Here is a 445,581-nt window from a genome sequence, read left to right as displayed (position 1 = left end):
GTCCGCGCTCACCGACGGGGCGCACCCCCGACGGCCGGACGCGAAGCGGCGGTAACGGCAACGGAACCAAGGCGATGCGGACGGTCGGGCGGGACCCGGGCCGGAAGGCACGGGCGCAGCGTCGGGATCGAGACGGAACGCGGGCGTAGCTCAGGGGTAGAGCACAACCTTGCCAAGGTTGGGGTCGAGGGTTCGAATCCCTTCGCCCGCTCCAGTCTCAGACAAGCAAAAAGGGCCCGCGCCAACGCCGGGCCCTTTTGCTTTTGCGGATGAGCCCGGGGACGCAGCAAGCCGCCTGCGCCGGGGTGCCCCCGGGCACGCCACGGCCCGCTGGGATGCGAGCGCCGGGCCGAGGGGGGGCCGGAAAACTGCCGGTCCTCGCCAGTTCCCCGCCGCACCAGTCTCCGCGCCATCGACATCCGATGGGGCCGGTCAGGTGCACTCGGCGGGTCCGACTCGGGACCGTAGGGCGGCAGCGGCAGCAGCGTGATGGTTTCCGGCACGGCCAGCGCCTGCGCTCCGTGCCACCCGCCTGGGCGAGCACGAGCAGCGCGCGGCGGGATGCATGGACCAGCCGGATACGATGCGGGTGAAGCTATCGCGGGCGTCAGGGTTTCATCGGGCGGGAATCATGGGGGGCTCAGCGCCCGCCGGTCAGCGGACAGGCGCTGCCATCGTGCAGGATCGCCCAGGCCTGGACGGTTTCGGGCCCGCCATCCGCGTCCTTGGGCAGATACCCGATGAAGCCTGGATATCCGGCATCGCTCACCCGACGGGCCAGCCGGCCGAGCCGGATTTCCGCCGAGATCTCATCCCTGCGGATGCCGACCGTCCCCAGACCCGTGATGCGCCCGTCTGCGTCGGTGAAGACCATCAGCCGCGGGGTCTCGTAACCGGTGTCCCGGCGCTCCAACGCCCAGCCCATGACGCGGCGGAACGGCTGGGGAGCGCCGGGCAGGTCGGTGACGGACTCCACCGATCCGACGCATCGGGCAGGGTCCGCAGCTTCCGGCAGCGGGCCGCCGATGCGGTCGACAGCCGGCACCTGCCAAGGCCGTATCCCCTGCTCCGCCATCCGCTTCCGGATGTCCGCCAGCATCTGGTGGACGGGGAAGATCTGGTCGGACACCGGATCGGTATCGACGCCCAGGGCAAAGGCCATCGCCCCGTTCTCGACCTTGAAGACCAGGGCCTTGGCCTGGGGAAAGGCCGCGTAGCTGCCCGCGGCACCGATGGCCGCCAGGGCAAGGGCCGCCACCGTCGCTGCCGTGGGGCGCGCACGCACCGTCAGTCCGACGGCGGCGATCAGGAACAACGCGCCGCAGATCTGATACCGCGACGTCTCTCCCGGCGTCACATGCAGGCGCCCGAGGCCCGTCACCAGACCGATCAGGAGCATGTGCGCCATGACCAGCAGCAGGAAGGAGTCGGTCGCCGGCAACGCAGTCCCGCGCCCGGCCGTCTCCGGCCGCCTGCGGCCCAGACGGCCGCGGATCGGCGGCAGCCCCGCCACCCCGGCCGCCGTCAGCAGGACCACGGCCGTCACGGCGATCAGGTTCGCCCGCTCCATCGGAAGGAAGGCGGACAGGGCCATGGTCAGCGGACCGGACACGAGGTCGAGCGCATACGCCAGCAGCCCCAGCGGATCGAGCAGCGTCCGGAAGGGGGAATCATGCCCCTCGATCCAGGTCCAGGTGGCGGCATAGAGCGCGACGGTGAGCAGGAAGGCCGGCACCGTCACCGCCAGATCGGTCCGGTGCCGGCGGCTGAGAAGCTGGAAGGCCAGAACCGGCGCCCAGGCCACCACTCCATAGAGGAAGCTGAAGCTGCCCACGAACAGCAGGCCGGCAGTGCCACCGGCACGGGCGCTGACGATGCCGCGGCGGGCGCCGGGATCGTCCCGCGTGGCCAGCCGCATGGCCGCCGCCGATGCCAGCAGCGACAGGTAGACGTGGGTCTGCTTGCTCCAGAACAGGTTCTCGAAGTGGACCAGCCCGAACAGGAGCGCCAGCATGCCGAGCAGCAGCAGGCCCGACGCCCGGGCGCGGTCGCCGAGCCGCTCCGCCGCCGCACGCCAGAAGATCAGCGCCGTGACGAAGGCGCACAGCCAGGAGGCGGCCACCAGCGGCCGCCCCGTCGCCCCCAGCAGATAGGTGTCGACATAGAACAGCGCCATCGGGAAGACGGGCCGATGCTCGTTGTCGACGAAGGTGAAGAAGAGGGCGGGATTGAAGACGCCGTCGATGCGGTCCAGGAACCGCAGGACGTTGACCATGTCCCAGAACGGGACGGGGAACCACCAGTCCCAGGTCAGCCATCCCCACAGGGCGACGAGAACCGCCCCGACCGCCACAGGCAGGAGATCCCGGACGCGCGCCCCGGTCATCGTGCGTCCCGCGACGAAAGCAGGCCCGCCAGTTCGACGGGGGTGACGTTGTTGGTGCGTCGTGCGCTGATGACCGTCATCAGCGCCATGAAGACCAGGATGCCGGCCTGTGCGCAGCCGACCAGAACGAAGCCAACCACCAGGGTCAGCCACCCCGGCGTGGCGAGCCCGGAAAGCTTGGAGCCGAGGGCGACGACCAGGGCCAGGGCGCCCAGGCCCAGGATGCCGGCAAACAGGATCGTGAGCCGCACCAGCACATCCTCGGAAAAGACGATGACGGACTTCAGCCCGTGCAGGATCAGCGCGACATAGTTCATCTTGGATGCGCCGGCATATCGGACGCCCCGGTCGCTTTTCACCCGGACAAGCCGGAGCCGGGAGGCCAGGACGGCGCCCGCCACATGCGTCGTGGTCTCTTCCATCAGCGACAGACGCTCGGCCGCGGCCCGGGTCATCACGATGAAGTTGCCGAAATCGATGCGTTTTCCCGTCAGCGCCGCGAACACCGGCTTGTAGACGGTGTAGAAGGTCAGGAACAGCCAGGTCTCATGGCGTTTCTGCCGCTGGGCCACGGCGATATCCGCCCCGCTCCCGGTCAGGGCGTCGAGCAGCCGCGGGAGATCGGCGGGGCGGTCTTCCCCGTCGCCGTCCATGAAGGCGACGAGCGCCACGCCCTCGTCGCGCAACGCCTCGGCCAGGCCGATGGCGAGCGCCTTCTGATGTCCGACGTTGCGCCTCAGGCGCACCACGCGGCCCGCCAGCCCGACGCGGGCCAGATCCTCCGGCCGGGGGGCATCCTCCACCGATCCGTCATCGACGAGCAGGACCGTCAGCCGTGATGCCGGCGCCTCCGTGGCAAGTTCCTCCAGAAGCCGCCGCGCGGCTGTCCCGTCGTTGTAGACGGGCACCACAAGGGCGATTCGGCCCTGTGCATCACAGCAGTCCGGGTGCAAGGAACACGCCTTCCAGAGCGGAGGTCATGGGATCGGAAGCCGGATTAGGGGCAAACGGTCGAAGCGTCAAGCGCACCGTCGAACCGCCGGGCACCGCCGATGCGCGGGCAGGTGCGCAGTATTGCAACGGCGGGGGCGGCCCCCCTATGGTTCCCGCCGCGCCGGCCATCCGGCTCGAACCTCAGGTGGGGGCACATGAAGGGGCATCGCAAGCGGGTCCTGGTAACCGGGGGAGCCGGGTTCCTGGGGTCGCATCTGTGCGAACGGCTGCTGGAGCGCGGCGACGACGTGCTGTGCGTCGATAACTTCTTCACCGGCGACAAGGAGAACATCGCTCCCCTGTTCGGGCATCCGCGCTTCGAGCTGCTCCGCCACGACGTCACCTTCCCGCTCTATGTCGAGGTCGACCAGATCTACAACCTCGCCTGCCCGGCCTCGCCCATCCACTACCAGCGCGACCCGGTGCAGACCACCAAGACCAGCGTGCTCGGCGCCATCAACATGCTGGGCCTGGCCAAGCGCCTGAAGGCCCGCATCCTCCAGGCATCGACCTCCGAGGTCTATGGCGATCCCACCCTGCATCCCCAGCCCGAAGACTACCGCGGCAACGTCAATCCGATCGGACCGCGCGGCTGCTACGACGAAGGCAAGCGCTGCGCCGAGACGCTGTTCTTCGACTACCACCGCCAGCACGGGCTCGATATCCGGGTGGCACGGATCTTCAACACCTACGGTCCGCGCATGCACCCCGACGACGGCCGCGTGGTCTCAAACTTCATCGTCCAGGCGCTGCGTGGCCTGCCGTTGACCATCTACGGCGACGGCGGCCAGACCCGGTCGTTCGGCTATGTCGACGATCTGGTCGAGGGACTGATTCGGCTGATGGACGCGCCCCCGGGGGTGACCGGGCCGATCAATCTCGGCAACCCCCGTGAATTCCGCATCCGGGATCTGGCCGAGCTGATCCGCTCCATGTCCGGCTCGACCTCCGAGATGGTGTTCCTGCCCCTGCCGGAAGACGACCCGATGCAGCGCAAGCCCGATATCACCAAGGCGGTGGCGCTTCTTGGCTGGGAGCCGACGACGCGGCTGGAGGACGGGCTGGAGAAGACCATCGACTATTTCGCCCGGAAACTCGGTTTCCGCCCCCCTTGCCATTCGCCCGGCCCAGCCATCGGCGCGGGGCTCCGCGAGCCTTCGTGGACATAGGGCCTGGGATGGCCGCCGGCCTGTCGCCGGCAGCGCCCCCGGACCATCGGTGAGCGCGAAGATTCACCATCTGGCGCCCGGCCAGACAAGGCCGGTCCGTCCCTTCGTCCGACCGGCATGGTCCATGCCGTCGTCCGGACCTGCCCTCCGGGAATCGCGGGGCGCCGGAGGGATCAGGTAAGGCTCAGGCTCCCGCGCCGCGGGCGGGCGGACCTTCGTCTGGCTGATCGCGCTGGCGCCCCCTCGTCTGCGGCCATGAGCCCCGCATCGATCTCTCCGAAGATGATCGACGTTGCCATGGGCTCCATCATGCTCCGTAGCCGCCCAATCTGACCGGGCGGAAAGCTCTTCTCAAAGGGGCTCTACCCATGGCTCCGGCCGACCATTGCCGTGATGATCTCGTAAAGTTCAGCCCGGGCCTGGTCGGCTGTGATCGCATCCGACGCGGCGGCATGGGATAAGGCATCCGCCGCGCCAAGCATCGCCCAGAAGCTGGATTGCGCGATGCCTTTGGGGCCCGTGCATGGCGCCAACGCCTTCCGGCATTTCTCGATGAAGGCCAGTTGATAGTCGCGCTTGACGGTCTCCAACTCCGGGGAACCGGCAAGTCCGGCCAAAACACCGGGAATCTCGCGTCCCTGGGCCAGAACGCATTCGACATAGGACGCGGCAATGACCTTCGCGGTTCCGTCCAGGGTCGGTTCGCGGGCCGTCAGCGCGGCGTCGATCACCTTTGTCTGGCGAGCGTCGAAATCCTGATAGAGCGCTGTGAGCAATCCGTTGCGCGTGCCGAAATGGTCATAGATCACCGGCTTGGTGATTCCGGCCTCTTCCGCCAGACGCGGAAGCGTCAGCGCATCGGTGCCTTCCTCGCGCGCGAGCCGCCACGCCACATCGAGAAGCTGGCGGTGCCGCTGTTCACGGCTCAGCCGGACGCGCTTTGCAGGGATCTGACGGTCTTCGGATCGGCTTGACATCCAATACCTACCAAAAGTAACTTACTCAAAGTATACAGAAACCCCGCCTCCAGATGCAATCATCCGCCGGCCCCCGCCTGCGGTCACAGAGGATTTGTGCGCGATGGCCGACATGACGCTTCCACCCCCCGACACTCGAAAAGCATGGCTCGGTCTGATGGCCGTGCTGCCGCTTGTTCTGCTCGTCGCCATGGACGGCTCGATTCTCTATCTCGCCATGCCGCACATCACGTCAGCACTGTCTCCGACGGCCGACGAGGCGCTCTGGATTCTCGACATCTACGGCTTTGTGGTCGGATCGCTGCTGATCGCGTCCGGCAACATCGGTGACCGTCATGGGCGGCTCAAGCTCATCATGGCCGGCGCAATGGTGTTCGCCGTGGGATCGCTCTGCGCGGCCGGGTCGCAGTCATCGGCGATGTTGATCGCCGCGCGGGCCCTCATGGGCCTGGGTGGCGCGACCTTGCTGCCCTCCGGGCTGGCGATTGTCAGCGTTCTGTTTCCTGATCCGCGTATGCGCGCGCGGGCCATCGGCATCTTCGCCGCGACATTCGCGGCTGGCTTCGCCATCGGCCCCCTTATCGGCGGCCTGCTGCTCCGGCATTTCGAGTGGGGGGCCGTGTTTCTCATCAATGTTCCGGTCGCGCTCGCCTTCCTGGTCGCTGCGCCGGCCCTGCTGCGTGAAGTTCGCTCGACGACGTGCGGACGGATTGACCTGCCGAGCCTCATCCTCTCGGTCGTCGGCATCTTGCTGGCCACGTGGTCGCTGAAGACCGCTGCCGCCTATGGTGTCACGCTGGCGCAATCCGCAGCCGGGATTGCCGGTCTTCTTGCCCTTGCGGTGTTCCTGCGCCGGCAGACCCGTATCGACCATCCGCTGCTCGACGTCAGCCTGTTCCGGGATAGGGTCTTCTCCATTGCGATTCTGACCGGACTTCTGTCCCTGGTTGTCTGGTCCGCAGCCAGCTACCTGTCCGGCGTCTATCTACAGACAGTTCTCGGCTTCAACGTGGTCACGACGGCCCTGATCACGCTACCGGGGGCCATCGTGCTGACCGCGACCTGCGTCGGGACGGCCCGCATCGTGGAGCGGATCGGGCGCAGGGCCGCCCTTGTGGCGACGCATTTCTTCATCAGCGCAGGCGTCCTCATCCTGCTGCTCACCGACACACAGGCCGGCGTCGCAGCCTTCATCGCTTCGACGGTGATCGCCGGCATCGGCTACGGGCTGTCGTTCAGTCTTGTCGCCGAAGTCGCGGTGTCGGCTGTCCCGGCCGAGCGGGCGGGCGCGGCGGGATCAATCGCGGAAACCAGCAACGAGTTGGGGAATGCGCTGGGCATTACCCTCCTTGGGTCGCTCGCCGCTCTCAGTTTCCGCCTGTTCGGTCCCGGTGTGGCGGGCACGCTGGGCGAGACGCTCGATCATGTGGGCATCGCCCCGGAAGTCGCCGCGCAGGCTGAGGAAGCCTTCCTGACCGGCCTGCATGTCGCGGTCGGAACGGGCGGGTTCCTCACGCTCCTTGCCGGCACCGCCGCCTGGCTATGGCTGCCGGGAAAGCTGCCGGACCAACCGCTGATGGCGACGCAGCCATAGGGACGACCGGCCGGCACCGCCCTCCTGCCCGGTGGGCGGTGCTGGGGAATCGATCAGGCACGAAAAACGTCAGACGCAAAAACAATCAGGACCCTGGCCGTTTCCGGCCAAGGCCCTGATTTTGTTGGTGGAGCCAAGGAGGATCGAACTCCTGACCTCTACAATGCCATTGTAGCGCTCTCCCAGCTGAGCTATGGCCCCGAACCGTCTGTCTCGTCGCGCCGGCCTGGGTCGCCGTCGCTGTGGGCGCTGTTTATCTTCGAACCGGGCCGCCCTGGCAAGAGGAAAATTCACCGGCCGCGCAATTTTTTCGAGGATGCCGGAAACCCTTGGATTTCCTCGGTTCCTCCGGGCGGGCCGGGGGATCGCCGCGTCAGCGGTCCTCGTCGCCCTCCACGTCCACGACCTCGCCGAGGTCGTCTTCGTCGCCCAGCTCGTCGGCATCCTCGGGCAGGACGTCCTCGTCCTCCTCGCCGCCGACTTCCTCGTCCAGGCCGTCCTCCTCGATGGTCACGTCCACGTCGTCCGTGCTCTCCGTGTCCTCGTCGTTCCGGGCCGGGCCCTCGTCGGAATCGATGCCCAGCGTATCATCCTCGTCCGCCTCGACCGGGGGCTTCTTCACATCCTCCACGGGGATCGGCCGCGCCCGGCGGGAGCGCAGCAGCGCCTCGGGATCGAACACGGTGCCGCAGCTCGGGCAGGCCGGCGGTTCCTTCCGCATGTCGTAATAGCGCGTGCCGCAGTTCGGGCAGATGCGCTTCGTGCCCCATTCCGCTTTCGCCACGAGACTTCTCCTTCTTGCCGCGCGGACCCGGTAATTCCCGCGCGCTGGCTCCGGCGGGGCATCTGCCATGAAGCCCGCCCCCTGTCAAACCAAAGAATCCGCGGGTCGGAGGCCCCTGCAACCGGGGCGGGCCGCCCCCCTGCCGTCCCGGCCTGCGTCCCGGCCTGCGTCCCGGTCTCCGCGCCGCGTCTCCCGCCTGTCGCCGCGCCGTTTCCCGGCCCCGCCGCGATGTGCTAGGAGCAGGGGGCGCCGGCCGTCCGCCGGCGGTCCGTCCCGGCCCTGTCCGGGCCGATCCGTTCCCTGCTGCCGCCGGAGCCCCCATGGCCGCCTCGCCCGCCGGACCCCGCCCGCTTCTCTCCCGCCGCTCGGGCGCGCTCTCCGGGACCGTCACGGTGCCGGGCGACAAGTCGATCTCCCACCGGGCGCTGATGTTCGGGGCGCTGAGCCTGGGCGAGACGCGGATCGAGGGCCTGCTGGAGGGGGACGACGTGCTGCGCACCGCCGCCGCCCTGCGCGCCCTGGGGGCGGAGGCGGAACGGCTCCCCGACGGCACCTGGGTCACCCGCGGCCGCGGCGTCGGCGGGCTGGCCGAGCCGGCGCAGGTGCTGGACATGGGCAACAGCGGCACGGCGGCGCGGCTGCTGATGGGGCTGCTGGCGACGCATCCCTTCACCAGCGTGATGACGGGCGACGCCTCGCTGACGAAGCGACCGATGGCGCGGGTGACGAAACCGCTGGAAACGATGGGCGCGCGGTTCGTCCTGCGCTCGGGCGGGCGGCTGCCGGGGGCGGTGATCGGCACCGACCGGCCGGTGCCCATCGCCTACCGCCTGCCGGTGGCCTCGGCCCAGGTGAAGTCCGCCATCCTGCTGGCGGGGCTGAACGCGCCCGGCCGCACCACGGTGATCGAGCCGGAGCCGACGCGCGACCACACCGAGCGCATGCTGCGCCATTTCGGCATCGAGGTGACGGTGGAGGAGGCCGGTGACGGCGCCCTGGCCGCCACCGTCACCGGCCAGGGCGAGCTGACGGCGCGCGACCTGCGGGTGCCGGCCGATCCCAGCTCGGCCGCCTTTCCGGTCGTGGCCGCCCTGATCCGGCCGGGCTCGGCGCTGTCCCTGCCGGGCGTCGGCACCAACCCGCGCCGCACCGGCCTCTTCGAGACGCTGCGGGAGATGGGCGCCGACATCGCCTACGCCAACCCGCGGGAGGAGGGCGGCGAGCCCGTCGCCGACCTGCTGGTGCGCGCCTCCGGCCTGCGCGGGGTCGAGGTGCCGCCGGAGCGTGCCCCCAGCATGATCGACGAATACCCCGTCCTCTGCATCGCCGCCGCCTGCGCCGAGGGGCCCACGGTGATGCGCGGCATCGGCGAGCTGCGGGTGAAGGAGAGCGACCGGCTGGCCATGATGGCCGACGGGCTCGCCGCCTGCGGCGTGACGGTGGAGGCGGGCGAGGACTGGATGGTGGTGCATGGCCGCGGCCGCCCGCCGGCCGGCGGCGCCACCGTCGCCACCGCCATGGACCACCGCATCGCCATGAGCTTCCTGGTCCTGGGCATGGCCACGGAGCAGCCGGTGCGGGTGGATGACGGCGCCTTCATCGACACCAGCTTCCCCGGCTTCGTCGCCCTGATGAACGGGCTGGGCGCGGACATCGCGGCGGCATAGGCGGGGTCGCCCGGCCGCGACCGGCGCCACCTGTCGGAACGGTGCCGGCCGTGCTATATCCGGAGGTGGTCCAGGACCGCCCCGGGAGGCACCCATGACCGCCGTGCGCAAGCTCGACCGCCGCATGACCGTGGAGGAGTTCCTGGCCTGGGACTCCGGCGACGATCTGGTCTGGGAACTGATCGACGGCTACCCGGTGCTGCGCGACTACGATCCGGCGACCGGCCAGGCCTCGCCCAGCCCGGACCACGGCGCCGTCACGGCTGCGCTGGGCCGGTTGATCGGCAATGCGCTGGCCGCCCGGAAGCACCCGTGCCGGCTGGAGATCGGCTCCGGCGTGGACCATGGCCGCCGGGACCGCGACTTCCGCATCCCCGACCTGCTGGTCCGCTGCGGCCGGACCCCGGCCGGGCCGGGCGAGCCGGTGCTGGTGGTGGAGGTGCTGTCGCCGGCCAACACGGCTTCGGAGATGCACCGCAAGCACGCCTTCTTCAAGGCGACCCCGTCGATCCGGGAGATCGTGGAGCTGGAGCAGGACGAGGCCGCCTGCACCGTCCTGCGCCGCCTGCCCGGCCGGGCGGGTCCCGGCGACGCCGGAGGCGATGGGGCCGACGGGGGAGCCGACATCTGGGTGCAGGAACGGCTGGCAGGGCCGGACGCCGTGCTGCGCCTGGACAGCATCGACGCCGCGATCCCGCTGGCGGAGGTCTACCGCGGCATCCTGGAGGACCCGGGCGGCGATGCCGGGGTGTGATGGCCGGGCGGTAATGGCCGCGATCCGGCCGCCCCGGCTTGACGCCCGCGGCCGCGGCGTCAACATGACGGAAAGACGAACGCTTACCGGGGCGATCATGGCGATCAGCAGCAGGGTGTCCATCAAGGCGCAGACAGTGCTGCCGCTCGCCGTCCGGGAACATCTCCGCATCCGGCCGGGGGACGAGATCGAGTACGACCTCCACGAGGGCTATGCGATCCTGCGTCCCAAGCGGAGGGCGGCGCTGGCGGATGAGCCCTTTGCCCTGTTCACCGAGTGGGCCGGTCCTGCGGATGAGGAGGACTATGCCGACCTTTGAGCCGTTCGAGGTCGTCACGGTTCCTTTCCCGTTCGTCGAACGGCCGGTGCTCAAGCGTCGGCCGGCCGTCGTGATCTCCCGGCCCGTGCTACAGGACCGTCTCGGGCTGATCTGGGTCGTGATGATCACGAGCGCCCGGAACGAGGCCTGGCCGGGCGACATTCCCGTCGCGGACATCACGTTGGCCGGATTGTCCCGTCCATCCGTGATCCGGCCCTGCAAGATGTCCGTGATCGAACCCACCGAGATCCGCGCCATCGGCCGGCTTGATGGAGACGTGATCGACGCGTTGACGCGCGCCCTGGCGGAAATCCTTCCCCCGCTCCAGTCCCGGACAACCGGTCCCCCTTGATCCGGCCCCCTTGAGCCGGCCCCCTTGAGCCGGCCCCCGTGATCCCGCCCCCTGCGCTCCAGGCTTGACGCGCTGCCGCAGGGGGGGAATGGTGCCGCCCGACCGCGCCCTCACAACCACCGCTTTCGGGTTCCCGCCTTGACCCCGCCCTCCAGCGCCCCCCGCGTCATCGCCATCGACGGTCCCGCCGCCAGCGGCAAGGGCACGCTCGCCCGCCGTCTCGCCGCCGCGCTGGGCTTCGCGCATCTCGACACCGGCGGCCTCTACCGCGCCGTCGGGCTGACCCTGCGCCGGGCCGGGCAGGACCCGGCCGATGCCGGGCTGGCGGCGCAGGCCGCGGCGGCGCTGACACCGGGCGACATCGCCGGGCTGATGGCCGATCCGGAGCTGCGCTCGGAGGCGACGGCGCAGGCGGCCTCGCTGGTCTCGGTGGTGCCGGCGGTGCGTCAGGCGCTGCTGGATTTCCAGCGCGATTTCGCCGCGCGGCCGCCCGTCCTGGCCGATGGCACGCCGGCCCGCGGCGCCGTTCTGGACGGCCGCGACATCGGCACCGTGGTCTGCCCCGGAGCCCCGGCGAAGCTCTATGTCACCGCGACGGTGGAAGTAAGGGCCGAGCGCCGACTCAAGGAGTTGCAGGGGCGGGGCGCTGTCGCTATATACGCCGACGTCCTGAAGGACATGAAGGATCGTGACGCGCGTGACAGCCAGCGGGCGGTGGCCCCGCTGAAGCCGGCTGCCGACGCGTATTTGCTTGACACGTCCTCGTTGGATGCCGACCAGGCCTTCGACGCAGCCATGACCTTCGTCCGCGCGAAGCCGGCGTTCAACGGACGCTGATCCTCTCGCTGATCCGGTCCCTCGGGACAGGCCGCCGTCCCTCGCTCCTTCCGGGGTGCGGGCGCGGCTCGCCGCCCGGTCCTGCGCGACCGGGCACCACCCTCCGGCCGCAAGGCCGGGGACAACCCGTCCGGTGCCCCAGGGAGCATGCCCAGGGGCCGGGCACAACCCAAGCCGCCGGGCGTGGTGCCCGGCGCGGCGGTGCCAGATCTTCCCTCCGGCTCGGGCGTGCCGGTGCGGGCGGTCCGGGTGCCGCTCCAGGTTCCACCCAAGGAGTTCCAATGGCCCAGGTTTCCGCCAAGTCCAGCCCGGCCGCCAGCCCCCTCGCTGGCAAGGAGAGCTTCGCCGCCCTCCTCGAAGAGTCCTTCGGCACCGCCGACAGCCTGGAAGGCACCGTCGTCAAGGGGCGCATCCTCTCGATCGACAATGACATGGTTCTGATCGACGTCGGCCTGAAGTCCGAAGGCCGCGTCGCGCTCAAGGAGTTCGCCGTTCCCGGCCAGCCGGTCGAGCTGAAGGCAGGCGACACCGTCGAGGTGTACCTGGAGCGCATGGAGGACAAGAACGGCGAGGCCGTGCTGTCCCGCGAGAAGGCGAAGCGCGAAGAAGCCTGGACCCTGCTGGAGAAGTCGTTCAACGACCAGGCCCGCGTGACGGGCGTGATCTTCGGCCGCGTGAAGGGTGGCTTCACCGTCGATCTCAACGGCGCCGTGGCGTTCCTGCCGGGCAGCCAGGTCGACATCCGGCCGGTGCGCGACATCAGCCCGCTGCTGGGCACGCCGCAGCCGTTCCAGATCCTCAAGATGGACCGCAGCCGCGGCAACATCGTCGTCTCCCGCCGCGCCGTGCTGGAAGAGAGCCGGGCCGAGGCGCGCAGCGAGCTGGTCGCCAACCTCAAGGAAGGCCAGGTCCTCCAGGGCGTCGTCAAGAACATCACCGACTACGGTGCGTTCGTCGATCTGGGCGGCGTTGACGGCCTGCTGCACGTCACCGACATCGCTTGGCGCCGCATCAACCACCCCTCCGAGGCGTTGCAGATCGGCCAGACCGTCACGGTCCAGGTCATCCGCTTCAACCCGGAGACCCAGCGCATCAGCCTCGGCATGAAGCAGCTCGAGGCCGATCCGTGGGAGGGCGTGGAAGCCAAGTACCCGGTCCAGGCCAAGTTCAAGGGCCGCGTCACCAACATCACCGACTACGGCGCCTTCGTGGAGCTGGAGCCGGGCATCGAGGGTCTGGTCCACGTCTCCGAGATGAGCTGGACCAAGAAGAACGTCCACCCGGGCAAGATCGTCTCCACCTCCCAGGAGGTCGAGGTGATGGTCCTGGACGTCGATCCGGTGAAGCGCCGCATCAGCCTCGGCCTGAAGCAGACGATGCAGAACCCGTGGGAGTCGTTCGTCGACAAGTTCCCCGGCGGCACCGAGCTGGAAGGCGAGGTCAAGAACATCACCGAGTTCGGCCTGTTCGTGGGCCTGCCCGGCGACATCGACGGCATGGTCCACCTGTCCGACCTGGACTGGAACACCCCGGGCGAGCAGGCCATCCAGACCTACAAGAAGGGCGACCAGGTCAAGGTCAAGGTCCTCGACGTGGACGTGGAGAAGGAGCGTATCTCCCTGGGCATCAAGCAGCTCGCGGGGGATCCGTTCGAGACCGCCGTCGCCGGCGTCAAGAAGGGCGACGTGGTGACCTGCACGGTCACCCAGGTCACCGACGGCGGCATCGAGGTCGAGGTGGGCGAAGGCTTCACCGGCTTCATCCGCAAGTCCGACCTGTCCCGCGACCGCTCCGAGCAGCGGCCCGACCGCTTCGCCATCGGTGAGAAGGTCGATGCCAAGGTCACCCAGATCGACCGTGGCAGCCGCAAGATCACCCTCTCCATCAAGGCCAAGGAGGTCGAGGAGGAGAAGCAGGCGATGCAGGAGTTCGGCTCGTCCGACAGCGGCGCCTCGCTGGGCGATATCCTGGGTGCCGCGCTCAAGCGCAAGCAGCAGGGCGAGGAGTAATCCCGCCGGTTCCGGCGGCCGCCCCTGGGCGACCGCCGGCAGGAGAAACGAAGGCCGTCCCGGGAAACCGGGGCGGCCTTCGCGTTTCCGGCCCGCTGCCTCTCCGACCGCCGCCGCTTCCGCCGCCGGTCGCCGCCGGTCGTCGGGTGTCCGGAAAAATCCCAGCGCCTTGAACGGCTTACCCTTGCGCATCGGGAAGCCCTCCGGCAATGTGTCCGGAAATTGCGCGGTGGCCCGGGTGCCTGCATGCCGACCGGCATCGGGTCGCGCCGGAGAAATCCGCCCGCACCCTGGGGGGGTAGCCAGATGACCAAGTCCGAACTGATCCTGCGCCTTGCCGAGCGCAACCCGCACCTGTACCAGCGCGACGTGGAGAAGATCGTCACCACGATCTTCGACGAGATCACCGACGCCCTGGCGCGTGGTGACCGGGTCGAGCTGCGCGGATTCGGCGCCTTTTCCGTGAAGAAGCGCGACGCCCGCCTGGGCCGCAACCCGCGGACCGGGGAGACGGTGGACGTGAACCAGAAGTTCATCCCGTTCTTCAAGACGGGCAAGCAGCTCCGCGAGCGGCTGAACACCGACTGATACCGCCGCTGGCGACCCCGGTCCGGCCCCGGTCCGGCGGGCCATTCTGCCGCGCCGGGCGGGCCGGGTGCCACTTTCGGGGCTTCTCCCTTATCGCGGGCATTGACAGCGCGGCGGCCTGTGGCGACCCTGGCGCCGGAGGGGGCATGCCTGCCCCTGTCCGACCTGCCGCCCGTCTAGCCGCAAGAAGGTGCCCCGGTGCGCCACCTGACCTGGATCATCACCCTGCCCGTGGCCCTTCTGGCCCTGTCCTTTTCGGTCAGCAACATGCAGACCGTGACCATCCTGCTGTGGCCGCTGCCCTGGAGCGTGGAGCTGCCGCTCTATGCCCTGGTCCTGGTCGCCATGGTGGTCAGCTTCTTCGCCGGCGGCCTGACCGCCTGGCTGGGCGGCCACGGTCAGCGCAAGGCGGCCCGCCAGCAGAAGCGGCGCGCGGACAGGCTGGAGCGCGACCTTGTCGCCGCCCAGGTCCGCGCCGGCGAGGCGGAGGCGCGGCTGGCCGCGCGGGAAGCCGTGCCCGTTGCCGTGACCACCCGGCTGCCCGCCCTGGTCCCCTGACCCGCCCTGGTGCCCTGACGGGCGCCCCTTTCCGGACAGGCCGGCGAGTTTTCTTTAAGACCGGCCGGGGTGCAGGACCGGCGCCCGTCAGGGCGCCGGAGTCGCGGGTGGCGGCACCGGCCGGACCGGGCGGCGGCGCTTCTGCCAGCGGTCCAGCAGCACGTCGAAGGGCTTCAGCATCCGGCCCTGAAGGCCCGGATCGCCCTCCAGCCGGCCCAGCGCGAAGGCCCCCGCCTCCAGGGTGGAGACGCTTTCGCGCCGCGGTTCCTTGCGCACATTGCCGTAGGCGGAGCGGAAGTCGGGATGGATCACCACCCGGCGCAGCTTCAGCAGCCAGGCGTTCCGCCACCACAGCGTCTTCGCCTGCGACCAGGTGCCGTCCAGCAGCACCAGCCCCTCCAGGTCCGCCAGCACGGCATCGCTGTCGGGCAGGGGGGCGCCCTTGCGGTCCACCACGGCGATGCCGCCGCGCGGCACCCGCGCCACGTCCTCCTTGCTGCCCATGTGCAGCACGCCCCAGCGGCGCGGATCGGCCGGGCGGCCCAGCGCCTTGGCCATGTTCGGCCAGGACAGGCCGACGCGCAGCACCGCCCCCTCCACCTGCGCGGTCAGCAGCCGCGCCGTGCCCAGTTCCACATCCTGTTCCTGCGGATGTTGCAGGACCAGAAGCCCCAGCCGCGTGCGGGCCGGGGTCAGGTCGGGGCAGAGGCAGAGATCGACGGCGCGCTTGCCACAGGCGCAGCGCTCGTCATCGGGGGTCGTCGGGGTCACGGTCGTCATGGGGCGGGACCATAGCCCAGGACGCGCCGCTTGGGCAGACCTGTCCGCGGGGGCGGGGACCGCGGGCGCCGCAGGGCGGCCCGGCGGAAAGGCATGGCCGCCCCGACTGTCCGGCGGTCCGGCAGTCCAGCGGTGCGGCAGTCCAGCAGCGGTCCGGCGGTCAGTGCGCCTCCGCCCAGTTGCCGGCCCAGCCGGCCTCCGCCACCAGGGGCACGCCCAGGCCGGCCGCTCCCTCCATGACGCTGCGGACGACGGCGGCCGTCTCCTCCACCTGCGCCTCGGGCACCTCGAACAGCAGTTCGTCGTGGACCTGGAGCAGCATGGCGGCGTCCAGCTTCGCCGCCGCCAGCGCCGGCTCGATGCGGGCCATGGCGCGCTTGATGATGTCGGCGGCCGTGCCCTGGATGGGCGCGTTGATCGCCTGCCGCTCGGCATAGGCGCGGCGGGCGGGGGCCTTCTCCCGGATGCCCTGGATCCAGCACCGGCGGCCCAGCAGGGTGGTGACGTAGCCGTGTTCGCGGGCGAAGGCCTTGGTCGTCTCCATGTAGGTCTGCAACTCGGGGAAGCGCTCGAAATACTGCTTGATGAAGGCGCCCGCCTCGCCCGGCGTGATGCCGAGCTGGCGGCCCAGCCCGAAGCCGGAGATGCCGTAGATGATGCCGAAATTGATCGCCTTGGCCTTGCGCCGGATCTCCGAGGTCATCTGGTCCAGCGGCACGCCGAAGACCTGGCTGGCGGTCATGGCGTGGATGTCGATGCCGTCGTGGAAGGCCCGGCGCAGGGCCGGCACACCCGCCATCTCCGCCACCAGCCGCAGCTCGATCTGGCTGTAGTCCACCGACAGCAGCAGGTGCCCCGGCCGCGCCACGAAGGCGCGGCGGATCTTGCGCCCCTCCTCGGTGCGGATGGGGATGTTCTGGAGGTTCGGGTCGGTGGAGGAGAGCCGCCCCGTCGCCGTGGCGGCCAGCGCGAAGCTGGTATGGACGCGGCCGGTGCGGGCGTCGATCTGCTCGGCCAGGGCGTCGGTGTAGGTGGATTTCAGCTTGGAGAGCTGGCGCCAGTCCAGCACCTTCTGGGCGATCTCCACGCCCTGCTCGGCCAGCCCCTCCAGCACGCCGGAATCCGTGCCCCAGGCGCCGGACTTGCCCTTGGACCCGCCGGGCAGCTTCATCTCGTCGAACAGGATCTCGCCAAGCTGCTTGGGGCTGCCGACGTTGAAGGCGCGCGGGGCCAGCTTCTGGATCTCCGCCTCCATCTCCAGCATGCGCTGGGCGAAGTCGGACGACATCTGCCGCAGCACGGCGCGGTCCACCAGCACGCCGCGGCTTTCCATGCGGGCGACGACGGGGACCAGCGGCCGCTCGATCGTCTCATAGAGCGTGACCATGTGCTGGCGCACCAGATCGTGCTTCAGGACGCGGTGCAGCCGCAGGGTGATGTCCGCATCCTCCGCGGCGTAGTCGCGGGCCTTGTCCAACGGCACCCGGTCGAAGGTGATGCGGGACTTCCCGGTGCCGGTGACCTCGTCATACTTGATCGTGGTATGGCCCAGATGGCGCAGCGCCAGCTCGTCCATGCCGTGTCCGTGCAGGCCCGTGCCCAGCACGTAGGAGATCAGCATGGTGTCGTCGATCGGCGCCATGGCGATGCCGTGCCGGGCGAAGATCTGCCAGTCGAACTTGACGTTCTGCCCCACCTTCAGAACCGCGGGGTCCTCCAGCAGCGGCTTCAGCCGGGCCAGGGCGTCCGCCAGCGCGATCTGCGGCGGCGGCGGCGGGGCGCCGCCCAGGTCCAGCCCGCCGGCCGCGCCCCGGGGCGTGGCCGGGTCGATGTGCTGCAAGGGGATGTAGCAGGCGCGGCCGGGCTCCACGGAGAGGGAGACGCCGACCAGCCCGGCGCTGACCGGGGTCAGCCCGTCCGTCTCCGTGTCCACGGCGACGGTCCCGGCCTCGCGCGCCCGCTCGATCCAGCGGTCCAGCGCGTCCAGGTCCTGCACCAGCTCGTACTCGACCCGGTCCGGCTGCGGCACGACGCCGTCGCCGCGGGCCTCCGGCGCCGGGGCGGGGGCGTAGCTGCGGCTGTCCAGGGCGGTGCGCGCGTCCGTGCGCGGCGCCCGGGCGGCGGGCGCTGCCGGGGCGGGGGCCGCACCGTCCACCAGCGTGCCGTCGGCCGCCAGCTCCGCCTCCACCTTGTGGATGACGGAGCGGAAGCCCTGCACCTTCAGCCAGTCGATCAGCTTGTGGTGGTCGGGTTCGCGCACGCGCAGCCGGTCCAGCGGCACCGGCACCGGCACCTTGTCGTCCAGCCGGACCAGCCGCTTGGAGATGCGGGCCAGCTCGGCGTTCTCCAGCAGCTTCTGCCGCCGCCCGGCCTGCTTGATCTCGCCGGCCCGTTCCAGCAGCGTCTCCAGGTCGCCGTAGTCGGTGATGAGCTGGGCCGCCGTCTTCACGCCGATGCCGGGGACGCCGGGCACGTTGTCCACGCTGTCGCCGGCCAGCGCCTGCACGTCCACCACCTTCTCCGGCGGCACGCCGAACTTCTCCGCCACCTCCTCCGGCCCGATCAGCCTGCCCTTCATCGGGTCCATCAGGCGCACGCCGTCGCGGACGAGCTGCATCAGGTCCTTGTCGGAGCTGACGATGGTGACCGGCCGGCCCTGCTCGCTGGCCATCCGGGCGTAGGTGGCGATCAGGTCGTCGGCCTCGTAGCCCTCCAGCTCCAGGCAGGGCAGGCAGAAGGCGTCCACCGCCTCGCGGATGATGGCGAACTGCGGCCGCAGATCCTCCGGCGGTTCCGGCCGGTTGGCCTTGTAGTCGGGATAGAACTCGTTGCGGAAGTTCAGCCGCTTGGCGTCGAAGATCACGGCCACGGCCTCGGCCTTCAGCTCCGCCAGCAGCTTCATCAGCATGTTGGTGAAGCCCAGCACGGCGTTCACCGGGGTGCCGTCCGGCCGGTTCAGGGGCGGCAGCGCGTGGTAGGCGCGGAAGATGAAGCCCGACCCGTCCACCAGGTAGAGCGCCTCCGGCGAGGTGTTCCCCGCCTCAAGGGAGCGGCTGTCGGAAGGCGTGGCGGCGGTTTCCGGTGCGGCAGTGTCCGGGGCGGTCATCGGGGGCGGTCCGGTTTCGGGTGTCAGGGCTGCACCATGGCGCAAGGCCGGGGCTGAGTCGAGAGTGGGCGCCGCCCCCTGGCGTGACGGTCCGGGGCAGGTGTAGGCTCCCCCGAAATCGGGGGTAAAGCAGCGATATGACCACAATCCTTGGGGCGGACGACCATGCGGACGGTCCGGACGCCGCCACGACGCTGACGATCGGGGACAGCGCGATCGGCTTCCTGGAGAGCAGCGTCGACCAGGACTGGTTCGCTGTCCGGCTGGAGGCCGGCCGCACCTATGCCTTCGACCTCCGCGGCGTCGATGGCGACGGCGGCACGCTGGAGGACCCCTACCTTGTCCTGGTGCGCGCCGATGGCAGTGTCATCGCGTCAGACGACGACAGCGGCACCGGCATCGACAGTCGCCTCGTCTTCTCGGCGCTCGACAGCGGCATCTACTACCTGTCCGCCCGTTCGTTCTCCAATCCGGGGCGCGACCTGAGCGGCAGCTACACGCTGGCGACCGCTGTCCTGCCCCTGCCGGAGCCCGATCCGCCCGGCCCCATCGGCGCCAGCGCCCCGACCGATCCGGAGTTCGAGGCGCAATGGCATCTGCGGCCCTCGGCCGGGGGAGTCGATGCCCTTGCCGTCTGGGCGGACTTCACCGGCAGGGGCGTCCGCGTCGGGGTGTTCGACCAGGGCATCGACGGCAGCCACCGCGACCTCGACGGCAACCTGGACCTCGCCGGCTTCGACACGGCCACCGGCGGCGCCGCCACCTTCCCGCGGCGGACCGAGGACAACCATGGCACCGCCATCGCCGGTGTCATCGCCGCCGAACGCAACGGCTACGGCACCGTCGGCGTGGCTTACAACGCCACCCTCGTCGCTCTCTACAACAACCTCGACAACACCCACACCGCCTTCGGCGAAGCGATTGCCCGCGGCCTGCTGCGGGCGGCGCAGGACCTGGACGTGGTGAACAACTCATGGGGCCTGGGCCGGGAAAACCCCAAGAGCGCCTTCAGGGATGATTTCAGCGGCGGCCCCTATGCCGCGGCCGGCGAGGCGCTGCGCACCGCCGTGCAGCAGGGGCGCGACGGGCTGGGCACGGTCATCGTGATGTCCGCCGGCAACAACGGGCAGGCCGGCGACGACGCCAACCTGCACAACTTCCAGAACAGCCGCTTCGTCATCACGGTGGCGGCCAGCGATTCCAGCGGCGTCGTCGCCGACTTCAGCACGCCGGGCAGCCCGGTCCTGGTGGCGGCTCCCGGATGCGACGTCACGACGACCGACCGGCCGGGAGCCGACGGCTATTCGCCGACGGACTGGGCGACCCTGAACGGCACCTCCATCTCCGCCCCGGTCGTCAGCGGAATCGTGGCCCTGATGCTGGAGGCGAATCCGGACCTGGGCTACCGCGACGTGCAGCAGATCCTGGCCGCCACCGCGCGCAACTCCGACCCCGGCGATTCCGGCTGGCAGTGGACGGGGGCGTCCGGCTGGAACGGCGGCGGCATGCACTTCAGCGAGCGGTCCGGCTTCGGGCTGGTCGATGCCCGCGGGGCCGTCCGGCTGGCGGAGAGCTGGACAGGGCAGTCCACGGCGGCGAACGAGCAGATGCTCTCGGCCGGCAGCCGGACGTGCATCGCCATTCCCGACAACGACGCGAGCGGCATCACCGATCCGGTCGCCATCGCCGGGACGCTGCGGGTGGAGCGGGTCGAGGTGGATCTCGACATCGTCCATCCCCTGATCGGCGACCTGGCGGTCGAACTGATCTCCCCGGCCGGCACGGTGGCCTCCCTCCTGAACAACCCGATGCTGGGGAAAGCGGTGGGCAACATCGACGCCGGCACGCTGCGCTTCACCGTCGGTGCGGCCACCTTCCTCGGCGAGGCTGCGGCCGGGACCTGGCGCCTGCACGTCGCGGATACCGGGGCGATGGACACCGGCACCCTGGTGTCCTGGACCCTGCGCGTCTACGGCGCGGCAGAGGAGGCCGACGACCTCTACCTCTTCACGGACGAGTACGCGCTCCTGGCCGCGGCGCAGCCCGCCCGCGCCACGCTGTCCGACACCGACGGCGGGCGCGACACGCTGAACGGGGCGGCCCTGAGCGCCGGTGCGGTGATCGACCTCTCGGGCGGCCTTTCCCGCATCGCCGGGGCAGAGCTGCGGGTGGCGGCGAACACGGTGGAAACCGCCATCGCCGGCGACGGCGACGACCTGCTGATGGCCGGCTCCTCGGGCTCGGAACTGCGGGGCATGCGCGGGGCCGATACCCTGCGCGGCGGCGCCGGAGCCGACACGCTGGTGGGCGGGGCCGGGGCGGACAGGCTGACAGGCGGGGCCGGCGACGACCGGCTGGAGGGCGACGGCGGCATCGACACGGCCGTGTTCTCGGGCCCCCGCTCCGCCTACAGCATCAGCACCGCCGACGGCGTGACGACGGTCGCGCATCTCGCCGGGACCGAGGGCACGGACCGGCTCACCGGGATCGAGCGGCTGGTCTTCTCGGACCTGACGCTGCGCCTGTCCGACTCGCCGGCGGAGCTGGTGCTGGTCCGGCCGGAGGGCGATCTGGTGCTGTGGGACGGCACCCGCGGCAGCGCCGGCTTCACCTACCTGCTGCGGCCGGCGCCGGGCACGACGGTCACCGGCTTCATCGACCTGGGCGGCGACGGCAAGGACGATCTGCTGCTGAGCCTGCCCGACGGCGGCGTCGTGGTCTGGGACGTGGCGCGCGGCGGCGACGGCTTCACGGCGCTGCCGGTGCCGTCGGGCTACCGGCCGGTAGGCGTGGGCGCCTTCACCGCCCCGGGATCGAGCGACCTGCTGCTGGCGGGGCCGGACGGCGCGTTGGCCTTCATGGATGCGGGGCGTGGGAGCGTGACCCCGTTCCTGACGCTGCGGCCCGGCTTCTCGGTGGCCGGCACCGGTGAGATCGACGCGCGGGCCGGCGACGACATCATCTTTCACAATGAGGCGACCGGGGCGCTCCAGCTCTGGAACGGCAGCGGCTTCGCCGATCTGCCGACCCTGGCGTCGGGCTACGGCTGGCGGGTCGAGGCGGTGGCGGACCTGGTCGGCGGCGCGGCCGACGACCTGCTGCTGTTCAACACCCACAGCCGCATCCTGATCGCCTGGGACGTCGGACGCGGCTTCGGCGGCATTCACAACCTGTTCACCCTGGAGCCGGGCTGGTCGGTCTCCGGCACGGGCGACATCGACGGGGACGGCCGCGAGGACATTCTGGTGACCGGCCCCGGCAATGCCCAGGCCCTCTACTGGAAGGGGACGGGCTTCGGCGATCTCGGCAGCACGCTCGCACTGCTGGGCGTGGCCGGGATCGCCGATATCGCCTGATCGTCAGAAGCGGTAGCGGGCCGCCACCGTGACGATGTCCACGTCGCTCTCGAAATGGCCGGTCAGGCGGTTGCCCGTCCCGGTCGTCTGGTTGACCGTGGCATCCGCCACGAACAGGTGGGCGTAGCCGGCGTCCACGGTCAGCGACTCCAGCGGCTGCCAGGACAGGCCGGCGGTCAGCCAGGTGCGCTCCTCGTCCGGGATGCGCGGGGTGCGGTACTCCCCTTGCGCGGCGCGGCCGTCATGGGCGGCACCGACGCGCAGGGTCAGGTCGTCGCTGTAGGCGTAGGTCGCGCCGACGGCGAAGAACCAGGTATCGTTGTAGAACTGCTCGTCCACCGAGACCGGCTGCGCCGGGTTGGCGAAGACGACCCGGATCTCCTTGAACTCGCTCCAGTCCGTCCAGGAGGCGGTGGCGTGCAGGCCGATCCGGCCCAGGTCCTGGCTGACGGAGAAGTCGATCGACTGCGGCGTGGTCACGTCCGCGGTGGCACCCGACTCCGGCTGGAACGCCTGCACGCCCACGGCCGTGAACACGGTCCGGACGGAGGACGGCATGGTGAACTTGCCGGTGCCGTCCAGGGTGTGGTCGATCTTGGAATGGTAGGACAGGCCGAAGCGGGTGCCGGCCACCGGCTCGAACAGCAGGCCCAGGTTCCAGCCCCAGCCCCAGTCGTCGCCCTTCACCTTGGCCATGCCGTCGGCCGACTGCGGCAGGAAGCCGGGCACGCGCAGGTTCGCCAGGATGGCGCCGAAATCCACGGCGTTGGTCAGTTCGGCCTCGGCGCGCTGCACCGAGATGCCGCCACCGACGGAGAGCTGCGGCATCAGCCGGTAGGCGCCGGCCAGATTGACGTTGGCCGTCTCCAGCGTGGACTTCACGGCATGGTAGCGGCCGGTCCAGTCCTCGTCATAGTCCGTCTCCAGCCCGTAAGGGGCGGTGGCCGACAGGGCCAGGCGCCAGTCCTGCCCCTCCGGCGCATAGACCAGATAGGCGGCGGGCAGCGGCAGCGGGTCCTTGGAGCCCTCGGCCTCGCCGCTGATCGGGCGGCCGAGCGCATCGGCGGTCGTGCCCTTGAACTTGGTGCTGGGCACGATCAGGCTCAGCGCCGCCTCGGCGCCGGAGCGCTGGATGTAGGTCAGGCCGGCCGGGTTGTTCACGGCGGTGGACAGGTCGCGCGGGTCGGACGCCAGTCCTGCGAAGGCCGTGCCCAGCAGGGCGCTGCTGTTCTCACGGATCTGGAAGCCGGCGGCGTGGGCGCCGGACGGCAGGGAAATGACGGTCGCAAGCGCGGTCGCGGCAAGCAAGCCGCCGGCAAGGGCGGCGCTCCGGCCGGAGCGGGAGGGAGAAACGATGGTCATCTTCTTGGGCTTACCCATGTCAGTAGGGCTCTTGCACTGAGGTCGGCCGTTCGGTGGCGGCTCTCATGGTTCGGCGCCGCGTCGTCCGGCGCCACCCCGGAGGAGGGGGCCTCCCCGGCCGGCTTGCGTCGAAAGACTGTCGCGGCGACCTCGCGGTTCAAGCACGACGGTACGGCGCATGACAAGCAGAACCTGGGGCGGCTGGGAATGCGGCGCTTAATCCTAGCGTCGGATGTTTATTCCGACACAACGGATTCCAGGGGTCCGTCGTTCCCGCCGGAATGGGCTTTCCCGCCCGATCCGGCTCATCGTCCGGGGGAGGGGTGCGACGAAACGGCTCCACCCGGAACGGCCCCTCCCGAAGCAGGCAGTCCGAAGGACACCCGGGTCCAGCGGCCCAGCTCGCTCTCGATGCGCAGCATGCCGCCCATCCGCTCCACCAGGCCGCGGCTGATGGCGAGCCCCAGGCCCAGCCCGGGGGTGGAGGCGCGGCGCTTGTCGCCGACCTGCACGAAGGGCTGGCCGAGCAGCGGCAGCTTGTCCGCGGGGACGCCGCAGCCGGTGTCCTCGACCGTGAAGCGGACCTGACCGGGAACCGCCCGGTCCAGCCCGACCGTGACGGTGACGCGGCCGCCCTTGGGGGTGAACTTTCCGGCATTGCCCAGCAGGTTGGTCAGGATCTGCTGCACGGCGCGGCGGTCAGCCGCCACCCGGGGCAGGTCGGGGGCGACCGCCACCTCCAGCTCGATCCCCTTGTCCCGGAGGGAGGGGCCCAGCATCCGCACGGCATCGGAGGCCAGCCCGTCCGGCGGGCAGGGCTCGATCTCCAGCTCGATCCGGTTGGCCTCGATCCGGGCCAGATCCAGCAGGTCGCTGATGAGCGCCAGCAGGTGGGTGCCGGCCTGGGCCACGTCGGCGGCGTACTCCCGCCGCTTCTCGGGGTCGATGTGCTCGTCGGTGTCGGTGGCGACCAGCTCGGAGAAGCCGATGATGGCGTTGAGCGGCGTCCGCAGCTCGTGGCTGAGCGCGGCCAGGAAGCGGTTCTTGGCGTGGTTCGCCGCCTGCGCCGCCTTGAGCTGCTCGCCCACCTCCTCCGCGAGCGCGCGCAGGTCGGCCTTCTGCTGCTCGATCACCGTCATGTCCTTCAGCGCCGCGACGACCATGGGCTTGCCGTCGATCAGGGTGGCGGACAGGGTGACCAGCACCGGGAACAGGCTGCCGTCCTGCTTGCGGCCCTGCACCGCGCGCCAGCCGGCCATCTGGCGGCGGGCGTCGGGTTCCTCCGTCTCGAAGAAGGCGCGGGCCAGCCGGCCGTGCGTCTCCGCCTGCCCCTCGGGCAGCAGCACGTCCACCGTCTGGCCGACGATGGTGTCCGCCGGCCAGCCGAACAGCGCCTCCGCCGCGCGGTTGACCCGCGTGATGCGCAGGTCCCGGTCCACGGTCATGATGCCGTCGGGCACGGCCGCCAGGATCGCCTCGATCTGGCCGCGATAGTCCAGCGCCTGCTCCAGGGTGCGCCGCTCCTCCGTCACGTCCAGGTGGGTGCCGACCATGCGCAGCGCCCGGCCGGTGCTGTCGCGGCCCATGATGCGGCCGCTGTCGCGCACCCAGACCCAGTGCCCGGCCTTGTGCCGCATGCGGATGTCGCAGGCGTAGAGCGGGCTGCGACCGGCGAAGACGTCCTCCAGCAGGGCTTCGGCCTTCTCCAGGTCCTGCGGGTGGACCAGCCGGCGCCAGGTGGCGATGCTGACCGGCCCCAGCTCGGCCAGGGTGTAGCCCACGATGCCGGCCCAGCGTTCGTTGATGACCAGCGCCCCGGTCTGCGGGTTCCAGTCCCAGATGCCCACGCCGGTGCCGGCGATGACCTGGTCCATGCGCTCCTTCTGGTCGCGCAGTTCGGCCCGCACCAGCCGCATGTGCCGCTCCACCAGCGCCCATTTCTCCTCGGCACGGCGGGCGCGCAGCAGCGCTGTCGCCGTCGTCACCAGGGGCTGCAACGCTTCGATCTGGCCGGGATCGTAGCCGCCGGGTCGGTTGCCCAGGGCGACCAGCCCCGTGAAGACCGGTGGGGCCGCGATCGGGATGCCCAGGAAGGCGGTCAGCGGGACCGGGCCGTCGCCGGCCGGCCCGGTCAGGGCCGGTGTATTCTCCAGAAGGGCGCGGCCCTTCCGCATCACCCGGCCGACCGGCCCGTCGAAGGGCACCAGGGCCGCAGCCTGCCGCTCGCTGGCCTCCGGGCCGCCCCCCTCCGTCCCGAGCCCCGCCAGCGCCATGGGGCAGAGGAAGGGGGAGCGGCCGGCATTGCCGAACACCTCCCCGATCAGGCCGCAGGGGCTGCCGGTCGCCTCGCGGAAGGCATCCAGGATGCGCGCGAACAGGGTAGCCGTCCCCACCCCGGCCAGGGCATCGGCCTGAAGGCGGGTGATCACCTCCAGCAGCGTCGTACCGTCGCCGCCGACGGGCACCGGCCAGGGGCTGCCGTCAGCCATGGCCGGAGCTCCCGGCAGGCGGGAACGGGGCGGGGTGGGCGCGGACACGCATGGGAGCCTCGAACTCGATGCTCCAGGGTGGTGGAAGCCCGGTTAATGGACCCTTAAGATGGTGCGCGCGCATCGGCGGTCGCGCATTAGCTGCGTCCGGTGGCCGGGCCCGGCAGCCGGATCCGATCGGCCGGGTTCAGCCGACGGCCAGCAGGCGTTCCTCCAGCCCGGCCAGCAGGCTGTGCCGCTCCGCCCCCTCGATGATCCGGATCAGCGCCATCAGCCAGCGCACCTCGCCCGCGGCATCGACCAGCGGCAGCACCACCCGGTCGTAGACGATGGGACCCAGTCCCGTCTCGAAGGAGATGCGGGTCAGGACCGGCTGCCGCGACACCACCACCTGGCGGCAGACATCGTGGGCATGCTCCAGCGACTCCCCCGTCTCGATCTCGCTCAGCATCCGGCCGGTGGCGTCGCCGCCATAGGCGTCCACCAGGGCCGTGCCGAACAGGCGGAAGCGGTAGCGGCCGCCGGGCAGCACGTCCAGCAGGCAGATATAGGGCAGCAGGTCGCCCGGAAGTTCATAGGGGCGGATCTGGTCCTTGCGGGCCGGCCCCCCGGGTGACAGCGTGCGGATGTGGGCGAGCAGGCGGCGGCAGGCTTCCGTCGCCTCGCTTTCCGTCAGGGCGACGGTGATGGTGGGCCGCGACGGACCGGCGTCGCGGCGGGGGCGGAAACGGTTCACCTGAACCTTCCAGAAAAATTGCATCAACTTGTATGTTATAGGAACGTCAGATCGGGAGCACGCGCCGAAACGTCATCCTGTCCTTGCGCAGTAGGCCCGGCTCCCGGCCGGCAGTCGGATGCCGGCGTGCGGGGCAGGGGCGCGGAGCAGGGGCGCGCCGCGGCCATCGCGGCAGCCCGGGGGTTCACCCGCCGGCCGGGAGCGTGTATCTCCGGACGGACAACCCCGCAGGGAGGCCCCGCCATGGCCGAGGACCAGACCCACGCCGCCCCGATCCCCGCCCCGCCGCCCGGCGAGCCGCCGCTCCGGGTGGCGGTCATCCCCGTCACGCCGTTCGCGCAGAACTGCTCGCTGCTCTGGTGTACCGCCACCCGCCGGGCCGCCGTGGTGGACCCGGGCGGCGGCGTGCCGACGATCCTGGAGGCGGTGCGCCGGCACGGTCTGACGGTGGAGCGCATCCTGGTCACGCACGGCCATGTCGATCACGCCGCCGCCGTGGCCGATCTGGCGGAGCGGCTGAAAGTCCCCGTCGAGGGACCGGCCCGCCAGGACGACTACTGGATCGCCGAGCTGGCCAGCCATGGCGCCGCCTACGGCATGCCCTATGCCCGGCCCTTCACGCCCGACCGCTGGCTCGGCGACGGCGACACGGTGACGGTGGGCGCGCTGACGCTCCAGGTCCTGCACTGCCCGGGCCACACGCCGGGGCATGTGGTCTTCTTCCATGCGCCGTCGCGCTTCGCCGTGGTGGGCGACGTGCTGTTCAAGGGATCGGTCGGGCGGACCGACTTCCCCGGCGGCAGTTTCGAGGCGCTGGTCGCCTCGATCCGCGGCAAGCTGTTTCCGCTCGGCGACGACGTGACCTTCCTGCCCGGCCACGGCGAAACCTCGACCTTCGGCCAGGAACGCCACGGCAACCCCTTCGTCTCCGACCAGGCCGTCCGCGGCCGGGGATGAGACCGCAGCATCGCAGGCGAAGGGTTGCAAGCTCTGCCCGTCGGGGTTACTTCTCTTGGTTGTTGTAACAGACTCCGTGCACAGTCCGGATGGGCGCAACCCCCACCTTCGATCTTTATGTCGATGACAGTGGCAGCCGTATGCCCGACAGGGTTGCCCCCTTGCCGCGGGCGGATGGCGTCGATGCCTTCGCCCTGGGTGGTTTCATGATACCTGCCGAACAGGCGGGAATGGTTCATGCGGAGGTCGCGAACCTGGTTGGCCGCTACGATCTCGCAGGACCGCTGCATTCCCACGAGATCCGGTGCCGGAAGGGCGTCTTTGCCTGGCTGGGGCAGGATCGGGACCGCGCAGCCCGCTTCCAGGCCGATCTCTCCGATCTGATCGCCCGCCTGCCGATCCATGTGACGGCCTGCGTGGTCCATCGGCCGGGCTACAATGCCCGTTATCGAGCCCTCTATGGCGACGGGCGCTGGAGGCTCTGCCGGTCCGCCTACCAGATACTCGTCGAGCGATGTGCCAAGATCGCAGCGGCGCAGGACCGCATGCTCAAGGTGTTCGTGGAGGCCTGCGGCAAGCGGGAAGACAGGGATATCCGGGACTATCACGCCCGCCTGATCCAGACCGGCGCGGACTTCGACAAGGGGACGTCCGGCAAATACGATCCGCTTCTTGCAAGCGGTTTCGCCCGGACACTGGTCAGGAATCCCACGTTCATCCGGAAATCCAACCCGATGGGGCAGATCGCGGACATCCTGCTCTGGCCCGTCGTGAAGGGGTGTTACGATCCGGACTATCGGCCGTTCCGGCATCTGGTTGCGCACAGCAAACTCATCGACCGGACCCTGGCGCATGGACTGGTGAACTGCGGGATAAAGTATTATTGCTTCGATCCCGAAGCTCCGGCAGTTACATCCGTTGGAACGGTAGGAAGCACCCTTTGAAAGACAAAGGGCCCGGAAATCTCCGAGCCCCTTCCCCCGCCGTCTACGACGACGCCCGGTCGCAATTGACCATGGTGTGATCCTAAGCGCATCCGCCCGGCATCGTCAAGGCCAGGGTCGGAGGGCTGGAATCCCGCCGCCTTCGCTTGACCTTCCCCGTCCTTTGGCCCCCCGCCGGACATGGAAGGCACCGGCGGCGGATCGGACCCGTGCAGGTGGCCGCTCCCCTCGGGGCCGGCCACCGCGCGGGCGGTTCTTACTGTGCCGGACCCGATTGCAGGGTGCCGGTGACGCTGCCGCCGTCGGCGATGCTGATGCGGCCGTAGCGGACGGTGCCGTCCACCAGACCCGTCTCCCCGATGGAGAGGGTGCCCGACACCTCGATGGTGCCGCTGGCCCGGCCCTGCACCCGCATGCTCTCGACCTTCGCGGTGCCCTCGAACTGGCCGCCCTCGGCCACCTCCAGCACCTTCACGTCCACCAGGGTGACGTCCACCAGCCGACCGGCCACATGGAGCGTGTCGCAGTGCGAGATGGTGGCGCCTTCGATCCGCGCTTCGGCGGAGATCGTGGTGACGCCGCCCGGCTTGGCCGGCTGCGGTGCCGGTTCGGCGGCGCCGTTGGCACCGGGTCGCGGGAAACTGCGCGGATCGAGGATGTCGGTCGGCATCGGCAAGGCTATCTCCCCAAAGGGCGGTCGCATGGTCCAACGGCCCCGCCCGGTCGGAGTTATTCATAAGCTGAGCGGGTTAATTCCGCAAGAATAGAGCACTTCCGGGGGACAGCCCTGAGCTTGTCGCGCCCCTCCCACGATTGACACGGCCCCCGCAGCGCACAATAGTCGCCGTTTTCCCGCCGCCGCAGGCATCCGGAGCGTCCGGACGCCGTCCGGGGCGGGGCTTCCGGCGCCGCACCCCGGCGCCGCATCCCGAGGAGAGGAGCCGTGGTCCCTGTCGTCATGCCGACCTATGCGCGCATCGATGTGATCTTCGAGCGCGGCGAGGGCAGCTATCTCTGGGACACGGAAGGCCGACGATACCTTGACTTCACCAGCGGCATCGCCGTCAACGCGCTCGGCCATGCGCACCCCTATCTGGTGCAGAAGCTGACCGAACAGGCGCACCGGCTCTGGCACACCTCCAATCTGTTCCGCGTCGCCGGGCAGGAGAGCCTGGCCCGGCGGCTGACGGCGCTGACCTTCGCGGACACGGTGTTCTTCACCAATTCCGGCGTCGAGGCGTGGGAATGCGCGATCAAGACCGTGCGCAAGTACCATTACGAGACCGGCAACCCGCAGCGGACCCGCTTCATCGTGGCCGGCGGCGCCTTCCACGGCCGCACCACCACGGCCATCGCCGCCGCGAAGTCGGAGAAGATGGTCAAGGGCTTCGGCCCGCTGCTGGACGCCTTCGACCAGGTCGCGTTCAACAACCTGAACGAACTGCGCGCCGCCATCACGCCGGAGACCGGCGCCATCATGGTGGAGCCGATCCTGGGCGAGGGCGGCATCATCCCGGCCGATCTCGACTATCTGCGCGCCCTGCGCCGCACCGCCGACGAGTTCGGCCTGCTTCTCGTGTTCGACGAGATCCAGACGGGCGTCGGCCGCACCGGCAGGCTGTTCGCGCATGAATGGGCCGACGTGACGCCCGACGTCATGTGCATCGCCAAGGGCATCGGCGGCGGCTTCCCGATGGGCGCCTGCCTCGCCACGGAGAAGGCGGCCGTCGGCATGACGGCCGGCACCCACGGCAGCACCTTCGGCGGCAACCCGCTGGCCATGGCCGTGGGCAACGCCGTGCTGGACGTGGTGACCGCGCCGGGCTTCCTGGAGCGGGTGCAGGAGACCGGCAGCCTGCTCCAGACCCGGCTGGAGGCGCTGGTGGAGCGCCATCCGACGGTGCTGGCGGCGGCGCGCGGCCGCGGGCTGATGCTGGGCCTGCGCTGCGTCGTGCCGAACGGCGATCTGGTCACCCGGCTGCGCCTGAACGGCCTGCTGGTGGTCTCTGCCGCCGACAACGCCATCCGCATCCTGCCGCCCCTGATCGTGGGCGAGACGGAGATCGACGAAGCCATCGCCATCCTCGACCGCACCTGCCGGGAGCTTGCCTCCCAGAATGGAACCGCAGCATGAGCCCCGCCGCCAACCGCAAGGTCCGCCATTTCATCGACATCCATCTGCTGGATGCCGGCAGCCTGCGAGGCATGCTGGACTACGCCGCGGCGCTGAAGCGGGCGAAGCAGCCGGAGAAGCCGCTGCTGGGCCGGACGCTGGCGCTGATCTTCGAGAAGCCCTCGACCCGCACCCGCGTCTCGTTCGAGGTCGGCATGCGCCAGCTCGGCGGCGAGGTCATCACCCTGACCGGCAAGGAGATCCAGCTCGGCCACGGTGAGACGATCGGGGACACGGCGCGGGTGCTCTCCCGCTTCGTGGACGCGATCATGCTGCGCACCGACGCCGAGGAGAAGCTGCACGAGATGGCGGAGGCCGCCACCGTCCCCGTCATCAACGGTCTGACCGACAAATCGCATCCCGTGCAGATCATGGCCGACATCCTGACCTTCGAGGAACGCAAGGGGCCGATCGCCGGCAAGGTCGTCTGCTGGTCGGGCGACGCCAACAATGTCTGCGAGAGCTGGATCCACGCCGCCGTGCGCTTCGACTTCGAGCTGCGCGTGGCCTGCCCGGCCGAGCTGGCGCCCAGTGCTGAGACGCTGGAATGGGTGCGCCGCAACGAGGGCCGCGTCATCGTCACCCGGGATGCGGAGGCCGCGGTGGCCGGGGCCGACGCCGTCGTCACCGACACCTGGGTCAGCATGCACCACCAGGACGCCGAGCGCCGGCACGCCCTGCTGAAGCCCTATCAGGTGAATGAACGGCTGATGGGATTGGCGCAGAAGGACGCCATATTCATGCACTGCCTCCCGGCCCATCGGGACGAGGAGGTCTCCACCGCCGTCATCGACGGGCCGCAGTCGGTCGTCTGGGACGAGGCGGAGAACCGCATGCACGCCCAGAAGGGCATCCTGGCCTGGTGTCTGAACACATGACCGATCCCACCCGCGCGGGCGGCGCCGATCCCGGTGCCGGCCGCGACCCCGCCCGCGATCCGGACCGCGTGACCGCGGACCTGGACGTGGTGCAGCCGTTCCAGCTCGACCGCTCCAGCCTGCGCGGACGCCTCGTCCGCCTGGGCCCGGCGCTGGACGAGATCCTGACCCGTCACGCCTATCCCGATCCCGTGGCGCTGCTGCTGGGCGAGACCATCACGCTCGGGGCGGCGCTGGCCTCCGCGCTCAAGTACGAGGGCATCTTCACCCTCCAGACCAAGGGCGACGGGCCGGTCTCCTTCACCGTGGCCGACGTCACCAGCGTCGGCGACCTGCGCGGCTATGCCAGCTTCGACGCCGACCGGCTGGCCGCGGCGGTGGCCGCCGGCGCCCCCGGCACGCTCCGCGACCTGCTGGGTACGGGCTATCTCGCCTTCACCGTGGACCAGGGCGAGCACACGGAGCGCTACCAGGGCATCGTCGAGCTGGCCGGCGACAGCCTGGACGACGCCGTGCGCCATTATTTCCGCCAGTCCGAGCAGCTCGCCACCGGCATCAAGGTGGCGGTCGGCCGCGATCCCGCCGGCCGCTGGGTCGGCGGCGCCATCCTGGTGCAGGCCCTGCCGGAGGAAGGCGGGGCGCGGAGCGAGGCGGCCCGCCGCTCCGACGTGGAGGAGGACGACTGGCGCCGTGCCATGGTGCTGCTGGGCTCCTGCACGGAGGCCGAGCTGCTGGACCCGCGGCTGCCGGTCAACGACCTGCTGTTCCGGCTCTTCCATGAGGAGGGCGCGCGGGTCTACACCCGCCACGCCCTGCGCGCCGCCTGCCGCTGCTCCCGCGGGCGGGTGGCGACGGCGCTGCGCTCGATCCCGCGCGGCGAGCTGGAGGACCTGAAGGTGGACGGCCGGGTCGCCGTCACCTGCGAGTTCTGCAAGACCGAATACGGCTTCGACGACGCCGCCCTGGACGCCGTCTACGCCGACTGACCGTTCCGGCCGCCGGGTGCTCCCCAAGGGGGCGCTCCCGGTCCGGAGGGGCGGCCCTCTCAGGGAACCAGGAAGAACCAGGCCGTCAGGCCCGCGCCGACGCTGACGACGAAGCGGCGCACCCATTCCACGGGCACCCGCTTGGCGACGACCACGCCCAGATAGCCGCCGGCGATGCAGGTCGCCATCACGATCAGCGCCGCCGGCCAGCGCACCAGCCCGTCCGCGATGAACAGGACGATGGCGATGCCGTTGATCAGGACGGACAGCAGCACCTTGGCCGCGTTGATGCGGTGGAAGTCGTCGCCCTCCGTCACCGCCAGCGCGGCCAGCATCAGGATGCCCATGCCGGCGCCGAAGAACCCGCCATAGATCGCCACCAGGAACTGGATGACGGCGCCCGCGATGTGGGAGACGGCGCCGCCCGGCGGTCGCTCCGCCGCGTCCTCCTGCCGCTCCCGCCGGCCACGGGCGCGCAGGTACGCCGTCAGGCGCGGGCTGAAGGCGAACAGCAGGGTCGCCACCAGCAGCAGCCAGGGCACCAGCACGCGGAACTGGGCATCCTCCAGCCGCAGCAGCAGCCACGCCCCGATGGCCGCGCCGGCCAGACTGACCACGCCCAGCAGGGCGAAGCGGCGCCCGTGCGCCACCACTTCCTGCCGGTAGGCGGCCATGCTGGCGATGCTGCCGGGCCAGACGGCCACCGAACTGGTCGCGTTGGCGGCGATCGGCGGGATGCCGACGCCGACCAGGGCGGAGAAGGTGAAGAAGGTGCCGCCGCCGGCCACGGCGTTCACCACGCCGGCCATCAGCCCGGCCCCGCCCAGCAGCAGCATGTCCGTCAGGGTCACGTCGCCTCCAGCCCCCCTGTATCCGCTGCCGGGAGGCTAACGCGATTCCGGGGGCTCTGGAAACGGCCCCGGCCGCTCGGCTTGACGGTTCCCGGGGGCGGTTCCCGGGGGCGGTTCCGGGGGGGGGCGGTCAGGGGGATGGCGGCTCCAGCGGCGGGGGCAAGGGATGCTCGGCCGACTCCGCCTCGGCCGCGGTGGCGGGATCGGCGGCGTCCGGATCGGGTGCGTCCGGACCGGAGCGGGCCGCCCTGCCGTCCTCCTCCTCCGTGCTCTCCGGGGCTGCCGGATCGTACCGCGGGACAGGATCGGCCCGGTCCCGGTCGGTGGGCTGTGGTGTTGGGGGCTGCGGGGCGGGGAACTCCGGCGGCGGGGGCATGTCCTGCGCCCGTGCCGGGCCGGTGACGGCCGGCAGCAGCAGGACCGCGGCGAGGATGCGCGCGGGCCAGCGGCGCAGGGGACGGGCCAGGGGACGGGCCAGGGGGCGGGACAGCATGGGCGACGGCATGGGCAGACTCCGGTGCGGCTCGGCCCGCAACAGGACGGGACGGACGCGGTTCCCCGGCCGGCGGCGTCACCGCCGCATTTCCCGGCGCGAGCCTTGCCGTGGGCGGGAGCGCGGGGCAGGATGCGGCCACGTTTCGGGGGAACGGCCCCCTTCCGGTCGGCTCCTGCCCGCCGTTCCGTCCATGAGGTTTCCGATGATGCGCCAATCCCTCCGTTTCCCCTTTCTCCCCACCCTCCTGCTTGCCGTCCTTCTGGCCGCCCTGCCGTCCGGCCCTGCCGCCGCGCAGCAGCCGGGTCCCGGCCTCTCCTTCGCGGAGAAGGGGACGATCACCCTGGACGTGGCGGAGATCGAGGTGGTCAACGAGTATGTGCCGCCCCTGAAGGAGCCGAACGTGGAGCACCTGCTGCCCGTCACCCCGTCGGATACGGTGCGGCTCTGGGTGCAGGACCGGCTGAAGGCCGGCGGCAACAGCGGCCGCGCCCGGGTGGTGATCCGCGACGCCTCCGTCGTGGAGGCGGAGCTGGAGCGGACGACCGGCATCCGCGGCTGGTTCACCAAGGACCAGTCGGAGCGCTACGAGGGCAAGCTGGCCGTCGATGTGCTGGTGGACCGGCCGGCCCAGGGCTTCAGCGGGGCGGCCAGCGTGGCCGTCGCCCGCTCCACCACCGTGGCGGAGGATGTCAGCCTCGCGGAACGCGAGAAGGCGATGCTCGACCTCGTGCGCGCCATGGCGACCGACCTCGACGCCCAGCTCGATGCGGCGATCCGCGCCAACCTGTTCCCCGCCATCATCCTCTGACGGTCTCCGGCTCCGACACCTGTCGGTGCGCATCCCCGCCGGCGTGATGTCCCGGCCGTGATGTCCCGGCCGCGCCGCTGTTGCCGGACGGCATGCCGTCCGGCGATCCGCCGGGGGGCCGCGACGCAGGAGGACACCATGAGCGAGAAGGGCCTGAGCGAAGGGACGGAGACCGCCCGGGACTCCGAGGAGGCGAAGCGCCGCGAGGTCGAGGCGGCCCAGGCGAACCGCCGTGAGGCGGAGCGGCGGCCCGGCCGGACCGGGCCGGGAGAGGGCGGAACCCCGCCGGGCGGCGCCGTGACCGGACCCGTCCCCGGCGAGTCCGTCCACGGCACCGCCGGCCCCGACTGATCCCCGCCCCGCCCTTTTGCCTCTTCCCTGCCTTTCCCTTCCTGACGGTCCGGCTGCTGCGCCCGCCGGGAACCGGCCCCGGTGCCGCCTGTTGAGCCGGGCACCGTTCGAAGCGCCGCCGCAGCAATCCCTTCCGCGGGCGGCCTCTGGGAGGATGCGATGAGCTACGATTACGGCACGGGTGGGCGCCGTCCGGGCGCCTATGGCAGCGACCGGCCCGACGACCAGGACCATGGCAGCTACGGTTCCGGCCGCGGCAGCAACTATGGCGGCGGCTACGGGGGTGGCGGCTCCGCCCAGGGCGGCGGCCCGGGGAGCTACGGCCGCGTCGGCCAGGGGGGCTGGCAGGGCCGGCAGGGTCAGGGCGGCGGCATGGGCGGTCTGAGCGGCGGCGACGCCTACCAGATGGCGCCGCTGCTGGTCGGCGGCCTGATGACGGCGCTGGGCGTCCGCCGTGGCGGCTGGCTGGGCTACGGCATCGCGCTGGCCGGGCTGGGCGTCATCCAGCAGGCCTTCAGCGGCCGGTCGGCGATCCGCGACTGGGTCGGCGAGGAATGGCTGGGCGAGAGGAGCGGCGACCACGAGCAGCGGGCCGTCACCGTCTCCCACAGCGTGACGGTCAACCGCCCGGCCGAGGAGCTTTTCCGCTTCTGGCGCGACTTCTCCAACCTGCCGCGCTTCATGCACCATCTGGAGCGGGTGGACGTGATCGACGACCGCCATTCCCACTGGGTCGCCGAGGGGCCGGCCGGGCTGCGCGTGAGCTGGGACGCCGAGCTGACCGACGAGCAGGAGAACCGCCGGCTGGCCTGGCGCGCGGTGGAAGGGGCGGACGTGCCCAACTGGGGGCATGTCGAATTCCGCCCCGCCCCCGGCGGACGCGGCACCGAGGTGCAGGCCGTCATCCGCTACGAGCCGCCGGGCGGGGCCCTGGGCCGCGCCGTCGCCCGCCTGCTGGGCCGCGAACCGCAGCAGCAGATGCGCGACGACCTGAACCGCTTCAAGCGGATGATGGAGTCGGGCAGCGACACCACCACGGCCGGCCAGTCCGCCGGCGAGCGCACGACCGTGGGTGCCGCGATGGAGCGGTCCTCGGCCTCAGGCTCGTCGTCGGGGTCGCCGTCGGGGGCGTCGGGCGGCGCCTCGCCGGGCACCGCGGGCGGGTCGGCGGGGTCCTCCGGCACCATCACCGGCGACGTCTGACGATCGTCCGGCGGTCCGTCCGGGTCCGCCCCCGGCCGGCACGGCCGTCCGGGGGTGCGGCCCGGCGATGCGTTTTCCACGACGCTGCCGGCCGGGCGCATCCGCTAGGATGGGGCGTCTTTCCCACCGCCCGTTTTTCCGTCCTCCGAGGTGCCGCATGTGCGCGTCGTCTCCGGTCCGCCCGATCCGGGCGGCCCGCCCGCTGTCCGTTCCCGTCCTGGTCCTGGCCGCCCTGCTGGCGGGTGCCGGGCCGGCGGCGGCCCAGGCAACCGGCCCGGCGCCTGCTGCCCCGGCACCGGCTCCTGTGGCACCGGCGACGGAGACGGCGGCGGAGGGGCCGCTGGCGGACGCCGTGCGCGGCAGCCTCTACGTGGCCGAGAGCGCCCGGCTGGCGCAGGAGCGGTCCGATACCGAGGAGGTCCAGGAGATCGCCAGCGACATCCTGGACAGCCACACGGTCCTGCTGGATGAGCTGGGGGCCGAGGCCGTGCGCCGCGGGGTCGTGCCGCCGGCCGATCCGGGCGTCGCCCCGGCCGCCATGCTGATGCAGCTCCGTCAGGCGGCGGACGAGGATTTCGACACGCTCTGGCTGACCCAGCAGATCGACGCGCACCAGCGGCTGGTCGCCCTCTACCGCGAGGCGGCGGCGCCGGCGGCCGGCGGCGGCCCGGCTGCGGCGCTGCCCGGCGAGGCGCTGGCGACGCTGGAGGACCTGCTGGCCCGGCTGCGCGATGCCGCCGGGGTCGGCGTGGCCGGCAGCGGCGCCAACTGACACCGCCCTCTTGGGGGCGCCGTCATAAACCCCTGAAACTACTCTGGATCAGTGGACACGCCTGCGACGAGGGTGATGTTGAACCTGACGGCGGGGCTCCCAATATTAGGGCGCAACCGCAACGTGGCTTCTGGGGACATCCATGGCTATCGGACCTTACAATCGATACGCGACCGCAGGCCGCGCACTCGATCAGGCCCAGTTCGACGAAGGCCTGCGGCAGCACATGCTGCGCGTCTACAACTACATGACCGTCGGCCTGGTGATCACGGGCCTGGTGGCCTTCCTCGGCGCCAGCACGCCGGCGGTCGTCGGCGCGGTCTACGGCACGCCGCTCCAGTGGGTGGTGATGCTGGCCCCGCTGGCCTTCATCTTCATCCTGAGCTGGAACTTCCACAAGATGTCGGCGGCGACGCTCCAGACGCTGTTCTACGTGTTCAGCGGTCTGATGGGCCTGTCGCTGATGTACATCTTCCTCGTCTACACCGGGGCGAGCGTCGCGCGGGTGTTCTTCATCACCGCCGGCATGTTCGCCGCGACCAGCCTCTACGGCTACACGACGAAGAAGGACCTGTCCTCCATGGGCGGGTTCATGGTCATGGGCCTGATCGGCATCGTGATCGCCGGCCTCGTGAACATCTTCCTGGCCAGCTCGGCGTTGCAGTTCGCCATCTCGGTGATCGGCGTCATCGTCTTCACCGGCCTGACCGCCTGGGACACCCAGCGGATCAAGGAGCAGTACGCCGAAGGCTGGGGGGCGGAGGCCAACGGCAAGCTCGCCGTGATGGGCGCGCTGTCGCTCTATCTGAACTTCATCAACCTCTTCACCATGCTGCTCCAGCTCCTCGGCCAGCGCGACGAGTAGTCGGCAGCGACCGGACCGGAGGTCCCCCGGGGGCCTCCACCGCGGACCGCCCGGGGGGTTCCCCGGGCGGTTTCTTTTTGTTCATCCCGGATCAGCAGGGGACGGCAGCGGCCGTTCCCCGTTTACAGCGTGATCCGTTTCCGGCGCAGCCCGGTTCCGGGCAACCGACACCGCAGGGGATGGCGACAGAGCGTGAGCGCGAAGCAGGACCGCCGGCTGGACCGGCGCTTCAACCGGCTGGAACAGGCGCTGCCCGATCCGGTCGGCACCCGCCTGAACCGGCTGCGCCGGCCGCGTGCCTTCTGGCTGCGCGTGCCGGCGGGCATCCTGCTGATCCTGGGCGGCTTCTTCGCCTTCCTGCCCGTGCTGGGCTTCTGGATGCTGCCGCTGGGACTGCTGCTGCTGGCCGTGGACATCCCTTTCCTGAAGGGGCCGATGAACCGCCTGATGATCTGGGGCGAGCGGAAATGGGCGGTCTGGCGCCGCCGCTGGCGCCGGGGCGGCTGAGCGTCCCCGGCATCGCTGGCCGGTGTCCCCTTGCGGTGACGGCGCGGCGGCGCCACCCTGGATGCCCCGGCTCCTGCCGCCCCGCGATGCCCGAGCCCCTCCGATGGATGTGACCGCGCTGCCCCGCCGCCCCGTCGCCGACTGCACCGCCGCGGAGGTCGCGGCCGCCCTGAATGCCGGTTTCGAAGGCTATCTGGTGCCCGTCCGCATGGACGCGCAGGGCTATGAGCGGCGCTTCCGCGGCGAGGATCTGGATCCCTTCTCCAGCTACCTGTTCGGCCCGCCCGGCCGGCCCGCCGGCGTGATGCTGGTCGCGCGGCGCGGCTGGACCTCCCGCATCGCGTCGCTGGGCGTGGCGGCGGACTGGCGCGGCCGCGGCCTGGGCCGGCACGCCCTGGAGCTGGCGGCGGCCGAGGCCCGCATGCGCGGCGACCACGCCCTGCTGCTGGAGGTTTTCGAGCAGAACAGCCGCGCGCTGGCGCTCTATGAACGGCTGGGGTTCCGGCGGCTGCGCCGGCTCTATGGCCACCGCCGCGAGCCCGCCCGGCCGGAGGCGGTCGCCGCCGCTGCGGCGCTGCGCCCGGCGGACCCGCTGGCCCTGTCCCGCGCCGTGCTGCGGGCGGGGGAGGGGGCGGACCTGCCCTGGATGCTGCAACCGGAGACGCTGGCGAAGGCGGCGCATCCGTTCCGCGCCGTCGCCCTGGCCGGAGAGCCCGTGGGGCAGGCGCCGCTGGCGCTGCTGCGCGATCCGGGGACGGAGGCGATGCTGCTGACGGCGCTCTTCGTGCCACCGGACCGGCGCCGGCAGGGGCTGGGCCGGCGGCTGCTGGACGCGCTGGCCGCGGCCTATCCGGGGCGGCCCTGGCTGATCCCGCAGATCGTGCCGGAGGGGCCGCTGGACGCCTTCCTGCTGGCCGCCGGCTGGACCCGGCAGGCGCTGAACCAGTTCGACATGCGCCTGGACCTGTAGGCCCGCCCGCGCCCTTGCCCCCGCCCGGCTACTGCCGGGGTTCGGTCAGGGGCGACAGCACCAGATCGCAGCCGCCCCAGGACCGGCGCGCCTCCGCCACCGCCTCGGCCAGATCGCCCGCGTCCGCCGGATCGCCCGGCACGAACACGGCGACGCCGCGGTTGCCCGCGTTCAGCGCCAGCGTCAGCCGGTGCCCGGCCCGCTGGTCGCGGTCCATCAGCACCAGATTGGCCCCCGCGGCCGCCATCAGGCGCGCCGCCTCGGCCGCCGCGGCGGTCGCGGTGCCGGCCACGACGACAACCTTCCCCTTCACCTTGTCCCCCTCACGCTTCCGCTCCGGTCCCCCTCACGCTTCCGCTCCGGCGCTCCGGGCGGCGGCCGCGCGGCGGCGCCCGGCCCGGGTGAGCGCCCCGTAACGCGGGGCGAACAGGATGGCAAGAGTCAGAAACAGCCCGGCCAGGGTGGCGATCATGCCCGCGGCGTTCACGCTGGCCTGGAATCCCAGCCAGATCGGCCCGAATGCGCCCAGCGCATAGCCCCCCGTCCCGGCCGCCGCCCCGACCAGCAGCGACAGCCCGATCTGCACGGGCAGCCGGTCGGTCAGCAGACGCGCCGTCGCCGCCGGGCAGATCAGCATGGCGATGACCAGGATGGAGCCCACCGCCTCGAAGGCGGCGATGGCGGCGACGGCGGTCATCGCCACGATGCCGTGCTGCACCAGGGCGGACGGCAGGCCCAGCGTGTCAGCCAGTCCGGGGTCGAAGCTGGCCAGCGTCAGCTCCTTGAAGAACAGCAGCACGATGCCGCCCAGCAGCAGGAAGACGACGGCGAGCTGCACCACCTCCCGCGGCAGCGCCGCCCACACCAGGGGGTCCAGCAGCGAGGCCCAGCCCGTGGGGGCGAGCCAGATCACCGCTTCAAGCTGGCCGTAGAGCACGCAGTCGGCGTCCAGGTCCACGCTGTGCGCCGCCGCCTGCTCGATCAGCACCACCCCCAGCGCGAACAGCCCGGTGAAGACCACCCCCATGGCCGCCCCGGCCTCCACCCGGCCCAGCCGGCGCACCAGTTCGATCAGCACCCCCGCCACCACGGCGGCCGCCAGGGCGCCGGTCATCATGGGAAAGGTCTCGCGCGTGCCGGCGACCAGGAATCCCACGACGATGCCGGGCAGCACGGCATGGCTGATGGCGTCGCCCAGCAGGCTCTGCCGCCGCAGCACCAGGAAATTGCCCACCAGGGCGCAGGACAGGCAGGCCAGGGTGGCCGCCAGCATGGCCGGCAGGTCGATGCTCAGGAACGGGTTCATCCCAGCCCCTCCCGCCGGCGCAGCAGGCGCCGGCGCAGGACCCGTGCCAGCAGGCCCCGCGCCGGGGCGACCAGGAAGCTCAGCACGAACAGGGCCGTCGCCACCAGCACGATGACGGCCCCCGCCGGCAGGTCGGCATAGGCGCTGGAGAGCCAGGCGCCGATCCCGCCCGACAGCGCCCCCAGCACGCCCGCGGCCACCGTCATGGTCGTCAGATCGTCGGTCCAGAAGCGGGCGGCCACGGCCGGGGTGATCAGCAGGGCCACGATCAGGATCAGCCCCACCGTCTGCAACCCCACCACCGTCACCAGCGTCACCAGCCCCAGCAGCAGCAGGTCGATGCGCCCGGCGGGCCAGCCCTGCACGCGGGCGAAGCCCTCGTCGAAGGCGACCAGCCGCAGCTCCTTGAAGAACAGCGCCACCAGCCCCGCCGCCAGCAGCGCCAGCAGGCCCAGGGCGGCCGCCTCGCGCGCGCTCATGGCGGCGGTCTGGCCGAAGATGAAGGTCTTCAGCCCCGCCGCCCCGCCGGTGGGCAGCGCCTGCACCACCGACAGCAGCACCACCCCGATGCCGAAGAAGACGGACAGCACCGCCCCGATGGCGGCGTCCTCCGGCAGCCGGGTGAAGCGCGTCACCGCCTGCACCGCCAGCACCCCCAGCCCGCCGCTGACCGTGGCGCCCAGCAGCAGCAGGGGCAGCGACCGCCCCTCCACCCCCGCCAGGGCGCCGATCAGGAAGGCCAGCGCCAGCCCCGGCAGGGTGGCGTGGGCCAGGGCGTCGCTGACCAGCGAGCGGCGCCGCAGCAGCAGGAAGCTGCCGACCGTGCCGGCCGCAGCCCCCAGCGCCGTGGCCCCCGCCAGCACGACGGCGGTGTTCCAGCCCGGTCCCGCCGGAGAGAGGACGCTGTCCATCGGCAGCCCCCTCACATCACCAGCGGGTCCAGCAGGCGCTGGCCATAGGTCGCACGCAGGTTCGCCTCCGTCAGGGTGGTGCGGGTGCTGCCCTCCGCCACGACGCGGGTGTTCAGCAGCAGCACATGGTCGAACACCTGCGCCACGGTCTGAAGGTCGTGGTGGACGCAGAGCACGGTGCGGCCCTGCCGGTCCAGCTCGCGCATCACCTCCAGCACGGCCTGTTCCGTCGCGGCGTCCACCCCGGCCAGCGGCTCGTCCATGAAGTAGAGCTGCGCCTCCTGCGCCAGCGCGCGGGCCAGGAAGACGCGCTGCTGCTGGCCGCCGGAAAGCTGGCCGATCTGGCGGTCGGCGAAGGCGCCCATGCCGACGCGCTCCAGCGCGGCGCGGGCCGCCTCCTTGTGCTCCCGCGAGACCCGGCGGCCCCAGCCGATCATGGCGTAGCGGCCCATCGCCACGACATCAAGCGCGGAGACGGGGAAGTCCCAGTCCACGCTCTCCCGCTGCGGCACGTAGCCGACCAGCCGGCGCTGCCGCGCCAGCGGCCGGCCGTAGATCTCCACCGTGCCGGAGAGCGGCGGCACCAGCCCCAGGCAGGCCTTGATGAAGGTGCTCTTGCCCGCCCCGTTCGGCCCGCAGATGGCGATCAGCCCGGCGGACGGGGCGGTCCAGGTGACGTCGCGCAGCACCGGACGGTCATGGTAGGCGACCGTCAGTCCCTTCACCGCCAGCGGGGCGACGCCCGACTCCCGCGGGGGAACGACATCGTGCGCGCCGAGCCGTTGCAGCATGGGTCCTCTCACGCCCGGCCGGACAGCCGGCCCTGGAAGCCGCCCGCGGGCGCCTCTCCGCCCAGGGCGCGGGCGATGGTGGTGACGTTGTGGTCGATCATGCCGACATAGGTCCCCTCGTAGCTGCCGGGAGCGCCCATGGCGTCGGAATAGAGACTGCCGCCGATGGCGACCGTGTGGCCGCGCGCCGCCGCCCCGTCCACCAGGGCGCGCACGTTGCGCTCGGACACGCTGGTCTCCACGAACACGGCCGGGACCTTCCGGTCCGCCAGCAGCGCCACCAACTCCTCGATCCGGCGCAGCCCGGCCTCGGACTCGGTGCTGATGCCCTGGATGCCCACCACCTCCACGCCGTAGGCGCGGCCCAGGTAGGAGAAGGCGTCGTGCGCCGTGACCAGCACCCGCTGCGGTTCCGGCACGCTGCCCAGTACGGTGCGGGCATAGCCGTCCAGCCGCCCGAGCACGGCGTCGAAGGCGGCGGCGTTGTCGTGGAAGCGGGCGGCGTCCTGGGGATAGAGCTGCGACAGCCGGTCGCGCACCACCGCCAGCGCCGCGCGCCACAGGCTCACATCCATCCAGATGTGCGGGTCGAAGCTGCCCTCGAACCCCGCCGGTTGCAGCAGCCGCTCGCGCGGCAACGCCTCGCCCACGGCGGTCACGGGCCGGCCGCCGGCGGCCAGACGCTGGAGCGCGTCCGCCATTTTTCCTTCCAGCAGCAGGCCGTTGTAGAAGATGGCGTCGGCCGCCAGCAGGCGGACGGTGTCGCTGCGGGTCAGCTTGTAGGTATGGGGGTCGATGCCCTCCCCCAGCAGGGACTCCACGGTCGCGGCCTCGCCCGCGGCACTCTCGCCGCCCCCGTCACCCACGACGGCGCGCAGCAGATCCCCGACCTGGGCCGTGGTGGCGACCAGCTTGCGGCCCGCCACCTGCGCCCGCGCGGTTCCGCCGGCGGGCAGCGCCGCCAGCAGCAGTCCGGCCGCGGCCCCGGCCAGGACGGCGCGGCGCCCCGGCCCTGCGCCGGACCCCGGCTCCGCGCAGCGGCGGGCGGCGGGGGCGGGCGGCGGATCTCGGTCGGGCGGCGTCATGCTCGGGGGGCTCCCGCTGGGGGTCTAGGACTTCCGGAACGCCCCGCCGCCCGCCACACGGATGCTTGGCAAGGAAGATCGGGGCAGCCAGCATATAAACAGCCCGCGGCCGCGAGCAAGGCACGCCGTCCGGGTCCGACCGGCCCCTCCCCTTCCGATGGTATCTCCCGTCCGATGATCCTGCTCTTCACCGATTTCGGCACCGCCGGCCCCTATGTGGGGCAGATGCACGCCGTGCTGCGGGCCGCCGCCCCCGGCCGGCCGGTGGTGGACCTGATGCACGACGCCCCCGCCTTCGAGCCGCTGCGGGCCGGGCACCTGCTGGCCGCCCTGGTGGAGAGCACGGCCGCGGCGCTGGCCGGGGCCGGGGCCGCCCCGACGGACCCGCCCGTCCATCTGGCCGTCGTCGATCCCGGCGTCGGCACGGAGCGCCGCCCGGTCGTGCTGCGGACGCCGGCCGGCTGGTTCGTCGGCCCCGACAACGGCCTGTTCGCCCCGCTGCTGCACCGGGCCGGGGGGCCGCAGGCGGAGAGCGTGCGGGCCTGGAGCATCGACTGGCGCCCGGCCTCCCTGTCCGCCAGCTTCCACGGCCGCGACCTGTTCGCGCCGGTGGCGGCCCGGCTGGCCCGCGGCGAGCCGCCGCCGGGCACGCCCCTGTCGCCCGGCACCCTGGTGGGAGCCAGGGCGCCGGGGGAACTGGCGGAGGTGATCTGGCTGGATGCCTACGGCAACGCCTGGACCGGGCTGCGCGCCGGCGCCCTGCCGGACGGCGCCGTGCTGGAGGCGGGCGGGCGGCGGCTGCGCCGGGCGCGCACCTTCGGGGCGGTGCCGGCGGGCGAGGCGTTCTGGTACGCCAACTCCTCCGGTCTCGTGGAGATCGCGGTCAACTGCGGCAGTGCCGCCGCCCTGCTGGGCCTCGACCCCGGCAGCCCGGTCCGGGTCGCGGACGGCCTGCCCGGCAGGGTCTAGGCGGCAGGCGTCAGCCGCTGGCGGCGGTCTCCGCCGCCGGCTGGCCGCCGCGCTTCACCGTCTTCACCACCGTCGGGTGGCGCATCAGCGCCAGGAAGGGCAGGTCGGACGGCCGGTTGCCGTAGCCCCAGCTCTCCGCGAAGGGACCGTGCGCCGCCAGGTAGGCGGTGACGCGGCGGGCCTTCTCCTCGCGCACGCAGTTGCCGTGCGTGTCCATGCCGCCGGTCAGCACCCCGTCCAGCGTCTCCAGCCCCGTCGCCAGCAGGTCGTCCACCGGCAGGCCGCGGAGCAGCCGCGGCATGTAGGCGGTCAGCGCCCCGGTCGCCACCACGACGCGGTGGCCCTTGCCGGCATGGGTCTTCAGCGCGTCCAGCATGGGCGGGTGCCAGCGCACCCAGCCGGCCAGCCGCTCCGCCGCCTCGTCCAGCCGGGCGGCCGGGACGCCGGCCACGGTGCGTTGCAGCAGCCCCGCCTTCACGGCGGTCCGCACGTCGCCGCGCCGGCGCGGTTCGGCGGCGAAGCGGGTCACGGCCGTCCGCACGGCATGCAGCAGCGCCAGCCGCGCCCGGCTGCGGCCGACCAGGAATTCCAGGAAGGGCAGCAGGCTGTCGCCCTGGATCAGGGTGCCGTCGAAGTCGAAGATGGCGATGGAGCGCGGGCTCATGGTCGGGCGGGCCGGAGGAAGGACGCGACGGGGGCGAAGATCACAGGCGCAGGCGGCGGCGCCACGCCACCCCGGCCCAGGCCCCCAGCACGATGGACAGGGGCGTGACGACATCGGTCCCGGGGCCCGATTCGGGCCCCTCGAAGACATGGCCCAGGGCGCCGCCGAAGGACAGCACCGTCAGCACCCCCAGGAAGACCAGGCTGGCCGAGGATTCGCTGGTGGAGAGCCGCAGCTTGAGCCGCTTCAGGGTCAGGCGCAGCCCGGCATGGGCCAGGAAGGCCGCCAGCATGCTGGTGGCGAACGGCATCAGCAGCGAATCCAGCCGCGCCCACAGGCTGTCACCCTGCTCATAGACGGGCAGCAGCAGCGCCGTCTTCACCACCAGCGCCCAGCAGAGCGCGTAGAAGATGGCGTAGAGCAACACCCCGTTGGCGATGTGGCTGAAGGCCCGCTGCACCGTTTCCCACCCTGGCCCCGGTTCCCACCCTGGTCCCGGGTTCCCGCCCCGGTCCCGGCCGCGCCGCCGGATCGGCCGCCGCGGTGGGGCATGAAACCGCTTCCGGGCTTTTCTCTCAAGGGCTTTCCGGTTAATCGGAGGGGATGCCGGAGGAAAGAGACACCATGGCAGCCGAGAAGATCATCATCGATACCGATCCCGGGCAGGACGACGCCGTCGCCATGCTGCTGGCGCTCGCCAGTCCCGAGGAGCTGGAGGTCCTGGGCATCACCGCGGTGGCGGGCAACGCGCCCCTGCCGCTGACGGAACTGAACGCCCGCAAGGTCTGCGAACTGGCCGGGCGGCGCGACGTGCCCGTCTTCGCCGGCTGCGACCGCCCGATGTTCCGCGACCTGCACACCGCACCGGAGGTCCACGGCTCCACCGGGCTGGACGGTCCCGTCCTGCCGGAGCCGACCCTGCCCTTGCAGGAGAAGCACGCCGTCGACTTCATCGTGGAGACGGTGATGGCGCAAGAACCCGGCACCGTCACCCTGGTGCCGGTCGGGCCGCTGACCAACGTCGCCCGCGCCCTGATGCGGGAGCCGGCGCTGGCGGCCCGGCTGAAGCGGATCGTGCTGATGGGCGGCGCCCAGTCGGAGGGTGGCAACAGCACGCCCTGCGCCGAGTTCAACATCTATGTCGATCCGCATGCGGCCGACGTGGTGTTCCGCTCGGGCGCGCCGATCGTCGCCTTCCCGCTGGACGTGACGCACAAGGTGCTGACCACCCACGCCCGCAAGGAGGCGATCCGCGCCCTGGGCAGCCGGGTGGCCCAGGCCACCTTCGAGATGCTGGATTTCTACAACCGCTACGACGAGCACAAGTACGGCACCGACGGCGGGCCGCTGCACGATCCCTGCACCATCGCCTGGCTGCTGAAGCCGGAGCTGTTCCGCGGCAAGCTCTGCAACGTCGAGATCGAGACGCAGAGCCCGCTGACCATCGGCCAGACCGTGGTGGACCGCTGGGGCCAGACCGGACGGCCGAAGAACACCCTCTGGATCACCGAGGCGGACGCCGACGGCTTCTTCGCGCTGCTGACGGAGCGGCTGGCGCGGCTCTGACGGCCGCGGCGGCGACGGGCGCGGCTCTGGCGGCCGCGTCCGCACCGCGCCCGGCTGCGCCTATTCCTCGTGCGGGGAGCGGGCGTAGCGGGCCGGCCAGGACAGGGCGTAGCCCAGCGCGACGGCGCAGATGTGCAGATGCGACAGGGCGTCGTCCCGGTTGGAGCGGAAGCGGACGGGCAGCAGCTCGCCGATTCCCACCATCAGGTAGCCCATCACCAGAAACCAGAAGACCGCGGCCATGGAACCCTCCGTTACCACGGGGGGAGTATCCATTCCGCACCGTTAACGATCGGTTAGGGCCCCTTTCCTCACCGCCGACCGCAGCCTCACGGTCTCCGGCTATCGTTCCGGTCATGCAACGATAGCCGCGGGGCCATCGGGAGGGGGCGGGGCAGGGTGGCGCAAGCCTCTGGTTCCGCTCGAAAAACGCCCGGCTCTGTCCTATTCTGGCGGCTTCCGTTCAGCAGGACAGAGACCGGCCATGCAGCATCCTTCCCGCCGCCCCCTTCTCGCGGCCGCGGCCGCCGCGGCCCTCCTGTCGGGGCCGGCCCTCGCCCAGGTTTCCCTCGCTCAGGTTCCCGCCGCCCAGGTTCCCGCTCCCACGGCCCAGGCCGCCGATCCCGCCCAGGCCGCGCTGGCGGAAAGCCGGGCGGCGGCGCAGGCCCTGACCCGTGACCTGCTGGCCGCGGTGAAGTCCTCGCTCGCCGCCGACGGTCCGGTGGGGGCGATCCGCACCTGCAACGAAGTGGCCCCGGGCATCGCCGAGGCCCTGTCCCAGGGCGGCATGACGGTCGGGCGCACCAGCCTGAAGGTGCGCAACCCCGGCAATGCGCCCGACGACTGGGAGCGCGCGGTGCTGCGGGACTTCGCCGACCGCAAGGCCGCCGGCGCCGACCCGGCGACGCTGGAGCACTGGGAGGTGCTGCCGGGCGCCGATGGCGGCCGGACCTTCCGCTACATGAAGGCCATCGCCATTCCGGCCGAAAGCCCGTGCCTCGCCTGCCACGGCACCGACCTCGCCCCGCCGGTGATGGCGGCGCTCGACCAGCTCTATCCGGCGGACCAGGCGCGCGGCTACCGGGCGGGCGACCTGCGCGGTGCCGTCACGGTGACGCGCCCGCTGCCCTGATCCGGCCGGCCACTTCCGGCGCCCTGTCCAGCCACTCGCGCGCCAGCAGCCCGAAGACCACCTCGTCGCGCCATTCGTCGCGGGCGGGGAAGGAGCGGCGCAGGCGCGCCTCGCGGACGAAGCCCAGCCGCTCCACCGTGCGCAGCGAGGCGATGTTGTCCGGGTCCACCTTCGCCTCCACCCGGTGCAGGCCCAGCTCCAGGAAGGCGTGGGTCAGGACCGCGGCCAGCGCCTCCGACGCCAGCCCGCGCCCGCGCGCGGCCGGGACCAGGATGTAGCCGGTCTGGCACATGCCCTGCTGCATCCGGTGCAGCGACAGGCTGCCCACGGGGGCGCCGCCGCCGGCCGGCAGGATCGCCCACTGGCGCGCCCCGGCGGCATAGGGTCCCACGGTGTAGTCATGGAACAGCGCCTCCGTGTCGGCCTGGGTCCGGTGCAGCTCCCCGAACCAGCGCATGCTGTCGGGGTCGGAGAAGACCGGGAACAGGGCGGGGGCATCCGCCACCGTCAGCGGGCGGAGAAGCAGACGGCGGGTGCGGAGCGGTCGGTGCTGCGGCGTTTCGGTCACGGGCGGTCGGGGGCGACGGAAGCCGGCAGAGTGGACCATCCGGTGGGGCGGGATCAACCGCGCGGGTCGGCGCAGGGCGCAGGCCGACCCGGCTTCCGCGGCGAGCGCGGCCATCTTCTGGCGCCGCCGGATTTCGGGTAGACCATCGATCCGGGATGCATCCGCCCGTCTGGAGGGATCATGGCGACCGAGAAGCTGGTCGAGCGCGCGTTGGGTATGGCCGCCCTGGTCGTGCTGGGCACCGCCATCATCCTGGTGGTGAAGCCGTTCCTGTCGGCGCTGCTGCTGGCCGTCATCCTCGTCTACGCCACCTGGCCCGCCTATCTCTGGGTGGAGCGGACCTGCGGCGGCCGCAAGACCCTGGCCGCCTTCCTGATGACGGCCCTGTCCTCGCTGGTCATCGTGGCGCCCTTCGCCATCGTCGGGGCGACGCTGGCGGACAGCGTCGGCGGCATCAGTTCGGGCATCCGCCAGATCATCGAGAACGGACCGCCGCCGCCGCCCGTCTGGCTGGGCGACGTGCCCCTGATCGGGACCTGGGCGGTCGGCTACTGGGCCGACCTGACGGCCGGCGGGCAGGACCTGCTGACGCTGCTGCGCTCCGGCATCCGGCCGGCGACGGACGTGGCCCTGGCGGCCGGCAGCGTCATCGGCGCCGGCGTGCTGGAACTGATGGCCGCCGTCTTCATCGCCTTCTTCCTCTACCGAGGCGGCCGCGACCTCGCCCGACAGATGGCCTATGCCATCGAACGCTTCACCGGCCCGCGCGTCCACCACCTGCTGGAGGTGGCCGGCGGCACGGTGACGGGCGTCATCTACGGCATCCTGGGCACGGCCCTGGCGCAGGGCATCCTGGCCGGGCTGGGCTTCGTCGTCGCCGGCATCCCCTGGGGGCCGTTCCTGGGCTTCATGACCTTCGTCGTCTCCGTCATCCCGATGGGGCCGCCCCTGGTCTGGGTGCCCGTCGCCATCTGGCTGGCGACGGAAGGGGAGATCGGTTGGGCCATCGCCATGGCGGCCTGGGGTTTCTTCGTCGTCAGCAGCGTGGACAACGTGCTGCGCCCCTATCTGATCTCCCGCGGCTCGGCCCTGCCACTGGTGCTGGTGTTCATGGGCGTGATCGGCGGCGTGCTGGCCTTCGGGGTGATCGGCATCTTCATCGGGCCGGTGCTGCTGGCCCTCGGCTACGCCCTGATGCGGGAATGGACCGCCCAGGCGATGAACCGGCCGGACCCGGCGCCGCCGTCCACCGGCCCCACCGTCTGACATCTGGCCCCCGACATCTGGCCCCCGACATCTGGCCCGCCACCCTTCCGTTGCTGCCCTCCCGTTGCCGCCCCGCTGCCGCCGCATGGCCGGCAGGACGGATCGGCACTGCGCCGCCGTCCACCGGGCGCGCAGAACGGCACGGTGCCGGCAGGGTCATGGCCCGGGCGGTCCGTCTGTCCCGCCGGGGGGCTGGTGATTCCGCGGCGTGACGCCACATTACTGGTGCGACTTGTTCGCATTGTCGTATAAGATCGCGCAGCCCCGGACACACCCTGGTCTTCCGGGCACCCTTCAGGAGGTCCGAACCATGCACGCCCGCCTTCCAGCCGACAGCCGCCTCCGCCTGGGGGATCTGAATCGGGGACAGCGCGCGGAGGTCGTCGCCCTCGACGGCCAGGCGATCGCCACGTCGCTGCACCCCGACGAGCTGGAGCGCCGGCTGCTCGAAATGGGCCTGTCGGAAGGTGCCCGCATCGAGATCATGCACGAGGGCACCTTCGGCCGCGATCCCATCGCCGTGCGCGTGAACGAGCATACGGTGGCGCTGCGCCGCCGTGAGGCGCGGGCCGTCATGGTCTCCCCGGTCGCCTGACGGCGCGACCGTCCGCCGCCCGGCAGCGTGGCGGGTCTCCCCCGGGCCTTGCCGGGCGGCCCCGGTGCCCTTGCCGCTCCGCACCGGCCTGCCTGCCCCTGCCGCTTTCCGAGTTGAACGAAAGACCGCCCATGTCCGCCACCGCCGCCATCGCCGAGCCGCGGCGCCTTGCGCTCGTCGGCAACCCCAACTGCGGCAAGACCGCCCTGTTCAACGCCCTGACCGGCAGCCGCCAGAAGGTCGCCAACTATCCGGGCGTCACGGTGGAACGCAAGATGGGGCAGTTCATCACCCCCGGCGGTGCCCGTGTCGAGGTGGTGGACCTTCCCGGCACCTACAGCCTGCGCGCCCGCAGCCCGGACGAGGAGGTGACGCGCGACGTCGTGCTGGGCCGCTTCGCGCATGAGGAGGCGCCCGACGCCATCCTCTTCGTCGCCGACGCCACGAACCTGCGCCTGAACCTGCGGCTGGTGCTGGAGCTGAAGAAGCTCGGCCGGCCCATCGTGATGGCGCTGAACATGATCGACGCCGCCAACCGGCTGGGTGTCGAGATCGACACGGACGCCCTGTCCGCCGCGCTGGGTCTGCCGGTGGTGCCGACCGTCGCGGTGCGCCGCGGCGGCATCCAGGCGCTGCTGGACCAGATCGACCACACCGTGCTGGAGATGGCCGGCACCAGCCATGGCCGCGCCCCCGGTGCCTGCGCCTGGGTGGAGCCGACCTCGCACGACCTGCGCTCCTACCATGCGGAGGTAGAGGCGATCCTGGCCGCCGCCATCCGCAAGCCGGGCCAGCCGCCGCTGGTCACCCGCCGGGTGGACGCGCTGCTGCTGCATCCCGTGTTCGGGCTGGGCTTCCTGTTCCTGGTCCTGTTCCTGCTGTTCCAGGCGGTGTTCGCCTGGGCCGCGGCGCCGATGGACATGATCGACGGCGCCGTCACCGGCTTGCAGGAACTGGTGACGGCGCACATGGCCGACGGTCCGCTGCGCAGCCTGCTGGTGGACGGCGTGCTGGCCGGCGTCGGCAGCGTCATCATCTTCCTGCCGCAGATCCTGATCCTGTTCTTCTTCATCCAGTTGCTGGAGGATTCCGGCTACATGGCGCGGGCCGCCTTCCTGCTGGACAAGCTGATGGGCGGCGTCGGCCTGCACGGCCGCGCCTTCATCCCGCTGCTGTCCAGCTTCGCCTGCGCCGTTCCCGGCATCATGGCCACCCGCACCATCGAGAACCGGGCCGACCGGCTGGCCACCATCATGGTGGCCCCGCTGATGACCTGTTCTGCGCGGCTGCCGGTCTACACCCTGCTGATCGCGGCCTTCGTGCCGAAGCAGACGGTGCTGGGCGGCATGGTCGGGCTGGAGGGGCTGGTCATGTTCATCCTCTATGCCGCGGGCATCGTCTCGGCCCTGCTGGTGGCCTTCATCCTGAAGCGCACCGTCTTCAAGGGCGCGCGCGAGCCGCTGCTCATGGAGCTGCCGCCCTACCGGCTGCCGGCCCCGCGCGACGTGGCCCTGGGCCTGTACGAGCGGGCGCGCATCTTCCTGACCCGCGCCGGCACGATCATCTTCTCGATCATGGTGGTGCTCTGGTTCCTCGCCTCCTATCCGGCGCCGCCGGAAGGCGCGACCGGCCCCGCCATCGACTACAGCATCGTCGGCATGATGGGCCACGCCATCGCCCCGATCCTCGCCCCCATCGGCTTCCCCTGGCAGATCGCCGTGGCGCTGATCCCCGGCATGGCGGCGCGCGAGGTGGCGGTGGCCGCGCTCGGCACCGTCTACGCCCTGAGCGACACGGGCGAGGGGGTGGAACAGTCGCTGGCCGCCGTGCTGGCATCGGACTGGAGCCTGCCGACGGCGCTGGCGCTGCTGGCCTGGTTCATCTTCGCGCCTCAGTGCATCTCCACCCTGGGGATCGTCCGGCGCGAGACGAACTCCTGGTTCTGGCCGGCGGTGATGTTCACCTATCTGACGGCGCTGGCCTATTTCGCGGCCTTCGTCACCTTCCGCGTGTCTTCGGCCCTGCTCGGAGGATGAAGCCCATGAGTGCGGAGACCTGGCAGACCATCGCCATCATCCCCATCGTGCTCGGTGCCCTGGCCTGGGTGCTCTGGCGCGTCGTGCTGCCGCGTCCGGCGATCGACCGGCTGCGCCGTCTGGCCGGCCGGCCGGAGGCGCCGAAGGCCGCCGCGGGCGGCTGCGGCGGCTGCTCCGGCTGCGGCGGGGGCTGTGCCCCAACCAGCCCGCGCCGGCACTGATCGCGCCCGGGACCTGATCCCGGTGCCGGGGCCGCGGCCCTGCCCCGGCACCCTCTGCCCGCCTCAGCCGCTGTTGCGCAGGCTGGTGGCGATGCCGTTGATGGTCAGGTGGATGCCGTCGCGGATCTCGGGGGCGGTCTCGCCCGCGCGGTGGCGGCGGATCAGCTCCACCTGCAACAGGTTCAGCGGCTCCACATAGGGCAGCCGCAGCCGGATCGACCGGGCCACGGCCGGGGCGTGCTGCAACAGCTCCGACTGCCCGGTCAGCGAAAGGAGCTGGTCGTGGGTGCGCTGCCATTCGCTGCGGATGGCGGAGAAGACCCGCGTGCGCAGCGCCTCGTCCGGCACTAGCCCGGCATAGGTGGCGGCCACGTCCATGTCGGTCTTGGCCAGCACCATCTCCAGGTTCGACAGCGCCGCCTGGAGGAAGGGCCAGCCCTCGTACATGGCCTCCAGCAGCCCGCGGTCGGGGAAGCTCTCCAGCGCCGTGCCGACGCCGTACCAGCCCGGCAGCATGATGCGCGCCTGCGTCCAGGAGAACACCCAGGGGATGGCGCGCAGATCCTCGATCCGGTCCAGCGTCGTGCGCGAGGCCGGGCGGGAGCCGATCTTCAGGTCGGCGATCTCCGCGATCGGCGTCGCGGCGCGGAAGAAATCCTTGAAGCCCGGCGTCTCGTAGACCAGGGCGCGGTAGGCGCGGAAGGCCGAGCGGCTCATCCCCTGCATGGCCAGCCGGAACCGGCCCATGTCCTCGCGCAGGCCGCCGGGCTCCAGCGAGGCCAGCACGGTCGCCGCCACCATCGTCTCCAGGCTGGCGGTGCCGACGGCGGGGTTGCCGTACTTGGCGGCGATCACCTCGCCCTGCTCGGTGATGCGGATGCGGCCGCCGACGGTGCCGGCCGGCTGCGCCCGGATGGCGGCGAAGGCCGAACCGCCGCCGCGGCCCACGGCACCGCCGCGGCCATGGAAGAGCTGCAACCGCACCCCGGCCTCGTCGAAGACATGGCGCAGGGCGCAGGCGGCCTCGTGCAGCGACCAGTTGGAAGTGAGATAGCCGCCGTCCTTGTTGCTGTCGGAATAGCCCAGCATCACCTCCTGGAACCCCCAGCAGGAGAGCGCCAGGGCCCGGATCTCTGGAAAGCCCAGATACTCGCGCATCACCAGCGGCGCCGCCGCCAGATCCTCGATCGTCTCGAACAGCGGCACCGCCATCACTGCGCCGAAGGGCGGATCGCCCGGCCGGAACATGCCGACCTCCTTCAGCAGCAGGTGGACCTCCAGCAGGTTGGAGACGCCGCTGGTCTTCGACACGATGTACTGGCGCACGCAGCCGGCGCCGTAGCGCTCGTGCGAGGCGGCCAGCATGCGCAGGATCTCCAGTTCCCGCCGGGTTTCGTCGGAATAGTCGGCGAACGGGTTGCAGAGCAGGCGCAGATGCGCCAGCTCCCGCCGCAGCAGCGCCACCCGCGCCGGCTCCGGCAGGCCCGCATAGTTGTCCTCGACCCCGGCGACGCGCAGCAGCTCGGCCACGACGCGGCCGTGGACGTCGGCATTCTGGCGCAGGTCCAGCGTCGCCAGATGGAAGCCGAACAGGTCCACCGCGTTGATCAGCTCGTTCAGGCGGCGGTCCACGATGGGCGCCGACCCGCGGGCCAGGGAATCGCGCACCACCCGCAGGTCGGCCAGCAGGGCCGCCGCGGTCGGGTAGGGGGCGCCCGGCACGGCCGGGCTGCGCGGCGGCGCCTCGCTGACGAGCTGCTGGAAGGTGGCGGCGGTACGGGCGTAGAGGCCGGTCAGGGCCCGCCGGTAGGGTTCGTCGGCGCGGTGGGGCGAGTTGTCGCCGCTGATCTCCGCCAGATGCTCCAGTTCGGCCGAGGGGGGCGAGATGTCGGCGCAGATGGAGAGCTGCCCGCCCAGGGCGTGCAGTTCCTCCAGATAATGGCCCAGGGCCCGGCGCGCCTGCTGCTTCAGGGCCTGGGACAGGGTGGCGGCGGAGACGTTGGGGTTGCCGTCGCGGTCGCCGCCGATCCAGCTTCCCAGCCGCAGGAACCCCGGCAACGGCCCGTTGCCCAGGATCTCCTCCCAGCGGGCGTGCAGCCGCGGCAGCACCTCCAGGAAGGTGGCGCGGAAGTAGGACAGGGCGGTGTCGATCTCGTCCGCCACGGTGATGCGCGCCTCGCGCAGGGCGCGGGTGTTCCAGAGGATGGCGATCTCGCGGTAGAGGTCGGCCAGGATTCCGTCCCGCGTCTCGCGGTCGGCCGCGGTGTCCAGGGCCTGCATGAGCTGCCCGATGGCGGCCTCGCGGTCGATCACCGACTTGCGCCGCACCTCCGTCGGGTGGGCGGTCAGGACCGGGCAGATCAGGGCATGGTCCAGCAGCTCCGCCACCGCCGCGCGCGACACGCCCTTGGCCTCCAGCACCTCCACGGCGCGGGCCAGCGTGTCGGGACGGCCGGGGACGTGGCGCTCGGTGGCGTCGCGCCGGGCCTGCCGGTCCTCGGCCAGGTTCGCCAGCAGCGAGAACCAGAGGAAGCCGCGCACGAAGCGCAGCATGTCGTCCAGTTCCAGGGCGTGGAGCTGGGCCGCGAGATGGGCGTCGTTGACGACGCCCGGTTCCCGGTGCGCCGCGATCGACGCCTTGCGGATCGCCTCGATCCGGTCGAACAGTTCCTGCCCGTCATGCTGACGGATCACGTCGCCCAGCAGGCGACCGAGCAGTCGGACGTCATTGCGCGCCGGCCAGTCGCCGACCCCATCGGATTCGTTCAGCATGCCACCGGCTCCAGCCTTGCGCTGCCCGCCGGGACCGTTGCCCGGTCGTCACGGTCAGCTTCGGGAAGGTCCTGACCGGTTTACCACCGATCAGCCACACCCGGAATGACATAAGGACGGTGGCCCGTGACGTCACCGGGGCGGGCGATCCGCCGCGGCCCGGTCCCCCACGGTGTCGCCCTGGCGGTGGCGACGGAACTCCCCGCACTCGCCCCCGGCCAGCAGACCCTGGGGACCCAGCAGATCCTCCAGCACGGCCACGCGCGAGCGGCGGCGGCCGGTCGCCTGCCCGGGCCCGAGGGCCGGTACGGCGGTATCGGTCGGGGCGGCCGCCCCGCGGCAGCGCAGACGTCTGTGCAACCCGAACATGCGTCGTCGCCTTCTCCTGTCGTGTCTGCCACCCGCGTCCGCCGGATCGGGCCGCCCCCACGGGGACGGCGGCCCGGTTCCCGGTCGGGCGGGGGCGGCGTCAGCCGATGCGGATGCGGGTATCGTCCAGGAACGCGTAGTCCGGCAGCGCCAGGTTCAGCGGCGCCGGGCCCTTGCGGATGCGGCCCGCCGTGTCGTAGTGCGAACCGTGGCAGGGGCAGAACCAGCCGCCGTAGTCGCCGCGCGGATCGGTCGACTTCTGCCCCATGGGCACGCAGCCCAGATGGGTGCAGATGCCGATGGCGATCAGCCACTGCTCATGGCCTTCCTTCACGCGGTCGGTGTCCGGCTGCGGGTCGATCAGGGAGTTCAGATCCGTCTTGCGGGCCAGTTCGATCTCGGCCGCCGTGCGGTGGCGGACGAAGACCGGCTTGCCGCGCCAGGTCACGGTGATGGCCTGACCTTCCGCGATCGGGCTCAGATCCACCTCGATGGAGGCCAGCGACAGGGTGTCGGAGGCCGGGTTCAGGCTGTCGATGAACGGCCATGCGGCGATGGCCGCGCCGACCGCGCCCGTGGCGATGGTGCCCAGAACCAGGATGTCGCGGCGGGACGGATCGCCGTCCTCCTGCCCGGTTCCCAGGGGGCCCGGATGGGTCAAGTCCGTCATGATCACATCTCCTCGGCGACGGGGCGCCGCACCGCGGCTCCCCGTAGGTCCAGTTGCTGACGTTGCGAACGGCCCCGCTCCCGACCGGGGCTCGCCATCGCGCCTCCCCGGGCGGCAGGCGCCAGGGGACACCGGCCTGTCCGCCGTCGGGGCGGGCGGGCCGGCCCCCGTACACGGGGGCGATGGTTCTTACGGGGGACATCAGGCGCCAAACGGCCGGGCAGGACTTTGACAACTGTCAAGACCGACCCGGCCGCTCGACTTTTTTGTCGCCGACCGGAATCGCTATCGTCACCGGACCCGTTGCCCCGCGGCCGGGACCGACCCGGCGGCGATCCCCCGGTGTCCTGGCCGGGTCACCGCCTCAGGCCGCTTCAGGCCGCGACGGGGCCGTCGGTGCCGGGGCCATCCATGCCGGGGGCATCGGGTTCCGGCACCACCAGCACGTCGCAGGGCGCGTGCGCCAGCAGGGCCTCCGCCGTGCTGCCGACGATCAGCCGTTGCAGGCCGCCGTCGCTGCGCGTACCGGCCACCAGCAGCTCGATCCCCTGGTCGGCCGCCCAGCGGGGGAGCTGGTCGCGGGCCGCGCCCTCCACCACCACCGGGCGGAGGTCCAGCCCGTCCAGCCCGCCCAGCGCCAGAAAGGCGGTCAGCTCGCGCTTCGCCGCCCCGGCTTCCTTCTCCAGGGTGGCGTGGACATGCGCCTTCTCCACCACCGCCAGCGCCAGCGGCATGCGGCTGACCGAGGGATAGGCGTGGACCGCCAGCGCCCCGGCCGGCAGCAGGCCCAGCCGGTCCGCCGTCAGCGCGGCGAGGCGGGAGGAGGACCCGAGGTCGATGCCGACCGCCACCCGTCCATAGGCGCCCTCAGGCGGGCGGATCGCCATCAGCACCGGCACCCGCGCCCGCCGGATCACCCGCTCGGCCGTGGTGCCGGTGAAGATGTCGCGCAGCAGCTTGCGGCGGTGCGTGCCCAGGACCACCAGATCGCTGCCCGTCTCCACCGCCATCCGGGTGATGACGGCGAAGGGGTCGCCGGCCTCGCACAGCACGCGCGCACCCGGCAGGGGCCGGGTGCGCTCCAGATAGGCGCGGGCGGCCGCGATCTCCTGCCGGACCAGGTCCGCCGGCTGGTCGTCATCCACCACATGCAGCACGTTCAGCGACGCGCCCGTGTCCCCGCACAGGAGGGCGGCGCGCCGGACGGCGGCGTCGGATCGCGCCGAGAGATCGGTGGCGACGAGAACGGTCTTCATGTCCGGAATCCTCCTTGCTCTGTCGTCACGGCCCGGTCGGGCGGGACGGTCGTCGGGCCGGTACGCCTTGCGGCGTCGGCCTGGTTCATACGGCGGCGGTCCTCCGCCACCGTTCTGATGCGCAGCGCCAGTTCGGGGTTGCCCTTCAGCAGCGCGCGGAAATCGGCGGCGCCCAGTTCCAGCAGGTGGCAGTGGACCAGCGCCGTCACGTCGGCGGCGCGGCGGCGGCGGCCCAGCAGCCCCATCTCGCCGAAGAAGTCGCCGCGGCCCAGCCGTACCCGCTGGTCGCCGGTGGCGATCTCCACCGCGCCCGAAGCGATGAAGAACATGCCGTCGGCCCGCTCCCCGCGGGCCATCAGCCGTTCGCCCGGCCGGGCGAAGCGCGGCGACAGCAGGGCGGCGACCTGGGCCACCTGCGCCTCGGAGAGGTTGGAGAACAGCGGGAACTGCTCGATCAGGGTGCGGCCGTCCAGGCGGATGTCCAGGCGCGGCCGCGCGGCGGCGGCGGGGGTCTCCACCGCCACGTCGTTCAGCAGATTGTGGTACAGCTCCTGCCCGATCAGCCCGTCGTTCAGCAGGGTCGTGTGCTCCGCCTCCTCCAGGCGCAGGGCGTACTGGCGCAGGAAGCGGCGCTGCATGGCGCGGGCATAGTGCGGGTACTGAAGCCAGAGCGCCTCCAGCGCCCGGTTGGTGGCGTCGATGCGCTGGGCCAGGATGCCGCCGACCAGCCCGGCCAGCCGCTCGCCCAGCACCGTCGCCAGCCGTCCCGCCGCGAAGTGGCGCAGATCCTCCAGCACGATGCGGCTGACCAGCAGCGTCTCGAAACGGTCGGCCAGCCGGTTCGCCAGCAGCCGCTCCACCCGCAGGTGCCGGTGCAGCGCCGTCGCCAGCACGAAGGCGGGGCCGAAGCCCAGCCAGTGCCGGGCCTCCCGGTTGTACTCGCTGCGGCCGCCGCGCCGCGCCGCCTCGACCAGCCGGTCGCTCTGTTGCAGCATCGCCTCCAGCACATGCGGCGAGGCGGTCTTGCGGTGGAAATGCTCCAGCAGCGCCTCGCGCTCCCGCCCGGCCAGCGCCACCAGGGCGATGTTCAGCCGGTCGCGGTCGGCGATGGCCTCCTCCCGGTCGTCGCCTGCCGCGGCGATGCGGTCGGCATAGGGGCGGGCGACCTCGGACGCCACTTCCGGGGGGATGTGGTAGGCGGTCGCCGCCCGCTCCACCGCGTCGCGCACCGCCACCAGCGACAGCGCCACGACCCGCCGGCGCAGCGCCTGGTCCAGCGGGCTGAGCCGGTCCAGGCCCAGCAGCCGGATCAGCGGGCGCAGGGTGGTGCCGTTCACCAGCAGCGTGAACAGGACATAGCCGGTCGCCAGGATGGCGACGAAGCGCTGCACCTCGGGCGGGAAGACCGGGTTCTCCGTCACCGCCAGTCCCAGCGCCAGGGTGACCGCTCCGCGCAGTCCGCCCCAGAGGATCACCACCTTGTAGGGCGTGGAGACGGCCTGCCCCAGCCGCAGCCAGCTCAGCAGCGGCAGCAGCAGGAACAGCACCAGCGCCCGCGCCACGAGGCAGGCCAGCACCAGGATGGCGACCAGCCCGACCTCGCGCCAGCCCAGGCCCGTCAGCAGGCGCGGCACCAGGATGGCGGCCAGGATGAACACCAGCGACCCGGCCCAGAAGGCGATCTGCTCCCAGACCTCCTCCAGGAAACGCCAGTTGCGCGGCGACACCCGCGTGCGCCCGATGGCGCCCAGCAGCAGCCCGGCGGTGACGCAGGCCGTGACCCCGGAGACGCCGAGATAACGCTCGGAGACGATGTAGGCGAGATAGGGCAGGGCCACGGTCAGCGTGACCTCCGCCGTGCGGATGTCGCGCACCAGCGGCAGCAGGGCCGCGATGCCGCGGGCGAACAGCAGCCCGACCAGCAGCCCGCCGCCGAAAGAGCGTGCGAACCCCGCCAGGGTCGCGCCCACCTCGGGCTCGTCGGCGGCGGTGATGAAGGCCAGCAGCGCCGTGAAGATGGCGATGGCGGTGGCGTCGTTCAGCAGGCTCTCGCCCTCGACCAGCCGCGACAGCCGGGCCGGCGCGCCCAGGTCCCGGAAGATCGCCACCACCGCCGCCGGATCGGTGGTGGCGACGATGGCGCCCAGCATCAGGCAGACGGCCAGCGGCACGCCGGCGAAGGGTTCCAGCGCGAAGCCCACCACCGCCGTGGTCACCACCACCGCCACCACGGCCATCAGCAGGATGGGGGCGGCGTCCTCGGCGATGCGGCGGACATCGAGCGTCAGCGAGGCCTGGAACAGCAGCACCGGCAGGAAGACGAAGAGGAAGACCTGCGAGGTGACCGGAAAGCCCAGGATCAGCCCGGCCGGCACGTTGAACAGGTCGGTCAGGGAGGTCGTCAGCAGGAAGGTCGAAACCGCCCCGATCAGCACCCCGACCAGGGCCAGCAGCACCGTGTAGGACAGCCGCAGCCGCTGCGCCAGCGGCTGCACCAGGGCCGTCACGCAGAACAGCACGGCGATGATGATGAGGACGGAAGGCAGGTCGGCCATGGTGGGGCGGTCGGGTCGGCTTCGGGGCGGAGGGTCCGGCAGGTCGGTGACGATGCTCCGGGAGATCCCGGCGGCCCCGGCGTCACCCCGCCCGGTCCGCGGCCCCCGGTCGGGTGCCGGCCGGGACCAGTCCCGACGACGGCAGAATGGAGGAACGGCGGGATTCCGCAATGCTCATCCGCCGGGTTCCTGTCATTCCGCACATTTCCGCCAGCATCGTCTTCTGCCTTTTCCGACCGTGTCTCAGGCCCTGCTGTCGATGACTGTGCCGCCCGCGCCACCAGGACAGGCGGGCGCGCGGCTGTTCAGGACAGGGAAGACCGATACCGCCATGGAGATGACAAACGCGCGATCCCGGTACTTCATTCCAGCGGCGTCGGGCCGCAGCCTTCCGGCGGGATCGCCGCGGACGGAAGCGGCGCGCCCATGGTACAGGATGCCGCAGGCGGATCGCCGCAGCGTCCGCCGGCAGTCTTGCGGGGCCACGGCACCGGGGCCATGTCGGAGACTGACTTTCGCACCCTTTCGCACCGCCGCGGACGCGCGCTTCCTGCGCGAGGAGGACTGGAAACGATGGTGGATACGCTGACGCAGCAGGGCCGGACGGAGGTTCCGCCCGCCTCCGGCGCGGACGCGGGGACGCAGCGCGCCTGGCACGCCGTGCCGGCGGAGACGGCGCTGGCCGACCTGGGGACGACGCCCGACGGGCTGGCACCGGAGGAGGCCGCCCGTCGCCTGAAGACCTACGGCTCCAACCGGCTGCCGATCGTCAGACAGGCCAGTTCGCTGCGCCGCTTCCTGCGCCAGTTCGACAACATCCTGATCCATGTCCTGCTGCTGGCCGCCCTCGTCACGGCGCTGCTCGGCCATTACGTGGACACGGCCGTGATCCTGCTGGTCGTGGTGATCAACGCCATCATCGGCTATGCGCAGGAAGGCAAGGCGGAAGCCGCGCTGGAGGCGATCCGCAGCATGCTGCAACCGACCGCCACCGCCATCCGCGGCGGCCACCGGCGGACGGTGGAGGCGGTGGATCTCGTCCCCGGCGACATCGTGCAGGTCGAGGCGGGCGACCGCGTTCCCGCCGACCTGCGTCTGGTCCGGACCAAGGGCCTGCGGGTGCAGGAGGCGGCGCTGACCGGCGAGTCGGTGCCGGTCGAGAAGGCGCCCGCCGCGGTGGAGCCGGATCTGCCCCTGGGCGACCGCAGCGGCATGGCCTATTCCGGCACCCTGGTCACCACCGGGCACGGGCTGGGCGTCGTCGTCGCCACCGGCACCGCGACGGAGCTGGGCCGCATCAGCACCCTGTTGCAGGCGGTGGGGACGCTGCGCACCCCGCTCCTGCGCCGGATGGACAGGTTCGGCCGCCAGCTCACCGCCGTCATCCTGATCCTGTCCGCCCTGGTGCTGATGATCGGGGTGATGGTCCACAAGGCGCCGCTGGCGGACAGTTTCCTCGCCATCGTCGGCATGGCCGTGGCCGCCATCCCGGAAGGTCTGCCGGCGGTGCTGACCATCACGCTGGCCATCGGCGTGCAGCGCATGGCCGGGCGCAACGCCATCATCCGCCGCCTGCCGGCGGTGGAGACGCTGGGCGCCGTCTCGGTCATCTGTTCCGACAAGACGGGCACCCTGACCCGCAACGAGATGACGGTGGGCAGCGTCGTGCTGCCCGGCGCCGCCTATGCCGTCTCCGGTGCCGGCTACGATCCGGCCGGCGGTTTCCAGCCGCTTCCGGCGGACGCCCCGGTCGGGGAACAGCAGCCCGCGGGGGCCGCGGACATCGACCCGGCGGCGGACCCGGGCCTGCTGGACATCGCCCGCGCCGCCGCCCTGTGCAACGATTCCGAGGTGATGCGGGGCGAGGGCGGCTGGACGGTGAACGGCGATCCCATGGAAGGGGCGCTGACCGTGCTGGCCGGCAAGGCCGGGCTGGACGGTCAGGAGCTGCGCCGCCAGTATCCCCGCCGCGACGAGATCCCGTTCGATGCGGCGCACCGCTTCATGGCGACGCTGCACCATGCCCATGACGGCACCGCCTTCGTCTGCGTCAAGGGCGCGCCGGAGCGCGTGCTCGCCATGTGCTCCAGCGCGGGCCGGCTGGAAGAGGGGACGGCGGTTCCCTGCGACCGCGCCCGCTGGGAGCGCGAGGTCGAGCGTCTGGCCGCTGCCGGCCAGCGCGTGCTGGCCCTGGCGGCGAAGCGGATGCCGGGGGAGACGTCGGGCCTGACCTTCGCCGACGTGGAGGACGGGCTGGTGCTGCTGGGGCTGGTCGGGCTGATCGACCCGCCGCGGCCCGAGGCCATCGCCGCCGTGGCGGAGTGCCGTTCGGCCGGCATCCGGGTGAAGATGATCACCGGCGACCATGCCGCCACGGCGCAGGCCATCGCCCGCAGCCTGGGGCTGGAACGTACCGACCGCGTCGTCACCGGCCAGGAGCTGGAGACGGTGGGGGCCGAAGAGCTGAAGCGGCTGGCGATGGAGGTGGACGTCTTCGCCCGCACCTCGCCCGAGCACAAGCTGCGGCTGGTGGATGCGCTCCAGGCCGACGGGGCGGTGATCGCCATGACCGGCGACGGCGTCAACGACGCCCCCGCCCTGAAACGGGCCGATGTCGGCATCGCCATGGGCAACAAGGGTACCGAGGCGGCCAAGGAAGCCTCGGAGATGGTGCTGGCGGACGACAACTTCGCCTCCATCGTCGCCGCCGTGCGCGAGGGGCGCACCGTCTACGACAATCTGACCAAGGTGATCGCCTGGACGCTGCCGACCAACGGCGGTCAGGCGCTCTGCATCATCGCCGCGATCCTGGTGGGGGCTACCCTGCCGATGACGGCGGTGCAGATCCTCTGGGTCAACATGGTGTCCGCCGTGGCGCTGGGCCTGACGCTGGCCTTCGAGCCGTCGGAATGGAACATCATGCAGCGGCCACCCCGGCCGACGGATGCGCCGATCCTGTCGCGCTTCCTGGTCTGGCGCGTGGTGCTGGTCTCCATCCTGTTCCTGATCGCCGCCTTCGGCATCTTCGAATGGGCGATGTCCAACGGCCGCGGCCTGGAGGAGGCGCGTACCCTGGTGGTCAACACCATCGTGGTGCTGGAGATCGCCTATCTGTTCAGCGTGCGCTACCTGCACCTCACCTCGTTCAGCTGGGTGGGCATGCTGGGAACGCCGGCGGTGCTGATCGGCATCACCGTGGTGACGGTGCTCCAGTTCGCCTTCACCTACCTGCCCCCGTTCCAGGCCCTGTTCGGCACCGCCGCCGTCCGTTTCAGCGACGGCGTCATCGTGGTGGTGCTGGGGGCCGTGCTGCTGGTCTTCCTGGAGCTGGAGAAGCTGATCCGGCAGAAGATCCTGCACATCGAGGACGATTGAGAGGGAACGGCCGGCCGGGGCTGACCATCGCCCCGGCCGGCTGTTCCGGTCCGGTCAGGGCGCGCCGCCCAGGGCCTGGAACAGGGTGACCCGGTTCTGGAAGACGTCCAGCCGGGTCTGCGCCAGGGCGTTCTCCGCACTGCGGCGGCGTTCCTGTGCATCCAGCCAGGAGCGCAGCGACACCGCCCCGGCGCGGTAGCGCGTCTCGTAGAGCCGTTCCGCCGTCTCCGCCGCCGCCAGCGCCCCCGCCTCCCGCTCCGCCTGGATGGCGAGCTGGCGGCTGGCGGACAGCGCGTCGTTCACCTCCCGCAGCGCGGTCAGCAGGCTCTCGCGGAACTGGATGACGGAACGCCGGTAGTCCAGCTCCGAGGTTTCCAGGGTGAGCGACAGCCGGTTCCAGTTCACGAAGGGCAGGGAGATGTCCATGCCCAGGGTGGCGACCGGGTTCGCCAGCACGTCGCCCAGGCTGGTGCTGCTGCCCCCGCCCGAGCCGGTCAGCCCGATCGCCGGATAGAAGGCGGCGCGGTCGGCATCCACCAGGGCCAGGCTGCGGCGCAGGCGCAGCTCCGCCGCCCGCAGGTCCGGCCGGCGGCCCAGCAGCTCGGCCGGCAGGCCTGGCCGCACCACGCCGGGATCGGCGGGCGGCAGGGTTCCCGGCTCCTCCGCTTCCGGCCAGGGAGCGCCGCCCAGCAGCACGGCCAGGGCGTTGCGCGCCTCCACCCGCTGCTGCACCAGGGCGGCCTGCGCCGCCTCCTGCGACAGCACGCTCTGCTCCGCCTCGTTCAGCTCCAGCAGGCCGACGCCACCCGTGCGGTACTGCACCCGCACCAGCTCCGCCGTGCGCCGGGCATAGGCGATGCTCTGCTCCCCCAGGGCGATGCGGTGGTTCAGATAGCCCAGCCGCCAGTAGCTGCCGGCCGTCGTGGCGATCAGGGCCAGCCGCGTGGCAGCCAGATCCTGCTCCGTCGCCACCGCCTCCCAGGTCGCGGCGTCCGCCGTGGCGTCCAGCCGCCGCCAGAGGTCCACCTCGTAGGAGAGGCCGGCGCTGACCGAGTAGCTGTCGCTCGTCTCCCCGTCCTGCCGGCGCAGCGTTCCGCCGCCGCCCGCGTTGGCCTGCGGCCGCAGCGCGTCGCGGGCGAGCCCGGCCTGCACCCGGGCCCGGCGCAGGGTCAGCCCGGCCGCTGCCAGATCGTTGTTGCGCTCCAGCACGGCCGTGACCAGCCGGTCCAGGGCGGGATCGGCGAAGCTCTCCCACCAGCGGTCGGTCGGGGCCGTGAGCGCCGGGGCGGCGGCATCCACCGCCGCGGCCTGGGCGAAGTCGCCGCCGAGCGGCAGCTCCGGCCGGGCATAGGGCGTGCGGCCCGCACAGCCCGACAGCGCCAGCAGCGCCGTGGCAAGGGCGACACCCGCCGTCAGGGGGCGCCGGGCCTCCTGGTGTGGCAAGGCCGGGCGTGGGATGGCCGGGTGCGGGATGGCCGGGGAGGGGAGGACCGGGCCGGGAGGGGGGGAGGGGAACCGCTTCATTCGCGCACCAGGGCTTCGACCGGGTCCAGCCGGGCGGCGCTGCGCGCCGGCAGGAAGCCGAAGACCACTCCGATCAGGGTTGAACAGGCGAAGGCCAGGACGATGGACCAGGGCGAGAAGACCAGCGCCGCCCCCGCCCCGAAGGCGGAGAAGCCGGCCCCGATGCCCAGTGCCAGCAGGATGCCGGCGACGCCGCCGATCAGGCAGACCAGCACGGCCTCGATGAGGAACTGTTGCAGGATGTCGCTCTGCCGCGCGCCCACGGCCATGCGGACACCGATCTCCCGCGTCCGCTCGGTGACCGACACCAGCATGATGTTCATCACGCCGATGCCGCCCACCACCAGCGAGATCACGGCGATGGACGCGATCAGCATGGTCAGCACGGCGGTGGTGTTGGTGATCGTCGCCCGGATCTCGTCGGTGTTGACGATGAAGAAGTCGGTGCTGCCGTGCCGCTGTGTCAGGAGGCGGGTCACCTCCTTCTCGGCCACGTCCATCGGCGTGTCGTCGCCGACGCGCACGGTGATGCTGCGCAGCGTGTTGCTGCCCAGGATGCGGTGCATCACCGTGCTGTAGGGCAGATGCACGGTCAGGGTGTCGCCGCCGCCGCCGAAGCCGCTGGCCTGCTTCTGCGCCACGCCGATCACCCGGGCCGGCAGGCTGCCGACCAGGATCACCTGCCCGATCGGGTCGATGGCGGGGTCGGTGAACAGGGTGTTGCGCGTGTTCTCGTCGATCACGACGTCCTGGGTCAGGCCGCGCACGGCCTCCTCGCCGAAGAAGCTGCCGGCCGCCGCCTGGGTGCCGCGCACCCGGAAATACTGGGCGCCCACGCCGCGCACCTGCCCGTTGCTGGCGACGTTGCCGTAGCGCAGCACGACGCTGGTGGAGACCATGGGCGTCACGCTGTCCACATAGGGCTGCGCGGCCAGGGCGTCGGCGTCCGCGATCACCAGGGTGTTGATGCGGCCGGCATTGCGGTCGCCGAAGCCGCGGCCGGGCATGATGTCCAGCGTGTTGGTGCCGATCGCGCTGATCTCCTTGAGGATGCGCTGGCGCGAGCCCTCGCCCAGCGCCACCACCGACACCACCGAGGCGATGCCGATGATGATGCCCAGCATGGTCAGGAAGGTGCGCAGCTTGTGCGCCCCCATGGCCAGCACGGCCATGCGGAACGCCTCGGCGAAGCGGTCCATGGCGGCGCCCAGGGCGCTGGCCTGCGGTCCGCCTGCGTGCTCCAGCACCTTGCCCGCGGCCAGCCCGGCGCCGCGGCCCGGCCGGTCGGCGACGATCTCGCCGTCGCTGATCTCGATGATGCGCTGGGCGTGCTCGGCCACGCCCATGTCGTGGGTGACGATGATGACCGTGTGGCCGTCGGCGTGCAGTTCCTCCAGGATGCGCAGCACCTCCGCCCCGCTCTGGCGGTCCAGCGCACCGGTGGGCTCGTCGGCCAGCACCACCTCGCCGCCGTTGACCAGGGCGCGGGCGATCGAGACGCGCTGCTGCTGGCCGCCGGAGAGCTGGCCCGGCCGGTGGTCGGTGCGGTCCGACATGCCCAGCCGGTCCAGCAGCGCCAGCACGCGCTCGCGCCGGGCCGCCCGCGGCGTGCCGGCATAGACGGCCGGAACCTCCACGTTGCCCACGGCCGTGAGGTCGGGCAGCAGGTGGTAGCGCTGGAAGATGAAGCCGAAATGCTCGCGCCGGAGCCGGGCCAGCTCGTCCGGTTCCAGCGCCGACGTCTCCTTGCCCATGATCCGGTAGGAGCCGGCGGTGGGACGGTCCAGGCAGCCCAGGATGTTCAGCAGGGTGGACTTGCCCGAGCCCGAGGCGCCGACGATGGCCACCATCTCCCCGGCGTTGATGGTCAGGTCGATGTCCTTCAGCACCGTCAGGGTCTGGCTGCCCGACGGGAACTCCCGCCGCAGCCCGCGCAGCTCGATCAGGGGGCGGCCCATGGCTCAGAGCCCCATCGGCGACGGGCCCATGCGGCGCGGGGTGATGGCGGCCGAGGCGCCGCCGGCCGAGCCCTGGCCGATCACCACGCGCTCGCCCTCTGCCAGCCCCTCGCGGACCTCGGCGACGGCGTTGTTGTTCAGCCCGACGCGGATCTGGCGCGGCTGCGCCGGCCCGCCGTCCGGATCGGCCACGAGGACGGTGTAGCTGCCGTCGCGGCGGCGGTTGCCCAGGGCGGCGGAGGGGATCAGGGGCACGTTCTGCGCCCGGTCCAGCACGATGGAGACCTGCGCCGTCATGGAGATGCGTAGCCGGCCCTCCGGGTTCGGCACGTCCAGCAGGCCGTTGTAGTAGATCGCCGTGGAGGTCGAGGAGGAGGCGGCGTTGCTGGCGCTGCTGCTCTCGGACTGGAGTGATTCCGGTGCCGGCTCCACCGACCGCAGGGTCGTGGTGTAGCGCCGGTCGGGCTCGCCCAGGATGGTGAAGTAGGCCTCCTGGCCCGGCCGCACCCGGGTGACGTCCGCCTCGGAGATCTCCGCCTTCACCGTCATCTCGTTCAGGTTGGCGATCTTCACGATGGTGGGCGCCGTCTGGTTGGCGTTCACCGTCTGGCCCTGCTTGGTGACGATGGCGACCACGGTGCCGTCGATGGGCGAGGTGATGCGCGTGTAGCCCAGGTTCGCGCGCGCCGTCTCCACCGAGATCTGCGCCTGCACGATCTGCGCCTCCAGCGCCTCGATCTGCGCCTCGGTGGCGGCCAGCGACGCCTGCGCCACTTCGAACTCGGCGCGCGAGGTGGCGTCGGCGGACAGCATCTGGCGCTGCCGTGCGAAGGCGGCGCGGTCGCGCACCAGATTGGCCTGCTGCTGGCGCTTCTGCGCCTGGAACGCCTTCAGGCTCGCCTCCGCGGTGCGCAGGGCGTTGCGCTGGGTCACCGAGTCGATCTCGGCGATCAGGTCGCCCTGCGTCACGGTCTGGCCCAGCTCCACCGCCAGCCGGATGACCTGGCCGGACACCTGCGCGCCGACGCTGACCATCTCCTTGGCCTCCAGCGTGCCGGTGGCGAGCACCGTCTGCTCGATGTCGCCCAGCCGGACGGGAACGCTGGGCGGCGGCTGCGGCGGGGTACGCCCGAAATAATAGGCCGCGGCAGCGGCGGCGGGGATCAGCAGGAGCAGCCCGATGAGGGGCCAGCGACGCAGAAGGGAACGGGATTTCGGCATGATCTCGGGAGCACCGGCGCGGACGGACGAAGACAGACGAGTACCTGATACGGACGCCGCCGCCAAACCCGACGCGCGGATCGCGCGGGTCCGGGTCCGGCAGGGGCGTCAGGACGGGGCGTCAGGGCGGGGCCGCGTCTCCCTGGCGGAGGCGGAGGCCGATGCCGCCGCCCTGTTCGACCGGCTGGACAGTGACGGCAGCGGCGCCCTCGTCTCCACCGAGGCCGACGCCGCCCGTCCGCCCCTGCGGTCCGGCGGGCCGGGCGGGGACGGCGATCTGCGCCGGCCGCCGGACGCCACCCAGGGCGGGCGCGGTCCCGGCGGGAAGGGACCGGGCGGCAGCGGACCCGGGGCGCGTGGTGGCGCGGCGGTGCGTGAAAGCCCGGTCATGGCCGCGGACAGCAACGCCGACTTCCGCGTCACCCGCGACGAGCTGGTGGCCCAGGTGCTGCGCACCCTGCACTGGATCGACAGCGACCATGACGGGGCGCTGACCCCGCAGGAGGTCACGGCCGGCCTCGTCGCTGTGCAGCAGCTTCCGCAGCCCGGCTCCGGCGGCGACCGCCGCCCGCCCGGCGGCCGCGGCGGCCCCGGCGGGGGTGGTCCCGGTGGGAGAGCCATGCCGGTGTCTGGAGATGCCGTCGAAGGCCATGTATGATTGAAACAGTCCGTGGGCGCTGAACTCTCCAGGTTGCCATGTCATGTGCACCCCATGCGGTGCGGTTGCCTTGACGGGCAGCACCGTATGAGGTACATGCTCGATGCAGTCTCTCCGTAAAAGACTGACGGCGCGGTTCTACCGGACCGATGCGGGAAACGAGCCTGTCAGGGACTGGCTGCTGTCACTGTCCAAGGGCGATCCCGACCGGACAGCTCAGAAGATCGTCGGGAAGGACATCGCAAGGGTGGAATTCGGTTGGCCGATCGGCATGCCGATCTGCCGAGCTGTCGGACCCTTGTATGAAGTTCGATCAACGATCCGCAGCGGCAGGGTCGAGGCCCGCGTCTATTTCGGAATTGATGGCGCGGACATGATTCTGCTTCACGGTAGCGACGACAAGGCCGATCAGGCTCACGCCATCCAGGTCGCCCTGGACCGCTGGAAGAACTACCGGACCCGCAAGGCCGACATGGCAAGAAACACGGTCCGCTCGCCGGGAACCGACCGGTGACCTGCGGACCAGGAGTCGGGACATGACGATGAACACCCCCAGCGATCCCGCCGGCGGCAGTTTCGAGGACTTCCTCGACGATCTCGGCATCCGGGAAGAGGTTTATGGCGCCGCCCTGAAGGAGGTCGTCGCCTGGCAGCTCGACCAGGCGCGCAGCGGCCTCGGCACGTCGAAGGCAGCCCTGGCCCGGCGGATGCACACCAGCCGGACCCAGGTGGACCGGGTGCTCGACCCCGCCAACGTGGCCGTTTCGCTGGAAACACTGGACCGCGCGGCCCGGGCGCTGGGCAAGCGCCTGGAAATCCGCCTCGTGGATGCGGACGACGGCTGACGGCCCGGGGGGCCGGCGACACTCACGGGGAAGCGGTCAGGGGGAGGGGGGTACCCGGTCACGGGTGCATCCCGGCGGACGCGCCAGGGTGGGCATTCCAGGGCAGGCGTATCCGGGGCGCATGGGCCCGGACGGGATCAGGGAAGAAGGAGGTGGTGCCCCGAGTCGGATTTGAACCAACGGCCTACCGCTTACGAAAACGATAATGTATTCACGCCCACTTACGCCAGTCGTCTCCTGTGCTGGAACAGTACATGCCATATCAGAAACTTGCGTAAGGACTTCTACGCCAGACCTCTCCTTTTCGCGCTGGGACTTTCGCGCCCGTGGGTGTTAGGTGGGCACTGGAACAGACGCAGAGCGTGGGTGCTGGCATGGAAGCGAGGATAACAAAGCGGACCGTTGACACAATTCAGCCCGGGTCCAAGGACATCTTCGTATTCGACGTCGACCTGTCCGGCTTCGGACTGAAGATCACGCCCGGGGGCAGCAAGGTCTATATCGTCCAGTACAGGACCGGAGGCGGAGGCCTACATCCTGTTCCCGGTTCTGTTCCCCCTGATCCATCGCCTCCCATGGCGGTGGAGCTTTCTGTTACCGCTCGCGGCACTTGGCCTGCTGGCTGTCTTGGCGGAAGCTCTGGAAGGCGGCCGGCTCAACCTTCATTACGATTACGGGGTCGCCCGCTGCCTGCCGTCCTTCGCTCTGGGTATCTGGCTGCGCCGTTTGGCGGAGGAGCGGCCGGGTTGGCTGGTGCCGATCGGCACCGATACGGGCTGCGTGCTCATCACCACCCTTCTGGCGCTCCTGATGCACAATCACGCCCATGATGGGGTGATCGTTGGCGCCATGGCATTGCTGGTGGCCGCCTTGTCGGCCAATCGGCGGCTGGGCGCGCGTGTTTGCGGCAGCCGAGCCGGGGTTTGGCTGGGTGAGGTTTCCTACGCGGTCTATTTGCTGCATTGGCCCCTGCTGCTGGCCTTCACCGCAATGCTGACCCGTTTTTCCGATGGGCAGCCGGGTCCCGATGGCCGGGTACAGCAGGTTCTGCTGTATGCGGTCTTCTTCACTGTGCTGCTGGCGGTATCGACCTTGACATACCACGTGGTGGAGGTGACGTCGCGCCGCTGGCTGCGGGGCCTGGTCTTCCCCCGGCCCGACCATGGGCCCGACCATTTGAAGGTTAACGCCACCCGCAAGGCGCGGTCGGGCGGCCGGGTCAGCGGGCCCGGCGGGTAGTCGTTGGAGGGCCGGTGCGATGGATGGCGGCGATGGGATTTTCGGCGGTGTCGATGGTTGGCCCCCTGACCACCGCGACGGGCGGCGGCATCATGAGAGGGATCAGCCATGGACCGGGTCGACACCCACGGCACAGCGGTATTGACCGACCGCGGAACAGGAGCCGCCGTCGGAACGGGGGCTCTCGGCGGGACAGGGGTGGAGGTCGTGCCGCCCACCCGGCGAATCTCCTGGGGGGCCGTGTTCGCAGGTGTGGTGCTGGGTCTTGCCGTCAATCTGCTGCTGAACCTGCTCGGCATCGGCATCGGCCTGACCACCATCGACCCGGCCCAAGCCGACGGCTCCCCTGCTGCAGGGTCGCTGGGCATCGGCGCTGCGATCTGGTGGGTGCTGGCCATGCTGGCATCGACGTTTCTGGGCGGCTACACGGCTGCCCACCTTGCCGGGACCCGCCAACGGGGTGACGGTATCCTCCATGGACTGGTGGCCTGGGCGTTCCTGCTGCTCCTGACCTTCTATTTGGTGACCTCCGCCGTCGGCGGTCTGGTCGGGGGGGCATTCAGCACCCTGGCCGGCAGCGTCCAAGGTGCTTCGGGCGCTGTCCAGCAGGCGGCGGAAGGAAGCGACATCGGCGCCGGTCAGATCACCCGGCAGGCGGACAGCCTGGTGGCCAGGGTGGCCCCGGACGCCACGCCGGACCAGGTGGCGCAGGCAAGGCGGGAAATCATCGCCCTGGCGCCGGATTTCCTGCGCGGCGGGCAGCAGGCGGACGAGGCTCGCCGGCAGGCCACGGAGATCCTGGCCGGCATCGCCGGCGTTCCGGCCGAGCAGATCCGGGACGAGGTGGATGAGGCCCTGCAGACGGCGGAGACGGAAGCCCGCCAGGCGGCCGAGGCAACGACGGATGCCGCCAGTTCCGCCGCCATCTGGGGCTTCATCGCCCTGGCGCTGGGCGCGGCGGCCGCCGCCGCGGGTGGAGCCGCGGGCACGCGCAGGTCCATCACCGGCCGCCCCACACCGTGACACGGCGCCGCCCCACCTCCGATGCCACCGGTCGCAATTGCGGGCCGCGCATCCGGGGCGTGGCGACTATTCCGGCCTGGGGCTGTCGCCGGCAGGGTGTCTCCTGCCGTACCCTTGCCCACCTGCCCCCTGGATGCCCCCCCCCCTTGGATCGGCGCTTGGATCGGCCCCAGGGTGTCGCCCGTGACTGGGGCAAGGATGCCGTACTGCTGCCGGAGGAGGATTTGACATGGCCGGAGACGTAAGATTCCAGGATGCGGCCGGCCGCCCGGCGGGCGGAACCCCGATGACGGGGACGCGGGATGATGGCGCCGGGGAAGATGGGGCCGCGGGGAGCTTGGCCACCGGGAACGGGGCGATGATGCCCGGTCCACCCGTGTCGGAAGCACTGGCCATCCAGGCCGGGGCGCTTCCCGCGGCCGAGCGGCGGATCCTGGATTGCCTGGGGGCTGCGGTCGTAATCGCCTGGAGCCAATTGCCGACCGATGTGCAGCGCACCCTGTTCCGGCTGGCATCCGCCCCGGACGGGGAAGGAGCGCCTGGTGAACTGCCGGCCCGGATCGCCCGCTTCCTGCACGACCACAAGGATGATGCCGACCACCTGTGATGGCCCGCGGAACAGAAGGGCGGAGAGGGAAAAGGGTGCAAAAGGGAAACGAGGATGCAGAGCGAGCAGACGACTTGAGCCCGTATGGTAACGAAAGGTCCCGCAATGGAATGGGCCAGGATGGCCGGGGCTCGAACGGCGCGGCGGCGCCAGGGGGGGGATATCCCCCGGCCGGACTGGTCGTGCAGCTTACGCGGCATTGCCTCCACTACAAGGACGCGCAGCCGGCCGTGGCCCTGACCCAGCTTGCCAACACGCTGCTGCCGTTCCTGGCCCTGGCGGGGCTGATGTTGTGGGGGGTGTCCCTGGGTTGGTGGCCCTTGCTGGTGCTGACCATACCGGCCGGCGGGCTGCTGGTCCGGCTGTTCATCTTCCAGCACGATTGCGGCCACGGGTCCTTCCTGCGCACCCGGACCGCCAATGACCGGCTGGGCCTGGCCCTCAGTCTCCTGACGGTGACGCCCTATGGCTGCTGGCGCCGGGCCCATGCCCTGCACCATGCGACGACGGGGAACCTGGGAAAGCGCGGCACCGGCGACATCCTGACCCTGACCGTGCGGGAATACCGCGCCAGGCCGCGCTGGGGCCGGCTGCTTTACAGGGCATACCGGAATCCGCTTCTGCTTGTCCTGGTCGGCTCACCGCTGAACTTCCTGATCCTTCAGCGCCTGCCCGGTGGAATGGGCCTGCCCTGGCGGGCCGCCTGGCGGGAGGTATGCCTGCTGAATCTGGCAATCGCCGCCCTTGGCGCCGCCCTGGCCTGGGCGGTGGGGGGTATCGGCACCGTGCTGCTGGTGGCCGTGCCCACCATCTCTGTCGCGGCCTGGATCGGGGGCTGGCTGTTCTTCGTCCAGCACCAGCATGAGGGGGCCGTGTGGGAAGCCCCAGGTAATTGGGAGTTCCACCGTGCCGCCCTGGCCGGCAGTTCTTATTACTGCCTGCCGCGACCGCTGCAATGGCTCACCGGGAATGTCGGTCTCCACCATGTCCACCACTTGAACAGCCGCATTCCCAATTACCGCCTGCAGGAATGCCTGGACGGGCATGAGGCGCTGGGCCGGTTGGGCCGGTTGACCCTCGCCGCCAGCTTCCGCTGCTGCGGGCTTGCGCTGTGGGATGAGGATGCGCGCAGGCTTGTCGGCTTCGCCGCATCAAGGCGGGTCGCGGTCCGGTAGCATCCGGCCCCGGGTCCGGGCATCTCCCCTTTCGGCCAATGGCCGGGCGCACAATAGCCATGGGAGAGACATGGGAAAGCCGGCCGGTCTGCACCACCTGCCCACCCTTGGGGACCGGAACGCCCGGCCCGGCACAAGGAGCAGGATCGTGCGGATCGCCCAGGTCGCCCCCCTGATGGAACGTGTCCCACCCCGCCTCTACGGCGGGACCGAGCGGATCGTGTCCTACCTCACCGAGGCGCTTGTGGACCAGGGCCATGCCGTGACCCTTTTCGCCAGCGGAGACTCCCGGACCGCCGCATCGCTTGTCGCCTGCTCCGGCGAGGCGTTGCGTCTGGATCCGGCGGTGATCGACATCGTCCCCCACATGGCGCTGATGCTCGAACGGGTCCGGCAGCGGGCGGATGAGTTCGATGTACTGCACTTCCACATCGACTGCGTACAGATGCCGCTGCTGCGGGAACTCGGCTCCCGCGCCGTGACCACCTTGCACGGGCGGTTGGACCTGCCGGATCTCCAGCCCTTCTACAGGGAGTTCTCGGACGTGCCCCTGGTCTCCATCTCCATGGCCCAGCGCGCGCCGATGCCGCCGGTGAACTGGATCGCCACCGTGTACCACGGCTTGCCGGATCCGGGGCCGCCCGGGGCGGGGGACGGCGGCTATCTGGCTTTCCTGGGGCGGATTTCGCCGGAGAAGCGACCGGACCGGGCCATCGAGATCGCCCGCCGCTCCGGGATGCCGCTTGTGATGGCAGCGAAGGTGGACAAGGTCGACAAAGACTATTTCGAGACGGTGGTCGAACCCCTGCTGGATGGCGACCGCATAAGGTTCATCGGCGAGGTGGACGAGGACCAGCGACTGGATTTCCTGGGCCGCGCCCGGGCGCTCTTGTTCCCCATCGATTGGCCTGAACCTTTCGGTCTTGTCATGATCGAGGCGATGTCCCAGGGGACGCCCACGATCGCGTTCCGGAAGGGATCCGTACCCGAGGTGATCGATGACGGGGTAAGCGGCTTCATCGTCGACGATGTGGACGGGGCCGTGGATGCTGTGGGTCGCCTCCCGGGAATGGACAGGGCTGCCGTGCGCCGCCGTTTCGACCAGCGGTTCACGGCGGCGAGGATGGCCGGAGACTACCTGGACATCTACGGGCGTTTACGCCTGGGGCAGGTCTCCCCGCGGAGGGTGGCTTGATACCGGCCGCGGGCGGGCAGCCCGGCGCGACCGGGGTTCCGCAGTTCTATGTGGCGGCAACCTCCTCCCTCCAGGAGCGGCGGCCGCGGATGCTGAAGCACGGCGACACCTTTGCCGTCTTCGACCACAATGGCGACGTGGTACCCAGACCGTCCGGGCCGGAGGGGGTCTTCCATAGGGACACCCGCCACCTATCCCGGCTGGAACTGTCCATCGACGGGCAGCGGCCGATGCTGCTGGGCTCGACCGTCCGGTCCGACAATGCCCTGCTGGCCTGCGACCTGACCAACCCTGATCTGTTCGTCGGTGACCGCCTGGTTCTGGAAAAGGACACGCTCCATATCCGCCGGGCCAAGTTCCTGTGGCGGGGGGCCTGCCGGGAGCGGGTGATCATCCGCAACCACGGGCTGGAGCGGCGCAGCCTCACCCTTGGTATCGGTTTCGGCTGCGACTTCGCGGATCTGTTCGAGGTGCGCGGAACAACGCGGCAGCGGCGCGGGCAGCATGCCCCACCGGTGGTGGCACCTGCTGCCGTCACCCACCGCTACGTCGGGCTGGACGGGGTGGAGCGCGCGACCCGCTTCGGCTTCGCGCCCGCACCGTCGCGGCTGAGCGGGGACATGGCGGCCTGGGACATGGCCCTGGGTCCGGGGGAGCAGGCCGTCCTCTACCTCGACGTGGCGTTCGACGCCGGGGAGGCACGTCCGGCGCCGGGGGCGGGATTCCTGCGCGACCTTCGCCTTGCCCGGCGGGCACTGCGCTTCGCCCGGTCGGGCGGAGCCCAGGTTACGACGTCCAATGCCATGGTCGGGGAGATGCTGGCACGCTCCGCCGCCGACCTGCGCATGCTGGTGACCGACAAGCCGGGCGGTCCCTACCCCTATGCAGGCATCCCGTGGTTCAACGCCGCCTTCGGCCGCGACGGACTGATCACGGCTCTTCTGGTGCTCTGGGCCGATCCGGAGATGGCCCGGGGCGTGCTGCATTTCCTTGGCGAGACACAGGCGACGGCGACGGACCCCGCGGCCGATGCGGAGCCCGGCAAGATCCTGCACGAAACCCGGGGCGGGGAGATGGCCGCCCTGGGCGAAGTACCCTTCGGTCGCTATTACGGCAGCGCCGACGCCACCCCCTTGTTTGTGATGCTGGCCGGGGCCTACTTCGCTCGGACCGGCAATGCGGTGTCGCTCCGCCCCCTTTGGCCGCACCTCAAAGCGGCCCTCGCTTGGCTGGATGGCCCGGGCGACCGGGACGGGGACGGTTTCGTCGAGTATGGCCGCCGGACCGATGGCGGGTTGGCGAACCAGGGCTGGAAGGACAGCCACGATTCCATCTTCCACGCCTGCGGCACCCTGGCCCGGGGGCCGATCGCCCTGTGCGAGGTCCAGGCCTATGCCTTTGCCGCCAAACAGGCGGGTGCGATCCTTGCCCGCGCCTTCGGGGAACCGGAACTTGCCGTACGCCTGGACGATTCCGCCGAGGCGCTGCGGGTCCGGTTTGAAGCGGCCTTCTGGTGCGAGGATCTGGGCACCTATGCCCTGGCCCTGGACGGTGACAAGCGGCCCTGCCGCGTGCGCAGTTCCAATGCGGGTCATGCCCTGCTGGCGGGTATCGCCTCACCGGAACGGGCGGCCAGGGTGGCCGATACACTGATGTCGCGGGGTTCCTTTTCCGGCTGGGGCATCCGCACCCTGGCGGCGGGGGAGGTCCGCTACAATCCGATGAGCTACCATAACGGTTCGGTCTGGCCGCACGACAATGCCCTGGTTGCTCTGGGTTTCGCCCGCTACGGCTTCCATGACAGGGCGTCCAGGGTTCTGGAAGCCATTGCCGGTGCCGCCGGGTTCATTGATCTGCGGCGGCTGCCGGAGCTTTTCTGCGGCTTTCCGCGGCGACCAGGGCTGGGTCCCACCCCCTATCCGGTCGCGTGTTCGCCCCAGGCATGGGCGGCGGCGGCCCCGTTGGGTCTCCTTCAGGCCTGTCTGGGCTTGCGTTTCGATCCCGCGGGGCGGGCCGTCCGCGTCGGCCGCCCGGTCTTGCCCCCATCCGTGGGTGAAGTGGCGATCCGGGGCCTGGCCGTCGGCGGCGGCAGCGTGGATCTGCGCTTCACCCGTCTCGGGGACGACGTGGACGTATCTGTCGGCCGCCGTAACGGCGGTGCCCGTCTCGACATCGGCCCGTGAGGGGCCCGCCCCGGAACCCCGGCGGAACCCTGAAGCTGCTTCAGGCCGGTCCTTGCAACATGGATGGGCTGTGCCGTCAGGCTGCCGCTGCCGCGGCGGCCCTGCCGGATCGAAAGACGAGGACAGGATGGATGATCCCTTCTCCCGCCTTCCCCGGGGGCCGACCGACCCGCTTATGGCACCGTTGGCACGGTTCCTGCGGATCGAGGCGCTGGCAGGGGCGGTCCTGCTGCTGTGCGCGGCCATCGCCCTGGGTCTTGCGAACTCTCCCCTGGCCGGGACTTACCATGCGCTCTGGACCCAGCCTGTCGGATTTCGGGTGGGCGATTTCGAATGGACCCGGCCGCTCCGAACGGTGATCAATGACGGGCTGATGACCCTGTTCTTCTTCGTCATCACGCTTGAGCTGAAGCGGGGCCTTCTGTTGGGGGAGTTGCGGGACCGGCGTGTCGCGGTCCTGCCCATGGTTGCCGCGGTCGGCGGCATGCTGGTCCCCGCCGCCCTGTTCCTGCTGCTGGAAAGCGGCGGGGCAGGGGCATCGGGCTGGGGGGTGGTGATGGCGACGGATACGGCCTTCGTTCTGGCCTGCCTGGGCCTTCTGGGCAGCCGCGCCCCGCCCGCCTTGCGTCTGTTCCTGCTGGCCCTGGCGATTGTCGACGATATCGGGGCCATGCTGGTCCTCATCGTGGGCTATGGAACCTTGCCGGCGGCGGGGCCGCTGGCCCTGGCGGCACTCGGCCTGCTCATCGTGGTGGGGTTTCGCGTGTCGGGCATCCGATCGGTGGGCTGCTATGTCTGGCTGGGTATGGGGATCTGGCTGGCGTTGGACACCGCCGGAATGCGGCCGACGGCGGCAGGGCTCATCATGGGTCTGATGACGCCGTCGCGGAGCTGGGTCAGCGACCGTCGTCTGCGCGCGATCCTGGGGCGCATCGTGACCACGCCGCCCGGCGACCGCTGGAGCGGGGACACGGCCGAGCGGCGGGACCTGCAACAGGCCGGAACGGCCGCGCGGGAGGCGCTGTCCCCCCTGGAACGGTTGGAGATGGGGCTTCATCCCTGGGTCGCCTTCATCATCCTGCCGCTGTTCACCCTGGCCAATGCCGGGGTGACGGTCACGGGGGAAGCTTGGATGGATGGGCCCGGGACAAGCGTGTTCATCGCGTTGTTCCTGGGTAAGCCGGCGGGTATCCTCCTTTTCGGTGTTTCGGCCGTGGCGTGCGGGCCGGCGACGTTGCCGCCCGGTCTGTCGTGGCGCCTTCTGGCGGCAGCAAGCCCGCTGACGGGGATAGGTTTCACCATGGGCTTCCTGATCGCCCCGCTGGGCTTCGATCCCGCCCTGGTCGACACGGCGAAGCTGGGGATCCTGACCGCCGGCGCGGCATCGGCCGCACTGGCCCTGATCGCGCTGACCTGGGTGACCGCCGGGATTTCCCCATTAGACGCTGCGACCCAATCCCCATCAGGGTCCTCCGGCGTGCCGGGATCTGAATCCCAGCCGGACCATTCCGCCGCCCAATCCGGGAGACGACCATGGGCATCCATACGACCCGCACCACCGTGACCTTCCGCCATCCCTTCCGGCTTGACGGGTTCGACACCCCCTGGCCTCCCGGCCTGTATGAGGTGGAAACGGATGAGGAGGATCTTCAGGACCTGTCCTTCCCCAGCCGACGGCGGATCCGCACCATGATCTACCGTCAGGACAAGGAGCACGGCATCAGTGAGGCGGTGCCTATCACCCCGGATGCGCTGGCGGCTGCCCTGGCGGTGGATGTGGTGCAAGGAAATCCGGCCCCTCCGCCGGATGGGGCTGGACCAGCCGCCGACCCGCATCACGCCCTTCCGCGCGGCCGCGGCGGCATCCAGATAACGCCGGTCTGGGTCGTCCCTCTTGTGATCGGGGTCTGCATTCTTCTGGCTGCCTGGTTCGGGCCTTTCAGCCCGCCCGGGACGCCTCCCGCGGGCAAGGGGGCGGTCGGTCCATCCGGGCCGGGCCCCGTCTCTTCCCCGCCCGACCGGCCCCCCTCTGGCAGGCCGTGATCACGCACCCGGTGCGAACTGGCACCGGATGGCGATGTAGTGGCAGGCCGCCGCCGCCAGGACCATGGCGTGCCAGATCGCGTTGTGGAACCGCAGCCGGTCCATCAGGTGGATCACCGCCCCGACGCTGTAGAGAAGGGCGCCCGCCCCGACCATCCACAATGTCTCCGCCTTCAGCATGGTGGCCAGGACCGGGAAGGCCGGGACCCCTATCCAGCCCAGGCTGAGATAGAGGGCGGTCGACAGGCGGGGGCTTCCCATCCGGCCGCGGAGTTTCAGCGTGGCTCCCAGAACGGCAAGCCCCCACATCGCCGTGACCAGGACCGTCCCCACGGTTCCCGGCATCCCCAGCAGCAGGAAGGGCGTATAGGTGCCGGCGATGGCCCCGAAGATCAGCGCATGGTCCAGGCGCCGCAGCCATGCCTTGACCGCGCCCGGCGGGGCAAGGTTGTAGGCGGCGGAGGCCGCCAGCATGCCGCTTATGCCGAGCACGTACAGGACAAGGGCGGCCATGACCAGCGGGGTCGGACCCGCATCCCCCGCCCCCCCTGTCGGATACAGCAGCAACAGGGCCGCAGGCGGCGCCAGAAGAATCCCCGCCGCATGCACCAGCGCGTCGGCAACCATCTCCTCCCGCCGGTAGCGCGGAAACGGCGCAGGGCCGCGATCCGGCCCCGTCCCGGTCCGGGGGGACATTTCCTTGTTCATGCGTCCCGGGCGGCGGCAGGGCCGACCTGGTCGGCCATTGCTTCCACCGCTCCCCCCGTTTCAGCGGTCGCACTGTCCCGGGTGGCGGGGGGGCTGTCCGGGGCCATGATGGTCCGGATCGCGCCCAGCAGATCCGGCAGCTTCACGGGCTTGTGCATGACAACCAGCCCGCTGGTCCGTGCTTCCTTCAGACGGTCGGGGGAGGTGTCGCCCGTCAGCAGGATGGCCGGGATGTTCCGGCCCAGGCGTTGGCGCAGCAGGTCGACCGTCTCGATCCCGCTGAGCGCGCCGGGCAGCATGTAGTCGCTGAGGATGCAGCCGACGGACCCGGCGTCGTCCTTCCCCAGGCGGGCGACGACCGTCTCCAGATCCAGCCCGCTGCGCACGTCCAGCCCGGCATCACGCAGCGCCTGGGTCATTGCGTCCAGCACGATGGGATCATCCTCGATCACCAGGATGCAGGGCCGGTCGGGCCCGGTCATCGGCGGCACCACGGGCAGGGCGGCGGGACGGGCGGGTGACCGGGCCGCCGGGACGGCCGCCCGGCGCAGGATCACCTCGAAGACGCTGCCCCGTCCCAGCACGGACCGCACCCGCACCTTGTGCCCCAGCAGGTCGGAAAGACGGCGGACGATCGCGAGGCCCAGGCCCAGGCCCCGCTGCCGCTCCCGGGCCGCGTTCTGGACCTGGTGGAATTCATCGAAGATCGCCTCCAGCTGGTCGGTCGGGATCCCGCTTCCCGAATCCCAGACCTGGAGATGCACCGCGTTCCCTCGGCGCCGACAGCCCACGACGATCCCGCCCTTGCCGGTGTAGCGCAGGGCATTGGTGATCAGGTTGCGCAGGATCCGGCTCAGCAGCTTGGGGTCCGTCAGCCCGGCAAGGCCCGACGGCACGCAGCGCAGGCGCAAGCCGGCGGCCACCGCCTGCGGGGCGTATTCCGCGGCAAGATCGGCCAGGATGGGGTCCAGGGGTGTCGGCTCGACCGCCGACTCGATGATGCCCGCATCCAGGCGTGAAATGTCCAGCAGGGTTTCCATCATCTCCTGCAGGACGGTCAGCGTGCTGCCCAGCAGGTCCAGGTACTTCTCCACCTCCCCGTTGTCGTTGCGCCCCACCGCCAGGGAATGGAACAGCACCGCCCCTTGCAGGGGCTGGCGCAGATCATGGCTGGCCGCCGCCAGGAAGCGCGATTTCGCGGCAGAGGCCTGTTCGGCCGCGCGCTTGGCCCGCGACAACTCCTCCGACGCGAGGCGGGTCAGCGTGATGTCGTCGATCGTGATCACGATCATGGACGGGGTCCGGCCCAGCCGCTGGACATCCACCTGGAAGCAGGTGCTCCGGCCGTCGGGCTGGTCATGGGCGATTTCCAGCCCCAGCACGGCCGGGCCGCCGTTCTGGACCGACCGGATGGCATCGGCCAGGCGCGGGCCCTGCCACAGCTCGGGGCATGTATCCGCCGGCCGGCGCTGGATCACCGTATCCGCCACGGTGCCGAACCGCAGATGGTAGGCCGCGTTCGCCGACACGATCTCCCCCGCCTCGTTCAGCAGCAGGGAGGGCAGGCGTTGGGTGTCGATCACGTCCTGGGCCAGATCGCGGGCGGACCGGGTCTCCTGCTCCGCCCGTTCCCGCTCCATCGCCAGTCCCAGCATGTTCGCGATGGACAGGAGGAAGTTCTGGTCATCGTCCCCGAACCGGTCGGGGCGGTGGTCATGGACGGCCAGCAGGGTCGGCGGCGGGCCGGAGAAGGGGATCACGACCGAGCTGCGGCTGCCGATCCGGTCATGGTCGGTGGTTGGGCGCAGGCTGGGTTCGTTCAGGAAGTCACCCACCCGCACGGCCAGCCGGGTGGCAACGGCCTGGCCGATGTCGCTCAGAGGATCGGCGGTCACATCGCCGCCCGGCAGATCGGCCGCGCGCGTACCCGCCTGGGCCAGGCGCCGGATACGCCCGTCCTGCCCGGCCTTCAGGATCGCGGCGCTGTCCACCTCCAGCACCGCGGCGACAGCTGCCGCCGTTTCCGCAAACAGGTCGGGGGCAGGCATGCCGGCCAAGGCCCGCTGGCTCAGGTCGGCGACGATGGTCTGCTGGCGGGCGCGGGCGGCGACCTGCTGGTTCGCCCGGATCGATGCGGTCACATCGGTGAAGGTGATCACCACCCCCTCGATCCGGTTCTGCTGGGTCCGGTAGGGAAGGATGCGGCGCAACAGCATCGCGCCGTCGGTCGCCTCCACCTGGGCTTCCGCGGGATGCAGCTTGTCCAGCACCGCATCGACATCGGCCAGCAGCGTCGGATCGTCGAACCGGCGGCTCACATCGGTGAAGGGACGGCCGATATCGCCGGGGATCAGGGTGAACAGCTTGACCGCGGCCGGGGTGAACCGGCGGATCCGCTGCTCGCTGTCCAGGAACACCGTCGGAATGGCGGTGCTGTTCAGCAGGTTGGTCAGGTCGTTGCTCGTCGCCTCCAGTTCCTCGATCTTCTCCTGGAGCTGGGCATTGACGGTGCTCAGTTCCTCATTGAGGGATTGCAACTCCTCCTTCGACGTCTCCAACTCCTCGTTGGTGGACTGCATCTCCTCATTGATCGTCGTGATCTCTTCATTGGCGGTCAGCAGCGCCTCGTTGGAGCTTTCCAGTTCCTGGATCGTGCTCTCCAGATCGGCCCGCGTCACTTTCAGTTCGTGCTCCAGCCGCGCGACCAGGGGTTCCTGGTCCGCCGGAACCGGCGGCGGATCCGCCGCCCGACCTTCCGGCTGGAAGATGACGACGAAATGCGGCTCCGGAAGGCGGCGGCCCGCCTGGATCGGGATCACGGACAGGCGGAGACTTCCCGCCGTGCTGTCCCGGCCGGGCCGCACGTCGCCGACGACGATCTTCCGCTTCTCCGTCGATGCCTTGCGCAGGGCATCCCGCAACTGGACACGCAGATCGCCGCTTGTCATCGCCAGCAGGTCGATCCGCGGTTCCCCCGGGGGAATGACCAGGATGTCCTGGAGATTGCCGTGGATGAACCGGATCTGCCCCTTACTGTCGACCAGGACGGATGGCGGCACGAATTCGCCCATCAGGGCTTGGCGCATCATCTCCGGGCCGTGCCGTGCCGGTTCCGCCATCATGCGCTCCATCCGTGCGGGCCCCGCAATCTCACCGGCGGGATTGCCGGGCGGAAGGGTGCGGCCCCGCTGCCCGCCCAGGCGCCGGAAGATCCGGTGTTTCGCCGAAACCGGGTCGAACAGGTCGCCGCGCCCGGCCGTCGTCTCCGCGCTGCCCAGGAACAGGAAGCCGTCCCGGTTCAAGGTGAAATGGAACAGCGGGATCAGACGCTTCTGCGCCTCCGGCTCCGCATAGATCAGCAGATTGCGGCAGCTGATCAGGTCCAGTTGCGAAAAGGGCGGATCGGCAAGAAGGTCCTGGCGGGCGAAGACGATATGGGAGCGCAGCCGGTCGTTCACCCGGATGCCGCCGCTCTCCTGCTCGAAATACCGGTCGAGAAAGCCCGGCGGCAGGTCGGCCGCACCGGTCTCGGGATACCGGCCGGTCCGCGCCAAGTCCAATGCCCGTTCGTCGATGTCCGATGCGAAGATCTTGAAGTCGGGCCCCTCCGCCGAACCCGCCCCGGCCTCGGTCAGCAGCATGGCGATGGAGTATGCCTCTTCCCCCGTGGCGCAGCCGGGGACCCACACCCGGATGGGCGCATCCCGGTCGTGAACTGCGACCATTGGCACGATCACGTCCTGGCGCAGCGCTTCGAACGAGGCCTGGTCCCGGAAGAACCGGGTCACGCTGATCAGCAGGTCCTGGACCAGTGCCGCCGGCTCCCCCGGGGATGTGCGCAGGTGGTGGAGATATGCGGCCATCGTCGCGATGCGGCAGATCCCCATCCGGCGCTCGATCCGCCGCGCCAGGGTTCGGCGCTTGTAGTCGCGGAATGATATGCGGGTCTTGGTCAGCAGCAATCCCACGATCTGGTCCAGGATGCGCTGGGTTTCCACACCGCCGGACCCCGCCTCCGCCCCGCCCGCGACATAGGGGTGCGCGACATAGTCGAGCAGGGCCGCCCCGATCCGGTCGGGCGGGAGGATCAGATCGACGCAGCCGGTATCGATGGCGGCCCGCGGCATCAGATCCATGCCGGCCGTTCCTGGCTCCTGGGCGATGATCAGGCCGCCCGCCTCCTTCACGGCGCGGACCCCCAGGGCCCCGTCATGGCCGGCACCGGACAGGATGACGGCGATCCCTGCTTCCCCGCAGCTTTCCGCCAGTGACCGCAGGATCCGGTCGATGGGAAGCGCGATCCGATCCGGTTCAGGTGCCGCGCCGACGCGCAGGTGCCCGTTCTCGATCCAGGTCGGCAACCCGGCGGGGGCCAGGACCACATGCCCGGGCGACAGGACCATCCCGTCCGCCCCCTCGATGACGGGCAGACCCGTGCGCCGGGCGATCAGGTCGACAAGAAGGCTTTCGTGCCCCGGCAACCGATGCTGGACAACCAGGAAGGCGATATCGATTTCCACCGGCATGCCGCCGAACAGGGCCTGCAGGGCCTCAAGACCGCCCGCGGATGCGCCGACGACGGCGATGACCGTCGGGTGTCCGGACGGGCTTCTGCTCCGCTGTGCCAAGGCCCCACCATCCCTTCCCATACAGGTCCGGTGCCGCCGGATCCATGGCATCCAGGTGTTCCGATATCAGGGATGTCAGGTTCCAGCCCCCTCCGGTTTCGCGCTGCACCATATCAGTAACTCGGAATGTGAGCCATGGAGCATTCGGGGGAGCGTTCGAAGGAGGGAGGCGGCGGGCAGGCCCCTCCACCCCGTCACCGCGGCGCCTCGACAGCGTTGCAGAAGGCGATGTACAGGCTCAGGAAAGCACTGCCGGCCAGCACAAGCGCGCCCGTGCCGGCGGCATGCCGGACCCAGAACCCTTCCAGGCCCAGGGAGTTGCCCACGGCGGCAGTGGCAGGTTCATACAGGATGACGGCCGCGCAGACGGTCACGAAGACCCCGAAGGCCCGGTTGGCGATGCGGACCCGACGGTGCAGGCGGACATCACCGGGATCGGTAAGCCGGGGATCGCCGGGACGGCTGTTTGCGCGACGGGCCTCACCGGAATGGACATTCCCTGGATGACCGTTTCCAGGAAGGGTAGCGGGGGAGGCGACCGGGCCGGACGGGGCGGGAGGGAGAGGTGCTGGGGACATGGATTTTCTCCTCGCGGAGACCGTCTGCCCTCTCATCGAACGGGCCGGCGGCCCCGACCCGCCATTTGGGCGACCCGGCTGGCCATTCCAATCCCCGGGGCCCCATTGCCCGTCCCGTGGTACTGCTTTCCCATCCGAAGAGCCGGGGGTTGCCGGTCGATCACCGGTCCGCGCCTCCATCGGTCCGGAGCGCTGATGTCGGAAGAGGCGCCGGTGCCGGCCGTCCCATTCCAGTGCCCCCGACCGTCTCCAGCACGGGCGCCAGCTTTTGCTGACCCTTACCGATACACGTCAATCCGTATGGAGGACGCGAAATTGTATTTGACCTCGCATTTATAAATACCCATATCTTTTCATGAGATATTGCGCTCACCTGAAGACCATAAAAGATGCGGAAGGAAGACAGGCTGAAACTGTAATTTATCAAAGATGGATTTATTTTGTCCAACCCGACGGGAATCCGCCTTTAGGAAGCATCCGATGTGTAAGTCCTGCAAGATATCCATCACGATCGTATCTGCTTCCCGGCAAGCGTACCGTATTGCCTAGTTCCCGGGGGACGGCGATCCCACCTTGCTCCGGCGGGCTCGATCAACACAATAGGGATCCAAGTCCATGCTATCCAAAGTCTGTTGTGCCCTGTCTCTTGCTCTCGGGGTCGCCGCCCTCGGCCACGGCGCCGTCACACTGGCTGCACCAGCCGTAGCGCGCACCGCACCGGCCTACGCCCCGGTTTCCGACTTCCTGGCCGGGCGCCGGGTGGGGCCGGATCTGCAGACCCGGTTGGATGCGTCCATGGCAAGGCTGGAGGCGCTGAGCGTTGAACTGCGTGCCGCCGTCGGCGATGCGACGGCCTATGCCCGGCTGCGCGCGAAGCATGATCTTGAGGTCAAGACCCACAAGGCCTTGACCGGGGAGGCCAACCGCGCCTCCCTGCCCATGGGCACCGCGTCATGACCCCGGCTGCGGCCAAGGACCTGCTGCTCAGCCTGAACGGGGAGCGGGACATCCTGGAACGGCGAGGGGACGGCGGTGTCTTCATCTCCCTGGGGGCGGCGATCGAGGCTGTCTGCGAAGCCTACCTCCTTGGCATGCGGGAGGGACCGGGTGGCGGCGGCGCGGCGGTAAGGGCGCTGACCCGGGACTGAAGGCCCCGGTATCCTCCTACCCCCCACTACACCCCCACCCCGCTGCGCTGCCTGTGTTCGCGGCTTACACTGACCGCCTCTCCGCAGGGAGGCGGGCATGTTGGATGTCTCGGCTTGGGATGATGGGTTCGATGCGCTCTCGCGGCATTTGCCGTGGGATTGCCTGGTGGCGGATGGGGTGGTGCTGCTGGAGGAGGATGGGGCGCTGCTGGCCGTGATTGAGTATCGCGGCTGGGATCAGGCGGTGTTGGACCCGGCGGAGGTCCGGCGCATGGCGGCGGGGGTGGCGACGGTGCTGCATCCGTTCACCGGGGGCTGGTGCCTGCATGCGGAATTCCAGCGGCGCTGGGGCGGGTGCTATCCGGCGGGGCTTGCCGACCATCCGGCCGCCGCCCTGATCGACGGGGAGCGGCGGGATCGGATCGGGGGGGCAGCGGCAGGGACAGGGACAGGGGTGGCGGTGGCGGCGGGTCTGGTCAGCCGCAGCTTCCTGGCGATCACCTGGACCCCGGCTACTGCACCGGCGCCCGCCCGGCGTGTCGCCGCCTGGTTCACCAAGGGTGCGTCGGAGCGGCAGGTGGGGGACGTCTACCGCGACCAGGTGGAGCCCTTCGTCCGGCTGGTGGATCAGGTGGCCGGCCTGCTGGCCCGGGTGCTGGGCCAGGCCCGGGTGCTGACCGGGGCGGATCTGCTGGGCATGCTGCATTCCTGCGTGTCGCCCCGGCCGATGGACCAAGTGGCGGTGCCGCCGGTGCCGGGCTTCCCGCTCAAGGCCGCCATCGTCGATATCGGCTTCCTGCCCGGGTCCTTTCCCTGCTGGACCAACGGCACATCGCGCACCCACATGCGGGTGATCGGCATCCTGGGCTACCCTTCCCATGCCCACCCCGGCCTGCTGAACGGGCTGCTGGGTCTGCCCTTTCCCTTCCGCTGGTCGATGCGGTTCGAGTGCATGGACCAGATGCAGGCGCGCGGTGTCTTCGCGGCCCTGTGGCGGCGGCATGACGACACCTCCTATGACTGGCGCTCCGTCCTGCTGCGCAGTGTCGGCGGGGTGCAGACCCTGCGGCATGATGCGGTGGGCATGCTGGAGGCGATGGAGGCGGAGGCCGCCCGGCTGGACGCCGCCCAGGCCGGCACGTCGGCCGGCTGGCTCACCCCCACCGCCGTGGTCTGGGGCGGGAATGCCGCGGAGGCGGATGACCGGCAGGATGCGCTGGTCAAGCTGCTGCGCGGCCTGGGCTTCGCCTGCATCACCGAGGGGCTGGGGGCGGAGCGCGCGTGGTACGGCACAATGCCAGGGCATGTGCGCCCCAACCCGCGCAAGGTGCCGATGACCCAGGTGGTGCTGTCGGACCTGATGGTCCTGTCCAGCTCCTGGCCGGGGGCGGGCTGGAACCGGCGCTGGAACTGCCCGCCGCTGCTGCGGCTGGAGGCGCCGGGCGGGGAAGGGTTCAACCTGGACCTGGTCAGCGGCGACGATGCCGCGGCCCTGGTGGTCGGCCCGCCCCGCACCGGCAAATCCACTCTTCTGGCCCTGCTGGGGCATCAGTTCCTGGCCCGGGTGCCGGGCGCGCGGGTGATCTGGCTGGATGTGGATTCGACCCTGTCCACCAGCCTGGTCGCCACCCTGGCCGCGGGTGGGGAGCATCTGTCCATGGGCGGGGGCGATCTGGCCCTCCAGCCCCTGGTGGAGATCGACAGCGCGGCCGGTCTGGCCTGGGCGGGGGCCTGGCTGGGCGACCTGCTGCAGGTGGAGACGGTGCCGGGCGGGGCGGCTGCACTGGACCGGGCGCTGGCCCTGCTGGCCCGCGCCGATCCGGCCGAGCGGACCCTGACCCATCTGCGCCCCCTGATCCAGTCGGAGCCCCTGCGCGACGCCCTCGACCCCTGGTGCCGGGGCGGAGCGTCCGGGGACCTGCTGGACGCCGCCACCGACCGCCTGGCTGAGAGCCCCTGGATCACCGTGGATCTCGGCAACCTGCTGGACCGCGGAAACGCGGCCGTGCCGACCCTGCGGGCGTTGTTCCGCCGGCTCTACCGCCTGTTCGAGGATGGGCGGCCCACCCTGTTCCTGGTGGATGAGGCCTTCAAGGCCCTGCGCAGCCACGGGCACGAGCTGGACGAGCTGCGCCGCCGCGGCCCCAAGCGCAACGTCGCCCTGGTCCTGGCCACCCATCTGCTGGACGACATCGCCGGCAGTCCGGCCGCCGCCATGCTGGCCACCATCCCCACCCTGATCCTGTTGCCCGACCCGATGGCCGCCACCCGCCCCCTCTACCGTCATTGGTGGGTGAGCCGGGCCGCCCTGGACCTGGTCGCAGGCGCCATGCCCCGGCGGGACCTGCTGGTCCACAGCCGCGACGGCGCCCGGCTGGGCCGCCTGGACCTGGACCCCGCCGCCCTGGCCTTCTGCGCCCGCGGCGGCACGGAGGACCGGGCCCGCGCACTCTCCCTGCGCGACCGGGTGGGCCCGGCGGGCTTCGCCGCCGCCTGGCTGCGCGCCTCCGGCCTTGAGGAGGAGGCGGAGCGGCTGGAGACCCTGGCGCGGGAGGCGGGCCCATGAGATCCGGGAATGCCGTTCTTGCCCTCCTGCTGACGGTCCTGGCCGGGGTCACCGCCATCCCGGCCCAAGCGCAGCTGTTCGGTGGTGGGCGCTGCGGCGGCGGCGGTTGGCTCGGCGGGTTGCTGGGCGGGGGCTGCCCGATCATCGAGAGCCGCCCCGGCATCGTCGAGGGCATGGTGGCGGTGCAGCAGGCGGAGATCGTGCTGCAGACCGCCCATATGCTGAGCCAGATCGAGCATATGATCGCCATGCGCCGGTTGAGCCCGCTGGACACGGCGGGCGCCATCGCCGCCCGGCTGCGCACCGCCCGCGGCATGCTGGACCGGGTGGACCTGGTACCCTGGTCGGTGGCGGGGGTGGAGGCGCAGTATGCCGGTCTCTACCCCGATGTCCTGCCGGAGACCTGGACCGCTGCCGACCTGACCGCCCACCGGCGGGAGCAGGCGCGCCTGACCAAGGCGGCATCCCGGGCCAGCAAGCTTGCCAGTGCCGATGCGGTCACCGCCGCCGCCGAGTATCCCGCCCGCATCGGTGCGGTCATGGCCGCCCTGAAGGCCTGCACCGGCCAGGCCTGTGCCGCCGATATGGCGACCCAGGCGGGCCTTCTGTCCGTTGAAGTCACCAGCCAGATGCTGCTGGTCCAGGCCGCCCATCAGCGGGCCGTGGAGGCCCGGTTGGACGAGGAGCGCGCCGCCCTGGAGCGGGCCCGCCTGCACGACCTCATCAACTGGCGTGACATCGACCGGTATGGAGGCCGTTGACCCATGTCCTGGAAAGCCATCGCCATCACCCTCATGGCCCTCCTCGTCCTCGCCGTCATCGGCGCGGCCGGGCTCGTTGTGCAGGCACAGCGATCAGCAGAAACGCCGTCCGAACTGGAACGGGCAATGGAGCGGAGATCAGTGATCAGGGACTCGATCTGGCGGGATTTTGACAAACCCTACCGCAGCCCGTCCGGCGAGGTGCAGCCCAACCCCTTCATCAAAAGGGATGCCGACCCCGACTCTCCCCGTCCCGACCAACAGCCGACACCGGAGTAGGGCATGGATTCCAGCGCGCTCACCTTCGCCCTCGACGAACTGACCCGGGCTGTCGTGACCGGGTTCGGGCTGCTTGGGGACGATGCGCGGGCGGTGCTGACCATGGCCGCGACCCTGTCCTACAGCCTTGCCTTGGCCCTCTGGCTGTTCGAGGGCAGGGCGCGCGTCCATGGTCCCCTGATCCGGATGATCATCAAGTTCGCCGCGATCGGCTGGCTGCTGGAATGGTTCCCCGAGGGCTCCGCCGCCCTGATGCAGGCGGCGGTGGAGCAGGGGCAGGACTTGGTGCCGATGGAAGGGTTCTCCTTGGAGGATCCAGGCGCTATCGCGCGCCTTGGTCTGTCGGCAGCAAGTCCGTTGATGTGGCGCGTCGAGGAGATGCTGGGGCCGGTGGACTTCTTCCTGAACTTCCTGGAGATCGTCCTTTTCCTGCTGGCGGCCCTGATCGTGCTGGTCAGCTTCGCGGTCCTGGCGATCCAGGTCTTCCTGGCTTTCCTGGAATTCCGCATCCTGTCGCTCGCAGCCTATCTCGCCATCCCCTTCGCCGTCCTCGGCCCCACCAGCTTCGTGGCGGAGCGGGCCATCGGCTATGTCGCGGCATCCGCCCTCAAGCTCCTGGTCCTGGGGCTGATGATCACCCTGGCGGGCGGCATGCTGCTGACGATCGAGTTCGTCGGCGATGCCAGCCTGGACCAGGCCCTGGGCGTGGCCCTGCTTTCCGTCGCCATCTTCCTCCTGGCCGTCAAGGCGCCGCGGGCCGCGGCCGGGTTGATCAACGGCGGGCCCATCATGGACGGGGCCTCCGCCATGGTCGCCCTCTGGGTCGCGGCCCGCGCCGGGGCCATGGCCACCGGCAGCCTTGCCGGCGGTGCCGCCGCCGGCCTCTCCTCCCTGCGCATGGGCAGCGGGGCCGGGAGCAGCGGGGCGACAGGACCGGCCGCAATCATGTCCGCCCTGGGACCCGGTGGGGCGGCCGGCGGCTCCGCCGGCATGTCGGGGGCGGCCACCGCCCCCGGGGCCGCCGCCCGGGCCGCCCAGGGCTGGGACAGGCCCATGACCGATGCCCAGCGGAGGGAGTTGGATCGCCTGGCCCAGGGGCGGAGCTACGATCCCGGCCTTTCCCGCGGCCAAGCCAGCCTGCTGATCCAGGCCTGGGGGGGTGAACGCTCCTGGGTCAACGGGGGCGGAAGCCAGGATGCCGCCGCTCCGGCCGCAGCCAAGGCCCCGCCCCCCTCCCCGGACAGGGAGACCGGCCCATGACCACCCGGCCCGTCCACCGCTACGATCCGCCCGCGGCAGCCATCCCGGACAGCTCCAAGTACCTGGCTGCCATGACCTACCGCGCCAGCCGGGAGGCCAAGGCGCTGCGGGTGCAGCGCTGGTGGGCGGCCCTGGTGGTGATCAGCCTGGCCTGGGGCGGGGTGATGACCTGGGACAACCGCCGCCTCACCGCCCAGCTGGTGGAGGTGGCGCGGCACAAGCCGGTCTACCGGCTGGACGAACTGGCCTCCGGCCATCAGCGCCTGGTTCTGCTGGACGATACCCTGACCGTCACCAAGGGTACGCGGCTGAACGCCGTCGCTTGGTTCGTGCGCTGGACCCGGGCCATCGGCACCGACCCGGTGGCCCTTGCCCGGGACCGGGCCGCCGCCCGCGCCCGGCTGACAGACGGGGCGGAGCGGAAATGGGACGGGCTGCTGGCCGCCGACCTGGACCCTGGCGAGGGCTGGACCCGCGATGTGGCCGATCTGGCGCTGGAGGAGCGGGAGCATGATCCCGCCACCGGGCTCAGCTCCTTCCACGTGGTGTGGGCAGAAACAGTCTACCGCGACTTCAAGCCGGTGGAACGCAGCCTGATGGCGGCGGCGGTGGTCACCCGGGATGGAATGTCGCGCGACGGGGCCCTGGACGGTGTCTCCATCACCGGCTTCTCCGAACCTGCGGCCACGGCCCTGCCCCTGCCCGTCACCCGGCGGGCCCCATCCCTTGGGGCCGGTCCGCCGGTGGCGACCCCGACCGATCCGGGAGGCCTGCCATGAGATCCGCACTGGTCCTCACCCTCGGGCTGATGCTCCTTCCGGTCGGCTGCGCACCGACACCGGGCGGCGCGCCCAAGGTCACGGCCTCCCCACCCCCTGCCACCCCGGTTCCGCGGGTCTGGACCCTGGCCGACCTGCGCCTGCCGGAAACGCCGCTGCCCGCCGCCGGGCCGGGGGAACGGCCGCCGCCGCCGCCCACCGGGGCCATGGCCCGGGCAGCCGTGCAGGCCGCGAACCGGGAGGGGCTGGACCTGCCCACGCCCACCTGCTTCACCGGCAAGACCTGTACCTACTGGTATCATCCGGACAAGCAGTTCCGGGTCTACATGGCCCAGGACAACCAGACCCTCGCCTGCCTCAGGCCCGGGGAGCGGGTGCTGAACGTGGTCGCCCCGGGGGAACAGGTCTGGCTGCCCCATGCGGTCTATGCCTACGGGCCGGAGGGCGCGCGCACCGAATGCGTGGCCTTCATGCCGCGGCGGGCCGGGCTGAAGCACCAGGTCAGCATCTTCACCGACCGGCGCAAATACGATCTGGACGTCCAGACCTGGACCCAAACCCACCATGTGGAGGTGCGCTGGCGCTATCCGGAGGATGTGCTGGCGGCACTCAACGGCGGTGTGGCGCCGTCAGTCGCGGTGGCGGTGGGGGTGGGGGCAGGGGGACCCGGGGCGCCGCTCGCGGGCTCGCCCGGGGCGCCGGTCCAGGGGTTGACGGCGAGCGGCCCCGGGCTGATGCGGCAGAGCCGATCCGTTCTCCGCCACTGCGCCTATGCCCTGTCCGGCGATGCGCCGCCCTGGCATCCGGTGCCCACGGCCGACGGCCAGCCCCCGGTCTGCGACGACGGCGCGGTGACGGTGATCCACCTGCCGGGTGGGGCCCTGGGCGGTCAGGGCATGCCCGCCGCCTGGCGCCTGGATGACAGGGGTGAAGCCCTGCCGGTCCAGGCCCAACGGATCGGCGACACGCTCCAGGTGGCAGGGGTCTATCCCCGCCTGCTGCTGGGGCTGGAGGGCGCATCCGTCCACATCACCCGGCGGCCGTGAGGGGCAGGGCCGTGGCGGGGCACCGGCCGGGCGCGGCGGTCCCGGGGGCGATGGGGGCGGTGGGGATTGGTTCCAGCCCCCGTGATTCCTGGACGGGCGTCTCAGGAAGGCGTGATCCAGGGAAGGCGGTTCCGGAACGGGTGATCGGAAAGGGAGGGGTCCGATGAGCGGCGATCCGGGCGGGCACGACGCCGGCAGTCACGACGGCGTACGGAAGGGCGAGGGCCTGCACGGCTCCGGCGTGTGGACCCCGGGTTCGCCGGGGCATATCGGGGGCGGCTTTGGATCCGGTCCCAGCCCCAGCAATGGCCCAGGCCCCAGACAAGCTCACAGCCAAACTCCCGGCCAAGCCCCCGGCCCAGGCACCACCCGTCCGCCGCATCTGCCGCCGGAACCGCCGCCGGATGATCCGCTGGCAAGGCGCAGCCTGCCGGTGGCGGGAGTGCATACCGGCCGGGTCATCGCCGCCGGGGCCGGTCTCCTCGCCCTGGGCGGAATCGCCTGGCTGCTGATGGCGGGGGAGCCCGCACCCGAACCGCCCCGTCGGGCCCTGGACGTCACCCGCCAGAGCCCCGCCCCGGCCTTGCCCCGGTACGAGGATCTGTCCGTCCCGGCCGTGGCCGCCCCGCCCGTGCCCCCAAACCCGGTGGAGCCGCCGCGCCCCCGCTTCGATCCCACCACGCCCATCGGGCCAAGCCCCACCCAAGCCGCCCCCGACCGCCTGGCCGAACAGGCCCGCGCCGCCGGTGTCGGCGGCTGGTCCCGCCCGAGGGAGGAGGAAGGGGGCCGGACCCCAGGGGACCCGGCCGGGTCCGACGGGCTCTATCCCGGAGCGATGGCGGGGCCCGACTCGGCCGCAGGCATGACCGCCGACACCACCCGGGGTGCCGGTCAGTGGGGTCATAGCCAGACGCCCGCAGCGGTGACGGGGGCAGCGACCTGCCACGTTCCCGCCGGCACACCCATCCCGCTCCAGACCCTGAACCGGGTGGTGACGGAGCAAGGGGGTATACTGGTGACCATGGTGACCCGGGATGTGCTGGGCAATGGGCTGACCTGTCGGGCGATCCCGGCCGGGTCGACTGTCACCCTTTCCGTCGCCCCCGGCAGTGCCCGGGGCCGGCGCCGCATCGCCGTGGCCGACCCGGTGATCACCCGCCCCTGGCCCTGGGCCGACAGCATCCGCCCGGCCGCCGTCGCGGCCGACACAACCGGTGCCGCCGGCCTGCCCGGCCGGGTGCAGGTGCCCTGGCTGTCCACCGGCCTGCTTATCGCCGCCGGCACCGCCACAGACCTCGCCACCGCCGCCCTGTCGGACGGTGGCTCCCTGATCGGCCCCATCCTCGGCCGGACCGCCGACCGCCCCCTCGACCAAGCCACCCGCGCCCTGCTGGACCGCCTGCCCGTCATCACCCTGGAGCCGGGGGCAGGCATGACGCTGCTGCTGGCGGGGCCGCTGGTGATCCGAGCCTGGTGAACCTCCTAAGGAAGTGCCGCCCCCATAGCCAGTGAGCGTACGCGAGTATGCGGGCGGAGGCTGATCCTTCGAGACCTCTCCCATTGTAATCCGAATGCGTGGTTATACTATCCGAAGGAGATCAACTGACCCGGCGACAACCGTGCATGCCCCCCCCTTGACGAGATACTCTCCCTGCCGGGAAACCGTGCCGTCTTCGACGACTTGGCTAAAGTGGTCGGAAGCGGGGAGGCCGTCGCTTTCGTCGGGGCCGGCGCCTCGGCGGGGCTCTATCCCCTGTGGGGCCAGTTCATCGATCAGCTTGCCGACCATGCGGTAGAGGTTGGAAAGGCGGAGCCGAAGGATGCAGAACGGTGGAAGCGGAACAACGGGAGCACGCCGCAGCAGCGTGTGAACGCCATCCTCCGCAAGCTGGGGGACGATCGCTACCGGCAGTTCCTGAAATCGACCTTCGGGCCGAAGCGAGGCGCCGACGGCAAGCGATTCACCCCGGTCCATGCCGCGCTGATGACCCGGCCGTTCAAGGGTTTCGTCACCACCAATTACGACCCGGCCCTGGACTTCGCGCGGCAGGAGTTCCGCAAGGAATGCCTGACCACCGGCACCCCCACCTGGGAGGATGAGGGGGAAATCCACCGCTGGTATACGGGGGAGGTATTCCAGGACGAGTGCCCCATCCTGTGGCTGCATGGCTATTGGCAAAAGCCGGGCGGAACGGTGCTGAACGCCAGGGACTATGCGGCGGCCTACCGGCCGGGGCTGTACAAAAGGGTGTTTGAAAAGCTGTGGGGGCAGGACCGGCTGGTCTTCGCCGGCTTCGGCTTCAACGACCCGCAATTCACCTTCATGGTCGGCGAATTGCTGCGGGATTTCCGGGACGCCCATGCCTTGCCACGGCACATCGCCTTGCTCGGCTGGCCGCTGAAGGAGGGGGAGACGATCGATCCCGACGACGTGCGGGATCGGCGCGAGGCGTTCGAGCAGGATTACCACGTCCGACCGCTGTTCTACCCGGCCCCGAACGGGGGCCGCGACCATTCCGCCCTGCTGACCCTTCTCGACGCCCTCGCCGCGCGGGAGCCGCCCAAGCCGCCGACCCAAGCCACCGCCGCGGTGCCGACGCTGTATCAGCACTGGGTCCATGCGGCCAGCGACGATGACCGCTTCACCGGCCGGGGGGAGGAGATGGTGCGGCTGGACCGCTGGGTGAAGGACCCGAGGGTGAGGGCCGTTGCCCTCTGCGCCGTGGGTGGGACCGGCAAGACCGCCCTGATCGGCCATTGGCTGAAACACACAGCCGGCTGGCAGTCCCGCCCCTTCGCGGGTCTGTTCGCCTGGAGCTTTTACCAGGACCGCGACACGGGCAACCTGCTGACTGCGTTCCTGGACTGGACCCACAAGACCTTCGGATCGCCCGCTCCGACGGGCGACAGGGACTTGGCCCGGGAGGCCTGCCGCCGGCTGGCGGAACGGCCGCTGGTGCTGGTGCTGGACGGGCTGGAGGTGGTGCAGGAGGGGGAGGAGGAGGCGCATGGCCGCTTCCTGGACGGCCTTCTGCGGGACTTCCTGACCCGCGCCTGCCGGGATGACCATTCCAGCCTGATCGTGCTGACCAGCCGCTTCACCTTAGCCGATCTGACCCGTTTTCTCGGCCTCAGCTTCCAGCAACTGGAACTGCCCGGCCTGACACCCGACCAGGGGGCGGATCTGCTGGGCTCCATGAAGGTGGACGGCACCGCGGAGGAGCGGCGCGAGGTCAGCGCGGCGTTGCAGGGCCACCCGCTGGGCCTGCGTGTCTTCGCCGACGCGATCCCGTCCGATCTGCGGGATACGCCCCGGCGGTTCCTGGATCAGGTCTTCACCCCCGGCACCACCGCCCCCGGCGCGCCGCTGGCCGAGAAGCTGCGCCGGCTGCTGGGTTTCTATGAACGGCGCCTGTCCCCGACCCAGGTGCGGCTGCTGGGCGTCGTCGCCCTGTTCCGCACGCCGGTGGCGGAGGCGACCGTGCTGCGCATCGCCCGCGGGCTGTTCGGGGAGGATGCGGAGGCACCCTTGCCCGCGGATTCGGCCCTGCGCACCACCCTGTCCCGCTTGCAACTCGACGGCGTGCTGACGCGGGAGCCGATGGCGGACGGGGCCGGCTATGCCGCGCACCCCGTGTTGCGCGACCATTTCCGCGGCGTCCTGATCGGCAGCGGCGCCGCCGGCCGGGCGGCGGACCTGCTCAGCGGCGCGCCCAGCGACGACCGGCCCCGCACCCTGGCGGCGGTGGAGCCGGTGCTGCTGGCCATCGACCTGTTGCAGGCGGCCGGGGATTTCAGGGCGGCCGACGCGCTGTACCGGGGGCGGTTGGAGAACGGCCAACTCTTGAAGTGGATCGCCGCGCCGCAGGCGAAGCGGGCCGTGGCGCGTGGCTTCGTCGGAGACGCTGAGCGGCAGGGCCGGTGCGCTGAGCAGTTGGGGGAGATACGCTTAGCTTTTTATTGGAATGCACTCGGATTCGCAGCGGGCTACCTAGGTGATCTTCATGAGGGGGCGGCGGCCATCAACAAGGCGAATGATATTGATCGGCAGCGCAAGGATTGGAAGCGCCTTTCAAACGGACTCCAGAATGCTTGCAGCATCCAGGTCGACCTCGGAAACCTGCAGGGTGCATTCAAAAAGAGTGGCGAAGCTCTCAGGCATGCCGAAAAAGTTTCGGATGACCGCGAAGTTCGCAACTCTGCCGCATATGTTGGTTTCACAGCGGCACTATTGGCAAAAGATGGTAGATTGAGACAGGGTTTGATAGAATTTTCCCGTGCAAATGTATTGGAGATTGCTATCGGCTACTCCATGCACGGGCTTTATAGCCTTCGCGGCACACGGTGGGTTGACGTCATGCTTCGCGGCGGACAGCCTGACGTGGTCGAGACGGCGGTCGCCCGCCTGAGGGACAACCGGGCGATCAGTGATCGGAATAGCTGGGACAATGACGCCGCCCGCTACGACCGCCTGCTGGCGGAGGCGTCGCGGCTCCAGGACCGGCCGGGGGAGGCAGCATCCCCGCTGGCCGTGGCGGAGGGCGTGTTCCGGCGCGGCATGCTGGTGGAATTGGCCCGGCTGCATGTCACCGCCGGCCGGGTCGACCTCGCCCTCAGCCGTCTGGACGACGCGCTTGCCAGGGCGGAGGAGGCCCTGTCCATCGCCGCCCCGCGGGAGATGCGCCTGATCCAGGCCGATGCCCTGATCCTGCGCGGGCAGGTCCGGCTCGCCCTTGGGGATCAGGACCGGGCGGTGGATGATGGGGAGGCGGCGCTGCGTATCGCCCTCGACTGTTCCTATGGCTGGGGGGAGCGGGATGCTTGGCGCCTGCTGGCCCAGTCTCTGCCGCCCGGCCCGCGGCAGCGGGCGGCGAAGGCGGAGGCCGATGCCCTGGATGCCGAACTGACCATCACCATGGCGGACCTGGACGCCGCCGACGCCGAGGCGCAAATCTGGCTGAAGGAGTGGCAAGCGCGGAATCGGGAAGACGAACCAGAGGCAGATGAAGCCGGATGACCACCCCGTTGCGTCACGCCGCAGCGCCGTCAACGAGCGCACCCTTGGTGCCGTGCGTGACCGGAATCATCCGGCGCACCTCGGCTAGTCATGATCAGCGGTCCATCGACAGACGGGCGGCATCCCGATCTACGTTAAACGCCAGATCCGGTTCCTACTCTCGGTGGGTACTGGGTGGATATTGGAGGGGTGTCTCGGGATCCGAAACGGTGCTCAGGTCTGTGGAAAACGCCCCTAACCCCTTGATGTGAGTGGTGCCCCGAGTCGGATTTGAACCAACGGCCTACCGCTTACGAAGCGGTTGCTCTACCGCTGAGCTATCGGGGCGTGCCTCACCGCAGGCAGGGCGGCTATGTAGCAAAGTCGATCGGGCTTGGCAACCCGGCATCTGGGAAAAAATCCGGAATCTGTCGTGACACCCGCCGGGGCGCGGCTTTCCTGCGCGCCGCTCCCCTGCTTGCCGCCGTCCGGCCGGGGGCCTCCGCCCGCTCCCGCCGGACGGCGGGGGCAGGCGTCAGGCGTGGCGGCGGATGACCTCCAGGAACTCCTCGCCGTAGCGGTCCAGCTTGCGGCTGCCCACCCCGGGCAGCAGGCCCAGCCCCACCGCGTCCAGCGGGCGGGTCCGCACCATCTCCATCAGCGTGGCGTCGTGGAAGATGACGTAGGGCGGCACGCCCTGGTCCCGCGCCAGTTCCAGCCGCAGCGCCTTCAGCTCGTGCCAGAGCGCGTCGTCGGCCGGCGACAGCCGCTCGGACGGTCCGCTGCGGCCCGGGCGCAGGGCGCGGCGCGCCTCCGCCGCCGGGTCTTTGCGCAGCCGCACCGTCTCCTGCCCCTTCAGCACGGGCGTCGCCGCCTCGGTCAGCATCAGCCCGCCGTGCCCCTCCGGATCGGCGCAGAGGAAGCCGTGCGCCACGAGCTGGCGGTAGACGCTCTGCCACTCCGCCTTGGACAGGTCGCGGCCGACGCCGAAGGTCTTCAGCTTCTCGTGGCCGCGCTCGACCACCTTCTCGGTCGCCAGCCCGCGCAGCACGTCGATCAGGTGGCCCACGCCGAAGCGCTGGCCGGTGCGGTAGACGGCGGACAGGGCCTTCTGCGCCTCCACCGTGCCATCGTAGGTCGCCACCGGGGTGAAGCAGGTGTCGCAGTTGCCGCAGGGCTGCGGCGCCTCCTCCCCGAAATAGGTCAGGATGGTCTGGCGCCGGCAGCGCGCCGTCTCGCAGAAGCCCAGCAGCGCCTCCAGCTTCTGCCGCTCGGTGCGCTTGTGCCGGGCCGGGGCATCGGACGCCTCCACCCACTGGCGGAGCTGCACCACGTCCTGGAAGCCGTACAGCATCAGCGCCTCGGCCGGCAGCCCGTCGCGGCCGGCGCGGCCGGTCTCCTGGTAGTACGCCTCCAGGCTGCGCGGCGGGTCCAGGTGGACGACGAAGCGGACGTTGGGCTTGTCGATGCCCATGCCGAAGGCCACCGTCGCCACCATCACCACGCCCTCGGCCTTGATGAAGCGGTCCTGGTTGGCCTGGCGGGTCTGCGCCTCCAGCCCGGCATGGTAGGGCAGGGCGTCGATGCCCTGCTCGCGCAGCCACTGGGCCACGGACTCCACCTTGCCGCGCGACATGCAGTAGACGATGCCGGCATCCTCGGCATGGCGGTGCCGGATGAAGTCCAGCAACTGCCGCCGCTCGTTGTCCTTGGTCTGGATGCGGTAGGTGATGTTCGGCCGGTCGAAGCTGGCGGCGAACACCTCCGCCCCGCCCAGGCCCAGCCGCTCCACGATGTCGGCCCGCGTCTGGGCGTCGGCCGTGGCGGTCAGGGCGATCCGCGGCACCGCGGGGAAACGCTCGTGCAGGATCGAGCATTGCAGGTATTCGGGCCGGAAGTCGTGGCCCCACTGGCTGACGCAGTGCGCCTCGTCCAGCGCGAACAGCGCGATGCGGGAGCGCTCCAAGAGGTCCAGGAAGCGCGGCGTCACCAGCCGCTCCGGCGCCACGTAGAGCAGGTCCAGCGCGCCGCGCTCGCAGGCGCGCTCCACCTCCAGCGCCTCGCGCCAGTCCAGGGTCGAGTTGAGATAGGCGGCGCGCACCCCGAGCTGGCGCAGCGCGTCCACCTGGTCGCGCATCAGGGCGATCAGCGGGCTGACGACAATGCCCACGCCCGGCCGCACCAGCGCCGGGATCTGGTAGCACAGCGACTTGCCGCCGCCGGTCGGCATCAGCACCAGCGCGTCGCCGCCGGCGATCACCTGCTCCACGATCGCGGCCTGCATGCCCCGGAAGTCCGGATAGCCCCAGACGCTGCGCAGGACGGTCCGCGCGTCGGGGGTCGGCGTCAGGGGAAGGGCGTCGGGCATATGAATGGAATACGCGACGTATTGTGAGGGGCGCGGGCGGTCTGCCCCACATCTGGGGCGCCCGGTCCTTTCTAGGGAAACCGGCGGCTGCGGTCCACGACAAACGGCCGATTTACCGGCAGGTCCGGTCCGCGCCCTGGACGGTTCCGCCCGGCACCGCCGGCCAGGTCTGCCCGGCCAGGTCTGCCCGGCCAGGTCCGCCCGGATGGGGGAGCGGCGCAACATCCCTCCGCGCCGGCCGTTTCCCCCCTGAAAGTACCGACGATGGAGGGATCGAGATGGCGGAAACGCCCCGCGGCACGCAGACCCCGGCCGAGGGCCGCCCGGCCGCAGGCTCTGCCGGAACAACGCCGGCTGCCCCGGCGGCCACCGTCCGGACCGGCAGCGTGCGGACCGGCAGCGTGCGGGAAGCGGTCGGCGTCTTCGACAGCATCGACGCTTTGCAGGCGGCCGTGGACGATCTGGCGATGGCCGGCTTCGCCCAGCACGAGCTGAGCCTGATGGCGGCGGACGAGGCGATCCGCGACCGGCTGGGCGGCGTCTACTCCCGCGTGGAGACGGCGAAGCAGGACCCCGACGCGCCGCGGCAGGCCTATGTCGCCCCGGAGGAGGTCGGCAACGCCCAGGGCATCGCCATCGGTGGGCCCGCCTATGTCGGCGCCATCCTGGCCGCCGGCGCGATCGTCGCCACCGGCGGCACGGCCCTGGCCGCGGCGGCCGCGGCCGCACTGGGGGGCGGGGCCGGCGGCGGGCTGGGGGCGGTGCTGGCCGGCTGGATCGGCGAGCAACGGGAGCAGACCCTGCGCCAGCATCTGGACAAGGGCGGCCTGCTGCTCTGGGTCAATCTGCGCGATGCCGAGCGCGAACGGCTGGTGCGGGAGATTCTGCCCCGCCATGCCAGCCAGCCGGTGGAGATCCACGAAATCCCCCAGACCGGGAGCGGCTGAGTGGCCCCCCGCACGGCTCCCATGTCTGTCCGCACAGTGGTCATGGCCGCGCGACGATGTCCCCAGACCGTGTCGGGACACTCGACACCCGGCCCTGACGTGTTAACTACTGTGTAAAGATGTCGCATGCTATCAAAGGGGGTGACCCCGTCCGTAATCCGCGGCCCGCCGCGCGGATGCGGTCGCAACGGACGACGCCCCGGGTCGGGCCCGGCGTGAGACGGAGAGGATCGACGTGCTCTACCAGCTCTACGATTTCCAGCATGCGGCCCTGACGCCGCTCCGGCTCGCGGCCGAGGCGACCCAGGCCACCTTCCAGCATCCCCTCAATCCGGGCGCCTACACCCGCTTCGGCCGCGCCGTCGCCGCCGGGGCCGAACTGATCGAGCGCACCACCCGCCGCTGGGGGAAGCCGGAGTTCGGCCTGCCGACCACGGTGGTGGACGGGCGCGAGGTCGCGGTGACGGAGACGGTGGCGCTTCAGAAGCCGTTCTGCTCCCTGGTGAACTTCACCCGCGACGCCGTCCGCGACGATCCCAAGGTGCTGCTGGTGGCGCCGCTCTCAGGGCATTACGCGACCCTGTTGCGCGGCACCGTGGCGGCGTTGATCCAGAACCACGACGTCTATGTCACCGACTGGCACGACGCCAAGATGGTGCCGCTCGCCCGCGGCTCCTTCGATCTGGACGACTACATCCAGTACGTCATCGACTTCATCCGCTTCCTGGGGCCGGACGTGCATGTCATGGCCGTCTGCCAGCCGGCCGTGCCGGTGCTGGCGGCGGTCGCGCTGATGGCGCAGATGGACGATCCCTGCCAGCCGCGCAGCATGGTGCTGATGGGCGGCCCGATCGACACCACCGCGGCGCCGACGCAGGTGACCCAGCTTGCGGAGACGCGCGACATCGGCTGGTTCGAGCGCAGCGTCATCGCCACCGTGCCGGTCTATTATCCGGGCGGGCTGCGCCGGGTCTATCCGGGCTTCATCCAGCTCACCGGCTTCATGTCGATGAACCTGGACCGCCATGTCGGCGAGCATTTCAAGCTGTTCCGCCACCTCGTCCGCGGGGACGGGGAGAGTGCGGAGGCGCACCGCAAGTTCTACGACGAGTACCTGTCGGTCCTGGACCTGACGGCGGAGTTCTATCTCCAGACCGTCAACACCGTGTTCCAGCGCCATGCCCTGCCGAAGGGGGAGATGACCTGGCGCGGCATGACCGTCACCCCGTCCGCCATCACCCGCACCGCCCTGATGACGGTGGAGGGGGAGCTGGACGACATCTCCGCCCCCGGCCAGACCATCGCCGCGCACCGGCTCTGCTCCGGCATCCCCGACGAGATGCAGGTGGACCACATGCAGAAGGGCGTCGGGCACTACGGCATCTTCAACGGCCGCCGCTGGCGCGAGGAGATCGAGCCGCGCGTGCGGGCCTTCATCCGCCGGCATGACGTGCGCAGCACGCGCCGGCTGGCCGCCGCCGAATAGGGGCATCGCAAAGGGGGGCGATGCCCCCTTCCGATGCGACGACGGGGTAGGAAATCAGGGCACCGCGACGCGACGAAGGGCGGTTGCGATGGCAACCGCCCTTTGCGATGCGCCCCGATCCCGTGACCTGCTATCCCGTGACCTGCGATCCTGTGATCTACGTTCCGCGACCGCCGGCGGATGATCCGGCTCCGGCTGTCCGCGGATACGGCCGACCGTGGGCCGGCCGCGTGCGGCCCCCGCCCGGGGCGGGGGCGCGCCGGCTCAGGATTCGTAGATCTGCCTGCGGGCCTCTTCCAGCAGGGTCTCCATCTCCTTCTCGATGCGGTGCTCGGAGATGTCCACGCCCTTGGCCTGGAAGTCCGCGTGGATGTGGCGGAGGATGTCCCTGTGGCCGGGCTCGGCGAAGTCGACATCCACGATCTGCCGCGCGTAGCCGGCCGCATCCTCACCGTCGAGGCCGAGGTGCTCCGCCGCCCACAGGCCGATCAGCTTGGCCCGGCGGGCGAAGATGCGGAACTGGAGTTCCTCGTCGTGCTTGAACTTGTTCTCGAAGGCCTGTTCGCGCTCGTCGAACGTGGTCATCGCATACCTCGTGAAATCTCAGGCGTCGGTGTGGGGGGAGCATCGAGCCCGGCTGTCCGGACATCGAGCGGGCCTTATATACTGGGATATCGGCCAGCGCTACTTTTCAACAACGTCGTCGTAATGTCGCAGACACGCTAACACAGAGACGTTAACAGAGAGCCATGTGCAGTGTCGTCATTCTCCGGCGCCCCGGCCATCCCTGGCCGGTCGTACTCGGCGCCAACCGGGACGAGAGGCTGGACCGTCCGTGGAAGCCCCCCGCCCGGCACTGGCCGGACCGGGAGGACGTGGTTGCCGGGCTGGACGAGGCGGCCGGCGGCTCCTGGATGGGGCTGAACGATGCCGGGCTCGTCGCCTGCATCCTGAACCGTGAGGGCACGCTGGGCCGGGAGGACGGCAAGCGCTCCCGCGGGGAACTGGTGCTGGAGGCGCTGGACCATGCAGACGCGGACGCGGCGGCGCGGGCGCTCTCCCACCTTGATGTCGGCGCCTACCGTCCCTTCAATCTGGTGCTGGCGGACAACCGCGACGCCTTCTTCCTGTCCCACCGCGGCGAGTCCCACCGGGGCGAGCGGCCCCGCGGGCGCGTCCGGGTGGAGCCGATCCTCGAGGGGCTGTCCATGGTGACGGCGGCCGACCTGAACGACGCCGCGGACAGCCCGCGCATCCGCTTCTTCCGGCCGCTGTTCCAGGCGGCCCCCCCGCCCGATCCCGATTCCGGTGCGGGAGACTGGTCCGGCTGGGAGGCGCTGCTGGGCAGCCGCATCTGGGACGGCGACGCCGGCCCGCGCGGGGCGATGTGCGTCGTCACCCCGGTGGGCTTCGGCACCACCAATTCCAGCCTGCTGGCGCTGCCCGCGATGGACCGGCCGGGCACCCGCCCCGTCTGGCGCTTCGCCCCCGGCAGCCCCGACCGCACGCCCTTCGCGCCGGTTGCCCTGTAGCGGGCGGACTCTGACCGGGCGGGATGCGGGCATGCGGATGGCATGCCCGTCCGCCGGGTGCGGAAGGCCGGGGCAGGGGCCGTGCCCCGGGCATCTCTCAAGACCTGTCAGGTGTGTTCCGCCGGACCGACGTGGCCGGTGTCAGGCCAGCGGTAGCCGGTGTCAGCGCAGCGTCAGCCCCAGTGGCGGACGCGGCCGGTGTCGACGTGGACGAAGCCGGACTTCGGGTAGTAGCCCACGCCGCCCATCTGGAGGTCCAGGGCGACCTGCCGGATCTGCTTGAGCTGCCGGCCGGGCACGTCGATGTCGATGGCCTTGCCCAGCATGTGCAGGCTCTTGGTCGCCACCCCGTCGGACCGGGAGGCCAGCATGGCGTTGGTCTGCGGGCAGCGGTAACCGCAGATGACTTGGAACGGCTCGGTGGTGCGCAGGCGCTGCTGCATCCTGAACAGGATGTCCAGCAGGCCGGGGTCGGTGTCGCCCACCTCCCCCGTGCGCCAGTCGCGCAGCACATGGTTCACGTCCACCAGGGCGTCGGGCAGGTAGCGGCCCTCCGACCAGTAGGTGACGCGCAGGCGCTCGTTGGTGTGCAGGTGCCGGAATTCCAGGCTGCGGCGCTTGGCGGCGGCGGACGACGGGGCGGCGATGGCCGGGGCGGCGATCAGCCCCGGGACGGCCAGCGTGGCCGCGGCGCCCAGCGCCAGTCGGGAGAGGCCTTTCAGCAGGCCGCGGCGGTCGATCGTGCTTCCGGTATCCGTTGCCCTAGCTTCCGCTCCGTGTGAGCCGTTCCCCGGCCGCTGGAGCCCCAGGATGGTCCCGTTCCGACGATCGGTCATGCCGTCACCCCCGCCCGGTGTGCTGTCCGGCCCCCGCGCCGGCCGGAATGGCGGCCCGGTCAGGGCCGTTCCGGTCCGGGTGAATGGGCCCGGGTCGATTCGTCTCTGGGTCGATGCGACGGCGGTAGGGGTGAGGTGGTCCGGCGCGCGGCCGGCTGCCCTTCCCCTGCCGCCGGGCCGGAGCCGTGACCGCCGTCCCCACGGCGCATCCACCTTCCGGCCATGGCGTCACAGCCATGCATTCCCAACGGTCCGAGCCCGCCCGTCTTGCGTGCGGCGCAGACCGTGCATGCAGTGTTGGCAGACAGGGGCGCCGCTGGCAAGAGTCAATTCACCGGCGGGTTAACCCTGCCGGTCGGGGTATTTCATCATTCCGCAACCGGACCGGCCCCCTCGGCGCCCCCCTTGCCGGCCGCGGCGGGGGGCCTCGGAGCCGCCTGCTGCCGCCCCTGGGGAGCGGCCAGCGCCGCGGCCAGCGTGGCGTCGCGGCCGTAGATGTCGGGCCGGAAGGCGACCGTGCCGTCCTCCTCCACGAAGGCCGTGACATAAGTGACATGGACCGGCAGCGGCCGACGCAGCCGCACCACCTGCCGCTGGTTGCCGGCGATGGCGGCATCCAGCCGGGCGCGGTCCCAGCCGGCCGTTCCGGTCAGGCGCAGCACCGTCTCGGCCAGATCCAGCGGGTTCTCCACCCGCATGCAGCCGTGGCTGAAGGTGCGGTTGGCCCGCTCGAACAGCCGCTTCGACGGCGTGTCGTGCAGGTAGACGTTGAAGCGGTTGGGGAACATGAACTTGATGCGGCCCAGCGAGTTGGTGTCGCCGGGCTTCTGCCGCACCTTGTAGCGGTTCAGGCTGCCGTGGCGCCAGTCCACGGTGGCGGGATCGACCGGCACCGCCGTCTCCGACCAGTCGGACAGCAGCTCGTAGCCGTGGCGGGCCAGATATCCCGGGTCCTTGCGGGCCTTGGGGAAGATTTCGTCCCGCGCGATGGTGGGCGGCACGTTCCAGTAGGGGTTCAGCTCCAGATAGGTCATCGACTCGCTGAACACCGGCGTCCGGGTGAAGGGGGCGCCGACGACGATGCGGGCGGTGTGGACCGGGCGGTCGCCCTCGAACACCGCCAGATCGAAGGCGGCCAGATTGACGATCAGGTAGCTCGGCCCCAGGTCCGCCGGCAGCCAGCGCCAGCGTTCCATGTTGATCTCGATCTGCGTCACCCGCTGCCGCGCCGTCACGTTCAGCGCCACCACCGTCTGCCGCCCCACGGCCCCGTCCGGTTCCAGGCCGTTGCGGCGCTGGAACAACCGCACCGCCGCCTCCAGGGCGGGGTCGTAGAGCTGCGGATCGGCCGGGGCCGGGGCGGTCTGCGGCAGCTCCCCCGTCGCCGCCAGCCGGGCGCGCAGGGCGGGCACCCGCGGATCGCCCTGGCCCGGCTTCAGCGTCTCCCCGCCGGTGGGCACGGCGGGCCAGCCCCCGGCCGCGGCCAGGGTGCGGTAGGCGGCCAGCGCCTCGCGCAGGCGCCGGTACTCCGGCCGTGCCGGCGCCATGGCCCGGACGGTCCCGCCCGGGTCCGCGGCCTCCGCCACCCGCCGGAGCAGCTCCTGCGGGTCCGGCTCCTGCCGCTCCACGATCAGTTCGGGGTCGATGCGCGACGGGTCCAGCCGGCCGGCGGCGAGATCGCGGCCGAACAGCAGGGCACCGCGGCTCAGCAGGACTTCCAGCTCGGCGAGCGCGTCGGGGGAGTCGCCGTGCTCCAGCAGCGCGCCCAGGCGCTGCACGCCGTAGCGCCGCGGGTCCAGCCCGTCCTCCGCCGCCGCGGCCAGGGCGGCGTACAGCAGGTGGGCGCGGGGGGAGGGGCGGCCGTTCTCGATCCAGACGGGGGCGGAGGCGCGGCCGTCATAGAAGCGGCCGAGCTGCATCAGATCCTCGCCCTCGCGGTCGCCGCCCCGGACGCCGACACCGGTCAGCAGGCGCTGTTGCAGCGCCTGCTCCAGTCGGGCCTGCTCGGGCCGGGCCGGTTCGGGCCGGGCCTGTTCGGGCCGGGCCTGCTCCGGCGTTCCCGCCGCAACCGCCCCGCCGCCGCCCGGGGCCCCGACCACCGCCGCGACCACCACCGCCAGGGCCGCCAGGGGCCGCATCACCGTCCGCATCAGACCGCTTCCGTTCCGAACCACATGCGGCCCAGGGTGCCCGTGCCGGGGCGCGGGCGCTACTCCCAAGTTGGGGCGCCCAAGTTGGGGCTCCAAGTTCGGGGGAACGCCCGCGTCTCCGGCGGATCCGGCCCGGCCGTCAGGCGGCGAGGCCGCGCTCCACGAACAGGGCCAGCCGGCGGGAGAAGGCGACCGGGTCGGGCAGCGGCTCGCCCTCCACGATCCGGGCCTGGTCCAGCAGCAGCCAGGCCACGTCCGCCAGCCCCTCCTGCGCGCCGCCCGCGGCCACCCGCTCCGCCAGCCGGCGGACCAGGGGGTGCCCCGGATTGACCTCCAGGATGCGGGTGGCGGCGGTGTCGAGCTGGCGGTGCTGCTTCAGCAGCCGCTCCAGATGGATGTCCAGGTCCCCCTCGTCCGCCACCAGACAGACGGCGCTGTCGGTCAGCCGTTCGGAGGCGCGGACATCCTTCACCGCGTCGCCCAGCGTCATCTTCAGCAGCGCGATCAGGGAGGAGAGATCCCCCTCCGCCGGCCGCTCGGCCGGGGGCGTGTCCGGGCCGCCCTGGATCTTCGCCAGATCGGCGCCGCCGCGGGTGACGGACTTGAAGGGCTTGCCCTGGGCCTCGCGCACGGTGCCGACCCAGAACTCGTCCACCGGGTCGGTCAGCAGCAGCACCTCCACGCCCTTGGCGCGGTAGCCTTCGAGCTGCGGGCTCTTCTCCAGGGCGGCGGCGTCCTCCCCGGCGATGTAGTAGATCGCCTCCTGCCCCTCCTTCATGCGGCCGAGATAGGTATCCAGCCCGATCAGCTCGCCGTCCGACGCGGTGGTGCGGACCCGCAGCAGCTTCAGCAGCTCGTCGCGGTGGGCATGGTCCTCGTACAGCCCCTCCTTCAGCACGGCGCCGAAGGCGTCCCAGAAGCGGGCATAGTCGGCCGCGGCCTCGGGGTCGGCGGCCTTCTTCGTCAGCTCGCCCAGCACGCGCTTGGTGATGCCGCTGCGCAGCTTCGCCAGCGTCGGGTTGTGCTGCAACATCTCGCGGCTGATGTTCAGCGGCAGGTCCTCGCTGTCCACCACGCCGCGCAGGAAGCGCAGCCAGCCGGGCACCAGGCTCTCCGCCTCGTCGGTGATGAAGACGCGGCGGACATAGAGCTTCACGCGGTGGCGTCGCTGCGGGTCGAACAGGTCGAACGGCCGCTGGCTGGGCACGAACAGCAGGCCCGTGTACTCGATCACGCCCTCGGCCCGCCAGTGCAGGGTCAGCCACGGTTCGTCGAAGGCGTGGCCGGCGTGGTGGTAGAACTCCTTGTACTGCTCGGGCGTGATCTCCGACTTCGGCCGGGTCCACAGGGCCGAGGCGGCGTTCGCCGGCGCGGCCTCCTCACCGGCTCCCAGCAGGATCGGCACGGCGATGTGGTCGGAGTACTTCTTGATGATGGTGCGGAGGCGCAGCTCCTCCAGATAGTCGTCCTCGCCCTCGCGCAGGTGCAGCACGATGCGGGTGCCGCGCGCCGGCCCCCCGTCCGTCGGGGCCTCGCCCTCCGGCACGGCGCCCACGGTGAAGCTGCCCTTGCCGTCGCTGGCCCAGCGCCAGAGGGTGGCGTCGCCGGCCTTGCGGGTGAACACCTCCACCCTGTCCGCCACCATGAAGGCGGAATAGAAGCCGACGCCGAACTGGCCGATCAGGCTGAAATCCTTCCGGTTGTCGCCGGACAGCGACGTCAGGAAGGCGGCCGTGCCGGAGCGGGCGATGGTGCCCAGATTCTCGACCAGATCCTCGCGGTTCATGCCGATGCCGTTGTCGGCGACGGTCAGGGTGCGCGCGGCCTTGTCGGGGACGATGCGGATGCGGAAGCCGGGATCGCCGGCGGTCAGCTCGGGCTGGGTCAGGGCGGCGTAGCGCAGCCGGTCGCACGCGTCGGACGCGTTCGAGACCAGCTCGCGCAGGAACACCTCCTTCTCCGAGTAGAGGCTGTGGGCCACGATATCCAGGAGCCGGCTGACCTCGGCCTGGAAACTGAGCTTCTCCTCAGTCATGGCATGTCACCCTTCGCAGTCTTGTTGTCGGTCGTGGGGCTGTTCTGTGGTTCGCTGAACCGCGGGCGACGATATGGGCGAAGCCGCGTCCGGCCGCAAGCGTCGGATCGGGGCGGGGCAACCTTGTCCGGACATACAGAATCTTGTATAAGCGGGGCATGCCCGTTTCCGAGCCCCCTGCGGTGAAGCCCATCGTCTTCCGGGGCAGCGCGCTGGAAGATCTGCGGTCTTTTCCCGATACCGTCCGGCGCGAGGCCGGATTCCAGCTCGACAGGGTTCAACGGGGTCTTGAGGCCCATGACTGGAAGCCGATGCCGATGATCGGGGGCCGACGATCGGGGCCGGCGTGCAGGAAATCCGGCTGCGCGATGCGGCCGGGGCGTTCAGGGTCATCCATGTCGCCCGCTTCGCGGAGGCGGTCTATGTCCTGCACTGTTTCCAGAAGAAGACGCAGAAGACGGCGCGGTCCGACCTGGACCTCGCCGGACGGCGGTACCGGGACCTCTTGAAGGAGCTTGGCGGATGAACGGACAGCGTTTCACCAGCGTCTGGGACGCCATCGAGGATACGGCCGCTGCGGCGGAGAACATGAAGCTCCGGGCGGCCCTCATGCTGGATCTGGAAGCGCACATCCGGCAGCAGGGCTGGACCCAGGACGAGGCGGCCCGCCGGCTGGGCGTGACGCAGCCCCGCATCTCCGACCTGATGCGCGGCAAGATCGCCCTGTTCGGCCTCGACACCCTGGTGAACATGGCGGTCGCAGCGGGTCTCCAGGTGGAAATCCGCATCGTCCGGGCGGCCTGACGTCCGACCTCGGCGCAGGCCATCAGGCCGGTGATCAGGCTGGTCACCTCCGTTCCGTTCAGCAGGATGCGGCCGTCGGGCGCCACCTCCAGCCGGTAGGCGCAGGCGGCGCGGCCCTCGCGGCCCTCGCGGCCGTCGCGGTCGGTGTCGGGTGAGCTGTCCGGCCCTCCCCTTGCCCGCCGGCAGGGGGGGTATTACGTTTCTCCTGGGTTCGTATTACGGAGCGGACGATGGCCCTGCCGGTGCAGTCCGTGCGCGCGGCCCCGGAGCATCGGGAGCTGCTGCGACGGGTGGCCGACCTGCTGCGGGCGGGCCGGGCGGAGCCGTTGCGCGCCGCGCTCGACCGGCTGGAGGCGGCGCCGGGCGGGTCCGTCCCGGCCGGTCCCGTCGGCCCCTTCGTGGACGAGGCGGCGGCGCTGGGCTTCCTCTGCGACCGGCTGGTGGCGGAGCTGCGGCCCCGGCAGATCTGGCTGTTCGGCAGCCGGGCACGGGGCGATGCCCGGCCGGACAGCGACATCGACCTGCTGGTCGTGCTGCCGGACGGGCTGGAGCCGCGGTGCTACGCGCCGCGCCGGGTGCTGCGGCCGGTGGCGGCCAGCGGCCTTGCCGTGGACATCGTGCCCGCCGCCTGGGGCGAGTTCGTCGCTGCCCGCGGCGATCCCGGTGCGCTCGCCCACCGGGTGGTGCGGGAGGGACGGCTGCTCTATGCCGCACCGGACCTGCCGCCGGACCCGGGGGTGGCGGCGTGAGGCGGGAGCGGGTCGGCAGTCTTCTCGCCCTCGCGGCCGACGATCTCGCCGCGGCGGAGACGCTGCTGGAGGGCCACCCGCGGCAGGCGGCGTTCCTGATCGAACAGGCGGCGGAGAAGCTGCTGAAGGCGGTGCTCGCGGCCGAGGGCATCGCCCATCGCCCCTCGCACCAGATCGGGGCGCTGGCGGCGTTGCTGCCGCTCGGGCACCGCTGGCGCGCCGACCTTGCCGCCTTCGACGAGTTCAGCAGCTACGCCACCGCCACCCGCTATCCCACGGCCGGCGGCGGCATGCCACCGGCGCCGGACGGGGCCGAGCTGCGCGAGGATCTGGCGCGGGTGCGGGCGCTCGCCGGACCGCTCGCGGCCTGGTGCCGGCAACGGGTGGACGGCGCCAGCTCCGATGCAGGCCCCGACACCGGCGGCCCTCTCAGCGCAGGGCCATCAGGCCGGTGATCAGGCTGGTCACTTCCGTTCCGTTCAGCAGGATGCGGCCGTCGGGCGCCACCTCCAGCCGGTAGGCGCGGGTGGCGCGGCCGTCGCGGTCGGTATCGGGCGAGCCCAGCCCCTGGAGCGCGAACAGGCCCAGCGCGGCCCCGGTGTTGCGCATCCGGTAGCCGTCGGTCGCCTGGGCGATCAGGGCGTCGAAGCCGCGCAGCGTCATGGACAGGCCGCCCAGCAGGCCGTGCGCCGTGGCATCGTCGAAACTGATGATGCCGTTGGCGGTGGCGCCCGCCTCCTGCGCCTCGAAGCCCAGCCGGTCCAGCCGCACCTCCGCCCCGGCATCGCCCAGCGCCGTGAGGATGCGGCGGTCGAAATTCTCCCGCGCCGCGGCCCCGCCGATGGCCGGCTCCTCCGCCAGCCGGCGGGTCCAGGCGTCCAGCAGCGCCCGGCGCGGCAGGTCCTCCGCCGTCAGCCGGATCTCGCCCGTGCCGGGGACCACCGGGCGCTTCACCGACGGTCCGTCGGCCACCAGCCCCTTGTGGGCGTAGTCCAGCGACAGCCGGACCCGCTCGCCCTGCAACCCGTCGGCCGCCAGGGTCCAGGTGGCGCTGTCCAGCGCGCTGCGGGTGCCGTCGGCGGAGCGGCGGCGCAGGCCGCGCACCTCCACCTCCGCCTGGGCGCGGGCCAGCAGCCCGTCCAGGTTCGGCAGCGCCTGTTGCAGCGCCTCCCGTTCCGCCGCGGTCAGCCCCTCCTGTCCGTCGTCCACGGCGGCGCGGCGGGCCAAGGCGGCGTTCCAGGCGGCGTAGCGGGCGACGTCCAGATCCTCCACCCGCAGCTTCGCCGTCAGCTTCGTCAGCGCCAGCGCCGCCTGTCCGTCGGCGCCGTTCATGGACAGTTCGGAGACGGTCGCCGTGGCCGGTCCGGTCCAGCGCCCGTCGGCATAGCTCTCCGGCGCCATCTTCACGGTCACGGCGGCGACCTGAAGGGTGCCGGTGCCGTCGCGCGGGGTGAACAGCAGCTCGCGGACGGAGGCGTCCAGCGCCTCCAGCGTCCGCAGGTCGGGACTCCAGCGCCCCTTGAAGGACTGCCGGCCCAGGGTCAGATCGCCGGCGCGGAAACCTTCGACGCTGTAGACCGCCAGCGGCACAGGCAGGGTCCCCGTCACCTCCCAGCCGCCGGCGTCGGTCGGGGTCACGCGGGCGCGCAGGTCCAGCGCCTCCACCAGCCAGCCGTTGGTCAGCACCACCCGCAGCGACGGCAGCCGCACCTCGTAGCGCCCGTCGCCGGGGGTCACCTCCACCTCCGGCGCGCGGTCCAGCCGCGGCCGGCCGAAGCGCGGGGCCGTCAGCTCGGCCAGCCGCGCCTCCAGCAGTTCGCGCAGCAGCTCCGCCCCGGTGGGCGATACGGCATTGGACGTGGCGGCGGCGACCGCCTCCTGGGCCAGACCGCGCACCGCCGGTCCCGCCGAGGCGGCCAGGGCGGCGAGGAGGACGATGAGGGCGGCCGCGGTCTTCGAGCGCATCGGTTTCCTGCCTGAAGGTTCCCGCCGGCACTCTCCTGCCGGCACGGTCCGGCCCGGGCCTGCCGGTCCGGCGGCCTGTCCTGATGCCATGGCCACATGGCTATTCTGTGACCCCCGCCCGGGAAAGGAAACGCCCCGTGTGCGGCCCCCTTGCAGCAGGGGCCCCTTGCATTGGGCGGCCGCAGCGCCAAGGATTGAGCGCATGAGCGACGCTTACACGACCGGCCGCCCGGTTTCCGACCAGCACGGCCGGGTCATGGCGGTGCTGGGACCGACCAACACCGGCAAGACCTACCTCGCCATGGAGCGGATGCTGGCGCACCGCTCCGGCATGATCGGCTTTCCCCTGCGCCTGCTGGCGCGGGAGAACTACGACAAGGTGGTGCGCCTGAAGGGGCCGAAGGCGGTCGCCCTGGTGACGGGGGAGGAGAAGATCATCCCCCCGGCGCCGCAGTACTGGGTCTGCACGGTCGAATCGATGCCGCTGGACCGGCAGGTGCAGTTCCTGGCGGTGGACGAGATCCAGCTCTGCGCCGATCCCGAGCGCGGACACATCTTCACCGACCGGCTGCTGCACGCCCGCGGCAGCGAGGAGACGATGTTCCTGGGCGCCGACACGATCCGCGGCCTGATCCAGAAGCTGGTGCCGCGGGCCGAGTACATCTCCCGCCCGCGCTTCTCCAACCTTTCCCATGCCGGGCACAAGAAGCTGACCCGGCTGCCGCCGCGCTCGGCCATCGTCGCCTTCAGCGTGACCGACGTCTACGCCATGGCCGAGATGGTGCGCCGCTCCCGCGGCGGCACGGCGGTGGTGATGGGGGCGCTCAGCCCGCGCACCCGCAACGCCCAGGTCGCCATGTACCAGGCCGGCGACGTGGACTATCTGGTCGCCACCGACGCCGTCGGCATGGGCCTGAACATGGACGTCGATTCGGTCTGGTTCGCGCGCCTGAGCAAGTTCGACGGGCACCAGCCGCGCCGGCTGAAGGCGACGGAGGTGGCGCAGATCGCCGGCCGCGCCGGCCGCCACCTGTCCGACGGGCTGTTCGGCACCACCTGGGACTGCGAGCCGATGGACGAGGAGCTGGTGGAGGCGGTGGAGAACCACAGCTTCCCGCCGCTCCAGACCCTGATGTGGCGCAACGCCGACCTCGACTTCCGCTCGCTGGCGGCCCTGCAACGCTCCCTCGACGCGCGGCCCTTCACGCCCGAGCTGATCCGGGCGCGGGAGGCGGACGACCAGCTCGCGCTTCAGATCCTGGCGAAGGAAGCGGAGGTGGCGGCGCTCTGCACCGGCCCCGCGGCCATCCGCCTGCTCTGGGAGGTCTGCCAGGTCCCCGACTTCCGCAAGGTGCTGTCGGACGCCCATACCCGCCTGCTGGGCCAGATGTTCCGCCACCTGTCGGCGCCGGGCGGCCGGCTGCCGGAGGACTGGGTGGCGGGACAGGTGGCCCGGCTGGACCGGACGGAGGGCGACATCGACGCGCTGGTGGCGCGCATCGCCCATGTCCGGACCTGGACCTATGTGTCGCACCGGGCGGACTGGATGGCCGACCCGGCGCACTGGCAGGAACGCACGCGCGCCATTGAGGACAGGCTGTCCGACGCGCTGCATGAACGGCTGACGCAGCGTTTCGTGGACAAACGCTCGGCCGGGCTGGTGAAGTCGCTGCGCGACGGCCGCGATCTGGCGGGCTCGGTCGCGGCATCGGGGGAGGTTATGGTGGAAGGGCATCCGGTCGGACAGTTGCAGGGGCTGCGCTTCATCCTCGATGCCGAGGTGGCGCCGGAGGATCAGCGCGCCCTGATGACGGCCGCGCGCCGCGCGCTGAAGGACGAGATCGCCGCCCGCGTGCGCAGTCTGGAGTCGGCGGCGGACGACGCCTTCGCCCTGGCCGACGATGGCGGCGTGGCCTGGGAGGGGGCGCCCGTCGGAAAGCTGGCGCCCGGCCCGTCGGTGCTGCGGCCGGAGGTGCGGACCCTGCATGACGAGCTGCTGGACGGCGCCCAGCGCGACCGCGTGCGCCAGCGCCTGACCCGCTGGGTGCAGGAGCATGTCGCCGCCGGGCTGGCGCCCTTGCTGCGGCTGGAGACGGCGGAGCTGACGGGCGGGGCCCGCGGCATCGCCTTCCAGGTGGCGGAGGCGCTGGGGGCCCTGCCGCGACCGCCGCTGGAGCCGCTGATCGCCGGGCTGGACAAGGCGCAGCGCCGCCAGCTTGCCGCCCTGGGCCTGCGCCTGGGCTTCAGCCACGTCTTCCTGCCGCAGCTCGTGAAGCCGCGGGCGGTGGCGCTGCGGGCGATGCTCTGGGCGGTGCGCCACAACCAGCCGCTGCCCGCACCGGTGCCGCCGGCGGGCCGCGTCTCCGTCCCCGCGGCCGACCTGCCCGGACGGCTGGCCGACGCCGTGGGCTATCCCCGCATCGGGCCGCGCGCCATCCGCATCGACATGCTGGACCGGCTGGAGAAGGAGCTGGCGACCCGCGGCCGGTCCGGCCCGCTGACGGCGGTGGGCGACCTCGCCTCCCTGCTCGGCTGCTCGGGGGAGGAGCTGGGCGGCGTGCTGACCGCGCTGGGCTGGCGCCCGCGGACGCTCCCGGCGCCGCAGTCCCAGGCCGCGCAGCCGGCCGCGCAGTCCCAGATCGCGCAGCCCCAGGCCGCGCCCGCTCCGGAGCCGACGGTTCCGGAGGCGGCGGTTCCGGAAGCCGCGGGGGACCAGGATGCCCCCGGTCCCGCCGACACCGCTTCGGACGCCATCCCGGAGGTGGCCCCGGATGCGGCTCCGGACGCGACTGCTGATGCGGCTCCGGAGACCCCGGTGGAGGCGGCACCGGAGGCGACCGTCACCGTCTGGGTGCGCGGCCGTGCCCGGCGTCCCGACCACCGGCCCCGTCCGGCACCGCGTCGGGCCGCCCCGCCGGCGCCCGCCGAGGCTGACGCGGCCGATCCGGCCGTGGTCACGGCCACGGCGGAGGACTCCGCCCGTCGGCCGCGCCGGCGGCGGCGCAAGGCCCGGCCGCCGGAGGCTCCGGCCACGGCCGTTGCCGCCGCTCCCGGTTCCGACACGCCGCCCCTGGAGGCCCCGTCCGCACCGGACAGCCCGCCCGAGGCCGCCGCGGAGACGGCGGAGGGGCGGGTGCGGCGCAAGCGCGGCCGCCGCGGCGGTGCCCGGCGGACCGGCCGGCCCGCGACCCCGGCGGATACCGTCCAGGCGGGGCCGGACCAGCCGGCAGGGGAACGTCCTGCGGGCGAGCGTCAGAAGGCGGGGCGTCCCCCGCGGGAGAAGGCTGCCGCCCCGAGACCGGGCCACGCGAAACCGGGCCACGCGAAACCTGCCCATGCGACATCCGGCCAGGGCAGACCCGCCCGGGCCGGGTCCCCGGACCGCGACCGCGGGCACCGGGGGGGCACTCCCGGTGAGGCGCCGGGCGGCAAGGGCGGCCGGCCGGCCGGCAAGCCGCAGCCGCCGCGCCAGCCGGCGCCGCGCCCGATCGACCCCGACCATCCCTTCGCCGCGCTGGCGAAACTGGCCCGCCAGTTCGAGCGCGCGGGCCAGGAATGATCGCTGAGGCGGACCTCTCCCCGCCCGATCCGGCCGATGCGGCAGACCTCGCGCTGGGGCGGCTGCGGCTGGACAAGTGGCTCTGGTACGCCCGCTTCGTGAAGACCCGCGGGCTGGCGGCGAAGCTCTGCGCCTCCGGCGCCATCCGGATCGGCGGGGGGCACGTCACCAAGGCCCACCACAAGGTGAAGCCCGGCGACGTGCTGACCTTCCCGCTCGGCCCGCACATCCGGGTCATCCGGGTGCGGGCGCTGGCCGCGCGCCGCGGCCCGGCCCCGGAGGCCCGCACGCTCTACGAGGACCTGTCGCCGCCGACGCCGGAGACCCGCCTGCCGCGGGACTGACCCGGCGTCGGGTGCCGCCTCGGCCCGGGGTCAGCCCAGGGCGAAGCGCAGCCACTCGCAGGCGCTGTCCGTGGCGCGGCGGGCGGCGGGGATGAAGGCGATCAACTGGTTGAAGTTGTGGACCAGCCCCGGTTCCATCCGGGCCTCCACCGGCACGCCGGCCGCCTTCAGCTTCTCCGCCAGCGCCGGCACCTGGTCGGACAGCGGGTCGAAGCGCCCGGCCGTGACGAAGGTCCGCGGCAGCCGCCCCAGCTCGTCCGAGCGCATCGGGCTCGCCATCGGTTCGACCATGCGGGCCTTGTCGGGGAAGTACTGGTCCATGAACCAGTCCATCAGGGACTGGGTCAGCAGGAAGCCGCCGCCGTAGAGCGTGGCCGAGGGATAGCCCTCCACCTTGTCCGCGGCCGGGTTGATCAGCCAGAGCGCGGCCGGCGGCCTGGGGCCCGTCGCCCCGGCCAGTGCCGCCACCAGCGCCAGCGTGCCGCCGGCGCTGTCGCCGCCGATGGCGAGGCGGGCGGGGTCGGCGCCCAGCATCTCCGCCCGCGCCGCGGCGTCGGCATAGGCGGCCACCGCATCCTCCGCCGCGGCGGGGTAGGGGTGCTCCGGTGCCAGCCGGTATTCCACCGACAGGACCCGCGTCACCGACTTGGCGGCGACGTAGCGCAGATAGGGGTCGTGGCTCTCCAGATCACCGACGACATAGCCGCCGCCGTGGAAATAGACCAGCAGCGGGCCGGGCAGCGGCGCCCGGTCGGGGGTGTAGAGCCGGGCCCGCAGCGGCCCGGCGGCCCCCGTCAGCGTCAGGTCGCTGGTGACGACGGTGCGCGGCGGTTCCACCTCGGAGGCAGGGCGCACCGCGTCGCGGAAGGCGCGGCGGGCGGCCTCCACACCGGACTGGCGGCCGATCTCGTCCAGGGCGGGCCGGCCCGACTTCTCCAGCAGCACCAGCAGCGCCGCCATGTCCTCGTCCAAGCGGTTGCCGGCGATCTCCACCGGCTGCACCTTCAGCAGCGTGTCGCGCATGGCCGAGGGCAGCATCAGCATGCCCTTGGTGACCAGCTTCTCCATCTGCGCCTTCATGCCAACCCCCGTCGGATGTGCTCTCGAATAGGCTTTCGGGTGTGCTCTCGACCCTGCGCCGGAAGGGGCCGGCCGCCGCGGCGGCCCAGCCGGTTTTCCTGGCTTTCCTTGACCCTAGCGCGATGGCCGACCTAGAGTAAACGCTCCAGGCCGGGGCGCCCCGGGGGCCGTGCCGGGGCAGGACCCGGTTCGTCCCCGCCGCTGTTTTGACGCCCGTAGTTTTGACGCCCGTAGTTTTGACGAAGGCCCGATGAAGGACAGTGCCGCGAAGTGCCGCGCCGCCGGCCCGCCAGGACCGGAGCCGGCCGAGCCGCCCTGCGCGCCCGCCCGGCGCGGCACCGCCCGTTCCGGCCGCACCCGCGATGCCATCGTCGATCTGGCCATCGGGCTGTTCAACGCGCGCGGTACCTCGGCGGTGACGACCAATCACATCGCGGCGGAACTGGGCATCAGCCCCGGCAACCTCTACTACCATTTCCGCAACAAGGAGGAGATCGTGCGCGCCGCCTACGGGCGGTTCGGCGAGGAATGCCGCGCCCTGCTGGAGACGCCGGTGACCGGCGGGGCGGCCGAGATCCTGCGCCACTACACGGCCGGCACCTTCGACCTGATGCTGCGCTGGCGCTTCTTCTACGAGGACACGGCAGAGCTGTGCCGGCGCGATCCGGACCTGGCCGGCGACATGGCGGACCTGCAACGCCGCTTCGTGGCGCATCTGGCGGCGACGCTGGGCCGGCTGCGGCGCACCGGCATCGTCTCCGAAGAGGTGGCGGACCTCGACCTGCGGCTGCTCGCGGACAATATCTGGCTGGTGTCCCGCGGGTTCTGGGAATTCGCCCGCAACGGCGCGCCGGAAGGGTTCCGGCCGGAGGAGGCCATCCGTGACGGGGTGCGCCACATCTTCGCGCTGACCCGGCCCTATCTGACGCCGCCGGCGCGGCAGGCGCTGGACCGCTCGCTCGCCCGCGACGGCGGCTGAGCGTCCCTCCCCGCGGGACCGGACAGACGGGCGGTGCGGACCGGGCCCGGCAGGACGGGGAGGGGAGCATGGCGACGGTGACCGAACGGACGGCAGGGCGGTTGGCCTACGCGATGGGGCACGCGGCGCGGGTGGGCTGGTTCCTCGGCCAGTACGCGCTGGCGGCCCGCCTGGGCGGCACGCGGCCCGATCCCCAGGCGCGGCCGCCGGGGCCGTTCCCCTCCACCGCGGAGGTGCTGGCCGATCTGCGCGGCCTGCTGGAGCGCGACTGGCGCAACATCGAAGCCGGGCTCTACCGCATGCCGCACGATCTGGTGGGCAACCCGCGCCGGCTGCTGGCGGACGCCGCCCGCTTCCTGCGCGACGTGCCGGAGGTGCAGCGACGCCGGCGCAGCGGCGGCAACGCCGAGGTGTTCCGCGCGCCCCTGCCGGGATCGGAGAAGCTGCCCCGCTACTACCGCCAGAACTTCCACTTCCAGACCGACGGCTACCTGTCCGACCGCTCCGCCCGGCTGTACGACCATCAGGTGGAGGTGCTGTTCGGCGGCGGGGCGGACGCCATGCGCCGGCAGGTGCTGGTGCCGCTGGCGGAGCATCTGCGCGGCCGGCCGGTGCGCGACCTGCGCCTGCTGGACGTCGCCGCCGGCACCGGGCGCTTCCTCACCTTCGTCAAGGACAACTGGCCGCGCCTGGACGTCACGGCGCTGGACCTCAGCGCGCCCTACCTCGCCCAGGCCCGGCGCACCCTTTCCCCCTGGTCGCGGCACCATGCGGTGCAGGCCCCGGCGGAGGCGATGCCCTTCCCCGACGCCAGCTTCGACGTGGTGACCTGCATCTTCCTGCTGCACGAGCTGCCGCAGGCGGTGCGCGCCCGCGCCGCGGCGGAGATGGCGCGGGTGCTGAAGCCGGGCGGGCTGCTGGTGGTGATGGACAGTCTCCAGACCGGGGACAAGCCGCGCTTCGACGCGCTTCTGCGGCTGTTCCCGGTGGCCTTCCACGAGCCCTACTACGGCGACTACGTGGCCCGCGACGTCGCGCCCTTGTTCACGGCCCAGGGTCTGGAGGAGGAACGGCGCGATCTCGCCTTCATGTCCAAGCTGGTGGCCTTCCGCAGATCCGCGGCGCCTGTCGCCGGGCCGTAACGTCACCGCCACATTGCGGAAGCCCCGGCGGGCGTATACCTTCGCTGCCGGTCGTCCAGGCCCGCGCACCCCGGCACGTTCCGGGGCGGCGGGGCGGGATGCGACGGCGGGCGCACCGTTCTTCGGCAAGGGAGCAGGGCCGGCGCATGTCCGGACAGGAGATCGAGCTGAAACTGCGCATGCGGCCGGAGGATCTGCCCCGGCTGCGGGCCGCCCCGGTGCTTTCCGCGGGCAAGGGACGCGCCGTCACCCGCGAGCTGGAGACGGTCTATTTCGATACCGCCGATCTGCGGCTGCACGGCCAGGCCCTGTCGCTGCGGGTGCGGCGGCAGGGGCGGCGCTACGTGCAGACCCTGAAATCCGCGGCGGAGACGGCGGGCATGGCGCTTGCCCGCGGCGAGTGGGAGGCGCCGGTCGCCGGCGCCGCGCCGGACCTGTCCGCCCTGCCGGAGGGCAACCCCCTGCTGTCGCTGGGGCCACTGGAAGGCGACGAGCTGCGGCCGGTGTTCGAGGCCCGCATCCGCCGCACCGTCCGCACCCTGGTCCCGGCCGAGGGGCAGGAGGTGGAGGTCGCCATCGACCAGGGCGAGATCCGCACCGCCGACGGACAGGTGCTGGCGGTCCACGAGATCGAGCTTGAACTGAAGAACGGCGACGATCCCCGCAGCCTCTACGAGATCGCGCTGGCGCTGAACGCGGTGGCGCCGCTGCGGGTGGAGACCCGCTCCAAGGCGGAGCGCGGCTACGCGCTGGCGGCCGGGACCGTGGACGGCCCGGTGAAGGCCACGAAGCTGGTGCTGGGACCGCAGGAAACGGTCGAATCGGCCATGGCGCGCATCGTGCGCCACTGCATCGACCATCTGGTCGCCAACGAGGCCTGCGCCCTGGCCGGAGAGAATCCGGAGGGCATCCATCAGGTGCGGGTGGCGCTGCGCCGGCTGCGCTCGGCGCTCCAGCTCTTCCGCGACTACCTGCCGCCGGCGCAGTACGAGGCGCTGGCGGGGGAGGTGAAGTGGCTGGCCGATGCCTGCGGGCAGGCGCGCGACTGGGACGTCTTCCTGGGGGCGCTGCTGGCGCCGGTGGACGCGGCCTTTCCCGGCGAGCCGGCCTTGCGCGCGCTGGATGCGGCGGCGCGGCGCTGCCGCGCGCTGGGCTACGACCGCGCTGCGGAGGCGATCCGGTCGCCGCGCTACACCGCCCTGCTGCTGCGGCTGGGCGCCTGGGTGGACGGGCGCGGCTGGCGCGACCAGCCGGTCAGCGAGACTTCCGCCGCGCTGCTCTCCCCCGTCCAGGCCGCCGCCGACCGGTTGCTGGACGGGCGTCACCGGCAGGCGCGCAAGCGCGGCCGCCGCTTCGCCACCCTGGCGCCGGAGGCGCGGCACCGGCTGCGCATCGCGCTGAAGAAGCTGCGCTATGCCGCCGACTTCTTCCGCGGGCTCTACGATCCCAAGGCGGTGAAGAAGTACGCCGACGATCTGGCCGAACTCCAGGACGCGCTGGGCCATCTCCAGGATGTCGCCACCGTCCACAAGCTGATCGGGCAGGTGGAGGCGGAACTGGGCGCCGACGCGCCCGAGGGCTGGCGCCAGGGCGCCGGCATGGTGCTGGGCTGGCACGGCCGCGGGTTGCAGAGCCTGGAGCCGCGGCTGGTCCGCGACTGGGAGGCGTTCGCAGAGACCCGGCCCTTCTGGTCAGAGCCCCCGAAGCTGGGGTAGGCTCGCGGCCCATGCGCTCCATCCTCGTCGCCAACGTGAAGGGCGGTGTCGGCAAGACGACGATCGCCTCCCACCTCGCCGCGGCCTTCGCCACGGCGGGCTCCCGCACCGTACTGGCGGAGGTGGACCGGCAACGCTCCTCCCTGGGCTGGCTGGAGCGCCGGCCGCGCACGGCCGCCGCCATCCTGGGCATCGACTGGACGAAGGAGATCGGGGAGCCGCCCAAGGGCGTGGACCGGCTGGTGATCGACGCCCCGGCCGCGATGCGGGCGAAGGACGTGGAGCAACTGGTGCGCGAGGCGGACCTGGTGGTGCTGCCCGTGCTGCCCGGCGCCTTCGACGAGGCGGCGACCGCCCGCTTCCTGGGCAAGCTGGACGAGCTGAAGGCCATCCGCAAGAACCGCATCCCCGTCGCCGTCGTCGGCAATCGGCTGCGCCCGCGCACCAGGGCGGCGGAGCGGCTGGACGGCTTCCTCTCCGGCGTCGGCCACACGGTGGTGGCGCGGCTGCGCGACAGCCAGCTCTACCCCGACCTCGCCGACAGCGGCCTGACCCTGTTCGACCTCACCAGCAAGCGCGCCGCCGAGGTGCGCGCCGACTGGACCCCGCTGCTGGACTATATCCGCGGCCTGGACTGAGAGGGGCGGGTCAGGGGGCGCTGACGCTCTCCCCGGCCCCGGTGCCGATCTGCGGCGGCGGGGTGTCGCTCGACAGTTCCTCGCCCTGCGCCTGCGACCTCCAGGCGATGCCGACAAGCTCCCGGATCCTCTCGACGATCGGCTTCGCGTCCTCGCCGATCTTGCGCATCAGGACGGAGGCGTCCGCGATCATGCCGTAGACGCGGTCGAAGTCCGACATGCGCTTGTGCAGTTCGGACTGGAGGGATTCCAGCTTCCGGAGCAGGCGCTGCCGGAACCGCTCCTCCAGGGAGTCCGAGGCGGCGATCAGGCCGCGCAGCTCGTTGATGATCTTCTGCGCCCGCTCGATGTCGCCTTCGGTCAGGGTGTAGCCCGGCGCCGTCCGCAGCAGGGCGCTGGTCCTGCGCCGTATCTCCATGACCCTGATGTCGGTCATCTTCCGCTGCACGGCGGCGGAGATGAAATCCATGTATTTGTCGATCTTCTCCATGTTCGCCTGCGGCGACGCGGCGAACTCTATCTCACCTGTAATGATTTCGCCGATGTTGCGGGTGATCGTTGTGCAGACAGCGTATATCTGTATGAAGTCGTCGTAACGATCCGTATTCCATTCCCGCACCGGCTGGGCCCCGGCATGCAGGATCGCCGACTTCCGGAGTACGGGCCATGATTCGATACATTGGCTGAGGGCGAGCCAGGGATCTTCCGGAAGGCTCTCGATCCAGGCGTCTTCGATCATTTCTACTGGCCGTATCCCCTGTGGCGGGAATCAAGATATAGAAGAACGTCCCGCCGCCTTCAACGAAGTCAGGCCTCCGGATCGCGTTCCGTTTGTTTTCCGCGGTGGTTCTTCGCGTCTGCCGGCCGGCGCCGGGCGGGCTTGTGCCGGCGGGACGGCGATACCATTATCAGGTGATGTCCCTGAACCTGTAGGCGGGCATGGCGATGGTCGATCACGCACCGGAGCACACGGCACCAGGGCACAAGGCAGCGGAGCGCGGGAGAGTGCGCAAGGCGGCAGTCGGTGGCCACGATCCCGACATCCGGGAGGACGGGCGCCGGCTCGCGGCGCTGGCGGCCGAGCTTGACCACAGCAACCGCGCGGCGGACCGGGCCTTGGGCGACGCCCTCAAGGCCGTCGCCGCGACCCTGGCCGCGATCCGGCGTGACCGGGATGCCGCTCAGGGGGCCAGCCGGGCGTAGACGTCGCCGCCGCCATCCTCCGGCCGGCGGGAGCGCAGCCATTCGTTCAGCTCCGCCGGGCCGACCCAGTAGGGCAGCTCCCAGTCCAGGCTCTCGCCGGCGCTGGCGTTGAAGACGTAGCGGCCCAGTGCCGCCAGCCGCCACAGGCAGGCCGAGGCCAGATCCGGCAGCTCGGGCAGATACTCGAAGGATAATGCGGGCAGGGGCTGCGACAGCCCGGCCAGCACCTCGGCCTCCGCCCCCTCCACGTCGATCTTGGTGAAGACGGGCAGGCCGTGCTCGGCGATCAGCCCGTCCAGCGTGCGCACCCGCACCTGGGCCGTGGCGTCCCAGTGCTCCTGCGGGAAGCGGGGCGAGGCGCCGATCCGTGCCGCCCACGCTCCCGACAGGGTGGAGAGCGTGGGATTGCGCCGGTTGATGCGCAGCTCCGCCTGTCCGTCGGCGGCCCCCAGGGCGCAGTCCAGCAGCACGACATTGCGGTCGCGCCCGTGCAGCCCGCGCAGCAGCAGGGCCAGATCCGGCTGCGGCTCCACCGCCACGACGCGGGCGCCCAGGCTGCGGAAGGCGCGGATACGGTCGCCGGCATGGGCGCCGATGTCGAAGCAGAGATCGCCCCGGCCCACGAACTCGGCATAGAAGGCGCGCAGGCGCCGCGCCTGATGCGGGCGCGCCCGGTAGATCAGCAGCGATCGGACAAGGCCGAACAGGCGGGCGGGGTCCAGGCGCATTCCCGGGCGACGGGCTCCGTCGGGGGGCCCCCGGACGACTCCCGGCGGGCAGGTTCCCTGAGCTTGGCCGAGCCGGGGCGCGCGGGCAACAGCGCGGGCGGACAGGGGGCGCCGGTGATGGCGGCACCGCCCGCGGCGCGGTCAGCCCCGCCGGGCACGCCCCCGCCGGCTGGCCGGGCGCGCCCGGCCCCGCTAGGGTGCGCCGCATGCCGCCCGGACCCCCGCTTCCCCACCCGCCTCTGCCGCCGCCCGTGCCGCCGCAACCGCCGGCCGGTGGCGGGAAGCCGCTGTCCGTCAACCTGCGCGGCGTGCTCTGGATGCTGCTGTCGGCGCTGGGCTTCGCCTGCATGGGGGCGGTGGTCAAGCTGCTGGGCGGGCGGCTGGACGCCATGCAGATCGTCTTCTTCCGCGCCCTGGTGGGGGTGCTGGCCGTGCTGCCCTTCATCGCCCGCGCCGGCTGGGCCACGGCCTGGCCGCGCTATCCCGACCGGCATCTGGTGCGCGGCCTGACCGGGCTGGCCGCCATCGTGTGCAGCTTCTACGCCCTGACGATGCTGCCGCTGGCGACCGTCACCTCCATCACCTTCGCGCAGCCCCTGTTCATGATCGTCATCGCCGTCCTGTTCCTGGGCGAGACGGTGCGCTGGCGGCGCTGGACGGCCACCATCGTCGGCTTCCTGGGTGTGCTGGTGATGCTGCGGCCGGGGGCGGGGATGGTCGAGTGGGCGGCGCTGGCCGCCCTGGGCAATGCCCTGTTCGTCGCCGCCTCGGCGGCCCAGGTGAAGGCGATGCCCGATGACGACCGCGAACTGACGCTCCTGCTCAGCTTCCAGGTCGTTTCCGCCGTCGCCCTGGTGGGGCCGGCCTGGCTGGTCTGGACCCCGCCGACACCGGCGGAGTGGTTGCTGCTGGGGCTGATGGGGCTGCTCGGCGTCGGCAGTCAGGCCGCCGTCATCCGCGCCTACCGGGTGGGGGCGGAGGCCAGCTTCGTCGCCCCGTTCGACTATGTCCGCCTGCCCGTGGCAGCGGCCCTGGGCTTCTGGATCTTCGGCGAGGGGGTGGACATCTGGACGGCGGTGGGGGCGGGGATCATCGTCGCCAGCACGCTCTACATCGCCCGGCGCGGCGGCCGGCTGGCCGCACCCGCGCCGCGGGGCTGAAACCCGCGGGAGCGGCAGGTCCCGCCCTCACGTCCCCAGCGTGACGGCCGTGCGGGCCAGCGCGATCGCCAGGGCACCCGCCACCAGCACCGTCAGCGGCCGGCGCAGCTTCAGGTACCAGAGCGGGGCCGCCCCGGCCAGGGCGGCGCGGAAATCGCCGTAGAGCATGCCGACGAAGCCGGCCAGCAGGAAGGTGATCTGCGCCGCGAAGCCGCTCAGGAACAGGGCCAGCCAGCCGATCAGGACAGGCACGGTGCTCCAGCCCAGCCGCGTCCAGTCCATGCTGGCGGGCGGGTCCTCCTCCGGGTCGGCCACGGCCGGGGCGCCGAAGCCGGCCAGCGCCAGCCCCCAGTGGACCCCGCCCAGGAAGCTCAGGATCGCCACCCCGTAATACAGCATGTACTGGAGGGCATGGGCGGCATAGGGGGCGGGCAGCAGCCAGCCGCCCAGCGCCCCGGCATAGAACGGGATCAGCCCGGCCAGCCCCAGCCAGACGGCGGCGGCGGGCACCTCGCGGAACGGCCCCGTGCGGACGGTCCGGACGGGTGCGATCCGGGTGCGGACGGTCCGGATGGGGGCGGCGGGAGCGGTCGTCTGCGTGGTCATGCCTGGGTCGGGGTCCTGTTCATGCCGGGCCCGGTCGGTCCTGCGGGCCGCCGGGGGAGAAGCCGCCGGGACCGGCCGGCCCGGGTTCGTGGTCGATCACCGGGCCTTCCGCCACCTCGTCGGCGCTGGTGCGCTCCACCCCCTGGTCCGCCAGCCAGGCGCGGGCGCGCTCGTAATGCTCGGGCCGCATCGCGTCGCGCACCGTCTTCAGCGCCAGCATCAGCACGGTGGCGTCGTCGGTGTAGCCCAGCAGCGCCACGAAGTCGGGCATGAAGTCCACGGGCGCGATGAAATAGGCCAGCGCCCCCAGCAGGATCGCCTTCGCCGCGGGCGGCGTGCGCGGGTCCGTGGCGGCATTGAAGGCGGCCGCGGCATCCTCCACGAAAGGCACGCGGGCCAGGGTGCCGCGCAGCTTGCGCCAGAACTGGCGCAGCACCAGACGGCGGTCGCGCTCCAGCTTGATCGGGTCGATCCGCAGCGCCTCCTCCGCGAAGGTGGCGCCGGGACCGCTGTCGGGTCCGGTGGGGCTCATGTCTCCAATATGGGGCGGCGGCGGCGTCCTGGAAAGCGGCCTGCCCCCAGGGCGGATGCGGCGGCGTCCGGCGGTTGCGGCGGCCCCGGCCGGGGTCTATCAGGGGCCGCAGGCGGCCGCGCCGACGCGGCGGCAGACGATCAGGGAGGAAACCCCATGGATGTGAAGGGTACGGCGGCGCTGGTCACGGGCGGCGGTTCGGGCCTGGGGGCGGCGACGGCGCGCCGGCTGGCCGCGGCCGGGGCGCGGGTGACGGTGCTGGACGTCAATCTCGGCAATGCCGAGGCGGTGGCGCGGGAGATCGGCGGTTTCGCCGTGATGTGCGACGTGTCCAGCGCGGAAGGGGCGGCCACGGCCATCGCCGCGGCGCGCGACCGGCACGGGCCGGCCCGCATCGCCGTGAACTGCGCCGGCATCGGCACCCCGGCCAAGGTGCTGGGCAAGGAGGGGCCGCACAGCCTGGACCTGTTCCGCCGGGTGATCGAGGTGAACCTGATCGGCACCTTCAACGTGCTGCGGCTGGCGGCCGACGACATGCAGCGGCTCGACCCGCTGGCGGACGGCGAGCGCGGGGTGATCGTCAACACCGCCTCCATCGCCGCCTTCGACGGGCAGATCGGGCAGGCGGCCTACGGCGCCTCGAAGGGCGGCGTCCATGCGCTGACCCTGCCGGCGGCGCGCGAGCTGGCGCGCTTCGGCATCCGGGTGGTGACCATCGCCCCCGGCCTGTTCCTGACGCCGATGATGCTGGGCCTGCCGCAGGAGGCGCAGGACAGCCTCGCCGCCTCCGTCCCGTTCCCGCCCCGGCTCGGCCGGCCGGAGGAATATGCCGACCTCGTCCACTTCATCTGCACCAACACCATGGTGAACGGCGAGACCATCCGCCTGGACGGCGCCCTGCGCATGGCCCCGAAGTGACCCGCCCCGCCTGACGCCCCGGGATGCCGGCCCACGGTCGGCATCTCCGGAACACGGATGAACACGGATTTCCGCGGATGAACGCGGATAGGGGGCATCCCCTTATCCGTGATTATCCGTGCGCCGGCGCAGCCGGCATCCGTGCCATCCGCGTTTCCAGGCCCCAGGGGACCGTGGCGCATCGCTGTCCAGGATGAATCGCCCACGGTCGGCATCTCCGGAACACGGATGAACACGGATTTCCGCGGATGAACGCGGATAAAGGATACCTGCTTATCCGTGCATATCCATGCGCCGGCGCAGCCGGCATCCGTGCCATCCGCGTTTCCAGGCCCCAGGGGACCGTGGCGCATCGCTGTCCAGGATGAATCGCCCACGGTCGGCATCTCCGGAACACGGATGAACACGGATTTCCGCGGATGAACGCGGACAGGGGTCATCTCCTTATCCGTGATTATCCGTGCGCCGGCGCAGCCGGCATCCGTGTCATCCGCGTTTCCAGGCCCCAGGGGACCGTGGCGCATCGCTGTCCAGGATGGATCGCCCACGGTCGGCATCTCCGGAACACGGATGAACACGGATTTCCGCGGATGAACGCGGATAGAGGATATCTGCTTATCCGTGCATATCCGTGCGCCGGCGCAGCCGGCATCCGTGCCATCCGCGTTTCCAGGCCCAGCAAGTGCCCGGAGCGGTGGCCCGGTCAGAGGGCGATGCGGGTGTCGATGGCGATCCCGTCATAACCCGCGGTCGGCGCACCGGCCGGGTCGCGGTCGATCAGCCCGGCCCGTTCCAGGGCCCGCACATCCTCATGCACACGCTTGTAGTCGCGCCCCAGGGCCAGAGACGCGAAGGCCCCGCCGGGAGGGGTGCTCCCGCGGGGCCACGCCGGGCGGACGGCTGGTGCCGGCGCCTACTCCTGTCCCATCCGCAGCGCCGCGATGAAGGCGCTCTGGGGGATTTCCACCTCGCCGAACTGGCGCATGCGCTTCTTGCCTTCCTTCTGCTTGTCCAGCAGCTTGCGCTTGCGGCTGATGTCGCCGCCGTAGCACTTGGCCAGCACGTCCTTGCGCAGGGCGGCGATGGTTTCGCGCGCGATCACGCGGCCGCCGATGGCCGCCTGGATCGGGATCTTGAACAGGTGGCGCGGGATCAGGTCCTTCAGCCGCTCGCAGAGCTGGCGGCCGCGGTATTCGGCCTGGGTGCGGTGGACGATCATGGCCAGCGCGTCCACCGGCTCGTTGTTGACCAGGATCGACATCTTCACCAGGTCGCCCTCGCGGTAGCCCTCCAGCACGTAGTCGAAGCTGGCATAGCCGCGGGAGATGGACTTCAGCCGGTCGTAGAAGTCGAACACCACCTCGTTCAGCGGCAGCTCGTAGACCAGCATGGCGCGGCCGCCGACATAGGTCAGGTCCTTCTGGATGCCGCGCCGCTCGGTGCAGAGTTGCAGCACGCCGCCCAGATACTCGTCCGGCAGCATGATGTTGGCCTTGATCCACGGCTCCTCGATCCGGTCGATCTTCACCGGGTCGGGCATGTCGGCCGGGTTGTGCATCTCCTTCATCGTGCCGTCGTTCATGTGCATGCGGTACACGACGGACGGTGCGGTGGTGATCAGGTCGAGGTTGAACTCCCGCTCCAGCCGCTCCTGGATGATCTCCAGGTGCAGCAGGCCCAGGAAGCCGCAGCGGAAGCCGAAGCCCAGCGCGGCCGAGCTTTCCATCTCGAACTGGAAGCTGGCGTCGTTCAGGGCCAGCTTGCCCAGGCTCTCGCGCAGATCCTCGAAATCGGCGGCGTCGGTCGGGAACAGGCCGCAGAACACCACCGGGATGGAAGGCTTGAAGCCCGGCAGCGGCGTCGCCGCCAGCCGCCGCTCCTCGGTGATGGTGTCGCCCACCTTGGTGTCGCGGATGTCCTTGATGGCGGCGGTGACGAAGCCCATCTCGCCGGGCCCCAGCCTGTCCACCAGCATCTTCTTCGGCCCGAAGATGCCGACGCGGTCCAACTCGCGGGTGGCGCCCGTCGCCATGAAGCGCACCTTCTGGCCGGTGCGCAGCTCGCCGTTGACGACGCGCACCAGCACGACGACGCCCAGATAGGCGTCGTACCAGCTATCGACGATCAGGGCCTGCAACGGCGCCGCGGCGTCGCCCTTGGGCGGCGGCAGGCGGGTGACGATCGCCTCCAGCACGCCGTCGATGTTGATGCCCGACTTGGCCGAGACCTCCACCGCGTCCGAGGCGTCCAGCCCGATCACGTCCTCGATCTGCTGCTTCACCCGCGGCACGTCGGCCGCCGGCAGGTCGATCTTGTTCAGGACGGGGACGATCTCATGGTTGGCGTCGATCGCCTGATAGACGTTGGCGAGCGTCTGCGCCTCCACGCCCTGGCTGGCGTCCACCACCAGGATGGAGCCCTCGCAGGCGGCGAGCGAGCGCGAAACCTCGTAGGCGAAGTCCACGTGGCCCGGCGTGTCCATCAGGTTGAGCTGATAGATCTCGCCGTCCTTGGCCTTGTAGTTCAGGCGCACGGTCTGCGCCTTGATCGTGATGCCGCGCTCCCGCTCGATGTCCATGTTGTCGAGGAGCTGAGCCTTCATCTCCCGCGCCTCGATGGCGCCGCAGAATTCGATCAGCCTGTCCGCCAGCGTGGACTTGCCGTGATCGATATGCGCGATGATGGAGAAATTGCGGATGCGGGAAAGATCGGTCATGGAACGGGACTGCCTCCGAAAGCCGCTGCAACATAGGGGCTGCGGCCCTGCTAGGCAATGGCGGCCCGCGCGGGTCGCCCACGCCCTCGCTCCGGCCGCCCTGCTGGCGGGCGTCGCCCTTCTCGCGCCGCCGCCGGCCGTGGCGGACCCGGCGGACGGAGCGGCGGTGCCGCGGGGCGTCTGGATGATGCAGAACGGCAAGGCGGCGGTGGAGTTCTTCGCCTGCGGAGCGTCCCTGTGCGGCCGGCTGGTCTGGGGGCGGCCCGACCAGTATCCCGACGGCGTGGCGAAGGACCGGCGCAATCCCGACCCGGCGCTGCGCGACCGCGACCTCTGCGGCCTGACGGTGATCTGGGGCCTGGAGCGGGACGGGGCGGACGACTGGACCGGCGGCCGCGTCTACGATCCCAGCAGCGGCGAGACCTACGGCGCCCGCGTGCATGTCCAGGGGCCGCAGCGCCTGCGCGTGCGCGGCTATGTCGGCATCCCCTGGTTCGGCCGCAGCCAGACCTGGCAGCCTGCCCCGCCCGACCTGCCGCGCTGCACCCCGACCGCGGGCGATGCGGGCTGAACTCGCCCGGGCGGAGGGGCTGACCCGCCTGGAGGGAGAGGCGCGGGACGAACGGGCGCGCGGCACTGTCACCGGACTGTCATGGGGGGCTGTTAGAACGGGAGGACCGATCCAGAAGCGGGCCCCCCATGCCGGATACCGTTCCCCTCCCGCCGGAAGCGGGTTGCCATCCGCCGGACTTCTCGCACGCCGCCGCGGCATCGCCCGCCGCCCTGCTGGGGCTGGTCTCGGGCCTGCGGGACTGCGTGGCGGCGGAAGCGGCGGCGGTCCTGGCCGGCTGGGGCGACCGGGTGGAGCGCCGGCCCTTCCGGCTGTCCGCCGTCAACTTCGCCGACTATCTGGCGCTGCGCCGGCACGACCTGCGGCCGTTGCAGACGGCGCTGATGCCCTGGGGCCTGTCCAGCCTGGGCCGCTGCGAGGCCCGGGTGCGCGCCAACCTGGACGCCGTGGCGGCGGCGCTGGCTGCCATCGCGGGGGCGCCGCGGCCGGGCGCCTTTCCCGGAGCGCGCCGTTATTTCCGCGGCGAGCGCCTGCTGGCGCGCAACGCGGTCGAGCTGTTCGGGCCGCGGCCCGACGGTCCCCGGCAGGTCCGCATCCTGGTCACCCTGCCGCCCGAGGCGGCGACCGACCCCGCCCTGATGCGCCGGCTGGTGGAGGCGGGGACGGACGCGGTGCGGATCAACTGCGCCCATGACAGTCCCGACGCCTGGGGTCGCATGATCGCCAACCTGCGCGCGGCGGAAGCCGCCGCGGGCCGGCGCGTGCGGGTGCTGATGGATCTGGCCGGGCCGAAGGTGCGCACCGGCAGCATCCTGGGCCCGGCCGGCGACCGGCGCATCGGCATCGGCGACCCGCTGCTGCTGACCGCCGCGGCCGCGTTCCCGCGGCGCGACGCGCCGCTGCACCAGGCCACCTGCACCATCCCGGACGTGCTGGCCTGCGCCCGGCCCGGCCACCGGGTCTTCATCGACGACGGGCGGGTCGGCGCCGTGGTCGCCGCCGCCGGGCCGGACGGGTTGCTGCTGCGGGTCGAGCACGCGCCCCCCGACGGGCACCGGCTGAAGCCGGAGAAGGGGCTGAACTTCCCGGACACGGAACTGGGGCTGGCCGCCCTGACCGACGACGACCGCGCCGACCTGGACTTCGTGGCCGCGCATGCGGACCTGATCGGCTACAGCTTCGTGCAGTCGGCCGAGGACGTCCACGCCTTGCAGGAGGAACTGCGCCGCCGCCGTCCGGACGACTGGCGGCGCCTGGGGCTGGTGGCCAAGATCGAGACGCCGCGGGCGGTGCGCAACCTGCCCGGCATCATCGTCGCCGCCGCCGGCCGGCAGCCCTTCGGCATCATGATCGCCCGCGGCGATCTGGCCGTGGAACTGGGCTTCGAGCGCACCGCCGAGATGCAGGAGGAGATCCTCTGGCTGGCGGAGGCGGCGCATGTCCCCGTCATCTGGGCGACCCAGGTGCTGGAGACGCTGGTGAAGAAGGGCCTGCCGACACGCGGGGAGATGACCGACGCCGCCATGGCCTCACGCGCCGAATGCGTCATGCTGAACAAGGGCGAGCATGTGGCCGAGGCGGTCGCCGCGCTGGACCGGCTGCTGGGCCGCATGGCCGGGCACCAGATGAAGAAGACCCCCCGGCTGCGCGCCCTGCTGAGCTGGTAGGACCGGCGCCACCTCTGTCCGCCCGATGGTCCGATACCTCCATTGCGGCGGCCGCAGCCGCGGCAATTCTGTCGCACCTGCCTACATGGGCATGTTATGGGCAGGATCCCGCGACCGGCCTCCGGCCGGTGGGACAGCGACAGGACATCATGGCTCGGCGCAAGAGGTCCGGCTCGGCGGCAGACCAGACGTCACCGGAGGCGCCGGCGCCCGTGCTGCTTCTCGCCGCCGGCGAGGCCGAAACCCGCACCATCGCCGCCCTGCTGGAGCGGACGGGGCAGGGGCCGGTGACGGTCTGCGCCGACCTTGACGAGGTGCTGGACCGGATCGAGGGCGCGGCGGCGGCGGTGCTGGCGCAGGAGGCGCTGGCCGGGCCGGCGCTGGCGCGGCTGGCCGCCTGGACCGCCGCCCAGCCGGTCTGGTCGGAGTTCCCCGTCGTGCTGCTGGCCGGTCCCGGTGGACCACCCGCCCCGCCCGCCGTCCTTGCCGCCGCGCTGCGGCTGGAACGGCCGGTGCGCGACGCGGATCTGTGCGCCATCGTCGCCTTCGCCCGGCGCTCCCGACGCCGGCAGTGGCGGGCGCGCGACAGCCTGACCGAGCGCGAGGCCATCGCCGCCGATCTGCGCCGGGCGAGGGACCGGCTGGAGGTCGTGCTGCGCGGCGCCGGCCTGGGCTCCTGGCACTGGGACGTGGTGACGGGCGCGGTCGCGTTCGACGACCGCTGGGCCGGCATGCTGGGCTACCGGCGCACGGAGATCGAACCGCATGTCAGCGCCTGGGAGAGGCTGACCCATCCGGAGGACCGCCCCCGCATCTTCGCCGCGCTGAACGACCATCTGGAGGGACGCACCCCCCTCTATGTCTGCGAGCACCGGCTGCGCCACCGGGACGGGCACTGGATCTGGGTGCTGGACACCGGCAGCGTCGTCGAGCGTGACGCCGCGGGCGGTCCTCTGGTCGCCACCGGCACCCATCTGGACATCACCGCGCGCAAGCAGGCCGAGCAGGACCTGCGCGACAGCGAGACGCGGCTGCGCGCCATCATCGAACAGATGCCGGTCGGTGTCGCCGTCGCCGCGGCCCCGTCGGGCGCGCTGCTGTTCCACAATGCCCGCGCCGTGGCCCTGCTGGGCCATCCGCTGCTGCCCTCCGCCGACATCAGCGGCTACGTCCACTATGGCGCGCTGGAGGCCGACGGATCGCCCCGGCCGCCGGAGCGCTATCCCATCGCCCGCGCCGCCCGCGACGGCGAGAGGATCGAGCGGGAGCCGATGCGCTACCGCCGCGGCGACGGCCGCCTGACCCATTTCGAGGTGAGCGCCGCCCCCATCCGCGACGCCCAGGGCGGCATCGTCCTGGCCGTCAGCACCTTCGAGGACGTGGCCGAGCGGCTGCGGGCGGCGGAGAGTCAGCGCCTGCTGGCCTCGGAGCTGAGCCACCGGGTCAAGAACACCCTCGCCGTGGTGCAGGTGCTGGCCGCCCAGACCCTGCGCCGCGCCGCGACCCTGGCGGAGTTCGGCGACGCCTTCCAGGGCCGGCTGGAGGCGCTCGCCCGTGCCCACGGGCTGGTGCTGCGGGCGCACTGGAACGGCGTGGACCTGCGCGCCCTGGCCGAGGAGGAGCTGGCGCCCCATGAGGGGCGCGTCAGCATCGAGGGACCGGCCGTCACCCTGCCGCCGAAACAGGCCGTGGCCATGGGGCTGGTGCTGTACGAGCTGGCCAGCAACGCGCTGCGCCATGGCGCGCTGTCGGCCCCGGCGGGACGGCTGCACCTGGCCTGGCGGCGGGACCCGACGGACGGCGGCATCCGGCTGACCTGGCGGGAACGGGGCGGGCGGCCCCCGCACGATCCGGTCGAGGGCTTCGGCACCCGCCTGATCCGACGGGCCGCCGATCTGGAGCTGGGCGGCCGCGCCGACCTTTACCCGGAGGAGGACGGGCTGTGCTGGGAACTCCGGTTCCCCGCCCCGGTTGGGCCGGGAGAGAATCATGGACCGAGCGTGACGCCTTGACCGCCGCCGACCCCTCCTGCCTGCGCAACAAGCGCATCCTCGTCGTCGAGGACGAGATGCTGATCGCTCTCGCCTATGAGGACATGCTGACGGGGCTCGGCTGCGTGCCGATCGGCCCGGCGCCGTCGGTGGAGCGGGCGCTGCTGCTGCTGGACGACCAGGTGCCGGACGCGGCCATCCTGGACGGCAATCTGAACGGCCAGCTTTCCACGCCGGTGGCGCAGCGCCTCTGCGACGGCAACATCCCGTTCCTGCTGGTGACGGGGTACGAGACGATGGCGACCGCCGATCCCGTGCTGCGCCAGGCCCGCCGGGTCTCCAAGCCGGTCAATCCGCGGCGGCTGCTGATCGAGATGGTGGAGGCGTTCTGTGCCTGCTGACCGCCGCCGGACCCGCGTCGGCCCGGTCAGTCCTCGCCGACCAGCCCCATGAAGACGGGCCGGGTCAGGCCCGGCCGCAGCCTGACCCAGACCGCCAGCCAGCGCGCCGTGCCCTCGGTATCCACCAGCGGATGCGCCAGCCGCTCATAGGCCACGGTCATCCCGCCATGCTGGAAGCTGACCAGATGCGCCGTCAGGTCCGGCGTGCGCAGCGCCTGCATCAGGGCGTCGCGGTTGTGCTCCGGGGGCAGGCCGCTGGGCAGCTCCAGCACGTCCAGCCCGGTGATGTCGCGCCCGTAGCTGGTGCAGAGGGCCGTGCCCGCCAGCCGCACCCGGAGGTTCTCCGGTGGTGCCCAGTCCAGGATGGCCACGTTGGGCAGCAGGTCCACCGGCAGGTTCTCCGCCCGGAAGGCGGACTTGCGCAGCAGGCCCTCGTTCCTCAGGGAGAGGCAGGCCTGCGCGAATCGCGTCGCCTCAGGCGACATGGCGGAACTGTCAAGGTGATCGGTGGGCACGGATGAATGCCTGTGGCAACGGGAACGCGGCGCACTTTAGCCAATGCGGCCTGCCCAGGACCAGGACAAGTATTCGCCCGCGCGCCTCTCTTCCGCATAGATTATTATGTCCTATACCAATGGACCGGACCGCGGCCGGCACAGGGGCGCCGCCGCGATCCCTTCCGGGCATTTAAGAAAAATCTAATCAATCAGCGCTTCCGCCCTGTCCGCCCGTCCCGCGTCGTCAGCGTGGCCGCCGACGTCCGTCGTGTCCGCGGCAACCGTCGTGTCCGCGGCAACGGCCGGAACGGGGTGCGGCGCGTCCAGCAGATAGTCGCCCGGCACGGCCCGGCGGGTGCGGCGCCAGTAGTCCACCGTGAAACCCGGCCACAATGTCGTGTTGCGTCCCTGGGCATCCAGATACCAGCTCCGGCAGCCGGACATCCAGACGGTGCGGCGCATCCGCTCCTGCACGGCATCATTGAAACGGCGCTGTACCTCGGCCCGCGGCTCCACCGTGCGGGCGCCGCTGTCGCGCACCCGGTGCAGCAGGTCCAAGACCAGGTTGAGCTGCGCCTCGATCATGAAGACGATGGAATTGTGCCCCAGCCCCGTGTTGGGGCCGGTCATCAGGAACAGGTTGGGATAACCGGCCACGGTGGTGCCCAGATGCGCCTCCGCCCCGTCGCGCCACCGTTCGTTCAGGTCCACCCCGTCCGGCCCGATCACCCGCAGCGGCGCCAGATAGTCGGTGGCGCGGAATCCGGTGCCGTAGACGATGCAGTCCACCGCGCGCTCCACCCCGTCGGCGGTGACGATGCCGGTCGGGGTGATCTCCCGGACCGTATCGGTGACCAGTTCCACGGTGGGGCGGGTCAGGGCCGGGTAGTAGTCGTCGGAGATCAGCACCCGCTTGCAGCCGATATGGAAGTCGGGCGTCACCTTGCGGCGCAGCTCCGGATCGGGGATCTGGGCCGCGATGTGGTCCTTCGCCTTCTGTTCCGACCGGCGCAGCAGGCCGGGATAGAGGGTGAAGCCGACGGCCAGCGATTCCTGCCACCAGTAGATCGACGCCCGGCGCAGCCACGCCGCCCCCGGCACATGGCGATAGACCGCCCGCTCGAAAGGGCCGATGGGCCGGTCCGGCCGCGGCATGATCCAGGGCGGGGTGCGCTGGAACAGGTGCAGCCGCGCGACCTGCGGGGCGATCCGCGGCACGAACTGGATGGCGCTGGCGCCGGTGCCGATCACCGCCACCCGCTTGCCGGTCAGGTCGTAGCCGTGGTCCCACTGCTGCGAATGGAAGGCCCGGCCCTGGAAACTCCCGCGGCCGGGGATGTCCGGCAGGGCCGGCCGCGACAGCCCGCCCAGGCCCAGGATCAGGAACCGCGCCGCGACACGGCGCCCGTCGGCGCAGCGCACCCGCCACAGACGCGCCGCCGGGTCATAGGTGCAGTCCGTCACCGCGGCGTGGAAGCGGATCTGCGGCAGCAGCCCGAAGCGCTGCGCCACGTCCCGCATGTAGTCCTGGATCTCCGCCTGCGGCGGGTACATCCGGGTCCAGTCCGCCTTGGGCGCGAAGCTGAAGGAATAGAGGTGGCTGGGGATGTCGCAGGCGCAGCCGGGATAGGTGTTGTCCCGCCAGGTGCCGCCCACGTCGCCCGCCGCCTCCAGCAGGACGACGGGGCCGATGCCGGCCTGCTTCAGCCGGATGGCGGCCCCCATGCCGGCGAAGCCGGTGCCGACGATGCAGACCTCCGCCGCCTCCTCACCGCCGGCGGTTCCCGCCCCGGCCGCGTCCCCGCGGCGGGTCTCCGGCACCTCGATCCGTGCGTCCATGCCCGTCCTCCTCCCTGTGCGGCCGCGCCGGTGCTTCCACGGGCGACCGTGCCGGCATTGTGCCGCCGGCCTTTAGAGCAGTTACTCTATGGCAGGGTGCGGGGGCGGGGAAGTCCCGGCGGCCCCCTCTCCGGCACCCTGTCCGGCCTTCGGACGGGCGCAACCGGGTCCGACCGACCGGGGCCCCGCCCGGAATCGTGCCGGCCAGCGCCTTGCCTGCGCTCCGGGAGTGTTTCATTCTGCAAGCAGGCACGCCGGACGCGCGACCGGGCAACGGGGGAGGCGACCATGGGCAGGCAGGAACCAGGCAGCGATTGGCCGGGCAAGGGGTGGCCGGGCAAGGGGTGGCCGGGGCAGGAGGAGCCGGGCAGGTCCGGGACGGGGCGCGACCGGATCCCCTGGGCGAAGTCGCCCTGGCCCGTGCAGATGGCGGCCAGCGCTCTGGCGCCGATCGTGGTGGCCCCGGCCGCATTGCTGGTGGTGTGGGCGGAGGGTGGCCTCGACGGGATCGGCCGCGGGGGCCTGCCCGTCCTGGCGGCGCTGTCGCTGGCAGCCGCGGCGGGCACGGGGGTGCTGCTGGCGGGGCTGGTCCGCGGGCGTCCCTGGGCCTGGCTGGGGGTGATCGTGATGCTGGCCGTCGGCGCCGGGGCCGTCGGGGCTGTCGCCGTGACCTGGCTGCTCCAGCACGGGCCGGGGGCCGCGGCGATGCTGCTCCTGCCGGTGCTGCTGCTGGCGGTGGCGCTGCGCCTGGGGGGAGCCGATCTGCGCGCCCATGTCGGTCTGGCCGGCCCGTCGGTGCCGCGCCCGCAGGGGCGGACACTGCGCATCGTCAAGGGCGACGCGACGGGCGACCGGGCCGCCTGAACCACGCGGCACCCTTGGCCGGCCGGACCCGACGGTCCCGGCCCGGAGCAGCGTCAGTCCGGAGCAGCGTCAGTCCGGGGCGGCGTCAGTCCAGATAGGCGTCCACCTCGGCGGCGGCGCGGTCCAGCGGCCAGTCCAGCCGCTCCATGATCCGTTCCACCGCGTCCTCCGGCGCCAGCCGTCCCTGGCCCAGCCGTTCCAGAATCTCGTTCAGCACCGACTCCTCGCGCGGGGTCGGCGCGGGGTAACCCTTCAGGATCTCAAGCGCCTTGCTCACCTGATTACACCTTTACCCTGTCAAGGACCGTCTATCCTGCTTAAGCGCTTGTGCGGGACCGCGCACGCCATGGTAACCAGCGATCGCCCGTCCGTCAGCACCCGCGTTCTTGCGGGGTGGAATTGTCCGCAGCCCCCGCCTCCGCCGCAAGCGGTTTCCCGCCCGCTGCGGTCCGCCCCCGGAGGTTCCGAGGTTCCCCGATGCCCGCCACCGGCACCGTCGAAACGGTTCTGACCCTGCACGCCGCGCTGGCCCGCAAGGACATGGACACGATCCGCGCCCTCGTCCACCCCGGGATCCAGGTCTACCAGTCCAGCCTGCTGCCCTGGGGCGGGCATTACCGGGGACTGGCGGAATTCCTGGAGTACACCCTGAAACTGGGCCGCTCGGTGGAGGCCGTGATGGAGACGGAGCGCCTGATCGACGCCGGCGAGCGGGTCGTTGCCGTGGGCACGGTGCGCGGCCGGGTGGCGGGCGGCGGTCCACCCTTCGCCCTGGCGGCCGTGCAGGTCTGGAGCTTCCGCGACGGCCGCGTGGCGGCGCTGGAAACCCACCTGGACACGCCGGCGATGCTGCGGGCGCTGGGGGCGAGCTGAAAGGGATCGGGCGAAGGGCCGGGGCGCTGCGGTGCCCGGGGCCGGTCGGCACCGCGGGCACGGGAAGGGGCCCCCGCCGGCGCGGGAGCCGGCGGGAGCGGCGGCCTTCAGCCGTTGACCGCGTCCTTCAGGGCCTTGCCGGCCGTGAACTTGGGCTGCTTGGAGGCGGCGATCTGGATGGTCGCGCCGGTCTGCGGGTTGCGGCCCTCGCGGGCGGCGCGCTCGGAAACGGAGAAGGTGCCGAAACCGGTCAGCCGGACATCCTCGCCCTTGGCGAGCGCCTGCTGGATGGCGTCGAAGATGGCATCCACGGTCTTCGCCGCTGCCGCCTTGCTGGCCCCGGTCGCCTGGGCCACGGCCTCGGCGAGATCAGCCTTCTGCATGGTGTGTGCTCCCTTGTTGGTTCGGCCGCGTCGCGGCTGTCGCTGCTTATGGGGAGGCGGCAACGCCGCTGTCCACGGACCTTTCCGGGCGGACGCCACGGAATCCGCGCTTTTCCGGGGCTCTGTTGCCGGCCCGCCGCAGTCCGGGCCGGTTTTCGCCTTCCGGACGGGCAGCGGGCCGGACGTCGCACCCCCGGCGGGTGGGGGGCGGGACAGCCGCGCGGACCCTGCGCATCCGGGGCAGGCACGCGCCGCGGGCCGGATTCGGCAGGCGCGGAGCCCGCCGTCCTGGCATGGTGGCGGTCCGGGGGAGCGGCCCCGTGTTTCCGGTGCGCGGTCCGAGCGGAGGGGTGAGTGTCGCGGACGGGTGTCTTCTTCCTGCGCGCGCTGCCGCCGGGATCGTGGCGCGGGCACGGGCTCGCGGGTCTCGCCTTCCTTGCCGCCCTGGCCCTGCGCTGGGGCCTGGACGGCTCGCTGCCGCCGGGCTTCCCCTATCTGACCTTCTTCCCGGCGGTGATCCTGACCTCCTTCATCGCCGGCACGGGGCCGGGCGTGCTCTGCGCCGGGCTCTGCGGGCTGGCGGCCTGGTACTGGTTCATCCCGCCCTACGACAGTTTCGGGCTGACGGGGAACACGGCGCTGGCGCTGGGCTTCTACGTCTTCATCGTCGGCGTGGACATCGCCATCATCCACGCCATGCGCCGCGCCGGGGCCCGGCTGGCGGCGGAGCGCGAGCTGTCCGCCGCGCTGGCCGAGCGCCAGCGCACCCTGTTCGCCGAACTGCAACACCGCGCCGCCAACAACCTGGCCTTCATCGGCGCCCTGCTGGCCCTGAACCGGGAGCAGGTGGCGGCCGATCCCGCGGCGGCCCCGGCCGTGTTCGACGAGGCCGTGCGCCGGCTGGAGGTGATCGGCCGGCTGCACCGGCTGCTGCACGACCCGGCGGCGCTGGACCGGCCGCTGGAGGAGTATCTGCGCACGCTCTGCGCCGACCTGCTGGACGCCGCCGGGGCCGGCGGCATCGCCTGCCGGGTGGAGGCGGCGGACATCCGCTTCGACCTCGGCCGGCTGACGACGCTGTCGCTGCTGCTGACGGAGCTGATCACCAATTCGCTCAAGCACGCCTTCCGCGGCCGGTCAGGCGGGCTCGTCGCGGTGACGCTGGGGCGGCTGCCGTCGGGCCGGCTGGAGCTGACCGTGTCGGACGACGGCCCCGGCATGCCGGCGCGCGGGACCGGCCCCGGCGGCGGCAGCCTGGGGCTGGTCATCGCCGACGCCCTCGCCCGCCAGCTCCAGGGCGAGCTGATCCTCCCCGCGCCCGGCGACAGCACCACCCGCCTGCTGTTCGATCCGTGAGCGGGCGGGCGACCCGCATTGCCCTCGAAATCATCAGTGTGATGGCAATCGCCTAATCATCTGACAGATATGGATTTTCATGCTATATGCCATCATGTGGCGGTTCAGATGGCAAGATCATGCACGCACGGCCCCCTCTTCCTGAGATCAGCCTGCCGATCCAGACCCTGTACGCCGACCTCGTGCAGCGGGGGCTGGACGCGCAGTTCGACCAGGATTTCCCGGAGCATGGCCAGTTCCTCCTGAAGTCCCGCGGTGACCGGCGGTACTGGTACTTCCAGTCTGCCGACGGCGACCGGCGCAGGCAGAAATATGTCGGGCCGGAGACCGATCCGGATCTGGCGCGCCGTGTGGAGGGATTCAGGCACATCAAGGCGGATGCCGCCGAGCGCCGGCAGATGGTTTCGGCGCTCATCGCCGGGGGGCTGCCATCGACCGATCCGCTGTCCGGCGACATCATCGAGGCGCTGTGGAGGGCGGGCATTTTCCGGCTCCGGGGCGTGCTGGTCGGCACGGCCGCGTTCCAGACCTGCTCCGGTCTCCTCGGGGTCCGGCTGCCCGGTGAACAGATGCGGACAGGCGATCTCGATTTCGCGCAGTTCCACGGCATTTCGCTGCTGGTCGAGGACAGCCTGCCGCCGATCCTGGAGGTGCTGAGGGGAGTCGATCCGACCTTCCGGCCTGTTCCCCATCTGGAGGACCCGACGCGATCGACGAAGTTCCAGAATGCCAGACGGTTCGAGGTCGAGTTCCTGACGCCGAACCGGACCAGCGACGCCGTCGCCGGGCGGCCCGCGCCCATGCCCGCGTTGGGAGGGGCGGGGGCAACCCCGTTACGGTATCTCGACTTCCTGCTGCGGCAGCCGGTCCGGGCGGCCGTGCTGCACCGCGCCGGGATCCCGGTTCTGGTGCCCGCGCCCCATCGGTTCGCTGTCCACAAGATCATCGTCTGCGCCAAGCGCCGCACCGACCCGGAGGGCCTGATCAAGAGCGCGAAGGACGCCGCCCAGGCCGGGGCGCTGATCCGGGCCCACCGGCAGACACGCCGTGCCTTTGAAATCGGCGAGGCCTGGGCGGAGGCGTGGGAGCGCGGCGAGAAATGGCGTGCCGCTCTCCTGGATGGCCGCACCCGGCTCTATGACGACGAGCGCGCAGTCCTTACCGAGTGCATCGAGGTCTGGGCGCGGGAGGTCGGCCAGAACCCCGACCGGTTCGGCATCGCCGTCGTCGGACAAGCTCCCGATACGGATGTCTCCGACGACCCGTGAGATCCCTCCCAACCGGCGATGTCGTTCGAGCATTCACTCCTGCCAGTCCGCCCGGCGCCCCAGGCAATTGCCGTCCTCCGACGATCCGCTGCGGCGCGGAGGACGGCCTTGATTTCCAACTCCGCCGGGGCGGCAGCGGTAGAATGATGGAGGGCGGTTTGCACATGTGACGCCGGACATGTTCGAAAACCAGCCCCCTTGCGAACATGTGTCTGGGGCAACGCCGCCGAAGGCCGCCGGCGGTCACTTGGCGCATCACTGGCGAAGAACGACCCATGAACTGCTGACGACCGCCTGGATTCGGCGTCGCCTTGGCCCCCGGCTTGTTCCCGTTCAGCTGCGGAGTCCAGGCGCTTCATGCCCGGTCCGCGCCACGTACTCCGTATAGCCGCCGCCATACTGGTGGATACCATCGGGCGTCAGTTCCAACACACGGTTGGAAAGCGCGGCCAGGAAATGCCGGTCGTGCGAGACGAACAGCATGGTGCCCTCATAGGCGGCCAACGCCGTCAACAGCATTTCCTTGGTATCGAGATCGAGATGGTTGGTCGGTTCGTCGAGGACCAGGAAATTCGGCGGATCAAACAGCATGATCGCCATCACCAGCCGCGCCTTCTCCCCGCCGGACAGGACGCGGCATTTCTTTTCCACGTCATCTCCGGAAAAGCCGAAGCAGCCGGCAAGGGCGCGGAGCGACCCCTGGTTCGCCAGGGGGAATGCAGCTTCCAGGGCCTCGAAAACGGTGTGACCGCCGTCGAGCTGCTCCATCGCATGCTGGGAGAAATAGCCCATCTTGACGCTGGCACCGATGGCGACGGTGCCGTGATCCGGTGCTGTGGTACCGGCCACCAGCTTCAACAATGTGGATTTGCCGGCACCGTTGACGCCCATCACGCACCAACGCTCCCTGCGCCGGATCGTCAGGTCGAACCCGTGATAGATGGTGCGGCTGCCATAAGCCTTGTGCACGTTCTTCAGGACGGCCACATCGTCGCCCGAGCGGGGCGCCGGCCGGAAGTCGAACGCCACGATCTGGCGGCGTCTCGGTGGCTCGACACGCTCGATCTTGTCCAGCTTCTTCACCCGGCTTTGCACCTGGGCCGCGTGCGAGGCCCGGGCCTTGAAGCGTTCGATGAACTTGATCTCCTTGGCCAGCATGGCCTGCTGCCGTTCGAACTGTGCCTGCTGCTGCTTTTCGTTCAGGGCACGCTGCCGCTCGTAGAATGCGTAATCCCCGGAATAGCTGGTCAGCGACCCGCCATCGATCTCGATGATCTTGCCGACGATACGGTTCAGGAACTCGCGGTCATGCGAGGTCATCAACAGGGCGCCATCGTAGGCCTTCAGGAACTGCTCCAGCCAGATCAGGCTTTCGATATCCAGGTGGTTGCTCGGCTCGTCCAGGAGCATGGCGTCGGGCCGCATCAGCAGGATGCGGCCAAGGGCCACCCGCATCTTCCAGCCGCCGGACAGGTTGCCCACGTCCGCGTCCATCATCTCCTGGCTGAAGCTGAGCCCGGCGAGAACCTCCCGTGCCCGTCCCTCCAGCTCGTAACCGCCCAGTTCCTCGAACCGCGCCTGCACCTCGCCGTAGCGCGCGATGATCGCGTCCATATCGGCGGCGCGATCGGGATCGCACATGGCTGCTTCAAGCTCGGCCAGTTCCGCCGCCACGGTGCTGACCGGCCCGGCTCCGTCCATCACTTCCGCCACCGCGGTCCGGCCGGACATTTCGCCGACATCCTGATTGAAATAGCCGATCGAGACCTGCTTCTCGATCGACACCTGGCCCTCGTCCGGTGACTCCTCGCCGGTGATCATCCGGAACAGCGTGGTCTTGCCGGCACCGTTGGGACCGACCAGGCCGACCTTCTCCCCCCTGTTCAATGCGGCGGACGCTTCCAGGAAGAGGAGTCGGTGACCGCTCTGCTTGGTGATGTTCTCAAATCGGATCATATGCTACGCGATTCCCTTCACGGGGCTGCTGGCCGTCTCTGATCAGGTCAAGACTGTCGGAGGTTCGGGGGGGCGTTCGAGGCCCGGACTGAATTCCCGTATCAGACCAGCCCCGCTCCCCCTGCCCGGTCCAGCAGAATTGTCTCAATGCTGCCGTCCCGGCGGGCCTGGCCGCCAAGCGCTCCATAAAGAGCAACCCGTCATGCCCATGGAATGAGCGCTCACCCGTCGATCGGGCCGTAGCTACCCTGACTGGAGGGGGCTTGCCAACGCGCAAAATCGCCACGGGAAACCGAAGTTTTCCGTACTTTCCATACGCGCAATTTCGGGGAGGACGGGCGCTAAGCCCTTGAAAAGACTGGAGCGGGTGAAGGGAATCGAACCCTCGTCGTAAGCTTGGGAAGCTTCTGCTCTACCATTGAGCTACACCCGCGCCGCTCCGTCCTTATAGGGCCTTCCGGCGGCCGGTTCAAGCACCCGCGTGGGGTGTCCGGTGCCTCTCCTGCCGACCGCTCAGCGGCGGGCGGAGCGGCGGGGCCGGTGGGGGGAGGCGGAGGGGCCGAGGTCGGGCGGCGGCAGCACCGTGGCGGGCAACACCGCGGCGGACAAGATGGGCGCGGGCGGCAGGGGAAGCGGGCCGGCAAGCTCGCCGGCACGGTTGCCGTCGGCCGCCTCGGCCGGCAGGCCGTCCTGCTCATCCGCCGGGGCGCTGCTGCCGTCGGCGCGGCCGACCAGGCCGGAGACGCCGGCCAGCGCGCCGGGGACCAGCTCCAGCCCGAGGAAGCGGTCGAGATCCACCGGACCCGGCAGCGACAGGTCCAGCGTGTTCTCCCGCGTGAAGCCGAAGCGGGCATAGTAGGGCGCGTCGCCCACCAGCAGCACGATGCGGTGGCCCTGCTCCGCCGCCCGGTCCAGGCTGTAGCGGATCAGCGTGCCGCCCAGTCCCTTGCTGCGCCAGTCCGCATGGATGGCGATCGGGCCCAGCAGGATGGCGGGGGTGGCGCCGCCGACCAGCACCGGCCAGTAGCGGATGGTGCCGACCAGCCGGCCGTCCTCATCCGTGGCGACGAAGCTGAGCCCGGCCACCGGCTCGATCCCGGCGCGCAGGCGGTACACGGTCTTGGCATGGCGCTTGGCGCCGAAGGCGTCGTCCAGGAGGGATTCGATGCCGGCGGCGTGCTGCGGCTGCTCGGGAGCGATCATCATCGGAGGGGGAGATCCCGGTATCGGTAAGCGGTGCAAGGCACCTGGTCCCGGGCTCCTGTCGCGCGTTGTGCGCCGTCAGCACCCGGGCGTGCGGTCCGTCCGCCCGCGGAGCGGGCGACCGTCCGGTCGTCGTCGGAGTGAGGCGGGGCGCAGCATGGCGCGGCTCTTCAGCAGTTATGCCGTGCGGCCTATATGACCTGCTGCCGACCCCCGCGCAAGACCCAATTTACCGCAGGGCCGTTGCGCGCCGGGCGGGGGTCCGCGTCGGTGCGACGAGGGGCGCGGAGCAGGCCGGTGAGGGCCGGGCAGGGCCGGGGAGGGATGATGTACAGCGAGGTCACACGCTCGGTCCGGGTCACGGTCCGGCCGGAATATCTGGCGCAGCAGTCGCAGCCCGGGGAACGGCGCTTCGTCTGGGCGTACCATGTGCGGATCGAGAACGAGGGGGTGGAGACGGTGCAGCTCCGCACCCGGCACTGGCGGGTGACCGACGCACAGGGCCGCTTGCAGGAGGTGCGCGGGCCGGGCGTCGTCGGCGAGCAGCCGGTGCTGCGCCCCGGCGACGCCTTCGAGTACACCAGCGCCACGCCGCTGCCCACGCCGTCGGGCTTCATGGTCGGCAGCTACGGCATGGTCACCGCGGCGGGCGAGGCGTTCGAGGTGCGCATTCCCGCCTTCTCCCTGGACAGCCCGCACGGCCGCAGCCGCCCGAACTGAGCCGGCGGCGCCGCCCGTCCGGCGCTGTCCATCGGGGGCAGACGCCGGCTACCGCTTCCGATCCGTCGTGCGCTTGAAAGCCCCGGTGGGTGGTCCACCTTTGTGCAGGGCAGGCCGTCGCCCCGGGAGGGGGCCGGCCCGCCCGCGGGATACGGGGCCTGTGAAATGGCAAGGGCGCCCGTTTCCGCGCAGCGTATGAAGAAGAGACACGAGACGAGACCAAGGAAGAGGAGGCCGCAGGTGAGCCCCAGCAAGACGACCGCCGGCATGATCGTTCCCGGCCCCGCGCACGGCCGCCGCGCCGCCGCCGCTCTGGAGCGCCCGACCCGGGCCGAGGCGGAGGCCGCCGTCCGCACCCTGATCCGCTGGGCCGGCGACGATCCCGGGCGCGAGGGGCTGCTGGGCACGCCGGACCGCGTGGTCCGCTCCTACGAGGAGTTCTTCGCCGGCTACCACGAGGACCCGGTGGAGCTGCTCTCCCGCACCTTCGAGGAGACCGACGGCTACGACGAGATGGTGGTGCTGCGCGACATCCGCTTCGAGAGCCACTGCGAGCACCACATGGTGCCGATCATCGGCAAGGCCCATGTCGCCTATCTGCCGCGCAAGCGGGTGGTCGGCATCTCCAAGCTGGCGCGGGTCATCGAGGTCTATGCCAAGCGCCTCCAGATTCAGGAGAAGATGACCTCGCAGATCGCCAACAGCATCGACGAGGTGTTGCAGCCGTTGGGCGTCGCCGTCGTCGTCGAGGCGTCGCACCAGTGCATGACCACCCGCGGCGTCCACAAGCCGGGCGTCAGCATGGTGACCAGCCGCATGCTGGGCGCCTTCCGCGACGACCCGACGACGCGGCGGGAGTTCCTGGCTATGATCGGCAATCCGACCAACCGCGTGGAGGCCTGACGGCGGCAGCCGCCGGGGCGCCACCCCCGCCGGGACACGCCGCATGAGCCAGACGCCCCCTGACAGCACGCCCCCTGACAGCACGCCCGCGCGCATCGGCTTCGACGACTTCCTCAAGGTGGACATCCGCGTCGGCACCATCGTGCAGGCGGAACCCTTTCCGGAGGCGCGCAAGCCGGCGATCCGGCTGTGGGTCGATTTCGGCGCGCCGCTGGGGATCAGGAAGTCCTCCGCCCAGATCACCCGGCACTACACGCCCGAGGGGCTGGTGGGGCGGCAGGTGGTGGCGGTGGTCAACTTCCCGCCGCGCCAGATCGGCCCGGTGATGAGCGAGGTGCTGGTGCTGGGCGTGCCCGACCCGGACGGTCAGGTGGTGCTGCTGCGCCCGGACCTGCCGGTGCCGGACGGCGGCCGGATGTTCTGACGCCTGGATGTTCTGAACCGCGGGTCCCGTCCGGGCAGGGATGGCGGGCAGGGATGGGCGGGCAGGAGTGGGAAAGACGGTGAAGGGGCGGGCACGTCGGCCCGCCCCTTCGTCCGTCGACACGCCCCGGCGGATTGCCGGATCAGAGATCGGCGTGGGTGGCGAGTCCGGCCAGCCCGATGAAGTCCACCTTCGTCACGTCGAAGTGGACCTGGCCGTTGCCGGTCAGGAAGCCGGCCTTGCCCGGATCGAAGGTCTGGTTCCCGACGACGATCCTGTCGATCTCCAGGTTCCGGTCCATCCCCTTGCCGCCGTACAGGTCGTTGAAAAACTCGACGCTGATGCGGTTCGGGTCGGTCCCGGCGGGCAGGTTGAACTTGAACTGCTGCCAGCCGTCGCCGCGGTCCATGGTCACCGTCTGGGCACTGCCGAAGGCCTTGCCGTCCAGCAGCAGGCGGAACTGCGGGTCGCCCTTGTAGTCGTCGCCCGCGGCGTAGACGGTCACCGGCACCGGCTTGGGAGCCGGCGTCGGTGCGGGAACCGGCTTGGGCGTCGGCGCCGGGACGGGCGCGGGAGCCGGCGCCGGGCTGTCCGGCAGATCGAAATGGAGCTGGCCGTTGCCGGTCAGGAGGCCGGCCTTGCCCGGATCGAAGGTCTGGTTCCCGACGACGATCCTGTCGATCTCCAGGTTCCGGTCCATCCCCTTGCCGCCGTACAGGTCGTTGAAATACTCGACGCTGATGCGGTCGGGATCGGTCCCGGCGGGCAGGTTGAAGTTGAACTGCTGCCAGCCGTCGCCGCGGTCCATCGTCACCGTCTGGGCGCTGCCGAAGGCCTTGCCGTCCACCAGCAGGCGGAACTGCGGATCGCCCTTGTAGGCGTCGCCGGCGGCGTAGACCGTCACCTTGAGCGGTGCCGGAGCAGGTGTCGGCGTCGGAGCAGGGGCCGGCGTCGGAGCGGGCGCGTCGGCCGGCAGGACGACCTTGATCTGGCCGTCGCCGGTCAGGAAGCCGGCCTTGCCCGGATCGAAGGTCTGGTTCCCGACGACGATCCTGTCGATCTCCAGGTTCCGGTCCATCCCCTTGCCGCCGTACAGGTCGTTGAAATACTCGACGCTGATGCGGTTCGGGTCGGTCCCGGCGGGCAGGTTGAACTTGAACTGCTGCCAGCCGTCGCCGCGGTCCATGGTCACCGTCTGGGCGCTGCCGAAGGCCTTGCCGTCCACCAGCAGGCGGAACTGCGGGTCGCCCTTGTAGTCGTCGCCCGCGGCGTAGACCGTGACCGCCAGCGTCTTCGCTTCCGGCGTCGGGGTCGGCGCGGGCGGCGGGGTGACGACCGGATCGGGGGTGGGCACCGGCTCCACCGGGCTGGAACCCGACGGCTTCCAGGCGGCGCGGTCGGTGACGTTGCCGGTCTGCACCACGTCCGTCGCCTTGCCGGAGATGGCGATGGGGGCGGCGCCGGAGTCCTCGATCAGGTTCTTCTCAAGGCGGATGTCGTCGATCCTGTCGCCGCGGACGAAGATGCCGTTCTTCTCGGCATCCAGGATCTGGTTGTTACGGACGATGATGTCCTCGACCATCCGGCTGGTGCCGGAATAGATCATCACGGCGCCGTGGCCGGTGCTGTAGCCGCCGACATTCTTGATGGTGTTGTTCTCGACGACGACGTTCTTGACGCCCCAGGTGTCGTAGGCCGGTTCGGAGGCGATGTAGACGCCGGCGGCCCCGTTCTTGTTGCCGTCCACCAGATTGTTGCGGATCACCACGTCCTGGCCGCCGACGACGCTGATGCCACGGCCCCAGTGGTTGTTCACGATCGTGTTGTTCTCGATCGTGATGTCCTGGGTCCAGGCGGCGTTCTTGGCATAGCTGACGACGGCGATCCCGTCATCGCCCGAATTCTCCACCCGGTTCCCCTTCACCAGGATGTCGTGGGAGCCCTGGTAGAAGTGGATGGAGTCGGCGTTGGTGTTCTTCACCGCGTTGTTCGTCACCTTCCCGAAGGCGGATTCCTTACCGACCAGGATGCCGGCACCGAAGGAATTGTTGATGGTGACGTGGTCGATCTCGAAATTCTTGGCGCCGACAACCCAGATCTTGGCGCTGTTGCCGGTGCCGCCCCGGGTCGTCGCGTCGCTGTCCAGCGTCAGGTTCTTGATGGAGGCGCCGTCGCCGCTGACGATCAGGGCCTGGGCGTCGGAGCTGGCCGCTCCCACCGCCTTCAGCACGGACTTGCCCCCGGCGCCGTAGATGTCCACGCCGTCGATCTTCAGCACGCCCTTGTGCAGAAAGTTCCCCTCGGGAACGTACACCGCCTGGCCCGTGGCCTTGGCGTGGTCCAGCGCCTTCTGGATGGCGGCCCTGTTGTCCGTGCGGCCATCGCCGCGGGCGCCGAAATCCGTGATGGAAACGTAAGTAGACATGGGTCGGTCCCAATCCGTGGTCTGCGGGCGGCCCGTCCTTTCCGGAAGCGGAAGGGCAGGCCGTGGCTGCCGACATCGGATCTCCGAACGGATGTTCAGGTCCTGCCGAGCCCCCACAGGATCGGGGTAGTTCACTAATTGAGGATTAATCCGTAAGGGTGAGATAAGGCCGAAATCGCACACCCAAGAAGTTTTGTCGCAGGGTGTGTGAGATAACGGGGTGCAAAAAGGTGGTAAAAAGCGTGACTATAATTCGTTGATGATTTCGAATTAGCTTTGTCTTGAATCCAGATATGGTTTTCTGGCGTTTCAGACATCCGGTATACCTGTTCGACTCGAACTGGATTGCGGGTGCCGATCCGGCCGGAACCGGGCGCCGGACAGGAAAAGGGCGGAGCCGCCGCTACGGCCCCGCCCCTCCGTCCTTGTCCCTTGCTGTGCCGATCCGTCAGCCCTGCCCGCCGGCGACGCCCGCCTCCTGGAAGGTGGACATGCCGGTGTGGCAGGCCAGCGCCGCCCGCAGCACCGGGATCGCCAGCGCGGCCCCTGACGCCTCGCCCAGGCGCATGCCGAAGTCGAACAGCGCCTCCTTGCCGATCGCCTTCAGCAGGCGCTGGTGGCCGGGCTCGGCGCTGCAATGGGCGACGACGCAGTGGTCCAGCGCCTTCGGGTCGGCCTTGTAGAGAATGGCGGCCGCGGCGGTGCAGGTGTAGCCGTCCAGCAGCACCGGCACGCGCGCCATGCGGGCAGCGATGACGGCGCCGGCGATGGCCGCCAGCTCCAGCCCGCCCAGGCAGCGCATCGTCTCGAACGGGTCCGTCAGGGCCGAGGGGTTCGCCTTCAGCCCGGCGGCCACGGCGGCCCGCTTGCGCGCCAGCCCCTCGTCGTCGATGCCGGTGCCGCGGCCCACCCAGTCGACCGGATCGCCGCCGAACAGGCCGGCGCACAGGGCGGCGCCGCTGGTCGTGTTGGCGATGCCCATCTCGCCCAGGCAGAGCAGGTCGATGCCCGGCTCCACCGCCATCATGCCGTAGGCCATGGCCTGGGCGCAGGCGCCCTCGTCCATGGCCGGGCCCTGGGTGAAGTCGGCGGTCGGGTGCTCGATGTCCAGCTCGTAGACCCGCAGGTCGGCATCCGCCGCGCGGGCGAGCTGGTTCACGGCGGCACCGCCGTTGACGAAGGTCTGCACCATCAGCGCCGTGACCGAGGGCGGAAAGGCCGAGACACCCTGGGCGGCGACGCCGTGGCTGCCGGCGAAGACGGCGATGCGGGGGTGGTTCAGCGTCGGCGGGGTGCGGCCCTGCCAGGTGGCGAGCCAGTGCGTCAGCTCCTCCAGCCGGCCCAGTGAGCCGCGGGGCTTCACGAGCTGCACCTCCCGCTGCATGGCGGCCGTGCCGGCTTCCAGGTCGGGGCCCGGCATCTCGGGCAGGATGCGGCGGATTTCGTCCAGGGTGGCGGGAACCGGGGCGCTGTCGGAGGGCATGTCACGTCCTGATGGGTTGTCGTCATCCGTCGGGGCAGGCGGCTCCCCCCTGAAGGGCTGGAACGGCGCTGGCGGCGGCGGCGCTCCTCCCGTATACCGGACGGATGACCGATGCAACACGGCCGCGGCCGCCCTCTGCCCTCGCGGAACTGACCGCGGCGATCATCTTCCTGACCCGGGTGCCGCTGCCCTTCCGGGGTGAATGGACGGCCGACCTGCACCAGCGGGCCATGACCTGGTTCCCCATCGTCGGCGCCCTGATCGGCGCCGCGGGCGGGCTGGTCTACTGGGGCGCCGACGCGGCGGGCCTGCCGCCCACGCTCTCGGCCCTGCTGGCGCTGGCGGCGCTGGTCTGGCTGACCGGGGCGCTGCATGAGGACGGGCTGGCCGACGTCGCCGACGGGTTCGGCGGCGGGCGCGACAGATCGTCCAAGCTTGAGATCATGAAGGACAGCCGGATCGGCACCTATGGCGGCGTGGCGCTGCTGCTGGCGGTGCTGCTCCGGGGCGGGGCGCTGGCCACGCTGGCGGACCCGCGGACGGTGGCGCTGGCCCTGATCGGTGCGCACGCCTTCACCCGCGGGGTGATGCCGCTGCTGAAGCTCGCCCTGCCGGAGGCCCGCCAGGGCGGCGTCTCCGCCTCCATGGGCAAGCCCAACAGCGCCCGCGCCCTGACCGCCGCCTTCATCGGGTTCAGCCTGGGCGCCACGGCGCTGGGGCAGATGCATCTGGACTCGGGCCTGTACGGGCTGGCCGTGCTGGCCGCCGCCACGCTGGCCACGGTCCTGGTCGGACGGCTGGCGCTGCGCCAGATCGGCGGCGTCACCGGCGACGTGCTGGGGGCCGCGCAGCAGGTGGGGGAGATCGCCTTCCTGCTGGCCCTCATCTCCGTGACGGCGGCGTGAGGCGGCGGTGACGGGAGCCCCCTTCGTCGCCACCCGCTGGTGGTGGGTGCGGCATGCCCCGGTGGCCGCCGCGCCCGGTGTCATCGCCGGGCAGCTCGACCTGCCGGCGGACCTCTCCGACCGGGACGGGCTGGCGGCGCTGGCCCCGCGCCTGCCGACGGACGCGGTCTGGCTGGTCACGCCGCTGCGCCGCACGCGGGAGACGGCGCAGGCCCTGCTGGCGCTGCGCGGGGACGGAGAGACGCCCGCCCCGGCGCTGGTGGCCGAGCCCGAGCTGATGGAGCAGCATTTCGGCGCGTGGCAGGGCCGCACCCATGCCGACCTGTCCGGCGAGCCGGGCGTGGACCGCTTCTGGGAGGCGCCGGCCCGCGCCGCCCCGCCGGGCGGGGAGTCCTTCGCCGCCGTGGCGGACCGGGTCGGCCGCGCCGTGGACCGGCTGTCGGCGCTGCATGCGGGGCGCGACATCGTCGCCGTGGCGCATGCGGGCGCCATCCGGGCGGCGGTCGGGCACGCCCTTTCGCTGACCCCCGAAAGCATGCTGGCCCTGTGCGCCGATTGCCTGCATCTCTCCCGTCTGGACCGGGTGGCGGGAACCTGGCGCGTGGTCGCGGTCAATCTTCCGCCGCGATGAGGCCCCGCATCCGCCGCCTTCGCCGGCCAGCCTCGTCCCTCCCGACCGACGCCCGCTCCGGGGTGGGCCGCCGGTCGCGGATGTGGTAGTCGGGGCGGCAATGCCGTCTGTCTTTGGGAGTGGAGGGAGACCGCCGATGAGAGGGCTGGCGATGAGAAGGCTGGGTGCGGCCCTGCTGGGGCTTCTGCTGCTGGTGCTGCTGGCACCGGCGCGTCCGGCGCACGCGCTGACGGAACCGGAACTGCTGGTCGAGCGTGCCCGTGTGACGGCGCTGACGCTGCTGACCGATCCGGAATACGCCACCCTGAAGTCGCTGGTGCAGCGGTCGCGGGCAGTGATGATCCTGCCGAACGTGATCCAGGCGGGCTTCTTCCTGGGCGGCGGCGGCGGCACCGGGGTACTGGTCGCCCGCGGCGACGACGGTGCCTGGTCCGGTCCCGCCTTCTACACCATGGCCGAGGCCAGCTTCGGCCTCCAGTTCGGTGGCCAGTCCTCGCAGATGATGCTCGTCATCATGACCCAGAAGGGCCTGGAGGCGGTGATCGACCGCAAGGTCAAGCTGGGGGCGGACGCGAACGTGGCGGTGGGCGAGCTGGGCACGGCGGTCGGTGCCGGCTACGGCGTCGGCATCGGTGCCGACATCTATGTCTACGCCAAGAGTTCGGGCCTGTTCGGCGGGGCGGCGATCGAAGGCTCCGTGATCGCGCCGCGCACGGAATGGAACAACAGCTTCTACCGGCAGGAGACCAGCCCCCGCGGCATCCTGCTGGACCGGGCCTTCTACCGGCCCGAGGCGCAGGCCCTCGCCAGCGTCCTGAACCAGTAGCCGCCGCTGCCCGGGCCCGTCACCAGACGGGCCCGAAGCGCAGCAGGGCCAGACCCGCGGCCCCGGCCAGCAGGCCCGTCAGCATCACCGTGACATGGTAGAGCACCAGCGCCGGCCGCAGGTCGGCCGGCTGGGCGCGGGCGCGGCCATCGCCCAGCCAGGGCTCCTTCACCACCATGTCGCCCTCCCGCCGCGGTCCGGCCAGCGACAGGTCCAGCGCCCCGGCCAGGGCGGCCACGGGCCAGGCGTCGTCGCGTGCGGGGTGCCCGGGGGCCGTGGACAGCATGGCGCGCACGGCGCCCAGCCCCTGTGCCCCCGGCACGAACAGCGCGGACAGCGCCAGCAGGACCCCCGTCAGCCGGGCGGGCAGCCAGCCCATGATCCGGCCCGTCCGCGCCGCGGCGGCGCCGAAATCGGCATAGCGCGGGGTGTCGTGGCCGATCGCAGCAGACAGTGCATCGGCCACGGTCCAGGCCAGCATCCCCGGCAGGCCCAGCAGCGCGTACCAGAAGGCGGGCGCCACCACCCGCCGGGCCAGATCGCGCGCGCCGGCCTCGGCAGCGGCGCGGACGACGCCGTGCAGGTCCAGACGCCAGCTCTGGCGGTCGCTGATCTCGGCCAGGGCGGAGCGGCCGGCCTCCAGGCTGGCGTCGGGGCCGGACAGGGCGTCCAGCACGCCGCGCATGCCGACCCAGGGCTGCCGCACCGCCACGCAGCGCAGCACCAGCAGTAGCTCCAGCATCCAGCCATAGGGCAGCAGCCGGGCCACCACCGTGACGGCGGTGCCCACGACCAGGGCGGCCAGCATCAGGAAAAGGACGGTGATGAGGCCGCGCAGGCGGCGGGTGGCATCGGACCGCTCGATGCGGTTCAGCCGCCGGTCCAGCCAGTCCCCCGCCCGGGCCGCAAGCGCGCGCGGGCGGGGGATGTACCGGTTCAGAAGCCGCCAGTCGCCCAGGAAGGCGTCCAGCAGCAGGGCCAGCAGAAGGATCAGCAGGGTCTCGGCCCCGGCGGGCAGCGGCAGAAGCATGGACCCTGCTTAACGGCTCACCCCTCCTGTGCCAAGCCCCCGGCCGGGGTGTCCGGCGTGGCAGCGGCGTTGGTGCCGGAAGCGGTGCTGGCGGGTGCGGTGCTGGCGGGGCGGGAGGCGGCGGGCAGGATTGCCGCCGGGGCGGCGTCGGCCAGACGCAGGGCCGGCTTCGCGGCCCGCCACTCCATCGTGTCGAAGCCGCGGCAGGACGGGCACACCGCGCTCCAGCCGGCGGACGGCGTGCCGCAGGCGGAACAGACCCAGACCGGGTCGGGATCGGGGTGCAGGCCGGCGCTGCGCTCCAGCCACTCCCGCATCGCCTCGCCGTCGGCATCCTCGTGCCGGGCCAGCTCCGTCAGCAGGCGGAAGACATGCTGCGTCGGGGCCAGGGTCCAGGCCTTCTCCAGATGGGTGCGCGCCTGCGCCCGCTGGTCGGCCCGCAGGCAGGCTTCGCCCAGGGCGACATAGGCGGCCGCGGCGCGCGGGTCCAGCGCCACCAGGGCCTCGTAGCGCTTGACCAGCGAGGCCGGGTCGATGCCCGGACGGAAGATCGCTTCGATCCGGCCCCAGGCCTCGGCCAGCTCGGGGTGCGGGGCGATCTTCCACGCCTCCTCGATGGCGCGGGTGGCGGCCTTGCGGTTGCCCGCCTGGGCCCGCAGCGTCGCCACCAGCACGGCCGCCGGAACATGCGACGGCATCTGCTCGTTGGCGCGCTGCGCCAGGGCCAGCGCATCCTTGCTGCGGCCCTCGGCCACGGCGGTGCGGGCGCGCTCCACCAGCAGGGCGACGCGGTGGCGGCGCAGGGTCTCCTGCGGCAGGGCCTTGGTCGCGGTGGCGCGGTCCAGCGCCTCCTCGGCCTGCTTCCAGTGGCCCTCCTTCGCCTCCAGCTCCATCAGGGCCAGCACCGGCCACTGCGCCTTGGGCTGGATCTCCGCGGCGCGGCGGGCCAGCTTCAGCGCCTCCGTCCGGTCGCCGCCCTTCAGCGCCTGGGTCAGCAGCCCGCGCAGGCCCAGGAACTCCGTCTCCGGGCGTTGCAGCATGGACTGGAAGTACTTGCGCGCCGCCATGTCGTCGCCGGCGAGCTGGGCCGCCTGCGCCGACAGCAGCAGCGTCAGCGGCGGCTCGTTCAGCAGCGTGTCGGCCTTGCGGGCGAAGCGGCTGGCGGCCTCACGGTCGCCGGCGGCCACCGCCACCATGCCCTGGGTCAGGGCGTGGTAGCCGCGCTCCCGCTTCGCCGCCTGCCGGCTGCGGGCGAAGGCGGCGGGGCCGCCCACGACGAAGCTGAACACCCGGTACAGCACGACCGCGGCGACGATGATCACCGCCAGCGCCAGCAGCATGGCCCAGAAGGGCATGTCCACCATCCAGTCCTGGAACTGGATGGAGACGCTGCCGGGATTGCGCGCCAGCCAGATCGCCAGCGCGATCAGCAGGCCGATCTTGATGAAGAAGAAGACCGCGCGTCTCATTGGCCGCCCTCACCGATCCGGGTGACGGCCGCGTCGGTCAGGGCCTGGGCGGCCTTCTCCGCGGCCACGCGGCTGCGCGCGTCGGCCAGCCAGGGTTGCAGCGCCGCGGCCGCGGGCCCGGTCAGCGCGTCCAGCTCCTTGACCGCGAGGGTCAGGTTGCCCTGGTTCAGCGCCTCCTCGGCCCGCGCCACGATCGAGGCCCCGTCGGCGCCGGCGATGTCGCCGGAGGCGCGGCGGACGGTGATGATCGAATTCAGCCGGCCGAGCGTCAGGTCCAGCCAGTCCGCATCCGTGCGGGTGCGGTCGGCGCGGATGACCTCCGGCGCCAGCCGGCGGAACGATTCGTGCAGCGCGGCGAAGGCCGGCAGGCCCTGGGCCGCGCGGGCCTCCAGCGTGTCGAACAGCTCGTCCAGCCCCGCCCCCTCGGGCGAGATCGCCCGCGCCGTCGCCAGCTCACGGGCGTAGGGGCGGCCCGAGGCCAGCGCGGACTGCAACTGCGCGGCGACCAGCACCAGGGCGTCGCCGCCCTTCACCGCCTCGCCGGAGGCCAGGGTCTGGATGGAGGCCAGCGTCGTCGCCAGCTCGTCCACCCGGCCCGGCAGGTCCACCAGTTCCTGCGGCAGCGGTTCCGGTTCCGGCAGGGTCGGCTCCGGCTTCGCGGCCAGTTCCTGCACCGCGCCCGACAGCTCGGTCACCTGCTGGCCCAGCGCCTCCAGCTCCTCGCGCAGGGCGGAGGTATCGCCGGCGGCGGACAGATCGGCGATCTGCCGGGCCAGGGCGTCCACCTGCTCCCGCAGGGCCGCGGTCTCGCCGCCGGCCGCCTGCGCCTCACCCAGCGCCCCCTGCACCTCGGCCAGGGCGGTTTCCGTCTTCTCCAGGCGACCGGCCAGATCCTCCACGGCGGCCGGATCGGCGCCGGGGGTGGGGGCCGGGGCCGACTCCAGCGCCTCGATGCGGCCGGCCAGGGTCTCCACATCCGTGCGCAGCGGCTGCAAGGCCGCCTGGGACAGCCCGCCGCCCTCGGCCGGGGCCGCGGCCGCCTGCTCCAGGGCGGTGACCAGCATCTGCACCCGCTCGCGCAGCTCGGCGAACTGCGCCTCCACCTTGGCCGGGTCGATCGACGGGGCCGGCGGCGCCGGGGGTGCCGGCGGCGGCCGGTCGGCCACGGCGCGCAGGTCGGCCGTCAGCGACTCGATGCGGCGGCGCAGCGCCTTGTTCTCCTCCTGGAGCGCGGTGACGCTCGCCCGCGTCTCGGCCAGCGGGTCCGCCGTCGGCGCCGCGGAAGGCAGGCCCGGCAGGTACTTCAGCAGGTCCGGCTGGTAGAGCTGGGCGCCGACGACGCCCGCCGACCCCAGCGCCAGCAGCAGCGCCAGCGTGCTGACGAACCCGCCGCCGCCCCGCTGCACCTCCGGCTGGGGCGACTCGGGATAGGGGGTGGCGGTCACGGGCGAGGCTTCCGGTTCCGTCGCCGACTCGGTGCGGCCGTACCCGTCGCTGTCGCGCGTCCCGTCGGTGGCGTAGCTGGACGCACCGTAGTCCGATCCGCTCCGGCCCGACTCGCCATAGCCCGACTCGCCGTATCCCGGCTCCCCGTCCAGGGGATCGAGGTCCGCCGGCTCCTCCAGCGCCGGGCCGACAGCCCGGTCCAGATCCTCCGTCGTCAGCGGGATGCCGTAGGCCGCGGCGGCGGACATCAGGTCCTCGCGCCGCGACTCGGGGATCTGGCCGCGCTTGCGCCAGCCCTGCACGATCGTGGCGGGGATGCCCAGCTTGGCAGCCGCGGAGCGGACGCCGCCGAACCATTCGATGATGGAATCCGTGGCCCGGGACCGGGCCGCGTCGTAACCCTCTTCCGGGCTGGGGTAGTGATCGGATGCCGGGCTGGCCATCGGTCCTTCCTTCGGGCTCTGGTCCGGCTTGCGCGACAGGCCGGGCCCGCAGGGGCGGTCTCAGCCAGCCGTACCGGCCGGGGGCAGCAGATCAAGCAGCGCCCCGGCGGCGGGCCGCTCCGCGACGCGTACGGCCTGCCAGGGCAAACCCGCCGCCGCGGACGCGACGGCAGGACTGAGACAAAAGGCAGACATGCCGGCACACCGGTCGGCTAAGCCTGCCGCGGTAGCCAGCCTAACAAACGTGCGTGCAGTGCGGGGAGAGAAAAACAACGCGATGCTAATGTCGGCCTGTCGCAGCGCGGAAACCACCTCCGGGGAGAGGTGCTCCGCCGCCACGGCCTCATAGCCGACGATGCGGTCCACGGTGTAGCCGTCCGGTCCCAGCAGCTCGGCCAGATCGGCGGCCAGGTCGACTCCGCTGACATGCAGCAGCCGCCCGGCGGCGGGATCGACCTCCCGCCGGATCAGGGCGGCAAGGTGGACGGCATCGCCCTCCGCCTCGCGCACCTCGGCGAATCCGGCGGCCCGGGCCTCGTCCCCCGTGCGGCGGCCGACAGCCAGAACGGGCAGATCGCGCCGGTCGGTGCGCGCCAGCGTTGCGCGCACCCCGTTGATGCTGGTCAGCAGCAGCGCCTGCACGCCCGCAAGGTCCAGCGCGGGGCCGGGCAGCAGGCGCACCTCCAGCAACGGCTCGATCAGGGTGGTGAAACCGCGCGCGGCCAGCTCGGCCGCCGTCTGGTCGGCCTCGGGCTGCGGGCGGGTGACCAGAATTCCGGTCACGCCGCGTCTCCCTGTCAGATCGCCGAACCGGGGCCGGCCGGCCCCTCGATGGCGCCCGACACCGCGAAGAAGTCCGGCGGCAGCTTCGCCTTCAGCTCCTGCCCGGCGTCGATGCCCATGGCCTCCGCGTCGTCCGGATCGCCGCGCCGCTCGGTCCGGTAGAACTCCTGGCCGTCCGGCCGGATGACCAGGGCGGACAGGGTCAGGCTGCCGTCGCCCGGCAGTTCCGCCAGCGCCGCGATGGGCGTGCGGCAGGAGCCGTCCAGCGTGGCCAGCACGCCGCGCTCGGCCGTCACCCGGGTCATCGTCTCGGCATGGTTCAGCGCCGCGACCAGGGCGTTGGTCACGTCATCGGCCGCCCGCGTCTCGATGCCGATGGCGCCCTGCGCCACGGCGGGCAGCATCACGTCGGTCTCGATCGCCGCGGTCATGTGCTCGACCAGCCCCAGCCGGCGCAGGCCGGCCAGCGCCAGCAGGGTGGCGTCCACCTGCCCCTCGGCCAGCTTGGTCATGCGGGTCTGCACGTTGCCGCGGAAGGGCACGACCTTCAGGTCCGGCCGGCGGGCCAGGATCTGGGCCTGACGGCGCAGGCTGGCGGTGCCGACGACCGCCCCGGCCGGCAGCTCGTCCAGGCCGCAGCCATGGCGGCAGAACCAGGCGTCGCGCGGGTCCTCCCGCGGGAGCATGGCCGTGAGCTGGAGCCCGGTCTGGCGCCAGGTCGGCACGTCCTTCATGGAATGGACCGCCAGGTCGATCGTCTCGGCCTGGAGGGCCTCCTCGATCTCCTTGGTGAACAGGCCCTTGCCCCCCGCTTCCATCAGCGTGCGGTCCAGGATGCGGTCGCCCGTGGTCTTGATGACCACGATCTCGATCGCATCCGGCTCGGCCAGATGCGGGTGGGCTTCGGCCAAACGGCGGCGGGTCTCGTGGGCCTGCGCCAGCGCCAAGGGGCTGCCGCGCGTCCCGATGCGGAGGGGCTGTTTCATGGCGCTCTCAATATCGCCGTTCGCGTCCGCTGGGAAGCCTCCCTTGCCGTCGAAGTGTCGCGGCACTAGGTTCCGCGGCCATGATCACCGTTCCGCAAAGCCCCGTCGTGCTCGGTATAGAGACGAGCTGCGATGAAACCGCCGCCGCCGTCGTGGCCGGCGACGGCACCATCCTGTCCAGCGTCGTTCTGTCGCAGCTCGACGACCACGCCCCTTACGGCGGCGTCGTGCCGGAGATCGCGGCGCGGGCGCACCTGCACCATCTCGACGGGCTGGTCCGCCGCGCCCTGGACCAGTCGGGCGTCGGGCTGGACGGGCTGGACGGCGTCGCCGCCACGGCCGGCCCCGGCCTGATCGGCGGGGTGATGGTGGGGGTGATGACGGCCAAGGCCATCTGCGCGGTGCGCGGCCTGCCCTTCATCGCCGTCAACCATCTGGAGGGCCACGCGCTGACGGCCCGGCTGACCGAAGGGGTGGCCTTCCCCTATCTGCTGCTGCTGGTCAGCGGCGGGCACTGCCAGTTGCTGGCGGTGGAGGGGGTGGGGCGCTACCGCCGGCTGGGCACCACCATCGACGACGCGGTGGGCGAGGCGTTCGACAAGTCGGCCAAGCTGCTGGGCCTGGGCTATCCCGGCGGGCCGCTGATGGAGCAGGCGGCGCAGGCCGCGCGCGATCCCGGCCGGTTCGATCTGCCGGTGCCGATGAAGGGGCGGCCGGACTGCGACTTCAGCTTCTCCGGCCTGAAGACGGCGGTGCGCCGGCATGCGGAGACGCTGGGCGGCAGCCCCGCGCCCGAGGACGTGGCCGATCTCGCCGCCGCCTTCCACCGTGCCGTCGGCGACAGTCTGGTGGACCGCTGCGGCCGAGCCATCGGCCGTTTCCGCGCCCTGCACCCGGACGGCCGGGCCCTGGTGGTGGCCGGCGGCGTGGCGGCGAACCGCTATCTGCGGGCCCGCCTGTCCGCGCTGGCGGCCGACGCCGGGCTGGACTTCGTGGCGCCGCCGCTGGGGCTCTGCACGGACAATGCGGCCATGATCGCCTGGGCCGGGGTGGAGCGGCTGCGCCTGGGCCTGACCGACCCGCTGGACTTCGCGCCGCGGCCGCGCTGGCCGCTGGACCCGACCGCGGCGAAGGCGCCGTTCGCCGGGGCGAAGGCGTAGCGCACCCGGCGCGCGGGCGGCGCGGGAGGGGGGCTCGGGCGGCGCGCCTTGCCGCACTTCGTTGCGCGTTCCCGGCCCCCGCGCTAAGCGTGGGGCCGGAAGCAAGGGGATGCGAGGCATGCAGCGGATCGGAGTGATCGGGGCAGGGGCGTGGGGCACGGCGCTGGCCATGGCGGCCGGCCGGGCCGGGCGCGAGGTCGTGCTCTGGGCGCGGGAGCCCGAGGTGGTGGAAGGCGTCAACGCCGACCACGAGAACAGGCCCTTCCTGCCCGGCGTGGCGCTGGACCCGGCGATCCGCGCCACCGGCGACCTGGAGGAGGCCGCGGCGGTGGACGCGCTGCTGCTGGTCACGCCGGCGCAGCATCTGCGCGCCGCCTGCCGCGCCCTGGCGCCGGTGCTGGACGGCGCCGTGCCGGCCGTGATCTGCGCCAAGGGCATCGAGCTGGACACCGGCTGCCTGATGACGGACGCGGCGCAGGCCGAACTGCCGGACAACCCGCTGGCCGTGCTCTCCGGCCCGACCTTCGCGGCGGAGGTGGCGGCCGGGCTGCCCACCGCGGTGACGCTGGCCTGTGCCGACGCCGCGGTCGGCCGCACCCTGGTGGAGGCGCTGGGCGGCCGCAGCCTGCGGCCCTACCTGTCGGACGATCTGGTCGGCGCGCAGGTCGGCGGTGCGGTGAAGAACGTGCTGGCCATCGCCTGCGGCGTCGTCGAGGGCCGCCGGCTGGGCGACAACGCCCGCGCCGCCCTGATCACCCGCGGGCTGGCGGAGATCGCGCGGCTGGGGCTGGCGCTGGGCGCCCGGGCGGAGACGCTGATGGGCCTGTCCGGCCTGGGCGACCTGACGCTCACCTGCTCGTCCTTGCAGTCGCGCAACATGAGCCTGGGCGCCGCCCTGGGCCAGGGCCGCCGGCTGGCCGAGGTGCTGGGCGAGCGCCGCAGCGTGGCGGAGGGCGTCTACACCGCTCGCGCCGTGGTGGAACTGGCCGGGCAGCGCGGCGTGGACATGCCCATCTGCCAGGCGGTGGACGCCATCCTGAACCACGGTGCCGACCTCGACTCGGTGATCGAGGCGCTGCTGACCCGCCCGTTCAGGACCGAGGGGTTCTGAGTCAGACCACCCACCAGCGGCCGCCGCGGGGCACGGTGAAGCCGCCGGTCCGGCTGGCGATGCCGAGCGCGACCGCCTCCTCCGCCCCGACGATGGTGGAGGCGGCGCGCATCCGCCGGACATCCTCCAGCGGCAGGCCGGTGCAGGCGGCGGTGATGCCGGACAGCACCCGCTCGTGGCTGGCGATACAGGCGTGCGCGTCCGCGACCTGCGAGGGCGCCACCTCGCCGTTCGCGGCGAAGGCCCAGCTCACCCCGTGGAACAGGAAGGTGGACCAGGGATCGGCCACCCGCTCCCGGCCCAGCAGGAAGGGCAGGATCGCCACGCTGTCCACGCTGCCCAGATTGTAGGTGGTGAAGTGCAGCGGCAGCCCGCGGAGCTGGTTGAACGCCGCCAGCCCGGCGACGATGCCGCCGCCGCCGCTGCCGATGCCCAGGTGGATGTGCTCCACCCCCTCGCCCATCAGCGTCTGGCAGGCCGCCAGCAGGGCGCAGACACTGTCATTCGTCACCGGTCGCAGGAAGGTGACATGGGCGGCGGTGTGGGTCTCCGGCGGCAGGCGCTGGTCCGTGGGGCGGGCGGGGCGGGGCGCATGCACGGCCGGAAGGTCCACTGCGGGAGGGGAGGCCCCCCATCCCACCCCCGCAGCGGTTAAGGGGCCGTGAAGACCGGCCCCGGCCTTCCCCTGCCGCGAACAGGCAGCCGGGCGTCAGCGCGTCGTCGAGGTGCTGCCCAGCCCGCCCGAGCCGCCGGCGCCGAGGCCGCTGCCCGTCGTACCCGTGCCGCTGCTGCCCGCCGTTCCGGTACCCGCCGTTCCGGTACCCGCCGGTCCGGTACCCGCCGTTCCGGTACCCGTCGTGCTGCTGCCCGTTCTGCTGCCGGTGGCGGTCGCCGCGTCCGTCGAACTGATCCGCCCGCCGGAGGTGGTCATGCCCTCCGCCCAGGAACCGCGGTCGCGGATGCGCAGGTTGTTCTGGACATGGCGCACGCCGGAAACCGACTCGGCCAGATCCTCCGCCCGGCGCTTGTCCTGGCGGCTTTTGACCTGGCCGGACAGGGTGACCTCCCCGTTCGTCGCACTGACGTCGATGTCCGAGGCGTCCAGCCGGAAATCGTCGGTCAGCCGGTCGTTGACGTCTTCCACGATGCGGCTGTCCGAGCGGGTGTAGTTGCGCGGGCCGCGGCCGCGGTGGTGCTGCGCGCCCTCGTCCCCGGCATGGGCGTCGCGCTCGCGGCGCCGCTCGGCCTCGTCGCTGCCGAACCAGGAGGCGATCTCGTCCCCGGCGCGGGAGAAGAAGCCGCGATCCTCCGCGCTGCCGCCGCGCCAGCCGCGCCCGCCCTCGCCGTAGGTGTCGCTGCGGCCGCCCGCGTAGTTGTAGCCGCCGGCCTCGCGGCCGTAGCGCTCGCCATAGCCGCCGCGGCGGTCCTCGGACCCGGAATAGGTGCCGCGGGCGCCGTAGTAGTCCCGCGCGCGGTCCTCGCGGGAACCGTAGCCGCGCCCGGCCTGATCGTCGCGGCCCTCGTTCCGGCCGTAGTCGCGGCCCTCCCAGGCGCCGTAGCCGCTGCCGGAGCCCCGGTCGTCGCGGAAGTCCCGCATGTCGTCGCGCATGCCGCGGCTGTAGTCGCCCAGGTCGCGGCGGCCGCGGTCATGGTCCCGCGGGTCGCGCCCGCCCATGCTGCTGCTGCTGGAATAGCTGCCGTAATCGCGGCCGCCGTAGTCGCCGCCGCGGCGGGACCGCTCCTCGTCGCGGCGGTAATAGTCGCCCCGGTAGCGATCGTCATAGTCGGCCATGGTGACTTCTCTCCCGTGTTGGCGCCGGGTGGCGTCCAGGCCCCCGGCATGCAGTCCCGCCAACAGGGGGCCGGCGTCCCGGTTCCGCCCGGCGCCGCAGCCCCTTTATCCGTCCGCGCCGCCGCGATAGTGTCGCCGCCGGACATGAGGAGACCCGACCGATGCCCTTCATCCTGGAATGCCTCGACAGGCCCGGCAGCCTGGATATCCGTGCCGCGAACCGCCCGGCGCACCTGGCCCACATCGACACGGTGGCCGACCGCGTGATCGCCGCCGGCCCGATCCTGGCCGACGACGGGGCCACGCCGGTGGGCAGCCTGCTGATCCTGGACTTCGCCGACCGCGCCGAGGTGGAAGCCTTCGCCGCCGCCGATCCCTATGCCCGGGCCGGGCTGTTCGCCAGCAGCAGCATCCGGCCCTGGCGCAAGGTCTTCCCCAAGGCCTGAGCCCGGCAGAGCGGAGGAGGGGGCGCATGGCCCACTGGCTGGTGAAGTCGGAGCCGTTCAAATATTCGTGGGACAGGTTCGTGGCCGATGGCCGGACCCACTGGGACGGCGTGCGCAACCATCAGGCGGCGAACAACCTGAAGGCCATGCGGGTCGGCGACCGGGCCTTCTTCTACCACTCCAACGAGGGGCTGGAGATCGTCGGCGTGGCCGAGGTGGTGCGCGAATACTACCCCGACCCCTCCGACGGAAGCGGCCGTTTCGGCATGGTGGACCTGGCGCCGGTGCTACCGGTCCGGGTGCCCGTGACGCTGAAGCAGATGAAGGAGGACCCGCTTCTGTCGCAGATGCAGCTCGTCCGCCAGTCGCGCCTGTCCGTCTCGGCCGTCACGACCGAGCAGTGGGCGCGGGTCTGCGCGTTGGCGGGCATCGAAGCCTGAGGGAAGGAGAATGGCCGGTGGAGAGCCGACCGGCGGGGCGTCCCTGCGGCTGTGCCGGCTGGCGGACATCCCCGACGGGCAGGCCCGCGGCTTCGTGACCGGCAGCGCCGCCGACGGCGGGACCGCGCCGCGCCGCCTCCTGGTGGCCCGCCGCGGCGACCGGGTCTTCGCCTATGTCAATTCCTGCCCGCATGCGGGGGTGCCGCTGGACTGGCAGCCGGACCGCTTCATGAGCCCGGACGGGGCCTTCCTGCACTGCGCGACCCACGGCGCCCGCTTCCGGGTGGAGGACGGGGTCTGCGTCCACGGCCCCTGTGCCGGGCGCGGGCTGACGCCCGTGCCGGTCGGGCTGGAGGACGGGCAGGTGGTGGTGACGGATGCAGGCGGGGTGCCAGCGGACGGGTGAGCCCCGTCCGGCGGAATGGTGCCGGGGCTACCTACGTCAGTGCAGCACCGGGCCGCCGCCGGTCCCGCTGTCGTCGCTTCCGTTTCCGTCGCTCCCGCTGTCGGTCCCGTCCGTCGCCGCCCGGCCCAGACGGTCCGCCACCTCCTGCGCGAAGACGAGCGGGCTGACGCGGCCCAGCAGCGGGTCGATGCCCAGTTCGGCGCACTGGAGATAATAGCGCAGCCGGTCCGCTCCCTCCGGATCGAGGGTGTCGATCTCGGCGGCGGCATGGTTCAGCGCCTTCAGCAGTTCCTTGTCCGTCTCAAATGCCATTCTGGAGCCCGCGACATCTCGGGGCCCGCATTCTGCCGGGGTGGGGAGCGTTGTAAAGCGCAAACTGGTTACCATGGTATGCGCTCGCCTTGCGTACAGGGCGTCCACTTGGCCCGGTCTGGCCGTTTCCAGGGAAGGCCGGCTGGTTTTCCGGCCTGGTCTTGGCGGGCGCATCAGGGCTTCATTTGCCGGCTTTGCGGACCTTCAGAGTCCCGCCGCCCGGGCGGTGGCCGATGACGGCCAGGGCGAATTCCAGCGGGCTGCGCATGCCGAGTTCGGCGTCGATCCCCAGCTCTTCGCACTGCCGGAGATAGCGCAGCCGCTCGATTTCCCGGAAACTGCGGACAGGGTTCTCCCGCACCGGCTCGTCCAGGCACGCCACCAGCGTGTCGAAAGCGGAAGACTTGCTCATCGCGGACTACTCCAATGCCCTACCGGGACATACCGGAACGCGAAAAGGATGGGAAGCACGCAGATCGCATGCAACCCCCTTATACCCGCTTATACTTAAGGGCACCGGAATCCCGACGCGCAACCCCCTGTGCGTGCCGTGCGCAAGGCGCAGGGCTCAACGCCAGGGCGTCAGCTCGAAGCGGAGCAGGAACCGGTTGCAGACATCGAGCGTGAGCATCTCGCCGGTCCAGGCGACGGCATCGCCGGTCAGGTCGCTGGCGATCATCAGCCCGGCCGTGAGCTGCCGGCCGGCCTCTCCCGCCACGGCGGTGACGCCGTCCTGCCGCACTTCGGCGGACAGTTCCACGATCAGCCCGTAGCGGGAGATCAGTCCCAGGCCCAGCAGCAGCGCCAGCCCGGTCAGGGCGCGGCGGTTGTTGCGGCGGCGGGCGACAGGGTCCCCGGTCACGGGGAAGGCGGGGCGGGGCGACGGACAGGGCGTGTCGGCCGGCATGGATCGGCTCCGGAACTGACGACTGTTCCTGTATACCATGCCGATACGGGTTTTTCTGTGTCCGTTGTCACAGGTTCCCGGGCACAAGGGGCGGCCGCGTCCGTCGCGGCCGCCCGGTCCCGCCGGGCTGAGTGTCCCGCAGGGTTGAGTGTCCCGCCGGGCTCAGTGCCGGAAGTGGCGCATGCCGGTGAAGACCATCGCCAGCCCGCGCTCGTCGGCGGCGGCGATCACCTCGGCATCACGGACGCTGCCGCCCGGCTGGATCACCGCCGTCACCCCGGCCTCGGCCGCGGCGATCAGCCCGTCGGCGAAGGGGAAGAAGGCGTCCGAGGCGACGACGCTGCCGCGCGTGCCGGCTTCGGGCAGGCCAGCCGCGGTGGCCGCGTCCGCCGACTTCCAGGCGGCGATGCGGGAGCTGTCCACCCGGCTCATCTGCCCGGCGCCGATGCCGACGGTGGCGGCACCCTTGGCGTAGACGATGGCGTTCGACTTCACATGCTTGGCGACGCGGAAGGCGAAGACCAGATCGGCCAGCTCGGCCGCGGTCGGGACGCGCTTCGTCACCACCTTCAGGTCGGCGGCGGCGATGCGGCCGTTGTCGCGGGTCTGCACCAGATAGCCGCCGGACAGGGACTTCACGGACAGCCCCGCCGCCGCCGGGTCCGGCAGGGCGCCGGTCAGCAGCACGCGCAGGTTCTTCTTGGACGCCAGGACCCGGCGCGCCTCCTCGTCCGCGTCAGGGGCGATCACCACCTCGGCGAACAGTTTCGCGATCTCCTCCGCCGTGGCGGCGTCCAGCGTGCGGTTGCAGGCGATGATGCCGCCGAAGGCCGAGACGGGATCGCAGGCCAGGGCCTTGGCATAGGCGTCGTGCAGGTCGGCGCCCTCGGCCACGCCGCAGGGGTTGGCGTGCTTGATGATGGCGATGGCCGGCCGCTCGAACTCGGCCACCAGCTCGAAGGCGGCGTCGGTGTCGTTCAGGTTGTTGTAGCTCAGCTCCTTGCCCTGGAGCTGGGTCGCCGTGGCGATGCCCGGCCGGGTCTCGCCGCTGGTATAGAAGGCGGCCGTCTGGTGCGGGTTCTCGCCGTAGCGCAGGGTCTGCTTCAGCTCGCCGGCGAAGGCGATGCGGCGGGGATACGCCTCGCCGAGCTGGCCGGCGAACCAGGCGGCGATGGCGCTGTCATAGGCGCCGGTGCGGGCATAGGCCTTGGCCGCCAGCCGGCGGCGGAAGTCCAGCGTCGTCCGGCCGTCGCCGGCATCGAGCTGGGCCAGCAGCTCGGCATAGTCAGACGGGTCGGTGACGATGGCGACGAAATCGTGGTTCTTCGCGGCACCGCGGATCAGCGAGGGGCCGCCGATGTCGATGTTCTCGATGCAGGTGGCGAAGTCCGCCCCCTTCGCCACCGTCGCCTCGAACGGGTAGAGGTTCACCACCACCAGATCGATGCCGGGGATGTCGTGTTCGTCCATCGCCCGGGTGTGGCTCTCCAGGTCGCGCCGGGCCAGGATGCCGCCATGGATGCGGGGGTGCAGGGTCTTCACCCGGCCGTCCATCATCTCCGGGAAGCCGGTATGGGCGCCGACCTCGACCACCGGCACGCCGGCGTCCAGCAGCGCCTTGGCCGACCCGCCGGTGGACAGGATCTCCACCCCGCGGGCGGCCAGCGCCTTGCCGAGATCGACCAGCCCCGTCTTGTCGGAGACGGAGATCAGGGCACGCGCCACGGGGACGAGATCGGGGGAACTGGTGTGCTGCGGGGTCGGGGACATGGATTTCAGCCTTCGGTGGGATCGGTGCCGTCCGCCCGCTTCTCCCGGCGGATGGCCCATTTGACGGTGGTGGTGCCCGGTACGGTGGTGCCGCGCAGGATGAGCTGGACGGTCCGGCGCGGTTCCGCCCCGGTGCCCAGATAGATGCTGTCGGCGATCTCCAGCGCGCCGCCGGCCGTGCGCAGCCGCCAGCCCTGGCCCGACGGCAGGCGCAGCAGCGCGCTGCTGCCGCCCTGGAGCAGGCTGGCCTGGACCTGGGGGTGCAGGTGGAAGCGCACGGCGAAGGTCTTGCCGCCCGCCCCCTCCAGCACGTCCTCGCCGCGCAGGTCGTCGCCGCCGTCGGTCAGGTACAGGCGGCGCCGGTGCAACAGCCCGTGCGGCTCGCGGTAGCCGTCGTGGCTCGCCTCGACCAGGACGCTGCCCAGCGTCTCCGTCCGGTGCGCCTCGACCCGGCCGGGCCGGCGGCCCAGCCCGCCCTCGGGCAGCACGGCGGCGGAATTGGTGTCCTCCACCGTCAAGGTGGAATGCGCCGCCGTCGCCGCCAGGGCGGCCCGCCACAGCCCGTCGCCCGACGGATGGGCACCGCAGTTCACCACCAGACGCTCGCGCCCGACGCTCATCTCGAAGGACAGGGTGCCGGCGTGGGCCCCGGCGTCCAGCCCGTGCGGCGGCGGAGCCCCGGCATCCATCAGCACCCAGGTGCGGCCGGCGGTCAGCCGCTCGAAGCCGATGTGCGGGGCCGAGCGCAGCGGTCGGCCGCGCGCGTCGGCCTGCCCCAGCACCGTGTCGATGGTGCCGGGATCGCCCTCCTGGCTGTCGTTGAACAGGGCCAGCCCGCCATCGCCGTGGCGGAAGAAGCGCAAGGACGGCGTCATCCGGTCGATGGCGTGCTGCAACGCCGGCGGCACCTCCGCCCGGGCGGCGCGGCAGCCGCCGCGGATGTCGATCAGGTGGCGCAGCACCTGGAGCTGCACGGCGGGGGAGCGTTCGACATGGCAGCCGTCCGGCATCACCTGCCGCGGCAGCTCCCGCTCCAGCAGCCAGCGCATCCGGGACGCGGCCTTGCGCTGGTCGGGCAGGCACAGCCCGCCGAAGGCCAGCCCCTTGATCCCGGCGATCAGCGCCAGCCCGCGGGTGCTGCCCGGCAGCACGCGGGCCAGATGGCGGACCTGCCGCGCCAGACTGTCGAAGACCTGGGCGCGCAGGGCGTCGTCGGCGCTGGCCAGGAAGAAGTCGTGCATGCCGATCCAGGCGGCGATGCGCTGGCCCGTGACATCCGGCGCCCAGGCCACGGGATGCCAGCGTGCCTGCGTCTCCAGCCAGTGGCTGACCAGGGCGCGGGCCTGCCTCCGGCCGGCATCGCCGCCGATGGCGCGCAGATGGCGCAGCCAGTCGAAACCGTGCATCTCCGCCAGCCAGGCGGCGGAGGCGTCGGGCGCCAGCCAGGGCGGCACGGCACCGTGCAGCGTCTGCCCGGCGAAGGGGAAGCGGTTGTCCAGCAGGGCGGCGCCCAGGGCGGTATCGCCCGGCCAGGGGTCGATCGGCACCGCCTCAAGCCCGCCCGGGCTGCGCCCCGACAGGGCCAGCATGCGCCAGAGCGGGCTGCCGTACAGCCAGCCGCGGCCGCCGGCCCTGAAGCGGCGATGCCGTGTTCCCGCCTGGGCCTTCGCTCCGGGCATGGCGGCTCCCGTCAGTCGCTGCCGCCGCGCAGCCGGCGGATATTGGCGCCGTAGGCCGCGGGGCCGCCCTGGAAGGTTGCCGTGCCGGCGACCAGAACGTCGGCGCCGGCCTCCACCGCCTGCCGGGCGGTCGTCACGTTGATGCCGCCGTCCACCTCCAGATCGACCGTGCGGCCGGAGGCGTCGATGCGCCGGCGCAGCTCCGCGATCTTGCGGAGCTGGGAGGCGATGAAGCTCTGCCCGCCGAAGCCGGGGTTCACGGACATGACCAGGACGAGGTCCACATCATCCAGCAGGTAGTCCACCATGGCGACGGGCGTGTGCGGGTTCAGCACGATGCCCGGCCGCTTGCCCAGCGAGCGGATGAGCTGCACCGTGCGGTGCGGGTGCGGCCCGGCCTCCGGGTGGAAGCTGATGATGTCCGCCCCGGCCTCCGCGAAGGCGACCACGTAGGGATCGACCGGCGCGATCATCAGGTGGACGTCGAAGACCTTCGCCGAATGCGGGCGCAGCGCCTTCACGACGCCCGGGCCGAGGGTGATGTTCGGCACGAAATGGCCATCCATCACGTCCACATGGATGTAGTCGGCCCCGGCCGCGTCCACGGCACGCACCTCCTCGCCCAGCCGGGCGAAGTCGGCGGACAGGATCGACGGGGCGATTCGGACGGGTTGCTGGGGCATGGGCGGTTCGTAGCAAGACCGGCGGCGGCCCGCAAGGTGCGGCAAGGGTGACCCCGGCCGGACGCAGGGCTGACGGGGCGGTTCCGGCCTCCCTCTCGCCCGGATCTCTTGCGCCCGGGTCTCTTGCGCCCGGGCTGCGGCCGGACGATCCTGCGGCCCGGACCCGGAGCCCCCCAGCGGAGAGAGCCATGGCCATAGCGACCGCCGACCTGTTCGACAGCCACGAGGACATCCTGGAGAGCTGCGAGACGCAGTTCCGCAACTATGGCGGCCGCGCCGCCTTCCACGGTCCCATCCGCACGGTGCGCTGCCAGCAGGACAACGCGCTGCTGAAGTCCATCCTCTCCACGCCGGGCGACGGCGCGGTGCTGGTGGTGGACGGCGGCGGCAGCCTGCGCACGGCCCTGGTCGGCGACATCATCGCCGGGCTGGGCGTGAAGAACGGCTGGGCCGGCATCGTCGTCCACGGCGCCATCCGCGACAGCGAGGCCATGGCCGGCCTGGACATCGGGCTGAAGGCGCTGGGCAGCAACCCGCGCAAGAGCACGAAGACCGGGGCGGGGGAGGCGGACCGGCCCGTCGCCTTCGGCGGCTGCACCTTCACGCCCGGCCACTGGCTCTACAGCGATGCCGACGGCGTGGTGGTGGCGCCGCGCCGGCTGCACGACTGACGCGCGGGTGAGGGGCGGGTGCCTCAGCCGGTCCGGCGCAGCCGCGCGGCGAAGAACCCGTCCATCCCGCCGGGGATCAGCCCCGGCGTGGTGCGGACATCGCCCGCGGCGGTGACCGCCCCGGTCAGCCCGCCAAGCTCGGCCGGGTCCACCGGCACCCGGGTCAGGTCGGGCCGCCTCGCCAGCAGCGTCTCGATCTGCCGCTCGCCCTCCTCGGGCTGCAAGGAGCAGGTGGCGTAGACCAGCAGCCCGCCCGGCTTCAGCATGTCGGCGGCGCGGATCAGCAGCCGGGCCTGGACGCGGGCCAGCTTGGCGACGTCCTCCTCCGTCTTCAGCCGCTGCACGTCCGGGTGCCGCCGGATCGTCCCGGTGGCGGAGCAGGGCGCATCCAGCAGCACGGCGTCCACCGGGGCATCGGGGCTCCAGGCCGCGGCGTCGGCCGCCACCGTGTCCACCTCCAGCCCCAGCCGGGCAAGGTTCTCGCGCAGCCGCTCCAGCCGCTTCTCCGACCGGTCCACGGCGGTGACGCGGGCGCCGGCGGCGGCAAGCTGGGCGGTCTTGCCGCCGGGGGCGGCGCACAGGTCCAGCACCTCCAGCCCTGCCACGTCGCCGAACAGCCGGGCCGGGATGGCGGCGGCCGCGTCCTGCACCCACCATGCCCCCTCGGCGAAGCCGGGCAGCTCCGTGACGGGACCGCCGGCCGGCAGGCGCAGGCTGCCGCCGGGCAGCCGCTCCACTTTCACCCGCTCCGCCCCCGCCCGCTCTGCCCCCAGCCGCTCTGCCCAGAGGTCCGCGTCGGCGCGCACGGTGATGTCCAGCGGCGGCTCCGCCAGATGCGCCTCCACGATGGCGCGGGTGGCGCCGGTGCCGTAGGCCTGCCGCCAGGCCAGCCAGAGCCAGTCGGGCGTGTTCAGCCGGCCGGCGTCCTGCGCGGCCAGCAGGCCCGCGCCCTCGCGCGACAGCCGGCGCAGTACGGCGTTGACCAGACCCTTGTAGGGCGTCTGCCCGCGCGCCACCGCCAGCTCGACGCTGGTGTCCACGGCGGCGTGCGCCGGCGTGCCCAGGAACAGGAGCTGGGCGGCGCCCAGGCGCAGGATGTCCTGCACCGGCCCCTTCACCGGTTGCCCGGGCTTGGCGAGCGCCCCAAGGATCAGCGCGTCGAGCTGGCCCAGCCGGCGGAACACGGTGGCGCAGAGCAGGCGGACGAAGCCGCGGTCGCGCGGCTCCAGCGCGCGCACGCCGCGGTGCGCCTCCAGCGCGTCGTCGAACGGCACGTTCCGGCGCAGGGTGGCCTGGATCAGGTCGAGGGCGGCGGCGCGGGCGGCCAGCGGTTCACCGTCCGGCGGTGGTCCACCAGCGGGCGTTCCGGCGTCAGGATTGTGCGATTGATCGGTCATCGGGGGCGGTTTAGCGCCCCCGGACGCTCTTGTCGATGGAGCACACGTCGCCGGGGGCGGCCCGGGTTCAGGCCCAGGGACCCCGCGGCGCGGCGCCGGAGCCGGAATTCGGGCCGGTGCTGGGGACGCTGCCGCGGCGGCCGCTACGGCCCGGGGCGGGCGGCGGGGCAGAGGGCGCGGCAGGGGGCGTGGCCGTGGCGCCGCCGGTCCAGACGCCGCGGGCACCGGCATCGGCGGCCCAGCCGCTTCCCTGCGGGCGCGTAACGCCGCCGCCGGTCGCCATGGCGCGCAGCAGGCGGATGCGTTCCTCCGTCCGCGGGTGGGTGGAGAACAGGCTGTCCACGCTGCGCGCGTGCAGTGGGTTGATGATGAACATGTGCGCCGTGGCGGGGTTGTTCTCCGCCTGCACGTTCACCGTCCGCCCGGCCGCGCGCTGGATGCCCTCCAGCGCGTTCGCCAGCCAGTTCGGGTTGCCGCAGATCTCGGCACCGATGCGGTCCGCCTCGTACTCGCGGCTGCGGCTGATCGCCATCTGCACCAGCATGGCCGCCATCGGCGCCAGGATCACCATGAGGATGGTGCCGACCGCGCCCAGCGGGTTGTTGCGGTTGTCGCTGCCGCCGAAGAACAGGCCGAAGTTCGCCAGCATGGACAGCGCGCCGGCCAGCGTCGCCGTGATCGTCATGATCAGGGTGTCGCGGTTCTTCACATGCGCCAGCTCGTGCGCCATGACGCCGGCCACCTCTTCCGGGGTGAGCTGGTTCAGCAGGCCGGTGGTGGCCGCGACGGCCGCGTTCTCCGGATTGCGGCCGGTCGCGAAGGCGTTCGGCTGCGGATTCTCGATGATGTAGACCTTCGGCATGGGCAGCCCGGCGCGGGCCGCCAGATCCCGGATCATGCCGTAGAACTGCGGCGCGCTGCGCTCGTCCACCTGCCGCGCATTGTACATGCGCAGCACCACCTTGTCCGAGTTCCAGTAGGCGAACAGGTTGGTGCCGAGCCCGATCAGCAGGGCGATCATCATGCCGCCCTGCCCGCCGATCATGTAGCCGACCGCCAGGAACAGGCCGGTGAGGCCGGCCAGAAGGATCGCGGTGCGGAAATAGCCGTTCATGGCTTGAAACTTCCTTGGCGAAGGGGCCCCGTCGGCCCCGTCACGCCTAGAGATGGGAACGCGCTGGGAACAGCGTCAAGACTTGGCGGTGCCGGAGGGGCATGCCATATCGGGGGCATGAGCCAGGTTCCCCCCCAGCCGAAGATGCCCGCGCCGGCGGCCGTGCCCGCCCCCGCGGACTCCCGCCCCTCTCCCGACAGCCCTCCCGACGGGACCCCTGCCGCGGCCGGGGACCGCCGCCCGGTGCAGCCGCCCGGCGAGATCGGCGGCCCCACCGGCCCCGAACCCACCCGCTACGGCGACTGGGAAAGCAAGGGCCGCTGCTCCGACTTCTGAGGGTGGAGCCTCCCGTCCCCGCACCGTACACTAGTATTTGCTGCCTAGACGCTGCGGTTTCAGAGCTATTTTGCCTGATATTAACGCCGCTTTAGGAATTGGGTCCCTGAAAGGGCTTTGCCGCCGCCCTTGCCCACGCTAGACTGCGGTCCCCGCAACTCCGCCCCTGCGCTGTCCGTGTCCCGTCCGCTCCGCCATCGCCTTCTCCGCCTGCCGATGCTGGCCCTGCTGTCCGTCCTCCTGCCGGGGGCCGGGGACCTGCGCGCGGAGGGGCTGCCCGGACCCGTCGCCGCGGAGGTGCTGGAGGTTCTGGACGGCGATACCCTGTCCGTGCGGGTCAAGGTCTGGCTGGACCAGGAACTGCTGACCCGCGTCCGGCTGGTCGGGATCGACACGCCGGAGATCCGCGGCAAGTGCGAGCGCGAGAAGGAGATGGCCCGCGCCGCGCACGAAGCGCTGCGCCGGCTGGTGCAGCGCGACCGGTCCCGCGTGCTGCTGCGCGACGTGGACTATGACAAGTACGGCGGCCGGGTGCGGGCGCGGGTGCTGCTGCCCGACGGCACGGACGTGGCGGAGACCCTGATCGGCGCCGGCCATGCCCGGCCCTATTCCGGCGGCACCCGCGCCGGCTGGTGCGAGGTGGCGCAGCGCCCCTGACCCCGTGCCGGGGGCTGCCGGGCCGAGGTCTGCCACCGCGACCGCTCGCCGCGGCGGGGGAACATGGTCCGGGGCCGGGCGTTCTTCCGGCATGATGTCCCGACGTCCCTTCCGGCTGCTCACGGCGGTCCTGCTGGCGATGCTCGCCTGCCCGGCCGCAGCGCAGCCCGATCCTGCAGCGCAACCCGATCCCGCGACGCAGTCCGCCCCGGCTGCCCCCGCCCTGGAACTGCCGGCCCCGGACATGGGCTTCGTGCTGGAGGTGCGCGGCCGGCTGCCCGACGGCGTCGCGGCCGAGGAGTTCGGCCGCCGCATCGCGGCGGCGCTGCCGGAGCCGCTTGCCGACCCGCAGCGCAACTTCACCGCCTCGTCCGCCTACCGGCCGGGGGCCGACTACCGGCTGGTGATGGTCTTCCACGGCCCCGAGCCGGTGGAGGCCGCGCGGCTGTGCGACGGCGTGGCGGCGACGCCGGACGATCAGGCGCCGCAGGCCCCCCGCTTCGACGATCTGGGCACCACGAACCACGTCACGGCCGCCCTGTGCGAGGGCGGCACGATGCTGAGCACGGCGACGGACCGCATCGCGGGCGAACTGCGCCCGGATCAGGCCAGTTTCCGCTTCCTGGTCGCCGACGTCATCAAGCAGCTCTTCCCCAGCGGCTTCGACACGCTGCCCGGCAGCATCCCCGGCGCAGCCCCGGCAGGGGCACCGCCCGGCTGACCGCGGCCGGCGCCGCCCCCGGAGCGTCTGGTCCGGAGCGTCGGGTCCGGAGCGTCAGGCCCGGCCCGGCATCCAGTCCGCGGCGGTCAGCGCGATTCCCGTCCGCTCCTCCAGCAGCCGGGCGACGCTGCCCTGCCAGCGGCTGGATTCCGAGCCGACATGGCTGAGGCCGTTGCCGTCGGAGCTGCCGCGCGACCAGTGGCGCTTGTTCGGCGGAAAGCGCAGGCCCGGCCCGGTCAGGTCGGGGCGGGTATAGGTTGCCCGGTGCAGCCGCGGGGCGTCGGCCGCGTCGGCCGGCCAGGCCCGCAGCTTCCCGGCATGGCTCCACTCGCAGAAGACGGTGTCGCGCACACGCAGCAGAAGCACCGTCTGGTCGCCGTGGAAGCCGGGGCCGACCAGCTCGCCATAGGCACCCTTCAGGTGCCGCAGGGCGGGGGCCGAGCGGCGGACGGTCCGGCCCAGCGCCAGCCAGGCGTCGTCGATCCCGCCCGCCGCCATGCAGGCCGACCAGAAGGCTTCGCGGTAGCGGCCTTCCGGATCGTGGTTCTGTTCGCCGACCAGATCGAAGAAGGCGCCCAGCGCTGCGCGGGACAGCCACGTTTCCATCAGCGCGACGGCATCCTCGCCCGCGCGGACCCACTGGCCCGGACGGGTGCGCGGATCGCCGAGCTGGGCCAGGAGGAACTTCTGCACCGCCGCGCGGGTCGGCTCCTCCAGCCCGGAGCGCCCGGTCAGCCAGGGCGCCATCAGGCTGCGGACGATCTGTCCGCGGCTCTCCGGCTCGTCGAAGCGCAGGCCGCCGCCGGGGGCGAGGAAATCGGCCACGCGCGCAACCCGCTGCGCGCCCGCCGGGCCGGCCAGATGGTCGGGAACCAGGGACAGCACCTCGGCCTGGATCGTCCGCGCATAGCCGGACGTGGCGCGCACCGGATCGTCCAGGCAGGCGCGGCCCAGCAGGGCGTCCACCGGTTCGTCGGTCAGGACGATCCAGCGCGCCAGGGTGCGCGGGCCGTCGGCCGCGTCGAACAGACGGCACCAGGCGTCCGCGTCCCGCCAGGACTGGAGGCGGGGCCGGCGGGCCGCCGTGATCAGGCGCCGGATGCCGTTCCCGGCCTCCGCGATCCGGGGCATGTCGTAGGAGAAGTTGCGGATCCACGCCTCGATCAGGGTGCGGCGGGCCCGGTTGCGGCGGTTGCAGACATCCAGCACGGCTTCCAGCAGGCCGTTCAGCCCGGCCAGCGGGTCCATGCCGCCCCACATCAGCCAGGGCGCGTCGCAGAGGTCCCGCGGCGCCGCTGCCGCCACCCCGCCGGGGCCGCGCGCCGCCTCCAGCAGACGCCGGCGCACCGCGGCCAGCATGTCGTCCGCGGGCGGGGCCGGGGCGGCATTGGCGCCGGCCAGGGCCGTGACCAGCCTGCCCGTCTCCGGCATCTCCGGCAGCAGGGCGTAGTGAGGCAACCGGACAGCCGTCGCCTGCAAGGAGATCAGGGCCTCACGCATGAGGCTCATGGCGTCTCCCCCGGCCTGTCATGGTTCGGCCCTTTCGGGTCCTGCCCGCCCTGGCTTGGCCCGCCCTGGCTTGGCCCACCCTGGTCCAGAACGTCGTTGATGCGGCCGCGCAGCCGCTCCAGCTCGTCGGAGGTGCGGGAGGAGAGGACGAAACGCAGGTCGATCCGCCGGTTCCGGCGGTAATCTTCCTCCGTCGTTCCCTGCGCCTCGGGCAGGGGGCGGCGCTCGCCATAGCCCGAGACTCCGAGCAGCGGCTGGCCGCCGGGGTTGCGCAGCGTCTCCAGCACCGGGCTGGCCTCGCGCAGGCTCTGGAAGACGGCCAGGGCGCGTTCCGTGGACAGCCGGTCGTTCAATGCCTGCGACTGGGCCGCCGGCACGTTGCGGAACGGCTGGCGGTCCGTATGGCCCTCGACCAGAACGGCTTCCAGTATCGGCATCCTCTCACCCGGGCACGCCACGGACGCACCTTCCGCGAAACAGGGAAGCACACTTCCCAGGATGTCGGCCATGACCTTGACCGTCCGGTCCGCCTCTTCCCGGTAGACGGCCTTGCCGGTTTCGAACAGCAGGTCGCCCGACAGACGCAGGATACCCGATTCCGGATCGAGGGTCACCCGTACACCCTGTCGGTCCAGGCTCGCCTCCAGGGAGCGCAACATCTGATTGCGCATGCTGCGCCGGCTCTCGATGTCGCGCTCAAGCTGGGCGACCGCCTGGGTCAGCAGCCGGCGCAGCTCCTCGTTCTCCTGCTTCTGCCTGGCCGCCTCTTCGGTCAGGCGGCGGGCCTCGTCCACGACCTCCTCGTAACGGGACAGGTCGACGACCTTCTCCTCCGCATTGCGGAAATTCAGGGCGAACACGGTCAGCATCAGCAGGAATATGAACAGGATGCCGATCATGAGGTCGCTGATGGAGGCGAAGTACCCCTCTTCGGTTTCCTCATCCGGGCCGGTGATCATCGCCATGCATCACCTTCCGATCAGCGGTTCTGGTCCGCGCTGAAATCTTCCAGCGTCTCTTCCAGCCCCTTGACCAGGGCGGCGATCTGGGTCGCCGCCTTGGCCAGATTCTGGTCGGTCTGGCTGACGAAGCCGTTGATCTCGCGGGCGAAGCCCTGGAGCCCGTCCTGCAACGCCGTGAGCGTCCGGGCCAGATCGCCGTCGATCCCCTCGAACCGCTTGGCCGCGGTCGCCAGACCGTCGGCCAGCCGGCCGGCCGCCGCCGTCGCCGCGTCCAGCCGGCCCGACGCCTCGGACACCTGCTCGATCGCCCGGCCGACGGCCTGCACGACGGTCCCCAGCGACTCCGTCGTGCCGCGGACCGTCTGGCCCGCCGCGGTCAGGTTCGTGGAGGCCTGGAGCAGCGGCCCGGCGGCCGCCCCGGCGGCGCGCTCGAACTCCGTGCTGCGGGTGGCCAGGGCGTTGGCGGCGGCGGCCAGGGCCGTGATCTCGTGCGTCAGGGCGCCGACCTTGTCGCCCAGCAGCCCGCCGGCGCTGCGCATGGCCGTGCCGGCCGTCTCCCCGCCGCGCCCCAGCGCGTCCGCGGCCTCGGTCCCGGCGCGGCCCAGCCGGTCGGCCGCGTCCCTGACCGCCGCGGCGATGGAGCCGCCGGCATCGCCCAGCCCGTCGCGGAAGGCGGCGGCCCCCTCGGCGCCGCTGGTGCGCAGCGCCTCGCCCGCCGTGCCGACGGAGGCGCGCAGCTCGGCCAGCATCGCCTGGATCTCCGCGCGCATGCCCTCGGTGGCGTCGCTGATCCGGGTCACGGCCTTCTCCGCCCCGCGGCCGAGCGCGTCGCCGCCCTCGCTGGCGGAGCGCTCCAGCAGGGTGCCGATCCGGCCCACGCTGCGTTCCAGGGCGCTGCTGGCCTCCGTGACCCGGCTGGCAAGCTGGTCGAAGGCGTCGATCCCGGCAGTGCGGCTGCTGGCGGCCAGGGCGCTCAGCTCCGCCGTCATCGCCTCCACCCGCTCGGCAAGGCGGGCGGCGGTCTCCTCCGTCTGCCGGCCCATGCTGCCTTCGACGGCCGCGGCCGTCCGCTCCAGCAGGGTGGCGACGTTGCGGGCCGACTCCTCGAAGCCGGCGGCGGCGGCCTCGATCCGGGCCGCCATCCGTTCCCCGGCCTCGGCGCCGGTGGTGCGGCTCTGCTCGGCGATCCGGCCCAGCGTCTCGGCCAGCCCGCCCATCTGATCGGTGATCCGGGCCAGGGCCGCCTCGGTGCCGGCGCCCAGGCGGTTGGCGACCGTGTCGGCGGACTGGGTCATCCGCACCGCGGCCTCGCCCAGCCCCTGCTGCACCCCTTCCAGCCGGGTGCCCAGCCCGGAGAGGCTGTCCACGACCTGCTGCATGTGCTCGCCCGTGCCGCCCCGCAGCCCCTGGAGGAAGGAGTCGAGCATGGAGGCCATCGCCTGCTCGTTGTGCGAGCCCAGGCCGAGCGTGAGCTGCTGCATGGCCTGGGTCAGCGGTCCGAGATGGTCGCCCAGCCGCGCATCCAGGGCGCGGTCGAAGGCGCTGCCCAGGCCGGCGGCCAGCTCGGCCGAGACGGCCTCTATCCGGTCGGTCTGCCGTTCCAGGAGATCGTTCGTCTCCCGTTGCAGGTCGGCCGGGGTGATCAGCGGGATGCGCGCCTCCAGGGCGGACAGGAACCCGGCCAGATCGTCCTCGACGCGCTTCAGCAGGACCTTGCTGGTGATGGCATAGGTGATCGACAGACCCATGCCGACCAGCGAGGTGACGAACTTGGCCGAGGCCGTGCCCAGCAGCAGCCGCAGCGCCTCGTTGCGGATCTCCGCCGTGCCGGCCACGATCCCGCCGGCTGACCCCAGCGCCGCGGCCAGACCCAGGAAGGTGAACAGAAGGCCCGCCCCGACCAGCAGGTTCGGCATCGCGGTGTGGTAGCGCAGATTGATGCCGCCGGGCATCGAGTGCAGCAGGCCGACATCGAACCAGGTCTTCGGCCGCACGGTGGTGCGGACCGGCTGCCCGGCCTGGCGCGGCAGCAGCAGGGAGTTCCGGAACTCGCACCAGCGCTCGCCCAGGACCGGGTCCTCGGCCAGCGCCGTGTCGATCTCCCCGTACCGCTCCGCGAAGGAGACCGCGTCGGAGGACTGCCGGACCGTCGCCCGCGCCCCGGCGAGGGCCTTGCGGAAGCGGAGCGTGGCGCGGATGAACCGCGTCCCCGACCAGATCGCCCAGGCGCACAGTCCGACCAGAACCGAGCCGATCACCCAGTCGTTCGAAACGACCGGAGCAAGGGCTGCGAAGATCGCCTTGAACATCTCCTAGAATTCCATCGAGTGCAGGGGCGGATCGGCTCTGGGCGGGAACGGTCGCCGCGATCCGGAAGGGGAAGCCGGAGGCGACAGTCGGATACGGTCACTCCGGTCATTCGTATAGCGGTTCAGGATGGTGGGCAATGTCCGGAAATGCGCGGATGTGGCACGCATCCGTGGCGCGGACCGTTCGCGCGGGGGAGGCGGGCCGGGCCGGCATGGACCATCCGTGTGGCCGGAGTATGGCGGGCCGGTGCGCCCCGGCGCCGCGCTCCGGCAGGGCACAACGGAAAAGGGCGGCCCCCGTCGGAGCCGCCCGTCCGTGCCGCCGCGGGCGCCGTGCCGCCCGTCCATGCCGGAGTGTGCGCGGGCGCCGTGCCGGTGTGCCGCGTCAGTGCGGGGCCGCGGCCACCTGCACCCGGATGTCGTAGATCGACCCCGGCTCGTTCGCCGGGGTGACGTCGATCATGAAGTCGCACTGGCCCGACCTGTTCACCTGCTGCGGCGGCGCGATCAGGGCCGGCGTCTCGCTGCCGGGCGCGAACATGCCGGTCCAGGCCTGCCGGCACTGCTTCTTCGCTTCCGGCTCGACATAGACGATCTCCCAGAAGTGGGTCGTCTCCGTCTCCACCGCCAGGGTCATGCCCGTGCGCAGCGTCGGCGGTTCCGCCCCCTCGGCGGCCTTCTCCGGCCGGCCGGGCAGCTTGCCCGCGAACACCTGAGTCCCGTCCGCCCGGATCACCAGATCCAGCGGCTTGGTGGTCATGTTCTGAAGGGTGTGGATCAGCGCGAAGCTGGTCGGGGTGGAGGGCTGCGGCAGGGTCGGGGGCGGCGGCGCCACCTCCTTCACCGGCTCCGCGGCCGCCTTCTTCTGCGGCTGCTTCTTCTGGGGCTGTTTCTTCTGCTGGGCCTGCGTCTGGGCCTGCTGGGCCTCGGCCGGCAGGGAGACGGCAAGACCGAGCAGGAGGCTGGTCGCGGCGACAAGGAGGAGGCGCGGAGTCTGCATGTTCACGTTCCCTGGTTTGCTTCTTGCCGGGGTCCGATGCCGGACCCCGTTACCGGGTCGGTTCCACCGGGGCCTGCACCCCGGCGGTCCGGCCCGCCCGTTGTTCCGACGCCACCCTACCGGCTCGATGCACGGGGGTCGAGAGGTCCCGCACCGGTCCGGCGCCGGGGGAGGCACTTCCGCGCCCGTGCGGACGTGGAAAGGGCGGCCGGGTCGCCCCGGCCGCCCTTCTGGGAAGACCTGTCCGTGCCGCGCCGGTGTCAGGCGCGGTTCTGCCGGTTCTCCACCAGTTCCGTCACCACGGTCGGATCGGCCAGGGTGGAGGTGTCGCCCAGGGCCTCATGCTCGTTGGCGGCGATCTTGCGCAGGATGCGGCGCATGATCTTGCCTGAACGGGTCTTGGGCAGGCCGGGCGCGAACTGGATCAGGTCCGGGCTGGCGATCGGGCCGATCTCCTTGCGCACCCACTGCACCAGTTCCTTGCGCAGGGGCTCGGTCGGCTCCTCCCCGTCCACCAGGGTGACATAGGCATAGATGCCCTGGCCCTTCAGATCGTGCGGGTAGCCGACGACCGCGGCCTCCGCCACCTTGGGGTGGGCGACCAGGGCGCTCTCGATCTCCGCCGTGCCCATGCGGTGGCCGGAGACGTTGATGACGTCGTCCACGCGGCCGGTGATCCAGTAGTAACCGTCGTCGTCGCGGCGACAGCCGTCGCCGGTGAAGTACTTGCCCGGGAAGGTGCTGAAATAGGTCTGCACGAAGCGTTCGTGGTCGCCGAACACGGTGCGCATCTGGCCCGGCCAGCTGTCGGCGATGCAGAGATTGCCCTCCGTCGCGCCTTCCAGATGGTGACCCTCATTGTCCACCACGACCGGCCTGACGCCGAAGAAGGGCAGGGTGGCGGACCCCGGCTTGGTCGGGATGGCGCCCGGCAGCGGCGAGATCAGGATGCCGCCCGTCTCCGTCTGCCACCAGGTGTCCACGATCGGGCAGCGGCCCTCGCCGACCACGTTGTGGTACCAGAGCCAGGCCTCCGGGTTGATCGGCTCGCCCACCGAGCCCAGCAGGCGCAGGCTCGTCCGGCTGGTCCGCTTCACCGGACCCTCGCCCTCACGCATCAGGGCGCGGATGGCGGTGGGGGCGGTGTAGAAGATGTTGACCTGGTGCTTGTCCACCACCTGCCAGAAGCGGCTGGAGTCCGGATAGTTCGGGATGCCCTCGAACATCAGGGTGGTGGCGCCGTTCGCCAGCGGCCCGTAGACGATGTAGCTGTGGCCGGTGACCCAGCCCACGTCCGCCGTGCACCAGTAGACGTCGCCGTCGTGATAGTCGAAGACGTACTGGTGCGTCATCGAGGCGTAGACCAGATAGCCGCCGCTGGTGTGCAGCACGCCCTTGGGCTTGCCGGTGCTGCCCGAGGTGTAGAGGATGAACAGCGGGTCCTCGGCCCCGATCTCCTCCGGCGGGCAGTCGGGCGACACCGCCGACATCTCCTCATGATACCAGAAGTCGCGCCCGTCCTCCCAGGCGACCTGCCCGCCGGTGCGGCGGACGACGACCACGGTGCCGACATTGGGGCAGGACTTCAGGGCCTGGTCCACATTGGCCTTCAGCGGCACCTTGCGGCCGCCGCGCAGGCCCTCGTCCGCGGTCAGCACGATGCGGCTGTCGCAGTCCTGGATCCGGTCCTTCAGGCTGTCCGGGGAGAAGCCGCCGAACACCACCGAATGGATGGCGCCGATGCGGGCGCAGGCCAGCATGGCGAAGGCCGTCTCCGGGATCATCGGCATGTAGATGGTGACCCGGTCGCCCTTCTGGACGCCGTGCTTCTTCAGCACGTTGGCGAGCCGGCAGACGCTGGCGTGCAGCTCGGCGTAGCTGATGTGCCGCTGCTCGGCGGGGCTGTCGCCCTCCCAGATGATGGCCGTCTGGTCGGCCCGGGTGGCGAGGTGCCGGTCGATGCAGTTGGCCGAGACGTTCAGCGTCCCGTCATGGAACCAGCGGATGTGGACGTCGCCGCTGAAGGAGCAGTCCTTCACCTGGGTATAGGGCCTGATCCAGTCGATGCGCTTGCCCTGTTCGCCCCAGAACGCCTCCGGATCGGAGATCGACTGGTCGTACAGGCGTTGGTAGCTGGCGGCGTCCACCCAGGCGTCGGAAGCGAACGCCTCGGGCACGGGAAAGATCGAGGTGTCGGTCATGGGCTTGAAATCCCCCCGCTGTCGGTTGTTGCTGTGCGTGCGCCGCCGGTCGGCAGCCCCGGGGACGGCGCGCGTCCCCCGGTACGGACAGGGTTTCCGGGAACGGCCGCCACCGGCACCCGCCATCCCCCATGATTCGCCCGATTATTCATCGGGTTGACGGAATCCTCAAGGCGCCTGCGGTCCGCTCCGGCCGGATCGGACCGTCCGGACCTGTTTCCCTGTCCGGATGCCGTCCCGCTGTTGTGGGCAAGCCGGAGCATCCCGGCCTTGATCCATCTCAACGGTGGCGCGCCGCCCGGGTCACGCGACTTCCGGGCGATTGTCGCACGGGCCGGGGCGGCCCGTGGCGATAGGTGCCGGCCTTCCCTGATGCGCCCGGGCCGCGTCCGTGGTAATGCTACCGTAAAGGGAAGAGTCCGGCCGGGGCCGGAGGGCACGGGGTGCCGGAATCGGGCTTTCGGTCGGGAGAAGAACGGACGGGGGATCGGAATGCAGGGCGCGGGCAGCGGCAGGGCAGGCGGTGGGCAGTCGGGCGGTGGCCCGAGCGGTGGCCCGACCGGCGGCGAGCGCCCCGGCGGCCTCCCCACGCTGGGAAACCCGGCACATGGCGATCCGCTGATGGGCTCCGCCCTTCTGGAAGGAGCCCCGTCGGCGGGAGTCCCGGCAGACGGCATGCCCCGGAGCCCCGGGGCGGGCGGTATTGCGGATCCGATTCCGCTGGACCGGACTCCGCTGGCCGAGCGGATGGTCCGCATGAGCCAGATCGGCAACCGCACCAATCTGATGGCGATCGACGCCGTGCTGCGGGCGGTGCCGCGCACCCCGCGCGGCTATGCCGATGCGGCGCTGGAGACGGCCGTGATCTCCCGCCGGGTGGCCCGCGCCGCAGGCGATCTTTCGGCCTTCCTCCAGGAAGCCGGGGCCGACGTGGCGCAGCTCTGACGCGGACGGCACGGGTCTGACAGGGACGGGGCGGCGCCCGTCGCCGGAACGCCGCCCCTGATCCTGCCTGCGTCGTGCCTGCCCGTTCCGTGAATCAGGCTCAGGCGAACTCGCGCACGTCGGTCAGCCGGCCGGTGAAGGCCGCCGCCGCGGCCATGGCCGGGCTCATCAGGTGGGTGCGCCCGCCGGGACCCTGGCGTCCCTCGAAATTGCGGTTCGAGGTGCTGGCGCAGCGCTCGCCCGGCTTCAGCTTGTCGTCGTTCATGGCGAGGCACATGGAGCAGCCGGGCTCGCGCCAGTCGAAGCCGGCCTCGGTGAAGATGCGGTGCAGCCCCTCGGCCTCCGCCTGCTCCTTCACCAGCCCCGAGCCCGGGACGATCATGGCATAGACGCTGTCGGAGACGCGCCGGCCCGCTTTCACCGCCCGCTCGGCGATGCTGGCCACGGCGCGCAGGTCCTCGATCCGGCTGTTCGTGCAGGAACCGATGAAGACCTTGTCCACCGCGACCTCGGTCAGCGGCACGCCCGGCGTCAGCCCCATGTAGGAGAGAGCGCGCTCGATGGCGCGGCGCTTGTTGGGGTCGTCCACCTCCGCCGGGTCGGGCACGCGGCCGGTGATGGGGGCGACGTCCTGCGGGCTGGTGCCCCAGGTGACCTGCGGCGGGATGTCGGGTGCGTAGAGCACGACCTCGCGGTCGTAGCGGGCACCCTCGTCGCTGGGCAGGGTGCGCCACCACGCCACCGCCTTGTCCCAGGCCTCCCCCTCCGGGCTGCGCGGGCGGCCCTTCAGGTAGGCGAAGGTCGTCTCGTCCGGCGCGATCAGGCCGGCGCGGGCGCCGCCCTCGATCGACATGTTGCAGACGGTCATGCGCCCTTCCATGGAGAGCGAGCGCATCGCCTCGCCGGCGAACTCGATGACATGGCCGGTGCCGCCGGCGGTGCCGATCCGCCCGATGATGGCCAGCACCATGTCCTTGGCGGTGACGCCCACGGGCAGGCTGCCGTCAACCCGCACCAGCATGTTCTTCGACGGCTTCATCAGCAGCGTCTGGGTCGCCAGCACATGCTCCACGTCGGAGGTGCCGATACCGAAGGCCAGCGCGCCGAAGGCGCCGTGGGTGGAGGTGTGGCTGTCGCCGCAGACGATGGTCATGCCCGGACGGGTGACGCCCTGCTCCGGCCCGACGACATGGACGATGCCCTGGCGGATGTCCGCCATGTCGAAATACTCGACCCCGAACTCGGCGGCGTTGATGCCGAGCTGCTCCACCTGGAGGCGGCTCTCCTCGTTGCGGATGCCCTGCAAGCGGTCGGCGCTGGTCGGCACGTTGTGGTCCGCCACGGCCAGGGTGCGGCGCGGCTGGCGCACCGGACGGCCGGCCATGCGCAGCCCCTCGAACGCCTGCGGCGAGGTCACCTCATGCACGAGATGGAGGTCGATGTAGAGCACACAGGTCCCGTCCTCCTGGCGGTGGACGACATGGCTGTCCCAGATCTTGTCGTAGAGGGTGCGGGGACCGGACATGGATGATGCGCCTTCGCTGCTGTTCCAGGCGGGATTCTGCGCCAGGGGCAAATCCCGTTCCAAGTGAAAAGTAATGGCGGCCGTTTACGCCATTTTCTTTCAAGGGGCCGGAGCATAGCGGCAGCCGCGCACACCGACAAGCCTGTTGCCGGCCCGTTGCCGCGGGGCGTCCTGGCCCCGCGCGCATGGCTCCCCGGCGTGGGGCGTCGGTGTCAGGAGGGCGGGCGGCAGGAGGGCGGGCGTCAGAGCCGGCGGACGGCCGTGATGCCCTTGTCGCCCGCGCGGGCCAGCACGGCGGCCAGCGGCTCCCGCACCGCCTCCATGTGGAAGGCGTTGGCGTGGATCAGGTCGTCCGCGTCCGCCATGATGCCGACATGGCCGGGGAAGAAGACCAGATCGCCCCGGTGGAAGGCATGGCCGCGCCCGTCGGGGGAGACCAGGGTGCCGACGGAGGCCGCCTGCATGTCGCTGTCGCGCGGGCAGGGCAGGCCGGCCGCGGCGAGGGCGAGCTGCACCAGGGCTGAGCAGTCCAGCCCCAGGCTGGTGCGCCCGCCCCAGAGATAGGGCGTGCCCAGCAGGCGCAGGGCGGTGTCCACCGGGTCCGCCGGCGGGGCGGGCAGGGCGGCGGCATGGCCGGCGAAGATCCAGCCGCCGGTCGCCAGTTCCAGCCAGCCGGCCTGCTGCCCCCGGCCCCCGCCGGACTGGCCCGTCACGCTCAGGCGCGACTCCAGGCTCAGCAGGTCCAGCGGTGGGGTCTTCAGGTCCGGCTCGGGGTAGACATAGCTGCGCAGGGCGGTGACCGTGTGGGTCGGCGTCCGCACCTCCGCGTCCAGGGCCTCCAGCCGCAGATAGCCGACATAGCCGTCCGTGCCGTTCTGGCCCCAGACCCAGCCGTCGCGCTCCTCATAGACGGTGAAGACCTCCCCGAACAGGAGCTGGCTGGACTGCCGCCCGTCGAAATCCGGTGTCTCCGTCAGAGCGGCGAAGCCGGTGCGGATCTGGCAGGGCACGCCCTCCACGAAGCGCTCGGCCGTGACGCTCCCCTTCAGGTGGGCGGCGGCCAGATCGGCGCGCCAGGGATGGATGCGGGGGTCCAGGGAAACGGCCTCGGGCGTGTCGGTCATGCGGTCAGGGTCGCGGGTTCCGGAGCGGGAGCCGCCGACGGTGCGGCGGCTGAAGGGGCGGGATCGGTGATCTGCACCGCAGCGGCCTGTCCGGCCGCCATGGGTTCAGACGCGGCCTGTCCGGCCGCCGGGATTTCAGACGCGGCCTGTCCGGCCGCGGCCACGAGCTGGCCGAACTCCGTCAGGAAGACGCTGCCCTTGACGGTGCGCTGCACCAGCACGTTCCGCCGGTCGTCCTGGTCGCGCTTGCGCTTCACATAGCCCAGCCGCCCCAGCCGGTCCAGCGCCCGCGTCACCGACGGTTTGGAGACGTTCAGGGTGGCGGCCAGCCCGCGCACCGTATGCGGCGGCGGGGTCAGATAGACCGTCAGCAGCAGCGCGAGCTGGCGGGCCGACAGATCGGGTCCCGCCTTGCGCACGCTCGCCACCAGCGCGCCGCGCCAGAGCTGTAGCGCCTCCAGGTTCCGCGACATGGAGCCCCCCCGATCCGCCACCGCCCCGTCGGGCCGGAACGCATCGGAGTGTGCCCAAAGTCGCCGTCAGCGGCAAGCGCCGACGGTCCCCCAGTCCGGTCGGCCAGCCCGTCCGCTCAGGCCGTGCCGAAGCGCCGTTCGATCAGGGCATAGACGGCGCGCAGGGTCATCGCCTCGCCGCCTTCCGGCCGGCCGGGGCGGGCCGACGGATTCCAGGCGTAGAGGTCGATGTGCGCCCAGGGCGTCTCGGCCGCGACGAACCGCTCCAGGAACAGCGCCGCCGTGATGGCGCCGGCGAAGCCGCCGGACGGCGCGTTGTTCAGGTCGGCGATCCGGCTGTCCAGCATCTTGCGGTAGCCGGGCCAGAGCGGCAGCCGCCAGAGCGGGTCGTCAGTTTCGCGCCCGGCCGCCAGCAGGTCCTCCGCCAGCGCGTCGTCGTTGCTGAACAGGGCCGGCAGCTCCGGTCCCAGCGCCACGCGCGCGGCCCCGGTCAGGGTGGCGAAGTCGATCAGCAGGGCCGGCCTGTCGCTGTCCGCTTCGGCCAGCGCGTCGCACAGGATCAGGCGGCCCTCGGCGTCGGTGTTGCCGATCTCCACCGTCAGGCCCTTGCGCGTGGGCAGGATGTCCATCGGCCGGAAGGAATTGCCGGAGACGGCGTTCTCCACCGCCGGCACCAGCACCCGCAGCCGCACCGGCAGCCCCGCCATCATGATCATGCGGGCCACGCCCAGGGCATGGGCGGCGCCGCCCATGTCCTTCTTCATCAGCAGCATGTTGGCGGAACCCTTGATGTCCAGCCCGCCGCTGTCGAAGCAGACGCCCTTGCCGACGAGGCAGACCAGCGGGTGCTCCTTGTTGCCCCAGCGCAGGTCGATCAGCCGCGGCGCCTTGGCCGCGGCGCGGCCGACGGCATGGACCATCGGATAGTTCTTCTCCAGCAGGTCGTCGCCGGCGATCACCTTCAGCTTGGCGCCGAACTCGTCGGCCAGCTTCTCCGCCGCCTGCGCCAGCTCCGGCGGGCCCAGATCCTCGGCCGGGGTGTTCACCAGATCGCGCACCAGGGCGGTGGCGGTGACCACCCGCTCCACCGCCTGCCGGTCGGCGCCGGCGGGCATGACCAGATGGGCGAACTCCTTCGTGGATTTCCGGTAGCGGGTGAACTGGTAGCAGCCCAGGGCCCAGCCGATGGCCGCGGCCGTCGCCTCGCGCCCGTCCAGCCGGTCGGGCAGGACGTAGCTGCCCTTGGGCAGGCTGCCCGGCAGACCGGCAAGGCTCCAGAGGTCCAGCCGGTCGGGCACCCCGACCAGCGCCCGCGCCAGCCGCCCGCCCTCGCCCGGGAGCAGGGCGACCGCACCCGGCTCGGCGGTGAAGCCGGTGCCGCGGACCCAGGCGGCGGCGGCCGGTTCGGCGCCGTCCAGCCAGGCGGACAGCTCCGCCTTGCGGATCAGCTCCAGGGGAACGGTGTCGTCGGTGGGTTTGGCGCGCAGGTGTTGCAGCACGGCGGGACCTCTTGCGGACAGACGGAACGGCCGGGCGGCGGCCGCCCGGCTGGCCGGCAGGATGCGCCGTCCGCCGACCGGCTGTAAAGCCGTCGCCGCCGGCCGGGGCGCGCAAGGACAGGCCGGGCACCGGCGGCGGCGACCGGCGGGTTTGACGGGCGGGGGCGGGCGGGCCTAGATGGGAGGGTCCGGAAGCGGCGGAGGCATCCCTATGGACAAGTTCACCCTGGTGATCGGTAACAAGGCCTATTCCTCGTGGTCGCTGCGGCCCTGGCTGGCGCTGCGCCATGTCGGTGCGTCCTTCGCTGAGGAGGTGATCCCCCTCCGCACCGAAGGCACCAAGGCGGCCATCCTGGCCCGCAACCCGGCCGGCAAGGTGCCCGTGCTGAAGCATGGCGACCTGACGGTCTGGGACAGTCTGGCGATCTGCGAATATCTGGCGGAGCTGTTCCCCGCGGCCGGCCTCTGGCCGCAGGACCCGGCGGCGCGGGCGGTGGCGCGCTCGGTCTCGGCGGAGATGCACTCCGGTTTCCTGGACCTGCGCCGCAACCTGTTCATGGACCTCAAGCAGCGCCGCCACGACCCGGTCCGGCGCAGTGCGGCGGCGGACGACATCGCCCGCGTGACGGCGATCTGGCAGGACTGCCGCGACCGCTTCGGGGCCGGGGGGCCGTTCCTGTTCGGCCGCTTCAGCATCGCCGACTGCATGTACGCCCCGGTCTGCACCCGGTTCGTGACCTGGAACGTGGCGATGGACGCCGGCGCGCGCGCCTATGTGGAGGCGATCTACGCCCTGCCGGCCATGCGCGACTGGGTGGCCGCGGCCGAGGCGGAGACCTGGGTGGTCGATTTCGACGCGAAGTAAGGCCGCGCCGGCAGCAGGACGTGCCGTCAGCGGGGCGTCCCGCTGCGGTCAGGCGGGGCGGCCGGTTTCGTGCGCGGCACCGGGCTGGCGCCCGCCGGCCCGGCGCCGGCGTCCCGGCCCGCCGTGCCCGGAACGACGGCCGCGGAGTCCCCGGCCATCCCGACCTCGCGGTAGAACCGCTCGGCGCCCGGATGCAGCGGCACCGCCAGCCCCTTCAGCGCCGTCTCCAGCCGGATGGTGCTGCCGCGCGGATGACCGGTGACCAGCAGCTCCCGCGTCCGCTCGTTCCAGAGGGCGCGGGTGATGCCGTAGACCAGATCCTCGGAGATGCGGTTGTGGACCAGCCACTGCGCCCCCACCCCCAGGGTGGGGGTCGGCGGCACGCCGGCATAGGCCCCGTCCTCGATCACCGCGCCCGTGTAGAAGGGCAGCCGGCGGGCGATCCGCGACAGGTGCGTCTCGTCGAAGGACAACAGCCGGATCGCCACCCGTCCGGCCAGATCGGCCACCGCGGGCAGGGGGAAGCCGCCGACGATGAAGAAGCCGTCCGCCTCGCCCGAGGCGATGCGGTCGCTGGCCGCGCCGGGGCTGAGATAGAGCGGCTTCACCGACTTCTCCGACAGCCCGTAGGCGGCCAGCAGGATGCGCGCCGTGACCAGCGTGCCGGAGCCCTTCTCCCCCAGCACCAGCCGCTTGCCCTTCAGGTCCGCGACGGAGCGGATGCCGCTGTCGGCGCGCACGACCAGATGGATCGTCTCGGTGTAGAGGTTGGCGATGGAGCGCAGCTCCGTCAGGGGCTTGCGCCCCTCGAACGCACCCTCCCCGCGGAAGGCGGCATAGGCGATGTCCGCCTGGACGAGGCCCGACTCCAGCCGGCCCTCGCGGATGCCCTCCACGTTCTCCACGGCGCCGGAGGTGGACTGCGCCACGACGATCAGGCCGGGCACCCCGCAACTGCCGCCGCGCTCGCACGGCAACGAACCGGGCGGGTTGCTGATGGCGTTGGCCAGGAGGCCGCCGATCAGGAAATAGGTGCCGCCGGTCGTGCCGGTGCCGATCTGGAAGAAGCGCAACCCCGGCGTGCCCGTCGTCTGGGCGGCCAGCGGGAACGGCAGGCAGGCGGCCGCCAGTCCGACGCCGGACAGGCCGATGCCGGAGCGCAACAGGGCACGACGCCCGATCAGGGAAGGGGACTGGGTCACGGCGGGCACGCTCGATCGCTCCTGGTGCCTGCTTCCTATGTGAGCCGGGGAAAGCGGGGGCGCAACGGCCGCTCTCCGGAATGTCGCCGGCCCACCGTCGGAAGCGGAACACATGCACCTGTTTGAACAGCGCTGTTGCGGAAATGTCGCGCTTCCGGGTCCCGCCGGATGTGCGCGGGATCACATCATGTCCAGCAGCATCAGCAGCCCCGCCAGCGCGATCAGCCCGCCGGCCGCCCGCACCCAGACCCGGGACAGGTTCTGCGCCAGCAGCCCGTGCAGCCCGACGCCGGCGCTGCCCACCAGCACGAAGCCGCAGCCCGTCCCCAGCCAGAAGGGCAGCGGCGAACTGGGCGCCCCGACCCAGGCTGACAGGCCCGTCCCGTGCACCGCCCCGGCGACCGCCGCCAGCAGCAGCGTGAGCGCCAGCGGCAGCGCCACGGCGAAGGCCGTCAGCAGGCCGAAGACCAGCAGCGACGCCTCCAGCACCAGCCCGGTATGGGGCAGCCGCACCCCGGACTGGTGCAGCAGGCCGAAGACCAGGGCCGCCACCAGCGCCACCGCCGGCCCCTGGCCGGACGCCTGCCCGCCCTGGTCGGCGGCCCAGAGGCCCAGCGCCAGCAGGCCCAGCAGATGCACCGTCAGCACCACCGGCGCCGTCAGCCCCGTTCCGAAGGCGCCGCCCGACAGGCTGCCGGCGGCCTGGGCCGGCAGGGCCACGGCAAGGACGAAGAGGGCGGTCAGAACGGCAAGGGCGGGACGGCGGGGCATGGCTCTTCCGGGCAGATCGGGATGCGGACGGGTGATCCCACCCTATCCGCCCGCGGTTATGCCGCGGTCAATGCCCGCGGCGTGCTCCGGCAGCGGCCGTCCGGCCCTCCACGGTTGGCAGCGGCCGGCGCCGTCGTTATCGTCCCGCCCGTGCGGCCGCAGCGGCGGCGCCTGCCAGGGAGACGGACGACGATGGGCGAGACGGTGACGGCCCCCGCCAGCGGCAATCTCTACCACCTGTTCGAGAGCCGGTTCCCGGCCGACCGGGAGAGACGGTTCCTGGCGCTTGAGGACGGGCCGCGCCGGGGCGTCTACTACACCTATGCCGACATCGACGCGGTCTCGGCCCGCTTCGCCAACGTGCTGGTGGCGCTGGGCGTGAAGCCCGGTGACCGCGTCGCCGTGCAGGTGGAGAAGAGCGCCGAGAACGTCATGCTGTTCCTGGCCGTGCTGCGGGCGGGGGCGGTCTATCTGCCGCTGAACACCGCCTACCGGCGCGGCGAGATCGCCTATTTCCTGGAAGATGCCGGCCCCGCCCTGGTCGTCTGCCGCCCGGAGGACGAGGCGGAGATGCGGGAGCTGGCCGCCGCGGCGGGCGTGCCGCAGGTGGCCACCCTGGGCGTGGCGGCGGACGGCAGTCTGGCCGCGGCCGGGCTGGAGCAGCCGACGACCTTCGCCACCGTGCCGCGGGAGAGGGACGACCTCGCCGCCATCCTCTACACCTCCGGCACGACGGGGCGGTCCAAGGGCGCGATGATGACGCACTGGAACCTCGGCTCCAACCTGCTGACCCTGCACGACTGCTGGGGCTTCCGGCCGGACGACGTGCTGCTGCACGCGCTGCCGGTCTTCCACACGCACGGTCTGTTCGTGGGCCTGGGCACGGTGCTGCTGGCCGGCGGCAGCCTGCTGTTCCTGTCCCGCTTCGATGCGGACGCCGTGCTGCGGCTGCTGCCCGGCGCCACGCTGATGATGGGGGTGCCGACCTTCTACACCCGCCTGCTGGCGCATCCGGCGTTCGGCCGCGCCCAGGCGGCGCACCTGCGCCTGTTCATCTCCGGCTCCGCCCCGCTGCTGGCCGACACGCACCGCGCGTTCCAGGAGCGCACCGGCCACGCGATCCTGGAACGCTACGGCATGACCGAGGCGTGCATGATCACCTCCAACCCGCTGGAGGGGGACCGCATCCCCGGCACCGTCGGCTTTCCGCTGCCCGGCGTTGAGCTGCGCGTCGCCGGCGAGGACGGCTCGGTCCTGGGGCCGGAGGAGATCGGCGTGATCGAGATCCGCGGCCCCAACCTGTTCAAGGGCTACTGGAACAAGCCGGAGAAGACGGCGGAGGAGATGCGTCCGGACGGCTTCTTCATCACCGGCGACGTCGGCAAGGTGGATGCCCGCGGCTATGTCCACATCGTCGGCCGCGCCAAGGACCTGATCATCTCCGGCGGGTTCAACGTCTACCCCAAGGAGGTGGAGACGGTGCTGGACGCCCTGCCCGGCGTCGTGGAGAGCGCCGTCTTCGGCCTGCCGCACCCCGATCTGGGGGAGGCGGTGGCCGCCGTGGTGCAGAAGCACCCCGGCCGGGACGATCTGACGGAAGCCGCGGTGATCGCCGCCGTGAAGGCGGAACTGGCCGGCTTCAAGGTGCCCAAGCGGGTCTGGTTCGTGCCGGAGCTGCCGCGCAACACCATGGGCAAGGTGCAGAAGGCCCTGCTGCGCGACACCCACCGCGGCACCTTCGCGCCGCCTACTCCTGGCTCGCCCGCCGGAGCATGACGCGGAACAGGTCGCAGCGCAGCAGCTCCGGCGCGTCGCCCAGCAGCTTCAGCGGCTGCGCCCGGCCCGCGTCGGTCGGGCGGTAGTCCATCACCACGACGAAGCCGGCGATGGCGCCGTCCGCCCCCTGGAAGGGCAGGCAGAGCCGGTCGCTGTCCAGCAGGCGGACGCCATCGACGCCGAAGGAGACCGAGGCCAGCACCGGCCGCCGCAGGATCTCCACCGTGCGCAGGGTCTGTTCGACCCGGGCATAGGTGGCGGGCGGGTACAGCTCGTCCAGCCGGTGGCCGGCCAGCTCGGCACCGGCATGCATGGCCGCCACGGTGCCCAGGAACAGGCCGCGGACCCGGCCCTCGGCATCGAAGCCGCCCAGCAGGGCGGCATGGGGCAGGACGGAGGGCGGAAGCTGGCGCGGATCGAAGCCGTCGAAGCCGGGCAGACCGCCCGTCTCCGGCTTCAGCCGGCGCCAGAACGCCAGCGCCGCCGACAGCAGCCCGCCGGGAAGGGTGTCCGAGCCGAGGACCGGCAGGCTCCAGGCCCGCTCCAGGCTGCCGGCGCCGTTGTCGCCGCCCGCGGGGGCGTTGCCGTGGTGTTCAGGGTGCATCCGCGCCGAATCCGTCCATCTGGAAAGCCCGCTGCATCTGGTCTAAACCATTCCCCGTCGCAAGGGTCGGGGGGCCGCGCCATCCGTATGGCAGGCATGACCCGTCATTGCCGGCGGCGTCCGCCCCCTGCGACCCGGGAACAGTCTATCCTGCCCGGTCGGGAGCGGCTAAGAAGGGCCGCCGCAGCAACCGGTGCCATGAGGCCAGCCCAATGATCCTGTACGGAGCCGCCCTCTCCCCCTATGTCGCCCGCGTGCTCTGCGCCGTCCGCCGCAAGGGGCTGGACGTGCGGCAGGCCGAACCGCCCGGCGGCAACATGAAGTCGCCGGAGTATCTGGCGCTGAACCCCTACGGCAAGATCCCGACCCTGGTGGGCGAGGACGGGCCGGTCTTCGAATCCGAGGTGATCTGCGAGTATCTGGAGGAGAAATACCCCCAGCCGCCGCTGCTGCCGGCCGACCCGGCCGGCCGGGCCCGCAGCCGCACCGTCAGCCGGGCGGTGGACCTCTACGTGCTGCCGGGCCTGCTGGGCCTGCTGGGCCAGCTCAACCCCACGACCCGCGACCGCGCGGTGGTCGAGGAGAAGCTGGCGGAGCTGCGCCGCGGCCTGGACGGGCTGGAGAAGCTGCTGAAGGGCCCCTACGCCCTGGGTCCGGAGATGACCCTGGCCGACTGCGCCCTGGTTCCGGCCCTGTTCTACCTGGACCGCTTCATGCCCGCCTTCGGCACGTTCGACGCCCTGGCCGACCACCCGACCCTGCGCACGGTGTGGACGACCCTGCGGGCCGAGCCGATGGTGGCCTCCCTGCTGGCCGACATGGCCGCCTCGCTGGACGATTTCCTGCGGCGCCGCGCCGCCAACGCCAATTGACCTCCGGGGCGTCCGCGACCCCGCGGCGCCCCCGACCGGCCGGTGCCGCGGCGCCGGCCCGACTGTGAAGAAGCAAGCTCAACCCGGACGGACGAACCACAGATGACGAAGCGATTGACTGCGGGGGCGATCATTGCCCTGGCCGTTGGAGCCTTCAGCAGCGCCGCCATGGCCGACGAGGGCATGTGGACCCTGGACAACGTGCCGGTCGAGGCGATCGGCAAGTCCACCGGCTTCAAGCCGGACGCCAAGTGGCTGGAGAAGGTGCGCCTCTCCTCCGTCCGGCTGGCCGGCGGCTGCTCGGGCAGCTTCGTCTCCCCCGAAGGTCTGGTGATGACCAACCATCACTGCGTCTCCGACTGCGTGGCCGAGCTGTCCACGCCGGAGAACGACCTGATGGCGAAGGGCTTCCTGGCCGGTGGCCGGGCCGAGGAGCGGCGCTGCGCCGGCATCGAGGTCAACCAGCTGACCGAGATCACCGACGTGACCGACAAGGTCGCCAAGGCGACCGAGGGCAAGACCGGCAAGGAGTTCGCCGATGCCCGCCGCGCCGTCTTCGCCGAGATCGAGCGCGGCTGCTCCGGCGGCGACGCCAATGTCCGCTGCGACGTGGTCACCCTCTACCAGGGCGGCCGCTATCACCTCTACAAGTACAACCGTTACCAGGACGTCCGTCTGGCCTTCGCGCCGGAGTTCGGGATCGCGGCCTTCGGCGGCGACCCGGACAACTTCAACTTCCCGCGCTACTGCCTGGACATGTCCTTGCTGCGCGTCTACGGCGCGGACGGCAAGCCGATCTCCAGCCCCAACTACTTCCCCTGGTCCAAGGCCGGCGCCAAGCCGGATGAGGCGACCTTCGTGACCGGCCATCCGGGCTCGACCAGCCGCCTCAACACGACCGACCAGCTCGCCTATCTGCGCGACGTGTTCGCCCCGGCGACGCTGATGTACCTCTCCGAGCTGCGCGGCCGCCTGATCGAGTTCGGCCGCCGCGGCGAGGAGGAGCACCGCCTCGCGCTGGAGGAGCTGACCGGCATCGAGAACAGCCTGAAGGTCTGGCGCGGCCGGCAGCAGGCCCTGGTGGACGCGCAGTTCTTCGGCGACAAGGCCGCCGCCGAGACGGAGCTGCGGGCCCGCATCAAGGCCGATCCGAAGCTGGCCGCCCAGGTCGGCGACGCCTATGAGCAGATCGCCACGGCGATGCAGCGCCAGCGCGCGCTGGCGCCGCGCTACCTGATGCTGGAGCGTGGCCGCGCCTTCGACAGCAGCCTGTTCTCCTTCGCCCGCCTGCTGGTCCGCTCCGCCGAGGAGGCCGGCAAGCCGAACGACCAGCGCCTGCGCGAATTCAGCGAGGCCCGGCTGCCGGCGCTGAAGCAGCGCCTGTCCAACCCGGCCCCGGTCCACGAGTCGCTGGAGATCACCACGCTCGCCTTCTCGCTCAGCAAGCTGCGCGAGGAGTTCGGTCCCGACAACGCCCTGGTGCAGAAGGTGCTGGGCAAGAAGTCGCCCGAGCAGGTGGCCGAGGATCTGGTGAAGAACAGCAAGCTGGGCGACCCGAAGGTCCGCCTGACGCTGTTCGAGGGCGGCAAGGAGGCGGTGGCCGCGTCGGACGATCCGATGATCGCCCTGGCGAAGCTGGTGGACGCCGACGCCCGCGCCGTCCGCAAGGCCGTGGAGGAGGAGATCGAGGCCCCGGTCGAGGCGGCCCAGGCCCGCATCGCCAAGGCCCGCTTCGCGCTTCTCGGCGACAGCGTCTACCCCGACGCCACCTTCACGCTGCGCCTGTCCTACGGCCATGTGAAGGGCTGGGCGGAGGAGGACGGCACCCAGGTGGAGCCGTTCACCACCTTCGCCGGCCTCTACAACCGTGACACCGGCGCGGTGCCGTTCGACCTGCCGGCGAGCTGGGAGAAGGCGAAGGGCGTCATCGGCATGTCGGTGCCGTTCAACGGCGTCAGCACCAACGACATCATCGGCGGCAATTCGGGGTCCCCGATCCTGAACTCGCGCGCCGAGGCGATCGGGCTGGTGTTCGACGGCAACATCCACTCCCTGGCCGGCGACTACGGCTACGACATGCGGCGCAACCGCACCGTCTTCGTGGACATCCGCGGCATGGCCGAGGCCCTGCGCAAGGTCTACAAGGCGGACCATCTGGTGAAGGAGCTGGGCCTCTGACGGCCCGGCCCTGATCCCAAGTCCGACGCGAGGGCGGCCCCCACCGGGGCCGCCCTTTGCTTTTGCCCGGGTCCCGCCGGCGCAGACAGGTCCGTCCGGTGGGGGTAAGGTCGATCCCGACCCCGCAACGGGGCAGACCCGGAAGCGGGGCAGACCAGGGAAAGGACAGGGCATGCGGCGGCTGGCGTTGGCGATGGTGCTGGCAGGGGGAATGGCGGCGGCGATGGCGGGACCCGCCGCGCTGGCCGAGGAGACGGCGCCGGGCGGCGCGCCCGCGGCGGCGACGGAGAAGCCGGTGCCCCCGCCCAAGGTCTTCACCGCGCGCTTCCAGGGCCGCTTCGGCGGGCAGGGCGTCCCCTACACCGTTACCGCCGGGGAGATGCTGCTGACCGACGACGCGGGCGAGCCGGTCGCCGCGATCTGGTCCACCGCCTATGTCCGCGACGGGGTGGAGGCGGCGAAGCGGCCCGTCACCTTCGTCTTCAACGGCGGGCCGGGCTCCGCCTCCATCTGGCTGCACATGGGGCTGCTGGGACCGAAGCGGGTCGCCGTCCCGTCCGACGCCGACGCCGACGACGGCGCCGCCCCCTTCGCCCTGGTGGACAATCCCCAGGCGCCGCTGGACCTGACCGATCTGGTCTTCATCGACCCGGTGGGGACCGGCTACAGCCGGGTCGTCGGCAAGGGACAGACGAAGGATTTCTGGGGCCTGAACCAGGACCGCGACAGCATCGTCCGCTTCATCCGCCAGTGGGTCACGGCGAACCGGCGCTGGAACGCGCCCAAGTTCATCGTCGGCGAGAGCTTCGGCACCACCCGCGCCGCCGCCGTGGCCGACGCCCTGAACGAAGGCGGGCAGAACATGGCGCTGAACGGGCTGGTGCTGGTCAGCCAGGCGCTGGACTATGCCGGCTCCACCAGCACGCCGGACAACATCACCAGCTTCGTCACCTACCTGCCGTCGATGGCGGCGGCCGCCCGCTACCATGGCAGGGCGGGGCAGGGGACGGACCTGAAGACCTGGGTGGCCCAGGCGCGGGCCTTCGCCGTGGACCGCTATCTGCCGGCCCTGTTCAAGGGCAGCCGCCTGCCCGCCGCCGAGCGCGAGGCGGTGGCGGCGGAGCTGGCCCGCTTCACCGGCCTGTCGAAGGAGTACGTGCTGCGCTCCGACCTGCGGGTGATGGTGCCGCGCTTCCGCAAGGAGCTGCTGCGCGACAAGGGTCTCGCCCTCGGCCAGTTCGACGGCCGCTACACGCTGGCCGAACCCGACCTTGTGGCCGACCGGCCGGTGCTGGGCGACGCCGCCTCGGAGGCGACGGAGAGCGCCTACACGGCCGCGCTGAACAGCTATTTCGGGGAGACGCTGAAGGTGGAGATGGACCGTCCCTACCTGACCGGCAGCGAAGCCGCGGGACGGTCCTGGGACTGGCGCACCGCGCCGGATGGGGAGGGCTGGGAGCCGTCCTACGTCAACACCGCCCGCGCCCTGTCCGACGCGCTGCGCCGCAACGGCCGGCTGCGGGTGCTGGTGGCGAACGGCTACTATGATCTGGTGACGCCGTTCTTCGACGCCGAATACACCCTCGGCCGGCACGACATCCTGGCCGACCGGGTGGAGATGGCCTACTTCGAGGCCGGGCACATGATGTACCTGCACGAGCCCGACCTGGACGCCCTGCTGGCCGCCATCCGGGCCTTTCTCGTGAAGGGTTGAGCCGCGACCGGGAGACGGGCCGGTCCCGTCTCCCGTGGCGCTACCGGAGAGGCGCCCGCAGGTGGACGCCCGCAGTGGACGCCCGCAGGGGGCGCCCTCAGATAAGCGCCATCAGGGGGCCGGCTGGGCCACGCCCTCCACCCCGTGGTGGGTCATGCCGACGGCGTCCAGCACCTCGAAGCTGCCGAGCCAGATCATGGACACGGCGACGTAGAGGATCACGGCAAGGCCGATATAGGCGATCCAGTGATGGCGCTCCAGCAGGCGGGCGATCAGGGTCGCCGCCACGCCCATCAGCACCACCGACATGGCCAGCCCGACCACCAGCACCCATTCATGGTCGTGCGCCGCACCGGCCACCGCCAGCACGTTGTCCAGCGACATGGAGACGTCGGCCAGGACGATCTGCCGGATGGCGACGCCGCGGGACTTGGTGGCGTGCTCCGGCAGCGCCTCGGCCAGGGGATTGCTGGTGCTCTCGTCCTCCGCCTCGGCCACGACCGCGGCCCCGGTCCGCTCCTCCCGCTGGCTGACGATCTCGCGCCACAGCTTCCAGCAGACCCAGAGCAGCAGGATGCCGCCGGCCAGCGTCAGCCCGATGATGGCGAGCAGATGGGTGGTCAGCAGCGCGAACAGGATGCGCAGCACGGCGGCGGCGGCGATGCCCCAGAAGATGACCGTGCGCCGCTCCGACTTGGCGACCCCGGCCGCCGCCATGCCGACGACGATGGCGTTGTCGCCGGCCAGCACGATGTCGATGAACAGGACCTGCGCGAGGGCAGTCAATTCCGCAAGCATGAAGGAGGGGTCCGGGCTGACGAAGGGGCTTTCTCTTACCATGCCGGTGCAGGCCCGGCGACAGTGCAGCGGCCCGCTTCCGGCGCGGTTCAGCTTCCCACCAGAAGCCGGCTGTGCCGGCCCGCCACCAGCCGGACGGCGCGGGCGATCAGGATGCCGAGGCCCGTGACCAGGAAGACGTAGACCAGAAAGCCCGGCACGCTGCCGGGGATCACGATGCCGTTCCACAGCACCAGCCGGTCGGCCGTCAGCGTCAGATAGCCGTGGATGAAGAAGACGGCGAAGCTGTTGACCGCCAGGGCATCGAACCAGCCGTGCGGCACCCGGCTCCCGTAGCGGCGGAAGCCGACGATCAGCAGCGCCATCAGCAGCAGCTTCTGGAAATAGGTCCACTCCACCGCCAGGCTGTCCGGCCCCAGGACTTCCCGCACATAGATGATGCCGGTGTGCTCCACGATCAGGACATGCGCCGCCACCAGGGCGAGCCAGAGGGCGAGCAGCCACCCCAGCCGCGGCGCCAGCAGCTCCTGGACCGGGTCGCGGAAGCGGCTGAAGGCCATCCCCGCCAGATAGACCGGCAGCAGGTGCAGGAAGGCGTGCAGCGGCTGCATGTTGAATTCCGGCCGGTGGACGAAGCTGCCTGCCAGCAGCAGAAGCGGCAACAGCCCGTAGAGCGCCGGCCGACGGTCGATCCAGAGCAGGGCCGGGGCGGCCAGATAGAACAGCGCGATCACCGGAATGAACCAGAGCGGCCCGAGATGCGCCCCGGTGCCCAGGAACCAGAGCACCTGGAGCACGGGATTCCAGTCGTAGATCCCCTCCGGCAGCCCGTTCATGCCGCTCCGGGTCCCGATCCGGAAGGCCAGGGCCGGCAGCGAAACCACCAGATAGGGCAGGATCACATAGCGCAGCTTGGCGCCCAGATAGCGGCGGACGCTGAAGCGGTCCGACAGATGCTGGAACAGGAAGCCGGAGATGAAGACGAACATCACCGTGCCGTTCGTCGTCACCACGTCCAGGATGCGGAAGCTCCAGGGCGCCCCGCTCCAGTCGAACACGGCGAAGCAGTGGCTGGCGACGATGAACAGGATGGCGATGCCGCGCAGCGTATGGATATAGGGCAGGAAGGAGGAGCCCCGGCCTGGAACGGCACCGGGGCCGGACGCGACGGCGTGACCGGGGCGGGTCCCGGCGGCCCGGCCGGGGGGCGCCGGTGTCTTGGACATCCACATGCGGGGAACAACACGGGACGGGCGGGGTCGGTGCCCCTGCCCGTCGCGCCACCCCCTCCGGCGTACCCTTCGCCCGAGCGGCCCCGGTTCAGCCGGCCCGCACCCGGGAGGCGAAGCCGGACACGTCGCGGCGCATCCGCTCGGCGTCGGCCACCAGCGTCTGCGCGGCCCCCAGAACGTCGCCGGCCAGGGTGCCGGTGCGGGCCGCGGCGCGGGTCACGTCGCCGATCGTGCTGCTGACATCGCTGGTGCCGGCCGCGGCCTGGGCGACGCTGCTGGCGATCTCCTGCGTCGCCGCGCCCTGCTGCTCGACCGCCGAGGCGATGGTGGTGACGATCTCGCTGATCCGGCCGATGGTGCCGCCGACGCCGCGGATGGCGTCCGCGGCGCTGCCGGCGGCGGCCTGCATGTCGGCGATCTGGCTGCCGATCTCCTCCGTCGCCTTGGCCGTCTGGGTGGCGAGGTTCTTCACCTCCCCGGCGACCACAGCGAAGCCTTTACCGGCCTCCCCGGCGCGGGCGGCCTCGATCGTCGCGTTCAGGGCCAACAGGTTGGTCTGGCTGGCGATGTCGTTGATCAGCTTCACCACCTCGCCGATCCGGCGGGAGGCGTCCACCAGCCCGGCGACGGTGGCGTTGGAGCGTTCCGCCTCCGACACGGCCGAATCCGCGATGGCGGCGCTTTCCGCCACGCGCCGGGAGATCTCCCGGATCGAGCTGGACAGTTCCTCCGCGGCGGCCGCCACGGTGTTGACGTTGCCGGCGGCCAGTTCCGCGGCGCCGGCCACGGCCGCGGTCTGGTCGTTGGTCTCCGCCGCCACGGCGGACAGCCCTTCCGCCGTCTCGCGCAGGTGCCGGGCGGACCCGGCGATGCCCTCCACCACCGCCTGCATGGCGCCCTCGAACTCGTCGGCCAGCCGGCCGCGGGCGCTGCGCTTCTCGGCCTCGGTCCGGGCCTCCAGCGCGGTCTGCTCCTCGCGCAGGCGGGCCGCGTCCAGCATGGACTTCTGGAACACCCGCACGGCCTTGGCGGTGGCGCCGATCTCGTCGCGGCGGTCGTCGCCGTCGACCCGCACGGACAGGTCGCCGCCGGCCAGCCGGGTCATGGTGGCGACGATCCGCTGCAACGGGCGGGAGACGTTCGCCACCGCCATCCAGACGGCCAGCGCCATGAACAGGACGGTGCCGGCCAGCCCGGCCGCCAGGGTCACGAGAAGGGCCCGGTCGTAGCGCCGGGCCGCCGCGGCCGTTCCCGCCTCCAGCCGCGCGTCCAGCTCCTTGGTGACGCCTTCCAGCCGGTCCAGCCCGTCGGTCAGGCGGGGATCGACGAAGTCCACCAGCAGGCGCCCGCCCTCCTCGGCCTTGCCGGCCAGGGCCGCCTGCCGGGCCTTCTCGATGGTCTCCTCCATGGCGTCGAAGTCGCGTCCGACCAGCGTCAGATCGTCGGCGAAATCCGGCGCCAGCCCGGCGGCCCGGGCCAGCAGCTCGCGCAGGGTGGAGGCCTTCAGGTCGATCTCGTCCTTCAGCCCCTCCAGGATGAAGCTGTCCGACTCCGCCACCAGGGTGAAGGAGACGCGGCCGATCTGCTCGGCCATCTGGTTGGCGCGCAGGATCGTCTGGATCGCCGCCGCCTCGTGGTCGACCAGTTCCTGGTACTCGGTGCCGACGGTCCGCATCTGCGCCAGGGCGTAGGCCGAGACGGCAAGCGTCAGCAGCCCCATCAGCACCAGGGGAACGAGCAGCTTCTGGACGGTAGGCAGATCGCGGAACCGCATGGCGTTCATCCATTCCCTGTCTGATGGTCGGACCGGTCCGGGTTTCCCCGGACGGACCTCTTGTCCATCAAGTATTTCGAATGGACGAATCGCCTCAAGCCGACGGACCGGTTACCACCGCCGGGCGGACAGCGCAGAGGGGGTAGTCCGCAGCCGGCGGTCGCCCGCCGGCTGCGGCAGCCCCCCGGACGGAGCGGGGGGCGTGGCGGCCCTCAGCCCCTGAGGGCGGCCCCGGTCGCCTTGGTCACGGCGGCGACGACCTTGCCCGCCACCGCCTCGATCTCGGCGTCGGTCAGGGTCTTCTCCACCGGCTGCAGCGTGACGGACAGGGCGACGGACTTGCGCCCGGGCTCCACGCCCTGGCCCTGGTAGACGTCGAACACCTGCACCCGCGTGATCAGCGCCTTGTCCGCCCCCTTGGCGGCGCGCACCAGCCGGTCCGCCTCCACCGCCTGATCGACGACGAAGGCGAAGTCGCGCTCCAGCGGCTGGAACGGCGGCAGTTCCAGCAGCGGCTTCGCCGTGCCGGCCTTCTTCTTCGGCTGCGGCACGGCCTCCAGGAACACCTCGAAGCCGACCACCGGACCCGTCACCTCCATCGCCTCCAGCACGGCGGGATGGATCTCGCCGAAGCGGGCCAGCACGGCCGCGCCCAGGCGCAGGCAGCCCGACCGGCCGGGATGGTACCAGTCCGGCGCGTCGCGCGTGACCTGGAGGTTGGCGACCGGCGCCCCCACCGCCTCCAGCGCCGCCAGCGCGTCGGCCTTGGCGTCGAAGGCATCCACCGGGCGCTCGCCCTTGGCCCAGTTGCGCGGCACCGCGGCCCCGGCGCGGACGCCGGCGGCCACCAGATCCTGGCCCTTCTCGCTGCCGTCGCGGAAGGCGGCACCCAGCTCGAACAGGCCGACGTCGGGGAAGCCCTTGGCGGCGTTGCGGCCGGCCGCCTGCAACAGCCCGATCAGGGCCGAGGGGCGCATCACGGCGAGATCGGCGCTGATCGGGTTCAGCAGCTTCAGTTCGTCCGGCACCTGCCCGAACAGGCCGGCATGGGCGGGGGAGACGAAGCTCCAGGTCACCGCCTCCAGCAGGCCGCGTCCGGCCAGCGCCCGGCGGGCGTTGGCGGTGCGGCGCTGGCCGGCGGTCAGCGCCGGCTTCGGCGTGCCCGCTTCGCGCGGCAGGGGAGTCGCCGGGATGTGCTCGAAGCCGTGGACCCGGAGCACCTCCTCCACCAGATCGGCCTCGCCGTGGACGTCCAGGCGCCAGGACGGCGGCTGGCAGACCAGCCGGCCGGCGGGGCCGAAATCCTCCTCGCGGGTGACCTGGAAGCCCAGCGCCTCCAGGATGCGGATCTGCTCCTCCTCCGGCACGTCCACGCCGCCCAGATGGCCCACGCGCGACGGGCGCAGGGTCAGGGTGCGGCGCCAGTCGGGCTCGGCGCCGGCCAGGAAGGTCTCGCCCGGCTCGCCGCCGCACAGCTCCAGGATCATGGCCGTGGCCTGCTCCACCGCCGGCAGCACCGAGGCCGGGTCCACGCCGCGCTCGAAGCGGTAGCGGGCGTCGCTGTCGATGCTCAGGCGGCGGCCGGCCTCGGCGACCAGGGCCGGCTCGAACAGCGCGACCTCCAGCAGCACGTCGGTCGTCGCCTCCGTGACGCCCGTCGTCTCGCCGCCCATGACGCCGGCCAGCGAGACCAGGGCGCCCTCGCCCTGGATGCCGTCGTCATAGATGCCGACCAGCCCGGCGGGCGTGACGTACTCCTTGCCGTTCAGGGCCAGGAAGCGGTCGCCCTCCGCCGTCGGGCGCACCACCAGCCCGCCCGACAGCTTCGCGGCGTCGAAGACGTGCAGCGGGCGCACCTGGTCCAGGGAGAAGAAGTTGGTGATGTCCACCAGCGCGGAGATCGGGCGCAGGCCCACGGCCAGCAGCCGGTCCTGCAACCAGCGCGGGGAGGGGCCGTTGCGGACGCCGCGGATCAGGCGCGCGGCGAACTGGCGGCAGCCCGGCGTCTCCAGCCGGACGGCGACGGGGGCGGGGAAGCGGCCGGGCACCGCGGCGGTGGCCAGCGGCTTCAGCCGGCCCAGCCCGGCGGCGGCCAGATCGCGGGCGATGCCGCGGACACCGGCGCAGTCCACCCGGTCCGGCGTCAGGGCGATCTCGATCACCGGATCGTTCAGCCCGCGCCAGTCGGCATAGCCGACGCCCACCGGCGCGTCCGCCGGCAGGTCGATGATGCCCTCATGCGCGTCGGACAGCAGCAGCTCGCGCTCGGAGCAGAGCATGCCCCGGCTCTCCACCCCGCGGATGGTGCCGACCTCCAGCGCCTTGCCGGTGACCGGGATCACCGTGCCCGGCAGGGCGAAGACGCTCTTCATCCCGGTGCGCGCGTTGGGCGCGCCGCAGACCACCTGGATCAGTGTGCCGGTGCCGGCATCCACCTGGCAGAGCTTCAGCTTGTCGGCGTTGGGGTGCTTCTCGGCCGAGACGACATGCGCGATGCGGAAGGCCGCCAGCTCCCGGCCAGGGTCCTCCACCCCCTCCACCTCCAGGCCGAGGGCGGTGAGCTTCTGGAGGATGGTGTCCAGGGGCGCGTCCGTGTCCAGGTGCGCCTTCAGCCAGGAGAGGGAGAATTTCATCGGAAGGTGGTCCGTATGATCTGGGTCGGTGAAGGGGGCCGGGGTGCCGGTCGGTCAGTCAAGACCGATCGCCAGGGCGATGCGATGGCGGATCTGCGAAAGCTGGGATGCGCTGACGTGGGAGCCGGTGGCCGTGATGCGGTGCTTCGAGGTGGTGGTGACATGGTGCGCCAGGGCGAAGCAGGGCTTGCTGCACCCGTTCTCCGCACTGGGCTGAATGTCCACACAGAGATCGGGGATGGCAAGCCCGGGATCGTCCGTCAGCGGCACCAGGATGACGTTCGGATAGGCGGGATCGAACAGGTCGGCATCCTCCACCACGATGGCAGGGCGGCGCTTGTTCGGCTCCTTCGGCAGGGCGTCGCGCCAGTCCACCAGGACGATCTGTCCGGGCGACAGACTCACGACCGGCGCTCCGGCGGGGTCGGGCTGGTCCAGTCGCGGACGAACGCCGCAGCCTCGTCGGAGCGGGCGATATGCTCGGCCACCGCCCGGCTCTGGGCGCGGATGCGCGCACGCCGGACCCGCTTCGCCTCCGTCTCCGCCAGCTCGCGCAGATAGGTGGAGAGGCCGACGCCGCGGTCCCGCGCGGCGTCCTCCAGGATGGCCTGGACCGCGTCGTCCAGGCGGACGGATACCGGATGGGCCATCGCAGCCTCCCGACCGCTTCGTTTGCCGACTGTACCGGACCAGGGTAGTCCGTGGGCGCACTACCTTCAAGTAGTGCGCCCACGACCTCAGCGCGTCAGGCCCTGGGCCAGGTTGGGCATGTCCAGCGGCACGAAGCCGTAGTGCTTCAGCCAGCGCAGGTCGGCCTCGAAGAAGGTGCGCAGGTCGGGGATGCCGTATTTCAGCATGGCGATGCGCTCGATCCCCATGCCGAAGGCGAAGCCCTGCCAGCGCGCCGGGTCCAGGCCGCAGTTCTCCAGCACCTTGGGGTGGACCATGCCGGAGCCCATGATCTCCAGCCAGTCGCCGTGGTTGCCGATCTTCAGTTCCCCGCCCTTGCGCGAGCAGCCGATGTCCACCTCGGCGCTCGGCTCGGTGAAGGGGAAGAAGCTGGGACGGAAGCGCACCGGCAGGTCGTCCACCTGGAAGAAGGCGCGGGCGAACTCCAGGATGCAGCCCTTGAGGTGGCCCATGTTGATGTCCTCCCCGATCACCAGCGCCTCCACCTGATGGAACATCGGGGTGTGGGTCTGGTCGTAGTCGGAGCGGTAGGTGCGGCCCGGCGCGATGATGCGGATGGGCGGCTTCTCCTGGAGCATGGTGCGGATCTGCACCGGGCTCGTGTGGGTGCGCAGCACCCGCGCCGCGCCATCGCCGGCCGGCGGCAGGTAGAAGGTGTCGTGCATCTGCCGGGCGGGATGCTCCGGCGGGATGTTCAGGGCCGTGAAGTTGTGGAAATCGCTCTCGATGTCCGGGCCTTCCGCCACCGTGAAGCCCATCGAGGCGAAGATGGCGACGATCTCGTCGATGGTCTGGCTGATCGGGTGGATGCGGCCCTCGGCCTCCGGCCGGGCGGGCAGGGTGACGTCGATCCGCTCCGCCTCCAGCCGCTGTGCCAGCGCCTCTTTCTTCAGCACGCTGCGGCGGGCCTCGATCGCCTCGGCCACCTGGTCCTTCAGGGCGTTGAGCTGCTGGCCGCGCTCCTTGCGCTCCTCCGGGGTGAGGCTGCGCATGTCGCCCATCATGGCGGTGATGCGGCCCTTCTTGCCCAGCGCCGCCACCCGCGCTTCTTCCAGGGCGGGCAGGTCGGGGGCTGCCTCCACGGCGGCGAGCAGGTCGGCGGTCAGTTCGGCGAGGGCGGTCATGGTCGGCGTCTTGTCGGTTGGGCGCGTTGACAGGCGGTTTTAGCGCAGGCGGGCGGGCAGATGCCAGCCCGTCCCTTGCAACCCAGGACGCCACGCCGCATCCTTGCCCGGCAGGGACGGGATGCGCGGAGGGACCGATGCCGGGACACGCCGCCGAACGCGGCTGTACGCTGACGGAGTTCCTCGCCCACGAGGGCGAGCCCGACCTGCGCTACGAACTGGTCGGCGGCAAGCTCCGGGCCATGGCGCTGCCCTCGGGCGAGCACGGCCGCATCATGCTCCGCCTCGGCCGCCGCCTGCTGGAGCGTCTGCCGCCGCCCTGTCAGCCGACCGGACAGGCCGGCATCCTGCTGCCCGGACGGGATGACACCTTCTACGAGGCGGACATCGCCGTCTCCTGCGCGCCGCAGCCCGCGGGATCGCCCTGGGTGGTGGACCCGGTGCTGGTGGTGGAGATTCTCTCCCCCTCGACCAAGGCGCATGACCGCGGACAGAAGGTGCCGGACTACATGACGATCCCCGGCCTGCGCGAAATCCTGCTGATCGACGCCGAGCGCCGTCACGTCCAGCTCGTCTCCCGCGTGCCGGAGGGCTGGCTGACCCGCGACATCATCGGCGACGGGCCGGTGCCGCTCGCCACGGTCCCCGGCGGGATCATCCTGGAGGAGATTTACGGGCCTGCGTGATCAACGGGCCGGCGCGAGCAAGCGCCCCGCCATGACCGCAGCGGGCCCGAACGGAAACCGGGCCCAAATGAAAAGGGCGCGCCCCGCAGGACGCGCCCTTCCCGAATTCACCAAGGACCGTGCCGGTCAGGCGGCCAGGGCCTTCTGGGCCTGCTCGACCAGGGCCTTGAAGCTCTCCGGCTCGCGCGCGGCGATGTCGGAGAGGACCTTGCGGTCCACCTCGATGCCGGCCCGCTTCAGGCCGTGCATGAACTTGCTGTAGGTCAGGCCGTGCAGGCGCGCACCGGCGTTGATGCGCTGGATCCAGAGACCGCGGAAGTCACGCTTCTTGTTGCGGCGGTCGCGGTAGGCGTAGCGCAACGCCTTCTCGACCCGCTCCAGCGCGATCCGGTAGCACTTCGAGCTGCGGCCCCGGTAGCCCTTGGCGAGCTTCAGGACCTTCTTGTGACGGGCGTGAGTGGTCACGCCCCGCTTGACGCGAGCCATTTATCGACCCTCCTCACTTAACCCGCAGGAAATTCTCGGCGATCTTCTCGCCATCGGCCTTGAACATCACGAAGGTGCCGCGGGCGTTCCGCTTCATCTTCTGGGGCCGCTTGCTCATGCCGTGGCGCTTGCCGGCGGCCTGCGCCTTGACGAGGCCCGAGGCGGTGAACTTGAACCGCTTCTTCGAGCCCGAATGGTTCTTCAGCTTGGGCATTTCATGTCCTTCTACTGAAACGGGGCGGTTGGGCATGCCCCGGGCGCTTCGCCCGGCCTCGCCGCCCGAATGAAGCGCGCCTTATACGGGCTGGCGCCGCGGAAGGCAAGCCAGGACTACGCATGCCCGCCGGCCCGCCCCCGCGCGCTGCCCCGTTGCCGCGGACACCTGCCGGTCCGTTCGTCGCAGCGGCGATGGTTCCGCCGGGGTGACGAAACCGGCCGCGGGGCCTATGCTGTTTTCGCACCGCATATGACGGTGTGGAGAAGGTTCCGGAATGGACCCAAGACAAACAAGGACGGAATGATGCGTCTGACGAGAGTGAGAGGCTTGCTTCTGGGAACCGCGCTCACGCTGGTTCCGGCGGGCTGGGCGCTGGCCCAGCATGCGGCCATTACCGCCGAGGACCTGACGGAGCATGTGAAGGTTCTGTCGGCCGACGCGTTCGAGGGGCGCAAGCCCGGAACCCCGGGCGAGCAGAAGACCCTGGACTACATCACCGGGCAGTTCCGCGCCCTGGGGCTGGAGCCGGCGGTGGGCGACAGCTACCTGCAACGGGTGCCGATGGTGGAGTTCGCCGGCGTCAGCCGGTCGCCGCTGACGGTGAAGGGACCGGGTGGCGCGAAGAGCTACGATTTCGTCACCCAGATGGTCACCGTCAGCCGCCGGCCGGAGCCGGAGCAGGCGCTGACCGACAGCGAGGTGGTCTTCGTCGGCTACGGCATCGTCGCCCCGGAATACGGCTGGAACGACTATGCCGGGCTGGACGTGCGCGGCAAGACGGTGGTCGTGCTGGTCAACGACCCCGGCTTCGCCACGCAGGACCCGGCGCTGTTCAACGGCAACGCCATGACCTGGTACGGCCGCTGGCCCTACAAGTACGAGGAGGCCGAGCGCCAGGGCGCGGCGGGCGTGCTGATCGTGCATGAGACGAAGGCCGCGGGCTATCCCTGGACGGTCGTCGTCAATTCCTGGAGCGTGCCGAAGCTGGACCTGGTGCCACCCGACGGCGGCAAGTCGCGCCCGGTGATCCAGGGCTGGGTGCAGCAGGACGTGGCGCGGGAGATGTTCTCGCTCGCCGGGCAGGATTTCGACGCCCTGGCGAAATCCGCGGCACAACGCGGCTTCAAGCCGGTGCCGCTCAAGCTCACCGCCTCGGCCGCGGTCACCAACAAGGTCCGCACCTTCGACAGCTACAACGTCGTCGGCAAGGTGACCGGCAGCAAGCGGCCCGACGAGGTGGTGCTGGTCGGCGGCCACTGGGACCATCTGGGCCGCGGCCCGGCGATGGACGGGGACGACATCTACAACGGCGCCATGGACAACGCCTCCGGCATCGCCGGCCTGATCGAGATGGCCGAAGCCTATGTCAAGGGCAAGCGGCCGGAGCGGACCATCGCCTTCATCGCCTACACGGCGGAGGAGCAGGGGCTGCTGGGCTCCGAATACTATGCCATGAACCCCGTCTTCCCGCCGTCGCGCACCGTGGCCGGGTTCAATCTGGACGGGCTGAACCCGTTCGGTCCGATGCGCGACGTGGTCGTCACCGGCGCCGGCAAGTCGGAGCTGGAGGATCTGCTGGCCCGCTGGGCCGCGGACAACGGCAAGGTGGTGAAGCCGGAACCCTTCCCCGAGCGGGGCGGCTACTACCGGTCCGACCACTTCCCGCTGGCCAAGATCGGCATTCCGACCCTGTCGGCCGGGTCCGGTGTGGACAGCGTGGCGCACGGCGAGGCGTGGGGCCGGGCCCAGGCGGAGGAGTTCACCCGGCTGCGCTACCATACCCCGAAAGACGAATGGACGCCGGACATGGACCTGACCGGCGCGGTGGACGATGTGCGGATGGTCTACGACATGAGCCGCAGCCTGACCGACGGCACCGCCTGGCCCGTCTGGTACAAGGGGGCGGAGTTCCGCGCCATCCGCGAGAAGTCCCTGAAGGAGGGGCGCTGATCCGGGGCTCCGGGTGAGCTGACCCCGCCCCGCCGATCGCCGGGGTGACGACTCGACAAGGACGGTCCATGCCGGGGCCGCACCGCCTGGAGGGGCGGGCGGCTCCGGCGTGGACCCCGAACGAACAAGGACGGAATGATGCGTCTGACGAGAGTGAGAGGCCTGCTTCTGGGAACCGCTCTCACGGTGGTTCCCGCCGCTGCGGCGCTGGCCCAGCAAGCAGCGATCACCGCCGAGGAGCTGACGGAGCACGTCAAGGTCCTGGCGTCCGACGAATTCGAAGGGCGCAAGCCCGGAACCCCGGGCGAGCAGAAGTCGCTGGACTACATCACCGGGCAGTTCCGCGCCCTGGGGCTGGAGCCGGCGGTGGGCGACAGCTACCTGCAACGGGTGCCGCTGGTGGAGGTCACGGGCCTCAGCCAGTCGCCGCTGACGGTGAAGGGGCCGGGCGGCGAGAAGAGCTACGACTTCTTCACCCAGATGATCACCGTCAGCCGCCGGCCGGAGCCGGAGCAGGCGCTGACCGACAGCGAGGTGGTCTTCGTCGGCTACGGCATCGTCGCGCCTGAATATGGCTGGAACGACTATGCCGGACTGGACGTGCGCGGCAAGACGGTGGTCGTGCTGGTCAACGATCCCGGCTTCGCCACGCAGGACCCGAGTCTTTTCAACGGCAACGCCATGACCTGGTACGGCCGCTGGCCGTACAAGTACGAGGAGGCCGAGCGCCAGGGCGCGGCGGGCGTGCTGATCGTCCACGAGACCCGGGCCGCGGGCTATCCCTGGGCCGTGGTGACCAATTCCTGGCGCGTGCCGAAGCTGGATCTGGTGCCGCCCGACGGCGGCAGGTCTCGCCCGACGATCCAGGGCTGGGTGCAGCAGGATGTGGCGCGGGAGATGTTCTCCCTTGCCGGGCAGGATTTCGACGCCCTGGCGAAGGCCGCGGCGCAGCGCGGCTTCAAGCCGGTGCCGCTCAAGCTCACCGCCTCGGCCGCGGTCACCAACAAGGTGCGCACCTTCGACAGCTACAACATCATCGGCAAGCTGACCGGCAGCAAGCGGCCCGACGAGGTGGTGCTGATCTCCGCCCACTGGGACCATCTGGGCCGCGGCCCGGCGATGGACGGGGACGACATCTACAACGGCGCCATGGACAACGCGACGGGTGTCGCCGGCCTGATCGAACTGGCCGAGGCGTTCGCCAAGGGCGAGCGGCCGGAGCGGACCATCGCCTTCCTCTCCTACACGGCGGAGGAGCAGGGGCTGCTGGGCTCCGAATACTACGCGAAGAACCCGGTCTTCCCGCCCGCCCGCACGGTCGGCGGCTTCAACATGGACATGCTGAACCCCTTCGGTCCGATGCGCGACATCGTCGTGACCGGCGCCGGCAAGTCGGAGCTTGAGGACCGTCTGGCCCGCTGGGCCGAGGGCAACAACAAGATCGTGAAGCCGGAACCCTTCCCCGAGCGCGGCCTCTACTACCGGTCCGACCACTTCCCGCTGGCCAAGATCGGTGTCCCCATGATGTTCGCCGGTTCCGGCGTGGACAGCATCGAGCACGGCGAGGAGTGGGGCCGGGCGCAGTACAACGAGTTCACGCGCCTGCGCTACCACACCCCGCACGACGAATGGGTGCCGGGCATGGACCTGACCGGGGCGGTGGACGATCTGCGGATGGTCTACGATCTGAGCCGCGATCTCGCCAACGGCACCGACTGGCCTTCCTGGTACAAGGGGTCGGAGTTCCGCGCCGTCCGCGAGAAGTCCCTGAAGGAGGGGCGCTGATCCGGCGCCCCGGATGACCTGACAGGAGGCGGGCCGTTCCCATGCAGCTCTACACCATCGGCTATGAGGGGGCGGCCCTGCCCGATCTGATCGGGGTCCTGAAGGCGGCAGGGGTGCGCACGGTGCTGGACGTGCGCGACCTGCCGCTGTCCCGCAGCGCCGGCTTCTCCAAGCGGCCGCTGGCCGCCACGCTGGCGGAGGCGGGCATCGGCTACCTGCACCTGAAGGGGCTGGGCACGCCGAAGGAGGGCCGCCTTGCCAACCGGGCCGGGCGGATGGAGGAGTTCTGGCGGATCGTGGACGACAGCCTCGCCACCCCGGAGGCCGCGCACGACCTTGCCCGCGCGGCGGCTGTCGTGGCCGAGGCGCCGGCCTGCCTGCTCTGTTTCGAGGCGCAGCCGCACGACTGCCACCGGCTGCGGGTGGCGGAGCTGCTGGCCGCCGGGCACGGCTTCGCGGTGCGGCATCTCGACCCCGCGGCCGGCCCGGACCCGGCCTTCTGAGCGGCCCCGGCGGTCCGGGCGCGGCCGGCCTGGGGCGGCCGTGTCCCCCCTGGCTCTTTCCCCGGGCCTCTTTACCCCTTGCCTCCGGGGGGGCTGCCGATCCATATAGGGGCCGGGAGGTTGGCGGCGGACGGGTCTCTCGCCAATCCGGTCAGGTCCGGAAGGAAGCAGCCGTAACGAGTTTCGGCCCGGGTCGTTTGTCCAGCCTCCCACCTCTCCCCTGACGGACGGTTCCCGCCAGCCCCGGTCTGCCGGGCATGGTTCCCCCGCAGGCGGGTCGGTTCCGGCCGGCCCCGCGGGAGGCGGTCGCCTGCGGCCGTCCACGATGTCCCGCACTTCGACGGCGACAAGTCGGGGGCCGCTGACTAGACTGGCACGTCCCGTCCGCAGCGACACCGCCCGCGACCCGAGTTGACGCGCCCCGTGACCGACACGACGCTCGTGCCCGACACCGAAGCCGCCGCCCCGGCCCCCTCCGCCGGAGCCGCCTACCGCGTGCTGGCGCGCAAGTACCGACCGCAGTCCTTCGACGAGCTGGTGGGCCAGGATGCGCTGGTCCGCACGCTGCGCAACGCCATCCAGTCGGGCCGCATCCATCAGGCCTACATGCTGACCGGGGTGCGCGGGGTGGGCAAGACCACCACCGCCCGCATCATCGCCCGCGCCCTGAACTGCGTCGGCCCGGACGGCAAGGGCGGCCCCACCATTACGCCCTGCGGCGTCTGCGAGCAGTGCCGCTCCATCGCGGCCGACCGCAATGTCGATGTGCTGGAGATGGACGCCGCCAGCAACACCGGCGTGGACAACATCCGCGAGATCATCGACGGCGTGCGCTACGCCCCGGCGGCGGCGCGCTACAAGCTCTACATCATCGACGAGGTCCACATGCTGTCCAAGGGCGCGTTCAACGCGCTCCTGAAGACGCTGGAGGAACCGCCGCCGCATGTGAAGTTCGTCTTCGCCACCACCGAGATCCGCAAGGTACCGATCACGGTGCTGTCGCGCTGCCAGCGGTTCGACCTGCGCCGGGTGGACCAGGGCACGCTGGTCGGCCACTTCACCCGCATCGCCGGCAAGGAGGGGGTGGAGGCCGAGGCGGAGGCGATCTCCCTGATCGCCCGCGCCGCCGACGGCTCGGTCCGCGACGGGCTGTCGCTGCTGGACCAGGCGATCGCGCTGGGTTCCGGCCGGGTGACGGCGGAGCAGGTGCGCGACATGCTCGGCCTTGCCGACCGCGGCCTGATCGTGGACCTGTTCGAAGCCGCCATGGCGGCGCGGCCGGCGGATGCGCTGGGCGTGCTGGACGGGCTGCACCGGCGCGGCGCCGATCCGGTGGTGATCGTCCAGGACCTGCTGGACTTCACCCATTTCCTGACCCGCACCCGGGTCGTTCCCGGCACGGCCGAGGACCCCGCCATCCCCGAGACGGAGCGCACCCGCGGCGTCGCCCTGGCCGGGGCGCTGGGCATGCCCGCCCTGACCCGCGCCTGGCAGATCCTGCTGAAGGGGCTGGGGGAGGTGCAGCAGGCGCCGGTGCCCATGCAGGCGCTGGAGATGGTGGTGATCCGTCTCGCCTATGCCTCCGACCTGCCGACGCCGGGCGACCTGCTGAAGAAGATCCAGGAGGCCGGCGGGGCCGAGGCGGCGGCGCGGGCGCTGTCGGCGGGACCTGCCGGCGGTGGCGGCGGGCCGCGGGCGCTGGCCGCTGCGGCGCCTCTCGCGGCGCTCTCCGCCCCGGCGCCGCGGGGCCTTGCCGTCGGCGCGCCGGCCGTGCCGCAGCCGGCGGAGGCCCTGGCGCCCGACGCCGCCCCTGCCGCGCTGGCGGACCCGCGCGACTTCGCGGACGTCGTCGCGCTCTTCAACGAGCGGCGCGAGGCCCGCATCGCCGCGGACCTGGAGACGCTGGTGCATCTCGTCCGGTTCGAGCCCGGACAGATCGAGTTCCGTCCGGAGCCGCAGGCGCCGCACAATCTGGCCGGCCGCGTCGGCCAGCTTCTGACGGAATGGACCGGGCGGCGCTGGGTGGTGTCCGTCTCCAGCGCGCCGGGGCAGCCGACCCTGCGGGAGAAGGCCCGCGCCGCCGAGGCCGAGATCCGCCGGCAGGTGGAGGCGCATCCCCTGGTCCAGGCGGTGCTGGCCGCCTTTCCCGGGGCGCGGATCGAGACGATCCGCGATCTGGCGCAGGAAGCGGCGCAGCAGGCGGCCCAGGCCGCGCTTGCGGCCCCGCCCGCCCCGCCGGAGGACGATGCCGGCGGCGACGATGGTGACATGCCGCCCGACAACCCTTATTTCGACGCTCCGCCGTCCATGGACGATGGCGATTGGGAAGGAGATTTCTGAGTCATGAAGAACCTCGGCAACATGATGAAGCAGGCCCAGCAGATGCAGGCCCGCATGCAGGAGATGCAGAGCAAGCTGGCGGAGGTCGAGGTCAACGGCGTGTCCGCCGGCGGCATGGTCAGCATCCTGCTGAACGGCAAGGGCGAGCTGAAGCAGATCAAGCTCGACAAGTCCGTCGTCGATCCCGAGGACGTCGAGGTGCTGGAGGACCTGATCGTCGCCGCCTTCAACGACGCCAAGAACAAGGTCGAGGCCCACATGGCCGAGGAGACCGCGAAGCTGATGGGCGGGCTGAAGCTGCCGCCGGGCTTCAAGCTGCCGTTCTGAGCCGGGACGCGCCGGCCGCGCTCCTCCGCGGGCGCGGCCCGACGGCCCGTCATCCGGGCGGCACCGGGGCCGCCGACATTCCACTGGAACAAGGCGCGAACACCGCCATATTCTGGGCCCCATGACCGGACCCGAGATCGACCGCCTGATCCAGCTCCTGGCCAAGCTGCCGGGGCTCGGCCCCCGCTCCGCGCGGCGGGTGGCGCTGCACCTCATCAAGAAGCGCGACACGCTGATGGAGCCGCTGGCCGAGGCGATGGCCGCCGCCGCCGCGGGCATCCGCACCTGCTCGGTCTGCGGCAACCTGGATACCGGCGACCCCTGCCATGTCTGCCGCGACGGCGAGCGCCCCGGCGGCCGCGACCGCACCACCCTCTGCGTGGTGGAGGAGGTGGGCGACCTCTGGGCGCTGGAGCGCACGGGCGCCTACCGCGGCCTCTACCATGTGCTGGGCGGCACACTCTCGGCGCTGGAGGGCGTCGGGCCGGACGACCTGAACGTGCCGAAGCTGCTGGAACGGGCCAGCCGGCCGGAGGTCACGGAGGTGATCCTGGCGCTGAACGCCACGGTCGGCGGCCAGACCACGGCGCACTATCTCGCCGACCGGCTGGAGGGCTGCGACGTCCGCATCTCCCGCCTCGCGCACGGGGTGCCGGTGGGCGGCGAGCTGGACTACCTCGACGACGGCACCCTGACCGCGGCCCTGCGGGCGCGGCGGAGCCTGTAGGCAGGCACCGCATCTGGTCGCCAGGATCACCAAAAGATGGTCAATGGCATTGACCGTAGAAGAAACGAGTCGACCAGTCCACTACAGCATGTACGGCCGAGTGGGTTGCTGAATTCTCCGCGGTCGCACCTCTACTGCGTGGTTGCTGTCTTGACGCAAGGTGCAGGAAGCCCAGCGCTTGCCCAGTGAAGATTGCGGTAGATCGCCCATATTGTTTGAAAGACTGATCGGCCAGAGCCCATTTGTGAAGGCTTGAAGCCGGGGTGGTGACGTGATTCAGGCTCGGGATGTGGACCCGAGCGAACCGTGGCCGGATGGCCGAGATCGAGAAGAAGACGAAGCGTTACCCGACGGACCTGACCGATGAGGAATGGTCACGGATCGCGCCGCTTCTGCCGCCGCCTGACAAGGCCGATCGGAAGCGGGATGCGGACCTGCGCGAGATCCCGAACGCGATCCGCTACAGGACCCGGTCAGGCGGGGGATGCTGCCGAAGGATTTCCCGCCCTGGCAGACGGTCTACTGGTGGTTCCGCGTGTTCGTGCGCCGCCTGCTGTTCCGCACCATCCACGATGTGGCCCTGATGATCGACCGGGAGCGCGCTGGTCGGGAGGCGAGCCCCAGCGTCGGTGTCATCGACAGCCAGTCGGTCAAGGCCCAGACGGCGGCACAGCGCGGCTTCGATGCGGGCAAGAAGGTCAAGGGTCGCAAGAGCCACATCGCCGTGGAGGCGGACGGGCGGTTGCTGATGGTGAACCCGATTACCGCCGACATCTCCGACAGCGCAGGCGCGCAGCTCATCCTGGATGCCATCCGCAAGCGCCTGCCCCGGGGGGCGCAGCTCTTCGACGATGGTGCCTACGACCGGGGCAGGCTGATGGACAAGGTCCGCTTCCTAGACTTCGTCGTCGAGGTCGTCCGCCAAACCGCTCACGACCCCGGCTTCAAGGCCCTGCCTCGCCGCTGGGTCGTCGAGCGCACCTTCGGCTGGCTGACCGTTGGCATCTCCTCGTCCGAGACTACGAAAAGCGGATCGATGTCTCCGAAGCCATGATCCACCTCGCCATGGGTTCCCTCCTCCTACGCCGCATCAGCCAGAGGTAGGATTCTCGAACGGACTATCAGCAAGCTGCGCCTTCACGACGCCGTGGCCACTAACCTTTCTAATGTATATCTTCGGCGACGGCCTATTCAGACGAGAGGTAGCGATGGCTCACCGCATCTTTCTCAGCCATAACCACAACGATAAGCCACTCGTCGAAGCCGTTGCGCTGAGGCTAGCAGCGATATTCGGTCAAGATCAAGTGTTCTACGACTCATGGTCGATTCGACCCGGTGACGGGATTATTGATCGAATGAACAAGGGGCTAGAGTCACCGGAGTTCGTGTTCTTCTTTGTTTCTGCGAACAGTCTTGCTAGCGGAATGGTGAAATTGGAGTGGCAGAACGCACTATATGGAGCGTCGAAGGGAAAAATTCAGATAGTTCCTGTTCGGGTTGATGGGAGTGAAATGCCGCCAGTGCTCAAGCAAACGCTGTATATCGATATGCACACTATCGGGCTTGAGGCTGCTATTTCACAAATTGTTAGCCTGACCCAGGGGCATGCCTCCTTCACCCCGCAGCATCAAGGATTTTCGAACCTCACGTTTGTGCAGACCACATATAGCGACGGTTCAATCGAGGTCACTGTCCAAGCGTCACACTTGATAGAGCCGAATCCGAACTTCGCTTTCGTTACGCAAAACGCTGAGGCGGAGATTGGATGGGAGATGAAAAACAAGCAGCCCTTTATCGGTGGTTTCAACAAGGATGCTTTCAAATTTATAAATGGAGGCACTGCACATGTAGTGTCGATGCGTCCAGTGGGTGGGGCGTTGACCCCTAGTTATCCTCTGAGAGTCACGTTCACCAAGAAGGGTTCGAAGCCCATCGACATCCTCGCAGTATTCCACCAGAAGGGCGAAACCGAGTGGGTTCCCGTTCCGATGGCTCAACCTCAGTGGATTTGAATTGAGATGGCCCAGAGCCCATTTGGAAAGGCCCGAAGCCGGGCTGGCTGCATGATTAAAGCTCGGGATGTGGGCCCGAGCGAACCGTGGCCGGATGGCCGAGATCGAGAGGAAGACGAAGCGTTACCCGACGGACCTGACCGATGAGGAATGGTCACGGATCGCGCCGCTTGTGCCGCCACCGGGCAAGACCGGTCGGAAGCGGGATGCGGACCTGCGCGAAATCCTGAACGCGATCCGCTACAGGACCCGCTCCGCCGCCCGCTACGCCGCCAGCGCGCGGGCGGGGGCGATGGGGGCGAGGTTGGCGAGGAACTCCTCCGTGCAGCGGCGCCAGGAGAAGCCCTCCGCGAAGGCGCGGCAGGCCGTGCGGTCGATCTCCAGGCAGCGCAGGGCGGCGGCGCGCAGGTCCTCGTCCAGCGCCCCCACCGGGCGGTCGCCGATCACGTCCAGCGGCCCCGGCACCGGATAGGCCGCGACGGGCGTGCCGCAGGCCAGGCTCTCCAGCGCCACCAGCCCGAAGGTCTCGAAACGGGACGGGAAGACGAAGACGTCCGCCGCGGCGAAGTGCCGCGCCAGATCGTCGCCCGTGCGGTAGCCCAGGAAATGCACCCCCGGATAGCGCGCCCGGTAGTCCGCCAGTTGCGGTCCGTCGCCCACCACCACCTTGCTGCCGGGCAGCTCCAGCCGCAGGAAATCCTCCAGGTTCTTCTCGGCGGAGACACGGCCGACATTCAGGAAGACCGGCCGCGGCAGGCCCAGGAAGTCGCGGTCGAAGCCGGGATCGCCGTCGAAGGGCCGGAACAGGCCCGTGTCCACCGCCCGGCCCCAGCGCCGGATGTTGCGGAAGCCCCGGCCGCGCAGTTCGCGCTCCAGCGTGTCGGTCTGGACCATGAAGCCGCTGCCGGCGTTATGGAACCAGCGTTGCAGGGCGAAGGGGATGTCGGCGGAGATGCGGAACTTGCGGGCGAAATAGTCGCCGAAGCGGGTGTGGAAGCTGGTCGTGAAGGGCCAGCCGCGCTTCAGGCACAGCCGCCGCGCGGCCAGCCCGATCGGCCCCTCCACCGGGATGTGGACGGCCTCGGGGGCGAAGTCCTCCACCATGCGGGCGAGGGCGCGGCCCGGCGCCACGGCCAGCCGGACCTCCGGATAGCTGGGGGCGGGCACGGTGCGGAAGCGGTCGGGGCCGATCACCTCGACCCGGTGGCCCAGGGCCTCCAGCTCCCGGACCGTGGTGGAGAGCGCACGGACGACCCCGTTGATCTGCGGGACCCAGGCGTCGGTGGCGAGCAGGATGCGCATGCGGACGGCGGCCTTTCGGTTAAGCCGGAGTGGGGCGGTGAAGGTTCCGTGACAGGCGGATGGTGGTATTGCGAGGGGTGGGCAATTCCTGTCTAGTTCGCCCGTCCCGGGGAACAGAGATCGGCGGAACGGTGCAAGACCACCGACAGCACTCCGGCGGTCCGGATCGTCTTTTCCGGATCATGATCCCTCCAGACAAGGACAAAGGGAAGGAAACGCGGCATGAAGGTCCTGATCCTCGGCGGGGATGGTTTCTGCGGCTGGCCCACGTCGCTTCACCTTTCCGCCCGCGGCCACCAGGTCACCATCATCGACAGTTTCGCCCGCCGCGACACCGATGCGGAGCTGGGCGCCGAGAGCCTGACCCCGATCCGGCCGCTGGACGAGCGGCTGGCGGCCTGGACGGAACGCAGCGGCCACCGCATCGGGTTCCGCGCGCTGGACGTGGCGCGCGACTACGACGCGCTGGAGGCCGCCTTCGCCCAGGAGCGGCCCGACGCCATCGTCCATTTCGCCGAGCAGCGCGCCGCGCCCTATTCCATGAAGTCGCCCCGGCACAAGCGCTACACGGTGGACAACAACATCAACGCCACCAACAACGTGCTCTGCGCCATGGTCGAGGCCTGCCCGGACGCGCATCTGCTGCATCTGGGCACCATGGGCGTCTACGGCTACGGCAAGGCGCGCGGCCTGCGCATCCCGGAGGGCTACATCGAGGCGACGCTGAAGTCCGGCGGGGCCGCGGCGGATGTGGAGATCCTGTATCCCGCCGATCCGGGCAGCATCTATCACATGACCAAGACGCTGGACCAGCTCCTGTTCTACTATTACGCGAAGAATGACGGGCTGCGCATCACCGACCTGCACCAGGGCATCGTCTGGGGCACCTCGACCCCGGAAACGGATCTGGACGAACGTCTGATCAACCGCTTCGACTATGACGGCGACTACGGCACCGTGCTGAACCGCTTCCTGATGCAGGCGGCCGTCGGCCATCCGCTGACCGTCCACGGCACCGGCGGCCAGACCCGCGCCTTCATCCATATCCGCGACACCGTGCGCTGCATCGAACTGGCGGCGCTCAGCCCGCCGGCGCGGGGGGAGCGGGTGCGCATCCTGAACCAGATGACCGAGTGCCACCGGGTCCGCGATCTGGCGGAGATGGTCGCCGGCATGACCGGCGTGCCGGTCGCGCAGCAGGAGAACCCGCGCAAGGAGGCGCCGGAGAACAACCTGGACGTGGCGAATGCGGGGCTGGTAGGCCTGGGCCTGACGCCGACCCGGCTCAGCGACGGGCTGATGCACGAGGTGATCGCCGTGGCCCGGCGCTACGCCGACCGCTGCGACACGTCGAAGATCGTCTGCACCAGCCGCTGGGTGAAGGACCGGACCCCGGGCCGCGGCGGCGACCCTTCCCGCGCGGCGGCGGAATAGCCGCGCCCCCTCCCGGCCCGCGGCCCCGCCGTGCTAGGATGCGGCCATGCCGGATGCCCTCGCGCCGAATGACCTCACGTTGCTGGAGATCGTGGACCGCCTCGTCGCGGCCTTCCGCCCGGAGGCGATTTACCTTTTCGGCAGCCGCGCCCGGGGCAGTGCCCGCACCGACAGCGACTACGACCTGCTCATGGTCCTGCCCGATGATTTCGGCCGCAGGCTCCACCCCCGGGAGGCCTATGAGGCAACCAGGGGGGTGGCTGCGCGCGTCGAGCTGTTCCCCTGCACCCGGCGCGGCTTCGAACGGGCGAAACGGCAGGTCGGCAATCTGAGCCACGAAGCCTTCGCCCATGGCCGCCTCGTCTATGGCCACTGAAACGGTCGCCGGCTGGCTCAGGCATGCGCGCGACGATCTGGCGATGGTCCGCAACGCCATCGACGGGCCGGTGCCGCTGCCGACCGGGGCCGCCTACCATTGCCAGCAGGCCGTGGAGAAGCTGGTGAAGGCGGTGCTGGCTGCGGCGGCGGTCCGCGTTCCCAAGAGCCACGACATCGCGGACCTGATCGCCCGCTTGCCGGATGCGCATCCGCTCCGGGACGTCCTGGCCCCCTGGGCCTGGATGACGCCCTTCGGCTACAGCTTCCGATATCCGTCCGCGAACCCGATGGAAGAAGCCTATGAGGAGCCCACCCTGGACGAGCTGCGCGGCTGGCTGGGGGAGCTGAGCGCGGCCGAGGCGGTGGTGCGGGCGGCCCTGCTGGGCGCGCCGGAGGGTGGCGCCGGCGCCTGACGTTCACTTCCCGTTCCCATGCCGGCCGCACTCGTCTAGTCTCCCCCGGTCGGTTTCCTGGGGGACCCATGCCGTTCACGATCGAGCCGCAGTCGCTGGGCATCGGCGCTGCCGTCGCCGCGATCCTGGTCTATGTGCTGGTGCGCCTGTCGGTGGCGCGGTCGGTCCTGGCCGCGGAATCTCGCGCCGCCGGGCTGCTGGCCGAGCGCGACTTCGCGCTGCGCCAGCTTGAGGCGATGAAGGACGAGGCGATCGAGCGCGACCGCCTGATCATCGACCTGCACGACCAGCAGGCCGAACTGGCCGCCGCCCGCGCCAGCGCGGAAACGGCCGCCGCCCGCGTGCCGGATCTGGAGCGGCGCCTGGAGGATCTGGCCGCCGATCTGGGCCTGGAGCGGCAGCGGGTCGAGCGCCTGTCCATGGCGGAGGAGGCGCTGCGCCAGCGGCTGGAGGAGAACCGGGCCCTGCTGTCCGGGGCCGAGGCGCGCTTCCGCGAGACCTTTCAGGCGCTGTCGCACGAGGCCCTGTCGGCCAACAACCGCCGCTTCCTGGAACTGGCGCAGGCGCAGCTTGAAAAGGTCCAGGAAAGCGCCCGGGGCGATCTGGAACGGCGCCAGCAGGCGATCGGGGAACTGGTCGGCCCCGTGCGGGAGAAGCTGGAGAAGTTCGACAGCGCCATCCACCAGCTCGAACAGGCCCGCGCCGGCGCCTATGCCGAGCTGAAGACCCAGGTCTCCAGCCTGATCGAGACGCAGGGCCAGCTCCGCAGCGAGACGGCCAACCTGGTCCGCGCCCTGCGCAGCCCGGCGACCCGCGGCCGCTGGGGCGAGATCCAGCTCCGCCGCGTGGTGGAGATGGCCGGGATGCTGGACCATTGCGACTTCCACGAACAGGTCAGCCACGACGCCGAGCAGGGGCGCCTGCGCCCGGACCTGCTGGTCCGGCTGCCCGGCGGCAAGACCATCGTGGTGGACGCCAAGGCCCCGCTGGAGGCGTTCCTGGATGCCGTCGGCACGACGGACGACGCGATGCGGGCGGCGCACATGGCACGCCACGCCCGCCACATCCGCGACCACATGAAGGCGCTGGGCGAGAAGCGGTACTGGAGCCAGTTCGAGCCGGCGCCGGAATTCGTCGTGCTGTTCCTGCCGGGCGAGAACTTCTTCTCCGCCGCGCTGGAGCAGGACCCGGCCCTGATCGAAGCGGGGATCGACCAGTCCGTCATCCCGGCCACGCCGACCACCCTGATCGCGCTGCTGCGCGCCGTCTCCTACGGCTGGCGGCAGGAGAAGCTGGCCCACAACGCGCGGGAGATCAGCGTGCTGGGCCGCGAGATGTACGACCGGCTGGGCGTCATGGCCGAGCACATGCAGCGGCTGGGCAAGGGGCTGGGCGGGGCGGTCGAGTGCTACAACAAGGCCGTCAGCTCGCTGGAGAGCCGGGTGCTGGTCACCGCCCGCCGCTTCAAGGAGCTGAAGGCCACGCCGGACAATGCGGAGATGGTGGAGCTGCTGCCGCTCGACCAGAGCCCGCGCCCGCCGCTGGCGCCGGACCCCGGCCCGCCGCAGGCGCGGGATCCCGGCCCACCGCAGGCGCGGGATACCAGCCCGCCGCAGGCGTCGGTTCCCTGGGTTCTGCCCGAGGCGCAGGGCTGATCCCGGCGGCGCCGGACGGACGCTTGCTTGACGCGCCCTTCACAGGGACCTATCTGGCTGGCCATAGTGGGTATTGCACAAATCCAGATCACCTCTCCCCGGATACGCCGTCCATGTCGCTGCTGAACATCCTGATCGTCCCCGATGCGCGGCTGCGCCAGACGGCCACCCCCGTCACCAACGTGGACGGCCGCGTCGCCCGCCTGATGGACGACATGCTGGAGACGATGTACAAGGCGCCCGGGATCGGTCTGGCGGCGCCGCAGGTCGGCGTGCTGGAGCGGGTGATCGTCATGGACATCGCCGAGCGCAAGACCGAGGCGCCGAACCCCATCCTGATGGCGAATCCGGAGATCATCGCCCGCTCCGACGAGCTGGCGACGGCGCAGGAGGGCTGCCTGTCCATCCCGGACATCTATGCCGACGTGACCCGCCCGCGGCAGGTGCGCGTCCGCTACGTGGACCGTGCGGGCGAGGTGCGGGAACTGGACGCGGACGGGCTGACGGCGACCTGCGTGCAGCACGAGATCGACCATCTGAACGGCGTGCTGTTCGTGGACTACCTCTCCGCCCTCAAGCGCAGCATGCTGCTGCGCCGCTTGCAGAAGATGCAGCGCAACAAGGCCGCGGGCTGACCCGCCGGCCGTCACGGGACCCCCTCCTTGCCCTACCTGATCCGTGATTCCCGCGACGAGACGCACCCCGAATTCGAGGGCTGGCTGGCGTCACCGATCTGGGTCGGCTACACCTGGAGCCGCAAGGCGGGTCTGGCCAAGCGCTTCGACACCCTGGCCGAGGCCACCCGGATCGCGCGCACGCTGAACGCGGCCCGCCGGTCGGTGGTGGTGGTCGAAGTCCAGGGCTGATCCCGCCCCGACCGTTCGCTTCCAGGATACCGCCATGGCCGGCCTGACGCTCGCCTTCATGGGCACGCCCGACTTCTCCGTCCCCATCCTCGACGCCCTGGTCGGCGCCGGGCACCGGGTGGTCTGCGTCTATACCCAGCCGCCCCGCCCGGCCGGCCGCGGCCACCAGCTCCAGCCCTCGCCCGTGCATCGCCGGGCCGAGGCGCTGGGCATCCCCGTGCGGCATCCGAAGTCGTTGCGCGTGGCCGAGGCGCAGGCGGAGTTCGCGGCGCTGGGGCTGGACGGCGCCGTCGTCGCCGCCTACGGCCTGATCCTGCCGCAGCCGGTGCTGGACGCGCCGCGGCTGGGCTGCATCAACGTCCATGCCTCGCTGCTGCCGCGCTGGCGCGGTGCCGCCCCGATCCAGCGCGCCATCCAGGCCGGCGACACGGTGAGCGGCGTCACCATCATGCGCATGGAGGCGGGGCTGGACACCGGCCCCATGCTGCTGAAGGGAGAGGTGCCGATCGGCCCCCGCACGGGGGCTCAGGCCCTGCACGACGCGCTCTCCGAAGAGGGGGCGCGGCTGATCGTGGCGGCGCTGGACGGCATCGCCGCCGGCCGGCTGGTGGCGGAGCCGCAGCCGGAGGAGGGCGTCACCTACGCCGCCAAGCTGGCGAAGGAGGAGGGGCGGCTGGACTTCGCGCTCGACGCCGCCACGCTCGACCGCCAGGTGCGGGCCTTCACGCCCTGGCCCGGCTGCTGGTTCGAGGCGGCGACGGGGGAGCGACTCAAGGTCCTGGCGGCGGAGCCGGTACCCGGCCGGGGCGAGCCCGGAACGCTGCTGCCCGGCGGGCTGACGGTGGCCTGCGGCGAGGGCGCCCTGCGCCTGCTGACGGTGCAGCGGCCCGGCAAGGCGCCGGTGGACGGTGCCGCCTTCCTGCGCGGCTTCCCGCTCGCGCCGGGCGCCCGGATCGTGGCCTGAGCCGGCCCGGAGGCGGGCGGATGCAGCGCTGGAAGCTGACCCTGGAATATGACGGCCGGCCCTTCGTCGGCTGGCAGCGGCAGGACAACGGTCCCTCCGTCCAGCAGGCGCTGGAAGAGGCGATCTATCGTTTCACCCAGGAAACGGTCACCGTCTCCTGTGCTGGCCGCACGGACGCCGGGGTGCATGCCCTGGCCATGGTGGCCAGCGTCGATCTGGCCCGCGAGGCGACGGCGGACAAGGTGCAGGCGGCCCTGAACTTCCACCTGAGGCCGCATCCGGTCGCCGTGCTGCGGGTCGAGCCGGTGGCACCGGACTTCCATGCCCGCTTCTCCTGCCTGGGCCGGGCCTATCTCTACCGCATCCTCAACCGCCGTGCCCCGGCGGCGCTGGAGGCCGGCCGGGTCTGGCACGTCCAGGGCGGGCTGGACGCGGCGGCGATGCACGAGGCGGCGCAGCGCCTTGTCGGCCAGCACGATTTCAGCAGCTTCCGCGCCTCGCTCTGTCAGGCGAAGTCGCCGGTGAAGACGCTCTCGGACCTGTCGGTCGCGCGGGTGGGGGAGGAGGTGCGGATCGTCGCCCGCGCCCGCTCCTTCCTGCACCATCAGGTGCGCAACATGGTCGGCACCCTGAAGCTGGTGGGGGAGGGGCGCTGGACCGCCGACAATGTGAGCCGGGCGCTGGCGGCGCGCAACCGTTCCGCAGCCGGTCCGACCGCGCCGGCGGCCGGGCTCTACTTCACCGAGGCCTGGTACTGAGGCCCGCGGGGTCAGGCAACCGGGAGGCCGACCATGGCGTCGGTCACGTTCTTGACCATGATGCTGATGAAGATGTCCACCGCCACCAGCCCCAGAGCACCCAGGCCGCCGACCCCGGCGGTCGCGCGGGCGATGAACCACTGGTAGGTCAGCACCCAGACGGTGGCGACGAACAGCAGCAGCTCCGCCGCCTGCTCGCCCAGCAGCCCACTGCGGTCCAGCGCATGGACGCCCAGCAGCAGGGCGACCTGGACCACGTAGGACCAGTTGTAGGCCGCGGCGTAGCGGCCGAACTCCTGCTGCTTGCCCGCGAGCTCCAGCACATGGAAGGCGACCAGCAGATAGGCCAGGATGCCGACGACCAGCCCCATCGATTCCAGCACCAGCCGGCCCGCCAGCATCACCGGCGGGAAACCGCCGCCGAGCTGGAACAGCAGCAGCAGCATGAAGCCCGGCAGCACCAGCCAGAGGGCGCGGAAGCTGGCCAGCGCCGCTTCCGGCGTGGCGTCGTACCAGGCCGCGGCCGTGGCGTCGAAACGGGCCAGGCGCCAGGCGCCGTAAAGACCGTAGAGCGCGTCGCGCGCGAAGCTCATGCCCGGCGTTCCGTGCCGGCGAACCAGCGTTCCAGCACCGTGCGGTAGATCGCCGTCAGGTCCAGCAGGTCGGCCACGGCCACGCGCTCGTCCACCTTGTGCATGCTGGCGCCGACCAGACCGAACTCCACCACCGGGCAGTGGTCCTTGATGAAGCGGGCGTCGGAGGTGCCGCCCGAGGTGCTCAGCTCCGGCGTCCGGCCGGTGTGCGCCTCCACCGCCGCGGCCACGATGTCCGACAGGGCGCCCGGCGGCGTCAGGAAGGCGACACCGCTGGTCTGCACCGTCAGGTCCCAGGCGCCGCCCACTTCTTCCAGCACGTCGCGGATATGCGCCTCCAGGCTCTCCGGGGTGTGCAGGTCGTTGAAGCGGATGTTGAAGCGGGCCGTGCCGCGGGCCGGGATCACGTTGCTCGCCGGGTTGCCCACGTCGATGCTGGTCAGGGCCAGGGTCGAGGGCTGGAAGTGCGGCGTGCCCATGTCCAGCGGGCTGGAGGCCAGCAGGTGCAGCGCCTCCGCCAGCCGCGGCAGCGGGTTGTCCGCCAGATGCGGATAGGCCGTGTGGCCCTGCGCCCCCAGCGCCGTCAGGGTCGCCGTCAGGCTGCCGCGGCGGCCGACCTTGATCATGTCGCCCAGGGCACGGGGATTGGTCGGCTCCCCGACCAGACAGGCGTCGATGCGCTCCCCGCGCGCCGCCATCCAGTCCAGTACCTTGCGGGTGCCGTTGACGGCCGGGCCTTCCTCGTCCCCCGTGATCAGCAGGCTGATGCTGCCCGGCGGCGGACCGTTACGATCCAGGAATGATCCCACGGCGGCGATGAAGGCGGCGACGCCACCCTTCATGTCCGCAGCACCGCGGCCATAGAGCTGGCCGTCGATTATTTCGCCCCCGAAAGGATCGACGGTCCAGGCCGCGGCATCCCCGGCCGGCACGACGTCCGTGTGGCCGGCGAAGCAGAAGTTCGGGCCCTGGTCGCCCAGCCGGGCATAGAGATTGTCCACCCGCTCCGTGCCCGGTTCCTGGAACGGCAGCCGGTGGCAGGTGAAGCCGAGCCCCTCCAGCACCGACTGCACCAGATCCAGCGCCCCGGCATCGGCCGGGGTGACGCTGGGGCAGCGGATCAGGTCGCGGGCGAGGGCGATGGGATCGGGGGCCACGTCGGTCAGTCCCGCAGCAGGTCGTTGATGCTGGTCTTGGCGCGGGTCTTCTCGTCCACCCGCTTGACGATGACGGCGCAGGAGAGGCCGGGGCCGGGGCTGCCGTCGGGCAGCGGCCGGCCGGGCAGGGTGCCCGGCACGACGACGGACCAGGCCGGCACGCGGCCGATGAAGACCTCGCCCGTGGCGCGGTCGATGATCCGGGTCGAGGCGCTGATGAAGACGCCCATGGAGAGCACGCTGCCGCGCTCCACGATGACGCCCTCCACCACCTCCGACCGGGCGCCGATGAAGCAGTCGTCCTCGATGATGACGGGGTTGGCCTGCAACGGCTCCAGCACGCCGCCGATGCCGACGCCGCCGGAGAGATGCACGTTGCGGCCGATCTGGGCGCAGGAACCGACCGTCACCCAGGTATCCACCATGGTGCCGCGGTCCACATGGGCGCCCAGATTGACGAAGCTGGGCATCAGCACGACGCCCGGCGCCACATGCGCGCTGTGGCGGACGATGGCGCCGGGCACGGCGCGGAAGCCGGCGGCCTTCCAGCGCGCCTCGTCCCAGCCGGCGAACTTGGACGGCACCTTGTCGAACCAGGTGGCGCCGTCCCCGCCGGGCAGGCCGGGACCGCCGGGGATGACGGCGTTGTCGGTCAGCCGGAAGGACAGCAGCACCGCCTTCTTCAGCCACTGGTTCACCCGCCAGCCACCGCCCTGGCTGCCGCCGTCCACCGGCTCGGCCACGCGCAGGGTGCCGGCGTCCAGCAGGCCCAGCGCCTCCTCCACCGCCGCACGGACGGGGCCGGTGGTGCCGGGATTGAGGCCGTCGCGCGCCTCCCAGGCCTGGTCGATCGTGCGGGCGAGGATGTCGGGGGCGGTGCTCATGGCAGGGGTCCGGATGGTCGCGTCGAAGGGGACGACGGGCGCGCCGGGACGATGGGACAGCCGGCCGGCCCTGTCAATCGGAGGCGCTCCGCCCTCACCCCGGCGCCCGTCGGAGGGGCGCCGGCAGGCTCACAGGACCGGCGGGGCGCCGGCTTCCAGCCAGTCGATCAGGTCGTCCACGACATGGTGGATGTGGTCGCCATGGCCGACGCCGCCGCCGTCCGGGCGGGACCAGTCGGCGTCCGTGCGCAGCCACACCGTCGTCATGCCCAGCGCCGCGGCCGGGGCCAGGTTGCGGGCGATGTCCTCCACCATCACGGCGCGGGCCGGCTCCACCCCGTGGCGCTCGACCAGGGTGCGGTAGGGCCGCGGGTCGGGCTTCGGCACGTAGCCCGCGGCCACGATGTCGAACACCGCCTCGAAACGGCCCTCGACGCCCAGCCGGGCCAGGATGTTCTCGGCATGGCGGACGGAGCCGTTGGTGTAGACCAGCTTGCGGCCGGGCAGGGCGTCCAGCGCGCGGGCCAGCCGTTCCGACGGTTCCACCGGCGTCACGTCGATGTCGTGGACATATTCCAGGAACGGCACCGGGTCGATGTCGTGCTCGACCATCAGCCCGCGCAGGCTGGTGCCGTGCTCGCGGAAATACTTCTTCTGCTTCGCCCGCGCCTCTTCGTAGGGCAGGCCGAAATACTCCGCGATGAACTCGCCGATGCGGCGGTCCACCTGGGCGAACAGGTTGCAGCTCGACGGATAGAGGGTGTTGTCCAGGTCGAACACCCAGGTATCGATGCCGGACAGGCTCCGGGCCCCGGCGGGCCGAGCGGGGGAGGCGTGTCCGGCGGGCCGGACGGGGGAGTCTTGTATCGTCATGGCGGGGAGAATGGGCGCGGCCGCCCCGCGGGGCAAGCCCGGCCATCACCCGTCCGCTCCCGCCGGGCCGCGGGTCGGCCCTGCCTCCCGGTCAGGTGGACGCGGGGGGCCGGCTGGGCTAGTCCTGATGCCCGAGTGGGAGTGCGATCCGGAGCGGAGCCGCCGGCGTGGAAACAGAATCCGTACCGACCGCCCCGCCGCCCCTGGACGGGGCTGAGGCGGCGGCCATCCTGGCCGGCTGGCCGGGACCCGCGCTGCGCCTGACGGCTGACGGCGCGCTGTGCGCCGCCAACGCCCGCTGCGTTCCCCTGGACACGGGCGGCGGCACCTGGCGCGAGGACCTGTCCTGGTGGGTCGCCAGCGGCGGTCCGCGGCTGGACAGCACCCGCTCCGTGCCGGTGGCGACCGGCTCCGGCCCCGGCGTCGTGGAGTTCGCCGCTGTCCCCCTGCCGGACGGCGAGGTGCTGCTGCTGGGGCGCGACGTGACGCTGGAGCGCCGGCTGCGCCACGCCCTGACGGAGTCCCGCCAGCGCTACAAGGATCTGGTGGACATCTCCTCCGACTTCGCCTGGGAGACGGGGCCGGACGGGCGCTTCGCCTTCGTCTCCCCCGCCGGGGCCATCGGCTACCGGGCGGAGGAGCTGCTGGGCCGGCACCCCGCGGATCTCGTGCTGCCGGACTTCGCCGACCAGCCGCTGCCCTTCGACACGCGGGTGCCGATCGAGCGGACGGAGGTCTGGCTGCGCGACCGCTCGGGCGAGCCGGCCTGCCTGATCTCCTCCGCCGTGCCGCTGACCGGGCCGGGCGGGGAATGGCTGGGCGCGCGCGGCGCCTGCCGCGACATCACCGACGCCCGCCTGCGTGGCATGGAGCTGTCCCGCGTCCGGCTGCGCGAGAAGTATCTGGGCTTCATCGTCTCCTCCACCCGCGACGACGTCGATCCCACCCGCACGCTGGAGATCGCGGCCGGTGTCGCGGTGAACGCCACCGGTGCCGCCGGCGCCCTGGTCTTCGCCAAGGCGGGGGAGGGCTACGGACCCGCGGCGCGGCAGGGCACGCTGCCGCCGGTGGCGGCGGATGCGCTGCCGGCTCTGCTGGCTGCCGCGGCGGAGAGCGCCGAGGGCTGCGAGACGGTGGCCGGGCCGGTGCGCCTGCTGGCCGGGCGCACCCTGTTCCGCAACGAGGTGAACGGCGCGGTCCTGGCCTGGCGCCCGGCAGAGGAGACGTGGAGCGCGGACGACATCTCCATGGTCGCGGCGATCGCCGACCATGTCGGTGTCGCCGTCGCCCAGGCCCGCTACCAGGAACGGCTGAAGACCCTGTCCGAGCGCGACGGGCTGACCGGGCTCTACAACCGGCGCACCTTCATGGAGCTGCTGGAGCAGCGGCTGGAGCGGCACCGCGGCGGCTCCTCCGCGCTGCTTTATTTCGACCTGGACAATTTCAAGGCGGTCAACGACCTGCTCGGCCACACGGCGGGCGACGGGGTGCTGAAGGCGGTGGGCACGCTGCTGGTGCGGCTGGCCCGGCCGGGCGATCTGACGGCGCGGCTGGGCGGCGACGAGTTCGTGCTCTGGATCGAGCGGGTGGACGAGGCCCAGGCCCTGCGGGTGGCCGACCGGCTGCTGCGCGAGGCGGCGGAGTTCCTGCGTCCCCTCTCGGCCGCGCCGGACCGGCCGCTGGGCGTCTCCATCGGCGTGGCGCTCTATGCCGGCGGCGGCGGCGAGCCGGCGCAGGGGCTGGTGGACCGCGGCGACCACGCCATGTATGCCGCCAAGCGCCAGGGCAAGGGCAACCGCGCCCTGGCGCCCGCGGCGGCGATCGGAAGCGGAACGGCCGGCGAGGACGCCTCGGCCGGCGGCACGGGTGGAGAGTGATCCGGTGAGCATGAAAGGTCCCGAGGATCGCCCCCTCGGCGGTGTCGACTACGACACGGCGAAGCGGCTGGCGACCAGTCCGGACGCGGTGGAACGGCGCTTCGTCGCCGGCCGGGCGGAGACGCGGCCCGAGATCCTGTACTTCCTGGCCGCCGACCAGAGTGCGGAGGTGCGGCGGGAGATCGCCCGCAACACCAGCACGCCGCGGCAGGCCGACCTGCTGCTGGCCGCCGACCCGGACGAGGGGGTGCGCTCCAGCCTCGCCGCCAAGATCGCTTCCCTGGTCCCGCATCTGCCGGCCGAAAAGGTCGGGCAGCTTGAGAAGCTGACCCTGGAGGTGCTGGAGACGCTGGCCCGCGACCAGGCGGTGACCGTGCGCCGGGTGCTGGCGGAAACGCTGAAGGACCAGCCCGGCGCCCCGGCGCAGGTGGTGCAGCAGCTCGCCCGCGACCTGGAGCTGTCCGTCAGCGGGCCGGTGCTGCGGCACTCCCCCATCCTGACCGACGAGGATCTGCTCCAGATCATCCGGGCGCAGCCGCTGGACGGCGCGCTCGTCGCCATCGCCGAGCGCGCCGGCCTGTCCGGCGACGTGGCCGACGCCGTGGCCCGGACGGACAGCGAAGGGGCCGTGGCGGCGCTGCTGGCCAACCACTCCGCCCAGATCCGGGAGGAGACGCTGGACCGGATCATCGAGATGGCGCCACGGCACGAGCCCTGGCACGGCCCCCTGGTGCGGCGCCCGACCCTGCCGCCACGGGCGGCGGCGCGCATCGCCGGCTTCGTCAACGACCAGCTTCTGAAGGTCCTCCAGGCCCGCCCGGACCTGCCGGAGGAAACGCGCGCCGCGGTCAGCGAGGCGGTGCGCCGCCGCCTGCCGGGCCTGTCCGCGCCAGCGGCGGCACCGCGGGCCGGGACGGCGGAGGCGCTCCACGACGAGGAGGAGGAGCCGAAGGAGCGGCCGGGCGACCGCGCCCGCCGGCTGCACGCCGCCGGGGTGCTGGACGAGGAGGTGATCTCCGACGCCCTGTCCATGGGCGACCGCGGCTTCGTGCTGACGGCGCTGTCGCTGCGCGCGGGCATCCCGCTGGACACGGTGGACAAGATCGTCGGCGGGCAGAGCCCGCGCGGGGTCACGGCCGTGTGCTGGCGGGCGAAGCTGGGCATGCGCTTCGCCCGCCAGGTGCAGCTCCGCCTCGCCATGATCCCGCCCTCGGCCGTGATGAACGCCAAGGACGGCACGGACTACCCGATGACCGAGGCCGAGATGAAATGGCAGCTCGAATTCTTCGGGGTGAAGGTGTGAGCGGACCGGTGTGAAGGCCCGCCGCCGGCGCTCCGTTGCGCCGGCGGCCAGAGGTCAGGGAGGGGGTGCGGCCTATTTCCGGCCGATCAGGGTGCCGGCCCCGCCCTCGGTGAACAGCTCCAGCACGATGGCATGGGGCACGCGGCCGTCCAGGATCACCGCCGCCTCCACCCCGCCGGCGACGGCGCGCAGGCAGGTCTCGATCTTCGGGATCATGCCGCCGGTGGCGGTGCCGTCGTCGATGGCGCGCTGCGCCGCGTCCACCGACATCTCGGGGATCAGGCGCTTCTGCTTGTCCAGCACGCCGGCCACGTCGGTCAGCAGCAGCAGCCGGGTGGCGTTCACCGCCGCGGCGATGGCGCCCGCCGCCGTGTCCGCGTTGATGTTGTAGGTCTGGCCGTCCTCCCCGATGCCGATGGGGGCGATGACGGGGATGATGTCCGCCTGTTGCAGCTTGTGCAGCAGGCCCGGATTGACGCGGAACGGATCGCCGACGAAGCCCAGGTCGATGACCTTCTCGATGTTGCTGTCGGGATCGCGCTTGCTGCGGGTGACCTTGCGCGCCTCGATCAGATCGTCGTCCTTGCCCGACAGGCCGACGGCATCGCCGCCGGCATCGTTGATCAGGGCCACGATCTGCTTGTTGATGGAGCCGGAGAGGACCATCTCCGCGATCTCCACCGTCTCCTTGTCGGTGACGCGCAGGCCGTCCACGAATTCCGACTTGATCTTCAGCCGCTCCAGCATCTGGCCGATCTGGGGACCGCCGCCATGCACGACGACGGGGCTGATGCCCATCTGCTTCATCAGCACGATGTCGTTGGCGAAGCGGCGCCCCAGGCTCTCGTCGCCCATGGCGTGGCCGCCATACTTCACGACGACCGTCTTGCCCGCATAGCGGCGCATGAAGGGCAGCGCCTCGGACAGGGTGCGGGCCTTGGCGAGCCATTCCTCGCGGCTGGGCGTGGCGGCGGGGGCGGGGGTGCTCATGGGCGACGGTGTCCCGGGCTGATGGCGGTCAAACGGGCCGTGGATACACCGGACCGCCGGCCGGGGCAATCCGGCATCCGACCCGCTGCGGCTGCCGTTCCGGACGGGTCCCCGCCGCCTGCGCCGCGCCCGCCGGTGCCTGCGGCGCGATTTCCGTTGCGCCCGCTGTGCGGTGCGCTAACCCTTGCCCCGGCTGTTCCGGACGGGGATCAGGGATGCGTGTGTCGGGTTCCGTGTGGCGCGCCGCGGCGATGGTCGTGGCGGCGATGCTCTGTGGCGTGGGTCTTCAAGGGAGCGCGCGGGCGGCAGCGCCGCCCGGACCGGCCGGGGTTCCCGCCGCCACCTATGCCGAAACCGCCTGTCCCGACGACCTGGAGGTCGATGACGCCCTGCGGGCGCGCCTGAGCTGCGGCACGGTGCAGGTGCCGGAGCTGCGCGACGGCCGGCCGACGCGGATGCTGTCGCTGCCGGTGGTGCGGATGGCGCCGCGCGAGCCGTCGGACGCGCTGCCGGTGCTGGTGCTGCACGGCGGTCCCGGCGGCTCGGCCGTGCCGCATCTGCGCCAGTTCGCGGACCATCCGCTGACCGGGCGGCACCCGCTGATCCTGTTCGACCAGCGCGGCGGCGACCGCACGTCGCCCCGGATCTGCCCGGACCGGATGGCGGTGCGGGCCTTCGACCTGCGCGACGACGGCCCGGCGGCGCAGATGCGCGACTGCCTCGCGGAACTGCGCGCCAAGGGCGGCGCCCCCGAGGGCTATACGGTGGCGGCGGTGGCCGCGGACGCCGCCGACCTGCGCCGGGCCCTGGGTTTTGCCGCCTGGGACGTCTTCGCCGAATCCCACGGGACGCTGGTGGCGCTGGTGCTGATGGCGCAGGACCCGGACGGGCTGCATGCCGTGGCGCTGGACAGCACGGTGCCGCCCTGGTCCGCCGTCACCGACGGGGTGCGGCAGGGGGCGGACGTGCTGGTCCGGCTGGCCCGCGCCTGCGCCGCCGAGGCGCCCTGCGCCGCCGCCTTCCCCGACCTGGAGGCCCGCTTTCTGGCCGAGGCGGAACGCCGCCACGCCGCCGGTCAGGCGCGGCTGGCCACCTGGCTGGGCGTGCTGCAACGGACCTTCTACGACCCCAACATGCTGCGCGTCGGGCCGCTGCTGATCGACCGCTTCGCGGCGGGGGAGACGGGCTGGTTCCGGCTGATGGGCCGGCGCATGTCGGTCGGCCGGCCGACGGCGATGGACGGCTTCCTCGCCATCAGTTGCAGCCGCTTCGACCCCGCCCGCGAAGAGGCGGAGGCCGCCGCGGCCCGGGCCGCCTTCCCGCAGATCGCCGCGGCCATGGAATCGGACAGCATGGCGCGGGCCTGCGCCGAATGGCCGGTGCGGGAGGCCCTGCCCTTCCCCGAGGGCAGCCCCGTCCGCACCCTGCTGATCCATGGCGCCTTCGACCCGATCACGCCGGTCGAGCATGGCCGCGCCGTGGCCGCCCGGCTGGCCGACGCCCGCGTGCTGGAGGTGCCGGCGGCCAGCCATGGCAGCAGCCTCGCCCGGCCCTGCGGGCGGGAGGCGCTGCGCCTGTTCTTCGACGGGCAGGACCCGTCCGCCGCCTGCGCCGGGGCGGAGCCACTGCGCTTCGCCCTGAGCGTGCCCTACATGACCGGCGGCTGGCTGAACGCCACCCTGAACCCGGTCACGGCCGCGCTGGGGCAGGCCCTCACCCTGGCGCTGGGGCCGGCGGCGCTGCTGGCGGTCTTCGCCCTGATCCGGGGGCTGGTCCGGGGGCTGGTCCGGGGCGGCGGGCTGCGCTGCGCCCGGCGCCGGCCCTGGTTCTGGCTCCAGCTTGCCGTGCTGGTGGCCGCCGCTGCCCGCGCCGCCCAGGCCGTGGCGGAGGCGGAACTGGCGACGGAGGCCGGGGCGCTGCTGATCCTGGGCGTGCCGCAATGGTTCGTGCCGGTGCTGGCGGCGCCCTGGATCGTGCTGGCGCTGGGCGTGGCGGCGGCGCTGCGCTGGCGGGCGGAACCGGGGCAGGGACCGGCGACTCCCGGCGGCCGGGCGATGCTCGGGCTCGGCATCGTGCTGGCCGGGGTCTGGTTCGTCGTTTCGACGCGGCTGGGGCTGGCCCTGGGGCTTTGACCTCCCGATCGGGCCAGTGATCTTCACCGGATCGCGTTTTCTGCCATCCGGTGGTGGAAACGACCATCGTCGCTGCGGCCAGGGCCTGGAATTCCGCGGATTCCGGACCTGGCACGCCGCTTGCTGATAAGGGGACAGGACCGGACGAGCCGGTCACCCCGAAGAAGCCAACCCGATAAGACGATGGAGACGACGATGACCATGCTGACCGAGACGACCACCACCGCGATCACCGGCACCGAGACCACCGGCACCCTGGCCGCCCTGACCGAGTTCCTGCCGTCCATGGAGGATCTGGTCGAAGGCCTGCCGGCTCTGGCCTCTGCGGTGGTGATGGTGGCGACCCTGGCCGGGATGTTCTGAGCCCGGCCCCGGTTCCCCCGCCGGCGCTGCGCGGCCGGTTTCCCCGGTCCGCCGGGAGGGGGGATCAGAGAGCCGGAGCGGCGAGGCGGGTCAGCGTCGCCCGCAGCTCCGCGATGCCCAGACCGCTTTCCGAGGAGGTGGCCATCACCTCCGGATGCGCGGCGGGATGTTTCACCAGGGCGGCCGCCACGGCCGCCCGGGCATGGACCAGGGCCTTGTCGGTGAGCTTGTCGGCCTTGGTCAGCACGATCTGATAGGCCACGGCCGCCTGGTCCATCATCTTCATCATGTCGATGTCCTGCGGCTTCAGGCCGTGCCGGGAATCGACCAGGACCAGGGCCCGGCGCAGGGTCACGCGCCCCTTCAGGTAGGATTTGGCGAAGTCGGTCCAGGCGCTGGAGGTCTCCTTGGAGACCTTGGCGTAGCCGTAACCCGGCATGTCCACCAGCACCAGCCGGTCGCCCAGATTGAAGAAGTTGAGCTGCTGCGTGCGGCCGGGCGTCTGGCTCGTGCGGGCCAGCGTCACCCGCCCCGTCAGCGCGTTGACCAGACTGGACTTGCCCACGTTCGAGCGGCCGGCGAAGCAGACTTCCGGCAGGTCCGCCTCGGGCAGTTCCGAGGCCGCCGGGGCGCCCCAGAAGAAATTGCACTCCCGCGCGAAGAGCAGCCGCCCGGCCTCGATGTCCTCGGCCGTCAGGTCGTCCGCCAGCGACGGGGTGATCTCCGGTGTCTGCGCCATGTCCCGTCCCTCTGCTGCCGCGACGCGGGTCGCGGTGGAACCCTGATCTTATCCTGATCTTACATAAAAGTCGGCCCGCCGGGGCTGCCGGCGGGCCGTGTCGTCCGTCGGACGGTCCGCCGCCGGGCCCGGGTGGGGCCGCGGCGGCCGGAGCGTCCGGTCTGGCGGATCACGCCTTCTTCGGCGCCGTCTTCGTGGCCATGCCCATGCGGCGCATGATGTACCACTGCTGGGCGATGGCCAGCAGGTTCGACCAGGTCCAGTAGATGACCAGACCGGCCGGGAACGCCGCCATCATGTAGGTGAACAGGAACGGCAGCACCATGAAGATGCGCTGCTGGATCGGGTCCGGGTTCGCCGGGCTGATCTTCTGTTGCAGCCACATGGTGAAGCCCATCATCAGCGGCAGCGCGCCGACCATCAGGAAGCCCGGCGGGCTCCACGGGATCAGGCCGAACAGGTTGAACACCGTGGTCGGATCGGGCGCCGACAGGTCGGTGATCCAGCCGTAGAACGGCGCGTGCCGCATCTCGATGGTGACGAACAGCACCTTGTAGAGGGCGAAGAACACCGGGATCTGCAACAGGATCGGCAGACAGCCCGAAAGCGGGTTCACCTTCTCCTGCTTGTACAGCTCCATGGTCGCCATGGAGAGCTTCTGCCGGTCGTCGCCATGGCGCTTGCGCAGCTCCTCCATCTTGGGCTGGAGCAGCTTCATCTTGGCGAAGGCCTTGTACTGCTTGTTCGCCAGCGGGAAGAAGGCGAGCCGCAGCAGCACGGTGAAGACCAGGATGGCGATGCCGAAGTTGCCCAGCGCCTGACCCAGCAGATCCAGGCCGTAGAAGAACGGCTTGGTCAGGAAGTAGAACCAGCCCCAGTCCACGGCGTAGCTGAAGCGGGTGATGCCCAGCTCGCTCTCATAGGCGTCCAGGGTGCGGACGATCTTGGCGCCGGCGAACAGCCGGTGCGTGCTCGCCGCGGTGGCGCCGGGCGCGACCGTCAGGCCCTGGCCGCGGAAATCCACCTGATAGAGCGGCTGGCCGCCCTGGTCCTGGTGCAGCACGCGCACATCCACCGGGGAGGCCTGGTCGGGCACCAGCGTGACCAGCCAGTACTTGTCGGTGAAGCCGAACCAGCCGCCCGTCGTCGTCTGGGTGGCGGGCTGGCTGCTGTCCTTGAGGTCGCTGTAGTCGAACTCCCGCAGCGTGCCGTCGAACACGCCCAGCGCACCTTCGTGCAGGATGAAGAAGCCGCTGGTGGTCGGGGTGCCGCGGCGCTGCACGAAGCCGTAGGGGTGCAGCGTCACCGGCTGGCCGGACTGGTTGGTCACCCGCTGGGTGACCGTGAACATGTAGTCGCGGTCGATGGCGATCTCACGCTCGAACACCAGCCCCTGGCCGTTGTCCCAGCGCAGCACCACCGGGTTGTCCGGGGTCAGGGAGCCCTGGGAGACCGGCTGCCAGTCCGTGGTCGGGCCGGGCAGGGGCTGGCCCGCCGCGTCGGCCGTGGGCACCCAGCCGAACTCCGCGAAGTAGGGCTGGCTGGTGCCGACCGGCGACAGCAGCACCACCTCGGGGCTGCTCTTGTCCGGGGTGACGTGGTAGTTCGCCAGCGTCAGGTCGTCGATGCGGCCGCCGCGCAGGTTCACCGAGCCGTGCAGGCGCGGCGTGTCCACCTGGACGCGCTGGCTGTCGCCCAGCACGGCGCCGCGGTCGCGCGGGGCGGCGGGCACGGCGTCCGTCGGCGCCGGAGCGCCGGGGGCCGGGACGGGGATGTCCCCCGCCGGACCGGGAACGGTCGAGCCGGGGACGGTCGAGCCGGGGACAGTGGCGCCGGGCACGGCGGCCGGAGCGGTCTCCGCCTGGAGGGCCGCCTGCTGCTGGCGATACTCCTCCAGCGCCTGCTGCCGCGGTCGCTCGTAGAAGTAATTGAACCCGAACAGGATCGCGACCGAGATCACGATCGCCAGGATGAGGTTCTTCTGGTCCGTCATGGGATCTGAGGCTTCTGTTCGAGGTCCGTCCGCGCCGCCCGTGCGGGCCGGCGGCATTCCCGGGGCAGGTCAAATCCCGCCGCGACTGGCCCCGTCTTGCGGGTGGCGGCCAGAATCGCAGCAGGCGTGGCTATGGGGAGTCGTCCGCGGCTCCCGGCCCTCCGTCCCCGGTACGGGGTCCCAGCCGGAACCGCCCCAGGGATGGCAGCGCAGGATGCGCCGCACCGCGAGCCAGGAGCCGCGGACGGCCCCGTGCTTAGATAGGGCATCCAGCGCGTATTCGGAACAGGAAGGGACGTACCGGCAGCTCGGACCCAGCAGCGGCGAAACGACCCACCGGTAGAGATGGATCGGCGCGCGCAGCAGCCAGACCAGCGGGCTGACGGTGGAGGTCACGGCCGGTCTCCGCCGGCGGCGGGGCCCGCCATGGTGTCCGCCATGGGGGCGGGGGACGTGTCCGGACTCCCGTCCGCCGGGGGCGGTGCGGTCGCTGCGGACACGGCAACGCCATCGCGCCAGGCCTTCAGCCTTTTCAGCGCGGTGGCGAGGTCCTGCTTGAGATCGGGCCAGGGCCGGCGCACCGTCTCCCCCCGCGCCACCAGCACGAAATCGTACCCGGCGGCGGCATGGGGGGCCAGCACCTCGGCCACCGCCGCGCGCAGACGGCGACGGGCGCGGTTACGCTCAACCGCGCCACCCACCTTCTTGCTGGCAGTGAAGCCCACCCGCACGGCCGGTTCGTCCGGCCGCGGGTGCTGGCGCTCGTCATGGGCGCGGGCCTGCAAGATCAGGCCGGGCGCGGCCCACTTGCGGCGGGCACCGGCGACGGCAAGGAACTGCGGCCGCCGGGTCAGGCGCCCCACCCCTGGACCGTTCCCGAAGGCCGATTCAGGGACCGACGCAGCCTCGGAGGCATCGCGCCGGGGGGCCATCGGACTCAGGCCGACAGACGCTTGCGGCCCTGGGCGCGGCGACGGGCCAGCACCTTGCGGCCGCCGACGGTGGCCATGCGGGCGCGGAAGCCATGGCGGCGCTTGCGCACGAGCTTGCTGGGCTGGAACGTACGCTTCACGGCAGGTACTCCAAAGTGAGACGTTGAAAACGAAGCGCGTTGTATAGTGACGCCGGGTGCATGAGTCAACCGCACCCCAGGCCCCGGATGCGCAATCCTGGACCGAGCTGTCAGAACCGGCGAACAGGCCCGATCGGTAAGCCGGCACTGGCCGGACCGCGGGCCGCATCTAGCTCCTTTTGCCGGAGGGGCGCCCGCAAGGCAAGCCCCCGCCGCACCGCATCCTCGGAATCGCCGACCGGAGCCGCCCGCCCGATGGCCCCCCCGACCACGCCCGATCCTCTGCCGGCCTCCCCGCCAGCTTTCCCGTCCGCGGCTCCGTCCTGGCGGCGTTTCCTGCCGCTGGGGGTCGTGCTGACGGCCCTGGTCGCCTTCTTCGCGCTCGGGCTCGACCAGCAGATCAGCTATCAGGGGCTGGCCGCCAACCGGCAGGCGCTGAACGACCTGGTGGCGGCGCACCGCGGGCTGGCGCTGCTGGTCTTCGTCGCCGTCTATGCGGGGCTGGTCGCCGTCTCCGTCCCCGGTGCCACGGTGCTGACGCTGGCCGGCGGTTTCCTGTTCGGCACCCTGCTGGGCGGGGCGGCGGTGGTGGTGGCCGCCACGCTGGGGGCGGTCGGTATCTTCCTGGTCGCCCGCACGGCCCTGGGCGACGGGCTGCGCCGTCGCGCGGGTCCCTGGCTCGGCCGGCTGGAGGACGGGTTCCGGGAGAACGCCGTCAGCTACATGCTGGTGCTGCGGCTGGTGCCGCTGTTCCCCTTCTTCCTGGTCAATCTGGTGCCGGCCTTCCTGGGCGTGCGGCTGCGCGACTATGCGGTCGGCACTGTCGTCGGCATCCTGCCGGGCAGCTTCGTCTACGCCTCCGTCGGGGCCGGGCTGGGGGCGGTGTTCGACGCCGGCCGGCTGCCGGGGCCGGAGGATCTGGGCCGGATCGAGTACATCGCCCCGCTGGCCGGGCTGGCCCTGCTCTCGCTGCTGCCCGTTCTCTACAGGCGGCTGCGCCGGCGGCCCGCCCCCACCTCCTGACCGGGATACCCGCATGGCCGAGACGATCGACACAGACATCCTGGTCATCGGCGCCGGTTCCGGCGGGCTGAGCGTCGCCGCCGGGACGGCGCAGCTCGGCCGGCCCACGGTGCTGATCGAAAAGGACAGGATGGGCGGCGACTGCCTGAACACCGGCTGCGTCCCGTCCAAGGCGCTGCTGGCCGCGGCCCGGGTGGCGCACGCCGTCCGCACCGCCGGCCGCTTCGGCGTCGCGGCGGGGCCGCCGGTGGTGGACCCGGCCGCCGTGCAGGCCCACCTGCGCGGCGTCATCGCCGCCATCGCGCCGAACGATTCGGTCGAGCGATTCACCGGCCTGGGCGTGCGGGTGCTGAAGGCGGCGGCCCGCTTCACCGGGCCGGACACGGTGGAGACGGAGGCCGGCCAGCGCCTCCGCGCCCGCCGCATCGTCGTCGCCACCGGCAGCCGGCCGGCACTGCCGCCGATCCCCGGCATCGAGTCGGTGCCGGTGCTGACCAACGAGACGATCTTCGACCGGCTGCCCCTGGGCGGGCACCTGCTGATCGTCGGCGGCGGCCCGATCGGGGTGGAGATGGCGCAGGCGTTCTGCCGGCTGGGCACCCGCGTCACCGTGCTGGAGCGCGCCACCCTGCTGCCCAAGGATGACCCGGAACTGGTGGCGGTCGTGCGCGCCACCCTGCGCGAGGAGGGGGTGGAGATCGTCGAGGGGGCGGAGATCCTGCGGCTGGAACCCGTCCCCGGCGGCGGCGTGGTCGCCGTGCTGCGGGAGGCCATCTCGGGCGGCGAGCGCCGGATCGAGGGCACCGACCTGCTGGTCGCCGCCGGGCGCCTGCCGACCGTGCAGGGGCTGGGGCTGGACGCGGCCGGCATCGCCTGGACGGCGAAGGGCATCAGCGTGGACGCGCATCTGCGCACGACCAACCGCCGGGTCTATGCCGTCGGCGACGTGGCGGGCGGGCCGCAGTTCACCCACGTCGCCGGCTACCAGGCCGGGCTGGTCGTGCGCAACATGCTGTTCCGGCTGGCCCCGGCCCGGGCGGACTACACCGCGCTGCCCCGGGTCACCTACACCGCGCCGGAGCTGGCCCAGGTCGGGCTGACCGAGGCGGAGGCGCGGGAGCGCTACGGCGACGGCGTGCGCGTCTCCCGCTGGCCGCTGCATGAGAACGACCGCGCCCAGGCGGAGCGGGAGACGGCCGGCCTCGCCAAGCTGGTGCTGGACCGGCGCGGCCGCATCCTGGGCGCGGGTATCGTGGGTGCCCAGGCGGGGGAGCTGATCCAGCCTTGGGTGCTGGCCCTGTCGCGCCGGCTGTCGGCCCGCGCTTTCACCGGTATCATGGCGCCCTACCCGACGCTGGGCGAGGTCGGCAAGCGGGCGGCCGGCGCCTTCTACAGCCCCGCCCTGTTCAGCGACCGCACCCGCCGGCTGGTCCGGGTGCTGAGCTGGTTCGGCTAGGGGTGGTCAGGGTCAGGCCGGGGGCCGGCGGAAGGGGGAGGGGACGGCATGGCGTGGGACCCGCGGCAGTACGACCTGTTCCAGGCGGCCCGGACGCGGCCGGGGCACGACCTGATGGCGGCGCTGCCGCCGCTGCGGCCGGGGCGCATCGTCGATCTGGGCTGCGGCAGCGGCCGGCTGACGGTCGAGCTGGCGGAGCGCCATCCCGGCGCTTCGGTGGTGGGGCTGGACAGTTCGCCCGAGATGCTGGCGCAGGCCGCGCGTGCCGACGGCCGCGTGGTCTGGGAACTGGGCGACATCGGGACCTGGAGCCCGTCCGACCCGGTCGATCTGATCTTCTCCAACGCCGCGCTGCACTGGCTGGACGACCACGCCACCCTGTTCCCGCGGCTGTTCGCCCGGCTCGCCCCCGGCGGCGTGCTGGCGGTGCAGATGCCGGTGGCGGACCGGGAGGCGCCGTTCCGCGCGCTGCTGCACCGGCTGGCGGGGCAGGAGCCCTGGGCCGCGCGGCTGGCCGGACGGCTGCGGCCGGAGGCGGTGCGCCCGCCGGCGGCCTACCACCGCTGGCTGGCGCCCCTGGCCGCGCGGGTGGACATCTGGACGACGGAGTATCTGCACGTCCTGGACGGACCCGACCCGGTGCTGGACTGGACCCGCGCCACCGCCCTGCTGCCGGTCACCGGGACGCTGGACGGCGCCGAGCGGGAGGCGTTCCTCGCCGCCTATGCCGAGGGGCTGCGCGCCCTCTACCCGCCCGAGGCGGACGGCCGCACCCTCTTTCCGTTCCGCCGCCTGTTCATCGTCGCCAAGGCGCGGGGCTGAGCACGTCGGGCCGGAGAAGCCCCCGTGTCGCAGGGGGCAAGGACCGATCGCGGCTTGCGATTCCGTACCCACGCCCCACATGGCAGGGGTCCCATCGACCGACCCGATCCGGAGGCACGCATGAAGCGAAAGCTCCACCGGGGGCCGTTGGCCCTGTCCGGCGTCTTCGTCGCCTCGGCGCTGGCCATGCCGTTCCTCGGCACCCTGCCCCTGCACCTCGCCATCGCCGGCAAGATCATGGCCCTGATCTATGCCGCCGGGCTGCTGGCCCTCTCCTTCGCCCCCGTGCACGACCGCCCTGCCGGGCCGGAGCGCAGGGCCGGCAGCCGGTCCCGCGCCGGCTGAGGCCAAGCTTCCGCGCCTTCCCCGCGCGCGCCCTGCGACATCCGTCTCCGCCCCCTCCGGCGGGGCGGACAGGTGCGTCCGGTTGGGCTACCCTGATCGCCGGGGCAGACATCACCGGCCCTGCGCGCGCGCAGGACGGGAGGGTGAGTGACGGGAGAGGCACGGATGAACGCGCTTGAGATCGCGGTCTTCGCACTGGCCCTGGCCGGGGGCAACGACCCCTTCATCTGCCAGTTGCAGATGGACCGGGTCTCCTGCACGAACGGCTATGTCGCCAGCCGCAACGGGCAGGGCAACATCGAGTTCGACAACGGGGTCGAGGTGCTGCGGCTGATGGACGGGACGCTGGCCTTCTCCAACGGCATCACCACCCACTGGGGCAGCGCGGGCTGGGTGCAGTTCAGCACCGGCCTGTCGGTGCGGCGCGACCGGGATGGCAGCTTCCGCTTCTCCAACGGTATGGTCTGCCGGGCAGAGGGGAACATGGCCGCGATCTGCGCCCGCAAGAGCTGATCCGGGCCGTCTCCGACGCCCTTTCCCCGTCAGATTGCGCCGGACCGCCTTCTTCGCAGATGCGGCAGGCGGCCGTGCGGCCCTGCCGGCCGTGCCCGCGCCGCACCCCCTCCGTTCGGGTGAGGCGCGGCCGCAACATGCGTGCGTGATTCGCACAAGAAGGTCCGGGGGCCGCCAGATATCGTTAGCCAATGGCGTTCTATTGTCGCGATGTAGTTCCGATCCCCGGATAAGGCGGCCACACCCATGGTCCCGCACGTCTCGCGCCTGGTCTGGCGTTCCGTCCCGTTCCTCGCCTTCGCAGTCGCGGCGGTCGCGCTCTGGCGCGTGCCGGACGTGCCGGCGGCGGAGGTGCGCTACGTGCGGATCGCCGCGGGTCCGGCGACCAGCCTGGGCTTCCAGGGGGCGACGACGCTGGCGAACGCGCTGACCCGTCCACCGGGCCTGCCGCCCTGCGACGCGGGCCGGCCCTGCGGCGTGCCCGGGGTCATCGCCCTGGCGCAGAGCCTGCCGGGGCCCGAAGCCATCGTCGCCGCCGTCGCCAGCGGGCAGATCGACACCGGGCTGGCCCCGGCGAACATCGTCTTCGGCGCCCGCTGCCCGGAGGGGCGCACCCCGGCGCAGGACGTCACCGTCCTGGGCGACGCCTATGCGGAGGCGCTGCACGTCCTGGCCCTGCCCGGATCGGGCATCGCGGCCGTGCCCGACCTGCGTGGCAAGCGGGTGGCGGTCGGCGTGGCCGGCAGCGAGGACCGGCGGCTGGCCGACCGCATCCTGATGGCGCACGAGCTGCGCCGGCGCGACATCCGCATGGTCGAGCTGGCGGGGGACGAGGCGCTCGCCGCGCTCGCGGAGGGGAAGGTGGACGCGGTCTTCCGCATCGCCGCCGTGCCCGACCCCGCCGTCGCCGGTCTGGCCGCCGCCGGGGCGGTGGTGCTGGTCCCGGTCGAGGACGCGGCGCGGCAACGGCTGCTGGAACTGGCCCCGTTCTCCGGCGAGGCGCGCATTCCCGGCGGCACCTATGGCGAGGCCGGGGAGGTGCAGACCCTGGCGCAGCCCGTGCTCTGGATCGCCGGTCCCGGCCTGCCGGCGGGGCTGGCGGCGGACCTGTCCGGGGCGGTGGAGAACCCGGCCAACCGGGCCCTGCTGACGACGGAGCCGGTGGCGCTGTTCCCGGTGGCCCTGTTCCCGGTGGACGCGGACGCCTTCCGGCCGGGACGGCTGGCGGCCCCCCTGCATCCCGGTACCGCCGCCCGCTACGCGGGCGCCAGCCCGATGCCCTGCCCGGAGGCGCGCTGACGGGTCTGCGCCCGCATCGGCCCTGCTCCGGGCGCCTTGCCCTGGGGGCTTTGCGTTGTGTAGGGATCAGCGATCCTTCCGGTCGCTCCCTTCGGTCCCCTTCGATCTGACGCGCGAGGTTCCATGTCCGGCGGACAGCCTTTCCTGCCCCAGGAGATCATCCGCAAGAAGCGCGACGGCGGCACGCTGGCCGATGCCGAGATCGCGGCCTTCGTCGCCGGCCTGACGGATGGCAGCATCGGCGACGGACAGGCCGCCGCCTTCGCCATGGCCGTGCTGTTCCGCGGCCTGGACGGGGCGGAGCTGGTGGCGCTGACCCGCGCCATGACCCGCTCCGGGACGGTGCTGGACTGGACCGGCGAGCGGCTGCCCGGGCCTGTGCTGGACAAGCATTCGACCGGCGGCGTCGGCGACAAGGTCAGCCTCGTGCTGGCGCCGGTCATCGCCGCCTGCGGCGGCTTCGTGCCCATGGTCTCGGGGCGTGGGCTGGGCCACACCGGTGGCACGCTGGACAAGATGGATGCCATCCCCGGCTATGTCAGCCAGCCGGACCTCACCCGCCTGCGCGCCGTGGTGCGGCAGGCAGGCTGCGCCATCGTCGGCGCCACCGGCGACATCGCCCCGGCGGACCGGCGGCTCTACGCCATCCGCGACGTGACGGCGACGGTGGAGAGCCTGGACCTGATCGTCGCCTCCATCCTCTCCAAGAAGCTGGCGGCCGGGCTCCAGGGGCTGGTGATGGACGTGAAGACCGGCTCCGGCGCCTTCATGCCCGAGCGTGAGCGGGCCGACGCCCTGGCCCGCGCCATCGTCTCGGTGGCGGAAGGGGCGGGGCTGCCCACGGTGGCGCTGCTGACGGACATGGACCAGGTGCTGGGCACCACGGCCGGTAACGCGGTCGAACTGCGCGAGGCCATCGACATGCTGCGTGGCGAGCGCGGCGAGTCCCGCCTGCGCGCGGTGACATGGGAACTGTGTGCGGAGATGCTGCTGCTGGGCGGTCTGGCCGCGACCCTGCCGGAGGCGCGGTCGCGGGTGGAGGACGCGCTGGCCGGCGGGGCGGCGGCCGAGCGCTTCGCCCGCATGGTGGCGCTGCTGGGCGGCCCCGCCGACCTGCTGGAGCGGCCGGAGCGCCATCTGCCCGCCGCCCCCGTGACGGTCGAGGTCCACGCCGCGGAGGACGGCTACGTCTCCGGCCAGGACGTGCGCGGGCTGGGGCTCTCGGTGGTGGCGCTGGGCGGCGGCCGGACCCGGCCGGGCGACGGCGTGGACCACCGTGTCGGCCTGACCGACGTGGCTGCCATCGGCACGCAGGTCGGGCCGGGCGGAACCCCGCTGTGCCGGCTGCACGCCGCGGATGCGGAGACGGCGGCGGCGCAGGCCGACCGGGTGCGCACCTGTTTCCACCTGGACGGCGCCCCGCCGGCACCGACGCCGGTGCTGCTGGGCCGCGTCTCCGAGTGGGCATAGCTGTCCGGCAAGGCGGGCCGGACATGGGTGATCCCCACCCTTGTCCGGGCGTCTGCGACATTCGGGACTTGGGCCGCGGGCGCGGATGACTTACATCAGGCGCCGTCCGCAACGTCCGGCCCCGCGGCCCCGCCGCCGCCGCTTACGGAAGGCTTCTCCCGCCATGATCAAGGTCGTCCGCGCAAAGCTGCACGGCATCACGGTGACCGGGGCGGACCTGAACTATCACGGGTCCATCACGCTCGATCCGGAGATCTGCGCCCAGGCCGGGATCTACCCGATGGAGTTCGTGGAGATCTGGAACCGTAATTCGGGCGCGCGGATCTCCACCTACGTGATCTTCGGCGAGCCCGGATCGGGCTGCTGCATCCTGAACGGGGCCGCCGCCCGGACCTGCCAGCGGGGCGATGTCATCATCATCGCCGCCAGCGAGTACACCACGCCCGACCGGCTCTACACGCTGAAGCCGCGCATCCTGACCTTCACCGCCGGGAACCGGGTGGACCGGGTGCTGCGCTACGACGTGTTCAAGGGGCCGGACCGGGCGTTCGACTTCCGCACCCTGGACATCACCGCGGGCGAGGACGCGGCGGTGCTGGAGCCGGTGCCCATCCTGGACTGACCGTTCCCCCCCGGCCGGTCCCCGCCGGCCCGTCCGCCGGCGCCGGTCTGGCGGCCCCCGGCGTTTCCATCGCCTGCCCGAGACGCAACCCCGGACGCCCCGCGCATGGCCGACCCCACCCCCGCCGCTTCCGGCTTCCCCGCAGCCGTCCCGCCCGAGACGGTCGCCCGCGGCATCGTGATGGCGGTGACGGCGTTCGCGCTGTTCAGCGGGCTGGACGTCATCGTCAAGCTGCTGACGGCGCGCTACGCCCTGCCGCAGATCATCTTCCTGAACGCCGTCTTCTCCCTGGGGCCGGTCCTGGCCTATGCCGCGGTCCGCGGCGGGGTGCTCGCCAGCCTGCGGACGCGGCGGCTGCGGCTGCACGGGCTGCGCGCCCTCTGCGGCGTCTGCTCCGGCTTCTGCACCTTCTTCGCCTACAGCCGGATGCCCATCGCGGATGTCTACGCCCTGGCCTTCGCGGCGCCGATGATCATGACCGCGCTGTCCGTGCCGGTGCTGAAGGAACAGGTGGGCTGGCGGCGCTGGACGGCGGTGGCGGTCGGTTTCGGCGGGGTGCTGCTGATGCTGCGGCCGGGACGCGGGATGGTCGATGTCGGTGCCCTGGCCGCGCTGGCTGGCGCCTTCTTCTATTCCTCGGGTATGATCATCTCCCGCCTGATGCGGGGGACGGAGACGAGCGTCAGCTTCGCCTTCTATTCCGCCGCCGCGGCGATGGCCGCGACGGCCGGCATGCTGCCCTTCTTCTGGCAGACCCCGACCCTGGCCGACCTGGGCCTGTCGGCCCTGGGCGGGACGCTGGGCGGTACCGCCCTGGTGATCCTGCTGACGGCCTTCCGGCAGGCGCCCACCGCCGTGGTGGCGCCGTTCCAGTATACCCAGCTCCTCTGGGGGGTGTTCTATGGCTGGGTCTTCTTCGGGCACCTGCCCGATGCCTGGCTCTTCCTGGGCGGGGGCATCGTGATCGGCAGCGGCCTCTACATCCTGCACCGCGAGACCCGGCGCACCGTGCCGCAGCCCCCGCGGCTCCCGCAGCCCTGAGACCCCGGACCGCCGGGGTCCCCGGTTCCTCCCGTTCCCGACAAAGGTTCCGACGTGACCGTATCTGTTCCGATGGCCAGGAATTCGACCCTGGCGGGCATCCTCCTGTTCATCGCCACCGTCTTCTGCTTCAGCGTGATGGACGCGATGGTCAAGGATCTGTCCGCCCGCTACGGCACCTGGCAGATCATGTTCTTCCGCGGCCTGTTCTCGCTGCTGCCGATCGCCGTCCTGGTGGCGCAGAGCGGCGGCATCGCGGCGCTGCGCACCTCGCGGCCGGTGTCCCACCTGCTGCGCGGGCTGGTCGGCATCGCCACGGCCTTCTGCTTCTTCTACAGCTACGGCCACATGCCCCTGGCCGATGTCTACGCCATCGCCTTCGCCACCCCGCTGCTGATCACGGCCCTGTCGGTGCCGCTGCTGGGTGAGCATGTCGGCTGGCGGCGCTGGACGGCGGTGCTGGTCGGATTCGTCGGCGTCCTGATCATGCTGCGGCCGGGCGAAGGGATGGGAACCCCGGTCGCCCTCGTCGCGCTGGCGGGCGCCTTCTTCTATGCGCTGCTGATGATCTATGTCCGCCGTCTGGCCCGGACGGAGACGACGGCCGCCATCGTCTTCTACTTCGTGTTGCTCCTGTGCGTGCTGTCCGCTGTCCTGATGCTGCCGGAGTGGCGCACCCCGGACACGCTGATGGACTGGACGCTGCTGGTGGCCACCGGCATCCTCGGCGGGTTCGGGCAGATTCTGATGACGCTGGCCTTCCGCCGGGCGCCGCCCTCGGCCGTCGCCCCCTTCGAATATACCGGCATGATCTGGGCGGTGTTCTTCGGTTTCGCCTTCTTCGGAGAGGTGCCCGACCCCGCCATCTGGATCGGCGGCGCCATCGTCATCGGCAGCGGGCTCTACATCCTCCACCGCGAGGCATTGTTGGCGCGCCGGGGCCGCTGACCGCCACGGGGCTTGGCGGAACCGCTTTCCCTTGGCATGGTGGGGTGCCTCCCGAAAGTATAGCCTGAGGACGCATGCTAACAAACGGTGCCGCCCGCACCACGGTCTGGCCGGGGCGCCCCTATCCTCTGGGGGCGACCTGGGACGGTTCAGGCGTCAACTTCGCCCTGTTCTCCGCCAACGCGGAGAGGGTGGAACTCTGCCTCTTTGACGAAAGCGGCGCGCGGGAGATGGACCGCGTCATCCTGCCCGAATACACCGACGAGATCTGGCACGGCTACCTGCCCGAGGCGCGGCCGGGGCTGCTCTACGGCTATCGCGTCTACGGCCCCTACGATCCCGGCCGCGGCCACCGCTTCAACCCGAACAAGCTGGTGCTGGACCCCTACGCCAAGTCGCTGGTGGGGGGCATCCGCTGGTCGGACGCGCATTTCGGCTACCGGGTCGGCTCCAGCCGGCAGGACCTGTCCTTCGACCGGCGCGACAATGCCCGCGGCATGCCGAAGTGCCGGGTGATCGACCCGGCCTTCACCTGGGGGGCGGAGCGGGCGCCGTCGGTGCCCTGGACCGACACCGTGATCTACGAGGGGCATGTCCGCGGCCTGACCATGCGCCACCCGCAGGTGCCGCCGGGACAGCGCGGCACCTTCGCCGGCCTGGGCAATCCCGGCCTGATCGAGCATCTGCGCGCCCTGGGCGTCACCGCGGTGGAGCTGCTGCCGGTGCAGGCCTTCAGCGACGACCGGCACCTGCTGGAGAAGTCGCTGCGCAACTACTGGGGCTATGCCACGTTCGGCTTCTTCGCGCCCGAGCCGAGCTACATGTGCGGCACCTCCACCAAGGAATTCAAGACCATGGTGGCCCGGCTGCACGATGCCGGGATCGAGGTGATCCTGGACGTGGTCTACAACCACACGGGCGAGGGCAACCATCTCGGCCCCACGCTCAGCTTCCGCGGCATCGACAATGCCAGCTACTATCTGTTGAACGGCGGCGATCCGCGCTACTATACGGACCATACCGGCACCGGGAACACGCTGAACCTGACCCATCCGCGCGTGTTGCAGATGGTGATGGACAGCCTGCGCTACTGGGTCACGGACATGCATGTGGACGGGTTCCGATTCGACCTGGCCACCGCGCTGGCGCGCGAGGCGAACGGCTTCGACCCCGGCAGCGGCTTCCTGGACGCCGTGCGCCAGGACCCGGTGCTGTCGCGCGTCAAGCTGATCGCGGAACCCTGGGATGTCGGCCCCGGCGGCTACCGGCTCGGCCAGTTCCCGACCGGCTGGGCGGAATGGAACGACCGGTTCCGCGACACCGTGCGCCGCTACTGGCGCGGCGACGAGGGCATGCTGCCGGAACTCGCCGCCCGGCTGACCGCCTCGGCCGACCTGTTCGAGCGCGGCGCCCGCCGCTCCTGGTCCAGCATCAACTTCGTCACCAGCCATGACGGCTTCACCCTGAACGACGTCGTCTCCTACACGCGCAAGCACAACGAGGCGAACGGCGAGGGCAACCGCGACGGCCACGACGCCAACTACTCCTCGGCCTACGGCCTCGAAGGGCCGACCGAGATCGCCGGGGTGCGCGCCCTGCGCCTGCGTCAGGCGCGCAACATGCTGGCGACCCTGTTCCTGTCGCAGGGGACGCCGATGCTGCTGGGCGGGGACGAGATTCTGCGGACCCAGGGCGGCAACAACAACGCCTACTGCCAGGACAACGGTGTGAGCTGGGTGGACTGGACCGGCACGGGGGCCGGGCCGGACGCCCGGGACATGACCGCCTTCATCCGCCGCCTGACCGCGCTGCGCCGGACGCACCCGGTGCTCCGCCGCGGCCGTTTCCTGCACGGGGAGGAACGCTCGCACGACGGGGTCAGGGACATCACCTGGGTGACCCCGCTGGGGATCGAGAAGACGCCCGAGGAATGGCGCGACACCCACGCCCGCTGTCTGGGCCTGCTGCTGAACGGCCGCGCCGGCCGGTATCTGAACCCCGACGGCAGCCATGCCGTGGACAGCGTGCTGCTGTTGATCGTCAACGCCCATATCGAGCCCGTTTCCTTCCGCCTGCCGCAGGTGCCGGGCGGCACCGCCTGGCGGGCGCTGCTGGACACCGGCGATCCTGTCGGCCTGCCGCAGCCCGGCTTCCAGGAGAGCGGCCGCGGGATGGAGGTGCCGGCGCGGACGACCCTGCTGCTGGAACTGGTGGAGCCGCCGGCGGCCGTTCTGACGCCGCCCCCGGACACGCTGGAAACCGCGGCGGAAACTCCGGTGGAGGCCGGTCCCGCCCCGCCGGCGGACGCGGGTCCGCTGGACCCGGGGGGCACGGCGGACGAGGCGGACGCCGGGGAGACCGCGGAGACGCCCCCCCCGGCCGTTTCCGCCGACATACCCTCTGCCGGTATGGCCCAGGCGGACACGCCCCCCGTCGGCGACGGGACCGCAGCGGTGGACCGCCATGGCTGAGATCGATCTCCACCCGGTCAACTGCTTCCTGATCGACCGCGAAATGAACACGCGGCGCATCCTGCGCAGCATCCTGACCCGGGCGGGCATCGACAAGATCCAGGAGTTCTCCACCGTCGCCGAGCTGGTGGCGGCCATGGCCTCGATCACGCCGGACCTGATCTTCATCGAGGCCGACCATCCCGAGGGGGAGACGCTGCGCTTCGTCAGCCATCTGCGCCACGGCCAGTTCGCCACCAACCCGTTCGTCTGCGTCGTCGCCACCACCTGGCAGGCGACGCAGCAGGTGCTGCTGCGTTTCACCGCCTCGGGGGCCGACGATCTGATGATCAAGCCCTTCTCGACCAAGCAGGTGCTGGACCGGGTGTACGGGCTGATCCATGCCCGCAAGAGCTTCGTCGTCACCAGCGACTATATCGGTCCCGACCGCCGCAAGACCCCCCGCGACGGTCCGGCCAACCCCCTGATCGAGGTGCCGAACACCCTGCGGCTGAAGGCGATCGGCGGCCATGAGCGGACCGACCTCGCCGCCCAGATGGCCGCGGCGCTGGAGGCGATCGACGCGCAGAAGGTGCTGCGCCACGGCTTCCACATCGCCTTCCTGGTGGACTTCGCCTTGCCCGGGCTGGCGCAGGAGCCGCCCGACCGGATGGCGGTGGAGCACCTGACCCGGGTCGGGCCGGTGGCGGACGACCTGCTGCGCCGGGTCCACGACCCGGACATGCGCCCGCATGTGGAAACCTTCGTGCGCGCCCTGCACGCGCATCTGGACCGGCTCAAGGCGAACCCCGGTCGGGCCTACGACAACCCCACGGCGCTGCGCCGCGCCGCCATGGGCGTGGCGGCCCTGACCGCCCGGCGCAGCGACATGGCCGCCCTGGAACAGGAGGTCCAGGCGGCGGTCACCGGCTACCGCAGCCGGCTCGAACAGATGGCGCAGGCCAAGGCCGAGTCGCAGGGCTCACCGCCCGGCGATCCTGTCGCGTCCTGAGACCTGTCCGGGGCGGTTCCGCACCGCTCCCGAATCCCCGTCCGCGGCGGGCGACCTTTCCGGCGGCTCCGGCGTTTCCTGATCCGACCCGACGCCTCCGGAGGCAACATGACCACGGCCGACGCGCAGACCCTGCCGCCGCCCATTCCCGCCGTGCCGCGCGCCACGGTGCGGCTGCAACTGCGCGCCGGCTTCGGCTTCGATGCCGTGCGCGCCCTGGTCCCCTATTTCGCGGACCTGGGGATCAGCCATGTCTACGCCTCCCCCTTCCTGCGCGCCCGCTCCGGCTCGGCGCACGGCTACGACATCATCGACCACGCCGCCCTGAACCCGGAGATCGGGGACGAGGCCGCCTTCGATGCCCTGGTGGCGGCGCTGCACGCGCACGGCATGGGGCTGATCCTGGACTTCGTGCCGAACCACATGGGGGTGGGCGGCGACGACAATCCCTGGTGGCTGGACGTGCTGGAATGGGGCCGGGCCAGCCCCTACGCGCCCTTCTTCGACATCAACTGGGAGGCCGGGGCCGACGGCCGGCTGCTGCTGCCCGTGCTGGGCGACCAGTACGGTGCCGTGCTGGAGCGCGGCGAGCTGGTGCTGACGCTGGCCGACGGCGCCTTCAGCGTGCGCTACTTCGCCCACCGTTTCCCGCTCTGCCTGAAGGAGTATCCGCGCCTGCTGCGCCTTGCGGCGGAAACGGTGGAGGCCGGCGACGACCGCCAGCGCCTGGGCGAACTGGCGACCGCCTTCGCCGCGCTCGACACGGGCGGGCCGTCCGTGCAGCGCCAGGCGCTGCTGCGGCGGGAGGCGGACGAGCTGAAGCGCCGCCTCGCCCGGCTGGTGGAGGAGAGCGCCCCCGTCCGCACCGCCCTCGACGGCGCCGTCGCGCAGATCAACGGCAGCCTGGACGATCCGGCCAGCTTCCGGGAGCTGCACGGACTGCTGGAGCGGCAGTCCTACCGCGTCGCCTTCTGGCGGGTGGCGGCGGACGAGATCAACTACCGCCGCTTCTTCGACGTCAACGAGCTGGCCGGGCTGCGCATGGAACGGCCCGACCTGTTCGAGCTGAGCCACCAGCTCGTCTTCCGGCTGATCGGTGACGGCAAGCTCCAGGGCCTGCGCATCGACCATATCGACGGGCTCTACGATCCCCGCGCCTACTGCGAGCAGCTCCAGACCCGCGCCGCCTACCTGACCGACCGGCCCGGTGCCGCGGCTCCGGCCGGTTCCGGGGCGGCACGTCTGTCCGAACCGCTCTACGTGGTGGTGGAGAAGATCCTGGCCCGCCACGAACACCTGCGGGAGGAGTGGCCGGTGGCGGGCACCACCGGCTACGAGTACATGGTGATGGCCGCCGGCCTCTTCGTCGATCCCGCGGCGGAAGCGGCCCTGACGGAGACCTACGAGCAGTTCCTGGGGCGCGAGGCGCCCTATGACGAGATGCTGCTGGAGGCCAAGCGGCTGATCCTGGCGCGCAACCTGTCGGCCGAGCTGAACGTGCTGGCGCGGGAGCTGCACGGCATCGCCCAGCAGAGCTGGGCCAGCCGCGACCACACCCTGACCGGCATCCGCCGGGCCCTGACCGACGTCGTGTCCCAGTTCCAGGTCTACCGCACCTACGTCACCGGGGAGCAGGTGGCGGACGAGGACCGGCGCTACATCGACTGGGCGGTCGGCCGCGCCCGCAAGGCGGCCGCCGCGGCCGTGGACCTGTCCGTCTACGATTTCGTGGCCGCGGCGCTGACCACCGATCTCGTCCGCGACGGCCGTCCCGGCTACCGGGCCGAGGACGTGGTCCGCTTCGCCATGAAGGCGCAGCAGCTCACCGGCCCGGTGATGGCGAAGTCGGTGGAGGATACCTTCTTCTACCGCCATGTCCGGCTGGTCTCGCTGAACGAAGTGGGCGGCGATCCCGACCGCTTCGGTGTCAGCCCGGCCGCCTTCCACCGCGCCAACCAGGAGCGGTTGCGGCGCTGGCCGCACCAGCTCGTGACGCTGGCGACCCACGACCACAAGCGCGGCGCGGACACGCGGGTGCGGATCGACGTGCTGTCGGAGCTGCCGGAGGAATGGGGTCGGCGGGTGGTCCGCTGGTCCCGCATGAACCGCATGAAGAAGCGGGAGATCGAAGGCCGTCCGGCGCCCGGCCGCAACGACGAGTACCTGCTGTACCAGACCCTGGCCGGGGCCTGGCCGCTGGACCTCGGCCCCGACGACGCCCCGGGCCTGGGCGCGCTGGCCGACCGTGTCCACGGCTACATGCTGAAAGCGGTGCGCGAGTCCAAGTACCGCTCCAACTGGGCGATGCCCGACACCGAGTACGAGGAGGCGCTGGAACGCTTCGTGCGTGCCATCCTGGACCCGGAACGCGCGGCGGCCTTTCTGGCGGACATGGCCGGTTTCGTCGCCCTGATCGCCCCGGCCGGCGCCGTCAACGGCCTGTCGCAGGTGCTGCTGACCCTGACCGGCCCGGGCGTGCCGGATCTCTACCAGGGCACGGAATACTGGGACTTCTCCCTGGTCGATCCGGACAACCGGCGCGATCCCGACTGGACGGCGCTGGCCGCCTCCCTGCGCGCCGCCACTCCCGCGGCGGAGCTTCTGGCGCACTGGCGCGACGGCCGCATCAAGCAGCATGTCTGGGCTGCGGGGCTGCGGCTGCGCCGCGACGACCCGGCCCTGTTCGCCCTGGGGGACTACCAGCCGGTGGAGACCGCCGGCCCGCAGGCCGACCGGGTCATGGCCTTCCTGCGCCGGCGGGAGGGGCGCGTCGCCCTCACGGTGGCGCCGCGGCTGGTGCTGCCGCTGCTGGGGCAGGGGGCGGAGCGGCCGGCCATCCCGGCGGAGGCGTGGGCGGACACGGTGCTGGTCCTGCCCGATCCGGGCGGCGTCACGGAGCTGCGCGACCTGCTGACCGGGGGCACGGTTACGGTGCCGGGCGACGGCCGCCTGCCCGTGGGCCGGCTGCTGTCGCCCCTGCCGGTGGCGCTGCTGGTCGGCGGCTGAGGCGGATCAGTATCCGGACCCGGACCGCGGCCCGGCCGGACCCTTGCCGAGGGCGGCCAGCAGCGCGTCCAGCAGGCCGGAGGCGCCGAAGCGGAAGGTCGCGGGGCCGGCCCAGTCCGGACCGCAGATGGCGTCCGCAAGCGCCAGGTACTCCCGCGCCCCGGCGATGTCGCGCACCCCGCCGGACGCCTTGAAGCCGACCGGCCGGCCGGCGTCGCGGCAGGCTTCCAGCAGGATGCGGGCGGCGCCGGGGGTGGCGCCGACCGGCACCTTGCCGGTGGAGGTCTTCAGGAAGTCGGCCCCCGCCTCCACGGCGATGGCCGCGGCCTTGGCGATCAGGGTCGGCTTGGCGAGCGATCCCGTCTCCAGGATCACCTTCATCGTCGTGTCGCCGCAGGCCTCGCGGTAGGCGGCCAGATCCGCCGCGGCGCGGGCGCCGTTGCCCTGGATCACGTCGGCGTAGTTCATCACCACGTCGATCTCGTCCGCCCCGTCGGCCAGGGCCTCGCCGATCTCGTACAGCACCCGCTCGCGGGCGAAGCTGCCGCCGGGGAAGTTCACCACGGTGGCGACCCGGATGCCGGTGCCGCGCAGGTTGGATTTCGCGATGGCGACCCAGAGCGGCCAGATGCAGACGGCGGCCACCGGGCCGGCCGCGCTCTGCGCCCGGTCGCAGAGGTGGACCACGGTATCGGCATCGTCGCCGTCGTTCAGGCTGGTCAGGTCCAGCAGCGGCAGGGCGCGGGCGGCGACCGCCGCGTCGTCGTCACGGGAGGGGCCGGCGGCCGGGGTGGTGCTGTCGGTCATGGCGGGGTCCCGTCAGAAGCCCAGATTGTCCGGCCCGAAGGAGTGCGGCAGCAGCTCCCCCAGGGTGAAGCTGCGGCCCGTTCCGCCCGCGTCGAAGACATGGATCGGCGTGTCGGGGCCGGCGAACTCCCGGATGCGCTGGCGGCAGCCGCCGCAGGGCGTGCAGAGCAGGCCCGATCCGGCGTCGCCGCCGACCACGGCGATCTCCACGATCCGCTTCGCCCCGGCCATCACCATGGCGCCGATGGCCGTCGCCTCGGCGCACTGGCCCTGCGGGTAGGCCGCGTTCTCGACGTTGCAGCCGGCATGGACGGTGCCGTCCTCGGCCCGGATGGCGGCGCCCACCTTGAAGCGGGAATAGGGGCTGTAGGAGCGGGCGCGGGCCGCGGCGGCGGCGGCGAACAGATCGGCGGGGGTCGGCATGGCGGGTCGGACATCACCGGGAACGGGAAACGGACGGCGAGCATAGGTCGCGCCGCCGCCGCCCGCCAGCCCGTTCCGTTCTGCCGGTCCGCTCAGGGCGCGCGGCGCACCGGCGGCAGGGTGTTGCAGACATCGGCCGCGCCCGCCGGCTCCACGAACCAGGGGTCGCGCCGGTTGCGCCGGGCATCGACATAGGCGTCCCAGGTCGGCGTGCCGGTCTTCAGGACCTGGAGCGCCGGCCGTTCGGCCGCCGGCATGTCCGCGACAAGGCGGACGCGCAGGATCGGCGCACGCTCGGCCGCGGTCTCGTAGAAGCCCAGCGGGCCGGTGCCGCGCGGCAGCGAACTCAGGCGCTCGATCCCCTCCAGCACCCGGCCGACGACGGTGATGTTGCGGTCCAGATGGCGCGGCGCATGGCCGATCACGGCATAGAGCCCGGCCCCGCTGCCGCTGTCCGGGTCCCCGCGCGAGACGCCGACGGTGCCGTAGCAGTGTGCGCCCCAGACCTCGCCCGTCTTCGGGTTCCGCGCCGCCGGGAAGCCGCCGACGAAGCCCGTCTCCGGCGCATAGGCGTCCGGTCCCGGGATCGCGTCGAAGGGCAGGGCGGTGCCGTCCCGGACGACGAACTCCGGCGGCAGCGCGGCCTTGGCGGTGCGGATCGGGCGGGAGCCGCGGCCGTCCTCCTCCTCCGGGTCGCCCCACTGGGCGACGTAGTTGTCCTGCACGCGCACCACCGTCAGCCCGTCGAAATAGCCCTCCCGCACCAGGGCGCGGATGTTCGCCCCATGCAGCGGCGCCAGCGCCGGCGCCAGCTCCAGGATCACGGGGCCGGAGGCCAGCTCCATCACCAGGGTGCTCTCCGGGTCGATGCCGCGCCAGTCGCCGGGAGCCGCGGCGGCGATCACCTCCGACACCGTGGGCCCCCGGGCCGGCGCTTCGGCGGCGGCGGCGCCGGACAGCAGCAGGGCCGTGGAGAGAAGGGCAGCGGACAGACGCGCGGCGGGCCGGATCGTCGGGGCGGGCGGAAGCGGGGGGCGCGGCATGATGGACGGGTCCTCGGAAAGGCTGGCGGACGGACGGTCCGCCCCGGCAAGATGACAGCCGAGGAGCGGCCCGCTGTCCAGCGCGGCACCGCGGGCGGCGCAGAGCCGCGTCAGACCGGGCGGAGCCAGGGCAGAGTCGTGTTGGGAAAGTTGGAGGACGGGCCGGGCGTGCCCATCTGTGGGAGGTGCCGGCCGGCTTCGGGAGGCGGATGCTTGTCTACCTGACCATAAGCGTTGGCGTTCAGGCCCTTGCCGGGGCCTGCGACGTATTGAAGCCCCCCGAGGCTTGACGTAAAACCGAAACACCCTTCCGGCCGCCGCTCCGGTCGCGGCCCTCACACGCGGTCAGCCAATGGCTCCTCTCGATTTCGCTCCGTCCGAGCGCGACTCCTTCCTCTTCGGCGCCAACGCCACTTTCATCGCTGAACTCTATGCCCAGTTCCAGAAGGACCCGTCCTCGGTGGACCCGAGCTGGCAGTCCTTCTTCGCCGAACTGGGCGACGATGCGGGGGAACTGCTGGCGGAGCTTCGGGGGGCGAGCTGGTCCAGCAACGACGCCGGCGTGATCGGCACCTCCGACACCGAACCGGCGGCCCGGCCGCCCCGCCCCGCTCCGGCGGCGGCGCCCGCGGGCTCGGCCGCCTCGGGCCTGTCGGTCGATCAGGTGCGCCGGGCGACGCAGGACAGCATCCGCGCCCTGATGATGATCCGCACCTACCGGGTGCGCGGCCATCTCCAGGCCAAGCTGGATCCGCTGCACCTGGAGAAGCGGGAGGACCATCCGGAGCTGGACTACCGCTCCTACGGGTTCACCGACGCCGACCTCGACCGGCCGATCTATATCGGCCACGTCCTGGGCATGGAGACGGCGACGCTCCGGCAGATCGTCGAGGTGGTGCAGGCGACCTACTGCGGCCATGTCGGCGTCGAGTTCATGCACATCCAGGACCCCGAGCAGAAGGCCTGGATCCAGGAGCGCATCGAGGGCATCCGCAACCAGACCGACTTCACCGTCAACGGCAAGAAGGCGATGCTGCAACGGCTGACCGCGGCCGAGGGCTTCGAGCGCTTCTTGCAGATGAAGTACACCGGCACCAAGCGCTTCGGACTTGAGGGCGGCGAGGTGCTGGTGCCCGCCCTCGAACAGGTGATGAAGCGCGGCGGCCAGCTCGGCCTGAAGGAGATCGTGCTGGGCATGGCCCACCGCGGCCGGCTGAACGTGCTGACCAACGTCATGGGCAAGCCGTTCAAGGCCGTGTTCAGCGAGTTCCAGGGCAACGCCGCCCATCCGGAGGACGTGCAGGGCTCGGGCGACGTCAAGTATCACCTGGGCACCTCCAGCGACCGCGACTTCGACGGCAACACCATCCACCTGTCGCTGTCGCCCAACCCCTCGCATCTGGAGGCGGTGAACCCCGTCGTCTGCGGCCGCGTGCGCGCCAAGCAGTGCCAGCGCGCCGGCCAGATCCCGCCGACCGAGGAGAGCCGGCGCGAAGTGATGGGCGTGCTGCTGCACGGCGACGCCGCCTTCGCCGGCCAGGGGCTGGTGCCGGAGACGCTGCTGCTGTCGGAGCTGAAGGGCTACCGCACCGGCGGCGTGATCCACTTCATCATCAACAACCAGATTGGCTTTACCACGGCGCCGCAGTACGGCCGCGGCGGTCCCTATCCGACCGAGGTGGCGAAGTCGATCCAGGCGCCGATCTTCCACGTCAACGGCGACGATCCGGAGGCGGTGGTTCACATCGCCCGCATCGCCACCGAGTTCCGCCAGAAGTTCCTGAAGGACGTGGTGGTGGACATCGTCTGCTACCGCCGCCAGGGCCATAACGAGGGCGACGAGCCGGCGTTCACGCAGCCCCTGATGTACAAGGAGATCCGCAACCACCCGACGACGCGGGAGCTGTACGGCCGCCAGCTCGTGGCCGAGGGCGTCATCTCCCAGCCCGAGGTGGACGGGATGGTGCAGGAGTTCCAGCAGCGGCTGGAGCAGGAGTTCGAGGCGGCCACCACCTTCCGCCCGAACAAGGCCGACTGGCTGGAGGGCAAGTGGGCCGGCCTGTCCCCCGCCACGGGCGAGGACCGGCGCGGCGAGACGGCGGTGCCGCTGGACGTGCTGAAGGAGGTCGGGCTCGCCATCTCCCGGGTGCCGCAGGGCGTCAACGTCAATTCCAAGATCGTCCGCCAGCTCAAGGCCAAGCAGGAGATGATCGAGAGCGGCCACGGCATCGACTGGGCCACGGCCGAGGCGCTGGCCTTCGGCACGCTGCTGGTCGAGGGCATGCCGGTCCGCCTGTCCGGCCAGGATGTGGGCCGCGGCACCTTCTCCCAGCGCCACTCCGTCCTGGTCGATCAGGAGACGGAGGCGAAGTACATCCCGCTGAACCATATCCGCCCGGACCAGGCCCATTACGACGTGCATGACAGTCCGCTGTCGGAAGCCGGCGTGCTGGGCTTCGAGTACGGCTACAGCCTGGCCGAACCGCACGCCCTGATCCTGTGGGAGGCGCAGTTCGGCGACTTCGCCAACGGCGCCCAGGTCATCATCGACCAGTTCATCAGCTCGGGCGAGTCCAAGTGGCTGCGCATGTCGGGGCTGGTCATGCTGCTGCCGCACGGCTACGAGGGGCAGGGGCCGGAGCATTCCTCCGCCCGGCTGGAGCGCTTCCTCCAGCTCTCCGGCGAGGACAACTGGCAGGTCTGCAACCTGACCACCCCGGCCAACTACTTCCACGCCCTGCGCCGGCAGGTCCGCCGCGACTTCCGCAAGCCGCTGGTGATCGTCACGCCGAAGTCGCTGCTGCGGCACAAGCTCTGCGTTTCGCCCCTCGCTCAGCTCTCGGGGAGCGAGACGTTCCACCGCGTCCTGGGCGACGAGACGCCGGATCTGGCGGAGGCGGGCAAGGTGCGCCGGGTGGTGCTCTGCACCGGCAAGGTCTATTACGACCTGCTGGCGGAGCGGGAAGCCCGCGGGGTCAAGGATGTCGCCCTCGTCCGCATCGAGCAGCTCTACCCGTTCCCGGCCAAGTCGCTGGGGGCGCACCTGGCGAAGTATCCCGGCGCGGACGTCGTCTGGTGCCAGGAGGAGCCCGCGAACATGGGGGCCTGGTTCTTCCTGGACCGCCGGATCGAAGGGGTGCTGACGGAGATCGGCCACAAGGCCGGCCGGCCGAAATATGCGGGCCGGCCCGAGGCGGCCTCGCCCGCCACCGGCCTGCTGAAGCGCCACAATCAGGAACAGGCGAAGCTGCTGGACGAGGCGCTCAGCGTCTGACACAGCCTCAGGACGACAACCAACCTAGAAACGGATCGAAGGCCAGTTCCATGGCGACGGAAATCAAGGTTCCCACCCTCGGCGAATCGGTCACGGAAGCGACCGTGGCCCGCTGGATGAAGAAGATCGGCGACACGGTAGAGGCCGACGAGCCGCTGGTGGAGCTTGAGACCGACAAGGTGACGCTGGAGGTGAACGCCCCCGCCGGCGGCACCCTGACCGACATCCAGGCGGAGGACGGCGCCACGGTCGGCGTCGGCGCCCTTCTCGGCGTCATCGCGGACGGTGCGGCGAAGCCCGCCGCGGCTCCGGCCGCCGCCCCGGCGCAGGCGGCCCCGCAGCCCGCGGCTGCTCCCGCCGCCGCTGCGGCAGGCGTCATGCCGGCCGCGCGCAAGATGGCGGACGACCACGGCGTCGATGCCGGGAAGATCGCCGGCTCCGGCAAGGACGGGCGCGTCACCAAGGGCGACGTGATCCAGCATCTGGAGCAGCCCCGCCCGGCGGCCGCCCCGGCTTCCGCCCCTGCCGCGCCGGCTCCCGCGCCCGCGGCCCCGGCGGCGAAGCCGGCCGCGCCCGCCGGTCCGCGCCCGCGCGCCGACCTGGAGGAGCGGGTGCGCATGACGCGCCTGCGCCAGCGCATCGCCGAGCGTCTGAAGGAGGCGCAGGACACCGCGGCCATGCTGACCACCTTCAACGAGGTGGACATGACCAACGTGATCGCCATGCGCGCCCAGTTGAAGGACGCCTTCGAGAAGAAGCACGGCGTGAAGCTGGGCTTCATGTCCTTCTTCGTGAAGGCCTGCATCGTGGCGCTGAAGGAGATCCCGGCCGTCAATGCCGAGATCGACGGCAGCGATCTGGTCTACAAGAACTACTACGACATCGGCGTCGCCGTCGGCACCCCGCAGGGACTGGTCGTGCCGGTCGTGCGCGACGCCGACAAGCTGGGCTTCGCCGGGGTCGAGGGAAAGATCGCCGAGCTGGGGAAGAAGGCGCGCGACGGCAAGCTGTCCATCGAGGACCTGTCGGGCGGCACCTTCACCATCTCCAACGGCGGCGTGTACGGCTCGCTGATGTCCACGCCGATCCTCAATCCGCCGCAGTCCGGCATCCTGGGCATGCACAAGACCATGGACCGCGCCGTCGTGGTCAACGGCAAGGTCGAGGTGCGGCCGATGATGTATCTCGCCCTCTCCTATGACCACCGCATCATCGACGGCCGCGAGGCCGTCACCTTCCTGGTGCGGGTCAAGGAGTGCATCGAGAATCCCGAGCGCATCCTGCTGGACGTCTGACGGAAGACGGCTTCCGGCGGTTGACCGCCTGATCCACGCCCCGCCGGTCTCCGGCGGGGCGTTCGCGTCGGGGGGGCGCGTCGGGGTATTCGCGTCGGGGTATTCGCGTCGGGGCCCCGCCGGCCCGGCTCCGCAGGGCTGCCGGGACCGGGACGGGGGCTGGCGCGGTGTGTCCGCTCGGCCTAAGCTGACCTGCTGCCGGATGCGTCGGGGATTCGCATGGGCCTGGTTGATATCGTCATTGCGATCAACAGCTCGACGCTGCTCGGGGCCGGCGTCCTGCTCGCCCTGATCTGGTGGTACTGCCGCCCGGAGCGCTATGCCCTGTTCTGGTCGGCGACGCTGATCCTGTCGGCCGTCGGCTGGGCTCTGGGGGTCGTCGCCCGGCCGCAGGAGGGCATCCTCTTCATCCTGACCGGGATGATCGCCGATCTGTGCTTTCTGATCGGCTACTGGTTGTTCGCGCTGGGCACGGCCCGCTATTTCGGCGGGCCTGCGCTGTCGCGCTACTGGCTCCTGGGGGCGTCCGCCGCCGTCGGCATCGGCTGGGTGGTGATGGTCCGGGGCAGCCCGGCCTTGCAGGAGGTGATGTCCGCGGTCTCCGTCGCGGTGCTGCTGCTTCCCGCGACCGCCCGGCTCTGGGTGCAGGGTCGGCGCAATGCCGGCGAGGTGATGCAGGCGGTGTCGGTGACGATGATCGCCCTGCTGAATGCCGCCTACGCCCTGTCGATGCTGGTCGAACAGCCCGCCTATGTGCGCGAGTTCGACCTCACGGGCCAGGAATGGCTGGCCATCGCCGTGCCCGTCACCTTCACCCTGTTCGCCATGAGCGGGGTGCTGGTGACCTGCCTGCGCCTGCTGGAGCGCATGGGCGAGCAGGCGCGGGCCCTGGAACGCTCCATCGAGGAGACGCAGCTCGCCACCCGGGCCAAGAGCGAGTTCTTCGCCACGGTCAGCCACGAGATCCGCACCCCGGTGAACGCCATCCTGGGCAGTCTGGACATTCTGGGCACGACCGCGCTGGACGAGCACCAGACCCGCTGCATCTCGGTGATGGACAGCGCCGGGCAGTCGCTGCTGGCGCTGCTGGATGACATCCTGGACATGACCCGGATCGAGGCCGGGCGGTTGACGCTGGAAACCGGCGATGTCGATCTGCACCGCCGGCTGCGCGACGTCGTGGAACTGATGACGCCGCCGGCGGTGGAGAAGGGGCTCAGCATCGGGCTGGAGATCGCCCCCGGCGTGCCGCGGCATGTGCGCGGCGATCCGGTCCGGCTGCGCCAGATCCTGCTGAACCTGATCGGCAACGCCATCAAGTTCACCGAGCGCGGCAGCATCACCGTGACCGCCGCCCCGACCGGCACGGATGCCGACGGCCGGACCCTGGTGCGGCTCACGGTGGCCGATACCGGCATCGGCATTCCGGCCGAGCGGCTGGCCACGATCTTCGAGGCGTTCTCCCAGGCGGACGGCTCGATCTCCCGCCGGTTCGGCGGTGCCGGCCTGGGCCTGACCATCTGCCGCCGGCTGGCCGCCCTGATGGACGGTCGCATCGAGGCGGAGTCGGAGCCCGGCCGCGGCAGCCGCTTCCATGTGGAGATCCCCTTCGCCCCCGGCGTGCCGGTCGCCGGCACCGGCCCGGTGGAGGAGGCGCTGCCGGTCTGGACGGCGCCGCCCACCGTGCTGCTGGTCGAGGACGAGGCGGTGAACCGTTTCGTCGCCAGCCAGATCCTGGAGCGCCACGGTTTCCGCGTGGTGCAGGTGGAGAGCGGCCCCAAGGCCCTGGAGCTTCTGGCGCGGGAGCGGGTGGACATCATCCTGATGGATCTCGGCATGCCCGGCATGGACGGGCTGGAGGTGGCGACCCGCATCCGCGCCATGGACGGGCCGGCGGCCACGACCCCGATCGTGGCCCTGACCGCCAGCGTGCTGACGGAAACCGTGTCGCGCTGCCGCGAGGCGGGGATGCAGGGCTTCGTCTCCAAGCCCATCCGCATCGACGTGCTGCTGCACAAGCTGGCCGAGGTGATTCCGCCGGCCGCCGGGGACGGCCTCCCGGCCGCGGACGGGGGGCACGAGATCCCGCGGCCGCAGACCGCCCTTCCGGCCGGCCGGCTGGAGGCCCTGCGCCGGGAGCTGGGGGACGCGGCGGTGGACACCATGCTGACCCGGGCCCATGAATCGCTGACCGAGGGCCGCGCGGCCCTGGCCGCGGCCTGGGAGCGCCGGGCCCGCCGCCGGGTGGTGGAGATCGCCCACCGTCTGGCCGGCACGCTGGACGTGATGGGGCTGGGGGATGCGGCGGGGTCTGCCCGCCGCCTGGAGGAAGCGGCGGAGGTCGGCGCCTCGCTGCACCTGGACCCGTTCGTCGAGGAGCTGCTCGCCACCCTCGACGGCGTGCTGGCGACGCTGCCCCGGCCGGCCGCCACCCTGGCCGGCTGAGGCCCCTGCGCGTGCGCCCCGCCGGGCGCGCGTCAGACCTTGTAGGCGATGCGCACGCCGCCCCAGTGGCGGCCGTTGACCAGGATGGGGGCGGAGACGTCCTTCATCAGGGCGAACGCACCGCCGCCCATGTCGCGCCGGTAGGCTTGCACCAGGAAGGGCCGCGTGTTGCGGCCCGCCGCCAGCCCGACGCGGTCGTTGAAGATGCGGCGGTTGCGGCTGTTCGCCATGTTCCAGTCGCGCTCGCCCGGCCGCTGCGGCTGGCTGAAGCGGCGGTTGTGGGTGGGCAGGTAGCCGTTGCTGTCCACCGCGGCGCAGAACACCACCCGGTCGGAGAGCGACAGCACCGGCTCCTGGATGTCCGGCAGCAGCCGGTCGGTCAGGGCGGTGAAGCGGGTCATCACCTGCTGCGGGTCGCTGCCGGCGACAGGGCGGTAATCGCGGTCGAACAGGTCGGCCTCGCTCACGCTGCCGCGCGCCAGTTCCGCCTCGAAGGCGCGGGCGATGCGGGCCGCTGTCTCCTGGGCTGCCCGGATATAGGGGGTGTCCACCGTCTCCACACCCAGCTCGGCGGTGGCGCCGATCAGGCGCTCCCCGGCCGACAGCAGGCCGTTCAGCCGGTCGCGCGCCCCGGTCAGGTTCGCCGCCGTCTGGCTGACGCCGCCGGCCAGCCCGTCGATCCGGCCCTCCACCGCGGCGATGCTGTCGCCGATGGCGCGGGCGGCGCTGTCGATCCGGTCCTGCTCGCTGTCCACCTCGGCCATGGCGTCGGCCACGGTCCGCATCACCTCCCCGATCCGGTTGGTGTCGTTGCGGACCGACGCCGCGCGCTGCACGCTGTCGCCGCTGCGGGTGATCAGCGCCCGCGCCTCCGCCGTGAGCTGGCGCAGGGTGGCGTCGATCTCCTGCGTCGCCTCGGTCGTCTTGGCGGCCAGGGCCTTGACCTCAGAGGCGACGACGGCGAAGCCCTTGCCCGCGGCCCCGGCGCGCGCCGCCTCGATGGTGGCGTTGAGCGCCAGCAGGTTGGTCTGCTTGGCGATGGCGTTGATGCCCTGGGCGACGCGCCCGACCCGCTCCAGCGCGCCTTCCAGCCCGGCGAGCTGGCTTTCGATCCCGGCCACCGCTTCGGTCAGGGCGCGGATGTCGGCCAGGGCGCGGTCCACCTGGTCGCGGCTGCTCTCCACCTCGCCGCGGGCGCGGGCGGCGACGGCGCGGGCCGTCTGCGTCGATTCCGTCACCCGCCGGTTGCGCTCGGACATGCCGTGCGCTTCCCGCAGCAGTTCGCGGAAGACGCGGTCCTGCTCCTCCACCCGGGCGGTGACGTCATCGACATGGCCCGCGATGTCGGCGATGGAGACGCCCAGGGAGCCCACGTCGCGCGCGATCTCCGCGACCGCCCCGCTCACGCGGCTGCCCGGTCCGCCGGCCACGCCGTCCGCCCCCTGCCGCGCTGTCGGCGGTGTCTGCCCGTCATACGCCATCCGGCCCTCCGCCCGTCCGGCCCGGTGCGCCCGCCGGTCCGGATTGTTTCCTTCTGCGAACGGTAGCCGCGCAGCGGTTTACCATCCGTTAGCCCCTTGCACCCGACCGCACCTGTCCACCGCCGCCGCCCGCCGCCACCCGCCGCCACCCGCCGCCACCCGCCGGCGGACGGACCGGCTCCCGCCATGCTGCTTCAGATTGTGCTGATATGTACAGGGGGAACGGAAGGGGCAACCTCATCCTTAAGTATCACTACCCTTCCGTGGGGGTCTGTCCGGCCCCGCGCGTGCCCGGACCCTGTCCTTTCGGACCGGCAACGGCCGGGCCGGGCTGTGGACAGCCGTACCCGGCCTTGCCATAAAGGTCGCCGTTTCTTTCCGCGTTCTTCGCGCGCCTGCCCGTCCGCGGCGGCGGCCGGCATCATCCCCCGATCCCCCGTTTCCCCGATCCTAAGGACGATCCCCATGGCTGACATGCAGTTCGACCTCGTCGTCATCGGCAGCGGTCCCGGTGGCTACGTCGCTGCCATCCGCGCGGCCCAGCTCGGCCTGAAGACCGCCTGCGTGGAGATGCGGGACACCCTGGGCGGCACCTGCCTGAACATCGGCTGCATCCCCTCCAAGGCGCTGCTGACCGCCAGCGAGAAGTACGAGGAGGCGAAGCACGGCCTCGGCGGCTTCGGGGTCAAGGTCGCCGGGGTGGAGCTGGACCTCCCCGCCATGATGGCGCACAAGACCAAGGTCGTGCAGTCGAACGTCGAAGGCGTGCAGTTCCTGTTCAAGAAGAACAAGGTCGCGCGCTTCCACGGCCGCGGCGTCATCGACGCGCCGGGCGTGGTGAAGGTGGTGAAGCCGGACGGTTCCGCCGAGACGCTGACGACGAAGAACATCCTGATCGCCACCGGCTCCGACGTGATGCCGCTGCCCGGCGTCACGATCGACGAGAAGCGGATCGTCAGCTCCACCGGGGCGCTGGACCTGGAGAAGGTGCCCGGCCGGCTGGTCGTGATCGGCGGCGGCGTGATCGGGCTGGAGCTGGGCTCCGTCTGGCAGCGGCTGGGCGCCCAGGTCACGGTGGTGGAGTTCCTGGACCGCATCCTGCCCGGCATGGACGCCGAGGTTTCCAAGCACGCGCAGCGCATCCTCGGCAAGCAGGGCCTGTCCTTCAAGCTGGGCACCAAGGTGACCGGCGCGCGGATGAACGCGGAGAGCGTGACCCTGACGCTGGAACCGGCCAAGGGCGGTGGCGAGACGACGCTGGAGGCGGACATCGTGCTGGTCGCCATCGGCCGCCGCCCCTACACGGAGGGGCTGGGGCTTGAGCAGGCGGGCGTGGCGCTGGACAACCGCGGCCGCATCGTCACCGACCACCATTTCCGCACCAACGTCCCCGGCATCTGGGCCATCGGCGATGTCATCGCCGGCCCGATGCTGGCCCACAAGGCGGAGGAGGAGGGCGTGGTCGCCGCCGAGGTGATGGCGGGCCAGTCCGGCCACATCAACTACGACGCCATCCCGGGCGTGGTCTACACATGGCCGGAGATCGCCGCCGTCGGCCGGACGGAGGAGCAGCTCAAGGAGGCCGGCATCGCCTACAAGGTCGGCAAGTTCCCCTTCACCGCCAACGGCCGCGCCCGCGCCATGCAGGTGACCGAGGGCTTCGTGAAGGTGCTGGCCGATGCCACGACCGACAAGCTGCTGGGCGCCCACATCATCGGCGCCAACGCCGGCGACATGATCGAGGAACTGGCCCTGGCCCTCGAATTCGGCGCCAGCAGCGAGGACGTGGCCCGCACCAGCCACGCCCACCCGACCCTGACCGAGGCGATCAAGGAAGCCTGCCTCGCCGTGGACGGACGGCCGATCCACATCTGAGCGCGGTGAGCCTCAGGCGGCGGTCGCCTTGGCATAGGCCGCGGCGACCGCCGGGGGATCGTTGGCGATGGCGCGCAGGTAGGAGGCGGCGGCCGTGTCCGGGGCGCTGCGCCCCTGCTCCCAGTCGCGCAGGGTGCCCAACGGGATGCCATAGGTCTCCGCGAACGCCTGCTGGCCCAGCCCGGCCCTGAGCCGCGCCCTTCTGGCGAGCGGCGGATGCCGGAGGTCGGCCAGGGTGGCCGGGCTGAGGGGCAGGTCTTCGGGCTCTGTCGTCATCGGTGGCAGCCTTGTGCGGCGAAGTAGCTGTCCGTCTCGCGGCGGTCCGCCCGCCGGACGGAAATGAAATGCGGACCCGCCGCGCGGTCGGCATAGGTCAGGACGTAGACGGTCCCCTCGACCATTCCCAGGGCATTCCACCGGGTTTCGCCATAGTCCATTCTGTCGTCGACGGCCTCGACCAGACCGGGGTCCGACAGCACCCTGGCCCCGAACGTCAGAGGAAGGCCGTGACGGACGATGTTCCTGTCGTTCTTTCCGGGATCGAAGGGAACCATCCGTCGGAGGTCGGACCCGCAGTGATCAGGGCCAAGGATACGGGCAGCCCGTAGTTCCGGCAAGTCCGGCCGTGGGCGCCGCGATGGCGTCCGGCCGTGGCGACGCCTCCCGGCCCGACGCTGTGCAGGCCCGCTACGGCCGCCCCTGGCAGAGGGGGCGGCTTTACCGGGGCTGGGTCAGGGCGGTCCTGATGTCGCCCAGTCGCTCATGAATGCTGAACAGGACGATCACGCCCTCGCAGACCAGCCGCCAGACCAGGATGCCGCTCCACATCTGAGGACAGAAAGCCTCAGGCGGCGGTCGCGCGTCAGGCGTCGGCCGCCGTCTCCTCGGCTGCTTCCGCGACGATCTCGGGATGCCGCTCCAGGACGCGCAGCAGCAGACGTCCGGGCGCGTCCGGCGGATTGCGGTTCTGCTCCCAGTTCCGCAGGGTGCCAAGCTCGATCCCGAAGGTCGCCGCGAATTCGCGCTGGGTCAGGCCCAGCCTTTCGCGGACCCGCCGGACATCGGGGGCGGGAGGGGCTGTCCGCCGGACCGCGGCGACGCCCAGTCCCCGCAGGGAGTCCACGAGGGCCGCGGCATCCTCGACGCGGGGCAGTTCGACTGCCACCGTCCGACCGGCCGTGACGCTGTTCAGCACCTCATGCGCCTTGGTCAGGCGCAGACCGTTCCGGACAAGCAGCCGGGCCAGCGTGACGGGCTCGGAAACCGGCCCGACGCATCGCAGAACCAGGGCCATGGGGGAACCGGAAGGGTTCTGGGCGATGCCCTGGATTGGCTCCCGTCGTGCGTACGCCTCCTTCAACGACAAGCGAGTCACAGCCGAAATCCTCCAGGATTGCCCAGCAGATGGCGTTTATGCCGTCACGGCCCAGCCCACCCCTGGAAAGCCCATGCACATGGGTATCCAGCAGCCGGACCTCACTGCCCCGGACCAGCGGGGTCGTTATGACGTCCAGCCGTCCCCAGAGCTGTCCTTCCTTCCAGAGGTCCACGTAGAAGACGAAGGTTCCCGGGTGCTGCCCCTGGTCGAAGAAGTCATCGGCCTCAATGACGATCCGGACCGACCAGACCCCATGAAAGTACGCATTATGCGTATCTGCTTCAAGCTCCGGCGACTCCGGCCCGTTGGAATCCGTCATCGGCGAGGCTCGGGCCAAGGTGCGGGAAGCGTGCGGAAAAGATGCATGCCTCCACCTTAGCGCCCAGATCCCTGGCTGCGAAGCCGGGGGAAGAGCATCGCATACAGACCGCCCGGCTGGTGGCCCTACCGCCGAGCGCGCGGGTGGGCGGTTTCGTAGACGGACAGCAGGTGCTCCGCATCCACGTCGGTGTAGCGCTGGGTCGTGCTCAGGCTGGCATGGCCCAGCAGGTCCTGGATGGCGCGCAGGTCCGCCCCGCCGCCCAGCAGGTGGGTGGCGAAGCTGTGGCGGAGCGCGTGCGGCGTGGCGCTGTCGGGCAGGCCCAGCAACGCCCGCAGGTGCCGCATCTGCCGGCGCGCCACGTCGGGGCTCAGCCGGTCGCCCTTGGCGCCGACGAACAGGGGTGCATCGCGCCCGCCGCCCCAGGGGACGGCCGCCAGATAGGCGGCGACGGCCTCGCCCACCGCCGGCAGCACGGGCACGTCCCGCTGCTTGCCGCCCTTGCCCAGGACGCGGACGCTGGCGGCCCCGGCCGGCAGGTCGCCGCGGTTCAGCCCGATCGCCTCGGAGATGCGCAGGCCGCAGCCGTAGAGCAGGGTGAACAGCGCCCGGTCGCGCAGCCCGATCCAGGGCGCCTCCGGCACGGTGGCGGCCTCCTCCAGCAGCAGGGCGGCGTCGTCCGCCGCCAGCGGGCGGGGCAGGGGGCGCCTGGCCTTGGGCGCCGTCAGCAGGGCGATGGCGGGGTTGTGCAGGAGGCCGCTGCGGTCGGCCCAGCGGAAGAAGCTGCGCACGCCGGACACGCCGCGCGACCGGGTCGCCGCCCCGGCCCCGTCGTCGGCACGGGCGGCCAGCCAGGCCCGGAAATCGCCGAGGCCCAGCGCGCCCAGGTCGTTCAGGCCGGGCGGTCTTCCCCGGTGCTCTGTGACGAAGGCCAGGAACCCGGCCAGATCGGCGCGGTAGCTGCGCAGCGTGTGGGCCGAGGCGCCGCGCTCATGCTCCAGCCAGCGGCCCCAGCGCTCCAGCGCCTCGGCCGCGTCCGGCTGGCAGGCGAAACCCAGGCTGTGGACGCCGCCGGCCATCCCGCTACCGCGGCAGGTCCAGCCAGGAGCGGATGCAGCGCTCCATCACCCGGGCCAGGAAGGTGAGAAGCTCCGTCCCCTGGCCGGGGTGGAACATGTCCGGCTCGCGGCTGCCGAAGGCGAGCAGGCCCTGCGGACCGTCGCCGGAGAGGCGCAGCCGGACCAGCGCCTCCGACCGAACCAGGGCGGCGGCGGGGCCGTAGATCTCCGGCGCGCCCACGACATTGTCGCGCAGCAGCACGTCGCGCCGCCCCAGGATGATGCTAATGTCGCCGGCCTCCAGCAGCTTCAGGCCGGTGCGGGAGACGAGGCCGATCTCCGCCACCTGCGACTCCACGGCAAGCGCCGCGACGTCCAGGTCCAGCAGCACGGCCAGATCGGTCGTGATGGTCTGGATCAGGTGCTCGAAGCTGGAGGCGTCCAGCAGGAACAGCGCCGCCGCATGCACGCGGTTCTGGTTGTTCAGGTTGGCGCGGGAGGTGGCGATCAGTTCCCGCTGCTGGTCGCTCAGCCGGCCGACCTCCCCGCGCAGCCGTTGCAGCATGAAGAACTGCATGTCGGCCACGCCTTCGCCCCGCTGGGCCGTGGGCGGGGTCAGATGCCCGATCAGGTCGGGATGCTGCACCAGGAAGTCCGGGTGCTCACGCAGATAGGCGGCCACATCCTCCGCCGTCAGATCCTCGCCCAGCGGGCGGGTGATGTGCTCTCGGCCCATGCGTGCGTCCTCGCCCTGCCCCGTTCCGTCTCTGTCCAGGCCCGTCTCTGTCCAGGTCTGTCTCTGCCCGTCAGCCTCTGCCCGTCAGCCTCTGCCGCTTCGGGCTGCCGCGGTCACGCCGCGTTCCCGCTGCGGTCGGGGATCGCCTGCTCCAGGATGTTCTGCCCGGTCTTCTGCCAGTCGGCGACGAACTGGGCGAGGCCCTTGTCCGTCAGCGGATGGCCGAAGAGCTGGCGGATCACCGCCGGCGGCATGGTCGCCACATGGGCGCCCAGGCGGGCCGATTCGGTGACGTGCGTCGGGTTGCGGATGCTGGCGACCAGCACCTCGGTGGTGAAGGCGGGATAGCGGTCGTAGATCTCGACGATCTCGGCGATCAGGTTCAGGCCGGTCTGGCCGATGTCGTCCAGCCGCCCGACGAAGGGGGAGACGAAGGCCGCCCCGGCCTTGGCCGCCAGGATCGCCTGCGCCGCCGAGAAGCAGAGGGTGACGTTCACCATCGTGCCCTCGTTCGCCAGCGTGCGACAGACCTTCAGCCCGGCCGGGGTGAGCGGCACCTTCACCGCCACGTTCGGCGCGATGCGCGCCAGATGGCGGCCTTCCTTCAGCATGGTCTCGAAGTCGGTGGCGGCGACCTCGGCGCTGACCGGGCCGCTGACCACGTCGCAGATCTCCGCCACCAGATCCAGGAAGGGGCGGCCGGTCTTCGCGACCAGACTGGGGTTGGTGGTCACCCCGTCCAGCAGGCCGGTGGCGGCCAGATCGCGGATTTCGGCGAGGTCGGCGGTATCGACGAAGAACTTCATGGTGGCGCTGTCCTGCGGTTTGCGCGGTTCTGATCCTGACGCGGTTCTGATCCCGGCTTGGTCCTGATCCTGGCGCGGTCCTGGTTCCTGTCCGGCCGGCCACGGGCCGCCGGCGTCCTGCCTCCCCCTCCGGTCGGCGGGGCGGCACGATGCCCCGGCGTCCGGACCGCGACGGCGGCCCCGCTGCCGGGACCGCCGCCGGGCCGCACCATAGCCGAGCCGCCCCGTGCCCGCCACCGCCGCGGCACCGTCGCCGCATCCCTGTGGCCCGCCGGCGACAGCCACGGCCGGAGGGGATGTAGGTTATAACGCTATGGCGCCTTGTGCGGGGGCGGGGCTTCGGTTTTCTGTATGCCGCCCGCATCTTCGCCGGCCATACGATCGAGAAGGCGGACCGGCGCTTCGAGTATGGCGAGGAGCGTCTGGTGGCGCTGGGTCGCGTCGGTGCCGATACCCTGGCTGTCGTCTACACATGGCGGTCCGATGCCGATGCCGGACCGTTCCGGTGGATCATCTCCGCTCGGATGGCCAGCCGGAAGGAAAGGAGGCTCTATGCCGCGTTTTTCCCTTGAGGATGCGCTCCGGGCAGAGCCCGACGACCGCGCCCGGATGGACGCGACCGACGACGCGGACATCCGCCGGCAGATCGCCGACGACCCGGAGACCGCTCCCGACCTCGGCGATGCGGACCCGGCCGGCTTCGCCGTGCGGCGGGCCTATCCCGACCTGAAGGCCCTGCGCGCCCGGCTCGGCCTGAGCCAGACGGCCTTCGCCCGCGCCTACGGCCTCAGCGTCTGGACCCTGCGGCAGTGGGAACAGGGGACGGCGGAACCCGACGGCCCCGCCCGCGCCTACCTCAAGGTGATCGGGCAGGACCCGGACGGCACCCGCCGCGCCTTCGCCCGCGCTGCCGCCCCGGACGCTGCCGCCCCGGACGCTGCCGCCCCGGACGCTGCCGCCCCGGACGCTGCCGCCCCGGACGCTGCCGCCCCGGACGCTGCCGCCCCGGACGCTGCCGAGTGACACGGCGGCCCCCGTTTCCCCTGTCCCCCGAGGGCCGCCGCTTCCGCTTTCCAGCGCCGGGGTGCTAACACCGGGGCATCGCGGGTGCGGAGGTCGGGGTGCCGGAGGCGGCGGAGTTCAGGCTGGAGTCGGAGGACGCGCGTCCCGTTCAGGCGGCGCGGCGCGTGCGCGTGCTGCTGCCGCTGCCGTTCCCGGAACCCTTCGACTACGGCGCCCCCGCCGGCCTGGACCTGCCGCCCGGCAGCTATGTCGAGGTGCCGCTGGGGCCACGCCGGGTCTTCGGCGTCGTCTGGGGGGAGGGCGATCCCGCCGCCCCCGGTGCGGTGCCGGACGCGAAGCTGAAGCCCGTGCTGCGCCGGTTCGACCTGCCGCCGATGCCGGAGGTGTCACGCCGGTTCGTGGACTGGGTCGCGGCCTACACCATGACGGCGCCGGGGACCGTGCTGCGCATGGCGGTCAGTGTCTCCGCCGCGCTGGAGGGGCCGCGGGTGCTGACCGGCTACCGGCGGGCGGAGGGCGACCCGCCGGACGGCTTCAAGCTGTCGCCGCAGCGCCGCCGCATCCTGGACCTGCTGGCCGACGGGCCGCCGCGGCCGGCGGCGGAACTGGCGGCCGAGGCCGGCTGCACGCCCGCGGTGGTGCGCGCCATGGCCGATGCCGGCGTGCTGCTGCCGGTGCCGCTGCGCAGCGGGCCGCGCTTCGCCGTGCCGGACGGGGCGCTGCCCGGCCCCGTCCTGTCGCCGCCGCAGGCCGCCGCGGCGGAGGCGCTGCGGGAGACGGTGGCGGCCGGGGCCTATTCCGCCACGCTGCTGGACGGGGTCACCGGCTCGGGCAAGACGGAGGTCTATTTCGAGGCGGTCGCCGCGGCGCTCAGGGCCGGGCGGCAGGTCCTGGTGCTGCTGCCGGAGATCGCGCTGTCGCCGCAGGCGCTGGACCGCTTCGCCCGCCGCTTCGGCGCGCGGCCGGCGGAATGGCATTCCGACCTGCCGCCGCCCTTGCGCCGGAACACCTGGCGGGCGGTCGCCTCGGGCGAGGTGCGGGTGGTGGTCGGTGCCCGCTCCGCCCTGTTCCTGCCCTATCCGGACCTGGGCCTGATCGTCGTGGACGAGGAGCACGAGCCCGCCTTCAAGCAGGAGGAGGGGGTCATCTACCATGCCCGCGACATGGCGGTGGCGCGGGCGCATCTGGGCCGCATCCCCATCGTGCTGGTCTCCGCCACCCCGTCGCTGGAGACGCTGGCGAATGCCGAGGCCGGGCGCTACGGCCGCATCGACCTGCCCGACCGGCACGGCGGCGCCGAACTGCCGGAGGTCACCCTGATCGACCTGCGCCGGCCCGATGCGGCGCCGCCGCCGCGGCACTGGCTGTCGCCCGTCCTGCGCGACGCCCTCACGGAGACGCTGGCGGCGGGCGAGCAGGCGATGCTGTTCCTGAACCGCCGCGGCTATGCGCCCCTGACCCTCTGCCGCGCCTGCGGCCACCGGCTGCAATGCCCGAACTGCACCGCCTGGCTGGTGGAGCACCGGCTGAGCCGGCGCTTGCAGTGCCATCATTGCGGCTACACCGCCCGGCTGCCCGACGAATGCCCGCAGTGCGGGGCCGAAGGGTCCTTCGTCGCCTGCGGGCCGGGGGTGGAGCGGGTGGCGGAGGAGGTGGCTGAGCTGTTCCCCGACGCCCGTGTGGCCGTCCTCACCTCCGACACGCTGCTGGGGCCGCGGGCGATGCAGGAGATGGTGGATCGGGTCAAGGCGCACGAGATCGACCTGCTGATCGGCACCCAGGTGATGGCCAAGGGCCACCATTTCCCGCTGCTCACCCTGGTCGGGGTGGTGGATGCCGATCTCGGCCTCTCCGGCGGCGACCTGCGGGCGGGGGAGCGGACGTTCCAGCTCCTGCATCAGGTCGCCGGCCGCGCCGGGCGCGAGAGCCGGCCGGGCCGGGTCTTCCTCCAGACCCACATGCCGGATACCCCGGTCATGCGGGCGCTGGCGGCGCACGACCGCGACGCCTTCCTGGCGAACGAGGCCGACGCCCGGCGGCAGACGGAGATGCCGCCCTATGGCCGGCTGGCGGCCCTGATCGTCTCGGGCGAGGACGAGCGGACGGTGGAGCAGGCGGCCCTGCGCCTGGGCCGCGCCGCGCCGCACGACCGGCCGGAGCTGACGGTGCTGGGGCCTGCGCCGGCGCCGCTGGCGATCCTGCGCGGCCGGCACCGGCGCCGGCTGCTGCTGCGCGGCCCCAAGGGGCTGGCCTTGCAGCCGATCGTCGCCGACTGGCTGGCGGCGGTGGAGGTTCCCCCCGGCGTCCGTGTCCAGGTGGACATCGACCCCTACAGCTTCCTCTGATCCCGGCCGCTTCGCGGTTCCGCCGCAGGTCTCCGGCCCGCTCGGGATTTTCCCGCCGCCGCTTGCGATTGGCGTTCACCGTGCCCTGGATCGGTGGTCCACTGCCCCCCTGCGACGCCAGCACGGGAGGGAGCCGTATGGGCCTGATCGTCAATCCGCGGGGTACCGCCGGGTCGGGCAAGACCGAGATCGTCCGCCGTGTCCTCGCCGCCTATGACTGGCAGGGGCCGGGACGGGCCGAGCCGCTGTTCCGCCCCGGCCGGGCTCGGCCCTTCGCCTACCGACTGGCGCATCCGGCCGGCGGCCGGCCCCTGGTGGTGCTGGGCCAGTACGGGGGAACCTGCGGCGGCTGCGACACCATCCCGGCCCGCGACGGCGGCCTGCCGGAGGCCCTGCGGCTGGCCGGGGAGCGGGCCGCGGACGGGGACGACGTGCTGCTGGAGGGGCTGGCGCTGAGCGCGGACTGGCGGCTCAGCAGCGCGCTGGCGGCGCGGCATCCGCTGCATGTGCTGCGGCTCGACACCCCGCCCGACCGCTGCGTGCGGCACCTCCTGTCCCGGCGCCGGGCCGGGCGCGGGACCGGCGGGACGCTGGCGGCCGCTCTGGCGGCCAAGGTGGCGGCGGAGCGGGCGGCCCTGCTGCGCGCCTGCGAGGTGCTGCGGCCGCTGGCGGCGGTGGAGGCGTTGCCCTTCGACGCGGCGCTGGACCGCATGCTCGCCTTGCTGGGCGTGGCGCCCTGGCGGGTCCCCGCCGCCCGCGCGGCATGACAGTATGGCGGCCGGGCGGGCGATCAGTCGAGCGGGGGCAGCAGGAACAGGTCGGTGTCGCCGGGGTCCTGCCCCGCCTGGGTCAGCAGGACATGGACCTGACCGCGGTGGTGGGTCTGGTGGTTGAACATGTGGGCCAGCAGGAAGCCCCGCGGCGCCGCCATCTCCCGCCCGGCGGCCCCGCTGTACCAGCGCTGCTCCCCGGTCAGCCAGTCGGGCTCCAGCCGGCCGGCCCAGCCGCACAGGGCCTCGTCGGCGGCCGCGCGGGCCTGGGTGAGCGCGGCGAAATCGTCATACAGCCCGCCGCTCTGCTTCAGGGGCAGGGTCGGCTTCTCCCAGCCGTCGAAGCGCGACATCCACATCCGGTCGCCCCAGAGCAGATGGCTCAGCGTGCCGTGGATGGAGCCCCAGAAGGCGCCGCGGTCGCGCCGCCGCTCCGCCTCGTCCAGCCGGCCGGCGGCGGCATAGATGCGGCGGTTCATCTCCGCATTGTAGGCGGCCATGGTGCGGACATAGGCCGGCGTGATCATGGCGGCAGACATGGCGGGCCTCTCCCGGAGAATGGGGGCCTTCCAGCCTGCGCCGGTCCCCCCGGCCGGGTCAACCGGCCCGGAAGAAGGACGCGCCGGGTCAACCGGCCCGGAAGAAGGACACGCCGGGTCAACCGGCCCGGGCGTCTGCGCTCAGGCCGCGCGCACTTCCTCGGTCAGCGGGCGCAGGTTGTTGACGAACTGCTGCGCCGAGGCCTGCCAGGAATAGCGCATGGCGAAGTCGCGGCAGCGGTCCGGGTCGATCTCCAGCGCGGCCAGCGCCGCCCGGCCCAGATCCTCGTCCAGCACGCCGACCCGGTCCGGCCCCTCGGCCTCCGGGCCCAGCACGTCCACCGGGCCTGCCACCGGATAGGCCGCCACCGGCAGGCCGCTGGCCAGCGCCTCCAGCAGCACCAGCCCGAAGGTGTCGGTGCGGGAGGGGAAGACGAAGACGTCGGCCGCCGCGTAGTGCCGGGCCAGATCCTCGCCATGCTGCGCCCCGGCGAAGTGGACCTTCGGGTAGCGCGCCTGTAATTCGGCCCGCTGCGGCCCGTCGCCGACCACGACCTTGCTGCCGGGCAGGTCCAGCTTCAGGAAGGACTCGATGTTCTTCTCCACCGCCACCCGGCCGACATAGAGGAAGATCGGCCGCGGCAGGTCCAGCAGGGCCGTTCCCTTCACCTCCGGCCGCGGCCGGAACAGCTCCGTGTCCACGCCGCGGGTCCAGCGCCGGATGTTGCGGAAGCCGCGCGCCCGGAGGTCGTGCTCGATGGAGGGGGTGGCGACCATCACGGAATGCGCCGGGGCATGGAACCGGCGCACGATGGCATAGGTCAGCGCCAGCGGGATCGGTGCCCGGTCGCGGACATATTCGGGGAAGCGGGTGTGGTAGGCGGTGGTGAAGGGGATGCGGTAGCGCAGGCAGAAGCGCCGCGCGGCGAAGCCCAGCGGCCCTTCCGTGGCGATGTGGATGGCGTCGGGCCGCGCCTCCTCGATCATCCGGGCCAGCCGTCGGCCCGGCCGGATGGCCACCCGGATCTCGGGATAGGTGGGCAGCGGCAGGGTACGGAAGCGGTCGGGGGCGATCACCTCCACGGTGTGCCCCATCTTCTCCAGCTCGGCCCGGGTCGTCGCCAGGGTCCGCACCACGCCGTTGACCTGCGGGAACCAGGCGTCCGTGACGATCAGGATCTTCACGCCGCGACCTTCATCGCCGCCCGCGCCCGGATAACCTCGGCCCAGTTGATGATTTCGAGCTTTCCGTTCTCGTGCTCCACCAAGGCGGTGCATGACTCGACCCAGTCCCCGTCGTTGCAGTAGAGCACCCCGTCCATGTCCCGCATCTCGGCATGGTGGATGTGGCCGCAGATCACCCCGTCCACCTGCCGGCGACGGGCCTCGTCGGCCAGCGCCTTCTCGAAGTCCCCGATGAACTCGACCGCCTTCTTGGTCCGGTGCTTCAGGTAGGCACTGATGGACCAGTACGGGAACCCGAGCTTCCGCCGGACCCAGTTGAAGCCCGTGTTGATGCCCAGGAGCAGGACGTAGGCAGTGTCCCCCACATGCGCAAGCCACTTGGCGTAGCGAACCACCGCGTCGAACTGGTCGCCGTGGATCACCAGCAGGCGGCGGCCGTCGGCGGTGACGTGGACCGTGTCCTCCTGGATCGCCACGCCGCCGAACTGGAGCCCGATGAACTCCCGGAACGCCTCGTCATGGTTGCCCGGGATCAGGAAGACCTTCGCCCCCTTGCGGGCCCGGCGCAGGATCTTCTGCACCACGTCATTGTGGCTCTGCGGCCAGTACCAGGATTTGCGCAGGCGCCAGCCGTCCACGATGTCGCCGACCAGATACAGGTACTCGGACTCGTTGTGGCGCAGGAAATCCAGAAGGAAGTCGGCCTGACAGCCGCGGGTGCCCAGATGGATGTCCGACAGCCAGATGCTCCGGTACTGTCTGGCGGTCTCCTCGGCCTGCATGGCGCGGCTCCCTTTGCAGATGGTCCGTGACCAGGGATGGAATGGCTGGTGCTTGTAAAATTGACGGCGGTATACATCTAGCTATATCCGAAGACAAAGGCTTGATTCGCGTTGTCACATTCCACAGGCAGATTTCTTCAAGCCTTCATGATGATGACTTTTGTGTTTCATGTATTTTTCACATTGCTGTAACATGGAGCCGTGGTGACCCTCGTTGCTTCCCCTCTGCCGGGCCTGCCCCACACCCTGCCGGGGGCCGGCCGCCGCCTGCTGCTGATCCACAACCCGACCGCCGGCTTCCGCCGCCCCGGTTTCCTGCGCCGGACCGTCCACGCCCTGCGCGACTCCGGCTGCCGGCTGGAGCTGCGGGAGACCGCCGCCCGCGGCGATGCCGAACGCTTCGCCCGGGAGGCGGCGGGCGTGGACGCCGTGGTCGCCGCGGGCGGGGACGGGACCGTCAACGAGGTGGTCAACGGGCTGGGGGCGCGGCCGGTGCCGCTGCCGTTGGGGGTGATCCCCCTGGGCACGGCCAACGTGCTGGCCGGAGAGCTGGGTCTGCCGGACCGGCCGGCGGCGCTGGCGGCGCTCCTGGCCGCGGGGCCGGTGCGGCTGATCCATCCGGGCAGGGCCGGTGGCCGCCTGTTCACCATGATGGCCGGTGCCGGTCTGGACGCGGCGGTGGTGGAGGGGGTGAACCCCCGGCTCAAGCGCCTGACCGGCAAGGGCGCCTATGTGGTGGAGACGATGGGGCGGCTCCTGGCCGGCCCGCGGCCGGACTACACCGTGACGGTGGAGGATGCCGCGGGCGGGGTGGAGCGGGTCCGCGCCGCCTCCTGCATCGTCGCCAAGGGACACTTCTACGGTGGCCGTTTCGTGCTGGCCCCGCAGGCCGATCTGGGCCGGCCGCAGCTCCACGCCTGCCTGTTCGAGTGTGGCGGCCGGGCGGCGGCGCTCGCCTATTCGGCCGGGATGGTGCTGGGGCTGCTGGAGCGGCTGCCCGGCTTCCGGGTCCTGCCGGCCGTGCGCGTCGGCATCGACGGCCCGGCGGGCGAGCCGGTGCAGGGCGACGGCGACGTGATCGCCCGCCTGCCGGTGGAGATCGCGCTGGCCCCCTCCGGCCTGCCCGTGATCGCGCCGCCGCCCGTCCGCCGGGAGCGGGAAGCCGCGGCGGCGTAGGGGATCAGGCCGGCTCGCCGTCCAGCCCGGCGGGGGAGCGGGTGAAGACCTCCACCCCCGTCTCGGTGACGCCCACCATGTGCTCGAACTGGGCGGAGAGGGAACGGTCGCGGGTCACGGTCGTCCACTTGTCGGCCATCACCTTCACGGCCGCTCCGCCGGCGTTCACCATCGGCTCAATGGTGAAGACCATGCCCGGCTCCAGCAGCACGCCGGTGCCCGGCCGGCCGAAGTTCAGCACCTCCGGCGCGTCGTGGAAGACGCGGCCGATGCCGTGGCCGCAGAAGTCGCGCACGACGGTGAAGCCTTCGGCGCGGGCCGCCGCTTCGATGGCGTGGCCGACATCGCCCATGCGGGCGCCGGGGCGCACCGCCTCGATCCCCGCCCACATCGCCCGCCAGGCCGTGCGGGTCAGCCGCCGCGCCAGCGGCGAGGGCTCGCCGACGAAGTAGGTCCGGCTGCTGTCGCCGAACCAGCCGTCCAGGATCGGGGAGAGATCGACATTGACGATGTCGCCCTCCACCAGCCGCTTGTCCTCCGACGGCACGCCGTGGGTGACGACATGGTTGATGGAGATGCAGCTCGCATGGCGGTAGCCGTGATAGCCCAGGGTGGCGGGCACCGCCCCGCGTTCCCGCATCCAGGCTTCGCACTGGCGGTCCAGCTCGGCGGTGCTGAGCCCCGGGCGGATCAGGCCGGCGACATGGTCCAGCGCCTCGGCGGCCAGACGGCCGGCTCGGCGCAGCGCGGGCCAGTCCTCGGCACCGTAAAGGGTGATCGGCCGGCCATGCTGGTCGGTCTGGCGCGACTGACGCATCTGTCTCTCTCCCGCGCCTGATCCGGCAGGGGCAGGGGCCGCAGCGGCGCAGGCGACAGAATGATGAACTGAACATGCCGCCATCGCCCGGCCGATGCAATCCGGGAGTCGCCGGCCGGGAGTCGCCGGCCGGGAGTCGCCGGGGGCGTCTTCCGCCGTCCGCACTCCTGTTCGTTCCCGCGCCTGTTCTTCGGGGCTAGCCGGACCGCGCCGTGCCGGCCGGGGACCGCCGGGCGTTATACGCCGTCCGTTCCCGCAGCCGTGCGATCCGCCATGACCGAGCCCCGTCCGTCCGTCCGCGGCCTCCCGATCCCCGGGGGCGTCCGATGAGCGGCAGCCGCCTCGCCGCCGCGCGCGGCATCGTCTGGGTCGTGCTGGAGAGCGGCGGCGTCTCGCTGCTGTCGCTGGCGACGCTCCTGGTGCTGGCCCGGCTGATCGGCCCGGCGGAGTTCGGACTCGCCGGCCTCGCCCTCTCCATCGTCCAGGTGCTCTATCTGGTGGCGGAGATGCTGTTCCACGACGCCCTGGTGCAGCGCCGGGACCTGGACGACCGCCATGCCGACAGCGCGCTCTGGGCCAGCCTCCTGCTCGGGGCCGCCATGGCGGCCGGGTGCTGGCTGCTGGCGCCGGCGGTGGAGCGGCTGTTCGAGGCGCCGGGACTGGCGCCGGTGCTGGCCTGGATGGGGCTGAGCCTCGTCTTCGGCGGTGCCAACGGGGTGATGACGGCGCTGCTGCGCCGCGATCTGCGCTTCAAGCGCGTGGCGGCGCGCTCCCTCTTCGGCCGGCTGGCCGGGGCGGCGGCCGGGCTGGTGCTGGCGCTCTGGGGATTCGGCGTCTGGGCGCTGGTGGCGCAGCAGATCGCCATGGCGGCCGCGGCCACGCTGGCGCTCTGGATCGACCCGCCGCGGCGGCCGCGGCTGGTCCTCTCCCTGCGCCATCTGCACGAGCTGCTGGGCTTCGCGCTGCCGGCCTTCGTGGCGTCGTTCCTCTGGCAGGCGAATCTGCGCCTGTTCGTGCTGATCGTCGGCTATCTGCTGGGGCCGGCGGCGGTGGGCTATCTGACCATCGCCATGCGGCTGGTGGACACGGCCCGGATGATCCTGGGCAGCGCCCTGCACCAGTTGGCCCTGCCCCTGTTCTCCCGCCGCCAGGACGACCGCGAGGCGCTGTCCCGCGGCTTCCGGCAGGCGACGGAGCTGACGGCGCTCGTCACCCAGCCGCTGTTCGCCGGCCTGTTCGCGCTGGCGCCGGAGGTGGTGGCGCTGGTCCTGGGGCCGGGCTGGGACCTGGCGGTGCCGCTGGTCCGCATCCTCTGCATCGTCGCCATGGCACAGCTCGTGCGCCAGTTCGGCAACGCGGCGCTGACGGCGGTGGGCCGGCCGCGCTGGCTGGCCGTGCAGAACGCGCTCGGCCTCGCGGTCAGCGTCGCGCTGCTGGTGGCCTTCGGAGAGGCGGGGGTGGTCGTGGCGGCGGCGGTCTGGGCGGCCCGCTTCGTCGCCGTGCTGCCGCTGAACGCCTGGATGGTGCGGATCGGTGCGGGGGTCCGCTGGCGCGACCAGTTCGGCCCGGCCGTCCTGCCGGTGGCGGGGGCCTGCCTGATGGCGGCGGCACTGCTGGCGGCCCGCCTCTGGCTGCTGCCGCACTGGCCGCCGCTGCCGGCGCTGGCGCTGCTGGTGCCGGCCGGGGGGCTGTTCTATCTGGGCCTGGTGCTGCTGGTCGACCGCGGCCCGCTGCTGCGGCTGGCCGCCTTCGCCGCCGCGGCGCTCGCCCGCCCGGCGAAGGCGTGAGGCCGGGCGGCACCGTCAGGCGGCAGGGGCGTCAGCCGGCAGGGCGTCAGGCGATGGTGCTGGCGTCCTCGGGCTGGCGCTGCGGGCTGCGCGGCAGCCGGCCCTTCCAGACGGACAGGCAGTCCCCGGCGCTGTCGCCGCTGCCGATCTCGTACCAGCCGCGGCGGTCATTGAAGAGCAGCCGGTAGCCGCCGCGGCGGTCCCGCTCGAAGCGGAAGACCGGCCGGTCCAGGTTCGGGAAGTGGACGACCAGCCGGTCGAAATCGGGGCCGGAGGTCCGCGTCACGGATTCCCAGAGGCCCCGGTCCAGCTTGGGCAGGGCGACGGAGTTCCATTCCGCCAGATCGGCGGGGGTGAAGCGGGCGACGGAGAAGGGCACGACGGTCATGGATGCTGCGGTGCGCTCATGGGTCAGCGGAGGTCTCCCCGGCACCCCCCTCCGGACAGTCGGGGCGGCGTGCGACCGGAACCCGGCCCACGCAAGGGGCAGAGTGCGCGCCGAGGGGTTAAGACCCACTTAAGCCGCCTGCGCCCGTGTCGCGGCGGCAGCGTGTCCTGTTGCAGTTGCACCGCATTCTTCGCTGTGTTATGTGCTCGCTCGCCCGACGTCAGGGGGGTACCCTCCTGGCTCGCCCGCTTATTGCTAAAGCCCTGAAATTCTTCAGGTCTGACGGACTAGCCGAGGTTACCAGGTGGCAACCGAAGGGACAGGCGTATCCGGACTTGCGGCACGCTACGCGACCGCTTTGTTCGAACTGGCCGACGAGAACAAGGCTCTGGACCGGACGGCCCAGGACCTCGCTCTGCTGAAGCAGCTGATGGCCGAAAGTGCGGATCTTCGCCGTCTCGTGCGCAGTCCGCTGCTTTCCAGGTCCGACCAGGCCCGCGCGATGGATGCGGTGCTGGCACAGGTGGACGTGTCCGGGCTGGTGCGCCAGTTCGTGGGCCTCGTGGCCCAGAACCGGCGCCTCTTCGCCCTTTCCGGCATGATCGACGGCTTTCTGGCCGAGCTGGCCCGGCGCCGCGGCGAGCAGACGGCCCGTGTGGTCGCCGCCCGCCCGCTGTCGCAGGAGCAGCTTGACGCCCTCACCGACGCGCTGCGTCGGGCGCTGGGCTCCAAGGTCTCCGTCGACCTCCGGGTGGACCCGTCGCTGATCGGCGGAATGGTCGTCAAGGTCGGCTCGCGCATGATCGACAGTTCCGTGCGCACGAAGCTGACCAAGCTGAAACTCGCCATGAAAGGGGTTGGATAATGGAAATCCGCGCGGCTGAGATTTCCGCGATCCTGAAGCAGCAGATCGCGAACTTCGGCACCGAGGCCGACGTTGCCGAGGTCGGCACGGTGCTGTCGGTCGGCGACGGTGTCGCGCGCGTCTACGGCCTCGACAACGTCAAGGCCGGCGAGATGGTCGAGTTCCCCGGCGGGGTGAAGGGCATGGCCCTGAACCTTGAGTCCGACAATGTCGGTGTGGTGATCTTCGGCGACGACCGCGACATCAAGGAAGGCGACACCGTCAAGCGGACCGGCGCCATCGTCGAGGTCCCCGTCGGCCGCGGCCTGCTCGGCCGCGTCGTGGACGGCCTGGGCAACCCGATCGACGGCAAGGGTCCCATCCAGGGCACCGAGATGCGCCGCGTCGAGGTGAAGGCCCCGGGCATCATTCCGCGCAAGTCCGTGCATGAGCCGATGCAGACCGGCATCAAGGCGATCGACGCCCTGGTTCCGATCGGGCGCGGCCAGCGCGAGCTGATCATCGGCGACCGCCAGACCGGCAAGACCGCCGTGGCGATCGACACCTTCATCAATCAGAAGACGATCAACGCCGGCGACGACGAGTCGAAGAAGCTCTACTGCATCTACGTGGCCGTCGGCCAGAAGCGCTCCACGGTCGCCCAGATCGTGAAGACGCTGGAGGAGACGGGCGCGATGGAATACTCCATCGTCGTCGCCGCCACCGCGTCCGAACCGGCGCCCTTGCAGTTCCTGGCGCCCTACACGGGCTGCGCCATGGGTGAGTTCTTCCGCGACAACGGCATGCATGCCGTGATCGTGTACGACGATCTCTCCAAGCAGGCCGTCGCCTACCGCCAGATGTCGCTGCTGCTGCGCCGTCCGCCGGGCCGCGAGGCCTATCCGGGCGACGTCTTCTACCTGCACTCGCGCCTGCTGGAGCGGGCCGCGAAGATGAACGACGACAAGGGGGCGGGGTCGCTGACCGCGCTGCCGGTGATCGAGACGCAGGCCGGCGACGTGTCGGCCTACATCCCGACCAACGTCATCTCCATCACCGACGGCCAGATCTTCCTGGAGACCGGCCTGTTCTACCGGGGCATCCGCCCCGCCATCAATGTCGGCCTGTCGGTCAGCCGCGTCGGCTCCGCCGCCCAGATCAAGGCGATGAAGCAGGTCGCGGGCAGCATCAAGCTGGAGCTGGCCCAGTTCCGTGAGATGGCGGCCTTCGCCCAGTTCGCCTCCGACCTCGATGCCACGACCCAGCGCCTGCTGAACCGCGGCGCCCGGCTGACCGAGCTGCTGAAGCAGCCGCAGTTCAGCCCGATGGCGGTCGAGGAGCAGGTGGTCAGCATCTACGCCGGCGTGAAGGGCTACCTCGACAAGGTCAAGGTCGAGGACGTCAACCGCTACGAGGCGCACCTGCTGGATGCCATGCGCGACAACGGCGCCGACATCCTCGCCGCGATCCGGACGGACAAGCAGATCACCAAGGACACCGAGGAGAAGCTGAAGGCCTTCCTCGAGAACTTCGGCAGGACCTTCGTCTGATCCGCCCCCGCCAGGGTTGAGTTCGGGGCCAAGAACCACAAAGGGCCGGCATGCCTAGCCTCAAGGACATCCGAAACCGGATCGGAAGCGTGAAATCCACGCAGAAGATCACCTCCGCGATGAAGATGGTCGCGGCCAGCAAGCTGCGCCGCGCCCAGGAGCAGGCCGAGGCCGGTCGGCCCTTCGCCGACCGCATGGCCCGGATGCTGGCCTCCCTGGCCGCCAACGTCTCCGGTGCCACCGGCGGTCCCCGCCTGATGGCGGGGACCGGGTCGGATCAGGTCCACCTGCTGGTGGTCGTGACCTCCGACCGCGGTCTCTGCGGTGGCTTCAACAGCACCATCGTCCGCGAGGCGCGGCGCACCATCAAGCGCCTCACGGGTGAGGGCAGGACGGTCAAGCTCCTCTGCGTCGGCCGCAAGGGCCGCGACCTGCTGCGGCGCGAGCACGCCGGCATGATCGTCCACTCCTTCGAGGAGATCGGCCGCCGCCGGCTCTCCTTCGCCGATGCGGACAGGATCACGGCCAAGGTGCTGGAGCTGTTCGAGGCCGGCGAGTTCGACGTCGCCACGGTCATCTACAACAAGTTCCGCTCGGCCATCACCCAGGTGGTGACGGCCCAGCAGATCATCCCGTTCGCCCCTGTCGTCGCCGCCGAACCGGTGGAGACGACCGAGGCGAAGCCGCTCTACGAGTTCGAGCCGAACGAGGAGAAGATCCTCGCCGAGCTGCTGCCGCGGAACCTGGCCGTCCAGGTCTACTCGGCGCTGCTGGAGAGCGCGGCGAGCGAGCAGGGCGCGCGGATGACCGCCATGGACAACGCCACGCGCAACGCGGGCGACATGATCAAGAAGCTCACGCTGGTCTACAACCGGACGCGCCAGGCCTCGATCACCAAGGAACTGATCGAGATCATCTCCGGCGCCGAGGCCGTCTGATCCCGGCGCAGGCACGCACGCAACACCGACACGACGTCACGGTTACTCGACGCAAGGTTCCGAGGGAGTTCACCCCATGGTCGCTATCGCCACCCAGCCGAGCAACACTGCCGGTCGCATCACCCAGGTGCTGGGCGCCGTCGTGGACGTCCAGTTCGACGGCGACCTGCCGCCGATCCTGAACGCCCTCCGCACCACCAACGAGGGCAAGACCCTGGTGCTGGAGGTGGCACAGCATCTCGGCGAGAACACGGTGCGCTGCATCGCCATGGACACGACCGACGGGCTGACCCGCGGCCAGGACGTGGTGGATACCGGCGCCCCGATCTCCATGCCGGTCGGTCCGGCCACGCTGGGCCGCATCCTGAACGTGACCGGCGAGCCGATCGACGAGCGCGGCCCGGTCAAGGCCGACAAGACCTACCCGATCCACCGCTCCGCGCCGGAGTTCATCGAGCAGTCCACCGAGGCGCAGATCCTCGTCACCGGCATCAAGGTCATCGACCTGCTGGCCCCGTACCTGAAGGGCGGCAAGATCGGCCTGTTCGGTGGTGCGGGCGTCGGCAAGACCGTGACCATCCAGGAGCTGATCAACAACATCGCCAAGGCGCACGGCGGCGTGTCGGTCTTCGCGGGCGTGGGCGAGCGGACCCGTGAGGGTAACGACCTCTACCACGAGATGATCGACTCCGGCGTCATCAAGCTGAACGAGAACGGCGACACCGCCGGCTCCAAGGTGGCCCTGGTCTACGGCCAGATGAACGAGCCGCCCGGGGCGCGCGCCCGCGTCGGCCTGTCCGGCCTGACCATCGCGGAGTACTTCCGCGACGAGGAAGGCCAGGACGTGCTGTTCTTCGTGGACAACATCTTCCGCTTCACCCAGGCGGGCGCCGAGGTGTCGGCGCTGCTCGGCCGCATCCCGTCCGCGGTGGGCTACCAGCCGACCCTGTCCACGGACATGGGCGCCTTGCAGGAGCGCATCACTTCCACGAAGAAGGGCTCGATCACCTCGGTGCAGGCCGTGTACGTGCCCGCCGACGACCTGACCGACCCGGCCCCGGCGACCTCCTTCGCGCATCTGGACGCGACGACGGTGCTGAACCGCGCCATCGCCGAACAGGCGATCTTCCCGGCGGTGGACCCGCTCGACTCGACCAGCCGTGCGCTCGACCCGCGCATCGTCGGCGAGGAGCACTACAAGGTCGCCCGCGACGTCCAGAAGGTCTTGCAGCAGTACAAGTCGCTCCAGGACATCATCGCCATCCTGGGCATGGACGAGCTGTCGGAAGAGGACAAGCTGATCGTGGCCCGCGCCCGCAAGATCCAGCGCTTCCTCTCGCAGCCCTTCCACGTCGCCGAGGTGTTCACCGGCTCCCCGGGCGTGTTCGTGCCGATCGAGGACACCATCCGCAGCTTCAAGGGCATCGTGGCCGGCGAGTACGACCACCTGCCGGAGGCGGCCTTCTACATGGTCGGCACCATCGAGGACGCCGTCGCCAAGGCCCGCAAGATGGCCGCCGAGGCGGCGTGATCAGAGGACGGACGGCCGGTGCCGGCGGGCACACGCCCCCGGCCCCGGGCATCTGAAATCTGACATCGGGAGGTCATGATGGCCGACAAGCTCGAGTTCGAACTGGTATCCCCGGAGAAGCTGCTGATTTCGCAGCCGGTGGCGATGGTGGTGGTGCCGGGGGCCGACGGTCTGTTCGGCGTGCTGCCGGGGCACGCGCCGATGATCGTCACGGTGCGCCCGGGCATCATCGACGTCTACGGCGACAACCAGACCACCGTCAGCCGCCGCATCTTCGTGGCCGGCGGTTTCGCCGAGGTGACGGACACCCGCTGCACCGTGCTCGCGGAGGAAGCCTCCGAGCTGGATGCGCTGCTGGCGTCCGACACCGCGGCGCTGGAAAAGCAGCTCAGCGACCTGCGCGAGGATATCGAGGACGCGACCTCGGACGTCGAGCGCCGCGCCCTGGAGGCCCGGCTCGTCACCACCCAGGCGAAGCTGGACCTGATCGCGTCCCTGACCGCCGAGGCGGCCTGACGCCCGACGGCGGCACCCCTCTTCCGGGAGAGGTGCCGCGGTCCTGTCCCCTGCCCGGTGGGGCTGCGGCATCGTGGGATGCCCGCGGAGGCGGCCGGGTCGGCTGTTGCATAGCCCGGCGGACGTGCCAATCTTCAGCGGTGCCGCGGCGGTTGCGGGTCGCTTCCAAGCCGCCGCGCGATGATCATGTGATCCTGGCGCCCGGCGCCGGGCCCAACGAGGAGACGGCGCGTTCCGATGGCGTACAGGCACTGGACGATCGACGAACTGCCCTGGGACCGGCTGGACCCCTCCAAGGTCGATCCGGCCATGCTGAAGGTGGCCAAGGCGGCGGCCCTCGTCGAATATAACGGGCACATCTACGCAGACTATCTCTGCAACATCTTCGCCGACGATCCCGAGTTCCAGGAGGTCGCGCGCACCTGGGCGGTGGAAGAGGTGCAGCACGGCGAGGCGCTGGGCCGCTGGGCCGAGGCCGTGGACCCCGCCTGGAGCTTCCAGGACGCGGTGCAGCGCTTCCGCGACGGCTACCGCATCGACACCGATGCCACCACCTCGGCCCGCGGCTCCCGCTCCGGCGAGCTGGTGGCGCGCTGCATCGTCGAAACCGGCACCTCCAGCTACTACACGGCGCTGGGCGACAGCACCGACGAGCCGGTGTTCAAGCAGATCTGCAAGCACATCGCTTCGGACGAACTGCGCCACTACAAGCTCTTCTACGATTACCTGAAGCGCTATCTGGAGCGGGAGCGGCTGAACCGCTTCCAGCGCCTCTGGATCGCCCTGTCCCGGATCAACGAGACCGAGGACGACGAGCTGGCCTACGCCTATTACGCGGCGAACCACTGGCAGCAGCCCTATGACCGGGCCTCCAACACCCGGGAATACATGCTGCACGCCTACAGCTACTACCGGCCGCAGCACCTGGACCGCATGGTCGCCATGGTGTTCAAGGCCAGCGGGCTGAAGCCGCAGGGGCTGCTGCACGACCTCGCCGCGCGGGTCGCCTTCAAGCGGATGCGCCGCCGCGCCGGCCTGCCCGCCGCCGCCTGACGGGGCGGGGCTGCCGTTCCGCGGGCCTGGGCGTCAGGCCGCGACGGCTGTCTGCCGGGCCCGCTCGCTGCGGGCCTCCGCCAGCTTGCGCTCCAGTTTGGCGATCCGGCGGTCCAGCTTCTTCAGCCGCTTGCGGTCCTTGTCACGCCTGCCGGCGCTGCCGTTGCCCGTCGGGTGCAGGGCGACCAGCGGCCGGATGCGCTCCAGGATGGCGCCGCGCTCCGCCTCCCCCAGACGTTTCCAGCCCTTCACCTCCGCCTTGTCGCGGAAGCAGCCCAGGCACATGCCCCGGGCATCGAACTTGCAGAGCTTCACGCAGGGGTTTTCGACCTTCACGGCGCAGCCTCCCGATGCGGCGGACAGACGATTCCGCTAGCGCAACTGATACTGACTTGCAAGGGTGCGGGAGGAGAGCTTGCGGCCGGCGCCTTCTGCGGTCAGGCCGGGCCGTCCAGCCAGTCGTCGATCAGGCGGCGGGCGATGGCATCGCGGGGCGGCAGGCGGAAGGCGTCGCTGCCGCGGTTGGCCTTGATCCAGTCGCGCTCGAACCAGGCCACGTCCTCCATCTCCTCCGGGTCGGTGGTGATGGCGACACTGGTCGCCCGCGCCGTGAAGCCCAGCATGAGCTGCCCGGGAAAGGGCCAGGGCTGCGAGGAATGGTAGCGCACATCCGTGATGGTGACGCCGGCCTCCTCCCAGCTTTCCCGCGCCACCGCTTCCTCTACGCCCTCCCCGGGCTCGACGAACCCGGCGAGGCAGGAATAGAAGCCGGGCGGGAATTTCGGCTGCCGGCCCAGGATGCAGCGGTCCCCGTCGGTGATCAGCATGATCACCACGGGATCGGTGCGGGGGAAATGGTGGGTGGCGCAGGCCGGGTCCGTGCAGTGCCGCGCATGGCCGCCGTCGGCCACGGTGGTGGCGCTGCCGCAGACCCCGCAGAAGCGGTGCCGCCCGTGCCAGAGCAGCAGCCCGCGGGCATAGGCGAACAGGCTGCCGGCCCGCTCCCCGATCAGCGGCGACAGGGTGCGCAGATCCACGAAGGCGCCGAGCCCGCCCAGCCGGGGATGCCCGGCCGGGTCCTCCAGCGGCGACAGGTCCACGGCGAAGCAGGCCGTCTCCCCCTCCAGCCCCAGGAACACCGGGTCCTCTGCGGCGATCTCCCGCCACCAGGTCTCCGCCGGGTCCAGCCAGACGGGTTGCGGCGCCTCGCGCGGGCCGTCCACCAGATGCTTGCCGCGCCAGACGGGGAGCAGCCGCGTTCCCGCGGCGGCGAAGCGGCCGGCCAGCCATGCCGCATCCCGCCGCTTCACCGCGGCACGGTCGAGGCTGCTGCCGGCATAGAAGTTCACGATGCTCATGGTCCGTCAGTCGTGGCACGGACCGGCGCCGAAGGAAAGCGCCGCTTCCCGGGAGGCGCCGACGCGCCGTGCTCCGCTCCCGGATTTCGGCCCGTCCGGGCGGTTTCGACCATCCGGGCGGGTTGTTCCGTGGCGATCGCATCACATATGTGTTCACCGGGACGCGGTTTCATCCCGCCCCGTCAGCCAGATCCCCAGACTGCCGCCGGACCCTGTCCGGCCGAACCGATTCGGAGTTGCCGTGGAGGCCGTCAACGACCTGATCCTGCTGGCCGGCGCGCTGCTTCTCCTCGCCATCGTGGCGGGGCTCGTCTCCTCGCGGGTCGGTGCGCCGCTGCTGCTGGTCTTCCTGGGACTGGGCATGCTGGCGGGGGAGGACGGTCCGGGCGGCATTCCCTTCGGTGACTACCAGGTCGCCTATCTGGTCGGCAGCGTGGCGTTGGCCGTGATCCTGTTCGACGGGGGGCTGCGCACCCGGCGGGAGACGTTCCGGCAGGCACGCTGGCCGGCCCTGGTCCTGGCGACCGTCGGCGTGCTGCTGACGGCGGCCGCGACCGGGGCGGCGGCCGTCTTCTTCCTGGGGACGGGCTGGGAGGAGGGGCTGCTGATCGGGGCCATCGTCGGCTCCACCGATGCGGCGGCCGTCTTCTTCCTGCTGAACACCCACGGGCTGGGTCTGCGGCCCCGGCTCAGCGCCACGCTGGAGGTCGAGTCCGGCCTCAACGACCCGATGGCGATCTTCCTGACTCTGCTGGGCATCCAGCTCGTCACCGCCACCGCCCCCCTGTCGCCCTGGGTCTTCGCCCATGACTTCGCCCTGCAACTCCTGGGCGGGGTGGCGCTGGGGATCGCGGCCGGGCACGCGCTGGCCTGGGCGGTCAACCGGATCCGGGCGGCGGACGGCCTCTATCCGATCCTGGCCCTGTCGGGCGCCCTGTTCATCTTCGGCGTGGCGCAGTGGCTGGGCTCGTCCGGCTTCATGGCGGTCTATGTCACGGGCTTCGTGCTGGGCAACCGCCGGCACCGGGCGGACCTGCTGATCCGGCGCTTCCACGACGGTCTGGCCTGGCTGGCGCAGATCGCCCTGTTCGTCATGCTGGGCCTGCTGGTGACGCCGTCGGCCCTGGAGCCGCTGGCCCTGCCGGGGCTGATGATCGCGCTGGTGCTGGTGCTGGCGGCGCGGCCGCTGGCGGTCGCCCTCTGCCTGCTGCCCTTCCGCTTCGCCTGGAACGAGATCGCCTTCGTCGGCTGGGTCGGCCTGCGCGGTGCGGTGCCCATCGTGCTGGGCACCCTCCCCGTGCTGGCGGGGGTGGAGGGGGCGCAGGCCTATTTCGGCATCGCCTTCGTCGTCGTGCTGGTCTCCCTGGTCGTGCAGGGCTGGACCATCGGCCCGGCAGCCCGGCTGCTGCGGGTGGAGGTGCCGCCCGATCCCGCGCCGCCGCCGCGCATCGACATCGACCTGCCGATGGGGGAGGAGCAGCTCGCCATGTTCACCGCGGCCCCGGACAGCGAGGCCGTGTCGCGCGGGCTGGGCCGGCTGGTCATCCCTGAGTCGGTGCGGGTGCTCGCCATGCTGCGCGAGGGGCGGCCCGTCCCGCCGGAGGAGGTGCGCGCCCTGCAACCCGGCGATTCCATCCTGGTGCTGGGGGAGACGCGGGCGCTGGCCGTGCTCGACCGCCTGTTCGGTCAGCGCCGTGCCGCCGCCCGCAGGGCGGGAGCCGCCATCGGCGACTTCCAGGTGCAGGGAATGACCCCGGCGGCGACCGTCGGCCGGCTCTATGCCATCGAGGAGGCGGCGCGGGCCGAGGGCAGCATCGCCGCCTTCCTGGAAACGACGCTGGGCCGCCGCCCGTCGCCGGGCGACCGGGTGCGGGCGGGGTCGGTGGACCTGATCGTCTGCGCCATGGAGGGAGAGAGCGTCACCACGGTCGGCATCGACCTGACGCCGGTGGAGCGCCCCTGGCGCCGGCTCCGGTCGCGGCTGCTGCGGCGCCCGCAGCAGCCGGTGCGCGACCTCACACCAGCGTCCTGAACCGCTCCGTCGCGTTGACCAGCGCCGCCCGGATGCCCGGCTCCATGGCGCTGTGGCCGGCATCGGGCACGACCACGTAGTCGGCTTCCGGCCAGGCCCGGTGCAGCGCGTCGGCGGTGCGGATGGGACAGACGATGTCGTAGCGCCCCTGCACGATCACCGCCGGCAGGTGGCGCAGCCGCCCCACCCCGTCCAGCAGCCGCGTCTCCGGCGTCAGCCGGTTGTTGCGGAAATAGTGGGCCTCGATCCGGGCGAGGCCGAGGGCATGGTTGTCCTCGCCCGAGGCGGAGATCAGCTCCGGGCTGGGCAGCAGGGTGGAGCAGGCCCCCTCATACATGCTCCAGGCGCGCGCCGCGGGCATGTGGATCTGCGGGTTCGGGTCGGTCAGCCGGCGCCAGTAGGCTTCCAGCAGGTCGCCGCGCTCCGCCTCCGGGATGTGGCCGACGAAGGCGGACCACGCCTCGGGGAAGACGGTTCCCATCTGGTAGAGGAACCAGTCGATCTCCTGCCGCTGCATCAGGAAGATGCCGCGCAGGATCAGGCCCAGCAGCCGGGCCGGATGGGTCTGGCCATAGGCCAGCGCCAGGGTGGAGCCCCAGGAACCGCCGAACACCAGCCAGCGCTGGATGCCGAGATGCTCCCGCAGGGTCTCGATGTCTCCGACCAGGGACTCCAGGTCGTTCTCCCGCACCTCCCCCAGGGGAGAGGACCGGCCGGCGCCGCGCTGGTCGAAGATGACGATGCGGTAGAAGGCCGGGTCGAAGAACCGCCGGTGCGTGGGCGAGGCGCCCGCTCCGGGACCCCCGTGCAGGAACACCACCGGCACCCCGGTCGGGTTGCCGCACTGCTCCCAGTAGAGGGTGTGGAGGTCGCTGACCCTGAGGCGTCCGGTCTGGTAGGGCTCGATGGGAGGGAATAGCTCGCCGCGCGGCATGGTCTCGTCCGCTGAGTGCCGTTAGGTGATGAGCATAGGAGCCGGGAGGGGGGCGCGTAAACCCGATTCGCCTGTCGCGTGTCGGGCCGCCCGGGGCAGGGGGGCCCGTCAGGCCGCGGGCCAGGCGCGCAGGGCCAGATCCGCGATGGCGTGCAGGTCCGCCGGCGCCGCCCCGGCGCGCGCCTGCACCGCCATGCCCTGCTGCACGGCCGCCACATAGCGGGCCAGCGCCGCCGTGTCCGTGCCGGGGGGCAGTTCGCCCTCCGCCGCGCCGCGGTCCAGCCGTTCGCGGATCGCCAGCTCGGTGGCGGCACGGTGGCGGGCGGCGTCGGCCTCGGCCGGGGCGGCCCCGTCGGAACAGCCCAGCGCGCCGTGGACCAGCAGACAGCCGGCCGGCTGCCCGGGGGCGGCCAGCTTGTCCGCCGACCCGTGCAGCAGGGCGGCGACCGCCTCCCGCGCCGTGGGGGCCGCGGCCAGCGCCGCCGTGACGCAGGCGCCCGGCCCTTCCCGGTAGCGTTCCAGCACGCGGCGGAACAGCGCCTGCTTGTCGCCGAAGGCGGCATAGAGGCTGGGGCGGTTGATCCCCATGGCGGCCGTCAGCTCGGCCAGCGAGGCGCCGTCATAGCCCTTGGCCCAGAACACCTCCAGCGCCCGGTCCAGGGCGGCCTCCGGGTCGAAGGCGCGCGGCCGTCCCCGGGCCCGTTCCCCTGTCATGCACGCTCTCCTCACGCTTCTGCCCGGGTAGATAAAGGGCCGGACCGCGGCGTTCAACGGCACCCGGCACGGCGCTGCCCGGTGCGCCGGTGCCGGGGGCGTCCGCCCTTCCCGTGCAGGGGCGCCATGCGACGGCAGGGCTTCCCTTCGGTTGCATACGGGAATAGGACTCCTGCAAGCGACGGAGCAAGGCATGGGTGGACTGATCCTGGCGACGTCCCTGATGGCGGCCACGCATCTGGCCCCGGCCCTGCCGGGCCTGCGCGACGGATTGCGGCGCCGGCTGGGGCCCGGCCTCTACGGCGCCCTGCACGGGACCCTGTCCCTGCTCGCTCTGGCCGTGCTGGTGCTGGCATGGCGGCAGACGGACCCGGCGCCCTCACCGCTGGACGGCGGGCCGGCGGCCAGGACCCTGGCGGTCTGGCTGATGCCGCTGGCCCTGTTCCTGGTGGTGGCGCGGCTGACCACCCGGCGGACGGACCGGCCGCAGGGCATCTACACCGTGACGGCGACCCCGGGCAGCCTGGGTGTGCTGCTCTGGTCGCTGCTGCATCTGGGGGCCGCCTCGGACGGCCGGGCCGCCGTGGTGTTCGCCGGCTTCGCCCTGATCGCGGCGGTGTCGCTCTGGCGCAACCTGCGCGACGCGCCGCCCGCCGTCCGCGCCGTCGGCTGGATGCCGTTCGCGGGCACCGGCCCGGTGGACTGGCGCGGCCTCGGCCTCTGGCGGGGGGCCGTGGCGTTGCTGACCTGGGGGGTGCTGCTGTGGGCGCACCCTGTCATTCTGGGGCCGGACCCGGCCACCTATCTGGGACTTTGAACCTTGGACGGATCTGTGGAAACCAGCGGGACCCCGGGCGCGGTCGAGGCGGGGAGCATACCCGTCGGGCCGCCGCCCCGCTTCGCCGGGATCGACGAGCAGAGCATCGGCATCCTGGTGGACGTCTTCTATCTGCGCGCCCGCCACGACCCCGTGCTGGGGCCGGTGTTCATCCGCGCCCTCGGCGACGACGACGCGGTCTGGACCGCCCATCTGGCCCGGGTGCGCGCCTTCTGGTCCAGCGTCCTGCTGGCCAGCGGCCGCTATCTCGGCCGGCCGATGCAGGTGCATGCCGAACTGCCCGGCGTCGGTGCCGCGCATTTCCGGCAGTGGCTCGACCTCTTCGTGGCGACGGCGGAGGAACTGTTCGAGCCCGGCCCCGCCGCCCAGTTCGCCGCCCGGGCCGCCCGCATGGCGGCGGCGTTGCAGCAGGGCATCGTCGTCGCCAAGGGAACTCTGCCGCCGTGACCGGTGCCCCCCGCGGTTCCCGCGGCGATGGTCCCCGTTCCGGCATTTGACGGCGGCCCTGCACCCGTGCTCTTGATGGTGTGCGGCATCACGCCGCTCCGATGATTTTCCCCGACGATACCGCTCCGCTGACCGCGTGACGACCCGCCCCTCCGCTCCCGTCCTGCCGCCTGCCGGGCCTTTGCCGCCTGCCGGGCCGCAGCCCCGGACCCGTCCCGACCGGCCCCTGCCGGATCGCTGGGTCGCGGGTCTGGTCGCGCTGCTGTTCGCCCTGTTCGGCGGCTGGGCGGACGCGCCGGGGGCCGCGGAAGCGACGGCGCGGTCGGGGCAGAAGCTGCTGTCGGACGGGTTGCGCCCGGCCCCTGGCCGCGCCGCCACCCTGACGACGTCGGAGGCGGAGACCCCGCCGGCGCTGCCGGCATCGGGGACCGGCGGCGGCGTTCCCGTCGCCATGGTCGCGGCCGCTGCCGTCCTGCCGCTGCCGCCGCGGGCGGGGGCGGTCGCCGTCCTTCCGGCCACGGTGCCGGCCCGGTCCCTGCGCACCGGGCCGCGGCAGCCGACCGGGCCGCCCCCGATCTGAGCGGGCCCGTCTGAACGGGCCCGTCAGGGCCGATCCCCACCGAATCACCCGACCCGAGGCGCCGGTCCACCGACCGGCAGCTCCTGGGCCCGCGTGCCGCGCCGCCGCGCAAGGCGGGGCGACGGCACCCGTTCGACGGAGTTTCCGACCATGAAGCGCATGTTCCTCGTCTACGTCGCCCTGATGCTGGCCGGCCTCGTCCTCTCGCTTGTCGAGGGGCGCTGGGGCGGGCTCGTGCTCCTGCTCGCGCTGCTGAGCTGGTTCCTGCACGGCGTCTTCGCCAACACCGGCGAGGAGGGGCGGCTGTAGCCCGCTCCGGGGCCGGCCGGCCCCGGACGCACGAAAACCGGGACCGGCAAGGCGCCGGTCCCGGTCATGTCGGATTGGCTGGAAGGGAAGGGAGACCTTCGCGGCCGATCGGCTGCCCGTCAGCGGGCGGCGATGGTGATGGTCAGGGTGTCGGCATAGTCGCCGGCGATGTACTGGGCGGACGCCGGGATCGTCACGTTGACGGACGACACCTTGTTGAACTGGGCCTGGTTGCGGATGACCTCCAGCATGCCGGAGTTGCCCGACTGGCCGTCATACTGCGCGGCGTAGCCGATCGGCGTGGTGCCCGCGGCGCCGGAGACCAGCTTGCCCGCATTGGCGGAGGCGACGGTGATCTTGTAGCCGTTGCCGCGGTTGCAGGTTTCGGTGACCGTGCCGACCTGCTTGTTCGACTCGCCGCCGGTCAGGTTCAGCGGCTGGTTCAGGTCCGTCACGGCGATCGTGCAGTTCACGGCCACGGTGCCGCGGAGCTGGATCGTACCGGAAGCCTGCTGGGCGGAAGCGCCGGTCGTGAAGGCCGCGGCGGTGGCGACCAGGGCGGTGGCGGCGAGGGCGATGCGGGCGATGGTCTTCATGATCGTCTCCAGTCGGTTCCGGGCGGGCCTCTTGGCCTCGTTTCCGTCTGGCCATCACCTCGCAAGGCCGGTGCCAGGACGGGGGTGTCCCGGGGGCGGCATTCTCTTTTCAAGGATTCCAAGATGTTGCAGCCGGAGCCCTGAAGCGGCCGGGCGATCGGGCGGGCGGTGGCTGCTGAAGGCATTGCGACATGCAATACTCCATTCGGGCTTATCGCATCGGTGTGCTGCCCAAAGCATTGCATGGTGCAAGTATCTGAAATTCCCCGAGCGGAAGTCTTGTGCGGTGGACCCGATCCGCGGAGAGTCTCCCCGGGGGATCAGGCCGCCGCCCGCGGAACCGGCCCGGGACCCCGGCGTTAGCCCAGCATCCCGCCGCAGCCCGGTATCCCGCCGCACCAGGGGCGCCATGACATCCACCGCCGCCACGCCTGCCGCCACGCCTGCCGCCACGCCTGCCGCCGCCGGGACTGTCGCCGGAACCGCTGTGAAGCGAGGGGCAGGGTGGCCCCGGATCGCCGGTCTTCTGGCAGCACTGCTGCTGCTGGCCGGCTGCGCCGTCAACCCGGCCACCGGGCAGCGCCAGTTCACCGGCCTGCTCTCCCCCGACCAGGAGCGCCAGCTCGGCGCCGAGCAGCATCCGCAGATCCTGTCCGAGATGGGCGGCGCCTACGAGGACCCGTCGGTCCAGGCCTATGTCGATGGCATTGGCCAGCGGCTGGCCGCTACTACCGGGCTGCCGGGCACGCGCTACACCTTCACCGTGCTGGACAGCGAGGTGGTGAACGCCTTCGCCCTGCCGGGCGGCTATGTCTATGTCACCCGGGGGCTGATGGCGCTGGCGAACAACGAGGCGCAGCTTGCCGGCGTGCTGGGGCACGAGATCGGCCATGTCACCGCCCGCCATACGGCGGAGCGCTACAGCCAGGGGACGCTGGCCCAGGTGGGCGCCGTCCTGGCCGGGGCGCTGGGCGGGCAGCAGCTCGGGCAGGCGGCCGCGGCCGGGGCGCAGCTCGTCATGGCCGGCTGGAGCCGCGACCAGGAGCTGGAGGCAGACGGGCTGGGCATCCGCTACATGGCGGCGGCCGGCTTCGACCCGCTGGAGATGGCGGCCTTCCTGGACGCCATGGGCGCCCACGCCCGGCTGGAGGCGACGCTGGCCGGCCGGCCGGGGGCCGCGGACAGCTTCAGCTACTTGCAGACCCACCCGCCCACGGGCCAGCGGGTGGAGCGGGCGACCGAAGCCGCCGGGTCCCGTCCGTCCGGCGGATGGACGACGGACCGCGACGCCTATCTGCGCCGGATCGACGGTATCGTCTACGGCGACAGCCCGAAGAACGGTGTCGTGCGCGGCCGGGTCTTCCTGCACCCCGCCCTGGGCTTCCGCTTCGAGGTGCCGGAGGGGTTCCGGCTGCTGAACGGCCAGACCCAGGTCACCGCGGTCGGCCCGGATCAGCGCTCCCTCATCACCTTCGACGGTGCGCCCGTGCAGGGGGTGCCGGACCCGTCCGCCTATCTCACCACCGTCTGGGCGCCGCGGGTGCCGCTCTCGGGGCTGGAGAGCCTCAGCATCGACGGTCGCCCGGCGGCCACGGCCATGGCCCGGGCGGACACCGATGCCGGGCCGGTGGATGTCCGCTTCGTCGCCCTCCGGTTCGATTCCCGGACCTACTACCGCTTCCTCTTCGTCTCCGCCCCGGACGCCACCGCGCGCCTGTCGGAAGACTACCGGCGCACGGCCTACAGCTTCCGTGCCCTGGGGGCCGACGAACGGGCGCAGATCAGGCCGCGCCGACTCCGGGTGGTGACGGTGAAGCCGGGCCAGACGGTGGCGGACTTCGTCCGCATGATGCCCGACGGCGACCATGCAGAGGAACGGTTCCGGGTGCTCAACAATCTGCCCGCCGGGGCACCGTTGCAGCCGGGTCAACCGGTCAAGATCGTCACGGAGGGATGACAGCTTCGCCGTTGCCGCCGACGGGCGGGGCGATTACCGTCCGGGCATGATCCGATGGCGCCGACAGGACGCGGCCGATCCGGCCTGCCCGACAGGGTGGAAGCGAAAGCGATTCCACCTGTCGATCGCGGCTGTTCTGACCCTGGGGTTCGGGACCCTGATGCTGCTGGCGGTCGCCAGCGTGCTGGCCATCGGCATCACCACCTCCAGCCGGAATACCTTCGCGCTTCTGCTGGACAAGTCCGAACTGGCCATGGGCGGGTTGCAGGCCTGGGTCCGCGCCCAGATGGAACCGGCCCGCTGGCAGGCGGAATATCTGGCGGCCATGATCGGCCGCGGCGATGTCGATCCGAAGGACCACGGCCGCATGCGCGACGTGCTGCGGTCGGCCCTCGCCGCCGCGCCGCAGATCACCGGGGTGGGATTCCTCGATCCCCGTGGCCTGTGGCTGACGGCGAAGCGGGAGGCGGACGGCTCGACCTCCTTCGGTGTCTATCCCGATCCCAGCTACGGCCAAGAGGTTTCGGAGATCAGCCCGGAACAGGGCACGGCCTGGATGGACCCGGAATGGGTGCCCGACCTGAAGGTCAGCTTCCTCAGCGTGCGGGTGCCCGTGCGCCGCGACGGCAAGGTCATCGGGCTGGTCGCAACGGGTGTCAGTTTCCAGGACCTGTCCCGGTTCCTGGCCGACATGGGCATAGCGACCGGCCAGCGGGCCTTCATCCTCTATGACGATGCCTATGTCCTCGCGCATCCGTCGCTGACCGGGCGCAGCGCCGATTTCACGCTGGCCACCGCCAAGGGCCTGCCGCCGCTGCCGCGGCTGGAGGATCTGGCGGACCCCGTGGCCCGTGCCATCTGGTACGATGTCGATCCCGCCGGCATCGCCACCGGCCGCGGCGAGCTGAAGGCCGGCGCCCATGTGGAAACCCGGATCGACCGGGGAACCCAGGGCCGGGATCTGGAAATCCGCGAGAGCCGCGTGGACGATGTGCGCTACGTCTATCTTCTGCGCCGGATCACCGCGTTCGGCGTGAAGCCCTGGACCCTGGCCATCGCCTTCCGCGCCGACGACGTGGATCAGGAGTTGCAGCGGCTGGCGCGGATGAGCCTGGGCGGATTCGCCATCCTGATCGTCTCGGTCGTGCTGGCGCTCCTGCTGGGCCGGGCCATCAGCCGGCAGATCAAGCGCCTGGCCGGCGCCGCCGTGGCCCTGCGGGACCTGGAGTTCCGCGCCGTGCCGACCCTGCCCGACAGCCGGTTCCGCGAAATCTCCGACGCTGCCCAGGCCTTCAACACCATGGTCGCCGGCCTGCGCTGGTTCGAGACCTACGTGCCCAAGGCGCTGGTGCTGCGCCTGATCCGCCGCGGCGACGGCCATGAGGGCGTCATCTCCGAGGAGCGCGAGGTGACGGTGATGTTCACCGACATCAAGGGCTTCTCCACCATCGCCGAAACCATGTCGCCGCAGCAGACGGCGGCGCTGCTGAACGCCCACTTCACCCGCATCGCCGCCTGCATCGAGGCGGAGGGCGGCACCGTGGACAAGTTCATCGGCGATGCCGTCATGGCCTTCTGGGGCGCGCCGGAGGCACAGCCGGACCATGCCGTCCGCGCCCTGCGCGCCGCCCGGGCCATCGCCGCGGTCATGGCGGAGGAGGCGGCCGAGGCCCGCGCCATCGGGCGGCCGCCGGTCTGCCTGCGCATCGGCATCCATTCCGGGCGGGTGGTGGTGGGCAACATCGGTGCCGAGAGCCGGATCAACTACACCATCGTCGGCGACACGGTGAACACCGCGGCCCGGCTGGAGGCGCTGGGCGACGGACTGATCGCGGGCTGCGACTGCGTCGTCCTGACCAGCGACGAGACGGTCCGGGCCGCCGGCGACTCGGGCGTGCCGCTGCGCGAACTGGGACGCTTCTCCCTGCGCGGCCGGGCCGGCTCCGTCAAGGTCTGGGCCCTGGCCGAGGACGCCGCCGCTCCGGCGCACGACGCGCCCGGGCATGTCGCGCCCGGGGGCAACGCGCCGGCATCCTTGGGTGGTCTTAAGACCAACGGCTGATTGCATACAACGATATATCGGGTGAGGATGTACTCACGCTGCCGTGTGAGGAAAATCCGAATGCACTCCCAGCCGTCGCGGTCTGGCTCCGTAAAGGCGGACGCCGGCCTTCAGCCCGTTTCAAGGCGGCCTCCCGGTGCCTGGGTGGGCGCGGCCATCATCGGCAGCGGCACCGGGGTCTGGGAATGGCGGCCCGGGTCCGACCGTCTGGTCTGGTGCGGCCGCTGCGCGGAACTGTTCGGACTGCGGCCCGTCTCCCTCATCGCCTTCGACCATGCCCCGCTGGACCGCGTCGCCGGCTGCCTGCCGCCCCGGGACATGGACCGTGCCCGCGGGCTGGTCCGCAGCCTGGAACGCCGCCGGATCGACGCCCGCCGTTTCTGCCTGGACCGCCCGATCCTGGACGGGGAGGGGAAGCGCCGGACGATCCGGCTGCGCGGAGAGGTGCGGACCGGCAGCGGTGGCCGCCCCACCGTGGTCAGCGGCACCCTGCACGACGTCACGCGCAAGGCCACCGACCTGGACCGGCTGCGGTCCGCCACGGACGAGCTGGAACTGCTGCTGCGGGAGGTCAACCACCGGGTCAAGAACTCGCTTCAGCTCGTCGGCAACCTGCTGGCCATGCAGGCCTTGTCGTGCCCCGACCCGGGGGCGCGCACCGTGCTGGAGGACGCTTACGGCCGCATCGTCACCGTTTCCGGCATCCATGACCGCCTGCACCGGATGCCGCCGGGCGGTCCGGTGGACGTGGCGGAGCATCTGGGCGCCCTGGTGGCGGACCTGCGGGACTCCCTGCTGGGGCCGGAGCATCCGGTGCGGCTGGAGTTCGAGGGGGAGGGGGGCTTCCACCTGTCGGCCGCCGGGGCACTGCCGCTGGCGTTGGCGCTGAACGAGCTGGTGACCAACAGCCTGAAGCACGCCTTTCCGCTCGGTGGGCCGGGCCGCGTGCGGATCCGGCTGCGGCGCGGCATCGGCGCCTGGGAGCTGGAGGTGGCGGACAACGGCAAGGGCCTGACCGCCGGGGCCGACCCGGTGGGGCGGACGGGGCTCGGCATGCGTCTGGTCCGGTCACTGGCCGAGCAGATCGGCGCCCGGCTGGAGTATGAGGGGCGGAACGGCCTGCGGGTCCGCCTGACCGTGCCGGCCTGACCCGGACCAGCCTGACCCGTGCCCCGGCCTGACACGCCCCCGGCCTGACCGGGCCGGCCCGGCCCAGGGCGGGGCCGGGTCGGCGGCCGGCGCGGGTCAGCGGTCGGCGTGGGTCAGCGGTCGGGGGATCAGGCTTCCAGCAGCAGGTCCTGGCAGTCCTCGACCCGCCGGATCATGGAAGCGCGCAGCTTCATCAGGGCCCGGTGCTCAAGCTGGCGCACCCGTTCCTTGCTGACGCCCAGCACGCGGCCCAGCTCCTCCAGCGTGGCGCCGTCGTCGCGCAGCCGGCGCTGGGCGATGATGGTGCGTTCCCGCGGGCTCAGTTCGCCCAGCGCTTCCGCCAGCCACTTCGAGCGCATGCGGCCGTCGCGCATGCCGATCACCACGTCCTCCGGCGAGGGGCGCTGGTCGGACAGGAAATCCTGCCATTCATCGTCGCCGCCCTCGGCCACCGGGCTGTTCAGCGACTGGTCGGCGGCGGCGAGGCGCATCTCCATCGACTCGACGTCGCTCTCGTCCACGTTCAGCTCCTCCGCGATGCGGCGGCGGCCGTCGGGGGAGAGGGCGCCAGCGGAGGGGGAGTCCTCGATCTTGGCGCGCAGGCGGCGCAGGTTGAAGAACAGCGCCTTCTGGGCCGCCGTCGTGCCGGTGCGGACGATCGACCAGTTGCGCAGGATGTAGTCCTGCATGGCCGAGCGGATCCACCACGCGGCGTAGGTGGAGAAGCGCACCTCCCGGTCCGGCTCGAAGCGGGCAGCGGCCTGCATCAGGCCGACATTGCCCTCCTGCACCAGATCGCCCATGGGCAGGCCGTAATTGCGGAAGCGGGCGGCGGTGGCGACGACCAGGCGGGTGTAGCTGCGCACCAGCTCATGCAGGGCCGCCTCGTCGCCGCGCTCACGCCAGCGCTTGGCAAGGTCGAACTCATGATCGCGGGAGAGCAGCGGCTCCTTCATCGAGGCCTTGATGAAGGTGAGGTTGGCCCGCTGGGTTTCCGGGTCGTCGATGTGCGCCATGGCTCCGCTCTCTCCTGCCGGGGGCGGTCAGACCCTGGGGTCCGGCCGCCCGACTGTTCTGTCACCCCTGAGTACGGGGCCCGGCCGGGGTCGGATCACACCCGGCTGCAAAAAATCTCCATGGACTTGAAAAAACCGCGGCCGCGTCAGACTTCCACCAGTTCGAGCAGCGCACCGTCCGGGGCGAAGCAGCCGCAGAGCAGCCGGCCGCCGAAGCCGCAGCCGCCGTCCAGCGTGACGGCATGGGCGCCGACCTGCGGGCCGCCATGGCCGGGATCGTAGCCGCGCACGACCCGGCCGAAGCCGCCGTAGGGCGCCTCGATCCGGTTGAAGGCGGCCCCGCCCCACCAGAAGCTGTCCCCCTGCGCCCCCAGCGGGCGGGAGACGTCCAGCCCTGCGCTGACGAACAGCAGCCCGGCCGTCGTCACCCCGTCGCCGTCCAGATAGGCGGCGCGGCGGAGCGCGCTGAACAGATTGTCGTGCCCGGGGGACGTGCGCTGCGCCGCGCGGAGCTGGCCGGTCCAGCGCGACAGCGACACCGCCCCGTCGCGCGCCGCCGACAGGCCCAGGGCGGCATCGCCGCCATAGGCCAGGAGCGTCGTATCCACGCCCTGCTGCAACATCCAGTGCAGCACCTCGGCCGGGTTGGGCGCGAACTGGAGCTGCAACAGCTTCTGCCACATCTCCTCCTGCCCGCCGCGCAGATAGACGACATCGCTGGCGATGACGCCGCGCAGCGCCAGGACAGCGCGGCGGAAGGCCAGCAGTTCGTCGATCACGGCGCGCACGGCGGGGCCGCGGCCGATCATGTTGCCGAGATAGATCAGCCGGTCGCCGGGCCGGAAGCGGCCGCCGATGTCGTCGTGCAGGGCGGCCAGCCGGTCCGCCTCGCCGTGGACGGCGCCCACGGCCCAGAGGCGCCGCGGACGGCCGAGCTGGGTGAATTTCTCTGAATCGGGCATCCGGGCGCGACCGGGTCCTGAGAGGGTTCAACCACGAGCGGTTCGGCCGGGGGGCGGCCAGGAGGGTTCGGCGGAGGCATCCGCACCGGCAGCCCCCGCGAAGGGGCGGGCAGCGGTCCGGACGTCCGCGCCCAAGTCTAGTGGGGCCGCGGCCACGAAAAAAGGGGCGTCCACGTCGGGACGCCCCCTTAATCCGTCTGCGCCGCCGCGATCGCGGGATGCGGCGGTCCGCCGGGCCGTCAGGCGGCCTTGCTCAGCACCGCTTCCAGCCGTTCCGTCGCCTTGCGCTCGTCGATCTTCTCGACCACCGCCAGCTCGCGGGCCAGCCGCTCCAGGGCGGCGTGGTAGATCTGCCGCTCGCTGTAGGACTGGTCGGACTGGTCCTCACCGCGGTAGAGATCGCGCACGACCTCCGCGATGGAGACCGGGTCGCCGGAATTGATCTTGGCCTCGTACTCCTGCGCCCGGCGGCTCCACATGATGCGCTTGATGCGCGAGGGACCCTGCAAGGTCTCCAGCGCCGCCTTGATCCGGTCCTTGGAGGAGAGCCGGCGCAGCCCCGCGGCGCGCGCCTTCGCCACCGGCACCTTCAGGGTCATGCGTTCCTTTTCGAACTGGATCGCATAGAGGGTGACGGTCTGTTCGGCGATGCTGTGCGTCTCGATCCCGATGATCTTGCCCACGCCGTGGGCCGGATACACGACGTGATCGCCCGCGGCGAATTCGAGGTTTTCGGACATCTTCGGTCGGCTCTCGCTTTCCGTGAGGGCCCGCGCACCCTGGAAGACGATGGCAGGAAAAAAGCGCCCGACAGCCGCGCGGGCGGCCGGAACCGGGAACTGAGCTGCGTCGGTGTCAAGGGCAGGGCGCACGACCGCGTTTTCCAGGTCCGCGCGCCAATCCTCTACATCCGAATATATGGGAAATGACAGGCCCGTTACAGGGGCTCCGTCGCTTCGTTCGCACAGCGTTCATGAAAAACGGGGGATGACCGCCATGCGATTGCTGCATGGCAAAAAGGGCCGGCGCCCTCGTTCACAGGCACCGGCCCTTGTCAAGGCCCCGACGGCTTGCGCCGGATCAGGACTCGCCCGGCTTCGGGCTGAAGAACTTGGCATACTTGTCGGGCATGCCCTTGTACTCGTCCGCGTCGGCCGGAGCCGGCTTCTTCCGGTTCAGGTTCGGCCAGTTGGCGGAGTATTCGCGGTTCAGCTCCAGCCAGGGCTCGGCCTTCGGATCGGTGTCGGGCACGATGGCCTCGGCGGGGCATTCCGGCTCGCACACGCCGCAGTCGATGCACTCGTCCGGATGGATGACGAGCATGTTCTCACCCTCGTAGAAGCAGTCCACGGGGCAGACTTCGACACAGTCCATGTACTTGCACTTGATGCACAGCTCGGTGACGACGTACGGCATGCCATTGATCTCCAAAAATCCCCGTCGGCCCCGGGTCGGCCCCCGGTCACCTCACGGGTCGGGTACGCCGGGCCCCACGGGCAGCCCGAGCCGTGCCATAACCCGCCGCCGGGCCTCTCCGCGGTCTCGGTCGGAGACGTAGAGCAATCCCCCCACCCGGCGCAACAGGCTTGATTCGAGGTGGTGCAGTTCCCCGTCCGCGTAGACGACCTCCCACAGCATCTCGATCAGCCCGACCCGCTCCTCGTAGTCGAAGCTGTCCTTCAGCCGGGAGGTGAAGGCATACCATTGCGCCGGTCCTTCGGTCACCTGCTCGGCAGCGGTGACCAGTTCCTCGGCTTCTTCGTCGCTCAGATCGAACCGGCTGCGCACCAGCGCCAGGATGCGGGCGCGCTCCTCCGGCGCGATGGTGTCGTCCAGGCGGGCGGCCTCCACCAGCAGGCAGGCGGCGGCAAGGTGCAGGCGGTCCGGGCCGGGCAGGCTCTCCAGGGCGCGGTCGGGCTGCTCGAACAGGCGTCGGATTCGGTTCAGCATGGCTCCAGCATGGTCGGGTTCGGGGGCGAGGGCAACCCGGCGCGGCGTAGGGGCATCGGTGCCGCGTCTCCGGCGGCAGCGCGGGCGCACGGTCCCGGGCGCACGGCTACGGACGGGCGGCTGCGGGCGACCCGGCCGGCGGCCCGGGAGGGCAACGCCGGGACTGGCCTGGGCGTTCCCTGGCGGCTTCCCGCGTGCCTTCGGGACCCTGCGGCACTATGCTCCGGCCATGATGACCGATCCCCGCCGCCACGCCCCCGCCACCCTGCGCAACCGCGCCCCGATCCTGGAGGTGCTGCGCACGGTCCTGCCGGAGCGCGGCACCGTGCTGGAGGTGGCGAGCGGCACCGGCGAGCATGCCGCGTTCCTCTCCGCCGCCCTGCCGCATCTGGTCTGGCAGCCCAGCGATCCCGACCCCGCCAACCGCGCCAGCATCGTGGCCTGGACCGCCTGTGCCGCGTCGGTGCGGCCGCCGCTGGACCTCGACGCCATGGCCGATCCCTGGCCGGTGGAGGCGGCGGACGCGATGGTCTGCATCAACATGATCCACATCGCCCCCTGGTCCGCCTGCCTGGGGCTGATGCGCGGTGCGGCGCGTCTGCTGCCGCCCGGCGGGCCGCTCTGCCTCTACGGTCCCTACCGCCGCGGCGGCGTCCACACGGCCCCCGGCAACGAGGCGTTCGACGCCGGGCTGCGGGCGCAGGACCCCGCCTGGGGCGTGCGCGACCTGGAGGCGGTGACCGAGGCCGCGGCAGCCGCGGGCCTGCGCCCCGACCGGGTGGTGGAGATGCCGGCCAACAACCTGACCGTCGTCTTCCGCAGGCTCTGAGCCCGCCGGGGCCGGTTCCGCAAGCTGCGGTTCCACAAGGTTTTTCCGCACCGGCAGAGGGCCGTGGCGGGTGACGTCCGGGTGGCTTCGATGTATTCTCATGGATACATCGTTTCGAGCTGAGGTCCCGATGGTTCCGTTTCGTCGCCGGCTGCTCGCCCTCGTGGCGGCGGCCCTGCTCCTGGCCGGCGCCCTGCCGGCCGCCCCGGCCGCGGCCGGGGAGCTGCGCATCTTCGCCGCCGCCAGCCTGAAGAACGCCCTGGACGAGATCGCGGGCATGCAGGCGGCGGAGGGCGGGCCGACCCTGGTGATCTCCTACGCCGCCAGTTCGGCGCTGGCGAAGCAGATCGAATCGGGGGCGCCGGCCGACATCTTCATCTCCGCCGACCTCGACTGGATGGACTACATGGAGCAGCGCGGCCTGCTGGACCCCGGCACGCGCCGCACCCTGCTGGGCAACAGTCTGGTGCTGATCGCGCCGGCCGGCACGGCGGCGCCCGCCACCATCGGGCCGGGCTTCGATCTGGCCGGACTGCTCGGCGGCGGCCGGCTGGCCGTGGGCAACATCGACTCGGTGCCGGCGGGCAAGTATGCCAAGGCGTCGTTGCAGGCCCTGGGTCTCTGGGACGGGGTGAAGGACCGGCTGGCCCAGGCGGAGAGCGTGCGCGCCGCCCTGGCCCTGGTGGCGCGCGGCGAGGCGCCGGCCGGGATCGTCTATGCCACCGACGCCCGCGCCGAACCGAAGGTGGCGGTGATCGGCACCTTCCCCGCGGACACGCATCCGGCCATCCTGTACCCGGCCGCGGTCGTCGCCGGGGCCCGGTCGGACGACGCCCGCGGCTTCGTGGCGTATCTTGCCTCCGACCGCGCGCAGCAGGTCTTCCGCCGCCACGGCTTCGGCCCGCCGCAGGGCTGAGGGCCGGTCGCGGAACGGGACGCGGGAAACAGGGAACGGGAGCGGTATGGACGGCTGGCTGACGCCCGAGGAACTGACGGCCATCCGCATCAGCCTGCGCGTGGCCGTCTGGGCCACGCTCGCGGCCCTGCCCCTGGGGCTGCTGGTGGCGTGGCTGCTGGCCCGCCGCCGCTTTCCCGGCCGCCTGCTGCTGGACGGGCTGGTGCATCTGCCGCTGGTGCTGCCGCCGGTGGTGACGGGCTACGTGCTGCTGCTGCTGTTCGGGCGGAAGGGGCCGGTCGGCGCCTTCCTGGCCGATTTCGGGATCGTCTTCGCGTTCGACTGGACCGGGGCGGCGCTGGCCTGCGGGGTCATGGGCTTCCCGCTGATGGTGCGGGCCATGCGCCTGTCGCTGGAGGCGGTGGACCGGCGGCTGGAGGACGCCGCCGCCACCCTGGGCGCGCCGCCGCCGCTGGTGTTCCTGACCGTGACCCTGCCGCTGATGCTGCCCGGGGTTCTGGCGGGGGCCATCCTCTGCTTCGCCAAGGCGCTGGGCGAGTTCGGCGCCACCATCACCTTCGTCTCCAACATCCCCGGCGTGACCCAGACCCTGCCCTCGGCCATCTATACCTACACCCAGGTTCCCGGCGGCGACGCCAACGCCCTGCGGCTCAGCCTGATCGCGGCGGCCATCGCCATCCTGGCGCTGGTCGCCTCGGAATGGCTGTCGCGCCGGGCGCAGCGCCGGCTGGAGGGCGTCTGATGGCGGAGGGCCGCTAGGGTGCTGGAGGTCGATGTCAGCCTGACGCAGGGCGCCTTCACGCTGGAGGCGCGCTTCACGGCGGGGCAGGGGGTGACGGCCCTGTTCGGTCGTTCCGGTGCCGGAAAGACCACGCTGGTGAACCTGATCGCCGGGCTGGCATGGCCGCGCCGGGGCCGGATCGTGCTGGACGGCGTGCCGCTGGTGGACACGGCGGCGGGCATCCGGGTGCCGCCGCACCGCCGCCGCATCGGCTACGTCTTCCAGGAGGCGCGGCTGTTCCCGCATCTCACGGTGCGCCAGAACCTGCTCTATGGCCGCCTGTTCGCCCCCCGCGATGCCACCCGCGAACCGCTGGAGCGGATCGTGGACCTGCTCGGCATCGGCGCCCTGCTGGACCGCCGGCCGCGGCATCTCTCCGGCGGGGAACGGCAGCGCGTGGCGATCGGCCGGGCGCTGCTGTCCGCGCCGCGGCTGCTGCTGCTGGACGAGCCGCTCGCCTCCCTGGACGCGGCGCGCAAGGCGGAGATCCTGCCCTATCTGGAACGGCTGCGCGACGAACTGCGGCTGCCCATGGTCCAGGTCAGCCACCAGATCGAGGAGGTGGCGCGGCTGGCCACCACCCTGGTGCTGCTGGACGCCGGCCGGGTCGCCGCCGCCGGGCCGGTGACGGCCCTGATGGCACAGCCGGACCTGTTCCCGCTGCTTGGTCGTTTCGAAGCCGGAACGATGCTGCGCGCGGTCGTCGAGGGGCATGACGGGGACTGGGGCCTGACCCGGCTGGCGACCGCCGCGGGACCGCTGCTGGTGCCGCGGCTGGACGCGGCGCCGGGGACCCGGCTGCGGGTGCGGGTGCGGGCGCGCGACGTGATCCTGGCGACCGCCCCGCCGCAGGGCCTGTCCGCCCGCAACACCCTGGCGGGGGAGGTGGTGGCGGTCGGCGGCGAGTCCGGGGAGCCGGGGGAGGATGCCGGCGGCGTGGCTGCCGCCGCGGCCGGCGCCATCGTGGATGTCGCCCTGCGCGCCGGCGGCGAACCGCTGCTGGCCCGCGTCACCCGGCAGGCCGCGGCGGAGCTGGGCCTCGCCCCCGGCCTGCCGGTCTGGATCGTCGTCAAGACGGTGGCGGTGGAGCGGCGCAGCATCGTCCCCGCCCTGCCGGCGGAGCTGGAGTGCTAGGCTCCCGGTTCCGGCGGGGCGGCGGGCGCCGCGCTCTCCGGGTCCGGCGGCGCGACCTGTGGCGCGACCGGCGGTGCGAGCTGCCCTTCCAGGGCGCGGACCGTGTCGGCCGCTGCCGCCGTCGCGGCCCGTTCGGCGTCGCGGTAGAGGCCGACCAGGGTCCGGCCCCAGTCGGTCAGGGCGGCCCCGCCGCCGCCCGGCCCGCCGAGCTGGGTGGCGACCGCCGGGTCGCGGAAGCTGCGGTTCACCTCGTCCACCAGCAGCCAGGCGCGGCGGTAGGACATGCCCAGCGCACGGCCCGCGGCGGAGATGGAGCCGTGCCGCCCGATCTCCTCCAGCAGCCGCACCTTGCCGGGGCCGAGGCGGCTGCCGGGGGCGAAATCCAGGCGCAGGGTCAGGCGGGTCATGGCGCGGCTGCGGTTGTCTCCGGCGGCGGACAGCTCCGGCACTCTACCCGCTCCGGGACGACCGGCGCCAGCCGCGGCATCGTCGCGCCGGGCGCTTCCGTGCGGACCGGCTTGCCGGGGACGGGTGCCGCGGCCTACCGTTGCCGCGATCCGGCCGTCCGTCCCGCCGACGGGGCGGCCCAGAGCTTTCGGAGGACGACCGCGCATGACCCCGTTCTTCCGCCGCCTCGCCCTGGCGGTGACCCTGACCGCCGGCTTCGCCGCGGCGGCGCTCCCGGCCCTGGCCGAGACGGCGATCCGCCGCGGCATCGGCTCCGCCCCGCGGACGATCGATCCGCACCGCGCCGACCTCGTGCAGGAGGGCTGGATCGACATCGACATGTTCGAGGGGCTGCTGAGCCTGGACGCGAAGGGCCAGACCCGGCTGGCCCTGGCCGCCGCCATGGACCTGTCTGCCGACGGCACGGTCTACACCTTCACCCTGCGCGAGGACGCGAAGTTCTCCGACGGCAGCCCGGTGACGGCCGATGACGTGGTCTTCTCCTTCCAGCGTCTGGCCGATCCGAAGACCCTGTCGCCCTACGCCTATTTCGCCTGGCCGATCGTGAACGGCCGCGAGATCACCGCCGGTGAGAAGCCGCCCTCGGCCCTGGGGATCGAGGCGGTAGACCCGCGCACCGTGCGGATCACCCTGATCGAGCCGACCGGCTATTTCGCAGGCCAGCTCAGCCACTCCTCCATGTCGGTGGTGAAGAAGGCGAATGTCGAGCAGTACGGCGACGCCTTCATCCAGCCCGGCAAGATGGTCGCCAGCGGCCCCTATGTGCTGGTCGAGGCGGTGCCGCAGGGCCACTTCAAGCTGGCGAAGAACCCGCACTACTACGATGCCGACCAGGTCCGCATCGACACCGTCTACCATGTGGTGACGGAGAGCGCCGACACCGAGTTCAAGCAGTTCCGCGCCGGCGAGCTTGACGCGACCTACACCCTGCCGGTGACCCAGCACGACTTCGCCAAGAAGAACCTGCCCGAGGCGTTCCGCCCGACGGAGGCGTTCTCGACCTACCAGTTCTGGATCAACATGACGAAGGAGCCGTGGAAGTCCGAGCCGAAGCTGCGGCTTGCGCTGCTGCTGGCGGCGGACACCACGGTCCTGGCCGAGAAGGTGGTCGGCGCCGGCACCCGTCCGGCCTTCACCTTCGTGCCGCCGGACAGCGTGCCGGGCTACACCTCCCCGGTGCCGGACTGGGCGTCGCTGAGCAGCGCCGAGCGCGACGCGATGGCGAAGACGCTGATCGCGGAGGCCGGCTACGGTCCCGGCGGCAAGCCGCTGCCGAAGCCCGAACTGCTGTTCTCGACGAACGAGAACAACCGCCGCATCGCCATCGCCATCGCCGCCATGTGGAAGCAGAAGCTGGGCGTGGAGGCGGTTCTGAACAACCAGGAAGGCCGCGTCGTCGCCTCCATCGCGGACGACAAGGCTTACAAGGACATGCTGTTCTTCGGCTGGAACGGCGACTATCTGGACCCGGTCACCTTCCTCAAGCTGCTGCGCAGCGATGTCGCCAAGCAGAACTATGCGGGCTACAGGAACCCCGAGTTCGACCGGCTGGTGGACCTCTCCAACGTGGAGACGGACCCGGCGAAGCGCCTCGCCCTGCTGGCCCAGGCCGAGGCCCTGGCGCTCCGGGACGTGCCGATGATCCTGACGCACCACCTGACCCGGCGCCGGCTGGTCTCGCCCCGGGTGTTGAACTGGAACCCGAATCCGCGGGACTATTACCCCACCCGCTATCTGGACATTGCGAAGGAGCGCGGGTGAGGCGAGGCAAGGGGGCCGGGCGGGACCCGGCGGCAGGCTGAAGGGGGACCCGACCATGGGATGGCGTGCGAAGACCCTGCTGCTGCCGCTGCTGGCCGCCCTCCTCTGCTGGGGGCCGCCGGCCGGGGCGGCGGGGGTGCTGCACCGGGGCAACGGGGCCGATCCGGAGACGCTCGACCCCCACGCCGCCACCGGGTTCCCCGAGGCGCACCTGTTCTACGATCTGTATGAGGGGCTGGTCGCCCGCGGGCCGGACGGCCGCTACGGTCCCGGCCTCGCGGAACGGTGGGAGGAGTCCGAGGACGGGCGGACGGTCACCTTCCACCTGCGTCCCGACGGACGCTGGTCCGACGGCAGCCCGATCACGGCCGACGACGTGGTCTGGTCCTTCCGCCGGCTGGTCGATCCCGCGTCGGGCACCCACAACGCCCAGTATCTGTGGGTGATCGAGAACGCCAAGGACTTCTACGAAGGCCGGCTGACCGACCCGGACCGGGTCGGCATCCGGGCGCTCGATCCCCTGACGGTGGAGTTCCGGCTGGCGCGGCGGACGCCCTACTTCGTCTCCATGCTCAGCTTCCCGTTCCTGGTGCCGCTGCCGAAGGAGAAGGTGGAGGCGCTGGGGCGGGAGTTCTTCCGCGCCGGCACCCTCGTCTCCTCCGGCGGCTACCGGCTGGTGGAGCAGGTGCCGCAGGGCCATGTCCGGCTGGAGCGCAACCCCTACCACCGCGACGCCGCGGCGACCGCCATCGACACGGTCTATTTCTACCCGACGGAGAACCAGGAGACGGAGCTGAAGCGCTACCGGGCGGGGGAACTGGACGTCACCTTCACCCTGCCGCCGGGGCAGGTGCCCTGGGCGCGGGTGAACCTGCCGCAGGACCTGCGGACGACGCCGCTGTTCGGCACCTACTACTACTCCGTCAACCTGACCCACGAGCCCTGGAAGTCCAGCCCCGGCCTGCGCCGCGCCCTGGCCATGACGGTGGACCGCGACGTCATCGTGGAGAAGATCACCCGGGCGGGGGAGGTGCCGTCCGTCTCCTACGTGCCGCCGGGGGCGGCCGGCTACGACCCGCAGGTGCCCGACTGGGCCGGCTGGCCGATGCAGCGCCGGGTGGCGGAGGCGCAGCGCCTGCTGGCCGAGGCCGGCTATCCCGGCGGCAAGGGGCCGGACGGCCGCCCGCTCTCGGTCGAGCTGATGTTCAACACGGCGGAGAACCACCGCCGCATCGCCGTGGCCCTGGCCGGCATGTGGCAGCAGCGCCTGGGCATCCAGGCCACCCTGACGAACCAGGAATGGAAGGTCTTCCTGGCTTCGCGCCGGACCAAGGCGTACCGGGATCTGGCCCGCAATTCCTATGTCGGGGCCTATGCCGATCCCAACGTCTTCCTGGAGTTCCTGCGCGCCGATGTCGGCCCGGAGAACGCCTCGGCCTACGCCAACCCCGCCTTCGACGCCCTGCTGGACGCGGCCGGGGAGGCGCGCGACCCCGAGCGGCGCCGCGCCCTGCTGGCCGAGGCGGAGCGGCTGGTCCTGACCGACCAGCCCGTGATCCCGGTCTTCACCTATGCCGACGCTCGGCTGGTGAGCCCGCGGGTGACGGGCTGGATCGACAACCCCCTGAACGCGCATCCGACCCGTTTTCTCGCCCTCAGGCCGTGACGGCCGGCGCCTGAAAACGGGATGGTTACATGCGCAGTCTGGACTCTGCCGCCCCGAGTCCGCACATAGGAGCCAACGCCCGCAAAAGCGGGCAGGGGCATAGACGAACGCGGGAGACGACATGCGTGACTTCCTTCGCCGCGCCGGGCTGGCGCTGACCCTGGTCCTGGCCGGGGCCCTGGGGCAGCCGGCCGCCGCCGAGGTGGTGCTGAACCGGGGCAACGGTCCGGAGCCCAGCTCCATGGACCCCCAGCTCGGCACCACGGTGACCGAGGGTCGGATCATGTACGACCTGTTCGAGGGGCTGTTCACCATCGGCATCAACGGCGAGCCGGTGCCGGCGGTGGCGGACTCCTGGGAGATCAGCCCCGACGGGCTGGTCTATACCTTCCGCCTGCGGCGGGACGCGAAATGGTCGGACGGCACGCCGGTGACGGCGGAGGACTTCGCCTTCTCCTGGCGGCGCCTGCTCGATCCGGCGCTGGCCTCGCAGTACGCCTACTTTCTCTGGCCGGTGAAGAACGCCGAGGCCATCAACAAGGGCGAGATGCCGGGCGAGGCCCTGGGGGTGGAGGCGGTGGACCCGTACACCTTCCGCGTCACGCTGGAGCGGCCGACGGGCTACTTCCTCGCCTCCCTGATGCACCGCATCACGCATCCGGTGCAGAAGGCGAACGTGGAGCGTGACGGCAAGTCCTTCATGCAGCCCGGCAAGCTGGTGTCGAACGGCGCCTACCAGCTCGTGGACTACAAGCCGCAGAGCTATGTGAAGGTGGTGAAGAACCCGCACTACCACGATGCCGACCAGGTGAAGATCGACACCGTCTATTTCCACCACTCCGACAGCCAGGACACCGAGCTGCGGCGCTTCCGCGCCGGCGAACTGGATGCCGTGATGCAGATCCCCTACACCCAGGTGGACTGGGTACGCCAGAACATGCCGGAGGTGGAGACGTTCTATCCCGTCTTCTCCATCTGGTATCTGGGCTTCAACATGACGAAGGAGCCCTGGGCCTCGAACGCGAAGCTGCGCGAGGCGCTCTACCTCGCCATCGACCGCGAGGCGCTGGTCGAGCGCATCACCCGGGCGGGCGAGCAGGCCAGCTACAGCTTCGTGCCGGCCGGCACCTCCGGCTACCGGCCGCCGCTGCCGGAGGCGGCCGCCCTGACCCAGGCGCAGCGCGACGAGCGCGCCCGCCGGCTGCTGAAGGAGGCCGGCTACGGCCCCGGCGGCAAGCCGCTGCCGGAACTGGAGATCCTGCACGCCACCAGCGAAAGCTCCCGCCGGGTGATGGTCGCCGTCGCCGGCATGTGGAAGCAGAAGCTGAACGTGGACACGCGGCTGAATAACCAGGAATTCAAGGTCCAGCTCCAGACCGCGGCCGACAAGAACTATGTCGGGCTGACGCATCTCGGCTGGATCGGCGACTATCCGGACGCCTATACCTTCCTCAAGCTGATGCGCAGCGACATCGGTCGGATGAACCGCACGGGCTATGCCAGCGCCGATTTCGACCGGCTGCTGGACGAGGCGAACCTGATCCTCGACCCGGAGCGCCGCGCCGCCCGGATGGCCGAGGCGGAGGCCGTGCTGCTGGCCGACCTGCCGGTCATCCCGCTGTTCACCGGCAGCTACCGCACCGTCGTCAGCCCGAAGGTCCAGGGCTGGACCCCGAACCCGATGGGCTTCCAGCTCACCCGCTATCTTTCCATCAAGCCGTAGGACCCGTCCGGGCGGCCGCAGCGCCGCCCGCCGGCTCCGCCGTCCGCACGCGACAAGAACAGGGAGACCAGTCGAGATGGATCAGCGCCTCAGCCGCCGTTCGGTACTTGCAGGCATCGCCGGGGGCACCGCCGCTTCCGGTGTTGCCCTGATGGCGGGGGTCGTGCCCCGCTTCGCCATCGCCCAGACCGCCGGCGGCAAGGTGATGTACCGCGGCAACGGCTCCGAGCCGGAGACGCTGGACCCGCACAAATCCTCCGGCGTGCCGGAGAGCTTCATCCAGTTCGACCTGTTCGACGGGCTGCTGATCCCCGACGGCAAGGGCGGGCTCGTTCCCGGCGCGGCCGAACGCTGGGAGATGAGCGAGGACGGCACCGTCTACACCTTCCACCTGCGCCGGAACGCCAGGTGGTCGGACGGCACGCCGGTGACGGCGGAGGACTGGGTGTTCTCCTGGAAGCGCCTGCTCGACCCGCGCACCGCGGCCAAGTACGCCTATTATCTCTGGCCGGTGCTGAACGCCGAGGACGCCTCGCTCGGGCGCAAGCCGATGGACAGCGTGGGGCTGGCGGCCCCCGACGCCTACACCTTCCAGGTCACGCTGCGCGGGCCGACGCCCTACTTCCTCAAGATGCTGCACCACCACGCCGCCTATGCGCTGAGCAAGGCGAACCTGGAGCGGCACGGCGACACCTTCATCCGGCCCGGCAACCTCGTCTCCAACGGCGCCTACATGCTGGTCGAGGCGGTGCCGCAGAGCCACGTCAAGCTGGTGAAGAATCCGCACTACTGGGACGCGGAGAATGTCCGGATCGACACGGTCATGTTCCTGCCGACCGAGAACCTGGACGCCGAGCTGCGCCGCTTCCGCTCGGGCGAGCTGGATTTCACCTATGAGGTGCCGCTGACCCAGACGGACTGGGTGAAGGCGAACCTGCCCGACGAATACCGGGAGACGCCCTATTTCGGCACCTACTTCTTCGCGCCCAACATGACGAAGGAGCCGTGGAAGTCGAACCGCGACCTGCGCATGGCGCTCAATCTCGCCATCGACCGGGCCAGCATCTGCGAGAAGATCACCCGGCAGGGCGAGCAGCCGGCCTATGCCTTCACCCCGCCGGGGGTGGAGGGCTATCCGCTGCCGCTGCCCGACCATGCGGCCTGGACCCAGGAACAGCGCGACGCCAAGGCGCGCGAGCTGATGCAGAAGGCGGGTTACGGCAAGGGCGGCAAGCCGCTGGACCTGGAGGTGCTCTACAACACCTCCGAGAACCACCGGAAGGTCGCCATCGCCGTGGCCTCCATGTGGCAGCAGAAGCTGGGGATCAAGGTCACGCTCAACAACCAGGAATGGAAGGTCTTCCTGGACAGCCGCGACGAGAAGAAGTTCAAGGACGTCACCCGCCACGGCTGGATCGGCGACTTCGTCGATCCCAACACCTTCCTGGAGCTGCTGCGCTCCGACATCGGCAAGCAGAACCCGTCGGGCTACGCCAACCCGGAGTACGACCGCCTGATGATGGAGGCCAACCGGACGCAGGACCCGGAGAAGCGCGCCGCCCTGATGCGCCAGGCCGAGGCCATCGTGCTGGAGGATGCCGCGGTCTTCCCGCTCTACACCTATGCGGCCCAGCACATGGTGGCCAAGCGGGTGCTGAACTGGGGCGACGACCTGCTGGACAACCACCCGACCCGCTGGCTCGACCTCAAGGCCTGATCCGGCCGGCCCCGCGTCCCGAGACCCGGAGCGCGGGGCCTCCGCCAATTCACATGCAGTCAGTCCCGTCGGACGATGCCGGCACGCCGCTCCTGGATCGCGCGGACCACGATATCGCGCATCCGGTTGACCATCCGGGTGGGTAGATAGCCATAATGGAAGCGATTCCTGTCGCCGGCTATCGGCCGCATGTCGGGGGACGGCCAGACATCGATATTGACTTCGGTCAGGATGACCCAGGATCGCGTCGCTGGCAGGCCGAGATGGTTCAGGACTGCCTGGGGGATTTCGACCGACGGAACGCCCTCGCCCGGCTGCCGGGAGGTGATCGGCACGATGGCGACCCGTTGATCGCCCTCGGCGCCGATCACTGAAAGGACGATGCAGGCCGGGCGCTGCTTGCGCCCCGTATCCGCCCCTTGTTCGGCCTGCCGTTTCCAGATGTACTCGTATGAGAAGACGAGACCGGGGCGGGCAGCCGGAAGGCTCATCGCGTCAGCCGTCCAGAAGCCCGTCGAGAGCGTCCTGATCCGGATGGGCGAAGGGCTTCCGCAGCTCCGTCAGGAAGTCTTCCGGCATGTCCTCGACAGCGAGGACCAGACGCTCGCGGCGCTTCAGGCGGGCATATTCCTGGGCGGAGAGCAGGACGAGCGAACCCGTGTGGCCCGTGATCGTGACCGGGTGTTTCAACGCCTCCTCAAGGATGCGTCCAGGATCGGCGGCAAGGTCCCGGGTCGTAACGTCCATCGGCGTTTCCTCCCTCTGCCCTGGTGCAATTCTATGGCATCGGGCCTGCGCCCCGGCAAGGCGTGACCGTCCCCCTTATGGACAAAGGCTGCCCCGCCCCCTAGCGTCGGGGGCGGGACCGGCTCGGGACAGGGGGAGGGGACGGCATGCGGCCTGCGGGACGCCTGATGTGGCTGATGCGGCTGGCGGTGGCGGCGCTGCTGGGGTTCGGGAGCATCGCTCCGGCCGCGGCGGAGATGGTGCTGCACCGGGGCAACGGCACCGAGCCGGAGACGCTGGACCCGCAGCGCCTGCGCGGGGAGGCGGCCGGCTGGATCGCCATGGACCTGTTCGAGGGGCTGCTGACGGTCGATGCCAAGGGGCACCCGATCCCCGGTCTGGCCGAGAGCTGGACGGTCAGCGACGACGGGCTGGTCTACACCTTCATCCTGCGCCAGGACGCCAGATGGTCCGACGGCAGCCCGGTGACGGCGGAGGACTTCGCCTTTTCCTGGCGGCGGCTGCTGGACCCGGACACCCTGTCCGACTACGCCTATTTCCTCTGGCCGGTGAAGAACGGCCGCGCCATCAATCTGGGCCAGATGCCGCCGTCCGCGCTGGGGGTGGAGGCGGTGGACGACCGCACCTTCCGCGTCACGCTGGAGGAACCGGCCACCTGGTTCGTCTCCTCGCTGCAACACACCTCGACCAGCGCCATCTCCAAGGCCAGCTACGAGCGCCATGGCGAGGATTTCATCAAGCCCGGCATCCTGGTGTCCAGCGGCGCCTACCGGCTGGCCGAGGCGGTGCCGCAGGGGCATGTCAAGCTGGTGCGCAACCCGCATTTCCACGCCGCCGACACGGTGGCCGTCGATACCGTCTACTTCTACCCGACGGAGAACCGGGAGACGGAGCTGCGCCGCTTCCGCGCCGGCGAGCTGGACCTGACCTACGACGTGCCGGACTCGCAGCTCGACTGGCTGAAGGCCAACATGGCGGACGAGCTGCACATCGCGCCCTATCTCGGCAACTACTTCTACGCCTTCAACCTGACCCGCCAGCCCTGGGCCTCCAACCGCGACCTGCGCAAGGCCCTGGTGCTGGCGGTGGACCGCACGGCGCTGGCGACCCTGCTGACCAAGGGCGGGGAGGAACCGGCCTTCACCTTCGTGCCGCCGCGGACCGCGGGCTACACCGCACCGCAGCCCGACTATGCCGGCTGGACCCAGGCCGAGCGCGATGCCGAGGCGCAGCGGCTGGTCGCCGCCGCCGGCTACGGCAAGGGCGGCAAGCCGCTGGAGGTGGAGATCCTCTTCAACACCTCCGAGAACCACCGCAAGATCGCCATCGCCATCGCCGCCATGTGGCAGCGGAAGCTGGGGGCGACGGTCGTGCTGACGAACCAGGAATGGAAGGTCTTCATCGACAGCCGCAACAACCGCACCTTCCGCGACGTGGCCCGGCACGGCTGGGTCGCGGACTTCGACGACGCGGTGACCTTCCTGAAGCTGTTCCGCTCCGACATCGGCCGGCAGAACCCGTCCGGCTATGCCAACCCGGCCTTCGACCGGCTGATGGACGCGGCGGGGCGGGAACGCGATCCGGAGACGCGGCAGGACCTGATGCGGCAGGCCGAAGCCCTGCTGCTGGATGACCTGCCGATCGTCCCGATCTTCTACCACGCCACCCAGAACATGGTGAGCCGGCGGGTCAGGGGCTGGGAGGACAACCTCCGCAACCTGCATCTGACCCGCTATCTGCGGGTGGAGTAGGGGGCGGCAGCCGCAGTTCCCGCGTCGTCCCGATGGCGCGCAGGAACTCCGCGTCGTGGCTGACGACCAGCAGGGCGCCGTCATAGCCGCGCAGGGCCTGTTCCAGGGCGTCCAGGCTGTCCAGGTCCAGATGGTTCGTGGGCTCGTCCAGCAGCAGGAAGCGCGGCGGATGACGGGCGGTGAGTACCGCGGCCAGCGCCGCCCGCAGCCGCTGTCCGCCGGAGAGTTCCTCCACCATCGCCAGGGCGGCATCGTTCCGGAACTGGAACGTGGCCAGGGCGGCCCGTGCCTCGTGCTCCGTCAGGTCCGGGTTCAGGCGGCGGAACGCCTGCAACACGGTCTCCCCGCTGCGCAGGTCCCCCAGCCGCTGGTCCAGCAGGGCGATGTCCGGCACGCCCCGCTGCACCGTTCCCCCCAGCGGGGCCAGCCGGCCGGCGGCCACGGCCAGCAGCGTGCTCTTGCCGGCGCCGTTGGGGCCGGTCAGCGCCACCCGCTCCGGCCCCGTCAGGGTCAGCGACACGTCCCGCAGCACCGGCCGGCCGGCCCAGCCGGCGCACACCCTCTCCAGCCGCAGCACCAGCTTGCCCGCCGGCAGGCCGGTGGGGGGAAGACTGAGCGCCAGCGTCCGGCGGCGCTCCAGATCCGCCCGGGCGGCGTCCAGCGCCTCCGCCGTGTCGGCCGCCTGACGGTCGGCCAGACGCTGGCGGCGGCTGCGGCTGGCGTCGGCGTCCCGGCGCATCTTCGCCAGTTCCATCGGCGCCTGGGAACCGTCCGCCCGGGCCTTCCCGGTCCGGGCGCGACGGGCGGCGCGCTCCCGCGCCTCCTGGGCCGCGCGGGCGGTCCGCCCCGCCTCCTTCTCCGCATCGGACAGGCGCCGCTCGGCCGCCGCGACCTCCGCCGCCTTGGCCGCCCGGTAGGCGGCGTGATTGCCGCCATAGCTGCGCAGACCCAGGGACGACAGCTCCAGGATGCGGTCCATCAGTGCCAGCAGCGCCCGGTCATGGCTGACCACCAGAAGCCCGCCCGTCCAGCCGCGCACCAGATCGTAGAGCGCCGAGCGGCCGTCGGCGTCCAGGTCGTTGCTGGGTTCGTCCAGGAGCAGCAGGTCCGGCGCTTCCAGCCCGACCCGGGCCAGCCGGACCCGTGTCGCCTGCCCGCCGCTCAGGCTGCCGAGGCGACGTCCCGTCTCCAGGCCGGGCACCCCGGCGCGGGCCAGCGCCTCCCGCATCCGGGCGGGCAGGTCCCAGCCGTCCGTGCCGAGCGTCTCGAAGTCGGCCGGGTCCGTTCCGCCGGCCTCGATCCGGGACAGGGCGGCCAGCCGCCCGGCGACGCCCAGCGCCTCGGCCACGGTGGCGTCGGGATCGGACCGCTGGGCCAGGTACAGCAACCGGCCATGCCGGCCGATGCCGCCGGCCGTGGGCCGCAGCTCGCCCCGCAGCAGGCGCAGCAGCGTGCTCTTGCCCGTTCCGTTGGCGCCGACGAGCCCGACGCGCTCCGCACCGATGCTGAGGGAGAGGTCGCTGAAAAGGGGGGGGCCGGGGGAGAAGGCGAAATCGACATGTTCCGCCACGAGGCGGGCGGCCGCAGGGCCGAGGGCAGGCATGGACAGGCTCCATCCGGGATCGCGGGAAGGCGGTCAGCGGAAGAGAGCGTGATCCATGGCGTGCGGGCTCCAGCGGAAAGGCGGGCGGATTGAATTACATCCGAGTTCGGATGTAAAGCGGAAAGCAGGCCCGGGATGCGGAAACGCCCGCCGGGGTGTGTCCCGGCGGGCGTTCAGAACGTCCGGTCGCGGAAGGAGCGGGGAGGGATCAGCCCTCGCTGCCGGTGTCCTTCTTGGCGATGCCGTGGCCGGTGGTGCGCTCGGCGATACGGGCGGACTTGCCGGTGCGGCCGCGCAGGTAATAGAGCTTGGCGCGACGGACATCGCCCTTGCGGATCAGCTCGATGGAGTCGATGCGCGGGCTGTACAGCGGGAACACGCGCTCCACGCCTTCGCCGTAGGAGATCTTGCGGACGGTGAAGGAGCTGTTCAGGCCGGCGTTCTTGCGGGCGATCACGACGCCCTCATAGGCCTGCACGCGCTCACGGGTGCCTTCGACGACCTTCACGTTCACGCGGACGGTGTCGCCCGGGGAGAAGGTCGGAATGGTCTTGCCGGCGGTGAGCTTGGCGACCTGCTCCTGCTCAAGCTGCTGGAGGATGTTCATCGCACTTATCCTTCGATGCTGTCGGCGCCACGCTCCTGGTGGTCGGCGACATTGGTTGGCTGTGCCGCTTCCCGTTTCCGGTGTCGGCGTTGTTTCACCTTTGGGGCCGGTCGGCTGTCCAGGTAGCTGGACCACAGGTCGGGGCGTCGCTCCGCCGTGATCCTCTCCGCCTGGTCCAGCCGCCAGGCCCGGACCTTCTCATGGTGACCGGAGAGCAGAACCTCCGGCACCGCACGGCCCTTCCAGAGAGCGGGCCGCGTATAGTGCGGGTACTCCAGGAGTCCCCGCTCGAAGCTCTCTTCCCCCGCCGTCTCGACGTTGCCCATGACCCCCGGCAGCAGCCGGACCACGGCATCGATCAGGCAGAGCGCCGCCGGCTCGCCGCCGGACAGCACGAAATCCCCCAGGGAGACCTCCTCCAGGGAATGTTCCTCCAGGACGCGCTCGTCCACCCCCTCGTAGCGGCCGCACAGCAAGGTGACCCAGGGAGCGCGGGCAAGATCCCGCACCAGGTCCTGGGTCAGCACACGGCCGCGTGGGCTGAGGTAGATCGACCGGCCCCGTTCCTCCGGGCCCCGTTCCAACGGATCCCGTTCCTCCGGACCCGGCTCGCCCTGCTCCCCGGCCGTCCCCTCGGCGGGGGGGCCGGACAGCGAGCGGAGGCGCCGCTCCCGGATGTCGGTCAGGGCCGCGTCCAGAACGTCGGGCCGCATGACCATGCCGGGCCCGCCGCCGAACGGGGTGTCGTCCACGGAGCGATGCTTATCGCGCGCGAAGGCGCGGATGTCCACCGTTTCCAGCGACCAGATGCCGTTTTCCAGCGCCTTTCCTGCGAGGCTGTGGCCCAGCGGCCCGGGGAACATCTCCGGGAACAGGGTCAGCACGGTCACCCGCCAGGGCGCCGTCGGGGCGGCCGGGGACGGCGGGTCGGTGGTCACGGCTGCGGCGCCGTCCTGTCGGCCGTCTCTGTGTCCTCCGGCGTCTCCAGGGCCACCTCCTCCAGGGCGCCCTCGGGCATCTCCTCGCCTTCGGCGGGCTGCGGCCCGGCGGGCGCGAAGAAGTTGGCCGGCGGTTCGACCACGACGCGGCCGGCCGCCACCTCCACCACGGGCACGCAGGCCTTGGTGAAGGGCAGGAAGACCGTCTTCTCGGAGACGTGCCGGATCTCCAGCATGTCGCCGGCGCCGAAGTCGTAGATCGCCTTGATGGTGCCGAAGGGCTGGCCGTCGGCGGTCACGGTGTCCAGGCCGATCAGGTCGGCATGGTAGAACTCGTCCTCGTCCTCCGGCGCGGGCAGCCGGTCGCGCTCAATGTAGAGGCGGGTGCCGCGCAGGGCGTCGGCGGCCTCCTTGCCGGTGATGCCGTCCACTTCCGCCAGGAAGTGGTCCTTGCCGGTGCCGGTGCGGCGCAGCTTGAACTCCCGCCGGCCGGACTCGTCCGTCAACGGGGCATAGCCGAACACGGCCGTCTCGTCCGCGGTGAAGCTCTTCAGCTTCACCCGGCCGTGGACGCCATGGGCGCCGAGGATCTGGGCGACGACGATGCGGGTGGTCATGGATCAGAATTCCGTCTGGGCACGGCACGGCCCCGGCCGGCGGGGAGGGGAGGGCGGCCTGTGCCGCTCTCCCCCGGTCCCACGTCCCGCCGGGCCGTCGGCCCGGAAAGGGTCGGCTGGATCAGCCGGCGGCCTTCGCGCGCTCCTGGGCCTTCGCCTTCGGCGCGGACTTCTTCGGGGTCTCCCGCAGGGCCGGCATCGGGATCAGGTTCGCCTTGCCCAGGAAGCGGGCGACGCGGTCGGTCGGCTGGGCACCCTTGGCCAGCCACTCCTTGATCCGGTCTTCCTGGAGCACCACGCGCTCCGGATGGTCGTGCGGGACCATCGGGTTGTAGGTGCCGACCTTCTCGATGAAGTCGCCGTCGCGCGGGGCGCGGCTGTTGGCGATGACGATGGAGTAGAACGGGCGCTTCTTGGCGCCGCCGCGGGACAGGCGGATCTTGACGGACATGGGACTCAGTTTCCTTCAGAGGCAGGTTCCGGACGATGACAAACCGCTTCGATCCTGTGTCCGTCCGGGTCGAACACAAAGGCGGCGTAATAGGACGGGTGGTAATGCAGACGCAGGCCGGGCCCGCCGTTGTCGCGCCCGTCGGCGGCCAGGGCCGCGGCGTGGAAGGCGTCGACCGCGGCGCGGTCCGGGGCTGCGAAGGCCAGGTGGAAGCCGGGCAGCGGACCGACGCAGCCGCCGAAGTCCGACGGCCGGCCGATCCAGAACCAGGGCTTGCCCGCCTGGCCGTACCCCACACCCTGGGGGGATTCCATCTGCCGCCGGAAGCCGAGCGCGGCGAGCACCGGATCGTAGAACCGGATCGCGCGCTCCAGGTCGGCGACGGGGATCGAGACATGGTCGAGCATGGTCGGCGTCCCCCTCACGCCATCACCCGGCTCTGGCGCCATTCGGCAGCCAGCAGGCCGTAGATCAGGGTGTCGTGGTAGCGGTCACCGATCAGGAAATCCTCGCGCCGGATGCCCTCGCGGCAGAAGCCCAGCCGTTCCAGCAGGCGGGCCGAGCGGTCGTTGCGGGGATCAAGGTTCGCCTCGATCCGGTGCATGTCCCACTCCTCGAAGGCGTAGCGCAGGGTCGCCGCCACCGCCTCCGTGGCGAGGCCGCGGCCGCGCGCCTCCGGCGCCAGGATGTAGCCCAGCCAGACCAGCCGGCCGTCGGCCCCGTAGAGCGAGGTCCAGCCCAGGCAGCGGCGCCCGTCCAGCGTGACCGCCCACATGCGCGAGCCGCCGTCGTCGCGCGCCAGCATGCCGTCCAGCATGGTGCGCGTCTCCTCCGGGGTGCGGTGGGGCAGGCAGGACCAGAAGCGCATACTCTCCCCGTCGCTGAAGACCGGGAACAGGTCTTCGGCGTCCTCCACCGTCAGCGGGCGGAGCACCAGCCGGTCCGTCCCGATGGGACGGTGCGCAGGGCCTTGCGGCGCGGCCGGGGCGGGGAGGGGGGCGCAGTCCATGGGGATCAGTGCCGGCCCTTCGGCAGCAGCGCCGACAGGCCCTGCCGCATCAGGCCCTTGCGGCCCAGCTTCTTCATCTTCTTCATCATCTCGGACATGTCCTGGTACTGCTTGATCAGCCGGTTCACGTCCGCGACGGTGGTGCCGGAGCCCTGCGCGATGCGGCGCCGGCGCGAGGCGTTCAGCACGTCGGGCTTCTTCCGCTCCTGCTTGGTCATCGACAGGATGATCGCCTCCTGCCGCTTCAGCACGGTCTCGTCCAGGTTGGCGTTCTTGATCTGCTCCTTGACCTTGCCCAGGCCGGGGAGCAGGCCCAGCATGCCGCCCATGCCGCCCATGCGCTTGATCTGGTGCAGGTGGGACAGCATGTCGTCCAGGTCGAAGCCGCCCTTCTCCATCTTGCGGGCGAGCTTCTCCGCCTCCTCGCGGTCGATCGTCTCGGCCGCCTTCTCGACCAGACTGACGACGTCGCCCATGCCCAGGATGCGGCCGGCGATGCGGTCGGGGTGGAAGGACTCCAGCGCGTCCACCTTCTCGCCCACGCCCAGTAGCTTGATCGGCTTGCCGGTGACGTAGCGCATGGACAGCGCGGCGCCGCCGCGGGCGTCGCCGTCGATGCGGGTCATCACGATACCGGTGATGCCGACCCGCTCGTTGAAGTTGGTGGCGACGGTGACGGCGTCCTGGCCGGTCATGGCGTCCACCACCAGCAGGCTCTCCACCGGCTTCGTGGCGTCGCGGATCTCCACCACCTCGGCCATCAGCTCGTCGTCGATGGCGAGCCGGCCGGCGGTGTCCAGCATGACGACGTCGAAGCCCTCCAGCCGGCCCGTCTCCATGGCGCGGCGGGCGATCTGCACCGGCGTCTGGCCGGGGATGATGGGCAGGCTGGCGACGCCGACCTGATCGGCCAGCACCTTGAGCTGTTCCTGTGCGGCCGGGCGGCGGGTGTCCAGCGAGGCCAGCAGGACCTTCTTCTTCTCCCGCGTCTTCAGGCGCAGGGCGATCTTGGCCGAGGTCGTCGTCTTGCCCGAGCCCTGGAGGCCCAGCATCAGCACCGGCACCGGCGGGGTGGCGGAGAGGTTGATCTCCTCCGACGTCTCGCCCAGCAGCTCGACCAGATGGTCGTGGACGATCTTGATGACCATGTGGCCGGGGTTGATGCCGCGCAGCACCTCCTGCCCGACCGCCTTCTCCTTGACGCCGGCGACGAAGGCCTTGACCGCCGGCAGGGCCACGTCGGCCTCCAGCAGCGCGACGCGGACCTCGCGCAGGGCGGCGCCGACATCCTCCTCCGACAACGCCCCGCGCCTGCGCAGGCGGTCGAAGATGTCGCCAAGCCGTCCGGTCAATCCTTCGAACATGCACCCGATCCCTTCGAAGCACCGTCCCGTCCACGGCGCGCTCCCCCACGGAGCCTTCCAGCCTTGCCTTCCGGCATCGCGTTCCGGCGCCGCTGCATCCGGGCTCGCCCGGATACGGACGCGCCAAACGGAAAAGCGCCAGTGCGCGAAACTCGCGGACTGGCGGCGCGCCGTGGCGCGTGGGGTCATCCCCTGGACGGTTGCCGTTGTTTAGCCCCGGCGGCGGCGCCTGTCAACAAAGGCCCGGCCTGCGACGTCCGGCCCCACCCGACCGGGACGCAAGGCCGCGTTCCCGGAAAATTTATCCAGGGGACAACGATAAGGGGTTATTATCCTTCCCTTGATATGGCTGGTGCCAGGCGGGGTGCCGGGGCACCCGGTCGGGTATGCGTCCCGGTCCGCGCGTGCAGGACCGCGGGGGCGGTATCGACTCGTGTGGGCACGTGGGGGCTGCGCAATGGGGGTTGAGGCTGGCCTGGACGGCGGGTCGGAGCGGGTTCGGATCAGCCCGGCCGAGTTGCAGGCCATCATCGGCAAGCATACGGCGTTTCTCCGCCGCATGCCCGGTGGGGTGCGCGCCAACCTGAAGCTGCGCGACCTGTCGCATCTGGACCTCTCCGGCTTCGATCTCAGCGACGCCGACCTGTCGGGGGCGAAGCTGTTCAGCACGCGCCTCACGGGGGCGGTGCTGACCGGCGCCAACCTCTACGCGGCGGACCTGCGCCTCGCCCAGATGGAGCGGGCGGACCTGCGCCGGGCGGACATGCGCGGCGCCTGCCTGCGCGGTGCCGTTCTCAGCGAGGCGGTGCTGGTGGAGTGCGACCTGCGCGACGGCACCATCATGCATGTGCGCAAGAACGGCGACATCGCCATGCACGAGTTCGAGGCGATCCCCGTCCATGCCGAAATGTCGGTGGCGACGGTCCGGGCCGCGGACCTGTCGCGGGCGCGGGTGTCCAACGCCTTCGTCATCCAGACGGACCTGACGGACGCGGTGATGCGCGGCACCAAGTTCGTGCGCGCCAACCTGACCAACTCCAACCTGACCGGCTGCGACCTCCAGGGCGCCGACCTGCGCGAGGCCAACCTGAGCGGCGCCAAGCTGTCCGGGGCCGTGCTGACGGGCGCCGAACTGAACCAGACCCGCTTCACCAACACCATCATGCTGGGCGTCATCATGGATGAGATGACGCGGCGCTCGGCCAATCTGGACGATGCCATCCTGGCCCGCACGCCCGACGAGATCGGGCTGGACGTGGCGGGGGCGCTCGCCTCGCACGCGGCCTGGGTGGACAGCGGCGGCAAGGAAGGCGCGCGGGCCGACTTCTCCGGCCTGGACCTCTCCGGCTACGACCTGTCCGGCAGCAACCTGTCCGCCGCCCTGCTGCACTGCGCCTGTCTGGGGAAGGCCAGCCTTGCCAGGGCGTCGCTCGCCATGGCCGACCTGTCGCTGGCGGACCTGCGCGGCGCCGACCTGACCGGGGCCGATCTGCGCGGTGCCACGCTGGAGCGGGCGACCGCCACCGGGGCGGTGCTGCGGCAGGCGGAGATCGGGCCGGTCCACATCCAGAGCAGCAGCGGCCGGCTGTGGAGCGCGAACCTGACCCGCATCCGCCTGGATGACGCGGACCTGACCGGGGCCGATCTGCGCCGCTGCGTCATGATCCAGTCGGTCCTGACCGGCGCCACCCTGGCGGATGCCCGGCTCCAGGATGCCCGGCTGGCCGGGTCCGACCTGTCGGAGGCAAGCTTCGTCGGCGCCGATCTGACCGGCGCCGACCTGACCGACGTGCGGGCGGTGACGGCGCTGGGGCTGCCGCCCGGCCGGGTCTGATCCCCGCTGATCCCCGCCCGTGGCCGCCGCCGCGTGACGATTCCCCCTGTCCGCCCGAACTGCCCGCCCGAACTGCCCGCCCGAATTCCGCCGAACCGCGGCCTTGATCCGGACGTTCCGGACGGATACCACCCGTGCGGACCCCCAGCAGCGTCAGCCCCATGCCCAGCCGATCCGATCTCGCCGCCCAGCGCGGCGGCCTGCTCCTTCTCCTCGTCCTGGGGCCGCTCCTGGGCGGCGCCCTGTCCCTCTGGCTGGGGCAGGACTCCAACTGGGACCTGCGGAACTACCACTGGTACAACGCCTATGCCTTCATGACCGGGCGGGGCGACATGGATGTCGCCCCGGCGCAGGTGGCCACCTTCTACAACCCCACCCTGGACCTGCCCTTCTTCTGGCTGGCGCAGGCGCTGCCGGCGCGGGCCGTCGGCTTCATCATGGGGGCGGTGCAGGGGCTGAACCTGGTGCCGCTGGCCGGGCTCGCCTGGACCGTGCTGGCCGCGGCCTTCCCCGCCACCGGCGGCCGGGCGCGGGCGCTGGCCGCGGGGCTGGTGGCGCTGGCCGGGTTCCTGGGCGGCGGGCAGGTGGGGCTGATCGGCACCACCTTCTATGACAATGTCATCAGCCTGCTGGTGCTGGGCTCGGCCTGGATCGTCGCGGCCGGCCCCGGCACCCTGTTCGGGGCGTCCGGGGGCCGCGCCTTCGCCCTGGTGGCCGCCGCCGGCTTCCTGGTCGGCAGCGCCGTGGGGCTGAAGCAGCCGACGCTGCCCTTCGCCGTCGGCCTCTGCTTCGCCTTCCTGTTCGTGGCCGAGGGGCCCTGGCTGCGGAGCTTCCCGCGCCGGTTCCTGCTGTCCTTCGTCTTCGGGCTGGGCGTGCTGGCGGGGATGGCGCTGTTCTCCGGCCACTGGATGCTGCACCTCTGGACCGAGTACCGGAACCCGCTGTTCCCCTATTTCAACGACATCTTCCAGTCGCCCTGGGGCGTGGCCGAGCCCTACCGCGACGACAAGTTCGTGCCGAAGTCCGCAGCGGAGGCGCTGGCCTTCCCCTTCCTCTGGGTCGCCGACCCTTCAGAGGTGGGGGAGATCCTGTTCCGCGACCTGCGCATCCCCGTCGCCTATGTGCTGCTGCCGCTGACCGGGCTGCTGCTGGCGGGCCGGGCGCTCGCGGCCCGGCTGGGCAGGGCAGGGCAGGGCAAGGCAGGGCAGGGCAAGGCCGGGCAAGGCGGGGCCGGGCAAGGCGGGGCGGGCGTGCCCTGGGCCGCGTCCTACCTGCTGGTCGCGGCGGCGCTCGGCTATCTGGTCTGGCTGAAGCTGTTCGGCATCTACCGCTATCTGGTGCCGCTGGAGATGCTGGCGCCGGTGCTGATCGTGGCGGCGGCGGCGCTGTGGCCGGTGCCGACGCGGGCGCGGGCCGCGCTGGCGGCGGTGCTGCTGGTGCTGGTGGCGGTGACAGCGCGGCCCGGCAACTGGAGCCGCATCGCCTGGACCGACCGTTTCGTGGAGGTGCAGGCCCCGGACCTGCCGCGTCCGGACGACACCATCGTGCTCCAGGCCGGCTACGCCCCGACCAGCTTCCTCAGCTACGGGTTCCCGCCGCAGGTGCCGTTCCTGCGCCTTCAGAGCTATTTCATCCACCCCGACCACGGCGGCATCCTGCTGAACCGCCGCATGGCCGAGCGCATCGCCGCGCACCAGGGCGACTTCTACCTGCTGGTCGCGCACTGGGAGACCTGGACCGCCGACAGCATCCTGCCGCGCTACGGCCTGCACGCCGACATGGACGACTGCCGCCCCGTCACCTCCAACCTGGATGAACCGATGATGCTCTGCCGTGTCTACAAGGACACCGCGGCCCCCGCGCCGGGCGCAGCCCAGCCGGGCTGACGGCGCGTCCGCCCGGCCCCCGCTGGGGCCATGCTTCCGCCCGATTCCATGCTATCTATCGACGCCAGCCTGCAACGCCAGCCCGCCCTACCGGACCAGAACCCCATGTCCATCCCCGCGACCGCCGCCCCCGCTTCCGATACGCCGCAGCCCGGCGCCCAGACTGCCGGTTCCTTGCCGGACGCCGTGACCGCCACCGACCTTGCCCCTGCGGCGCGCCCGCTGGCGCAGGCGACCCCGGCCATCGCCGTGCTGGTGCCCTGCTACAACGAGGAAGCGTCCATCGCCAAGGTGGTGCGCGACTTCCGGGCGGCCCTGCCGGGGTGCGTCGTCTATGTCTACGACAACAACTCCAAGGACCGGACCATCGAGGAGGCGCGCGCCGCCGGTGCCGTCGTCCGCTGCGAGACGCTCCAGGGCAAGGGCAACGTCGTCCGTCGCATGTTCGCCGACGTGGAGGCGGACATCTACGTGATGGTGGACGGGGACGACACCTATGACGCCGGCAAGGCGCCGGAACTGGTGCGCAAGCTGGTGGACGAACAGCTCGACATGGTGAACGGCGCCCGCGTGGCCGACTGGGAAACCTACCGGCGTGGCCACCGCTTCGGCAACGTGCTGCTGACCACGCTGGTCACCATGGTGTTCGGCAAGCGCACCCAGGACATGCTGTCCGGCTACCGGGTCTTCTCCCGCCGCTTCGTCAAGAGCTTCCCGGTGCTGGCCGGCGGCTTCGAGATCGAGACGGAGCTGGTGGTGCATGCGCTGGAGATGCGCATGCCGATCGGCGAGGTGGAGACGCCGTACAAGGACCGCGCGCCGGGCAGCGTCTCCAAGCTCTCCACCTTCCGCGACGGCTTCCGCATCCTCTGGATGATCGGCAAGCTGATCAAGGAGGAGCGGCCGATGCAGTTCTTCGGGATCGCCTCGCTGCTGCTGGCCGTGCTCTCGGTCGGCATCGCCGTGCCGCTGTTCATGGAGTACTTCGCCACCGGGCTGGTGCCGCGCTTCCCCACGGCGGTGCTGGCCACGGGCCTGGGGCTCCTGTCCTTCCTGTTCCTCACCGCCGGCCTGATCCTGGACACGGTGACCCGCGGCCGGCGCGAGATGAAGCGGCTGAAGTATCTGGAGATTCCGGCGCCCGCCTTCGACCCCGCCGTGATCGGGACGCCGCGGTGAGCGGTCCGGCCGTGGCCCGGCCCGACGCCGGTTCCGCCGCCGGGCGCGGCCGTCTCCACCGTGAGATGCTGACCTTCGCCGCCATCGGCGTGGGCGGGGCCGCGGTGGACATGACGGCCCTGGCCCTGGCGATGGAAGGGGCGGGGATGAACTTCTATGCCGGCCGCCTCGTCTCCTATTTCTGCGCCGCCACCTTCACCTGGTACATGAACCGGGTCTTCACCTTCCGCAGCCGCGGCAAGCCCGGGGCGGTCTGGCAGTGGCTGTCCTTCCTGGCGGCCAACGGGGTGGGCGGGGCGGTGAACTACGGCACCTCCTCGGCGGTCGTGGCGGGGGGGCCGTTCCTGCTGCCCGCCGCCCTGTCGCCGCTGCTGCCGCTCCTGCCCTACGCCGCCGTGGCCGCCGGCTCGCTGGCCGGCATGACCTTCAACTTCATCGCCAGCAAGTGGCTGGTGTTCCGGCACCGCTGAACCGGGCCGGGCAGGGTGGCGCGGCGTCAGATCCCGGCGCCGTGCTCCACGAACACCGACTCGGGCAGCGAATGGTCCATGGTGCGGGCCGGCACCTCGTCGGACTTGCGGCCGACGATGCGGGCCGGCACCCCGGCCACCGTGGCGAAGGCGGGGACCGGGTGCAGAACGACGCTGCCGGCCCCGACCCGCGCGCACATGCCGACCTGGATGTTGCCCAGGATCTTCGCCCCGGCGCCGATCAGCACGCCGTTGCGCACCTTCGGATGCCGGTCCCCGGCCTCCTTGCCGGTGCCGCCCAGGGTGACGCCCTGGAGGATGGAGACATCGTCCCCCACTACCGCCGTCTCCCCGATCACGACACCGGTGCCGTGGTCGATCAGCACCCGCCGGCCGATGCGGGCGTTGGGATGGATGTCCACCCCGAACCGCTCCGACACGACGGACTGGATGTGGAAGGCGACCAGCCTGCGGTCGGCATGCCAGTAGTGCCGCGCCACCCGGTGCGCCTGTAGCGCCTGATAGCCCTTGAAGTGCAGGAACGGGTGCGCCAGCCCCGCCGCGGCCGGGTCGCGGTCGCGCACGGCGACCAGGTCCTCGGCCGCCGCCTCCACGATGTCGGGATCGTCCGCCAGCGCCCGGCCGATCAGGTCGGCCAGGGTCGCCACCTCCATCTCCCCGGCCAGCTTGCCGGAGAGCAGCGCCGCCAGCGCCTCCGCCATGTCGGCATGGCGCAGCACCGAGCGGTCCAGCGGCCGGGCCATGGAAGGCTCGCCCGCCACCAGACAGGCCGCCTCCCGGCGCAGCGCGCCCCACACCGTCGCGGCGGCGCCCGGCCGTTCCAGACGGGCGGGGTCCATGTTCCCGGTACGGGCCATCGCAGTGCAGGCCGTCATCGTCCTTCTCCCGGTCCCTTCCGGCCACCTGCCGGAGTCCGTTTCCATCTGCCGGGCCGGCCGGCGGGCCGCCCACGACAGATCATCTAGCACAGGTCCATGTCATTTCATGTCGCAGGGTGCGCATGCCGCAGGGGTGCCGTGCGAACAGATGCTTCCCTGGCAGCCGGCGCTGTGCGTTCCGTCACGTCCTTGCCGCAACAGCCGCGCCTACAGAATGGCCGCGGCGCATTCCCGCTCCTCCCGCGCCGCTGGTTTACGCGCCGGGGCGCTTGACCATATAAGGGGCCTGACTTTCCGGACCTGATGCCATGGTGCGCCGCTTCCTGAAGATGCACGGGCTGGGCAACGATTTCGTCGTGCTCGACGCCCGCCGTGACCCGCTGCCGCTGACGCCGGCGGTGGCCCGTGCCATTGCCGACCGGCGCACGGGCGTCGGCTGCGATCAGCTCGTCCTGCTGGAGCCGCCGCGGCATCCCGCGGCCGACCTGTTCATGCGCATCCTGAACCCCGACGGCAGCGAGAGCGGCGCCTGCGGCAACGCCACCCGCTGCGTCGCCTCGCTGGTGGCCGACGGGTCCGGCCGGGCCGAGGTGACGGTTGAGACGGTGACGGGCCTGCTGCGCTGCCGCCTGCGCGCCGACGGTTCGGTCACGGTGGACATGGGGCCGGCCCGGCTGGACTGGACGCAGATCCCGCTCGCCGCGGCGCACGACACGCTGCATGTGCCTGCGGGCGCCGGCCCGTTGCAGGACGCCTGCTGCGTCGGCATGGGCAACCCGCACGCCGTCTTCTTCGTGGACGATGCCGAGGCCGTGGACCTGCCGAGCCTCGGTCCCGTGCTGGAGCACCATCCCCTGTTCCCGCAGCGCTGCAACATCGAGGTGGCGCAGGTGCTGGCCCCCGACCATATCCGCATGCGGGTGTGGGAGCGCGGCGCCGGCATCACCCGCGCCTGCGGCAGCGGCTCCTGCGCCACCCTGGTCGCCGCGGCCCGCCGCGGGCTGACCGGCCGGGCCGCCTGGATCGAGCTGGACGGCGGCCGGCTCTGGATCGAATGGCATGGCGACGGCCATGTGCTGATGACCGGCCCGGTCGCCACCGCCTTCACCGGCGAGCTGTCGGAGGCGCTGCTGCCCGGGTCCCTGGCGGCAGAGCCCCCGCTCCCCGAGCCCCCGCTCCCCGAGACGGTGCCGGCATGAGCGGGGCCCTGCACAAGGACTGCGGCCACGATCATGGGCATGGCCACGATCATGACCATGAGCACGGCCATGCCGGGGCGGATGCCGCGCCCGCCGTCAGCGGCGGCGACGGGCTGACCGTCGTCACCTTCGGCTGCCGGCTGAACAGCTACGAATCCGAGGTGATGCGCGCCCATGCCCGCACCGCCGGGCTGGACGACGTGGTGATCGTCAACACCTGCGCCGTCACGGCGGAGGCCGAGCGGCAGGCGCGGCAGGCGATCCGCCGGCTGCGCCGCGACCGGCCGGGTGCGAAGATCGTCGTCACCGGCTGCGCCGCGCAGGTCAATCCCGGCGGTTTCGCCGCCATGGGCGAGGTTGACCATGTGCTGGGCAACGACGCCAAGCTGACCGAGAGCGCCTGGACGGAGTTCGGCGTCGGCGCCAGCGAGCGCGTCCGCGTCAACGACATCATGAGCGTGCGCGAGACCGCCTCCCACCTGATCCAGGGGATGGAGGGCCGGGCGCGCGCCTTCGTGCAGGTGCAGAACGGCTGTGACCACCGCTGCACCTTCTGCATCATCCCCTTCGGCCGCGGCAATTCCCGCTCCGTCCCGATGGGGGAGGTGGTGGCCCAGGTCCGTGCCCTGGTCGAGGCCGGCTACCGCGAGGTGGTGCTGACCGGGGTGGACGTCACCAGCTACGGCGCCGACCTGCCGGGCAATCCCGCGCTGGGACAGATGGTGCGCCGCCTGCTGGCGGCGGTGCCGGAGCTGCCGCGCCTGCGCCTCTCCTCCCTGGACGCGGTGGAGATGGACGACGACCTCTGGCGGCTGGTGGCGGAGGAGGAGCGGGTGATGCCGCACCTGCACCTGTCGCTCCAGGCCGGCGACGACATGGTGCTGAAGCGGATGAAGCGGCGCCACACGCGCGACGACGCCATCCGTTTCTGTGAGAAGGCCCGCGGCCTCCGCCCCGACATCGTGTTCGGCGCCGACATCATCGCCGGTTTCCCGACGGAGACCGACGCGATGTTCGAGAACAGCCTGCGCATCGTGGAGGAATGCGGCCTGACCTGGCTGCACGTCTTCCCCTACAGCGCCCGGCCCGGCACCCCCGCCGCGAAGATGCCCCAGGTCCCCGTGCCCGTCCGCAAGGAGCGCGCCGCCCGGCTGCGCGCCGCGGGGCAGGCGGCGGTGGACCGCTATCTGGCCGCCCAGGTCGGGCGCACCGCCGGGGTGCTGGTGGAGCGGGCGGGGCTGGGGCGCACGCCCGGCTTCGCCGAGGTCCGGCTGGACGGGACGCACGCGCCCGGCAGCCTGATCCGCTGCCGCCTGACCGGTGTTGACGGCACCATGCTCACCGCTGTGGTCGAGGACTGATGTTCGACTGGTTCAAGAAGAAGAAGCCCGAGGCGCAGACGACGCCGGAGCCCCCGGCGCAGCCGATGCCGGAGGAGACCGCACCGGTCCCCGACGCGGACGCCGCCCTGCCGCCCGAGGCGGAGGAGGAGACCGTTCCCGCCGCCGGGGAGCCCGCGACCGCGCCGGAGGACAGCGCCGGGGACGATGCTCCGGGCGATGACGCCGCGCCGGCTCCCGCTGCGGCGGCGTCTGCCGTTCAGGCCGAGCCCGGCATGGACGACCGGCCCGAGCGCAAGGGCTGGTTCGCCCGGCTGAAGGACGGGCTGTCGAAGTCCACCTCCCGCCTGACCGAGGGCATCTCCGGCATCTTCACCAAGCGCAAGCTGGATGACGAGGCGCTGGAGGAGCTGGAGGAGCTGCTGATCCGCGCCGATCTGGGCCCGACCACGGCGGCCCGGATGACGGCGGGGCTGGCCAGGACCCGCTTCGGCAAGGAGGTCACGCCGCAGGAGGTGCGCGAGTATCTGGCGGGCGAGGTGCAGAAGCTGGTGGAGCCGGTGGCCCGGCCGCTGGTCATCGAGCCCGCGCGGCGGCCGCATGTCATCCTGCTGGTCGGCGTCAACGGCACCGGCAAGACCACCACCATCGGCAAGCTGGCCCGCCAGTTGCGCGAGGAGGGCAAGACGGTCTGGATGGCGGCGGGCGACACCTTCCGCGCCGCGGCCGTCAGCCAGCTCAAGGTCTGGGGCGAGCGCACCGGCTGCCCGGTGATCGCCAAGGACACCGGCGCCGACGCGGCCGGGCTTGCCTTCGAGGCGCTGGAGAAGGCCCGCGCCGCGGGTGCCGACGTGCTGCTGATCGACACCGCGGGCCGGCTCCAGAACAAGACCGGCCTGATGGAGGAACTGCGCAAGATCGTCCGCGTCATCAAGAAGCTGGACCCCGAGGCGCCGCACACGACGCTGCTGACGCTGGACGCCACCACCGGCCAGAACGCCCACAGCCAGGTGGAGGTGTTCAAGGAGATGGTGGCCATCAACGGCCTTGTCCTGACCAAGCTGGACGGCAGCGCCCGCGGCGGCGTGCTGGTGGCGCTGGCCGAGAAGTTCGGCCTGCCGGTGCATGCCATCGGGGTGGGCGAGGGGGTCTACGACCTGCGCCCGTTCGACGCCCGCCAGTTCGCCCGCGCCCTGGTCGGGCTGGAGGGCTGATCCCCGCCGACGGCAGGCCGGCCGCAGGGCCAGGGGAGTATCAGCCGGGGCCCGGAGCGTCGTTCCGGGCCTTTTTCTTGAGGGGCTTCTTGAGGGGCGGGGTGGAAACCGCCACCCGTTCGCCATCCTTGCCACTCTTTCGTCGCACCGGCAAGCGACCCCGCGAGGTGAGGTCCGGAAGCTGGCGGAATCCGGGCCTTCCGGGCCTTGGCACGGTGGTTGCAATCCTTCCCGGGCAAGGAAGACGCCCAACCCTGGAGGAAGAGACCATGGCCACCATCACCGCCTTCGCCGCCGCCATCCCGACCCCGACGCCCGTCGCCACCCGCGCCCGCACCCTGCGCAGCCGGCTCGCCCGGCGCCGGGCCACCGCGGCGACCCGGCCGGCGCGGATGGCCGCTCCGCCGCGGCTGGTGCAGACGGAGCCTGTGTCGGCCGGGCGCCCCGCGGGCCTGATGGCCCGGATCGGCGACTGGGTGCCGGGTGTGGAGGTGCTTCCGGTGCTGGCCGTCGCGGTGGTGCAGATCGCCTGTCTGGTCCAGATCTTCTGATCCGTTCCCGCCCTTCCGTTCCCCGTTCCGCCCTTGGCGCCGGCGCACTGCCCCGCCGGTCGCCCCCTTGGCCCCGCGCTTCCGCGCGGGGCTTTTCTTTGGCCGCGGCCGTCCCGGCAGCCCTTCCGCACCGGGCGGCAGTTGGCGCGCGGCGGTTGTTTGGCTACTGTGGGTCCCTGTGGTTCCCGGGGGCGTATTCCATGACCGACGTCGCGCTGCTCTGCCTTGTCTATGTCAGCCGGGCCGTGGTCCCGATGGGGGACGCCGAGCTGTTGTCGCTGCTGCGTCAGGCGCGCGCCGCCAACAGCCGGGTCGGCATCACGGGGCTGCTGCTGTTCCGCCATGGGCGCTTCATGCAGGCCCTGGAAGGCCCGAACCACGCGGTCCACGGGCTCTATTCCCGTATCTGCCTGGACCCGCGCCATACCGACGTGACGACCCTGATCAAGTTCCGGCCGGAGGGACGGGCCTTCGACGGCTGGAGCATGGGGTTCGCCAATGTGGACCGCATCCCGGAGTCGGACCGGGGCGGCTTCAGCCCCTTCCTCCAGGATGATTTCGACCCGGCGCACTGGACAGGCGCCCCGCACCGGGCGGTGCGCCTGCTCCAGGCCTTCAAGGAAGTGGACAACCTCGTCGAGGTGTAAGTGCGGCGCCTCAGTCCAGCATGACCCCAAGGGCGGCGGACCAGCGGGGCGGGGCGTCGCGGTACTGGAACAGGGCGGCGATGCCGTGGGTGTCGGCCAGCGCCAGCCCGTCCGCGTCGCCGGCGGCGAACAGCGCCGTCGCCCAGGCGTCGGCGCGCATGCAGTCCGCCGCCACGACGCTGACGCTGGCAAGGTCGCCGTAGCGGTCGGCCGCCCCCGGCCGGCGGACGATGTGGCTGACCGGCTGTCCGTCCAGCGCATGGCGGCGGCGATAGTCGCCCGAACTGGCCAGCGCGCAGCCGCACAGGGCCACGCGCCAGCCGCCGGGCGTGCCGTCGGGGCTCTCCAGGGCGACCCACCAGGGGGTCCGGTCGGGCTTGATCCCGGCGCCGACGAACTCGCCGCCGATCTCCACCAGGAAGCAGTCGATGCCCAGCGCGCGCAGCGCCTGGCCCATGCCGTCCACGGCATGCCCCTTGGCGATGGCCGAGAGGTCGAGCCAGAGCCCGCCCGGCTGGGTGATGCGCTCGGTTCCTGCTCCGGTCGCGGCGGCCAGCGCCCGCCAGCCGCCCGCCGCTGACGGCGGCTGCGGCCGGTGGGCGCCGGGCGCGGCCCAGGGTGTCGGGGTGAAGCCGCGGCGGTGGACCTCCGCGGCCAGACAGGGATCGAAGGCGCCGTCCGTCGCCGCCGCCACCTCCAGGGCCGCCGCCAGCACCTGCCGGAACCCGGCCGGCGCCTCCAGCGTCGTGCCGGCGGGTGCCCCGTTGAAGCGGCAGATGAAGGAGGACGGCTCCCAGGTGCTCATCTCCGCGATGGTGCCGGCGAAGACCGCCTGCACCGCCGCCTCCACCCCCGCCGGGTCGGTCCCGGCCGGGGCGTGGCAGCGCAGCGACCAGTCCGTCCCCATGGTCTGGCCGGCCAGCGCCAGCCGGACGCTGTCCGGCGGCGGGCGGCGGGCTTCCCCGCGCGCCAGCGCCACCGGGATCAGGGGGCGGGCCCCGGTCGCCGGGATGCCCCCTGTCACCGGGAGGACCCCTGTCACGGGAACCCGCCCTGTCACGGGGCGGCGGCCTCGACGGTCGCCACGTAGGACAGCATGCGGTCCATCTCCAGCCCCTCGACCGTGGTCCGGCCGCGCGACTGGGCGTTCAGCCAGTAGCGGCCGGGCTCCGCCACGGTGAAGGCGAAGGCGCCGTCGGCCCCCGTCTCCACCTCCTGCGTGGCGGGCTTGTCGCGGTACTGGTCGCCGGCCTTCACGATGGTGACCTTGAGGCCCGCCGCCGGCGCGCCGTTCAGCAGCAGCTTCAGGGTGGCCTTCTCCCCGGCGACGATGTCGTTGGGGTGGGTGACGGGCAGCAGCTCCAGCCCCTGGCCCTTCGGCTTCAGGGCGGTATCGTTCGGCGCGCCCAGGGTGACGAAGGTCTCCACCCGCCGCATGGACTGGATGAACTTCGCCTCCGGCTTGGACTCAAGCCCGGCCTTGCGCAGTTCCTCCAGGGTGCCGCGGCGGCGCTTCTGCTCGCCGTCCTCCTTCCACATTGCGATGAAGGCAGCCCCCTCCTCGGCGATGCGGTAGGTGCCGTCCTTCTCCAGCTTCAGGTCGAAGACGGAGCGCAGCTTGCCACGGTGGGCGTTCTCCAGCGCCACGGGGGCGCCGTCCGGGCCGGTGACGGACAGGCTGTTCAGGGGCAGGGCCACATGGTTGGGCACGAACAGGTCGTTGGAGATCGCCCCGTCCACCGTGATCCACTGGTCGGTGCCGGACAGGGTGAAGGTCGAGGGCTCCAGCCACATGCGATGGGCCTGGGCGGTGCCGGTCGCGGTGGCCAGAAGCAGGGCCGCCAGCAGCGTCGCCCGTGTCGCGGTGCGCGTCATTGTTCCAAACCCCTTTTCTTGTTCAGCGTCGGTCGTGGGATTGCGGGCCGCCGCCCGCCGCGCCCGGTCAGGGCGCCTGCACCAGGGTCAGGCGGATGCCGCCCAGCTCGGTCTCGCCCTTGGCCTCGGCCTTGGCCGTGCCGGGCCAGGTGAAGGGGATGCTGACCAGCTCGCGGCCGCCGACCTCGCGCGCCGCCTCCACCTGCAAGACATACTCGCCGGGCGGCAGCGCCTTCAGCGGTCCGGTGTCGCCGGCATAGGTCAGGACATGGGAGCCGGGGGCGCGGGTCGGGCCGGAGACGCCGTCCACCGGCATCTCCAGCGTGCGGCCGATGCGGCGCCACCACTGGCGCAGATCCTTCAGCCAGCTCTCGCCCTCGCCCTCGGGGCCGTCCTCCTGGGCGTACCAGACCTCCAGCGTCGCGGCGACGGACTGGTCGGGCCAGGCGACCCAGACGGCGACATAGGGACGGTGATACTCGGCCACCTTGAGCTGGGGAAGCTCGACCTCCACCACCATCTCGTCGGCCAGGGCGGGGCCGCCCAGCAGGCCGAGTCCGGCGATCATCAGAAGGGCACGCATCGGGTCCTCACGCATGGACGAAGAAGACGAGGAGCAGCACCGGCAGCGCCAGACCCGCCACGGCCAGCGGCCAGGTGGAGGGGCGCTTGCCGGCGTGGATCTGCAACAGCCACAGCCCGGTCAGGCAGAAGACGATGCAGGCCGCCGAGAAGATGTCGAGGAACCAGGACCAAGCCTTGCCGGTGTGGCGGCCCTTGTGCAGGTCGTTCAGGTAGGCGATGGCGCCGCGGGTGGTCCGTTCATAGAGGACGGCGCCGCTCTCGCGCTCGATGGACAGCCAAGCATCCCCGCCCGGCCGCGGCAGGCCGACATAGACCTCGTCCGGGCTCCACTCGGCGGGGCGGCCGGACAGGCCGATGCCCAGCGCCTCCTCCACGAAGGCCGCGATCGCGGGGGGCAGGGCGTCGCTGCGGCCCTTTTCCGGTCCGGCCGCCAGCTCGGCCAGCAGCGGCTCCGGAAGCTGCGCCTGCCGTTCGGTGACGACGGGCTCGGCCGGAATGTCGGCGGCGTGGTTGAGGGTGATGCCGGTGACAGCGAATCCCAGCATGCCCAGCAGGCAGATCGCGCCGGAGATCCAGTGCCAGGTGCGGGCCTGCCGCTTCCAGAAACCGGCGCGCCCGGCCCGCGGGTCCACCGCCGCGGGGTGCGGGCGGGGGTCGATCTTGGCTATGGGCGGGTGGCGCATGCGGGACGGCGGGGCAGCGGGCAAGGAACGCGGGGGCGGGCGGACCCCGGAAAGACCCCGCTGCATGCCACAGCTTCCGGCGCATCTGCAAATCGTTTTTAATTGCAGAACGGGTGCGCGGTGTCGCGGTGCCGGCAGATCGCGGCGCACGGAAAGCAGAAGGCCGCCGGATCGCTCCGGCGGCCTTCGGGTCGGGATCGTCCCTGTCCGGCTTCAGGCTGTCGCCGTCAGCCCGCAGGTTTCAGCCGGTGGCCTTCAGCGCATGGCCTTGAGCATGGTGCTGCCCAGGCTGGCCGGGCTGTCGGCGACATGCACGCCGGCGGCGCGCAGGGCATCGACCTTGAAGTCGGCCGTGTCGTTGCCGCCGGAGATCACCGCGCCGGCATGGCCCATGCGGCGGCCCGGCGGGGCGGTGCGGCCGGCGATGAAGCCGACGACCGGCTTCTTCAGGCCGCTCTCCTTGATGAACTCGGCGCCCTTCACCTCGGCATCGCCCCCGATCTCACCGATCATGATGATGCCTTCGGTCTCCGGGTCCTCGGCGAACATCCGGAGCGCATCGACGAAGCTGGTGCCGTTGACCGGGTCGCCGCCGATGCCGATGCAGGTGCTCTGCCCCAGCCCGGCCGCCGTGGTCTGCGCCACCGCCTCATAGGTCAGCGTGCCGGAGCGGCTGACGATGCCGATCTTGCCGCGGCGGTGGATGTGGCCCGGCATGATGCCGATCTTGCACTCGTCCGGGGTGATGACGCCCGGGCAGTTCGGACCGATCAGGCGGGTGCCGCTGTCCTGGAGCGCGCGCTTCACCTTGACCATGTCCAGGACCGGGATGCCCTCGGTGATGCAGACGACCAGCGGAATGCCGGCGTCGATCGCCTCCAGGATGGCGTCGGCCGCGAACGGCGGCGGCACGTAGATGACGCTGGCGTTGGCGCCGGTCTTCGCCACGGCGTCGGCCACCGTGTCGAACACCGGCAGGTCCAGGTGCGTGGTGCCGCCCTTGCCGGGGGTCACGCCGCCGACCATGCGGGTGCCGTAGGCGATGGCCTGCTCGGAATGGAAGGTCCCCTGCGCGCCGGTGAAGCCCTGGCAGATGACCTTGGTGTCCTTGTTGACGAGAACGGCCATGGTTACGCGGCCTCCTTCACGGCCTTGACGATCTTCTCGGCGGCGTCGGCCAGATTGTCGGCGGACAGGATCGGCAGGCCGCTCTCGGCCAGGATCTTCTTGCCCAGATCGACGTTGGTGCCCTCCAGCCGGACGACCAGCGGAACGTGCAGGGACACCTCGCGGGCCGCGGCGACGACACCGTCCGCGATCACGTCGCAGCGCATGATGCCGCCGAAGATGTTGACCAGGATGCCCTCGACATGCGGGTCGGAGAGGATCAGCTTGAAGGCGGTGGTGACGCGCTCCTTGGTGGCGCCGCCGCCGACATCCAGGAAGTTGGCCGGCTCGCCGCCATAGAGCTTGATGATGTCCATCGTCGCCATGGCGAGGCCGGCGCCGTTCACCATGCAGCCGATGTTGCCGTCCAGCTTGACGTAGTTCAGGCCGTGGCGGGTGGCCTCGGTCTCCGACGCCTCCTCCTCGGACTCGTCGCGCAGCTCCTCGATCTCGTGATGGCGGTAGAGCGCGTTGTCGTCGAAGTTGACCTTGGCATCCAGGGCCAGAACCTCGCCGCTGCCGGTGACGACCAGCGGGTTCACCTCGACCAGGCTCATGTCCAGGTCGGTGAAGGCCTTGTACATGCCCATCAGGAACTTCGTGCAGGCGCCGACCTGCTTGCCCTCAAGCCCCAGGGCGAAGGCGATCTTGCGGGCGTGGTAGCCTTGCAGGCCCTGCACCGGGTCGATGGCGACCTTGACGATCTTCTCGGGGCTGTTGTGGGCGACCTCCTCGATCTCCATGCCGCCCTCGGTCGAGGCGACGATGGTGATGCGGGAGGTGCCGCGGTCCAGCAGCATGGAGAGGTACAGCTCGCGCTTGATGTCGGCCCCTTCCTCCACGTAGATGCGCTTGACCTCCTTGCCCTCCGGGCCGGTCTGCTTGGTCACCAGCACCTTGCCCAGCATGGCGTCGGTGCTGGCGACGACGTCGTCGATCGACTTGACGACGCGCACGCCGCCCTTGCCGTTCGGATCATCCTTGAAGCGTCCCGCTCCGCGTCCGCCGGCATGGATCTGGGACTTCACCACCCAGACCGGGCCGCCAAGCTCCTTGGCCACCGCGCGGGCCTCTTCGAGCGTATAGGCGACGCCGCCCCGGGGCACCGCGACGCCATACTTCTTCAGCAGGCTTTTGGCCTGATACTCATGGATGTTCATGCGGGATCGCCGGCTTCTGTGGAGTGGGACGATCCGGCCTTCCCAGCGCCGCCCGGGACGGGCCCGCAAGGTCGGCCGCGCGCGGGGGACCCCCGCGCGGGCGCACTTTAACACCGTGTGCGTCATCTTCAACAACCCTGCGCCCCTCTCCTGAAGGATGGTTGCGCGGCCGGGCGGGGCGTGCCTGGAGAGGGGGGCCGCGAGACCAGGCGAGACCGGGAGAGGGGGAAGGCGGGGCGCGGACAGACGAAAGGCGCGGCGGTTGCCCGCCGCGCCTTCGCGAAAGAAACCCGGCCCCGCAGGACGGGGCCGGCACGTACCTCAGTTCACACCGGCATTCGGCTCCGGCGGGGTCAGGCCGCGGTTGCGCAGCAGCGCGTCCACCTTCGGCTCCCGACCGCGGAAGTTGATGTAGGCGTCCATCGGCTCCTTGGTGCCGCCGGCGCTGAAGACGTTGTCGTACAGCTTCTTCGACAGCTCGGGGTCGAAGATGTTGCCCTTCTCCTTGAAGGCGTCGAAGCCGTCCGCGTCCAGCACCTCGGCCCACATGTAGCTGTAGTAGCCGGCCGAGTAGCCGTCGCCGGAGAAGACGTGGCTGAAGGCCGGCGAGCGGTGCCGCATCACGATCTCCTTCGGCATGCCCAGCTTCTTCAGCGTGTCGGCCTCGAACCTGGAGACATCCAGGTCCTTGGCGTCCTTCAGGGCATGGAACTCCAGGTCCACCAGCGCCGAGGCCAGATACTCGACCGTGGCGAAGCCCTGGTTGAAGTTGCGCGCGGCCAGGATCTTGTCCAGCAGCTCCTTCGGGATCGGCTTGCCGGTCTGGTAGTGGACCGCGAACTTCTGGAGGATCTCCGGCTGCTCCACCCAGTGCTCAAGCACCTGGCTGGGGAACTCCACGAAGTCGCGCAGCACGCTGGTGCCCGAGAGGTAGGGATAGGTCACCTCGGACAGCATGCCGTGCAGGCCGTGGCCGAACTCGTGGAACAGTGTGTTGGCGTCGTCGAAGGACAGCAGCACCGGCGCGCCGGGGGCGCCCTTGTTGAAGTTGTTGTTGTTCACGACGATCGGACGGATGTCGCCGCGCAGCTTCTCCTGGTCGCGGTAGCTGGACATCCAGGCGCCGCTGCGCTTGGACGGGCGCGCGAAATTGTCGGCCAGGAAGACGGCGACATGCTTGCCGGCCTTGTCCTTCACCTCGAAGGCGCGGACGTCCGGGCTGTAGAGCGGGACGTCCTTCAGCTCGGTGAAGGTGACGCCGAAAAGCTGGTTGGCGGTGTAGAACATCGCCTCGATCATCTTGTCGAGCTGGAAGTACGGCTTCACTTCCGACTCGTCGAGATCGAACTTGGCCTTGCGGACCTTCTCGGCGTAGTAGCGCCAGTCCCAGGGCTGGATCTCGATGTTCTGGCCCTCCTGGCGGGCCATCTCCTGGAGCATGTCGCGCTCCTGCGCGGCGCGGGCCTTGGCCGGCTCCCACACCTTCAGCAGCAGCTCCTCCGCGGCGGCCGGCGTCTTCGCCATGGTGTCGGCCAGCTTGTAGTCCGCGAAGGTGGGATAGCCCATCAGGTTCGCCCGCTCGATACGGAGCTGGACGATCTCCTTGATCAGGCCCTTGTTGTCATGCTCGTCGCCGTTGTCGCCGCGGGAGATCCAGGCCTTGAAGGCCTTCTCGCGCAGGTCGCGGCGGTCGGAGAAGGTGAGGAACGGCTCGATCGAGGAACGCGACAGGGTGACGACGTACTTGCCCGGCATGCCGCGGTCGGCGGCTGCCTGGGCGGCGGCCTGACGCACGAACTCCGGCAGGCCGGCAAGGTCGCGCTCGCCGTCCAGTTCCAGCTTGAACGACTTCTCGTCCGCCAGCACGTTCTGGCTGAACTGGGTGGAGAGGGTGGCCAGCTTCTGGGTGATGGCGGCCAGACGCTGCTTCTTCTCCTCCGGGAGCTGGGCGCCGGCGCGCACGAAGTTCAGGTGGATGCGCTCCACCAGCCGCTTCTGCTCCGCCGTCAGGTTCAGGGCATCGCGCTCCTGGTAGATCGCGTCGATGCGGGCGAACAGCTTCGGGTTCAGCGAGATTTCGCTGTTGTGATTTGCCAGGACCGGCGCCAGCTCAAGCTGGATCTTCTCCAGCTCGTCGTTCGTGTTCGACGAGGAGAGATTGAAGAAGACGTTGGCGACATCGGTCAGCAGAACGCCGCTGCGCTCCATCGCCTCGATGGTGTTGGCGAAGGTCGGCTTCTCCGGATTGTCGGCGATCGCCTTGATCTCGGCCTTGTGCTGCTCCATGCCGCGCTCGAAGGCGGGGGTGAAGTGCTCCGGCTTGATCTTGTCGAACGGCGGGATGCCGAACGGCGTCTTCCACTCGGTGAAGAAGGGGTTCGTCCCGGCCTTCTCGGTCCCCTTGGTCTGGGTCGCCGCCGCGGCCGGTGCCGCCGCCAGGACCATCGCCCCCGCCCCGCCGAAGGCCGCCATCAGGGCGACCACGCTGATGCCGTTCACGAGCGCTTTCCTCATCAGGATTCCCTGCCCATTACATAGTGTATCGGATGCGCCCGGGACAGACGACCAGGGTCGGGTCCCCCGGCGCGGAGGCTCGAACCTGCGCGGTCGGGAGGACCAGTTCAAGACCCTTTTTGGCACAGGCCGATGGAGCCGCTTGCCCCCGGCCGCGGGCCGGTCAGGCCGGGATCAGGTGCGCCAGAAGGACGGGCTCAGCATCACCAGCAGGGTGAACAGCTCCAGCCGGCCCATCAGCATCAGCAGCGACAGGATCCACTTGGCCTCGTCCTCCAGCGGCTTGAAGTTGCCCGCCGGGCCGATGATCGTGCCCAGGCCGGGGCCGACATTGCCCAGCGCCTGCGCCACGCCGGTGACCGCCGTGACGAGGTCCAGCCCGGTGGCCGCCAGGAGCTGGGTGAAGACGAACATGGTGCCGATGTAGATGGTGATGAAGCTCATCACCGACAGGATGATGTCGCTGTCCACCGGCTTGCCGTTGTAGGTCAGCGGGATCACCCGGTTCGGGCTGATCAGGCGTGTCATCTGGGCCCACAGGGTCAGCCACAGGATCTCGAAACGCATGATCTTCACGCCGCCCGCCGTCGATCCGGTGCAGCCGCCGGTGAACAGCAGCACGAAGAACAGCGCCACCGCCGGCGAGCCCCAGAGCGTGTAGTCCGCCGAGGCGAACCCCGTCGTCGTCACCACCGAGACGACGTTGAAGGTGGCCTGACGCAGTGCCTCCTCCGCCGGCATGTGCTGGACAAGGACGAGATAGAGGGCGAGCCCCAGCGAGGATACCGCCAGCAGCCCCAGGAAGGCCCGGACCTGCGTGTCCCTCACCAGCGTCCGGGCATCACCGCGGACAAGGCTGATGTAACGGACGAAGGGCAGGGACCCCAGGATCATGAAGACGATCAGCGTCCAGTGGATCGCCGGTTCGCGCCAGTAGCCGACACTGGCATCCTCGGTCGAGAATCCTCCGGTCGAGAGCGCGGCCATGGCGTGGCAGATGGCATCGAAGGCATCCATCCCCGACACCATCAGGGCCGCCGTGCAGATACAGGTCAGGGCCAAGTAGATCCAACAGAAGGCAAGCGCCAGATCACTGGCCCGCGGCACCACCTTGTCCGACTTGTCCGAAGATTCGGAGCGGAAGAGCTGCATGCCGCCGACGCGCAGGAACGGCAGGATGACGATGCCCATGCCGACGATGCCGATGCCGCCCAGCCATTGCAGCAGCGCCCGCCACAGCAGGATGCCCGGTGGCAGGTCGCCCAGCCCCGTGATCACCGTCGATCCCGTCGTCGTCAGCCCCGACATGGCCTCGAAGAAGGCATCGGCGAAGCCCAGCCGCAGCGACGACAGCATGAAGGGCAGCGAGGAGAACAGGCAGACGATGATCCAGGCCAGACTGGTCAGGACGAAGGTCTGCCGCAGGTTCAGGCTGATCCCGTGGGTGCGGTTGGTCAGCACCAGCAGGACCGCGAAGAACAGGGTCAGCGCGCCCGAGACGGCGAAGACCTGCCAGTCGGGGCTGCCCGCGGCGAGGTCCGCCGACATGGGGACCAGCATGGCGCCGGCAAGGACGATGAGAAGGTAGCCGATCACATAGAGGATCGGCCTGACGTCGAGAACGGCCATCTTGGACCACGTAGTGCGCCGTCACCGGGGGGGACGGCCATTCCAGGTCCCCATGCTTACACGTTTTATCGGGCCTTTGCAGCCCGTCGTGCATGTGCAGCATCGCCGGTGCGGCCCGGTCCCGGCCGCCCGGCATGGACCGCGCCGGCGACCGGGCCTCAGGGGGCGGGAGCGGCCGGCGTCCGGGTATCCGGGGTGCCCGGCTGTGGCACCTGGACCCCGAACAGCATGTCGATCCGGTCGCCGTTCCGCGACAGGGGGCAGAGCAACCTTGAGTAATTCATGTACTTGCCGTCATGACGTCGGAATTCCTCTGTGAACAGCAACGGTTGGCGCTGCTCCACCGTCAGGCAGTATTCGCGGAAAACCTGCTCGTGTTTGCCGTCAAAATCAATGTCCTGAAGTCTGCAACCTGTGATCTCCTGTCCGAACCGCTCCACTATGTCGGTTCCGGCAAGACGGATGCGGAAATCCATCGGATCGTAGCAAACGTCCACAAGCAGCACGAAGGGTAGTATTCTGATTATTTCAGATGGATCAATATCCGCTCTTGCCGGAATTTCCCGACCGTTCCGGAGCGTGTCCCAATACGTGAAGGCCTGGTGAATTCGGCTGTCAGTCAGGCTCGCCGGATCGAAGTTCATTCAGACAGTTCTCCTGCACCGGCGCACGATACCGGCGGTTCCCCCAGGGCCCGATTGGTCGGGCCGGTTTTGCGGACAACTGTAAGAGGGTTCCGGTCAGCGGCGCAACGGGAACAGCTACGCTGCCTGTCCGTCGCGGCCTGGACGTCAGATGGCGGCCCCGTCGGTCAGCGGGTCCTCGCCCGTCACGCCCAGCCGCTCCAGCCGGCGGACGATCTCCAGCGCCGCTTCCTCCGGCGACAGGGCCTGCGTGTCGATCCGGATGTCGGGGCTCTCCGGCGCCTCATAGGGGCTGTCGATGCCGGTGAACTGGGCGATCTCGCCCCGCCGGGCGCGGCGGTAGAGGCCCTTCACGTCGCGCCCTTCCGCCACCTCCAGGGGGGTGTCCACGAACACCTCCAGGAAGTCTCCCGGCGGCAGCAACTCCCGCGCCATCCGCCGGTCGGCCCGGAAGGGGGAGATCAGCGAGACCAGCACGATCAGGCCCGCATCGGCCATCAGCTTCGCCACCTCCGCCACGCGGCGGATGTTCTCCGTCCGGTCGGCGGCGCCGAAGCCCAGGTCGCGGCTCAGGCCGTGGCGCAGATTGTCGCCGTCCAGCAGGAAGGTGTGGCGCCCGTCGGCGTGCAGCTTGCGCTCCACCAGATTGGCGATGGTGGACTTGCCCGCGCCCGACAGGCCGGTGAACCAGAGCACGCAGGGTCGTTGGCCCTTCAGCGCGGCGCGGCCCTCCCGGGTCACATCGTGCGCCTGCCAGCGGACATGCGCCGTGCGGCCCAGCGGCCCCCGCAACAGGCCGACCCCCACCGTGTCGTTGCTGTAGCGGTCGATCAGGATGAAGCCGCCGGTGGTGCGGTTGCGCGCGTAGGGATCGAAGGCGACGGGGTGGTCGAGCGACAGCTCGCACAGGCCGATGCCGTTCAGCTCCAGCGTGGCGGCCGGGCGCAGGGTGCCGCTGTTCACGTCGATGCCATGGCGCACGCTGTCCACGGTCGCCGTCACCGTGCGGGTGCCGAGCTTCAGCAGGTAGGGGCGGCCGGGTGCCAGCGCTTCCTCCGCCATCCAGACGAGCGTCGCCTCGAAGCGGTCGGCCACGCCCGGGGGATCGTCCGGCGGGGCCAGCAGGTCGCCGCGGCTGACGTCGATCTCGTCCTCCAGGGTCAGGGTGACGGACTGGCCGGCGACCGCCTGCTCCCGGTCGCCGTCGGCGGTGACGATGCGCCCCACCCGGCTGCGCCGGCCGGCGGGATAGACCGCGACCGGATCGCCCGGCCGCACCGTGCCCGAGGCGACCAGTCCGGCGAAGCCGCGGAAGTCCGCATGCGGGCGGGAGACCCACTGCACCGGCAGGCGGAAGGGCTCGTGCGTCCCGGTCACCGTCGCGGCGGCCGGCACCGTCTCCAGCGTGCGCAGCAGGCTCGTCCCGCCGTACCAGGGCATGCGGCCGCCGGCCTCCACCACGTTGTCGCCGCTCAGCGCCGAGAGCGGGATCGGCAGGATGGCGGCGAAGCCCAACGGGGCCGCGAATTCCCGGTACTCGGCGACGATCCGTTCGAACACCGCCTGCGACCAGCCGACCAGATCCATCTTGTTGACGGCCAGCACCACCTGTCGGATGCCGATCAGGGAGACCAGGAAGCTGTGCCGGCGGGTCTGGTTCAGGATGCCCTTGCGCGCGTCCACCAGGATGACGGCGACGTCGGCGGTGGAGGCGCCGGTGATCATGTTGCGGGTGTACTGCTCATGGCCCGGCGTGTCGGCGACGATGAACTTGCGGTGCTCCGTGGCGAAGAAGCGGTAGGCCACGTCGATGGTGATGCCCTGTTCCCGCTCCGCCGCCAGCCCGTCCACCAGCAACGCGAAGTCCAGCGCCCCGCCCTGGGTGCCCAGGCGGCGGCTGTCCGCCTCCAGGGCGGCGATCTGGTCCTCGAACAACGACTTCGATTCATAGAGCAGCCGGCCGATCAGCGTGCTCTTGCCGTCGTCCACGCTGCCGCAGGTGATGAAGCGCAGCAGGTCCTTGGTCCGGTGCGCCTCCAGATACTGGCCGATATCGTCGGCGATCAGCTCGCGTCCGGCGGCCGGCCGGACGGAAAGGGTCAGGTCCGGCGCCATCAGAAATAGCCCTCGCGCTTCTTCTGCTCCATGGAGGAGGTGGAGTCCTGGTCGATGACACGGCCCTGGCGTTCGGAGCTGCGGGTCAGCAGCATCTCGCGGATCACGGCGGGCAGGGTGTCGGCGTCGCTCTCGATGGCCCCGGTCAGGGGGTAGCAGCCCAGGGTGCGGAAGCGGACCCGGCGCAGCTCCGGCACCTCGCCGGGCGCCAGCGGCAGCCGGTCGTCATCCACCATGATCAGCGCCCCGTCGCGCCGCACGACCGGCCGCTCGGCCGCGAAGTAGAGCGAGGGCAGGGGGATGCCCTCGCGCTGGATGTACTGCCAGATGTCCAGCTCGGTCCAGTTGGACAGGGGGAAGACGCGGAGGCTCTCCCCCTTGTGCCGGCGGGCGTTGTAGAGGTTCCAGATCTCCGGCCGCTGCCGCTTCGGGTCCCAGGTGTGGCGGGCCGTGCGGAAGCTGAAGACGCGCTCCTTGGCCCGGCTCTTCTCCTCGTCCCGCCGGGCCCCGCCGAAGGCGGCGTCGAAGCCGTGCCGGTCCAGCGCCTGTTTCAGCGCCTCGGTCTTCATCACCTGGGTGTGCAGGGCGGAGCCGTGGCTGACCGGGCCGATGCCGCGCGCCAGCCCCTCCGGGTTGGTGTGGACCAGCAGGTCCAGTCCCAGCCGGCGGGCCGTGGCGTCGCGGAAGGCGATCATCTCCCGGAACTTCCAGGTCGTGTCCACATGCAGCAGCGGGAACGGCGGTCGGGCCGGATAGAACGCCTTCATCGCCAGGTGCAGCATGACGGCGCTGTCCTTGCCGATGGAATAGAGCATCACCGGCTTCTCCGCCTCGGCCACGACCTCGCGGAGGATGTGGATGCTCTCGGCCTCCAGCCGTTCCAGATGGGTCAGGCCGGCCGCTTCCGGCAGCAGGACGCTCCCCGGCGGGCCGTCCGGCTGCGCTGCGCCCGGCCCTTCCACCCTGTCCAACACGGTATCCAACCCCTTCGGCGTCATGATGCGTCCGGACCTTCCCTCGGGATCCCGCGGCCGGGACCTGTTCCTGCGCGCGTCGTCGTTCCGTTCAGCCCTTGCGCCGTTCAGGCGGCGGGGCGGTGGATGCCGCATTCCGTCTTGCCCCGGCCGCGCCAGCGCCCGGCGCGGATGTCCTCCCCCGGGGCCACCCGGTCGGTGCAGGGCATGCAGCCGATGGAGAGGAAGCCGTCCGCCTCCAGCGGGTGGCGCGGCAGGCCGTGCCGGTCCAGATAGGCGGTCAGGTCCTGCCGCGACCAGCCGGCCAGCGGGTTCAGCTTGATCCGCCCGTCCGCCGCCTCGATCGCCGGCAGCACGGTCCGCGTCGCCGCCTGGAAGCGCTTGCGGCCCGTGATCCAGGCGTCGAACGGGGCGAGCGCCCGATCGAGCGGCCGCACCTTGCGCAGGGCGCAGCAGGCGCCCGGATCGCGCAGCCAGAGGCCGCCGTCGGCATCCTCGCGCGTCTCCTCCGCCGGGTCGGGGCCGGGGCTGCGCACGTCCGTCAGGCCCAGCAGGGCCACCAGCCGGTCGCGGTAGCGCAGCGTCTCCCCGAACAGCTTGCCGGTGTCGATGAAGATCACCGGCACGCCCGGGTCGATCCCGGCCACCATGTGCAGCAGCACCGCGCTCTCCGTCCCGAAGGAGGAGACGAGCGCGATCCGGCCCTTGAGATCGCCGGTCAGCAGCGGGTGCAGCAGGTCGGCCCCGTGCAGATGCCCGTAGCGGGCGGCAAGGTCGGCGGCGTGCGCCACCGGATCGGTCCGGTGTTCCGGGGTCGGGATCATGCTCCACCTCCCGCCAGACGGCGGCGCAGCAGGGAAACCGGGGCGGCCGCGTCCAGGGCCGGCTGGTAGGCGATGCCGATGCCCTCCAGCGCCGCGGCCCAGGCGGCGGGGTCGCGGTCGTCGGGGATCTCCACCCTGTCGAAGCCGCAGCGCAGCAGGAAGCGGTACTGGTCGGGCAGGGTGTGCCCGACGGCCCGGATCTCGCCCCGGAAGCCGTAGCGTTCGCGCAGGTCCCGGGCCGTGGAGAAGCCGCGGCCGTCGCGGAACTTCGGGAACTCGACAGCGACCAGCGACACACGGTCCAGGAAATCCGCCACCTCCGGCGCCAGCTCCGCACTGGTCAGCCTCACCCCCAGGGGGCGCCGGCGCAGCCCGTCGGCTTCCCGCCGCAGCCGCGACAGGGTGACGATCACCGGCCCGTCGGCGGGCAGCGGCGCTGTATCGGGGACGAAGGTCCAGCGGTCGGGGACCGGGCGGCCGTTCTCAAGCAGCGCCATGGAGCGCCTCCTTGAACGGGGCATGGCCGAGACGGCGCACCGTGTCGATGAACCGCTCACCCTCGCCCCTCAGGTCGAGGTACGTGCGGACAACGGTTTCGACCGCGTCCACGATCCCGGCGGCGTCGAAGCCGGGACCCGTTATTTCCGCCAATGCGGCCTGCGGCCCCGGGTCGCCCCCCAGAAGAAGCTGGTAGAATTCCTCCCCCTTCTTGTCGACGCCCAGGATGCCGATGTGGCCGACATGGTGGTGGCCGCAGGCGTTGATGCAGCCGCTGATCTTGATGCGCAGCTCGCCGATCGCGTGCTGCCGGTCCAGATCGGCGAAGCGGGTGGAGATCGCCTGCGCGATGGGGATGGACCGGGTGTTCGCCAGGGCGCAGTAGTCCAGCCCCGGGCAGGCGATGATGTCGCTGACCAGCCCCGCATTCGCCGTGCCAAGCCCGATCGCCTCCAGTCCTTGCCAGAGCGCGTACAGCTCGTCCTTGCGGACATGCGCCAGCACCAGGTTCTGCTCGTGGCTGACCCGCACCTCCCCGAAGCTGAAGCGGTCGGCCAGATCGGCCAGCGCCTCCATCTGGTCGGAGGTGATGTCGCCCGGAATGCCGCCCACCGGCTTCAGGCTGACGGTGGCGATGGCGTAGCCCGGCTGCCGGTGCGGGTGCAGGTTGGACCGGGTCCAGCGGGCGAAGGCGGCGTTGCGGGCCCGGGCAAGGTCGAAGGCGGGGCTGCGCTCCGGCAGGCGCTCCAGCGGCGGCGGCGCGAAGTGGGCGCGGATCGCCTCGACCAGCGCCGGGTCCAGGGCATGCGCCGCGCGCGGCAGGCGGGCGAACTCCTCCTCCACGCGGCGCAGGAACTCGTCCGCCCCCAGCTCGTGGACCAGGATCTTGATGCGGGCCTTGTAGATGTTGTCGCGCCGTCCGTACTGGTTGTAGACGCGCAGGATGGCCTCCAGATAGGCCAGCAGGTCCGCCTCCGGCACGAACTCGCGCGCCGTGACGGCCAGGAACGGGCTGCGCCCCTGGCCGCCCCCGACATGGACCGTGAAGCCCACCGCGCCGGAGGCGTCGCGCGTGGCGATCAGGCCGATGTCGTGGGTGCGGACGGCGGCGCGGTCCTGCGGCGTGCCGGAAATGGCGATCTTGAACTTGCGCGGCAGGAAGCTGAATTCCGGGTGCAGGGTGGACCACTGCCGCAGGATTTCGGCATGGACGCGGGGATCGACGATCTCGTCCGCCGCCGCGCCGCAGAAATGGTCGGTGGTTACGTTGCGGATGCAGTTGCCGCTGGTCTGGATGGCGTGCATGTCCACCTCGGCCAGGGCGTGCAGCATGTCCGGCACGTCCACCAGGGCCGGCCAGTTGAACTGGATGTTCTGGCGGGTGGTGAAATGCCCGTAACCCCGGTCCCAGCGCCGGCCGATCTCCGCCAGCCGGCGGAGCTGGGTCGTGCCCAGCATCCCGTAGGGGATCGCCACCCGCAGCATGTAGGCGTGGAGCTGGAGATAGACGCCGTTCATCAGCCGCAGCGGCTTGAACTCGTCCTCCGTCAGCGCGCCGGACAGGCGGCGGCGCACCTGGTCGCGGAACTGCGCGACCCGCTGGAAGACGAACTCCCGGTCCAGGTCGTCGTAGCGGTAGATGCCGGCATGCCGGTCGGGGGCGGCATCGGGGGTGTGATCGGCGGGGGCGGCGGCGAGGGTGCCGGGACGGGGCATGTGGGTCATGCGGCTCTCTCCGGGGCTCGGGGGGAGGCGGGGGTGTCGGCCTGCTTTCCCAGGTCGGGACGGACGGAGGGGCCGCGCGCCTTCATCCGCTCGCGCACATGCAGCGGCCGGGTCCTTCCGTCGGTGACGGCCACATCCAGCGGATAGACGTCCACCACCAGCCCGGCCGCGCTGTCGGCCTGGGCCACGGCCTGCGCCTCCGCCAGCGCCCGGCCGCTGAAGGCGCCGGCGGCGGCCACGTCCTCCACCCAGCGGTGATCGGCCGACAGCCAGACGGCGATGCCGTCGCGCAGCCGGTTGGCGCTGACGGCCTGGAGGTCCCCTTTCGCCTTCACCAGCATGTCCGCCTCCCTATTCCGCGGCCACGGCCAGCGCGGGCCGGGCGATGGCGGTGATGCGGGCGGGGTCGGCCAGACGCACGACCTCGCCCACGACGATCAGGGCGGGGCCGGCCATCCGGTGGGCCGCCGCCAGCGCGGGAAGCCCGCCCAGCGTGCCGACCGCCAGCACCTGATCGGGGCGGGTGCCCTTCTCGATCAGGGCGGCGGGCGTGGCGGCGGGCAGTCCGGCCGCGGTCAGGCGGTCGGCGATGCGGCTGGCGGCGGACAGGCCCATGTAGATGACCAGGGTGTGCTTCAGCCGGGCCAGCGCCTCCCAGTCCAGGTCGGGCTCGCCGTCCTTGCCGTGGCCGGTGACGATGGTTACGCCCTGGGCGGCGCCGCGGTGGGTGACGGGGATCGTCGCGGCGGCACCGCAGCCCAGCGCGGCGGTGATGCCGGGCACGACCTCCACCGGGATGCCGGCGGCCCGCAGCGCCTCCACCTCCTCCCCGCCGCGGCCGAAGACGAAGGGATCGCCCCCCTTCAGCCGCACGACCCGGTGCCCGGCCGCGGCCTCCGCCACCAGCAGGGCGTTGATCCGCTCCTGCGGCAGGGTGTGGTCGGCCCGGGACTTGCCGACGAAGATGCGGCGGGCATCGCGGCGCACATAGTCCAGGATGCGGTCGTCCACCAGCCTGTCGTGGACCACCACGTCGGCATCCTGCAACACCCGCAGGGCGCGCAGGGTCAGAAGGTCGGGATCGCCGGGGCCGGCGCCGACCAGCGCCACGCGGCCCGACGCCTCCTGCCCGTGGCCGGGATCGTCCAGCGCGCGGCGCAGGGCCGCCTGCGCCCCCGCCTCGTCGCCGGCCAGCAGGCGGGCGGCGGCCGGGCCGTCCACCACCGCCTCCCAGAAGCGGCGGCGGGCGGTCTCGTCCTTGCGGGTCGCCTTCACGGCTGGCCGGAAGCGGTCCAGGAAGCGGGCCAGGGCCCCCAGCTCCGGCTCCAGCGCCGCCTCCAGCTGCGCGCGCAGGCGGCGGACCAGCACGGGCGCCGCCCCGCCGGAGGAGATGGCGACCGTGATCGGGTCGCGGTCGATGATCGCCGGCATGATGAAGCCGGACAGCGCCGGGCGGTCGGGCACGTTGACGGGGATGCCGCGCGCCTGCGCGGCCTCTGCCACCGCCGCTGCCGTCTCCGGATCGTCGCCGTCGGCGAAGGCCAGGACGGCGCCGTCCAGGTCGCCGGGAACGAACGGGCGGCGGTGGATCTCCGTCGCCAGCGCCGCCAGGTCCGCCGCCGGGTCGGGGTGCACCAGCCGCAGTTTCGCGCCGGACGGGGCCAGCAGGCGGGCCTTGCGCAGCATCGTCTCCCCCCCGCCAGCCAGCAGCACGGTCCGGTCGGCCAGGACGACGGAGATCGGAAAGGTCTTCAGGGCCACGGGATGTCTCCCTGCGCTGCAACAGGCGCGCTAATGCCACACGTCGCAGGGGTAACTTGCCACGAAGCCGTCGGTTGACAAGGTGAAATTATATTTTAACACTAATAATTAGTATATCGCGGGGTGCGACAGAAGGGATCAAGTCCAACGGTTTCAGGCTCTTACGGTTCCGGATGCGACAGGGTGTCATCCAATTGAGAATGGCTTGCGAATCAGCCATGCAGCAGGGACATTCAAAGCCCCGAGAATCGGGGTTTCACGATGGCAGAATGTATTTATGTTCCCTGCCAGACCGTGCATTTCTGGGTGCGCTGCAACAGAGGAGGACCGTGGTTCATGAGCGCATTCGCCGAGGAGAAGGTGACCAGCGTCCATCACTGGACCGATACGCTGTTCAGCTTCACCCTGACCCGTTCGCCCTCGCTCCGCTTCGTCAACGGCCAGTTCGCCATGATCGGGCTGATGGTGGACGGCCGCCCGCTGGTGCGCGCCTATTCGATGGCGAGCCCGAACTGGGAGGAACATCTTGAGTTCCTCTCGATCAAGGTGCCGAACGGGCCGCTGACCTCCCGCCTCCAGCACATCCAGGTGGGCGACACCGTGCTGGTGGGGCGCAAGCCGACCGGCACGCTGGTGGCCGACCATCTGCGTCCGGGCCGCAATCTCTACCTGTTCTCGACCGGCACCGGCCTCGCTCCCTTCATGAGCCTGATCCGCGATCCGGAGCTGTATGGCCGCTTCGAGCGGGTGGTGCTGACCCACACGGTCCGCTTCAACGCCGAGCTGGCCTACAAGGACCTGATCACCCGCGAGCTGCCGGAGAACGAGTATTTCGGCGACCTGATCCGCCAGCAGCTCGTCTACTACCCGACCGTGACGCGCGAACCCTCCACCTATACCGGCCGGATCACCGATCTGGTGCGCACCGGCAGGATGGCGGCGGACCTGGGCCTGCCGGACCTCGACCCGGCGCTGGACCGGGCGATGATCTGCGGCGGCCCGGACATGCTGGCGGACATGAACGCCCTGCTGGAGGAGCGGGGCTTCGTCGAAGGCTCCGGGCATACGCCGGCCGACTATGTCATTGAAAAGGCTTTCGTGGACAAGTCGGCGCCGGAACCCGTCCGGGCCGTGGCCTGACGGGGACCGGCCATACCGGGACCGGCCGGACCGTTGATGGGCGCGCCCGGGGCACAGGCCCCGGGCGGCGCATTTCTGCGCCCGGGCACATCACCTTTTGCTTGTATATCGTCCCGATCGCGTGCCAGTATCCGATTGCATAGCTGACCGAACGCATATGTAACCAGCCTGGAGTGATCCAACGGGCGGAAACGGGCGTAGAAAGCAGCGAACAACCAACCAGGAGTTCGTGATGGTCATCGACATGCGCACCCGCCTGCCGCACTCCCACCTGCTGAACCGGGCCGAGGACATGGCCTTTCATGTGCGCCGCCTGTCCGATTGCGCCCGGCGCCTGCGCGATGCGCAGAACGACCTGACGCAGGCGCTGGAGCGGAACCGCGCCCTGATCGACGGCTGACGGACCCTTCCCGCCCGTCCACAGGGACGGGCGGGAGCGCGACGCGACGGACATCAGCCGCAGGCCCGGGCGTCAGGCTCGGGACGGAGATACGGAAAAGCCCCCGGAGATCGCTCTCACGGGGGCTTTTCCGCGTCCGGACGCCAGACGGGACGGGCGGGGGGGCGCTGGTCAGGCGGCGCGGACGGACCGCATGAAGGTGTCCACCTGGGTCGCCAGCAGGGTCGACTGCCGGCCCAGCTCGCTGGAGCTGTCGGCGACCTGCACCGCCGAGCTGCCGGCTTCCGACGCTGCGACGGTGACGCTGGCGATGTTGGCGGAGACCTCCGCCGTGCCGTTGGCCGCCTGCTCGACGTTGCGGGCGATCTCCTGCGTCGCCGCCGACTGTTCCTCCACCGCCGCGGCGATGGCGCCGGCGATGTGATTCACCTCGGCGATCACGGTGTTGATGCGGCGGATGGCTCCGACTGCCCCGCCCATCGCCTCCTGGATCGCGGCGATCTGGGTCGAGATGTCCTCCGTCGCCTTCTGGGTCTGCTGCGCCAGCACCTTCACCTCGCCGGCGACGACGGCGAAGCCCTTGCCGGCCTCCCCGGCGCGGGCCGCCTCGATCGTCGCGTTCAGTGCCAGCAGGTTGGTCTGGCTGGCGATGGCGCTGATCAGGCCGACCACCTCGCCCACCTTCTTCGCGGCCTCCGCGAGACTGTCCACGGTGGCCTGGGTGGCGTCCGCCTCAGCCGCGCCGCGGGCGGCGATGTCGGAGGAATGGGCGACCTGCTTGCCGATCTCCGCGATGGAGGCGGACAGCTGCTCCGCGGCGGAGGCGACCGTCTGCACGTTGGCGGAGGCCTGCTCCGCCGCCGAGGCGACGGTGATGGACTGGCACCGTGTCTCCTCCGCCGTGGCCGACATGGACCGGGACGACGCCTCCAGCTCCGTCGCGGCGGCGGCCACCGTGTCCACCACGGCCTTCACGGTGCGCTCGAAATCGTCGGCCAGCTTCACCCGCTCGGTGATGATGGCCCAGTTCAGCATGACGGTGCGGAAGCGGCCCTGGCGGTCGTTCACGGCGGACATGCGCAGGTCCAGCGTCTCCGGCCCCAGCCGGATCTTCGCCTTCCAGGGCAGGTTCGCGGGATCGGACAGGATCTCCCGCTGGCGGGTCGGGACGCGGTGGAAGACATCCATCGTCCGGCCCACCAGCTCGTCCGCCTTCACGGGCAGCAGGTGCTCGATGCTCTTCAGCAGGGCGTTGGTGCTCTTGTTGCAGTAGGTGATGCGGAATTCGTCCTGCGGATCGGTCAGCATGACGGCGATGGGCATGTCGTCCACCATCTGCCGCATGTGATAGGCATCGGCGATGGATGCCTTGAGCGCGACCAGGGCCTCCTGCATCTCCCCGATCCCGTCGCGCCGGCCGCACCGCTCGATCTCCACATGGTCGTCGCCCTGGGCCAGCCGGCCCATGGCGCGGATCATCCGGGTCAGGGGCCGGTTGATGCCGTTGACGATGAACCAGGACAGGCCGAAGCCGATGGCGATGGCGCCCACGGCGGTGGCGATCATGGTCAGGCCCGCCTGTTCCCGGGCGGCGGCCACGGAGGCGGCCAGGGTATCCTGCTCCGCCCTGGCTTCCCGTTCGACGGACTGGAAGACGGCGGTGGCGGCGTCGATCCGGGCGCTGCCGTCCAGCACCGCGCGCGCCGCTGCGGCCGCATCGCCCCGGGCGCCGGCCTCCACCACCGCGCGGTAGGTGGGCAGGAAGGCCTCGATCTCCGCCTCGACCCCGGCCAGACGGTCCTGGAGGCGCGCGTCGCTGCTCTCCAGGGTGCGCAGATCCTCCCGCACCGTCTCCAGCGCAGCCGCGGCCGCGGCCTCATGGCTCTCCCGGTGGGGGCCGCTCAGATCCAGGGCCAGCATCGCCGTGTGGCGGGCCAGCGCCTGGAGGCCGCCCGCCGCCTCGGCCGCGGTCTCCAGATGCGCTTCGGCCAGCCGCATCGCCTCCGTCCGCGCATGCTGCGCCGACAAGGAGAGGTTGCCGATCGCCGCCAGCAGGACGGCGATCAGCGACAGCAGCGCGACCACACCGTACAGTTTCAGGCCAAGGGGTTGATTATTCAGCCATTTCCGCATCGCATCCTCCCGGGACCCAGTCCCCGTGGCGCGAGTATCGGGCGCGTTGGATTGATGAAGCCTTAACCGAAAGTATTAGCGTGTGCCGAAATCTTTCAGCCCAGAACAAGGCGCCGCCTCATTGAAGGGAAAGGCCGCATCCGTGCGGTTTCTGTTGCGATATGTTTCAGATCGTTTCCGCCGGGGGCGGTGCGTGGCACCGTCCGCTGTATCGGTGAAGTAATCGGAAGGATAGGCGCGACATCCTGCCCTGGCCGGCCGGCCAGGGAGGGCGCTGTCGGAACCGGCGGCGGACAGCCCGGTTGGAGGGGGGCCGCCCCGGTGATGCGGGCGGGCACGCCCTTGGACCCAGGAGGAAGCGATGGGCAGCGATGATCGCACGCTGACCAACCGGCAGGGCCATCCGATCTCCGACAACCAGAGCATCCGCAGCGTCGGCGAACGCGGCCCGGCCACCCTTGAGAACTACCAGTTCATCGAGAAGATCACGCATTTCGACCGCGAGCGCATCCCGGAGCGCGTCGTGCATGCGCGCGGCACCGGGGCACATGGCTGGTTCGAGGCCTATGGCCGGATCGGTGACGAGCCCGCCACGACATACACGCGGGCGAAGGTGCTGACCCGGGCGGGGGAGCGGACGCCGGTCTTCATCCGCTTTTCCACCGTGATCGGCAGCAAGGACAGCCCCGAAACCGCCCGCGACCCGCGCGGCTTCGCCATCAAGTTCAAGACGGTGGACGGGGTCTGGGACCTGGTCGGCAACAACCTGAAGGTCTTCTTCATCCGCGACGCGGTGAAGTTCCCGGACATGATCCACGCCTTCAAGCCGGACCCGATCAGCAACCGGCAGGAGCCCTGGCGCTTCTACGACTTCGTCATGCACCACCCGGAAAGCCTGCACATGGTGACCTGGGTGAAGAGCCCCTGGGGCATCCCGGCCGACTACCGGCACATGCAGGGCTCCAGCGTGAACACCTACAAGCTGGTGAACGACCAGGGCGTGGCCGTGCTCTGCAAGTTCTCCTTCGAGCCGAAGCTGGGCGTGCGCAACCTGACCGCCCCGCAGGCGGCGGAGATCCAGGCCCGCGATGTCGGTCACGCCACCCGCGATCTGCACGACGCGATCGAGCGCGGCGACTATCCCGAGTGGGAGATGTGCGTCCAGATCATGTCGGACGAGGAGCATCCCGAACTGGACTTCGACCCGCTGGACGACACCAAGCGCTGGCCGGAGGACCGCTTCCCGCTGCTGCCGGTCGGCCGGGTCGTGCTGGACCGCAACGCCGACAACTTCTTCGCGGAGGTGGAGCAGGCGGCCTTCGGCACCGGCGTGCTGGTGGACGGGATCGACTTCTCCGACGACAAGATGCTGCAAGGCCGGACGCTGTCCTATTCGGACACGCAGCGCTACCGCGTCGGCGCCAACTACCTCCAGCTTCCGGTCAACGCCCCGGTGACGCCGGCCCGCACCAACCAGCGCGACGGCCAGATGGCCTTCTACGTGGACCGCGGCCCGGAGAACCCGCGGGTGAACTACGAGCCCAGCTCCATGGGCGGGCTGACGGAAGCGCCGAAGCCGGAGCACGACTACCACCAGTGGGTCGAAGGACACCTGGGCCGCTACCAGACCACCCGCACGGCGGACGACTATGTCCAGGCCGGGGAGCGCTACCGCAGCTTCGAGGACTGGGAGCGCGACGACCTGATCGCCAACCTGTCCGACGACATGAAGCAGTGCCCGGAGCACATCGCGCTGCGCATGGTCTGGCACTTCTGGCACTGCGATCCGGACTACGGCACCCGGGTGGCGCAGGGCGCGGGCATCGACCTGGAGACGGCGAAGGCCCTGCCGCCGCTGGAGGGCAAGCCGTCGCCGGGCCAGAACCGGCGCGGTCCCACCTACACCAGCGGCAAGCTGGAGCAGGAGCCCGGCCGCAACGCGGCCGAGTAAGCGGTCGGGCGGCGGCCCTGGAGCCATCGGGCGTCGCCGCCCGTTCCCACCCCACCAGACCGATGGACAGGAGCAGCAGATGCCCGTGGATGTGAAGTACAGGACCGAGGCGACCGCCACCGGCGGGCGCGACGGCCGCGCCCGCACCGCCGACGGCAGCCTCGACGTCCGGCTCTCGACGCCGACGGAACTGGGCGGCGCCGGCGGGGAGGGGAACAACCCCGAACAGCTTTTCGCCGCCGGCTATGCCGCCTGCTATCTGGGGGCCCTGAAGCTGGTGGCCCGGCAGGAGAAGCTGACCGTCTCGCCGGATGCCACGGTGACGGCCACGGTCGGCATCGGCCCCCGCTCCGACGGCGGCTTCGGGCTGGACGTGGCGCTGCGGGTGGACCTGCCGGGGGTGGACCGTGCCCGCGCCGAGGAGCTGGTCGGAAAGGCGCATCAGGTCTGCCCCTATTCCAACGCGACCCGGGGCAATCTGGACGTGCGGACGACGGTGGCCTGAGCGGCGATCCCGACCGGGGCGGGCAAGGGCTGCCGGCGCCCCCCCCGTCGGGATTAGTCCGCCCCGGTGGGGCTCCACCGAACTGCCTAGGGGCGACGGACCAATGGGGAATCCGGTCCCGCCCCGGGACGGGCTAGGATAAGGGTTCAACCACGGGCCGCTGCGCAAGGGGGCCTGGCGGTGGCAGCCCAGGCAGGAAGGCCCCCGGGGACACAGGAATGGACATCCTCCTGGTGGAAGGCGATGCCCTGAAGGCGCTGCGCCTTGCGGGGCAACTGGCACGGGCCGGTCACCGCGCCAAGGCGGTGACCAACGATCCGGCCTCCGCCCTGGCTCTGCTGCGGGAGATGCGCTTCGGCGGCGCCCTGATCGGCGGCGGGCTCTATCCTGCCACGGCCGTCTGTGACATGGCGGCCCGCATCCGGTCCCTGGGCGGTGCCGTCGTCTGGGACGGGGCCCATCCGGGCCTGACCGCGCCGGGCGACTGGGTGTTGAGCGGGGCGCCCGACGTGCTGGAGATTTCCTGCGCCTTCGAAACCCCGCCCGCCATCGCCGTCGCCTGACGCCGGCCCGGCCCGCGCCGGCCGCTCCGGTCTTCCCGCCCGGGCGGCGGGAAAGACGGGAGGGGAACAGGGGCGCGGGCCTGCTGTTGACCTTTACGTTCCCGAGGACATGCCCTGAAAGGACCCCTGGAGAGACGGACCCCGAAGGCAGGTGCGCCTGGACACGGCTTCCAGGGAGACAGGCGGGCGATCGGGCGTGCGCAGGGAGGTGAAAACTCCTGCGCACGATAATCTTGTTCGCAAGCTATCTCGGGGCTTGCGGATCGGTGGCGGCGGGCTTATCTTAGAACCGTTCCAAGAAAGGACGGCGGACCGACAGGGCGTGCCCGGCAAAGGCCGGGCGCGGGGGTGGAAACGCCCCTGCACAGGCCGGCCCTGTGCCATGGCGCCTCTGCGTCTGGAGGATGTTGCTGATGTCAGTCTTTTCCGAATCCATCGATGTGCTGCGCGCCTATACGGCCCAGGCCAACCGCCACCCCATGCTGGACCCGGCGGAGGAGCAGGCGTTGGCGCGGGCCTGGGCGGAGCGCCAGGACCGCAAGGCGTTCGACCGGCTGGTGCGCAGCCATATGCGGCTGGCGGTGAAGATCGCCTCCAAATACGCCCGTTCGGGCCTGCCGATGGGCGATCTGATCTCCGAGGCGAACATCGGTCTGGTGAAGGCCGTGCAGCGCTTCGATCCCGACCGCGGATTCCGTCTGGCGACCTATGCGCTGTGGTGGATCCGGGCGGAGGTGCAGACCTATGTGCTGCACAACTGGTCCATGCTGAAGGGCGGCAACACGGCCGCGCTGAAGCGTCTGTTCTTCAATCTCCGCCAGACGCAGCGCCGGCTGGGCATCCAGGACCGCATCATGAGCGACGAGGAGGCGGATCGCGTCGCCGACGAGCTGGGCGCCTCCGTCGATGAAGTGCGGGAGATGGAGCACCGCTTCGCCACCCCGGTCACGTCGCTGAACGTGCCGGTGGGTGAGGACGGCGACCACGAGGCGCTGGACCTCCTGGCGGACGAGGCGGAGACGGTGGAGGTCCGCCTTGCCGAGAAGAGCGAACTGGCGGTCCGCAAGGCCCTGATGGTCGATGCGCTGGGGGCGCTGGGCGACCGGGAGCGGCACATCTTCGTCAGCCGCAACCTGACCGACCAGCCGGTGACGCTGGAGACGCTGGCGCAGCAGTACGGCGTCAGCAAGGAGCGCATCCGCCAGATCGAGAGCGGGGCCTACAAGAAGGTCGCCCGCCGGGTCCGCGGCGCGGCCGAGGCGTCGGCCGCCCCGATTCTGCCCATGGCGTCGAAGCGGGCCAAGGCCGACCTGCGCCGCGCCGCCTGAGCCCTGGCCCGGGCTCTTTTCCCGGTCGGCGTCTTTTCCCGGCCAGCGTCTTTTCCCGGTAAGCCGGGCGATTGCCCCGCAACGGGCGGCGGGCCTGCCGGTTGAGACGGGACCACCCGCTCTCTTCCGGAGATGATCCATGCGGACATTCGCCCTCGTCTGGGGCCTGCTGTTCACCGGGGCCGGCATCCTGGGCTTCATTCCCGCGCTGCTGGCGCCGCCGGTGGACGGCAGCGCCCTCGCCATCGACGGTGGCTACGGCTACCTGCTGGGCCTGTTCCCGGTGAACTGGGTCCATAATCTGGTCCACCTCGCCTTCGGCATCTGGGGCCTGTCGGCGTCGCGCGGCTGGGGTGCCTCGCGCGCCTATGCCCGGAGCGTCGCCGTCGTCTACGGCCTGCTGGTCGTGATGGGCTTCTTCCCGGTGCTGAACACGACCTTCGGCCTGATCCCCATCTACGGTCACGACATCTGGCTGCACGCCCTGCTGGCGGCCCCGGCCGCCTATTTCGGCTGGTTCGTCACCGCCCCGGTGGAGGCGCGGATCGACGGCCGGGTCCGGACCTGACCGGTCGGGCCACCGCCCCGGAACCGGCCCGCCCTACCCAGGGGCGGGCCGGTTTCCGTCGGGGAGACGCCCGCTCAGCGCAGGAAGAACAGGGGCAGAAGGCCCGCCAGCATGGCCACCAGGGCGGCCCCGCCGACCCAGAACCAACGGGTCGCGCCCCGTGGGACGTCCCCGCGGGCCTGCCCCGACGGATGCGGCGTTCCGGGGGAGGGGCCGCCGGTCGGGCCGGGCGGCCGGGAGCCCTCGGGGGCTGCGGCGGCGGCCCCGCCGCTGGCCTCGCTGTCGGTGCCCAGCGGCGTCGCGGCGGGATCGGCGACGGGGATCTTGTCGCGGAACCCGCCGCGGTCGTGCGCGGCGCGGGTCCTGTCCGCCCGGGCGCCGGGCGCGCCGCCGGCAGGAACGCTGTCGCGTGGTGTCTCGGCGCTGTCGCGCGGTGTCTCGGCCATGCCGGCTCCCCTCCGTCAGCCCGCGTCGCGGTCGGTGTCCGTCCAGACCTTGCTGGCTGTCGGGCCGGTGTCGCCCATCTCCTCGATGTAGCGGACCCGGTCGCCGCGCTTCAGGGCGGCGAAGGCGTCCTTCATCACGCTGTTGCGGTGGAAGTAGAGCAGCCCGCCGGTGTTGGTCATCAGGAAGCCGTGATCCTCGGCAAGCTGGGCGACCTGGCCCTGCACGTCCACCTCGTGCGGCTTCACCTCGCCGCGCTGCTGCCGCTTGAACTCCTTGAGCTGCCGCTCGGCCGCGGCGAAGGCGTCGCGGATCGAGGTGTGGGCATCGGGGTCGGCGTATTTCTGCTGCGCTTCCTTGGGCTCCCGGCTGACGACCAGTTCGCTGCCCGGCACCACCATGTCGATATGGACCTCGTAGACGTTGCCGGTGCGGTGCTGGCGGTGCAGCGCCTCGACCGAGACGCGGCAGGCGGTCAGGCGGTCGTACAGCTTCTCCAGCTTGGCGAAGCGCTCGCGGATGTCGGCTTCGAGCCGGGGCGAGGGGTCCATGTTGTGGAAGGCGATCTTCAGCGGGCTCTGCATGCGACGCTCCCGGTGACGGCCGCGCCACGGCGGCGGTAACCCCTGCTCCAACGCCCCCGGCGGACGGGCGTTCCCCGCCGGAACCCTGCGCTCCACCTCCCGTTTGAAGAGGGGGGGACGGCCGCCCTGCTCCGACGGGAGCGGGCGGCAGCAGACGGTGATCGCATGGCCTACGGCAACCAGGAGCACACATCCCTGCTGGGCGGATACCAGCCGGTGACGCTGGCGACGGAACGGGGCGAGATCCGCTGCCGTGTCCACGCGGCGCCGGCGGCGGAGCGCGGCGTCGTCTGGGCCGGGGGCATCGGCAGCGGCTGGGACAGTCCGGCCCGGGACCTGTTTCCCCGGCTGGCCGAGGAGCTGGCGGGGGAGGACATCGCCTCCCTCCGGGTCCGCTACCGCCACCCCACCGACCTGGCCGAAAGCGTCTTCGACGTGCTGGCCGGCCTGCGCTACCTGGAGACCCAGGGCGTCCGCCGCTTCGGTCTGGTCGGCCACTCCTTCGGCGGCGCCGTCGTAATCCAGGCGGCTGCCAAGGTGCCGGCGGTCACGGCCGTCGCCACGCTGGCGACCCAGGGCTACGGTGCCGGACCGGCAGCCACGCTGGGACCGCGGGCCGCCCTGCTGCTGATCCACGGCAAGGACGACGAGGTCGTGCCCTGCGAGAGCACGGAGTACGTCCACCGGCTGGCGCGGGAGCCCAAGCGCATGGTGCTGTTCAGCGGCGCCCGGCACGGGCTGGACGAGGTGGGCGACCGGGTACACCGCGAAGTCCGCGACTGGCTCCTTTCCCGGGTCTGAGCGTTACCCCGGGGACGCTCTCCGCAGATGACGCCCCCCAGAAGATGCCCCGACGAAGGCCGTGACTGCCGTGACCCATTTCGACCCGCTGCTTCCCCCCGAACCCGACCGCGCCGACGGCCGCCGCCGCCGTGTCGGCGTGGAGATCGAGTTCGCGGGCCTGCCGCCGGCCGATGCCGCCCGGCTGGTGCGCTACATCTTCGGTGGCACCGTGCTTCCCCGGGACGAGCACCGGTTCCGCATCGAGGGCACGCTCTACGGCACCTTCACGGTCGAACTGGACATGCTGGCCGCGCATCCGGAGGGGCCGGACGGCGACCTGCCGCAGAGGCCCGGCCCCCTGGAGGAGCGGTTCCGCGCCGCCGTGGGCGATGTCGGCAGTCTGGTGATGCCCTATGAGATCTCCTGTCCGCCCGTCCCGGTGGACGAGGTCGATACCCTGGACGCCCTGGTCGAGGGGCTGCGCCGGCATGGCGCCATGGGCACCGAGGGCCGGCTGTTCTACGCCTTCGGCCTGCATTTCAATCCCGAGCTGGCACGGCCGGAGGCGGACCCGATCATCGACGTGATGAAGGCCTATCTGCTGCTCTCTCCCTGGCTGCGGGAGGACATGGGCATCGACATCGCCCGCCGGGTCGCCCCCTTCGTCCACCGCTTTCCGGAGGAGTACGTGGCGCTGGTCGTGGACCCGGACTACCGGCCGGACCTGGAGGCTTTCGCCCGCGACTATGTCCGCCTGAACCCGACCCGCAACCGCGAGCTGGACCTGTTCCCGCTGCTGGCCTGCCTGATGCCGGGCGTGCTGGACGGCTGCGGCCGCGACCCGCGCGTGAAGCCCAGGCCCACCTGGCACTGGCGCCTGCCCGACAGCCGGGTGGGGCAGCCGGGCTGGTCCGTCGTGCCGGACTGGAACCGCTGGGTCCAGGTGGAACGGCTGGCCAGCGACCGCTGGGCGCTGAACGAGCTGGGCGCCCTGTGGCTGGACTGCCGGCGGGAGCGGGCGCTGGCCGACTGGCCGCGGGTGGTCGGCCGCTGGCTGGCGCCGGGCTGAACCGGCGCATGGCCCGCCCTCCCCCGATCCGTCCCCCGGTCCGTCCCCTGATCGGCGTCACCGCATCGGCGCGGCGCAGCCTGACGCCCTGGCTGTTCAACCGCCTTGCCCTGGTCCGGGCGGGGGCGCGGGCGGTCCGGCTGACGCCGGAGACGGACTGCCGCTTCGACCGGCTGGACGGGCTGGTGATCGGCGGCGGCGACGACATCGCGCCCGCCCGCTACGGGTCCCTGGTCGAGCCGACGGTGAGGATCGACCCCGACCGCGACGGGCTGGAGCTGGCCGCGCTGGACTGGGCCGAGCGGTGCGGCCGCCCGGTCCTGGGCATCTGCCGCGGGGCGCAGATGATCAACGTCCACCGCGGTGGCACCCTGCACACCGACATCCACGAGGTCTATCTCCAGGCGCCGCGCCTGCGCACGGTGCTGCCGCGCAAGCGGGTCCGTGTCGATCCGTGCAGCCTGCTGCACCGTCTGCTGCGCCAGGGGGAATGCCGGGTGAACGCCCTGCACCACCAGTCGGTGGACCGGCCGGGGCAGGGGGTGCGGATCGCCGCCCGCGACCTTCACGGCATCGTCCAGGCGGTGGAGGTGCCGGAACGGCCCTTCCTGCTGGGGGTGCAGTGGCATCCGGAGTTCCTGGTCACCGACCGCGGGCAGCAGCGCCTGTTCCGGGCGCTGGTTCTGGCGGCGTCGGAACGGATACCGGCCGACGCCCCTGCCGCGGCGTAGCGGCGGCGGTCAGCCGCGGATACCGTCCAGGATCGCATCGTGAAGGTCGGCGCCGGTGCGGTCGGCCCCGGTCAGATCGGCCGAGGTCAGGTCCGCGCCGCAGAGCCGGGTGTTGCGCAGCGCCGCCCCGGCCAGCCGCGCCCGCACCAGGGAGGTGCGCAGGCTGTGGCCGCGCTGGGTCACCAACGGCCCCATGTCGGCCCGTTCCAGGTCGGTGTCGATCAGGTTGGCGCGGTCCAGCGTCGCCCCGCGCAGGTCCGCCAGCCGCAGCCGGGCCGAGCGCAGGTCGGCCCCGGTGAGGCTGGCCGCCTGGAGCTGCGCCCCGCTGAGATCGGCCCCGCGCAGGCAGGTGCCCGCCCCCTGCATCAGGGTCAGCACCCGGCCGGCGAGGTTCAGACCGGAGAGGTCCAGGCCGCTGGCGTCGAGTTGCCGCCCCTCGCGCCCGGCCGAGGCGACCCAGGCGGCATGCTCGGCCAGCATGGCCTGGAGGTCGGCCGTCGAGGGCTGCACCAGCGGCGGGGCGACATCATCGCCCAGCTCCTCCGCCAGCGCCGGCCGCTCGTTCAGCCGCCCGGTGTCCTGCGCCCCCAGGATGGCGGCCTCCAGCGCGCCGGCGTCGATCCGGGCGCCGGTCAGGTCGGCGCCGCGCAGGTCGGCTCCGGCGAATTCGGCCCCCTTCAGGTTCGCGCCGACCAGCCGGGCGTCGCGCAGGTCGGAATGCACCAGCCGCGTCTCCACCATCACGGCGGCGCTGAAATCCGCCCGCATGGCCAGCGACCCCGACAGCCGCGCCCGGGTCAGGTCCGCCCCGGCCATCACCGTCGCGGTCATGTCCACCGGCCCCGGCGCCAGCCCCAGCAGCTTGAAGTCCGACCGCCCGGCCCCGGCCAGGCTGCCGTCGCGCAGGTCGCATTCCACCATGACGGCGCCGCGCAGCACGGCCGCGGTCAGGTTCGCGGCGCGCAGGTCGGTGCGGCGGAGCTGGGCTCCGGTCAGGTCGGCCTCGCGCAGGTCGCTGCCGAACAGGTCGGCATAGTCCAGCGTGGCGCCGCCCAGCCGGGCACCGCGCAGCATCGCCCCGGCAAGGTTGGCACTCGTCAGGTTGCGCTTCTCGAAGGACAGGAACGACAGGTCGAAGAACGGAAGGTTCAGCCGGGTCCCGCCGGCCTGGCCGGCAAGGTACGCCTCGTGCCGTTCGCAGACCCGGTCGAGCTGCGCCTGGGAGAGCCGGATACGGGGGGCGATCTCCTGGTCGGTCATCGGCCGGTCTCAGCCGAACAGGGCGTCGATGTCGGCCTGCGTGGCCGTGGCGCCGCCGGACTTGGCCGGTTCCGGTGCTGCGGCCCGGGCCGCTGTCTTGGGCGGCGGCGGGGGAGGCGGTGGCTGCGGGGGAGGGGGCGGCGGGGGGGCCACCTTCTCCTCGGCCGCGGGGGCGTGGTGGTCGATGTGGTGCCCGTCGTCGTGGCCGCTGTCGTGGGCACCGTCATGACCGCCGTCATGGGTGGCGAGGTGGCCGTTGGCAGCCGCGCCGCTGACGGCGTCGTCGGACTTGTGCTTGTCGATGTCGCCCAGCGCCTCGAACAGGGCGTCGATGTTGTCCTGGCTGACCGGGGACTGCGAGGGGCCGTGCAGCAGGTGGCGGTCGGGGCGGTGGTCGTCCGGGCGGGTGGCGATCAGCCCGCCGTCCGGCATGGCGCCCTCCTCCTCCACGCCCCAGATCTCGATCATCGTGTTCACGCGCTGCTCGATGTAGCGCAGCGTGTTGACGACCTTGGTGGTGCGCTGCCCGGTGATGTCCTGGAAGCTGCACGCCGTCATGATCTCGATGGTCTGTGCCTCGATGTCGCTGACGGTGTCGGACGGGGGCAGCCGGCCCAGCAGTTCCTGGATGCGTTCGGTGGCGTTCAGGATGTCGCTGGTCGCCCGCTCGGTGGCGGTCACGATGGCGTCCAGCTCGTTCGTCGCCGCCATGATCCGGTTGGCCCCGGCATCCATGGGGCGGAGCTGGGCGATCTCCTGCCGGGTCTGTTCGATGTAGCTGGAGAGCTGCTTCAGCTCTTCCCGCATGATGCGGATCTGCGGATTCTGGCCGACGGCCTCCACCCCGGTGACGCCGCCCAGCCGCGCCACCTGCTCGCGGAGCTGGGCCAGGAGCTGGCGCCACGCATCCTGCGAGACGAGCCGGGTGCGGTGATCGCGCTGACGGAGGAACGCGCGCCCGCGGGCCGAGGACAGCAGCGCCTCTTCCAGCACGGCATAATCCCGCTCGTTCAGCTCCAGCGGTTCCATGAACCCGTCTCCCCGACCGCAACAGCCGTCCATCAGATCACAACCAGGGTTAAGGAATACCGAATACCCCGTTCGTACAGGGATACTCTCTCCGAAATCGCGGCGCCAGATGGCGAAAGACGTAAGGGCGCGGCCCATCGGCTCGTCAGCCATGCCGTAAAGGCGTCAGAACCCGCTCTCCCGGACCAGGACCGCCATGGCGGCGCGGCGCCCGTTCCCGGCGGCTGGTCCCCGGTGGCGAGCCTCCGGGGTCAGTCGCCCTTGGGCAGGCCGTCGCGGCGGGGGTCGGCGCCGCCCAGCAGTCCGTCCGGCGTTATCCGGATCGCGTGCAGGCCGCTGATCACCGGCCGCCGTTCCACCTGATGGCCCAGGACGACAAGCCCGCCCGCCAGCGCGTCGGCCTGCGGCACCGCTTCCACCAGCGTGGCGCCGTTGCGGTTGACCACCCGCGGCTGCGCCAGTGCCACCTGCGGGTCCAGGTTCCAGTCCAGCATGGCGACCACGGCCTGCGCCACATAGGCGATGATGGCGCTGCCGCCCGGCGATCCAACCGTCAGCACCGGCCGGCCCTGCCTGTCCAGCACCACCGTGGGCGACATGGAGGAGAGCGGGCGCTTGCCCGGCCCGGGGGCGTTCGCCACCGGCCGGCCGTCGCGCTCCGGCAGGAAGGAGAAGTCGGTGAGCTGGTTGTTCAGCACGAAGCCGCCCACCATCAGCCCGGAGCCGAAAGCGGATTCCACGGTCGTCGTCATCGCCACGGCCATGCCGTCGGCATCCACGGTGGACAGGTGGCTGGTGCCGGGCACGTCCGGATTGACCTCCGGCGCGTAGAGCGTGCCCTCGCGCCAGGGCGGGTTCCCGGCCGGCACCTTGCCCTGCGCGGCCCGCGCCGGGTCGATTCCGGCGGAGCGGTCGGCCAGATAGCCGCGGTCCAGCAGGCCGCGGACCGGCACGGCCACCTGGTCCGGATCGGCCAGATAGACCTCGCGGTCGGCATAGGCCCGGCGCATCGCCTCCACCAGCAGGTGCCAGGAGCGGGGATCGTCCGGCCCCGGCCCGGCAAGGTCGAAGGGCTCCAGCATGCCCAGGATCTGCAACACCGCGATCCCGCCGGACGAAGGCGGGGCCATGCCGCAGACGGTCCAGACACGGTAGGCGCCGCAGACGGCGGGCCGCTCCACCGCGCGGTAGCCGGCAAGGTCCTCCCGCGTCACGACGGCGGGACCGTCGGCGCCGCGGGCGGCGGCCAGCCGGTCGGCGATCCGCCCGGCCAGCGGGCCGGTATAGAAGGCAGCCGGCCCTTCCGCCGCCAGCAGGCGCAGGGTGGCGGCATAGTCGGGATTGCGGAAAGTCTCCCCCACCGTCAGGGGGCCGGCCCCGTCATGGTAATAGACGCGGCGGAGATCCTCGCGCTGTTCCAGCGCCGGCCGCCAGCGCTCCAGCACCTCCGCCAGCCGTAGCGGCGTGGGGAAACCCTCCTCCGCCAGCCGGATGGCGGGATCGAACAGGTCCTTCCAGGGCAGCTTGCCGTACTTCCCGTGCGCCAGCGCCAGCACCGCAATGGCGCCCGGCGTGCCGACGGCGCGGCCCTGGTCCAGGGCGCGCAGGAAGGGCATGGGCTTTCCGTCCGGCCCGACGAAGCGGTCGGGGCGGGTGCCGGCGGGGGCCGTCTCCCGCCCGTCGAAGGTGGTGACCGTTCCGTCCGGCCGGGCGACGACGATGAAGGCGCCGCCGCCGATGCCCGAGGACTGCGGCTCCACCAGCCCGAGCACGAGCTGGGCGGCGATGGCCGCGTCCACGGCGCTGCCGCCGCGCCGCAGCATCTCCAGCCCCGCCTCCGACGCCAGCGGGTTCGCCGCCACGGCCATCTCCCGGCCGGCCCGGACCAGCGGCTTGTCGACCCAGGTGGTCGCGGGCTCCGGCCCGGCGAACTGCGCCGCGGCAGGCGGCGGCAGGACCAGGGCGAGCAGGAGGAGGACGAGGGCGGCGGGGAGGGAGACTGTCTTCGGCATCGCAACAAGGTGCCATGCGGAAGCCCCTTTGGCGATACGGAATTGCGCGGACCGGAGGATTCCCGCCACGGTCGTGCTCAGGGACTCCGTATCGTGTCCGGCGGGAAGGCTCCTGTCGGACCCGGGCGGACGCCGGGCGAAGCCGGACAGGGTGACGCCGGCCAGGGAGACGCCGGACAGGGAGAGGGCCGGCATGGAAAAGGGGCGGCGAGGGGGCAGGGGGAGCGGGTCTCTCCGGCGCGCCTCTCCGCGAGCGCGCCGACCCTTGCTCCGAACCCTGCCAGCCTCGCCGCCCCTTCGATCCGGGTCGGCCATGCCGGGCCGCACCGCATGCCCCCAGGATGCCCCCTGTCACCCGGACCGTCCGTACCCCCGTAGGGGCGGTCCGGCGGCGACCTGGGCCGCCGCGGTGGAAAGGGATCGGAAGCCGGTGCGGAGAACGACAGAGAGGGCGCCGCCGGTCCGGCGGCACCCCCGATGTCGTCAGCCCGCCCGCGTCAGAGAACTTCGACGCGGTTCGCCTGCGGGCCCTTCTGGCCCATGCTGGTCTGGATGCGCACGCGCTGCTCCGGCATCAGCGTGCGGACACCCGAGCGCTCCAGCGCGGTGACATGCACGAACACGTCCTTCCCGCCGCCGTCCGGGGTCACGAAACCGAACCCCTTGTCGCTGCTGAAGAACTTGACCGTGCCTTCGATGGTCTCGGTCGGGCCGGCGTCATAACCGCCGCCGCCGCCGCCACCGAAGCCACCGCCGAAGCCGCCGCGGCGCGGGCCGCGCGGGCCGTCGCCCATGGCCGGGCGGTCACGACGCGGCCCCGGGGCCGCAGCCGTGGACTCGTCCACGCTGGCGATGGAGGCGACCTGCGGGCCCTTGTTGCCCTGCGACAGGTCGCAGACGATGGAGGTGCCGTCCGCCAGAGAGTCGTAACCGGCGGCCTGCACGACGGATGCATGCAGGAAAGCGTCGGGCGACCCGTCGGACAGGGTCACGAAACCGAATCCCTTCGTGGGGTTGTACCATTTGACGGTGGCGCTGACGCCCCGCCGGGTGATCTGCGGGCTCTGCGGAGAACGGCGATCGTACATGTATTTCGAACTCGACTGGTCGTAACGATTGTGGATGTCGCCGGCGAACCGGCTGCCGGGAGTGCCCCCGATTGCATAACCTGCCGAAAGTTCCCCTTCGGAAAAGCCTGGTCGAGCAGCCACCCTGGACACAGCTTATACCGGATACGGCCCCCTTGCACCATCAAAGACCTGGGGTGCCTCCTAAGGGTGGACCGGCCGCGGCTTCATCCCGATATGGCGCGCAGGGGGCGCCCTTCAACTCTGGCTCCGGTCAGAAGGAGACGACCTTGCGTGCGACAATCAGGAGGTTGGCCGCCAGGCGGTTGACCGGCCAGGTCCGCTCCAGAAATCCGTTCAGGCCGTAGCCCCGCTCCAGCAGCCCGCGCACCAGGGGCCTGTTCGCCAGCCGGCTGCCGCCCGCGGCGGTGGGCAGCACCTGATGATAACCGGCATGCACCGGCAGAAAGCCGTGATGCAGCAGAAGCCGCCGCGTCTCCCCCAGCCGGTAGCGGCGGCGGTGGTGCTCGTTGCCCAGGGCCTGGTTCACCGCCTCGGTCCAGGACCAGGCGTTGGGCAGGAAGGTGATGACCAGATGGCCGTCCGGCCGCAGCACCCGCCACAGCTCCTTCAGGGATTCCCCGTCATGGGCCGCGTGCTCCAGCGCGCCGCTGCCGACAACGGCGTCGAAGCTGGCATCCGCGTAGGGCAGCAGCCAGGTGTGCTCCAGCGGCCGGTAGTGCAGCCGGGCGAAGTCGTGGAAGACGCCGAACTCGCCGCGGTCGATGTCGCAGCCGTGCAGCTCCGCCTCCTCGCCCAGATAGAGGCGCAGCAGGCAGGAATCCACGGCCTGCCGGCAGCCCCAGTCCAGCACGCTGCGGGCCCCGGCCAGCCAGGGGGCGTAGCGCAGGAAGGCATCCACATGCCGCAACTGGGCGGCGCGGTTCCGGGAATGCGCGTGGATGTACCCGTAGAAGCGCGTCTCCGGCGGGGTGCGCTCCAGATAGGTGCGGTAAAGCTCGGCGATCCGGCGGGCATAGATCTCCGCCCGGTCGGGCCGGGCCGCCACGCCGTGACGCAGGTCGCCGACACCGATGCTCATGGGGCCCTCCCGTTCCACAGGGTTTCCCTGGAGAACGGATCAGAGCCGCTCCCGCCCTCGCAGGCGATGGCGGTTCCCCGCAGGAACCGGGCGCCCCGGACGGGGGAGGGAGCTGCCCCGGTCGGGATCAGCCGCCCCCACCTCCCGGAGTAGCGGAAAAGCGGGCCAGAAGCTCGTCCAGAACGGTGCCGGACGCCGCCTCCAGCCGGTCCAGCAGCGGTCCGGCAGCCGCGGCATCCTGCGCCGCCGCGTCCTCCAGCCTGCGCGCCAGGGCCGCGGCGGCGGTCGCGCCGAAGCTGCCCAGCGTGCTCTTCAGGCTGTGGCATTCGGCCGCCAGCGCCGGACCGTCGCCCCGACCCACGGCAAGGCGGGCCGTGGCCAGCCGCTGCCGCGTGTCGCTGACGAAGACGTCCAGCACCGCGCCGAAGGCACCCGGCCGCATCGCGGCGCGCATCTCCTCCAGCATGGCGAGATCCAGGGGCGCCGTATCCAGCGAAGCGGTGGGGGCAGGGGCCGGGCCGGACTCCGTCGTGCCGGTCATCCCCGCTCCTCCGCCTTCCAGAGCTGGATCTTGCGGTAGACGGTGGAGGGGCTGATCTCCAGCAGGGCCGCCGCCTTCGGCACGTCGTTGCCGGTGGCGGCCAGGGCGCGCTGGATCTCCTCCTTCTCCGTCATCCAGAGCGGCCGGATGCCCGGTTCCGCCGCCGGTGCCCCCGGCGTTCCCGGTGTCCCCGGGGTTTCCGGTGTCCCCGGCGTCGCCGTCTCCGGTCCGCCGCCGGCGGGCGTGGTCGGCCGGGGCGCGCGGGCCGGATCGGCGGGCGTGACGGGATGGAAGGAACGCAGCGGGTCAGGCAGCATGGCCGGGGTGACCAGCGGCCCGTCGTTCAGCACGACGATGTTGCGCAGCACGTTCTCCAGATGGCGGACATTGCCGGGCCAGTCGTAGCTGCGGATCGCCGCCTCCACTTCCGGGGCGAAGCCGCGGAACTGCTTGCCCTCCTCCGCCGACATGCGATGCAGCAGGGTGCGGGCGATCAGGATGGCGTCGTCCTCCCGCTCGCGCAGGGGCGGCAGGTGGACCGGCACGACATGCAGGCGGTAGTACAGGTCCTCGCGGAAGCGGCCGGCCTGCACCTCCGCCAGCGGATCGCGGTTGGTGGCGGAGACGAAGCGGACATCCACCTTCTCGGGCTTCGAGCTGCCGACCGGCTGCACCAGCCCGGTCTGGATGAAGCGCAGCAGCTTCGGTTGCAGCTCGAGCGGCATCTCGCAGACCTCGTCCAGGAACAGGGTGCCCCCGTCGGCCTGCCGCGCCGCCCCCATCCGGTCGGCGGTTGCACCGCTGAACGCCCCCTTCACATGGCCGAAGATTTCGCTCTCCAGCAGGTCCTTGGGAATCGCGGCGCAGTTGATCGCCACGAAGGGACCGGCCCGCCGCGGGCTGGCCTTGTGGATGGCATCCGCCGCCAGCTCCTTGCCGGTGCCGCTCTCCCCGGTCAGGAAGACGCTGGCCCGGCTGGGGGCCACCGCCTCGATCGTGCGGTAGACCGTCTGCATCTCGGCGGAGGCGCCGATGAAATCGTGGAAGCGTTCGCGGTCCAGGTCGCGGCGGTAGCGCTCCACCATGCTGGCCAGCTTGCGGCGTTCACAGGCGTTGCGCACCGTCACCGTCAGCCGGGCCGCATTGAAGGGCTTCACCAGGAAGTCCGCCGCCCCTTCCCGCATCGCCTCCACGGCCAGGCTGATGGAGCCGTGCGCGGTCACCACGACGACCGGCAGGTCGGGATGCCGGGCGCGGAGCTGCTTCAGCACGTCCAGCCCGTCCGTATCCGGCAACTTGAGGTCGAGCACGATGACGCCGATCCCAGGGCGGCCGGCGGCGTCCAGCGCCGCGGTTCCGGTTTCCACCTGCTCGACCTGATGGCCCTCGGCCTCCAGGTACTCGCGGTAGACCCGCGCCAGGGGCAGCGTATCTTCAACCAGAAGGATCGTGTCGGCGGTGGTGCCGCTCTTGCCCGTCATCGTCCGCCCGGATCGCTCCTGCATCTGGGGATAGGAATGCCCCGAAGAGATTAGCAAATTGTAGCATGGCGCCCGCTTCGCCAGCCCGGATGGCTGTTCCTCGGCGGGCGCGGAAGCAGTAGATTGACGCCGCATGCCGCCTTGCCGCGGCCGGTGGTGACGATCAGGGGGCCGGGGCTGGGACGATGGCCGGGACGCAGAACGAGGGGGACGGCGCCACGCTCACCTTCCGGCAGCGCTTCATCGCCTGGTGGGAAGGCTACGATCTTTCCGGGCTCCGCCGCGGCGGCAGGGACGGCGGGGCCGACGGGGGAGCGGGGGGCGCGGGCGGCGCGGGCGGCGCCTCCGCCGCGGCTGGCGGGGGAGCCGGACGGTCGCGCAACCGCTACGGCAAGCCGCTCTGGACCGCCACCCGGGTGCAGGTGGCGGAGAAGATCTGGGGGGAGGGGTTCTCCACCCCCGGCGGGCTGGAGCACATCTCCACCCTGATCAAGCCGCTGGGACTGAACCCGGCGATGAGCGTGCTGGACATCGGCGCGGGCCTGGGCGGTTCCACCCGGACCATGGCGCAGCAGTGCGGTGCCTGGGTCACCGGGCTGGAGCACGACCCCTTGCTGGCGGAGAAGGCGAAGCAGCTTTCGCAGAAGGCCGGGCTGGCCAAGCAGGCGCCGGTCGAGTTCTTCGATCCGGAGAACTTCGTCTGGACCAAGCGGGTGGATGCGATCTTCTCCAAGGAGACGTTCTTCACCATCCACAACAAGGATGCCCTGATCGACACGATGGAGCTGGCGCTGAAGCCGCGCGGCCAGTTCCTGTTCACCGACTATGTGCAGGACCGGGTGACGCCGCGCGGCCGCGACTACGACGCCTGGATGAAGCACGAACCGGTTGAACCGCATCCCTGGACCGTGGACCAGTATGTCGGCGCCATGCAGCAGCGGAACCTGGACATCCGGATCACGGAGGACATCTCCGACATGCACCGCGGGCTGGTGCTGACCGCCATCCAGGATCTGGTCCGCCATCTGGAGACCGTCTCCATGGACCACGACACGAAGCTGGCCGTGGTGGACGAGGTGGAGATGTGGGCCCGCCGGCTGGCGGCGCTGGCCGGCGGGCTGCGCTGCTATCGCTTCTACGCCATGAAGCCCGCCGACCTGAGCTGACGGGCCGTCCCCGACAGGGGATCAGCCCGTCTGCCGCGGCGACACCGGCAGCGGCACGAACAGCGCGCCGTCCGGCGTCTGGCGCAGCACGACGATGGCCTCCCGCCCCTGTCTGCGCGCCTCGGTGATGGCGTTCTGAAGGTCCTCCGGCGAGGTCACCTCCGACTGGTTGGCCCGGGTGATCAGGTCGCCCGGCTGGAAGCCGCGCTGGGCGGCGGGAGAGTTCGGGGCGACACCGACGACGACGGTGCCCTGCATGTCCGCCTCCAGCCCGAAACGCTCGCGCAGGGGCGGGGTCAGCGGCGCCAGGGTCAGGCCCAGCGTGGCCTCCCCGGCCTTCCCGCCCGGCTCGGCCTCCGCCACCTGCTGCTCGCGCGGGAGCGTGCCGACCTTGGCGGTCACGGTCCGCTCCCGGCCCTGGCGCAGCACGCCCAGTTCCACCGTCCGGCCCGGGTCGGTGTCGGCCACGGCGCGCGACAGGTCGCGCGGGCGTTCCACCGGCCTGCCGTTCAGCGTGGTGATCAGGTCGCCGGTCTCTATCCCGGCCTGCGCGGCGGGGCTGTCCGCCGTGACGGAGGAGACGAGGGCGCCGCGGACCTCCTTCAGGCCCAGGGCGGCGGCGATCTCCGGCGACACCTGCTGGATCGTCACGCCCAGGAAGCCGCGTTCCACGAAGCCGCGCTCCTGAAGCTCGCGCGCCACCGAGCGGGCGATCTCCGACGGCACGGAGAAGCCGATGCCGATGTTGCCGCCGGAGCGGGAGAAGATCGCCGTGTTCACGCCGATCACCTCGCCCTTCATGTCGATCAGCGGACCCCCGGAATTGCCGGTGTTGATGGCGGTATCGGTCTGGAGGAAGTCGTCGTAGTTGCCCGCGCCGATGTCGCGCGCCCGGGCGGAGATGATGCCCGCCGTCACGCTGCCGCCCAGGCCGAAGGGATTGCCGATGGCGATCACCCAGTCGCCCACCTCCGCCGCCTCCGAATCGCCCCAGGCCAGGGCGGGCAGCGGCTGTGACGCCTCCACCTTCAGCAGCGCGATGTCCGTCGCCGGGTCGGTGCCGATCAGCTTCGCCTGATAGGTGTCGCCGGACGGGAAGGCGACCTCGATCTCGTTGGCGTTCTCCACGACATGGTTGTTGGTGACGATGAAGCCGGCCGGGTCGATGACGAAGCCCGAGCCCAGCGCCCGGGTCGGCCGCGGTCCGCCGCCGTCGGGACCGCGGCGGCCGAAGAACTCACCGAAGAAGTCCTCCAGCGGGCTGCCCGGCGGCAGTCCGAAGGGCGGTCCGCCCGGGGGGGCGCCGGGGCCGCCGGGTCCGCCCGGCAGCTCCCCCGGCACCTGGGCCGGGATCTCCCCGGCGGCGGTGATGGTGACCACGGCCGGCAGCTTGTCCTTCGCCAGGGCGGAGAAGCTGGCCGGGGCCGACCGCATCGGATTGTCCGGGCCCGCCGGCTGGCCGTTGACGGGCTGCGCCTCGCCCCGCTTGCCGGAGGCCGGCGCCTCCGCCCGCTGTGCCAGGGCGGGGCCGGCGGCGAGCAGGACCGCCAGGGCCAGCGCGGCCATGCCCCGACGGCGGGCACCTCTCCCCCCGGGCGGAATCCTGTGGCCGGGTGCCCCATGGACGGGTGCCCCATGGACGGGTGCCCCATGGACGGGTGCCCCATGGACGGGTGCCCCATGGACGGGTGCGTTGGCGAGCGGCATCATGGGCGGGTTCCTCCGTCTCGGGTCCGACACGTCGAGAGGGAAACGCGAAAAGCGCCCGTTCGTCTCGGGCGGGTCCGATCTTGGCACAGTCTCCGCACAGTCTCCCGGAACCCGGCTCCCGGCAGGTCCGGAGGGGGCGACATGGCCCGCGGCTGTATCCCCGTACCGATGACGTTGACTCCGCTGCGGCTGCCGACTATGGTCCCGGCCTTCGTTTGAACGCCTCCAGCGCCGAGTAACTCCGATGAAAGTCGTCAACTCCCTCAAGTCGATGAAGACCCGCCACAAGGCGTGCCGCGTGATCCGGCGCCGGGGTCGCGTCTACGTCATCAACAAGCTGAACCCGCGTTTCAAGGCCCGTCAGGGCTGACCATCGCCGGTTCGACGGGCGTCCGCGCCCGACGGAACAACGCCCCCGGGAAGCCTTCCGGGGGCGATGTTTTTGTTGCCGGTCCCTCCGGCCGCGCCGCCGCATTTCCTTGAAACCCTGCCGGGCCCGCTTCATCCTTCCTGCCCACCTCAGGAAGAAGGACGCGGCCCCATGCGCATGCCCGATCCGGACGACAGGGTCTTCCGCAACCGCGACGCCCTGCTGGCGCGGCTGCGCCGGGCCGTGCCCGGTGGCGTCATCGCCGAGGAGGATGCCCGCCGCCCCTATGAGACGGACGGGCTGACCGCCTACCGCCAGCTTCCGCTGGTCGTGGTGCTGCCGTCCTCCACGGCGGAGGTGGCGGAAACGCTGCGCATCTGCCGCGGCATGGGGGTCAAGGTGGTGCCGCGCGGGGCCGGCACGGGCCTGTCCGGCGGCGCCCTGCCGCTGGCCGACGGGGTGCTGCTGGGGCTTTCCAAGCTCAACCGCATCCTCGACATCGACTACGACAACCGCACCGTCACGGTGCAGCCCGGCGTCACCAACCTGGGCATCACGCACGCGGTGCAGCACCGCGGCTTCTACTACGCCCCCGATCCCAGCTCCCAGATCGCCTGCACCATCGGCGGCAACGTCGCGGAGAATTCCGGCGGCGTGCATTGCCTGAAGTACGGGGTGACGACGAACAACGTGCTGGGCGTGGAGTTCGTCACCATGGAGGGGGAGGTGGTCCGCCTCGGCGGCAAGCACCTGGACCCCGAGGGCTACGACCTGCTGGGTGTGCTGAACGGGTCGGAGGGGCTGCTGGGCGTGGTCACGGAGGTGACCGTCCGCATCCTCCAGAAGCCGGAGACGGCGCGGGCCGTGCTGCTGGGCTTCCCGTCGGTGGAGGCGGGCGGGGCGGCCGTGGCCGCCGTGATCGCCGCCGGCATCATCCCCGGCGGCATGGAGATGATGGACCGCCCCGCCCTGAACGCGGCGGAGGACTTCGTCGGCGCGGGCTACCCGCGCGAGGCCGAATCGCTGCTGATCGTGGAGCTGGACGGGCCGGCGGCCGAGGTCGATCACCTGATCGAGCGGGTCGAGGCCATCGCGCGGGAGAACGGCGCCTTCTATTCCCGCGTCTCCCGCTCGGAGGAGGAGCGGGCGGCCTTCTGGTCGGGGCGCAAGAATGCCTTCCCCGCCGTGGGCCGCATCGCCGCCGACTATATGTGCATGGATGGGACCATTCCCCGCCGGGCCCTGCCGCAGGTGCTGCGCCGGATGACGGAGATGCAGGCCGAGTTCGGTCTGCGGGTCGCCAACGTCTTCCATGCCGGCGACGGCAACCTGCATCCGCTGATCCTGTTCGACGCCAACCAACCGGGCGAGTTGGAGCGGGCCGAGGCGTTCGGCGCCGCCATCCTGACGCTGTGCGTGGAGGTCGGCGGCGTGCTGACCGGGGAGCATGGCGTGGGCGTGGAGAAGCGCGACCTGATGACCGTGCAGTTCGCCGCGGCGGACCTGGAGCAGCAGCAGCGCCTGAAATGCGCCTTCGACCCGGCCGGGCTGCTGAACCCCGGCAAGGTGTTCCCGCTGCTGCACCGCTGCGCCGAACTGGGCAGGCTGCACGTTCCGCGCGGCCAGCTTCCCTTCCCGGACCTGCCGCGGTTCTGACCCGCCGCCCCGCCCGCCCCCCGATCTCCCGCATGCGGAACGCCCTCCCATGAGCATCTTCCGTCCCGACACCGAAGCGCAGGTCCTGGATGCCGTCCGCTGGGCGGTGGCGGAGGCGCAGCCGCTGGAGGTGGCGGGCCACGGCAGCAAGCGCGGCCTGGGCCGGCCGGTGCAGGCGGCGCACACGCTCGACCTGTCCGCCCTCTCCGGCATCGTCGCCTACGAGCCGGAGGAGCTGATCCTGGTCGTCCGCCCCGGCACGCCGCTGGCCGAGCTTCGCACGGTGCTGGCCGGCCGCGGCCAGTGCCTCGCCTTCGAGCCGCCGGATCTGGCGCCGCTCTGGGGCGGGGCGCCCGACGCTGGCACGGTGGGCGGCACGGTGGCGGCCGGCCTGTCGGGTCCTGCCCGTCTCCGGGCGGGGGCGGCGCGCGACCACATGCTGGGCGTCACCGCCGTTTCCGGCCGGGGGGAGCTGTTCCGGGCCGGCGGTCGGGTGGTCAAGAACGTCACCGGCTACGACCTGCCGAAGCTGCTGACCGGCTCCTTCGGGACCCTGGCGGTGATGACGGAGCTGGTGCTGAAGGTGCTGCCGGCGGCGGAGCTGTCGCGCACGCTCGTGCTGGCCGGGCTGGAGGGGCGCCACGCCGTGCAGGCGATGGCGGACGCCATGGGCAGCCCGGCCGAGGTGTCGGGAGCCGCCTGGGTGCCGTCCGACCTGGGCCTGCCCGGCATCCCGCCGCGCACCCCGTCCGTCGCCCTGCGGCTGGAGGGGGTGGCGGTGTCCGTCGCGGCGCGGCTGTCCCACCTGACCACGCTGCTGGGGGGCCGCGCCGCCACCGCCGTGCTGGAGCCCGCGGAGTCGGCCGCCTTCTGGGCGCGGCTGCGCGACGCCGCCCCGCTGGTTGAGCGACCCGACCTCGTCGTCTGGAAGCTGTCCGTCCCGCCGATGGAGGGGGCTGCCGTGCTGGAGCGGGTGCGCCGGGCCGTGCCGGGCACGCTGGGCTGGCTGGACTGGGCCGGCGGGCTGGTCTGGCTGGGACTGCCGCCGCCCGCCGAAGCCGGGGCCGACTCCCAGGCTGCCGCCCAGGCCGCCGTGGTGCGGGCCGCCATCGGCGGTGCCGGCGGGCACGCCACCCTGGTGCGCGCGCCCGAGCCGGTGCGCGCCGCCGTTCCCGTCTTCCAGCCGCAGCCGCCGGCGCTCGCCGCCTTGTCGGCGCGGGTGCGGCACCAATTTGATCCCAAGGGGGTGCTGAACCCCGGACGGATGGAACTGGGAGCCGCGGCATGAGCGGAGCGACGGGAACCGAACCCCTGGAGCCGGGGAGCTGCGGCCTCACCACCCTCTACAACGGCCGCTGCCCGGTCTGCCGGCCGGAGGTGGAGCACTATGCCCGGCTGGACGCCCGCGCCGGCGGCGGCAACGCCTGGATCGACCTGTACCGCGCGCCGGACCTGCTGGCCCGCCACGGGCTGGACGCCGAGACGGTGAAGCGCCGGCTGCACGTCATCGGGCCGGACGGTCGGGTGGCGACGGGCGTGGACGCCTTCCTGCTGATCTGGCGGTCGCTGCCGCGGTACCGCTGGCTGGCGGCCCTGGTCGGCAGCCGCCCGGTCCGTCCCGCCGCCGGGCTGGTCTACGACCGGGTGCTGGCACCGCTGCTCTACGCCCACACCCGTCGCCGCGAGGCCCGGGAGCGCGGCCGGTGATTGATTCCGGCGGCGACCCGCCCATGCTAGAAAGACCGGAACCGGCGGAGGTGTCGCCATGCGCAACGTGACCGTGAAGCAGGCGGAAGCGGACCTGGAGGCCCTGATCGAAGCGGCCGGAGCCGGGGAGGAGGTCGTGATCGCCCGGGAGGGCGGTCCGGCGGTCCGGCTGGTCGTCGTCGAGCATCCGGGCCCGGGGCGCCGGCCACTGGGAACCGTCCCCGGCGACATCTGGATCGGACCCGATTTCGACGATCCGTTGCCGGAGGAGATGCAGGCCGCATTCGAGGGGCGGGGTCCCTGACGTGAGGCTTCTGCTCGACACCCATGCCTTCATCCGGGCCCGCGTCGAAGGGCTTACGCTGGTGACCGCGGACAGGAGCATCGCCATGTACGACGTCCCGATCCTCGACGCGGCGGCGTGAGCGCATGCAGACGAACTTCACCCTGGCCCAGCTTGCCGATGCCGAGACCGCGGAGTCCGAGGCGGTACTGCGCAAGTGCGTCCACTGCGGCTTCTGCACGGCGACCTGCCCGACCTATGTGCTGCTGGGGGACGAGCTGGACAGCCCGCGCGGCCGCATCTACCTGATCAAGGACATGCTGGAAGGCGGCAAGCCGGCGACGGAGACGGTGGTCCGGCATGTGGACCGCTGCCTCTCCTGCCTGTCCTGCATGACCACCTGCCCCTCGGGCGTCCACTACATGCATCTGGTGGACCACGCCCGCCATCATATCGAGAAGACCTGGCGGCGGCCGCTGGCCGACCGGCTGCAACGGCGCCTGCTGGCGGCCGTCCTGCCCTATCCCGGCCGCTTCCGCTGGGCGCTGCGCGCCGCCCGGCTGGGCCGCGCCGTCCGCCCGCTGCTGCCGGCCCGGCTGCGGGCCATGCTGGAGCTGGCGCCGACGAAGGTCCATGCCCCGACCCGGCAGGAGCGGCCGGGCGTCTTTCCGGCGCACGGAAAGCGGCGGCTGCGCGTGGCGCTGCTGGGCGGCTGCGTGCAGCCGGTGCTGGACCCGGCCATCAACGAGGCGACGATCCGCCTGCTGACCCGGCTGGGGGCGGAGGTGGTGATCCCCGAGGGCCAGGGTTGCTGCGGCGGGCTGACCCACCACATGGGTGCGCGCGAGCCGGACTTCGCCCCCGCCAATGTCCGCGCCTGGACGCGGGAGCTGGCGGCCGCGGGCCTGGATGCCATCGTCGTCACCGCGTCGGGCTGCGGTACGACGGTGAAGGACTACGGCTTCATGCTGCGGGAGGACCCGGAGCTGGCGGAACCCGCGGCCCGCGTCTCCGCGCTGGCGCGGGACGTGACGGAGCTGGTGGCCGAGCTGGGCCTGCCGCCCTCCACCCTGCCGCGGCGCCTGCGCGTCGCCTACCATTCCGCCTGCTCCTTGCAGCACGGCCAGCAGGTGCGGGAGCCGCCCCGCCGGCTGCTGCGCGAGGCCGGGTTCGAGGTGCTGGAGGTGCCGGAGGGGCATCTCTGCTGCGGCTCCGCCGGGACCTACAACATCCTCCAGCCGGATCTGGCCGGACAGCTCCGCGCCCGCAAGGTGCGCAATATCGAGAGCATCCGGCCGGAGGTGATCGCCGCCGGCAACATCGGCTGCCTGACCCAGATCAGTCACGGCACGTCCATTCCCGCGGTCCATACGGTGGAACTGCTGGACTGGGCCACCGGCGGGCCGGTTCCGGCGGTGCTGGCGGGACTGGACGGGGTGGCTTCCGCCTAACGCGCCCGCAGCCGTTCCAGCGCCCGCTCCTCGGCGGCGGGGGACAGGCCGTGCGGGTGCAGATAGGCGTCGTCGAACTGCGCCCGCCGGGCCAGTGCCGGCCGGTCGGGCAGGACGATCCCGCTGCCCGCCGTCTCCAGCAGGCCCGCTTCGCGGAGCTGGCGCAGGGTGCGGTTGACATGGACGATGCTGAGCCCCAGCAGGTCGGCCAGCACCTCCTGCGTGGCCGGAAGCGAGAAGCGCCCGCCCTCGGCCAGCCCGACCCGCTCCAGCCGGTGGTCCAGTTCCAGCAGCAGATGGCCCAGCCGTTCCAGCGCCGTGCGCCGGCCCAGGCTGAACAGCCGTTCCGCCAGGATGCCCGTCCCCACCGCCTCCAGATGCAGCAGGGCCAGGGCCAGCCGCGGCCGGTCGTGCAGCAGCGCCGGCAGCAGCCAGGGGTCCAGCCGCGCGACCCGCGCCGGTCCCAGCGTCTCCAGCCCCTCGCCGGGGCGGCCCGCCAGCCCGCCGTACAGCCCGACCGGATCCCCCGGCAGGACCAGATCCGTCACCTGCCGCCGCCCGTCGGGCAGGCTGCGGCAGCGGATCGCCCAGCCCTCCAGCAGGACCAGCACCGGGCCGGTCCCGTCGTCTCCGTCGTCGCTCAGGCCGGTGCGCGGCGGCACGGCCTCCGCCGCCGCGGTTAGGCGCGCGAGGACGTCGCGCTCGGCCCCGTCGAGCGCGATCACCGAGCCGATCCGTCGAACCAGCACATTGTCCATCGCGGCCCCCATGGGGTCGTCGCTTGGTGTCGTCGTTCAGTCAGGACGTTGACTTCCGCTACCTTGGATTCATACGCAAGTGTGGAAAGAGAAAGAAGGCCGTGACGTCCTTCCAGTCGCGGGTCCGAAGAGGTACTCCGGTCGTCCGATGCGCTTCTGCGCCGCAGCATGTAATAACTGGGACAGTCCCGGAATTCCGGCTGCCCTTAACCTATGTGAATTGCAGTGCTCCGGTTCCCTGACTAGATAGCGCCGGCCGCGGCGCTCCCCTTCGCGCCGCACCATTCCCTCCCTCCGAGCCAGGAAGGCCCCCGATGACGCCTGTGTCCCGTTCCAAGCACCCCGGCGGGCCGGAGCCGGCCGCCGCCAGACCCGTGGCGCTGGTGATCGAGGATGACGGCGTGATCTCCCTGGAACTGCGGCTGATGCTGGCGCGGCGCGGCTGGCGCTCCATGGCGGCGACCAACTGGGAGGAGGCTTTCCTCTGCTGGCGCCGGGACCGCTGCGACCTGCTGGTGGTGGACGGCTCCCTGCGCGACGGGGAAGACGGCATCGCGCTGGCCCGGGCGCTGACCGGGGACCGGCCGACGCCGCTGGTCTTCGTCACGGCGGGGCCGGAGCGGGTGGAGGATGCCGGCCTGACCGGCGTGCCGGTCGTGGCCAAGCCCTTCATCGCGCGGGAGTTCCTTGCCGCCGTGGAACGCGCGCTCGCGGCTCCGGCGGCGGCCGGCCGCACCGCCCGGGTGGCCTGACCGGCCCCGGGCGGCGGTCCTGCGCGGCGGCCCCCTGCGCGGGAGCCTGCCCCTCAGTCCAGCGCCTCCAGCTCGTCGATGAAGCGGCGCAGCAGATCCAGCCCCTTGGTCCAGAAGGCGGGATCGGTGGCGTCCAGACCGAACGGGGCCAGCAGCTCCTTGTGGTGCCTGCTGCCGCCGGCCGCCAGCAGGTCCAGGTAGCGGCGGGCGAAGGCGTCGGAGCCGTTCTGCCGCGTCGCCTCCTCATAGGCGGCATAGAGGCTGTTCACCAGGCAGTCGCCGAAGGCGTAGGCGTAGACGTAGAAGGGCGAATGGACGAAGTGCGGGATGTAGGCCCAGTACGTCCGGTAGCTCTCGTCGAAGCGGAAGGCCGGGCCCAGGCTCTCCGTCTGCACCTCCATCCAGATCGCGTTCAGCCGCTCGGCCGACAGTTCCGCCTCGCGCCGCTCGGCATGGACCCGGCGCTCGAACTCGTAGAAGGCGATCTGGCGGACCACCGTGTTCAGCATGTCCTCCACCTTGCCGGCCAGCAGCGCCTTGCGCTTGCGCGGGTCGGTGGTGCGCTCCAGCAGGCCGCGGAAGGTCAGCATCTCCCCGAACACGCTGGCCGTCTCGGCCAGCGTCAGCGGCGTGTCGGCCTGGAGGTGGCCCTGGCCGGCGGCCAGCACCTGATGCACGCCGTGGCCCAGCTCGTGCGCCAGCGTCATCACGTCCCGCGTGCGGCCCAGATAGTTCAGCAGCAGATAGGGATGCGCCGCCGGCACGGTGGGGTGGGCGAAGGCGCCGGGGTCCTTGCCGGGGCGCGTCGGCGCGTCGATCCAGGCCTTGTCGAAGAAGCGCTGCCCCACCGCCGCCAGATCGGGCGAGAAGCGGGCATAGGAGGACAGCACGATCTCCCGCGCCTCCTCCCACGGCACGATGCGGTCGTCATCGTCCGGCAGGGGCGCGTTGCGGTCCCAGTAGTCCAGCCGGTCCTGGCCGAACCAGCGGGCCTTCAGCGCGTAGTAGCGGTGCGACAGGGTCGGATAGGCCGCCTTCACGGCGGTGACCAGCGCCTCCACCACCTCGTCCTCGACCCGGTTCGCCAGATTGCGGGCCGACCAGGGCTGGGCGTAGCTGCGCCAGCGGTCCTCGATCTCCTTGTCCTTGGCGAGCGTGTTGGTGATGTGGGTGAACAGGCGCAGGTTCGCCCTCAGCACGCCGCCGATCGCCAGCGCCGCCTCGCGCCGGACGGACTGGTCGCGGTCGGACAGCAGGTTCAGCGCCTCCGCCGCCGTGAGATCGCGGCCGCCGACGGGGAAGCGCAGGCCGGCCAGCGTCTCGTCGAACAGCCGGACCCAGGCGGCGCGGCCGGCGACGTACTTCTCATGCAGCAGCCGCTCGGCCTCGTCGGAAAGCTGGTGCGGCCGGAAGATGCGGGTGTCGCGCAGCCAGGGGCCGTATTTCGCCAGCTCGGGCGCTGCCAGCTTCGCCGTCAGATCGGCGTCTTCCAGCCGGTTGATCTCCAGCGTGAAGAACAGCAGGTGGACGGAGATCGCCGTCACCCGCTCCTGCATGGACTGGTAGAAGCGCCCGATCTCCGGGCTGGAGCGGTCGCCGGCATAGAGCAGGCCGGCAAAGGACATGATCCGGGCCAGCCGCTCGTCCAACGCCTCGAACTCCGCGACCGCGCGGCCCAGCTCGGCCCCCGTCAGGCCGGAAAGCCGGCCCTGGTAGCGGCCGGCGAAGGCGCGCGCCTCCTGCTCCGTCCGCTCCAGGTCCCGGGCCAGGTCGGGGCTGTCCGGGCCGGGATAGAGGTCGGTCAGGTCCCAGGTGGGAAGCCGGCCCAGATCGGGGGCGGATGCGGGGGCAGGGGTGGCGGCGGCACTGTCCATGGCTTTTCCTCTCTCCGGCACGCGACGGTAGCGGGCGATATGGGGCGACGGCAGGCATAGCCCAAGCCCCCCGATGCGCCCAGCCCTCCCTGTTCCCAGGCCCTCCCGTACCGCGCTCCGGCCGTGCGGCCGCAGGCGGACTGGCACGGGCCGCGCCGGCTGCGACCCAGGCAGGCGCTGGCCGCATTGGCCCTGCGCGCCTGGGGTGCTAGCATGGGTTTTCCTCTGGCATTGATGGAGCATGCGATGGGCACCCTGCGTGGCCCGGCGGACGGCCGTTTCGATTTCAGTGCGCTTCTGGCGCCGAGCGAGCTGTCCGGCATCGTCGACGCCGTCCGCACCGGCGAACTCTCGGCCCGGCGGGCGGCCCTGCTGCTGTCCCCGGACGCGACCGAGGATGACGTGCGCGCCCTGGTGGCCGAGCCGCTGCGCCGCGCCGCCTGACGCGGCGCGCGTTACGACCCGCGCGGATCACGGAAAACCGGCCGGTCGCCCCCAGGGGCTGCCCGGCCGGTTCCGTTTCCGCCTCTGCCCTTTTCCGCCTTTTCCGCCTCTTCCGCCCTTTCCCTTACGGGGGGCCGGCCCGGCCGGGCGTCAGCTCCGCCAGCGCAGCACGGTGTCCCGGACGGGGTTGGCGAACGCCCGCCCCTCTTCCCGCGCCCGCACCCATTCCGCCTTGAGCTGGTAGTACCAGCGGGCCTGGGTGTCGGCGTCCTTGATCAGCATCAGGGCGGGATCGTGCCGCAGCCCGCGCTGCTGCTGCACCACCACGTCCCGGTCCTGGCGCAGGAACTTGGCCGCGAAGGGCCGCAGGAGCGGCTTCGCCAGCGTCGCCCAGCCCATCGTCCAGTACATCTGGTTCGTCACCTCCGTCGTCTCCGCATCCAGCGGCGTGACGGTGGTGAGGTTGACCACGGTGTGCCGGCCCACCTCGATATGCTCGATGCGGATGCCGGGAAGCTGGAACCGGATCTCCGTCTCCGGCGCGCCGCCCAGGAGCCGGTAGGCCGCGCTGTTGCTGGAGGGGCGGTGGCGCTTCATGCGGAAGCCGAGCGGCGCCGGGCCGAACGCCTTCGCCTTCTCGTGGATCGAGCGGGCGCTGCGCCAGAACCAGCTCCGGTGGACGAAGGGACCGTGGGCAGGGTCCATCAGCCCGATCACGGCATGGTCCACGAAGCAGGGGAAGGCCATCACCTCCACCATGTCGGCCGCGCGGTCGGGCGCGAAGCCGGGCATGGCCGGCGGTTCCCCGTCGGGCTCGCCGCTTCCCATCCAGATCCAGACATTGCCGTTCAGCTCGCGCACCGGATAGGAGCGCACCCGGATGCGGGAGAGGTCGAACGCCTGCCCCTCCACCAGCGAGGGGATGGCGGTGCAGACGCCGTCCGCGCCGAAGCGCCAGCCATGGTAGCAGCATTCCACCTCGCGCCCGTCGAAGCGGCCGCAGGAGAGCGGGATGCCGCGGTGGGGGCAGATGTCGCGCAGGGCGAACGCCGTGCCGTCGGCCGCGCGGCCGAACAGGACGGGTTCGCCCAGCAGCGTCTTCGCCAGCATCCGCCCCCGCTTCAGGGCGCGGCCGGGCAGGGCGAAGTACCAGAGGTCCTGCAACAGGAGGTGCGGCTCGGCCAAGCGGTGCCTCGTCGGCTGTGGTCCGTGCCGCTCACCCTAGCATTGCAGAACACCGCCGCCCAGCCGGGCCGCTACAGCCATGCCGGGTCGGTGTCGAGCGTGGTGCGGTCCAGGCTGCGCAGCAGGGCCGCCTGGGTCTCCGTCTTCGGCAGTTCCCAGGCGTAGAAGTAGCGGCAGGCCGCCAGCTTGCCGCGGTAGTAGTCGGCATCGCCGCGGCCCTGCGCCAGGGCGGCGCGGGCGACCAGGGCCTGGCGCAGCCAGATCCAGGCCAGCACCGTGTGGCCCACCATCTCCAGATAGGCGACGGCGTTCGCCAGCATTTCCGCCACCCGGCCCTCGGCCCGCTCCCGCCCCAGCACCCGGGTGGTCTCCGCGACCGTTTCCAGCGCGCGGGTCAGCGCCGCGGCATGGGGCGCCAGCTCCGTGTCCCGCGCCGCCTCGGCCGCCGTCTGCCGCACCGCCTCCGCCAGCAGGATCAGGCTGGCGCCGTCCTGCTGCCAGACCTTGCGGCCCAGCAGGTCGTTGGCCTGGATGCCGTAGGTGCCCTCGTGGATCGGGTTCAGGCGGTTGTCGCGGTAGTACTGTTCCACCGGATAGTCGCGGGTGTAGCCGTAGCCGCCCAGGATCTGGATGGCCCACTTGTTGGCCTCCAGGCAGTGCTCCGAGGGCCAGGACTTGGCGACGGGCGTCAGGATGTCCAGCAGCAGCCCGGCCCGCTCCCGCGCCTCCGGCTCGGGGGCGGTCTTCTGCTCGTCCACCAGCCGGGCGCAGTAGAGGCAGAGCGCCAGCGCCCCCTCCGACGCCGCCTTCTGCTGGAGCAGCATGCGCTTCACGTCGGCATGGCCGGCGATCGGGATCATGGGGGAGGCGGGATCGCGCGCCTCCGGCGGGCGGCCCTGCGGCCGGGTCCGGGCATAGTCCAGGGAGTAGCGGAAGCCGGCATACCCCAGGGCCGCCGCGCCCAGCCCGACGCCGATCCGCGCTTCGTTCATCATGTGGAACATGCAGGCGAGGCCCTGGTGCTCGCGGCCCACCAGGAAGCCCTGGCAGCGGCCCTCCTCGCCGAAGGACAGGATCGTGCTGGTCGTGCCGCGATAGCCCATCTTGTGCAGCAGGCTGACCAGACGGACATCGTTGTCACCCTGCAACGATCCATCCTCGGCGACGCGGAAGCGCGGCACGAGGAACAGGCTGATGCCCTTCACCCCGGCCGGGGCGCCCTTGATCCGGGCCAGCACCATGTGGACGATGTTGTCCGCCAGCTCATGCTCGCCGGCGCTGATCCACTGCTTCGTTCCGGTAATGGAATAACTGCCGTCGGGATCGGGCGCGGCGCTGGTGCGGATGTCCGCGAGGCTGGAGCCGGCCTGCGGCTCGGACAGCGCCATGGTGCCGAAGAAGCGGCCGGTCAGCATCGGCGCCATGAAGCGCCGCTTCTGCTCCTCCGTGCCGAAGGCGTCGATCAGGTTGGCGGCGCCGATGGTCAGGAACGGATAGGCGGCGGTGGCGATGTTCGCCGCCTGGAAGATGGCGAAGCAGGCCTGCACCACCGTCCAGGGAAGCTGGAGGCCGCCGCGGGCCTCGTCATGGTGGGCGGCCAGAAAGCCCGCCTCGGCGAAGGCGTCCACGGCGCGCTTCACCTCCGGCAGCATCACGACCCTGCCGTTGCCGCCCTCGCGCTCCGGCTCATGGATGTCGGCGGCGCGGTAATGGGGGGCGAAATAGTCCTCCGCCAGCCGCGCCGCGGTGCGCACCATCTCGTCCAGGGTGCTGCGGTCCAGGTGCTGATGGCGCGGCCGGCGCAGCAGCGCGTCCAGGCCGATGACCTCGTGCAGCAGAAAGTCGATCTCGCGCGGTTCGATCCGGCTCATTGATTCCTCCGGGGTTTCCTCCGGAGGACAGAGGTACGCGGTCGAACCGCGCCCGTCGACAGCGCCGTCCGGGAACGGCCGCGGGGCGGTGGGGTGCCGGCCTACTCCATGCCCAGCGCGGCCATGTAAAGCTCCAGCAGCGCGTCCAGTTCCTGCCGGTCGTCCTTCTCCATCTTCCGCAGACGGATGATCTGGCGCATCACCTTGGTATCGAAGCCGGTGCCCTTGGCCTCGGCATAGATGTCCTTGATGTCGTCCTGGATGCCCTTCTTCTCTTCCTCCAGGCGCTCGATCCGCTCGATGAAGCTGCGGAGGCGGTCGCCGGCGATGCCACCGACGTCGTTCGTCTTGCTGTCGGCCATCTGCGCGTCAGACATGGGATGCCTCTTCCGGGTAGGGGGATGCTGCGGGGCCGGGACCATATCGGGCAAGCCCCCCCGGTGCAAGGGACCGGCGGGGGACGCAGAGGGGCCTCCCGGGCGGGCCTTTACGCCACGGAAAGGCAGCCTTCACACAGAGCCCGCGCACAAAGACAGAGCCCTCGCACAAAGAAAGACGACGGCGCAGCCAGCGGGGGCGCACCGTCGTTCTCACTCTCTCACTCATGGACCGTCTCTGCCGGGCTGCCCGTCCCTGGAGGTTCCGTTACGGAAACCGGCTCAAGGCCGGATTCCCGATGCCGGAACAGGGACCCGGGTCCGCCCGGTCCGGACCTTCCCGGTCAGACCTTGATGTCCAGGCGGGCGCCGCGCAGGGTCAATCCCTCCTGCACGATCTTCTCCGCCGGCGACGGCGTCTGGACGAAACTGGCCAGCTTGCTGGACCGGTCCTGGATCGCCTCTGTCGTGACGTTGAACAGGTTCTGCGTCCGCGCCGCGAACTGCTTGGTCACCTGGACCCCGGCCTGGGTCATGGCTGCGACCGACATGGCACTAACCTCCTGGCAGCGGCTTTTGCCGCCGCCCAACTGGGTTCAGCGCCCCCGGCCGGAAACTTTTTGCGGCCGACGACGCCCGTCTACTTCAACCCCTCCTTTACACCGCGCCGGAGACGCGGGGTTGCGGTTCGGTTGCCGGTTCCCGAGGATGCGGTTCCTGGCGGCCGGTGTCGCCCTGTGTCCGGGCGAAGGCCGCCTGCTGGTCCGGGGATGCCTCCTTCTGGTGGAGGCTTTTCCACTCCTCATAGCGCATACCATACACGATCTCGCGGGCGTCGTCATATGTCATCTGGATAGACCTCTCCTCCGCAGCCGCGCGATACCACTTGGACAGGCAGTTCCGGCAGAAGCCGGCCAGGGTCATCAGGTCGATGTTCTGCACGTCGCTGCGCTCGCGCAGATGCTCGACCAGCCGGCGGAAGGCCGCCGCCTCGATCTCCGTGCGGGTGCGTTCGTCCATGGGCGGGATCATCGGTCCTCCTCTCCCGTCGGGTCCGGCTTCTGATGTTGGCCGCGACGGCCCTGCCGGAAAGGGGGGCGGTCAGGACCGGTGCGGGCCGGACAGCGCCGGCAGGGCCAGCGCCGGCAGGGCCAGGATCGGCGGCAGCAGCCGCGCCAGCCGCTCCGCCCAGGCCGCGGCCCCGTCCGCCCCGGCGATGAGGTCCTGCCGGATCTCGATCATCACGCCCGGCAGGCCGGTGGCCTCGGCGTGCAGATCCAGCGTCCGGTTGAAGCCGGTGCGGCCGGAATAGGGCTCGTTGTCCCCGACCACCAGGTCGCCCTCCGCCCGCAGGGCCGCCAGCAGCGGCTGCGCCAGCCGGGGATCGCGGTTCCACAGCACCCCGACATGCCAGGGCCGCTTCACCCCGGCCATCACCGGCGTGAAGCTGTGGACGCAGAACAGCACCGGGGCCCGCGCGGCCGCCCTGCGGCCGGCCACCAGCCCGGCGATGGTCTCATGGTAGGGGGTGTAGAGCGCCGCCATCCGCCGCGCCACCGCCGGGGCGTCCAGGCGCCCCCCGTCCGGTCCGGTATTGCCGGGCACGGGCGTGCCGTCGCTGACGGCGGGCATCAGGCTCGGCTCCCCCGGGGCGCGGTTCACGTCCACCACCAGCCGGGAATAGCCCGTCAGCACCGCCGTGGCGTCCAGCCGCCGGGACAGCTCCAGCGTCACCGCCGCGGCGCCGATGTCCCAGCCGATATGGCGGTCAAGCTCCGCCGGCGGCAGGCCCAGCCCGTCCAGGACGCGCGGCACGCGGTTGCTGGCGTGGTCGCAGAGCAGCAGGAGGGGGGAGCGCGCATCCGGTGCCGCCACCGTCACCGCCGGCGGTTCATCCGCGGCGAGCAGCGGGGGAGGGACGGGCGGGCAGTCGGGAAGGCTGGAGCGGGGTGACATCGTTCCGTAACCTCGTCGGAGCTGCGACCTTATCGGAGAAGGCGCGGCCGCGCCAAGCCGGGCGGCACGGGTCCGGCGATGGCACGCTTGCCGCCCTCCGGATGTTGGTCCTGCCGGCGGCGTCCCCGAGCCATCGAGTCCTGTCCCATGATGCGCGATCTCTGTCCTGTCCTCGTCGTCCTCGCCCTGCTGCCGGCCGGCTGCGCGCCGGTGCCGGAGACGGCCTACGACCGCGCGCCGCCGCCGGGGGCAGAGGGCCGGGCCTGCACCGCGGCCTGCGGGACGGAGGCCGCCGCCTGCGCCGACACCTGCCGCGAAGAGAGGTTCCGGTGCGAGCTGGCACGTGACCGCTGGGCCCAGGAACGCTACCGGGAGCATGTTGACCGCCAGCGCGCCCTGGGTCAGGAGGTGCAGCGCTCCCCCTACGATTTCGAGGCTCCCTTCCGATGCGACCGGACCCCGTGCCAGGATGCCTGCACCGCCACGCTGAACGCCTGCTGGACCGGCTGCGGCGGCACGGTGACGGAGCGCCCCCGGTGAGTCCCCTGAACCCGGTAAGCCCGCTGAATCCGGTGAGCCCGCGGAGCCGGGCATGACCCTGGACCCGCGCGCGCCCGCCGCCCTGCTGCGCGGCCTGTTCGACAGCGCCGTCGCCGCCGTCGCCGCGGAGACGGTGGTGCCGCCGGCCCTGGCCGCGGTGCCACCGCCCACCGGGCGCACCCTGGTCGTCGGCGCCGGCAAGGCGGCCGCCGCCATGGCCGCGGCGGTGGAACGGCACTGGCAGCCCGGATCGGGCGCCGCCGGATCGGGAGTCCCGGCCGGACTGGTTGTCACCCGCTACGGCCATGGCGTGCCGACCCGGTCCATCGAGGTGGTGGAGGCCGGGCACCCCCACCCCGACGCGCGGGGGGAGGAGACCGCCCGCCGCATCCTCTCCCTTGCCACGGGACTCGGACAGGACGACCTGTTGCTCTGCCTGCTGTCCGGCGGCGGGTCCTCGCTGCTGGCGCTGCCGGCGCCGGGCATCGCCCTTGCCGACAAGCAGGCGGTGGGCCGGGCGCTGCTGCGCTCGGGCGCCACCATCGCGGAGATCAACACGGTGCGCCGCCACCTCTCCGCCATCAAGGGCGGCCGGCTGGCCGCCGCGGCCTGGCCGGCGCGCTGCGTCACCCTGGCCGTCTCCGACGTGCCGCACGACGATCCGGCGGTGATCGCCTCCGGCCCCACGGTGGCGGACCCGACCACCGTCGCCGACGCCCGCGCGGTCCTGGCGAAATACGGCATCGAGCCGCCCGCCGCCGTGAAGGCGCATCTGGCGCGGGGAGATGACGAGACGCCGAAGCCCGGCGACCCGCGGCTGGCCCGGGCGGCGTTCCATCTGGTGGCGCGGCCGATGCAGGCGCTGGAGGCGGCGGCCCGTGCGGCGCGCGCGGCAGGGCTCGTGCCCGTGATCCTGGGCGATTCGCTGGAGGGGGAGGCCCGCGACCTGGGTGCCGCGCACGCCGCCCTGGCCCGCGCGGCCCGGCCGGGCACGGTGCTGCTCTCGGGCGGGGAGACGACCGTCAGCGTCCGCGGTGAGGGGCGCGGCGGGCGCAACGCCGAATACCTGCTGGGGCTGGCGCTGGCGCTCGGGGACGCGCCGGACGTCTGGGCCATCGCCTGCGACACCGACGGGATCGACGGGACGGAGGACAATGCCGGTGCCCTTCACCGTCCCGGTAGCTTGGCGCGCGCCCGGGCGGCTGGTTATGATCCGGCCCGATCGCTTTCCCGTAACGATGCCTACGGATACTTCGCCGGGCTGGGCGACCTGGTCGTCACCGGCCCCACCCGCACCAATGTCAACGATTTCCGCGCCATCCTGATCGCCCCTTCAGCCTGATCGTCCCGCCGCCCTGACGCGCCGGCCCCGGGCCGGCCCCCGGAGGAACGCCCTTCGCGTTCCCTGCCAGAGGAAACCCGCCGATGAAGCGCAAGGCCGCCACCCCGCACCGTGAGCGCCTGACCAAGATCGTCGCCACGCTGGGCCCCGCCTCCAGCACGCCGGAGATGATCCGCACCCTGTTCGACGCCGGCGCCGACGTCTTCCGCCTGAACTTCAGCCACGGCCGGCAGGAGGACCACGCCGAGCGGCTGCGCGCCATCCGCGCCATCGAGGCGGAGGTCGGGCGGCCGGTCTGCGTCATGGCCGACCTCCAGGGCCCGAAACTGCGCATCGGCACCTTCCGCGACGGCCCCGTGCCCATTGCTCCCGGCCAGCGCTTCCGCCTGGACCTGTCGCCCGAGCCGGGCGACGGCACCCGCGTGGGCCTGCCGCATCCGGAGATCTTCCAGGCCATCGCCAAGGGCACCGACCTGCTGATCGACGACGGCAAGGTGCGGCTCAAGGTGCTGTCCTGCGGCGACGACCATGCCGACACCGAGGTGCTGTCCGGCACCAGGCTGTCCGACCGCAAGGGCGTGAACGTGCCGAACGCGGTCCTGCCGCTGTCGCCGCTGACGGCCAAGGACCGCGACGACCTGCGCTTCGCCCTGGACATCGGGGTGGACTGGATCGCGCTCTCCTTCGTGCAGCGGCCGGAGGACGTGGCCGAGGCGCGGCGCCTGATCGCCGGCCGCGCGGCGCTGCTGTCCAAGATGGAGAAGCCCTCGGCCATCCATCACCTGGACGAGATCGTCGAGCTGTCCGACGGGGTCATGGTCGCCCGCGGCGACCTGGGCGTGGAGATGCCGCCGGAGGACGTGCCGTCGTTGCAGAAGCGGATCGTGCGCGAGGCGTGGCGGGCCGGCAAGCCGGTGATCGTCGCCACCCAGATGCTGGAGAGCATGATCTCCGCCCCCACCCCGACCCGGGCGGAGGCGTCGGACGTGGCGACGGCCGTCTATGACGGGGCGGACGCCGTGATGCTCTCGGCCGAGACGGCGGCCGGCCAGTTCCCGGTCGAGGCGGTGCAGATGATGGACCGCATCGCCCGCCGGGTCGAGAACGACCCGATGTACCGCACCATCATCGACGCCGCCCACCCCGACCCCGAGCGGACCACCGCCGACGCCATCACCGGGGCCGCGCGGCAGGTGGCCCGCACCATCCAGGCGGCCTGCATCGTCACCTACACGACCTCCGGCTCCACCACCCTGCGCGCCGCGCGGGAACGGCCGGAGGTGCCGGTGCTGGGCCTGACCTCGCGGATGGAGACGGCCCGGCGGCTGACCCTCAGCTTCGGCGTCCATGCCGTGCATTCGGCCGACGTCCACAGCTTCTCCGAGATGGTGCAGAAGGCGACCCGGCTGGCGGTGGAGGACGGCATCGCCACCGCCGGCCAGCGCATCGTCGTCACCGCCGGCGTCCCCTTCGGCACGCCGGGCAACACCAACATCCTGCGCATCGCCTGGGTGGAGTAGGGGCGGGCGGCGCGACCGCCCCTGGCCGAGTGCCCCGCCGGCCCCCATGTTCGCTGGCATGAGCGACGAACAGAACACATTGCAGGGCCGTCTCGCCCGCTACGCGCGGGTGGGCACGGCCATGGGCGGGATCGCGGCGCGGGTGGCGGGGGAGCGCTTCCTCGGCATCCGGCTGGAGCGCGAGGCGCACGCCGCCGAACTGCGCAACGCGCTGGGCGGGCTGAAGGGCCCGCTGATGAAGGTGGCGCAGATCCTCTCCACCATCCCCGACGCGCTGCCGCAGGAATACGTCTCCGAACTGGCCCAGCTCCAGGCGGACGCGCCCAGCATGGGCTGGCCCTTCGTGAAGCGCCGCATGTCCGCCGAGCTGGGGCCGGACTGGGCCTCCCGGTTCCAGAGCTTCGAGCGCGAGGCGGCCAGCGCCGCCAGCCTGGGGCAGGTCCACCGCGCCGTCGCCCGCGACGGCCGCCGGCTGGCCTGCAAGCTGCAATATCCCGACATGCAGTCGGCGGTGGAGGCGGATCTGCGCCAGCTCCGCGTCGTCTTCGGCATCTATGCCCGTTACGACACGGCCATCCGCACCGACCAGATCTACGGGGAGATCGGCGACCGCCTGCGCGAGGAGCTGGACTACGATCTGGAGGCGCGGCACATGCGCCTCTACCGCGACATGCTGGCGGGCGTCGAGGGCGTGCATGTGCCCGAGGTGCTGCCCGAGCTGTCCAGCCGGCGGCTGCTGACCATGAGCTGGCTGGACGGGCGCCGGATCATCGACTTCAAGGAGGCGCCGCTGGAGGTGCGCAACCGCCTGGCCATGAACATGTTCCGGGCCTGGTACGTGCCGCTCTACTATTACGGTGTCATCCACGGCGACCCGCACCTGGGGAACTACACGGTGCGGGAGGACCACGACATCAACCTGCTGGATTTCGGCTGCGTCCGCGTCTTCCGCCCCGCCTTCGTGGCCGGCGTGATCGACCTCTACGAGGCGCTGCGCACCGGCGACGAAGCGCGCGCCGTCCACGCCTACGAAGCCTGGGGCTTCCGCAACCTGGACCGGCGCATGGTCGATGTCCTGAACATCTGGGCCCGCTTCGTCTATGCGCCCATCCTGGAGGACCGGACCCGCAGCATCGACGAGACGAACAACGGCCGCTACGGGCAGGCCACCGCCGCCAAGGTCCACATGGCCCTGCGCGAGGTGGGCGGGGTGGAGATCCCGCGTGAGTTCGTCTTCATGGACCGGGCGGCCATCGGCCTGGGCAGCGTCTTCCTGCACCTGAAGGCGGAGATCAACTGGTACCGCTCCTTCCAGGACCTGATCGCCGGCTTCGACGCGGCGACCCTGGAAGCGCGGCAGGCGGAGCTGCTGACCCGCAACGGCGTGCCGCTGCCCCGCTGACTGCCGGACGCCCCCCCGACCGCGCTGCGCCGTCCGGTCGGGACCCATCGCTTTCGTCCGGGGGCTCCCGGTCCTTCGGCCTACGCCCCATCGCGTAGGGACCGGGCCGACCATCCCCGCTAGAGTGCGCCCCTCACCGGCAGGCGCCGCCTGGCCCGAGCCGCGACCGTTTTCCGGGCGGTCGGGTCGGCGCGCCGCTCCGCTCCTCGCATCCACGGGGGAAGCGCATCCACGGGGGAAGCGATGCCGTCAGGGCAGCAGGCTGTGCGTTCGGGCGCCCGGATACTCATCGTCGAGGACGAATTCCTGATCGCCCTGCACATCCAGGAAGTGATGGAGGGGCTGGGCTTCGCCGTCGTCGGGCCGGTCGCCCGGCTGGACGAGGCGCTGGAGGTCGTCGCCGCCGGTGGCATCGACGGGGCTGTCCTGGACGTCAACCTGTCCGGCACCTACGTGTTCCCCCTGGCCGAGCGTCTGGCCGTCCTGGGCATTCCCTTCATCCTGACCACGGGCTACGAGGCCTTCACCGTGCCGGAGGAACTGCGGTCGCACCCGCGCCTCCAGAAGCCGGTGCGGGAGACGGAGCTGATCCGGCTGGTGCAGCAGACCTTCGGCGGCGATCGCAGGACGGCCGCCTCGGCGGGCTAGGTTCCGTGGTGGCCGCCCCCCTTGTCGTCTTCGCGCTGGCAGACAGGCTCTGCGCCCTGCCGGCAGATGCCGTGGCGCAGATCCTGCCGATGATGGACCTGGCCCGCCCGCCGGGGCTGCCGCCGCTGCTGGCCGGGATCGCCGTGCTGGGCCGGACGGCCGTGCCGGCGGTGCGGCTGGCGCGGCTGTTCGACCTGCCGGAACGGCCGGCGACGGCCGGCACGGCGCTACTCCAGCTCCGCGGGGAGCCGCCGCGGCTGCTGCTGGTGGACCGCGCGGTCGCCGTGCTGGAGCCGCCGGAGGCGCGGCTGCCGCTGACGCAGGAGACGACCTTCGCCGGGGTGGCCGTGGCCGGCTTCGCCCTGCCGCAGGGGACCTGCATCCTGCTCGACCCCGCGCGCCTGCTTCTGCGGGAGGAGGAGCGCCGCATCGACGCCTTCCTCGCCCTGGAACGGGAGCGGCTGGCGCGCGCCGGCGCCGGCGTGCCATGACCCGGGCCGCGCCGCCGGACCCCAGGGCGGCGCGCCTGCGCGCCGATCCCGCCTTCGCGGCCCTGAAGGGCTGGGCCGTGGCGACCACGGGCATGAGCTTCCTGAACGGCCGTGACGACAGCGTGGCGGCCGCCCTGCTCCGCCGGATGGAGGCGGGCGGCTTCGGCTCGCCCGCGCAGTATCTGCGCCGGCTGGAATCCCCCGACGGCGAGGCCGAGCGCGAGGCGCTGATCGGTGAGCTGACCATCGGGGAGACCTATTTCTTCCGCTTCCGCGCCCAGTGGGACGCCTTCGCCGATCTGGTGGTGCCGAACATCCTGGACCGCAACCGGGCGCTGCGGCGCCTGCATCTCTGGTGTGCCGGCTGTGCCACGGGACCCGAGCCCTACACGGCGGCGATCCTGCTGCACGACCTGTTCGGGCAGCGCCTCAAGGGCTGGGACCTGCGCATCCTGGGCAGCGACCTGAACCGCGGCTTCCTGGAGGAGGCGGGGCGGGCCGTCTACAGCGACTGGGCCCTGCGCGCCACGCCGGACGAGGTGCGTGCCCGCTGCTTCGACCGCAGCGGGCGGGACTGGGTGCTGAAGCCCGGCTACCGCCGCGGTGTCGAGTTCCACCGTCACAACCTGGTCCACGATCCCTATCCGCCCGCCGACGGGTTCAGCCCCGACCTGATCCTCTGCCGCAACGTGTTCATCTATTTCGATACCGCAACGAACCGGACCGTCGTGTCCCGCTTCCGCGACCTGCTGGGCGACGGCGGCTGGCTGATGGTCGGTCATGCCGAGACCGACGTGCGCCTGTTCGACGGGTTCGAGACGGTCGCGTTGAAGGACACCATGCTCTACCGCCGGACCGACCGGCCGTCGGCGCGCCGGCCGTTCGCCCGCGCCCGCGGCCCGGCCCGGCCGGTCCTCTGCCCGCCGAAGGGGCGCACGCCCCTGCGCCCGGGGGGCCGGCCGGCGGTGACCGCGCGGCGGGAGACGGCGGTCGCTCCGCCCGCCGCGGCCATGCCCGCCCCGGCCATGCCCGCCCCGGCCATGCCCGCCCCGGCCATGCCCGCCCCCGCCGTCCGGCCCGAACCGGCCCCGCCGCCGGCCGCCCTGACTCCAGGTCCGGTGCCGCCGGAGCCCGCGCCGGACCTGCCGGAGCGGTACCGCGCCATCCTGGAGCTTCTCGCCGCCGACGCCCTGCCGGAGGCGGCCCGGCTCAGCCTGGACTGGCTGACGGAGGATGTCATGACCCCCTGGCCGCATCTGGCGCTGGCCGCCGTCTTCGGGCACCGCGGTGACAGTGCCCGCTGCGAAAAGGCCCTGCGCGACGCCCTCTATCTCGACCGCACCCTGCTGCTGGCCCATTACGAGCTGGGCTGTCTGCTGCGCCCGACCGATGCGGCGGCGGCGCGGCGCTCCTTCCGCACCGTCGTCGGGCTCAGCGACCGGCTGCCCGCCGACGGGCCCGTGCCCGGCGCGCCCGCGCTGACCGTGGCGGAACTGCGCGCCGCCGCGACGCTCCAGCTCGACCGGCTGGGAGCGGCGCCATGACCGCACGGACAGGGATCGACTGGGCCGCGGTCCGACGCCGGCTGGACGACGCCCACGGGGCCGCCCGTGCCGACGAGGCGCGGCTGGAGGCCCTGTTCCGGCGCCGCGCCACCCTGGCCGCGCGCACCGGACGGCTGGACGCCGCGGCGGCGCCGCAGACGGGACTGGCCGTGCTGACCGCGCGGGTCGGCGCCGAATGGGTGGCGCTGCCGCTCGACCAGCTCGCCGGCGTGCAGCCGGTGGACCGCATCACCCCGGTCCCCGGCTGGCCCGCCGCCGTGGCCGGCGTCGTCAACCGCCGCGGCAGCATCGAGCCGGTGCTGGATCTGGGCCGCCTGCTCCAGCGCGGGGCCGCGGCCCCGGCCGCGGGCGTCCGCGCCTTCGCCCTGTTCCTGCGCCAGGGGCCGCGGGCCTTCGGCCTGCGCGTGGACGAGCTTGGGGGCCTGCGCGACATCGACCCGGCCGGCTTCCCCTTGCCGGGGGAGCAGTCCGCCGGCCCGCTGGTCGCCGGGGTCGGGCCGGACGGCCTGCTCCTGCTCGACCTTGCGCGTTTCGATTTCGCCGCCCTGTTCGACGGCACCACCGTTTCCACCGACCGATAGCGAGACACCGCCCATGCAGCCGGCCTCCCCCCAGTTCTGGCGTCGCGTCACCGTCGGCGGCAAGCTGATGCTGATCACCGTCCTGTTCGCCGTTTCCATCGCCGTCCTGCTGGCGGGCACCGTCAGCGCCCTGCGCACGCAGGAGACGATGGCGGCGCATTCCGACGCCATGGGGCGGCAGCGCTTCCTGGTCGCGCGCTACTACATCGACGTCATGCAGACGGCGCAGGGCGTGCCGGCCGACTTCCAGTCGGTGAAGCGCATCTTCGATGCCAATGTCGCCTCCATGCTCACCGGCGGCAGCGTCGTCACCGATCTGGACGGCTACCGGCAGGTTCTGCTGCCCGCCGCCCCCACCGCGGAGATCGAGCGCCTGCTGCGCGAACAGCTGGAGGCGATGGCCCGCCTGGAAGCCGGCCTGAACCGCTTCCTGGCCCTGCCGCCCGAGGCCCGGGCCGATCCCGCCGTGATCGAGGAGATGGTCCAGCTCCGCAAGGGCGTGACCGCCCGGGCGGATGAGGCGACCCGGCTGTTCGTGCGCAACGCGCAGGAGGAGTCCCAGGCCATGCTCGGCATGATGGTGGCCCTGGGCATCATCGCCGTGCTGCTGGGGGCCGCGGGCGTGCTGCTGATCTCCCGCAGCATCGTCCAACCCTTGCAGGACTGCGTGCGGCTGGCCCGTGCCATCGCCGACGGCGATCTGCGTCAGCAGCCGCTGCCGGTCCGCTCGGGCGACGAGGTCGGGCGCCTGATGGCGGCCTTCAACGACATGCTGGAGGGACTGCGCGCCATCACGGCCGAAACGCGCGGCACGGCCGGGCATCTCGCCACCTCGGTGCAGGAGATCCTGGCCTCGATCCAGCAGCAGGCATCCAGCACCCGCGAGCAGGCGGCGGCCGTGCAGGAGATCACCACCACGGTGGAGGAGATCGGCCAGTCCGCCCAGCAGGTGGCGGAGATGGCGCGCGAGGTCGGCGGCAACGCCGACAGCATCGCCGGCACCGGCCAGCACGGGCTCCAGGCCGTGCAGGAGGCCGCCGCCGCCATGGAGGCGATCCGCAGCCAGACCGAGAGCGTGGCCGAGACCATCGTGGCGCTGAGCGAACGCACCCAGGCCATCGGGGAGATCATCTCCACCGTCAACGAGATCTCCGAACAGTCCAACCTGGTCGCGCTGAACGCCGCCATCGAGGCGGCCGGCGCCGGCGAGCAGGGCCGGCGCTTCGCCGTCGTCGCCAACGAGATCAAGGCCCTGGCCGATCAGGCGAAGGAGGCGACGCGGCAGGTCCGCGGCATCCTGGAGCAGACCCAGCGCAACATCAGCACCTCCGTGCTGCTGACGGAGGAGGCGCTGAAACGGGCCGGCGTCGGCCGCGACAAGGCGCTGGCGGCCGAGACGGTCATCCGCCAGATGGCCGGCGGCGTGCAGGAGACCAGCGGCTCCTTCCAGCAGGTCGTCGGCGCCACCGGGCAGCAGCAGATCGGTCTGGAGCAGATCGCCCAGGGCCTGCAACAGATCCGTCAGGCCAGCGTGCAGGCGGCCAGCGGCACCGACCAGCTCGCCAAGGCGGCCGAGAGCCTGAGCCAGCTGGGCGGCACCCTGACGCGGCTGATGGAGAAGTACCGGCTGTGAGCGACTTGCAGGAAAGACTGCAACAGGCGTTCCGACAGGAGTCCCGCGAGTATCTGGAGGGAATCCGCAGCCTGCTCGACGCCGCCGAGGCGGGGGAGCCCCCCACGCCCGCGGCGCTGGAGGAGGTCTGCCGTCTGGCCCACAGCCTGAAGGGGGCCGCCCGCGCCGTCGATCTGCCGGAGGTGGAGGGGCAGGCGCACCGGCTGGAGACGGTGTTCGACCGCGTCCGCGCCGGGCAGGAGGCCCTGGACGGTACGGCCATCGCCGGCGTCCGCGCCCTGCTGGACGCGGTGGAGGACCAGGTTGCCGGCCTGGGGAGCGGTCCGGGCGGCGGCCCGGCGTCCGCGCGCGCGGTGCCGCCGGTCGATCCAGCAGATCCGCGGCCCGACGGCGGTGACGGCGTGGCCGCGGACAGCGTGGCGGTCCGGGCGGCGGCCGAGTCCGCCCCGCCGCCGCGCCCCGGTGCCGAGCTGATGCGGATCGAGGCGGCACGGCTCGACCGGCTGTTGCAGGCGGGCAGTGAGCTGGTCTCCGAACAGCACCGGCAGGCCCGGCTGGGCGGGTTGCTGGGCGAGGTGGACGGACAGCTCGACCGGGTGCAGACCGGCTGGCTGCGGCTGCGGCAGGCGCTGCGGGTGGCCCTGCCGGGCGGGCTGGAGACGGGCGGTCTGGCCGCCCTGGTCGAGGCGTTCGAGGGCGACCTGCGTCAGGCCGCACGGCTGGCCGGCAGCGCCCGCGGACTGGAGATGCAGGCCCGCCGGTCCGCGCTCCAGCTCGGCGAGGACTTCCAGGAGGAGCTGCGGCGCGCCCGGCTGGTTCCGGTGGACAGCGTCTTCGGCACGGCCCGCGGCATGGTGCGCGACCTTGCCGCGCAGCAGGGGCTGGCGGTCGAGGTCCGGGTCGCCGGGCTGGAGGCGATGGCCGACCGGCTGGTGCTGCAACGGCTGCGCGACCCGGTGCTCCAGCTCCTGCGCAACGCCGTCAGCCACGGGCTGGAACCGGCGGAGGAGCGGCTGGCGCGCGGCAAGCCGGCCATGGGAACGGTGCAGCTTTCCTTCGCGGTGGGGGAAGGGCAGCTCGTCATCAGCGTCGCCGACGACGGCCGCGGCATCGACGTGGGCCGGGTGCGGGACACCGGGCAGCGGCTGCGCCTGCTGGGCGAGGGGGCGGAGGCCGTGCCGGAGGAGGAGGTGCTGGAGCTGCTGTTCACCCCCGGCTTCACGACGCGCGAGACGGTGACAACCCTGTCCGGCCGTGGCATGGGCCTGTCCATCGTGCGGCAGGCGGCGCTGCGGCTGGGCGGGCATGCCTGGGCCGGCAACCGGCCCGGCGGCGGGGCGGAATTCCGGCTGGTCGTGCCGGTCGCCGCCATGGCGCAGGAGCTGATGATGGTGCGGGCCGGGGGGCACGTCTTCGGGCTGCCGGCCGACTGCATCGACGGGCTGCGCCGGGTCCGCCGGGGCGACCTGGGCACCGCCGGGGGCCAGCCGGTGGTCCGCAGCGACGGCGAGGTGCTGCCGCTCGGCGGCCTGCTCGCCCGTGCCGGGCTGGGGCCGCCGGAGCTGCGGCCGGCCCAGGCGACCGTGCCCGTGCTGGTGCTGAAGCGGCAGGGCCAGCGGCTGGCGCTGGCCTGCGACGAGTTCATCGGGCTGCGGCAGGGGCTGGTGAAGGATCTCGGCGCGCCGCTGCCGCCCGGGGGCACCGTCTCCGGCGGTGTCGTGCTGGAGGACGGCTCCGTCGCGCTGGTGCTGAACCCGTTCGGCCTGTTCGGCACCGCCCGCCGGCGCATGGCCCTGACCGTGATCGACCGGCCGGCGGAGAAGCGCACCCCCGTCATCCTGGTGGTGGACGACAGCCTGACCACCCGCACGCTCCAGAAGAGCATCCTGGAAGCCTACGGCTATGAGGTGCGGGTGGCGGTGGACGGGGCGCAGGCCCTGAAACGGCTGCGCTCGGACCCGGTTGATCTGGTCGTCACCGACATCCAGATGCCGCAGCTCGACGGTTTCGGCCTGCTGGGTGCGATCCGGGACGACCCGGCCCTGGGCCGGACCCCCGTCATCCTCGTTACCTCCCTGGAAAAGCGTGAGGACCGCGCCCGCGGTCTGGCGCTGGGGGCCGACGCCTACATCGTGAAGCGCGAGTTCAGCCAGGAAGAGCTGCTGGAGACCATTCGGCAATTGCTATGAAGAAGACACGGGTACTGATCGTCGAGGATTCGCCGACGGTCCGTCTGGTGCTGGAAAGCATCGTGACGGCGGACCCGCGGCTCGACCTCGTCGGGTCCGTCCGCTCCGCGGAGCAGATGCTGGAGGTGCTGGAGGAGACGGACCCGGACGTCATCTCCCTCGACATCCGCCTGCCCGGGATGAACGGCCTGGACGCCACGCTGGAGGTGATGCGGCGGCGGCCGACCCCGATCGTCGTCGTCGCCGCCGACGTGAATGCCGAGGACGGGCGCCTCGCCATGAACGCGCTGCGCGCCGGCGCCCTGTCGGTGATGGAGAAGCCGGTGGGGCTGGGCCATGCGGCCTATGCCGCGGTGGCCAGCCGGCTCTGCGAACAGCTTGTCCTGATGAGCAAGGTGAAGGTGGTGCGCCAGATCGCCTGGCCCGCCCGGCCGACGGTGCGGACCGATCTGCCGCCGCCGGCCGGCCCGGCGGAGCCGGTGGCGCGGCCGGACGGCTTCGCGGTCCTGGCCGTCGTCGCTTCCACTGGCGGGCCGGCGGCGCTGGTGCAGCTCCTGACCGGGCTGGGGGCCGGCTTTCCGCTGCCGGTGCTGGCGGTACAGCATATCGGCCCCGGCTTCGTCGCCGGCTTCGCCGACTGGCTGCGCAGCCAGTCGCCCTTCGCCGTCCGGATCGCCGCGGGCGGCGAGGAGCCGGCCCCCGGCACCGTCCACCTGCCGCCCCCCGACCGCCACCTGCTGCTGAAGGGCGGCCGGCTGGAACTGTCGGGAGCCGATCCGGTGGCCGGGCAGCGCCCCTCCGGCACCGAGCTGCTGCGGTCGGTCGCCGCCGCGGCGGGACGCCGGGGCATCGGGGCGGTACTGACCGGGATGGGCAGCGACGGGGCGGAGGGACTGCGCGAACTGAGCCGCGCCGGCGGCTACACGATCGCCGAGGATGCCGCCACCGCCGTCGTCTACGGCATGCCGGCGGCGGCCGTGGACCTGGGCGCGGTGAAGGCGCTGCTGCCGCTGCCGGCCATCGCCCCCCACATCCTGACTCTGCTGGCGCGGACGGGGAGGACGGGAGCATGACGGCGCTGCGCATCCTGCTGGTCGAGGATTCGCCCACCCAGGCCCTGCGCTTGCAGGATACCTTGCAGCGCCAGGGCTACGAGGTGGAGCATGTCGCCAGCGCCGAGGAGGCGCTGGAGGTGCTGAACCGGCGTCTGCCGCACCTGCTGATCGTGGACCACCACCTGCCGGGATTGCAGGGGGCGGATCTGTGCCGTCAGCTCCGCCTGCATGTCGCCACCTTCTCCATGCCGATCCTGATCCTGACGGCGGACGAGACGCCGGGGCGCCAGCGCGAGGGGCTGGACAGCGGCGCCGACGACTTCCTGCCGAAGTCGGCCGACAGCGGCGTGCTGCTGCTGCGCGTGCGCAACCTGCTGCGTCATGCGCGCCTGGACGGCGACCCGGACGTGCTGCCGCATCCGCAGTTCCGCCGTCCGGTGGCGCTCGTGGCGGGGGCGCCCGACGAGCGGTTCCGGGCGCTGGACACGCAGCTCCGGGAGGAGGGCTGCATCGTCGATCATCGCGCCACCGCGGCCGATGCGCTGGAGGCGTTGCGGTGCCGCGCCTATGACTGCGCCTTCGTGGCCGAGACGCTGCCGGACGGGGTGGGGATCGATCTCTGCCGGGCCGTGCAGCAGATCCCGCCGCCGGGAGCGGCGGACGCGCCGGCGCTCATCCTGCTGCGCCCCGGCGGTCCTGGGGGGCTGGACGAGCCCGACCCGCTGGACGCGGTGCAGGGCCTGCTGGAAGCGGGTGTGGACGACGTGTTCCACCTGGACCGGCCGCTGGCGCCGCTGCGCGCCCGGCTGCGGGCGATCCTGCGCCGGCGCTTCCTCCAGGAGCAGAACCGGCGCCTGCTGGAGGATTTCCGCCGGCGGGAGAGCCTGACCCTGCGGCTGGAGGCCGAGCGCAACGCGGCCGAGGCGCGGGCCGCCCTGGCCGACGAGATCCAGCGCGCCAACAGCCGTCTGGCCGAGGCGAACCGGCGTCTGGCCGAGCAGGCGCTGGTCACCCGCACCATCACGGACAACGTCACCTCCGCCCTGATCATGACGGATGCCGCGGGCAGCGTGACCTTCCTCAACCCGCCGGCCCGGGCGCTCCTGGGGCTGTCGGAGCCCGACCTGCGCGACGGCGCCCTGGTCCGCCGCCTGGGCATCCCGCTCCAGCCCGGCCGGACCCTGCCGAAGCCCGTGCGCGAGGCGGCGGCCATGCTGGAGCGGCCGGACGGGGGCTGTGTCCCCGTCGTCTATTCCGTGGCGCTGCTGTCCGGCGAATCCGGCCCGACCGGCATGGTGCTGGAGATCGTGGACGTCACCGAGCGCCGGCAGGCGGAGGAGCGTCAGGCGTTGCTGATGGCGGAACTGAGCCACCGGGTGAAGAACACGCTGGCGACGGTCATCTCCATCGGTGCCCAGACGCGCCGCCGCCATGCCGAGCTGGACAGTTTCTGGCCGACCTTCGAGGGCCGGCTGCGGGCGCTGTCGGCCACGCACAATCTGCTGGCCGAGCACCACTGGGAATGGGTGCGGCTGTCCGAGGTGGTGTCGCACGAGGTGCGGCCCTATGCCGGGCCGGGCGGGACGGATGTGCGCCTGTCGGGGCCGCCGGTGATCCTGCGGCCGAAGGCGGCGCTGGCGCTGGCGCTGGTGTTCCACGAGCTGGCGACGAACGCCGCCAAGTACGGCGCCTTCCTGCGCGGTGGCTATGTCGAGATCGGCTGGGCGATCCGCCGCGGCGAGGGCGGCGACCGGCTCCAGATCACCTGGAAGGAGCATGGCGGACCGCCCATCCAGGCGCCGCCGCAGAACGGCTTCGGCTCCATCCTGATCCGGCAGAGCGTGGCCTACGAGCTGGCCGGGCGCTCCATGCTCGACTTCCAGGCGGACGGGCTGCTGTGCCGGCTGGAACTGCCGCTGTCGGAGGAGATCCAGCCGGCCCCGGCGGAGGCGCTGCCCGCCGCCGGGGCCTCAACAGGCTGAGGGCCACGGGCTGAGGGACGCGGGCGTCCTATCCCCGGCGCGGGCCGTAGCGCTTGCGCGGAGCGCCGCGGAAGCCCTGCTTCGGTTTCGGCGTCCGGCCGCGGGTGCGTGCCGCGGCGGCCAGGATCTCCGACAGCCGGCGGCTGACCTCGGCCCGGCGCTCCTGCACCGTGGTGCGGTCAGGGAACTGCGCGGGGAACTTGCGCGAGGCCCAGTAGTAGAGGTCGCAGGTGCGCGACAGCTCCTCCAGCGACATGTCGTCCAGCGTGCCGACGCGGGCCGGCACGACCAGCCCGACGGGCACCGCCTCGCCCGTCTCCACCGCCCGGCAGATGCGGTGGAAGAAGCGGGCATCCACGTCCTTGTCCAGGTCGGCCGGCACGAACAGCAGGCTCAGCTTGTTCTCGAAGCCGATCTCCTTCTCGTCCAGCACGGCGGCCAGCTTGCGCAGCGGCTCCAGGTCGGCGACCCGGAAGGGGGAGCCTGACGTGCGCGCCGCGGCGAAGCAGTCGATCAGCAGCGACAGGCTGTGGCTGCCGACGCGGCCGGCCAGCCGCGCCACCATGGCGCGGGTGGGCCGCACCGTCAGCGCCGTCTTCGGGCCGAAGCTGGTGTCCTGCCGGGTGACGATCATGCGCAGCGCCTGCGGCGTGCCGCGCCCGACGACGCCGAACTCGCCCGCCTCGAAATGTCCGAAGCGGCCGGCGCGGCCGGCGATCTGCTTGACCTCCGCCGGGTGCAGCGACCGCATCTCTACCCCGTCGAACTTCTCCAGCGTGGTGAACAGCACCCGCCGCACCGGCAGGTTCAGACCCATGCCGATGGCGTCGGTGGCGATCACCACGTCGGCCTCGCCGGTATTGAACCGCTCCGCCTCGCGCCGGCGCACGTCCGGGGCCAGCGCCCCGTAGATCACCGCCGCCGTCAGCCCGCGCGCCTGCACCGTGTCGCGCACGGCATGCACCTCGCGGCGCGAGAAGGCGATCAGGGCGTCGCCGCGGCCCACGTCGGACCATTCCAGCCGCTCCTCGATCATGTGCAGCGGCTGCTTGCGCTCCAGCTCGACCACCTCCAGCGGTTCGCCCAGATGGGCCGCGGCCCGTTCGACCAGGGGCCGCACCTCCGGCGCGCCCAGCAGGTAGACGGTCTTCGCCGGCACCCCCATCAGCGCCGCCGTCCAGGCCCAGCCGCGGTCGCGGTCGGCCAGCATCTGGACCTCGTCGATCACGGCGACGTCCACCGTCGCCTCCGGGTCCAGCATCTCGATGGTGGAGGAGAGGTGGCGCGCGTCCGGCACGCGGATCTCCTCCTCCCCGGTCAGCAGCGTGGTGGGCGTGCCCTCCCGGTTCAGCCGGTCCATCACCTCCAGCGCCAGCAGGCGCAGCGGCGCCAGATAGACCCCCGTCGGCGCCTGCCGCAGCGCCTGCATGGCGCGGTGGGTCTTGCCCGAATTGGTCGGGCCAATCACAAGCACCAGCCTGCGCCCCAGGGCGCGGGCCAGGGGGAAGAGCCGCTCGAAGCGGGCGAAGTCGAACTCGGTGTTGACGTAGTCGCGGCCGCGGGCGACGGCGCGCTCGTGCCGCCAGGTCTCCTCGATCTCGGTCCAGCGGCGCAGGATGTCGTTGGGCTGGTGGTTGGTGCGGCAGACCCTGTAGAGGCGCTGCGCCAGATGCTCGAAGGTCCAGCTGTCCTCCGGCTCCCCCGCCAGTTCCTGCAAGGCCCAGAGGCGCTGGGCCACGTCGGCCATGGCCCGGTCCAGGCGCTGGCGCAGCTCGGGATCGGCCGGCAGGCGGCTGCGCAGCTCGGCCTCGTCCAGGCCGGACAGCTCGTCCACGTCCACGGCGCGGGACACCTCCAGCCGGATCGGGCCGGGCATGCCGGTCCAGTGGACGGCGTCGGCAAGGCGGATCCGGATGCGGTCGCGCGCCTCGGCCACGGCCAGGGTGGCGTCGGTGCCCTCCAGCGCGCGGCGGCCGCGCTCCAGCACCTCGGCCCGGCGCTGCGCGCGGGCGATCTTGCCGGCGATCTCCAGCAGCACGGCCTCGCGCCGCTCCTCCGCCACCACCAGATCGCGGCGGCCCTTGGGCAGCGGCAGGCCCAGCGGCACCATGCCCAGCATGCCCGCCTGCTCCATCCGGTCCAGGCCCAGCCGGTGCAGCGGCACGACCTCGGGGTGGATGCGGGCGATGGCGTAGACCAGATCCGGATCGTCGCCGGCGGGTGCCGTCTGCTGGATGTCCCCGTCGGCCATGGTCCCTCTCTTCGCCCCCCTGCCGCACGATGCGGTCGGTCGCTATCTGCGGCGGCGGTGGCGGGAAATCAATGGGGCGGGACGGGAGACTGCGTTGCGCTCAGGCGGCGTCGCCGGTGGCCGGCTCCCCGCGCCCGTGCAGGTCGATCCAGTGGCGGAAGGCCGGAAGCTGACAGTGCAGGGCGGCATCGCGCAGGCGCAGGAAGACGGTCCGCACGTCCTCGTGCCCCTCGGCGGCGGGCAGCAGGTCGCGGTCGTAGCGCGCGGCGCTGGCCTCCTTGCCGGCGGCGGCGGCCTCGCACGCTTCCCACAGGCTGGCGGGCAGCGCCATGTCGGCCGGGTCGTAGGGCGAGGGCGGGGCGGCCACCCCGTGCCCCTCCAGCAGGGCGCCCAGGACGGCGGCGTGGCGCTGTTCGGAGCGCAGCACATGGGTGAAGGGCGGCATCGGTCCGAACCGGCGCAGCACGGCCTCGTAGACGGCGGCGGCCCGGTACTCCATGTCCAGCGCCGCCAGCAGCGCCGTCCGGGCGGCGTCGGTCAGGCAGCGCCCATGCCCTTCCGGTGTGGAGCAGCCACAGGGCTCCATGTCGCGGCGGCAGGTCATCGGTGGTTTCTCCGCTTGCCCTCCAGGGGCTCCGGCACCCTACCCGATCGCCGGCCGGAGCACGTTGCGTTTTGTCAACGCAGGATGGCCTCGGCCCTGCGCCCGCCGTGGGCCGCTGGGCGCATGGGGGGGGAATAAGGGGAGGACGGAACGCCGGCCGGCTCCCGGCCGGGGTGCCGGCGCGGTGTCATGCGAACAGGGAGGGTACAGATGGCTGGGATGGACGGGACCCCCACGGACGGCACCCCCACGGACGGCACCCCCACGGACGGCACCCCCACGGACGGCACCCCCACGGACGGCACCTATGTGGACGGCTTCGTGCTGGCGGTGCCCAGGGCGAAGCTGGACGCCTACACGGCATTGGCCCGCACGGCGGCGGAGGTCTGGAAGGAGCACGGCGCCCTCGCCTATGCCGAATGCATCGGCGACGACGTGCCCTACGGCACCCTGACCTCCTTCCCCCGCGCCGTCCAGGCGACGGAGGACGAGGTCGTCGTCTTCTCCTGGATCGTCTATGCCTCCCGGGAGCAGCGGGATGCCATCAACGCCAAGGTGATGCAGGACCCGCGCCTGAAGGGCAGCGTGGACGACATGCCGTTCGACGGCAAACGCATGATCCATGGCGGCTTCCGGACGTTCGTTCAGGTCTGAGGGCATCCGGGGCAGGCGCCGGCGTCTCCGGGGGCTGAATCCCCGGGGGCGCCGGCAGGTCGTGCCGGTCAGCGTCCGGCCGCCATGATCTCCGCCACCGCCTGGAACCGGGCGTCCTGCGACAGCGCCTCCAGGCCCAGGGACAGCTTGCGCCGCCAGTTCGGGTGTTCGGCCGCGGTGCCCGGCACGTTCACCGGCTCCGTCTCCCCCGTCAGGTCGTCGAGCTGCACCATGGCCAGGGCGGCGCGGCTGCGGGCCAGGAAGGCGTGCGCGGCGGCGTGCAGGGTCTCCATCGGCAGGGTCCCGACGGTGACCGCCGCCGGCACCAGCCCCTCCCGCTTCAGCGCCTCCAGCAGGCAGCCCCGGTCGCGCTCGCGGCGGGTCCGCTGCTTCTCCGCCTCGCCCGCGCCGGGAAAGAGGCCCAGCCGCTCCTTCAGGACGATGTCGCTGCCCTCCCACCAGCCGCGCAGGGTCGGCAGGTCGTGGCTGCCGATCACCGCCAGCGCCAGCGGCGGATAGTCGGCCGGCGCGGCATAGGCGCCGGTCCCGGACTCCTGCTCGAAGAACAGCACCCGGTAGGACAGCACGGCCGCCGCCGCCATCCGCTCGCGGAAGCCCTCCGGCACCGTGCCCAGGTCTTCCCCCACCACCAGACAGCGGTGGCGGGCGCTCTCCAGCGCCAGGATGCCCAGCATGTCCTCCAGCGGGTAGGCGACATAGGCCCCGTCGGCCGGGGAACCGCCCTCGGGAATCCAGTAGAGGTGCTGCAATGCCATGGCATGGTCGATGCGCAGGCCGCCGGCATGGCGCATGTTCGCCCGCAGCAGGTCGATGAAGCTGCGATAGCCCTCCTGCCGCAGGGCGTGCGGATCGAGGGGCGGCAGGCCCCAGTCCTGCCCGGCCGGATTGAAGATGTCCGGCGGGGCGCCGACATGGGCGGCGGAGACGACGGCCTGCGGGTTGATCCAGGTCTCGGCCCCGGAGCGGTCCGCTCCCACCGCCAGATCGCGGTAGAGCCCGATCGCCATGCCGGCCTCCCGCGCCCGCGACGCCGCGGCAGCAAGCTGGTCGTCCGCCACCCATTGCAGCCAGGCCATGAAGTCCAGCCCGTGCCGGTGCTCCGCCGCGAAGCGCAGCACGGCAGGGGAGGCCGGGCTGCGGTACTCCTCCGGCCAGCCGTGCCAGTCGGGCTGGCCGCGCTCGGCGAAATGCCCGCGCAGCACCAGGAACAGGCAGCCCGCCTCCAGCGCTGGCCCGGCCTCCCGCCGGTAGGTGGCGAAGGCATCGGCCCGGCCGCGGTCCGCGGCGTCGCGGCAGGTCTCGAACAGCAGGGCCAGCACCTGCATCTTCAGGTCCGCCACGGCCGTGTAGTCCACCAGCGGCGACCGCCGGCTCTCCTCCAGCCGCCGCGTCATCTCCGCCGACGCGACCAGCGCCACGGCCTCGGGGCAGGCGGTGAACTCCGGCACCGCCGTGACGTCGATGTTCAGCACGTTCAGCAGCAGCCGGCTGGCCGGGGAATAGGGGCTGGCATGCTCCGGGTCGTCGGGGAAGGCGGCATGCAGCGGGTTCAGCCCGACCGCGGCGGCGCCGCGGGCCGCGGCCAGATCCACCAGGGTGCGCAGGTCGCCGAAGTCGCCGATGCCCCAGTCCGTGTCGGACCGCAGCGTGTAGAGCTGCGCCGCCAGACCCCAGAGCCGCCGGCCGTCCGCCATATCCGGCGGCAGCCAGCAGCGGCCGGGGCTCAGCACCAGGGGCATCTCCGCCCCGGCGACATGCAGCCGGTGGTAGCCGTCCGGAAGATCGGCGGGCAGGGGCAGCCGGCGCCGTTCCAGCCGTCGGCCGTCCAGCTCCCGTGCCGCCTCCAGGTCCAGGGTGGCGGCATCGGCCTCGCCGCCCCGCTCGCCGCCCGTCTCCAGCGCCACCCGCCAGGCGACGGTGCCCGTTCCGGCCGGCAGGGTCAGCAGAACCGACGGCGGCCCGGCGTCGCGCCGGCAGACGGTGACGGGGGGCAGGGGGCGCTGCCACTCCTCCCGGTCCAGGGCGTCCAGCGCCCGTTCCGCCGCCGCCTCGTCCGCGGCGTCGATGCCCATGGCGGCCAGCAGGCGACGGCGGGTCGCGGGCGATGTCTCCACCCGCTCGCCATGGGCGTTGTCGAAGCCGGGCTCGATGCCGCAGCGCGTGGCCAGCCGTGCCAGCGCCGTGCCGCCTGGCTCTCCGCTCTCGGCCCCGGTCTCCGTCCCCGTCTCAGCCCCGGTCGCCGTCCGCTCCCTGCCGCCGCTGTCCGGCTCCCCTTCGATCCACCAGCGCACGGCCCAGGGGCCGTAGCGGCCGCCGCCGGTCGCGTCGTCCCCGGCCCCGCCCTCCCGGTGCAGGGTCCGGCCCGCGGCGGCGGGGAAGCCGTCCTCCGGCCCGGCGGACAGGTTGGCGGCGACGGCCAGGGTCTCCCCCCCGCCCAGGCGCCAGCGCACCACCAGCCCGCTCTCCCCGATCCGCTCGTAGCGTCCGGCCTCGGCGCCGATGCCGGGCAGGCGGGGTATGATCTCCGTCCGGCGCAGGGCCAGCATCCGCCGGTACCAGTCCAGCCGGCCGGCGTGCGGTTCCCGCTCCAGCGCCTCCCAGTCCAGCTTGGCCGACCGGAAGGTCGCCTCCGCCGTGGGGTCGGGGATGCGGGCGCGGGCGGCCTCGTCGCGGAATTCGGGGAAGCGGGCGAACTCCTTGCGCCGGCCCTCGCGCACGGCGGTCGCCAGCTCGGGGCCGAAGTCGCAGAAGAAGGGGAAGGGGCGGGCGGAGGCCCATTCCTCGCCCATGAACAGCATGGGGACCTGCGGCGCCAGCAGGTAGAGGCCGGCGACGGCCCTCACCGCCTCCGCCGGGGCGGTCGCGGTGATGCGGTCGCCGAAGGCGCGGTTGCCGATCTGGTCGTGGTTCTGGAGGAAGGCGACGAAGGCGGTGGGCGGCAGGTGGCCGCTCGGCTCGCCGCGGGGGGCGCCGCGGTAGGCCATCATCTCTCCCTGGAAGGCGAAGCCTTCGGCCAGGGCGCGGCCCAGCTTGTCCAGATCGCCGGCATACTCCCCGTAGTAGCCGGCGCTCTCCCCCGTGGCGGCGACGTGCAGCCCGTGGTGGACGTCGTCGTTCCACTGCGCGGTGAACAGGGCCGTGGCCCCGTCGCGGGCGCGTTCCAGCCGGGCCGCCTCGTTCTCCTCGTTCTCCAGGACCAGGTGGACGTGCCGGTCCGGGAAGCGGTGGCGCACCTCCCGCGCCAGCTCCGTCAGCAGGTGGGGTTCGGTCTCGTCGATGATGGCGTGGACCGCGTCCAGCCGCAGCCCGTCCAGGTCGAACTCCTCGATCCAGTAGAGGGCGTTGTGGATGACGAAGTCGCGCACGGTGCGGCTGCCCGTATCGTCATAGTTCACGGCCGCCCCCCAGGGGGTGTGGTGCTTCTCCGTGAAGAAGCCGGGAGCGTAGAGGGACAGGTAGTTCCCCTCCGGCCCGAAATGATTGTAGACGACGTCCAGCATGACCATAAGGCCGCGGGCATGGGCGGCGTCCACCAGGGCCTTCAGGTCCTCCGGCCGGCCGTAGCTGCCGTCCGGGGCGAAGGGCAGCACGCCGTCGTAGCCCCAGTTGCGGCCGCCGGGAAAGTCGGCCACCGGCATGATCTGCACCGCCGTCACGCCCAGCGCGACCAGATGGTCCAGCTTTCCGATGGCGGCGCGGAAGGTCCCCTCCGGCGTGAAGGCGCCGATGTGCAGCTCGTAGAGCACGGCCTCCTCCCACGGGCGGCCGCGCCAGTCCGCGGCCTGCCAGCGGTAGGCGGCCGGATCGACCACCTCGCTGGGGCCGTGGACGTCCTCGGGCTGGTGGCGGGAGGCCGGGTCGGGCACGGCCGTGCCGTCGGGCAGCAGGAAGCGGTAGCGGCTGCCGGCACCGGCGCGGTCGCTCACCAGCTCGTGCCAGCCGCCCTCCGCCGGGGTCATGTACAGCGCCGCGCCGTCCAGCTCCAGGCGCAGCGTCGCGTGCGCCGGCGCCCAGAGGCGGAAGCGCACCCCGCCCCCCTCGCGCAGCTCCGCCCCGAACGGCATCCGGTGCCGCCGGACGGCTCCGGTCCGGGGGGAGGGCACGCCGGCTTCCCCGTCATCCAGGATGGCGAGCACGCCGGCCAGCGGGATTTCCACCCAGTCGGGCCGGTTCGCCAACTCGTAGGCGACCTCGTACAGCGCCTTCTCCAGCATGAAGAAGCGGACCAGCCGGACCGTCTCCTCCGGCGTGGCGGCGCAGCCCGGGCAGCCCTCGGCCGCCGTCAGATAGGCATCCAGGAAGGTTCCCGTGGCCTCGCCGGCCCAGCGGGTCAGGGCGTCCTGCCGCGCCCGGTCGCCCTGCCGCCCGGCGGAGGCCGCCGCGTAGGAGAAGGAGCGCAGCATCCCCGCCACGTCGCGCAGCGGGCTGTGGCGGGCCCGACGCTCCGCCAGCGGCCGCAGCGGCTCGCCCTCGAAATCCACGATCACGGCGTCCGTCGCGTCCGGCGTCACCAGCACCTGCCCCAGATGCAGGTCGCCATGGTGGCGTGTCCGGGCGACGGCGGTGACCGGCAGCAGCGCCTGCAACAGCACCGGCAGCTCGGCGCGGCGGGCCAGCAGCGCCTCCGCCACCGGCCGGACGGCGGCGGGCAGGACGGCGACCGCCCCGTCCAGCGAGTCCAGGGCCCGCCGCGCCATCGCCTTGGCGGATTCGACCCAGCCGTCCAGGTCCTCGCCGTCCACGGGTTCGGGGCGGAAGGCGTCGTCGTCCGTGTCCAGGGCCAGGGCGCGGTGCAGCCCCGCGACCCGCCGGCCCAGGGCGGCGATCCAGGGCAGCGTCTCCCGCTCCCGCCCGTCGGCCAGCCGGGCCAGCACCCAGCCCCAGCCGTCGCCCTCGTTGGGCACGAAGGCCTGGAGCACGCCGAGGGTCGCCTGCTCCCCGCCCGCACCGGCCCCGCTGGCACCGGCCCCGCTGATACCGACGGCCAGTTCCAGCCACCCGGCCAGCGCCGGGATGGCCGGAAAGCGCGCCCGGTCGGTCAGGAAGCGGCCGATCTCAAGCTCGGGATGCGTGCCGGGTTCCAGGGTGCGGAACAGCTTCAGGATGCCCTGCTCCCCGACCCGGAAGGAACTGTTGGACTGCTCCACCGAGCCGCGCCGGATCGCCGGCCGCGCCGTGGGACCGCCGGCCGCCGCCCCGGTCCGGCCCGCGCTCAGGCCCGGCGGCGGCACGGCGCCAGGGTCCAGCAGCAGGCCCGCCAGGAAGGCGATCACGGTGTCGTCGGCCAGCAGCGCGTCCGCCAGCACCTGACCGCCGTCGGCCGGATGCAGGGGCGCGATCACCGCCGCGTCGGGCACGCCGTCCGCGGGCAGGATCGCCAGCGGCACCAGGCAGCGCAGGGGCCGGCGCTCCGGCGGCTCGACGGACCAGACGGCGAGGGCGGCCGGATGCTCCAGGCCGGGCAACGGCACCTGGGCCAGCAGCGTCACCCGCGGCTGGCCGGCATCCTTCGCCGGATACCAGCGCTGCCGCAGCAGGAAGCCGGGCAGCATGGCCTCGGCCAGCCGTAGCAGCGACGGGTCTTCGGTGGGGAAGGGGGCGCCGCCGGTCGGGCGGGCGGCATCGGGGGAATCCGGAGCGGTCCGGGCGGGCATCGCTCACCTGCTGGCTTGCCGTCCGGTCGGGCGTCCGGGGTGGACGCGCGGGGAAGGACGTGCGGGTCGGGGCCCGGTGCAACAGCCGGCAGGAGCGAACGCTCCCGGAACGGGAGGGGTAACCGGCTCAGGCCGATTCGGGGTCGATGTCGCCCAGGCCGTAGCGGCGCAGCTTGACGTACAGGCTCTGCCGGCTGAGCCCCAGGATCTCCGCGGCCGAGGCGCGGTTGTCGCCGGTCAGTTCCAATGCCGCTTCGATGCACAGACGCTCGACCACGTCGGTCGTCTCCCGCACCAGGTCCTTCAGGGGGACTCGGCCGACCAGCTCGGTGAGCTGCTCGACGGAGCGGGGCAGTTCCCGCTTGCGGGAATCGGCGGCCAGACGTCGGCCGACATTGCGGATGGCGAAGCCGAAACAGGGGCGGTCGCCGTTGCCGATGGAGACGGCGGAAACCTCGATCTCGGCCGTGTCGCCGTATTCGCCGCGCAGGGTCGTGGCGTAGAGTCGGACGGCCCCGTGCTGGCGCAGGTTGGCGATCAGCACGCTGAGATCGACGCCCGGCCGGCCCAGCCAGCGCTCCAGCGATTCGCCGCGGGCCTGCTCCTCGGTGACGAGCTGGGCGAGGTCCAGGAAGGCGGCGTTCGTCTCCAGGATGCGGCCTTCCGGATCGGTGATGGCGATGCCGTCGGGCAGGCTTTCCACCACCTGCACGAAACGGGGCCGCACGGCCGGGGCGGCCGGCGCCTCCGTCGCGGCGGCGCCGATCCGCACCAGGAACAGCGACACCCCCTCCTGCCGGAACAGCGAGGCAGTGACGGAGAAGCCGGCCATCCCGGCCGGGGCCGCCACCTGGGTCGACTCCGTGCGGCCGGTGGCGCGGATGCCGGCCAGGAAGGACTGGATCGACTGCTCGGCCGCGGCCGGGAACGCTTCCGGCAGGGGGCGGCCGACGATGCGGTTCAGCTCCTGCCCCAGCAGGGTGGCGGCCGCGGGATTGGCCTCCGTTACCTTGAAGCTGGTGGCATCGACGATGAGGATCGCCTCCGGCGTCGTCTGGAACAGCAGCCGGTAGCGCATCTCCATCTGGCGCAGGCGGGAATAGTCCCGCTCCATGGACTGCTGCGCCTCCACCAGCCGCTGTTGCAGCGCGGCGGTGGCGCGCAGGTCGCGGCCGATGGCGACGACCTTGCCGTCGTCCATCACCTTCACGGCGGTGTACTGGATGGGGACGTCCAACCCGCGGGAGGAGGCGTGGTTGACGTGACGCCAGCGCGACGGGGCGCCCGACTCGGCCTCGCGCAGCAGCGCATCGACCTTGGCCCGGCTGTCGGAGGTGACGGTGTCCTGCCACTGGCGGCCCAGCCAGACATCGTCCCATTCGCGGGCCAGGGCATCATTGCCGAACGCCATGTCCAGGATCAGGCCCCGGTTGTCCACGACGAGCGCGATGTCCCCGGCCGACGCGATCAAGGCGGCGACCGCCTCGGCGTTCAGGTTCCCCAGCGATTGACTCGGCGCCTGGAAATGCCTCACGGGCGGCGCGCCTTCCTAGCTCGATACCTTGACGTACGCCTGCCAAGGTTCTCGGGTTCCTCGGGACCCCCCCGGTCCGATGCGTTAAGGCTGGCGCATGGCCATTGGGGCATTAGCGGACATGGTTTGTCAAGCCAGCCTTACGTACACAAAAATTGACAATCGCCCTCCGGGAGCGGCGTGCAGCGCACACACGACAAAAACGGGCGGTCTCCCGCCCGTTGCAACGCACAACGATGATGTCAGGTTTCAGCAGCCGGCAGGCATCAGGGCAAGAAGATTTTGCGCCTGAACAGTTGCCTCTTGACCGTTTCTCGCCATGATGTCGGCACCCACGGCCGTCACGTATTCGGGATGGCCGTCGAACACGGGCCCCCCCACCAGAACGCCGACCAGACGGTTGCGCGAGGCGCGCCGGACCGACCGGATGGCCGCGGCCATGGCGTCCAGACGGCTGTCGCAGCTTGCCGACAGGCCGACCAGGGCGAACCACTCGCTGCGCACCAGGGTGGACAGATCATCCCGGGAGGTGGGCATGGCCGTGGTCACGTCCCAGCCGGCGCGGCGGAAGAACTCCGCCACCATCAGCAGGCCGAAGGAGTGCTGTTCCCCCGGCACGGTGACCAGCAGGATGCGCCGGCGCGGGTCGGGACGGTCAGCCTCCCCGATGAAGGTGGTGCTCAGCCCCCGCAGCACCTGCTGGAGGCGACACAGGCCGACGGTGACGTCGGCGAAGTCGCACATGTCGTCATCCCACAGCGACCCGAGATGGCGGGCCGTGGGGGCGAGCAGGTCCAGATAGATCGTGTCCAGGGAGACGCCCCGCGCCAGCCAGTCCTCAATGAAGGCCGTGGCCGCCGCAATGTCGTTCTCAAGAATCAGGGACGCGAACCGGGCGACATCGACATCGCCGGGCGTGGAACGGTGACAGGCCTGCTGACAGCAGCAAGCAGTCAGGGAAGACTGCGATAATATTAGCCGAGCGAATGATTCGTTCCCGGCATTACCGCGCAATGCAAGAGAGAGCCCGTCGCAGTCGCCGGGGTGGGCGTCAGCAGACTTGGAGGACAGATTCCTGTCATCCGCATCATTTCCGGCGTCCGACCAAGCACTCCCTGCGGCGACCCATTCGACGGAGTCGTTCATTTTCCGCCCCCTGGCTGGGGATGATTGAAGGTACACCCGCGACCACGGCCGGGGCAAGACGATTCACCCCGGGTCACTCCGGACGTCACCCCGGGCAGGGCGCGCCTGAGTTATTCCAAACCGAAAGCGCAGGGAAGAGGGCCGCGACCATACGCCATCCTGACAGCAATCCACTGTCAACTCTAATTTACGTTCCGTCCTGTTGACACCCTGACCGTTCACGTCTAGCCTTCCCGGAAGACGGCAGAAGCGGGTCCGTTGCGTTCGTCGCGGACCTTCCCGGCCGGCCGTAACCCCCGGCGGGGGCAGGAGAAAGCGATGGATCTTCCACCGTTTGTGCATACCCGCGGGCAGCCTCTCTATACGCCTGAAGAGCGTCGTCGGCGGGATGCCTCATCCTGGACGGTGGTACAGGGAGTGCTTGCCCCTGTCCAGTTCGTGGTCTTTCTCGTCAGCCTCGGGCTCGTGCTGCGCTATCTTGCCACGGGTGCGGGTCTGGAGGCCGCCACGATCTCGATCGTGGTCAAGACCCTGGTGCTCTACACGATCATGATCACCGGCTCGATCTGGGAGAAGGTGGTCTTCGGCAAGTACCTGTTCGCGCGTCCGTTCTTCTGGGAGGACGTGTTCAGCATGCTGGTGCTGGCGCTGCACACGGCCTATCTCTGGTCGCTCTTCAGCGGATCGCTGGAGCCGGCCGGGCAGATGTATCTCGCGCTCGCCGCCTATGCCGCCTACGTCATCAATGCCGTGCAGTTCGTCTGGAAGCTGCGGCTGGCGCGCCTGGAGGGTGCGGCCGGCGGCGCTTCCGGTGCTGCCTCCGGACAAACCGTGGAACAGCCCTCATGAGTGGTAGTGACGCCCTGACCGCCGCCGGGGCCGCCCCGTTCGGGGGGTGCAGCACGGCGCCCGTGCTGCGCGAGCGCGGTCAGCACGAAGTCTTCTGCGGCCTGACCGGAATCATCTGGCTGCACCGCAAGATCCAGGACGCCTTCTTCCTGGTCGTCGGCTCGCGCACCTGCGCGCATCTGATCCAGTCCGCCGCCGGCGTCATGATCTTCGCGGAGCCGCGCTTCGGCACCGCGATCATGGAGGAGAAGGACCTCGCCGGCCTCGCCGACATGAACGACGAGCTGGACAAGGTCGTGGACCGGCTGCTCTCGCGCCGGCCGGACATCAAGCTGCTGTTCCTGGTCGGCTCCTGCCCGTCCGAGGTGATCAAGCTCGACCTCGCCCGCGCTGCTTCCCGCCTGTCGCGCCGGCATGCGCCGGACGTGAAGATCCTGGCCTATTCCGGCAGCGGCATCGAGACGACCTTCACCCAGGGCGAGGACGCCTGCCTCGCGGCCCTGGTGCCCACCATGCCCTATGAGGAGCCGCAGGACCCGCCGTCGCTGCTGGTCGTCGGCGCCCTGGCCGAGGTGGTGGAGGATCAGCTCCGCCGCGTCTTCGACGAGATGGGCGTCGGCCCGGTGAAGTTCCTGCCGCCGCGGCGGGCGGACGAGCTGCCCTCGGTCGGCCCGAACACCCGCATGCTGCTGGCGCAGCCCTTCCTGGGCGACACCACCCGCCTGCTGGAGGCGCGGGGGGCGCAGCGACTTGTCGCACCCTTCCCGCTGGGGGTGGAGGGAACCACCGCCTGGCTGGCCGCGGCCGCCCGCGCCTGGGGCGTTCCGGCCGAGCGCTTCCGTGCCGCGACGGAGCCGCGGGCCGAGCGCGCCCGCCGCGCCCTGTCCCGGCTGCGCACGGAGCTGGAAGGCAAGAAGATCTTCTTCTTCCCCGATTCCCAGATGGAAATCCCCCTGGCGCGCTTCGTTTCGCGCGAACTGGGCATGAAGCTGACGGAAGTCGGCACCCCCTACCTGCACCGCCAGCATCTGGCGCCGGAGCTGGAGCTGCTGCCCGCGGGCGCGCAGCTCAGCGAGGGCCAGGACGTGGAACGCCAGCTCGACCGCTGCCGCGCAGCCCATCCGGACCTCGTCGTCTGCGGCCTGGGGCTGGCCAATCCGCTCGAGGCGGAGGGGACAGCGACGAAATGGTCTATCGAACTGCTCTTCACTCCGGTGCAGGGGTATGAGCAGGCGGCTGACCTCGCCGAACTGTTCGCCCGGCCGCTCCGGCGGCGTGCCCAACTCAAGGTGGCCTGACCCGATGCAGCTCACCGTCTGGACCTATGAAGCCCCTCCCCATGTCGGCGCGATGCGGATCGCGACGGGCATGGAAGGCTTGCACTATGTCCTGCACGCGCCGCAGGGCGACACCTATGCGGACCTGCTGTTCACGATGATCGAGCGGCGCGCCAAGCGACCGCCGGTCACCTACAGCACGTTCCAGGCGCGCGACCTCGGCGGCGACACGGCGGAACTGTTCAAGACCTCGGTCCGCGAGGCCTATGAACGGTTCCGGCCGCAGGCGATGATCGTCGGCGCCTCCTGCACGGCGGAGCTGATCCAGGACGATCCGGGCGGCCTCGCCCGGGCGCTCGCCCTGCCGGTCCCCGTCATTCCGCTGGAGCTGCCCGCCTACCAGAAGAAGGAGAACTGGGGCGCGGCGGAGACCTTCTACCAGCTTGTCCGCGCCCTGGCCGGCCCGCATGTGCCGCCGCCCGGCACGCCGCGCCCGGTCCGGGCGCCCGGCGTGCGGCCGCGCTGCAACCTGCTGGGCCCGACGGCGCTGGGCTTCCGCCACCGCGACGACGTGACGGAGATCACCCGGCTGCTGGACCGGATCGGGGTGGACGTGCATGTCGTGGCGCCGATGGGCGCCACCCCCGCCGACATCGCCCGGCTGGGCGAGGCGGACTTCAACGTCGTGCTCTATCCGGAGGTGGCGGGCACCGCCGCCTCCTGGCTCCAGCGCAGCTTCGGCCAGCCGGCGACGAAGGTCGTGCCGATCGGCTTCGGCGCCACGAAGGACTTCGTGGCCGAGGTCGCCGGTCTGGCCGGTCTGGACCGGGCGGCGGCGCTGGCGGCGGCCGGCGGGTCGCGGCTGCCCTGGTACTCCCGCTCGGTCGATTCGACCTACCTGACCGGAAAGCGCGTCTTCATCTTCGGTGACGGCACCCATGCCCTGGCGGCGGCCCGCATCGCCAGCGACGAGATGGGCTTCACCGTCGTCGGCCTGGGCACCTACAGCCGCGAGTTCGCCCGCGACGTGCGCGAGGCGGCCCAGCGCTACGGCGTCGAGGCGCTGATCACCGACGATTATCTGGAGGTCGAGGCGAAGGTCGCCGAATTGCAGCCCGAGCTGGTGCTGGGCACGCAGATGGAGCGGCACATCGCCAAGCGCCTGGGCATCGCCTGCGCCGTCATCTCGGCGCCGATCCATGTGCAGGACTTCCCGGCCCGCTACTCGCCCCAGATGGGGTTCGAGGGCGCCAACGTGATCTTCGATACCTGGGTGCATCCCCTGGTCATGGGACTGGAGGAGCACCTGCTGGCCATGTTCCGGGAGGACTTCGAGTTCCAGGACGAGGCCGGCCCGTCGCACCTTGGCGGCATCGCGCCGGCCCGTCCGGCCGCTGCCGTCCCCCCGGCCGCCGATCCCGCACCCGTCCCGCCGACCCCGGCCGCCGCGGCACCCGCCGCGGCCGCGACCGCGGTTCCGGCCGGCGAGCAGGAGACGCGCTGGGCGCCGGAGGCGGAAAAGGAACTCGGTAAGATCCCGTTCTTCGTCCGCGGCAAGGCCCGCCGCAACACCGAGCGCTATGCCAAGGACCATGGCATCACGCTCATCACCGTCGAGACCCTTTACGATGCAAAAGCACACTTTGGCCGATAGCCGCACGCCCGTGCGCGTCGTCATCGTGACCCTCGACAACCACCTGGCGGGGTCGGTCGAGCGGGCGGGGCGGACTCTGGCGAAGGACATCCCCGGTCTGGTTCTCAGCCTGCATTCCGCGGCGGAATGGGGCGACGACCCGGAGGCGCTGGAGCGCTGCCGCGAGGACATCGCGCAGGGCGACATCATCATCGCCACCATGCTGTTCATGGAACCGCACATCCAGGCGGTGATGCCGGCCCTGAAGGCGCGGCGGGACAACTGCGACGCCATGGTCTGCTGCATGTCGGCGGGCGAGGTGATGCGGCTGACCCGGCTGGGCCGCTTCAGCATGAGCGGCGAGGCCAAGGGGCCGCTGGCGCTGCTGAAGAAGCTGCGCGGGTCGCAGAAGGAAGGCTCCAACGGCGCGGGCCAGATGGCCATGCTCCGCCGCATCCCGCAGATCCTGCGCTTCATCCCGGGCCCGGCCCAGGATGTGCGCGCCTATTTCCTGACGCTCCAGTACTGGCTGGCCGGTTCGGACGAGAACGTCGTGAACATGGTCCGCTATCTGGTGGACCGCTACGCCGACGGCCCGCGCGCCTCTCTGCGCGGCACGCTGAAGGCGCAGGCCCCGGCCGAGTATCCGGAGATCGGTGTCTACCACCCGCGCATGTCCGGCCGCATCGCCGACAGGCTGGACAAGCTGCCGGCCCCGGGCAAGGAGACGACGGGCACGGTCGGCGTGCTGGTGATGCGCTCCTACGTGCTGCCGGGCAACACCGGGCACTATGACGGCGTCATCAAGGCGCTGGAGGCGCGCGGCCTGAAGGTCGTGCCGGCCTTCGCCAGCGGCCTGGACGCGCGCCCGGCGATCGAGCGCTTCTTCATGAAGAACGGCCGCGCCGTGGTGGACGCCGTGGTGTCGCTCACCGGCTTCTCGCTGGTCGGCGGCCCGGCCTACAACGACTCCAAGGCGGCGGAGGAGATGCTGGCCGCCCTGGACGTGCCCTTCTTCGCCGCGCATCCGCTGGAGTTCCAGACGATGGCCACCTGGGCCTCGTCGGACCGCGGCCTGCTGCCGGTCGAGGCGACCATGATGGTCGCCATCCCGGAGCTGGACGGCGGCATGGGCTCCATGGTGTTCGGCGGCCGTCCCGGCGCCCTGGGCGTGCCCTGCGCCGGCTGCGAGCGCAAGTGCGTCGTCAAGGAGGCGGACAACGTCACCGACATGCACCCCTGCCCGGACCGCGCCGGCATGCTGGCCGCCCGCGTCGCCCGGCTGGTCGAGCTGCGGCGGGCCGAGCGGGCCCGGCGCAAGGTGGCGGTGGTCCTGTTCAACTTCCCGCCCAACGCCGGCAGCACCGGCACGGCGGCCTATCTCTCCGTCTTCGCCTCGCTGCACCGGACGCTGACGGCGATGCGGGCGGAGGGCTACACGGTCGAGGTTCCGGCCACCGTGGAGGAGTTGCAGGACCGCATCCTGAAGGGCAATTCCGAACGCTTCGGCACCGACGCCAACGTGCATGCCCGGGTCGCCGTGGACGATCATGTCCGGCGGGAGACTTGGCTGCGTGAGATCGAGGCCCAGTGGGGCCCGGCGCCGGGCCGCTTGCAGACGGACGGCCGCTCCATCCTGGTGCTGGGCGAGCAGTTCGGGAACGTCTTCGTCGGCATCCAGCCCGCCTTCGGCTACGAGGGCGACCCGATGCGGCTGCTGTTCGAGAAGGGCTTCGCCCCGACGCACGCCTTCAGCGCCTTCTACCGCTGGCTGCGCGAGGATTTCCGCGCCAACGCGGTGCTGCACTTCGGCACGCACGGCGCGCTGGAGTTCATGCCGGGCAAGCAGACGGCGCTGTCCGCCTCCTGCTGGCCGGACCGGCTGATCGGCGACCTGCCGAACATCTATCTCTATGCCGCCAACAACCCGTCCGAGGGCACCATCGCCAAGCGGCGCTCGGCGGCGACCCTGATCAGCTATCTGACCCCGCCGATCGCCCATGCCGGCCTCTACCGCGGCCTGCTGGACCTGAAGGGGTCGATCGAGAGCTGGCGCGGGCTGGCGCCCGACGCGGCGGAGGACCGCACCACCCTGATCGAGGTGATCCAGGCCCAGGCCGCGGCGCTGGAGCTGGTGCCGGCGGAACCGGCCTGGACCGGGGAGGAGGCGGACGCCCGCGTCCAGGCTCTGACCGAGCAGGTGCTGGAGCTGGAATACACGCTGATCCCGCACGGTCTGCATGTCGTCGGTGAGCCGCCGTCGGTGGAGGAGCGGGTGGACCTGCTGCTCGCCATGGCCGAGTCGACGCACGGCGCGACGCCCGCCCGCGCGGCGGTGGAGGCCCTGGTCCGCGGCAGCGAGCCGGAGGAGGCCCTGTCCATCGGCGGCGAGGCACGCACCGAGGCGAACCTGACTCTGTTCCGCGAGCTGGCCTCGTCCGACCGTCTGCTGGCGGTGGACCATGAGCTTCCCGCCATCCTGCGGGCGCTGGACGGCCGCTACATCCGCCCGACGCCGGGCGGCGACCTGCTGCGCACGCCGGCCATCCTGCCGACCGGGCGCAACCTGCACGGCTTCGACCCGTTCCGCATCCCCAGCGCCTTCGCCGTGGCCGACGGCGCCAAGCAGGCCGCGCGCCTGCTGGAGCGGCACGCCCAGGAAGGGCACGGCCTGCCGGAGAGCGTGGCCATCGTGCTGTGGGGCACGGACAACCTGAAGTCCGAGGGCGGCCCGATCGCCCAGGCGCTGGCCCTGCTGGGCGCCCGGCCGCGCTTCGACAGCTACGGCCGCCTGTCCGGGGCGGAGCTGATCCCGCTCTCCGAGCTGGGCCGGCCGCGCGTGGACGTGGTGCTGACCCTGTCGGGCATCTTCCGCGACCTGCTGCCGTTGCAGACCCAGATGCTGGCCGAGGCCTGCTATCTGGCCGCCGCGGCGGACGAGCCGCTGGAGATGAACCTGGTCCGCAAGCATGCGCTGGCCTACCAGGAGAAGCATGGCTGCGACCTGGAGACGGCATCCCTGCGTGTCTTCTCCAACGCCGACGGCACCTACGGCGCCAACGTCAACCAGCTCGTCGATGGCGGCGTCTGGGACGACGAGAACGAGCTGGCCGACGCCTACACCAAGCGCAAGTGCTACGCCTACGGCCGCTCCGGCAAGCCGGTGCGCCAGTCGGCGATCCTGGAGAGTGCGCTCGGCGACGTCGCCCTGGCCTACCAGAATCTCGACTCGGTCGAACTGGGCGTGACCACGATCGACCAGTATTTCGACAGCCTCGGGGGCATCAGCCGCGCCGCCAGCCGCGCGCGCGGCGGCACCGTCCCCGTCTATATCGGCGACCAGACGAAGGGCGAGGGCACGGTCCGCACGCTCTCCGAACAGGTCGCCCTGGAGACCCGTACCCGCATGCTGAACCCCAAATGGTACGAGGGGATGCTGAAGCACGGGTACGAGGGCGTGCGCCAGATCGAGGTGCACGTGACGAACACCATGGGGTGGTCCGCAACGACGGGCCAGGTGGCGCCCTGGGTGTACCAGCAGCTTGCGCAGACCTTCATGCTGGACGAAGAGATGCGCGAGCGCATGGCGGCGCTCAACCCGAAGGCCTCGGCCCGGGTCGCCAACCGCCTGCTGGAAGCCTCCCGCCGCAGCTACTGGACTCCGGACGAGAAGATGCTGGAGGCGCTGCGCGAGGCGGGTGAGGCGCTGGAGGATAGGTTGGAGGGAATCAACGAAAGGGCGGTCGCATGAGCTCCGTGTTGGAGAGACCCGCTGCCCCCGCGATCCTGCCGTCGCGGCAGGACGGGGAAGGCAGCGTGCAGGTGAAGATGGACCCGAACCTGAAGATCGGGACCGCGCGCGTGTTCTCGGTCTACGGCAAGGGCGGGATCGGCAAGAGCACCACGTCGTCGAACCTGGCCGTGGCCTTCTCGAAGCTCGGCAAACGGGTGTTGCAGATCGGCTGCGACCCCAAGCATGACAGCACCTTCACGCTGACCAAGAAGCTGGTGCCGACGGTCATCGACGTGCTGGAGTCGGTGAACTTCCATTCCGAGGAGCTGCGGCCCGAGGACTTCGTCTATCCGGGCTACAACGGCGTCATGTGCGTCGAGGCGGGCGGACCGCCGGCGGGCACCGGCTGCGGCGGCTATGTCGTCGGGCAGACGGTGAAGCTCCTGAAGGAGCACCACCTGCTGGAGGATACCGACGTCGTCATCTTCGACGTGCTGGGCGACGTGGTCTGCGGCGGCTTCGCGGCACCGCTGCAACATGCGCAGCGGGCCCTGATCGTCGCCGCCAACGACTTCGACAGCATCTTCGCGATGAACCGCATCGTCGCGGCCATCCAGGCGAAGTCGAAGAACTACGAGGTCCGGCTGGGCGGGGTGATCTGCAACCGCAGCGCCGCCACCGACCAGATCGACAAGTTCAACGCTGCCGTCGGCCTGAACACGCTGGCGCACCTGCCCGATCTGGACGGCATCCGCCGCTCGCGGCTGAAGAAGTGCACCGTCTTCGAGATGGAGGACGAGCCGGAGCTGGAGCGTGCCCGCCAGGAGTATCTGCGCCTCGCCGCGACCCTGCTGGCGGGGACGGAGCCATTGGCCCCGGCACCCCTGCGCGACCGCGACATCTTCGACCTGCTGGGGTTCGACTGATGGAGAACGCGACCTACCTGGAGCGGCGCGAGGCCATCGAGACCTACTTCGACCGCACGGCGGCCGATGCTTGGTCGCGGCTGACCTCCGATGCGCCGGTCAGCCGCGTGCGCGCGACCGTGCGTGCGGGGCGCGACCGCATGCGCGCGACGCTGCTCTCCTGGCTGCCGCAGGATCTGACGGGCCGCCGCCTGCTGGATGCGGGCTGCGGCACCGGCATGCTGTCGGTGGAGGCGGCGAAGCGCGGCGCGCAGGTCACCGCCATCGACATCTCGCCCACCCTGGTCGGGCTGGCCGGTGAGCGGCTGCCGCATGATCTGGGCGTCGGCCACATCGACTTCCGTGTCGGCGACATGCTGGACCCGGCGCTGGGCCGGTTCGACCATGTCGTCTCCATGGACAGCCTGATCCATTACGAGGCCGCCGACATCACGGCGGCCCTGGCGAAGCTGGCGGCGCGCACCTCCGGCTCGATCGTCTTCACCTTCGCGCCGCGCACGGCGGCGCTCACGGTGATGCATGCGGTGGGCAAGCTGTTCCCCCGCGGCGACCGGGCGCCGGCCATCGTGCCGGTCGGTGAGCAGACGCTGCGGCGCCTGATCGCGGCGGAGCCGGGGCTGAAGGGCTGGCGCTGCGGGCGGACGGAACGGATCATCAGCGGTTTCTACACCTCGCAGGCCATGGAGCTCGTCCCCGCATGAGCCGGTTGTCCGACAGGATCGCCCGGAACTGGACGAAGGTCGGTCCGCAGTTTCTGCCGTTCGCCGACGCGGCGACGCCGGAGCTGCCGCTCGGCCGACTGCTGCGGCTGGCCCTGTTCCAGGTGTCCGTCGGCATGGCGATCGTGCTGCTGAACGGCACCCTGAACCGCGTCATGGTGGTCGAGCTGGGCGTGCCGACCTGGCTGGTCGCGCTGATGGTGTCGCTGCCGCTGGTCTTCGCGCCCCTGCGCGCCCTGATCGGGCACCGGTCGGACAACTACCGTTCCGTCCTGGGCTGGCGTCGCGTCCCGTTCATCTGGTTCGGCACGCTGTTGCAGTTCAGCGGCTTCGCCATCATGCCGTTCGCGCTGCTGATCCTGTCGGGCGACACGACGGGCCCGCTGATCGTGGGACATATCAGCGCGGCCCTGGCCTTCCTGCTGGTCGGGGCCGGCCTGCACACGACCCAGACGGCCGGGCTGGCGCTCGCCACCGACCTCGCGCCGGAGCATGTGCGGCCGCGGGTGGTGGCGCTGCTCTATGTCATGCTGCTGCTGGGCATGGTCGGCAGCGCCCTGATCTTCGGCGATCTGCTGGAGGATTTCCGGCAGGTCCGGCTGATCCAGGTGATCCAGGGCGCCGGCGCCCTGACGATGATTCTGAATCTTGTGGCCCTGTGGAAGCAGGAACCGCGCGATCCGTCGCGCACCCGCGCGGATCGGCCGCGCCCCTCCTTCCGCGAAAGCTGGCGCGCATTCCGCGGCCAGGGCCGCATCGTCCGCATCCTGATCACGGTCGCCCTCGGGACGACCGCCTTCAGCATGCAGGACATTCTTCTCGAACCCTATGGCGGGCAGGTGCTGAAACTGTCCGTTGGCCAGACCACGGCGCTGACGGCGCTGATGGCGGGCGGCACGCTGGGCGGTTTCGCGCTGGCGGCCAACCTGCTGGCCCGCGGCATAGAGCCCTTCCGGTTGGCTGCGCTGGGCGTGGTCATCGGTCTGCCCGCCTTCTCGGCGGTGATCTTCTCCGACCCGTTCGGGTCGGTGAACCTCTTCCGTCTGGGGACTGCGTTGATCGGTCTCGGTGGCGGGCTGTTTTCCGTTGGTACACTGACGGCAGCCATGGCCCTGGCCCGCGACGGCCACAGCGGTCTTGCGCTGGGGGCGTGGGGGGCGGTTCAGGCCACTGCCGCGGGCGTTGCCATCGCCCTTGGCGGTGCGCTCCGGGACTTGGTCACGGGCCTTGCCTCGCAAGGTCTGTTTGGGCCGGCGCTGACGGGTCCCGCCGTCGGCTACGGTGTCGTGTACCACATCGAACTCGCCCTTTTGGTTGCAACCCTGATCGCCATGGCCCCTCTCGTCCGGTATCCGGACGAGACCCTGAAGCGGTCTTCCTCTCGGTTCGGTCTGGCGGAATTCCCCGGCTGATCGGAACCATCCTGCGGAGGTCATCATGCCTACCGGCGCCCTTACTGAATATATGGACGTTGCTCAAGTCGCCCTTTACGCTTTCTGGATCTTCTTCGCGGGCCTGGTCTATTACCTGCACCGGGAGAACAAGCGTGAAGGCTATCCTCTGGTCGCTGAGGACCGGACGAACGGCCGCGTGGTCGTGCAGGGCTTCCCGGCCGTGCCGCCCCCGAAGACCTTCACCCTGCGGAACCTGACCACCTACCAGGCTCCTCCGGGCAACGTCGACGAGCGGCCGATCGCCGCCGCGCCGACCGCGCCCTGGCCCGGCGCCCCGCTGAAGCCGACCGGCAACCCGCTGGTGGACGGCGTCGGCCCGGCTGCCTATGCCATGCGCGAGGATGCGCCCGACCTGACCGTTCTGGACAAGCCGCGTATCGTTCCGATCCGCGTCGCTCCGGATCATCACGTCGATCCGCGCGATCCGAATCCGGTCGGCATGCGCGTCCTGGGTGCTGACAACCAGGTCGCCGGCGTCGTCCGCGAGCTGTGGATCGACCGCACCGAGCCGGGCGTCCGCTACCTCGAGGTCGAGGTTCCGGTTGCCGAGGGCACCCGCACCGTGCTGATGCCGATGACCATGCTGAAGATCGACGGTGCCCGCCGCGTGGTGCGCACGGGTGCGATCCTCGCCAGCCAGTTCGCCGACGTTCCGGGCCTGAAGAACCCGAACCAGGTGACCAAGCTGGAAGAAGACATGATCACCGGCTACTTCGCCGGCGGCTACCTCTACGCGACGCCTGCGCGGCAGGAGCCTCTGATATGATGGAGCATGAGGACGAACCGGTGCGGGGTCTCCCCGCACCGCTTCCGTCGGGCGAAAGCCAGCTCTGGCAGGGTGGGCCGAACTGGCGGGCGCTTGCCCGCCGGGCCTACCATGTGCAGGCCGTCTCCCTCTACTTCGTGCTGCTGATGGCTTGGAGCGTCACCAGCACGTTGGTGGACGGGGGTACGGTTGGTGCGGCGGTCAGGGGTGCCCTCTGGTTGCTGCCGCTCGGTGTGGCGGCTATCGCCATCCTCATTCTTCTTGCCTGGCTTTCTGCCCGGTCGACGCTGTTCACCGTCACCAGCCGCCGGATCATCATCCGGACCGGCGTGGCCCTGCCGGTCGTGCTGAACCTGCCCTACAAGGTGGTGGGTTCGGCCGGCCTCAAGGTCTATGCCGACGGCACCGGTGACATTCCGCTGTCGATCACGGGTAAGAACCGCGTTTCCTATATGGTGACCTGGCCCTATGTCCGGCCGTGGCGGATCGGGAACCCGGAGCCTATGCTCCGGGCCATTCCCGACGCCGCCACCGTCGGCAGGCTTCTGGCCGATGCGCTGGCGGCCGCCGCGGCGGAAGCCGCGGCGCAGCAGCCGGCGAACGAGCAGCCGGTGGCGGTTCCGACCGCCCCGGCGCCCGTTCCGGCCGGGGCGGGGCAGGCCGGCCCGTCCGCCGTCGCGCCCGAGGGCGGGGCGGCCACCGGCATCGAGTCCACCGATACCACGTCCACCGACACCGACGCGCAGCCGGCCATCGCCGCTGCCGTGGGGAGTGCCCGGGCATGAACACCACCCACGCCCGCCAGGTCTTTCCGAAGGTCGCCCTCTACGGGGCTGCGGGCCTTGTTCTCGTCTCGCTGATGGTGGCCGGGGCAGCCCGGCTCACCGATGACGGGGCGGTTTCCCTTCCGGCCGGGGCCGTGACCGAGTCGCGGGCCCTCCGGTTCGAGGATCGCGCCGACGGGGGCGTGGCGATCTATGACGCGGCGACCGGCGAGGTCGTCGAGATCGTCGCTCCCGGGACCAACGGCTTCATCCGCGGGGCGCTGCGCGGTCTCAACCGCGAGCGCCTGCGGCGCGACATCGGCGCGCAGCCGGCCTTCAACCTGACCTTGTTCGAGGACGGTCGGCTGCTGCTGATCGACCCGACCACCAACCGCAGCATCGATCTGGGCGCCTTCGGGCGGACCCAGACAGAGACGTTCGTGCGGCTTCTCACCGCCAAGGAAGGTCAATCATGATCGAAGCCCCCATCGGCCCCCGGTGGCTGCCTCAGGGCTCCGTGATCGCTGACATCCCCTGCACGGTGGATATCGAGAACACCGCCGACAGCCTGCACGCCCATGTAGAACTCGAGGGAGTGGAGGTCGGCCCCGGTGACACCTTGCTGGTCCACGGGGCCCCGACCGACATCGAATTCGGGCACAAGGGGGTGCATCAATGCCGCGCCACGCTGATCCGTGCGAGCCTGTTCGAGCGCACCCTGATCCGCGTCGCGGCGTATCTCGGGCTTACTGAACTGTACGAAGTCAGCTTTTCCCCCGGGAGGGTATGAGACATGATCATAACGGAGGGCGGAAGCGCCCCGAACATGACGACCCGGAAGGCTCAGACGGACACGTTGTTGAGCCCCCGGTTCTACACCACCGACTACAATGCGCTGGACAAGGTCGATGTCAGCCCGGTCCGCGCCGAGTGGGACGCCCTGCTGGATGAGCTGGCTCGGGACGAGAACCGCCGGCACTTCACCAGGGACGAGGAGTTCAAGGACGCCTGGCAGGACATGCCGGCCGACCTCCGTAAGGAATTCACCGATTTCCTGGTCAGCTCGCTCACGGCCGAGTTCTCCGGCTGCGTGCTCTATGCCGAGGCGAAGAAGCGCGTCAACAATCCGGACATGAAGAAGCTGTTCACCTTCATGGCCCGTGATGAATCCCGGCATGCCGGCTTCATCAACGAGTCGCTGAAGGATGTCGGCATCGGCGTCGACATGAGCTTTCTGACCAAGGCGAAGAAGTACACCTACTTCCAGCCGAAGTTCATCTTCTACGCGACGTATCTGTCCGAGAAGATCGGCTATGCGCGCTACATCACCATCTTTCGCCACCTGGAGCGGAACCCGGACAAGCGGTTCCACCCGATCTTCAAGTGGTTCGAGCAGTGGTGCAACGACGAGTTCCGCCATGGCGAGGCGTTCGCGCTGCTGATGCGTGCGAACCCGCACCTGCTGACGGGCGTCAACCGGCTCTGGATCCGTTTCTTCCTGCTGGCCGTGTTCGCCACCATGTATGTGCGCGACCACATGCGGCCGGCCTTCCATGAGGCGCTGGGCGTCGATCCCACGGAATACGACTTCACGGTGTTCCGCATCACGACGGAGATCTGCAAGCAGGTCTTCCCGGTGACGCTGGACATCGACAACCCGCAGTTCGCCGCCGGCATGGAGAAGCTCTGCCGCATCGCGGAGGCGACCGCCGACGCGAAGGCCAAGGGCGGCATCGTGGGGGCGGTTAAGCAGGCCGGCCTGGGGCTCCAGGGAGCCTGGACGTTCCTTCGGCTCTACCTGTTGCCGACCAAGTCGAACACGCTCCCCCGCCAGATCAGGCTGGCTCCGGCCTGGTGATGAAGGGAGGGGCGTAGTCGTGATCGAATTCGGTCTCCCGGTGCTCTATGCACTGTTGGTCTGGTGGTTCAGCACCGGGCTGATCGCTTACCTGGACGGGCTTCCGCGTCATACGTTCCGCTGGAGCATGCTGGGTTCGACGATCCTTGCCGTCGGCTCGCTGTACATGCTGGCCGAGGTCAGCACGGATACCAGCATCACCGGCGCCTATGTCGGCTTCACCGCTGCCCTGGTGCTCTGGGGCTGGCATGAGATGAGCTTCCTTCTGGGGATCGTCACCGGCCCGCGACGCATCGCACTGCCGGTCGGTTCCCGGGGGCTGAAGCGTCTCGGCTATGCGCTGGCGGCCATCGCCTGGCACGAGCTGGGCATCGCCGCCTCGGCGGTTCTGGTGGTGGTGCTGACCTGGGGCGGCGAGAATCAGGTCGGAACCTGGACCTTCTTCCTGCTCTGGGGTCTGCGGGTCAGTGCAAAGCTGAACGTGTTCCTGGGCGTGCCGAACCTCTCTGAGGAATTCCTGCCGTCCCATCTGACATATCTCAGCAGCTACTTCCGTCAACGGCCGATGAACCTGCTGTTCCCGGTTTCGGTGACGACCATCACCGTGGGCACGCTGCTGCTCTGCCGGGCGGCCATCGACCCGTTCGCCACCGATGCGGAACTGGTCGGCTTTTCGCTCCTGGCGGCGCTGACGGCGTTGGCGCTGCTGGAGCACTGGCTGATGGTCCTGCCGATTTCCGCCCTGGCGCTGTGGGGCTGGTATCTCGGCCCGCGGGCCACGGAGACGCCCCCGGCGGTGAGCAACACCGCCGAGCGGACGTCCCGCGATCCCGGCTTCGACTCGCGGGCCAAACCGGCCGAAGGGTGCGCCGGCCCATGACCTGCTCCTGCCTTCTACCGCCTACCCTCCCTTCCGCGCTGGCCGGGGACAGAAATGGCCAGCAGCACAATCCCTGCGGTTCCCGTCCGGTACAGGAACACAAGACCCTTTGGAGGCAACCATGAATTACGAGGCCTTCTTCCGCCAGCAGCTCGACGGACTGCGCCAGGAAGGCCGGTACCGCGTCTTCGCCGATCTCGAACGGCAGGCGGGCCGCTTCCCGAGGGCCAAGTTCTACAAGGATGGTGACTGCCGCGAAGTCACGGTCTGGTGCTCCAACGACTATCTGGGCATGGGACAGCATCCGGATGTGCTGGCCGCGATGCACGCGGCGCTGGACGAGTGCGGGGCCGGGGCCGGCGGCACCCGCAACATCTCCGGCACCAACCACTATCATGTGCTGCTGGAAGAAGAGCTGGCCGACCTGCACGGCAAGGAAGGGGCGCTGCTCTTCACCTCCGGCTATGTCTCCAACTGGGCGGCGCTGGGCACGCTGGCGTCGCAGATCCCGGGCTGCGTGGTGCTGTCGGACGAGGGCAACCACGCCTCCATGATCGAGGGCATCCGGCACAGCCGGGCGCAGCGCCACATCTTCAAGCACAACGACGTCGAGGACCTGGACCGCAAGCTGTCCATGCTGCCGGCGGACGTGCCGAAGCTGGTCGCCTTCGAGTCGGTCTACTCCATGGACGGTGACATCGCCCCGATCGCGGAAATCTGCGACGTGGCCGACAAGCACGGCGCCATGACCTACCTGGACGAGGTCCATGCGGTGGGCATGTACGGTGCCCGCGGCGGCGGCATCGCCGAGCGTGACGGGGTGGCGCACCGGCTGACCGTGATCGAGGGCACGCTGGGCAAGGCCTTCGGTGTCGTCGGCGGCTACATCACGGGCTCCAACGCCCTGTGCGACTTCGTCCGCAGCTTCGCCTCGGGCTTCATCTTCACGACGGCGCTGCCGCCGTCGGTCGCCGCCGGCGCCGTGGCCAGCATCCGGCACCTGAAGACCAGCACGGTCGAACGGGAACGCCACCAGGAGCGCGTGGCGACGTTCCGCCGCCGCCTGGACATCGCCGGCATCCCGCACATGCGCAATCCCAGCCACATCGTGCCGGTGATGGTGGGCAACGCGGTCTGCTGCAAGCTGATCTCCGACCGTCTGATGGACCAGTACGGGATCTATGTTCAGCCGATCAATTACCCGACCGTGCCGCGCAAGACCGAGCGTCTGCGCATCACGCCGTCCCCGATGCACACCGATGCGGACATCGACGCGCTGGTCGGCGCCTTGTCCGACATCTGGGGCGAGGTCGGCCTGCTGCGCACGCAGGCGGCCGTGGCCTGACCGGTCAGGGAAGGATACCCGGCGCCCTTGTGGCGCCGGGCAGGAAAAAGGGCCCGCGGCATCGCCGACGGGCCCTTTCTCTTGCTCCCTTGGTTCCCCCTCTCTGGCCCCCTTGGAGACGGCTTCCGGAGGGCATCCGGAAGCCCGCCGGGCGGGGCTGAAGGCCCCCGGCGGGGAGACTCTGGCCCCCAGCGGGGGCAGCGGAGAGAGAGGTGGGGGGCTTCCGACGGGGGCGGGTGCCCCTGCGTCTGATCTTCCGGGCAGGCCAGGGCCGGCCCGGGCGGCGGAGCAGGCGCCCCGCCGCGTCCTGAGTCCGCCTTACTGGGAGAACTGCTTCAGGTAGGCGACCACGTCCTTGCGCTCCTCCTCGTTCGGGAGCTTGAAGACCATCTTCGTGGACCCCTTGGCCTGTTCGGCATGGCCAGCGTCGGCCAGGAACTTCCGCAGGAAGGCGTTCGGGTCCGGCAGATAGGCGATGATGTTCTCGGGCGTCCAGTGCAGCCCGGCCTCGCCGGCGGCGTGATTGATGGCCGAGTAGTTGAAGCCGGGAGCCGTGCCGGCCTGGCGGCCGATGACACCCGTCAGGGCCGGGCCGACCAGGTTCTTGGCATCGGGGCCGACGCGGTGGCAGGCCATGCACTTCTTGAACACGGCCTCGCCCTTCACCGGGTCCCCGTCCTGCGCCAGCGCCGGGGCGGCGCCAAGGACGGTTCCAGCGAGAATCGCGGCGGCGACGAAAGCTTTCATGATCAGTTCCTCCTTCTGTGCGGCCCCTTCGATGGCCCCGGGCGGGGCCTTGGGACGTGACGTCGGTCGTGACGGCAGAGAACTCGCGCGTCCGACCCTACGGTCAAGGGGGCCGGCGGGTTGGCCGCTTAGGGTCAGGTTGCTCCCGGAATCTGGCGGACCGATGTCCCCCTGACGCCGGCAGAGTGGCTTTGTATCCCGAGGAGACAACGCCGGAAAGACGCCGCGGTGCCGCGGCACCTGGACTCGTTCCAAATTGTCGCGCCGGCGTCAAGGTCGCCTTGGTCGCAGCGGATCGGTCGGGGAGTTTTCCGGGACGCCCGGGCAGACGCCGTGGGCGCGCCGTCACCTCTTCCGCGGTGCCGGTGTCCGGGTGGCCGGTGTCGGGGGGGGCGTGTCCGCGGGGGGAGGGGAGGGGAGCTGCCCGCCGGACGCCGCCCCCGGCCAGACGCGCCGCCCGTACCCGCACGGCTGGCGGACACCGCCGTCAGATGCCGGAGAGATCTGCCGGCCCGGTATGCAGGCCTCGGGTGTGCGGACATAAGAAAAGGGCCGCCTCCTTGCGGGGGCGGCCCTTCTCAGTACCGGTCAGCTTACTGCTGCGGCGGGGTCTGTTCCGCCGGCGCCGGCTGCGGAGCCGGAGCCTTCGCCGGGACCACACCAGCTTCCCGATCCAGTTCCGGATGGGCAGCCAGCAGGCTGGCGTTGCCGTACAGGGGCTTGTTCACACCCTGGTGGCAGGTCGTGCAGTTGACCTTCGGCGCATCGCCGAGGGGGCCGAGACGGTTCTTGGGGAACGTCGACTGCAGCGGGTTCAGGTAGGCGTCGTTCAGGTCACGGACCAGTCGGATGCCGTACCAGGCCGTCGCGCGCTGCGGCGGGCTCTGGTCCCACTGAGCGAAGGAGCGGCTGTTGTGGCAGAAGGTGCAGTTCACGCCCATGGATTCCGAGAGATGGAACATGAGGGCGTAAGTCGCCTCCGTCTGCTTGATGTCCGCCTTGTTGTCCGTCGGCAGGGCCGCCGTGCTGATCACGCGGATCGAGTTCTTCTCGCCACCCTGGAAGAAGGTGGTGAAAGGATCGACCGGCAGCGCGGCGTAACCGACGGCGGGAGCCGCCTCGTTCTGGCCGGCCGTGTAGCCAGCCATACCCGGGGTGTGCTTCCGGCCGGGATCCGTGAACCAGATGCCGGCGGGAACCGGCTGGCCACGGTGGCAGGTGTAGCAGGTCACGCCGGTCTGAGCGACGTGGCTCTCCCACTTGGTGTTGATGTGGCGGGTCATCTCGATCATCCGCCGGGACACCACCTTCGTGTAGAGGGTGTCGGCGGCGAGATCCTCGCCTTCAACGTGGCAGTAGGCGCAACCCTGCTCGGGCGACACCCACTCGGTGATGGCGGACATCAACCGCAGGAACTGGGCGTCAGGCAGATCGCCAAGAACGGTGACGTTCTTGTAGATCTCACCGGCCAGCGGACCCGACGAGTCGACCGCTTCGATCGGCGCCGGAACCTTGTTGGCGGCAACCTTGACAGCCTCGGTGCGCGGGTTCGTGACCTGCTGTTGGGCAAGGCCGCGATACCCGGTCTGCGCGACGTCAACCGGCGGACGCTCGAAGGTGAACAGCAGGCCGATGCAGTAGACGACTACGACGGCGATTGCGATGCGGAACGTCATGCTCATGGCAGGACCCCCTGCAGCAAGGCCGGGTCAGTCAGCGCGGGGTACACGGCCGGGTAGGCCGGGGCCACGCCGTGCTTCACGGCCCAGAGATACCAGTTATCGACCACGGTGCCGGTGAGGAGGATGCCGATACCACCCGTCAGCGGGCAGAGGACGGCAAACCACCAGGCCCAGCGGTGGATCGACTCGGCCGTGGCATTGAAGCCCATGCACCAGCGCCAGAAGAGGGCGCCGCGTTCAAAGGCCGTGCCGCGGTCGACGATCTGCTCGACCTCACGCTCGGCGCCGAACCGGCTGGTGGCGAGAACGGTGGCACCGTGCATCGCGAACAGCAGGGTCGAGCCGTAGAGGAAGGCGATCGAGAGGGCGTGGAACGGGTTGTAGAAGAGGTTGCCGTACCGGATCGAGAAGGCCGCGGTCCAGTCCAGGTGCGGGAAGATGCCGAAGGGCACCGCCTCGCTCCAGCTCCCCATCAGGAGCGGCCGGATGAAGCCGAGAACCAGATACAGCCAGATCGCCGCCGCGAAGGCCCAGGCGGTGTGCGTGCCCAGACCGAGCATGCGCGCGCGCCGGTAGGTGCGGACCCACCACAGCAGGATCGACAGGGTCAGGAAGAACCCGGCCATCAGCCACCAGCCACCCTCGGAGAGCGGCGGGATGGTCAGGCCGTACTTGGCCGGAGGCGGCTCAAGCGCCAGCCAGAAGAGCTGGCGGACGAACTCGATGGGGTCCCAGTTGACCGAGGCCCACATGTTCAGGCCGATGATCTCGATGGCGACGACGCCAAAGATGATCGAGAGCCACCCCAGGAAACCGATATAGACGGGCCCGATCTGGCTGTCGCCGATCTTGCCCATCAGGTAGGAGAACCGCGGCTTCAGCGTCCGGACCCAGGACCCGCGCGGAAGGGGAACCCCCTCATACGCCGGCCCATGGACCTGAACCTGGGTGAAGATGTTCTGATATTCTGCCATGACAGCCTCCTCACTTCGGCCAGATCGGCAGGTTCAGCCACCAGCTCCACCATTCCGGCCACCCGCGGGTCCAGAACGGTCCGCTGATGACGATGCAGACGGCGCTCCAGAACGCGGCCGACAGGGCCAGGAAGAGACCGATGCGGTGGATGCCGAGCGTACCGACGGAGTAGCCGATAGTGTCTCGGTAGAAGGTGTTCTCGTGCTCGGACGTCTTGATCGTGTCCTCGTCCGGGCCGACGTTCACGGCGGAGAGGACCAGCGCCCCGTGCAGGGACAGCGCGAATGTCGTCGCAAAGAAGAACGACACCGCGATCATGTGAGCCGGATTGTAATGGAAGTGCAGGTACTGGTAACCGACGTTCGACACCCAGTCCAAATGGCTGAAGATGCCGTAGGGGAAACCATGACCCCAGGCACCCATCAGGACAGGACGGATGACGACCAGCGTGAAATACGCGAAAACCGCGACGCTGTAGGCCACCGGCACGTGCAGCCCCATACCGAGCTTGCGCGAGATTTCCACCTGCCGCAGGGCCCACGAGACGAAGGCACCCAAGGCACAGATGGAGATGAGCTGCCAGAGCCCACCCTCCTTCAACGGCGCAAGCGCCAGGCCGTACTTGATATCCGGCGGCGCGATATTAATTTGCCAGATGTTCCAGGTCGGTCCCAGAGCGGCGCCGTAAATGATCAGCGCGGTCCCCAGGAAGGTGAAGAAGATTGTCGTGACCCCGAAGAAGCCAACGTAAAACGGCCCCACCCAGAAGTCGAACAAATCTCCCCCGATGAGCGTCCCTCCGCGGACGCGGTATTTCTTTTCGAAGCTGAGCATGGCCATCGTCGGATCCCCCGTCAGGCGGCCCGTAGGGAAAGGCGTTGAAGAGTACCGCCGGCGACGGACGGGGCGGGAGCTTCCGCTCCCGCCCGCCACCGGCGATATCCGGCGTACTGGCCGTCAGTTCAGCGGCGAGTACTGCGCAACGGCAGCGCGCGTAGCGCTGGCGCCTTCCAGCCAGTTGAAGCGGTCCGTGCTCAGCAGGATGAAGTGAATCAGGACCGCGAGGCCGAACAGGAAGGTGGCCAGAGCCACGAGAGTCCTGCGCGGATCGAAAAGAAGCCACAACCGCCACATAGTATCCTCCTTAGGCGATGAAGTTCGTGACGGTGCCGAGGGCGAGCTTCACGCCATCGACGAGCTCAGCGTACCCCTGCGGGCCCGGGATCCAAGGACGCCAGGACCAGACGAGGAAGTGCGCGATGATCGCGACCACGGTGAAGATGATGAAGCCGGTGACGAAGAGGTTGTGAAACTCCTTCGCTTCCTGCTCCGTCAAGCCCGACAATGAGGTATTTTCAGGCATTGGTTACCTCCTGATAAATGGCCGTTAGGCCGCTACCACGCGTTGCCACGTGGCCTTCACCGCAGCAGACAGCGCTGCGGCTTCTCTTCACGCCCGGCGCGGATGCGCAGCAGGCGTAGCTCGTGCGATGCGCCCTGTGGGCAGCCGCGGTCGCGCGGCCGGCATCCAGGGAAGGGGACATCGTAATCATGCGGCGCGTCCCTCCGTGACGAGGGTGCGGGTGACCGAGAAGCGGGCCGCGGTGACCCGGTCCTCCCCCGCCTTGCGCGCCTCGCGCTCCGCCGCATCGCGCAGCCGCTTGGCGGCCGAGATGCGGACGAGCACGGGTTGGGATTCCACGGCGGCATCCAGGGCCGCCTTGGCTGCATCGTCCCACGGCAGTTCCGCGTGCAGACGGGAAGGCGTCGCCTCTACCCGGTCCAGATCGGTCGCCAGCGGGAGGATGTGGAAAAGGGCGTCGAACAGCGCGTTGCAGACTTCCTGCACGAGGAAGGTCGCCCCGGCGTAGCCCATGAAGGGCGTGCCGGTGTGCCGTCGGATCAGAGCGCCGGGGAACGAGGCGGGGATGAAGATGGCCCGGGAGCCGATCTCCGCCAGGTACATGCGCTCATTGTAGCTGCCGAACAGCACAAGCGGGGTCTTCTCGTGGATCGCCTGCCGGACCGCGTCGTTGTCGGGCTTCAGCCCCGGCCGCCGCGAGAAGGCGAAGGTGCAGGGAAGCCCCATCTCCTCCTCAAGGAAGTGCCGGATGCCGCGGGCATGCGTCTCGTTGGCGACGATGCCGAAGCTCGCCGTGCCGAAGAAGTCCTGCGTCACCGACCGCCAGAGATCCCAGAGCGGCTTGATGGTCGTGTGCTTTTCCTTCTCGATGAACGGCTCGGGGTCCAGCCCCAGCAGTCCGCCGAGCGTGCGCAGGAACTTCGTCGTCGAATGCAGCCCGATGGGCGCTTGCAGGTAGGGCTTGTCCAGCGCCTCGCAGAGCAGGCGGCCGAACTCGCGGTACATGCAGATGTTCACATCGGCATCGACCAGCCGCGGCACGTCCGACAGGTGCGTGCCCAGCGGGAACACCATGTTGATCTCGGCCCCGATGCCCTCCACCAGCCGGCGGATCTCGGCGAGATCCGACCAGGTGTTGAAGTAGCCGTAGATGGGCCCGATGATGTTCACCCGCGGCTTGTCGCCTTCCTTGCGCGGCCGCGGCTTCGGCATGACGCCACGCTTGGCGCCATACTCCGTCCACAGCCAGTACATCGCCCGGTTGGCGCTCTGCCACTGGTCCTCGTCGATGGTGCGCGGCAGGAAGCGCTGGATGCCGGTGCCTTCCGGGGTCACGCCGCCGCCGATCATCTCGGCGATGGAACCGGTGACGACCACGCTCGGCAGGGCCGGGTCCAGGGTCCGGTGCGCCCGCTTCATCGCCTTCTCGGTCCCGTGCTGGCCGAGTTCCTCCTCGGCCAGACCGGTCACGACGATCGGCAGTTCGTGCGGGGGCAGGGCATCGGTGTAGTGCAGCACCGAGGTCACCGGCAGGTTTTCGCAACCCACGGGTCCGTCGATGATGACCTGAAGCCCCTTGATCGCCGTGAAGACGTAGACGGAGCCCCAGTAGCCGCCGGCGCGGTCCAGATCCTGGATCAGCATGGCGCGTCCTCCGCGACCGAAGCCTTCTCCTTCGCCGCCTTGGCGAACTGAGCGAGGTTCTTCTTGCGGAACTCGGGGCGGTCGTGCGGCACGTCCTCCCAGACACCGGCGGCGAAGCCGGTGCCCACACCCTCGAAGAACTCCCGCATCGTGTCGAAGCGGGCCTTGTTCCCGAGTGCTGCGTTGATGACCTGGGCCAGCGAACCGGCCCCGGCCGGACCCATCAGCGGGCGGGCAGAGATCAGGTTCGTGAAGTAGAGGGCCGGGATCGCCATCTCCTTCGCCTTCTGCACCACCGGGGTGGTGCCGATGGCGAGGTCCGGCCGGACCTCCTTCATGGCGGCGATGTCCTGCTCCAGCGAAGCGCGGTACTGCACATGCACGCCGCGCTCCACCAGCCACTCGCGGTCCGCGTCGGACCAGCGGGTGCGCGGGCAGGCGGTGCCGACATAGGGCACTTCGGCCCCGCTCTCGATCAGCAGGCGCGCGACCAGCAGCTCCGAGCCCTCGTAGCCCGACAGCGTGATGCGGCCCTTGATCGGCATCTTCGACAGGGCACCCCGGATCGCCGGCAGGAACCGGTTCTTCGCGGCGGCAACCAGATCGTCGGAAACGTTGCAGGCCTTGCCGATGGCCTCCAGCCAGGCAGCGGTGCCGTCATGGCCCACCGGGGCGGAGCCCACGATGGCGCGACCGGCCGCTTCGAACTCCCGGTAGGAGGCCGTGTAGAAGGGATGGATCGCCGCCACCGCCGCGCAGTCCAGCGCGGCATACAGCTCGCGCCATTCGCGGGTCGGGACGACCGGACCGGCGGCCAGGCCCAGCGGCTCCAGCATCATGCCGATGCCGACCGGATCGGCGGGGAACATCTCCCCGACCAGGGTGACCGTCGGCCGCTCGCTGCGGCCCTGACGCGGCGCCTGCACCGGACCCTGCTCGGCTTCCAGCCGGGCATAGTTCAGCATGGCACCGGCCAGCACGTCCTTCGCCTCCGCATGGGTCGGCACGCCGAAGCCCGGCACGTCGATCCCGATGATGCGGACGCCGTTGATCTCCTTCGGCAGGAGCCGCAGCGGCACACCCGAGGCGGTGGGGACGCAGAGGTTGGTGATGACGACCGCGTCATACTTCTCCGGGTCGGCCAGCTTGTAGACAGCCTCGCGGATGTCCTCGAACAGCTTGCCGGTGACCAGCGTCTCGGAGCTGAAGGGCACGTAGCCCACCGAGCGCTTGGCGCCGTAGAAGTGCGACGTGAAGGTCAGGCCGTAGACGCAGCAGGCGGAACCGGACAGCACCGTCGCGGTGCGGCGCATGCGCAGACCGACTCGCAGGGACCCGAAGGCCGGGCACATGCTCTGCGGCTGATCATGCGGGCCCTGCGGATAATCTTCCGCATAGCGCTGCATCACATCGCCGAGGCCGGCCTTGGCAGCGGCCTCGCGCATCCCAATCTTGTTGTGGCAGCCAAGCCCGTCGCCAGCGGCGTCGAGCGTGGGAGCACAGCCGCCGGCCGAGGACCCTGCCGGCACAGGGTCGGCCAGGGCCGCCGCGCC

General features: G+C 71.4%; 403 protein-coding genes, 4 tRNA genes, 1 other RNA gene and 3 pseudogenes (1 of these 411 cut by a window edge). 223 read left to right on the top strand and 188 right to left on the bottom strand.

From position 1 onward, the window contains the following. The first annotated feature begins 139 nt into the window (after positions 1-139). Positions 140-214: transfer RNA gene (locus ACFQPS_RS12395), tRNA-Gly, on the top strand. Positions 215-640: 426 nt separating this feature from the next. On the opposite strand, the gene ACFQPS_RS12390 is transcribed toward ACFQPS_RS12395, so the two are convergent. Together ACFQPS_RS12390 and ACFQPS_RS12385 are read right to left on the bottom strand one after the other, a co-directional pair. After that, positions 641-2,386, bottom strand: coding sequence for a hypothetical protein (locus ACFQPS_RS12390; RefSeq protein WP_377359390.1), 1,746 nt, complete (start codon positions 2,384-2,386; stop codon positions 641-643). Beyond that, complete coding sequence (locus ACFQPS_RS12385) at positions 2,383-3,294, bottom strand: glycosyltransferase (RefSeq protein WP_377359389.1); 912 nt, start codon at positions 3,292-3,294, stop codon at positions 2,383-2,385. The genes ACFQPS_RS12390 and ACFQPS_RS12385 overlap by 4 nt, the downstream gene beginning before the upstream one ends. A 240-nt stretch (positions 3,295-3,534) precedes the next feature. On the opposite strand from ACFQPS_RS12385, the gene ACFQPS_RS12380 reads away from it, so the two are divergent. After that, complete coding sequence (locus ACFQPS_RS12380) at positions 3,535-4,548, top strand: UDP-glucuronic acid decarboxylase family protein (RefSeq protein WP_377359386.1); 1,014 nt, start codon at positions 3,535-3,537, stop codon at positions 4,546-4,548. A gap of 362 nt (positions 4,549-4,910) precedes the next feature. On the opposite strand, the gene ACFQPS_RS12375 is transcribed toward ACFQPS_RS12380, so the two are convergent. After that, positions 4,911-5,525, bottom strand: a complete 615-nt coding sequence (locus ACFQPS_RS12375) for a TetR/AcrR family transcriptional regulator (protein WP_377359384.1) — start codon at positions 5,523-5,525, stop codon at positions 4,911-4,913. Positions 5,526-5,628: 103 nt separating this feature from the next. Between ACFQPS_RS12375 and ACFQPS_RS12370 the strand changes: the two genes are divergently transcribed. After that, on the top strand, positions 5,629-7,119 hold the full coding sequence (locus tag ACFQPS_RS12370) for an MFS transporter (RefSeq protein WP_377359382.1): 1,491 nt from the start codon (positions 5,629-5,631) through the stop codon (positions 7,117-7,119). A gap of 125 nt (positions 7,120-7,244) precedes the next feature. Here ACFQPS_RS12370 and ACFQPS_RS12365 read toward each other — a convergent pair. Beyond that, a tRNA-Ala gene (locus tag ACFQPS_RS12365) sits at positions 7,245-7,320 on the bottom strand. 172 nt (positions 7,321-7,492) lie between these two features. After that, a complete protein-coding gene (locus ACFQPS_RS12360; protein WP_377359380.1) occupies positions 7,493-7,903 on the bottom strand; it encodes a TIGR02300 family protein in 411 nt (136 codons plus the stop codon). Positions 7,904-8,223: 320 nt separating this feature from the next. Here ACFQPS_RS12360 and aroA point away from each other — a divergent pair, with 320 nt between their 5' ends. From aroA to ACFQPS_RS12320, 8 genes are all read left to right on the top strand, one after another. Then, entirely contained in the window at positions 8,224-9,570 is a 1,347-nt protein-coding gene (aroA, locus tag ACFQPS_RS12355; RefSeq protein WP_377359377.1) for a 3-phosphoshikimate 1-carboxyvinyltransferase, read from the top strand. 94 nt (positions 9,571-9,664) lie between these two features. Then, complete coding sequence (locus ACFQPS_RS12350) at positions 9,665-10,324, top strand: Uma2 family endonuclease (protein WP_377359375.1); 660 nt, start codon at positions 9,665-9,667, stop codon at positions 10,322-10,324. Between the two features lie 97 nt (positions 10,325-10,421). Further along, positions 10,422-10,643 (top strand): AbrB/MazE/SpoVT family DNA-binding domain-containing protein, encoded by a 222-nt coding sequence (locus tag ACFQPS_RS12345; RefSeq protein WP_377359374.1) that lies wholly within the window; start codon positions 10,422-10,424, stop codon positions 10,641-10,643. Then, positions 10,630-10,995 (top strand): type II toxin-antitoxin system PemK/MazF family toxin, encoded by a 366-nt coding sequence (locus ACFQPS_RS12340; protein WP_377359371.1) that lies wholly within the window; start codon positions 10,630-10,632, stop codon positions 10,993-10,995. The genes ACFQPS_RS12345 and ACFQPS_RS12340 overlap by 14 nt, the downstream gene beginning before the upstream one ends. Positions 10,996-11,133: 138 nt before the next feature. Next, the gene (gene cmk / locus ACFQPS_RS12335) at positions 11,134-11,832 is read left to right on the top strand and encodes a (d)CMP kinase (RefSeq protein WP_377359369.1); all 699 of its coding nucleotides are present in this window, start codon (positions 11,134-11,136) and stop codon (positions 11,830-11,832) included. A gap of 281 nt (positions 11,833-12,113) precedes the next feature. Continuing rightward, positions 12,114-13,841, top strand: a complete 1,728-nt coding sequence (gene rpsA / locus ACFQPS_RS12330) for a 30S ribosomal protein S1 (protein WP_377359368.1) — start codon at positions 12,114-12,116, stop codon at positions 13,839-13,841. A 306-nt stretch (positions 13,842-14,147) separates the two neighbouring features. Next, positions 14,148-14,429, top strand: coding sequence for an integration host factor subunit beta (gene ihfB, locus ACFQPS_RS12325; protein ID WP_012567651.1), 282 nt, complete (start codon positions 14,148-14,150; stop codon positions 14,427-14,429). Between the two features lie 198 nt (positions 14,430-14,627). Beyond that, positions 14,628-14,987 (top strand): lipopolysaccharide assembly protein LapA domain-containing protein, encoded by a 360-nt coding sequence (locus ACFQPS_RS12320; protein WP_377359366.1) that lies wholly within the window; start codon positions 14,628-14,630, stop codon positions 14,985-14,987. A gap of 87 nt (positions 14,988-15,074) precedes the next feature. On the opposite strand, the gene ACFQPS_RS12315 is transcribed toward ACFQPS_RS12320, so the two are convergent. Together ACFQPS_RS12315 and polA are read right to left on the bottom strand one after the other, a co-directional pair. Then, positions 15,075-15,767: a tRNA-uridine aminocarboxypropyltransferase gene (locus ACFQPS_RS12315; protein WP_377359365.1), complete on the bottom strand. Its 693-nt coding sequence runs from the start codon at positions 15,765-15,767 to the stop codon at positions 15,075-15,077. Between the two features lie 160 nt (positions 15,768-15,927). Continuing rightward, positions 15,928-18,873, bottom strand: coding sequence for a DNA polymerase I (polA, locus tag ACFQPS_RS12310; protein WP_377359363.1), 2,946 nt, complete (start codon positions 18,871-18,873; stop codon positions 15,928-15,930). Between the two features lie 137 nt (positions 18,874-19,010). On the opposite strand from polA, the gene ACFQPS_RS12305 reads away from it, so the two are divergent. Continuing rightward, positions 19,011-22,229 carry a S8 family serine peptidase gene (locus ACFQPS_RS12305; RefSeq protein WP_377359361.1) on the top strand — a complete coding sequence of 1,073 codons (3,219 nt, stop codon included), beginning with the start codon at positions 19,011-19,013 and terminating at the stop codon, positions 22,227-22,229. A 3-nt stretch (positions 22,230-22,232) separates the two neighbouring features. Here ACFQPS_RS12305 and ACFQPS_RS12300 read toward each other — a convergent pair whose 3' ends face one another. The 3 genes from ACFQPS_RS12300 to ACFQPS_RS12290 form a co-directional block, all read right to left on the bottom strand. Continuing rightward, a complete protein-coding gene (locus tag ACFQPS_RS12300; protein WP_377359359.1) occupies positions 22,233-23,609 on the bottom strand; it encodes an OmpP1/FadL family transporter in 1,377 nt (458 codons plus the stop codon). Between the two features lie 287 nt (positions 23,610-23,896). Beyond that, the gene (locus ACFQPS_RS12295; protein WP_377359357.1) at positions 23,897-26,080 is read right to left on the bottom strand and encodes a sensor histidine kinase; all 2,184 of its coding nucleotides are present in this window, start codon (positions 26,078-26,080) and stop codon (positions 23,897-23,899) included. A 187-nt stretch (positions 26,081-26,267) separates the two neighbouring features. Next, entirely contained in the window at positions 26,268-26,816 is a 549-nt protein-coding gene (locus ACFQPS_RS12290; protein ID WP_377359355.1) for a PAS domain-containing protein, read from the bottom strand. Between the two features lie 243 nt (positions 26,817-27,059). Here ACFQPS_RS12290 and ACFQPS_RS12285 point away from each other — a divergent pair, with 243 nt between their 5' ends. Together ACFQPS_RS12285 and ACFQPS_RS12280 are read left to right on the top strand one after the other, a co-directional pair. Then, positions 27,060-27,773 (top strand): MBL fold metallo-hydrolase, encoded by a 714-nt coding sequence (locus tag ACFQPS_RS12285; RefSeq protein WP_377359353.1) that lies wholly within the window; start codon positions 27,060-27,062, stop codon positions 27,771-27,773. Positions 27,774-27,862: 89 nt separating this feature from the next. Continuing rightward, positions 27,863-28,717 (top strand): DUF3800 domain-containing protein, encoded by an 855-nt coding sequence (locus ACFQPS_RS12280; RefSeq protein ID WP_377359351.1) that lies wholly within the window; start codon positions 27,863-27,865, stop codon positions 28,715-28,717. A 256-nt stretch (positions 28,718-28,973) separates the two neighbouring features. On the opposite strand, the gene ACFQPS_RS12275 is transcribed toward ACFQPS_RS12280, so the two are convergent. Next, complete coding sequence (locus ACFQPS_RS12275) at positions 28,974-29,387, bottom strand: bactofilin family protein (RefSeq protein WP_377359350.1); 414 nt, start codon at positions 29,385-29,387, stop codon at positions 28,974-28,976. Positions 29,388-29,660: 273 nt separating this feature from the next. On the opposite strand from ACFQPS_RS12275, the gene ACFQPS_RS12270 reads away from it, so the two are divergent. Genes ACFQPS_RS12270 through ACFQPS_RS12260 form a run of 3 tightly spaced genes read left to right on the top strand, consistent with a single transcriptional unit; the run spans position 29,661 to position 32,754 of the window. Further along, on the top strand, positions 29,661-30,851 hold the full coding sequence (locus tag ACFQPS_RS12270) for an aspartate aminotransferase family protein (RefSeq protein ID WP_377359348.1): 1,191 nt from the start codon (positions 29,661-29,663) through the stop codon (positions 30,849-30,851). Next, positions 30,848-31,768: an ornithine carbamoyltransferase gene (gene argF, locus ACFQPS_RS12265; protein ID WP_377359346.1), complete on the top strand. Its 921-nt coding sequence runs from the start codon at positions 30,848-30,850 to the stop codon at positions 31,766-31,768. The genes ACFQPS_RS12270 and argF overlap by 4 nt, the downstream gene beginning before the upstream one ends. Beyond that, positions 31,765-32,754 carry an Hsp33 family molecular chaperone HslO gene (locus ACFQPS_RS12260; RefSeq protein WP_377359344.1) on the top strand — a complete coding sequence of 330 codons (990 nt, stop codon included), beginning with the start codon at positions 31,765-31,767 and terminating at the stop codon, positions 32,752-32,754. Before argF ends, ACFQPS_RS12260 begins: the two co-directional genes overlap by 4 nt. Before the next feature lie 59 nt (positions 32,755-32,813). On the opposite strand, the gene ACFQPS_RS12255 is transcribed toward ACFQPS_RS12260, so the two are convergent. Together ACFQPS_RS12255 and ACFQPS_RS12250 are read right to left on the bottom strand one after the other, a co-directional pair. Continuing rightward, positions 32,814-33,605 (bottom strand): sulfite exporter TauE/SafE family protein, encoded by a 792-nt coding sequence (locus ACFQPS_RS12255; RefSeq protein ID WP_377359342.1) that lies wholly within the window; start codon positions 33,603-33,605, stop codon positions 32,814-32,816. Between the two features lie 130 nt (positions 33,606-33,735). Beyond that, positions 33,736-34,110: a hypothetical protein gene (locus ACFQPS_RS12250; protein WP_377359340.1), complete on the bottom strand. Its 375-nt coding sequence runs from the start codon at positions 34,108-34,110 to the stop codon at positions 33,736-33,738. Positions 34,111-34,303: 193 nt separating this feature from the next. Here ACFQPS_RS12250 and ACFQPS_RS12245 point away from each other — a divergent pair, with 193 nt between their 5' ends. The 7 genes from ACFQPS_RS12245 to ACFQPS_RS12215 all read left to right on the top strand — a co-directional run bounded on the left by ACFQPS_RS12245 (position 34,304) and on the right by ACFQPS_RS12215 (position 39,577). Next, positions 34,304-34,909 (top strand): hypothetical protein, encoded by a 606-nt coding sequence (locus tag ACFQPS_RS12245; protein ID WP_377359338.1) that lies wholly within the window; start codon positions 34,304-34,306, stop codon positions 34,907-34,909. A gap of 138 nt (positions 34,910-35,047) precedes the next feature. Next, positions 35,048-35,260: a hypothetical protein gene (locus ACFQPS_RS12240; protein ID WP_377359336.1), complete on the top strand. Its 213-nt coding sequence runs from the start codon at positions 35,048-35,050 to the stop codon at positions 35,258-35,260. Between the two features lie 159 nt (positions 35,261-35,419). After that, on the top strand, positions 35,420-36,463 hold the full coding sequence (locus ACFQPS_RS12235) for an SRPBCC family protein (RefSeq protein WP_377359334.1): 1,044 nt from the start codon (positions 35,420-35,422) through the stop codon (positions 36,461-36,463). 157 nt (positions 36,464-36,620) lie between these two features. Next, positions 36,621-37,235 (top strand): DUF4142 domain-containing protein, encoded by a 615-nt coding sequence (locus ACFQPS_RS12230; protein ID WP_377359332.1) that lies wholly within the window; start codon positions 36,621-36,623, stop codon positions 37,233-37,235. Positions 37,236-37,377: 142 nt separating this feature from the next. Next, positions 37,378-38,100 (top strand): Bax inhibitor-1/YccA family protein, encoded by a 723-nt coding sequence (locus ACFQPS_RS12225; RefSeq protein WP_012567631.1) that lies wholly within the window; start codon positions 37,378-37,380, stop codon positions 38,098-38,100. A gap of 192 nt (positions 38,101-38,292) precedes the next feature. Further along, the gene (locus tag ACFQPS_RS12220) at positions 38,293-38,607 is read left to right on the top strand and encodes a hypothetical protein (RefSeq protein ID WP_377359330.1); all 315 of its coding nucleotides are present in this window, start codon (positions 38,293-38,295) and stop codon (positions 38,605-38,607) included. Positions 38,608-38,710: 103 nt separating this feature from the next. Beyond that, a complete protein-coding gene (locus tag ACFQPS_RS12215) occupies positions 38,711-39,577 on the top strand; it encodes a GNAT family N-acetyltransferase (RefSeq protein WP_377359329.1) in 867 nt (288 codons plus the stop codon). A 28-nt stretch (positions 39,578-39,605) separates the two neighbouring features. On the opposite strand, the gene ACFQPS_RS12210 is transcribed toward ACFQPS_RS12215, so the two are convergent. Genes ACFQPS_RS12210 through ACFQPS_RS12190 form a run of 5 tightly spaced genes read right to left on the bottom strand, consistent with a single transcriptional unit; the run spans position 39,606 to position 43,670 of the window. Further along, a complete protein-coding gene (locus ACFQPS_RS12210; protein ID WP_377359326.1) occupies positions 39,606-39,890 on the bottom strand; it encodes an SDR family oxidoreductase in 285 nt (94 codons plus the stop codon). 33 nt (positions 39,891-39,923) lie between these two features. Further along, positions 39,924-40,883, bottom strand: a complete 960-nt coding sequence (locus ACFQPS_RS12205) for a metal ABC transporter permease (RefSeq protein WP_377359324.1) — start codon at positions 40,881-40,883, stop codon at positions 39,924-39,926. After that, a complete protein-coding gene (locus ACFQPS_RS12200) occupies positions 40,880-41,794 on the bottom strand; it encodes a metal ABC transporter permease (RefSeq protein WP_377359322.1) in 915 nt (304 codons plus the stop codon). The genes ACFQPS_RS12205 and ACFQPS_RS12200 overlap by 4 nt, the downstream gene beginning before the upstream one ends. 11 nt (positions 41,795-41,805) lie before the next feature. Continuing rightward, positions 41,806-42,585 (bottom strand): metal ABC transporter ATP-binding protein, encoded by a 780-nt coding sequence (locus ACFQPS_RS12195; RefSeq protein WP_377359321.1) that lies wholly within the window; start codon positions 42,583-42,585, stop codon positions 41,806-41,808. A gap of 8 nt (positions 42,586-42,593) precedes the next feature. Further along, positions 42,594-43,670, bottom strand: coding sequence for a metal ABC transporter solute-binding protein, Zn/Mn family (locus ACFQPS_RS12190; protein WP_377359319.1), 1,077 nt, complete (start codon positions 43,668-43,670; stop codon positions 42,594-42,596). A 174-nt stretch (positions 43,671-43,844) separates the two neighbouring features. Here ACFQPS_RS12190 and ACFQPS_RS12185 point away from each other — a divergent pair, with 174 nt between their 5' ends. Next, the gene (locus tag ACFQPS_RS12185) at positions 43,845-44,639 is read left to right on the top strand and encodes an SAM hydrolase/SAM-dependent halogenase family protein (RefSeq protein ID WP_377359318.1); all 795 of its coding nucleotides are present in this window, start codon (positions 43,845-43,847) and stop codon (positions 44,637-44,639) included. A 10-nt stretch (positions 44,640-44,649) separates the two neighbouring features. Here the strand turns inward: ACFQPS_RS12185 and ACFQPS_RS12180 are convergent, their stop codons facing one another. Both ACFQPS_RS12180 and ACFQPS_RS12175 read right to left on the bottom strand, forming a co-directional pair. Further along, positions 44,650-45,303, bottom strand: coding sequence for an HAD family hydrolase (locus tag ACFQPS_RS12180; protein ID WP_377359316.1), 654 nt, complete (start codon positions 45,301-45,303; stop codon positions 44,650-44,652). A gap of 40 nt (positions 45,304-45,343) precedes the next feature. Next, entirely contained in the window at positions 45,344-45,763 is a 420-nt protein-coding gene (locus ACFQPS_RS12175; protein WP_377359315.1) for a hypothetical protein, read from the bottom strand. 164 nt (positions 45,764-45,927) lie between these two features. Between ACFQPS_RS12175 and ACFQPS_RS12170 the strand changes: the two genes are divergently transcribed. Next, positions 45,928-46,869, top strand: coding sequence for a nucleoside hydrolase (locus ACFQPS_RS12170; RefSeq protein ID WP_377359313.1), 942 nt, complete (start codon positions 45,928-45,930; stop codon positions 46,867-46,869). A gap of 60 nt (positions 46,870-46,929) precedes the next feature. On the opposite strand, the gene ACFQPS_RS12165 is transcribed toward ACFQPS_RS12170, so the two are convergent. After that, entirely contained in the window at positions 46,930-47,112 is a 183-nt protein-coding gene (locus ACFQPS_RS12165) for a hypothetical protein (RefSeq protein WP_012567619.1), read from the bottom strand. 241 nt (positions 47,113-47,353) lie between these two features. Between ACFQPS_RS12165 and ACFQPS_RS12160 the strand changes: the two genes are divergently transcribed. Next, entirely contained in the window at positions 47,354-48,001 is a 648-nt protein-coding gene (locus ACFQPS_RS12160; RefSeq protein WP_377359311.1) for a Tll0287-like domain-containing protein, read from the top strand. Here the strand turns inward: ACFQPS_RS12160 and ACFQPS_RS12155 are convergent. Beyond that, the gene (locus ACFQPS_RS12155; RefSeq protein ID WP_377359309.1) at positions 47,976-48,569 is read right to left on the bottom strand and encodes a GNAT family N-acetyltransferase; all 594 of its coding nucleotides are present in this window, start codon (positions 48,567-48,569) and stop codon (positions 47,976-47,978) included. The genes ACFQPS_RS12160 and ACFQPS_RS12155 overlap by 26 nt on opposite strands. A 180-nt stretch (positions 48,570-48,749) precedes the next feature. On the opposite strand from ACFQPS_RS12155, the gene ACFQPS_RS12150 reads away from it, so the two are divergent. From ACFQPS_RS12150 to ACFQPS_RS12135, 4 genes are all read left to right on the top strand, one after another. Then, positions 48,750-49,835, top strand: a complete 1,086-nt coding sequence (locus ACFQPS_RS12150; protein ID WP_377359307.1) for an AI-2E family transporter — start codon at positions 48,750-48,752, stop codon at positions 49,833-49,835. A gap of 310 nt (positions 49,836-50,145) precedes the next feature. Continuing rightward, positions 50,146-50,430, top strand: coding sequence for a FeoA family protein (locus tag ACFQPS_RS12145; protein WP_377359306.1), 285 nt, complete (start codon positions 50,146-50,148; stop codon positions 50,428-50,430). A 131-nt stretch (positions 50,431-50,561) separates the two neighbouring features. After that, on the top strand, positions 50,562-52,466 hold the full coding sequence (feoB, locus tag ACFQPS_RS12140; RefSeq protein ID WP_377359304.1) for a ferrous iron transport protein B: 1,905 nt from the start codon (positions 50,562-50,564) through the stop codon (positions 52,464-52,466). 5 nt (positions 52,467-52,471) lie between these two features. After that, positions 52,472-52,687 carry a hypothetical protein gene (locus tag ACFQPS_RS12135; protein WP_377359302.1) on the top strand — a complete coding sequence of 72 codons (216 nt, stop codon included), beginning with the start codon at positions 52,472-52,474 and terminating at the stop codon, positions 52,685-52,687. Positions 52,688-52,750: 63 nt separating this feature from the next. On the opposite strand, the gene ppc is transcribed toward ACFQPS_RS12135, so the two are convergent. From ppc to ACFQPS_RS12110, 5 genes are all read right to left on the bottom strand, one after another. Further along, positions 52,751-55,459 carry a phosphoenolpyruvate carboxylase gene (gene ppc, locus ACFQPS_RS12130; protein WP_377359301.1) on the bottom strand — a complete coding sequence of 903 codons (2,709 nt, stop codon included), beginning with the start codon at positions 55,457-55,459 and terminating at the stop codon, positions 52,751-52,753. 132 nt (positions 55,460-55,591) lie between these two features. After that, on the bottom strand, positions 55,592-55,828 hold the full coding sequence (locus tag ACFQPS_RS12125; protein ID WP_377359299.1) for a hypothetical protein: 237 nt from the start codon (positions 55,826-55,828) through the stop codon (positions 55,592-55,594). A 100-nt stretch (positions 55,829-55,928) separates the two neighbouring features. Further along, positions 55,929-56,498, bottom strand: coding sequence for a ubiquinol-cytochrome c reductase iron-sulfur subunit (gene petA, locus ACFQPS_RS12120; RefSeq protein ID WP_377359297.1), 570 nt, complete (start codon positions 56,496-56,498; stop codon positions 55,929-55,931). 374 nt (positions 56,499-56,872) lie between these two features. Beyond that, the gene (locus ACFQPS_RS12115) at positions 56,873-57,754 is read right to left on the bottom strand and encodes a universal stress protein (RefSeq protein ID WP_377359295.1); all 882 of its coding nucleotides are present in this window, start codon (positions 57,752-57,754) and stop codon (positions 56,873-56,875) included. Next, positions 57,751-60,309 carry a cation:proton antiporter gene (locus tag ACFQPS_RS12110; RefSeq protein ID WP_377359293.1) on the bottom strand — a complete coding sequence of 853 codons (2,559 nt, stop codon included), beginning with the start codon at positions 60,307-60,309 and terminating at the stop codon, positions 57,751-57,753. The genes ACFQPS_RS12115 and ACFQPS_RS12110 overlap by 4 nt, the downstream gene beginning before the upstream one ends. 573 nt (positions 60,310-60,882) lie before the next feature. On the opposite strand from ACFQPS_RS12110, the gene ACFQPS_RS12105 reads away from it, so the two are divergent. After that, the gene (locus ACFQPS_RS12105) at positions 60,883-63,684 is read left to right on the top strand and encodes a cation-transporting P-type ATPase (RefSeq protein WP_377359291.1); all 2,802 of its coding nucleotides are present in this window, start codon (positions 60,883-60,885) and stop codon (positions 63,682-63,684) included. Between the two features lie 54 nt (positions 63,685-63,738). Here the strand turns inward: ACFQPS_RS12105 and ACFQPS_RS12100 are convergent, their stop codons facing one another. The 3 genes from ACFQPS_RS12100 to ACFQPS_RS12090 all read right to left on the bottom strand — a co-directional run bounded on the left by ACFQPS_RS12100 (position 63,739) and on the right by ACFQPS_RS12090 (position 68,387). Beyond that, positions 63,739-65,127 (bottom strand): efflux transporter outer membrane subunit, encoded by a 1,389-nt coding sequence (locus ACFQPS_RS12100; protein ID WP_377359288.1) that lies wholly within the window; start codon positions 65,125-65,127, stop codon positions 63,739-63,741. 77 nt (positions 65,128-65,204) lie between these two features. Next, entirely contained in the window at positions 65,205-67,166 is a 1,962-nt protein-coding gene (locus ACFQPS_RS12095; protein ID WP_377359286.1) for a MacB family efflux pump subunit, read from the bottom strand. Positions 67,167-67,169: 3 nt separating this feature from the next. Continuing rightward, on the bottom strand, positions 67,170-68,387 hold the full coding sequence (locus ACFQPS_RS12090; protein ID WP_377359284.1) for an efflux RND transporter periplasmic adaptor subunit: 1,218 nt from the start codon (positions 68,385-68,387) through the stop codon (positions 67,170-67,172). On the opposite strand from ACFQPS_RS12090, the gene ACFQPS_RS12085 reads away from it, so the two are divergent. The 11 genes from ACFQPS_RS12085 (at position 68,386) to ACFQPS_RS12035 (ending at position 79,355) form a co-directional block, all read left to right on the top strand. Next, a complete protein-coding gene (locus ACFQPS_RS12085; RefSeq protein WP_377359282.1) occupies positions 68,386-69,045 on the top strand; it encodes an EF-hand domain-containing protein in 660 nt (219 codons plus the stop codon). The two genes, ACFQPS_RS12090 and ACFQPS_RS12085, sit on opposite strands and share 2 nt — an antisense overlap. A gap of 103 nt (positions 69,046-69,148) precedes the next feature. Continuing rightward, complete coding sequence (locus ACFQPS_RS12080) at positions 69,149-69,559, top strand: type II toxin-antitoxin system RelE/ParE family toxin (protein ID WP_377359280.1); 411 nt, start codon at positions 69,149-69,151, stop codon at positions 69,557-69,559. 22 nt (positions 69,560-69,581) lie between these two features. After that, positions 69,582-69,890 (top strand): helix-turn-helix domain-containing protein, encoded by a 309-nt coding sequence (locus ACFQPS_RS12075; protein ID WP_377359278.1) that lies wholly within the window; start codon positions 69,582-69,584, stop codon positions 69,888-69,890. A gap of 498 nt (positions 69,891-70,388) precedes the next feature. Next, complete coding sequence (locus tag ACFQPS_RS12070; RefSeq protein WP_377359584.1) at positions 70,389-71,129, top strand: acyltransferase family protein; 741 nt, start codon at positions 70,389-70,391, stop codon at positions 71,127-71,129. A gap of 108 nt (positions 71,130-71,237) precedes the next feature. Next, positions 71,238-72,152 carry a hypothetical protein gene (locus tag ACFQPS_RS12065; protein WP_377359276.1) on the top strand — a complete coding sequence of 305 codons (915 nt, stop codon included), beginning with the start codon at positions 71,238-71,240 and terminating at the stop codon, positions 72,150-72,152. A gap of 358 nt (positions 72,153-72,510) precedes the next feature. Continuing rightward, a complete protein-coding gene (locus tag ACFQPS_RS12060; protein ID WP_377359274.1) occupies positions 72,511-72,759 on the top strand; it encodes a hypothetical protein in 249 nt (82 codons plus the stop codon). A 182-nt stretch (positions 72,760-72,941) separates the two neighbouring features. Then, positions 72,942-73,934: a fatty acid desaturase gene (locus ACFQPS_RS12055; protein WP_377359272.1), complete on the top strand. Its 993-nt coding sequence runs from the start codon at positions 72,942-72,944 to the stop codon at positions 73,932-73,934. A gap of 148 nt (positions 73,935-74,082) precedes the next feature. Then, positions 74,083-75,129, top strand: coding sequence for a glycosyltransferase family 4 protein (locus ACFQPS_RS12050; RefSeq protein WP_377359270.1), 1,047 nt, complete (start codon positions 74,083-74,085; stop codon positions 75,127-75,129). After that, complete coding sequence (locus ACFQPS_RS12045) at positions 75,126-77,312, top strand: amylo-alpha-1,6-glucosidase (RefSeq protein ID WP_377359268.1); 2,187 nt, start codon at positions 75,126-75,128, stop codon at positions 77,310-77,312. Before ACFQPS_RS12050 ends, ACFQPS_RS12045 begins: the two co-directional genes overlap by 4 nt. A 127-nt stretch (positions 77,313-77,439) precedes the next feature. After that, positions 77,440-78,876, top strand: a complete 1,437-nt coding sequence (gene nhaA, locus ACFQPS_RS12040; protein ID WP_377359583.1) for a Na+/H+ antiporter NhaA — start codon at positions 77,440-77,442, stop codon at positions 78,874-78,876. Beyond that, entirely contained in the window at positions 78,846-79,355 is a 510-nt protein-coding gene (locus tag ACFQPS_RS12035; protein ID WP_377359267.1) for a hypothetical protein, read from the top strand. The genes nhaA and ACFQPS_RS12035 overlap by 31 nt, the downstream gene beginning before the upstream one ends. Here the strand turns inward: ACFQPS_RS12035 and trhA are convergent, their stop codons facing one another. The 3 genes from trhA to ACFQPS_RS12020 form a co-directional block, all read right to left on the bottom strand. Further along, entirely contained in the window at positions 79,356-79,982 is a 627-nt protein-coding gene (trhA, locus tag ACFQPS_RS12030; protein ID WP_377359266.1) for a PAQR family membrane homeostasis protein TrhA, read from the bottom strand. It abuts the gene before it with no gap. Between the two features lie 77 nt (positions 79,983-80,059). Then, positions 80,060-84,712 (bottom strand): CheR family methyltransferase, encoded by a 4,653-nt coding sequence (locus ACFQPS_RS12025; protein WP_377359264.1) that lies wholly within the window; start codon positions 84,710-84,712, stop codon positions 80,060-80,062. A 173-nt stretch (positions 84,713-84,885) separates the two neighbouring features. Next, complete coding sequence (locus ACFQPS_RS12020; RefSeq protein WP_377359262.1) at positions 84,886-85,065, bottom strand: hypothetical protein; 180 nt, start codon at positions 85,063-85,065, stop codon at positions 84,886-84,888. An 819-nt stretch (positions 85,066-85,884) separates the two neighbouring features. On the opposite strand from ACFQPS_RS12020, the gene ACFQPS_RS12015 reads away from it, so the two are divergent. The 10 genes from ACFQPS_RS12015 to ACFQPS_RS11970 all read left to right on the top strand — a co-directional run bounded on the left by ACFQPS_RS12015 (position 85,885) and on the right by ACFQPS_RS11970 (position 98,125). Then, a complete protein-coding gene (locus ACFQPS_RS12015) occupies positions 85,885-86,226 on the top strand; it encodes a hypothetical protein (RefSeq protein WP_377359260.1) in 342 nt (113 codons plus the stop codon). Further along, positions 86,223-86,417 (top strand): hypothetical protein, encoded by a 195-nt coding sequence (locus tag ACFQPS_RS12010; protein ID WP_377359258.1) that lies wholly within the window; start codon positions 86,223-86,225, stop codon positions 86,415-86,417. The genes ACFQPS_RS12015 and ACFQPS_RS12010 overlap by 4 nt, the downstream gene beginning before the upstream one ends. A gap of 166 nt (positions 86,418-86,583) precedes the next feature. Further along, positions 86,584-88,983, top strand: a complete 2,400-nt coding sequence (locus ACFQPS_RS12005; protein WP_377359256.1) for a conjugal transfer protein TrbE — start codon at positions 86,584-86,586, stop codon at positions 88,981-88,983. Next, on the top strand, positions 88,980-89,744 hold the full coding sequence (locus ACFQPS_RS12000) for a hypothetical protein (protein ID WP_377359254.1): 765 nt from the start codon (positions 88,980-88,982) through the stop codon (positions 89,742-89,744). The genes ACFQPS_RS12005 and ACFQPS_RS12000 overlap by 4 nt, the downstream gene beginning before the upstream one ends. A 3-nt stretch (positions 89,745-89,747) precedes the next feature. After that, complete coding sequence (locus ACFQPS_RS11995; protein WP_377359253.1) at positions 89,748-90,023, top strand: hypothetical protein; 276 nt, start codon at positions 89,748-89,750, stop codon at positions 90,021-90,023. Positions 90,024-90,026: 3 nt separating this feature from the next. Continuing rightward, the gene (locus ACFQPS_RS11990; protein WP_377359251.1) at positions 90,027-91,283 is read left to right on the top strand and encodes a type IV secretion system protein; all 1,257 of its coding nucleotides are present in this window, start codon (positions 90,027-90,029) and stop codon (positions 91,281-91,283) included. After that, complete coding sequence (locus ACFQPS_RS11985; RefSeq protein WP_377359250.1) at positions 91,280-92,062, top strand: hypothetical protein; 783 nt, start codon at positions 91,280-91,282, stop codon at positions 92,060-92,062. The genes ACFQPS_RS11990 and ACFQPS_RS11985 overlap by 4 nt, the downstream gene beginning before the upstream one ends. Next, positions 92,059-93,108, top strand: coding sequence for a TrbG/VirB9 family P-type conjugative transfer protein (locus tag ACFQPS_RS11980; RefSeq protein WP_377359249.1), 1,050 nt, complete (start codon positions 92,059-92,061; stop codon positions 93,106-93,108). Before ACFQPS_RS11985 ends, ACFQPS_RS11980 begins: the two co-directional genes overlap by 4 nt. A 433-nt stretch (positions 93,109-93,541) precedes the next feature. Continuing rightward, positions 93,542-94,585 (top strand): TrbI/VirB10 family protein, encoded by a 1,044-nt coding sequence (locus ACFQPS_RS11975; protein ID WP_377359246.1) that lies wholly within the window; start codon positions 93,542-93,544, stop codon positions 94,583-94,585. A 213-nt stretch (positions 94,586-94,798) separates the two neighbouring features. Continuing rightward, positions 94,799-98,125, top strand: coding sequence for an SIR2 family protein (locus ACFQPS_RS11970; protein ID WP_377359244.1), 3,327 nt, complete (start codon positions 94,799-94,801; stop codon positions 98,123-98,125). Positions 98,126-98,377: 252 nt separating this feature from the next. On the opposite strand, the gene ACFQPS_RS11965 is transcribed toward ACFQPS_RS11970, so the two are convergent. Further along, positions 98,378-98,452: transfer RNA gene (locus ACFQPS_RS11965), tRNA-Thr, on the bottom strand. A gap of 187 nt (positions 98,453-98,639) precedes the next feature. Continuing rightward, positions 98,640-100,472 carry a DNA helicase RecQ gene (recQ, locus tag ACFQPS_RS11960; RefSeq protein WP_377359242.1) on the bottom strand — a complete coding sequence of 611 codons (1,833 nt, stop codon included), beginning with the start codon at positions 100,470-100,472 and terminating at the stop codon, positions 98,640-98,642. A 278-nt stretch (positions 100,473-100,750) separates the two neighbouring features. On the opposite strand from recQ, the gene ACFQPS_RS11955 reads away from it, so the two are divergent. Continuing rightward, a complete protein-coding gene (locus tag ACFQPS_RS11955; protein ID WP_377359241.1) occupies positions 100,751-101,419 on the top strand; it encodes a hypothetical protein in 669 nt (222 codons plus the stop codon). Positions 101,420-101,654: 235 nt separating this feature from the next. Further along, positions 101,655-102,905: a polyhydroxyalkanoate depolymerase gene (locus ACFQPS_RS11950; protein ID WP_377359240.1), complete on the top strand. Its 1,251-nt coding sequence runs from the start codon at positions 101,655-101,657 to the stop codon at positions 102,903-102,905. Between the two features lie 264 nt (positions 102,906-103,169). On the opposite strand, the gene ACFQPS_RS11945 is transcribed toward ACFQPS_RS11950, so the two are convergent. Then, on the bottom strand, positions 103,170-103,490 hold the full coding sequence (locus ACFQPS_RS11945; protein WP_377359239.1) for a DUF1476 domain-containing protein: 321 nt from the start codon (positions 103,488-103,490) through the stop codon (positions 103,170-103,172). 164 nt (positions 103,491-103,654) lie between these two features. Here ACFQPS_RS11945 and ACFQPS_RS11940 point away from each other — a divergent pair, with 164 nt between their 5' ends. After that, on the top strand, positions 103,655-104,437 hold the full coding sequence (locus tag ACFQPS_RS11940) for an NRDE family protein (protein ID WP_377359237.1): 783 nt from the start codon (positions 103,655-103,657) through the stop codon (positions 104,435-104,437). Between the two features lie 173 nt (positions 104,438-104,610). Here ACFQPS_RS11940 and mepK read toward each other — a convergent pair whose 3' ends face one another. From mepK to htpG, 3 genes are all read right to left on the bottom strand, one after another. Further along, entirely contained in the window at positions 104,611-105,273 is a 663-nt protein-coding gene (mepK, locus tag ACFQPS_RS11935) for a peptidoglycan L,D-endopeptidase MepK (protein ID WP_377359236.1), read from the bottom strand. A 368-nt stretch (positions 105,274-105,641) separates the two neighbouring features. Then, a complete protein-coding gene (locus tag ACFQPS_RS11930) occupies positions 105,642-107,423 on the bottom strand; it encodes a L,D-transpeptidase family protein (RefSeq protein WP_377359234.1) in 1,782 nt (593 codons plus the stop codon). Positions 107,424-107,562: 139 nt separating this feature from the next. After that, complete coding sequence (gene htpG / locus ACFQPS_RS11925) at positions 107,563-109,458, bottom strand: molecular chaperone HtpG (protein WP_377359231.1); 1,896 nt, start codon at positions 109,456-109,458, stop codon at positions 107,563-107,565. Positions 109,459-109,759: 301 nt separating this feature from the next. Here htpG and ACFQPS_RS11920 point away from each other — a divergent pair, with 301 nt between their 5' ends. The 4 genes from ACFQPS_RS11920 (at position 109,760) to ACFQPS_RS11905 (ending at position 111,466) form a co-directional block, all read left to right on the top strand. After that, positions 109,760-109,984, top strand: a complete 225-nt coding sequence (locus ACFQPS_RS11920) for a type II toxin-antitoxin system RelE/ParE family toxin (protein ID WP_417715202.1) — start codon at positions 109,760-109,762, stop codon at positions 109,982-109,984. Beyond that, the gene (locus ACFQPS_RS11915) at positions 109,981-110,262 is read left to right on the top strand and encodes a helix-turn-helix domain-containing protein (RefSeq protein WP_377359229.1); all 282 of its coding nucleotides are present in this window, start codon (positions 109,981-109,983) and stop codon (positions 110,260-110,262) included. The genes ACFQPS_RS11920 and ACFQPS_RS11915 overlap by 4 nt, the downstream gene beginning before the upstream one ends. Before the next feature lie 230 nt (positions 110,263-110,492). After that, positions 110,493-111,011 (top strand): nucleotidyltransferase family protein, encoded by a 519-nt coding sequence (locus ACFQPS_RS11910; protein ID WP_377359227.1) that lies wholly within the window; start codon positions 110,493-110,495, stop codon positions 111,009-111,011. Then, complete coding sequence (locus ACFQPS_RS11905) at positions 111,008-111,466, top strand: HEPN domain-containing protein (protein WP_377359225.1); 459 nt, start codon at positions 111,008-111,010, stop codon at positions 111,464-111,466. Before ACFQPS_RS11910 ends, ACFQPS_RS11905 begins: the two co-directional genes overlap by 4 nt. On the opposite strand, the gene ACFQPS_RS11900 is transcribed toward ACFQPS_RS11905, so the two are convergent. After that, positions 111,441-112,976: a hypothetical protein gene (locus ACFQPS_RS11900; protein WP_377359224.1), complete on the bottom strand. Its 1,536-nt coding sequence runs from the start codon at positions 112,974-112,976 to the stop codon at positions 111,441-111,443. The genes ACFQPS_RS11905 and ACFQPS_RS11900 overlap by 26 nt on opposite strands. A 202-nt stretch (positions 112,977-113,178) precedes the next feature. Here ACFQPS_RS11900 and ACFQPS_RS11895 point away from each other — a divergent pair, with 202 nt between their 5' ends. Together ACFQPS_RS11895 and ACFQPS_RS11890 are read left to right on the top strand one after the other, a co-directional pair. Continuing rightward, on the top strand, positions 113,179-116,535 hold the full coding sequence (locus ACFQPS_RS11895) for a helicase-related protein (RefSeq protein WP_377359222.1): 3,357 nt from the start codon (positions 113,179-113,181) through the stop codon (positions 116,533-116,535). After that, positions 116,532-116,879 carry an RNA-binding S4 domain-containing protein gene (locus ACFQPS_RS11890; protein WP_377359221.1) on the top strand — a complete coding sequence of 116 codons (348 nt, stop codon included), beginning with the start codon at positions 116,532-116,534 and terminating at the stop codon, positions 116,877-116,879. The genes ACFQPS_RS11895 and ACFQPS_RS11890 overlap by 4 nt, the downstream gene beginning before the upstream one ends. 30 nt (positions 116,880-116,909) lie before the next feature. On the opposite strand, the gene ACFQPS_RS11885 is transcribed toward ACFQPS_RS11890, so the two are convergent. Continuing rightward, positions 116,910-117,959, bottom strand: a complete 1,050-nt coding sequence (locus ACFQPS_RS11885) for an alpha/beta hydrolase (protein WP_377359219.1) — start codon at positions 117,957-117,959, stop codon at positions 116,910-116,912. Between the two features lie 250 nt (positions 117,960-118,209). Here ACFQPS_RS11885 and ACFQPS_RS11880 point away from each other — a divergent pair, with 250 nt between their 5' ends. The 4 genes from ACFQPS_RS11880 to ACFQPS_RS11865 all read left to right on the top strand — a co-directional run bounded on the left by ACFQPS_RS11880 (position 118,210) and on the right by ACFQPS_RS11865 (position 122,433). Beyond that, a complete protein-coding gene (locus tag ACFQPS_RS11880; protein WP_377359217.1) occupies positions 118,210-118,938 on the top strand; it encodes a TetR/AcrR family transcriptional regulator in 729 nt (242 codons plus the stop codon). Between the two features lie 68 nt (positions 118,939-119,006). Next, positions 119,007-120,080: a class I SAM-dependent methyltransferase gene (locus ACFQPS_RS11875; protein WP_377359215.1), complete on the top strand. Its 1,074-nt coding sequence runs from the start codon at positions 119,007-119,009 to the stop codon at positions 120,078-120,080. A gap of 146 nt (positions 120,081-120,226) precedes the next feature. Continuing rightward, positions 120,227-121,795 (top strand): CYTH and CHAD domain-containing protein, encoded by a 1,569-nt coding sequence (locus tag ACFQPS_RS11870; protein WP_377359213.1) that lies wholly within the window; start codon positions 120,227-120,229, stop codon positions 121,793-121,795. A gap of 11 nt (positions 121,796-121,806) precedes the next feature. After that, positions 121,807-122,433, top strand: a complete 627-nt coding sequence (locus ACFQPS_RS11865; RefSeq protein WP_377359211.1) for a division plane positioning ATPase MipZ — start codon at positions 121,807-121,809, stop codon at positions 122,431-122,433. Positions 122,434-122,443: 10 nt separating this feature from the next. Here ACFQPS_RS11865 and ACFQPS_RS11860 read toward each other — a convergent pair whose 3' ends face one another. Continuing rightward, complete coding sequence (locus tag ACFQPS_RS11860) at positions 122,444-123,172, bottom strand: hypothetical protein (protein ID WP_377359209.1); 729 nt, start codon at positions 123,170-123,172, stop codon at positions 122,444-122,446. A gap of 266 nt (positions 123,173-123,438) precedes the next feature. Here ACFQPS_RS11860 and ACFQPS_RS11855 point away from each other — a divergent pair, with 266 nt between their 5' ends. Then, positions 123,439-123,636, top strand: coding sequence for a hypothetical protein (locus ACFQPS_RS11855; RefSeq protein WP_377359207.1), 198 nt, complete (start codon positions 123,439-123,441; stop codon positions 123,634-123,636). On the opposite strand, the gene ACFQPS_RS11850 is transcribed toward ACFQPS_RS11855, so the two are convergent. Then, on the bottom strand, positions 123,615-124,364 hold the full coding sequence (locus ACFQPS_RS11850) for an FkbM family methyltransferase (protein WP_377359206.1): 750 nt from the start codon (positions 124,362-124,364) through the stop codon (positions 123,615-123,617). The genes ACFQPS_RS11855 and ACFQPS_RS11850 overlap by 22 nt on opposite strands. 206 nt (positions 124,365-124,570) lie before the next feature. On the opposite strand from ACFQPS_RS11850, the gene ACFQPS_RS11845 reads away from it, so the two are divergent. Beyond that, the gene (locus ACFQPS_RS11845) at positions 124,571-125,524 is read left to right on the top strand and encodes a DMT family transporter (RefSeq protein WP_377359204.1); all 954 of its coding nucleotides are present in this window, start codon (positions 124,571-124,573) and stop codon (positions 125,522-125,524) included. A gap of 27 nt (positions 125,525-125,551) precedes the next feature. Here the strand turns inward: ACFQPS_RS11845 and ACFQPS_RS11840 are convergent, their stop codons facing one another. Both ACFQPS_RS11840 and ACFQPS_RS11835 read right to left on the bottom strand, forming a co-directional pair. Beyond that, positions 125,552-126,130 (bottom strand): DUF3429 domain-containing protein, encoded by a 579-nt coding sequence (locus tag ACFQPS_RS11840; protein WP_377359202.1) that lies wholly within the window; start codon positions 126,128-126,130, stop codon positions 125,552-125,554. 19 nt (positions 126,131-126,149) lie between these two features. Continuing rightward, positions 126,150-126,662, bottom strand: coding sequence for a YkvA family protein (locus ACFQPS_RS11835; RefSeq protein ID WP_377359201.1), 513 nt, complete (start codon positions 126,660-126,662; stop codon positions 126,150-126,152). A gap of 156 nt (positions 126,663-126,818) precedes the next feature. On the opposite strand from ACFQPS_RS11835, the gene ACFQPS_RS11830 reads away from it, so the two are divergent. Next, positions 126,819-127,580, top strand: a complete 762-nt coding sequence (locus ACFQPS_RS11830) for an SDR family NAD(P)-dependent oxidoreductase (RefSeq protein ID WP_377359199.1) — start codon at positions 126,819-126,821, stop codon at positions 127,578-127,580. A 703-nt stretch (positions 127,581-128,283) separates the two neighbouring features. Here ACFQPS_RS11830 and ACFQPS_RS20450 read toward each other — a convergent pair. Continuing rightward, complete coding sequence (locus ACFQPS_RS20450; protein ID WP_465269619.1) at positions 128,284-128,418, bottom strand: HVO_A0114 family putative DNA-binding protein; 135 nt, start codon at positions 128,416-128,418, stop codon at positions 128,284-128,286. 75 nt (positions 128,419-128,493) lie between these two features. Beyond that, positions 128,494-130,296 (bottom strand): translation elongation factor 4, encoded by a 1,803-nt coding sequence (gene lepA / locus ACFQPS_RS11825; RefSeq protein ID WP_377359197.1) that lies wholly within the window; start codon positions 130,294-130,296, stop codon positions 128,494-128,496. Between lepA and ACFQPS_RS11820 the strand changes: the two genes are divergently transcribed. The 4 genes from ACFQPS_RS11820 (at position 130,295) to ACFQPS_RS11805 (ending at position 134,926) form a co-directional block, all read left to right on the top strand. Beyond that, positions 130,295-130,867, top strand: a complete 573-nt coding sequence (locus tag ACFQPS_RS11820; RefSeq protein ID WP_377359195.1) for a DUF2147 domain-containing protein — start codon at positions 130,295-130,297, stop codon at positions 130,865-130,867. The genes lepA and ACFQPS_RS11820 overlap by 2 nt on opposite strands. Before the next feature lie 128 nt (positions 130,868-130,995). Next, on the top strand, positions 130,996-132,534 hold the full coding sequence (locus tag ACFQPS_RS11815; protein WP_377359194.1) for a pyruvate kinase: 1,539 nt from the start codon (positions 130,996-130,998) through the stop codon (positions 132,532-132,534). Positions 132,535-132,746: 212 nt separating this feature from the next. After that, entirely contained in the window at positions 132,747-134,546 is a 1,800-nt protein-coding gene (locus tag ACFQPS_RS11810; protein WP_377359192.1) for a sensor histidine kinase, read from the top strand. After that, positions 134,543-134,926 carry a response regulator gene (locus ACFQPS_RS11805; protein WP_377359191.1) on the top strand — a complete coding sequence of 128 codons (384 nt, stop codon included), beginning with the start codon at positions 134,543-134,545 and terminating at the stop codon, positions 134,924-134,926. The genes ACFQPS_RS11810 and ACFQPS_RS11805 overlap by 4 nt, the downstream gene beginning before the upstream one ends. A 26-nt stretch (positions 134,927-134,952) precedes the next feature. Here ACFQPS_RS11805 and ACFQPS_RS11800 read toward each other — a convergent pair whose 3' ends face one another. Together ACFQPS_RS11800 and ACFQPS_RS11795 are read right to left on the bottom strand one after the other, a co-directional pair. Then, positions 134,953-135,441, bottom strand: coding sequence for a PAS domain-containing protein (locus ACFQPS_RS11800; RefSeq protein ID WP_377359189.1), 489 nt, complete (start codon positions 135,439-135,441; stop codon positions 134,953-134,955). Positions 135,442-135,624: 183 nt separating this feature from the next. Next, positions 135,625-137,262 carry a flavin-containing monooxygenase gene (locus tag ACFQPS_RS11795; RefSeq protein WP_377359188.1) on the bottom strand — a complete coding sequence of 546 codons (1,638 nt, stop codon included), beginning with the start codon at positions 137,260-137,262 and terminating at the stop codon, positions 135,625-135,627. Between the two features lie 426 nt (positions 137,263-137,688). Here ACFQPS_RS11795 and ACFQPS_RS11790 point away from each other — a divergent pair, with 426 nt between their 5' ends. Next, complete coding sequence (locus tag ACFQPS_RS11790; RefSeq protein WP_377359187.1) at positions 137,689-138,126, top strand: hypothetical protein; 438 nt, start codon at positions 137,689-137,691, stop codon at positions 138,124-138,126. Positions 138,127-138,211: 85 nt separating this feature from the next. On the opposite strand, the gene ACFQPS_RS11785 is transcribed toward ACFQPS_RS11790, so the two are convergent. Further along, positions 138,212-138,403: a hypothetical protein gene (locus ACFQPS_RS11785; RefSeq protein WP_377359186.1), complete on the bottom strand. Its 192-nt coding sequence runs from the start codon at positions 138,401-138,403 to the stop codon at positions 138,212-138,214. Positions 138,404-138,603: 200 nt separating this feature from the next. Between ACFQPS_RS11785 and ACFQPS_RS11780 the strand changes: the two genes are divergently transcribed. Next, the gene (locus tag ACFQPS_RS11780; protein ID WP_377359184.1) at positions 138,604-138,999 is read left to right on the top strand and encodes a nuclear transport factor 2 family protein; all 396 of its coding nucleotides are present in this window, start codon (positions 138,604-138,606) and stop codon (positions 138,997-138,999) included. A gap of 107 nt (positions 139,000-139,106) precedes the next feature. Here ACFQPS_RS11780 and ACFQPS_RS11775 read toward each other — a convergent pair whose 3' ends face one another. Continuing rightward, complete coding sequence (locus ACFQPS_RS11775) at positions 139,107-139,382, bottom strand: HU family DNA-binding protein (protein ID WP_012567561.1); 276 nt, start codon at positions 139,380-139,382, stop codon at positions 139,107-139,109. A 354-nt stretch (positions 139,383-139,736) separates the two neighbouring features. Between ACFQPS_RS11775 and ACFQPS_RS11770 the strand changes: the two genes are divergently transcribed. Together ACFQPS_RS11770 and ACFQPS_RS11765 are read left to right on the top strand one after the other, a co-directional pair. After that, entirely contained in the window at positions 139,737-140,738 is a 1,002-nt protein-coding gene (locus ACFQPS_RS11770) for a sensor histidine kinase (RefSeq protein ID WP_377359182.1), read from the top strand. A gap of 119 nt (positions 140,739-140,857) precedes the next feature. Continuing rightward, the gene (locus ACFQPS_RS11765) at positions 140,858-142,006 is read left to right on the top strand and encodes a nucleotidyltransferase family protein (RefSeq protein ID WP_377359180.1); all 1,149 of its coding nucleotides are present in this window, start codon (positions 140,858-140,860) and stop codon (positions 142,004-142,006) included. A gap of 333 nt (positions 142,007-142,339) precedes the next feature. Here ACFQPS_RS11765 and ACFQPS_RS11760 read toward each other — a convergent pair whose 3' ends face one another. The 3 genes from ACFQPS_RS11760 to ACFQPS_RS11750 all read right to left on the bottom strand — a co-directional run bounded on the left by ACFQPS_RS11760 (position 142,340) and on the right by ACFQPS_RS11750 (position 145,168). Then, on the bottom strand, positions 142,340-143,962 hold the full coding sequence (locus tag ACFQPS_RS11760; RefSeq protein WP_377359178.1) for an ABC-F family ATP-binding cassette domain-containing protein: 1,623 nt from the start codon (positions 143,960-143,962) through the stop codon (positions 142,340-142,342). A 359-nt stretch (positions 143,963-144,321) separates the two neighbouring features. Further along, positions 144,322-144,395, bottom strand: a tRNA-Gly gene (locus tag ACFQPS_RS11755). An 80-nt stretch (positions 144,396-144,475) separates the two neighbouring features. After that, the gene (locus ACFQPS_RS11750; RefSeq protein WP_377359176.1) at positions 144,476-145,168 is read right to left on the bottom strand and encodes a GNAT family N-acetyltransferase; all 693 of its coding nucleotides are present in this window, start codon (positions 145,166-145,168) and stop codon (positions 144,476-144,478) included. Positions 145,169-145,492: 324 nt separating this feature from the next. On the opposite strand from ACFQPS_RS11750, the gene apaG reads away from it, so the two are divergent. From apaG to ACFQPS_RS11735, 3 genes are all read left to right on the top strand, one after another. Next, positions 145,493-145,885, top strand: a complete 393-nt coding sequence (apaG, locus tag ACFQPS_RS11745; protein ID WP_377359174.1) for a Co2+/Mg2+ efflux protein ApaG — start codon at positions 145,493-145,495, stop codon at positions 145,883-145,885. A gap of 267 nt (positions 145,886-146,152) precedes the next feature. After that, positions 146,153-146,788, top strand: a complete 636-nt coding sequence (gene folE, locus ACFQPS_RS11740) for a GTP cyclohydrolase I FolE (protein WP_377359581.1) — start codon at positions 146,153-146,155, stop codon at positions 146,786-146,788. 43 nt (positions 146,789-146,831) lie between these two features. Next, entirely contained in the window at positions 146,832-147,212 is a 381-nt protein-coding gene (locus ACFQPS_RS11735; RefSeq protein WP_377359172.1) for a tRNA-binding protein, read from the top strand. A gap of 142 nt (positions 147,213-147,354) precedes the next feature. Here the strand turns inward: ACFQPS_RS11735 and ACFQPS_RS11730 are convergent, their stop codons facing one another. Together ACFQPS_RS11730 and cobT are read right to left on the bottom strand one after the other, a co-directional pair. After that, positions 147,355-149,637, bottom strand: a complete 2,283-nt coding sequence (locus ACFQPS_RS11730; RefSeq protein WP_377359171.1) for a carbohydrate-binding domain-containing protein — start codon at positions 149,635-149,637, stop codon at positions 147,355-147,357. 448 nt (positions 149,638-150,085) lie between these two features. Beyond that, entirely contained in the window at positions 150,086-151,120 is a 1,035-nt protein-coding gene (cobT, locus tag ACFQPS_RS11725; RefSeq protein WP_377359169.1) for a nicotinate-nucleotide--dimethylbenzimidazole phosphoribosyltransferase, read from the bottom strand. Between the two features lie 104 nt (positions 151,121-151,224). Between cobT and cobS the strand changes: the two genes are divergently transcribed. The 3 genes from cobS to ACFQPS_RS11710 all read left to right on the top strand — a co-directional run bounded on the left by cobS (position 151,225) and on the right by ACFQPS_RS11710 (position 153,482). After that, positions 151,225-152,025: an adenosylcobinamide-GDP ribazoletransferase gene (gene cobS, locus ACFQPS_RS11720; RefSeq protein WP_377359168.1), complete on the top strand. Its 801-nt coding sequence runs from the start codon at positions 151,225-151,227 to the stop codon at positions 152,023-152,025. Between the two features lie 7 nt (positions 152,026-152,032). Further along, positions 152,033-152,656, top strand: a complete 624-nt coding sequence (locus ACFQPS_RS11715) for a histidine phosphatase family protein (protein ID WP_377359167.1) — start codon at positions 152,033-152,035, stop codon at positions 152,654-152,656. Between the two features lie 151 nt (positions 152,657-152,807). Next, on the top strand, positions 152,808-153,482 hold the full coding sequence (locus ACFQPS_RS11710) for a lipid-binding SYLF domain-containing protein (RefSeq protein ID WP_377359164.1): 675 nt from the start codon (positions 152,808-152,810) through the stop codon (positions 153,480-153,482). A gap of 19 nt (positions 153,483-153,501) precedes the next feature. Here ACFQPS_RS11710 and ACFQPS_RS11705 read toward each other — a convergent pair whose 3' ends face one another. From ACFQPS_RS11705 to hemC, 5 genes are read right to left on the bottom strand one after another with little or no spacing between them, the layout of a single operon-like run. Next, a complete protein-coding gene (locus tag ACFQPS_RS11705; protein WP_377359163.1) occupies positions 153,502-154,512 on the bottom strand; it encodes a CobD/CbiB family cobalamin biosynthesis protein in 1,011 nt (336 codons plus the stop codon). Positions 154,513-154,529: 17 nt separating this feature from the next. Beyond that, positions 154,530-155,981, bottom strand: a complete 1,452-nt coding sequence (locus ACFQPS_RS11700) for a heme biosynthesis protein HemY (RefSeq protein WP_377359162.1) — start codon at positions 155,979-155,981, stop codon at positions 154,530-154,532. Beyond that, entirely contained in the window at positions 155,978-157,870 is a 1,893-nt protein-coding gene (locus ACFQPS_RS11695) for a COG4223 family protein (RefSeq protein ID WP_377359160.1), read from the bottom strand. The genes ACFQPS_RS11700 and ACFQPS_RS11695 overlap by 4 nt, the downstream gene beginning before the upstream one ends. Positions 157,871-157,930: 60 nt before the next feature. Then, the gene (locus ACFQPS_RS11690) at positions 157,931-158,653 is read right to left on the bottom strand and encodes a uroporphyrinogen-III synthase (RefSeq protein ID WP_377359158.1); all 723 of its coding nucleotides are present in this window, start codon (positions 158,651-158,653) and stop codon (positions 157,931-157,933) included. A gap of 14 nt (positions 158,654-158,667) precedes the next feature. Beyond that, positions 158,668-159,639: a hydroxymethylbilane synthase gene (gene hemC / locus ACFQPS_RS11685; RefSeq protein WP_377359155.1), complete on the bottom strand. Its 972-nt coding sequence runs from the start codon at positions 159,637-159,639 to the stop codon at positions 158,668-158,670. A gap of 80 nt (positions 159,640-159,719) precedes the next feature. Between hemC and tsaD the strand changes: the two genes are divergently transcribed. Then, positions 159,720-160,799, top strand: a complete 1,080-nt coding sequence (tsaD, locus tag ACFQPS_RS11680) for a tRNA (adenosine(37)-N6)-threonylcarbamoyltransferase complex transferase subunit TsaD (protein WP_377359154.1) — start codon at positions 159,720-159,722, stop codon at positions 160,797-160,799. A gap of 109 nt (positions 160,800-160,908) precedes the next feature. Then, complete coding sequence (locus tag ACFQPS_RS11675; protein WP_377359152.1) at positions 160,909-161,910, top strand: NAD(P)H-dependent glycerol-3-phosphate dehydrogenase; 1,002 nt, start codon at positions 160,909-160,911, stop codon at positions 161,908-161,910. Between the two features lies 1 nt (position 161,911). Here the strand turns inward: ACFQPS_RS11675 and ACFQPS_RS11670 are convergent, their stop codons facing one another. Then, on the bottom strand, positions 161,912-162,508 hold the full coding sequence (locus tag ACFQPS_RS11670) for an ATP-dependent Clp protease proteolytic subunit (RefSeq protein WP_377359150.1): 597 nt from the start codon (positions 162,506-162,508) through the stop codon (positions 161,912-161,914). Positions 162,509-162,619: 111 nt separating this feature from the next. Further along, complete coding sequence (locus tag ACFQPS_RS11665) at positions 162,620-163,702, bottom strand: BON domain-containing protein (RefSeq protein ID WP_377359148.1); 1,083 nt, start codon at positions 163,700-163,702, stop codon at positions 162,620-162,622. A gap of 161 nt (positions 163,703-163,863) precedes the next feature. Here ACFQPS_RS11665 and ACFQPS_RS11660 point away from each other — a divergent pair, with 161 nt between their 5' ends. From ACFQPS_RS11660 to ACFQPS_RS11650, 3 genes are read left to right on the top strand one after another with little or no spacing between them, the layout of a single operon-like run. Beyond that, the gene (locus ACFQPS_RS11660) at positions 163,864-164,148 is read left to right on the top strand and encodes a YciI family protein (RefSeq protein WP_377359146.1); all 285 of its coding nucleotides are present in this window, start codon (positions 163,864-163,866) and stop codon (positions 164,146-164,148) included. A 26-nt stretch (positions 164,149-164,174) separates the two neighbouring features. After that, positions 164,175-164,588 carry an EVE domain-containing protein gene (locus tag ACFQPS_RS11655; RefSeq protein ID WP_377359145.1) on the top strand — a complete coding sequence of 138 codons (414 nt, stop codon included), beginning with the start codon at positions 164,175-164,177 and terminating at the stop codon, positions 164,586-164,588. 10 nt (positions 164,589-164,598) lie between these two features. Next, positions 164,599-164,994, top strand: a complete 396-nt coding sequence (locus tag ACFQPS_RS11650) for a Rieske (2Fe-2S) protein (RefSeq protein WP_377359143.1) — start codon at positions 164,599-164,601, stop codon at positions 164,992-164,994. A 36-nt stretch (positions 164,995-165,030) separates the two neighbouring features. Here the strand turns inward: ACFQPS_RS11650 and ACFQPS_RS11645 are convergent, their stop codons facing one another. The 6 genes from ACFQPS_RS11645 to rpe form a co-directional block, all read right to left on the bottom strand. Further along, the gene (locus ACFQPS_RS11645; protein WP_377359140.1) at positions 165,031-165,306 is read right to left on the bottom strand and encodes a hypothetical protein; all 276 of its coding nucleotides are present in this window, start codon (positions 165,304-165,306) and stop codon (positions 165,031-165,033) included. A 181-nt stretch (positions 165,307-165,487) separates the two neighbouring features. After that, positions 165,488-165,718 (bottom strand): hypothetical protein, encoded by a 231-nt coding sequence (locus ACFQPS_RS11640; RefSeq protein WP_377359138.1) that lies wholly within the window; start codon positions 165,716-165,718, stop codon positions 165,488-165,490. Positions 165,719-165,874: 156 nt separating this feature from the next. Then, positions 165,875-166,213, bottom strand: coding sequence for a hypothetical protein (locus ACFQPS_RS11635; RefSeq protein WP_377359137.1), 339 nt, complete (start codon positions 166,211-166,213; stop codon positions 165,875-165,877). Between the two features lie 162 nt (positions 166,214-166,375). Next, positions 166,376-167,983, bottom strand: coding sequence for a bifunctional phosphoribosylaminoimidazolecarboxamide formyltransferase/IMP cyclohydrolase (purH, locus tag ACFQPS_RS11630; RefSeq protein WP_377359135.1), 1,608 nt, complete (start codon positions 167,981-167,983; stop codon positions 166,376-166,378). Positions 167,984-167,988: 5 nt separating this feature from the next. Continuing rightward, positions 167,989-169,662, bottom strand: a complete 1,674-nt coding sequence (locus ACFQPS_RS11625; protein ID WP_377359132.1) for a heparinase II/III family protein — start codon at positions 169,660-169,662, stop codon at positions 167,989-167,991. A gap of 11 nt (positions 169,663-169,673) precedes the next feature. Next, positions 169,674-170,345: a ribulose-phosphate 3-epimerase gene (gene rpe / locus ACFQPS_RS11620; protein ID WP_377359130.1), complete on the bottom strand. Its 672-nt coding sequence runs from the start codon at positions 170,343-170,345 to the stop codon at positions 169,674-169,676. Positions 170,346-170,533: 188 nt separating this feature from the next. Between rpe and rraA the strand changes: the two genes are divergently transcribed. Then, a complete protein-coding gene (gene rraA, locus ACFQPS_RS11615) occupies positions 170,534-171,016 on the top strand; it encodes a ribonuclease E activity regulator RraA (protein ID WP_377359128.1) in 483 nt (160 codons plus the stop codon). Between the two features lie 23 nt (positions 171,017-171,039). On the opposite strand, the gene rsmB is transcribed toward rraA, so the two are convergent. Beyond that, positions 171,040-172,413, bottom strand: a complete 1,374-nt coding sequence (gene rsmB, locus ACFQPS_RS11610) for a 16S rRNA (cytosine(967)-C(5))-methyltransferase RsmB (protein WP_377359126.1) — start codon at positions 172,411-172,413, stop codon at positions 171,040-171,042. Positions 172,414-172,651: 238 nt separating this feature from the next. Then, a pseudogene (gene htpX / locus ACFQPS_RS11605) lies at positions 172,652-173,527 on the bottom strand (zinc metalloprotease HtpX); the annotation flags it as partial. Positions 173,528-173,644: 117 nt separating this feature from the next. Here htpX and ACFQPS_RS11600 point away from each other — a divergent pair. The 3 genes from ACFQPS_RS11600 to ACFQPS_RS11590 all read left to right on the top strand — a co-directional run bounded on the left by ACFQPS_RS11600 (position 173,645) and on the right by ACFQPS_RS11590 (position 175,241). Continuing rightward, positions 173,645-173,863: a succinate dehydrogenase assembly factor 4 gene (locus ACFQPS_RS11600; RefSeq protein WP_377359125.1), complete on the top strand. Its 219-nt coding sequence runs from the start codon at positions 173,645-173,647 to the stop codon at positions 173,861-173,863. Positions 173,864-174,040: 177 nt separating this feature from the next. After that, positions 174,041-174,520 (top strand): thermonuclease family protein, encoded by a 480-nt coding sequence (locus ACFQPS_RS11595; RefSeq protein ID WP_377359123.1) that lies wholly within the window; start codon positions 174,041-174,043, stop codon positions 174,518-174,520. Positions 174,521-174,611: 91 nt separating this feature from the next. Then, entirely contained in the window at positions 174,612-175,241 is a 630-nt protein-coding gene (locus tag ACFQPS_RS11590) for a hypothetical protein (protein WP_377359121.1), read from the top strand. 54 nt (positions 175,242-175,295) lie between these two features. Here the strand turns inward: ACFQPS_RS11590 and ACFQPS_RS11585 are convergent, their stop codons facing one another. The 5 genes from ACFQPS_RS11585 to acs form a co-directional block, all read right to left on the bottom strand. After that, entirely contained in the window at positions 175,296-176,750 is a 1,455-nt protein-coding gene (locus ACFQPS_RS11585) for an EH signature domain-containing protein (protein ID WP_377359120.1), read from the bottom strand. Then, positions 176,747-177,715, bottom strand: coding sequence for an OmpA/MotB family protein (locus ACFQPS_RS11580; protein WP_377359118.1), 969 nt, complete (start codon positions 177,713-177,715; stop codon positions 176,747-176,749). Before ACFQPS_RS11580 ends, ACFQPS_RS11585 begins: the two co-directional genes overlap by 4 nt. A 14-nt stretch (positions 177,716-177,729) precedes the next feature. Continuing rightward, positions 177,730-180,021 (bottom strand): hypothetical protein, encoded by a 2,292-nt coding sequence (locus ACFQPS_RS11575; RefSeq protein ID WP_377359116.1) that lies wholly within the window; start codon positions 180,019-180,021, stop codon positions 177,730-177,732. 385 nt (positions 180,022-180,406) lie between these two features. Further along, positions 180,407-181,021, bottom strand: a complete 615-nt coding sequence (locus ACFQPS_RS11570; protein WP_377359114.1) for a hypothetical protein — start codon at positions 181,019-181,021, stop codon at positions 180,407-180,409. 260 nt (positions 181,022-181,281) lie between these two features. Beyond that, complete coding sequence (gene acs, locus ACFQPS_RS11565; protein WP_377359112.1) at positions 181,282-183,222, bottom strand: acetate--CoA ligase; 1,941 nt, start codon at positions 183,220-183,222, stop codon at positions 181,282-181,284. Positions 183,223-183,978: 756 nt separating this feature from the next. Here acs and ACFQPS_RS11560 point away from each other — a divergent pair. Then, positions 183,979-184,167 carry a hypothetical protein gene (locus ACFQPS_RS11560; protein WP_377359110.1) on the top strand — a complete coding sequence of 63 codons (189 nt, stop codon included), beginning with the start codon at positions 183,979-183,981 and terminating at the stop codon, positions 184,165-184,167. Positions 184,168-184,267: 100 nt separating this feature from the next. Here the strand turns inward: ACFQPS_RS11560 and leuC are convergent, their stop codons facing one another. From leuC to ACFQPS_RS11540, 4 genes are all read right to left on the bottom strand, one after another. Further along, the gene (gene leuC / locus ACFQPS_RS11555) at positions 184,268-185,692 is read right to left on the bottom strand and encodes a 3-isopropylmalate dehydratase large subunit (protein WP_377359108.1); all 1,425 of its coding nucleotides are present in this window, start codon (positions 185,690-185,692) and stop codon (positions 184,268-184,270) included. 242 nt (positions 185,693-185,934) lie between these two features. Continuing rightward, on the bottom strand, positions 185,935-186,816 hold the full coding sequence (locus ACFQPS_RS11550) for a C40 family peptidase (protein WP_377359106.1): 882 nt from the start codon (positions 186,814-186,816) through the stop codon (positions 185,935-185,937). Continuing rightward, positions 186,813-187,289: a MarR family transcriptional regulator gene (locus ACFQPS_RS11545; RefSeq protein WP_377359104.1), complete on the bottom strand. Its 477-nt coding sequence runs from the start codon at positions 187,287-187,289 to the stop codon at positions 186,813-186,815. Before ACFQPS_RS11545 ends, ACFQPS_RS11550 begins: the two co-directional genes overlap by 4 nt. A gap of 116 nt (positions 187,290-187,405) precedes the next feature. Next, complete coding sequence (locus ACFQPS_RS11540; protein WP_377359102.1) at positions 187,406-188,788, bottom strand: leucyl aminopeptidase family protein; 1,383 nt, start codon at positions 188,786-188,788, stop codon at positions 187,406-187,408. A 211-nt stretch (positions 188,789-188,999) separates the two neighbouring features. Here ACFQPS_RS11540 and ACFQPS_RS11535 point away from each other — a divergent pair, with 211 nt between their 5' ends. Continuing rightward, positions 189,000-189,653 (top strand): glutathione S-transferase family protein, encoded by a 654-nt coding sequence (locus ACFQPS_RS11535; protein WP_377359101.1) that lies wholly within the window; start codon positions 189,000-189,002, stop codon positions 189,651-189,653. Positions 189,654-189,679: 26 nt separating this feature from the next. Here ACFQPS_RS11535 and ACFQPS_RS11530 read toward each other — a convergent pair whose 3' ends face one another. Together ACFQPS_RS11530 and ACFQPS_RS11525 are read right to left on the bottom strand one after the other, a co-directional pair. Then, positions 189,680-190,864 (bottom strand): TAXI family TRAP transporter solute-binding subunit, encoded by a 1,185-nt coding sequence (locus ACFQPS_RS11530; protein ID WP_377359099.1) that lies wholly within the window; start codon positions 190,862-190,864, stop codon positions 189,680-189,682. A gap of 171 nt (positions 190,865-191,035) precedes the next feature. After that, the gene (locus ACFQPS_RS11525) at positions 191,036-191,626 is read right to left on the bottom strand and encodes a HupE/UreJ family protein (RefSeq protein ID WP_377359097.1); all 591 of its coding nucleotides are present in this window, start codon (positions 191,624-191,626) and stop codon (positions 191,036-191,038) included. A gap of 192 nt (positions 191,627-191,818) precedes the next feature. Between ACFQPS_RS11525 and ACFQPS_RS11520 the strand changes: the two genes are divergently transcribed. Then, on the top strand, positions 191,819-193,402 hold the full coding sequence (locus tag ACFQPS_RS11520) for a malonate--CoA ligase (protein ID WP_377359095.1): 1,584 nt from the start codon (positions 191,819-191,821) through the stop codon (positions 193,400-193,402). Here the strand turns inward: ACFQPS_RS11520 and ACFQPS_RS11515 are convergent. Then, positions 193,374-194,006 (bottom strand): PAS domain-containing protein, encoded by a 633-nt coding sequence (locus tag ACFQPS_RS11515; protein ID WP_377359093.1) that lies wholly within the window; start codon positions 194,004-194,006, stop codon positions 193,374-193,376. The two genes, ACFQPS_RS11520 and ACFQPS_RS11515, sit on opposite strands and share 29 nt — an antisense overlap. A 212-nt stretch (positions 194,007-194,218) precedes the next feature. On the opposite strand from ACFQPS_RS11515, the gene ACFQPS_RS11510 reads away from it, so the two are divergent. From ACFQPS_RS11510 to ACFQPS_RS11500, 3 genes are all read left to right on the top strand, one after another. Next, on the top strand, positions 194,219-194,878 hold the full coding sequence (locus ACFQPS_RS11510; protein ID WP_377359091.1) for a glutathione S-transferase family protein: 660 nt from the start codon (positions 194,219-194,221) through the stop codon (positions 194,876-194,878). Positions 194,879-194,980: 102 nt separating this feature from the next. Next, on the top strand, positions 194,981-197,056 hold the full coding sequence (locus ACFQPS_RS11505) for a S46 family peptidase (protein ID WP_377359090.1): 2,076 nt from the start codon (positions 194,981-194,983) through the stop codon (positions 197,054-197,056). A gap of 172 nt (positions 197,057-197,228) precedes the next feature. Then, complete coding sequence (locus tag ACFQPS_RS11500) at positions 197,229-198,770, top strand: S10 family peptidase (protein WP_377359088.1); 1,542 nt, start codon at positions 197,229-197,231, stop codon at positions 198,768-198,770. A gap of 111 nt (positions 198,771-198,881) precedes the next feature. Here ACFQPS_RS11500 and ACFQPS_RS11495 read toward each other — a convergent pair whose 3' ends face one another. The 7 genes from ACFQPS_RS11495 to pheS all read right to left on the bottom strand — a co-directional run bounded on the left by ACFQPS_RS11495 (position 198,882) and on the right by pheS (position 207,021). Then, positions 198,882-199,568 carry a TerC family protein gene (locus ACFQPS_RS11495; RefSeq protein WP_377359086.1) on the bottom strand — a complete coding sequence of 229 codons (687 nt, stop codon included), beginning with the start codon at positions 199,566-199,568 and terminating at the stop codon, positions 198,882-198,884. 89 nt (positions 199,569-199,657) lie between these two features. After that, positions 199,658-200,794, bottom strand: coding sequence for an acyltransferase family protein (locus tag ACFQPS_RS11490; protein ID WP_377359085.1), 1,137 nt, complete (start codon positions 200,792-200,794; stop codon positions 199,658-199,660). A 94-nt stretch (positions 200,795-200,888) separates the two neighbouring features. Next, complete coding sequence (locus ACFQPS_RS11485) at positions 200,889-202,574, bottom strand: methyl-accepting chemotaxis protein (RefSeq protein WP_377359083.1); 1,686 nt, start codon at positions 202,572-202,574, stop codon at positions 200,889-200,891. Positions 202,575-202,786: 212 nt separating this feature from the next. After that, a complete protein-coding gene (pheT, locus tag ACFQPS_RS11480; RefSeq protein ID WP_377359082.1) occupies positions 202,787-205,207 on the bottom strand; it encodes a phenylalanine--tRNA ligase subunit beta in 2,421 nt (806 codons plus the stop codon). A 54-nt stretch (positions 205,208-205,261) separates the two neighbouring features. Further along, positions 205,262-205,612: a type II toxin-antitoxin system PemK/MazF family toxin gene (locus ACFQPS_RS11475; RefSeq protein ID WP_377359080.1), complete on the bottom strand. Its 351-nt coding sequence runs from the start codon at positions 205,610-205,612 to the stop codon at positions 205,262-205,264. Next, positions 205,609-205,857: a regulator of G-protein signaling domain-containing protein gene (locus tag ACFQPS_RS11470; RefSeq protein ID WP_377359078.1), complete on the bottom strand. Its 249-nt coding sequence runs from the start codon at positions 205,855-205,857 to the stop codon at positions 205,609-205,611. The genes ACFQPS_RS11475 and ACFQPS_RS11470 overlap by 4 nt, the downstream gene beginning before the upstream one ends. Before the next feature lie 87 nt (positions 205,858-205,944). Beyond that, positions 205,945-207,021: a phenylalanine--tRNA ligase subunit alpha gene (gene pheS / locus ACFQPS_RS11465; protein WP_377359076.1), complete on the bottom strand. Its 1,077-nt coding sequence runs from the start codon at positions 207,019-207,021 to the stop codon at positions 205,945-205,947. Between the two features lie 137 nt (positions 207,022-207,158). Between pheS and ACFQPS_RS11460 the strand changes: the two genes are divergently transcribed. Beyond that, entirely contained in the window at positions 207,159-207,707 is a 549-nt protein-coding gene (locus ACFQPS_RS11460) for a Uma2 family endonuclease (RefSeq protein WP_377359074.1), read from the top strand. Positions 207,708-207,833: 126 nt separating this feature from the next. On the opposite strand, the gene rplT is transcribed toward ACFQPS_RS11460, so the two are convergent. Continuing rightward, a complete protein-coding gene (gene rplT, locus ACFQPS_RS11455) occupies positions 207,834-208,193 on the bottom strand; it encodes a 50S ribosomal protein L20 (RefSeq protein ID WP_377359072.1) in 360 nt (119 codons plus the stop codon). A gap of 13 nt (positions 208,194-208,206) precedes the next feature. Next, complete coding sequence (rpmI, locus tag ACFQPS_RS11450) at positions 208,207-208,407, bottom strand: 50S ribosomal protein L35 (protein ID WP_012567484.1); 201 nt, start codon at positions 208,405-208,407, stop codon at positions 208,207-208,209. A 330-nt stretch (positions 208,408-208,737) separates the two neighbouring features. Here rpmI and ACFQPS_RS11445 point away from each other — a divergent pair, with 330 nt between their 5' ends. The 10 genes and pseudogenes from ACFQPS_RS11445 to ACFQPS_RS11400 form a co-directional block, all read left to right on the top strand. Next, positions 208,738-210,360: a M28 family metallopeptidase gene (locus ACFQPS_RS11445; protein WP_377359070.1), complete on the top strand. Its 1,623-nt coding sequence runs from the start codon at positions 208,738-208,740 to the stop codon at positions 210,358-210,360. Positions 210,361-210,513: 153 nt separating this feature from the next. Beyond that, entirely contained in the window at positions 210,514-212,145 is a 1,632-nt protein-coding gene (locus tag ACFQPS_RS11440) for a M28 family metallopeptidase (protein ID WP_377359068.1), read from the top strand. A 41-nt stretch (positions 212,146-212,186) separates the two neighbouring features. Beyond that, positions 212,187-212,648: a DUF488 domain-containing protein gene (locus ACFQPS_RS11435; protein WP_377359067.1), complete on the top strand. Its 462-nt coding sequence runs from the start codon at positions 212,187-212,189 to the stop codon at positions 212,646-212,648. Between the two features lie 115 nt (positions 212,649-212,763). Further along, positions 212,764-212,861, top strand: an RNA gene (gene ffs, locus ACFQPS_RS11430) — signal recognition particle sRNA small type. 210 nt (positions 212,862-213,071) lie between these two features. Beyond that, positions 213,072-214,988, top strand: coding sequence for a DNA polymerase III subunit gamma/tau (locus tag ACFQPS_RS11425; protein ID WP_377359066.1), 1,917 nt, complete (start codon positions 213,072-213,074; stop codon positions 214,986-214,988). Positions 214,989-214,991: 3 nt separating this feature from the next. Further along, positions 214,992-215,315: a YbaB/EbfC family nucleoid-associated protein gene (locus ACFQPS_RS11420; protein WP_012567477.1), complete on the top strand. Its 324-nt coding sequence runs from the start codon at positions 214,992-214,994 to the stop codon at positions 215,313-215,315. A 121-nt stretch (positions 215,316-215,436) separates the two neighbouring features. Next, the gene (gene recR / locus ACFQPS_RS11415; RefSeq protein ID WP_377359065.1) at positions 215,437-216,042 is read left to right on the top strand and encodes a recombination mediator RecR; all 606 of its coding nucleotides are present in this window, start codon (positions 215,437-215,439) and stop codon (positions 216,040-216,042) included. A gap of 287 nt (positions 216,043-216,329) precedes the next feature. Then, positions 216,330-217,146 (top strand): annotated as a pseudogene (locus tag ACFQPS_RS11410) (IS5 family transposase). 104 nt (positions 217,147-217,250) lie between these two features. Then, on the top strand, positions 217,251-218,054 hold the full coding sequence (locus ACFQPS_RS11405) for a toll/interleukin-1 receptor domain-containing protein (protein WP_377359063.1): 804 nt from the start codon (positions 217,251-217,253) through the stop codon (positions 218,052-218,054). A 67-nt stretch (positions 218,055-218,121) separates the two neighbouring features. Further along, a pseudogene (locus ACFQPS_RS11400) lies at positions 218,122-218,310 on the top strand (transposase); the annotation flags it as partial. An 8-nt stretch (positions 218,311-218,318) separates the two neighbouring features. Here ACFQPS_RS11400 and ACFQPS_RS11395 read toward each other — a convergent pair. Further along, the gene (locus ACFQPS_RS11395; protein ID WP_377359061.1) at positions 218,319-219,356 is read right to left on the bottom strand and encodes a glycosyltransferase family 4 protein; all 1,038 of its coding nucleotides are present in this window, start codon (positions 219,354-219,356) and stop codon (positions 218,319-218,321) included. A gap of 222 nt (positions 219,357-219,578) precedes the next feature. Here ACFQPS_RS11395 and ACFQPS_RS11390 point away from each other — a divergent pair, with 222 nt between their 5' ends. The 8 genes from ACFQPS_RS11390 (at position 219,579) to truA (ending at position 225,824) form a co-directional block, all read left to right on the top strand. Next, entirely contained in the window at positions 219,579-220,790 is a 1,212-nt protein-coding gene (locus ACFQPS_RS11390) for an NAD-dependent epimerase/dehydratase family protein (RefSeq protein ID WP_377359059.1), read from the top strand. Positions 220,791-220,836: 46 nt separating this feature from the next. After that, positions 220,837-221,166: a nucleotidyltransferase domain-containing protein gene (locus tag ACFQPS_RS11385; RefSeq protein ID WP_377359057.1), complete on the top strand. Its 330-nt coding sequence runs from the start codon at positions 220,837-220,839 to the stop codon at positions 221,164-221,166. Beyond that, complete coding sequence (locus ACFQPS_RS11380) at positions 221,141-221,581, top strand: HEPN domain-containing protein (protein ID WP_377359056.1); 441 nt, start codon at positions 221,141-221,143, stop codon at positions 221,579-221,581. Before ACFQPS_RS11385 ends, ACFQPS_RS11380 begins: the two co-directional genes overlap by 26 nt. A 68-nt stretch (positions 221,582-221,649) precedes the next feature. Beyond that, complete coding sequence (gene rmuC / locus ACFQPS_RS11375) at positions 221,650-223,236, top strand: DNA recombination protein RmuC (protein WP_377359054.1); 1,587 nt, start codon at positions 221,650-221,652, stop codon at positions 223,234-223,236. 113 nt (positions 223,237-223,349) lie between these two features. Next, positions 223,350-223,871 (top strand): peptide deformylase, encoded by a 522-nt coding sequence (def, locus tag ACFQPS_RS11370; RefSeq protein ID WP_377359052.1) that lies wholly within the window; start codon positions 223,350-223,352, stop codon positions 223,869-223,871. 27 nt (positions 223,872-223,898) lie between these two features. Then, positions 223,899-224,102, top strand: coding sequence for a hypothetical protein (locus ACFQPS_RS11365; RefSeq protein ID WP_377359050.1), 204 nt, complete (start codon positions 223,899-223,901; stop codon positions 224,100-224,102). A gap of 34 nt (positions 224,103-224,136) precedes the next feature. Further along, positions 224,137-225,066 carry a methionyl-tRNA formyltransferase gene (fmt, locus tag ACFQPS_RS11360; RefSeq protein WP_377359048.1) on the top strand — a complete coding sequence of 310 codons (930 nt, stop codon included), beginning with the start codon at positions 224,137-224,139 and terminating at the stop codon, positions 225,064-225,066. A 20-nt stretch (positions 225,067-225,086) separates the two neighbouring features. Further along, complete coding sequence (truA, locus tag ACFQPS_RS11355) at positions 225,087-225,824, top strand: tRNA pseudouridine(38-40) synthase TruA (protein WP_377359047.1); 738 nt, start codon at positions 225,087-225,089, stop codon at positions 225,822-225,824. 11 nt (positions 225,825-225,835) lie between these two features. Here the strand turns inward: truA and ACFQPS_RS11350 are convergent, their stop codons facing one another. The 4 genes from ACFQPS_RS11350 to ACFQPS_RS11335 all read right to left on the bottom strand — a co-directional run bounded on the left by ACFQPS_RS11350 (position 225,836) and on the right by ACFQPS_RS11335 (position 229,331). Further along, on the bottom strand, positions 225,836-226,417 hold the full coding sequence (locus ACFQPS_RS11350) for a hypothetical protein (protein WP_377359045.1): 582 nt from the start codon (positions 226,415-226,417) through the stop codon (positions 225,836-225,838). Next, positions 226,414-227,574, bottom strand: a complete 1,161-nt coding sequence (dapE, locus tag ACFQPS_RS11345; protein ID WP_377359043.1) for a succinyl-diaminopimelate desuccinylase — start codon at positions 227,572-227,574, stop codon at positions 226,414-226,416. The genes ACFQPS_RS11350 and dapE overlap by 4 nt, the downstream gene beginning before the upstream one ends. 5 nt (positions 227,575-227,579) lie before the next feature. Further along, entirely contained in the window at positions 227,580-228,473 is an 894-nt protein-coding gene (dapD, locus tag ACFQPS_RS11340; RefSeq protein ID WP_377359580.1) for a 2,3,4,5-tetrahydropyridine-2,6-dicarboxylate N-succinyltransferase, read from the bottom strand. A 114-nt stretch (positions 228,474-228,587) separates the two neighbouring features. After that, positions 228,588-229,331: a pyrimidine 5'-nucleotidase gene (locus ACFQPS_RS11335; RefSeq protein WP_377359041.1), complete on the bottom strand. Its 744-nt coding sequence runs from the start codon at positions 229,329-229,331 to the stop codon at positions 228,588-228,590. Between the two features lie 167 nt (positions 229,332-229,498). Here ACFQPS_RS11335 and ACFQPS_RS11330 point away from each other — a divergent pair, with 167 nt between their 5' ends. Together ACFQPS_RS11330 and ACFQPS_RS11325 are read left to right on the top strand one after the other, a co-directional pair. Further along, positions 229,499-231,208, top strand: coding sequence for a sensor domain-containing diguanylate cyclase (locus tag ACFQPS_RS11330; RefSeq protein ID WP_377359039.1), 1,710 nt, complete (start codon positions 229,499-229,501; stop codon positions 231,206-231,208). Positions 231,209-231,218: 10 nt separating this feature from the next. Next, the gene (locus tag ACFQPS_RS11325; RefSeq protein WP_377359578.1) at positions 231,219-232,511 is read left to right on the top strand and encodes a DUF2336 domain-containing protein; all 1,293 of its coding nucleotides are present in this window, start codon (positions 231,219-231,221) and stop codon (positions 232,509-232,511) included. A gap of 72 nt (positions 232,512-232,583) precedes the next feature. Here the strand turns inward: ACFQPS_RS11325 and argB are convergent, their stop codons facing one another. Next, positions 232,584-233,501, bottom strand: a complete 918-nt coding sequence (gene argB / locus ACFQPS_RS11320; protein WP_377359037.1) for an acetylglutamate kinase — start codon at positions 233,499-233,501, stop codon at positions 232,584-232,586. A gap of 215 nt (positions 233,502-233,716) precedes the next feature. Between argB and ACFQPS_RS11315 the strand changes: the two genes are divergently transcribed. Next, positions 233,717-235,633, top strand: coding sequence for an alpha/beta fold hydrolase (locus ACFQPS_RS11315; RefSeq protein WP_377359035.1), 1,917 nt, complete (start codon positions 233,717-233,719; stop codon positions 235,631-235,633). Positions 235,634-235,828: 195 nt separating this feature from the next. Continuing rightward, on the top strand, positions 235,829-235,996 hold the full coding sequence (locus tag ACFQPS_RS11310) for a hypothetical protein (protein WP_377359033.1): 168 nt from the start codon (positions 235,829-235,831) through the stop codon (positions 235,994-235,996). Between the two features lie 64 nt (positions 235,997-236,060). Here the strand turns inward: ACFQPS_RS11310 and yihA are convergent, their stop codons facing one another. The 5 genes from yihA to rpmH all read right to left on the bottom strand — a co-directional run bounded on the left by yihA (position 236,061) and on the right by rpmH (position 239,800). Beyond that, positions 236,061-236,735 carry a ribosome biogenesis GTP-binding protein YihA/YsxC gene (yihA, locus tag ACFQPS_RS11305; RefSeq protein WP_012567456.1) on the bottom strand — a complete coding sequence of 225 codons (675 nt, stop codon included), beginning with the start codon at positions 236,733-236,735 and terminating at the stop codon, positions 236,061-236,063. Between the two features lie 169 nt (positions 236,736-236,904). Next, on the bottom strand, positions 236,905-238,728 hold the full coding sequence (gene yidC / locus ACFQPS_RS11300; RefSeq protein WP_377359031.1) for a membrane protein insertase YidC: 1,824 nt from the start codon (positions 238,726-238,728) through the stop codon (positions 236,905-236,907). Between the two features lie 69 nt (positions 238,729-238,797). After that, a complete protein-coding gene (gene yidD, locus ACFQPS_RS11295) occupies positions 238,798-239,124 on the bottom strand; it encodes a membrane protein insertion efficiency factor YidD (protein WP_377359030.1) in 327 nt (108 codons plus the stop codon). Next, on the bottom strand, positions 239,121-239,591 hold the full coding sequence (gene rnpA, locus ACFQPS_RS11290) for a ribonuclease P protein component (protein ID WP_377359028.1): 471 nt from the start codon (positions 239,589-239,591) through the stop codon (positions 239,121-239,123). Before rnpA ends, yidD begins: the two co-directional genes overlap by 4 nt. A 74-nt stretch (positions 239,592-239,665) precedes the next feature. After that, complete coding sequence (gene rpmH / locus ACFQPS_RS11285; protein ID WP_012567453.1) at positions 239,666-239,800, bottom strand: 50S ribosomal protein L34; 135 nt, start codon at positions 239,798-239,800, stop codon at positions 239,666-239,668. Between the two features lie 255 nt (positions 239,801-240,055). Between rpmH and ACFQPS_RS11280 the strand changes: the two genes are divergently transcribed. From ACFQPS_RS11280 to treY, 13 genes are all read left to right on the top strand, one after another. Beyond that, positions 240,056-240,823, top strand: a complete 768-nt coding sequence (locus ACFQPS_RS11280) for a TVP38/TMEM64 family protein (RefSeq protein ID WP_377359026.1) — start codon at positions 240,056-240,058, stop codon at positions 240,821-240,823. Positions 240,824-240,836: 13 nt separating this feature from the next. After that, entirely contained in the window at positions 240,837-242,279 is a 1,443-nt protein-coding gene (locus tag ACFQPS_RS11275; RefSeq protein ID WP_377359024.1) for a dihydrolipoyl dehydrogenase family protein, read from the top strand. 48 nt (positions 242,280-242,327) lie between these two features. After that, entirely contained in the window at positions 242,328-243,101 is a 774-nt protein-coding gene (locus tag ACFQPS_RS11270) for a methyltransferase domain-containing protein (RefSeq protein ID WP_377359021.1), read from the top strand. Positions 243,102-243,221: 120 nt separating this feature from the next. Continuing rightward, complete coding sequence (locus tag ACFQPS_RS11265; protein WP_377359019.1) at positions 243,222-243,446, top strand: hypothetical protein; 225 nt, start codon at positions 243,222-243,224, stop codon at positions 243,444-243,446. Positions 243,447-243,611: 165 nt separating this feature from the next. Beyond that, a complete protein-coding gene (locus ACFQPS_RS11260) occupies positions 243,612-243,959 on the top strand; it encodes a hypothetical protein (RefSeq protein ID WP_377359018.1) in 348 nt (115 codons plus the stop codon). A gap of 246 nt (positions 243,960-244,205) precedes the next feature. After that, positions 244,206-245,258 (top strand): TAXI family TRAP transporter solute-binding subunit, encoded by a 1,053-nt coding sequence (locus ACFQPS_RS11255; protein WP_377359016.1) that lies wholly within the window; start codon positions 244,206-244,208, stop codon positions 245,256-245,258. A gap of 123 nt (positions 245,259-245,381) precedes the next feature. Continuing rightward, positions 245,382-246,728, top strand: a complete 1,347-nt coding sequence (gene deoA, locus ACFQPS_RS11250) for a thymidine phosphorylase (RefSeq protein WP_377359015.1) — start codon at positions 245,382-245,384, stop codon at positions 246,726-246,728. Between the two features lie 163 nt (positions 246,729-246,891). Beyond that, on the top strand, positions 246,892-247,350 hold the full coding sequence (gene panD, locus ACFQPS_RS11245; protein WP_377359013.1) for an aspartate 1-decarboxylase: 459 nt from the start codon (positions 246,892-246,894) through the stop codon (positions 247,348-247,350). A gap of 105 nt (positions 247,351-247,455) precedes the next feature. Continuing rightward, positions 247,456-248,391 carry a DMT family transporter gene (locus tag ACFQPS_RS11240; protein WP_377359011.1) on the top strand — a complete coding sequence of 312 codons (936 nt, stop codon included), beginning with the start codon at positions 247,456-247,458 and terminating at the stop codon, positions 248,389-248,391. Positions 248,392-248,463: 72 nt separating this feature from the next. Further along, complete coding sequence (locus ACFQPS_RS11235) at positions 248,464-249,339, top strand: DMT family transporter (RefSeq protein ID WP_377359009.1); 876 nt, start codon at positions 248,464-248,466, stop codon at positions 249,337-249,339. A gap of 74 nt (positions 249,340-249,413) precedes the next feature. Then, positions 249,414-251,810 (top strand): glycogen debranching protein GlgX, encoded by a 2,397-nt coding sequence (gene glgX / locus ACFQPS_RS11230; RefSeq protein WP_377359008.1) that lies wholly within the window; start codon positions 249,414-249,416, stop codon positions 251,808-251,810. Further along, positions 251,803-252,801 (top strand): response regulator, encoded by a 999-nt coding sequence (locus ACFQPS_RS11225; protein WP_377359006.1) that lies wholly within the window; start codon positions 251,803-251,805, stop codon positions 252,799-252,801. Before glgX ends, ACFQPS_RS11225 begins: the two co-directional genes overlap by 8 nt. A 108-nt stretch (positions 252,802-252,909) precedes the next feature. Then, on the top strand, positions 252,910-255,807 hold the full coding sequence (treY, locus tag ACFQPS_RS11220; protein WP_377359004.1) for a malto-oligosyltrehalose synthase: 2,898 nt from the start codon (positions 252,910-252,912) through the stop codon (positions 255,805-255,807). A gap of 6 nt (positions 255,808-255,813) precedes the next feature. Here treY and deoC read toward each other — a convergent pair whose 3' ends face one another. From deoC to ACFQPS_RS11205, 3 genes are all read right to left on the bottom strand, one after another. Then, entirely contained in the window at positions 255,814-256,614 is an 801-nt protein-coding gene (gene deoC / locus ACFQPS_RS11215) for a deoxyribose-phosphate aldolase (RefSeq protein ID WP_377359002.1), read from the bottom strand. A 12-nt stretch (positions 256,615-256,626) separates the two neighbouring features. After that, a complete protein-coding gene (gene cdd / locus ACFQPS_RS11210; RefSeq protein ID WP_377359000.1) occupies positions 256,627-257,037 on the bottom strand; it encodes a cytidine deaminase in 411 nt (136 codons plus the stop codon). 92 nt (positions 257,038-257,129) lie between these two features. Further along, positions 257,130-258,080 (bottom strand): peptidylprolyl isomerase, encoded by a 951-nt coding sequence (locus tag ACFQPS_RS11205; protein WP_377358999.1) that lies wholly within the window; start codon positions 258,078-258,080, stop codon positions 257,130-257,132. A gap of 352 nt (positions 258,081-258,432) precedes the next feature. Here ACFQPS_RS11205 and ACFQPS_RS11200 point away from each other — a divergent pair, with 352 nt between their 5' ends. From ACFQPS_RS11200 to ACFQPS_RS11190, 3 genes are all read left to right on the top strand, one after another. After that, positions 258,433-261,354 (top strand): 2-oxoglutarate dehydrogenase E1 component, encoded by a 2,922-nt coding sequence (locus tag ACFQPS_RS11200; protein WP_377358997.1) that lies wholly within the window; start codon positions 258,433-258,435, stop codon positions 261,352-261,354. A gap of 50 nt (positions 261,355-261,404) precedes the next feature. Further along, positions 261,405-262,649 carry a 2-oxoglutarate dehydrogenase complex dihydrolipoyllysine-residue succinyltransferase gene (gene odhB, locus ACFQPS_RS11195; protein WP_377358996.1) on the top strand — a complete coding sequence of 415 codons (1,245 nt, stop codon included), beginning with the start codon at positions 261,405-261,407 and terminating at the stop codon, positions 262,647-262,649. Between the two features lie 219 nt (positions 262,650-262,868). Beyond that, positions 262,869-265,094, top strand: coding sequence for an ATP-binding protein (locus tag ACFQPS_RS11190; RefSeq protein ID WP_377358995.1), 2,226 nt, complete (start codon positions 262,869-262,871; stop codon positions 265,092-265,094). A gap of 32 nt (positions 265,095-265,126) precedes the next feature. On the opposite strand, the gene ACFQPS_RS11185 is transcribed toward ACFQPS_RS11190, so the two are convergent. After that, a complete protein-coding gene (locus ACFQPS_RS11185; RefSeq protein ID WP_377358994.1) occupies positions 265,127-266,575 on the bottom strand; it encodes a methyl-accepting chemotaxis protein in 1,449 nt (482 codons plus the stop codon). Between the two features lie 465 nt (positions 266,576-267,040). Between ACFQPS_RS11185 and lpdA the strand changes: the two genes are divergently transcribed. Beyond that, positions 267,041-268,450, top strand: a complete 1,410-nt coding sequence (gene lpdA, locus ACFQPS_RS11180) for a dihydrolipoyl dehydrogenase (RefSeq protein WP_377358992.1) — start codon at positions 267,041-267,043, stop codon at positions 268,448-268,450. A gap of 12 nt (positions 268,451-268,462) precedes the next feature. Here lpdA and ACFQPS_RS11175 read toward each other — a convergent pair whose 3' ends face one another. From ACFQPS_RS11175 to fsa, 6 genes are all read right to left on the bottom strand, one after another. Next, on the bottom strand, positions 268,463-268,726 hold the full coding sequence (locus ACFQPS_RS11175; RefSeq protein WP_377358990.1) for a helix-turn-helix domain-containing protein: 264 nt from the start codon (positions 268,724-268,726) through the stop codon (positions 268,463-268,465). Then, complete coding sequence (locus tag ACFQPS_RS11170) at positions 268,723-269,004, bottom strand: BrnT family toxin (RefSeq protein WP_377358989.1); 282 nt, start codon at positions 269,002-269,004, stop codon at positions 268,723-268,725. Before ACFQPS_RS11170 ends, ACFQPS_RS11175 begins: the two co-directional genes overlap by 4 nt. Positions 269,005-269,312: 308 nt before the next feature. Further along, on the bottom strand, positions 269,313-269,744 hold the full coding sequence (locus ACFQPS_RS11165) for a helix-turn-helix domain-containing protein (protein WP_049766690.1): 432 nt from the start codon (positions 269,742-269,744) through the stop codon (positions 269,313-269,315). Positions 269,745-270,272: 528 nt separating this feature from the next. Then, positions 270,273-271,226 (bottom strand): tyrosine recombinase XerC, encoded by a 954-nt coding sequence (locus ACFQPS_RS11160; protein ID WP_377358986.1) that lies wholly within the window; start codon positions 271,224-271,226, stop codon positions 270,273-270,275. 4 nt (positions 271,227-271,230) lie between these two features. Further along, positions 271,231-271,941 (bottom strand): DUF484 family protein, encoded by a 711-nt coding sequence (locus ACFQPS_RS11155; RefSeq protein WP_377358984.1) that lies wholly within the window; start codon positions 271,939-271,941, stop codon positions 271,231-271,233. Positions 271,942-272,054: 113 nt separating this feature from the next. Further along, entirely contained in the window at positions 272,055-272,747 is a 693-nt protein-coding gene (fsa, locus tag ACFQPS_RS11150) for a fructose-6-phosphate aldolase (RefSeq protein ID WP_377358982.1), read from the bottom strand. Between the two features lie 323 nt (positions 272,748-273,070). Between fsa and ACFQPS_RS11145 the strand changes: the two genes are divergently transcribed. The 4 genes from ACFQPS_RS11145 to ACFQPS_RS11130 all read left to right on the top strand — a co-directional run bounded on the left by ACFQPS_RS11145 (position 273,071) and on the right by ACFQPS_RS11130 (position 276,882). Then, complete coding sequence (locus ACFQPS_RS11145; RefSeq protein WP_377358980.1) at positions 273,071-273,319, top strand: BrnT family toxin; 249 nt, start codon at positions 273,071-273,073, stop codon at positions 273,317-273,319. Beyond that, entirely contained in the window at positions 273,300-273,770 is a 471-nt protein-coding gene (locus tag ACFQPS_RS11140; protein WP_377358978.1) for a helix-turn-helix domain-containing protein, read from the top strand. The genes ACFQPS_RS11145 and ACFQPS_RS11140 overlap by 20 nt, the downstream gene beginning before the upstream one ends. A gap of 98 nt (positions 273,771-273,868) precedes the next feature. Then, complete coding sequence (locus ACFQPS_RS11135) at positions 273,869-276,115, top strand: primosomal protein N' (RefSeq protein ID WP_417715185.1); 2,247 nt, start codon at positions 273,869-273,871, stop codon at positions 276,113-276,115. Positions 276,116-276,252: 137 nt separating this feature from the next. Beyond that, positions 276,253-276,882: a hypothetical protein gene (locus ACFQPS_RS11130; RefSeq protein WP_377358977.1), complete on the top strand. Its 630-nt coding sequence runs from the start codon at positions 276,253-276,255 to the stop codon at positions 276,880-276,882. A 23-nt stretch (positions 276,883-276,905) separates the two neighbouring features. On the opposite strand, the gene ACFQPS_RS11125 is transcribed toward ACFQPS_RS11130, so the two are convergent. From ACFQPS_RS11125 to ACFQPS_RS11115, 3 genes are all read right to left on the bottom strand, one after another. Continuing rightward, positions 276,906-277,424 carry a DinB family protein gene (locus tag ACFQPS_RS11125; RefSeq protein ID WP_377358975.1) on the bottom strand — a complete coding sequence of 173 codons (519 nt, stop codon included), beginning with the start codon at positions 277,422-277,424 and terminating at the stop codon, positions 276,906-276,908. A gap of 141 nt (positions 277,425-277,565) precedes the next feature. Further along, complete coding sequence (locus ACFQPS_RS11120; RefSeq protein WP_377358974.1) at positions 277,566-278,609, bottom strand: glycosyltransferase family 4 protein; 1,044 nt, start codon at positions 278,607-278,609, stop codon at positions 277,566-277,568. Beyond that, positions 278,606-279,391, bottom strand: coding sequence for a UDP-2,3-diacylglucosamine diphosphatase (locus ACFQPS_RS11115; RefSeq protein WP_377358972.1), 786 nt, complete (start codon positions 279,389-279,391; stop codon positions 278,606-278,608). The genes ACFQPS_RS11120 and ACFQPS_RS11115 overlap by 4 nt, the downstream gene beginning before the upstream one ends. A gap of 204 nt (positions 279,392-279,595) precedes the next feature. Between ACFQPS_RS11115 and ACFQPS_RS11110 the strand changes: the two genes are divergently transcribed. After that, the gene (locus ACFQPS_RS11110) at positions 279,596-280,567 is read left to right on the top strand and encodes a diacylglycerol/lipid kinase family protein (protein ID WP_377358970.1); all 972 of its coding nucleotides are present in this window, start codon (positions 279,596-279,598) and stop codon (positions 280,565-280,567) included. Between the two features lie 4 nt (positions 280,568-280,571). On the opposite strand, the gene map is transcribed toward ACFQPS_RS11110, so the two are convergent. Further along, on the bottom strand, positions 280,572-281,384 hold the full coding sequence (gene map / locus ACFQPS_RS11105) for a type I methionyl aminopeptidase (protein WP_377358968.1): 813 nt from the start codon (positions 281,382-281,384) through the stop codon (positions 280,572-280,574). A gap of 326 nt (positions 281,385-281,710) precedes the next feature. Between map and ACFQPS_RS11100 the strand changes: the two genes are divergently transcribed. Further along, entirely contained in the window at positions 281,711-283,171 is a 1,461-nt protein-coding gene (locus ACFQPS_RS11100) for a lipopolysaccharide biosynthesis protein (protein WP_377358967.1), read from the top strand. A 46-nt stretch (positions 283,172-283,217) separates the two neighbouring features. Here the strand turns inward: ACFQPS_RS11100 and ACFQPS_RS11095 are convergent, their stop codons facing one another. Then, positions 283,218-283,559 carry a hypothetical protein gene (locus ACFQPS_RS11095; RefSeq protein ID WP_377358965.1) on the bottom strand — a complete coding sequence of 114 codons (342 nt, stop codon included), beginning with the start codon at positions 283,557-283,559 and terminating at the stop codon, positions 283,218-283,220. Positions 283,560-283,863: 304 nt separating this feature from the next. Here ACFQPS_RS11095 and ACFQPS_RS11090 point away from each other — a divergent pair, with 304 nt between their 5' ends. The 6 genes from ACFQPS_RS11090 (at position 283,864) to ACFQPS_RS11065 (ending at position 289,991) form a co-directional block, all read left to right on the top strand. Continuing rightward, on the top strand, positions 283,864-284,424 hold the full coding sequence (locus tag ACFQPS_RS11090; protein ID WP_377358963.1) for a F0F1 ATP synthase subunit delta: 561 nt from the start codon (positions 283,864-283,866) through the stop codon (positions 284,422-284,424). Further along, entirely contained in the window at positions 284,424-285,953 is a 1,530-nt protein-coding gene (gene atpA / locus ACFQPS_RS11085; protein WP_377358962.1) for a F0F1 ATP synthase subunit alpha, read from the top strand. The genes ACFQPS_RS11090 and atpA overlap by 1 nt, the downstream gene beginning before the upstream one ends. Before the next feature lie 50 nt (positions 285,954-286,003). Further along, positions 286,004-286,891 (top strand): F0F1 ATP synthase subunit gamma, encoded by an 888-nt coding sequence (locus tag ACFQPS_RS11080; RefSeq protein ID WP_377358960.1) that lies wholly within the window; start codon positions 286,004-286,006, stop codon positions 286,889-286,891. A gap of 76 nt (positions 286,892-286,967) precedes the next feature. Then, the gene (gene atpD, locus ACFQPS_RS11075) at positions 286,968-288,422 is read left to right on the top strand and encodes a F0F1 ATP synthase subunit beta (protein ID WP_377358958.1); all 1,455 of its coding nucleotides are present in this window, start codon (positions 286,968-286,970) and stop codon (positions 288,420-288,422) included. Positions 288,423-288,500: 78 nt separating this feature from the next. Further along, entirely contained in the window at positions 288,501-288,938 is a 438-nt protein-coding gene (gene atpC, locus ACFQPS_RS11070) for an ATP synthase F1 subunit epsilon (protein ID WP_377358955.1), read from the top strand. 237 nt (positions 288,939-289,175) lie between these two features. Then, positions 289,176-289,991, top strand: a complete 816-nt coding sequence (locus ACFQPS_RS11065) for an acyl-ACP desaturase (RefSeq protein ID WP_377358953.1) — start codon at positions 289,176-289,178, stop codon at positions 289,989-289,991. Between the two features lie 33 nt (positions 289,992-290,024). Here ACFQPS_RS11065 and ACFQPS_RS11060 read toward each other — a convergent pair whose 3' ends face one another. Continuing rightward, positions 290,025-290,327 (bottom strand): DUF1289 domain-containing protein, encoded by a 303-nt coding sequence (locus ACFQPS_RS11060; protein WP_377358951.1) that lies wholly within the window; start codon positions 290,325-290,327, stop codon positions 290,025-290,027. A 101-nt stretch (positions 290,328-290,428) separates the two neighbouring features. Then, positions 290,429-291,349 (bottom strand): NAD(+) diphosphatase, encoded by a 921-nt coding sequence (gene nudC, locus ACFQPS_RS11055; RefSeq protein WP_377358950.1) that lies wholly within the window; start codon positions 291,347-291,349, stop codon positions 290,429-290,431. A 241-nt stretch (positions 291,350-291,590) separates the two neighbouring features. Between nudC and ACFQPS_RS11050 the strand changes: the two genes are divergently transcribed. Next, positions 291,591-293,381 carry a potassium/proton antiporter gene (locus ACFQPS_RS11050; protein ID WP_377358949.1) on the top strand — a complete coding sequence of 597 codons (1,791 nt, stop codon included), beginning with the start codon at positions 291,591-291,593 and terminating at the stop codon, positions 293,379-293,381. Here the strand turns inward: ACFQPS_RS11050 and pip are convergent. Both pip and ACFQPS_RS11040 read right to left on the bottom strand, forming a co-directional pair. Further along, positions 293,365-294,315, bottom strand: coding sequence for a prolyl aminopeptidase (pip, locus tag ACFQPS_RS11045; RefSeq protein WP_377358947.1), 951 nt, complete (start codon positions 294,313-294,315; stop codon positions 293,365-293,367). The genes ACFQPS_RS11050 and pip overlap by 17 nt on opposite strands. Before the next feature lie 108 nt (positions 294,316-294,423). Then, positions 294,424-295,029, bottom strand: coding sequence for a TetR/AcrR family transcriptional regulator (locus ACFQPS_RS11040; protein WP_377358945.1), 606 nt, complete (start codon positions 295,027-295,029; stop codon positions 294,424-294,426). Between the two features lie 193 nt (positions 295,030-295,222). Between ACFQPS_RS11040 and ACFQPS_RS11035 the strand changes: the two genes are divergently transcribed. The 4 genes from ACFQPS_RS11035 to ACFQPS_RS11020 all read left to right on the top strand — a co-directional run bounded on the left by ACFQPS_RS11035 (position 295,223) and on the right by ACFQPS_RS11020 (position 297,203). After that, a complete protein-coding gene (locus tag ACFQPS_RS11035; protein WP_377358944.1) occupies positions 295,223-295,846 on the top strand; it encodes an NnrU family protein in 624 nt (207 codons plus the stop codon). A gap of 15 nt (positions 295,847-295,861) precedes the next feature. After that, positions 295,862-296,314: a group III truncated hemoglobin gene (locus tag ACFQPS_RS11030; RefSeq protein ID WP_377358943.1), complete on the top strand. Its 453-nt coding sequence runs from the start codon at positions 295,862-295,864 to the stop codon at positions 296,312-296,314. A 136-nt stretch (positions 296,315-296,450) separates the two neighbouring features. Then, positions 296,451-296,894 carry a hypothetical protein gene (locus ACFQPS_RS11025; protein WP_377358941.1) on the top strand — a complete coding sequence of 148 codons (444 nt, stop codon included), beginning with the start codon at positions 296,451-296,453 and terminating at the stop codon, positions 296,892-296,894. Positions 296,895-297,044: 150 nt separating this feature from the next. Continuing rightward, positions 297,045-297,203: a hypothetical protein gene (locus ACFQPS_RS11020; protein ID WP_377358939.1), complete on the top strand. Its 159-nt coding sequence runs from the start codon at positions 297,045-297,047 to the stop codon at positions 297,201-297,203. Between the two features lie 119 nt (positions 297,204-297,322). Here the strand turns inward: ACFQPS_RS11020 and ACFQPS_RS11015 are convergent, their stop codons facing one another. Then, positions 297,323-297,799 (bottom strand): Csu type fimbrial protein, encoded by a 477-nt coding sequence (locus tag ACFQPS_RS11015; protein ID WP_377358937.1) that lies wholly within the window; start codon positions 297,797-297,799, stop codon positions 297,323-297,325. A 409-nt stretch (positions 297,800-298,208) separates the two neighbouring features. On the opposite strand from ACFQPS_RS11015, the gene ACFQPS_RS11010 reads away from it, so the two are divergent. The 3 genes from ACFQPS_RS11010 (at position 298,209) to ACFQPS_RS11000 (ending at position 302,967) form a co-directional block, all read left to right on the top strand. Next, positions 298,209-299,756, top strand: coding sequence for a M48 family metalloprotease (locus tag ACFQPS_RS11010; RefSeq protein ID WP_377358935.1), 1,548 nt, complete (start codon positions 298,209-298,211; stop codon positions 299,754-299,756). A 46-nt stretch (positions 299,757-299,802) separates the two neighbouring features. After that, the gene (locus ACFQPS_RS11005) at positions 299,803-301,818 is read left to right on the top strand and encodes an adenylate/guanylate cyclase domain-containing protein (protein WP_377358933.1); all 2,016 of its coding nucleotides are present in this window, start codon (positions 299,803-299,805) and stop codon (positions 301,816-301,818) included. Positions 301,819-301,962: 144 nt separating this feature from the next. After that, positions 301,963-302,967: a sensor histidine kinase gene (locus tag ACFQPS_RS11000; protein ID WP_377358931.1), complete on the top strand. Its 1,005-nt coding sequence runs from the start codon at positions 301,963-301,965 to the stop codon at positions 302,965-302,967. 128 nt (positions 302,968-303,095) lie between these two features. Here the strand turns inward: ACFQPS_RS11000 and ACFQPS_RS10995 are convergent, their stop codons facing one another. From ACFQPS_RS10995 to ACFQPS_RS10975, 5 genes are all read right to left on the bottom strand, one after another. Beyond that, positions 303,096-303,983, bottom strand: a complete 888-nt coding sequence (locus ACFQPS_RS10995; RefSeq protein WP_377358930.1) for an RNA polymerase factor sigma-32 — start codon at positions 303,981-303,983, stop codon at positions 303,096-303,098. Positions 303,984-304,129: 146 nt separating this feature from the next. Then, the gene (locus ACFQPS_RS10990) at positions 304,130-304,945 is read right to left on the bottom strand and encodes a metallophosphoesterase family protein (RefSeq protein WP_377358928.1); all 816 of its coding nucleotides are present in this window, start codon (positions 304,943-304,945) and stop codon (positions 304,130-304,132) included. A 239-nt stretch (positions 304,946-305,184) separates the two neighbouring features. Continuing rightward, positions 305,185-305,685, bottom strand: coding sequence for a CarD family transcriptional regulator (locus ACFQPS_RS10985; RefSeq protein WP_012567395.1), 501 nt, complete (start codon positions 305,683-305,685; stop codon positions 305,185-305,187). Positions 305,686-306,025: 340 nt separating this feature from the next. Next, complete coding sequence (gene fdxA, locus ACFQPS_RS10980) at positions 306,026-306,361, bottom strand: ferredoxin FdxA (RefSeq protein WP_377358926.1); 336 nt, start codon at positions 306,359-306,361, stop codon at positions 306,026-306,028. Between the two features lie 51 nt (positions 306,362-306,412). After that, complete coding sequence (locus tag ACFQPS_RS10975; protein ID WP_377358925.1) at positions 306,413-306,895, bottom strand: tellurite resistance TerB family protein; 483 nt, start codon at positions 306,893-306,895, stop codon at positions 306,413-306,415. Positions 306,896-307,124: 229 nt separating this feature from the next. On the opposite strand from ACFQPS_RS10975, the gene ACFQPS_RS10970 reads away from it, so the two are divergent. The 4 genes from ACFQPS_RS10970 to modC all read left to right on the top strand — a co-directional run bounded on the left by ACFQPS_RS10970 (position 307,125) and on the right by modC (position 310,555). Continuing rightward, the gene (locus ACFQPS_RS10970; RefSeq protein ID WP_377358923.1) at positions 307,125-307,724 is read left to right on the top strand and encodes a DUF938 domain-containing protein; all 600 of its coding nucleotides are present in this window, start codon (positions 307,125-307,127) and stop codon (positions 307,722-307,724) included. Between the two features lie 130 nt (positions 307,725-307,854). Next, positions 307,855-308,640: a molybdate ABC transporter substrate-binding protein gene (modA, locus tag ACFQPS_RS10965; protein ID WP_377358921.1), complete on the top strand. Its 786-nt coding sequence runs from the start codon at positions 307,855-307,857 to the stop codon at positions 308,638-308,640. Positions 308,641-308,686: 46 nt separating this feature from the next. Further along, a complete protein-coding gene (gene modB / locus ACFQPS_RS10960; protein WP_377358920.1) occupies positions 308,687-309,382 on the top strand; it encodes a molybdate ABC transporter permease subunit in 696 nt (231 codons plus the stop codon). 18 nt (positions 309,383-309,400) lie between these two features. Continuing rightward, the gene (modC, locus tag ACFQPS_RS10955) at positions 309,401-310,555 is read left to right on the top strand and encodes a molybdenum ABC transporter ATP-binding protein (protein WP_377358918.1); all 1,155 of its coding nucleotides are present in this window, start codon (positions 309,401-309,403) and stop codon (positions 310,553-310,555) included. Here the strand turns inward: modC and ACFQPS_RS10950 are convergent. Continuing rightward, on the bottom strand, positions 310,552-311,004 hold the full coding sequence (locus tag ACFQPS_RS10950) for a winged helix-turn-helix domain-containing protein (protein WP_377358916.1): 453 nt from the start codon (positions 311,002-311,004) through the stop codon (positions 310,552-310,554). The two genes, modC and ACFQPS_RS10950, sit on opposite strands and share 4 nt — an antisense overlap. 163 nt (positions 311,005-311,167) lie before the next feature. Between ACFQPS_RS10950 and ACFQPS_RS10945 the strand changes: the two genes are divergently transcribed. The 4 genes from ACFQPS_RS10945 (at position 311,168) to ACFQPS_RS10930 (ending at position 317,890) form a co-directional block, all read left to right on the top strand. Beyond that, positions 311,168-312,784 (top strand): peptide ABC transporter substrate-binding protein, encoded by a 1,617-nt coding sequence (locus ACFQPS_RS10945; RefSeq protein WP_377358914.1) that lies wholly within the window; start codon positions 311,168-311,170, stop codon positions 312,782-312,784. A 55-nt stretch (positions 312,785-312,839) separates the two neighbouring features. Continuing rightward, the gene (locus ACFQPS_RS10940; protein WP_377358912.1) at positions 312,840-314,450 is read left to right on the top strand and encodes a peptide ABC transporter substrate-binding protein; all 1,611 of its coding nucleotides are present in this window, start codon (positions 312,840-312,842) and stop codon (positions 314,448-314,450) included. Positions 314,451-314,571: 121 nt separating this feature from the next. Further along, entirely contained in the window at positions 314,572-316,173 is a 1,602-nt protein-coding gene (locus ACFQPS_RS10935; RefSeq protein WP_377358911.1) for a peptide ABC transporter substrate-binding protein, read from the top strand. A gap of 76 nt (positions 316,174-316,249) precedes the next feature. After that, positions 316,250-317,890, top strand: coding sequence for a peptide ABC transporter substrate-binding protein (locus ACFQPS_RS10930; protein ID WP_377358909.1), 1,641 nt, complete (start codon positions 316,250-316,252; stop codon positions 317,888-317,890). 59 nt (positions 317,891-317,949) lie between these two features. Here ACFQPS_RS10930 and ACFQPS_RS10925 read toward each other — a convergent pair whose 3' ends face one another. Together ACFQPS_RS10925 and ACFQPS_RS10920 are read right to left on the bottom strand one after the other, a co-directional pair. Continuing rightward, entirely contained in the window at positions 317,950-318,381 is a 432-nt protein-coding gene (locus ACFQPS_RS10925) for a hypothetical protein (RefSeq protein WP_377358908.1), read from the bottom strand. Positions 318,382-318,385: 4 nt separating this feature from the next. Continuing rightward, positions 318,386-318,637 carry a hypothetical protein gene (locus ACFQPS_RS10920; RefSeq protein WP_377358907.1) on the bottom strand — a complete coding sequence of 84 codons (252 nt, stop codon included), beginning with the start codon at positions 318,635-318,637 and terminating at the stop codon, positions 318,386-318,388. Between the two features lie 146 nt (positions 318,638-318,783). On the opposite strand from ACFQPS_RS10920, the gene ACFQPS_RS10915 reads away from it, so the two are divergent. Further along, the gene (locus ACFQPS_RS10915) at positions 318,784-320,388 is read left to right on the top strand and encodes a peptide ABC transporter substrate-binding protein (RefSeq protein WP_377358906.1); all 1,605 of its coding nucleotides are present in this window, start codon (positions 318,784-318,786) and stop codon (positions 320,386-320,388) included. On the opposite strand, the gene ACFQPS_RS10910 is transcribed toward ACFQPS_RS10915, so the two are convergent. From ACFQPS_RS10910 to ffh, 8 genes are all read right to left on the bottom strand, one after another. Beyond that, positions 320,327-321,991, bottom strand: coding sequence for an ABC-F family ATP-binding cassette domain-containing protein (locus tag ACFQPS_RS10910; protein ID WP_377358905.1), 1,665 nt, complete (start codon positions 321,989-321,991; stop codon positions 320,327-320,329). The two genes, ACFQPS_RS10915 and ACFQPS_RS10910, sit on opposite strands and share 62 nt — an antisense overlap. A gap of 208 nt (positions 321,992-322,199) precedes the next feature. Beyond that, positions 322,200-322,598 (bottom strand): 50S ribosomal protein L19, encoded by a 399-nt coding sequence (rplS, locus tag ACFQPS_RS10905; protein WP_377358903.1) that lies wholly within the window; start codon positions 322,596-322,598, stop codon positions 322,200-322,202. A 5-nt stretch (positions 322,599-322,603) separates the two neighbouring features. Next, positions 322,604-323,461 carry a tRNA (guanosine(37)-N1)-methyltransferase TrmD gene (gene trmD / locus ACFQPS_RS10900; protein ID WP_377359576.1) on the bottom strand — a complete coding sequence of 286 codons (858 nt, stop codon included), beginning with the start codon at positions 323,459-323,461 and terminating at the stop codon, positions 322,604-322,606. 71 nt (positions 323,462-323,532) lie between these two features. Then, on the bottom strand, positions 323,533-324,153 hold the full coding sequence (gene rimM / locus ACFQPS_RS10895) for a ribosome maturation factor RimM (RefSeq protein WP_377358901.1): 621 nt from the start codon (positions 324,151-324,153) through the stop codon (positions 323,533-323,535). Positions 324,154-324,274: 121 nt separating this feature from the next. Continuing rightward, the gene (gene rpsP, locus ACFQPS_RS10890; protein ID WP_377358898.1) at positions 324,275-324,604 is read right to left on the bottom strand and encodes a 30S ribosomal protein S16; all 330 of its coding nucleotides are present in this window, start codon (positions 324,602-324,604) and stop codon (positions 324,275-324,277) included. Positions 324,605-324,609: 5 nt separating this feature from the next. Further along, on the bottom strand, positions 324,610-325,011 hold the full coding sequence (locus ACFQPS_RS10885; protein WP_377358896.1) for a VOC family protein: 402 nt from the start codon (positions 325,009-325,011) through the stop codon (positions 324,610-324,612). A gap of 14 nt (positions 325,012-325,025) precedes the next feature. Then, positions 325,026-325,538: a GNAT family N-acetyltransferase gene (locus ACFQPS_RS10880; RefSeq protein WP_377358894.1), complete on the bottom strand. Its 513-nt coding sequence runs from the start codon at positions 325,536-325,538 to the stop codon at positions 325,026-325,028. A gap of 80 nt (positions 325,539-325,618) precedes the next feature. Then, a complete protein-coding gene (ffh, locus tag ACFQPS_RS10875; protein ID WP_377358892.1) occupies positions 325,619-326,977 on the bottom strand; it encodes a signal recognition particle protein in 1,359 nt (452 codons plus the stop codon). Positions 326,978-327,434: 457 nt separating this feature from the next. On the opposite strand from ffh, the gene ACFQPS_RS10870 reads away from it, so the two are divergent. From ACFQPS_RS10870 to ACFQPS_RS10855, 4 genes are all read left to right on the top strand, one after another. Then, positions 327,435-328,811 (top strand): pentapeptide repeat-containing protein, encoded by a 1,377-nt coding sequence (locus ACFQPS_RS10870; protein WP_377358890.1) that lies wholly within the window; start codon positions 327,435-327,437, stop codon positions 328,809-328,811. A 161-nt stretch (positions 328,812-328,972) separates the two neighbouring features. Then, positions 328,973-330,697, top strand: coding sequence for a hypothetical protein (locus ACFQPS_RS10865; protein ID WP_377358888.1), 1,725 nt, complete (start codon positions 328,973-328,975; stop codon positions 330,695-330,697). A 105-nt stretch (positions 330,698-330,802) separates the two neighbouring features. After that, positions 330,803-331,876 (top strand): glycosyltransferase family 2 protein, encoded by a 1,074-nt coding sequence (locus ACFQPS_RS10860; RefSeq protein ID WP_377358886.1) that lies wholly within the window; start codon positions 330,803-330,805, stop codon positions 331,874-331,876. After that, positions 331,873-332,346 carry a GtrA family protein gene (locus ACFQPS_RS10855; RefSeq protein WP_377358885.1) on the top strand — a complete coding sequence of 158 codons (474 nt, stop codon included), beginning with the start codon at positions 331,873-331,875 and terminating at the stop codon, positions 332,344-332,346. The genes ACFQPS_RS10860 and ACFQPS_RS10855 overlap by 4 nt, the downstream gene beginning before the upstream one ends. A gap of 26 nt (positions 332,347-332,372) precedes the next feature. Here the strand turns inward: ACFQPS_RS10855 and cysE are convergent, their stop codons facing one another. Then, on the bottom strand, positions 332,373-333,242 hold the full coding sequence (gene cysE, locus ACFQPS_RS10850) for a serine O-acetyltransferase (RefSeq protein ID WP_377358883.1): 870 nt from the start codon (positions 333,240-333,242) through the stop codon (positions 332,373-332,375). A gap of 311 nt (positions 333,243-333,553) precedes the next feature. On the opposite strand from cysE, the gene dapF reads away from it, so the two are divergent. The 5 genes from dapF (at position 333,554) to ACFQPS_RS10825 (ending at position 338,196) form a co-directional block, all read left to right on the top strand. Next, positions 333,554-334,444: a diaminopimelate epimerase gene (gene dapF, locus ACFQPS_RS10845; RefSeq protein ID WP_377358882.1), complete on the top strand. Its 891-nt coding sequence runs from the start codon at positions 333,554-333,556 to the stop codon at positions 334,442-334,444. Next, positions 334,441-335,805, top strand: a complete 1,365-nt coding sequence (gene mtaB / locus ACFQPS_RS10840) for a tRNA (N(6)-L-threonylcarbamoyladenosine(37)-C(2))-methylthiotransferase MtaB (RefSeq protein WP_377358880.1) — start codon at positions 334,441-334,443, stop codon at positions 335,803-335,805. Before dapF ends, mtaB begins: the two co-directional genes overlap by 4 nt. Next, complete coding sequence (ftsY, locus tag ACFQPS_RS10835; protein WP_377358878.1) at positions 335,805-336,998, top strand: signal recognition particle-docking protein FtsY; 1,194 nt, start codon at positions 335,805-335,807, stop codon at positions 336,996-336,998. Before mtaB ends, ftsY begins: the two co-directional genes overlap by 1 nt. A 269-nt stretch (positions 336,999-337,267) precedes the next feature. Then, positions 337,268-337,549, top strand: coding sequence for a hypothetical protein (locus ACFQPS_RS10830; protein ID WP_377358876.1), 282 nt, complete (start codon positions 337,268-337,270; stop codon positions 337,547-337,549). 200 nt (positions 337,550-337,749) lie between these two features. Continuing rightward, entirely contained in the window at positions 337,750-338,196 is a 447-nt protein-coding gene (locus ACFQPS_RS10825; protein WP_377358874.1) for a BLUF domain-containing protein, read from the top strand. Positions 338,197-338,206: 10 nt separating this feature from the next. On the opposite strand, the gene ACFQPS_RS10820 is transcribed toward ACFQPS_RS10825, so the two are convergent. The 16 genes from ACFQPS_RS10820 to cysG all read right to left on the bottom strand — a co-directional run bounded on the left by ACFQPS_RS10820 (position 338,207) and on the right by cysG (position 356,350). Further along, a complete protein-coding gene (locus ACFQPS_RS10820; protein WP_377358872.1) occupies positions 338,207-339,238 on the bottom strand; it encodes an FAD:protein FMN transferase in 1,032 nt (343 codons plus the stop codon). A 14-nt stretch (positions 339,239-339,252) separates the two neighbouring features. After that, positions 339,253-340,071, bottom strand: a complete 819-nt coding sequence (locus ACFQPS_RS10815; protein WP_377358870.1) for a DUF4198 domain-containing protein — start codon at positions 340,069-340,071, stop codon at positions 339,253-339,255. 67 nt (positions 340,072-340,138) lie between these two features. Further along, positions 340,139-340,654 carry a DUF2271 domain-containing protein gene (locus tag ACFQPS_RS10810; RefSeq protein ID WP_377358868.1) on the bottom strand — a complete coding sequence of 172 codons (516 nt, stop codon included), beginning with the start codon at positions 340,652-340,654 and terminating at the stop codon, positions 340,139-340,141. 7 nt (positions 340,655-340,661) lie between these two features. After that, entirely contained in the window at positions 340,662-341,339 is a 678-nt protein-coding gene (locus tag ACFQPS_RS10805) for a PepSY-associated TM helix domain-containing protein (RefSeq protein WP_377358866.1), read from the bottom strand. Between the two features lie 255 nt (positions 341,340-341,594). Further along, positions 341,595-342,467: a succinate--CoA ligase subunit alpha gene (sucD, locus tag ACFQPS_RS10800; protein WP_377358865.1), complete on the bottom strand. Its 873-nt coding sequence runs from the start codon at positions 342,465-342,467 to the stop codon at positions 341,595-341,597. A 2-nt stretch (positions 342,468-342,469) separates the two neighbouring features. Further along, entirely contained in the window at positions 342,470-343,666 is a 1,197-nt protein-coding gene (sucC, locus tag ACFQPS_RS10795; protein ID WP_377358863.1) for an ADP-forming succinate--CoA ligase subunit beta, read from the bottom strand. A gap of 321 nt (positions 343,667-343,987) precedes the next feature. Beyond that, positions 343,988-346,180, bottom strand: coding sequence for a M3 family metallopeptidase (locus tag ACFQPS_RS10790; RefSeq protein WP_377358862.1), 2,193 nt, complete (start codon positions 346,178-346,180; stop codon positions 343,988-343,990). 174 nt (positions 346,181-346,354) lie between these two features. Beyond that, the gene (locus ACFQPS_RS10785) at positions 346,355-347,809 is read right to left on the bottom strand and encodes a TrkH family potassium uptake protein (RefSeq protein WP_377358861.1); all 1,455 of its coding nucleotides are present in this window, start codon (positions 347,807-347,809) and stop codon (positions 346,355-346,357) included. A 158-nt stretch (positions 347,810-347,967) separates the two neighbouring features. Then, on the bottom strand, positions 347,968-348,453 hold the full coding sequence (locus ACFQPS_RS10780) for a PAS domain-containing protein (protein WP_377358859.1): 486 nt from the start codon (positions 348,451-348,453) through the stop codon (positions 347,968-347,970). A gap of 147 nt (positions 348,454-348,600) precedes the next feature. Next, on the bottom strand, positions 348,601-350,568 hold the full coding sequence (gene cysN / locus ACFQPS_RS10775) for a sulfate adenylyltransferase subunit CysN (protein ID WP_377358858.1): 1,968 nt from the start codon (positions 350,566-350,568) through the stop codon (positions 348,601-348,603). Beyond that, the gene (gene cysD, locus ACFQPS_RS10770) at positions 350,568-351,566 is read right to left on the bottom strand and encodes a sulfate adenylyltransferase subunit CysD (RefSeq protein WP_377358856.1); all 999 of its coding nucleotides are present in this window, start codon (positions 351,564-351,566) and stop codon (positions 350,568-350,570) included. The genes cysN and cysD overlap by 1 nt, the downstream gene beginning before the upstream one ends. An 83-nt stretch (positions 351,567-351,649) precedes the next feature. After that, on the bottom strand, positions 351,650-352,366 hold the full coding sequence (locus tag ACFQPS_RS10765; protein WP_377358854.1) for a phosphoadenylyl-sulfate reductase: 717 nt from the start codon (positions 352,364-352,366) through the stop codon (positions 351,650-351,652). Next, complete coding sequence (locus tag ACFQPS_RS10760) at positions 352,363-352,863, bottom strand: DUF934 domain-containing protein (RefSeq protein WP_377358852.1); 501 nt, start codon at positions 352,861-352,863, stop codon at positions 352,363-352,365. The genes ACFQPS_RS10765 and ACFQPS_RS10760 overlap by 4 nt, the downstream gene beginning before the upstream one ends. Beyond that, a complete protein-coding gene (locus ACFQPS_RS10755; RefSeq protein ID WP_377359574.1) occupies positions 352,850-354,580 on the bottom strand; it encodes a nitrite/sulfite reductase in 1,731 nt (576 codons plus the stop codon). Before ACFQPS_RS10755 ends, ACFQPS_RS10760 begins: the two co-directional genes overlap by 14 nt. A 5-nt stretch (positions 354,581-354,585) precedes the next feature. Next, complete coding sequence (locus tag ACFQPS_RS10750; protein ID WP_377358851.1) at positions 354,586-354,930, bottom strand: DUF2849 domain-containing protein; 345 nt, start codon at positions 354,928-354,930, stop codon at positions 354,586-354,588. Positions 354,931-354,940: 10 nt separating this feature from the next. Then, a complete protein-coding gene (gene cysG / locus ACFQPS_RS10745; RefSeq protein WP_377358849.1) occupies positions 354,941-356,350 on the bottom strand; it encodes a siroheme synthase CysG in 1,410 nt (469 codons plus the stop codon). Positions 356,351-356,686: 336 nt separating this feature from the next. On the opposite strand from cysG, the gene ACFQPS_RS10740 reads away from it, so the two are divergent. Both ACFQPS_RS10740 and ACFQPS_RS10735 read left to right on the top strand, forming a co-directional pair. After that, on the top strand, positions 356,687-357,490 hold the full coding sequence (locus ACFQPS_RS10740; protein ID WP_377358848.1) for a ferredoxin--NADP reductase: 804 nt from the start codon (positions 356,687-356,689) through the stop codon (positions 357,488-357,490). A gap of 232 nt (positions 357,491-357,722) precedes the next feature. Further along, positions 357,723-357,890, top strand: a complete 168-nt coding sequence (locus tag ACFQPS_RS10735; protein ID WP_012567347.1) for a hypothetical protein — start codon at positions 357,723-357,725, stop codon at positions 357,888-357,890. 171 nt (positions 357,891-358,061) lie between these two features. Here ACFQPS_RS10735 and ACFQPS_RS10730 read toward each other — a convergent pair whose 3' ends face one another. Then, entirely contained in the window at positions 358,062-360,023 is a 1,962-nt protein-coding gene (locus ACFQPS_RS10730; RefSeq protein ID WP_377358845.1) for a methyl-accepting chemotaxis protein, read from the bottom strand. Positions 360,024-360,384: 361 nt separating this feature from the next. Between ACFQPS_RS10730 and ACFQPS_RS10725 the strand changes: the two genes are divergently transcribed. The 5 genes from ACFQPS_RS10725 to ACFQPS_RS10705 all read left to right on the top strand — a co-directional run bounded on the left by ACFQPS_RS10725 (position 360,385) and on the right by ACFQPS_RS10705 (position 364,938). Then, positions 360,385-361,974: a catalase gene (locus ACFQPS_RS10725; RefSeq protein WP_377358843.1), complete on the top strand. Its 1,590-nt coding sequence runs from the start codon at positions 360,385-360,387 to the stop codon at positions 361,972-361,974. 79 nt (positions 361,975-362,053) lie between these two features. Continuing rightward, positions 362,054-362,479, top strand: coding sequence for an organic hydroperoxide resistance protein (locus ACFQPS_RS10720; RefSeq protein WP_377358842.1), 426 nt, complete (start codon positions 362,054-362,056; stop codon positions 362,477-362,479). A 218-nt stretch (positions 362,480-362,697) separates the two neighbouring features. Continuing rightward, the gene (locus ACFQPS_RS10715) at positions 362,698-363,042 is read left to right on the top strand and encodes a hypothetical protein (protein WP_377358840.1); all 345 of its coding nucleotides are present in this window, start codon (positions 362,698-362,700) and stop codon (positions 363,040-363,042) included. 413 nt (positions 363,043-363,455) lie between these two features. Then, the gene (locus ACFQPS_RS10710) at positions 363,456-364,370 is read left to right on the top strand and encodes an RNA polymerase factor sigma-32 (RefSeq protein WP_377358839.1); all 915 of its coding nucleotides are present in this window, start codon (positions 363,456-363,458) and stop codon (positions 364,368-364,370) included. A gap of 139 nt (positions 364,371-364,509) precedes the next feature. Further along, positions 364,510-364,938 carry a DUF4383 domain-containing protein gene (locus ACFQPS_RS10705; protein ID WP_377358837.1) on the top strand — a complete coding sequence of 143 codons (429 nt, stop codon included), beginning with the start codon at positions 364,510-364,512 and terminating at the stop codon, positions 364,936-364,938. Between the two features lie 74 nt (positions 364,939-365,012). Here ACFQPS_RS10705 and ACFQPS_RS10700 read toward each other — a convergent pair whose 3' ends face one another. Then, the gene (locus ACFQPS_RS10700) at positions 365,013-365,384 is read right to left on the bottom strand and encodes a hypothetical protein (protein WP_377358836.1); all 372 of its coding nucleotides are present in this window, start codon (positions 365,382-365,384) and stop codon (positions 365,013-365,015) included. 15 nt (positions 365,385-365,399) lie between these two features. Then, on the bottom strand, positions 365,400-365,966 hold the full coding sequence (locus tag ACFQPS_RS10695) for an HPF/RaiA family ribosome-associated protein (protein WP_377358835.1): 567 nt from the start codon (positions 365,964-365,966) through the stop codon (positions 365,400-365,402). Positions 365,967-366,131: 165 nt separating this feature from the next. Between ACFQPS_RS10695 and ACFQPS_RS10690 the strand changes: the two genes are divergently transcribed. The 3 genes from ACFQPS_RS10690 (at position 366,132) to ACFQPS_RS10680 (ending at position 368,549) form a co-directional block, all read left to right on the top strand. Next, complete coding sequence (locus ACFQPS_RS10690) at positions 366,132-366,767, top strand: alpha/beta hydrolase (RefSeq protein ID WP_377358833.1); 636 nt, start codon at positions 366,132-366,134, stop codon at positions 366,765-366,767. 61 nt (positions 366,768-366,828) lie between these two features. After that, positions 366,829-367,818 carry an amidoligase family protein gene (locus tag ACFQPS_RS10685; RefSeq protein ID WP_377358831.1) on the top strand — a complete coding sequence of 330 codons (990 nt, stop codon included), beginning with the start codon at positions 366,829-366,831 and terminating at the stop codon, positions 367,816-367,818. Positions 367,819-367,826: 8 nt separating this feature from the next. Further along, positions 367,827-368,549, top strand: a complete 723-nt coding sequence (locus ACFQPS_RS10680) for a gamma-glutamyl-gamma-aminobutyrate hydrolase family protein (RefSeq protein ID WP_377358829.1) — start codon at positions 367,827-367,829, stop codon at positions 368,547-368,549. 9 nt (positions 368,550-368,558) lie between these two features. On the opposite strand, the gene ACFQPS_RS10675 is transcribed toward ACFQPS_RS10680, so the two are convergent. The 7 genes from ACFQPS_RS10675 to ACFQPS_RS10645 all read right to left on the bottom strand — a co-directional run bounded on the left by ACFQPS_RS10675 (position 368,559) and on the right by ACFQPS_RS10645 (position 377,041). Continuing rightward, positions 368,559-369,809: a pentapeptide repeat-containing protein gene (locus ACFQPS_RS10675; protein ID WP_377358828.1), complete on the bottom strand. Its 1,251-nt coding sequence runs from the start codon at positions 369,807-369,809 to the stop codon at positions 368,559-368,561. A 9-nt stretch (positions 369,810-369,818) separates the two neighbouring features. Continuing rightward, positions 369,819-370,838 (bottom strand): protein phosphatase CheZ, encoded by a 1,020-nt coding sequence (locus ACFQPS_RS10670; protein WP_377358826.1) that lies wholly within the window; start codon positions 370,836-370,838, stop codon positions 369,819-369,821. 251 nt (positions 370,839-371,089) lie between these two features. Then, positions 371,090-372,850: a gamma-glutamyltransferase gene (ggt, locus tag ACFQPS_RS10665; RefSeq protein WP_377358824.1), complete on the bottom strand. Its 1,761-nt coding sequence runs from the start codon at positions 372,848-372,850 to the stop codon at positions 371,090-371,092. A gap of 497 nt (positions 372,851-373,347) precedes the next feature. Continuing rightward, the gene (locus tag ACFQPS_RS10660) at positions 373,348-373,938 is read right to left on the bottom strand and encodes a cold-shock protein (RefSeq protein WP_377358822.1); all 591 of its coding nucleotides are present in this window, start codon (positions 373,936-373,938) and stop codon (positions 373,348-373,350) included. Positions 373,939-374,191: 253 nt separating this feature from the next. After that, positions 374,192-375,019, bottom strand: a complete 828-nt coding sequence (locus ACFQPS_RS10655) for a class I SAM-dependent methyltransferase (protein ID WP_377358820.1) — start codon at positions 375,017-375,019, stop codon at positions 374,192-374,194. A gap of 127 nt (positions 375,020-375,146) precedes the next feature. Continuing rightward, positions 375,147-375,560 carry an Hpt domain-containing protein gene (locus tag ACFQPS_RS10650; RefSeq protein ID WP_377358817.1) on the bottom strand — a complete coding sequence of 138 codons (414 nt, stop codon included), beginning with the start codon at positions 375,558-375,560 and terminating at the stop codon, positions 375,147-375,149. After that, the gene (locus tag ACFQPS_RS10645; protein WP_377358815.1) at positions 375,557-377,041 is read right to left on the bottom strand and encodes a sigma-54-dependent transcriptional regulator; all 1,485 of its coding nucleotides are present in this window, start codon (positions 377,039-377,041) and stop codon (positions 375,557-375,559) included. Before ACFQPS_RS10645 ends, ACFQPS_RS10650 begins: the two co-directional genes overlap by 4 nt. Before the next feature lie 185 nt (positions 377,042-377,226). On the opposite strand from ACFQPS_RS10645, the gene ACFQPS_RS10640 reads away from it, so the two are divergent. Next, positions 377,227-378,207 (top strand): SAM-dependent methyltransferase, encoded by a 981-nt coding sequence (locus ACFQPS_RS10640; RefSeq protein ID WP_377358813.1) that lies wholly within the window; start codon positions 377,227-377,229, stop codon positions 378,205-378,207. Between the two features lie 21 nt (positions 378,208-378,228). On the opposite strand, the gene ACFQPS_RS10635 is transcribed toward ACFQPS_RS10640, so the two are convergent. Continuing rightward, positions 378,229-379,773 carry a Do family serine endopeptidase gene (locus ACFQPS_RS10635; RefSeq protein ID WP_377358811.1) on the bottom strand — a complete coding sequence of 515 codons (1,545 nt, stop codon included), beginning with the start codon at positions 379,771-379,773 and terminating at the stop codon, positions 378,229-378,231. Positions 379,774-379,827: 54 nt separating this feature from the next. On the opposite strand from ACFQPS_RS10635, the gene ACFQPS_RS10630 reads away from it, so the two are divergent. From ACFQPS_RS10630 to glcF, 7 genes are all read left to right on the top strand, one after another. Next, positions 379,828-380,136: a hypothetical protein gene (locus tag ACFQPS_RS10630; protein ID WP_377358808.1), complete on the top strand. Its 309-nt coding sequence runs from the start codon at positions 379,828-379,830 to the stop codon at positions 380,134-380,136. 25 nt (positions 380,137-380,161) lie between these two features. After that, the gene (ykgO, locus tag ACFQPS_RS10625) at positions 380,162-380,287 is read left to right on the top strand and encodes a type B 50S ribosomal protein L36 (protein WP_012567326.1); all 126 of its coding nucleotides are present in this window, start codon (positions 380,162-380,164) and stop codon (positions 380,285-380,287) included. A gap of 171 nt (positions 380,288-380,458) precedes the next feature. After that, the gene (locus tag ACFQPS_RS10620; RefSeq protein ID WP_377358806.1) at positions 380,459-381,943 is read left to right on the top strand and encodes an FAD-linked oxidase C-terminal domain-containing protein; all 1,485 of its coding nucleotides are present in this window, start codon (positions 380,459-380,461) and stop codon (positions 381,941-381,943) included. A gap of 49 nt (positions 381,944-381,992) precedes the next feature. Then, on the top strand, positions 381,993-383,231 hold the full coding sequence (gene glcE / locus ACFQPS_RS10615; protein ID WP_377358804.1) for a glycolate oxidase subunit GlcE: 1,239 nt from the start codon (positions 381,993-381,995) through the stop codon (positions 383,229-383,231). Continuing rightward, a complete protein-coding gene (locus ACFQPS_RS10610; RefSeq protein ID WP_377358802.1) occupies positions 383,228-383,650 on the top strand; it encodes a thiol-disulfide oxidoreductase DCC family protein in 423 nt (140 codons plus the stop codon). Before glcE ends, ACFQPS_RS10610 begins: the two co-directional genes overlap by 4 nt. A gap of 58 nt (positions 383,651-383,708) precedes the next feature. Next, on the top strand, positions 383,709-383,954 hold the full coding sequence (locus ACFQPS_RS10605) for a type II toxin-antitoxin system Phd/YefM family antitoxin (protein ID WP_377358800.1): 246 nt from the start codon (positions 383,709-383,711) through the stop codon (positions 383,952-383,954). 125 nt (positions 383,955-384,079) lie between these two features. Next, on the top strand, positions 384,080-385,384 hold the full coding sequence (glcF, locus tag ACFQPS_RS10600; RefSeq protein WP_377358798.1) for a glycolate oxidase subunit GlcF: 1,305 nt from the start codon (positions 384,080-384,082) through the stop codon (positions 385,382-385,384). Here the strand turns inward: glcF and ACFQPS_RS10595 are convergent. Beyond that, positions 385,381-386,154: a Crp/Fnr family transcriptional regulator gene (locus tag ACFQPS_RS10595; RefSeq protein WP_377358797.1), complete on the bottom strand. Its 774-nt coding sequence runs from the start codon at positions 386,152-386,154 to the stop codon at positions 385,381-385,383. The two genes, glcF and ACFQPS_RS10595, sit on opposite strands and share 4 nt — an antisense overlap. A 302-nt stretch (positions 386,155-386,456) precedes the next feature. Between ACFQPS_RS10595 and ACFQPS_RS10590 the strand changes: the two genes are divergently transcribed. Then, positions 386,457-386,894 (top strand): response regulator, encoded by a 438-nt coding sequence (locus ACFQPS_RS10590; protein WP_377358796.1) that lies wholly within the window; start codon positions 386,457-386,459, stop codon positions 386,892-386,894. Between the two features lie 53 nt (positions 386,895-386,947). Here ACFQPS_RS10590 and ACFQPS_RS10585 read toward each other — a convergent pair whose 3' ends face one another. Further along, positions 386,948-388,768, bottom strand: a complete 1,821-nt coding sequence (locus ACFQPS_RS10585; RefSeq protein ID WP_377358794.1) for a M3 family oligoendopeptidase — start codon at positions 388,766-388,768, stop codon at positions 386,948-386,950. 246 nt (positions 388,769-389,014) lie between these two features. Between ACFQPS_RS10585 and ACFQPS_RS10580 the strand changes: the two genes are divergently transcribed. After that, on the top strand, positions 389,015-389,212 hold the full coding sequence (locus ACFQPS_RS10580) for a hypothetical protein (protein WP_377358792.1): 198 nt from the start codon (positions 389,015-389,017) through the stop codon (positions 389,210-389,212). Between the two features lie 150 nt (positions 389,213-389,362). Here the strand turns inward: ACFQPS_RS10580 and ACFQPS_RS10575 are convergent, their stop codons facing one another. The 6 genes from ACFQPS_RS10575 to ACFQPS_RS10550 form a co-directional block, all read right to left on the bottom strand. Continuing rightward, the gene (locus tag ACFQPS_RS10575; protein ID WP_377358790.1) at positions 389,363-390,397 is read right to left on the bottom strand and encodes a Rieske 2Fe-2S domain-containing protein; all 1,035 of its coding nucleotides are present in this window, start codon (positions 390,395-390,397) and stop codon (positions 389,363-389,365) included. A gap of 71 nt (positions 390,398-390,468) precedes the next feature. Continuing rightward, on the bottom strand, positions 390,469-392,268 hold the full coding sequence (locus ACFQPS_RS10570) for an acyl-CoA dehydrogenase (RefSeq protein WP_377358788.1): 1,800 nt from the start codon (positions 392,266-392,268) through the stop codon (positions 390,469-390,471). A gap of 101 nt (positions 392,269-392,369) precedes the next feature. After that, positions 392,370-392,645 carry a DUF2312 domain-containing protein gene (locus ACFQPS_RS10565; RefSeq protein ID WP_377358786.1) on the bottom strand — a complete coding sequence of 92 codons (276 nt, stop codon included), beginning with the start codon at positions 392,643-392,645 and terminating at the stop codon, positions 392,370-392,372. Positions 392,646-392,989: 344 nt separating this feature from the next. Continuing rightward, positions 392,990-393,196 carry a hypothetical protein gene (locus ACFQPS_RS10560; protein WP_012567312.1) on the bottom strand — a complete coding sequence of 69 codons (207 nt, stop codon included), beginning with the start codon at positions 393,194-393,196 and terminating at the stop codon, positions 392,990-392,992. Positions 393,197-393,302: 106 nt separating this feature from the next. Further along, the gene (locus ACFQPS_RS10555; RefSeq protein WP_465269618.1) at positions 393,303-393,677 is read right to left on the bottom strand and encodes a DUF1244 domain-containing protein; all 375 of its coding nucleotides are present in this window, start codon (positions 393,675-393,677) and stop codon (positions 393,303-393,305) included. 69 nt (positions 393,678-393,746) lie between these two features. Next, positions 393,747-394,601, bottom strand: coding sequence for an N-formylglutamate amidohydrolase (locus ACFQPS_RS10550; RefSeq protein ID WP_377358784.1), 855 nt, complete (start codon positions 394,599-394,601; stop codon positions 393,747-393,749). 147 nt (positions 394,602-394,748) lie between these two features. Between ACFQPS_RS10550 and ACFQPS_RS10545 the strand changes: the two genes are divergently transcribed. From ACFQPS_RS10545 to ACFQPS_RS10490, 12 genes are all read left to right on the top strand, one after another. Further along, the gene (locus tag ACFQPS_RS10545; RefSeq protein ID WP_377358782.1) at positions 394,749-395,141 is read left to right on the top strand and encodes a hypothetical protein; all 393 of its coding nucleotides are present in this window, start codon (positions 394,749-394,751) and stop codon (positions 395,139-395,141) included. A 52-nt stretch (positions 395,142-395,193) separates the two neighbouring features. Continuing rightward, positions 395,194-396,483, top strand: coding sequence for a glycerate kinase type-2 family protein (locus ACFQPS_RS10540; protein WP_377358780.1), 1,290 nt, complete (start codon positions 395,194-395,196; stop codon positions 396,481-396,483). Positions 396,484-396,566: 83 nt separating this feature from the next. Continuing rightward, entirely contained in the window at positions 396,567-398,003 is a 1,437-nt protein-coding gene (pyk, locus tag ACFQPS_RS10535) for a pyruvate kinase (RefSeq protein WP_377358778.1), read from the top strand. Between the two features lie 58 nt (positions 398,004-398,061). Continuing rightward, a complete protein-coding gene (locus ACFQPS_RS10530; protein ID WP_377358776.1) occupies positions 398,062-399,405 on the top strand; it encodes an ABC1 kinase family protein in 1,344 nt (447 codons plus the stop codon). A 243-nt stretch (positions 399,406-399,648) separates the two neighbouring features. Further along, a complete protein-coding gene (locus tag ACFQPS_RS10525) occupies positions 399,649-400,053 on the top strand; it encodes a response regulator (protein ID WP_377358774.1) in 405 nt (134 codons plus the stop codon). A gap of 8 nt (positions 400,054-400,061) precedes the next feature. Further along, positions 400,062-400,544: a chemotaxis protein CheW gene (locus ACFQPS_RS10520; protein ID WP_377358772.1), complete on the top strand. Its 483-nt coding sequence runs from the start codon at positions 400,062-400,064 to the stop codon at positions 400,542-400,544. Beyond that, positions 400,541-402,088, top strand: coding sequence for a CheR family methyltransferase (locus ACFQPS_RS10515; protein ID WP_377358770.1), 1,548 nt, complete (start codon positions 400,541-400,543; stop codon positions 402,086-402,088). The genes ACFQPS_RS10520 and ACFQPS_RS10515 overlap by 4 nt, the downstream gene beginning before the upstream one ends. Further along, the gene (locus ACFQPS_RS10510) at positions 402,085-402,690 is read left to right on the top strand and encodes a chemotaxis protein CheW (RefSeq protein WP_377358768.1); all 606 of its coding nucleotides are present in this window, start codon (positions 402,085-402,087) and stop codon (positions 402,688-402,690) included. Before ACFQPS_RS10515 ends, ACFQPS_RS10510 begins: the two co-directional genes overlap by 4 nt. 13 nt (positions 402,691-402,703) lie before the next feature. Continuing rightward, positions 402,704-404,323, top strand: coding sequence for a methyl-accepting chemotaxis protein (locus tag ACFQPS_RS10505; RefSeq protein WP_377358766.1), 1,620 nt, complete (start codon positions 402,704-402,706; stop codon positions 404,321-404,323). Continuing rightward, positions 404,320-406,512, top strand: a complete 2,193-nt coding sequence (locus tag ACFQPS_RS10500; RefSeq protein WP_377358765.1) for a hybrid sensor histidine kinase/response regulator — start codon at positions 404,320-404,322, stop codon at positions 406,510-406,512. The genes ACFQPS_RS10505 and ACFQPS_RS10500 overlap by 4 nt, the downstream gene beginning before the upstream one ends. Next, positions 406,509-407,585: a chemotaxis protein CheB gene (locus ACFQPS_RS10495; RefSeq protein ID WP_377358764.1), complete on the top strand. Its 1,077-nt coding sequence runs from the start codon at positions 406,509-406,511 to the stop codon at positions 407,583-407,585. Before ACFQPS_RS10500 ends, ACFQPS_RS10495 begins: the two co-directional genes overlap by 4 nt. Further along, complete coding sequence (locus tag ACFQPS_RS10490; protein WP_377358763.1) at positions 407,582-409,549, top strand: HWE histidine kinase domain-containing protein; 1,968 nt, start codon at positions 407,582-407,584, stop codon at positions 409,547-409,549. The genes ACFQPS_RS10495 and ACFQPS_RS10490 overlap by 4 nt, the downstream gene beginning before the upstream one ends. A gap of 28 nt (positions 409,550-409,577) precedes the next feature. Here the strand turns inward: ACFQPS_RS10490 and ACFQPS_RS10485 are convergent, their stop codons facing one another. Then, positions 409,578-411,800, bottom strand: a complete 2,223-nt coding sequence (locus ACFQPS_RS10485) for a helicase-related protein (protein ID WP_377358762.1) — start codon at positions 411,798-411,800, stop codon at positions 409,578-409,580. Between the two features lie 100 nt (positions 411,801-411,900). Then, positions 411,901-412,404 (bottom strand): ferritin-like domain-containing protein, encoded by a 504-nt coding sequence (locus ACFQPS_RS10480; RefSeq protein WP_377358760.1) that lies wholly within the window; start codon positions 412,402-412,404, stop codon positions 411,901-411,903. Between the two features lie 210 nt (positions 412,405-412,614). On the opposite strand from ACFQPS_RS10480, the gene ACFQPS_RS10475 reads away from it, so the two are divergent. Beyond that, positions 412,615-413,058: a DUF1428 domain-containing protein gene (locus tag ACFQPS_RS10475; RefSeq protein ID WP_377358758.1), complete on the top strand. Its 444-nt coding sequence runs from the start codon at positions 412,615-412,617 to the stop codon at positions 413,056-413,058. Positions 413,059-413,126: 68 nt separating this feature from the next. Here the strand turns inward: ACFQPS_RS10475 and treZ are convergent, their stop codons facing one another. The 3 genes from treZ to ACFQPS_RS10460 form a co-directional block, all read right to left on the bottom strand. Next, positions 413,127-418,733, bottom strand: coding sequence for a malto-oligosyltrehalose trehalohydrolase (treZ, locus tag ACFQPS_RS10470; RefSeq protein ID WP_377358757.1), 5,607 nt, complete (start codon positions 418,731-418,733; stop codon positions 413,127-413,129). A gap of 127 nt (positions 418,734-418,860) precedes the next feature. Next, positions 418,861-420,267: a transcriptional regulator PpsR gene (gene ppsR, locus ACFQPS_RS10465; RefSeq protein WP_377358755.1), complete on the bottom strand. Its 1,407-nt coding sequence runs from the start codon at positions 420,265-420,267 to the stop codon at positions 418,861-418,863. Between the two features lie 249 nt (positions 420,268-420,516). Next, positions 420,517-421,413 carry a cobalamin B12-binding domain-containing protein gene (locus tag ACFQPS_RS10460; protein WP_377358753.1) on the bottom strand — a complete coding sequence of 299 codons (897 nt, stop codon included), beginning with the start codon at positions 421,411-421,413 and terminating at the stop codon, positions 420,517-420,519. Between the two features lie 318 nt (positions 421,414-421,731). On the opposite strand from ACFQPS_RS10460, the gene bchF reads away from it, so the two are divergent. The 14 genes from bchF (at position 421,732) to hemA (ending at position 437,617) form a co-directional block, all read left to right on the top strand. Beyond that, positions 421,732-422,262: a 2-vinyl bacteriochlorophyllide hydratase gene (gene bchF, locus ACFQPS_RS10455; protein ID WP_377358751.1), complete on the top strand. Its 531-nt coding sequence runs from the start codon at positions 421,732-421,734 to the stop codon at positions 422,260-422,262. Beyond that, entirely contained in the window at positions 422,259-423,560 is a 1,302-nt protein-coding gene (locus ACFQPS_RS10450) for a ferredoxin:protochlorophyllide reductase (ATP-dependent) subunit N (protein ID WP_377358750.1), read from the top strand. The genes bchF and ACFQPS_RS10450 overlap by 4 nt, the downstream gene beginning before the upstream one ends. Positions 423,561-423,564: 4 nt before the next feature. Beyond that, complete coding sequence (bchB, locus tag ACFQPS_RS10445; protein WP_377359572.1) at positions 423,565-425,193, top strand: ferredoxin:protochlorophyllide reductase (ATP-dependent) subunit B; 1,629 nt, start codon at positions 423,565-423,567, stop codon at positions 425,191-425,193. After that, on the top strand, positions 425,168-428,923 hold the full coding sequence (locus tag ACFQPS_RS10440; protein ID WP_377358748.1) for a magnesium chelatase subunit H: 3,756 nt from the start codon (positions 425,168-425,170) through the stop codon (positions 428,921-428,923). Before bchB ends, ACFQPS_RS10440 begins: the two co-directional genes overlap by 26 nt. Then, positions 428,920-429,831, top strand: coding sequence for a ferredoxin:protochlorophyllide reductase (ATP-dependent) iron-sulfur ATP-binding protein (gene bchL / locus ACFQPS_RS10435; protein ID WP_377358746.1), 912 nt, complete (start codon positions 428,920-428,922; stop codon positions 429,829-429,831). The genes ACFQPS_RS10440 and bchL overlap by 4 nt, the downstream gene beginning before the upstream one ends. Continuing rightward, positions 429,831-430,532, top strand: a complete 702-nt coding sequence (bchM, locus tag ACFQPS_RS10430; RefSeq protein WP_377358744.1) for a magnesium protoporphyrin IX methyltransferase — start codon at positions 429,831-429,833, stop codon at positions 430,530-430,532. Before bchL ends, bchM begins: the two co-directional genes overlap by 1 nt. After that, positions 430,529-431,962 carry a BCD family MFS transporter gene (locus ACFQPS_RS10425; protein ID WP_377358742.1) on the top strand — a complete coding sequence of 478 codons (1,434 nt, stop codon included), beginning with the start codon at positions 430,529-430,531 and terminating at the stop codon, positions 431,960-431,962. The genes bchM and ACFQPS_RS10425 overlap by 4 nt, the downstream gene beginning before the upstream one ends. Before the next feature lie 25 nt (positions 431,963-431,987). Then, positions 431,988-432,770, top strand: coding sequence for a photosynthetic reaction center subunit H (gene puhA, locus ACFQPS_RS10420; RefSeq protein WP_377358740.1), 783 nt, complete (start codon positions 431,988-431,990; stop codon positions 432,768-432,770). Next, the gene (puhB, locus tag ACFQPS_RS10415; RefSeq protein WP_377358738.1) at positions 432,767-433,555 is read left to right on the top strand and encodes a photosynthetic complex putative assembly protein PuhB; all 789 of its coding nucleotides are present in this window, start codon (positions 432,767-432,769) and stop codon (positions 433,553-433,555) included. Before puhA ends, puhB begins: the two co-directional genes overlap by 4 nt. Continuing rightward, positions 433,552-434,010 (top strand): photosynthetic complex assembly protein PuhC, encoded by a 459-nt coding sequence (gene puhC / locus ACFQPS_RS10410; RefSeq protein ID WP_377358736.1) that lies wholly within the window; start codon positions 433,552-433,554, stop codon positions 434,008-434,010. Before puhB ends, puhC begins: the two co-directional genes overlap by 4 nt. Then, entirely contained in the window at positions 434,007-434,324 is a 318-nt protein-coding gene (locus tag ACFQPS_RS10405; protein ID WP_377358734.1) for a hypothetical protein, read from the top strand. The genes puhC and ACFQPS_RS10405 overlap by 4 nt, the downstream gene beginning before the upstream one ends. Positions 434,325-434,327: 3 nt before the next feature. After that, the gene (gene acsF, locus ACFQPS_RS10400; RefSeq protein WP_417715184.1) at positions 434,328-435,392 is read left to right on the top strand and encodes a magnesium-protoporphyrin IX monomethyl ester (oxidative) cyclase; all 1,065 of its coding nucleotides are present in this window, start codon (positions 434,328-434,330) and stop codon (positions 435,390-435,392) included. A 19-nt stretch (positions 435,393-435,411) separates the two neighbouring features. Next, the gene (gene puhE / locus ACFQPS_RS10395) at positions 435,412-436,272 is read left to right on the top strand and encodes a putative photosynthetic complex assembly protein PuhE (protein WP_377358729.1); all 861 of its coding nucleotides are present in this window, start codon (positions 435,412-435,414) and stop codon (positions 436,270-436,272) included. 121 nt (positions 436,273-436,393) lie between these two features. Then, positions 436,394-437,617, top strand: a complete 1,224-nt coding sequence (gene hemA / locus ACFQPS_RS10390; RefSeq protein ID WP_377358727.1) for a 5-aminolevulinate synthase — start codon at positions 436,394-436,396, stop codon at positions 437,615-437,617. Positions 437,618-437,935: 318 nt separating this feature from the next. On the opposite strand, the gene ACFQPS_RS10385 is transcribed toward hemA, so the two are convergent. The 8 genes from ACFQPS_RS10385 to bchY form a co-directional block, all read right to left on the bottom strand. Then, on the bottom strand, positions 437,936-438,364 hold the full coding sequence (locus ACFQPS_RS10385) for a c-type cytochrome (RefSeq protein WP_377358725.1): 429 nt from the start codon (positions 438,362-438,364) through the stop codon (positions 437,936-437,938). Positions 438,365-438,957: 593 nt separating this feature from the next. Beyond that, a complete protein-coding gene (gene pufC, locus ACFQPS_RS10380) occupies positions 438,958-440,046 on the bottom strand; it encodes a photosynthetic reaction center cytochrome PufC (RefSeq protein ID WP_377358724.1) in 1,089 nt (362 codons plus the stop codon). After that, positions 440,043-441,020 carry a photosynthetic reaction center subunit M gene (gene pufM, locus ACFQPS_RS10375; RefSeq protein WP_377358722.1) on the bottom strand — a complete coding sequence of 326 codons (978 nt, stop codon included), beginning with the start codon at positions 441,018-441,020 and terminating at the stop codon, positions 440,043-440,045. Before pufM ends, pufC begins: the two co-directional genes overlap by 4 nt. Positions 441,021-441,030: 10 nt before the next feature. Further along, positions 441,031-441,861, bottom strand: a complete 831-nt coding sequence (gene pufL, locus ACFQPS_RS10370; RefSeq protein ID WP_377358720.1) for a photosynthetic reaction center subunit L — start codon at positions 441,859-441,861, stop codon at positions 441,031-441,033. 117 nt (positions 441,862-441,978) lie between these two features. Further along, positions 441,979-442,155, bottom strand: a complete 177-nt coding sequence (gene pufA / locus ACFQPS_RS10365; protein WP_012567272.1) for a light-harvesting antenna LH1, alpha subunit — start codon at positions 442,153-442,155, stop codon at positions 441,979-441,981. A 10-nt stretch (positions 442,156-442,165) separates the two neighbouring features. After that, complete coding sequence (gene pufB, locus ACFQPS_RS10360) at positions 442,166-442,384, bottom strand: light-harvesting antenna LH1, beta subunit (RefSeq protein WP_377358717.1); 219 nt, start codon at positions 442,382-442,384, stop codon at positions 442,166-442,168. 186 nt (positions 442,385-442,570) lie between these two features. Beyond that, the gene (gene bchZ, locus ACFQPS_RS10355) at positions 442,571-444,028 is read right to left on the bottom strand and encodes a chlorophyllide a reductase subunit Z (protein WP_012567270.1); all 1,458 of its coding nucleotides are present in this window, start codon (positions 444,026-444,028) and stop codon (positions 442,571-442,573) included. Continuing rightward, positions 444,022-445,581, bottom strand: the 3' portion of a protein-coding gene (gene bchY / locus ACFQPS_RS10350) for a chlorophyllide a reductase subunit Y (RefSeq protein WP_377358715.1). Its footprint extends 69 nt past the window's final position; the window shows 1,560 of its 1,629 coding nt (coding positions 70-1,629); its start codon lies off the right edge, out of view — the gene reads right to left on this strand; it ends in the stop codon at positions 444,022-444,024. The genes bchZ and bchY overlap by 7 nt, the downstream gene beginning before the upstream one ends.

Source organism: Rhodocista pekingensis (assembly GCF_042665545.1).
In the GTDB taxonomy this organism is placed as follows: domain Bacteria; phylum Pseudomonadota; class Alphaproteobacteria; order Azospirillales; family Azospirillaceae; genus Rhodocista; species Rhodocista pekingensis.
This window is presented reverse-complemented; position numbering and strand designations above follow the sequence as displayed.

Excerpts from the sequence above, each read along its gene's own strand:
- ACFQPS_RS12390 (WP_377359390.1), bottom strand. The coding sequence starts at position 2,386 with ATGACCGGGGCGCGCGTCCGGGATCTCCTGCCTGTGGCGGTCGGGGCG.
- ACFQPS_RS12380 (WP_377359386.1), top strand. The coding sequence starts at position 3,535 with ATGAAGGGGCATCGCAAGCGGGTCCTGGTAACCGGGGGAGCCGGGTTC.
- ACFQPS_RS12375 (WP_377359384.1), bottom strand. The coding sequence starts at position 5,525 with ATGTCAAGCCGATCCGAAGACCGTCAGATCCCTGCAAAGCGCGTCCGG.
- ACFQPS_RS12370 (WP_377359382.1), top strand. The coding sequence starts at position 5,629 with ATGGCCGACATGACGCTTCCACCCCCCGACACTCGAAAAGCATGGCTC.
- aroA (WP_377359377.1), top strand. The coding sequence starts at position 8,224 with ATGGCCGCCTCGCCCGCCGGACCCCGCCCGCTTCTCTCCCGCCGCTCG.
- ACFQPS_RS12350 (WP_377359375.1), top strand. The coding sequence starts at position 9,665 with ATGACCGCCGTGCGCAAGCTCGACCGCCGCATGACCGTGGAGGAGTTC.
- ACFQPS_RS12345 (WP_377359374.1), top strand. The coding sequence starts at position 10,422 with ATGGCGATCAGCAGCAGGGTGTCCATCAAGGCGCAGACAGTGCTGCCG.
- ACFQPS_RS12340 (WP_377359371.1), top strand. The coding sequence starts at position 10,630 with ATGCCGACCTTTGAGCCGTTCGAGGTCGTCACGGTTCCTTTCCCGTTC.
- rpsA (WP_377359368.1), top strand. The coding sequence starts at position 12,114 with ATGGCCCAGGTTTCCGCCAAGTCCAGCCCGGCCGCCAGCCCCCTCGCT.
- ihfB (WP_012567651.1), top strand. The coding sequence starts at position 14,148 with ATGACCAAGTCCGAACTGATCCTGCGCCTTGCCGAGCGCAACCCGCAC.
- ACFQPS_RS12315 (WP_377359365.1), bottom strand. The coding sequence starts at position 15,767 with ATGACGACCGTGACCCCGACGACCCCCGATGACGAGCGCTGCGCCTGT.
- polA (WP_377359363.1), bottom strand. The coding sequence starts at position 18,873 with ATGACCGCCCCGGACACTGCCGCACCGGAAACCGCCGCCACGCCTTCC.
- ACFQPS_RS12305 (WP_377359361.1), top strand. The coding sequence starts at position 19,011 with ATGACCACAATCCTTGGGGCGGACGACCATGCGGACGGTCCGGACGCC.
- ACFQPS_RS12300 (WP_377359359.1), bottom strand. The coding sequence starts at position 23,609 with ATGGGTAAGCCCAAGAAGATGACCATCGTTTCTCCCTCCCGCTCCGGC.
- ACFQPS_RS12295 (WP_377359357.1), bottom strand. The coding sequence starts at position 26,080 with ATGGCTGACGGCAGCCCCTGGCCGGTGCCCGTCGGCGGCGACGGTACG.
- ACFQPS_RS12285 (WP_377359353.1), top strand. The coding sequence starts at position 27,060 with ATGGCCGAGGACCAGACCCACGCCGCCCCGATCCCCGCCCCGCCGCCC.
- ACFQPS_RS12280 (WP_377359351.1), top strand. The coding sequence starts at position 27,863 with ATGGGCGCAACCCCCACCTTCGATCTTTATGTCGATGACAGTGGCAGC.
- ACFQPS_RS12275 (WP_377359350.1), bottom strand. The coding sequence starts at position 29,387 with ATGCCGACCGACATCCTCGATCCGCGCAGTTTCCCGCGACCCGGTGCC.
- argF (WP_377359346.1), top strand. The coding sequence starts at position 30,848 with ATGAGCCCCGCCGCCAACCGCAAGGTCCGCCATTTCATCGACATCCAT.
- ACFQPS_RS12260 (WP_377359344.1), top strand. The coding sequence starts at position 31,765 with ATGACCGATCCCACCCGCGCGGGCGGCGCCGATCCCGGTGCCGGCCGC.
- ACFQPS_RS12250 (WP_377359340.1), bottom strand. The coding sequence starts at position 34,110 with ATGCCGTCGCCCATGCTGTCCCGCCCCCTGGCCCGTCCCCTGGCCCGT.
- ACFQPS_RS12245 (WP_377359338.1), top strand. The coding sequence starts at position 34,304 with ATGATGCGCCAATCCCTCCGTTTCCCCTTTCTCCCCACCCTCCTGCTT.
- ACFQPS_RS12240 (WP_377359336.1), top strand. The coding sequence starts at position 35,048 with ATGAGCGAGAAGGGCCTGAGCGAAGGGACGGAGACCGCCCGGGACTCC.
- ACFQPS_RS12235 (WP_377359334.1), top strand. The coding sequence starts at position 35,420 with ATGAGCTACGATTACGGCACGGGTGGGCGCCGTCCGGGCGCCTATGGC.
- ACFQPS_RS12230 (WP_377359332.1), top strand. The coding sequence starts at position 36,621 with ATGTGCGCGTCGTCTCCGGTCCGCCCGATCCGGGCGGCCCGCCCGCTG.
- ACFQPS_RS12225 (WP_012567631.1), top strand. The coding sequence starts at position 37,378 with ATGGCTATCGGACCTTACAATCGATACGCGACCGCAGGCCGCGCACTC.
- ACFQPS_RS12215 (WP_377359329.1), top strand. The coding sequence starts at position 38,711 with ATGGATGTGACCGCGCTGCCCCGCCGCCCCGTCGCCGACTGCACCGCC.
- ACFQPS_RS12205 (WP_377359324.1), bottom strand. The coding sequence starts at position 40,883 with ATGAACCCGTTCCTGAGCATCGACCTGCCGGCCATGCTGGCGGCCACC.
- ACFQPS_RS12200 (WP_377359322.1), bottom strand. The coding sequence starts at position 41,794 with ATGGACAGCGTCCTCTCTCCGGCGGGACCGGGCTGGAACACCGCCGTC.
- ACFQPS_RS12195 (WP_377359321.1), bottom strand. The coding sequence starts at position 42,585 with ATGCTGCAACGGCTCGGCGCGCACGATGTCGTTCCCCCGCGGGAGTCG.
- ACFQPS_RS12190 (WP_377359319.1), bottom strand. The coding sequence starts at position 43,670 with ATGACGCCGCCCGACCGAGATCCGCCGCCCGCCCCCGCCGCCCGCCGC.
- ACFQPS_RS12185 (WP_377359318.1), top strand. The coding sequence starts at position 43,845 with ATGATCCTGCTCTTCACCGATTTCGGCACCGCCGGCCCCTATGTGGGG.
- ACFQPS_RS12180 (WP_377359316.1), bottom strand. The coding sequence starts at position 45,303 with ATGAGCCCGCGCTCCATCGCCATCTTCGACTTCGACGGCACCCTGATC.
- ACFQPS_RS12170 (WP_377359313.1), top strand. The coding sequence starts at position 45,928 with ATGGCAGCCGAGAAGATCATCATCGATACCGATCCCGGGCAGGACGAC.
- ACFQPS_RS12165 (WP_012567619.1), bottom strand. The coding sequence starts at position 47,112 with ATGGCCGCGGTCTTCTGGTTTCTGGTGATGGGCTACCTGATGGTGGGA.
- ACFQPS_RS12160 (WP_377359311.1), top strand. The coding sequence starts at position 47,354 with ATGCAGCATCCTTCCCGCCGCCCCCTTCTCGCGGCCGCGGCCGCCGCG.
- ACFQPS_RS12150 (WP_377359307.1), top strand. The coding sequence starts at position 48,750 with ATGGCGACCGAGAAGCTGGTCGAGCGCGCGTTGGGTATGGCCGCCCTG.
- ACFQPS_RS12145 (WP_377359306.1), top strand. The coding sequence starts at position 50,146 with ATGCACGCCCGCCTTCCAGCCGACAGCCGCCTCCGCCTGGGGGATCTG.
- feoB (WP_377359304.1), top strand. The coding sequence starts at position 50,562 with ATGTCCGCCACCGCCGCCATCGCCGAGCCGCGGCGCCTTGCGCTCGTC.
- ACFQPS_RS12135 (WP_377359302.1), top strand. The coding sequence starts at position 52,472 with ATGAGTGCGGAGACCTGGCAGACCATCGCCATCATCCCCATCGTGCTC.
- ppc (WP_377359301.1), bottom strand. The coding sequence starts at position 55,459 with ATGCTGAACGAATCCGATGGGGTCGGCGACTGGCCGGCGCGCAATGAC.
- ACFQPS_RS12125 (WP_377359299.1), bottom strand. The coding sequence starts at position 55,828 with ATGTTCGGGTTGCACAGACGTCTGCGCTGCCGCGGGGCGGCCGCCCCG.
- petA (WP_377359297.1), bottom strand. The coding sequence starts at position 56,498 with ATGACGGACTTGACCCATCCGGGCCCCCTGGGAACCGGGCAGGAGGAC.
- ACFQPS_RS12115 (WP_377359295.1), bottom strand. The coding sequence starts at position 57,754 with ATGAAGACCGTTCTCGTCGCCACCGATCTCTCGGCGCGATCCGACGCC.
- ACFQPS_RS12110 (WP_377359293.1), bottom strand. The coding sequence starts at position 60,309 with ATGGCCGACCTGCCTTCCGTCCTCATCATCATCGCCGTGCTGTTCTGC.
- ACFQPS_RS12105 (WP_377359291.1), top strand. The coding sequence starts at position 60,883 with ATGGTGGATACGCTGACGCAGCAGGGCCGGACGGAGGTTCCGCCCGCC.
- ACFQPS_RS12095 (WP_377359286.1), bottom strand. The coding sequence starts at position 67,166 with ATGGGCCGCCCCCTGATCGAGCTGCGCGGGCTGCGGCGGGAGTTCCCG.
- ACFQPS_RS12085 (WP_377359282.1), top strand. The coding sequence starts at position 68,386 with ATGATCTCGGGAGCACCGGCGCGGACGGACGAAGACAGACGAGTACCT.
- ACFQPS_RS12090 (WP_377359284.1), bottom strand. The coding sequence starts at position 68,387 with ATGCCGAAATCCCGTTCCCTTCTGCGTCGCTGGCCCCTCATCGGGCTG.
- ACFQPS_RS12080 (WP_377359280.1), top strand. The coding sequence starts at position 69,149 with ATGCAGTCTCTCCGTAAAAGACTGACGGCGCGGTTCTACCGGACCGAT.
- ACFQPS_RS12075 (WP_377359278.1), top strand. The coding sequence starts at position 69,582 with ATGACGATGAACACCCCCAGCGATCCCGCCGGCGGCAGTTTCGAGGAC.
- ACFQPS_RS12065 (WP_377359276.1), top strand. The coding sequence starts at position 71,238 with ATGGACCGGGTCGACACCCACGGCACAGCGGTATTGACCGACCGCGGA.
- ACFQPS_RS12060 (WP_377359274.1), top strand. The coding sequence starts at position 72,511 with ATGATGCCCGGTCCACCCGTGTCGGAAGCACTGGCCATCCAGGCCGGG.
- nhaA (WP_377359583.1), top strand. The coding sequence starts at position 77,440 with ATGGATGATCCCTTCTCCCGCCTTCCCCGGGGGCCGACCGACCCGCTT.
- ACFQPS_RS12035 (WP_377359267.1), top strand. The coding sequence starts at position 78,846 with ATGGGCATCCATACGACCCGCACCACCGTGACCTTCCGCCATCCCTTC.
- trhA (WP_377359266.1), bottom strand. The coding sequence starts at position 79,982 with ATGGTTGCCGACGCGCTGGTGCATGCGGCGGGGATTCTTCTGGCGCCG.
- ACFQPS_RS12025 (WP_377359264.1), bottom strand. The coding sequence starts at position 84,712 with ATGGGAAGGGATGGTGGGGCCTTGGCACAGCGGAGCAGAAGCCCGTCC.
- ACFQPS_RS12015 (WP_377359260.1), top strand. The coding sequence starts at position 85,885 with ATGCTATCCAAAGTCTGTTGTGCCCTGTCTCTTGCTCTCGGGGTCGCC.
- ACFQPS_RS12010 (WP_377359258.1), top strand. The coding sequence starts at position 86,223 with ATGACCCCGGCTGCGGCCAAGGACCTGCTGCTCAGCCTGAACGGGGAG.
- ACFQPS_RS12000 (WP_377359254.1), top strand. The coding sequence starts at position 88,980 with ATGAGATCCGGGAATGCCGTTCTTGCCCTCCTGCTGACGGTCCTGGCC.
- ACFQPS_RS11995 (WP_377359253.1), top strand. The coding sequence starts at position 89,748 with ATGTCCTGGAAAGCCATCGCCATCACCCTCATGGCCCTCCTCGTCCTC.
- ACFQPS_RS11990 (WP_377359251.1), top strand. The coding sequence starts at position 90,027 with ATGGATTCCAGCGCGCTCACCTTCGCCCTCGACGAACTGACCCGGGCT.
- ACFQPS_RS11985 (WP_377359250.1), top strand. The coding sequence starts at position 91,280 with ATGACCACCCGGCCCGTCCACCGCTACGATCCGCCCGCGGCAGCCATC.
- ACFQPS_RS11980 (WP_377359249.1), top strand. The coding sequence starts at position 92,059 with ATGAGATCCGCACTGGTCCTCACCCTCGGGCTGATGCTCCTTCCGGTC.
- recQ (WP_377359242.1), bottom strand. The coding sequence starts at position 100,472 with ATGCCCGACGCCCTTCCCCTGACGCCGACCCCCGACGCGCGGACCGTC.
- ACFQPS_RS11955 (WP_377359241.1), top strand. The coding sequence starts at position 100,751 with ATGGCGGAAACGCCCCGCGGCACGCAGACCCCGGCCGAGGGCCGCCCG.
- ACFQPS_RS11945 (WP_377359239.1), bottom strand. The coding sequence starts at position 103,490 with ATGACCACGTTCGACGAGCGCGAACAGGCCTTCGAGAACAAGTTCAAG.
- ACFQPS_RS11940 (WP_377359237.1), top strand. The coding sequence starts at position 103,655 with ATGTGCAGTGTCGTCATTCTCCGGCGCCCCGGCCATCCCTGGCCGGTC.
- mepK (WP_377359236.1), bottom strand. The coding sequence starts at position 105,273 with ATGACCGATCGTCGGAACGGGACCATCCTGGGGCTCCAGCGGCCGGGG.
- ACFQPS_RS11930 (WP_377359234.1), bottom strand. The coding sequence starts at position 107,423 with ATGCGGACGGTGATGCGGCCCCTGGCGGCCCTGGCGGTGGTGGTCGCG.
- htpG (WP_377359231.1), bottom strand. The coding sequence starts at position 109,458 with ATGACTGAGGAGAAGCTCAGTTTCCAGGCCGAGGTCAGCCGGCTCCTG.
- ACFQPS_RS11915 (WP_377359229.1), top strand. The coding sequence starts at position 109,981 with ATGAACGGACAGCGTTTCACCAGCGTCTGGGACGCCATCGAGGATACG.
- ACFQPS_RS11910 (WP_377359227.1), top strand. The coding sequence starts at position 110,493 with ATGGCCCTGCCGGTGCAGTCCGTGCGCGCGGCCCCGGAGCATCGGGAG.
- ACFQPS_RS11900 (WP_377359224.1), bottom strand. The coding sequence starts at position 112,976 with ATGCGCTCGAAGACCGCGGCCGCCCTCATCGTCCTCCTCGCCGCCCTG.
- ACFQPS_RS11895 (WP_377359222.1), top strand. The coding sequence starts at position 113,179 with ATGAGCGACGCTTACACGACCGGCCGCCCGGTTTCCGACCAGCACGGC.
- ACFQPS_RS11890 (WP_377359221.1), top strand. The coding sequence starts at position 116,532 with ATGATCGCTGAGGCGGACCTCTCCCCGCCCGATCCGGCCGATGCGGCA.
- ACFQPS_RS11885 (WP_377359219.1), bottom strand. The coding sequence starts at position 117,959 with ATGAAGGCGCAGATGGAGAAGCTGGTCACCAAGGGCATGCTGATGCTG.
- ACFQPS_RS11880 (WP_377359217.1), top strand. The coding sequence starts at position 118,210 with ATGAAGGACAGTGCCGCGAAGTGCCGCGCCGCCGGCCCGCCAGGACCG.
- ACFQPS_RS11875 (WP_377359215.1), top strand. The coding sequence starts at position 119,007 with ATGGCGACGGTGACCGAACGGACGGCAGGGCGGTTGGCCTACGCGATG.
- ACFQPS_RS11870 (WP_377359213.1), top strand. The coding sequence starts at position 120,227 with ATGTCCGGACAGGAGATCGAGCTGAAACTGCGCATGCGGCCGGAGGAT.
- ACFQPS_RS11865 (WP_377359211.1), top strand. The coding sequence starts at position 121,807 with ATGCGCTCCATCCTCGTCGCCAACGTGAAGGGCGGTGTCGGCAAGACG.
- ACFQPS_RS11860 (WP_377359209.1), bottom strand. The coding sequence starts at position 123,172 with ATGATCGAAGACGCCTGGATCGAGAGCCTTCCGGAAGATCCCTGGCTC.
- ACFQPS_RS11850 (WP_377359206.1), bottom strand. The coding sequence starts at position 124,364 with ATGCGCCTGGACCCCGCCCGCCTGTTCGGCCTTGTCCGATCGCTGCTG.
- ACFQPS_RS11845 (WP_377359204.1), top strand. The coding sequence starts at position 124,571 with ATGCCGCCCGGACCCCCGCTTCCCCACCCGCCTCTGCCGCCGCCCGTG.
- ACFQPS_RS11840 (WP_377359202.1), bottom strand. The coding sequence starts at position 126,130 with ATGACCACGCAGACGACCGCTCCCGCCGCCCCCATCCGGACCGTCCGC.
- ACFQPS_RS11835 (WP_377359201.1), bottom strand. The coding sequence starts at position 126,662 with ATGAGCCCCACCGGACCCGACAGCGGTCCCGGCGCCACCTTCGCGGAG.
- ACFQPS_RS11830 (WP_377359199.1), top strand. The coding sequence starts at position 126,819 with ATGGATGTGAAGGGTACGGCGGCGCTGGTCACGGGCGGCGGTTCGGGC.
- ACFQPS_RS11820 (WP_377359195.1), top strand. The coding sequence starts at position 130,295 with ATGGAACGGGACTGCCTCCGAAAGCCGCTGCAACATAGGGGCTGCGGC.
- lepA (WP_377359197.1), bottom strand. The coding sequence starts at position 130,296 with ATGACCGATCTTTCCCGCATCCGCAATTTCTCCATCATCGCGCATATC.
- ACFQPS_RS11815 (WP_377359194.1), top strand. The coding sequence starts at position 130,996 with ATGCCGGATACCGTTCCCCTCCCGCCGGAAGCGGGTTGCCATCCGCCG.
- ACFQPS_RS11795 (WP_377359188.1), bottom strand. The coding sequence starts at position 137,262 with ATGGACGCACGGATCGAGGTGCCGGAGACCCGCCGCGGGGACGCGGCC.
- ACFQPS_RS11790 (WP_377359187.1), top strand. The coding sequence starts at position 137,689 with ATGGCGGCCAGCGCTCTGGCGCCGATCGTGGTGGCCCCGGCCGCATTG.
- ACFQPS_RS11780 (WP_377359184.1), top strand. The coding sequence starts at position 138,604 with ATGCCCGCCACCGGCACCGTCGAAACGGTTCTGACCCTGCACGCCGCG.
- ACFQPS_RS11775 (WP_012567561.1), bottom strand. The coding sequence starts at position 139,382 with ATGCAGAAGGCTGATCTCGCCGAGGCCGTGGCCCAGGCGACCGGGGCC.
- ACFQPS_RS11765 (WP_377359180.1), top strand. The coding sequence starts at position 140,858 with ATGCACGCACGGCCCCCTCTTCCTGAGATCAGCCTGCCGATCCAGACC.
- ACFQPS_RS11760 (WP_377359178.1), bottom strand. The coding sequence starts at position 143,962 with ATGATCCGATTTGAGAACATCACCAAGCAGAGCGGTCACCGACTCCTC.
- ACFQPS_RS11750 (WP_377359176.1), bottom strand. The coding sequence starts at position 145,168 with ATGATGATCGCTCCCGAGCAGCCGCAGCACGCCGCCGGCATCGAATCC.
- apaG (WP_377359174.1), top strand. The coding sequence starts at position 145,493 with ATGTACAGCGAGGTCACACGCTCGGTCCGGGTCACGGTCCGGCCGGAA.
- folE (WP_377359581.1), top strand. The coding sequence starts at position 146,153 with ATGATCGTTCCCGGCCCCGCGCACGGCCGCCGCGCCGCCGCCGCTCTG.
- ACFQPS_RS11735 (WP_377359172.1), top strand. The coding sequence starts at position 146,832 with ATGAGCCAGACGCCCCCTGACAGCACGCCCCCTGACAGCACGCCCGCG.
- ACFQPS_RS11730 (WP_377359171.1), bottom strand. The coding sequence starts at position 149,637 with ATGTCTACTTACGTTTCCATCACGGATTTCGGCGCCCGCGGCGATGGC.
- cobT (WP_377359169.1), bottom strand. The coding sequence starts at position 151,120 with ATGCCCTCCGACAGCGCCCCGGTTCCCGCCACCCTGGACGAAATCCGC.
- cobS (WP_377359168.1), top strand. The coding sequence starts at position 151,225 with ATGACCGATGCAACACGGCCGCGGCCGCCCTCTGCCCTCGCGGAACTG.
- ACFQPS_RS11710 (WP_377359164.1), top strand. The coding sequence starts at position 152,808 with ATGAGAAGGCTGGGTGCGGCCCTGCTGGGGCTTCTGCTGCTGGTGCTG.
- ACFQPS_RS11705 (WP_377359163.1), bottom strand. The coding sequence starts at position 154,512 with ATGCTTCTGCCGCTGCCCGCCGGGGCCGAGACCCTGCTGATCCTTCTG.
- ACFQPS_RS11700 (WP_377359162.1), bottom strand. The coding sequence starts at position 155,981 with ATGAGACGCGCGGTCTTCTTCTTCATCAAGATCGGCCTGCTGATCGCG.
- ACFQPS_RS11695 (WP_377359160.1), bottom strand. The coding sequence starts at position 157,870 with ATGGCCAGCCCGGCATCCGATCACTACCCCAGCCCGGAAGAGGGTTAC.
- hemC (WP_377359155.1), bottom strand. The coding sequence starts at position 159,639 with ATGAAACAGCCCCTCCGCATCGGGACGCGCGGCAGCCCCTTGGCGCTG.
- tsaD (WP_377359154.1), top strand. The coding sequence starts at position 159,720 with ATGATCACCGTTCCGCAAAGCCCCGTCGTGCTCGGTATAGAGACGAGC.
- ACFQPS_RS11675 (WP_377359152.1), top strand. The coding sequence starts at position 160,909 with ATGCGAGGCATGCAGCGGATCGGAGTGATCGGGGCAGGGGCGTGGGGC.
- ACFQPS_RS11665 (WP_377359148.1), bottom strand. The coding sequence starts at position 163,702 with ATGGCCGACTATGACGATCGCTACCGGGGCGACTATTACCGCCGCGAC.
- ACFQPS_RS11660 (WP_377359146.1), top strand. The coding sequence starts at position 163,864 with ATGCCCTTCATCCTGGAATGCCTCGACAGGCCCGGCAGCCTGGATATC.
- ACFQPS_RS11655 (WP_377359145.1), top strand. The coding sequence starts at position 164,175 with ATGGCCCACTGGCTGGTGAAGTCGGAGCCGTTCAAATATTCGTGGGAC.
- ACFQPS_RS11650 (WP_377359143.1), top strand. The coding sequence starts at position 164,599 with ATGGCCGGTGGAGAGCCGACCGGCGGGGCGTCCCTGCGGCTGTGCCGG.
- ACFQPS_RS11645 (WP_377359140.1), bottom strand. The coding sequence starts at position 165,306 with ATGGCATTTGAGACGGACAAGGAACTGCTGAAGGCGCTGAACCATGCC.
- ACFQPS_RS11640 (WP_377359138.1), bottom strand. The coding sequence starts at position 165,718 with ATGAGCAAGTCTTCCGCTTTCGACACGCTGGTGGCGTGCCTGGACGAG.
- ACFQPS_RS11635 (WP_377359137.1), bottom strand. The coding sequence starts at position 166,213 with ATGCCGGCCGACACGCCCTGTCCGTCGCCCCGCCCCGCCTTCCCCGTG.
- purH (WP_377359135.1), bottom strand. The coding sequence starts at position 167,983 with ATGTCCCCGACCCCGCAGCACACCAGTTCCCCCGATCTCGTCCCCGTG.
- ACFQPS_RS11625 (WP_377359132.1), bottom strand. The coding sequence starts at position 169,662 with ATGCCCGGAGCGAAGGCCCAGGCGGGAACACGGCATCGCCGCTTCAGG.
- rpe (WP_377359130.1), bottom strand. The coding sequence starts at position 170,345 with ATGCCCCAGCAACCCGTCCGAATCGCCCCGTCGATCCTGTCCGCCGAC.
- rraA (WP_377359128.1), top strand. The coding sequence starts at position 170,534 with ATGGCCATAGCGACCGCCGACCTGTTCGACAGCCACGAGGACATCCTG.
- rsmB (WP_377359126.1), bottom strand. The coding sequence starts at position 172,413 with ATGACCGATCAATCGCACAATCCTGACGCCGGAACGCCCGCTGGTGGA.
- ACFQPS_RS11600 (WP_377359125.1), top strand. The coding sequence starts at position 173,645 with ATGAGCCAGGTTCCCCCCCAGCCGAAGATGCCCGCGCCGGCGGCCGTG.
- ACFQPS_RS11590 (WP_377359121.1), top strand. The coding sequence starts at position 174,612 with ATGATGTCCCGACGTCCCTTCCGGCTGCTCACGGCGGTCCTGCTGGCG.
- ACFQPS_RS11585 (WP_377359120.1), bottom strand. The coding sequence starts at position 176,750 with ATGAGCCTCATGCGTGAGGCCCTGATCTCCTTGCAGGCGACGGCTGTC.
- ACFQPS_RS11580 (WP_377359118.1), bottom strand. The coding sequence starts at position 177,715 with ATGGCGATGATCACCGGCCCGGATGAGGAAACCGAAGAGGGGTACTTC.
- ACFQPS_RS11575 (WP_377359116.1), bottom strand. The coding sequence starts at position 180,021 with ATGTTCAAGGCGATCTTCGCAGCCCTTGCTCCGGTCGTTTCGAACGAC.
- ACFQPS_RS11570 (WP_377359114.1), bottom strand. The coding sequence starts at position 181,021 with ATGCAGACTCCGCGCCTCCTCCTTGTCGCCGCGACCAGCCTCCTGCTC.
- acs (WP_377359112.1), bottom strand. The coding sequence starts at position 183,222 with ATGACCGACACCTCGATCTTTCCCGTGCCCGAGGCGTTCGCTTCCGAC.
- ACFQPS_RS11560 (WP_377359110.1), top strand. The coding sequence starts at position 183,979 with ATGAGCCAGATCGGCAACCGCACCAATCTGATGGCGATCGACGCCGTG.
- leuC (WP_377359108.1), bottom strand. The coding sequence starts at position 185,692 with ATGTCCGGTCCCCGCACCCTCTACGACAAGATCTGGGACAGCCATGTC.
- ACFQPS_RS11550 (WP_377359106.1), bottom strand. The coding sequence starts at position 186,816 with ATGACCGACACGCCCGAGGCCGTTTCCCTGGACCCCCGCATCCATCCC.
- ACFQPS_RS11545 (WP_377359104.1), bottom strand. The coding sequence starts at position 187,289 with ATGTCGCGGAACCTGGAGGCGCTACAGCTCTGGCGCGGCGCGCTGGTG.
- ACFQPS_RS11535 (WP_377359101.1), top strand. The coding sequence starts at position 189,000 with ATGGACAAGTTCACCCTGGTGATCGGTAACAAGGCCTATTCCTCGTGG.
- ACFQPS_RS11525 (WP_377359097.1), bottom strand. The coding sequence starts at position 191,626 with ATGCCCCGCCGTCCCGCCCTTGCCGTTCTGACCGCCCTCTTCGTCCTT.
- ACFQPS_RS11520 (WP_377359095.1), top strand. The coding sequence starts at position 191,819 with ATGGGCGAGACGGTGACGGCCCCCGCCAGCGGCAATCTCTACCACCTG.
- ACFQPS_RS11515 (WP_377359093.1), bottom strand. The coding sequence starts at position 194,006 with ATGCACCCTGAACACCACGGCAACGCCCCCGCGGGCGGCGACAACGGC.
- ACFQPS_RS11510 (WP_377359091.1), top strand. The coding sequence starts at position 194,219 with ATGATCCTGTACGGAGCCGCCCTCTCCCCCTATGTCGCCCGCGTGCTC.
- ACFQPS_RS11505 (WP_377359090.1), top strand. The coding sequence starts at position 194,981 with ATGACGAAGCGATTGACTGCGGGGGCGATCATTGCCCTGGCCGTTGGA.
- ACFQPS_RS11500 (WP_377359088.1), top strand. The coding sequence starts at position 197,229 with ATGCGGCGGCTGGCGTTGGCGATGGTGCTGGCAGGGGGAATGGCGGCG.
- ACFQPS_RS11495 (WP_377359086.1), bottom strand. The coding sequence starts at position 199,568 with ATGCTTGCGGAATTGACTGCCCTCGCGCAGGTCCTGTTCATCGACATC.
- ACFQPS_RS11490 (WP_377359085.1), bottom strand. The coding sequence starts at position 200,794 with ATGTCCAAGACACCGGCGCCCCCCGGCCGGGCCGCCGGGACCCGCCCC.
- ACFQPS_RS11485 (WP_377359083.1), bottom strand. The coding sequence starts at position 202,574 with ATGCGGTTCCGCGATCTGCCTACCGTCCAGAAGCTGCTCGTTCCCCTG.
- pheT (WP_377359082.1), bottom strand. The coding sequence starts at position 205,207 with ATGAAATTCTCCCTCTCCTGGCTGAAGGCGCACCTGGACACGGACGCG.
- ACFQPS_RS11470 (WP_377359078.1), bottom strand. The coding sequence starts at position 205,857 with ATGGCCCATCCGGTATCCGTCCGCCTGGACGACGCGGTCCAGGCCATC.
- pheS (WP_377359076.1), bottom strand. The coding sequence starts at position 207,021 with ATGACCGCCCTCGCCGAACTGACCGCCGACCTGCTCGCCGCCGTGGAG.
- ACFQPS_RS11460 (WP_377359074.1), top strand. The coding sequence starts at position 207,159 with ATGCCGGGACACGCCGCCGAACGCGGCTGTACGCTGACGGAGTTCCTC.
- rplT (WP_377359072.1), bottom strand. The coding sequence starts at position 208,193 with ATGGCTCGCGTCAAGCGGGGCGTGACCACTCACGCCCGTCACAAGAAG.
- rpmI (WP_012567484.1), bottom strand. The coding sequence starts at position 208,407 with ATGCCCAAGCTGAAGAACCATTCGGGCTCGAAGAAGCGGTTCAAGTTC.
- ACFQPS_RS11435 (WP_377359067.1), top strand. The coding sequence starts at position 212,187 with ATGCAGCTCTACACCATCGGCTATGAGGGGGCGGCCCTGCCCGATCTG.
- ACFQPS_RS11420 (WP_012567477.1), top strand. The coding sequence starts at position 214,992 with ATGAAGAACCTCGGCAACATGATGAAGCAGGCCCAGCAGATGCAGGCC.
- recR (WP_377359065.1), top strand. The coding sequence starts at position 215,437 with ATGACCGGACCCGAGATCGACCGCCTGATCCAGCTCCTGGCCAAGCTG.
- ACFQPS_RS11405 (WP_377359063.1), top strand. The coding sequence starts at position 217,251 with ATGGCTCACCGCATCTTTCTCAGCCATAACCACAACGATAAGCCACTC.
- ACFQPS_RS11395 (WP_377359061.1), bottom strand. The coding sequence starts at position 219,356 with ATGCGCATCCTGCTCGCCACCGACGCCTGGGTCCCGCAGATCAACGGG.
- ACFQPS_RS11390 (WP_377359059.1), top strand. The coding sequence starts at position 219,579 with ATGAAGGTCCTGATCCTCGGCGGGGATGGTTTCTGCGGCTGGCCCACG.
- ACFQPS_RS11385 (WP_377359057.1), top strand. The coding sequence starts at position 220,837 with ATGCCGGATGCCCTCGCGCCGAATGACCTCACGTTGCTGGAGATCGTG.
- ACFQPS_RS11380 (WP_377359056.1), top strand. The coding sequence starts at position 221,141 with ATGGCCGCCTCGTCTATGGCCACTGAAACGGTCGCCGGCTGGCTCAGG.
- rmuC (WP_377359054.1), top strand. The coding sequence starts at position 221,650 with ATGCCGTTCACGATCGAGCCGCAGTCGCTGGGCATCGGCGCTGCCGTC.
- def (WP_377359052.1), top strand. The coding sequence starts at position 223,350 with ATGTCGCTGCTGAACATCCTGATCGTCCCCGATGCGCGGCTGCGCCAG.
- fmt (WP_377359048.1), top strand. The coding sequence starts at position 224,137 with ATGGCCGGCCTGACGCTCGCCTTCATGGGCACGCCCGACTTCTCCGTC.
- truA (WP_377359047.1), top strand. The coding sequence starts at position 225,087 with ATGCAGCGCTGGAAGCTGACCCTGGAATATGACGGCCGGCCCTTCGTC.
- ACFQPS_RS11350 (WP_377359045.1), bottom strand. The coding sequence starts at position 226,417 with ATGAGCTTCGCGCGCGACGCGCTCTACGGTCTTTACGGCGCCTGGCGC.
- ACFQPS_RS11335 (WP_377359041.1), bottom strand. The coding sequence starts at position 229,331 with ATGACGATACAAGACTCCCCCGTCCGGCCCGCCGGACACGCCTCCCCC.
- ACFQPS_RS11325 (WP_377359578.1), top strand. The coding sequence starts at position 231,219 with ATGAAAGGTCCCGAGGATCGCCCCCTCGGCGGTGTCGACTACGACACG.
- argB (WP_377359037.1), bottom strand. The coding sequence starts at position 233,501 with ATGAGCACCCCCGCCCCCGCCGCCACGCCCAGCCGCGAGGAATGGCTC.
- ACFQPS_RS11315 (WP_377359035.1), top strand. The coding sequence starts at position 233,717 with ATGCGTGTGTCGGGTTCCGTGTGGCGCGCCGCGGCGATGGTCGTGGCG.
- ACFQPS_RS11310 (WP_377359033.1), top strand. The coding sequence starts at position 235,829 with ATGACCATGCTGACCGAGACGACCACCACCGCGATCACCGGCACCGAG.
- yihA (WP_012567456.1), bottom strand. The coding sequence starts at position 236,735 with ATGGCGCAGACACCGGAGATCACCCCGTCGCTGGCGGACGACCTGACG.
- yidC (WP_377359031.1), bottom strand. The coding sequence starts at position 238,728 with ATGACGGACCAGAAGAACCTCATCCTGGCGATCGTGATCTCGGTCGCG.
- ACFQPS_RS11280 (WP_377359026.1), top strand. The coding sequence starts at position 240,056 with ATGGCCCCCCCGACCACGCCCGATCCTCTGCCGGCCTCCCCGCCAGCT.
- ACFQPS_RS11275 (WP_377359024.1), top strand. The coding sequence starts at position 240,837 with ATGGCCGAGACGATCGACACAGACATCCTGGTCATCGGCGCCGGTTCC.
- ACFQPS_RS11270 (WP_377359021.1), top strand. The coding sequence starts at position 242,328 with ATGGCGTGGGACCCGCGGCAGTACGACCTGTTCCAGGCGGCCCGGACG.
- ACFQPS_RS11265 (WP_377359019.1), top strand. The coding sequence starts at position 243,222 with ATGAAGCGAAAGCTCCACCGGGGGCCGTTGGCCCTGTCCGGCGTCTTC.
- ACFQPS_RS11260 (WP_377359018.1), top strand. The coding sequence starts at position 243,612 with ATGAACGCGCTTGAGATCGCGGTCTTCGCACTGGCCCTGGCCGGGGGC.
- ACFQPS_RS11255 (WP_377359016.1), top strand. The coding sequence starts at position 244,206 with ATGGTCCCGCACGTCTCGCGCCTGGTCTGGCGTTCCGTCCCGTTCCTC.
- deoA (WP_377359015.1), top strand. The coding sequence starts at position 245,382 with ATGTCCGGCGGACAGCCTTTCCTGCCCCAGGAGATCATCCGCAAGAAG.
- panD (WP_377359013.1), top strand. The coding sequence starts at position 246,892 with ATGATCAAGGTCGTCCGCGCAAAGCTGCACGGCATCACGGTGACCGGG.
- ACFQPS_RS11240 (WP_377359011.1), top strand. The coding sequence starts at position 247,456 with ATGGCCGACCCCACCCCCGCCGCTTCCGGCTTCCCCGCAGCCGTCCCG.
- ACFQPS_RS11235 (WP_377359009.1), top strand. The coding sequence starts at position 248,464 with ATGGCCAGGAATTCGACCCTGGCGGGCATCCTCCTGTTCATCGCCACC.
- glgX (WP_377359008.1), top strand. The coding sequence starts at position 249,414 with ATGCTAACAAACGGTGCCGCCCGCACCACGGTCTGGCCGGGGCGCCCC.
- ACFQPS_RS11225 (WP_377359006.1), top strand. The coding sequence starts at position 251,803 with ATGGCTGAGATCGATCTCCACCCGGTCAACTGCTTCCTGATCGACCGC.
- treY (WP_377359004.1), top strand. The coding sequence starts at position 252,910 with ATGACCACGGCCGACGCGCAGACCCTGCCGCCGCCCATTCCCGCCGTG.
- deoC (WP_377359002.1), bottom strand. The coding sequence starts at position 256,614 with ATGACCGACAGCACCACCCCGGCCGCCGGCCCCTCCCGTGACGACGAC.
- cdd (WP_377359000.1), bottom strand. The coding sequence starts at position 257,037 with ATGCCGACCCCCGCCGATCTGTTCGCCGCCGCCGCCGCGGCCCGCGCC.
- ACFQPS_RS11205 (WP_377358999.1), bottom strand. The coding sequence starts at position 258,080 with ATGCCGCGCCCCCCGCTTCCGCCCGCCCCGACGATCCGGCCCGCCGCG.
- ACFQPS_RS11200 (WP_377358997.1), top strand. The coding sequence starts at position 258,433 with ATGGCTCCTCTCGATTTCGCTCCGTCCGAGCGCGACTCCTTCCTCTTC.
- odhB (WP_377358996.1), top strand. The coding sequence starts at position 261,405 with ATGGCGACGGAAATCAAGGTTCCCACCCTCGGCGAATCGGTCACGGAA.
- ACFQPS_RS11190 (WP_377358995.1), top strand. The coding sequence starts at position 262,869 with ATGGGCCTGGTTGATATCGTCATTGCGATCAACAGCTCGACGCTGCTC.
- ACFQPS_RS11185 (WP_377358994.1), bottom strand. The coding sequence starts at position 266,575 with ATGGCGTATGACGGGCAGACACCGCCGACAGCGCGGCAGGGGGCGGAC.
- lpdA (WP_377358992.1), top strand. The coding sequence starts at position 267,041 with ATGGCTGACATGCAGTTCGACCTCGTCGTCATCGGCAGCGGTCCCGGT.
- ACFQPS_RS11175 (WP_377358990.1), bottom strand. The coding sequence starts at position 268,726 with ATGACGACAGAGCCCGAAGACCTGCCCCTCAGCCCGGCCACCCTGGCC.
- ACFQPS_RS11170 (WP_377358989.1), bottom strand. The coding sequence starts at position 269,004 with ATGGTTCCCTTCGATCCCGGAAAGAACGACAGGAACATCGTCCGTCAC.
- ACFQPS_RS11165 (WP_049766690.1), bottom strand. The coding sequence starts at position 269,744 with ATGGCCCTGGTTCTGCGATGCGTCGGGCCGGTTTCCGAGCCCGTCACG.
- ACFQPS_RS11160 (WP_377358986.1), bottom strand. The coding sequence starts at position 271,226 with ATGGCCGGCGGCGTCCACAGCCTGGGTTTCGCCTGCCAGCCGGACGCG.
- ACFQPS_RS11155 (WP_377358984.1), bottom strand. The coding sequence starts at position 271,941 with ATGGGCCGAGAGCACATCACCCGCCCGCTGGGCGAGGATCTGACGGCG.
- fsa (WP_377358982.1), bottom strand. The coding sequence starts at position 272,747 with ATGAAGTTCTTCGTCGATACCGCCGACCTCGCCGAAATCCGCGATCTG.
- ACFQPS_RS11140 (WP_377358978.1), top strand. The coding sequence starts at position 273,300 with ATGCCGCGTTTTTCCCTTGAGGATGCGCTCCGGGCAGAGCCCGACGAC.
- ACFQPS_RS11130 (WP_377358977.1), top strand. The coding sequence starts at position 276,253 with ATGGGCCTGATCGTCAATCCGCGGGGTACCGCCGGGTCGGGCAAGACC.
- ACFQPS_RS11125 (WP_377358975.1), bottom strand. The coding sequence starts at position 277,424 with ATGTCTGCCGCCATGATCACGCCGGCCTATGTCCGCACCATGGCCGCC.
- ACFQPS_RS11115 (WP_377358972.1), bottom strand. The coding sequence starts at position 279,391 with ATGCAGGCCGAGGAGACCGCCAGACAGTACCGGAGCATCTGGCTGTCG.
- map (WP_377358968.1), bottom strand. The coding sequence starts at position 281,384 with ATGCGTCAGTCGCGCCAGACCGACCAGCATGGCCGGCCGATCACCCTT.
- ACFQPS_RS11100 (WP_377358967.1), top strand. The coding sequence starts at position 281,711 with ATGAGCGGCAGCCGCCTCGCCGCCGCGCGCGGCATCGTCTGGGTCGTG.
- ACFQPS_RS11095 (WP_377358965.1), bottom strand. The coding sequence starts at position 283,559 with ATGACCGTCGTGCCCTTCTCCGTCGCCCGCTTCACCCCCGCCGATCTG.
- atpA (WP_377358962.1), top strand. The coding sequence starts at position 284,424 with ATGGAAATCCGCGCGGCTGAGATTTCCGCGATCCTGAAGCAGCAGATC.
- ACFQPS_RS11080 (WP_377358960.1), top strand. The coding sequence starts at position 286,004 with ATGCCTAGCCTCAAGGACATCCGAAACCGGATCGGAAGCGTGAAATCC.
- atpD (WP_377358958.1), top strand. The coding sequence starts at position 286,968 with ATGGTCGCTATCGCCACCCAGCCGAGCAACACTGCCGGTCGCATCACC.
- atpC (WP_377358955.1), top strand. The coding sequence starts at position 288,501 with ATGGCCGACAAGCTCGAGTTCGAACTGGTATCCCCGGAGAAGCTGCTG.
- ACFQPS_RS11065 (WP_377358953.1), top strand. The coding sequence starts at position 289,176 with ATGGCGTACAGGCACTGGACGATCGACGAACTGCCCTGGGACCGGCTG.
- nudC (WP_377358950.1), bottom strand. The coding sequence starts at position 291,349 with ATGAGCATCGTGAACTTCTATGCCGGCAGCAGCCTCGACCGTGCCGCG.
- pip (WP_377358947.1), bottom strand. The coding sequence starts at position 294,315 with ATGCCGCGCGGCGAGCTATTCCCTCCCATCGAGCCCTACCAGACCGGA.
- ACFQPS_RS11040 (WP_377358945.1), bottom strand. The coding sequence starts at position 295,029 with ATGACAGGGGAACGGGCCCGGGGACGGCCGCGCGCCTTCGACCCGGAG.
- ACFQPS_RS11035 (WP_377358944.1), top strand. The coding sequence starts at position 295,223 with ATGGGTGGACTGATCCTGGCGACGTCCCTGATGGCGGCCACGCATCTG.
- ACFQPS_RS11020 (WP_377358939.1), top strand. The coding sequence starts at position 297,045 with ATGAAGCGCATGTTCCTCGTCTACGTCGCCCTGATGCTGGCCGGCCTC.
- ACFQPS_RS11015 (WP_377358937.1), bottom strand. The coding sequence starts at position 297,799 with ATGAAGACCATCGCCCGCATCGCCCTCGCCGCCACCGCCCTGGTCGCC.
- ACFQPS_RS11010 (WP_377358935.1), top strand. The coding sequence starts at position 298,209 with ATGACATCCACCGCCGCCACGCCTGCCGCCACGCCTGCCGCCACGCCT.
- ACFQPS_RS11005 (WP_377358933.1), top strand. The coding sequence starts at position 299,803 with ATGATCCGATGGCGCCGACAGGACGCGGCCGATCCGGCCTGCCCGACA.
- ACFQPS_RS10995 (WP_377358930.1), bottom strand. The coding sequence starts at position 303,983 with ATGGCGCACATCGACGACCCGGAAACCCAGCGGGCCAACCTCACCTTC.
- ACFQPS_RS10990 (WP_377358928.1), bottom strand. The coding sequence starts at position 304,945 with ATGCCCGATTCAGAGAAATTCACCCAGCTCGGCCGTCCGCGGCGCCTC.
- ACFQPS_RS10985 (WP_012567395.1), bottom strand. The coding sequence starts at position 305,685 with ATGTCCGAAAACCTCGAATTCGCCGCGGGCGATCACGTCGTGTATCCG.
- fdxA (WP_377358926.1), bottom strand. The coding sequence starts at position 306,361 with ATGCCGTACGTCGTCACCGAGCTGTGCATCAAGTGCAAGTACATGGAC.
- ACFQPS_RS10975 (WP_377358925.1), bottom strand. The coding sequence starts at position 306,895 with ATGCTGAACCGAATCCGACGCCTGTTCGAGCAGCCCGACCGCGCCCTG.
- ACFQPS_RS10970 (WP_377358923.1), top strand. The coding sequence starts at position 307,125 with ATGATGACCGATCCCCGCCGCCACGCCCCCGCCACCCTGCGCAACCGC.
- modA (WP_377358921.1), top strand. The coding sequence starts at position 307,855 with ATGGTTCCGTTTCGTCGCCGGCTGCTCGCCCTCGTGGCGGCGGCCCTG.
- modB (WP_377358920.1), top strand. The coding sequence starts at position 308,687 with ATGGACGGCTGGCTGACGCCCGAGGAACTGACGGCCATCCGCATCAGC.
- ACFQPS_RS10945 (WP_377358914.1), top strand. The coding sequence starts at position 311,168 with ATGACCCCGTTCTTCCGCCGCCTCGCCCTGGCGGTGACCCTGACCGCC.
- ACFQPS_RS10940 (WP_377358912.1), top strand. The coding sequence starts at position 312,840 with ATGGGATGGCGTGCGAAGACCCTGCTGCTGCCGCTGCTGGCCGCCCTC.
- ACFQPS_RS10935 (WP_377358911.1), top strand. The coding sequence starts at position 314,572 with ATGCGTGACTTCCTTCGCCGCGCCGGGCTGGCGCTGACCCTGGTCCTG.
- ACFQPS_RS10930 (WP_377358909.1), top strand. The coding sequence starts at position 316,250 with ATGGATCAGCGCCTCAGCCGCCGTTCGGTACTTGCAGGCATCGCCGGG.
- ACFQPS_RS10925 (WP_377358908.1), bottom strand. The coding sequence starts at position 318,381 with ATGAGCCTTCCGGCTGCCCGCCCCGGTCTCGTCTTCTCATACGAGTAC.
- ACFQPS_RS10920 (WP_377358907.1), bottom strand. The coding sequence starts at position 318,637 with ATGGACGTTACGACCCGGGACCTTGCCGCCGATCCTGGACGCATCCTT.
- ACFQPS_RS10915 (WP_377358906.1), top strand. The coding sequence starts at position 318,784 with ATGCGGCCTGCGGGACGCCTGATGTGGCTGATGCGGCTGGCGGTGGCG.
- ACFQPS_RS10910 (WP_377358905.1), bottom strand. The coding sequence starts at position 321,991 with ATGCCTGCCCTCGGCCCTGCGGCCGCCCGCCTCGTGGCGGAACATGTC.
- rplS (WP_377358903.1), bottom strand. The coding sequence starts at position 322,598 with ATGAACATCCTCCAGCAGCTTGAGCAGGAGCAGGTCGCCAAGCTCACC.
- trmD (WP_377359576.1), bottom strand. The coding sequence starts at position 323,461 with ATGTTCCCCGGGCCGCTGGGCCACAGCCTCGCAGGAAAGGCGCTGGAA.
- rimM (WP_377358901.1), bottom strand. The coding sequence starts at position 324,153 with ATGACCACCCGCATCGTCGTCGCCCAGATCCTCGGCGCCCATGGCGTC.
- rpsP (WP_377358898.1), bottom strand. The coding sequence starts at position 324,604 with ATGTCCGTCAAGATCCGCCTGTCCCGCGGCGGCGCCAAGAAGCGCCCG.
- ACFQPS_RS10885 (WP_377358896.1), bottom strand. The coding sequence starts at position 325,011 with ATGCTCGACCATGTCTCGATCCCCGTCGCCGACCTGGAGCGCGCGATC.
- ffh (WP_377358892.1), bottom strand. The coding sequence starts at position 326,977 with ATGTTCGAAGGATTGACCGGACGGCTTGGCGACATCTTCGACCGCCTG.
- ACFQPS_RS10870 (WP_377358890.1), top strand. The coding sequence starts at position 327,435 with ATGGGGGTTGAGGCTGGCCTGGACGGCGGGTCGGAGCGGGTTCGGATC.
- ACFQPS_RS10865 (WP_377358888.1), top strand. The coding sequence starts at position 328,973 with ATGCCCAGCCGATCCGATCTCGCCGCCCAGCGCGGCGGCCTGCTCCTT.
- ACFQPS_RS10860 (WP_377358886.1), top strand. The coding sequence starts at position 330,803 with ATGTCCATCCCCGCGACCGCCGCCCCCGCTTCCGATACGCCGCAGCCC.
- cysE (WP_377358883.1), bottom strand. The coding sequence starts at position 333,242 with ATGACGGCCTGCACTGCGATGGCCCGTACCGGGAACATGGACCCCGCC.
- dapF (WP_377358882.1), top strand. The coding sequence starts at position 333,554 with ATGGTGCGCCGCTTCCTGAAGATGCACGGGCTGGGCAACGATTTCGTC.
- mtaB (WP_377358880.1), top strand. The coding sequence starts at position 334,441 with ATGAGCGGGGCCCTGCACAAGGACTGCGGCCACGATCATGGGCATGGC.
- ftsY (WP_377358878.1), top strand. The coding sequence starts at position 335,805 with ATGTTCGACTGGTTCAAGAAGAAGAAGCCCGAGGCGCAGACGACGCCG.
- ACFQPS_RS10830 (WP_377358876.1), top strand. The coding sequence starts at position 337,268 with ATGGCCACCATCACCGCCTTCGCCGCCGCCATCCCGACCCCGACGCCC.
- ACFQPS_RS10825 (WP_377358874.1), top strand. The coding sequence starts at position 337,750 with ATGACCGACGTCGCGCTGCTCTGCCTTGTCTATGTCAGCCGGGCCGTG.
- ACFQPS_RS10815 (WP_377358870.1), bottom strand. The coding sequence starts at position 340,071 with ATGACGCGCACCGCGACACGGGCGACGCTGCTGGCGGCCCTGCTTCTG.
- ACFQPS_RS10810 (WP_377358868.1), bottom strand. The coding sequence starts at position 340,654 with ATGCGTGCCCTTCTGATGATCGCCGGACTCGGCCTGCTGGGCGGCCCC.
- ACFQPS_RS10805 (WP_377358866.1), bottom strand. The coding sequence starts at position 341,339 with ATGCGCCACCCGCCCATAGCCAAGATCGACCCCCGCCCGCACCCCGCG.
- sucD (WP_377358865.1), bottom strand. The coding sequence starts at position 342,467 with ATGGCCGTTCTCGTCAACAAGGACACCAAGGTCATCTGCCAGGGCTTC.
- sucC (WP_377358863.1), bottom strand. The coding sequence starts at position 343,666 with ATGAACATCCATGAGTATCAGGCCAAAAGCCTGCTGAAGAAGTATGGC.
- ACFQPS_RS10790 (WP_377358862.1), bottom strand. The coding sequence starts at position 346,180 with ATGAGGAAAGCGCTCGTGAACGGCATCAGCGTGGTCGCCCTGATGGCG.
- ACFQPS_RS10785 (WP_377358861.1), bottom strand. The coding sequence starts at position 347,809 with ATGGCCGTTCTCGACGTCAGGCCGATCCTCTATGTGATCGGCTACCTT.
- ACFQPS_RS10780 (WP_377358859.1), bottom strand. The coding sequence starts at position 348,453 with ATGAACTTCGATCCGGCGAGCCTGACTGACAGCCGAATTCACCAGGCC.
- cysN (WP_377358858.1), bottom strand. The coding sequence starts at position 350,568 with ATGGCGCCGGACCTGACCCTTTCCGTCCGGCCGGCCGCCGGACGCGAG.
- cysD (WP_377358856.1), bottom strand. The coding sequence starts at position 351,566 with ATGACGCCGAAGGGGTTGGATACCGTGTTGGACAGGGTGGAAGGGCCG.
- ACFQPS_RS10765 (WP_377358854.1), bottom strand. The coding sequence starts at position 352,366 with ATGATCCCGACCCCGGAACACCGGACCGATCCGGTGGCGCACGCCGCC.
- ACFQPS_RS10760 (WP_377358852.1), bottom strand. The coding sequence starts at position 352,863 with ATGGCGCTGCTTGAGAACGGCCGCCCGGTCCCCGACCGCTGGACCTTC.
- ACFQPS_RS10755 (WP_377359574.1), bottom strand. The coding sequence starts at position 354,580 with ATGCCCCGTCCCGGCACCCTCGCCGCCGCCCCCGCCGATCACACCCCC.
- ACFQPS_RS10750 (WP_377358851.1), bottom strand. The coding sequence starts at position 354,930 with ATGCTGGTGAAGGCGAAAGGGGACCTCCAGGCCGTCAGCGCCAACCGG.
- ACFQPS_RS10740 (WP_377358848.1), top strand. The coding sequence starts at position 356,687 with ATGAGCGCATTCGCCGAGGAGAAGGTGACCAGCGTCCATCACTGGACC.
- ACFQPS_RS10735 (WP_012567347.1), top strand. The coding sequence starts at position 357,723 with ATGGTCATCGACATGCGCACCCGCCTGCCGCACTCCCACCTGCTGAAC.
- ACFQPS_RS10730 (WP_377358845.1), bottom strand. The coding sequence starts at position 360,023 with ATGCGGAAATGGCTGAATAATCAACCCCTTGGCCTGAAACTGTACGGT.
- ACFQPS_RS10725 (WP_377358843.1), top strand. The coding sequence starts at position 360,385 with ATGGGCAGCGATGATCGCACGCTGACCAACCGGCAGGGCCATCCGATC.
- ACFQPS_RS10720 (WP_377358842.1), top strand. The coding sequence starts at position 362,054 with ATGCCCGTGGATGTGAAGTACAGGACCGAGGCGACCGCCACCGGCGGG.
- ACFQPS_RS10715 (WP_377358840.1), top strand. The coding sequence starts at position 362,698 with ATGGACATCCTCCTGGTGGAAGGCGATGCCCTGAAGGCGCTGCGCCTT.
- ACFQPS_RS10710 (WP_377358839.1), top strand. The coding sequence starts at position 363,456 with ATGTCAGTCTTTTCCGAATCCATCGATGTGCTGCGCGCCTATACGGCC.
- ACFQPS_RS10705 (WP_377358837.1), top strand. The coding sequence starts at position 364,510 with ATGCGGACATTCGCCCTCGTCTGGGGCCTGCTGTTCACCGGGGCCGGC.
- ACFQPS_RS10700 (WP_377358836.1), bottom strand. The coding sequence starts at position 365,384 with ATGGCCGAGACACCGCGCGACAGCGCCGAGACACCACGCGACAGCGTT.
- ACFQPS_RS10695 (WP_377358835.1), bottom strand. The coding sequence starts at position 365,966 with ATGCAGAGCCCGCTGAAGATCGCCTTCCACAACATGGACCCCTCGCCC.
- ACFQPS_RS10690 (WP_377358833.1), top strand. The coding sequence starts at position 366,132 with ATGGCCTACGGCAACCAGGAGCACACATCCCTGCTGGGCGGATACCAG.
- ACFQPS_RS10680 (WP_377358829.1), top strand. The coding sequence starts at position 367,827 with ATGGCCCGCCCTCCCCCGATCCGTCCCCCGGTCCGTCCCCTGATCGGC.
- ACFQPS_RS10675 (WP_377358828.1), bottom strand. The coding sequence starts at position 369,809 with ATGACCGACCAGGAGATCGCCCCCCGTATCCGGCTCTCCCAGGCGCAG.
- ACFQPS_RS10670 (WP_377358826.1), bottom strand. The coding sequence starts at position 370,838 with ATGGAACCGCTGGAGCTGAACGAGCGGGATTATGCCGTGCTGGAAGAG.
- ggt (WP_377358824.1), bottom strand. The coding sequence starts at position 372,850 with ATGCCGAAGACAGTCTCCCTCCCCGCCGCCCTCGTCCTCCTCCTGCTC.
- ACFQPS_RS10660 (WP_377358822.1), bottom strand. The coding sequence starts at position 373,938 with ATGTACGATCGCCGTTCTCCGCAGAGCCCGCAGATCACCCGGCGGGGC.
- ACFQPS_RS10655 (WP_377358820.1), bottom strand. The coding sequence starts at position 375,019 with ATGAGCATCGGTGTCGGCGACCTGCGTCACGGCGTGGCGGCCCGGCCC.
- ACFQPS_RS10650 (WP_377358817.1), bottom strand. The coding sequence starts at position 375,560 with ATGACCGGCACGACGGAGTCCGGCCCGGCCCCTGCCCCCACCGCTTCG.
- ACFQPS_RS10645 (WP_377358815.1), bottom strand. The coding sequence starts at position 377,041 with ATGACGGGCAAGAGCGGCACCACCGCCGACACGATCCTTCTGGTTGAA.
- ACFQPS_RS10640 (WP_377358813.1), top strand. The coding sequence starts at position 377,227 with ATGGCCGGGACGCAGAACGAGGGGGACGGCGCCACGCTCACCTTCCGG.
- ACFQPS_RS10635 (WP_377358811.1), bottom strand. The coding sequence starts at position 379,773 with ATGGCCGCGCTGGCCCTGGCGGTCCTGCTCGCCGCCGGCCCCGCCCTG.
- ACFQPS_RS10630 (WP_377358808.1), top strand. The coding sequence starts at position 379,828 with ATGGACGGGTGCCCCATGGACGGGTGCCCCATGGACGGGTGCCCCATG.
- ykgO (WP_012567326.1), top strand. The coding sequence starts at position 380,162 with ATGAAAGTCGTCAACTCCCTCAAGTCGATGAAGACCCGCCACAAGGCG.
- ACFQPS_RS10620 (WP_377358806.1), top strand. The coding sequence starts at position 380,459 with ATGCGCATGCCCGATCCGGACGACAGGGTCTTCCGCAACCGCGACGCC.
- glcE (WP_377358804.1), top strand. The coding sequence starts at position 381,993 with ATGAGCATCTTCCGTCCCGACACCGAAGCGCAGGTCCTGGATGCCGTC.
- ACFQPS_RS10610 (WP_377358802.1), top strand. The coding sequence starts at position 383,228 with ATGAGCGGAGCGACGGGAACCGAACCCCTGGAGCCGGGGAGCTGCGGC.
- ACFQPS_RS10605 (WP_377358800.1), top strand. The coding sequence starts at position 383,709 with ATGCGCAACGTGACCGTGAAGCAGGCGGAAGCGGACCTGGAGGCCCTG.
- glcF (WP_377358798.1), top strand. The coding sequence starts at position 384,080 with ATGCAGACGAACTTCACCCTGGCCCAGCTTGCCGATGCCGAGACCGCG.
- ACFQPS_RS10595 (WP_377358797.1), bottom strand. The coding sequence starts at position 386,154 with ATGGGGGCCGCGATGGACAATGTGCTGGTTCGACGGATCGGCTCGGTG.
- ACFQPS_RS10590 (WP_377358796.1), top strand. The coding sequence starts at position 386,457 with ATGACGCCTGTGTCCCGTTCCAAGCACCCCGGCGGGCCGGAGCCGGCC.
- ACFQPS_RS10585 (WP_377358794.1), bottom strand. The coding sequence starts at position 388,768 with ATGGACAGTGCCGCCGCCACCCCTGCCCCCGCATCCGCCCCCGATCTG.
- ACFQPS_RS10580 (WP_377358792.1), top strand. The coding sequence starts at position 389,015 with ATGGGCACCCTGCGTGGCCCGGCGGACGGCCGTTTCGATTTCAGTGCG.
- ACFQPS_RS10570 (WP_377358788.1), bottom strand. The coding sequence starts at position 392,268 with ATGAGCCGGATCGAACCGCGCGAGATCGACTTTCTGCTGCACGAGGTC.
- ACFQPS_RS10565 (WP_377358786.1), bottom strand. The coding sequence starts at position 392,645 with ATGTCTGACGCGCAGATGGCCGACAGCAAGACGAACGACGTCGGTGGC.
- ACFQPS_RS10560 (WP_012567312.1), bottom strand. The coding sequence starts at position 393,196 with ATGTCGGTCGCAGCCATGACCCAGGCCGGGGTCCAGGTGACCAAGCAG.
- ACFQPS_RS10555 (WP_465269618.1), bottom strand. The coding sequence starts at position 393,677 with ATGATCCCGCCCATGGACGAACGCACCCGCACGGAGATCGAGGCGGCG.
- ACFQPS_RS10550 (WP_377358784.1), bottom strand. The coding sequence starts at position 394,601 with ATGTCACCCCGCTCCAGCCTTCCCGACTGCCCGCCCGTCCCTCCCCCG.
- ACFQPS_RS10545 (WP_377358782.1), top strand. The coding sequence starts at position 394,749 with ATGATGCGCGATCTCTGTCCTGTCCTCGTCGTCCTCGCCCTGCTGCCG.
- ACFQPS_RS10540 (WP_377358780.1), top strand. The coding sequence starts at position 395,194 with ATGACCCTGGACCCGCGCGCGCCCGCCGCCCTGCTGCGCGGCCTGTTC.
- pyk (WP_377358778.1), top strand. The coding sequence starts at position 396,567 with ATGAAGCGCAAGGCCGCCACCCCGCACCGTGAGCGCCTGACCAAGATC.
- ACFQPS_RS10530 (WP_377358776.1), top strand. The coding sequence starts at position 398,062 with ATGAGCGACGAACAGAACACATTGCAGGGCCGTCTCGCCCGCTACGCG.
- ACFQPS_RS10525 (WP_377358774.1), top strand. The coding sequence starts at position 399,649 with ATGCCGTCAGGGCAGCAGGCTGTGCGTTCGGGCGCCCGGATACTCATC.
- ACFQPS_RS10515 (WP_377358770.1), top strand. The coding sequence starts at position 400,541 with ATGACCCGGGCCGCGCCGCCGGACCCCAGGGCGGCGCGCCTGCGCGCC.
- ACFQPS_RS10510 (WP_377358768.1), top strand. The coding sequence starts at position 402,085 with ATGACCGCACGGACAGGGATCGACTGGGCCGCGGTCCGACGCCGGCTG.
- ACFQPS_RS10505 (WP_377358766.1), top strand. The coding sequence starts at position 402,704 with ATGCAGCCGGCCTCCCCCCAGTTCTGGCGTCGCGTCACCGTCGGCGGC.
- ACFQPS_RS10495 (WP_377358764.1), top strand. The coding sequence starts at position 406,509 with ATGAAGAAGACACGGGTACTGATCGTCGAGGATTCGCCGACGGTCCGT.
- ACFQPS_RS10490 (WP_377358763.1), top strand. The coding sequence starts at position 407,582 with ATGACGGCGCTGCGCATCCTGCTGGTCGAGGATTCGCCCACCCAGGCC.
- ACFQPS_RS10485 (WP_377358762.1), bottom strand. The coding sequence starts at position 411,800 with ATGGCCGACGGGGACATCCAGCAGACGGCACCCGCCGGCGACGATCCG.
- ACFQPS_RS10480 (WP_377358760.1), bottom strand. The coding sequence starts at position 412,404 with ATGACCTGCCGCCGCGACATGGAGCCCTGTGGCTGCTCCACACCGGAA.
- ACFQPS_RS10475 (WP_377358758.1), top strand. The coding sequence starts at position 412,615 with ATGGCTGGGATGGACGGGACCCCCACGGACGGCACCCCCACGGACGGC.
- treZ (WP_377358757.1), bottom strand. The coding sequence starts at position 418,733 with ATGCCCGCCCGGACCGCTCCGGATTCCCCCGATGCCGCCCGCCCGACC.
- ACFQPS_RS10460 (WP_377358753.1), bottom strand. The coding sequence starts at position 421,413 with ATGAACGACTCCGTCGAATGGGTCGCCGCAGGGAGTGCTTGGTCGGAC.
- bchF (WP_377358751.1), top strand. The coding sequence starts at position 421,732 with ATGGATCTTCCACCGTTTGTGCATACCCGCGGGCAGCCTCTCTATACG.
- ACFQPS_RS10450 (WP_377358750.1), top strand. The coding sequence starts at position 422,259 with ATGAGTGGTAGTGACGCCCTGACCGCCGCCGGGGCCGCCCCGTTCGGG.
- bchB (WP_377359572.1), top strand. The coding sequence starts at position 423,565 with ATGCAGCTCACCGTCTGGACCTATGAAGCCCCTCCCCATGTCGGCGCG.
- ACFQPS_RS10440 (WP_377358748.1), top strand. The coding sequence starts at position 425,168 with ATGCAAAAGCACACTTTGGCCGATAGCCGCACGCCCGTGCGCGTCGTC.
- bchL (WP_377358746.1), top strand. The coding sequence starts at position 428,920 with ATGAGCTCCGTGTTGGAGAGACCCGCTGCCCCCGCGATCCTGCCGTCG.
- bchM (WP_377358744.1), top strand. The coding sequence starts at position 429,831 with ATGGAGAACGCGACCTACCTGGAGCGGCGCGAGGCCATCGAGACCTAC.
- ACFQPS_RS10425 (WP_377358742.1), top strand. The coding sequence starts at position 430,529 with ATGAGCCGGTTGTCCGACAGGATCGCCCGGAACTGGACGAAGGTCGGT.
- puhA (WP_377358740.1), top strand. The coding sequence starts at position 431,988 with ATGCCTACCGGCGCCCTTACTGAATATATGGACGTTGCTCAAGTCGCC.
- puhB (WP_377358738.1), top strand. The coding sequence starts at position 432,767 with ATGATGGAGCATGAGGACGAACCGGTGCGGGGTCTCCCCGCACCGCTT.
- puhC (WP_377358736.1), top strand. The coding sequence starts at position 433,552 with ATGAACACCACCCACGCCCGCCAGGTCTTTCCGAAGGTCGCCCTCTAC.
- ACFQPS_RS10405 (WP_377358734.1), top strand. The coding sequence starts at position 434,007 with ATGATCGAAGCCCCCATCGGCCCCCGGTGGCTGCCTCAGGGCTCCGTG.
- acsF (WP_417715184.1), top strand. The coding sequence starts at position 434,328 with ATGATCATAACGGAGGGCGGAAGCGCCCCGAACATGACGACCCGGAAG.
- hemA (WP_377358727.1), top strand. The coding sequence starts at position 436,394 with ATGAATTACGAGGCCTTCTTCCGCCAGCAGCTCGACGGACTGCGCCAG.
- ACFQPS_RS10385 (WP_377358725.1), bottom strand. The coding sequence starts at position 438,364 with ATGAAAGCTTTCGTCGCCGCCGCGATTCTCGCTGGAACCGTCCTTGGC.
- pufC (WP_377358724.1), bottom strand. The coding sequence starts at position 440,046 with ATGAGCATGACGTTCCGCATCGCAATCGCCGTCGTAGTCGTCTACTGC.
- pufM (WP_377358722.1), bottom strand. The coding sequence starts at position 441,020 with ATGGCAGAATATCAGAACATCTTCACCCAGGTTCAGGTCCATGGGCCG.
- pufL (WP_377358720.1), bottom strand. The coding sequence starts at position 441,861 with ATGGCCATGCTCAGCTTCGAAAAGAAATACCGCGTCCGCGGAGGGACG.
- pufA (WP_012567272.1), bottom strand. The coding sequence starts at position 442,155 with ATGTGGCGGTTGTGGCTTCTTTTCGATCCGCGCAGGACTCTCGTGGCT.
- pufB (WP_377358717.1), bottom strand. The coding sequence starts at position 442,384 with ATGCCTGAAAATACCTCATTGTCGGGCTTGACGGAGCAGGAAGCGAAG.
- bchZ (WP_012567270.1), bottom strand. The coding sequence starts at position 444,028 with ATGCTGATCCAGGATCTGGACCGCGCCGGCGGCTACTGGGGCTCCGTC.